Origin of the sequence: Verrucosispora sp. WMMA2121 (genome assembly GCF_027460185.1) — a bacterium.
Lineage (GTDB): Bacteria > Actinomycetota > Actinomycetes > Mycobacteriales > Micromonosporaceae > Micromonospora > Micromonospora palythoicola.
Window position 1 is genome coordinate 3,331,131 of record NZ_JAPZBH010000006.1, and the last position, 461,373, is coordinate 3,792,503.

At 71.1% G+C, this 461,373-nt stretch carries 401 protein-coding genes, 11 pseudogenes and 2 riboswitches (1 of these 414 cut by a window edge); of the genes and pseudogenes, 257 read left to right on the top strand and 155 right to left on the bottom strand.

Annotation, left to right across the window (positions count from 1 at the left end; translation table 11 throughout):
* The first annotated feature begins 132 nt into the window (after positions 1-132).
* From O7605_RS23930 to O7605_RS23975, 10 genes are read left to right on the top strand one after another with little or no spacing between them, the layout of a single operon-like run.
* Positions 133-1,740, top strand: coding sequence for an ABC transporter substrate-binding protein (locus O7605_RS23930; RefSeq protein ID WP_269741231.1), 1,608 nt, complete (start codon positions 133-135; stop codon positions 1,738-1,740).
* Between the two features lie 10 nt (positions 1,741-1,750).
* Entirely contained in the window at positions 1,751-2,836 is a 1,086-nt protein-coding gene (locus O7605_RS23935) for an ABC transporter permease (protein WP_269741232.1), read from the top strand.
* Positions 2,833-3,750 (top strand): ABC transporter permease, encoded by a 918-nt coding sequence (locus O7605_RS23940; RefSeq protein WP_269741233.1) that lies wholly within the window; start codon positions 2,833-2,835, stop codon positions 3,748-3,750. The genes O7605_RS23935 and O7605_RS23940 overlap by 4 nt, the downstream gene beginning before the upstream one ends.
* A gap of 1 nt (position 3,751) precedes the next feature.
* Positions 3,752-4,732: an ABC transporter ATP-binding protein gene (locus O7605_RS23945; protein ID WP_269741234.1), complete on the top strand. Its 981-nt coding sequence runs from the start codon at positions 3,752-3,754 to the stop codon at positions 4,730-4,732.
* Positions 4,729-5,697: an ABC transporter ATP-binding protein gene (locus tag O7605_RS23950; RefSeq protein ID WP_269741235.1), complete on the top strand. Its 969-nt coding sequence runs from the start codon at positions 4,729-4,731 to the stop codon at positions 5,695-5,697. The genes O7605_RS23945 and O7605_RS23950 overlap by 4 nt, the downstream gene beginning before the upstream one ends.
* Before the next feature lie 10 nt (positions 5,698-5,707).
* Positions 5,708-6,946: an amidohydrolase family protein gene (locus tag O7605_RS23955; RefSeq protein ID WP_269741236.1), complete on the top strand. Its 1,239-nt coding sequence runs from the start codon at positions 5,708-5,710 to the stop codon at positions 6,944-6,946.
* On the top strand, positions 6,943-8,616 hold the full coding sequence (locus O7605_RS23960) for a DUF885 domain-containing protein (protein WP_269741237.1): 1,674 nt from the start codon (positions 6,943-6,945) through the stop codon (positions 8,614-8,616). The genes O7605_RS23955 and O7605_RS23960 overlap by 4 nt, the downstream gene beginning before the upstream one ends.
* Positions 8,617-8,621: 5 nt before the next feature.
* On the top strand, positions 8,622-8,996 hold the full coding sequence (locus O7605_RS23965) for a nuclear transport factor 2 family protein (RefSeq protein WP_269741238.1): 375 nt from the start codon (positions 8,622-8,624) through the stop codon (positions 8,994-8,996).
* On the top strand, positions 8,993-9,319 hold the full coding sequence (locus O7605_RS23970) for a TIGR04076 family protein (RefSeq protein ID WP_164447174.1): 327 nt from the start codon (positions 8,993-8,995) through the stop codon (positions 9,317-9,319). Before O7605_RS23965 ends, O7605_RS23970 begins: the two co-directional genes overlap by 4 nt.
* A complete protein-coding gene (locus O7605_RS23975; protein ID WP_269741239.1) occupies positions 9,316-10,299 on the top strand; it encodes an LLM class flavin-dependent oxidoreductase in 984 nt (327 codons plus the stop codon). Before O7605_RS23970 ends, O7605_RS23975 begins: the two co-directional genes overlap by 4 nt.
* 24 nt (positions 10,300-10,323) lie before the next feature.
* Here the strand turns inward: O7605_RS23975 and O7605_RS23980 are convergent, their stop codons facing one another.
* From O7605_RS23980 to nudC, 3 genes are all read right to left on the bottom strand, one after another.
* Positions 10,324-12,075 carry an ABC transporter ATP-binding protein gene (locus tag O7605_RS23980; RefSeq protein ID WP_269741240.1) on the bottom strand — a complete coding sequence of 584 codons (1,752 nt, stop codon included), beginning with the start codon at positions 12,073-12,075 and terminating at the stop codon, positions 10,324-10,326.
* A complete protein-coding gene (locus O7605_RS23985; RefSeq protein WP_269741241.1) occupies positions 12,072-13,748 on the bottom strand; it encodes an ABC transporter ATP-binding protein in 1,677 nt (558 codons plus the stop codon). Before O7605_RS23985 ends, O7605_RS23980 begins: the two co-directional genes overlap by 4 nt.
* An 88-nt stretch (positions 13,749-13,836) precedes the next feature.
* On the bottom strand, positions 13,837-14,778 hold the full coding sequence (gene nudC / locus O7605_RS23990; protein WP_443084003.1) for an NAD(+) diphosphatase: 942 nt from the start codon (positions 14,776-14,778) through the stop codon (positions 13,837-13,839).
* Positions 14,779-14,878: 100 nt separating this feature from the next.
* Here nudC and O7605_RS23995 point away from each other — a divergent pair, with 100 nt between their 5' ends.
* From O7605_RS23995 to O7605_RS24005, 3 genes and pseudogenes are all read left to right on the top strand, one after another.
* Entirely contained in the window at positions 14,879-15,283 is a 405-nt protein-coding gene (locus O7605_RS23995; protein ID WP_269741243.1) for a GntR family transcriptional regulator, read from the top strand.
* 11 nt (positions 15,284-15,294) lie between these two features.
* Positions 15,295-16,189 (top strand): annotated as a pseudogene (locus tag O7605_RS32215) (ABC transporter ATP-binding protein).
* Positions 16,186-17,154: a transporter gene (locus O7605_RS24005; RefSeq protein ID WP_269741244.1), complete on the top strand. Its 969-nt coding sequence runs from the start codon at positions 16,186-16,188 to the stop codon at positions 17,152-17,154. The pseudogene O7605_RS32215 and the gene O7605_RS24005 overlap by 4 nt, the downstream one beginning before the upstream one ends.
* Positions 17,155-17,302: 148 nt before the next feature.
* On the opposite strand, the gene O7605_RS24010 is transcribed toward O7605_RS24005, so the two are convergent.
* From O7605_RS24010 to O7605_RS24025, 3 genes are read right to left on the bottom strand one after another with little or no spacing between them, the layout of a single operon-like run.
* Positions 17,303-19,438 carry a CotH kinase family protein gene (locus O7605_RS24010; RefSeq protein ID WP_443083962.1) on the bottom strand — a complete coding sequence of 712 codons (2,136 nt, stop codon included), beginning with the start codon at positions 19,436-19,438 and terminating at the stop codon, positions 17,303-17,305.
* Positions 19,429-20,259, bottom strand: coding sequence for a polyphosphate polymerase domain-containing protein (locus tag O7605_RS24020; RefSeq protein ID WP_269741245.1), 831 nt, complete (start codon positions 20,257-20,259; stop codon positions 19,429-19,431). The genes O7605_RS24010 and O7605_RS24020 overlap by 10 nt, the downstream gene beginning before the upstream one ends.
* The gene (locus tag O7605_RS24025; RefSeq protein ID WP_269741246.1) at positions 20,256-20,855 is read right to left on the bottom strand and encodes a DUF4956 domain-containing protein; all 600 of its coding nucleotides are present in this window, start codon (positions 20,853-20,855) and stop codon (positions 20,256-20,258) included. Before O7605_RS24025 ends, O7605_RS24020 begins: the two co-directional genes overlap by 4 nt.
* A gap of 556 nt (positions 20,856-21,411) precedes the next feature.
* On the opposite strand from O7605_RS24025, the gene O7605_RS24030 reads away from it, so the two are divergent.
* The 4 genes from O7605_RS24030 to O7605_RS24045 all read left to right on the top strand — a co-directional run bounded on the left by O7605_RS24030 (position 21,412) and on the right by O7605_RS24045 (position 27,805).
* Positions 21,412-23,109 (top strand): glucuronyl esterase domain-containing protein, encoded by a 1,698-nt coding sequence (locus O7605_RS24030; RefSeq protein WP_269741247.1) that lies wholly within the window; start codon positions 21,412-21,414, stop codon positions 23,107-23,109.
* A gap of 238 nt (positions 23,110-23,347) precedes the next feature.
* Positions 23,348-24,721: an endo-1,4-beta-xylanase gene (locus O7605_RS24035; RefSeq protein ID WP_269741248.1), complete on the top strand. Its 1,374-nt coding sequence runs from the start codon at positions 23,348-23,350 to the stop codon at positions 24,719-24,721.
* A gap of 368 nt (positions 24,722-25,089) precedes the next feature.
* Entirely contained in the window at positions 25,090-26,256 is a 1,167-nt protein-coding gene (locus O7605_RS24040; protein ID WP_269741249.1) for a GH12 family glycosyl hydrolase domain-containing protein, read from the top strand.
* 172 nt (positions 26,257-26,428) lie between these two features.
* Complete coding sequence (locus O7605_RS24045) at positions 26,429-27,805, top strand: glycosyl hydrolase family 18 protein (RefSeq protein WP_269741250.1); 1,377 nt, start codon at positions 26,429-26,431, stop codon at positions 27,803-27,805.
* Positions 27,806-28,205: 400 nt separating this feature from the next.
* On the opposite strand, the gene O7605_RS24050 is transcribed toward O7605_RS24045, so the two are convergent.
* A complete protein-coding gene (locus O7605_RS24050; RefSeq protein WP_269741251.1) occupies positions 28,206-28,982 on the bottom strand; it encodes an IclR family transcriptional regulator in 777 nt (258 codons plus the stop codon).
* A gap of 46 nt (positions 28,983-29,028) precedes the next feature.
* On the opposite strand from O7605_RS24050, the gene eda reads away from it, so the two are divergent.
* The 3 genes from eda to O7605_RS24065 all read left to right on the top strand — a co-directional run bounded on the left by eda (position 29,029) and on the right by O7605_RS24065 (position 31,473).
* On the top strand, positions 29,029-29,667 hold the full coding sequence (gene eda / locus O7605_RS24055; protein ID WP_269741252.1) for a bifunctional 4-hydroxy-2-oxoglutarate aldolase/2-dehydro-3-deoxy-phosphogluconate aldolase: 639 nt from the start codon (positions 29,029-29,031) through the stop codon (positions 29,665-29,667).
* A complete protein-coding gene (locus tag O7605_RS24060) occupies positions 29,664-30,767 on the top strand; it encodes a sugar kinase (protein ID WP_269741253.1) in 1,104 nt (367 codons plus the stop codon). Before eda ends, O7605_RS24060 begins: the two co-directional genes overlap by 4 nt.
* 148 nt (positions 30,768-30,915) lie before the next feature.
* A complete protein-coding gene (locus tag O7605_RS24065; protein WP_269741254.1) occupies positions 30,916-31,473 on the top strand; it encodes a hypothetical protein in 558 nt (185 codons plus the stop codon).
* Between the two features lie 56 nt (positions 31,474-31,529).
* Here O7605_RS24065 and O7605_RS24070 read toward each other — a convergent pair whose 3' ends face one another.
* On the bottom strand, positions 31,530-32,372 hold the full coding sequence (locus O7605_RS24070; RefSeq protein WP_269741255.1) for a YybH family protein: 843 nt from the start codon (positions 32,370-32,372) through the stop codon (positions 31,530-31,532).
* Positions 32,373-32,438: 66 nt separating this feature from the next.
* On the bottom strand, positions 32,439-33,425 hold the full coding sequence (locus tag O7605_RS24075; protein WP_269742734.1) for an RNA polymerase subunit sigma-70: 987 nt from the start codon (positions 33,423-33,425) through the stop codon (positions 32,439-32,441).
* A 336-nt stretch (positions 33,426-33,761) separates the two neighbouring features.
* Between O7605_RS24075 and O7605_RS24080 the strand changes: the two genes are divergently transcribed.
* From O7605_RS24080 to O7605_RS24090, 3 genes are all read left to right on the top strand, one after another.
* Positions 33,762-35,063, top strand: a complete 1,302-nt coding sequence (locus tag O7605_RS24080; protein WP_269741256.1) for a TrkH family potassium uptake protein — start codon at positions 33,762-33,764, stop codon at positions 35,061-35,063.
* Positions 35,056-35,736: a potassium channel family protein gene (locus O7605_RS24085; RefSeq protein ID WP_164447157.1), complete on the top strand. Its 681-nt coding sequence runs from the start codon at positions 35,056-35,058 to the stop codon at positions 35,734-35,736. Before O7605_RS24080 ends, O7605_RS24085 begins: the two co-directional genes overlap by 8 nt.
* 98 nt (positions 35,737-35,834) lie before the next feature.
* Complete coding sequence (locus O7605_RS24090) at positions 35,835-36,692, top strand: DUF4253 domain-containing protein (RefSeq protein WP_269741257.1); 858 nt, start codon at positions 35,835-35,837, stop codon at positions 36,690-36,692.
* A 12-nt stretch (positions 36,693-36,704) separates the two neighbouring features.
* Here the strand turns inward: O7605_RS24090 and O7605_RS24095 are convergent, their stop codons facing one another.
* Positions 36,705-37,550 carry an endonuclease/exonuclease/phosphatase family protein gene (locus O7605_RS24095; protein ID WP_269741258.1) on the bottom strand — a complete coding sequence of 282 codons (846 nt, stop codon included), beginning with the start codon at positions 37,548-37,550 and terminating at the stop codon, positions 36,705-36,707.
* Positions 37,551-37,608: 58 nt separating this feature from the next.
* Positions 37,609-39,003: a short-chain fatty acyl-CoA regulator family protein gene (locus O7605_RS24100; RefSeq protein WP_269741259.1), complete on the bottom strand. Its 1,395-nt coding sequence runs from the start codon at positions 39,001-39,003 to the stop codon at positions 37,609-37,611.
* 217 nt (positions 39,004-39,220) lie between these two features.
* On the opposite strand from O7605_RS24100, the gene aceA reads away from it, so the two are divergent.
* Positions 39,221-40,492 carry an isocitrate lyase gene (aceA, locus tag O7605_RS24105; protein ID WP_269741260.1) on the top strand — a complete coding sequence of 424 codons (1,272 nt, stop codon included), beginning with the start codon at positions 39,221-39,223 and terminating at the stop codon, positions 40,490-40,492.
* Positions 40,489-42,099 carry a malate synthase A gene (gene aceB, locus O7605_RS24110; protein ID WP_269741261.1) on the top strand — a complete coding sequence of 537 codons (1,611 nt, stop codon included), beginning with the start codon at positions 40,489-40,491 and terminating at the stop codon, positions 42,097-42,099. Before aceA ends, aceB begins: the two co-directional genes overlap by 4 nt.
* 69 nt (positions 42,100-42,168) lie before the next feature.
* Here the strand turns inward: aceB and sthA are convergent, their stop codons facing one another.
* The 5 genes from sthA to O7605_RS24135 all read right to left on the bottom strand — a co-directional run bounded on the left by sthA (position 42,169) and on the right by O7605_RS24135 (position 47,280).
* Positions 42,169-43,572, bottom strand: coding sequence for a Si-specific NAD(P)(+) transhydrogenase (sthA, locus tag O7605_RS24115; protein WP_269741262.1), 1,404 nt, complete (start codon positions 43,570-43,572; stop codon positions 42,169-42,171).
* A gap of 133 nt (positions 43,573-43,705) precedes the next feature.
* On the bottom strand, positions 43,706-44,674 hold the full coding sequence (locus O7605_RS24120) for an ATP-binding protein (RefSeq protein WP_269741263.1): 969 nt from the start codon (positions 44,672-44,674) through the stop codon (positions 43,706-43,708).
* Between the two features lie 21 nt (positions 44,675-44,695).
* Complete coding sequence (locus O7605_RS24125; protein WP_269741264.1) at positions 44,696-45,841, bottom strand: LLM class flavin-dependent oxidoreductase; 1,146 nt, start codon at positions 45,839-45,841, stop codon at positions 44,696-44,698.
* Positions 45,831-46,223: an SCO5389 family protein gene (locus tag O7605_RS24130; RefSeq protein WP_269741265.1), complete on the bottom strand. Its 393-nt coding sequence runs from the start codon at positions 46,221-46,223 to the stop codon at positions 45,831-45,833. The genes O7605_RS24125 and O7605_RS24130 overlap by 11 nt, the downstream gene beginning before the upstream one ends.
* A 97-nt stretch (positions 46,224-46,320) precedes the next feature.
* Positions 46,321-47,280, bottom strand: a complete 960-nt coding sequence (locus O7605_RS24135; RefSeq protein WP_269741266.1) for a TIGR03557 family F420-dependent LLM class oxidoreductase — start codon at positions 47,278-47,280, stop codon at positions 46,321-46,323.
* Between the two features lie 199 nt (positions 47,281-47,479).
* Here O7605_RS24135 and O7605_RS24140 point away from each other — a divergent pair, with 199 nt between their 5' ends.
* Positions 47,480-47,638, top strand: coding sequence for a hypothetical protein (locus O7605_RS24140; protein ID WP_269741267.1), 159 nt, complete (start codon positions 47,480-47,482; stop codon positions 47,636-47,638).
* Between the two features lie 125 nt (positions 47,639-47,763).
* Here the strand turns inward: O7605_RS24140 and O7605_RS24145 are convergent, their stop codons facing one another.
* Complete coding sequence (locus O7605_RS24145; RefSeq protein ID WP_269741268.1) at positions 47,764-48,057, bottom strand: hypothetical protein; 294 nt, start codon at positions 48,055-48,057, stop codon at positions 47,764-47,766.
* Complete coding sequence (locus O7605_RS24150) at positions 48,030-48,473, bottom strand: MerR family transcriptional regulator (protein WP_269741269.1); 444 nt, start codon at positions 48,471-48,473, stop codon at positions 48,030-48,032. The genes O7605_RS24145 and O7605_RS24150 overlap by 28 nt, the downstream gene beginning before the upstream one ends.
* Before the next feature lie 435 nt (positions 48,474-48,908).
* Between O7605_RS24150 and O7605_RS24155 the strand changes: the two genes are divergently transcribed.
* The 4 genes from O7605_RS24155 (at position 48,909) to O7605_RS24170 (ending at position 52,484) form a co-directional block, all read left to right on the top strand.
* Positions 48,909-49,241 (top strand): hypothetical protein, encoded by a 333-nt coding sequence (locus O7605_RS24155; protein ID WP_269741270.1) that lies wholly within the window; start codon positions 48,909-48,911, stop codon positions 49,239-49,241.
* 21 nt (positions 49,242-49,262) lie between these two features.
* Positions 49,263-49,625: a metalloregulator ArsR/SmtB family transcription factor gene (locus tag O7605_RS24160; protein WP_269741271.1), complete on the top strand. Its 363-nt coding sequence runs from the start codon at positions 49,263-49,265 to the stop codon at positions 49,623-49,625.
* A complete protein-coding gene (locus O7605_RS24165) occupies positions 49,622-50,119 on the top strand; it encodes an SRPBCC family protein (RefSeq protein WP_269741272.1) in 498 nt (165 codons plus the stop codon). Before O7605_RS24160 ends, O7605_RS24165 begins: the two co-directional genes overlap by 4 nt.
* 103 nt (positions 50,120-50,222) lie before the next feature.
* A complete protein-coding gene (locus O7605_RS24170) occupies positions 50,223-52,484 on the top strand; it encodes a catalase (protein WP_269741273.1) in 2,262 nt (753 codons plus the stop codon).
* Between the two features lie 131 nt (positions 52,485-52,615).
* On the opposite strand, the gene O7605_RS24175 is transcribed toward O7605_RS24170, so the two are convergent.
* The 5 genes from O7605_RS24175 to O7605_RS24195 all read right to left on the bottom strand — a co-directional run bounded on the left by O7605_RS24175 (position 52,616) and on the right by O7605_RS24195 (position 60,187).
* On the bottom strand, positions 52,616-55,249 hold the full coding sequence (locus O7605_RS24175; protein WP_269741274.1) for a DUF6493 family protein: 2,634 nt from the start codon (positions 55,247-55,249) through the stop codon (positions 52,616-52,618).
* On the bottom strand, positions 55,246-56,583 hold the full coding sequence (locus O7605_RS24180; protein WP_269741275.1) for an SWIM zinc finger family protein: 1,338 nt from the start codon (positions 56,581-56,583) through the stop codon (positions 55,246-55,248). The genes O7605_RS24175 and O7605_RS24180 overlap by 4 nt, the downstream gene beginning before the upstream one ends.
* A gap of 53 nt (positions 56,584-56,636) precedes the next feature.
* Positions 56,637-57,863 (bottom strand): multidrug effflux MFS transporter, encoded by a 1,227-nt coding sequence (locus O7605_RS24185; protein WP_443084004.1) that lies wholly within the window; start codon positions 57,861-57,863, stop codon positions 56,637-56,639.
* A 288-nt stretch (positions 57,864-58,151) separates the two neighbouring features.
* Positions 58,152-59,837 (bottom strand): sodium:solute symporter family protein, encoded by a 1,686-nt coding sequence (locus O7605_RS24190; protein WP_269741277.1) that lies wholly within the window; start codon positions 59,835-59,837, stop codon positions 58,152-58,154.
* Positions 59,834-60,187 carry a DUF4212 domain-containing protein gene (locus O7605_RS24195; protein ID WP_269741278.1) on the bottom strand — a complete coding sequence of 118 codons (354 nt, stop codon included), beginning with the start codon at positions 60,185-60,187 and terminating at the stop codon, positions 59,834-59,836. The genes O7605_RS24190 and O7605_RS24195 overlap by 4 nt, the downstream gene beginning before the upstream one ends.
* Positions 60,188-60,581: 394 nt before the next feature.
* Here O7605_RS24195 and O7605_RS24200 point away from each other — a divergent pair, with 394 nt between their 5' ends.
* From O7605_RS24200 to O7605_RS24250, 11 genes are all read left to right on the top strand, one after another.
* A complete protein-coding gene (locus O7605_RS24200) occupies positions 60,582-60,995 on the top strand; it encodes a hypothetical protein (RefSeq protein WP_093402168.1) in 414 nt (137 codons plus the stop codon).
* 175 nt (positions 60,996-61,170) lie between these two features.
* Positions 61,171-61,791 carry a hypothetical protein gene (locus tag O7605_RS24205; RefSeq protein WP_269741279.1) on the top strand — a complete coding sequence of 207 codons (621 nt, stop codon included), beginning with the start codon at positions 61,171-61,173 and terminating at the stop codon, positions 61,789-61,791.
* Positions 61,792-61,878: 87 nt separating this feature from the next.
* Positions 61,879-62,388, top strand: a complete 510-nt coding sequence (locus O7605_RS24210) for a sigma-70 family RNA polymerase sigma factor (RefSeq protein WP_269741280.1) — start codon at positions 61,879-61,881, stop codon at positions 62,386-62,388.
* Positions 62,388-63,137: a hypothetical protein gene (locus tag O7605_RS24215; protein WP_269741281.1), complete on the top strand. Its 750-nt coding sequence runs from the start codon at positions 62,388-62,390 to the stop codon at positions 63,135-63,137. Before O7605_RS24210 ends, O7605_RS24215 begins: the two co-directional genes overlap by 1 nt.
* Before the next feature lie 222 nt (positions 63,138-63,359).
* Positions 63,360-64,121 carry a DeoR/GlpR family DNA-binding transcription regulator gene (locus O7605_RS24220; protein WP_269741282.1) on the top strand — a complete coding sequence of 254 codons (762 nt, stop codon included), beginning with the start codon at positions 63,360-63,362 and terminating at the stop codon, positions 64,119-64,121.
* A gap of 55 nt (positions 64,122-64,176) precedes the next feature.
* Positions 64,177-65,544, top strand: a complete 1,368-nt coding sequence (locus tag O7605_RS24225; protein ID WP_269741283.1) for an ABC transporter substrate-binding protein — start codon at positions 64,177-64,179, stop codon at positions 65,542-65,544.
* Between the two features lie 56 nt (positions 65,545-65,600).
* Positions 65,601-66,533 carry a carbohydrate ABC transporter permease gene (locus O7605_RS24230; protein WP_269741284.1) on the top strand — a complete coding sequence of 311 codons (933 nt, stop codon included), beginning with the start codon at positions 65,601-65,603 and terminating at the stop codon, positions 66,531-66,533.
* The gene (locus O7605_RS24235; RefSeq protein WP_269741285.1) at positions 66,530-67,372 is read left to right on the top strand and encodes a carbohydrate ABC transporter permease; all 843 of its coding nucleotides are present in this window, start codon (positions 66,530-66,532) and stop codon (positions 67,370-67,372) included. Before O7605_RS24230 ends, O7605_RS24235 begins: the two co-directional genes overlap by 4 nt.
* Positions 67,369-68,355: a zinc-dependent alcohol dehydrogenase family protein gene (locus O7605_RS24240; protein ID WP_269741286.1), complete on the top strand. Its 987-nt coding sequence runs from the start codon at positions 67,369-67,371 to the stop codon at positions 68,353-68,355. Before O7605_RS24235 ends, O7605_RS24240 begins: the two co-directional genes overlap by 4 nt.
* 278 nt (positions 68,356-68,633) lie before the next feature.
* The gene (locus O7605_RS24245; protein WP_269738927.1) at positions 68,634-69,476 is read left to right on the top strand and encodes a transposase family protein; all 843 of its coding nucleotides are present in this window, start codon (positions 68,634-68,636) and stop codon (positions 69,474-69,476) included.
* Between the two features lie 190 nt (positions 69,477-69,666).
* Positions 69,667-72,462, top strand: coding sequence for a DEAD/DEAH box helicase (locus O7605_RS24250; protein ID WP_269741287.1), 2,796 nt, complete (start codon positions 69,667-69,669; stop codon positions 72,460-72,462).
* Positions 72,463-73,008: 546 nt separating this feature from the next.
* Here the strand turns inward: O7605_RS24250 and O7605_RS24255 are convergent.
* The gene (locus O7605_RS24255; RefSeq protein ID WP_269741288.1) at positions 73,009-73,509 is read right to left on the bottom strand and encodes a hypothetical protein; all 501 of its coding nucleotides are present in this window, start codon (positions 73,507-73,509) and stop codon (positions 73,009-73,011) included.
* A gap of 213 nt (positions 73,510-73,722) precedes the next feature.
* The gene (locus tag O7605_RS24260; protein ID WP_269741289.1) at positions 73,723-74,895 is read right to left on the bottom strand and encodes an MFS transporter; all 1,173 of its coding nucleotides are present in this window, start codon (positions 74,893-74,895) and stop codon (positions 73,723-73,725) included.
* Between the two features lie 42 nt (positions 74,896-74,937).
* Here O7605_RS24260 and O7605_RS24265 point away from each other — a divergent pair, with 42 nt between their 5' ends.
* Positions 74,938-75,393: a MerR family transcriptional regulator gene (locus O7605_RS24265; protein WP_269741290.1), complete on the top strand. Its 456-nt coding sequence runs from the start codon at positions 74,938-74,940 to the stop codon at positions 75,391-75,393.
* A 99-nt stretch (positions 75,394-75,492) separates the two neighbouring features.
* Here the strand turns inward: O7605_RS24265 and O7605_RS32220 are convergent, their stop codons facing one another.
* The 3 genes and pseudogenes from O7605_RS32220 to O7605_RS24275 form a co-directional block, all read right to left on the bottom strand.
* Entirely contained in the window at positions 75,493-75,711 is a 219-nt protein-coding gene (locus O7605_RS32220) for an SDR family oxidoreductase (protein WP_443084005.1), read from the bottom strand.
* Positions 75,712-75,749: 38 nt separating this feature from the next.
* Positions 75,750-76,283 (bottom strand): annotated as a pseudogene (locus tag O7605_RS32225) (SDR family NAD(P)-dependent oxidoreductase); the annotation flags it as partial.
* Positions 76,280-77,128: a fumarylacetoacetate hydrolase family protein gene (locus tag O7605_RS24275; protein ID WP_269741292.1), complete on the bottom strand. Its 849-nt coding sequence runs from the start codon at positions 77,126-77,128 to the stop codon at positions 76,280-76,282. The pseudogene O7605_RS32225 and the gene O7605_RS24275, both read right to left, overlap by 4 nt.
* A 233-nt stretch (positions 77,129-77,361) precedes the next feature.
* Between O7605_RS24275 and O7605_RS24280 the strand changes: the two genes are divergently transcribed.
* From O7605_RS24280 to O7605_RS24315, 8 genes are all read left to right on the top strand, one after another.
* A complete protein-coding gene (locus tag O7605_RS24280) occupies positions 77,362-77,826 on the top strand; it encodes a universal stress protein (protein ID WP_269741293.1) in 465 nt (154 codons plus the stop codon).
* Positions 77,827-77,869: 43 nt separating this feature from the next.
* Complete coding sequence (locus tag O7605_RS24285) at positions 77,870-78,490, top strand: M23 family metallopeptidase (protein ID WP_269741294.1); 621 nt, start codon at positions 77,870-77,872, stop codon at positions 78,488-78,490.
* A 38-nt stretch (positions 78,491-78,528) separates the two neighbouring features.
* The gene (locus O7605_RS24290) at positions 78,529-78,990 is read left to right on the top strand and encodes a hypothetical protein (protein ID WP_269741295.1); all 462 of its coding nucleotides are present in this window, start codon (positions 78,529-78,531) and stop codon (positions 78,988-78,990) included.
* A 121-nt stretch (positions 78,991-79,111) separates the two neighbouring features.
* The gene (locus tag O7605_RS24295; protein ID WP_269741296.1) at positions 79,112-80,647 is read left to right on the top strand and encodes an ABC transporter substrate-binding protein; all 1,536 of its coding nucleotides are present in this window, start codon (positions 79,112-79,114) and stop codon (positions 80,645-80,647) included.
* Between the two features lie 18 nt (positions 80,648-80,665).
* Positions 80,666-81,610: an ABC transporter permease gene (locus O7605_RS24300; RefSeq protein ID WP_164447131.1), complete on the top strand. Its 945-nt coding sequence runs from the start codon at positions 80,666-80,668 to the stop codon at positions 81,608-81,610.
* The gene (locus tag O7605_RS24305) at positions 81,607-82,497 is read left to right on the top strand and encodes an ABC transporter permease (protein WP_269741297.1); all 891 of its coding nucleotides are present in this window, start codon (positions 81,607-81,609) and stop codon (positions 82,495-82,497) included. The genes O7605_RS24300 and O7605_RS24305 overlap by 4 nt, the downstream gene beginning before the upstream one ends.
* Positions 82,494-83,477 carry an ABC transporter ATP-binding protein gene (locus tag O7605_RS24310; RefSeq protein WP_269741298.1) on the top strand — a complete coding sequence of 328 codons (984 nt, stop codon included), beginning with the start codon at positions 82,494-82,496 and terminating at the stop codon, positions 83,475-83,477. Before O7605_RS24305 ends, O7605_RS24310 begins: the two co-directional genes overlap by 4 nt.
* Before the next feature lie 62 nt (positions 83,478-83,539).
* Positions 83,540-84,541, top strand: coding sequence for an ABC transporter ATP-binding protein (locus tag O7605_RS24315; protein WP_269742735.1), 1,002 nt, complete (start codon positions 83,540-83,542; stop codon positions 84,539-84,541).
* 17 nt (positions 84,542-84,558) lie between these two features.
* Here the strand turns inward: O7605_RS24315 and O7605_RS24320 are convergent, their stop codons facing one another.
* From O7605_RS24320 to O7605_RS24330, 3 genes are all read right to left on the bottom strand, one after another.
* Positions 84,559-85,755 carry an epoxide hydrolase family protein gene (locus O7605_RS24320; protein ID WP_269742736.1) on the bottom strand — a complete coding sequence of 399 codons (1,197 nt, stop codon included), beginning with the start codon at positions 85,753-85,755 and terminating at the stop codon, positions 84,559-84,561.
* A gap of 159 nt (positions 85,756-85,914) precedes the next feature.
* Positions 85,915-86,862: a glycoside hydrolase family 68 protein gene (locus O7605_RS24325; protein ID WP_269741299.1), complete on the bottom strand. Its 948-nt coding sequence runs from the start codon at positions 86,860-86,862 to the stop codon at positions 85,915-85,917.
* Between the two features lie 75 nt (positions 86,863-86,937).
* Positions 86,938-87,963, bottom strand: a complete 1,026-nt coding sequence (locus O7605_RS24330; RefSeq protein ID WP_269741300.1) for a LacI family DNA-binding transcriptional regulator — start codon at positions 87,961-87,963, stop codon at positions 86,938-86,940.
* 378 nt (positions 87,964-88,341) lie between these two features.
* On the opposite strand from O7605_RS24330, the gene O7605_RS24335 reads away from it, so the two are divergent.
* The 5 genes from O7605_RS24335 (at position 88,342) to O7605_RS24355 (ending at position 93,527) form a co-directional block, all read left to right on the top strand.
* On the top strand, positions 88,342-89,703 hold the full coding sequence (locus O7605_RS24335) for an ABC transporter substrate-binding protein (RefSeq protein ID WP_269741301.1): 1,362 nt from the start codon (positions 88,342-88,344) through the stop codon (positions 89,701-89,703).
* Complete coding sequence (locus tag O7605_RS24340) at positions 89,700-90,668, top strand: carbohydrate ABC transporter permease (RefSeq protein WP_269741302.1); 969 nt, start codon at positions 89,700-89,702, stop codon at positions 90,666-90,668. Before O7605_RS24335 ends, O7605_RS24340 begins: the two co-directional genes overlap by 4 nt.
* Positions 90,668-91,495 carry a carbohydrate ABC transporter permease gene (locus O7605_RS24345; RefSeq protein ID WP_269741303.1) on the top strand — a complete coding sequence of 276 codons (828 nt, stop codon included), beginning with the start codon at positions 90,668-90,670 and terminating at the stop codon, positions 91,493-91,495. The genes O7605_RS24340 and O7605_RS24345 overlap by 1 nt, the downstream gene beginning before the upstream one ends.
* A 4-nt stretch (positions 91,496-91,499) precedes the next feature.
* The gene (locus O7605_RS24350; RefSeq protein WP_269741304.1) at positions 91,500-92,651 is read left to right on the top strand and encodes a serine hydrolase domain-containing protein; all 1,152 of its coding nucleotides are present in this window, start codon (positions 91,500-91,502) and stop codon (positions 92,649-92,651) included.
* A gap of 75 nt (positions 92,652-92,726) precedes the next feature.
* On the top strand, positions 92,727-93,527 hold the full coding sequence (locus O7605_RS24355; RefSeq protein WP_269741305.1) for an inositol monophosphatase family protein: 801 nt from the start codon (positions 92,727-92,729) through the stop codon (positions 93,525-93,527).
* Between the two features lie 24 nt (positions 93,528-93,551).
* Here the strand turns inward: O7605_RS24355 and O7605_RS24360 are convergent, their stop codons facing one another.
* Positions 93,552-94,013 (bottom strand): VOC family protein, encoded by a 462-nt coding sequence (locus O7605_RS24360; protein ID WP_269741306.1) that lies wholly within the window; start codon positions 94,011-94,013, stop codon positions 93,552-93,554.
* A 619-nt stretch (positions 94,014-94,632) separates the two neighbouring features.
* Here O7605_RS24360 and O7605_RS24365 point away from each other — a divergent pair.
* From O7605_RS24365 to O7605_RS24380, 4 genes are all read left to right on the top strand, one after another.
* Positions 94,633-95,700: a sugar ABC transporter substrate-binding protein gene (locus tag O7605_RS24365; RefSeq protein WP_269741307.1), complete on the top strand. Its 1,068-nt coding sequence runs from the start codon at positions 94,633-94,635 to the stop codon at positions 95,698-95,700.
* Positions 95,697-97,238, top strand: a complete 1,542-nt coding sequence (locus O7605_RS24370; RefSeq protein WP_269741308.1) for a sugar ABC transporter ATP-binding protein — start codon at positions 95,697-95,699, stop codon at positions 97,236-97,238. The genes O7605_RS24365 and O7605_RS24370 overlap by 4 nt, the downstream gene beginning before the upstream one ends.
* Positions 97,231-98,271 carry an ABC transporter permease gene (locus O7605_RS24375; protein ID WP_269741309.1) on the top strand — a complete coding sequence of 347 codons (1,041 nt, stop codon included), beginning with the start codon at positions 97,231-97,233 and terminating at the stop codon, positions 98,269-98,271. The genes O7605_RS24370 and O7605_RS24375 overlap by 8 nt, the downstream gene beginning before the upstream one ends.
* Before the next feature lie 69 nt (positions 98,272-98,340).
* The gene (locus O7605_RS24380; protein WP_269742737.1) at positions 98,341-99,669 is read left to right on the top strand and encodes an enolase C-terminal domain-like protein; all 1,329 of its coding nucleotides are present in this window, start codon (positions 98,341-98,343) and stop codon (positions 99,667-99,669) included.
* 71 nt (positions 99,670-99,740) lie between these two features.
* Here O7605_RS24380 and O7605_RS24385 read toward each other — a convergent pair whose 3' ends face one another.
* On the bottom strand, positions 99,741-100,436 hold the full coding sequence (locus O7605_RS24385; RefSeq protein WP_269741310.1) for a FadR/GntR family transcriptional regulator: 696 nt from the start codon (positions 100,434-100,436) through the stop codon (positions 99,741-99,743).
* Positions 100,437-100,606: 170 nt separating this feature from the next.
* Here O7605_RS24385 and O7605_RS24390 point away from each other — a divergent pair, with 170 nt between their 5' ends.
* Both O7605_RS24390 and O7605_RS24395 read left to right on the top strand, forming a co-directional pair.
* Positions 100,607-100,942, top strand: coding sequence for an L-rhamnose mutarotase (locus O7605_RS24390; RefSeq protein WP_269741311.1), 336 nt, complete (start codon positions 100,607-100,609; stop codon positions 100,940-100,942).
* A gap of 401 nt (positions 100,943-101,343) precedes the next feature.
* Positions 101,344-104,346: a glycoside hydrolase family 95 protein gene (locus tag O7605_RS24395; protein WP_269741312.1), complete on the top strand. Its 3,003-nt coding sequence runs from the start codon at positions 101,344-101,346 to the stop codon at positions 104,344-104,346.
* A gap of 191 nt (positions 104,347-104,537) precedes the next feature.
* On the opposite strand, the gene O7605_RS24400 is transcribed toward O7605_RS24395, so the two are convergent.
* Complete coding sequence (locus tag O7605_RS24400; protein ID WP_269741313.1) at positions 104,538-105,848, bottom strand: hypothetical protein; 1,311 nt, start codon at positions 105,846-105,848, stop codon at positions 104,538-104,540.
* 481 nt (positions 105,849-106,329) lie between these two features.
* Here O7605_RS24400 and chvE point away from each other — a divergent pair, with 481 nt between their 5' ends.
* The 12 genes from chvE to O7605_RS24460 all read left to right on the top strand — a co-directional run bounded on the left by chvE (position 106,330) and on the right by O7605_RS24460 (position 123,211).
* Positions 106,330-107,460 carry a multiple monosaccharide ABC transporter substrate-binding protein gene (gene chvE / locus O7605_RS24405; protein ID WP_269741314.1) on the top strand — a complete coding sequence of 377 codons (1,131 nt, stop codon included), beginning with the start codon at positions 106,330-106,332 and terminating at the stop codon, positions 107,458-107,460.
* 81 nt (positions 107,461-107,541) lie between these two features.
* Positions 107,542-109,089, top strand: a complete 1,548-nt coding sequence (gene mmsA / locus O7605_RS24410) for a multiple monosaccharide ABC transporter ATP-binding protein (protein WP_269741315.1) — start codon at positions 107,542-107,544, stop codon at positions 109,087-109,089.
* A complete protein-coding gene (gene mmsB, locus O7605_RS24415) occupies positions 109,086-110,333 on the top strand; it encodes a multiple monosaccharide ABC transporter permease (protein WP_269741316.1) in 1,248 nt (415 codons plus the stop codon). Before mmsA ends, mmsB begins: the two co-directional genes overlap by 4 nt.
* A 111-nt stretch (positions 110,334-110,444) precedes the next feature.
* Positions 110,445-111,740: an ROK family transcriptional regulator gene (locus O7605_RS24420; RefSeq protein WP_269741317.1), complete on the top strand. Its 1,296-nt coding sequence runs from the start codon at positions 110,445-110,447 to the stop codon at positions 111,738-111,740.
* A 118-nt stretch (positions 111,741-111,858) separates the two neighbouring features.
* A complete protein-coding gene (araB, locus tag O7605_RS24425; RefSeq protein ID WP_269741318.1) occupies positions 111,859-113,529 on the top strand; it encodes a ribulokinase in 1,671 nt (556 codons plus the stop codon).
* Positions 113,526-114,218, top strand: a complete 693-nt coding sequence (locus O7605_RS24430) for an L-ribulose-5-phosphate 4-epimerase (RefSeq protein WP_269741319.1) — start codon at positions 113,526-113,528, stop codon at positions 114,216-114,218. The genes araB and O7605_RS24430 overlap by 4 nt, the downstream gene beginning before the upstream one ends.
* 122 nt (positions 114,219-114,340) lie before the next feature.
* On the top strand, positions 114,341-115,348 hold the full coding sequence (locus tag O7605_RS24435) for an ABC transporter substrate-binding protein (protein WP_443083963.1): 1,008 nt from the start codon (positions 114,341-114,343) through the stop codon (positions 115,346-115,348).
* Between the two features lie 179 nt (positions 115,349-115,527).
* Positions 115,528-117,069 carry a sugar ABC transporter ATP-binding protein gene (locus tag O7605_RS24440; protein ID WP_269741320.1) on the top strand — a complete coding sequence of 514 codons (1,542 nt, stop codon included), beginning with the start codon at positions 115,528-115,530 and terminating at the stop codon, positions 117,067-117,069.
* On the top strand, positions 117,066-118,139 hold the full coding sequence (locus O7605_RS24445) for an ABC transporter permease (protein ID WP_269741321.1): 1,074 nt from the start codon (positions 117,066-117,068) through the stop codon (positions 118,137-118,139). Before O7605_RS24440 ends, O7605_RS24445 begins: the two co-directional genes overlap by 4 nt.
* Before the next feature lie 76 nt (positions 118,140-118,215).
* A complete protein-coding gene (gene yjfF, locus O7605_RS24450) occupies positions 118,216-119,202 on the top strand; it encodes a galactofuranose ABC transporter, permease protein YjfF (RefSeq protein WP_269741322.1) in 987 nt (328 codons plus the stop codon).
* 27 nt (positions 119,203-119,229) lie between these two features.
* Complete coding sequence (gene araA, locus O7605_RS24455; RefSeq protein WP_269741323.1) at positions 119,230-120,732, top strand: L-arabinose isomerase; 1,503 nt, start codon at positions 119,230-119,232, stop codon at positions 120,730-120,732.
* A gap of 382 nt (positions 120,733-121,114) precedes the next feature.
* Entirely contained in the window at positions 121,115-123,211 is a 2,097-nt protein-coding gene (locus O7605_RS24460; protein ID WP_269741324.1) for an RICIN domain-containing protein, read from the top strand.
* Between the two features lie 202 nt (positions 123,212-123,413).
* On the opposite strand, the gene O7605_RS24465 is transcribed toward O7605_RS24460, so the two are convergent.
* The gene (locus O7605_RS24465) at positions 123,414-125,210 is read right to left on the bottom strand and encodes a family 43 glycosylhydrolase (protein ID WP_269741325.1); all 1,797 of its coding nucleotides are present in this window, start codon (positions 125,208-125,210) and stop codon (positions 123,414-123,416) included.
* On the bottom strand, positions 125,207-126,859 hold the full coding sequence (locus O7605_RS24470) for a glycoside hydrolase family 27 protein (RefSeq protein WP_443083964.1): 1,653 nt from the start codon (positions 126,857-126,859) through the stop codon (positions 125,207-125,209). Before O7605_RS24470 ends, O7605_RS24465 begins: the two co-directional genes overlap by 4 nt.
* A gap of 563 nt (positions 126,860-127,422) precedes the next feature.
* Here O7605_RS24470 and O7605_RS24475 point away from each other — a divergent pair.
* Complete coding sequence (locus tag O7605_RS24475) at positions 127,423-128,412, top strand: LacI family DNA-binding transcriptional regulator (RefSeq protein WP_269742740.1); 990 nt, start codon at positions 127,423-127,425, stop codon at positions 128,410-128,412.
* 150 nt (positions 128,413-128,562) lie between these two features.
* Here the strand turns inward: O7605_RS24475 and O7605_RS24480 are convergent, their stop codons facing one another.
* Both O7605_RS24480 and O7605_RS24485 read right to left on the bottom strand, forming a co-directional pair.
* Positions 128,563-129,936, bottom strand: coding sequence for an endo-1,4-beta-xylanase (locus O7605_RS24480; protein ID WP_269741326.1), 1,374 nt, complete (start codon positions 129,934-129,936; stop codon positions 128,563-128,565).
* A gap of 467 nt (positions 129,937-130,403) precedes the next feature.
* A complete protein-coding gene (locus O7605_RS24485; RefSeq protein ID WP_269741327.1) occupies positions 130,404-133,148 on the bottom strand; it encodes a beta-L-arabinofuranosidase domain-containing protein in 2,745 nt (914 codons plus the stop codon).
* Positions 133,149-133,623: 475 nt separating this feature from the next.
* Between O7605_RS24485 and O7605_RS24490 the strand changes: the two genes are divergently transcribed.
* The 4 genes from O7605_RS24490 (at position 133,624) to O7605_RS24505 (ending at position 138,220) form a co-directional block, all read left to right on the top strand.
* A complete protein-coding gene (locus O7605_RS24490) occupies positions 133,624-134,505 on the top strand; it encodes a bifunctional helix-turn-helix transcriptional regulator/GNAT family N-acetyltransferase (protein ID WP_269741328.1) in 882 nt (293 codons plus the stop codon).
* A gap of 81 nt (positions 134,506-134,586) precedes the next feature.
* The gene (locus O7605_RS24495; protein WP_269741329.1) at positions 134,587-135,891 is read left to right on the top strand and encodes a M48 family metalloprotease; all 1,305 of its coding nucleotides are present in this window, start codon (positions 134,587-134,589) and stop codon (positions 135,889-135,891) included.
* A 104-nt stretch (positions 135,892-135,995) separates the two neighbouring features.
* On the top strand, positions 135,996-136,595 hold the full coding sequence (locus O7605_RS24500) for a TetR/AcrR family transcriptional regulator (protein ID WP_269741330.1): 600 nt from the start codon (positions 135,996-135,998) through the stop codon (positions 136,593-136,595).
* Positions 136,592-138,220, top strand: coding sequence for an isovaleryl-CoA dehydrogenase (locus O7605_RS24505; protein WP_269741331.1), 1,629 nt, complete (start codon positions 136,592-136,594; stop codon positions 138,218-138,220). Before O7605_RS24500 ends, O7605_RS24505 begins: the two co-directional genes overlap by 4 nt.
* Positions 138,221-138,265: 45 nt before the next feature.
* Here O7605_RS24505 and O7605_RS24510 read toward each other — a convergent pair whose 3' ends face one another.
* Positions 138,266-139,348 carry a glycoside hydrolase family 19 protein gene (locus O7605_RS24510; protein WP_269741332.1) on the bottom strand — a complete coding sequence of 361 codons (1,083 nt, stop codon included), beginning with the start codon at positions 139,346-139,348 and terminating at the stop codon, positions 138,266-138,268.
* A 321-nt stretch (positions 139,349-139,669) separates the two neighbouring features.
* Here O7605_RS24510 and O7605_RS24515 point away from each other — a divergent pair, with 321 nt between their 5' ends.
* From O7605_RS24515 to O7605_RS24590, 16 genes are all read left to right on the top strand, one after another.
* Positions 139,670-141,781, top strand: a complete 2,112-nt coding sequence (locus O7605_RS24515) for a cellulose binding domain-containing protein (protein WP_269741333.1) — start codon at positions 139,670-139,672, stop codon at positions 141,779-141,781.
* Positions 141,782-141,975: 194 nt separating this feature from the next.
* On the top strand, positions 141,976-142,806 hold the full coding sequence (locus tag O7605_RS24520; protein WP_269742741.1) for an alpha/beta hydrolase family protein: 831 nt from the start codon (positions 141,976-141,978) through the stop codon (positions 142,804-142,806).
* Positions 142,807-142,926: 120 nt separating this feature from the next.
* Positions 142,927-144,084 (top strand): acyl-CoA dehydrogenase family protein, encoded by a 1,158-nt coding sequence (locus tag O7605_RS24525; protein WP_269741334.1) that lies wholly within the window; start codon positions 142,927-142,929, stop codon positions 144,082-144,084.
* The gene (locus O7605_RS24530; protein ID WP_269741335.1) at positions 144,081-145,229 is read left to right on the top strand and encodes an acyl-CoA dehydrogenase family protein; all 1,149 of its coding nucleotides are present in this window, start codon (positions 144,081-144,083) and stop codon (positions 145,227-145,229) included. The genes O7605_RS24525 and O7605_RS24530 overlap by 4 nt, the downstream gene beginning before the upstream one ends.
* A gap of 88 nt (positions 145,230-145,317) precedes the next feature.
* Positions 145,318-146,100: an ABC transporter ATP-binding protein gene (locus O7605_RS24535; protein ID WP_269741336.1), complete on the top strand. Its 783-nt coding sequence runs from the start codon at positions 145,318-145,320 to the stop codon at positions 146,098-146,100.
* The gene (locus O7605_RS24540) at positions 146,100-146,819 is read left to right on the top strand and encodes an ABC transporter ATP-binding protein (RefSeq protein ID WP_269741337.1); all 720 of its coding nucleotides are present in this window, start codon (positions 146,100-146,102) and stop codon (positions 146,817-146,819) included. Before O7605_RS24535 ends, O7605_RS24540 begins: the two co-directional genes overlap by 1 nt.
* Before the next feature lie 15 nt (positions 146,820-146,834).
* Positions 146,835-147,713, top strand: a complete 879-nt coding sequence (locus O7605_RS24545; RefSeq protein WP_269741338.1) for a branched-chain amino acid ABC transporter permease — start codon at positions 146,835-146,837, stop codon at positions 147,711-147,713.
* Positions 147,710-148,816 (top strand): branched-chain amino acid ABC transporter permease, encoded by a 1,107-nt coding sequence (locus O7605_RS24550; RefSeq protein WP_269741339.1) that lies wholly within the window; start codon positions 147,710-147,712, stop codon positions 148,814-148,816. The genes O7605_RS24545 and O7605_RS24550 overlap by 4 nt, the downstream gene beginning before the upstream one ends.
* A gap of 65 nt (positions 148,817-148,881) precedes the next feature.
* Entirely contained in the window at positions 148,882-150,162 is a 1,281-nt protein-coding gene (locus O7605_RS24555; protein ID WP_269741340.1) for an ABC transporter substrate-binding protein, read from the top strand.
* 179 nt (positions 150,163-150,341) lie between these two features.
* Complete coding sequence (locus O7605_RS24560; protein WP_269741341.1) at positions 150,342-150,953, top strand: TetR/AcrR family transcriptional regulator; 612 nt, start codon at positions 150,342-150,344, stop codon at positions 150,951-150,953.
* Positions 150,954-151,034: 81 nt separating this feature from the next.
* Positions 151,035-153,923, top strand: coding sequence for a helix-turn-helix transcriptional regulator (locus O7605_RS24565; protein WP_269741342.1), 2,889 nt, complete (start codon positions 151,035-151,037; stop codon positions 153,921-153,923).
* Positions 153,924-154,107: 184 nt separating this feature from the next.
* Positions 154,108-155,046 (top strand): ABC transporter substrate-binding protein, encoded by a 939-nt coding sequence (locus O7605_RS24570; protein ID WP_269741343.1) that lies wholly within the window; start codon positions 154,108-154,110, stop codon positions 155,044-155,046.
* A gap of 111 nt (positions 155,047-155,157) precedes the next feature.
* Complete coding sequence (locus O7605_RS24575) at positions 155,158-155,949, top strand: ABC transporter permease (protein WP_269741344.1); 792 nt, start codon at positions 155,158-155,160, stop codon at positions 155,947-155,949.
* Positions 155,946-156,773, top strand: coding sequence for an ABC transporter permease (locus O7605_RS24580; RefSeq protein ID WP_269741345.1), 828 nt, complete (start codon positions 155,946-155,948; stop codon positions 156,771-156,773). Before O7605_RS24575 ends, O7605_RS24580 begins: the two co-directional genes overlap by 4 nt.
* A complete protein-coding gene (locus tag O7605_RS24585) occupies positions 156,766-157,566 on the top strand; it encodes an ABC transporter ATP-binding protein (RefSeq protein ID WP_269741346.1) in 801 nt (266 codons plus the stop codon). Before O7605_RS24580 ends, O7605_RS24585 begins: the two co-directional genes overlap by 8 nt.
* A 37-nt stretch (positions 157,567-157,603) precedes the next feature.
* Positions 157,604-158,488 (top strand): PaaX family transcriptional regulator, encoded by an 885-nt coding sequence (locus O7605_RS24590; RefSeq protein WP_269741347.1) that lies wholly within the window; start codon positions 157,604-157,606, stop codon positions 158,486-158,488.
* On the opposite strand, the gene O7605_RS24595 is transcribed toward O7605_RS24590, so the two are convergent.
* From O7605_RS24595 to O7605_RS24610, 4 genes are all read right to left on the bottom strand, one after another.
* Positions 158,485-160,011, bottom strand: coding sequence for an acyl-CoA synthetase (locus tag O7605_RS24595; RefSeq protein WP_269741348.1), 1,527 nt, complete (start codon positions 160,009-160,011; stop codon positions 158,485-158,487). The genes O7605_RS24590 and O7605_RS24595 overlap by 4 nt on opposite strands.
* Before the next feature lie 62 nt (positions 160,012-160,073).
* On the bottom strand, positions 160,074-160,526 hold the full coding sequence (locus O7605_RS24600) for a MaoC family dehydratase (RefSeq protein ID WP_269741349.1): 453 nt from the start codon (positions 160,524-160,526) through the stop codon (positions 160,074-160,076).
* A gap of 16 nt (positions 160,527-160,542) precedes the next feature.
* A complete protein-coding gene (locus O7605_RS24605; RefSeq protein ID WP_269741350.1) occupies positions 160,543-161,424 on the bottom strand; it encodes an amidohydrolase family protein in 882 nt (293 codons plus the stop codon).
* A gap of 23 nt (positions 161,425-161,447) precedes the next feature.
* A complete protein-coding gene (locus O7605_RS24610; RefSeq protein WP_269741351.1) occupies positions 161,448-162,374 on the bottom strand; it encodes an SDR family oxidoreductase in 927 nt (308 codons plus the stop codon).
* Positions 162,375-162,457: 83 nt separating this feature from the next.
* Between O7605_RS24610 and O7605_RS24615 the strand changes: the two genes are divergently transcribed.
* Entirely contained in the window at positions 162,458-162,925 is a 468-nt protein-coding gene (locus tag O7605_RS24615; RefSeq protein WP_269741352.1) for a MarR family winged helix-turn-helix transcriptional regulator, read from the top strand.
* Between the two features lie 53 nt (positions 162,926-162,978).
* Here the strand turns inward: O7605_RS24615 and O7605_RS24620 are convergent, their stop codons facing one another.
* The 3 genes from O7605_RS24620 to O7605_RS24630 all read right to left on the bottom strand — a co-directional run bounded on the left by O7605_RS24620 (position 162,979) and on the right by O7605_RS24630 (position 167,319).
* The gene (locus O7605_RS24620) at positions 162,979-165,117 is read right to left on the bottom strand and encodes a DUF6351 family protein (RefSeq protein ID WP_269741353.1); all 2,139 of its coding nucleotides are present in this window, start codon (positions 165,115-165,117) and stop codon (positions 162,979-162,981) included.
* Between the two features lie 158 nt (positions 165,118-165,275).
* Positions 165,276-166,157 (bottom strand): PaaX family transcriptional regulator, encoded by an 882-nt coding sequence (locus tag O7605_RS24625; RefSeq protein ID WP_269741354.1) that lies wholly within the window; start codon positions 166,155-166,157, stop codon positions 165,276-165,278.
* Positions 166,158-166,308: 151 nt separating this feature from the next.
* Positions 166,309-167,319: an aldo/keto reductase gene (locus O7605_RS24630; protein ID WP_269741355.1), complete on the bottom strand. Its 1,011-nt coding sequence runs from the start codon at positions 167,317-167,319 to the stop codon at positions 166,309-166,311.
* 109 nt (positions 167,320-167,428) lie between these two features.
* Between O7605_RS24630 and O7605_RS24635 the strand changes: the two genes are divergently transcribed.
* Positions 167,429-168,037 (top strand): TetR/AcrR family transcriptional regulator, encoded by a 609-nt coding sequence (locus O7605_RS24635; protein WP_269741356.1) that lies wholly within the window; start codon positions 167,429-167,431, stop codon positions 168,035-168,037.
* A 31-nt stretch (positions 168,038-168,068) separates the two neighbouring features.
* Here O7605_RS24635 and O7605_RS24640 read toward each other — a convergent pair whose 3' ends face one another.
* Genes O7605_RS24640 through O7605_RS24655 form a run of 4 tightly spaced genes read right to left on the bottom strand, consistent with a single transcriptional unit; the run spans position 168,069 to position 171,084 of the window.
* On the bottom strand, positions 168,069-168,842 hold the full coding sequence (locus O7605_RS24640; protein WP_269741357.1) for an IclR family transcriptional regulator: 774 nt from the start codon (positions 168,840-168,842) through the stop codon (positions 168,069-168,071).
* Between the two features lie 30 nt (positions 168,843-168,872).
* Positions 168,873-169,826: a PDR/VanB family oxidoreductase gene (locus O7605_RS24645; RefSeq protein WP_269741358.1), complete on the bottom strand. Its 954-nt coding sequence runs from the start codon at positions 169,824-169,826 to the stop codon at positions 168,873-168,875.
* Positions 169,823-170,044 carry a hypothetical protein gene (locus O7605_RS24650; protein ID WP_269741359.1) on the bottom strand — a complete coding sequence of 74 codons (222 nt, stop codon included), beginning with the start codon at positions 170,042-170,044 and terminating at the stop codon, positions 169,823-169,825. The genes O7605_RS24645 and O7605_RS24650 overlap by 4 nt, the downstream gene beginning before the upstream one ends.
* Entirely contained in the window at positions 170,041-171,084 is a 1,044-nt protein-coding gene (locus tag O7605_RS24655; protein ID WP_269741360.1) for an aromatic ring-hydroxylating dioxygenase subunit alpha, read from the bottom strand. Before O7605_RS24655 ends, O7605_RS24650 begins: the two co-directional genes overlap by 4 nt.
* Positions 171,085-171,227: 143 nt before the next feature.
* On the opposite strand from O7605_RS24655, the gene O7605_RS24660 reads away from it, so the two are divergent.
* Together O7605_RS24660 and O7605_RS24665 are read left to right on the top strand one after the other, a co-directional pair.
* Positions 171,228-172,499, top strand: coding sequence for an MFS transporter (locus tag O7605_RS24660; protein ID WP_269741361.1), 1,272 nt, complete (start codon positions 171,228-171,230; stop codon positions 172,497-172,499).
* 61 nt (positions 172,500-172,560) lie between these two features.
* The gene (locus O7605_RS24665) at positions 172,561-172,860 is read left to right on the top strand and encodes a hypothetical protein (RefSeq protein WP_269741362.1); all 300 of its coding nucleotides are present in this window, start codon (positions 172,561-172,563) and stop codon (positions 172,858-172,860) included.
* Positions 172,861-173,235: 375 nt separating this feature from the next.
* On the opposite strand, the pseudogene O7605_RS24670 reads toward O7605_RS24665, so the two are convergent.
* The 4 genes and pseudogenes from O7605_RS24670 to O7605_RS24685 all read right to left on the bottom strand — a co-directional run.
* A pseudogene (locus tag O7605_RS24670) lies at positions 173,236-174,225 on the bottom strand (DUF6119 family protein); the annotation flags it as partial.
* Positions 174,226-174,297: 72 nt separating this feature from the next.
* A complete protein-coding gene (locus O7605_RS24675; RefSeq protein WP_443083905.1) occupies positions 174,298-175,617 on the bottom strand; it encodes an IS701 family transposase in 1,320 nt (439 codons plus the stop codon).
* A 37-nt stretch (positions 175,618-175,654) separates the two neighbouring features.
* Entirely contained in the window at positions 175,655-176,488 is an 834-nt protein-coding gene (locus O7605_RS24680) for a DUF6119 family protein (protein ID WP_269741363.1), read from the bottom strand.
* A gap of 198 nt (positions 176,489-176,686) precedes the next feature.
* Positions 176,687-177,105, bottom strand: a pseudogene (locus O7605_RS24685) (hypothetical protein); the annotation flags it as partial.
* Between O7605_RS24685 and O7605_RS32230 the strand changes: the two are divergent.
* The 6 genes and pseudogenes from O7605_RS32230 to O7605_RS24705 all read left to right on the top strand — a co-directional run.
* A pseudogene (locus tag O7605_RS32230) lies at positions 177,101-177,374 on the top strand (HAD family hydrolase); the annotation flags it as partial. The pseudogenes O7605_RS24685 and O7605_RS32230 sit on opposite strands and share 5 nt — an antisense overlap.
* A 10-nt stretch (positions 177,375-177,384) precedes the next feature.
* Complete coding sequence (locus tag O7605_RS24690; protein WP_269741364.1) at positions 177,385-178,845, top strand: pentapeptide repeat-containing protein; 1,461 nt, start codon at positions 177,385-177,387, stop codon at positions 178,843-178,845.
* Positions 178,846-179,091: 246 nt separating this feature from the next.
* A complete protein-coding gene (locus O7605_RS24695; protein ID WP_269741365.1) occupies positions 179,092-180,243 on the top strand; it encodes a helix-turn-helix domain-containing protein in 1,152 nt (383 codons plus the stop codon).
* 474 nt (positions 180,244-180,717) lie between these two features.
* Positions 180,718-181,065 (top strand): annotated as a pseudogene (locus O7605_RS31975) (hypothetical protein); the annotation flags it as partial.
* Positions 181,062-181,359, top strand: a pseudogene (locus O7605_RS31980) (hypothetical protein). The pseudogenes O7605_RS31975 and O7605_RS31980, both read left to right, overlap by 4 nt.
* A gap of 147 nt (positions 181,360-181,506) precedes the next feature.
* Positions 181,507-181,797, top strand: coding sequence for a hypothetical protein (locus O7605_RS24705; protein ID WP_269741367.1), 291 nt, complete (start codon positions 181,507-181,509; stop codon positions 181,795-181,797).
* Between the two features lie 19 nt (positions 181,798-181,816).
* Here the strand turns inward: O7605_RS24705 and O7605_RS24710 are convergent, their stop codons facing one another.
* Complete coding sequence (locus O7605_RS24710; protein WP_269741368.1) at positions 181,817-182,566, bottom strand: helix-turn-helix domain-containing protein; 750 nt, start codon at positions 182,564-182,566, stop codon at positions 181,817-181,819.
* A 150-nt stretch (positions 182,567-182,716) separates the two neighbouring features.
* On the opposite strand from O7605_RS24710, the gene O7605_RS24715 reads away from it, so the two are divergent.
* Together O7605_RS24715 and O7605_RS24720 are read left to right on the top strand one after the other, a co-directional pair.
* The gene (locus tag O7605_RS24715; RefSeq protein ID WP_269741369.1) at positions 182,717-182,887 is read left to right on the top strand and encodes a hypothetical protein; all 171 of its coding nucleotides are present in this window, start codon (positions 182,717-182,719) and stop codon (positions 182,885-182,887) included.
* On the top strand, positions 182,874-184,076 hold the full coding sequence (locus tag O7605_RS24720) for a helix-turn-helix domain-containing protein (protein ID WP_269741370.1): 1,203 nt from the start codon (positions 182,874-182,876) through the stop codon (positions 184,074-184,076). The genes O7605_RS24715 and O7605_RS24720 overlap by 14 nt, the downstream gene beginning before the upstream one ends.
* A 239-nt stretch (positions 184,077-184,315) precedes the next feature.
* Here the strand turns inward: O7605_RS24720 and O7605_RS24725 are convergent, their stop codons facing one another.
* Positions 184,316-184,492: a hypothetical protein gene (locus O7605_RS24725; RefSeq protein ID WP_269741371.1), complete on the bottom strand. Its 177-nt coding sequence runs from the start codon at positions 184,490-184,492 to the stop codon at positions 184,316-184,318.
* 195 nt (positions 184,493-184,687) lie between these two features.
* On the opposite strand from O7605_RS24725, the gene O7605_RS24730 reads away from it, so the two are divergent.
* From O7605_RS24730 to O7605_RS24740, 3 genes are read left to right on the top strand one after another with little or no spacing between them, the layout of a single operon-like run.
* A complete protein-coding gene (locus O7605_RS24730; RefSeq protein WP_269741372.1) occupies positions 184,688-185,392 on the top strand; it encodes a hypothetical protein in 705 nt (234 codons plus the stop codon).
* A complete protein-coding gene (locus O7605_RS24735) occupies positions 185,389-186,549 on the top strand; it encodes a hypothetical protein (RefSeq protein ID WP_269741373.1) in 1,161 nt (386 codons plus the stop codon). The genes O7605_RS24730 and O7605_RS24735 overlap by 4 nt, the downstream gene beginning before the upstream one ends.
* The gene (locus O7605_RS24740; RefSeq protein WP_269741374.1) at positions 186,546-187,034 is read left to right on the top strand and encodes an NUDIX domain-containing protein; all 489 of its coding nucleotides are present in this window, start codon (positions 186,546-186,548) and stop codon (positions 187,032-187,034) included. Before O7605_RS24735 ends, O7605_RS24740 begins: the two co-directional genes overlap by 4 nt.
* A gap of 142 nt (positions 187,035-187,176) precedes the next feature.
* Here O7605_RS24740 and O7605_RS24745 read toward each other — a convergent pair whose 3' ends face one another.
* From O7605_RS24745 to O7605_RS24755, 3 genes are read right to left on the bottom strand one after another with little or no spacing between them, the layout of a single operon-like run.
* The gene (locus O7605_RS24745) at positions 187,177-188,253 is read right to left on the bottom strand and encodes an alcohol dehydrogenase catalytic domain-containing protein (RefSeq protein WP_269741375.1); all 1,077 of its coding nucleotides are present in this window, start codon (positions 188,251-188,253) and stop codon (positions 187,177-187,179) included.
* The gene (locus O7605_RS24750; RefSeq protein ID WP_269741376.1) at positions 188,250-189,668 is read right to left on the bottom strand and encodes an aldehyde dehydrogenase family protein; all 1,419 of its coding nucleotides are present in this window, start codon (positions 189,666-189,668) and stop codon (positions 188,250-188,252) included. Before O7605_RS24750 ends, O7605_RS24745 begins: the two co-directional genes overlap by 4 nt.
* 43 nt (positions 189,669-189,711) lie before the next feature.
* Positions 189,712-190,377, bottom strand: a complete 666-nt coding sequence (locus O7605_RS24755; protein WP_269741377.1) for a TetR/AcrR family transcriptional regulator — start codon at positions 190,375-190,377, stop codon at positions 189,712-189,714.
* 89 nt (positions 190,378-190,466) lie between these two features.
* Here O7605_RS24755 and O7605_RS24760 point away from each other — a divergent pair, with 89 nt between their 5' ends.
* The 5 genes from O7605_RS24760 (at position 190,467) to O7605_RS24780 (ending at position 194,857) form a co-directional block, all read left to right on the top strand.
* A complete protein-coding gene (locus O7605_RS24760; protein ID WP_269741378.1) occupies positions 190,467-191,615 on the top strand; it encodes an acyl-CoA dehydrogenase family protein in 1,149 nt (382 codons plus the stop codon).
* A gap of 24 nt (positions 191,616-191,639) precedes the next feature.
* Positions 191,640-192,812: an acyl-CoA dehydrogenase family protein gene (locus tag O7605_RS24765; protein ID WP_269741379.1), complete on the top strand. Its 1,173-nt coding sequence runs from the start codon at positions 191,640-191,642 to the stop codon at positions 192,810-192,812.
* A complete protein-coding gene (locus tag O7605_RS24770) occupies positions 192,809-193,273 on the top strand; it encodes a MaoC family dehydratase (protein ID WP_269741380.1) in 465 nt (154 codons plus the stop codon). The genes O7605_RS24765 and O7605_RS24770 overlap by 4 nt, the downstream gene beginning before the upstream one ends.
* A complete protein-coding gene (locus O7605_RS24775; protein WP_269741381.1) occupies positions 193,270-194,202 on the top strand; it encodes an AMP-binding protein in 933 nt (310 codons plus the stop codon). The genes O7605_RS24770 and O7605_RS24775 overlap by 4 nt, the downstream gene beginning before the upstream one ends.
* Positions 194,203-194,338: 136 nt before the next feature.
* Complete coding sequence (locus O7605_RS24780) at positions 194,339-194,857, top strand: GNAT family N-acetyltransferase (protein ID WP_269741382.1); 519 nt, start codon at positions 194,339-194,341, stop codon at positions 194,855-194,857.
* A gap of 46 nt (positions 194,858-194,903) precedes the next feature.
* Here the strand turns inward: O7605_RS24780 and O7605_RS24785 are convergent, their stop codons facing one another.
* Entirely contained in the window at positions 194,904-196,766 is a 1,863-nt protein-coding gene (locus O7605_RS24785; RefSeq protein ID WP_269741383.1) for an adenylyl cyclase, read from the bottom strand.
* A 242-nt stretch (positions 196,767-197,008) separates the two neighbouring features.
* On the bottom strand, positions 197,009-198,466 hold the full coding sequence (locus O7605_RS24790) for a PepSY-associated TM helix domain-containing protein (RefSeq protein WP_269741384.1): 1,458 nt from the start codon (positions 198,464-198,466) through the stop codon (positions 197,009-197,011).
* A 211-nt stretch (positions 198,467-198,677) separates the two neighbouring features.
* On the opposite strand from O7605_RS24790, the gene O7605_RS24795 reads away from it, so the two are divergent.
* Both O7605_RS24795 and O7605_RS24800 read left to right on the top strand, forming a co-directional pair.
* On the top strand, positions 198,678-199,634 hold the full coding sequence (locus tag O7605_RS24795; protein WP_269741385.1) for a DUF4034 domain-containing protein: 957 nt from the start codon (positions 198,678-198,680) through the stop codon (positions 199,632-199,634).
* Positions 199,635-199,696: 62 nt separating this feature from the next.
* Positions 199,697-200,416 (top strand): class I SAM-dependent methyltransferase, encoded by a 720-nt coding sequence (locus O7605_RS24800; protein WP_269741386.1) that lies wholly within the window; start codon positions 199,697-199,699, stop codon positions 200,414-200,416.
* 42 nt (positions 200,417-200,458) lie between these two features.
* Here O7605_RS24800 and O7605_RS24805 read toward each other — a convergent pair whose 3' ends face one another.
* Both O7605_RS24805 and O7605_RS24810 read right to left on the bottom strand, forming a co-directional pair.
* Entirely contained in the window at positions 200,459-201,628 is a 1,170-nt protein-coding gene (locus tag O7605_RS24805) for a 4-hydroxybenzoate 3-monooxygenase (RefSeq protein WP_269741387.1), read from the bottom strand.
* Between the two features lie 36 nt (positions 201,629-201,664).
* Positions 201,665-203,125 (bottom strand): benzaldehyde dehydrogenase, encoded by a 1,461-nt coding sequence (locus O7605_RS24810; protein ID WP_269741388.1) that lies wholly within the window; start codon positions 203,123-203,125, stop codon positions 201,665-201,667.
* A gap of 339 nt (positions 203,126-203,464) precedes the next feature.
* On the opposite strand from O7605_RS24810, the gene O7605_RS24815 reads away from it, so the two are divergent.
* The 9 genes from O7605_RS24815 to O7605_RS24855 all read left to right on the top strand — a co-directional run bounded on the left by O7605_RS24815 (position 203,465) and on the right by O7605_RS24855 (position 211,544).
* Positions 203,465-204,283, top strand: coding sequence for a CoA transferase subunit A (locus tag O7605_RS24815; RefSeq protein WP_269741389.1), 819 nt, complete (start codon positions 203,465-203,467; stop codon positions 204,281-204,283).
* Positions 204,284-204,359: 76 nt separating this feature from the next.
* Positions 204,360-205,130 (top strand): CoA-transferase subunit beta, encoded by a 771-nt coding sequence (locus O7605_RS24820; protein WP_269741390.1) that lies wholly within the window; start codon positions 204,360-204,362, stop codon positions 205,128-205,130.
* A gap of 103 nt (positions 205,131-205,233) precedes the next feature.
* Entirely contained in the window at positions 205,234-205,974 is a 741-nt protein-coding gene (gene pcaH / locus O7605_RS24825) for a protocatechuate 3,4-dioxygenase subunit beta (RefSeq protein WP_332317148.1), read from the top strand.
* Positions 205,967-206,536: a protocatechuate 3,4-dioxygenase subunit alpha gene (gene pcaG, locus O7605_RS24830; RefSeq protein ID WP_269741391.1), complete on the top strand. Its 570-nt coding sequence runs from the start codon at positions 205,967-205,969 to the stop codon at positions 206,534-206,536. The genes pcaH and pcaG overlap by 8 nt, the downstream gene beginning before the upstream one ends.
* Entirely contained in the window at positions 206,511-207,935 is a 1,425-nt protein-coding gene (gene pcaB, locus O7605_RS24835; RefSeq protein WP_269741392.1) for a 3-carboxy-cis,cis-muconate cycloisomerase, read from the top strand. The genes pcaG and pcaB overlap by 26 nt, the downstream gene beginning before the upstream one ends.
* Positions 207,932-208,714, top strand: coding sequence for a 3-oxoadipate enol-lactonase (gene pcaD, locus O7605_RS24840; RefSeq protein WP_269741393.1), 783 nt, complete (start codon positions 207,932-207,934; stop codon positions 208,712-208,714). Before pcaB ends, pcaD begins: the two co-directional genes overlap by 4 nt.
* Positions 208,711-209,091 (top strand): 4-carboxymuconolactone decarboxylase, encoded by a 381-nt coding sequence (gene pcaC / locus O7605_RS24845; protein ID WP_269741394.1) that lies wholly within the window; start codon positions 208,711-208,713, stop codon positions 209,089-209,091. The genes pcaD and pcaC overlap by 4 nt, the downstream gene beginning before the upstream one ends.
* Positions 209,088-209,876 carry an IclR family transcriptional regulator gene (locus O7605_RS24850; protein WP_269741395.1) on the top strand — a complete coding sequence of 263 codons (789 nt, stop codon included), beginning with the start codon at positions 209,088-209,090 and terminating at the stop codon, positions 209,874-209,876. Before pcaC ends, O7605_RS24850 begins: the two co-directional genes overlap by 4 nt.
* Before the next feature lie 96 nt (positions 209,877-209,972).
* Positions 209,973-211,544, top strand: coding sequence for a Na+/H+ antiporter (locus tag O7605_RS24855; RefSeq protein ID WP_269741396.1), 1,572 nt, complete (start codon positions 209,973-209,975; stop codon positions 211,542-211,544).
* 30 nt (positions 211,545-211,574) lie between these two features.
* Here O7605_RS24855 and O7605_RS24860 read toward each other — a convergent pair whose 3' ends face one another.
* Positions 211,575-212,822 (bottom strand): PucR family transcriptional regulator, encoded by a 1,248-nt coding sequence (locus tag O7605_RS24860; protein WP_269741397.1) that lies wholly within the window; start codon positions 212,820-212,822, stop codon positions 211,575-211,577.
* Between the two features lie 84 nt (positions 212,823-212,906).
* Between O7605_RS24860 and O7605_RS24865 the strand changes: the two genes are divergently transcribed.
* Positions 212,907-213,995: a ferredoxin reductase gene (locus O7605_RS24865; protein WP_269741398.1), complete on the top strand. Its 1,089-nt coding sequence runs from the start codon at positions 212,907-212,909 to the stop codon at positions 213,993-213,995.
* Between the two features lie 16 nt (positions 213,996-214,011).
* Positions 214,012-215,169, top strand: coding sequence for a fatty acid desaturase family protein (locus tag O7605_RS24870; protein ID WP_269741399.1), 1,158 nt, complete (start codon positions 214,012-214,014; stop codon positions 215,167-215,169).
* Between the two features lie 36 nt (positions 215,170-215,205).
* On the opposite strand, the gene O7605_RS24875 is transcribed toward O7605_RS24870, so the two are convergent.
* Both O7605_RS24875 and O7605_RS24880 read right to left on the bottom strand, forming a co-directional pair.
* A complete protein-coding gene (locus O7605_RS24875; RefSeq protein WP_269741400.1) occupies positions 215,206-215,376 on the bottom strand; it encodes a hypothetical protein in 171 nt (56 codons plus the stop codon).
* A 104-nt stretch (positions 215,377-215,480) separates the two neighbouring features.
* A complete protein-coding gene (locus O7605_RS24880; protein ID WP_269741401.1) occupies positions 215,481-216,587 on the bottom strand; it encodes an L-dopachrome tautomerase-related protein in 1,107 nt (368 codons plus the stop codon).
* A gap of 212 nt (positions 216,588-216,799) precedes the next feature.
* On the opposite strand from O7605_RS24880, the gene O7605_RS24885 reads away from it, so the two are divergent.
* Positions 216,800-217,369 (top strand): STAS domain-containing protein, encoded by a 570-nt coding sequence (locus tag O7605_RS24885; RefSeq protein ID WP_269741402.1) that lies wholly within the window; start codon positions 216,800-216,802, stop codon positions 217,367-217,369.
* A gap of 64 nt (positions 217,370-217,433) precedes the next feature.
* Here O7605_RS24885 and O7605_RS24890 read toward each other — a convergent pair whose 3' ends face one another.
* The 11 genes from O7605_RS24890 to pgi all read right to left on the bottom strand — a co-directional run bounded on the left by O7605_RS24890 (position 217,434) and on the right by pgi (position 227,982).
* On the bottom strand, positions 217,434-217,733 hold the full coding sequence (locus O7605_RS24890; protein ID WP_099851331.1) for a BON domain-containing protein: 300 nt from the start codon (positions 217,731-217,733) through the stop codon (positions 217,434-217,436).
* Positions 217,734-217,852: 119 nt separating this feature from the next.
* Complete coding sequence (locus O7605_RS24895; RefSeq protein WP_269741403.1) at positions 217,853-219,058, bottom strand: sensor histidine kinase; 1,206 nt, start codon at positions 219,056-219,058, stop codon at positions 217,853-217,855.
* Positions 219,055-219,750, bottom strand: a complete 696-nt coding sequence (locus O7605_RS24900) for a response regulator transcription factor (protein WP_269741404.1) — start codon at positions 219,748-219,750, stop codon at positions 219,055-219,057. Before O7605_RS24900 ends, O7605_RS24895 begins: the two co-directional genes overlap by 4 nt.
* A gap of 7 nt (positions 219,751-219,757) precedes the next feature.
* The gene (locus O7605_RS24905; RefSeq protein ID WP_269741405.1) at positions 219,758-220,666 is read right to left on the bottom strand and encodes a S1C family serine protease; all 909 of its coding nucleotides are present in this window, start codon (positions 220,664-220,666) and stop codon (positions 219,758-219,760) included.
* A gap of 38 nt (positions 220,667-220,704) precedes the next feature.
* Positions 220,705-221,655 carry a VWA domain-containing protein gene (locus tag O7605_RS24910; protein WP_269741406.1) on the bottom strand — a complete coding sequence of 317 codons (951 nt, stop codon included), beginning with the start codon at positions 221,653-221,655 and terminating at the stop codon, positions 220,705-220,707.
* Complete coding sequence (locus tag O7605_RS24915) at positions 221,652-222,635, bottom strand: DUF58 domain-containing protein (RefSeq protein WP_269741407.1); 984 nt, start codon at positions 222,633-222,635, stop codon at positions 221,652-221,654. Before O7605_RS24915 ends, O7605_RS24910 begins: the two co-directional genes overlap by 4 nt.
* Positions 222,632-223,690, bottom strand: coding sequence for an AAA family ATPase (locus O7605_RS24920; RefSeq protein WP_443083965.1), 1,059 nt, complete (start codon positions 223,688-223,690; stop codon positions 222,632-222,634). The genes O7605_RS24915 and O7605_RS24920 overlap by 4 nt, the downstream gene beginning before the upstream one ends.
* A gap of 118 nt (positions 223,691-223,808) precedes the next feature.
* Positions 223,809-224,183: a YciI family protein gene (locus O7605_RS24925; RefSeq protein WP_269741408.1), complete on the bottom strand. Its 375-nt coding sequence runs from the start codon at positions 224,181-224,183 to the stop codon at positions 223,809-223,811.
* A 101-nt stretch (positions 224,184-224,284) separates the two neighbouring features.
* Complete coding sequence (locus O7605_RS24930) at positions 224,285-225,469, bottom strand: RNA polymerase sigma factor (protein ID WP_269741409.1); 1,185 nt, start codon at positions 225,467-225,469, stop codon at positions 224,285-224,287.
* A gap of 129 nt (positions 225,470-225,598) precedes the next feature.
* The gene (locus O7605_RS24935) at positions 225,599-226,207 is read right to left on the bottom strand and encodes an MOSC domain-containing protein (RefSeq protein ID WP_269741410.1); all 609 of its coding nucleotides are present in this window, start codon (positions 226,205-226,207) and stop codon (positions 225,599-225,601) included.
* A 140-nt stretch (positions 226,208-226,347) separates the two neighbouring features.
* Complete coding sequence (gene pgi / locus O7605_RS24940; RefSeq protein ID WP_269741411.1) at positions 226,348-227,982, bottom strand: glucose-6-phosphate isomerase; 1,635 nt, start codon at positions 227,980-227,982, stop codon at positions 226,348-226,350.
* A 227-nt stretch (positions 227,983-228,209) separates the two neighbouring features.
* Between pgi and O7605_RS24945 the strand changes: the two genes are divergently transcribed.
* A complete protein-coding gene (locus O7605_RS24945; protein WP_269741412.1) occupies positions 228,210-229,655 on the top strand; it encodes a glucose-6-phosphate dehydrogenase in 1,446 nt (481 codons plus the stop codon).
* Between the two features lie 69 nt (positions 229,656-229,724).
* On the opposite strand, the gene O7605_RS24950 is transcribed toward O7605_RS24945, so the two are convergent.
* The gene (locus tag O7605_RS24950) at positions 229,725-231,167 is read right to left on the bottom strand and encodes a cellulase family glycosylhydrolase (protein WP_269741413.1); all 1,443 of its coding nucleotides are present in this window, start codon (positions 231,165-231,167) and stop codon (positions 229,725-229,727) included.
* A 190-nt stretch (positions 231,168-231,357) separates the two neighbouring features.
* Positions 231,358-231,714, bottom strand: a complete 357-nt coding sequence (locus tag O7605_RS24955; RefSeq protein ID WP_269741414.1) for a hypothetical protein — start codon at positions 231,712-231,714, stop codon at positions 231,358-231,360.
* 55 nt (positions 231,715-231,769) lie between these two features.
* On the opposite strand from O7605_RS24955, the gene O7605_RS24960 reads away from it, so the two are divergent.
* The 6 genes from O7605_RS24960 (at position 231,770) to O7605_RS24985 (ending at position 238,017) form a co-directional block, all read left to right on the top strand.
* The gene (locus tag O7605_RS24960; protein WP_269741415.1) at positions 231,770-232,648 is read left to right on the top strand and encodes a hypothetical protein; all 879 of its coding nucleotides are present in this window, start codon (positions 231,770-231,772) and stop codon (positions 232,646-232,648) included.
* A gap of 138 nt (positions 232,649-232,786) precedes the next feature.
* Positions 232,787-233,110: a plasmid stabilization protein gene (locus tag O7605_RS24965; protein ID WP_269741416.1), complete on the top strand. Its 324-nt coding sequence runs from the start codon at positions 232,787-232,789 to the stop codon at positions 233,108-233,110.
* A gap of 133 nt (positions 233,111-233,243) precedes the next feature.
* Positions 233,244-233,636, top strand: a complete 393-nt coding sequence (locus O7605_RS24970; RefSeq protein ID WP_269741417.1) for an MmcQ/YjbR family DNA-binding protein — start codon at positions 233,244-233,246, stop codon at positions 233,634-233,636.
* 265 nt (positions 233,637-233,901) lie between these two features.
* Positions 233,902-235,569, top strand: a complete 1,668-nt coding sequence (locus O7605_RS24975) for an ABC transporter ATP-binding protein (RefSeq protein ID WP_269741418.1) — start codon at positions 233,902-233,904, stop codon at positions 235,567-235,569.
* Positions 235,566-237,323 (top strand): ABC transporter ATP-binding protein, encoded by a 1,758-nt coding sequence (locus O7605_RS24980; RefSeq protein WP_269741419.1) that lies wholly within the window; start codon positions 235,566-235,568, stop codon positions 237,321-237,323. The genes O7605_RS24975 and O7605_RS24980 overlap by 4 nt, the downstream gene beginning before the upstream one ends.
* Positions 237,324-237,330: 7 nt before the next feature.
* The gene (locus tag O7605_RS24985; protein ID WP_269741420.1) at positions 237,331-238,017 is read left to right on the top strand and encodes a TetR/AcrR family transcriptional regulator; all 687 of its coding nucleotides are present in this window, start codon (positions 237,331-237,333) and stop codon (positions 238,015-238,017) included.
* A 69-nt stretch (positions 238,018-238,086) separates the two neighbouring features.
* On the opposite strand, the gene O7605_RS24990 is transcribed toward O7605_RS24985, so the two are convergent.
* Positions 238,087-239,451 (bottom strand): extracellular catalytic domain type 1 short-chain-length polyhydroxyalkanoate depolymerase, encoded by a 1,365-nt coding sequence (locus O7605_RS24990; RefSeq protein ID WP_269741421.1) that lies wholly within the window; start codon positions 239,449-239,451, stop codon positions 238,087-238,089.
* A gap of 289 nt (positions 239,452-239,740) precedes the next feature.
* Here O7605_RS24990 and O7605_RS24995 point away from each other — a divergent pair, with 289 nt between their 5' ends.
* The gene (locus O7605_RS24995; RefSeq protein ID WP_269741422.1) at positions 239,741-240,799 is read left to right on the top strand and encodes a PaaX family transcriptional regulator; all 1,059 of its coding nucleotides are present in this window, start codon (positions 239,741-239,743) and stop codon (positions 240,797-240,799) included.
* 50 nt (positions 240,800-240,849) lie between these two features.
* Here O7605_RS24995 and O7605_RS25000 read toward each other — a convergent pair whose 3' ends face one another.
* Positions 240,850-241,983, bottom strand: a complete 1,134-nt coding sequence (locus O7605_RS25000; RefSeq protein ID WP_269741423.1) for a sensor histidine kinase — start codon at positions 241,981-241,983, stop codon at positions 240,850-240,852.
* Positions 241,984-242,059: 76 nt separating this feature from the next.
* On the opposite strand from O7605_RS25000, the gene O7605_RS25005 reads away from it, so the two are divergent.
* The 3 genes from O7605_RS25005 (at position 242,060) to O7605_RS25015 (ending at position 246,245) form a co-directional block, all read left to right on the top strand.
* Positions 242,060-242,698, top strand: coding sequence for a nitroreductase family protein (locus O7605_RS25005; protein ID WP_269741424.1), 639 nt, complete (start codon positions 242,060-242,062; stop codon positions 242,696-242,698).
* Positions 242,699-242,824: 126 nt separating this feature from the next.
* Positions 242,825-243,247, top strand: a complete 423-nt coding sequence (locus tag O7605_RS25010) for an OsmC family protein (RefSeq protein WP_269741425.1) — start codon at positions 242,825-242,827, stop codon at positions 243,245-243,247.
* A 136-nt stretch (positions 243,248-243,383) separates the two neighbouring features.
* Entirely contained in the window at positions 243,384-246,245 is a 2,862-nt protein-coding gene (locus O7605_RS25015) for a helix-turn-helix transcriptional regulator (RefSeq protein WP_269741426.1), read from the top strand.
* 73 nt (positions 246,246-246,318) lie between these two features.
* Here O7605_RS25015 and O7605_RS25020 read toward each other — a convergent pair whose 3' ends face one another.
* On the bottom strand, positions 246,319-247,263 hold the full coding sequence (locus tag O7605_RS25020; RefSeq protein ID WP_269741427.1) for an FAD-dependent oxidoreductase: 945 nt from the start codon (positions 247,261-247,263) through the stop codon (positions 246,319-246,321).
* A 9-nt stretch (positions 247,264-247,272) separates the two neighbouring features.
* Complete coding sequence (locus tag O7605_RS25025) at positions 247,273-248,391, bottom strand: GNAT family N-acetyltransferase (RefSeq protein WP_269741428.1); 1,119 nt, start codon at positions 248,389-248,391, stop codon at positions 247,273-247,275.
* 56 nt (positions 248,392-248,447) lie between these two features.
* On the opposite strand from O7605_RS25025, the gene O7605_RS25030 reads away from it, so the two are divergent.
* On the top strand, positions 248,448-248,897 hold the full coding sequence (locus O7605_RS25030) for a MarR family winged helix-turn-helix transcriptional regulator (RefSeq protein WP_269741429.1): 450 nt from the start codon (positions 248,448-248,450) through the stop codon (positions 248,895-248,897).
* 63 nt (positions 248,898-248,960) lie between these two features.
* Positions 248,961-249,461, top strand: a complete 501-nt coding sequence (locus O7605_RS25035) for a VOC family protein (RefSeq protein WP_269741430.1) — start codon at positions 248,961-248,963, stop codon at positions 249,459-249,461.
* A gap of 28 nt (positions 249,462-249,489) precedes the next feature.
* On the opposite strand, the gene O7605_RS25040 is transcribed toward O7605_RS25035, so the two are convergent.
* Entirely contained in the window at positions 249,490-250,956 is a 1,467-nt protein-coding gene (locus O7605_RS25040) for a hypothetical protein (RefSeq protein ID WP_269741431.1), read from the bottom strand.
* Positions 250,957-251,429: 473 nt separating this feature from the next.
* Between O7605_RS25040 and argS the strand changes: the two genes are divergently transcribed.
* Positions 251,430-253,088: an arginine--tRNA ligase gene (gene argS / locus O7605_RS25045; protein WP_269742743.1), complete on the top strand. Its 1,659-nt coding sequence runs from the start codon at positions 251,430-251,432 to the stop codon at positions 253,086-253,088.
* A 103-nt stretch (positions 253,089-253,191) separates the two neighbouring features.
* Here the strand turns inward: argS and O7605_RS25050 are convergent, their stop codons facing one another.
* The 3 genes from O7605_RS25050 to O7605_RS25060 form a co-directional block, all read right to left on the bottom strand.
* Entirely contained in the window at positions 253,192-254,295 is a 1,104-nt protein-coding gene (locus tag O7605_RS25050) for an IS30 family transposase (protein WP_269737567.1), read from the bottom strand.
* A 112-nt stretch (positions 254,296-254,407) separates the two neighbouring features.
* A complete protein-coding gene (locus O7605_RS25055) occupies positions 254,408-254,878 on the bottom strand; it encodes a hypothetical protein (RefSeq protein WP_269741432.1) in 471 nt (156 codons plus the stop codon).
* Positions 254,879-254,981: 103 nt separating this feature from the next.
* Complete coding sequence (locus tag O7605_RS25060; protein ID WP_269741433.1) at positions 254,982-255,527, bottom strand: GNAT family N-acetyltransferase; 546 nt, start codon at positions 255,525-255,527, stop codon at positions 254,982-254,984.
* Positions 255,528-255,757: 230 nt separating this feature from the next.
* Between O7605_RS25060 and O7605_RS25065 the strand changes: the two genes are divergently transcribed.
* The 4 genes from O7605_RS25065 to O7605_RS25080 all read left to right on the top strand — a co-directional run bounded on the left by O7605_RS25065 (position 255,758) and on the right by O7605_RS25080 (position 260,522).
* Positions 255,758-257,212: a glycoside hydrolase family 43 protein gene (locus O7605_RS25065; RefSeq protein ID WP_269741434.1), complete on the top strand. Its 1,455-nt coding sequence runs from the start codon at positions 255,758-255,760 to the stop codon at positions 257,210-257,212.
* 354 nt (positions 257,213-257,566) lie between these two features.
* Positions 257,567-258,700 carry a cupin domain-containing protein gene (locus tag O7605_RS25070; RefSeq protein WP_269741435.1) on the top strand — a complete coding sequence of 378 codons (1,134 nt, stop codon included), beginning with the start codon at positions 257,567-257,569 and terminating at the stop codon, positions 258,698-258,700.
* A gap of 66 nt (positions 258,701-258,766) precedes the next feature.
* Positions 258,767-258,994: a potassium transporter TrkA gene (locus O7605_RS25075; RefSeq protein ID WP_269741436.1), complete on the top strand. Its 228-nt coding sequence runs from the start codon at positions 258,767-258,769 to the stop codon at positions 258,992-258,994.
* A gap of 49 nt (positions 258,995-259,043) precedes the next feature.
* A complete protein-coding gene (locus O7605_RS25080; protein WP_269741437.1) occupies positions 259,044-260,522 on the top strand; it encodes a cation:proton antiporter domain-containing protein in 1,479 nt (492 codons plus the stop codon).
* A gap of 27 nt (positions 260,523-260,549) precedes the next feature.
* Here the strand turns inward: O7605_RS25080 and O7605_RS25085 are convergent, their stop codons facing one another.
* The 3 genes from O7605_RS25085 to O7605_RS25095 all read right to left on the bottom strand — a co-directional run bounded on the left by O7605_RS25085 (position 260,550) and on the right by O7605_RS25095 (position 266,417).
* Positions 260,550-262,238: a hypothetical protein gene (locus O7605_RS25085; protein WP_269741438.1), complete on the bottom strand. Its 1,689-nt coding sequence runs from the start codon at positions 262,236-262,238 to the stop codon at positions 260,550-260,552.
* Positions 262,239-262,450: 212 nt separating this feature from the next.
* Positions 262,451-264,043: a xylulokinase gene (locus O7605_RS25090; protein WP_269741439.1), complete on the bottom strand. Its 1,593-nt coding sequence runs from the start codon at positions 264,041-264,043 to the stop codon at positions 262,451-262,453.
* 4 nt (positions 264,044-264,047) lie between these two features.
* Positions 264,048-266,417 carry an aminotransferase class III-fold pyridoxal phosphate-dependent enzyme gene (locus O7605_RS25095; RefSeq protein ID WP_269741440.1) on the bottom strand — a complete coding sequence of 790 codons (2,370 nt, stop codon included), beginning with the start codon at positions 266,415-266,417 and terminating at the stop codon, positions 264,048-264,050.
* Positions 266,418-266,475: 58 nt separating this feature from the next.
* Here O7605_RS25095 and O7605_RS25100 point away from each other — a divergent pair, with 58 nt between their 5' ends.
* The 4 genes from O7605_RS25100 to O7605_RS25115 all read left to right on the top strand — a co-directional run bounded on the left by O7605_RS25100 (position 266,476) and on the right by O7605_RS25115 (position 270,965).
* On the top strand, positions 266,476-267,672 hold the full coding sequence (locus O7605_RS25100) for a PucR family transcriptional regulator (protein WP_269741441.1): 1,197 nt from the start codon (positions 266,476-266,478) through the stop codon (positions 267,670-267,672).
* Positions 267,673-268,071: 399 nt separating this feature from the next.
* Positions 268,072-269,058 carry a glycoside hydrolase family 11 protein gene (locus O7605_RS25105; RefSeq protein ID WP_269741442.1) on the top strand — a complete coding sequence of 329 codons (987 nt, stop codon included), beginning with the start codon at positions 268,072-268,074 and terminating at the stop codon, positions 269,056-269,058.
* A 261-nt stretch (positions 269,059-269,319) separates the two neighbouring features.
* The gene (locus O7605_RS25110) at positions 269,320-270,213 is read left to right on the top strand and encodes a DUF1996 domain-containing protein (RefSeq protein WP_269741443.1); all 894 of its coding nucleotides are present in this window, start codon (positions 269,320-269,322) and stop codon (positions 270,211-270,213) included.
* A gap of 71 nt (positions 270,214-270,284) precedes the next feature.
* The gene (locus tag O7605_RS25115; protein WP_269741444.1) at positions 270,285-270,965 is read left to right on the top strand and encodes a DUF305 domain-containing protein; all 681 of its coding nucleotides are present in this window, start codon (positions 270,285-270,287) and stop codon (positions 270,963-270,965) included.
* Positions 270,966-271,011: 46 nt separating this feature from the next.
* Here O7605_RS25115 and O7605_RS25120 read toward each other — a convergent pair whose 3' ends face one another.
* Positions 271,012-271,413 carry a DUF6223 family protein gene (locus O7605_RS25120; protein ID WP_269741445.1) on the bottom strand — a complete coding sequence of 134 codons (402 nt, stop codon included), beginning with the start codon at positions 271,411-271,413 and terminating at the stop codon, positions 271,012-271,014.
* 274 nt (positions 271,414-271,687) lie between these two features.
* Between O7605_RS25120 and O7605_RS25125 the strand changes: the two genes are divergently transcribed.
* The 8 genes from O7605_RS25125 (at position 271,688) to O7605_RS25160 (ending at position 279,056) form a co-directional block, all read left to right on the top strand.
* Complete coding sequence (locus O7605_RS25125) at positions 271,688-272,773, top strand: sensor histidine kinase (RefSeq protein WP_269741446.1); 1,086 nt, start codon at positions 271,688-271,690, stop codon at positions 272,771-272,773.
* A complete protein-coding gene (locus tag O7605_RS25130; RefSeq protein ID WP_269741447.1) occupies positions 272,770-273,432 on the top strand; it encodes a response regulator in 663 nt (220 codons plus the stop codon). Before O7605_RS25125 ends, O7605_RS25130 begins: the two co-directional genes overlap by 4 nt.
* A 65-nt stretch (positions 273,433-273,497) precedes the next feature.
* Positions 273,498-273,947, top strand: coding sequence for a helix-turn-helix transcriptional regulator (locus O7605_RS25135; protein ID WP_269741448.1), 450 nt, complete (start codon positions 273,498-273,500; stop codon positions 273,945-273,947).
* 5 nt (positions 273,948-273,952) lie between these two features.
* Entirely contained in the window at positions 273,953-274,363 is a 411-nt protein-coding gene (locus O7605_RS25140) for a VOC family protein (protein WP_269741449.1), read from the top strand.
* Positions 274,360-276,735, top strand: coding sequence for an excinuclease ABC subunit UvrA (locus O7605_RS25145; protein WP_269741450.1), 2,376 nt, complete (start codon positions 274,360-274,362; stop codon positions 276,733-276,735). Before O7605_RS25140 ends, O7605_RS25145 begins: the two co-directional genes overlap by 4 nt.
* Before the next feature lie 301 nt (positions 276,736-277,036).
* On the top strand, positions 277,037-278,248 hold the full coding sequence (locus O7605_RS25150) for a helix-turn-helix domain-containing protein (RefSeq protein WP_269741451.1): 1,212 nt from the start codon (positions 277,037-277,039) through the stop codon (positions 278,246-278,248).
* Between the two features lie 149 nt (positions 278,249-278,397).
* On the top strand, positions 278,398-278,763 hold the full coding sequence (locus O7605_RS25155; protein ID WP_269741452.1) for a hypothetical protein: 366 nt from the start codon (positions 278,398-278,400) through the stop codon (positions 278,761-278,763).
* The gene (locus O7605_RS25160; protein ID WP_269741453.1) at positions 278,760-279,056 is read left to right on the top strand and encodes a hypothetical protein; all 297 of its coding nucleotides are present in this window, start codon (positions 278,760-278,762) and stop codon (positions 279,054-279,056) included. The genes O7605_RS25155 and O7605_RS25160 overlap by 4 nt, the downstream gene beginning before the upstream one ends.
* A gap of 224 nt (positions 279,057-279,280) precedes the next feature.
* Here O7605_RS25160 and O7605_RS25165 read toward each other — a convergent pair.
* A pseudogene (locus O7605_RS25165) lies at positions 279,281-279,412 on the bottom strand (helix-turn-helix domain-containing protein); the annotation flags it as partial.
* Positions 279,413-279,483: 71 nt separating this feature from the next.
* On the opposite strand from O7605_RS25165, the pseudogene O7605_RS25170 reads away from it, so the two are divergent.
* From O7605_RS25170 to O7605_RS25180, 3 genes and pseudogenes are all read left to right on the top strand, one after another.
* Positions 279,484-279,681 (top strand): annotated as a pseudogene (locus O7605_RS25170) (hypothetical protein); the annotation flags it as partial.
* Between the two features lie 302 nt (positions 279,682-279,983).
* Positions 279,984-281,483, top strand: coding sequence for a SulP family inorganic anion transporter (locus O7605_RS25175; protein WP_269741454.1), 1,500 nt, complete (start codon positions 279,984-279,986; stop codon positions 281,481-281,483).
* Complete coding sequence (locus tag O7605_RS25180) at positions 281,483-281,929, top strand: MerR family transcriptional regulator (RefSeq protein ID WP_269741455.1); 447 nt, start codon at positions 281,483-281,485, stop codon at positions 281,927-281,929. The genes O7605_RS25175 and O7605_RS25180 overlap by 1 nt, the downstream gene beginning before the upstream one ends.
* 93 nt (positions 281,930-282,022) lie before the next feature.
* On the opposite strand, the gene O7605_RS25185 is transcribed toward O7605_RS25180, so the two are convergent.
* Positions 282,023-282,664: a response regulator transcription factor gene (locus tag O7605_RS25185; RefSeq protein WP_269741456.1), complete on the bottom strand. Its 642-nt coding sequence runs from the start codon at positions 282,662-282,664 to the stop codon at positions 282,023-282,025.
* Between the two features lie 66 nt (positions 282,665-282,730).
* Here O7605_RS25185 and O7605_RS25190 point away from each other — a divergent pair, with 66 nt between their 5' ends.
* The 3 genes from O7605_RS25190 (at position 282,731) to O7605_RS25200 (ending at position 285,586) form a co-directional block, all read left to right on the top strand.
* Positions 282,731-283,456 carry a sensor histidine kinase gene (locus O7605_RS25190; RefSeq protein ID WP_269741457.1) on the top strand — a complete coding sequence of 242 codons (726 nt, stop codon included), beginning with the start codon at positions 282,731-282,733 and terminating at the stop codon, positions 283,454-283,456.
* An 84-nt stretch (positions 283,457-283,540) separates the two neighbouring features.
* Positions 283,541-284,410 (top strand): manganese catalase family protein, encoded by an 870-nt coding sequence (locus O7605_RS25195; protein WP_164446993.1) that lies wholly within the window; start codon positions 283,541-283,543, stop codon positions 284,408-284,410.
* Between the two features lie 69 nt (positions 284,411-284,479).
* Positions 284,480-285,586 (top strand): putative manganese transporter, encoded by a 1,107-nt coding sequence (locus O7605_RS25200; protein ID WP_269741458.1) that lies wholly within the window; start codon positions 284,480-284,482, stop codon positions 285,584-285,586.
* A 231-nt stretch (positions 285,587-285,817) separates the two neighbouring features.
* On the opposite strand, the gene O7605_RS25205 is transcribed toward O7605_RS25200, so the two are convergent.
* Entirely contained in the window at positions 285,818-286,507 is a 690-nt protein-coding gene (locus O7605_RS25205) for a DUF2306 domain-containing protein (RefSeq protein WP_269741459.1), read from the bottom strand.
* Between the two features lie 240 nt (positions 286,508-286,747).
* Between O7605_RS25205 and O7605_RS25210 the strand changes: the two genes are divergently transcribed.
* The 3 genes from O7605_RS25210 (at position 286,748) to O7605_RS25220 (ending at position 289,385) form a co-directional block, all read left to right on the top strand.
* On the top strand, positions 286,748-287,416 hold the full coding sequence (locus tag O7605_RS25210) for a response regulator transcription factor (protein ID WP_269741460.1): 669 nt from the start codon (positions 286,748-286,750) through the stop codon (positions 287,414-287,416).
* A gap of 182 nt (positions 287,417-287,598) precedes the next feature.
* Entirely contained in the window at positions 287,599-288,231 is a 633-nt protein-coding gene (locus tag O7605_RS25215; protein ID WP_269741461.1) for an HNH endonuclease family protein, read from the top strand.
* 146 nt (positions 288,232-288,377) lie between these two features.
* Positions 288,378-289,385: a 1-aminocyclopropane-1-carboxylate deaminase gene (locus O7605_RS25220; RefSeq protein WP_269741462.1), complete on the top strand. Its 1,008-nt coding sequence runs from the start codon at positions 288,378-288,380 to the stop codon at positions 289,383-289,385.
* A 14-nt stretch (positions 289,386-289,399) separates the two neighbouring features.
* On the opposite strand, the gene O7605_RS25225 is transcribed toward O7605_RS25220, so the two are convergent.
* The gene (locus O7605_RS25225) at positions 289,400-290,638 is read right to left on the bottom strand and encodes an RNA polymerase sigma factor (protein ID WP_269741463.1); all 1,239 of its coding nucleotides are present in this window, start codon (positions 290,636-290,638) and stop codon (positions 289,400-289,402) included.
* Positions 290,638-291,027, bottom strand: a complete 390-nt coding sequence (locus tag O7605_RS25230) for a YciI family protein (protein ID WP_269742744.1) — start codon at positions 291,025-291,027, stop codon at positions 290,638-290,640. Before O7605_RS25230 ends, O7605_RS25225 begins: the two co-directional genes overlap by 1 nt.
* A 223-nt stretch (positions 291,028-291,250) precedes the next feature.
* On the opposite strand from O7605_RS25230, the pseudogene O7605_RS25235 reads away from it, so the two are divergent.
* Both O7605_RS25235 and O7605_RS25240 read left to right on the top strand, forming a co-directional pair.
* A pseudogene (locus O7605_RS25235) lies at positions 291,251-292,015 on the top strand (neutral zinc metallopeptidase); the annotation flags it as partial.
* 101 nt (positions 292,016-292,116) lie between these two features.
* Positions 292,117-292,770, top strand: a complete 654-nt coding sequence (locus tag O7605_RS25240) for an HAD family hydrolase (RefSeq protein ID WP_269742745.1) — start codon at positions 292,117-292,119, stop codon at positions 292,768-292,770.
* Between the two features lie 53 nt (positions 292,771-292,823).
* Here O7605_RS25240 and O7605_RS25245 read toward each other — a convergent pair whose 3' ends face one another.
* From O7605_RS25245 to O7605_RS25265, 5 genes are all read right to left on the bottom strand, one after another.
* Positions 292,824-295,373 carry an ABC transporter permease gene (locus O7605_RS25245; RefSeq protein ID WP_269741464.1) on the bottom strand — a complete coding sequence of 850 codons (2,550 nt, stop codon included), beginning with the start codon at positions 295,371-295,373 and terminating at the stop codon, positions 292,824-292,826.
* Positions 295,373-296,140, bottom strand: coding sequence for an ABC transporter ATP-binding protein (locus tag O7605_RS25250; RefSeq protein ID WP_269741465.1), 768 nt, complete (start codon positions 296,138-296,140; stop codon positions 295,373-295,375). Before O7605_RS25250 ends, O7605_RS25245 begins: the two co-directional genes overlap by 1 nt.
* A gap of 281 nt (positions 296,141-296,421) precedes the next feature.
* Entirely contained in the window at positions 296,422-297,108 is a 687-nt protein-coding gene (locus O7605_RS25255) for a response regulator (RefSeq protein ID WP_269741466.1), read from the bottom strand.
* A 40-nt stretch (positions 297,109-297,148) separates the two neighbouring features.
* A complete protein-coding gene (locus O7605_RS25260) occupies positions 297,149-298,345 on the bottom strand; it encodes a sensor histidine kinase (protein ID WP_269741467.1) in 1,197 nt (398 codons plus the stop codon).
* Between the two features lie 79 nt (positions 298,346-298,424).
* Complete coding sequence (locus O7605_RS25265) at positions 298,425-299,339, bottom strand: RecB family exonuclease (RefSeq protein ID WP_269741468.1); 915 nt, start codon at positions 299,337-299,339, stop codon at positions 298,425-298,427.
* 83 nt (positions 299,340-299,422) lie between these two features.
* Here O7605_RS25265 and O7605_RS25270 point away from each other — a divergent pair, with 83 nt between their 5' ends.
* The 3 genes from O7605_RS25270 to O7605_RS25280 all read left to right on the top strand — a co-directional run bounded on the left by O7605_RS25270 (position 299,423) and on the right by O7605_RS25280 (position 302,321).
* Positions 299,423-300,586 (top strand): M50 family metallopeptidase, encoded by a 1,164-nt coding sequence (locus tag O7605_RS25270; protein WP_269741469.1) that lies wholly within the window; start codon positions 299,423-299,425, stop codon positions 300,584-300,586.
* 47 nt (positions 300,587-300,633) lie between these two features.
* A complete protein-coding gene (locus O7605_RS25275; protein ID WP_443084006.1) occupies positions 300,634-301,605 on the top strand; it encodes a tRNA (adenine-N1)-methyltransferase in 972 nt (323 codons plus the stop codon).
* 143 nt (positions 301,606-301,748) lie between these two features.
* The gene (locus O7605_RS25280; protein WP_269741471.1) at positions 301,749-302,321 is read left to right on the top strand and encodes a hypothetical protein; all 573 of its coding nucleotides are present in this window, start codon (positions 301,749-301,751) and stop codon (positions 302,319-302,321) included.
* Between the two features lie 29 nt (positions 302,322-302,350).
* On the opposite strand, the gene O7605_RS25285 is transcribed toward O7605_RS25280, so the two are convergent.
* The gene (locus O7605_RS25285; RefSeq protein WP_093406155.1) at positions 302,351-302,644 is read right to left on the bottom strand and encodes a ferredoxin; all 294 of its coding nucleotides are present in this window, start codon (positions 302,642-302,644) and stop codon (positions 302,351-302,353) included.
* A gap of 178 nt (positions 302,645-302,822) precedes the next feature.
* Here O7605_RS25285 and arc point away from each other — a divergent pair, with 178 nt between their 5' ends.
* The 6 genes from arc (at position 302,823) to prcA (ending at position 308,972) form a co-directional block, all read left to right on the top strand.
* Complete coding sequence (gene arc, locus O7605_RS25290) at positions 302,823-304,604, top strand: proteasome ATPase (protein ID WP_164446972.1); 1,782 nt, start codon at positions 302,823-302,825, stop codon at positions 304,602-304,604.
* A gap of 190 nt (positions 304,605-304,794) precedes the next feature.
* Positions 304,795-306,312, top strand: coding sequence for a depupylase/deamidase Dop (gene dop, locus O7605_RS25295; RefSeq protein WP_348650772.1), 1,518 nt, complete (start codon positions 304,795-304,797; stop codon positions 306,310-306,312).
* A gap of 118 nt (positions 306,313-306,430) precedes the next feature.
* Complete coding sequence (locus O7605_RS25300) at positions 306,431-306,646, top strand: ubiquitin-like protein Pup (protein ID WP_164446970.1); 216 nt, start codon at positions 306,431-306,433, stop codon at positions 306,644-306,646.
* A gap of 196 nt (positions 306,647-306,842) precedes the next feature.
* The gene (locus tag O7605_RS25305; protein WP_269741472.1) at positions 306,843-307,322 is read left to right on the top strand and encodes an endonuclease VII domain-containing protein; all 480 of its coding nucleotides are present in this window, start codon (positions 306,843-306,845) and stop codon (positions 307,320-307,322) included.
* Positions 307,241-308,080: a proteasome subunit beta gene (prcB, locus tag O7605_RS25310; RefSeq protein ID WP_269741473.1), complete on the top strand. Its 840-nt coding sequence runs from the start codon at positions 307,241-307,243 to the stop codon at positions 308,078-308,080. Before O7605_RS25305 ends, prcB begins: the two co-directional genes overlap by 82 nt.
* A gap of 58 nt (positions 308,081-308,138) precedes the next feature.
* Entirely contained in the window at positions 308,139-308,972 is an 834-nt protein-coding gene (prcA, locus tag O7605_RS25315) for a proteasome subunit alpha (protein WP_269741474.1), read from the top strand.
* Positions 308,973-309,083: 111 nt separating this feature from the next.
* Here prcA and O7605_RS25320 read toward each other — a convergent pair whose 3' ends face one another.
* The 6 genes from O7605_RS25320 to rfbB are packed head-to-tail and all read right to left on the bottom strand — an operon-like array spanning position 309,084 to position 314,378.
* Positions 309,084-310,112 (bottom strand): glycosyltransferase family 2 protein, encoded by a 1,029-nt coding sequence (locus O7605_RS25320; protein ID WP_269741475.1) that lies wholly within the window; start codon positions 310,110-310,112, stop codon positions 309,084-309,086.
* Positions 310,109-311,410, bottom strand: coding sequence for a polysaccharide biosynthesis protein (locus O7605_RS25325; RefSeq protein WP_269741476.1), 1,302 nt, complete (start codon positions 311,408-311,410; stop codon positions 310,109-310,111). The genes O7605_RS25320 and O7605_RS25325 overlap by 4 nt, the downstream gene beginning before the upstream one ends.
* Positions 311,410-312,111, bottom strand: a complete 702-nt coding sequence (locus tag O7605_RS25330) for a glycosyltransferase family 2 protein (protein WP_269741477.1) — start codon at positions 312,109-312,111, stop codon at positions 311,410-311,412. The genes O7605_RS25325 and O7605_RS25330 overlap by 1 nt, the downstream gene beginning before the upstream one ends.
* On the bottom strand, positions 312,104-312,502 hold the full coding sequence (locus tag O7605_RS25335; protein WP_269741478.1) for a DUF2304 domain-containing protein: 399 nt from the start codon (positions 312,500-312,502) through the stop codon (positions 312,104-312,106). The genes O7605_RS25330 and O7605_RS25335 overlap by 8 nt, the downstream gene beginning before the upstream one ends.
* Positions 312,499-313,383 carry a dTDP-4-dehydrorhamnose reductase gene (gene rfbD / locus O7605_RS25340; protein WP_269741479.1) on the bottom strand — a complete coding sequence of 295 codons (885 nt, stop codon included), beginning with the start codon at positions 313,381-313,383 and terminating at the stop codon, positions 312,499-312,501. The genes O7605_RS25335 and rfbD overlap by 4 nt, the downstream gene beginning before the upstream one ends.
* On the bottom strand, positions 313,380-314,378 hold the full coding sequence (rfbB, locus tag O7605_RS25345) for a dTDP-glucose 4,6-dehydratase (RefSeq protein WP_269741480.1): 999 nt from the start codon (positions 314,376-314,378) through the stop codon (positions 313,380-313,382). Before rfbB ends, rfbD begins: the two co-directional genes overlap by 4 nt.
* Positions 314,379-314,463: 85 nt before the next feature.
* Between rfbB and rfbA the strand changes: the two genes are divergently transcribed.
* The 4 genes from rfbA to O7605_RS25365 are packed head-to-tail and all read left to right on the top strand — an operon-like array spanning position 314,464 to position 317,646.
* Positions 314,464-315,375: a glucose-1-phosphate thymidylyltransferase RfbA gene (gene rfbA, locus O7605_RS25350; protein ID WP_269741481.1), complete on the top strand. Its 912-nt coding sequence runs from the start codon at positions 314,464-314,466 to the stop codon at positions 315,373-315,375.
* Positions 315,372-315,989, top strand: coding sequence for a dTDP-4-dehydrorhamnose 3,5-epimerase family protein (locus tag O7605_RS25355; protein WP_269741482.1), 618 nt, complete (start codon positions 315,372-315,374; stop codon positions 315,987-315,989). Before rfbA ends, O7605_RS25355 begins: the two co-directional genes overlap by 4 nt.
* A 57-nt stretch (positions 315,990-316,046) precedes the next feature.
* Positions 316,047-317,405, top strand: coding sequence for a Pup--protein ligase (gene pafA, locus O7605_RS25360; protein WP_164446958.1), 1,359 nt, complete (start codon positions 316,047-316,049; stop codon positions 317,403-317,405).
* 55 nt (positions 317,406-317,460) lie between these two features.
* Positions 317,461-317,646, top strand: a complete 186-nt coding sequence (locus tag O7605_RS25365; protein WP_164446957.1) for a hypothetical protein — start codon at positions 317,461-317,463, stop codon at positions 317,644-317,646.
* 31 nt (positions 317,647-317,677) lie between these two features.
* Here O7605_RS25365 and O7605_RS25370 read toward each other — a convergent pair whose 3' ends face one another.
* Positions 317,678-318,781: a DUF3866 family protein gene (locus O7605_RS25370; RefSeq protein ID WP_269741483.1), complete on the bottom strand. Its 1,104-nt coding sequence runs from the start codon at positions 318,779-318,781 to the stop codon at positions 317,678-317,680.
* Between the two features lie 195 nt (positions 318,782-318,976).
* Between O7605_RS25370 and O7605_RS25375 the strand changes: the two genes are divergently transcribed.
* The 8 genes from O7605_RS25375 to O7605_RS25410 all read left to right on the top strand — a co-directional run bounded on the left by O7605_RS25375 (position 318,977) and on the right by O7605_RS25410 (position 325,946).
* A complete protein-coding gene (locus tag O7605_RS25375; protein WP_269741484.1) occupies positions 318,977-319,966 on the top strand; it encodes a helix-turn-helix transcriptional regulator in 990 nt (329 codons plus the stop codon).
* A gap of 52 nt (positions 319,967-320,018) precedes the next feature.
* Positions 320,019-321,032, top strand: a complete 1,014-nt coding sequence (locus O7605_RS25380; protein WP_269741485.1) for a helix-turn-helix transcriptional regulator — start codon at positions 320,019-320,021, stop codon at positions 321,030-321,032.
* A gap of 10 nt (positions 321,033-321,042) precedes the next feature.
* The gene (locus O7605_RS25385) at positions 321,043-321,291 is read left to right on the top strand and encodes a hypothetical protein (RefSeq protein WP_093405953.1); all 249 of its coding nucleotides are present in this window, start codon (positions 321,043-321,045) and stop codon (positions 321,289-321,291) included.
* A gap of 248 nt (positions 321,292-321,539) precedes the next feature.
* On the top strand, positions 321,540-321,830 hold the full coding sequence (tatA, locus tag O7605_RS25390) for a Sec-independent protein translocase subunit TatA (RefSeq protein WP_269741486.1): 291 nt from the start codon (positions 321,540-321,542) through the stop codon (positions 321,828-321,830).
* Positions 321,831-321,848: 18 nt separating this feature from the next.
* Positions 321,849-322,799 (top strand): twin-arginine translocase subunit TatC, encoded by a 951-nt coding sequence (gene tatC, locus O7605_RS25395; RefSeq protein WP_269741487.1) that lies wholly within the window; start codon positions 321,849-321,851, stop codon positions 322,797-322,799.
* A gap of 326 nt (positions 322,800-323,125) precedes the next feature.
* Positions 323,126-324,442: a hypothetical protein gene (locus tag O7605_RS25400; RefSeq protein WP_269741488.1), complete on the top strand. Its 1,317-nt coding sequence runs from the start codon at positions 323,126-323,128 to the stop codon at positions 324,440-324,442.
* 208 nt (positions 324,443-324,650) lie between these two features.
* Positions 324,651-325,244, top strand: coding sequence for a response regulator transcription factor (locus O7605_RS25405; RefSeq protein WP_269741489.1), 594 nt, complete (start codon positions 324,651-324,653; stop codon positions 325,242-325,244).
* A 78-nt stretch (positions 325,245-325,322) separates the two neighbouring features.
* Positions 325,323-325,946: a response regulator transcription factor gene (locus O7605_RS25410; protein WP_269741490.1), complete on the top strand. Its 624-nt coding sequence runs from the start codon at positions 325,323-325,325 to the stop codon at positions 325,944-325,946.
* A gap of 10 nt (positions 325,947-325,956) precedes the next feature.
* Here O7605_RS25410 and O7605_RS25415 read toward each other — a convergent pair whose 3' ends face one another.
* The 4 genes from O7605_RS25415 to lanKC form a co-directional block, all read right to left on the bottom strand.
* Positions 325,957-327,732, bottom strand: coding sequence for an ABC transporter ATP-binding protein (locus tag O7605_RS25415; protein ID WP_269741491.1), 1,776 nt, complete (start codon positions 327,730-327,732; stop codon positions 325,957-325,959).
* Entirely contained in the window at positions 327,729-329,456 is a 1,728-nt protein-coding gene (locus O7605_RS25420; RefSeq protein ID WP_269741492.1) for an ABC transporter transmembrane domain-containing protein, read from the bottom strand. The genes O7605_RS25415 and O7605_RS25420 overlap by 4 nt, the downstream gene beginning before the upstream one ends.
* Positions 329,457-329,529: 73 nt before the next feature.
* On the bottom strand, positions 329,530-329,649 hold the full coding sequence (locus tag O7605_RS25425; RefSeq protein WP_093405935.1) for a SapB/AmfS family lanthipeptide: 120 nt from the start codon (positions 329,647-329,649) through the stop codon (positions 329,530-329,532).
* A gap of 6 nt (positions 329,650-329,655) precedes the next feature.
* Positions 329,656-332,250 (bottom strand): class III lanthionine synthetase LanKC, encoded by a 2,595-nt coding sequence (lanKC, locus tag O7605_RS25430; protein WP_269741493.1) that lies wholly within the window; start codon positions 332,248-332,250, stop codon positions 329,656-329,658.
* Between the two features lie 232 nt (positions 332,251-332,482).
* On the opposite strand from lanKC, the gene O7605_RS25435 reads away from it, so the two are divergent.
* Positions 332,483-333,415 carry a diacylglycerol kinase gene (locus O7605_RS25435; RefSeq protein WP_269741494.1) on the top strand — a complete coding sequence of 311 codons (933 nt, stop codon included), beginning with the start codon at positions 332,483-332,485 and terminating at the stop codon, positions 333,413-333,415.
* Positions 333,416-333,523: 108 nt separating this feature from the next.
* Here the strand turns inward: O7605_RS25435 and O7605_RS25440 are convergent, their stop codons facing one another.
* A complete protein-coding gene (locus O7605_RS25440) occupies positions 333,524-334,279 on the bottom strand; it encodes an HAD family hydrolase (RefSeq protein ID WP_269741495.1) in 756 nt (251 codons plus the stop codon).
* Positions 334,280-334,364: 85 nt separating this feature from the next.
* Here O7605_RS25440 and O7605_RS25445 point away from each other — a divergent pair, with 85 nt between their 5' ends.
* The 3 genes from O7605_RS25445 to O7605_RS25455 all read left to right on the top strand — a co-directional run bounded on the left by O7605_RS25445 (position 334,365) and on the right by O7605_RS25455 (position 338,662).
* The gene (locus tag O7605_RS25445) at positions 334,365-337,142 is read left to right on the top strand and encodes a DEAD/DEAH box helicase (RefSeq protein WP_269741496.1); all 2,778 of its coding nucleotides are present in this window, start codon (positions 334,365-334,367) and stop codon (positions 337,140-337,142) included.
* 168 nt (positions 337,143-337,310) lie between these two features.
* On the top strand, positions 337,311-338,207 hold the full coding sequence (locus O7605_RS25450) for an MHYT domain-containing protein (protein WP_269741497.1): 897 nt from the start codon (positions 337,311-337,313) through the stop codon (positions 338,205-338,207).
* A gap of 41 nt (positions 338,208-338,248) precedes the next feature.
* Complete coding sequence (locus O7605_RS25455; RefSeq protein ID WP_269741498.1) at positions 338,249-338,662, top strand: type II toxin-antitoxin system Phd/YefM family antitoxin; 414 nt, start codon at positions 338,249-338,251, stop codon at positions 338,660-338,662.
* 85 nt (positions 338,663-338,747) lie between these two features.
* On the opposite strand, the gene smpB is transcribed toward O7605_RS25455, so the two are convergent.
* From smpB to O7605_RS25480, 5 genes are all read right to left on the bottom strand, one after another.
* Complete coding sequence (smpB, locus tag O7605_RS25460; RefSeq protein WP_269741499.1) at positions 338,748-339,239, bottom strand: SsrA-binding protein SmpB; 492 nt, start codon at positions 339,237-339,239, stop codon at positions 338,748-338,750.
* A gap of 31 nt (positions 339,240-339,270) precedes the next feature.
* Positions 339,271-341,625, bottom strand: coding sequence for a hypothetical protein (locus O7605_RS25465; RefSeq protein ID WP_269741500.1), 2,355 nt, complete (start codon positions 341,623-341,625; stop codon positions 339,271-339,273).
* Between the two features lie 105 nt (positions 341,626-341,730).
* Positions 341,731-342,243: an NUDIX domain-containing protein gene (locus O7605_RS25470; protein ID WP_269741501.1), complete on the bottom strand. Its 513-nt coding sequence runs from the start codon at positions 342,241-342,243 to the stop codon at positions 341,731-341,733.
* A 32-nt stretch (positions 342,244-342,275) separates the two neighbouring features.
* Complete coding sequence (locus tag O7605_RS25475; protein WP_269741502.1) at positions 342,276-344,342, bottom strand: amylo-alpha-1,6-glucosidase; 2,067 nt, start codon at positions 344,340-344,342, stop codon at positions 342,276-342,278.
* On the bottom strand, positions 344,339-344,782 hold the full coding sequence (locus O7605_RS25480) for an SCP2 sterol-binding domain-containing protein (RefSeq protein WP_269741503.1): 444 nt from the start codon (positions 344,780-344,782) through the stop codon (positions 344,339-344,341). The genes O7605_RS25475 and O7605_RS25480 overlap by 4 nt, the downstream gene beginning before the upstream one ends.
* 449 nt (positions 344,783-345,231) lie before the next feature.
* Between O7605_RS25480 and O7605_RS25485 the strand changes: the two genes are divergently transcribed.
* A complete protein-coding gene (locus tag O7605_RS25485; protein ID WP_269741504.1) occupies positions 345,232-345,552 on the top strand; it encodes a TraR/DksA family transcriptional regulator in 321 nt (106 codons plus the stop codon).
* Between the two features lie 22 nt (positions 345,553-345,574).
* Here O7605_RS25485 and O7605_RS25490 read toward each other — a convergent pair whose 3' ends face one another.
* The gene (locus O7605_RS25490; protein ID WP_269741505.1) at positions 345,575-346,075 is read right to left on the bottom strand and encodes an ATP-binding protein; all 501 of its coding nucleotides are present in this window, start codon (positions 346,073-346,075) and stop codon (positions 345,575-345,577) included.
* 62 nt (positions 346,076-346,137) lie between these two features.
* On the bottom strand, positions 346,138-347,010 hold the full coding sequence (locus O7605_RS25495; protein WP_269741506.1) for an SDR family oxidoreductase: 873 nt from the start codon (positions 347,008-347,010) through the stop codon (positions 346,138-346,140).
* 216 nt (positions 347,011-347,226) lie between these two features.
* On the opposite strand from O7605_RS25495, the gene glpK reads away from it, so the two are divergent.
* The gene (gene glpK, locus O7605_RS25500) at positions 347,227-348,744 is read left to right on the top strand and encodes a glycerol kinase GlpK (protein WP_269741507.1); all 1,518 of its coding nucleotides are present in this window, start codon (positions 347,227-347,229) and stop codon (positions 348,742-348,744) included.
* A gap of 139 nt (positions 348,745-348,883) precedes the next feature.
* Positions 348,884-350,209 carry a carbohydrate-binding domain-containing protein gene (locus O7605_RS25505; RefSeq protein WP_269741508.1) on the top strand — a complete coding sequence of 442 codons (1,326 nt, stop codon included), beginning with the start codon at positions 348,884-348,886 and terminating at the stop codon, positions 350,207-350,209.
* Positions 350,210-350,230: 21 nt separating this feature from the next.
* On the opposite strand, the gene O7605_RS25510 is transcribed toward O7605_RS25505, so the two are convergent.
* A complete protein-coding gene (locus O7605_RS25510; RefSeq protein WP_269741509.1) occupies positions 350,231-351,028 on the bottom strand; it encodes a TetR family transcriptional regulator in 798 nt (265 codons plus the stop codon).
* Positions 351,029-351,125: 97 nt separating this feature from the next.
* On the opposite strand from O7605_RS25510, the gene O7605_RS25515 reads away from it, so the two are divergent.
* The 3 genes from O7605_RS25515 to O7605_RS25525 all read left to right on the top strand — a co-directional run bounded on the left by O7605_RS25515 (position 351,126) and on the right by O7605_RS25525 (position 354,902).
* The gene (locus tag O7605_RS25515; protein WP_269741510.1) at positions 351,126-352,037 is read left to right on the top strand and encodes an ABC transporter ATP-binding protein; all 912 of its coding nucleotides are present in this window, start codon (positions 351,126-351,128) and stop codon (positions 352,035-352,037) included.
* Positions 352,034-353,659 carry an ABC transporter permease gene (locus O7605_RS25520; protein ID WP_269741511.1) on the top strand — a complete coding sequence of 542 codons (1,626 nt, stop codon included), beginning with the start codon at positions 352,034-352,036 and terminating at the stop codon, positions 353,657-353,659. Before O7605_RS25515 ends, O7605_RS25520 begins: the two co-directional genes overlap by 4 nt.
* A gap of 190 nt (positions 353,660-353,849) precedes the next feature.
* Positions 353,850-354,902: a DUF559 domain-containing protein gene (locus O7605_RS25525; protein ID WP_269741512.1), complete on the top strand. Its 1,053-nt coding sequence runs from the start codon at positions 353,850-353,852 to the stop codon at positions 354,900-354,902.
* On the opposite strand, the gene O7605_RS25530 is transcribed toward O7605_RS25525, so the two are convergent.
* The 3 genes from O7605_RS25530 to O7605_RS25540 are packed head-to-tail and all read right to left on the bottom strand — an operon-like array spanning position 354,802 to position 357,194.
* Entirely contained in the window at positions 354,802-355,533 is a 732-nt protein-coding gene (locus tag O7605_RS25530; protein WP_269741513.1) for an amino acid ABC transporter ATP-binding protein, read from the bottom strand. The two genes, O7605_RS25525 and O7605_RS25530, sit on opposite strands and share 101 nt — an antisense overlap.
* Positions 355,530-356,309: an amino acid ABC transporter permease gene (locus tag O7605_RS25535; protein ID WP_269741514.1), complete on the bottom strand. Its 780-nt coding sequence runs from the start codon at positions 356,307-356,309 to the stop codon at positions 355,530-355,532. Before O7605_RS25535 ends, O7605_RS25530 begins: the two co-directional genes overlap by 4 nt.
* Positions 356,310-356,345: 36 nt before the next feature.
* Positions 356,346-357,194 carry an ABC transporter substrate-binding protein gene (locus O7605_RS25540; RefSeq protein WP_269741515.1) on the bottom strand — a complete coding sequence of 283 codons (849 nt, stop codon included), beginning with the start codon at positions 357,192-357,194 and terminating at the stop codon, positions 356,346-356,348.
* 261 nt (positions 357,195-357,455) lie between these two features.
* Positions 357,456-357,568, bottom strand: a riboswitch (SAM riboswitch).
* Between the two features lie 437 nt (positions 357,569-358,005).
* On the opposite strand from O7605_RS25540, the gene O7605_RS25545 reads away from it, so the two are divergent.
* The 9 genes from O7605_RS25545 (at position 358,006) to O7605_RS25585 (ending at position 365,939) form a co-directional block, all read left to right on the top strand.
* The gene (locus O7605_RS25545) at positions 358,006-358,308 is read left to right on the top strand and encodes an urease subunit gamma (protein ID WP_269741516.1); all 303 of its coding nucleotides are present in this window, start codon (positions 358,006-358,008) and stop codon (positions 358,306-358,308) included.
* The gene (locus O7605_RS25550; RefSeq protein WP_332317149.1) at positions 358,305-358,628 is read left to right on the top strand and encodes an urease subunit beta; all 324 of its coding nucleotides are present in this window, start codon (positions 358,305-358,307) and stop codon (positions 358,626-358,628) included. Before O7605_RS25545 ends, O7605_RS25550 begins: the two co-directional genes overlap by 4 nt.
* A gap of 61 nt (positions 358,629-358,689) precedes the next feature.
* Positions 358,690-360,393 (top strand): urease subunit alpha, encoded by a 1,704-nt coding sequence (locus tag O7605_RS25555; RefSeq protein WP_269741517.1) that lies wholly within the window; start codon positions 358,690-358,692, stop codon positions 360,391-360,393.
* Positions 360,393-361,076, top strand: coding sequence for an urease accessory protein UreF (locus O7605_RS25560; RefSeq protein WP_269741518.1), 684 nt, complete (start codon positions 360,393-360,395; stop codon positions 361,074-361,076). Before O7605_RS25555 ends, O7605_RS25560 begins: the two co-directional genes overlap by 1 nt.
* The gene (gene ureG, locus O7605_RS25565; RefSeq protein WP_332317150.1) at positions 361,066-361,788 is read left to right on the top strand and encodes an urease accessory protein UreG; all 723 of its coding nucleotides are present in this window, start codon (positions 361,066-361,068) and stop codon (positions 361,786-361,788) included. Before O7605_RS25560 ends, ureG begins: the two co-directional genes overlap by 11 nt.
* Positions 361,788-362,570 carry an urease accessory protein UreD gene (locus O7605_RS25570; protein ID WP_269741519.1) on the top strand — a complete coding sequence of 261 codons (783 nt, stop codon included), beginning with the start codon at positions 361,788-361,790 and terminating at the stop codon, positions 362,568-362,570. The genes ureG and O7605_RS25570 overlap by 1 nt, the downstream gene beginning before the upstream one ends.
* Positions 362,554-363,240 (top strand): maleylpyruvate isomerase N-terminal domain-containing protein, encoded by a 687-nt coding sequence (locus O7605_RS25575; RefSeq protein WP_269741520.1) that lies wholly within the window; start codon positions 362,554-362,556, stop codon positions 363,238-363,240. The genes O7605_RS25570 and O7605_RS25575 overlap by 17 nt, the downstream gene beginning before the upstream one ends.
* A gap of 91 nt (positions 363,241-363,331) precedes the next feature.
* Positions 363,332-364,354 (top strand): serine hydrolase, encoded by a 1,023-nt coding sequence (locus tag O7605_RS25580; protein WP_269741521.1) that lies wholly within the window; start codon positions 363,332-363,334, stop codon positions 364,352-364,354.
* 82 nt (positions 364,355-364,436) lie between these two features.
* On the top strand, positions 364,437-365,939 hold the full coding sequence (locus O7605_RS25585) for a hypothetical protein (RefSeq protein WP_269741522.1): 1,503 nt from the start codon (positions 364,437-364,439) through the stop codon (positions 365,937-365,939).
* 81 nt (positions 365,940-366,020) lie between these two features.
* Here the strand turns inward: O7605_RS25585 and O7605_RS25590 are convergent, their stop codons facing one another.
* Positions 366,021-366,464, bottom strand: a complete 444-nt coding sequence (locus O7605_RS25590) for a MarR family winged helix-turn-helix transcriptional regulator (RefSeq protein WP_269741523.1) — start codon at positions 366,462-366,464, stop codon at positions 366,021-366,023.
* 97 nt (positions 366,465-366,561) lie between these two features.
* On the opposite strand from O7605_RS25590, the gene O7605_RS25595 reads away from it, so the two are divergent.
* The 7 genes from O7605_RS25595 to O7605_RS25625 all read left to right on the top strand — a co-directional run bounded on the left by O7605_RS25595 (position 366,562) and on the right by O7605_RS25625 (position 375,153).
* Positions 366,562-367,689 carry a substrate-binding domain-containing protein gene (locus tag O7605_RS25595; protein WP_269741524.1) on the top strand — a complete coding sequence of 376 codons (1,128 nt, stop codon included), beginning with the start codon at positions 366,562-366,564 and terminating at the stop codon, positions 367,687-367,689.
* A gap of 454 nt (positions 367,690-368,143) precedes the next feature.
* Positions 368,144-369,388 (top strand): urea ABC transporter substrate-binding protein, encoded by a 1,245-nt coding sequence (gene urtA / locus O7605_RS25600; protein WP_269741525.1) that lies wholly within the window; start codon positions 368,144-368,146, stop codon positions 369,386-369,388.
* A 64-nt stretch (positions 369,389-369,452) separates the two neighbouring features.
* Complete coding sequence (gene urtB, locus O7605_RS25605) at positions 369,453-370,340, top strand: urea ABC transporter permease subunit UrtB (RefSeq protein WP_269741526.1); 888 nt, start codon at positions 369,453-369,455, stop codon at positions 370,338-370,340.
* Positions 370,337-371,506 carry an urea ABC transporter permease subunit UrtC gene (gene urtC / locus O7605_RS25610; RefSeq protein WP_269741527.1) on the top strand — a complete coding sequence of 390 codons (1,170 nt, stop codon included), beginning with the start codon at positions 370,337-370,339 and terminating at the stop codon, positions 371,504-371,506. Before urtB ends, urtC begins: the two co-directional genes overlap by 4 nt.
* Positions 371,503-372,276, top strand: coding sequence for an urea ABC transporter ATP-binding protein UrtD (urtD, locus tag O7605_RS25615; RefSeq protein WP_269741528.1), 774 nt, complete (start codon positions 371,503-371,505; stop codon positions 372,274-372,276). The genes urtC and urtD overlap by 4 nt, the downstream gene beginning before the upstream one ends.
* A gap of 8 nt (positions 372,277-372,284) precedes the next feature.
* Positions 372,285-372,968 carry an urea ABC transporter ATP-binding subunit UrtE gene (gene urtE, locus O7605_RS25620; RefSeq protein ID WP_269741529.1) on the top strand — a complete coding sequence of 228 codons (684 nt, stop codon included), beginning with the start codon at positions 372,285-372,287 and terminating at the stop codon, positions 372,966-372,968.
* A gap of 208 nt (positions 372,969-373,176) precedes the next feature.
* A complete protein-coding gene (locus tag O7605_RS25625; protein ID WP_269741530.1) occupies positions 373,177-375,153 on the top strand; it encodes a cellulase family glycosylhydrolase in 1,977 nt (658 codons plus the stop codon).
* 139 nt (positions 375,154-375,292) lie between these two features.
* On the opposite strand, the gene O7605_RS25630 is transcribed toward O7605_RS25625, so the two are convergent.
* The 3 genes from O7605_RS25630 to O7605_RS25640 form a co-directional block, all read right to left on the bottom strand.
* On the bottom strand, positions 375,293-375,805 hold the full coding sequence (locus tag O7605_RS25630) for a Rieske (2Fe-2S) protein (protein WP_269741531.1): 513 nt from the start codon (positions 375,803-375,805) through the stop codon (positions 375,293-375,295).
* 25 nt (positions 375,806-375,830) lie between these two features.
* Entirely contained in the window at positions 375,831-376,394 is a 564-nt protein-coding gene (locus O7605_RS25635; protein ID WP_269742749.1) for a DUF6529 family protein, read from the bottom strand.
* A 68-nt stretch (positions 376,395-376,462) separates the two neighbouring features.
* Positions 376,463-377,257, bottom strand: coding sequence for a hypothetical protein (locus O7605_RS25640; protein ID WP_269741532.1), 795 nt, complete (start codon positions 377,255-377,257; stop codon positions 376,463-376,465).
* A gap of 425 nt (positions 377,258-377,682) precedes the next feature.
* On the opposite strand from O7605_RS25640, the gene O7605_RS25645 reads away from it, so the two are divergent.
* Entirely contained in the window at positions 377,683-378,195 is a 513-nt protein-coding gene (locus tag O7605_RS25645; protein ID WP_443083966.1) for an HPP family protein, read from the top strand.
* Between the two features lie 117 nt (positions 378,196-378,312).
* Positions 378,313-381,489 (top strand): non-ribosomal peptide synthetase, encoded by a 3,177-nt coding sequence (locus O7605_RS25650; RefSeq protein WP_269741534.1) that lies wholly within the window; start codon positions 378,313-378,315, stop codon positions 381,487-381,489.
* Between the two features lie 57 nt (positions 381,490-381,546).
* Here the strand turns inward: O7605_RS25650 and O7605_RS25655 are convergent, their stop codons facing one another.
* On the bottom strand, positions 381,547-382,134 hold the full coding sequence (locus O7605_RS25655; RefSeq protein WP_269741535.1) for a putative glycolipid-binding domain-containing protein: 588 nt from the start codon (positions 382,132-382,134) through the stop codon (positions 381,547-381,549).
* A 251-nt stretch (positions 382,135-382,385) separates the two neighbouring features.
* Here O7605_RS25655 and O7605_RS25660 point away from each other — a divergent pair, with 251 nt between their 5' ends.
* The 10 genes from O7605_RS25660 to O7605_RS25705 all read left to right on the top strand — a co-directional run bounded on the left by O7605_RS25660 (position 382,386) and on the right by O7605_RS25705 (position 395,272).
* Complete coding sequence (locus O7605_RS25660; RefSeq protein ID WP_269741536.1) at positions 382,386-383,903, top strand: pyridoxal phosphate-dependent decarboxylase family protein; 1,518 nt, start codon at positions 382,386-382,388, stop codon at positions 383,901-383,903.
* Positions 383,904-383,939: 36 nt separating this feature from the next.
* On the top strand, positions 383,940-385,163 hold the full coding sequence (locus O7605_RS25665) for a stearoyl-CoA 9-desaturase (protein WP_269741537.1): 1,224 nt from the start codon (positions 383,940-383,942) through the stop codon (positions 385,161-385,163).
* Positions 385,164-385,202: 39 nt separating this feature from the next.
* Positions 385,203-385,640 carry a cobalamin-dependent protein gene (locus tag O7605_RS25670; protein WP_164446911.1) on the top strand — a complete coding sequence of 146 codons (438 nt, stop codon included), beginning with the start codon at positions 385,203-385,205 and terminating at the stop codon, positions 385,638-385,640.
* Positions 385,633-387,084, top strand: coding sequence for a methylaspartate mutase (locus O7605_RS25675; RefSeq protein ID WP_269741538.1), 1,452 nt, complete (start codon positions 385,633-385,635; stop codon positions 387,082-387,084). Before O7605_RS25670 ends, O7605_RS25675 begins: the two co-directional genes overlap by 8 nt.
* Complete coding sequence (locus tag O7605_RS25680) at positions 387,084-388,199, top strand: sulfotransferase family protein (protein ID WP_269741539.1); 1,116 nt, start codon at positions 387,084-387,086, stop codon at positions 388,197-388,199. The genes O7605_RS25675 and O7605_RS25680 overlap by 1 nt, the downstream gene beginning before the upstream one ends.
* A 116-nt stretch (positions 388,200-388,315) precedes the next feature.
* Positions 388,316-389,554 carry an ABC transporter substrate-binding protein gene (locus O7605_RS25685; protein WP_332317190.1) on the top strand — a complete coding sequence of 413 codons (1,239 nt, stop codon included), beginning with the start codon at positions 388,316-388,318 and terminating at the stop codon, positions 389,552-389,554.
* Positions 389,551-391,269, top strand: a complete 1,719-nt coding sequence (locus tag O7605_RS25690) for a thiamine pyrophosphate-dependent enzyme (RefSeq protein ID WP_269741541.1) — start codon at positions 389,551-389,553, stop codon at positions 391,267-391,269. The genes O7605_RS25685 and O7605_RS25690 overlap by 4 nt, the downstream gene beginning before the upstream one ends.
* Positions 391,266-392,663 (top strand): pyridoxal-phosphate dependent enzyme, encoded by a 1,398-nt coding sequence (locus tag O7605_RS25695; protein ID WP_269741542.1) that lies wholly within the window; start codon positions 391,266-391,268, stop codon positions 392,661-392,663. The genes O7605_RS25690 and O7605_RS25695 overlap by 4 nt, the downstream gene beginning before the upstream one ends.
* Positions 392,660-393,847 carry a Glu/Leu/Phe/Val dehydrogenase dimerization domain-containing protein gene (locus O7605_RS25700; RefSeq protein WP_269741543.1) on the top strand — a complete coding sequence of 396 codons (1,188 nt, stop codon included), beginning with the start codon at positions 392,660-392,662 and terminating at the stop codon, positions 393,845-393,847. Before O7605_RS25695 ends, O7605_RS25700 begins: the two co-directional genes overlap by 4 nt.
* A 15-nt stretch (positions 393,848-393,862) precedes the next feature.
* A complete protein-coding gene (locus tag O7605_RS25705; protein ID WP_269741544.1) occupies positions 393,863-395,272 on the top strand; it encodes a class-II fumarase/aspartase family protein in 1,410 nt (469 codons plus the stop codon).
* Positions 395,273-395,364: 92 nt separating this feature from the next.
* On the opposite strand, the gene O7605_RS25710 is transcribed toward O7605_RS25705, so the two are convergent.
* Positions 395,365-396,105 (bottom strand): SDR family NAD(P)-dependent oxidoreductase, encoded by a 741-nt coding sequence (locus O7605_RS25710; RefSeq protein WP_269741545.1) that lies wholly within the window; start codon positions 396,103-396,105, stop codon positions 395,365-395,367.
* 68 nt (positions 396,106-396,173) lie between these two features.
* Between O7605_RS25710 and O7605_RS25715 the strand changes: the two genes are divergently transcribed.
* The 3 genes from O7605_RS25715 (at position 396,174) to O7605_RS25725 (ending at position 408,300) form a co-directional block, all read left to right on the top strand.
* On the top strand, positions 396,174-397,544 hold the full coding sequence (locus O7605_RS25715; protein WP_269741546.1) for an aspartate aminotransferase family protein: 1,371 nt from the start codon (positions 396,174-396,176) through the stop codon (positions 397,542-397,544).
* A gap of 50 nt (positions 397,545-397,594) precedes the next feature.
* Positions 397,595-404,194, top strand: a complete 6,600-nt coding sequence (locus O7605_RS25720) for a non-ribosomal peptide synthetase (protein WP_269741547.1) — start codon at positions 397,595-397,597, stop codon at positions 404,192-404,194.
* A gap of 68 nt (positions 404,195-404,262) precedes the next feature.
* Complete coding sequence (locus O7605_RS25725) at positions 404,263-408,300, top strand: non-ribosomal peptide synthetase (RefSeq protein ID WP_269741548.1); 4,038 nt, start codon at positions 404,263-404,265, stop codon at positions 408,298-408,300.
* Between the two features lie 74 nt (positions 408,301-408,374).
* Here the strand turns inward: O7605_RS25725 and O7605_RS25730 are convergent, their stop codons facing one another.
* On the bottom strand, positions 408,375-409,934 hold the full coding sequence (locus tag O7605_RS25730; RefSeq protein WP_269741549.1) for an MFS transporter: 1,560 nt from the start codon (positions 409,932-409,934) through the stop codon (positions 408,375-408,377).
* A gap of 76 nt (positions 409,935-410,010) precedes the next feature.
* A complete protein-coding gene (locus tag O7605_RS25735) occupies positions 410,011-411,840 on the bottom strand; it encodes an MFS transporter (RefSeq protein ID WP_269741550.1) in 1,830 nt (609 codons plus the stop codon).
* Positions 411,841-412,568: 728 nt separating this feature from the next.
* On the opposite strand from O7605_RS25735, the gene O7605_RS25740 reads away from it, so the two are divergent.
* Positions 412,569-413,087 (top strand): MarR family winged helix-turn-helix transcriptional regulator, encoded by a 519-nt coding sequence (locus O7605_RS25740; protein WP_269741551.1) that lies wholly within the window; start codon positions 412,569-412,571, stop codon positions 413,085-413,087.
* A 185-nt stretch (positions 413,088-413,272) separates the two neighbouring features.
* On the opposite strand, the pseudogene O7605_RS25745 reads toward O7605_RS25740, so the two are convergent.
* The 3 genes and pseudogenes from O7605_RS25745 to O7605_RS25755 form a co-directional block, all read right to left on the bottom strand.
* Positions 413,273-413,812: pseudogene (locus O7605_RS25745) on the bottom strand (STAS domain-containing protein); the annotation flags it as partial.
* Between the two features lie 83 nt (positions 413,813-413,895).
* Entirely contained in the window at positions 413,896-414,165 is a 270-nt protein-coding gene (locus tag O7605_RS25750; RefSeq protein ID WP_164446898.1) for a GlsB/YeaQ/YmgE family stress response membrane protein, read from the bottom strand.
* Between the two features lie 43 nt (positions 414,166-414,208).
* Positions 414,209-414,658, bottom strand: a complete 450-nt coding sequence (locus O7605_RS25755) for an STAS domain-containing protein (protein ID WP_269741553.1) — start codon at positions 414,656-414,658, stop codon at positions 414,209-414,211.
* A gap of 153 nt (positions 414,659-414,811) precedes the next feature.
* Here O7605_RS25755 and O7605_RS25760 point away from each other — a divergent pair, with 153 nt between their 5' ends.
* The 4 genes from O7605_RS25760 to htpG all read left to right on the top strand — a co-directional run bounded on the left by O7605_RS25760 (position 414,812) and on the right by htpG (position 419,451).
* The gene (locus tag O7605_RS25760) at positions 414,812-415,501 is read left to right on the top strand and encodes a response regulator transcription factor (RefSeq protein WP_269741554.1); all 690 of its coding nucleotides are present in this window, start codon (positions 414,812-414,814) and stop codon (positions 415,499-415,501) included.
* Positions 415,498-416,853: a sensor histidine kinase gene (locus O7605_RS25765; RefSeq protein WP_269741555.1), complete on the top strand. Its 1,356-nt coding sequence runs from the start codon at positions 415,498-415,500 to the stop codon at positions 416,851-416,853. The genes O7605_RS25760 and O7605_RS25765 overlap by 4 nt, the downstream gene beginning before the upstream one ends.
* Positions 416,850-417,446 (top strand): GerMN domain-containing protein, encoded by a 597-nt coding sequence (locus tag O7605_RS25770; protein WP_269741556.1) that lies wholly within the window; start codon positions 416,850-416,852, stop codon positions 417,444-417,446. The genes O7605_RS25765 and O7605_RS25770 overlap by 4 nt, the downstream gene beginning before the upstream one ends.
* A gap of 88 nt (positions 417,447-417,534) precedes the next feature.
* A complete protein-coding gene (gene htpG, locus O7605_RS25775) occupies positions 417,535-419,451 on the top strand; it encodes a molecular chaperone HtpG (RefSeq protein WP_269741557.1) in 1,917 nt (638 codons plus the stop codon).
* Positions 419,452-419,595: 144 nt separating this feature from the next.
* Here htpG and O7605_RS25780 read toward each other — a convergent pair whose 3' ends face one another.
* From O7605_RS25780 to O7605_RS25790, 3 genes are all read right to left on the bottom strand, one after another.
* Positions 419,596-419,826: a hypothetical protein gene (locus O7605_RS25780; RefSeq protein WP_269741558.1), complete on the bottom strand. Its 231-nt coding sequence runs from the start codon at positions 419,824-419,826 to the stop codon at positions 419,596-419,598.
* Positions 419,827-419,882: 56 nt separating this feature from the next.
* Positions 419,883-420,608, bottom strand: a complete 726-nt coding sequence (locus O7605_RS25785; RefSeq protein ID WP_269741559.1) for a VOC family protein — start codon at positions 420,606-420,608, stop codon at positions 419,883-419,885.
* 243 nt (positions 420,609-420,851) lie between these two features.
* Positions 420,852-421,736 carry an alpha/beta fold hydrolase gene (locus O7605_RS25790; RefSeq protein WP_269741560.1) on the bottom strand — a complete coding sequence of 295 codons (885 nt, stop codon included), beginning with the start codon at positions 421,734-421,736 and terminating at the stop codon, positions 420,852-420,854.
* Here O7605_RS25790 and O7605_RS25795 point away from each other — a divergent pair.
* Both O7605_RS25795 and O7605_RS25800 read left to right on the top strand, forming a co-directional pair.
* A complete protein-coding gene (locus O7605_RS25795; RefSeq protein ID WP_269741561.1) occupies positions 421,708-422,388 on the top strand; it encodes a TetR/AcrR family transcriptional regulator in 681 nt (226 codons plus the stop codon). The genes O7605_RS25790 and O7605_RS25795 overlap by 29 nt on opposite strands.
* A gap of 119 nt (positions 422,389-422,507) precedes the next feature.
* The gene (locus O7605_RS25800; RefSeq protein WP_269741562.1) at positions 422,508-422,903 is read left to right on the top strand and encodes a VOC family protein; all 396 of its coding nucleotides are present in this window, start codon (positions 422,508-422,510) and stop codon (positions 422,901-422,903) included.
* Between the two features lie 114 nt (positions 422,904-423,017).
* Here O7605_RS25800 and O7605_RS25805 read toward each other — a convergent pair whose 3' ends face one another.
* Positions 423,018-423,611 carry a TetR/AcrR family transcriptional regulator gene (locus tag O7605_RS25805; RefSeq protein WP_269741563.1) on the bottom strand — a complete coding sequence of 198 codons (594 nt, stop codon included), beginning with the start codon at positions 423,609-423,611 and terminating at the stop codon, positions 423,018-423,020.
* A 154-nt stretch (positions 423,612-423,765) separates the two neighbouring features.
* Between O7605_RS25805 and O7605_RS25810 the strand changes: the two genes are divergently transcribed.
* Both O7605_RS25810 and O7605_RS25815 read left to right on the top strand, forming a co-directional pair.
* Positions 423,766-424,137 carry a DUF1761 domain-containing protein gene (locus tag O7605_RS25810; protein ID WP_269741564.1) on the top strand — a complete coding sequence of 124 codons (372 nt, stop codon included), beginning with the start codon at positions 423,766-423,768 and terminating at the stop codon, positions 424,135-424,137.
* A 40-nt stretch (positions 424,138-424,177) separates the two neighbouring features.
* Entirely contained in the window at positions 424,178-424,459 is a 282-nt protein-coding gene (locus tag O7605_RS25815) for a DUF1905 domain-containing protein (RefSeq protein ID WP_269741565.1), read from the top strand.
* Between the two features lie 513 nt (positions 424,460-424,972).
* On the opposite strand, the gene O7605_RS25820 is transcribed toward O7605_RS25815, so the two are convergent.
* On the bottom strand, positions 424,973-425,701 hold the full coding sequence (locus tag O7605_RS25820) for a class I SAM-dependent methyltransferase (protein WP_269741566.1): 729 nt from the start codon (positions 425,699-425,701) through the stop codon (positions 424,973-424,975).
* Positions 425,702-425,803: 102 nt separating this feature from the next.
* Positions 425,804-425,992: a hypothetical protein gene (locus tag O7605_RS25825; protein ID WP_269741567.1), complete on the bottom strand. Its 189-nt coding sequence runs from the start codon at positions 425,990-425,992 to the stop codon at positions 425,804-425,806.
* A gap of 234 nt (positions 425,993-426,226) precedes the next feature.
* Here O7605_RS25825 and O7605_RS25830 point away from each other — a divergent pair, with 234 nt between their 5' ends.
* The gene (locus O7605_RS25830) at positions 426,227-427,186 is read left to right on the top strand and encodes a diacylglycerol/lipid kinase family protein (RefSeq protein ID WP_269741568.1); all 960 of its coding nucleotides are present in this window, start codon (positions 426,227-426,229) and stop codon (positions 427,184-427,186) included.
* Between the two features lie 153 nt (positions 427,187-427,339).
* On the opposite strand, the gene O7605_RS25835 is transcribed toward O7605_RS25830, so the two are convergent.
* The gene (locus O7605_RS25835) at positions 427,340-428,086 is read right to left on the bottom strand and encodes a phosphotransferase family protein (RefSeq protein ID WP_269741569.1); all 747 of its coding nucleotides are present in this window, start codon (positions 428,084-428,086) and stop codon (positions 427,340-427,342) included.
* Positions 428,087-428,170: 84 nt separating this feature from the next.
* Here O7605_RS25835 and O7605_RS25840 point away from each other — a divergent pair, with 84 nt between their 5' ends.
* Positions 428,171-428,443, top strand: a complete 273-nt coding sequence (locus tag O7605_RS25840; protein ID WP_332317151.1) for a GNAT family N-acetyltransferase — start codon at positions 428,171-428,173, stop codon at positions 428,441-428,443.
* A gap of 11 nt (positions 428,444-428,454) precedes the next feature.
* On the opposite strand, the gene O7605_RS25845 is transcribed toward O7605_RS25840, so the two are convergent.
* The gene (locus O7605_RS25845; protein ID WP_269741571.1) at positions 428,455-429,216 is read right to left on the bottom strand and encodes an arginase family protein; all 762 of its coding nucleotides are present in this window, start codon (positions 429,214-429,216) and stop codon (positions 428,455-428,457) included.
* A gap of 64 nt (positions 429,217-429,280) precedes the next feature.
* Positions 429,281-429,397: riboswitch (SAM riboswitch) on the top strand.
* A gap of 9 nt (positions 429,398-429,406) precedes the next feature.
* Here O7605_RS25845 and O7605_RS25850 point away from each other — a divergent pair.
* Complete coding sequence (locus O7605_RS25850; RefSeq protein WP_269741572.1) at positions 429,407-430,087, top strand: GNAT family N-acetyltransferase; 681 nt, start codon at positions 429,407-429,409, stop codon at positions 430,085-430,087.
* Positions 430,088-430,096: 9 nt separating this feature from the next.
* Here the strand turns inward: O7605_RS25850 and O7605_RS25855 are convergent, their stop codons facing one another.
* From O7605_RS25855 to O7605_RS25865, 3 genes are all read right to left on the bottom strand, one after another.
* Positions 430,097-431,368: an MFS transporter gene (locus O7605_RS25855; protein ID WP_269741573.1), complete on the bottom strand. Its 1,272-nt coding sequence runs from the start codon at positions 431,366-431,368 to the stop codon at positions 430,097-430,099.
* 76 nt (positions 431,369-431,444) lie between these two features.
* Positions 431,445-431,924: a hypothetical protein gene (locus tag O7605_RS25860; protein ID WP_269741574.1), complete on the bottom strand. Its 480-nt coding sequence runs from the start codon at positions 431,922-431,924 to the stop codon at positions 431,445-431,447.
* Positions 431,925-432,024: 100 nt separating this feature from the next.
* The gene (locus tag O7605_RS25865) at positions 432,025-432,351 is read right to left on the bottom strand and encodes a hypothetical protein (protein WP_269741575.1); all 327 of its coding nucleotides are present in this window, start codon (positions 432,349-432,351) and stop codon (positions 432,025-432,027) included.
* Positions 432,352-432,678: 327 nt separating this feature from the next.
* On the opposite strand from O7605_RS25865, the gene O7605_RS25870 reads away from it, so the two are divergent.
* From O7605_RS25870 to O7605_RS25895, 6 genes are all read left to right on the top strand, one after another.
* Positions 432,679-435,126: a M14 family metallopeptidase gene (locus O7605_RS25870; RefSeq protein WP_269741576.1), complete on the top strand. Its 2,448-nt coding sequence runs from the start codon at positions 432,679-432,681 to the stop codon at positions 435,124-435,126.
* A 105-nt stretch (positions 435,127-435,231) separates the two neighbouring features.
* Positions 435,232-435,900, top strand: a complete 669-nt coding sequence (locus O7605_RS25875) for a HEAT repeat domain-containing protein (RefSeq protein WP_269741577.1) — start codon at positions 435,232-435,234, stop codon at positions 435,898-435,900.
* Positions 435,901-435,906: 6 nt separating this feature from the next.
* On the top strand, positions 435,907-436,911 hold the full coding sequence (locus O7605_RS25880) for a MerR family transcriptional regulator (protein ID WP_269741578.1): 1,005 nt from the start codon (positions 435,907-435,909) through the stop codon (positions 436,909-436,911).
* 171 nt (positions 436,912-437,082) lie between these two features.
* Positions 437,083-437,934: a pyridoxal kinase PdxY gene (gene pdxY, locus O7605_RS25885; RefSeq protein ID WP_269741579.1), complete on the top strand. Its 852-nt coding sequence runs from the start codon at positions 437,083-437,085 to the stop codon at positions 437,932-437,934.
* Between the two features lie 390 nt (positions 437,935-438,324).
* Positions 438,325-438,744, top strand: coding sequence for an AraC family transcriptional regulator (locus O7605_RS25890; RefSeq protein WP_332317152.1), 420 nt, complete (start codon positions 438,325-438,327; stop codon positions 438,742-438,744).
* Between the two features lie 53 nt (positions 438,745-438,797).
* On the top strand, positions 438,798-439,226 hold the full coding sequence (locus O7605_RS25895; RefSeq protein WP_164446885.1) for a VOC family protein: 429 nt from the start codon (positions 438,798-438,800) through the stop codon (positions 439,224-439,226).
* A gap of 96 nt (positions 439,227-439,322) precedes the next feature.
* Here O7605_RS25895 and O7605_RS25900 read toward each other — a convergent pair whose 3' ends face one another.
* From O7605_RS25900 to O7605_RS25925, 6 genes are all read right to left on the bottom strand, one after another.
* On the bottom strand, positions 439,323-440,294 hold the full coding sequence (locus O7605_RS25900; RefSeq protein ID WP_269741580.1) for a sugar phosphate isomerase/epimerase family protein: 972 nt from the start codon (positions 440,292-440,294) through the stop codon (positions 439,323-439,325).
* 19 nt (positions 440,295-440,313) lie between these two features.
* A complete protein-coding gene (locus O7605_RS25905; protein ID WP_269741581.1) occupies positions 440,314-442,443 on the bottom strand; it encodes a PQQ-dependent sugar dehydrogenase in 2,130 nt (709 codons plus the stop codon).
* A gap of 392 nt (positions 442,444-442,835) precedes the next feature.
* A complete protein-coding gene (locus tag O7605_RS25910; protein ID WP_269741583.1) occupies positions 442,836-443,438 on the bottom strand; it encodes a dihydrofolate reductase family protein in 603 nt (200 codons plus the stop codon).
* A 72-nt stretch (positions 443,439-443,510) separates the two neighbouring features.
* Positions 443,511-443,876 (bottom strand): MmcQ/YjbR family DNA-binding protein, encoded by a 366-nt coding sequence (locus tag O7605_RS25915; RefSeq protein ID WP_269741584.1) that lies wholly within the window; start codon positions 443,874-443,876, stop codon positions 443,511-443,513.
* 61 nt (positions 443,877-443,937) lie between these two features.
* Positions 443,938-445,698 carry a DUF6119 family protein gene (locus tag O7605_RS25920; protein WP_269741585.1) on the bottom strand — a complete coding sequence of 587 codons (1,761 nt, stop codon included), beginning with the start codon at positions 445,696-445,698 and terminating at the stop codon, positions 443,938-443,940.
* A gap of 96 nt (positions 445,699-445,794) precedes the next feature.
* Positions 445,795-446,337 carry a DUF4352 domain-containing protein gene (locus O7605_RS25925; protein WP_269741586.1) on the bottom strand — a complete coding sequence of 181 codons (543 nt, stop codon included), beginning with the start codon at positions 446,335-446,337 and terminating at the stop codon, positions 445,795-445,797.
* Between the two features lie 98 nt (positions 446,338-446,435).
* Here O7605_RS25925 and O7605_RS25930 point away from each other — a divergent pair, with 98 nt between their 5' ends.
* The 5 genes from O7605_RS25930 (at position 446,436) to O7605_RS25950 (ending at position 457,902) form a co-directional block, all read left to right on the top strand.
* Entirely contained in the window at positions 446,436-448,379 is a 1,944-nt protein-coding gene (locus tag O7605_RS25930; RefSeq protein WP_269741587.1) for an N-6 DNA methylase, read from the top strand.
* A 259-nt stretch (positions 448,380-448,638) separates the two neighbouring features.
* Positions 448,639-449,694: a serine/threonine-protein kinase gene (locus O7605_RS25935; protein WP_269741588.1), complete on the top strand. Its 1,056-nt coding sequence runs from the start codon at positions 448,639-448,641 to the stop codon at positions 449,692-449,694.
* Between the two features lie 12 nt (positions 449,695-449,706).
* Positions 449,707-452,505 (top strand): helicase-related protein, encoded by a 2,799-nt coding sequence (locus O7605_RS25940; protein WP_269741589.1) that lies wholly within the window; start codon positions 449,707-449,709, stop codon positions 452,503-452,505.
* The gene (locus O7605_RS25945; protein ID WP_269741590.1) at positions 452,502-457,421 is read left to right on the top strand and encodes a class I SAM-dependent DNA methyltransferase; all 4,920 of its coding nucleotides are present in this window, start codon (positions 452,502-452,504) and stop codon (positions 457,419-457,421) included. The genes O7605_RS25940 and O7605_RS25945 overlap by 4 nt, the downstream gene beginning before the upstream one ends.
* Before the next feature lie 37 nt (positions 457,422-457,458).
* Positions 457,459-457,902 (top strand): hypothetical protein, encoded by a 444-nt coding sequence (locus tag O7605_RS25950; RefSeq protein WP_269741591.1) that lies wholly within the window; start codon positions 457,459-457,461, stop codon positions 457,900-457,902.
* A 63-nt stretch (positions 457,903-457,965) separates the two neighbouring features.
* Here O7605_RS25950 and O7605_RS25955 read toward each other — a convergent pair whose 3' ends face one another.
* On the bottom strand, positions 457,966-458,163 hold the full coding sequence (locus O7605_RS25955; protein ID WP_269741592.1) for a DUF397 domain-containing protein: 198 nt from the start codon (positions 458,161-458,163) through the stop codon (positions 457,966-457,968).
* Positions 458,156-459,037, bottom strand: coding sequence for a helix-turn-helix domain-containing protein (locus O7605_RS25960; RefSeq protein WP_269741593.1), 882 nt, complete (start codon positions 459,035-459,037; stop codon positions 458,156-458,158). The genes O7605_RS25955 and O7605_RS25960 overlap by 8 nt, the downstream gene beginning before the upstream one ends.
* 515 nt (positions 459,038-459,552) lie before the next feature.
* On the opposite strand from O7605_RS25960, the gene O7605_RS25965 reads away from it, so the two are divergent.
* The 3 genes from O7605_RS25965 to O7605_RS25975 all read left to right on the top strand — a co-directional run.
* A complete protein-coding gene (locus tag O7605_RS25965) occupies positions 459,553-460,053 on the top strand; it encodes a hypothetical protein (protein WP_269741594.1) in 501 nt (166 codons plus the stop codon).
* Complete coding sequence (locus O7605_RS25970) at positions 460,050-460,439, top strand: hypothetical protein (RefSeq protein WP_269741595.1); 390 nt, start codon at positions 460,050-460,052, stop codon at positions 460,437-460,439. Before O7605_RS25965 ends, O7605_RS25970 begins: the two co-directional genes overlap by 4 nt.
* A 462-nt stretch (positions 460,440-460,901) precedes the next feature.
* Positions 460,902-461,373 carry the 5' portion of a hypothetical protein gene (locus O7605_RS25975; RefSeq protein WP_269741596.1) on the top strand. 380 nt of this gene lie beyond the right edge of the window, so the window shows 472 of its 852 coding nt (coding positions 1-472); its start codon is at positions 460,902-460,904; the stop codon falls past the right edge of the window.

The following is a 461,373-nucleotide window of genomic DNA, read 5'->3' on the forward strand; positions in this document are numbered from 1 at the left end:
GAACCCGACGCACCCCTGAGAACCCGGAACACCGGCATCGGCCGTCTGGGCCCGGCCGGTGGGGGTGCCGCCGAACGTCGATGCCCCGCGGATCCCGCGCAGCGGGCCGCGCCATACGAAGGTAGGAACAGCATGTCGGTGTCCCCCCGCCGGCTCCGCGCCGGAGCGCTCGCTCTGGCGACGCTGGCCATCATCTCCACCACCGCCTGCACGGCCGGCGGCAGCGGTGGCAACGCGAACGGCGGCGAGGCCAAGACCCTCACCGTCAACACGTCGTTCGTGCTCAAGACCCTCGACCCCGGCCGCGTCTACGAGGCCACCGGTCTGACCGCCGTGCACGCCCTCTACGACACCCTGCTCACCTTCGAGGGCTCCGACGTCGGCAAACCCGTACCGGCGCTGGCCGAGTCGTACGAGGCGTCCCCGGACGCGAAGACCTTCACCTTCAAGCTGCGCTCCGGGGTGACCTTCGCCGACGGCAGCCCGCTCACCGCCGACGACGTGGTGTTCTCCCTCAACCGGTTGAAGAACATCAAGGGCAGCCCGGCGGTCACCGTGAGCGAGCTGAGCGTCAGCAAGACCGACGACAGCACCGTCGTGGTCACCTCCGCCACGCCCAACCCGAACGTGCCGGTGGTGCTGGCGATGCCGTCCACCGGCGTGCTCAACGCCGAGGTCGCCCGGGACAACGGTGCCAAGGACGGTGCGGACGCCGCACAGGGCGACACCGCCCAGCAGTACCTCGACACCAACTCGATCGGCAGCGGCCCGTACGTGCTCAAGTCGTACGAGCCGGAGTCGCAGGTGGTGCTGGAGGCCAACCCGAACTACTGGGGCGACAAGCCGCAGTTCGAGCGGGTGGTATTGCGCAACATGGACGTGCAGACCCAGAAGCTGACCATGCAGCGCGCCGAGAGCGCCGAGATCTCGCTGGACATCTCCGGCAAGCTGCTCGACGGCCTGCCGGAGAGCCTGCAGACCTCCGGTGTGCAGGACACCGTCTACTTCCTCTTCCTCAACGCCGATCCGGCGGTGTCGGCGGTGACCGCCAACCCGAAGTTCAACCAGGCGCTGCGCGCCGCCATCGACTACCAGGGCATCGCCGCGCTGTACGGCGAGGGCGCCGCGCCCGGCGCCGGTCTGGTCGCACCGGCCTTCCCCGGCACCCTGCCGGCGAGCGAGGCGTCGACCCGGGACGTGACGAAGGCCAAGGCGCTGCTCGCCGAGGCCGGGCTGACCGACCCGACAGTGAAGTTCAACTACCCGGCCATCACCTACAAGGGCGTGGACCTGGGCACCGTGGCGACCAAGGTGCAGGGCGACGCCGCCGAGGCCGGCATCACGCTCGAGTTGAACCCGCAGCCGCTGACCACCTTCCTCGACGAGATGCGCAGCGGTAAGTCGCCGCTGGGCTTCACCCCGCAGAGCCTGAACTACCCGGTCGCCGACTCGCTCATCAACAACATGGCACCCGGTCAGGCCACCGCGCTGCGCTCGGGCTGGACCGTCGAGCGCGCCGACCCGGCGATCGTGGCTGCCGGTGAGAAGGTCACCGAGACCCTCGATCTCGCCGCCCGGGCCACCGCCATGCAGGAGTGGCAGCGGCTGATGAACCAGTCCTCCCCGTACATCGTGCTGGCCAGCAACTCCTCCACGGTGGTGGCGACCGCCGACCTGACCGGCGCGGACTACTCCGCCGCCGGCTGGCAGGTCGACGTGGCCGCGGTCGGTCGTCGGTAGTCGGAGCACCATGACGACGGTCCACAACGGCGAGCCGGGCGCGGTCACCACGACCGCGCCCCGGCCCCGCCGCGCCCACCCGCTGCTCGCCTTTTTGGCCAAGCGGCTGGCGATCACCGCCGGGCTGCTGCTGGGCGTCACCGTGGTGACGTTCGGACTGGTCAACGTGGTACCCGGCGACCCGGTCACCGCCAACCTGTCCGACCAGGCGCTCAACGACCCGGCCACGGTGGCCGCCTTCCGCGAGAAGTGGGGGCTGGACCAGCCGCTGTGGCAGCAGTACCTGCACTACCTGGGCAACCTGGTCCGCGGCGACCTGGGCATCTCCCAGCAGACCGGCCGGGCGGTCCTGGACGACCTGGTCCGGTACGTGCCGGCCACGATGGAACTGGCCATCCCCACAATGGTGCTGGCGCTGCTGATCGGCACCGGGATCGGCATGCTCGCCGCGGTCCGCAACGGCCGGCTCACCGACCAGTTCGTCCGGGTCGGCGCCCTGCTCGGGCTCTCCACGCCACCGTTCTGGCTCTCGCTCGTGGTGCTCTACGTGTTCTTCTACCAACTCGGTCTGGCCCCCAGCGGTGGCCGCCTCTCCACCGGGTTCAGCCCGCCGCCGACGGTCACCGGCATGTACACAGTGGACGCGGCGCTGGCCGGTCAGTGGGACGTGGCCTGGGACGCGGCACAGCACCTGACCCTGCCGGTGCTGGTGCTGACCTCGCTGACCGTGGCGCTGCTGGTCCGCTTCGTCCGCTCCGCCATGCTCGAGGTGCTCCAGCAGGACTACATCCGGGCCGCGTACGCCAAGGGCCTGCCGACCCGGGTGGTGCTGCGCCGGCACCTGCTGCGCGCCGGTCTGGTCCCGGTGGTCACCGTCTCCGGCCTGGCCTTCGCCTCCCTGCTGTCCGGGACGGTGCTGGTGGAGAGCATCTTCGGCTGGCCCGGCGTCGGTCAGTACGCCTACCGCAGCGCCACCGCCCTCGACCTGCCCTCGATCCTCGGGGTCAGCCTGTTCGTGGCGCTCGTCTACACGCTCGTCAACCTGACCGTCGACCTGCTGTACGGGCTCATCGACCCGAGGATCCGCCTGTCATGACGATGATCGCACCCGATCCGGTGGCCCCCGACCCGAAGGTGGACCGGGCGCTGACCCGCCGTCGCTGGCTCGGTCGACTGCGCGGCGGCTCGACCGGCCGGCCGGTCTGGCGACAGCCGATCGCCGTGGTCGCGCTCACCATCCTCGGTGGCTGGCTGCTGGTGGCGATCCTCGCCCCGCTCGTCGCCCCGTACGACCCGCTCGCCCAGAGCGCGGACACCTACGTGGCACCCTCGGCGGTGCACTGGTTCGGCACCGACTCCCTCGGTCGGGACATCTTCAGCCGGGTCGTGTACGGCGCGCGGCTGTCTATCCCGCTGGCGCTGGCCATCGTCTCGTTGGCCCTGCTCGTGGGCGGTCTGCTCGGGCTGGTCGCCGGATATCTGGGCCGGCTCGCCGACGAGGCGTTGATGCGACTGACCGACCTGGTCTTCGCCTTCCCGCAGATCATCCTCGCCATGGCGGTCACCGCCGCCTTCGGCCCGAACACCCGCAACGCGGTGCTGGCGCTGGTCATCGTCTCCTGGCCGGTCTACGCCCGGGTCATCCGCAGCGCCGTGCTCAGCATGCGGGGCGACGACTACCTCAACGCCGCCCGTCTGCTCGGCGTCGGACCGGTCCGGGCACTGCGCCGCGACGTGCTGCCCAACAGCATCGGTCCGGCGATCGTGCTGGCCACCCTGGAACTCGGCAACGCGGTGCTGCTGCTCGCCGCGCTCTCCTTCCTGGGGCTCGGGCCGCGCCCACCGGCCGCCGAGTGGGGCTCGATGGTCGCGCTCGGCTCCCAGGACCTGTCGATGTGGTGGGTCAGCGTCTTCCCGGGCCTGGCCATCCTCACCGTCGTGATGGCCTTCAACGTGCTCGGCGACGCGCTGCGCGACCGACTCGACCCCCGCTACGCGAAGGGACGCTGAGATGGCGCCGCTGCTCGACGTCGACTCCCTCGCGGTGACCCTGCCCGGCCCGCGCGGGCCGCTGCCGATCCTGCACGACGTGTCGCTCAGCGTCGACGAGGGTGAACTCGTCGGCATCGCCGGGGAGAGCGGCTGCGGCAAGAGCCTCACCGCGCAGACCCTGCTCGGCCTGCTTCCGGCCGGCGCCACCGTCACCGGCACGGCGCGGTTCGCCGGCACCGACCTGCTCGGCCTGGACAACCGGGGCTGGCAGCGGATCCGGGGCGCGGGCATCGCCATGGTCTTCCAGGACCCGTCCGCCGCCCTGCACCCGATGCTCACCGTCGGCCGTCAGCTCACCGAACACATGCGGGTACACCTGCGAATGGACCGGCGGTCCGCGACCCGCCGGGCGGTGGAACTGCTCGACCAGGTCAGGATCCCCGACCCGGAGCGCGCCCTGCGCGCCTATCCGCACCAGTTCTCCGGCGGCATGCGGCAACGGGCGGCCATCGCCATCGCCCTGGCCGCGCGGCCCCGACTGCTGATCGCCGACGAACCGACCACCGCCCTCGACGTCACCGTGCAGGCCGGCATCCTCGCCCTGCTCGACCGGCTGCGCGCCGAGACCGGGCTGGCCGTCGCCTTCATCACCCACGACCTGGGGGTGCTCAGCGCGTTGACCACCCGTGGCTACGTCTTCTACGCCGGTCGCGTGGTGGAGACCGGCCCCACCGGGGCGCTGCTCACCGCACCCACCCACCCGTACACGGCGGCGCTGCTGGGCGCCCGGCCGCACGGCACCCAGGCCGTCGGCACGCTGCGGCCCATCCCCGGCGCCCCACCGGCCCCGGGCGAGGCGCCGCCGGGCTGCCCGTTCCAACCCCGCTGCCGGCACGCCGAGCCGACCTGCGGCACCGCGCCGCCGCCCCTGGCTCCGGTGGCGGCCGACCGGTCGGTGGCCTGCGTGGTCCGCCCGCACCTGGAGGTGACAGCCCGATGACCGTCCTGCTGGACATCAGCGACGTCGAGGTCGAGTACCGCTCACGGGGACGCGGCCGGGTGCTCGCGGTCGCCGGGGTCAGCCTGGACGTGGCGGCCGGGCAGATCGTCGGCCTGGTCGGCGAGTCCGGCTGCGGCAAGTCGTCACTGGCCCGGGTCGCCGTGGGGTTGACCCCGCCGAGCGCCGGGGCGGTCCGCTTCGCCGGGCAGCCGGTCACCCCGCTGGGCTGGCGGCGCCGACCGGACACCGAGATCGGCCTGCAGATGGTCTTCCAGAACCCGTACGCGTCGCTGAATCCCCGGCGCACCATCGGCGCGCAGCTGCTCGACGGCGTCCCGGCGACGGTGACCGGCGCGGCGGCCCGCCGGAACCGGGTGCGTGAGTTGCTGGACCGGGTCGGCATGCCGAGCACGGCCGCCGAACGGTACCCGCACCAGTTCTCCGGCGGTCAGCGGCAACGCCTCGCCATCGCCCGGGCGCTCGCCCCGCAACCCCGCATGATCATCGCCGACGAACCGGTCACCGCGCTGGACGCCTCCTCCCAGGCCCAGGTGGTCAACCTGCTCGTCGGGTTGGTCCGCGACCTCGACATGGGCATGCTGTTCATCTCCCACGACCTCGCCCTGGTGCACGAGATCGCCGACGTGACCGCCGTGATGTACCTGGGCCGCATCGTGGAGAGCGCGCCCACCCGCGAGCTGTGGCGCAGTCCGCGACACCCCTACACCCGGGCGCTGATCGACGCGGTGCCCCGCATCGGCCCCACCCCACGGCTGCCCGCCACCCTGGCCGGTGAGGTGCCCGACCCCGCCAACGCCCCCACCGGCTGCCGGTTCCGGCCGCGCTGCCCGCACGCCTTCGCCCCCTGCGGCGACCAGCCACCAACCCTCGACCTCGGCGGCCGCAGCGCCGCCTGCTGGCTCAACGACCCCACGATGGCCCCGGCCACCGTGCCCGCGAACTGAGGACGTCGTCATGCACACCGCCACCGAACAGGTCCTGGTCAACCTCGCCCTCTACGACGGCGTCGCCGACCACCTCCAACCCGACCGGGGAGTCTGGGTCGGCGCCGACGGGATGATCAAGGCCGTGGGAGCCGTCGACGACGTGCTCGCCGAGGCCGGCGACGCCCGCGTGGTCGACCTCGGCGGGGACGTGGTGATGCCCGGCCTGACCAACATGCACGTGCACCTCTCCCTCGGGCTGCCCGGCCACCTCGCCGACACGGTGCACCGGTCCAACCTGGCCGAACTGGTGCTGCTGATGGCCGACTCGGCCCGGCGTACCCTGCACGCCGGGGTCACCACCGCCCGACTGGTCGGCGAGGGACGCTACGCCGACTTCGCGCTGCGCCGGGGCATCGAGGCCGGCGCGGTGGACGGCCCCCGGATCTTCACCGCCGGGCACGCGCTGTGCTGCACCGGCGGCCACGGCTGGGAGGCCGACGCCCTGGAGGCCGACGGTGCCGACGGCTTCCGCCGGCTCACCCGGGCGCAGATCCGGGCCGGCGCCGACCTGATCAAGGTGTGCGTCTCCGGCGGGATCGCCGGTCAGTTCGAGGCCATCGACACCCCGCAACTGCTCGACGACGAGATGGCCGCCGTCATCCGGGTCGCCCACGACTGGGGGCGCAAGGTCACCGCGCACGCCGGGCCGGCCGACACCGTACGCCGGGCCGTCGAACTCGGCCTGGACTGTGTCGAGCACGGCTACGAGCTGACCGACGAGGTCACCCGCCTGATGGCCGACCGGGGCGTCTGGTACGTGCCCACCATCGTGGTGAGCCGCTGCGAACAGTTCTTCCGCGACTCCGGAGTGCCCGGCTGGTTGATGGACCGGGCACTCGCCGCCGGCCCCCGGCACTGGGAGAGCCTCCAGCACGCCATCCGCAACGGGGTGCCGATCGCCCTGGGCAGTGACATGCCGCCGCACGCCGGTTACGACGAGACCAGCGCGACCGTGCGTGAGCTGGAGTTCATGGTGGACGCCGGGATGTCGGTCGCCGACGCGTTGAAGGCCGCCACCATCCGTCCCGCCGAATGGCTCGACCAGGCCGACACGCTCGGCAGCGTCGAGGCCGGCAAGCACGCCGACCTGCTGGTGCTGCGCGACGACCCGACCCGTTCCGTCTCCGCGTTGCGCACCCTGCACGCGGTCATCAAGGGCGGCGTCGTCTACCGCGACGACCACCACCGCGTCCGGGTGCCCCGATGACCGACGTCACCACGGTCGCCGACGGGTACCTGCGCGCCCTCGCCACGCTCGACCCGGAGGCCGCCGAGGCAACCGGACGTACGCCGCAGTGGCGGCTGGCCGACCTGTCGCCGGACGGCTTCGACGCCCGCGCGGAGCTGGCCCGCGCGACCGCGACCGCCGTGGCCACCGCCACGGTGACCGTCCCGGCCGAGCGTGCCCTCGCAGCTGCCCTGGCCGACCGGCTGGCCAGCGAGGTGGCGCTGCACGACGCCGGCTTCACCACCCGGCTGCTCGCCCCGCTGGCCACCCCGGTGCACCTGGCCCGGCAGGTGTTCGACAACCTGCCCCGGACCACCGCCGACGACTGGGCCGTGGTCGCCGAGCACCTCCACCGGCTGCCCACCACCCTCGACCAGTACGCCGCCACGCTGCGGCGCTCCGCCGGGCGTGGCCAGCTGGTCGCCCGCCGGCAGGTGCTGACCGTCGCCGATCAGTGCGCCGCCTGGGTCGACGCCGACTTCTTCGGCGGTCTCGTCGCCGGTCACCGGGGCGGGCCGCTGGCCGGGCGGCTGGCCGAGGGGGCCCGGCGGGCCACGGCCGCCACGGCGAAGTTCGCCACGTTCCTGCGTACCGATCTGGCTCCCGCCGCCACCGACGTCGACGGCGTGGGCCGCGACCTCTACCAGGTCACCGCGCGCGCCTTCCTCGGCGCCACCGTCGACCTGGACGAGTTGTACGCGTACGGCTGGGCGGAACTGTCCCGCACCGCCGCCGAACTGCGGGCGGCGGCGGCCGACTGCGGCCATCCGGACGTGGCCGCCGCCCGGACGGCGCTGGACGCCGACCCGGACGGGCGGGTGCCGGTCGGTCCCGCCCTGGAGGAGTGGCTGACCAGGCGGACCGCGCTGACGACGGACCTGCTCGACGGGACGCATTTCGACATCCCCGCCGCCACCCGCCGGGTGGTGTGCCGGATCAGTCCGGCCACCTCCGGGGTCATGTACTACACCCCACCCGACGCGCGGCTGACCCGACCCGCTGGCATCTGGTGGTCGGTGCCGCCGGGGGAGTCGACGGTGCCGGTGTGGCGGCATGTCGGCACGCTCTGCCACGAGGGGCTGCCCGGCCACCACCTCCAGCACGCCATCACGCTCACCACCGCCGACCTGCACCCGTGGCAGCGCACGCTCTGCCAGGTGCACGGGTACGCCGAGGGTTGGGCGCACTACGCCGAGCGGCTCGCCGACGAACTCGGTCTCTACGCCGGCCCGGCGGAACGGCTCGGCATGCTGGACGGGCAGATGTGGCGGGCCGCCCGCGTGGTCGTCGACCTCGGCCTGCATCTCGACCTGCCGATCCCGGCGGGCAACGGGTTCACCGACGCGTCCCGCTGGAGCCACCCGGTGGCCGTGGACCTGCTCACCCGGGTCGCCGGGCTGGACGCCGCGACCGCCCGGTTCGAGGTCGACCGCTACCTCGGCTGGCCGGCGCAGGCGCTCGCCTTCAAGGTCGGCGCGCGGCTGTGGCAGCAGGCCCGCCGGGACGCGGAGCGCCGCGCCGGTGCCGCCTTCGACCGCAAACGGTTCCACCACACCGCGCTGGCGCTCGGGCCGATGGGCCTGGACCCGTTGCGTGACCGCCTCGCCGAGACGTTCCGACCCGCTGCCGACTCCCTCGACCGGAAGTGACCCCGATGAGCATCGACGAACTCACCGCCACGATCACCGACATGTACCGATCACTGGGGGATCGGTCCGCCTTCGACACCCACCTGCACCCCGACCTGACCATCTGGGAGTCCGACGCCGACCGGCTGCTCACCGGCCTGGCCGACCTGGACGCGCTGCCCGACCGGCGGGCCGCCGAGGCCACCGGCCCGGCACCGGTGACCGTCGCCCCGGAACAGCTGCGCGCCGAGTCGTGGGACGGCACCGGGCTGGTCCGGTACGTGCTGCGCGCCCGGCACGCCGACGACCGACCGGACACCTGCTTCCGGGTCACCGACGTGCTGCGGCGCGACGACGCGGGCTGGCGGATCGTGCACCACCACGCGGAGGCCGTGCGATGAGCGACGAGCAGCCCACCACCGACGTCTACGACCTGCGGGTCGTGGTGGAACGCATCGAGGGACGCTCGGTGTGCGGCATGAAGCCGGGCGACCACGTGGAGCTGACCGAGTCGTGCCGGTTGCGCATCCCCGAGGGCCAGCACTTCTGCCTGTACGCGCTGGCCGCCTGCCTGCCGCTGCTGCCGGCCAAGCAGCGGGCCCTGGACGACGGGGACTGGATGGCCCGGGACAGCCACGTCGCCTGCCCCGACCCGGAGGAACGGCTCATCATGCGTATCGAACGCACCGGCCGGCGGCAGATCCCCACCGAGGAGCTGACGTGACCCGCCTGGTGGGCATCGGCCTGCAGTCGGACAAGTCCGCCGACGAGTACGCCGTGCTGGCCGAGCTGGCCGAACGGCACGGCTTCGACGTGCTGTCCGTCTTCGGTGACCTGATGTACCAACCGCCGCTGTTCCCGCTGCTGGTGGCCGCCCGGCACACCCGACGGATCCGGCTCGGCGCGGCCTGCCTCAACCCGTTCACCCTGCACCCGGTGGAGGTGGCCGGCCAGGTGGCCGCCCTCGACCTGGCCTCGCACGGCCGCGCGTACCTCGGCCTGGCCCGGGGCACCTGGTTGCAGCAGGTCGGAGTGGCGCAGACCCGGCCGCTGCGCCGCATCGCGGAGACGGTGCAGATCGTCCGGCGGTTGCTCGCCGGCGACGACGGTGGATTCGTCGGCCGGGAGTTCACCGTGGCCCCCGGTACCGCGCTGCGGTACACCCCGGCCCGGCCGGACGTGCCGGTGCTGGTGGGCACCTGGGGCCAGCAGACCGCCCGGTCCGCCGCCGCGTTCGCCGACGAGGTGAAGGTCGGCGGGTCGGCGAACCCGGCGATGGCCAAGACGATGCGGGCGTGGCTGGACGAGGCGGCCTCGGGCCGGGACACCGGGGTGGTGCTCGGCGCGGTCACCGTGGTCGACACCGACGGGGCGCTGGCCCGGCGGATGGCCCGGACCGAGGTCGCCATGTACCTCGCGGTGGTCGCCGCCCTCGATCCCACCGTCGAGGTCGACCCGGAGCTGCTGGCCCGCATCCAGCGGCACGTCACCCGCCGCGAGGACGACCTGGCCGGCGCGCTGATCGGCGACGACCTGCTGGACCTGTTCGCGTTCTCCGGTACCCCGGAGCAGGTCGCCGCGCAGGCCGCGGCGGTCTTCGACGCCGGGGCGAGCCGGGTGGAGTTCGGCACCCCGCACGGCCTGACCCCACAGCGCGGGATCGACCTGCTGGGCCGGCGGGTGCTGCCACTGCTGCGCACCTGACGGTCGACCCCGCCGGCCGGAGGGTCAGTGCCGCCAGGCCGACCAGAGGTCCGCGTACCGGCCGCCGGCCGCGATCAGCTCCTCCGGCGTGCCGATCTCGACGATCCGGCCGTGCGCCATCACGGCGATCCGGTCGCAGGCGTGCGCCTGGCTGAGCCGATGGGCGACGACCACCGCCGTGCGGCCCCGGGTCAGGGCGGCGCTGGCCTGTTCGAGCTGCCGGGCTCCCGCACTGCCGGCCTCGGCGCTGGCCTCGTCGAGGACGACGATCGGCGGATCGGTCAGCGCGATCCGGGCCAGTGCCAGCTGTTGGGCCTGACCGGCGGTGAGCGGGTGTTCGCCGTCGCCGACCCGGGTGGCCAACCCGTCGGGCAGGGCGGTGACCCAGCCGTCGGCTCCGACCAGCCGCAACGCGGTGTGCAGCTCCTCGTCGGTCGCGTCCGGAGCGGCCAGCCGCAGGTCCTCGGCGAGGGTGCCGGCGAAGACGTGGACCTCCTGGGTGACCACGCCGACGGTGCGGCGCAGCTCGACCGCGGACAGTTCACCGATCGGACGGTCACCCAGCCACACCTCGCCCTCGGCGGCGGGGAAGACGCCACCGAGGATGGCCGCGAGGGTCGTCTTGCCGGCTCCGCTCTCACCGACGATCGCCAACGACTCGCCCTCGGCGATCTCGATCGAGACGTCCCGCACGACGGTGGGACCGCCCGGGTAGCGGTGCCACACCGACTTGGCGGTCACGCTCGTCGGCAGCCGTCCGGAAACCGGTCCGGCCGGCCGCGACCGGGGTACGTCGAGCCCGGCGATACCGACGAGCCGGGCGAGCGCCGCGCCGGCCGACTGGACGTCGTTGAACGACATCAGCAGCAGGCCGAGCGGGCCGAAGAGTCGATGGAACAGCAGCGCGGCGGCGGTGACGTCACCGACCGTGCTGTCGCCCGCCCGTACCAGCAGGAAGCCGGTGAGCAGCACGGCGGTCAGTCCGAGCGCCTCCGCGTAGTTCATCGTGTTCGCGAACCAGAGGAAACCGCGCACCGCGCGCAGCCGCGCCGCGACGGCGTGCCGGGAGGTCTGCTCGACCCGTCGGCTCTGGCGGTCCTGCATGCCGTACGCGTGCACGGTCCGGGCACCGGTGAAGGTGGTCAGCAGGCTCTGGGTCCGCACCGCCGCGGCTTCCCGCTCGGCGGCGTACAGCCGTTTCGCCTGCGGCACGAAACGGCGCAGGCTCAGCACGTACACCGGGAAGACGACCAGGAACGCGGCGGCGATGCGCCAGTCGAGCGTGGCGAACCCGGCGAAGGTGATGACGACGGTGACCAGTGCGGTGAAGATGCCGGCCGCCAGCCGCACCGAGTCGGTCACCCGTTCCACGTCCTCGGTGACCCGGGACGCCACGTCACCGGAGCCGGCGCTCTCCAACCGGGTCGCGTCCATCCGCAGCGCCCGGTCCAGCACCTCCTCGCGGAGATCGGCGCAGGCCCGCATGCCCCACTCGGTGACCAGCCAGTTGGCGGTGCCGGTGAGGACCGCGGCGGCCAGGCCCGCGCCGAGGATGAACGCCGAGGTGAGCAGCAGCGAGCCGACGGTTCCGCCGGCCACCACCAGGTCGACCAGCCGGCCGAGCAGGATCGGCACGACGACGGCCGCGACACTCGCCGCCGTCGCCGCCGCCACCGACGTCCAGGCGAGCGTCGGGTAGTGCCGCAGGGCACGCCAGAAGGCGGCGAGGGTCACCCGGCCGGTCGCCACCGGCAGGATTGTGGCAGCGGAGGTCATCGCAGCACCACCTCCGCGTACGCCGAGTCGGCGAGCAGGTCGCGGTGCCGCCCGACCGCCGCCACCCGGCCGGCGCGGAGGAACACGACCCGGTCGCACCGGTCGAGCAGCGGCGCGCTGGTGGTCACCAGTACGGTCGCCCGGTCGTCGGCGCTGCGGTACGCCCGGATGCCGTCGGCGATGGCGTGCTCGGTGACCGCGTCGATCGCCGTGGTCGGGTCCCGGAAGACGGTGACCGGTCGATCGGCCAGCAGCGCTCGGGTGAGGGCAAGCCGCTGCCGCTGGCCGCCGGAGAGGTTCAGGCCGTGGTCGACGAGTTCCCGGTCGAATCCGGCGTCGTCGGTGAGCAGGTCACCGACGGAGGCCGCGGCCAGCGCGGTGCGCAGGGCGGTGTCGTCCCGGTCGTCGCCGGTCTGGAGCACCTCCCGCAGGGTGGCGCCGAACAGGTCGACCCCGTGGGGTTCGACGAGCACGGTCCGGCGCACCGAGGCGAGGTCCAGCTCCCGCATCGGCGTGCCGGCCAGCCGCACCTCGCCCCGCTCCGGCGACCGTGCCCCCGCGAGCAGGTCGGTGAGGTCGTCGGCGGTGCCGGTCTCCGCGGTGACGATGCCGAGCAGCTCTCCGGGGGCCACGGCGAGGTCGACGCCGTCCAGGCCCGGCGCGTGCACCCGGTCGAGGCGCAACGCCCCCGGCCGGGCTGGGAGCGTCCCGGACGGCACCCGCTCCGGTGCGGCGAGCACCTCGGCCACGCGGGTCGCGCTGGCCCGTGCCGTGGCCAGCCGGAAGACGCAGTCGGCGAGGTTGAGCACCGGGTCGGTGAGGAAGGTGGCCAGCCCGACGATCGTGATGAGCTGGCCGACCGTGATCCGCCCGGCCAGGGCGTACCAGCCCGCCAGAGCGGCGACGGCGGTGATCAGCAGGCCGGTGGTGAACGTGGACGCACCGACGAAGGTGGCACCGGCCTTGACCGTGCCGATGCCGGCGCGCAGCGACGTCCGGCTGGCCGTGCGGTAGCGGTGCACGGCCTCGTCGACGCCACCGAACCCGCGCAGCGGTCGCAGCCCGCGCAGCAGGTCCGACGCGACGGCGGCGGCCCGACCGACCGCCTGCTGCTGCGCGGATGTGCGGCGTCCCACGACCGGGCCCAGCGCATTGAGCCCGAGCACCAGGATCGGCACGCCGACCACCAGGCCGAGCCCGAGCGACCAGTCGATCCGCAGCAGCACGACCGTCGACACCGTCAGCCCGACCAGCGCGCTCACCCCCCGGGTGCCCAGTTCGAGCAGTTCGGCGGCGGACTGGGTGTCGGAGGTGGCGATCGAGAGCAGCTCCCCGCTCTGGCGGCTGGTCTTGATCCCGTGACCACCGACCACCCGCCGGACCACCCGCATCCGCAGCTCGTGGGACTCCTCGGTGACCGCCCGGGACAGGAACCAGAAGCCTGACCGCCAGCCCATGGTGAGGGCGGTGAACAGCGCGAAGATGCCCAGCACGGACCAGAGCATCGCCGAGGTCGATCCGGTTCCGACGGCCTGGTCGATGACCAGGCCGATGGCCACCGGGACCAGCGCCTCACACAGCTGGTGCAGTGACCAGAAGGCGGCGCACAGGGCGGTGTCGCGACGCTGCCGCCAGAACATCCGGCGGATCAGTCGCCCCGTGGTCCGTGTCATGCCCCCGCCTCACGTTCGATGAGTTAGGGCAGGCTAACCTGCTGTCCTCGCTGATCGCCATTCGCGGGTGCACCGTGCTGCCCAGGTCTCAGACCTCGGAGTGCGGAAGCGGCGGCCGGTCGAGCCCGGCCCAGGAGCGCAGCAGCCGACCGCCGATGGAGTCGGCCGGCCCCGAGCCGGGACCGTTACGGACCCGCTCGACGATCTCGGCGCGGGTGAACCACCGGGCCTCCGTCAGCTCCCGTCCGTCCACGGCGATCGTGTCGTCGACGGCCCGGGCGACGAAGCCGACCATCAGACCCGAGGGGAAGGGCCAGCCCTGGGAACCCTGGTAGGTGACCGCACCGACCGTCACCCCGGCCTCCTCGCCGACCTCGCGGCGGACGGCGCCCTCCAAGCTCTCGCCGATCTCGACGAAGCCGGCGAGCAGCGAGAAGCCGTCCGGGCCGGCACCGTGATGGCGGGCGAGCAGGCAGCGTGGCTGCGGGCCGGGGTCTTCCACCAGCACGATGACGGCGGGCTCGATCCGGGGGAACAGCTGCCGGCCGCAGTCGGCGCCCTGGCACACCCGCAGGTGACCAGCGTCGGCGCTGACCGTGGTCGCGCCGCAGGTGCCGCAGTATCTGGCGTGCCGGTTCCAGTGGAGCAGGCCGCGCGCGTACGCCAGGGTCGCGGCGACCGGGCCGGGCAGGGCGCCGGCCAGTGCGCGCACATCGGCGCTGGCCTGCGCGGCACCCAGGCGCAGCGCCTCGGTCTCCTCGACCTCGCTGAGGTCGGCGGCGAAACTCGCCGTGGTGCCGTCCAGGCCGAGCAACGCGGTCTGCCCGGCGCTCGCCAGCACAATGCGGGCGGGCGGACCGGTGAGCCGCACCGGCCTGCCGTCGGCCGTGAGCAGTGGCCGATCGCGCCACATCGGTAGCACCTGGCTGTCGTCGCGGCCGAGCAGGTCGGCGACCCAAGCCGGGTCGGCGCGCCGGCTCGCCGCCCGGTCGTGCGTTGTCGCGGTGTACGCGAGCCCGTGAAACACCATGCTGCCGATCGTGCCGGACGCCTTTGGTGGCACGGTCACCGGCTCGACGCTCCTTTACCTCCTGTACTATGGACGTAGTACAAGAGGTAAAGGAGCGTCGGTGATCGAATTCGTACTGGACGGCCGGACCAAGGTGAACACCTACGTACAGCTGGTGCAGCAGGTCAAACAGGCGTTACGGGTGGGGTTGCTGGCGCCCGGCGACCAGCTGCCGAAGGTCCGCGAGGTGGCGCAGTCATTGGCGATCAACCCCAACACGGTGCTCAAGGCGTACCGCGAGTTGGAGCTCGAAGGACTGGTGGAGGGGCGGCCAGGTGTCGGCACGTTCATCACCGCGTCACTGCATCGTGAGGCGCTGGTCAATCAGGCCGAGCTGCGCGCTGAGCTGGTCGACTGGGTGCGTCGGGCGCAGGCGGTGGGGCTCACGGCCGAGGAGGTCACCGCCCTGGTGGCGACGACGATGCGGGCCACCTTTCCCGCCTCGGTGACGGAGGAACCCGCGTGAGAGGAAGCAGTATGGAGTTGGTGCTCAAGGCCGACGGGCTCGGCCGGAAATATGGCGGCACCTGGGCGCTGCGCGACTGCTCGCTGCGGCTGCCGGCCGGGCGGGTCGCCGCGCTCGTCGGGCCCAACGGGGCCGGCAAGAGCACGTTGCTGCACCTCGCGGTTGGCCTGTCCCGGCCGGACGCCGGCGAGGTACGGGTCTTCGGTCAGGTGCCGTACGGCAACACGGAGCTGCTGGCGGAAATCGGATTCGTCGCGCAGGACACTCCGATCTATCGGGACCTCACGCCGGAAGAGCTGGTCATCATGGGCGGCAGGCTCAACCGGCGGTGGGACGCGACCCTGGTGCGGACCCGGCTCGCGCAACTGGGCATCCCGCCCGGTCGGCCGGTCGGCAAGCTCCGGTGGGCAACGGGCCCAGGTGGCGCTCGCCCTCGCGCTGGCCAAGCGGCCCCGGCTGTTGCTGCTCGACGAGCCGGTAGCCAGCCTGGATCCGCTCGCCCGCCGCGAGTTCATGCAGTCACTGATGGGCAGTGTCGCCGAGTCCGGCACCACGGTACTGCTCTCCTCGCACATCCTCGGCGACCTCGAACGGGTCTGCGACTACCTCATCGTGCTGCACTCCGCAGAGGTGAAGCTCGCCGGCCCGGTGGAGGAACTGCTCGACGACCACCGGCAGCTGACCGGGCCGCGCGCGGCCGGTGAGCGTCCGATCGCCGGGGTCGCGGCGGTGGTACGGGCCAGTCACACCGACCGGCAGTCGACCCTGCTGGTCAGAGGCGACGGAGACCCCATCGATCCGGAGTGGACGGTCCGCGACGTCGCCCTGGAGGACCTGATCCTGGCCTATCTCACCGATGGCGAGACGGCGTCGGCCAGCCACGAGGCGTGGGGAGTTCCGGCATGATGTGGGTCGCCTGGCGCCAGCACCGCAGGCAGGCGTTGGTCACGCTGATCGGGCTCGCCGTCCTGGCTGCCGTGCTGGTCCCGACGGGGCTGGCGATCCGGGGCAGGTTCGCCGAACTCGGCCTGCCGCAGTGTCTGCGCAAGGACGCCGAGACGGCTGAGTGCGTCCGGGCCTTCAACCAGTTCAACAGCCAGCACGACACGACGCTCCTGGTCGGCATCCTCTTCCTCGTACTGCCGCTGCTGGTCGGGCTCTTCTGGGGCGCGCCGCTGGTCTCCCGGGAGGTCGAGCACGGCACCCACCGGTTCGTCTGGACGCAGGGGGTCAGCCGAACGCGGTGGGCGGCGACCAAGTTCGGGCTGGTCGGCGCGCTCACGCTGGGCGCGGCCGTCGGGTACGGGCTGGGCATGGCGTGGTGGCTGTCGCCGCTGGTGGCGGGCGGTGGCCGGAGCCGCTTCGACGTGCTCTTCTTCGACATGCAGGGCGTGGCACCGATCGGCTACACCCTCTTCGCGGTCGCGCTTGGGGTCTTCGCCGGGACCGTGTGGCCCCGCATGCTGCCGGCCATGGCGGTGACCCTGGCCGGGTTCGCCGCCGTACGCGTGGCGCTGACGGTCCTGGCCCGGCCGCACTACCTTCCCGGCCGTGAACACGCCACGCCGCTCGTCTCCGCCGCCGGCCTGGACGAGACCGCCCTGCGGGGCGCCTGGACGATCTCGAACGGCATCCGGGATGGCAGCGGAGCGATGGTGGCGCCGGGCGCCCAGATCATGTGTCCACCGGGCGCCACCGCGCCGACAGGCGGGCCGTGCGGTGGTGAGTTCGGCGCGGGCGCGTACAACTGGGTGCTCTACCAACCGGCCGACCGGTACTGGTTGTTCCAGGGTATCGAGACCGGGGTCTTCGTCGCGCTTGCCGCGATCCTGCTCTGTCTCGCCGTGTGGCGGGTCCGTCGGATCGCCTGAGCATCCGGTTGGTGCCCCCGCCGAGGGGCACCAACCGGACCCACGGACCGCCGTGCGGTCAGGGCAGGATCGCGGCGACGTAACCACCGTCCACCCCGACGTCCGGCACCGGTCCGCTGGACGGACCGGTGCCGGACGGCTACGTCGATCAGCTGGCCGTGCAGGTCGGTGTCGGTGTGCTCGGCGTGCCGGTGGTGGCGCCGAGGAAACCGAACGAGGTGCTGGCACCGGCGGCGAGACTGCCGTTGTAGCTGACGTTGCGGGCGGTCACCGTCGATCCCTGGCTGGTGACCGTCGCGTTCCATGCCTGGGTGACCGTCTGCCCGGCCGGGTACGTCCAGGTCACCGTCCAGCCACGGATCGCCGCGCCGCCCGCGGTGACCCGGACCTCGCCCTGGAATCCGCCGGACCACTGGTTGGTCACCGTGTAGGTCGCCGTGCAGCCGCTACCGCCGGGCGGCGGCGTGGTGGGCGGTGGGCTGCTCGGCGGCGGCGTGGTGGGCGGAGGCGTGGTGGGCGGGGGAGTGGTCGGCGGAGGCGTGGTCGGCGGGGGAGTGGTGGACCCGCCCCAGCCGGCGGTCGAGTCCAGCCAGGCGGCGCGGCGCAGCATCCAGTCCCGCATGAACTGGACCTGCCCCTGCCAGGTCGGCGCGGTCGGCGTGATGAACGGGCCGACCATTCGGGTGCTGAGGTTGGGCCAGCGCTGGAAGTTGCGCTGTGCCCCGTTGGCCAGCGGCCCGGTGAGGGCGTCGATCCGCGACTGCAGCGACGCGTCGGACAGCGGGCCCCGGCGCAGCGTCTGCCAGCGCAGCCGCACCTCGTTGACGAACGCCGGATCGCGCATCAACTGCGGGTACCAGTCGTTGGCCACCGGTTGGCGGACCTGCTGGTACTGCCAGCCGGCGGTCTGGTCGTTCTGGAAGAAGCCGCCCACCCCGAAGCTCAGGTCGTAGTCCCAGAGCGGCCCGGCGAGGATCTTGGTGTCGCGGTCCTTGTAGAAGTAGGCGCTGCGGATGTACGAGTCCATCTCCCGGCTCAGCTCGTTGATGATGAGCTGGTCGATGAAGGAGCCCACGTCGATGTACGCCCGGTAGCCGGTTGTCGGATCGGCGAAGTTGGGTGCCCGCAGCACGTTGTGGAACTCCTGGATGTGGTTGCGCAACCAGTCGCGTTGCTCGGGTTGCAGCGGTGACGGGTCGGCTACCTCAAGGTAGTTCCAGCAGCTCGCCGCCGGCCCGGTGCAGGGCAGCGTCGGCTCCTCGGCGGCCATCCACTCGAACTTCCAGATGTAGCCGCCGGTGATCCTCGGCAGGGTCCGGTCGTCCTCGCGGAGCTGCTTGAGGTCGAGACGGTCCTTGGAGTTCTTGATCGTCTCGACGATCATGTAGACACCCATGTAGTCGTCGGAACCGACCGGGCCGGCGTCGGTGTTCAGGTAGAACTCCGCGAAGGCGTACCGGGGCGCCGGCAGGCCCATCTGCCGGCCGAGGTCGTAGACGAACGCCTCGCGGATCAGGGACTTGTCGCTGAACGGCCCGCGCAGTACCCAGTCGGAGTCGGCCGGCATACCGAGGACCGGGTAGTCGGCGTCGTCGTCGGCGTTGTCCCAGAATTCGAGCCGGAACGGCGTCTTGGCGAACATCGCCGACGACTGCCCGCGCAGCCGGAACCCGGCCCGGGTGGCCACCGTGGGTGCGGCGGCCAGGGAGGTGCTGCCGCCACCCGGCTCGAAGATCATCGTGGTGGCGTCGAAGTACTCCCGGTCCGGCCGGCCGGCACCGTACGAGTCGATCAGGACGACCGGCAGGTCGTGTGCGGTGCTGGTGTTGCGCGCGACGTACATGGCGGTGCCGGGTGCACCCGAGGCGGTCTGCCCGACGAACGCCTGGGCCCGCAGTTGCGTCGTACGCGTGAACCGCAACGCCGATCCGGAGTAGAGCGGCGACTGTGCGTTCGGTAGCGCTCCGTCGGTGGTGTAACGGATCTGGGCACGGCTGACGGTGGTGCTCAGCGACACCGAGACCTCGCCGGAGAAGGTGCCACTGGGTACCGAGAAGCCGATGTCGCCGACCAGGTCCTCGGCGGCGTCCGCAGCGGCGGCGGCGTCCGCGGCAGTCCGGTCGACCGGTGTGGTGGAACTCGACGTGTCGGCGAGGGGTTCGGCACCGGCCGGTGCCGGCGACGGGACGAGAAACGCGGTGACCAGCATGGCGACGGCCGCGATCCCCGCGATGCGCAAGCGGGGTGCCGTCGAGGTGCCGACGCTGGGGTCGGTCAGACGCACGATGCCTCCTGGACGGGACGGTGGGTGGTGGCGGTCGGTGCCGTGCCCACCGACGGGGTGGTGCGGAAGTGCCGACGGAGTGTCCGGCGCCAGGGTGAATCCGGCAGCTCCGGGCGCAGCGCCGCCAGGCCCGTGGCGTACTTGGAGATGCGGGCCGGGCGCAGCCCTCGCTGCCACAGCAGCCGGTCGGCGGGCGACGCGGCGGCGCTGGTCTTGGTCTCGACCACGGCCAGGTCCGGTAGGTGCAGTGCGGTGTCACCGGCCTGCCAGGAGAGCCCGGTGTCGATGGTGACCCGGCTGGCGGTCGCCGGCAGCAGCAGCGTCATCCGCCGGTAGCTGGTGACCAGCACCGGGTCGAGGGCGCTACCCGCGGGCGGGCAGATCGCCTCCCGCACGAGTGCCTCGTCGACGAACTCGCGGCCGGGGACCACGGTCGTGCGGTCATGCGGCTCGTAGGGCAACCGGTGCTTGGTGATGCTGTCGCGCGCTCCGCTGATCTTCACTTCGAGCCAGCACTGCGCCGAGTCGAGGTAGGTGCGGGTACGCACCTTGAAGCGGCGTCGCCGCCGGTAGGCCGCGCAGTGGTAGCTGGCCAGCAGCGGGGTGTCGAAGTAGACCGACTCGTAGCGGAAACTGCGCGCGCCGTCGATGTCCAACACCCGCGCGTACGGGGTGAGCTGGTCCAGCAGGTGGGGCAACCGGTCGAGGGGGACGAGGTACTTGCGGTCCACCCGGGTCTGCAGCGCGGCCCGGTCGACGAGTTCGGCCAGCCCGATCGGGTCCATGGCCGTCAGCGGCGCGGTGATCGGCTGGATGCTCATCGGGCGGCTCCCGCCGTCGCCGGAGTCGCGGACGCCCTGGTGGCGCGGCCCTTGACCGAGTACCGGACGTCGACCACGGTGGTCTCGTTGACCAGGTCGAGTCGTTGCACCGTGGCGACGTGCACGCGGGCGCCGAGCAGTTGCTCCAACTGGGCCACGAGGGTCACGTGGTCGGTCACCGCCGAGTCGAGCACCATGATCTGGTGCCGGTAGTGGCGGAGCAGCCGAGGGTGGTCGCCCAGGAACATCACCACGACGAGGAGACCCATCAGTCCGGCGCTGAGCCAGATCGAGGTGGTGCTCAACGCGCCGAGGATGCCCAGCGCCAGGGCGGAGAAGTAGTACGCGACCTCGTGCTGGTCCAGCTCCGTCGACCGCAGGCGGATGATCGACAGTACGCCGAACAACGCCAGCCCGAGCCCCAGCCCCGCGCCGACGTTGCTGGCGCTGAGCGCGCTGGCCACCGCGAGGACACCGACGTTGACGCCGAGGTAGGCGACCACGAGATCGCGGCGGCGGTGCCTCGGAAAGTAGAGCCCGAAGACGAGTAGCACCACCGCGCCGATGTCGATCGCGAACAGGATGAGCTGCGACATCTGCTGTCTTCCTCCTGGATCGCTGTCGCGCCGGCCCCGTCTCATCTCGTCGGCACGAGCTGCGGTCAGGCGACCGAACGCAACCGAAAATCTCGGTAAACTTGCGGGAACTATTCCGGGAAGCGTAATGGCAAGCATTGAACTAGGTCAATGGTCATGTCGTGCCAACCTGGACTTTTGGCGCGCTCGACGCCGTCGTGGTCGGCGGCTCGCGACTGGTCGCCCGGCCCGACGGTGGATCGCCCGCAGGTGAACCCATCATGTACCAGGGGTGAATCGAGGGTAAACAACCCTGGCGGCACGCCGTTCGTCGCGGGTGCGTCCGGCCAGCCACCGGGCCGCGCCGGTGGGTCGTCGTTCCGGTCGGCCCGCGAGGACGCGCCGCGAGTGCCCGACCGGGTGGGCCGACCGGGTGGGCCGACCGGGTGGCGGGGACCGATAATCACCGAAACCGTATTGACATGTTTCGTTCTTGTGTTCGAAACTTACCCAACGTCTATCGACGTTGATCGATTGAGTCCGATGGTGTCTCGCCGTCTCCCGGAAGGGGGCCCGAATGATCAGCAGGTTGGGCCGCTCCCGTAACCGTTCGATGCTGGTGCTGGCGGTGACGGCACTCACCCTCGTGGCGGCGACCTGGTCGATGGCCGAGGGCGGTGCGGCCCGCGCCGCCGCCGGCCTCGCGACCGTCTCGTCGGTGGAGGACGAGGGTGTCGACTGCCCGACGTCGAATCCCGGAACGCCCTCGGCCAATCCCAGACTGCCCGACCCGTTCCGGCGGCTCGACGGCAGCCGGATCTCGGCCAGGTCCGACTGGCGTTGTCACCGGGCGGAGACCAAGCAACTGGCGCAGCGGTACGTCTACGGCGACAAGCCGGCGAAACCGCAGACCGTCAGCGGTACGGTCTCGAGCACCAGCATCACGGTGAACGTGTCGCACAACGGCCGTACCGCCAGCTTCTCCGCGAGCGTGCAACTGCCCAGCGGTGGTAGCGGGCCGTATCCGGCCGTGGTGGTGCTGGGCGGGTTCGGCGCGGACACGGCCACCATCCGGTCCGCCGGCGCTGCCGTGATCAGCTACGACCCGCTCGCGGTCGGTCGGGAGGGTACGCCCCGCAGCAACAAGCAGGGCGCCTTCTACAGCATCTACGGCTCGTCCAGCAGCACCGGGCTGCTGGTCGCCTGGGCCTGGGGGGTCAGCCGGATCATCGACGTGATCGAGCAGTCGGGCGGCACCATCCTGCGCGCGGACGCGACCGGCGTCACGGGTTGCTCCCGCTACGGCAAGGGTGCCTTCGTGACGGGCGCGTTCGACCAGCGCATCGCCCTGACCATGCCCATCGAGTCGGGCAGTGCCGGTTCGCCGATCTTCCGCGGCATCCCGGGCGAGTCCGGCGCCCAACCGTTGAGCAGCGCGTACGGCGAGCAGCCGTGGCTGGGCGACGCCTTCGGGTCGTACACCGGCAACCCGGCGAACCTGCCGATCGACACGCACCAGACGGTGGCCCTGGTGGCGCCGCGTGGACTGCTCATCATGGACAATCCACACATCGACTGGCTGGCCGCCCGATCCTCCAGTGTCGCCGCGCTGGCCGGAGCGGAGGTCTACCGGGCACTCGGCGCGGGTGACAACATCAGCTACTGGTCCGACGTCCAGGACGGCACGCACTGCGCCTCCCGGCCCGAGTGGCGTACCCCGTTGCAGCAGAACATCCAGAAGTTCCTGCTCAACACGGGCAGCTCGACGGGCGTGTTCCGGATCTCCAGCCGGAAGGCCGGCAACCTGTCGCAGTGGCGGGACTGGCAGACGCCGACCCTCGCCGACGGCCCGACCAGCCCGCCGACCACGCCGCCCACCTCCGCGCCGCCGACGACGCCGCCCACCTCCGCGCCGCCGACGACGCCACCCACCACGCCTCCGACGACTTCGCCGACGACCCCGCCCACCACGCCACCGTCGAGTGGTGCCTGCTCGGCGTCGGTGTCGATCAACCAGTGGACGGGTGGCTTCGTCGCCACCGTACGGGTGACGGCTGGCACCGCCGCGGTCAACGGCTGGACGGTGGCCCTGACGTTGCCCTCCGGTGCCAGCGTCACCAACGCCTGGAACGCCCAGCGCAGCGGCTCCAGCGGCGCGGTCACCTTCAGCAACGTCAGCTACAACGGCTCCATCGCCGCCGGGCAGTCGACCGAGTTCGGTTTCCAGGGCACCGGCACCGGTGGTGGGATGGTCCCCGCCTGCTCGGCCCGGTAGCCGCGGCACCGCCGCAGGTGAGGGCGCGGCGGCGAAGGTCGCGGGTCCAGTAACTCTCCGAAACTTCCGGGAGAACTTCCGGAAATCATTGACGTGCGTGAAACCTCGCTGCAATACTTCGGCCCAGTAAGGCCGATGCGATCCCTTTGGCCGGGATACGCCTCACCCATCCTTTTCGCACATACGCGTCCGGATTCATGCTGCCCAGCGCGGGCCACCGGACCCCGGAAGGAGCGTCATGGCCAACTCTTCCCGAGCACCCGGACGGTCCAGGCGACTGCGCGCCGCGCTCGTCGTCTCGGCTGCCGTCGGCCTGCTCGCCACCGCGGGCGCCGTGGTCCTGCCCGGCAGCGCCAGCGCCGCGAGCACCCTCGGTGCCTCCGCGGCGGAGCGCGGCCGTTACTTCGGTACCGCGGTCGCGGTGAGCAGGCTCAACGACTCGGCGTACACGACCATCCTGAACCGCGAGTTCAACCAGGTCACCGCCGAGAACGAGATGAAGATCGACGCGCTCCAGCCGAACCAGGGGCAGTTCAACTACGGCAACGCCGACCGGCTGGTCCAGCACGCCCGTAGCCAGGGCATGCTGGTCCGCGGACACACTCTGGCGTGGCACTCGCAGCAGCCGGGCTGGATGCAGAACATGTCCGGCACCACCCTGCGCAACGCGATGCTCAACCACGTGACCCAGGTCGCCACCCACTTCCGGGGCCAGATCGAGTGGTGGGACGTGGTGAACGAGGCGTTCGCCGACGGCAGCAGCGGCGCGCGGCGCGACTCGAACCTGCAGCGCACCGGCAACGACTGGATCGAGGCGGCCTTCCGGGCCGCCCGCCAGGCCGACCCGAACGCCGACCTGTGCTACAACGACTACAACATCGACAACTGGAACGACGCCAAGACCCAGGCCGTCTACCGGATGGTCCAGGACTTCAAGAGCCGCGGCGTGCCGATCGACTGCGTCGGCCTGCAGTCGCACTTCACCGGCGGTTCGAACTACCCGAGCAACTACCGCACCACGCTGTCCAGCTTCGCCGCCCTCGGCGTCGACGTGCACATCACCGAACTGGACATCCGCAACGCCCCGACCGACGCGTACCGCAACGTGGTGAACGACTGCCTCGCCGTCGCGCGCTGCAAGGGCATCACCGTGTGGGGCATCCGCGACTCCGACTCGTGGCGCTCCAGCGAGAACCCGCTGCTGTTCAACGGCAGTGGCCAGAAGAAGCCGGCGTACGACGCCGTGCTCGCCGCGCTGAACAACGGCACCACGCCGCCCACCGGCAACCCGACCACCACGCCGCCCACCGGCAACCCGACCACTCCGCCGCCCGGTGGCGGGTGCACCGCGACGGTAACGCCCGGCCAGGTCTGGGGTGACCGCTACAACACCTCCGTGACGGTCAGTGGGGCCAGCACCTGGTCCGTGGTCGTCGCCATCACCGCGCCGCAGAAGATCTCCGCTACCTGGAGCGGCAGCCCCACCTGGGACAGCAGCGGCAACGTGATGACGATGCGCTCCAACGGCAGCGGCAACACGTTCGGCTTCACCACGATGATGAACGGCAACTCCAGCGCCCGACCGCAGATCAGGTCCTGCACCGCAGGCTGACCTGGTCGAGCCACACCGGCCGTGCGGGGCTTGCCCCGCACGGCCGGTGTGCTTTGTCCGGCGAGCCCGGGGATCCGGAGCAGTTCATTGACGGCTGTCTGGCTGTCGTCGTACCGTCGCAGCGTCAGCCATCGATGATGGGCAGGGCGACCGAGCCGGCGCCCGTGTCCGCCGGGCGACTTCCAGGGCACGGTCGCCGGGCGCGATGGGCCGCGACGGCCGGGCCAGCGCCGCAGGCACGGTCCGGCCACGCACGCCGCTGCCGGCTGCCGCCTCAGTACGTGATCACAACCTGCCCAGCAGGATCCGGTTGTGAACGCGAACAGTTCCGGTCGCCCGGACCGCGGCCAGGACTGAAGGAGAGAGCAATGGTGAAACGGAAGCGCATCGCCCTGCTCGCCGCCGCGGTGGCCAGTACGCTTGTCACCGCCGTCGTCGGGGTCGCGGTGGCACACGCCGCGACGGTGGCCTGCGCGGTGCGGTACACGGTCTCCGCCCAGTGGCCGGGCGGATTCAACGCCGACGTGACCATCACCAACCTCGGCGACCCGGTGTCGTCGTGGCGCCTGACCTGGGCCTACGCCGGCGGACAGCGGGTGACGCAGGCGTGGAACGCGACCGTGACGCAGGACCTCGCGCAGGTGACCGCGGCGAACATGCCGTACAACGCGACGATCGGCCTCAACGGCACCGCGAACTTCGGTCTCACCGGCTCGTGGAGCGGCGGCAACCCGGTACCGACCGCGTTCGCGCTCAACGGGGTGACCTGCACCGGCTCCGGTAACCCCGGTCCGACCCCGACGCCGACCCGCACCACTGCCCCGCCGATTCCCGACTATCCCCCCACCGGGCGGCTGTGCGACAGCGACGATCTGATCGAGATCGGGAAGTACTGGATTCCGAACAACCAGTGGGGCGCCACCGGTGCCACCGGCAGCCAGTGCATCTGGTCCAACGGAGGCCCGGGGGACCCCATCTACTGGGGGACCAGTTACAGCTGGAGCGGCGACCCGAGCAGCGTCAAGTCGTACGCCGCGGCGATTCTCGGCTGGCACTGGGGCTGGCGGCGGCCGAACACCGGCCTGCCGGTGCAGATCTCGGCGAACCGTGACGTGACCACCAACTGGCGGTTCAACGTCACCACCAACGGTTCGTCGAACATGAACGTCGCGTACGACATGTGGTTCCATCCGATGGCCAACCCGGGCTCGGCGGACCAGCCGACGGACGAGTTGATGATCTGGCTCTACCGTTCCAACGCGTCGCCGGCCGGCAGCCGCCAGGGCACCGTCACCATCGCGGGTACCACCTGGGAGGTCTGGCGTGGCTACGTGGGCACCTGGAACGTCTACTCCTACGTGCGGACCAGCAACACCACGAGCGCGACCCTCAACCTCCGCGACTTCACCAACGACGTGGTCTCCCGGGGCTGGATGAGCAGCTCGAAGTACCTGACAAGTGTCCAGGCGGGACCGGAGATCTTCACCGGCAGCGGCGAGGTCAACACGACGTCGTACCAGGTGACCGTCGGCTGAACCGGACCGATGGGTGCTGATCGAAGGACATCATTGACCGCAACCGTTAACACTCTTTAAGATTTGGCTGCCTCGAGGAACCCAGCACCGTACGCCACGGCCGGTCATCGGCGGCTCCACAACGACCGGCCGTGGCGGCACGGCACCCGCACCTGCCACGGGAAGGTCCTCGATGTCCTCACCACGTCCCCGGCCGCGCTCGGCCCTGGCCGCCGGTCTGCTCGCGCTGGTCACCGCCGGTGCCACTCTCGCCGTCACCCCGACCGCCGCCCAGGCGGTGGTGCTGCCCGACAACTTCAAGAGCGTGGGCTATCTGCCGTCCTGGACCGGCAACGTCAACTCGGTGCAGTACACCAAGCTCACCCACATCAACTACGCCTTCGTGCTACCGAACAGCAACGGCACCCTGCGCGCGGTGGAGAACCCGAGCAAGCTCACCTCGCTGGTGTCGCTGGCCCGGGCGAACAACGTGAAGGTCTCCATCGCCGTCGGCGGCTGGAACGACGGCGACGACTCCGCCTTCGAGGCCCTCGCGGCCAACGCCGGTACCCGCACCACGTTCGTCAACAGCGTGGTCAACTTCGTCAACCAGTACGGCCTCGACGGCGTCGACATGGACTGGGAGTACCCGGACCCGGGCGCCTCGGCCAACAACTTCGGTCTGCTGATGCAGCAGTTGAGCAACGCGTTGCGCCCGCAGGGCAAGCTGCTCACCGCGGCTGTCGTCGCGGAGGGCTACTACCGCGACGGCGTACCGACGTCGGTCTTCAACCACGTCGACTTCCTCAACATCATGGCGTACGACGGCGGCAGCCCACACGCCAACTACGACTGGTCGATCAACGCGGTGAACGGCTGGAAGGCCCGGGGTCTGCCGGCCAGCAAGGCCATCCTGGGCGTGCCCTTCTACAGCCGGCCCGGCTACTACACCTACACCCAACTGGTCGGCATGGACCCGGCCAACGCCAACCGGGACTGCACCACCGTCGGCGGCGCCCAGCAGTGCTACAACGGCGTACCGACGGTCAAGCGCAAGACCCAGTGGGCGATGGCGAACGCCGGCGGCATGATGAACTGGGAGTTGACCCAGGACACCGGCGGCTCGACCTCGCTGGTCAGCGCGATCTACGACACCGTGATGGGCGGCTCCCCGCCGCCGGCCGGTCGGACCGGCCAGATCACCGGCATCGCCGGCAAGTGTGTCGACGTCGCCGCCGCCGGCACCGCCAACGGCACCGCGATCCAGCTCTACACCTGCAACGGCACCAACGCACAGCGCTGGACCGTGGCCGGCGACGGCACCCTGCGCGCCCTCGGCAAGTGCCTGGACGTGACAAGCGCCGGCACCGCCAACGGCACCCCGATCCAGCTCTGGGACTGCAATGGCACCGGCGCCCAGGCCTGGCAGGCCCAGTCCAACGGCACGCTACGCAACCCAGTGTCGAACAGGTGCCTCGACGCCACCGGCAACAGCTCCGCCGACGGCACCCGGCTCCAGATCTGGGACTGCTTCGGCGGCGCCAACCAGGTCTGGCGTCTCCCGGCCTGAGCCTCCGCGGCAAGGTTCCGACCGGCGGCCGGCCAGTGAGGACGCTGGCCGGCCGCTCCCGACAGTGACGTTTCGTCACAGCAGCCGGCGTCGTCGTGATTGGTGACGGAACGTGAGGATGCCACTGACCCCCAGGTTTGCCCTTTCCCGCCTTTGCTCTGCTTCACCCGACGCACTGGCAGCTGAGCTGCGACGATGCGGCCGACCAGGAGCCGGCGGAGGCCCAGCTTGGACACTGAAGGTAACCGTTGCGTGGGTTGAAGCAGAGCAAAGGCGTCGAGGTCGTACGGGGAGGGGCGAGGCTAAGTTGCTGACCGTGACGGATACTGAGTCACCTGCGGCGAAGGCTGACCATGGGCGGCTGGCGATCGGGTGAAGCGGCCATGGTGCGGCGGTCGGCCTAACGGGTCAGCATGCTCCGGGCCTGGGCGAGTCCACCCACCAGTTCCCGCAACGCCGCGACGATCGCCGCTTCGAGCTCCGGGTTCAGTCGGCTGACCGGAACCGAGACGCTCACCGCGTCGACCGCCGGGCGGGCCAGCGGTACGGCCATCGCCACGCAGCGGATGCCCTCGGCGTTCTCCTCCCGGTCGACCGCGTGCCCGGTGGTCCGCACCGTGGCCAGGGCGGCGTGCAGGGACTCGGGGTCGGTGACCGTGTGCGGCGTGAGGCGAGCCAGCGGCCAGGTCAGCATCCGGTCGACGTCGGCGTCCGGATGCTCGGCCAGCAGGGCCTTGCCCAGCGCGGTGGCGTGTGCCGGCAGCCGGCGGCCGATCGCGCTGTACAGCCGCAGCCGGTGCACCGACTCCCGTTTGGCGAGGTAGACGACCTGGTCGCCGTCGAGTCGGCCGAGATGCACGGCTTCGCCGAAGCGACGGGACAGCTCGTCCAGCACGCCGGACAGCAGGCCGACCCGCTCGTCGCCGTCCAGATAGGCGGCACCGACCCGCAGCGCGCGTAGGCCGAGGCGGAACCGGGTGCCGCTCTCGTCGGTCTGCACCCAGCCGCGACCGACGAGCGTCCGGAGCAGGCCGTGCAGGCTGCTCTTCGGTATGCCGAGGGCGCGGGCCAGGTCGCCCAGCGCCCAGTGCTGTGGCCGCTCGGCGAGCAGTTCGAGCAGGTCGAGGGTGCGCCCGGCCGACTTCACGGGCTGGAAATCCTCGGGCGCGGTGGGCACGCGGCCACTCTAGCGAAGGGCGTACCCCTCCAGTAAGGTCACGTACGTGACCAACGTTCATAGTTCTGAACAGTTGCCGGTCGGTCGGGTGCTGCCCGTGGTGGTGCTCGACGACGCACGGCTCGCCGACCCGCTCGGTGACGCCCTGGTCAAGGGTGGTCTGACCGCCGTCGAGGTGACCCTGCGTACCGCCGCCGGGCTGGACGCCATCGCGGCGCTCGCCGCCCGCGACGACCTGACCGTGGGCGCCGGCACGGTGCTCACCGTCGAGCAGGCCGAGCGGGCGATCGGGGCCGGTGCCCGGTTCGTGGTGACCCCCGGCTTCGCGCCGGCCGTGGTCCGCGCCTGCCAGCAGGCCGGCGTGCCGGTGGTGCCCGGCGCGGCCACCGCGACCGAGATCCAGATGGCCCTCGACGCCGGCCTGAACGTGGTCAAGTTCTTCCCCGCCCAGCAGCTTGGCGGCGCGGCGATGATCAAGGCTCTCGCGGCACCGTTCCGCGACGTCCGGTTCATCCCCACCGGCGGCATCACCGCCGAGGTGATCGCCGACTACCTGGCCCTGCCGGCGGTGCTGGCGGTCGGAGCGAGCTGGATGGTCTCGGCCGACCTGATCGCCGGTGAGCAGTGGGACGAGATCGCCACCCGCACCCGGGCGGCACTGGCAGCGGCCGGAGGTGCGGCGTGAGCGCGGTGGACCCCCGGCCGAAGGCCGACTGCCGGTACGACCTGGTTTCGCTCGGTGAGGTCATGCTGCGGCTCGACCCCGGTGAGGGTCGGGTCCGCACCGCCCGTCAGTTCCGGGTCTGGGAGGGTGGCGGCGAATACAACGTCGCCCGGGGTCTGCGCCGCTGCTTCGGCCTGCGGACCGCGGTGGTCACCGCGTTCGCCCGCAACGAGGTCGGCCTGCTGCTGGAGGATCTGATCCTCCAGGGCGGCGTCGACACCAGCCTGATCACCTGGCTGCCGTACGACGGCATCGGCCGCACCGTCCGCAACGGACTGAACTTCACCGAGCGCGGCTTCGGCGTCCGTGGCGCGGTCGGCACCTCCGACCGGGGCCACTCCGCGGCCAGCCAGCTCAAGCCGGACGACGTCGACTGGGACCACCTCTTCGGCACGCTCGGGGTGCGGTGGCTGCACACCGGCGGCATCTACGCCGCCCTGTCCGACACGGCCGCGCAGACCGCCGAGGCCGCGATGACCGCGGCCCGTCGGCACGGCACCCTCGTCTCGTACGACCTGAACTACCGACCCAGCCTCTGGAAGGCTGTCGGCGGCCAGGACCGCGCGCGGGAGGTGAACACCCGGCTCGCCCGGCTGGTGGATGTGATGATCGGCAACGAGGAGGACTTCACCGCCTGCCTGGGCTTCCCGGTGCCGGACACGGACATCCACAGCGGTGCGCTGGACGCCGGCAACTTCAAGGCGATGATCGAGTCGGTCGTGCAGGCGTACCCCAACTTCAAGGTGGTGGCGACGACGCTGCGCGGGGTACGCAGCGCGACGGTGAACGACTGGGGTGCCGTGGCTTGGGCGGGCGGCGCGTTCGCCGAGGCCACCCACCGACCCGGCCTGGAGATCCTGGACCGGGTCGGCGGCGGTGACAGTTTCGCCTCCGGGCTGATCTACGGCCTGCTCGAACGCGACGGCGATCTGGCCATCGCGGTGGAGTACGGTGCCGCCCACGGCGCGCTGGCGATGACCACGCCGGGCGACACGTCCATGGCCAGCCTGGCCGAGGTGGAGGCGTTGGTGCGTGGCGCCGGCGCCCGGGTGCGACGCTGACCCGGTCGCTTCGGAGCGCCATTCGTGTTCGGTTGGCGTCAGTGCGGAAATTGACACACGTGTTGTGGTCCCGGCCGGACGGCCGAACGATGAGCTGCATGAGTGACAAGTCATTCGATTGACCGACCTCCGGAGAGGAGTGCCGGTCATGCCGGACGAATTCATCATGGGCGTACCCGAGGAACTTCGCTTCGATGTCATCGAGCTGCTGCCCCCGGAAGCGCTCGCCGGCCTGGCGAGAGAACCCTATTCCAGGGAGCTTCTCCAGGAGTACTTCCAGAAGGCCGACGTCTACTTTGTCGACAGGCCCCGCGATGTGGAGGATCGGAGGTCGGTCGAGGAGCTGATCGACGGACTCCGGGACAATCTCTATTTCCGGGGGCCCGGCAACGAGAAGCTGAACAAACTGTTCTACAAGACGCTCATCAGGCTGCCGAGCTGGGTGCCACGGCCGGACGGCGGAGAGCGGGGCGACCAGGTCGAATTCGTGGCTGCCTGCGTCAGTGGCGGAATCCCGCGAAGCTCCGACGCGATCAACCGCCGGGAGGCGCTCGAGGAGTTCACGAAGAGCGCCATCCGGCTGAACCTCTTCTCGTACTCCGACACCGGCGAGCGGTATCCGGGCCAGGACCTGTCGACGGTCATCGACGCCTGGGCCAGCGGCAAGATCGTGTACCTGTTCAACCCGGAGCAGCCCGGCAACTAGCCTGGTTTCAGGTCCAGCGGACGGTAGACGCCGCACCCGGGACCGGACCGGTCCGCTCAGGGGAGCAGATCGGTCCGGGCGGCACCGGTGGCCGGGTCGAACGGGTAGGACAGGTGCTGGTGCACCAGCTGCCAACGGCCGTCGCGGCGCGCGAAGACCCGGGTACCGCGCGACCAGCTCTCGACGGTCCCGTCACGGGGCGGGGTCACCCGTACCCGGTTCAGGCCCCAGGACACGGCGAGATCACCGTCGACCACGAGCGTCTGGTCGGGCACCTCCCAGCTCACCGCGCCATCACCCGACGCGTCCAGGCCGGCCTGGCAGATCTCACGTACCGCCGGTTCGCCGACATACCGCAGCGGCGCCTCGTGCTCGTACGACACGACGTCGGCGGCGATCGGCTCCATCAGGGCGTCGAGGTCCTTGTCCGCCGTCGCGGCGAACCACCGCTCGTGCAGCTCGTGCAGTTCCCTCTCGTCGGCGGCGGAGTTGCGGTCGGCCACCGGGTCGAGGGCGAACGAATGATGCTCGTGGGTGACCACCCACCGACCGTCGTCACGGCGTAGGCCCAGGGTGAGGCGCAACCGCCGGTCAGGCGCCTCGGCCAGGTCCGCCGGTGTGCCACAGCGCAGCAGGGCGTACGCGAACGCCACGTCGTCGCCGGCGGTGACCTCCAGCGACTCGATGTCGAACGACGCACCCTGGGCCTGCCAGCGGAAGAACGGCGGCCAGGTCTGCCGGTACGCGTCGAGGCCACGCACCCCCTGCTGCGGCGGCGGCACGTCGAACATCACGATGTTCTCGGCGTGGTCGGCGAGCACTGTGGCGAGGTCCCCCTGGTGTACGGCCCTGGCCCAGCGTTCGATCAGTTCGCGGATCTGTTCTTCATCGGTGGCCATGCTCGGCTCGGTCCTTCCGGGGTTGATCGGCTCCGTCACACCTACAACCCCGGCCGGAGCGGAAACTCACCGCCGGGCGGCGGTTTCGTCCTCGGAAAGTCGGTCGGGCAGGCCGAAAGTCGCGAACGGGGCGTCGAGGAAGGAGACCACCTCGGTGACCCGGGCACCGTCGAGCGCCAGCAGGTCCAGACCCGCTGGCCGGTAACTTCGCCGGGTGACGTCCCAGAGGTAGGTGCCGAACGCGAGCTGCCCGTTCGCCCGGGCCGGCAGAAATCGCCAGCGGTGGGCCAGGACCGCCTCGACGAGAAAACCGCGGATCGCGTCGCGGCCCTGGTACCAGACCCGCTGTGGCGGCATCGAGTACCGCGCCTCGTCGGTCAACATCGTTACCAGGGTCTCGACGTCGCCGGTCTCCCAGGCAGCCGCGTACCGCCGGGCGAGATCGCGCCGCGCCCGGTCGCCGAGCGTGCCGAGGGCCCGGTGCTGGCTGCGGTCCGGCAGCAGGCCGGCGAGTATCGCGCGGGCCCGCCGCAACGCGCTGTTGACCGCCACGACCGTGGTGTCCAGCAGTCCGGCGACCTCGCGGGCCGGATAGCCGAGCACGTCACGCAGCAGCAGGACCGCGCGTTGCCGGGCCGACAGATGTTGCAGCGCGGCGACGAACGCCAGCTCGACGCTCTCCCGGGCGATCACCCGGGCCGCTGGGTTCAGCTGGTCGGCCCAGGCCATCAGCCGATCCGGGTACGGCTCCAACCAGGCCACCTCGGTCGCCGGGTCGGCGCGCAGGTCGGTGGGCAGTTCCCGACGCCGTCGCAGCCCGATTAGCGTCAGCGCCCGATTTGTCGCTATCCGGTACAGCCAGGGCCGGATCCCGGCGTGGTCGTCGAGGCGTTCCAGAGCGCGCCAGGCCCGGTCCAGCGTGTCCTGTACGACGTCCTCCGCGTCGTGCAGCGAGCCCAGCATCCGGTAGCAGTGCGCCCGCAACTCGTCCCGCAGCGGCCCGACGAGACGACCGAACGCCTCACCATCGCCGGCCCGCGCCGCCGCCAGCAGCTCCGCGTCCGACCCGTCCGCCCGGCGCGGTCGCTGCCCGGGCGTCCGATCCAGCTCCACACCGGCACGGTACGCCGCCGAGCCTCGGTGTGTCGGTCACTCCGCCTGCCGGGTGCCGGACCCGGGCTGGTACGACCGTGCGACGATGCGCCCTGTGTTGATCGCTGCTGGCCAGTCGCGACCGGCGGGCCGGTCCGTCGGTTGGGTCGTCGGCATCCCGGCTCGGCCGACGGCACGGTGGGCCGGACGGGGTGGATCGGGCGGGCCGCCGTGCGTCCGGTGACCCGGCGGCCCGCGTGGCAGCGACGCGGTGACCGTTTCCGACACCCCGCGCAGATGATCGCCGTGGGATTCGCCGGTGCGATCGTGGTGGGCACCGGTCTGCTGTCGCTGCCCTGGGCAACCCGATCGGGAGACCCGCCCGACCTGGTGGACGCGCTGTTCACCGCCACCTCGGCGGTGTGCGTCACCGGCCTGGTCACGGTCGACACCGGCAGCTACTGGTCCGGCTTCGGGCAGGCGGTCATCCTGCTGCTCATCCAGATCGGCGGCCTCGGCATCATGACCCTGGCCACGCTGTTCACCGTGCTGCTGTCCCGTCGGCTCGGGCTGCGTGCCCGCTTTCTCGCCCAGGCCGAGACCAAGAGCCTCAACCTGGGCGACGTGCGCGGCGTGGTGCGTCGCATCGTCGTGTTCAGTCTGGTCAGCGAGGCGGTGGTGGCCACGCTGCTCACCATCCGGCTCGCCACCACGTACCAGCGCCCGTTCGGCGCCGCGCTCTACGAGGGTGTCTTCCACGCGATCTCCGCGTTCAACAACGCCGGCTTCTCCACGTACGCGGACAACCTGATGGGGTACGTGACCGATCCCTGGATCACCGTGACCGTCGCGGTGGCGGTCATCCTCGGTGGCCTCGGGTTCCCGGTCGTGTTCGAGCTGGTCCGCTCCTGGCGGCGCCCGGCGTACTGGTCGGTGACGACCCGGATAACCGTCGCGCTGACCGTGGCACTGCTGGCCCTCGGCACGGTGGCGTTCACCCTCGCCGAGTACTCGAACCCGGCCACGTTCGGCCCGCTCGACGGTCCGCAGAAGCTGCTCGCCGGGTTCTTCGCCTCCGCGATGACCCGTACCGCCGGTTTCAACAACGTCGACATCGGTGCGATGCGTCCGGAGAGTCTGCTCGCCAGCGACGTGCTGATGTTCATCGGCGGTGGCAGCGCGGGCACGGCCGGCGGCATCAAGGTCACCACCTTCGGGCTGCTCGCCTTCGTCCTGTGGTCCGAGATGCGGGGCGAGACCCAGGTCAACGTCGGCCACCGGCGGATTCCGGCCAGCAACCAGCGGCAGGCCCTCGCGATCGTCCTGCTCGGTGCCGGCGCGGTCGCCGTGGCCACCTTCGTGCTCCTGGCCATCACCCCGTACCGGCTCGACGCGGTCCTGTTCGAGGTGGTGTCGGCCTTCGCCACCGTCGGCCTGTCCACCGGCATCACGGCTGACCTGCCGCCGCAGGCCGACGTGCTGCTCGTACTGCTGATGTTCGCCGGCCGGATCGGACCGCTCACCTTGGCCTCCGCGCTGGCGCTGCGGGACCGTAACCGGCGTTTCGAGCTACCCGAGGAGAGGACGATCGTTGGCTGACATCCGTAACGAGCCGGTCGTCGTGATCGGTCTGGGCCGCTTCGGCAGCGCGCTGGCTCTCGAACTGGCCAAGCGGGGTACCGAGGTGCTCGCCATCGACAGCCAGCCGAAGATCGTGCAGAGCATGGTGGGGCAGCTTCCGCATGTGATCACCGCCGACTCGACCGACATCGAGGCGCTGCGGCAGCTCGGCGTGGGCGACTTCCACCGGGCGGTGGTGGCGATCGGCACCGACATCCAGGCCAGCATCCTGACCACCAGCCTGCTCGCCGAACTCGGCATCCCCGACATCTGGGCCAAGGCGATCACCGGGCAGCACCGCAACATCCTGACCCGCGTCGGCGCCCACCACGTCATCGCGCCCGAGCACGACATGGGCGAACGCACCGCCCACCTGCTCACCGGCCGCATCCTCGACTACGTGGAGGTGGACGCGGACTTCGCCGTCATCAAGACCAAACCGCCGGGCGACGTGGTGGGCATGCCACTGCGCGAGTCCCGGCTGCGCAGCCGGTGGGGGGTGACCGTGGTGGCGGTGAAGCCGGAAGCGGCCGTCGGCGGACGACGGCCCGGTTTCACCCACGCCACCCCCGACACCGTGCTGAGCTACGGAGATCTGATCCTGGTGGTCGGCCCGGTCGACAACGTCGAGAGGTTCGCCGCTGCGGAGTGAGCGGGCCCGACACTTGACGGCGGTCCGACTTCTCCGCTGCGTCCACCGACCGGCCTGTTGCGGAGGATTGTCGGACTTGGCGACTATCCTCACGCGTCGTGACCGCACAGCTGAACGAGATGCCGCCCGACCTGCTGGACTTGTTCGCGGACGCCGCTGCGCGCCCCCGGACGTTGTCCGTGCCGCTCCCGCCCGGCCGGACGGTCCGCGGCGATGAGGGCGGCGCCGACCGGCCGACGCTGTGGCTCAGCGATGACCCGCCTCCGGCTGGGCTGTGGCCGCGGTTGCACGCCGCCCACCGGGAGTCGGGGTTGTGGCCGTTGCTGCTGGACGGCTACGACGGTGAGCCGACGCGGCCCTGGCAGGACGGCGAGTTCTGGCCCGGGCGCGGGTCGTCGCCGGCCGAGCATGATCCGGAGCGGCTGCTCGCCGGTTGGTGGGCCGACCAGACGACTCCCTACGACGGCGACGACCAGCTGTCCAACGACCGGCGGGCCGCCGTCACCGCCCCGTACGGGCGGGACTGGCCCGGGCTGGCGCCGCCCGGCGAGCCGTGGACGACGCCGCAGCGGCACGCGGACCACTGGGCCGAGCAGTTGCGGCTGGCCCAACCGGCCATGCGCCTCGGCCTGGTTCCCGCCGAGCGGGGCAGCGACGCCCTGGCCGTCCTCGGCTGGCTGGGCGCGATCAACCACACAGCCGATCCCGGCCGGCTGTCGGCCGTGCTGCGCAGCTGGGAGGACCGGTTCGGCGCCCGGGTGATCGGGGTCGGCTTCGCCGAGCTGTACCTCAGCGTCGCCGCGCCGCCGGAGCAGACCACCGAGGCGCTGCGGGTGGCCGCCGAGCATTTCGCCTTCTGCCCGGACAACGTCTGGCAGGGGCAGCGACCATGCACCCTGGCCGCGTACGCCGAACGGATCGTCGACGCGCCGACCTGGGCTTTCTGGTGGGACTGACCCGGGTGGTCCTCAGTGGGCCGGGTCGCCCTGACCGGGCAGCGTGAGCGTCACCAGGAACGCCGCGTGGTCGGTCGTCCGTTCCATGCTGACCGACCTGGTGGACTCGATCGGCAGGTCCGCCGTGGCCATGAACTGCTGCACCCCGCCGTCGTGCCGGTGCCGGTAGTCCGCCGGTACGCAGGAACGCACGTCGGGTGTGCCACCCTGCCGCAGGTTGAGGTCGCCGCTGATCACCGTGGGCTGGTAGCGGCCGTCGGCGTGCAGCTGCGGGATCGCCGTGCCGACCAGGTGGGAGCACTGGGCGAGGGCCAGGGTCGAGCTGGCGTACGCCAGGTGGGTGGTGCAGGCGAAGAAGAGGGTGCGGGCCTCGACGCAGAGCCAGGCCCGTTGCTCGGGGTCGGCCGGGTCCTGTGCCGGGTAGATCCCGGCGTGCACCTCGTGCCCGGCGTCGGGCGCGGCGATGTGCGTCAGCACTCCGACGCCGTACCGCTGTCCGTTGACGCAGCGGTACGGCTCGCCGGTGCGGCCGTTGCGTGCCGGCTGGAAGGCGGCCACCACCGTGCCGGCGTGCACGTCGGTCATCACCCGTTCCAGGGTGTCCACGTCGCCGGAGCAGATCTCGTTGAGGGTGACGACGTCGGGGGCCTCGGCCCGGATCACCTCGGTGGCCCGGGCCACCGCGCGACCCGTGTAGCACCCGGTGGCCATGCCGCTGTTGCACAGGTTCAGTTGGAGCACCCGCAGCGGTGCCGGCGCGACCGGTGCGACGACGGAGCAGCCGGCCAGCAGGACGGCGACCGAGACCAGGGCGGCGGCGGCCACCAGTGGCCGCGGAACTGTCGGACGAGAAACCATGCACCAGCCCTGGGCTCGCGGAGGGGCTGAAAGTGTATCCGTACCGGCGGGACGGCGCTCAGGTCCGCAGCGGGTACGGGATGAAGGTGCTGCGGTTCTCGTCCACGTCGAGTTGCCGGCTGATCGGGGGCGCGGCCCGCTGCGGGCAGGTCATCCGCTCGCAGGTCTTGCAGCCCGGCCCGATCGGGGTCGCGGCCTCGGCCGCGTGCAGGTCCATCCCGGTGGAGTAGACCAGCCGGCTGGCGTGCCGCACCTCGCAGCCCAGCCCGATGGCGTACACCTTGCCGGGTTGGCCGTAGCCGCCGTGGTGGCGGGTGATGGTGCGGGCGATCCACAGGTAACGCTGCCCGTCCGGCATGGCGGCGACCTGGGTGACCACCCGCCCCGGCGCCCCGAACGCCTCGTACACCGTCCACAACGGACAGGTGCCACCGGTGCGCGAGAACGGGAAGCCGGTGGCCGACTGTCGTTTCGACATGTTGCCGGCCCGGTCGACCCGGACGAAGGAGAACGGCACGCCGCGTGCCCGGGGCCGCTGCAACGTGCTGAGCCGGTGGCAGACCGTCTCCCAGCCCATCGCGTAGTGCTGGGTGAGCAGGTCGATGTCGTACCGACGCTGCTCGGCGGCGGCCAGGAAGTGTTCGTACGGCAGCAGCAGCGCCGCCGCGAAGTAGTTGGCCAGACCGACCCGGGTGAGGATCTGGGTCTGCACATCGTCGAACTCCTCCGACTCGACGATCTCGTCGATGACGTCGGCGAACTCCAGCAGTGCGATCTGTGCCGCCATCCGCATCGCCTCCTGCCCGGCGCGCAGCGACGTGGACAGGTGCAGGGTGCGGGTCTGCGGGCGGTACCGGTGCAGCTCGCCACCGAGGGCGGCGGCGTCCTCGCGGGCCACGTGCACGCCGTGCCGTTGCGCCAGCCGGTCGCGGAGCAGGGCGCGGACCTCGCCGCGGCGCAGCTCCATCCGTCCGGCCAGCCGCTCGGCCTCCTCGTCGAGATCCGGCACGTAGTTCTGCCGCCGGTAGAAGAACTCGGTGACCTGGTCGTGCGGGCTGCGGCCGATCCGCTCGCGGTCACCGACCAGCTCGGCGAGCTGCTCGTCGGCCTGCTGGTAGCGCCGGTGCAGCTCGATGACCGCCGCCGCCACCTCCGGCAGCCGGGTGGCCAGTTCGGTGAGTTCGGTCAGGCCGGCGCGTCCGGGCAGCGCCTCGCGTAGCCCGGCGACCAGCCGAGGGGTGTCGTGCGCGGCGAACACGGTCGGGTCGACGCCGAACAGTTCGGTGATGCGTAACAGCACCGGCACGGTCAGTGGGCGGCTGTCGTGCTCGATCTGGTTGAGGTAGCTCGGGGAGATGCTGAGGTGCCGGGCCAGCTCCGTCTGGCTCAGCCCGCGCTCCTCACGCATCCGGCGCAGCCGCGCGCCGGCGAACGTCCTGGCGACCGTCCTCACCTCCCTGCTCCGGCGACCGGGTCCGGTCACATTAGCACTGCTGCGAATAGCCGCTTTCACAACTTCGCAGAATCGCCCGTTGACTTTTCAATAATTGGCTTTTTCCGTCCCTCGACCAGCTCCGGCCTGCCATGTGACCGTTGGCTGCACACCCGGCGGCCCGGCGTCTCGCGCAGCGTCACCAGGTGACGACGGAATTCGAAGGGAATGAGAAACGATGGTTACCGCGGTCGAGCAGTTGCAGCACGAATGGGACACCAACCCTCGCTGGCGGGGTGTGCGACGCAGCTACCGCGCCGAGGACGTGGTGCGGTTGCGTGGTGCGATCCAGGAGGAGCACACCCTGGCCCGGCACGGCGCGAACCGGCTGTGGCGGTTGCTGAACAGCGAGGACTACATCCACGCCCTCGGTGCCCTCACCGGCAACCAGGCCGTGCAGATGGTCCGGGCCGGGCTCAAGGCGATCTACCTCTCCGGCTGGCAGGTGGCCGCCGACGCGAACCTGGCCGGGCACACCTACCCCGACCAGAGCCTGTACCCGGCCAACTCGGTGCCCGCGGTGGTGCGTCGGATCAACAACGCCCTGCTGCGCGCCGCGCAGATCACCACCGCCGAGGGTGACCCGTCCGGCATCGACTGGCTGGCGCCGATCGTCGCCGACGCCGAGGCCGGCTTCGGTGGTGTGCTCAACGCGTACGAGCTGATGAACGCGATGATCGCGGCCGGGGCCGCCGGCGTGCACTGGGAGGACCAGCTCGCCAGCGAGAAGAAGTGCGGTCACCTCGGTGGGAAGGTGCTCATCCCCACCGGCCAGCACATCCGCACCCTGGAGGCGGCGCGGTTGGCCGCCGACGTGGCGGGCGTGCCGTCGGTGGTCATCGCCCGCACCGACGCCCAGGCCGCCACCCTGCTCACCACCGACGTCGACGAGCGGGACCAGCCGTTCGTCACCGGCGAGCGCACCGCCGAGGGCTTCTACCGGGTCCGCAACGGCGTCGAGCCGTGCATCGCCCGTGGCCTGGCGTACGCGCCGCACGCCGACCTGCTCTGGATGGAGACCAGCACCCCGGACCTGGAGGTCGCCCGCCGCTTCGCCGAGGCGATCAAGGCGGAGTACCCGGACCAGCTGCTCGCCTACAACTGCTCGCCGTCGTTCAACTGGCGCAAGCACCTCGACGACGCGACCATCGCGAAGTTCCAGCGGGAGCTCGGCCACATGGGATACAAGTTCCAGTTCATCACCCTGGCCGGCTTCCACGCCCTCAACTACTCGATGTTCGACCTGGCCCGGGGCTACGCGACCGACGGGATGTCGGCGTACGTCTCGCTCCAGGAGCGCGAGTTCGCGGCCGAGCCGGCCGGCTACACCGCGGTCAAGCACCAGCGCGAGGTGGGTACCGGTTACTTCGACCTGATCAGCACGGTGCTCAACCCGGCCGCCGAGACCACCGCGCTGCGTGGCTCCACCGAAGAGGAGCAGTTCGCATGAGATACGAGATCATCGGCCCGATGGCCGAACGCTTCGACGAGGTCCTCACCGGCGAGGCGCTGGACTTCCTGGTCGCGCTGGACAGCGAGTTCGCCGCCCGCCGGGTGGCCCTGCTGGACACCCGCCGGGCCCGCCGCGACCGCTACGCCACCGGCCAGCTGCCCGACTTCCTGCCGGAGACCGCGGCGGTCCGCGACGACCCGACCTGGCAGGTGGCGGCGCCCGCACCCGGCCTGGAGGACCGGCGAGTCGAGATCACCGGGCCACCGGACCGCAAGATGACCATCAACGCGTTGAACTCCGGCGCCAAGGTGTGGCTCGCCGACTTCGAGGATGCCACCGCGCCGACCTGGCAGAACGTCATAGGCGGCCAGCTCAACCTGATCGACGCCCTGGACCGCCGGATCGACTTCACCGACGCGCGGGGCAAGCGGTACGCGCTCGGCGACGACCTGGCCACGATCGTGGTGCGACCGCGCGGTTGGCACCTGGTGGAGAAGGGGATCGTGGTCGACGGCCGACCGATCTCGGCCAGCCTGGTCGACTTCGGGCTGTACCTGTTCCACTGCGCCCGGCGGCAGCTCGACGCCGGCAAGGGTCCGTACTTTTACCTGCCAAAGCTGGAGAGCCACCGCGAGGCGCGGTTGTGGAACGACATCTTCGTCTTCGCGCAGCGCTACCTGGGGCTGCCGCAGGGCACCATCCGGGCCACCACGCTGATCGAGACGATCACCGCCGCGTTCGAGATGGAGGAGATCCTCTACGAGCTGCGGGAGCACTCGGCGGGCCTGAACGCCGGGCGGTGGGACTACATCTTCAGCATCATCAAGAACTTCGGCCAGTGGCCGGACTTCGTCCTGCCGGATCGGGCCGAGGTGACGATGACCGTGCCGTTCATGCGCGCGTACACCGAACTGCTGGTGCGCACCTGTCACCGGCGTGGCGCGCACGCGATCGGCGGGATGGCCGCCTTCGTCCCGGCTCGTGACCCGCAGGTCAACGAGATGGCGCTGGGCAAGGTGCGGGCCGACAAGCAACGCGAGGCCGGCGACGGCTTCGACGGCTCCTGGGTCGCCCACCCCGGCCTGGTGGCGACCTGCCGCGAGGTCTTCGACGGGGTGCTGGGCGAGCGCCCGAACCAGCTCGACCGGCGTCGTGACGAGGTGACCGTCACCGCCGCCGAGCTGCTCTCGGTGGACAAGACCCCGGGACAGGTCACCGAGGCGGGGGTGCGCGCCAACGTCGCGGTGGCGCTGCGCTACATCGACGCCTGGCTCGGCGGCGCGGGGGCGGTGGCGCTGTGGAACCTGATGGAGGACGCGGCCACCGCCGAGATCGCCCGCTGCCAGTTGTGGCAGTGGCTGCACCACGGCACCCCGCTGGCCGGCGGGGGAGCGGTGACCGAGGAACTGGTCCGTTCGATGCTCGCCCAGGAGCTGGCCACGGTGACCGAGGGGCGGGCGGACGCCGAGCGGGAACGCGCCGAGCAGGCCGCCCGGATCGTCGAGGAGACGGCGCTCGGCGAGGACCTGCCGTCGTTCTTCACCACCAGCGCGTACGCCCGGCACCTGGGGCCGGCGCGGGCGCTCGCGCTGGCGGCGGGCTGAGGCTGATCGTCCCGACGCGACGGCGCCGGTTCCGGGGCTCGGACCCCCGGCCGGCGCCGTCGCGTCCCGTCAGCCGTCGATCCGGGTGATGTTGCGGATCTTGTTGGAGGCGTCCAGGGCGGCCACCTTGTACGCCTCGGCCAGCGTCGGGTAGTTGAACACCGTGTCGACCAGGTAGTCCACCGTGCCGCCGCAGCCCATCACCGTCTGCCCGATGTGCACGATCTCGGTGGCGCCGGTGCCGAAGACGTGCACGCCGAGCAGCCGGCCGTCCTCCGGCGAGACGAGCAGCTTCAACATGCCGTACGAGTCACCCACGATCTGGCCGCGCGCCAGCTCGCGGTAGCGGGCGATGCCCACCTCGAACGGCGTCGCGCTGTCGGTCAACTCCTCCTCGGTCTTCCCGACGAAGCTGATCTCCGGGATGGTGTAGATGCCGATGGGCTGCAACTCGTGCATCGGGCGGTCCGGCTCGCCGCAGGCGTGCTGCGCGGCCAACCGCCCCTGCTCCATCGACGTCGAGGCCAGCGCCGGGAAACCGATGACGTCGCCGACGGCGTAGATGTTCCCCACGGCGGTGCGGTAGTTGGCGTCGACCTCGATGCGACCGCGTCGGTCCGCGGTCAACCCCGCCGCGGCCAGGTCCAGCCCGTCGGTCTGGCCCTGCCGGCCGGCCGAGTACATGACCGTGTCGGCGACGATCTTCTTGCCGCTCTTGAGGACGCACAGCGCGGCGGTCTGGTGCTTCTCGACCGAGGCCACCTCCTCGCCGAAGCGGAACGTCACGGACAGGTCCCGCAGGTGGTACTTCAACGACTCGACGACCTCCTCGTCGCAGAAGTCGAGCATCCGCTCGCGTCGTTCGACCACGGTGACCTTCGTGCCGAGCGCGGCGAACATCGAGGCGTACTCCATGCCGATCACGCCGGCGCCGACCACGACCATGCTGCGGGGTACGGCCTGCAGGTTGATGACGCCGTCGGAGTCCACGATGGTCCGGTCGTCGAAGTCGACGCTCTCCGGGCGCGCCGGCCGGGTGCCGGCGGCGATGATGGCCTTGTCGAAGGTGACCTTGGACTCGCGTCCCGAATCGCCGTCGACCCAGACCGAGTGGGCGTCGGCGAACCGCCCGGTGCCGGTGATGATCGCGACCCGGTTGCGGGCCAGCTGGTTACGGATGACGTCGGTCTGCCGGTTGATGACGTGCTGGGTCCGGGCGGCCAGATCGCTGACCGTGATCTCGTCCTTGACCCGGTAGCTGCTGCCGTAGAGGTCCCGCTGGCTGAGGCCGGTCAGGTAGAGCACCGCCTCGCGGAGGGTCTTGGACGGCACGGTGCCGGTGTTGATGCACACCCCGCCGAGCATGTCGCGCCGTTCCACCAGGCCGACCCGCCGGCCGAGCTTCGCCGCGGCGATGGCGGCCTTCTGACCGCTGGGCCCGGAGCCCAGCACCAACAGGTCGTAGTCATACACGATCACCAGCGTCGCAAGATGTCGCGGCCAGCACCAGACCCGTCGCGTACCCGGCAGGTGACGTTAACCAGGTTGGAACAAACACGGTGCCGCTGCCGGGCACCTGGCCCGGCGGCGCACCGTCGTCGACCGTTCAGCCGGCCGTGGTGCCGGCGAGCGCGGCCGGTCCCATCTGGAAGTCCGGGTCGATCTGCGTGGTGAGATCCACCCCGGTGCGCTCGTTGGCCCAGGCCCCGGCGTTGCGCCGGTGGAACTCGTGGGCCCACCGGGTGAACGCCGCCCAGTCCTGCGTGGTGCCGTCGACGGCGTCGGTCATCAGGCCCAGCACCGCGCGGTTGGCGTTCTCGAGGTCGTGCAGCGGGCCGACCGTGCCACGCTCGGCGCGGCGCACGTAGGCCGATCGGCTCATCCAGGCGAGCAGGTCCGCGCCGACGTGTTCGTGGAGGAACGCCACATCGGCGGCGTCCTCGACCTTGTTGCCGATCACCGACAGGGCCACCCCGTAGTCGCGGGCGTAGCCGGCGTACTGCCGGTAGACGCTGACGCTGCGCACCGTCGGTTCGCAGACCAGGAAGGTGCGGTCGAAGCGGGTGAACAGTCCCGAGGCGAACGAGTCGGCACCGGCGGTCATGTCCACCACGACGTACTCGCCGGGCCCGTCGAGCAGGTGGTTCAGCAGCAACTCCACCGCGCCGACCTTGGCGTGGTAGCAGGCCACCCCCAGATCCTCGGCGCTGAACTCGCCGGTCGCCGCCAGCCGGACGTCGCCGACGGCGGTCACGCACTCGGCCCAGATCGGGTTCTCCTCCGCCACCCGCAGCAGCCGGGAACCCCGTCCGGGCGGGGTGGTCTTCACCATCTGCGTCGCCGAAACGATGCGCGGGTTGTCGCCGCGCAGGTACTCCTTGATCGCCGGCAGGTGTTCACTCAACGGTCGCGCCGCGCTCACGGCGCCCGGACCACCCAGGGCCACCGCGAGGTGCTGGTTGATGTCGGCGTCGATGGCCAGCACCGGATGCCCCTCGGCGGTGAGCTGGCGGGCGTGGAGCGCGGCGAGGGTGGTCTTGCCACTGCCACCCTTGCCGACGAAGGCGATCTTCATCGGCACCCCTCCACCCAGTTGCTAACGGTAACCGTTTCCATGAGAGGCATGGTAGCGGGCCATCGCGTCGCCCGACGCCGAACCCGCCTGACTCGCCGGCATCGGTGTGTCCCGCCCGTCATCGCCGACCGGTGCGAGATCGAGCACGTCGGTGGCCAGCCGGCGGATGTTGGCCACGCCGACCTCGGGGCCGCCGCCGGCCTCCACCATGAACAGCAGGTGGCGTACGCCGGGCAGCGCCGCCGCCCGCGCGACCGCCTGTCGGCAGCGGTCCGGCGCGCCCACCGGATGGATGTCGATCAGATGCTCGACGTAGCCGGCCGGATCCCGTGGTCCGGCCGGTGCGCCGTCCAGTCGGACGTACTCCCGGGTGCCGGCCAGCAGTGGGGGAAGTCCGCTGCCGACCAGCCGGGCCGCTTCCGCGTCCGTCTCCGCCACCTGGGCGAGATGGGCGCTGGCATGCTCGATGTCGGCGGGATCCTGCCCGTGCGCCTCGGCCTCCCTGGCGTAGCGGTCGAGCAGTTCGACCTTCTCGCCGAGATCGGCGTGCAGGCCGAGCAGCAGCGGCAGGCCGTGCCGGGCGGCGAGATCGACCGTGCCGGTCGAGGTCGCCGCGACCCAGACCGGCAGCCGCCGGCGTGGTCGCGGCACCACCGGGACCGCGCGAAACGGGAAGCGGTGGTTCCCGGCCACCTCCGGTCGCCCGGACAGCCACCTGGTCAACAGCTCCAGCGAGTCGTGGAACCCGTGCGTGAACCGCTCCGTCCCGGTGCCGAAGACCTCCAGATCCACCCAGGGGCCACCCCGGCCGACGCCGAGCCGGAACCGGCCGCCGGACAGCTCGTGCAGCAGCGCCGCCTCCTCACCCAACGCCACCGGGTGCCGGTTGGACAGGATGCACGCGGCGGTGCCCACCGTGATGCGGCGGGTGGCCCCGAGCAGGTGCGCGGCGAAGGTGGTCGCCGACGGGCAGACACCGTAGGAGATGAAGTGGTGCTCGGCGATCCACACTCCGGCGAACCCGGCGGCCTCGGCCGCGTGGCCGTAGTGGTGGGCGGTGAGCAGTGCCTCGGTGTGCGAGTCGCCGGGGCGTTGCCCGGCGAGCAGGAACAGGTGCGCGCGTACGCCCCGACCGGCCCGCCGGGCTCCGCTGGAATCAACAGTCACGCAGCTCGGGGGACTGGTTGAGCAGCTGGCCCCGCGTCGAGGTGAACCGGCGGTAGGTGTCGGAATCGACGGCGGACAGTCGGAACGCCGCGATCCGGTGGCAGTTCTGGAAGGCGAGTTTGACGCCGAAGTGACGCTCCAGGCTGGACCGGATGGCGTCACTGGCCAGGGCGCGCAACAGCTGGCCCCGCTCCGCCTCGCTTGGCGGCGGCACCTGGTTGTCGGCGAACTCGGCGTCGGAGGACGCCAGCTCCGACGCCACCCGGCTGACCGTCTGCCAGGCGTAGGGCAGTGACTCGCGGACGCAGGCCACGAATGCCTCGTCGTCGACGGGGCCGGACTCGGCGGCCCGCAGCAGGCTCGGCGGCACGGTGAGAGACATGCTCCTCCTCGGCTAACGATCACGGTTGTCATTACCGCTACGTGCCGAGCACATCACGTCACTGTCGGCAGTGTCAATGCCGCCGCGCCGGACCCGGTCAGCCGAGGGCGCGCAACCGAACGGCGAGGGTGTCCTGGAAGAAGTCGAGGAAGCCGTCCGGGTCCGGGCCGGCGTTCTGCAGCACCACGTGGTCGAAGCCCGCGTCGACGTAGGTCCGCACCGCCTCGACGTGCACGTCCGGGTCGGGGCCGACGGCGAACTGCTGGCGGATGTCGTCCTCGGTGACGGTGCGCGAGGCCGCGTCGAAGTTCACCGGGTTCGGCAGTTCGCTCATCACCTTCCAACCGGTGACCGACCAGCGGCTGGTCTGCCAGGCCGCCTGCACGGCCTGCGCCTCGTCGGGTGCCCAGGCCAGCGGGACCTCGGCGTAGCGGGGGCCCTGTCCGCCGAGCCGCTGGTAGGTCTGCACCAGGTCGGCCTCGGGTTCGGTGGCGAACAGGCCGTCACCGAGTTCCGCGGCGATGGTCGCGGACACCTCTCCACTGGCGGCGACGGCGATGACGGGCAGCTCCTCCGGGAGGTCGAACACCCGGGCGTCGTCCAACTGGAGATGCTTGCCCTCGTACGAGTGGTAGCCGCCGGACCAGAGCAGCCGGATGATCTCCAGTGCCTCGCGGAGCCGCTCGTGCCGTCCCCGTGCTCCCGGGAAGCCCTGGCCGACCACGTGCTCGTTGAGGCGCTCGCCCGCACCGACGCCGAGGGTGAACCGGTTGTCGGAGACCAGGGCGAGCGTGGCGGCGGCCTGCGCGATGATCGCCGGGTGGTACCGCACGCTCGGGCAGGTGACCCCGGTCGCCAGTTCGATCCGGTCGGTCCGGGCGGCGATCGCCCCGAGCACCGTCCAGGTGAACGACGAGTGACCCTGGCTGTCCAGCCAGGGGTGGAAGTGGTCGCTCATCTCGACGAAGTCGAACCCCACCTGCTCGGCGCGTACCGCCTGCCGGATGATCTCGTTCGGCCCGAAGCCCTCACTGGACAGCTTGTATCCGATCCGCATCAGCTCTCCCGATCATGAACTCAGTCCGTCTCTGCCACTTTTGCACTAGTAAGCCCGTTTCGTAGGAGGAAATCCGGCGAGCGCCGCTGCCGTTTGTCGGCCACCGGCCCGGGAATCCTCGGCCAGATGCGGTGCGGAGGGGCGACGGCTCCGGTGCGGAGGCGGCGTCCGTCAGGCACCCGACTACGGGGAGGTCGACATGGGTGACCAGCAGAAGCTGCACGACCTGCGGCAGCAGGCCCACGACGCGGGCATCGAGGGCAACTCCAAGATGACCGAGGACCAGCTACGTGATGCGCTGCGGCGGGTCGGCAAGGGTGAGCAGCCGCAGATGGCCAAGCATCAGGCCAAGCGCTGAGGCAAACGGTGGTGGGTGGCGTCGGGGTGGATGCCGCCCCACCGTCCGTCGGCGACCCGGGTGCGTGCCTCCTCGTCGTTGGCGTGACGACACCGGCACGGTCGCGCATCGACAACCCCGGGACCTCAACCGGCCAAACGCTGGACCGGGATCTCCAGCACGATGGCGTTCATGCCGTCACCGTCGACGACATGGTCCTCCGTGGTGGGGCCGACGGGCGAGAGGCGGTGCCGGCACAACCAGTCGAAGAGGTCCCGCCCGGCGCGGGCCACACCACACCCCGGTGGCACGACCGCCCGGACGACGGTGCGGGCCGGCAGGGTGAGCGTCGTGCCCCGCACGTCGGTCACGGCGACCGTGAAGGCGCCGGAAGGGGCACCGGACAGCCAGGTCACCAGGGTGGCCGGCGCAGCGTACACAGCGCCGCCACCTCGACCGCGTCGGCCACCTCCACGCGGCGTACGCGTAGCTGTCGCGGAGCCACGCGGGCCCGTTGGGGCAACAGTGGGCTGTCCGTCGCGAGCCGGTCCTCGACCGCGGCCACCGTCTCGACCATGGTGGCGATGTCGCGGCGCAGGGCCGTCACCGTCTCGGCCAACGCCTGACGCAGCTGTGCGTCGGGTGCGTCCGACAGCTCGGCGATCCGGCGCAGCGACAGGCCCAGTCGTTGCAGGCCCCTGATGTGTTCCAGCCGGGTCAGCTCGGGCACGCCGTACCACCGGTAGCCGGTGGTCGCATCGACCGCCGCAGGTCGCAGCAACCCGACCTTGTCGTAGTGGCGCAGGGTGCGCTCCGACACCCCGGACATCCGTGCCAGCTCACCGATGCGCCACACCGGTCCTCCTCGTGGCTTGACCTTGCCTCTGCGACAAGGTTCTAGCGTCGGCGCCCATGAGATGGGCTCACCAGATCGATCCGGCCCGGCTGACCGGTGCCCTGCTGCTGACCTCTTTGCTGACCATGGTTGCCGGTGCGGCCGTCGCCGTGCCATCCGGACTGACCCTGAATCCGGCCGAGCCGGCGGCCACGCTGTCCGCCGTGCACGCCCGGGCCGGACTGCACCTGACCGAGTTGGCCCTCGACGTCGTCGGGTGGCTCGCGCTGACCGGCGCGGCCCTCTCGGCGTTGGCCGCCATCGTCCGCACCGGGCAGCACCTGGCGGTGCTGCCGGCCGGACTGCTGGCCGCGGCTGGCCCTGGCCGGTCTGCTGCACGACGCGGGGAACCTGGCCGTCACCCAGCTGTCCGCCGATCGCACCGATCCGTCGGTCGTGGCCGCGGCCGGGGCGATCCTGCTGACCGCCAAGTGGACCGTCAATCTGGCCGGGCTGCTCTGGGTCGCCGCCACGGCAACCGCCGTGGTCTGCGTACCGATGCCGGCCGGGCTGCGGCGCGTCGGTGCCTTCACCGCCATGGTCGGCCTCGCCGCGGTGATGCTGCCCTGGACCACGGGTGTGGCCGGGCCGTCGGCGACGCTGGAGCAGTTCGGCTACCTCCTGCACCTGCCGCTCATGATCTGGTACGGAACGCTGGGCTGGCGCCTGCGCAACGGTGGGTGGTCCGGCCACTGCCGCCCGGGGTGCCCAGCGCGAGCGAAAGCGTAACTGATGGGTTACGCTTTGGCCGTGGACGACGTGGCCGCCGCGATCGCGGACCCGGTGCGGCGGCGCATCCTCGAACTGCTGCGGGAGCGTCGGCTGCCGGCCGGGCGGATCGCCGAGGAGTTCGAGATCAGCCGGCCCGCGATCAGCCGACACCTGCGCGTACTGCGCGACTGTGGCCTGGTCCGCGACACCGTCGTCGGCCGCCGGCGACTCTACGAACTGGATCCGACCCGGCTCGCCGAGCTGAGCCGGTGGCTGACCCCGTTCACCCGGACCGACCTCTGGGAACGTCACCTCGACGCCCTGGAGACCGAGGTCTACCGTGCCCGCCGCGACCGCCGTACCGGCGACTCGCCATCCGCCACTCAGGAGCGCACCGCATGACCCGAATCCCGACCGGCCGACTCTTCGGCGCCGAGGACGGCGTCGACCTGGTCCTCACTCGCACCTTCCCGGCTCCGATCGACGACGTGTGGGCCAGCCTCACCGAGCCGGAACGCACGGCCCGATGGTTCGGGCCCTGGAAGGGTGACGCCGCGCCCGGCCGCACCGTCCGGGTCCAGATGGCCATGGAGGAGGACGCGCCCTGGTCCGACCTGCGGATCGATGCGTGTGAGCCGCCCCGGCGGCTGGCCGTGTCCATGCGCGACGAGTACGGCCACTGGGTGCTGGAACTGCTGCTGACCTCGCACGGCGAGCGCACCGAGCTGCGCTTCGTCCAGCATCTCGACGACGCCACCGGCATCGGCGAGGTCGGGCCGGGCTGGGAGTACTACCTCGACTGTCTGGTGGCCGCCCGCGACGACACGGCGCTGCCGTCGTTCGACGACTACCACCCGCCGATGAAGGCGTACTACGAGCAGCTCCGGCCGGAGTGACGGAAGATACCTATATCCGTGCCATTCGTTCCGTTTTGCTCGGTCCACCCCGGGTACCGCCCTGGTCATCTGGCTCTCGTGCCCCAGGGAGGTACCCGTCGAGATGAACGCCCGCAACCCCGCCGAGGCGGTAAGGAATGTCGTGGAAGCCGCGGCGGAGAAGGTGACCGACGCCGGCACCCCGCAGGTGCCCGGTGCGCCGGGCAGCGCACCGCCGCCAGGCGACGAGCCGACCACACCACACGAACCGCTGCCGCCGAAGCCCGAGCAGGGCGCCCCGCAGACCCGTACGCCGACCGGCGCCGAGACCGGCGCGCCGGCCACCGCCAACGGCCAGCAGGGTGCCTTCCTCACCACCGCACAGGGTGCCCGGCTACGGGACACCGACCACTCCCTCAAGGCCGGCCCGCGCGGGCCTGTCCTGCTGCAGGACCACCACCTGCGGGAGAAGATCACCCACTTCGACCACGAGCGCATCCCCGAGCGGGTGGTGCACGCCCGTGGCGCGGGCGCCCACGGCGAGTTCACCGCCTACGGCACCGCCGAGGCCGTCACCCGGGCGGGCTTCCTGGCCAAGGGCCGGACCACCGAGGTCTTCGTCCGCTTCTCCACGGTGCTCGGTTCCCGGGGCTCGGCCGACACCGTCCGCGACACCCGGGGCTTCGCCACCAAGTTCTACACCGACGAGGGCACCTTCGACCTGGTCGGCAACAACATGCCGGTCTTCTTCATCCAGGACGCCATCAAGTTCCCCGACATCATCCACGCCGGCAAGCCGCACCCCGACCGGGAGATCCCGCAGGCCCAGAGCGCGCACGACACCTTCTGGGACTTCGTCTCGCTGCACACCGAGGCGCAGCACCACACCATGTGGAACATGTCCGACCGGGGCATCCCCCGCTCCTACCGGACGATGGAGGGCTTCGGTGTGCACACCTTCCGGCTGGTCAACGCCGCGGGTGAGACGGTGCTGGCCAAGTTCCACTGGAAGCCGAAGCTGGGCGTGCACTCGCTGACCTGGGAGGAGGCCCAGCTGCTCGGCGGCTTCGACCCGGACTTCCATCGGCGTGACCTCTACGACGCCATCGAGGCCGGCGCGTTCCCCGAGTGGGAACTCGGCCTCCAGGTCTTCCCCGACACGCCCGAGGAGACCTTCGCCGGCATCGACCTGCTCGACCCGACGAAGATCGTGCCGGAGGAACTGGCACCGGTGCAGCCGGTCGGCAAGCTCACCCTGAACCGCACTCCGACGAACTTCTTCGCCGAGACCGAGCAGGTCGCCTTCCACGTGGGGCACCTGCCGCCGGGCATCGACGTCACGAACGACCCGCTGCTGCAGGGACGGCTCTTCTCGTACGTCGACACGCAGTTGACCCGGCTGGGCGGGCCGAACTTCGCCCAGATCCCGATCAACCGGCCGCACGCCCCGGTCAACGACATGCTGCGCGACGGCTTCCACCAGCAGGCCGTGCACGCGGGCGTGGCACCGTACCGGCCGAACTCCCTGGACGGTGGCAATCCTTTCCCGGCCGGCGACGACGACCACCCGTTCGTCGACGTGCCGGTGCAGGTCGCGCAGGCGCCCAAGGTACGCGCCAACCCCGCCTCGTTCGACGACCACTTCAGCCAGGTCCGCCTGTTCTGGCTCAGCATGTCCCCGGTCGAGCGGGAACACATCATCCGGGCGTACACCTTCGAGCTGGGCAAGTGCTACCACCAGGCGATCAAGGAACGACAGCTCCAGTGCCTGGCCAACATCGACCCGGTGCTCTGCGCCCAGGTGGCCACCGGCCTCGGTCTACCCGCGCCGGAGCCGACGGTGCCGTTGGCGGACGTCGAGCCCAGCCCGGCGCTGTCCCAGGTCGGGCGGCAGTGGCCGGCCGACGGCCGGATGGTCGGCATCGTCGTCGACCCCGAGGCCGACCTCGACAGCGTCCGGGCGGCCCGCGAGGCGGTCTTCGCCGCCGACATGGTCCCGCTGCTGATCGCGCCGCACGGCGGAACGATCGGTGACCTGCCCGCGCAACGGAGCTTCGCCACCGGCCGCTCGGTCGAACTCGACGCGCTCCTGCTCGCCTCGGCGCCCGCGCCGGCACCGGACGCGTTGCCGGCCCGGGACGCCAAGGCGGGCGCGGCCGGCTCGGCCACCGTCGACCCCCGGGTGCTGCTGATGGTGGAGGAGTGCTGGCGGCACGCCAAGGCCATCGGCGCGTGGGGGACCGGCGTCACGGTGCTGGACCAAGCCGGTGTCGCCGGCACACCCGGCGTGGTCACCGCCGACTCCGCCACCGACGTCCTGACCGCCGTCCAGCAGTTGATGGCCGACCACCGCGTCTGGCAGCGCTTCCCCGCGTCCGTCGCCTGACCCGGCTCCACGCCGTAAAGATCGTGGTCCGTGAGCGCCCCCAGGAGGGTGCTCACGGACCACGATTCACATTGTCCACGCTCGTGCCAGCGACCACGCTGGGCTCGGCAGGTCCGAGGCGTTCCGGGGCGTCACGCCTCGGCCAGCGCCTTGTGCAGGCGGCGGGCTTCGGTGACCAGGCGGCTCGATCCGCCCCGTCCGGCGACGTCGGCCAGGCCGGGTACCTCGATCCGGACGCCGGTCGCGGTGGCCGTCTCCGCTGCCAGGGTCAGCAGGTCCGGTACGCCACGCGGTGGCGTGGGCGCGGCCAGTACCGCCGGGAGCGCGGCGGCGAGCAGCCGCCACACGGTCAGCGGCGCGCCTGCCTGCGCCGCGTCGCGCAGCGGTTCGACGACCCGGGACAGCTTCACCAGTTGCCGGGCGGCCAGCGTGCCGAGTTGCTCCCCGGTGCCGGCGGCGTCGAAGTCAGCGGCGGCGGCGAGGGCGAGCAGCGCGTCCACCGTCGCCACCCGGTCCGGGCCGTGCCGGGCCGCGAGCCCGTAGGCCACCGCCAGGTCGAGAGCCACCCCGCCCGGGCCACCAACCTCCGCGAGCAGGGGCAGCACCGCCGCGCCGCCGCGCTCGTCCATGTCCGCGGCACCGGCGACCAGCGGCAGGGCGTACGCGGTGACCGCGCCCCGGTGGCTGGGCAGCAGCGACGGCCACAGGTGCACCCACCCGGAGTGGTCGCCGCCGAGTGGAGTGGCCGGCGCGGTCAGCAGCCCGTACCGGTCGACTGTGCCGGCCGGTGGTGTCAGGTCGACAAGGATCCGCTCGGCCGGCATGTACGCCCACTCCCAGTGGCGGTTGCCCCGGCGCGGGTCGCGGGTGACGGTGCGGGACCGGATGACCGGCTGGGGCAGGCCGCCGTCGCGCAGCCAGGCGGCGAGCCGTTGACCGGCTGCCGTGCCGAGCGCCGCCGCCTTCGCGGCGAGGCTCTCGTCGGCCTCGGTGGGTAGCCGCAGCAACGCCTGGGTGAGATCCCACTGCCCGGGCTCGCGGTCACCGAGCGCGGTGAGCCGTTCCAGGAGGGCCATCGGGTCGAGCAGGCCGTTGGTCGAGGTGGGCAGTGCCAGCAGGCCGGACTGTCCCGGCTCATTGAGGTACGCGCCGATCTCGGCCAGCCGGGCCCGCAACAGTCGGTGGACCGGTGGCACCTTGGGATCGGTGACCGCCAGCTCCGGTGTCGCGCCGGGTCGGTGTACCGCCGTCAGGAGTTTCTCCCACCGCTCCCGGCGCCGGTCGGTGCGGCTGACTCCGGCGCTGCGGAACACCTCGACCACCGTCTCGCAGAGACAGAGCGGATCCCACCGGTGTTCGTTGGCCCACGACCAGTGCCGCCGCTCGATCACCGGGTCGAGTGCGGCGCGTACCCGGGGCCCGTCGGCCGCGGTGAGCCGGACCAGCCCGTCGAGGATCCGCTCCAGGGGTGCCCCCTGGTACGGCGTGCCCAGCAGGGCGGCGACCTCCTCGGTCAACTCGTCCACGTCGTTGATCGGGTCGGGGGCCGGTGCGGGCGGCGCGGGCGGGGACAGGTCGTCGCCGCGTGGGCGGGTCAGCGCCGGGATGACCGGTGCCGGCGCGACACCGTGCCGGGCAGCCAGCGCCGCCGCCCGCTCCCGCAACTCCACCGCCGGATGGTCGCCGGCCACCGCGATCACCTCGCCGATCTCGGCGGCCCGGTCCCGGTGCCGGCGGGCGAGTTGGTCGAGCCAGGTGAGCTGGGTCCGGACAAGTGTCTTGTCGGGTCGGGTGAGCATCTGCCGGGCGGCGTCGAGGATCGACTCCAGCTCCAGCTCGGGCAGTTTCCGCAGCGTCTTCTGGGCCATGGTGGCCACCGGCGCGGGAGCGTCGACGAGCAGCCGCAGGTAGTCGGTGACCCGGGCGGTGACCTCGGCGGTGGTCGGCGCGAGCTGGTCGAGCAGGGTGGTGAAGGCGCGCAGCGCGGCGGGCCGGTCGCCGCGCAGCAGCCGACTGATCGAACCGTCGAGCAGCATCACCCGGTCGACCACCCCCTCGGTGGCGAGCTGGGCCAGGGCGGCCGGCAGGGCGGGCTGACCGTGCTCGTCCCAGTTGTAGTGGGGGGCGACGAACATCATCTGCACGCCGATGCCGTCGACCTCGAACAGCCGGGGCAGCATGGCGGCCAGGAACGGATCGTCGCGCAGCCGGTCGACCACCGGCGCCGGCTGGCCCTGGTGAAACCGGTCGGGGGCCTCGACCCCGGTCAACCACAGTTGCACGCACCGGTCGTCGGTGGGTGGTGCGCCACCCTCGGCGTGCAGCAGGGCGGCGACGAAATGCCACCGGCCGACCCAGGTGTCCTGACGGAACCGGGCGGCGATCCGGTGGGCCAGGTCGACGAGCCAGTCGATGCCCCGCTCCTGCGCCGCCCGACGGACCAGTTCGGCCGCGCGCCGACCGTGTGGGTTGACCGAGGGACGACCGAGGATCGCCGCGGCCTGAGCCGCGGTGGGCAGGCAGCCGACCACCGCGACCGCCAGGGCGGTCCCGGTGCCGGCCGACCACCAGGTCTCCCGGTCACGCTGCTTGAACCAGGCGGTCAGCTCGACGCCGATCTCCCGGCGGCGCTGCTCCGGCAAGCCCTCCAGCGCTGCCGCGACCGAATCGGCGTCACCGCTGCTCACCAGGTCGAACAGGTCGCTGGTGCCGCCGGCCGCCAACTCCCGGCGACGCCGTACCGTGCGCTGCTCCGGCCGCGTCACACTCGCTCCTCGACCCGCTCGGCGGCCAGCATCCGGGTGGCCAGGGCGTGTCGGCACGGCCCGCGTTGCCCCCGGTGTTTCGCCCACCAGGGGCAGGTGCAGGTAAGCCCGCCGTCGGGCAGCTGCCGGACCCGGTACACCTGGTCCCCGCTGCGTACCGTCGCTGCCGTGCCGTCGAGCTGCACCGCCCCGGCGTCGAGCAGCGCACGGGCACCGACCAACCGGGGGTTGTCCCGCTCGGCACGGCCGGCGTCATACGGCATCACCCGGTGGAAGTACGCCGCCTCGGCCACGTCGTAGCCGACCCGACCGGCGGTGCCGAGCTGGGCCAGTGCGCCCCGGACCCGCTCCGCGTCGATGCCGGCCTGCTCGGCCAGCCGGTCCGGCTCGATGGTCGGATCCCAGGAGAGCAGGGCGGAGATGAGGTCGGCGTCGTCGACGACATCGTCTCCGGCGAGCGCGGCGAGAGCGGCCCCCTCGCCGGAGAAACCCCGGTAGGGCTCGGGGGAGAGGGTCAGCGACAGCCGCAGCGCGCCGGTGTCCAGTTCCCAGACGCTCGGGGCCGGGGTGGCGCCGGGAGCCACCGTCGGCCCGTACACCCGGAGGGTTTTCGCGAAGCGCAGCATCGGTTGCAGCGCGACCAGCCGGCCGGCCCCGGCCAGGCAGACCGCTCCGGGGACGGGTCGGGAGGTCAGCCGCAGGGACCGGCCGGCCGGCACCACCCAGAGGACCGACCGTTCGCTGCCCCTGGGTAGCCTGCGCAGGAAGGCGCTGGCCTCGGCGGCCGGCAGCTCCGCCCGAGGCTCGAACCGGGCCGCGAGGACCTGCACCTCGGCGAAGCCGCGCAGCCAGCGCGCCGGCAGCGGCACCTTCTTCTCCACCACCGCGCCGTCCAGTGTGGAGACGGTCAGATCGTCGGGACCGACCGACAGGTGCAGCGGATCCAGACCACCGACCCGGGCCAGTGCCTCGCGCAGCGGGGTGTTCACGTCGACGTTCGTGGTGCCGTGCTCGGACACGTCACCGTCGAGCCCGGCGGGCAGCACGTCGAGCCGCGCGTACACCCCGCAGCAGCCGGAGAAGGACTCGAAGCGGAGCCGGTCGCGGCTGCCGGTGACCACCGGGTCGAGGCTGGCCGGGCTGACCGGCCGGTGGTAGCGGGTGCGGGCCACCTCGGCCACCGCCAGCAGACCCACCGCGGCTGCCTGACCAGTGGAGAGAAAACCGGTGAAGAAGCGGGGATTCGGCGCGGGACCGCCGCTGGTCTGCAGGGCGAGTGATCGCTGCGCGAGGGTGGAGGGGGCGAGATACCGGTACGTCTGGACTACGCTCACGCCGCCGCACGGTAGTGCAACCCACCGACACCGGAGCGCCGTGCCGAAAGTCCTCAGTGGGCGGCGACGGCCATAGCCTCCGCCGGCTCCGGCACGGCCAGCTGGTCGGGACGGACCACCACGACGAGCACGACCAGGGCCGAGACCATCCCGCCGGCGATCACCAGGGCCATCGCCACGGCACCGGTGCCGAGCACGCCCACCAGCGGAGCGGCCACCGCCCCGATGCCGAACTGCACCGCGCCGAGCAGAGCGGAGGCGGTGCCGGCCGCCTCGCCGTGCCGGGTCAGGGCCAGTGCGGGAGCGTTGGGCAGCGCCAGGCCGGCCGTCGCGAGCACCACCCAGAGCGACGCGAGCAGCGCCGGCAGGCCACCGGTGCCGGTCGCGGCGAGTCCGAGCAGCACCAGGCTGGCGGCCGAGCCGACGATCAGGGCGGTAACCAGGATCCGCTGCGGGGACCAGCGACGCAGCAGGCGTACGTTGCCCTGGGTGGCCGCGATCAGTCCCACCGCGCCGGCACCGAACGCCAGCCCGAACTGCTGCTCGTCGAGCCCGTACCGCTCCTGCAGGACGAACGAGGAGCCGCCGACGTAGGCGAACAGGGCCGCCATGGCCAGCCCGGCCACCAGCACCAGCCCGACGAAGGCGCGGTCACGCAGCAGCGAGCCGTAGAGCCGGACGGTGGGCCGCACACCGCCGCGCTGGCGCCGCAGCGGCGGCAACGTCTCCGGCAGGCCGAGCATCGCGATCAGCAGCAGCAGTACGCCGAAGACCGCGAGGGCGGCGAACACCCCGCGCCACTGCGTCCACCGCAGCAACTCGCTGCCCAGGGTCGGCGCGAGGATCGGAGCGGCGCCCATCACCAGCAACAGGCGGGACAGCAGTTGGGCGAAGGCCGTGCCGCTGAACAGGTCCCGGACCACGGCCATGGCGATGACCGCGGCCGCGGCCGCACCCAGGCCCTGGACCACCCGCAGCGCGCCGAGCACGGTGATGTTCGGGGCGAGGGCGCAGCACACGGACGCCGCGATGTGCAGCGCCGTGCCGGCGATCAGCGGCGCCCGCCGGCCGACGGCGTCGGAGAGCGGGCCGATCAGCAGTTGTCCGAGGGCTAGGCCGATGAGCGTGCCGGTGAGGGTCAGTTGGACCGCCGCCGAGGTGGTGCCGAGGTCGTCGACGATCGAGGGCAGCGCGGGAAGGTACATGTCGATGGTCAGCGGACCCACCGCGATCAGTGAGCCGAGGACGAGGATGAGGCGCAGGCGCTGGCGGCGGCTCATCAGGTCGCCCGGCATCAGCGTGGCCGGTGGTGCGGCGGTGTCGACGCCGCTCACCGGAGGACCTCCCGCCGGCCGGAGGACGGGGCGGGACGTGGTGCGATGCTCATACCTGGCTGCAACCCGCCTGCGGTGTGCTGATTCCCGCTTGATCCAGAGGTAAGCCAGCTCACACCTTCGGCCCGCTCGTCGGACCGACGGAACGGGCCGCCGCCTACGGCCCACGGCCGGTCGCCGGCCCCAACGTCGATGGCGGGACCGGCGACCGGTGGTTCTCGGTACGGAGGTGGGTCAGGCGGCTTCGGTGGCGGTGCCGGCGGTCACCTCCCGCCGGGCGGCCGGGTAGCGGATGCTCTCCACCATCTCGACGATCTCGTCCGGCGGTGGCGCCGTCATCTTCGACACCACGACGGTGACGACGATGTTGACGATCGCACCGATGGTGCCGATGCCCTCCGGGCTGATGTCGAAGATGTGCGGGTTGGCCGCGGTGCCGAACACCGGCAGCGTGTAGATCATGTAGCTGGCGGTTAACACCAGACCGGTCACCATGCCGGCCGCCGCGCCGGTGGCGTTACATCGTTTCCAGAAGATGCCGAGCACGATGGCCGGGAAGAAGGTCGACGCCGCCAGGCCGAAGGCGAAGGCGACCACCTGCGCCACGAACGCGGGCGGGTTGATGCCGGCGTAGATGGCGACCAGGACCGCCAGACCCATTGCGATCCGACCGGCGAGCAGTCGCTGCTTGTCGGTGGAGTCCCGCTTGACCCGACGGAAGTACAGGTCGTGCGAGAAGGACGACGAGATCACCAGCAGCAGTCCGGCCGCCGTGGACATCGCGGCGGCCATGCCGCCGGCCGCCACCAGGCCCACGATCGGTGCCGGCAGGCCGGCGATCTCGGGACTGGCGAGGACCAGGATGTCGTTGTTGACGATCAGGTCGGCGCCGGAGGTCGGGCTGTTGCTGACCGTGTTGATTGTCGTCGCGCCGTCGCTGACGGTGACCAGCCCGGTCGCCGCCCAGTTCTCGATCCACCTGGGCAGCGCGTCGGCGGACACCCCGTTGACGTCCTGGAGCAGGTTGAGCTTGGTGAAGGCGCCCACCGCGGGGGCGGTGGTGTAGAGCAGGGCGATGAAGAACAGCGCCCAGAACGCCGAGTACCGGGCACCGCGTACGGTCTTCGTCGTGTAGAAGCGGACGATGACGTGCGGCAGACCGGCCGTACCGATCATCAGCGCCATCGTCACCAGGAACACGTCGATCTGCGGCCGGGCCGCGAACGCCTCGGTGTACTGGTTCAACCCCATCTCGACGCTTATCGCGTTCAGCTCGTCGAGGATCTGGCCGAACGAGACCTGCGGAATCGGAATTCCGGTCATCTGCTGGGCGACCGCGAACGCGGGAATCAGGTAGGCGACGATCAGCACCGTGTACTGCGCCACCTGGGTCCAGGTGATGCCCTTCATGCCGCCGAGCACCGCGTAGAGGCCGATGATCACGGCGGCGAGGATGACGCCCTGGGTCACGTCCAGCTTCAGGAACCGGCTGAAGACGATGCCGCCACCGCGCATCTGGCCGACCACGTAGGTGAAGGAGATGATGATCGCGGCCACGGCGGCGATGGTGCGCACGGTCTCCGAGTACCGGTCACCGACGAACTCGGGCACCGTGAACTTGCCCCACTTGCGCAGGTAGGGGGCGATCAGCAGGGCCAGCAGCACGTAGCCGCCGGTCCAACCCATCAGGTAGATGGTGCCGTCGGAGCCGAGGAACGCGATCAGGCCGGCCATCGAGATGAACGACGCGGCCGACATCCAGTCGGCGGCCACCGCGGCACCGTTGGCGATGGTGGGGATGCCCTGTCCGGCGACGTAGAAGCCGGCGGTCTCCTTCACCCGGCTGCGCCAGGCGATGTAGAGGTAGACGGCGAAGGAGCCGACGATGAAGACGAGGGTCCAGATCTGGATCTGACTCATTTGTCAGCCCCCTCGGTCTCCTGCTCGTCCACGCCGAACTGGTTGTCGAGGCGATCCATCATCTTCGCGTACACGAAGATGAGAATGACAAAGACGTAGATCGATCCCTGCTGGGCGAACCAGAAGCCGAGCGGGAATCCGGCGATGACGATGTTGTTGAGCGGTTCGACAAGCAGAATTCCGAAGCCGAACGAGACGATGAACCAGACGGCCAGGAGAATCACCATGAGCCGCAGGTTGCGGCTCCAGTATTCCTTGCGCCAGCCGTTGTCCGGCGGCGACGCCGGTGGTGGTGCCGCCGGTGGCGGTTCACCGCCACGGGTCTCCTTGTCGGGGGTTACCTCGGTCATGTCTGGAGCCTCCTAGTCGGTATGGAACCGGTAGATCCGGCGAGGGGCCTGCGACACGGCGCCCGGTTGGTGGTGACGCGGTGCTGGTGCCGGGGCCCGACCCGCCCACCCGCGTCGCCGTACTGCTCGACGTGGCTGTGCGGTCGGTCACACCTGTGGTCTGCGAAGCGAACGTGACGCAGCCTGGCCAGGCAAGAGTTGATCCGGTCAGGTGCGGCTTCGGGTCGCTGAGCGGTCCGTTGGACTCCGCGAGCGGTCGAGCGGTCCGCACGGAGGTGGTGAATCGCCCCGTTTCGTGGTTTTCGCGGGCCCGGTCCGCCCGCCCACCGATCCCGCCCGACCGCTCACCGATCTGCCCGTTCGGTCAACGGCGCACAGCGCCTAACATCCGGACATGGCCGACACCGCATCCACCGCCGCCCCGGTTCGCCGGCGCGTCTTCCACGCCGGCAGTCTCGGCATGATCGTCGGCGGCGTGCTCGCGCTTGTCGGCTCGCTGCTGCCCTGGGTCATCACGCCGTTCGGGTCACTCTCCGGTGCGGCCGGTCCCGGTCTGTGGACGTTGAGCATGGCGTTCCTCGCCGTCGCCGGTGCCCTGCTGCCGTACCGCAAGGTGGCCATCGCGCACAGCCTGATCCCCGGGCTGGTCGTCGCCGCCATCGTCGGGTGGCAGGTGGCCCGCCTGATCAGCCTCAGCGCCAGCACCGGCGCCTGGGGGCAGCTGATGCCCGGTGTCGGTCTGGTCATGGCCGCCGGTGGCGCGGTGGTGCTGATCCGCACCGGCATGCGCCTGGTCAAGCTGAGCTGACCGCCGGTCCGCCGCGTCGACGGCGCTGCCCGGCCGGCCGCGTCGATCCCGCCGCACGAAGATCCGGCCGAGCCGTGAAACCTTCCGCCGCCCGTACGCGTCATCCCGCTGAATCGACCGAGGACCACCCGCCACCCGGCGGTCGGCCCCGGTGCTGAGCAGCTCGGGAGGAATCGTGTTGCTGGGTAGGTGGCTCGCCGCTGCGGGCCTGGTGGTGCTGACCGGTACCGCCGTAGGGGTGTACACCATGGGCCCGGCCGCCGGCGACGGGCCGGCCGGCGGAATGCCGGTGCCCGCCGACGGTCCGGGGGTGGCCACCACGCCACGACCCACGGCGACGGCAGACCCACTGTTGTCGGGCAAGCGCCGGGTCACCATCGTCCGGGTCGGCGCCTTCGAGTCGGGGCTGGCGCTGCTCGACGGTGGCCGGTTGGCGGAGGTGGACGACGACCGGGGCCGGCAGGTGTTCGTGCCGACGCCGGTGGGCTCGGGACAGTTCCTCGTCAAGGCCTACCGGAGTGGCGGCACCGGCCAGCCGGTCTGTTGGCAGGTACGCAACCCGGGCGACGGCCGGCCGCTGTACGTGCGGGGCGCCACGTGCCGGGCCGACGACCCGGCCCAGCGCTTCGAGATCACCGCCGTGACCGACGGTGGCCCCCGGGAGTACCTGATCAGCAACCGGTGGGCGTACCTGCGGGACTCCGCGCGATCCGGTCTGATCATGGAGGAGTTGGGGGACGCTCCTCCGGCGAGTAGCTTCCGGTTCACCGACACCGGACCGGCACCCAGCAGGTAGGACCCGCCTGGCGCCCCCGGTCCCGGCCCGGGGGCGTCCGTCGTCCGCCGGGCACGATCAGCAGCGACAGTACGGGTGGGAACGTGAGTGAAACGCGACGCTGAGGAGTTCGACGCGTTCTACGCGGCGTCGGCGCAGCGGGTGCTGGGCCACCTGGCGGCGATGACCGGCAGCCGGGCCGAGGCCGAGGACGCGGTGGCGGAGGCGTACGCCAGGGCCTGGGACCGCTGGGCGTCGGTACGGGAGTGCGACAGCCCGGAGGCATGGGTGCGCCGCGTCGCGTACCGGATCGCGGTGAGCGCGTGGCGCAAGACGGTCAACCGGTTCCGCGCCCACCGCCGGGAGATGGCGGGCCGACAGGTCGAGCCGACCTCGGTCGACCACGTGGCGGTGGTGTCGGCGCTGCGTCGCATCTCCGCCGAGCAGCGGCAGGTGGTGGTGCTGCACCACCTGGTCGGGCTCAGCGTGACCGAGATCGCGGCGGAGATCGGCAGCAACGTGAACACCGTCAAGACGCGGCTCGCCCGGGGACGCCGGGCCCTCGCCGTGCACCTGAGCGACGACGCGTACGAGATCACCGGCGGGGGGAGGCAGTGATGGGTGGTGAGCCGCAACTCGACGAGGCCCTGCGAGCGTTGGCCGGGCACGGCCGGCAGGGAAAGGTGCCGGCCGCTGCCGACATCCGCCGCCGGGGTGACCTTCGTCGTCGGCGCCGACGGGGCGGTACCGCCGCGCTGGGTGCCGTAATCGTCGGTCTGCTCGGTGCCGGCGTGGTCCTGGCCCGTCCCGCCGGGGACCCGGATTCACTACCGATCGGGCCGGCCGGCCCGACGGCGGCGTCGGCCAGTCCCGACCCGACCGGCACGTCCGGTCCGCCGGCCGGTCCGCAGAGCAACGACCCGTTGCTGTCGGGACGGCGGCAGGTGACGATGGTCCGGGCGGCCGAGCAGAGCGGCGGGCTCTCCCTGCTCGCCGACGGCCGCCTCGCCGAGGTCGACGGCGACGAGGGCCGTCAGCTGTTCGTCGTCACGCCCCAGGGCACCGACACCTACCTGATCCGGGTCGCCGAGCGGGGCGACGAACCGACCGACGTGTGCTGGGAGGTCCGGTCGTCGGGCAGCCAGCCGCTGCGGGTGGTCGGGGCCACCTGTGCGCCGCAGGAGCCGAGGCAGCAGTTCACCATCGTCCGGGACGGGCAACGCGGCGGCGAGCCGACGTACGCGATCAGCAGTCACTCGGCCTACCTGCAGAACTCGCCGACCCGTGGGCTGATCCTCGAGGAATTGGGTGACGCTGCCCTGACCACGCGTTTCCGGCTGGTCGACAACGGGGCCGCGCCGGAATGACCGGCCGGTGCCCGAGCGGGCAGCCCGGGTGCCGCTCGGGCAGAGCATGCCGCCAACCGGGCAACCCCTTTGCGGCGGTGTGCCGCTTATGGCGGTTACGGGTTGCCCGTTCGGCGGTGGAAACCGGTCACCAAATCCACGTGATTGGCCGGCAGGTGACCGGGGTCACCTGCCGTTAATCGGTGTTACAAAAAAGCACCCGAGCCGAACGGAGGTGTGCAGGTGGACGCGACGCAGCGCCGACAGCACATCCTGACCTTGGCTCGTCGTCAGGGTGACGTCGACGTGCGTAAGCTCGCCGCCGACCTGGCCGTGGCACCGGAAACCGTGCGACGCGACCTGAGCCTGCTCGCCCAGCAGGGGCTGGTGCGTCGCACCCACGGCGGGGCGTACCCGGTGGAGACGGCCCGCTTCGAGACGACCCTGGAGACCCGGGCCACCCGGATGGTCGTGGAGAAGCGACGGATCGCCGCAGCGGCGGTGGAACACCTCGGTGACGCCGAGTCGGTGTTCGTCGACGAGGGCTACACCCCGCAACTGATCGCCGAGGCGCTGCCCACCCACCGCCCACTGACGGTGGTGACCGCCTCCCTGCACACCGCGGCGGCGCTGGCCGCGTACCCGAGCCTCACCGTGCTCCTGCTCGGCGGTCGGGTCCGTGGCCGCACCCTGGCCACCGTCGACCACTGGGCCACCCGGATGCTCGCCGGCTTCGTCATCGACCTGGCCTACGTCGGGGCCAACGGCATCTCCCGCAAGCACGGGCTGACCACGCCCGACCCGGCGGTGGCCGCCGTGAAGGCCCAGGTGATGGCGGTGTCCCGGCGGGTGGTGTTCGCCGGGGTGCACACCAAGTTCGGTGGGCACAGCTTCTGCCGCTTCGCCGACGTCGCGGACGTCGACACCATCGTCACGGACACCGCACTGCCGGCGTCCGAGGCGCACCGCTACTCACTGCTCGGCCCGGTGGTGCTGCGCGTCTGAGCGCCGCCGTCCGACCCACCTTTCCCTCACCACCACACCACCATGGAGGTTCGCTGTGCCCGAAACACGAACTCCTCGTCGACGGCGTGGGCCGGCCGCCCTCGCCGCCCTCCTCGCCATCTCGTTGGTCTCCACCGCCTGTTCCGGAGCGGGCGGCGGCTCCTCCAGCGACGGCACCGCCATCACCGTGCTGATGGTCGGCAACCCGCAGATGGAGGACCTGGCCAAGGTCACCGCCGACAATTTCACCAGGGACACCGGCATCGAGGTGCGGTTCACCATCCTGCCGGAGAACGAGCTGCGCGACCGGGTCACCCAGGACGTCGCCACCCAGGGGGGCCAGTACGACGTGGCGACGATCGGGGCGTACGAGGCGCCGATCTGGGCGCAGAACGACTGGCTGCACGAACTCAGCTCGTACGCGGACGCCGACGCCGCGTACGACAAGGGTGACCTGCTGGAGCCCATGGTCGCCTCGCTCTCCGGCACCGACGGCAAGCTCTACGCGGCACCGTTCTACGGCGAGTCGTCGTTCCTGATGTACAACAAGGAACTCTTCGCCGCCGAGGGCCTGACCATGCCGGAGCGGCCGACCTGGCAGCAGGTGGCCGAATTCGCCGAACAGCTGGACGACGACGCGGCCGGCGTCTCCGGCATCTGCCTGCGCGGGCTGCCCGGCTGGGGTGAGCTGTTCGCCCCGCTGACCACGGTGGTGAACACCTTCGGCGGCACCTGGTTCGAGCAGGACTGGACGCCGAAGGTCGACGCACCCGAGTTCACCGCGGCGACCCGGTTCTACGTCGACCTGCTGCGCGAGCACGGCCAGCCCGGTGCCCCGCAGTCCGGCTTCACCGAGTGCCTCAACACCTTCGGCCAGGGCAAGGCGGCCATGTGGTACGACGCCACCTCCGCCGCCGGCACCCTGGAGGACCCCAACGCCAGCACCGTCGCCGGCAAGGTCGGCTACGCGTACGCGCCAGTCGACAAGACCGAATCCTCCGGCTGGCTGTGGGCGTGGGCCCTGGCCATGCCGAAGACCACCAAGAACGCCGACGCCGCCTGGAAGTTCATCTCCTGGGCCACCGGCAAGGAGTACGAGAAGCTGGTCGGCTCGTCACTCGGCTGGTCCCGGGTGCCGGCGGGCAAGCGTCAGTCCACCTACGAGATCGCCGAGTACCGGCAGTCCGCCGAGGCGTTCGCCGACATCACGCTGAAGTCCATCCAGGAGGCCGACCCGGTCAGCCCCGGGGTGCAACCGCGCCCCGCCCTCGGAGTGCAGTTCGTCGGCATCCCCGAGTTCGCCGACCTGGGAACGAAGGTGTCGCAGGAGGTGTCGGCCGCCATCGCCGGCCAGACCACCGTCGAAGAGGCGCTCGCCGACGGCCAGCGGTTGGCCGAGGAAGCCGCCAGCAACCACCGGTAGCCGCCCGCCGGGGCCGGTCGACCGACCGGCCCCGGCCCTGCCCCCGAGGCGGATCGATGACCACCACCAGCACCACCGGTGCGGACGCGCCCCCGCGACCGACCGTCCGTCCCACCCGCCCCGACCGGCGGCACCGCTGGGCCCGCCGGGCCCCGCTGCTGCCCGCCCTGGTCTTCGCCATCGTGGTGACGCAACTGCCCTTCCTGTTCACCCTCTACCTGTCCACCCAGAGCTGGAACGCGCTGCGGCCGGGCAGCCGCGAGTTCATCGGCCTGGCGAACTACGCGACCGTGCTCACCGACGGTCGACTGCGTGCCGCGCTGCTCAACACGGTGGTGCTCACCGCCTCGTCGGTGCTCGCCTCCGTGCTGCTCGGCCTCGGCCTGGCCATCCTGCTCGACCGCAAGTTCCCCGGCCGGGGGATCGTCCGCACCCTGCTCATCACCCCGTTCCTGGTGATGCCGATGGCGGCGGCGCTGCTGTGGAAACACGCGATCTACAACCCGTCCTACGGCCTGATCAACGGCATCCTCGGCGGCAGCACCGACTGGGTGTCGCAGTACCCGATGGTCTCCGTGGTCGCCGCGCTGGTCTGGCAGTGGACCCCGTTCATGATGCTGATCATCCTGGCCGGCCTGCAGAGCCAGTCCCTGGAGACGCTGGAGGCGGCCCGGGTCGACGGCGCCGGCCCGTGGCAGACCTTCACCCGGATCACCCTGCCCTACCTGCGGCCCTACCTCGAACTGGGTGCCCTGCTCGGCTCCATCTACCTGGTGCAGACCTTCGACGCGGTCTTCACCATCACCCAGGGCGGCCCGGGTCGGGCCACCACCAACCTGCCGTACGAGATCTACCTGACCACCTTCCGCAAGTTCGAGTACGGCGAGGCCGCCGCGGCCGGCGTCGTGGTGGTGATCGGCACCATCATCGTCGCCACCTTCGCGCTGCGGGTGATCTCCAGCCTGTTCCGGATGGAGGACGCACGATGACCCGTACCGCGAATCCGGCCCGGCGCAGCGCGGGCCGCACCGGGGCCGCGTGGACCGTGCTGGCGTGGCTGGCCGGGCTGCTGTTCTTCCTGCCGGTGGCCTGGATGGTGCTCACCGGCTTCAAACGCGAGGTCGACGCCGCCAGCAACCCACCGTCCTGGTTGTTCACCCCGGTGCTGGACGGCTACCGGCAGGTCTTCGACCGGGACATCACCCCGTACCTGCTCAACTCGGTGATGGCAAGCGTGCTGTCCACCCTGCTGGTGCTCGTACTGGCCACCCCGGCGGCGTACGCGTTGTCGATCCGGCCGGTCGAACGCTGGCGCGACGTGCTGTTCTTCTTCATCAGCACCAAGATGCTGCCGGTGGTCGCCGCGCTGCTGCCGATCTACCTGCTGGTGCAGGACCTCGGCATGCTGGACAACGTCTGGACCCTGATCGTGCTCTACACCGCCATGAACCTTCCGCTCGCGGTCTGGATGATGCGGTCGTTCCTGCTGGAGGTGCCGGCCGCGCTGATCGAGGCGGCGGCGATGGATGGTGCCGACCTGCTCGTCACCATCCGGCGGATCCTGCTGCCGATCGTGGCGCCCGGCCTGGCCGCGACCGCGTTGATCTGCTTCATCTTCAGCTGGAACGAGTTCTTCTTCGCGGTCAACCTGACCGCCACCCGGGCCGGCACCTCGCCGATCTTCCTGGTCGGCTTCATCACGTCCGAAGGGCTGTTCCTGGCCCGGCTCTGCGCGGCGGCGACAATCGTGTCGCTACCGGTCGTGCTGGCCGGCTGGATCGCCCAGAAACAACTCGTCCGAGGACTCTCCATGGGGGCGGTCAAGTGAAGGCAGCAGTCATCGTCACGCCGGGCCAGATCAGCGTCGAGTCGGTGCCGGACCCCACGCCCGGCCCCCGGGACGTGGTGGTCGAGGTCGCCGGATGCGGGATCTGCGGCACCGATCTGCACATCATGGACGGCGAGTTCGCGCCCGCGTACCCGATCGTGCCGGGCCACGAGTTCGCCGGCACCGTGGTCGCGGTGGGGCATGACGTCACCGAGGTGGTGGCCGGCGACCCGGTGGCCGTGGACCCGTCGCTGCACTGCGGCGAGTGCTACCAGTGTCGCCGGGCCCGGGGCAACCTCTGCGAACGCTGGAACGCCATCGGGGTCACCGTCTCCGGCGGGGCGGCCGAGTACGCGCTCGCCCCGGTCCGCAACTGCGTGGTGCTACCGTCCGGTGTGGCCCCGGCTGACGCCGCGCTCATCGAACCGCTCTCCTGCGCGGTACGCGGCTTCGACGTGCTGCCGCGCCGGCTGGCCGACCACTACCTCATCTACGGCGCCGGCACCATGGGCCTGATGATGTTGGAGCTGGCGAAACGCTGCGGTGCGGCGACCGTCAGCGTGGTCGACCCGAACCCCGTCCGGCTCGCCACGGCAGTCCAGCTGGGCTGCTCGGCCAGCGCCGCCAACGCCGACGAGCTGGACCGCCCGCGTGGCTGGGACGTCGTCATCGACTGCACCGGGGTCGAGGCCGCCATCGCCGACGGCCTGACCCGGGTCGCCCCCGCCGGTACCTTCCTCCAGTTCGGCGTCTCCGAGTACGCCACCCGGGTGCCGGTCGAGCCGTACCGCGTCTACAACAAGGAGATCACCGTCACCGGCTCGATGGCCGTCCTGCACAGCTTCGACCGCGCCGCCGAGCTGTTCGCGGCCGGCGTGCTGGACCCGCAGGTCTTCATCAGCCACCGCTTCCCCCTGGCCGCCTACGCCGACGCGATGTCACAGTTCCGCTCCGGCATCGGCCGCAAACTCCTCATCACCTGACTGTCCCCGCCACCCTGGGAACCTCGCCCCGACGGGGAAACAGGAAGCAGCAACATCGGCGATGTTGTCCCCTCACGGGCGCCCGAGACAGCAACATCGGGGAGCTTGTCTCATCCTGTTTGTGCTGGTGGGCGAGTCTTGACATGGGCATGGCAGGTGTTTGGTTGCAGGTCAGGGGCCGGATGATCTTTGTGGTGATCGTCTGACTCGGATTCCGCGGGAAGTCTGCGGCGTGGCGACCCGGGACATGAAGGAACCCTCGGCGAGGGTTGCTGGTCGTGACACACATCAATCCGCCCACCGAGGGCCACGAATTGGTCTACCAAGTCCGCCTGCCCGTGTCCAGTGACACTGTCGCGCTGGTGACCGAGGCGATACGCACCTACCGGCGGCAGGTGAAGTCCCGCTGGCGCAAACTATCCGACCTGCAGACCACCACGATCGTCCTGGCGGTACTGCGCCACGACCAGCGTCCCGCCGACCTCGCCGCCGCCCACGGGGTGTCCCACCACAGCGTCCGCCGCTGGGTCAGACAAGTCATCACCACCGTGGCGCGGATGGCGCCACGTCTGGACCGTGTCCTGGCGGCCGCCGCCCGCACCTACCACGAACAGCCACTCCTGCTCGACGGCACCTGCGTGCCCGTGCACGCACCCGCCGACAAGGCCAAAGAACGACGCCACTGGTGCCTGAAACACAAAGTCCACCACCTACGCGTGATGACCCTGACCGACCAACACGGCCGACTCCTCTGGCTCTCCGCGGCCACCCCCGCACGACTCCACGAAGCCACCCACGCCAAACGCCTGCACCTGCCCGCCCGCCTGCGCCACCATCACCTCGCGATCATCTGCGACCGCATCCACACCCGCCTCGACGACCAACCCACCACCAACCCCACCGTCCTCGTCGGCCGCCGCGCCTGCCGCAACCACAAACTCACCCCCGCCGAGAAAACCGCCAACACCCTGCTCGCCCGCGAACGCGTCGCCAACGAACACGCCCACGCCCACCTCAAGAACTGGCGCATCCTCACCCGACTACGCCACGGCTGGCACCACCACGCCACCACCCTGCTCCGCGCCCTACTCGTCCTCACCAACACCGAAATCAACCGCTGACCCAGACAAACGATCACCACAAAGATCAACTAACCCATGGCCTGCGACCAAACACCTCACACCACCACGTCAAGCCCCCACCACCAGCACAAACAGGATGAGACAAGCTCGGGGAAGTTGTCCGCTTACGGGCGCCCGAGGCGTCCCTGGCGAGGGACGTGGCGTGCGGGCGGGCGGCATGGTCCGGTGGGTGGCGGGGTACCGGGCCGGGGTGCGGATGGACAAGGCCGAGCGTGCGGAACTCCGTCGGCTCGTGGCGGACTTCAGGCGGTGGGGTCGACTCGCCCAGGACGTGCGGCACTGGCACCGGGCCGTCCAGCAGGCGGCCACGGCCGCCGAAGGGGGACTGCGGGACCGCAGCGTCGTGGTCGAGCGCTCCGGCCAGGCCGCGTGGCGGGTGCTCGCGTTGCGGGCGAACGACCGTGACGTCGTCCGGCGCCTGAAGGAACGGGCCACGCTGCCCGCGACCACGGCCACCGACGACGCGCTGCTGCGCCTGCTCATCGATGACGCCCCTCGCGCCGTCGCCGATCTCGCGCCCATGCTCGACGTGCGCCGGTACCTCGTGGGGCCGGCCAGGAAGCAGGCAGCGGGCACCGCCGCGATGTTCCTACGTGACCGGCACGCGGAGGTCACCGCCGCTGGCAGCCCCGAGCGCCTGGGGCACCTCGGCGTCCCCAGCGCACCCTCCGACCCGGTCCGGGACAGCGTCCGCGACCTGCTCGATCCGTCCCTCCGCTTCGCGCTGCTCGCCGAGCGAACCGGTGGGACGCCCGAGCTGGTCGAACGGACGGGGCGGAAGCGCGGGTCCGCCGGGCGGGCCGCACCCCAGCGGGAGCCGGCGGGATGGACCGACCCGGAACCGGAGCTGGTGGACCGGTCGGTCTTCGCGGGCCTGCCGGCGGCACTGGCCGCCATCGACACGGTCGTGGCCGGCGAAGCCCCGTACCGGTCGGCGGCCCGCGAAGCGGGCGAGCAGGTCAGACACCACGAGGTGCACCGAATCCTGCGGGATATGCCGGTGGAGACGTTGCGAACCGTCAGCCGGGACCGGTTCCGCCTCGGGCCGTTGACCGACACCGGAATCACCACCGTGCAGGACGTGCTGCACCGCGGCGCGTCACTTCAGGCGCTTCCGGGGGTCGGGGAGACCACCGCCCGTCGCCTGCTCGGCGCAGCCCGCACCCTCTGGCAGACCACGTACGACGACACACCGGGCCGCATCGACGTCGAGCACCGCCACCCGGAGACCACCCACCTGTTGCGGTGCCTCGCCGAGTGGGACACGCACCGGCGCACCCACGGCGCGGCAGCCGACCTCGAACGCGCCGCCGAGCTTGCGCCGCTGGGCGGCACCATCGACCGCAGGACCAGCCACCTGCTGGTGGTGCCGACCCGAGGGCTCGCCGCCAGCGGTCTCCGCGACAGCATCGAGATCGTCAAACGGCGAGCCGAGCTGCTCGGCAGGTCGACCACGCCCGGTCGGCGGAACCTGCGTGCCGACCCGTGGGACGACTTCCTCAGCCGTCCCGCCGACTACTTCGCGATGCTCGCCGAGCTGGGATTCGCCAGCGGCGACGAGAACGCGGCGCACGGCGACCTCCCGGACGAGATCATCCAGGCGGTACGCGACCAGGCGCTCGACGGCGCGCACCTGACCACCTCCCTGCGCGGTTACCAGAGCTTCGCGGCGCGCTTCGCCCTCGTCCAACGCAAGGTCGTCATCGGTGACGAGATGGGCCTCGGTAAGACCGTCGAGGCGATCGCCGTGCTGGCGCACCTGCGCAGCAGGGGCGGCACCCGTTTCCTGGTGGTGTGCCCCGCCGCCGTGGTGACCAACTGGGTCCGGGAGATCAACGGCAAGTCGACGCTACGTCCACACCGGGTGCACGGCCCGGGGCGCGACACCGCCGCCCGCGCCTGGCGGCGGGACGGCGGCGTGGCGGTCACCACCTACGAGACCCTCGCCTGGTGGGGGCCGCAGTTGCGGGAGTCGCCCGACCTGGCGTGTGTCGTGGTCGACGAGGCCCACTACGTCAAGAACCCGCAGGCACAGCGGTCGATCAGGACGAAGGAACTCGTCGCGCGCGCCGACCGGGCCATCCTGCTCACCGGTACCCCGCTGGAGAACAAGGTCGACGAGTTCCGCAACCTGGCCTCCTACGTCCGCCCCGACCTCACCGTCGACACCACCGACCTGTCACCCGCGCGGTTCCGGCGGCAGATCGCCCCGGCGTACCTGCGCCGCAACCAGGTCGACGTGCTCGACGAACTGCCCGAACTCATCGAGGTCGAGGAGTGGCTGCCGATGTCCTCGGCGGACACCACGCGTTACCGCGAGGCGGTGGAGCGGGGCAACTTCATGCGGATGCGCCAGGCGGCCATGCTTGCGGCCGCCGAGTCCACCAAGGTGCAGCGCCTGGTCGAGATCGTCCGGGAGGCGACCGAGAACGAACGCCGGGTCATCGTCTTCTCCCACTTCCGCGAGGTCCTCGACCTGGTCGCCCGTACCCTTCCCGGCCCGGTCTTCGGTCCGCTGACCGGCTCGGTGCCCGCCAACCACCGGCAGCGGATGGTGGACGAGTTCTCCGCCGCCCGGCACGGCGCCGTCCTGGTGGCCCAGATCGTGGCCGGTGGCGTCGGGCTCAACATCCAGTCCGCCTCCGTCGTCGTCCTCTGTGAACCGCAGCTGAAACCCACCACCGAGGCGCAGGCCATCGCCCGGGCACACCGGATGGGGCAGGTCCAGTCGGTGCAGGTGCACCGGCTGCTCTCCGAGGAGGGCGTCGACCAGCGGATCACCGAACTGCTGGCGGGCAAGCGCCGCATCTTCGACGACTTCGCCCGGGTCAGCGACACGGCCGACGCGAGCCCGGAAGCAGTGGACCTGTCCGAGGCTGAACTGGTCCGCGAGGTGGTGGCCGCCGAACGCCAACGCCTCCTCGCCCCCGCACCCAACGTCCCGTCCCAGCACGCGCCTTCTTAACCCGTTACCGAAGGATCTGTGGCAGTAAAAGCGTCAGCCGCTCGGCGTGTCGACTACCGCGACCGCCACGGATCCGAAGTGTCACCGTCCCCGGTCCAGCGGGTCTGCCTGAGGGTGGTGAGGAGGTTGCGGGCGGCGGTGGCCACGGCGCAGTCGGGGACGCGGCAGATCGGGCAGCGGCCGTCGGAAGCCTGCTCGTGGTCACGGAGCGTCCAGCGGGCGGTCAGGGTGAGGGTTGGTCGAAGGGCATCCCGGGAAAGGCGTATACGTAGCCGAGCCGGAGCGCGAATCCGAGTAACGCCAGTCTCCGCCTGGTCGGCAACGTCTCTGTTCTGAGGGGTTGGCACAAAATCCTGAACATTTTCCGTTAGCGCAGAACAGAAGGTTTCCAAGATCTCATTCCCCTGGCGTTACACAACGGCCGCGTGTGAATCGAGACTGCAAGAACCTCAGCGGGCCGGTCTTTTCCTTCGACCGCGATAGCTACACCGAACTTCCTGACCTGGTTGAACTACGGTAAGCGATGCGTGACGGCGTCGAGGTAGGTCAGTCGACTCGGAGTGAACGGGCGATCGCTTCGGCGACCGCCGGGTTGCTGGACACCGCGACTAGGACCACGTCCCGGTCGGGGACCACCACCACCTGCCGCGTCCGGCCATCCGGCAGCACGTCGCCGCCCCGCAGGACGGAATGGCCGAATGCTTCGCTCGCCCCGGTGGCGAGCTGGGCCACCGGGTCGAGATCGAGATTCGCGCGCTTGATCTCGGCGTAGTCGACGCGAGGTATCGGCAACACGGCACAGCCCGCGATCAGGTCGACGTCCACGATGTACGTGTCCCGCATTGGCGTACCGCACCTGGTGGCATTGCGCGGCCACTCCGCCGGCACCGAGATCCGTACCCCCTCGCTGGCCACCTCCTGCTGGGGAGTTGGACCGAGATCACGTACGGCCGCCGTCACCACCGTGCCGAGGGCGAGAACCGCTCCGATCGCGGCGGCGGCGACCGCCATCCGTAAGCCCTTGCGGCTCCTCAGGTCGAGGTTCATTCATGCCCTTCGCCAGTTGTCCGTCTCTCATGCGAAACCCAGAATCGGCCCGAACCAATCTATCCGTAGGTTCGAGACCAGGGGAGTGCTGTCTTCTGGCTACGGCCCCGTCGCGATTCGTTCGCGCTCTCAGCTCGACAGCGCCGGCACCAGAGACATGGCTCCGGACGTCGCTGGCCGCGAATGTCGCTGCGGAAGCACCGCTGCGACACCTCACCCTTGAACCAACGCCTCGGGCGAAGGCCCGGGCGACGACGTGACCCGGGTGAGGCGGGTGGCGACGATGGTGGCGGCCAGGACGCAGCCGGCGACGACCGGGCCGATCCAGGCCGGGCCGAGGCCGACCGCGAGCACCGACCCGCCGAGCGCGGCACCGAGCGCGCCGGCGGCACCGGCGACGGAGATGTTGACGGCGGCGACCAGGCCGGTGGTGGCCGCGTCGACCTGACCCATCAGCCAGGTCTGGACCAGCGGCACGACCAGGAACGCCGCCGCGCCCAGCAGCGCCAGCCCGGTCAGCGCCAGCGGGGCGACCGGCAACAGCAGCGGCTGCGCCAGCAGGATCGCCGCCAACGCGCCGACGGCGAGGGGCAGCCGCCGGGTGATCTTCTCGGGACGCACCCGGCCGGCGAGCAGGTTGCCGGCGATGGTGCCGAGGCCGTAGCCGACCAGTCCGACGCTGACCCAGCCGGGGCTCAGGCCGGTGACGGTGCGCAACATCGGCGCGACGTAGGTGAAGGCGGCCACGAAGCCGGTGAGCGCCAGCAGGGTGACGCCGAGTCCGGCGTAGATGCCGGGGCGCAGCAGCGCACCGACGCTGTCGCGGACGCCGGCCGGTGGCGGGGTGGGGATGCGGGGGCAGAAGACGAGCACACCGAGCAGCCCCAGCGCGGCCATGCCGGCCACGGCCACGAAGGTGACCGGCCAGCCGTACGCCTCACCGATCAAGCTGCCCAGCGGCAGGCCGAGCACGGTGGCCAGGGCGAATCCGCCGAACAGCCGGGCCACCGCGACGGTCTGCCGCTCCGGTGGCACCGAGGCCATCGCCACCTGGGAGGCCACCGCCATGAACAGCGCCTGCGCCAGCGCCGAGCCCAACCGGGCCGACAGCAGCAACGCGTACGAGCTGGCCATGGCGCTGGCCACCGCGGACACCGTGGCCAGCGCCATGGTGCCGGCGAGCAGTTCCCGGCGTGGCAGCCGACGGGTCAGCACGGTGGCGACCGGGCCGCCCACGGTGACCACGATCATGTACGCGGTGACCAGTTGACCGGCGGCGGCCACGGAGACGTCCAGGTCGGTGGCGACCTGGGGGAGCAGGCCGACGAGCACGAACTCGGCGGTGGCCACGGCGAAGGAGCAGACGAAGAGTACGTAGATGATCACAGAGAGGACGCTAAAGCCTCACACCAACGTTAGAGTCAAGCGATGCGGATCGGTGAGTTGAGCGCGCGGACGGGTGCGTCGGTGCGGATGCTGCGCTACTACGAGGAGCAGGGCCTGCTGACGCCGGTGCGCACCGAGTCGGGCTACCGGATCTACCAGGAGTCCGACGTCGACCGGGTGGCCCGCATCCGGTGCATGCTGTCGGCCGCGCTGCCGTCCGGAGTGGTCGGACAGGCACTGCGGTTCCTCCTGGACGGCCGCGCGGCGATCCCCGACGAGCCGGCCGACCGGGCCCGCCTGGCCGACACCCTTCAGGGCGAACTGGACCAGTTGACCGCGAAGATCGAGTCGTTGGAGTCCAGTCGAGACCTGCTCGCCGCCATCGTCGCCGACGTACGCGGTGACGTGGTGGGGCCGGGCCATCCCGGTGACCCGGGCGGCGCGGTGGCCCGCCGGTCGGTCCGCAAGGCGGGCCCGGCGGTCGGTCTCGCCCGCTGAGCCGCTGCTCAGGGCTGGCTCGCCGGCGTCGTGGGAAGCCGTAGACAGTGCCGCTCAGTCCCGCTCGCCGTCGGCGTGGCGAGCCGCGGACCGGGCAGCTCAGGCCTTGCTCGGCGGCGTCGGCAGGCGTAAGCCGTGCATGCCGCCGTCGACGGCCAGCACGCTGCCGGTGGTCGATCCGGACAGCGGACTGGCCAGGTAGGCGACGGCCGCGGCGACCTCCCGCGGGGTGGTGAGGCGGCCGGTGGCTGGCGGGCCCGCAACGCGGCCAGCTCCGCCGCCGGATCGTCGGCGGCGTCGAGCAGCCGCCGTACCCACGGGGTGTCGGCGGTGCCCGGGTTGACGCAGTTCACCCGGATGCCGGCGGAGACGTGGTCGGCGGCCATCGCCAGGGTGAGCGCCTGCACCGCACCCTTGCTGGCGCTGTAGAGGGCCCGCTGCGGCAGCCCGAGCCAGGCGGCGATGGAGCCGATGTTGACGATCGCGGCGTGCGCGGAGGCACGCAGGTACGGCAGCGCGGCCCGGCTCACCCGGACGATGCCGACCACGTTGACGTCGAACACCCGGTGCCAATCGTCGTCGCTGTCGGCCTCGATGGTGCCGACCGCACCGATGGCGGCGTTGTTGACCAGGATGTCGAGGCCGCCGAACGCGTAATGGGCGGTGGTGATCGCGGCCCGCACGGACGCGTCGTCGGCCACGTCGGCGGCCAGACCGAGCAACGGCTCGGGTACCTGCCGCGGGTTCAGGTCCAGGCAGGCCACCCGGGCGCCACGCTCGGCGAGCAGGGTGGCCGTGGCCAGGCCGATGCCGGAGGCACCACCGGTGACCACCGCCGCCAACCCGGCGAACTCGCCCGCGCCGGCCGATCCCTGCCCGTCGCCGGTCACGCCTGGGCCAGAGTCTGACGTTGCCGGCCGAGGCCGTCGATCTCCAACTCGACCACGTCCCCGGCGACCAGGTACGGCTTGGGTTCCGGCTGCCCGAGGGCGACGCCGGCCGGGGTACCGGTGTTGATCACGTCGCCGGGATGGAGCACCATGAACTGGCTCAGGTAGCGGACGATCTCGGCCACCGGGAAGACCATGTCCTTCGTCGTGCCGTCCTGCCGCAGCACACCGTTGACCCAGAGCCGTAGCCGCAGGTCCTGCGGATCGGTGACCTCGTCGGCGGTCACCAGCCACGGGCCGAGCGGGTTGAACGTCTCGCAGGACTTGCCCTTGTCCCACTGGCCGCCCCGGTCGAGCTGGAACTCCCGTTCCGAGACGTCGTGCGAGATGGTGTATCCGGCGACGCAGTCCATCGCCGCCTCGGCCGACGGCAGGTAGCGCGCCTTGCGGCCGATGACGACGGCGAGTTCGACCTCCCAGTCCGTCCTGGTGCTGCCGCGGGGCACCAGCACCGGGTCGTCGGGACCGACCACCGTGTCCGGCGCCTTGAGGAAGACCACCGGCTCGGCGGGCAGGGCCGCTCCGGTCTCCGCCGCGTGGTCGCGGTAGTTCAGCCCGATGCAGACGATCTTGCCTGGGCGCAGCGGGGGACCGATCCGCAGGTCGGTGGGGTCCATCGGAGACAGATCGTGCGGGGCGATGCCGGCCAGGCGGGCCAGGCCGTCGGTGCCCAGGAACGCGGGGTCCAGATCGTCGGTCACGCCGCTGAGGTCACGCAGTTGCCCGGCCTCGTCGAGCAGTGCCGGTGTTTCCCGCCCCGGCGGGCCCACTCGCAGCAGCTTCATCCGTCGCCCCCAGACACCGCGTCAGCTAGTAGTCGGCAAAACATGTGATGTCTACCAGGTGATCGCGACGCGTCACAAGGCCGCATGATCGACAAGCATCGACCGCCGACGCCGAGCGGCCACAGGTCCCGTCCAGCACCGGGCCGTCCGACCCGTTTGGAAGGGACTCCGGCCGCTGGTCCGTACCATCCGCGCACGCTGCACTGGAAGCAGGACGGAGAGGAGTGAGGACGATGTCGTACCTGATCGTTGTCGGCGTCGATGGTTCGGACGGTGGGCGGCGTGCCCTGCGGTGGGCGGTCGGTGAGGCGGCCGAGCGCAACGGCACCGTGCAGGCGGTCACCGCCTGGCGGTGGGACGGCCTGGACGGTGGTGCCATGGTCGCACCGAACCCGATCGAGGAGGAGGAGCGGGCCACCGCCCTGCTGGCCCGGGAGATCGGCGAGGTCACCCGGGGCACGGCCGCGGCACCGGTCTCGGCCGAGGTCGTCGAGGGTCGGCCGGCCGACGTGCTGACCGCCGCCGCCCGTGGCGCCGACCTGCTGGTGCTGGGCAGTCACGGGCACGGCCGGCTGCGGCACACCGTGCTCGGCTCGGTCAGCGAGGAGTGCGTACGCAAGGCGACCTGCCCGGTGGTGGTGATCCCGGTGCCGGTGCCGGCACCGAGCGGTCCGGCCATGCCGGCGGTGCCGGCCTGAGGGCGACCGACGGGGGTTGCCGGTCTCTGACATGCTCTGGGCCGTGACGACCGGCCACCCCCGTTCCCACCGCCGCGCCCGCCGGACCCGGTTCGGGCTCCTGTTCAGCCTCGTGGTCGTGATCGCCCTGGCCGTGGCGGCCGTGATCGTGCTGCGTCCGCCGGGCCCTCGCCCGCTGTTCCAGATGCCGGTCGGCTGCGGGGAGACCTGGCAGGTCGGCACCTATCCGGGGCACGGCGACTACGACGTGGACTTCTTCCCGCTCTCCGGCGACCCGTGGGGGCAACCGGTGCTCGCCTCCTACGAGGGCACCGTCACCGTGGCCGGGATCAACGGGTCGCTGGGTGGTCGTACCCCGGACAATCCGGACGGCCCTCGGGGTCGTGGCGGTGGCTACTGGGTGAAGATCGACCACGGCGGGCGGTGGGAGACCCAGTACCTGCACCTGCTGGAGCCGCCCCTGGTGCAGGTCGGCCAGCGCGTCGTCCAGGGCCAGCAGATCGGCCGGATCGGCAGCACCGGCAACTCCGGCGCCCCGCACCTGCACTACGAGCAGCGGCGCGGCTGGCAGAAGGTGGAGACCTACTTCGACGGTGCCCCGTCGGGCATCACCGACGACGACGCCGAGTACACGCTCCGGCTGACCAGCAACAACTGTCCCTAGCGCGGGTGCTGTCGTACCCAGCTGATGGGGTACGGCGCATGGGTGTTCTGTATGACTACTTCCGGGCGGCGGACGACGCCGCCGCGATCGGGCTGATGGCGGAGCTCGACGGCGGTCCGGTCGCCGTGTCAGGGGGCCGCCCCGGGGTCGACGCGATCGACCTCAAGGGCATCGAGCCGGCAGTGACCCTCGGCAAGCTCGTCGGCTTCGTGCGCGGGCTGGCCTGGTCCACCGACCTGATCGAGCAACGGCTGATCTGGAGCGGTGGCGACGAAGGGCCATGGTTGATCGCCCTCGACGACGCCACCAGGGACACCCTGGCCTCGATCACCGCCGCCCAGTCACCCGAGCTGTCGGCGCGGTGGGGGCAGATCGAGGAGCTGGCCTGGGGTGAGCCGCTGCCGCCAGGGGAACTGCTGCCGGTGATCGAGGAGATCAGCGCCCTCGCCCGCCGTGCCCAGGCCGCCGGTGACCACCTCTACTGCTGGTGCTGCCTCTGACCGCCCGGGTCACAGCTTGACTTCGAACCTGTCCGCCCGCCGGTCCGAGCCCTGCCGGCCGGCGGGTTTGCGGTTAGCGTGGGGCGAGATCGACTGCCGGGAAGAATCCAGGGGGAGGACCATGTCCAGGACCAGATTCAGGTTGGCCGGCGCGACGATCGCCCTGCTGCTCGCCGCCGTGGCGGGATGCAGTGGGGGCGAGGGCGTCGACGTCGACGGCAACGACACGGCGGGCGCCGGCGGCGTGCTCAACGCCGCGATCGGCGGCGAGCCCGACCAGCTCGACCCGCACAAGACCTCCGCCTACTACAGCTTCCAGGTGCTGGAGAACGTCTTCGACACGCTCGTCGAGCCGGACGCGAACCTGGAGATGAAGCCTGCCCTGGCCACCGAGTGGACCACCAGCGAGGATCAGCTGACCTGGACGTTCACCCTCCGCGAAGGCGTCAAGTTCTCCGACGGTACGCCGCTGACCGCCGAGGACGTCGTCTACTCCTACAACCGGATCATCGACGAGAAGCTGAACAACGCGTACAAGTTCGGCACCGTGAAATCGATCGAGGCCACCGACCCGAAGACCGTGGTGGTGACCCTCAACGCACCCACCCCGAACCTGCTGGCCAACCTCGGCGGCTTCAAGGGCGTGGCGATCGTCCAGAAGGCGAACGTGGAATCCGGTGAGATCACCACCAAGCCGGTCGGCAGTGGCCCGTTCGCGGTGGAGAACTACAGCTCCGGCGACAGCATCCGGCTGGTCCGCAACGACAACTACTGGGGCGAGAAGCCGAAACTGGACGGCGTCCGGTTCACCTTCGTCAGCGACCCCACCGTCGCCCTGCAGAACCTGCGCGGCGGCGAGGTGCACTGGACCGACAACCTGCCACCGCAGCAGGTGCCGGCGTTGCTCGACGGGGACGACCCGACAGTGCAGTCGGTGCCCTCGACCGACTACTGGTACCTCGCGCTCAACCAGGCACGCAAGCCGTACGACGACGTCAACGTCCGTCGGGCCATCGCCTTCGCGCTCGACCGCGAGGCGATCACCAAGGCCGCCAAGTTCGGGCTGGCCACGGTCAACCAGACGGCGATCCCGCAGAACAGCGCCTTCTACTACGAGTACGCGCCGTACTCGCACGACGTCAACCAGGCCAAGCAACTGCTCGACCAGGCCGGGGTGAGTGGGCTGACCATGGACCTCATGGTCACCAGCGAGTACCCGGAGACGGTCACCGCGGCCCAGGTCATCGCCTCGCAGTTGGAGGCCGTCGGGATCACTGTGGAGATTCGCACGCTGGACTTCGCGCAGTGGCTCGACGAGCAGGGCGCCGGGAAGTTCGACTCGTTCATGCTCGGCTGGTTGGGCAACATCGACCCGGACGAGTTCTACTACGCCCAGCACCACAGCGACGGCACGTTCAACTTCCACGAGTACGCCAACCCGAACGTGGACCGGCTGCTCGACCAGGCCCGGACGGAGACCGACCAGGCCGCCCGCAAGCAGCAGTACGAGCAGGTGGCCAAGCAGATCGTGGACGACGCCAGCTACATCTACCTCTACAACCCCGACGTCGCCCAGGGCTGGTCCAAGCAGGTCAGCGGCTACGAGGTACGCACGGACCGGGCGATCCGGTTCCGCGACGTGGCCCTCGCCCGGTGACCCGGCGGGGAACCTCAGGTGGCCCGCTTCGTCATCCGTCGGCTGTTGCAGTCGGCCGTCGTGCTGCTCGGCGTGACCCTCGTGGTGTTCCTGCTGCTCCAACTGGTGCCGGGTGACCCGGTCCGGGTCGCCCTCGGCACCCGCTTCGACCCGCAGACGTACGAGGCGCTGCGGGCCCGGGCGGGGCTGGACCAGCCGCTCGTGGTGCAGTATTTCGACTACCTGCGGCGGGCGCTGACCGGCGACCTCGGGGTCAGCTTCCGCAGTGGACGGCCGGTCACCGCGATCGTGCTGGAGCGACTGCCGGCGACCCTGTCGCTGGCGGTCACCGCGGTGGTGTTCGCCATGGCGATCGCCTTCCCGCTGGGGATCGTCTCGGCGATCCGCAGCGGCTCGCTCGTCGACCACGCGGCCCGGGTGTTCAGCCAGTTCGGTGTCTCGGTGCCGGACTTCTGGATGGGCATCATGGGCATCCTGCTCTTCTCCGGGGTGCTCGGGTGGCTGCCGCCGTCGGGGTACGTCGCGCTCACCGAGGATCCGGGGCGCTGGGCGTCCCACGTGGCGCTGCCCGCCGCCACGGTCGGCCTGGTCACCGCCTCGATCCTCACCCGGTTCATCCGCTCGTCGATGCTGGAGGTGCTCTCCGAGGACTACGTGCGCACCGCCGAGGCGAAGGGTCTGCGTACCCGGGTGGTGGTGTTGCGGCACGTGCTGCGCAACGCTCTCATCCCGGTGGTGACCGTGGTGGCGGTGCAGTTGGCCAGCCTGCTCGGCGGGGTGATCGTGATCGAGGTGCTGTTCGCCTGGCCCGGCATCGGGCGGCTCACCTACGACGCCGTCGCGGCCCGTGACTATCCGGTCCTGCAAGGCGCGGTGTTGCTGGTGGCGGCGTTGTTCCTCCTGGTCAACCTGTTGGTCGACATCCTCTATGCCCGTCTCGACCCGAGGATCACGGTCAAATGAGCGAGCGGACGGTCAACCGCGAGGGGCAGTTGCGCCGGGCGCTCGCCGCGCTGCGGCGCGATCCGCTGGCCCTGACCGGCAGCCTGGTGCTGGTGGTGCTGGTCGTGGTGGGGGTCGGCGGCTCCTGGCTAGCGCCGTCGGGGATCAACGACGTGAACGTCGACCAGATGCTCCAGCCGCCGAGCTGGGCACACCCGTTCGGCACCGACGAGCTGGGTCGCGACGTGCTCAGCCGGGTCATGGTCGCCGCCCGGGTGTCGTTGCAGGTCGGCCTGGTCAGCGTCGGCATCGCGCTGGTGGTGGGGGTGACCCTCGGGCTGTTCGCCGGTTACTACCGCGGCTGGCTCGACAACGTGCTGATGCGCTGCATGGACGTGCTGTTCGCGTTCCCGGTGCTGCTGCTGGCGGTGGCGATCGTGGCGGTACTCGGTCCGGGACTGGGCACCGCGATGGTGGCGATCGGGGTGGTCTACACGCCGATCTTCGCCCGGGTCACCCGGGCCGGTGTGCTCTCGGTGCGGGAGCAGGTCTTCGTCCGGGCCGCGGTCTCGGTCGGCGCCTCCGACCTGCGGATCATGCGGCGGCACGTGCTGCCGAACATCGCGGCGCCGCTGATCGTGCAGACGTCGCTCTCCCTGGCCTTCGCGATCCTGTCCGAGGCGGCGCTGTCCTTCCTCGGCCTCGGCGTCCAGCCACCCGACCCGGCCTGGGGCCGGATGCTGTTCGACGGACGCGGGTTCGTCACCGACGCCTGGTGGCTGGGCTTCTTCCCCGGTGCGGCGATCTTCCTCACCGTTCTGGCGTTCAACCTGGTCGGCGACGCGCTGCGGGACGTGCTGGATCCCCGCCAGCTCACCGTCAGCGAAGCCCGGAGGAGCACCGCATGAAGCCGGTACTGGCCGTCGAGGACCTCACCGTCACCATCGGCACCCGGCGTGGGCCGGCGCACGCCGTCGCCGGGGTCGACTGGGCGGTGCGGCCGGGGGAGACCCTGGCGCTGGTCGGCGAGTCCGGCAGCGGCAAGAGCATGAGCGTGCTCGCCGCCACCGGGCTGGCACCCCGCACCGCGCGGGTGACCGGGCGGGTGCACCTGCTCGGCACGGAGCTGACCGGGCTTGGTGAGGACCGCCGTCGTCGACTGCGGGGGCGGCACATCGGGTTCGTCTTCCAGGATCCGATGACCTCGCTCAACCCGGTGCTCACCGTCGGCCGGCAGGTCACCGAGGCCGCCGAGGAGCATCTCGGACTGACCCGGCGGGCCGCCCGGTCCCGTGCCGTGGAACTGCTGGAGATGGTCGGCATCCCGTCGGCGGGGCAGCGGGTGGACGCGTACCCGCACCAGTTCTCCGGCGGCATGCGCCAGCGCGTGGTGATCGCCATGGCGTTGGCCTGCGAGCCGGACCTGCTGATCGCCGACGAGCCGACCACGGCCCTGGACGTCACCACCCAGGCCCAGATCGTCGAGCTGGTCGCCGACCTGCAACGGCGGCTCGGCACCGCGGTCGTCTGGATCACCCACGACCTGGGTGTGGTCGCCGGCATCGCCGACAGCGTGGCGGTCATGTACGCCGGCCGGATCCTCGAACAGGGGCCGGTCGACGCCGTGTTCGGCACGCCGTCGCACCCGTACACCGAGGCTCTGCTGGCCGCCCGTCCGGACCCGGCGGCCGGCGGCGCGGAACTGGTCACCATCGCCGGTGCGCCGCCCAGCCCGTTGGATCTGCCGGCGGGCTGCGCGTTCTGGCCCCGCTGCCCGGTGCGGGGTGACGCCCGCTGCGAGCACGAGCTGCCGCCGCTGGTGCCGGTTTCGGCCGGGCACCAGGTCCGCACCTTCTATCCGCAGCCGAGCGACGGGGAGCGCCAGTGAGCGAGCGGCAGCGAGCGGATCTCGGCACGGCCGTGCCGGCCGATGGCACGGCGCACGCTGCGGTGCCGAAGCAGCGGGAACCGGGCGAGGTGGTGGCCGAACTCGACGATCTGGCGGTGTGGTTCCCGACGCCGGCCGGTGTGGTGCGGGCCGTCGACGGCGTGTCGCTGCGGGTACGGCGGGGGGAGACGCTGGGGCTGGTCGGTGAGTCGGGCAGCGGCAAGTCCACCACCGGGCTGGCCCTGCTCCGGCTGGTGGATCCCACCTCCGGCACGGTGCGGGTGGGCGGCGAGGACGTCACCCGCTGGTCCCGCCGACGGCTGCGGGCGCTGCGTCGCCGGGTTGCCATGGTGTTCCAGGACCCGCAGGCGTCCCTGGATCCCCGGCTCACCATCGGGGCGAGCATCGCCGAGCCGTTGATCGTGCATCGGCTCACCGACGGTGGTGCCGCCCGCCGCCGCCGGGTCGACGAGCTGCTCGACATGGTCGGGTTGCGCGGCGAGCTGGCCGACCGGCATCCGCACGAACTCTCCGGCGGGCAGCGGCAGCGGGTCGGCATCGCCCGTGCCCTGGCCGGCGAGCCGGACCTGATCGTGCTCGACGAGCCGATCGCGTCGCTCGATCTGAGCGTGCAGGCGCAGATCATGAACCTGCTCCGCCGGTTGCAACGGGACCTGGGGCTGACCTACCTGTTCATTGCCCACGACCTGGCCGCCGTGGAGCACATGAGCGACCGGATGGCGGTGATGTACCTGGGGCGGATCGTGGAGAGCGGCACCCCGGCGCAGATCTGGCGCGACCCGGCCCACCCGTACACTGCCGCGCTGCTGTCCGCGGTGCCGGTGGCCGACCCGCAGGTCGAGCGGGAACGCCGCCGGATCATCCTCAGCGGTGACATCCCCAGCCCGGTGGACCCGCCGGGCGGCTGCCGGTTCCGCACCCGCTGCCCGCAGGCGCGTCCGGAGTGCGCCGAGACCGATCCGGTGCTGGCCGAGGTCGACCCCGACCACCGGGCGGCGTGCCTGTTCGCCAAGGAGGCGGTGCGCGCCATGCGGTCGGTGTGACTCCGGCGTACGGCGGTTCAGGGTTGCCGCAGCGGCCGGAACGCGGCCCGCACCTCGGCGGCGAAGAGTTCCGGTTCCTCCCAGGCCGCGAAGTGGCCGCCACGGTCGACCTCGTTGAAGTACGCGACGCCGGGGTAGACGGCCTCGACCCAGCTACGTGGGGCAGCCCAGATCTCGCCGGGGAACGCCGTGAAGCCGACCGGGACCGCGACCGGTGGCGGCGGCTGGCCGGCCGCGTCGGCTGCCGCCTGGAAGCGTCCGAACTCCCAGTACCACCGGGCGGACGAGGCGCCGGTGCCGGTCAGCCAGTACAGCGTGATGTTGTCGACGACGGTGTCCCGGGTGAGACCACCCACCGGTTCGCCGTCGACGAACGCGCGGGAGATCTTGTAGTAGCTGTCCGTGTCGTGGTCCAGCATCCACGCCGCCAGCCCGACGGGTGAGTCGAGCAGCGAGTAGCCGATGGTCTGCGGTCGGGTGGACTGTTCCAGAAAGTAGCCGAAACCGTCCATGGTGAACGTGGCGAGCGCGTCGTGGGCGGCGCGTTCCGGCGCGGAATTCGCCGGCAGCTGGTCCTTGAGACCGATTGCCGCGGCGAGCAGGTTGACGTGGATCCCGACCAGCCCGTCAGGTGCCTGACGGCCCATCGCGTCCGTGACGGAGGAACCCACGTCGCCGCCCTGCGCGACGTAGCGCGAGTAGCCGAGACGGTCCATCAGCTGTGCCCACGCCCGCGCCATCCGGGCGGAGTCCCAGCCGGCCTCGGTCGGCTCGCCGGAGAAGCCGTAGCCGGGCAACGACGGCAGCACCAGGTGGAAGGCGTCCTCGGCCCGTCCGCCGTGCGCCGTCGGGTCGGTGAGCGGACCGACCACCCCGAGCAGTTCGACGACCGAGCCCGGCCAGCCGTGCGTCATGATCAGCGGCAGCGCGTCCTCGTGCGGCGACCGTACGTGGATGAAGTGAATCGTCACGCCGTCGATCTCGGTCGTGTACTGCGGCAGGGCGTTCAACCTGGCCTCGCACGCGCGCCAGTCGTACTCGGTGGTCCAGTAGCGGGCCAACTCCTGGACCGTCGCCAGTTGCACGCCCTGTGAGCGGTCGTCGACCAGCTCCCGGGTGGGCCAGCGGGTGGCCGTGATCCGACGACGCAGATCCGTGAGCGCCTCATCCGGCGTGTCGAGACGGAAGGGACGAATCTCGTCGTCCTGGGACATGCTCACCACCTGTCGGGTCGGATCGAGCGGTACCGGCCCGGCCGAGCCGTACGCGCTCATCCTCACATCGGCGGGGTGGCCAGCGGGCCGGAACAGGAGTTGTGGGCGGCACGCCAGGTTCCTGACCGGCCCCCTGGCTCAGCGCTGGCGGCCGGCACCTCACCTACCGACGGCTGCCGGCTGCCGGGCGACCAGGCCGACGGTCGGGTCGTAGCGGACCGGTACCGGATCGCTGAGTTCCCCGACGAACTCGCCGTCGGCGTGCTCGACGAAGCCGATGAGGGACCAGCCGTCGCCGTCGGGGACCAGGCGGGGCGCGTACAGGTGCGGTTGGGCGACCGGCCGGGCGGCGGCGATGTCCCAGGGGCCGTGCACGGTGGGGCCGGTGGCGACCCAGAGGCGCGACCCGGGTTCCCGGGCGGCGGCGAAGGCGTTGGTGCAGAACAGCAGCAGCGGCTGTCCGTCGACGACGGCGACCTGCGGCACCTCAAGGTGACCGAAGCCGGCCGGCGTGGACAACGGCGGTCGGACCGTCCAGTTGACCAGGTCGGGGGAGGTCGCGTGGCCGACGACGCCGCGCTCGTCGGCCGGGCCCTGGTTGGCGCGGGCGGTCACCAGCATGTGCCAACCAGGGCCGTCGGGGTCCGGGAAGACCCACGGATCGCGCCAGGCCTGCTCGTACCACATGTCGCGGTCGAGCAGCTCGTACCAGGCCGGATCGGCCTCGAGCAGCGGCGCGTCGCCGTGCCGGTGCCAGGTGACCAGGTCGTCGGAGACGGCCAGACCGATGCGCTGGACCAACCCGTCCTCGGCTCGGCTGACCCCGGTGTAGAACAGGTACCACCGCTGATCCGGGCCGCGCACCGTGCAGCCGGTCCAGGTCGCCAGGTCGTCCCAGGCGGGCGCGTCGGCGGGGACGAGGGCGTCGGCGCCGAGCTGCCAGGAGCGCAGGTCGGTGGAGACCGCGTGGCCGATCGAGGCGCGTCGGTGACGGCGGTGCGGGTCGAGCAGGGCCCGGGAGGCGCGCAGGAAGAACGCGTGCCAGCGGCCGTCGTCGTCCTGGGCGTACCAGCTGTCCCACACCCAGTGGTCGGGCAGTCGAAGCATGGCCGGAAACGTACCAGTGAATCGGTTTAGCGACTACCGCGGGTAGGGCCCGTGCCGGCGGGGGGACGGTTGGACTCAGTTGGCGGGCGCGGCCACGGACCGCCGCCGGCGCAGCGGCATCGGGACGAACGACGCGGCACCGGCGACACCGTCGAGCAGCATCTCCACCGCGCGGCGGCCCATCTGCTCGTGCGGCAGGGCCGCGGTGGACAGCCCCGGCCGCAGCCACGCGGCGATCGGGTCGTCGTCGAAGGAGATCACCGAAAGGTCGCCCGGAATGGTGAGACCGGCCTCGCCGAGCGCCTGGTACGCGCCGAAGGCGAGCCGGTCGTTCATGCAGATCACCGCGCTCGGTCGGGTCGGGCGGTCCAGCAGCGTACGCATGGCGGTGTAGCCGTGTTCCGGCAGCCACTCCGGGCAGAAGCCCTCGGCGAGCAGCGAGACACCGGCGGCGGCGAGCGTGTCCCGGATGCCGCGCAGCCGGGCGTCGGCGGCCAGCGATATCTCCGGGTCGCGTTCCTTCTGCCGGTTTCGGCCGATCAGGGCGATCCGGTCCCGGTGGCCGTTGGCGAGCAGCGTCTCGGCGACCATCGCGCCGGCTCCCTCGTCATCGGGGAGTACGCAGGGCAACGAGTCCGGACTCGTCGCGTTGAGCAGCACCACCGAGCCGCCGAGGATGGCGGGCGGCACCGCCAGGCGGCGGGTCGCCATGGCCGCGTAGATCACGCCGTCGACCTGGCGGTCGAGGATGGCCTCGATGGCGTACCGCTCGAACGTCGCGTCGCCCTGCGTCTCGGTGATCAGCAGGACGTGGTCGCGCTCGCGGGCGGCGTCCAGCGCGCCGCGGATGAGGCCACCGGCGAAGCGGGTGGTGGCGACGATGTCGGAGACGAACGCGATGGTGGCGGTCTTGCGGGTCCGCAGGCTGCGGGCGGCCACGTTGGGTCGGTAGCCGAGTTCCTCGGCGGCCGCGAAGACCCGCTGGTGCGCCTCGGCGGAGAGCCGGGTGCCCTCGCGGCCGTTCAGCACCATCGACGCGGCGGTCTTGGACAGGCCGGCCCGTCGCGCCACGTCGGCCAGTGTCGCTCTCTCCCGACCCATTGCGTCCTCCGATCACGGCGGTCCGTCCCGACGCCGCCGTCGTCCCATCATGATGGGTCGAGTCGTTCACGTGGTCACCGGCGGTGTGGTCAGCCTGGCGGGGCGGCTGGTGAACCAGCTGTTTCCAGACCGTTGCGAACTCGTCCTTGACACTCCCCGGCGACGCGCGCATGCTCTGCTAAATCAGTTTAGCGACGTGGTTTCACCTCTGCGGTGGACGCCTTCGCGTCTTCCGACGTCATATTGGGTACCGCGGGCCGCGAGCCGGGTCAGGCACGCGACGTTGCGACACGTGGTGGCCGGTGGGCCGGCCTTGTGGCGAGCGCCACGGACGGCCGTCGACCGGTCCGGCGCGCGGATTGAGTCAAGGAGCATGAGGTGCCGGAGTTCTCGACAAGGTTCACCCGACGCCGGTTGGCACTGCTGGTGCCGCTACTGGGCGCCAGCCTGGCCATCAGCGCCTGTAGCGCACCGGGTTCCGAGGAGACCCCCACGGGGGACTCCGACGCACCGGTGAGCACCGAGCTGGGTACCGACCCGATCACCCTGGAAATGTACGCCGAGACCGGCTTCCCGCTGGCCAAGGCCCTCGCGGACGAGTTCACCAAGCAGCACCCGAATGTCACGTTCAACGTCCGTGAGGACCAGTTCACCGTCATCACGGAGAACGCGCCCCGGGTGCTCGCCTCGGACAACGCGCCCGACATCATCCGGCTGCCCACCATGGTCGACCTGGTCAAGGACGGGCTGCTGAAGAACCTGGACCCGTACTTCGACGCGTACGGCTGGGACAAGTTCCCCGCCTCCCAGCTGGTCCAGCTGCGCCTGTCCGACGGCGGCGCGGTGCGCGGCAGCGGCTCGCTGTACGGCATGGGCCTGGGCTACAGCGTGACCGGCGTCTTCTACAACAAGAAGCAGGCCGAGCAGGTCGGCATGACCCAGCCGCCGGCCACCATCGCCGAGTTCGAGGAGCTGCTGGCCAAGGCGAAGGCGGCCAACCTGCTGCCGATCATGCAGTTCAACAAGAACACCGCCGGCATCAACTTCCCCCACCAGGCACTGCAGAACCAGTACGGCGACCCGACCGCCATCGCCGACTGGATCTTCCAGAAGCCGGGCGCGACCTTCGACACGCCGGCGGCGCTCAAGGCGACCCAGACCATCCAGAAGTGGGCCGAGGCCGGCTATTTCCCGAAGGACGCCAACGCCATCGACTACACGGCCATGATGGGCGAGTTCCAGAAGGGCAACGGCCTGTTCATGTTCAACGGCGACTGGGAGTCGGGCAACCTGGACAAGAGCATGGCCGGCGAGGTCGGCTTCTTCCTCTTCCCGGGTGAGACCGCCGACGCCAAGCGGGTCGCGATGTCCGCGCCGAACACGTTCGGCGTCGGCGCCAAGGCCAAGAACCCCGACGCCGCGGCCTTCTTCCTCAACTGGGTGCACACCAACGACAAGGCCCGGGAGATCTCGGTCAACGTCGGCGGTTCGCACCCGGGTGGCCCGGCCGACCTCGCCCTGCCGCCGGTGTCGGAGGGCACCGTGCTCGCCGAGACGCTCAAGGCGTCCCAGCAGCTCGGCGCGGACAACGGCGCGGTCGACTTCACCGCGAACGCCACCGGCGGCATCTTCGCCGCCGCCATCACCCCCGAGATGCAGAAGCTGGTCGCCGGCCAGCAGACCCCGGAGGGGTACGTCAAGGCGGTCCAGGCCGAGTACGAGAAGGAACTGTCCCGATGACGTCTGCCCTCGGCAGCGCCCCGGCCGGGTCGGACACCGCGTCCCGACCCGGCCGGGGGGACACCCGGGCACCCGTGCGGCCCCACCGGAAGCGGTGGGGCCGCACGGTCCGGTGGTCCGGGTGGCTCTGGGTCCTGCCCGCCCTGATCATGTACGGCGTCTTCGTGCTGCGTCCGCTCGTGCTGACCATGCAGTACTCGCTGTACCACTGGAACGGCATCGGCGCGGCCCGCTGGGCGGGGCTGGACAACTACCTCACGGTCTTCACCGACCGGGACGTATTGAAGATCATCTCGAACGCGTTCATCCTGATCATCTTCTTCAGCTTCATCCCGGTCCTGCTCGGCCTGCTGGTGGCCAGCCTGGTCCGGCGGATCACCACCGGCCCGGCCGGCACCCTGGTCCGCACCGTGCTGTTCCTGCCCCAGGTGATCCCCCTGGTCGCGGCCGGTATCGCCTGGAGCTGGGTGCTCTCCAGCAACGGACTGGTCAACCAGGCGTTGCGGGCCGTCGGGCTGGACGGCGTCACCCGGGCCTGGCTCGGCGAGTTCGACACCGCGCTGCCGGCGGTGGGCGTGATCGGCACCTGGGTCATGCTCGGCCTCTGCACGATCCTGCTGATCACCGGAATGAGCAAGATCGATCCTTCGCTCTACGAGGCCGCCCGCATCGACGGCGCGGGCCCGGTGCGGGAGTTCTTCGCGGTCACCCTGCCCAGCCTGCGCCAGGAGATCGGCATCTGCCTGACCGTGACCATCATCGCGGCGCTGGCCAGCTTCGACATCGTCTACATCTCCACCAGCGGTGGCCCCGGAATCCAGACCACCGTGCCCGGCCTGGAGATCTATCGGCTCGCCTTCTCCCAGCGTCAGGTCGGCCTCGCCTCGGCCCTCGCGGTGGTGCTGATGGCGCTGGTGCTGGTGTGCGTACTGCCGATCCAGCGGCTGACCAGGGGAGAGAAGTGATGAACCTGACCACCCGCAGCGAGCGGCTGACCGGACGCATCTTCCTGATCGCGCTGGTCGTGGTCACCCTGCTGCCGTTCCTGAGCATGCTGTCGGCGGCCCTGCAACCACGCGGCACCGTACCCACCGGCCTGGCCTGGCCCAGCGACCCGCAGTGGGGCAACTTCGCCGACGCCTTCACCGCCGCCAACATGGGCGCGCTGCTGAAGTCGAGCGCGCTGATCGTGGCCGGGGTGGTGCCGGTCGGCGTGCTCATCGCGACCATGGCCGGCTTCGGCCTGGGACACCTGCGGGTGCCCGGCGGTCACCTCGCCTTCGGACTGCTGCTGCTCGGCCTGACCCTGCCCTTCGAGGCGGTGGTCACCCCGCTGTACTACCAGATGCGGGACCTCGGCCTGCTCAACACCCGCTGGGCGATCGTCCTGCCGTTGATCGGTCTCTACATGCCGTTCGCGGTTTTCTGGATGCGCGCCCACTTCATCAACGTGCCCCGGGAACTGTCCGAGGCGGCGCGGGTGGACGGCAGCAACACCTGGCAGCTGTTCTGGCGGGTGCACGTACCACTGGCCCGGCCGGCCATCGCCTCGCTGACCATCCTGTTGTTCCTGTGGACCTGGAACCAGTTCCTGCTCGCCATCGTGCTCGTCGACGATGCGACGAAGCGGACCATGGCCGGCGCTCTCGGTGCCTTCCAGGGGCAGTGGGGAACCGATCTGGTGCTGCTGTGCGCTGGCTCGTTGCTCATCCTCACGCCTACCCTCATCGTGTTCCTGATCTTCCAGCGACAGTTCATCAAGGCCCTGCTCCAGGGCTCCGTGAAGGGATAGCGGGTTGAGCGACACCCAGATCCACGGTGACGTCGACGAGGGCTTCGGCCGGGTCGCCGACGTGTTTCGGGACAACTTCACCCACCGGCGGGAGGTGGGCGCCGCGGTCGCCGTCTACCTGCGGGGCCGTAAGGTCGTCGACCTGCACGGTGGGCTGGCCGACGCCCGGTCCGGACGCCCCTGGAGCGCGGACACGCCCGCCGTCGTCTTCTCCTGCACCAAGGGGATCATGGCGATCTGCGCGTACCTGCTGGTGCAGGAGGGGCGGCTGGACCTCGACGCGCCGGTCACCCGCTACTGGCCGGAGTTCGGCCAGCACGGCAAGGCGGAGATCCCGGTCCGCTGGCTGCTCACCCACCAGTCCGGCCTGCCGGCGCTGGACAAGCCCTTCACCCGCGAGGAGGTGCTGGCCTGGGAGCCGGTGATCAAGGCGATCGAGGCGCAGACTCCACTGTGGAAGCCGGGCACCGCACACAGCTACCACGCGATCACCTACGGCTGGCTGATCGGCGAGGTGATCCGGCGGATCAGCGGCGAGCTGCCCGGCGCCTACTTCTCCCGGGTCCTCGGCGAGCCGCTCGGTCTGCGTACCTGGATCGGGCTGCCGGCCGCCGAACGGGACACCGTCGCCTGGATGCTGGCACCGATCGGCGAGCACGTCCCGGCCGGTGACCCGGTCGCCGAGCGGGGCATCACGATGGGCGGTGCCTTCGCCTTCCCCGCCGACGAGAACGGCCTGGTCAGCTTCAACGACCCGGCCATCCAGGCCGCGCAGATCCCCGGTGCGGGCGCGGTGAGCACGGCCGAGAGCCTGGCCCGGCTCTACGCCGCCTGCGTCTCCGAGGTCGACGGCGCGCGGCTGCTCAGCCCCGCGTCCGTCGACGACGCGGTCACGGTCCGGGTGAGTGGTCAGCAGGTCTACGGGCTGCCCGACGCGGGACACCGCTGGGGCACCGGTTTCCTGGTGCATTCGGAGCCCCGCCCGATGCTCGGCGTACGCAGCTTCGGCCACGACGGCGCCGGCGGGCACCTGGCCTTCGGCGACGACGCCCACCAGGTCGGCTTCGGCTACGTGGTCAACCAGATGGGCGGCTTCGACGACGAGCGGGCGAACCTGCTCTCCGCGGCGGTCCGGGACTGCCTGGGCGACAGCTGACCGACGCGGTGGCCCCGGAACCTGCTCGCCGGAACCGGGGCACACCCGCGACCGGGATCGACGTACGGTGAGCGGATGTCGCATGTCGATGCTGAACTCGCGATCCGGGCCGCGCGGGCCGGTGCCGAGGTGGTGCGTTCGCACCACGGCAGGTCCGTCGACCGCTTCGCGAAGGCGGGTGGGGACTTCGCCACCAGCGCGGACATCGAGGCGGAGCAGGCGATCCTCGGCGTGCTGCGGTCCGCGCGACCCGACGACGCCGTGCTGGCCGAGGAAAGCGGACGCAGCGGGTCGGACGGCAGCGGGCGCGTCTGGTTCGTCGATCCGCTCTGCGGGACGCTGAACTTCGCCGTACACACCACGCTGGTCTCGGTGAACGTGGCCCTGCGGGTCGACGCGGAGGTCACGGCGGCGGCCGTCGTGGACCCGTTCGCTCAGGAGGTCTTCTGGACCGACGGCACCGCCGCAGGGGTGCGGTGCGGCGGGGTCGACCAGCACCTCACGCCGTCGGCGGCATCCGGGCTGGTGGACGTCAACCTCGACCCGCCCTTTCCGAACGGGCGGGTGTTCCGGGCGGCCCGGCTGCTGGCGGACGAGGGCTTCGTCGAGCGGTTTCGGCCACGGGTCGTGTCGACCACGTTGGCGTTGACCTGGGTCGCGGCCGGTCGGCGCGCCGCGTACGTCACGGACGGCCGACTGGGCGACAACGTGCACTTCGCGGCCGGCATCGCGCTCTGCGAGGCGGCTGGCTGCGTGGTGACCGGCATCGACGGTCGGCCCTGGCGCAGCGGCCTGGGCGGGCTCGTCGCGGCGGCCGACGCGGATACGCACGCCGGCCTGCTGGCGCTCATCGCAAAGCAGCGAGAGCCGGCGTAGGGCCGGGAGCGTCGATCCGCCGAGTCAGTCGAGGCAGAACTCGTTGCCCTCGGGGTCGGTCAGCACGATGAAGCCGGCCTCGAGCGGCGGCGCGGGCTCGACCCGGCGCAGCTGCTCGGCGCCCAACGCGACCAGCCGATCGGACTCGGTCTGCAACGCCGCCATCCGGTCCGCGCCGGTGAGCCCGGGCGCGGCCCGTACGTCGAGGTGCACCCGGTTCTTGACGACCTTGTCCTCCGGCACCTGCTGGAAGAACAACCGCGGACCGAGCCCCGCCGGGTCCTCGATGGCCGACCTGGTGTTGCGCTGCTCCGGCGGTACGCCGATCCGGGCGAGGAAGTCGTCCCATGCGGCCAGCGGGTCGGCACCGTCGGGGAGGTCGACTCCGGGCGGACCGGGATGCACGTAGCCCAGGGCTTCCCGCCAGAACGTGGACAGCGCCGTCGGGTCGTGGGCGTCGAAGGTGACCTGGATCTGGCGGCTCATCGGGCGGCTCCAATCGGTTCGCGTCCAGGCGACCAATGTGCCAGGCAGGACCGACATTCCGGGGCGCGACCGTGGTGGCGGGCGGTGCCGCTGACGGCCCAGTTCCTGCCGATCGCGGCCGCAACAAGCTAGCAATCTCAGCGTCATCGATGTTAGCGTTCGCAGCGACTGCCTCCGCACCCGGAGTGACAGCCATCGTCGCGCTGATGTGATCGCCAACATCGGCACCCGAGCACCACTCGACTGGCGGGTGCCGGGTCGGCCAGCGCCCGCGAGTCCACGGGACGGCGGGTTTTCGCGCTGCCGGGCCGCCGGGCTCTCAGTGGGCTGGGAGTGCTGCTCGTTGGCGGAAATCAATCTGATGTCTGTGGCGACCAAGTGCCTCTTGGTGCGAGTGTTTGCCCGATCTCGGGCGTTGACGTCACATGTCTGGAAGCCCTAACGTCTGATGTCTGAGTCACATGAACTCCACCACCCGCCACCCGTGTCCTGGAGGGATCGCCATGTCCCGTACCCGGTCCTTCCCCTTCGCACATCACGTCCGACGAGTGCCCCGTCGCGGCCCGACCGGGTCGCCGCGTCGCGCTTGGCGTGACGTCCCGGATATGGAGGAACGACCATGAGAAGCAGGGCACTGACGAGCATGGCGCTGACGCTGCTGCTCGGCGCGTCGGTCACCTTCGCCGCCGGGTGCGGTGACGGCGCGGCCGACGGCACCGGATCGGGCGGCTCGCGGGTCGTCGGGGTCGACTATCCCCGCTCCGACACGGACTTCTGGAATTCCTACATCAAGTACGTCCCGCAGTTCGCCGACGAACTGGGTGTCGAGGTCAAGACCACCAACTCGCAGAACGACATCGCCAACCTGATCTCGAACACCCAGGCCTTCATCAGCCAGGGCGTCGAGGGTGTGGTGATGGCGCCGCAGGACACCGCCGCCATCGCGCCGACGCTGTCCCAACTGGACAGCAAGAAGATTCCGGTGGTCACCATCGACACCCGGCCGGACACCGGCAAGGTGTTCATGGTCGTCCGGGCCGACAACCGCGCCTACGGCATCAAGGCGTGCCAGTTCCTCGGCACCAAACTCGGCGGCAAGGGCAAGGTCGTCATGCTCCAGGGCGGCCTGGACTCGATCAACGGCCGGGACCGCACCGAGGCGTTCAACGAGTGCATGCAGCAGCAGTTCCCCGACATCACCGTGTTCGGCGAGGCCACCGACTGGAAGGCCGACGTGGCGGCGTCGAAGCTGCAGACCCGGTTCGCGTCGGACCCGGACATCAAGGGCATCTACATGCAGTCCTCGTTCGCCCTCTCCGGCACCCTCCAGATCCTCAAGCAGCGGGGCCTCCAGGTGCCGCCGAGCGACCCGAAGCACGTCTTCGTGGTCTCCAACGACGGCATTCCCGAGGAGCTGAAGAACATCGGTGAGGGTCTGATCGACGCCACCGTCAGCCAGCCGGCCGACCTCTACGCCAGGTACGGCCTGGAGTACGTGCAGGCGGCGATCGAGGGCGAGACGTTCCAGCCCGGCCCGACCGAGCACGGCAGCACCATCATCCAGGTACGCGACGGCCTGCTGGAGGACCAGTTGCCGGCGCCGCTGGTGACGCTTGACGGTGCGCCGATCGCCGGCGAGCCCACCCTGAAGTTCGACGACCCGTCCCTGTGGGGCAACAACGCATGAGCGCCACCCCGAGTGGGCCGGCCGACGGGCTGATCGGCACCGACCAGCCCGTCGTGGAGGCCGTGCAGATCACCAAACGGTTCGGGTCGACGGTCGCGCTGGCCGACGCCGGCATCGTGGTCCGCCGTGGCGAGACGCACGCCCTGGTCGGGCGCAACGGCGCCGGCAAGTCCACACTGGTCAGCATTCTCACCGGGTTGCAGGCCGCCGACGACGGAGCGGTGGCCTTCGACGGGCGTCCGGCCCCGCCGCTCGGTGACCGGGACGCCTGGCGCAGCCGGGTCGCCTGCGTCTACCAGAAGTCCACAATCATCGGCAGCCTCACCGTGGCGGAGAACCTCTTCCTCAACCGGCACGCCCGTGGCCCGGCCGGGTTGATCCGCTGGTCGCGGCTGCGCCGTGCGGCGGAGCAGCTGCTGGCGGAGTGGTCGGTGGAGGTCGACGTACGTCAGCCCGCGTCGACGCTCTCCGTCGAGCAGCGGCAGTTCGTCGAGATCGCCCGGGCGCTCTCCTTCGGCGCCCGGTTCATCATCCTCGACGAGCCGACCGCGCAGCTCGACGGCGCCGGCATCAACCGGCTGTTCACCCGGATCCGGCAGTTGCGGGAGCAGGGGGTGACCTTCCTGTTCATCAGCCACCACCTCCAGGAGATCTACGAGATCTGCGACCAGGTGACGGTGTTCCGCGACGCCCGGCACATCCTCACCGCCCCGGTGGCGCAGCTGAACCGTCCGGCGCTGGTCGCCGCGATGACGGGTGAGGATGTGGCCATGCCGGAGGCCGAGCACCGGTCGCTGCCCGCCGACGCTCCGGTGCTGCTGTCCGTACGCGATCTGGTCACCGCCTCCGGCGCCGAGCTGTCCGTCGAGGCCCGGGCCGGTGAGGTGGTCGGCATCGCCGGTGGCGGCGGCAGCGGCAAGGTCGAGGTCGCCGAGGCGATAGTCGGGTTGGCCCGGCCGGCGGGCGGGACGGTCGTCGTCGACGGTCGGGCGCTGCGTCCCGGCAGTGTGCCCGACGCTCTCGACGCGGGCGTCGGGCTGGTACCGCAGGACCGGCACCGCGAAGGACTGGTGCCGCTGCTGTCCATCGCCGAGAACGTCACCATGACCGTGCCGGACCGGATCGGTCGGCGGGGTCTCATCTCGCCGGCCCGGCGTGACGCCCTGGCCCGCGACACCATCACCGACCTGGCGATCAAGGCCGCCGGGCCGCGGGTGCCGGTCTCCGAGCTGTCCGGGGGTAACCAGCAAAAGGTGGTGATGGGTCGGGCGCTGGCCAGCGACCCGAAACTGCTGGTCCTGATCACCCCGACCGCCGGGGTGGACGTGCGCTCCAAGCAGACCCTGCTGGGAGTCGTCGAGCAGGTACGCCGCCGCGGCACCGGCGTGCTCGTCGTCTCCGACGAACTCGACGACCTGCGGATCTGTGATCGCGTACTGGTGATGTTCCAGGGCCGGATCGTCCGCGAGATGTCCCACGGCTGGAGCGACAACGAGCTGGTAGCCGCCATGGAAGGGGTGGATCTCCACCATGTCTGAGACGCTCTCCACCACCGCGCGGCCGGCCGCCACGCCGCCACCGCCCCGGGCTGCCGCGTCGCGGAGTCTGGCCATCGCCCGGCTACGGGACCTGGCACTGGTGCCGGCGATCATCGCGGTCGCGATCGTCGGGTCCATCGTCAGCCCGGTCTTCCTCAGCACCGACAACATCATCAACGTGCTGCAGAGCATGTCGGAGATCGCCATCGTGGTCCTGGCCCAGACCATCGTGCTGATCACCGGCAAGATGGACCTGTCGCTGGAGTCCACCTTCGGCCTCGCCCCGGGCATCGCCGCCTGGCTGGTGGTGGATCCCGCGTTGACCCGGGGACTCGGTCTCGACGTGCTACCGGACGCCTGGGCGGTTCCGGTCGTGCTGCTCGTCGGCACCCTCGTCGGTGCCTTCAACGGGCTGCTCATCGTCCGCTTCGGCCTCAACGGCTTCGTCGTCACGCTGGGCATGCTGATCGTCCTACGCGGCCTGCTCACCGGTATCTCCGGTGGCCAGACGTTCTTCATGCTGCCCGAGTCGATGACCTATCTCGGCTCCGCCAGCTGGCTCGGCGTACCGGCCTCGATCTGGCTGTCGCTGCTGCTGTTCGCCGCCGGGATCGTCGTTCTCGGCTACACCCGGGCGGGTCGGGCGCTGTACGCGATCGGCGGCAACGCCGACGCGGCCCGGGCGGCGGGCATCCGGACCGACCGGGTGCTCTGGCTGGCGCTCATCGTGGCAAGTGTGCTGGCGGCGCTGGCCGGGCTACTGATCAGTGGCCGGCTCGCGGCGGTGCCGTCGGCCCAGGGCAGCGGCGCCATCTTCCAGGTCTTCGCGGCGGCGGTGATTGGCGGCGTCAGCCTCAACGGCGGCAAGGGCAGCGTCTTCGGCGCCTTCACCGGTGTCCTGCTGCTCTTCATGATCATCAACGTGCTGACCCTGGCCGGGGTACCCGCACAGTGGACGAACTTCCTCAACGGCACCGTCATCCTGGTGGCCCTGGTGGTGTCCCGCATCACCGGAGGCAAGGCACAGACGTGAGGCGGCCGGCCCGTCGGGCCCACCGCGAGGCAGGCAACCACGCCCGCCCGCTCGATCCCTCAGGAGTTACTGGTGAGTGAGCGCATCTCGTCCGTAGAAACCATCGACGTACGGTTCCCCACCTCCCGGCATCGGGACGGGTCGGACGCGATGAACCCGTTCCCCGACTACTCCGCCGCGTACCTGGTGTTGCGGACCTCGGCCGGCGCCGAGGGACACGGCCTGGTCTTCACCGTGGGCCGGGGCACCGACCTTCAGGTCGCGGCGGTGCGGGCACTCGCCCCGATGGTGGTCGGCCAGCGGGTCGACGAGCTGGTCGCCGACCCGCGCTCGCTGGCCCGCCGGCTCGTCGGCGACAGCCAGATCCGTTGGCTCGGGCCCGAGAAGGGGGTCGTGCACATGGCCGCCGGCGGTCTGGTCAACGCGGTGTGGGACCTCGCGGCCCGGCGGGCGGAGAAACCGTTGTGGAAGCTGCTCGCCGACCTCACCCCGGAGCAGTTGGTCGCCCAGGTCGACTTCCGCTACCTGCGTGACGCTCTCACCGAGGACGAGGCGGTGACGCTGCTGCGCAGCGCCGAGGGAGGGCGGGCCGAGCGCGAGCGGCGGCTACGGGCCGAGGGCTACCCCGCCTACACCACCACCCCCGGCTGGCTGGGTTACGACGACGAGAAGCTGGCCCGGCTCTGCCGGGAGGCCGTCGAGGACGGCTACCGGCTGATCAAGCTCAAGGTGGGCGGGAACCTGACCGACGACGTACGCCGGATGGGCATCGCCCGACGGGTCGTCGGGCCGGACATCCAGATCGCGGTGGACGCGAACCAGATCTGGGGAGTGCCCGAGGCGATCCGCTGGATGCGGGAGTTGGCCGAGTTCGACCCGTACTGGATCGAGGAGCCGACCTCGCCGGACGACGTGCTCGGGCACGGCGCCGTGCGCAAGGCTCTCGCCCCGGTCAAGGTGGCCACCGGCGAACACGTGCACAACGCGGTCATGTTCAAGCAGCTGCTCCAGGCCGACGCCGTCGACGTGGTGCAGATCGACGCCTGTCGGGTCGCCGGCGTGAACGAGAACCTGGCGGTCCTGCTGCTCGCCGCGAAGTTCGGGGTGCCGGTCTGCCCGCACGCCGGGGGAGTGGGGCTGTGCGAGCTGGTGCAGCACCTGGCCCTGTTCGACTTCGTCGCGCTCAGCGGCAGCACCGAGGGCCGGGCCATCGAGTACGTCGATCACCTGCACGAGCACTTCGCCGATCCGGTACGCGTCAGCGGCGGACGCTACCTCGCGCCCGACGCACCCGGCATGAGCGCGCGGATCCTGCCGGACTCGTTGGCGCGCTACCGCTACCCCGACGGCCCGGCGTGGGCCGACGCCGAGGTCCTGGCGGGAGCGCCGACATCATGACCACCCGTGCGGTCCGGGACCACGGCAAGGCGGTTCATCTGATGTCTGGCTCGGCTCGGTCGATCGGGCCGCTACCCGTCCGACGGTTTCGCGCCGAGCACGGTACGCAGCCACGCCTCGGAGGTGTTGACGTGCAACAGGGCGCTGGCCTGCGCCAGCAACTGGTCACGCGCCCGCAGCGCGAGGTAGATGGTGTGATGCTCCTCGATGGTCTGGTGCGCCGCGTTGCCCTCGATCAACCCGCGCCACACCCGGGCCCGCAGCGTACGACCGGAGAGCCCGTCCAGCAGCGAGGTGAGGGTCTCGTTGCCGGTGGTGGCGATGACGGTGTGGTGGAAAGCGGCGTCGAACTGGATCAACTTCTCGGCGTCGTCGGCCGCCGCCCGCATGTCCTGCAGGATCCGGCCCAGCTCGTCGAGGTCGGTGTCGGTCATCCGCAGCGCCGCCAGGCCGGTCGCCATCGGCTCCAGCATCCGGCGCACCTCCATGACCTCCAGGAGCGTGTCGTCGCGCAGCAACTCCACCGCGACGCCGAGCCCTTCCAGCAGCAGCCGGGGGGCGAGGCTCGTCACGTACGTGCCGTCGCCGCGCCGCACGTCGAGCACCCGGGCCGATTCGAGCACCTTGACCGCTTCCCGGACCCCACTGCGCGAGAGCCCCATCTGGGCGGCCAGTTGCGGTTCCGGTGGCAGCCGCGTCCCCGGAGGCAGCTCACCGCTCTGGATCATGCTCCGGATCTTCGCGATCGCGTCGTCGGTCAGTGCCATCCACGCCCCCTTCGGACCGGTCGACCGGGCGCCGGCCCGGCGCCGGCGTCCAGGACCGGCACCGGCGACCCCGACCACTATAGAGACATCGGACGTTTGTCGGCGACGCTGCGCACTCGCCGTGCGGCTGCCGGAACCAGGGTCAACCGAGCTCACCGAAAGGGTGCGACGTGCGACGTTACGGCATGGTGATCCGGCTCAGGCCGGAGCACCGGGAAACCTACCTGCGGCTGCACGCCGCGGTCTGGCCCGGTGTCGAGCAGACGTTGCGCGACGGGAACATCCGCAACTTCACCATCTTCCTCCACGGCGACCTGTTGTTCGGTTACTACGAGTACGTCGGCGACGATCACGACGCCGACCAGCGTCGCATGGCCGACGACCCGCAGACGCAGGCGTGGTGGAAGCTGACCGATCCGTGCCAGGAGTCTCTCGCCGAGCCCGGCTCGGGGCACTGGTGGGCCCCGATGCGGGAGATCTGGCACCTGACCGAGGAGGCGCCCTGAGCTGACCCGCCGGAACCGTCGCGACGCTGACCGGTGTCCGGCCGCCCGTCCCCGCCGGGTCGTCGCCTGAGCGCGCCGAACCGAGTCGACGTTGACGCCGACCCATCAGGGCGGGTGCACACATCTGATGAATATCGTGGAGCGAGTCGCTCGCCCGATGGGTGGCCCGGCACGACCGGGCCTCTGCGGGGGTGTGACAGCGCGTGCCCTGAATCGTCTAACGCCTGGTAGAGGCACGTTATCTGGTCGGCGGAGGAGTCGCCGAGGGATTGAATCGACCGTTGCCTATTGCGCTGCCCGGCGATAACATTCGCGAAACACATCAGACGTATGAGCCGTTCTGGGCCTGCCGGCGATCAGTGAGGCTTCGCCTGGCCGGATCGGTCACGGTTGGAGGATCGATGTCAGACCTGACTCGACGGCAGGCTCTCAAGATCGGCGGGGCGGGTGCCGGTGGCGCCCTGCTACCGCTGCCGTGGACCGCCGTGGCCCGGGCGGATTCGGCGGCACCGCCGCAGGTGCTGGCCGCCGGTGACCTGGCGCTCTGGTACGACGAGGCCGCCGGCACCGACTGGCTGCGGGCACTGCCGATCGGCAACGGCCGCCTCGGTGCCATGGTCTTCGGCAACGTCGACGCGGAGCGGCTGCAGCTCAACGAGGACACCGTCTGGGCCGGCGGACCGCACGACCCGAGCAACCCCCGTGGGCTGGGCGCGCTGGCCGAGATTCGGCGCCTGGTGTTCGCCAACCAGTGGAGCCAGGCGCAGAACCTGATCAACCAGAACATGTTGGGCAACCCGGTCGGGCAGTTGGCGTACCAGACCGTCGGCAACCTCCGGCTGAGCTTCCCGACCTCCGGCGGGGCCTCGCAGTACAACCGGCACCTGGACCTGACCACCGCGACGACGAGCGTGTCGTACGTGATGAACGGCGTGCGGTACCAGCGGGAGACCTTCGCCAGCGCACCGGACCAGGTCATCGCGATGCGGCTGACCGCCGACCGGACCGGCTCGATCACCTTCACCGCCACGTTCGACAGCCCGCAGCGGACCTCCGTGTCCAGCCCGGACGGCACCACCATCGCCCTGGACGGCGTCTCCGGCAACCAGGAGGGCGTCAACGGCGCGGTGCGCTTCCTGGCGCTGGCCAACGCCACCGTCAGCGGCGGCACCGTGAGCAGTTCCGGTGGCACGTTGCGGGTCACCGGCGCCACGAGCGTGACCCTGCTGGTCTCGATCGGCTCCAGCTACGTCAACTACCGCAACGTCGGCGGCGACTACCAGGGCATCGCGCGGCGTCACCTCACCGCCGCGCGCGCCAGCAGCTACGACCAGCTGCGCGGTCGGCACGTCGCCGACTACCAGGCGCTGTTCGGGCGGGTCAGCCTCGACCTGGGCCGTACCTCCGCCGCGGACCAACCGACCGACGTGCGGATCGCGCAGCACAACAGCGTCAACGATCCGCAGTTCTCCGCACTGCTGTTCCAGTTCGGGCGGTACCTGCTGATCTCGTCCTCCCGGCCGGGCACCCAGCCGGCAAATCTCCAGGGCATCTGGAACGACTCGCTGACCCCGGCCTGGGACTCGAAGTACACCATCAACGCCAACCTGCCGATGAACTACTGGCCGGCCAACACCACGAACCTGTCCGAGTGCCACGAGCCGGTCTTCGACATGGTCCGGGATCTCGCGGTGGCCGGGGCCCGCACCGCCCAGGTGCAGTACGGTGCCGGCGGCTGGGTCACCCACCACAACACCGACGCGTGGCGGGCCACCTCGGTGGTCGACGGGGCGTTCTGGGGCATGTGGCAGACCGGCGGCGCCTGGCTGGCCACCTTGATCTGGGACCACTACCTGTTCACCGGGGACGTCGAGTTCCTCCGGGCGAACTATCCGGCGATGAAGGGCGCGGCGCAGTTCTTCCTCGACACCCTGGTGACCGAGCCGAGCCTCGGCTATCTGGTGACCAATCCGTCGAACTCGCCGGAGATCGGTCACCACGCCGACGCGAGCGTGTGCGCGGGGCCCACGATGGACAACCAGATCCTGCGGGATCTCTTCGACGGATGCGCCCGGGCCAGCGAGATCCTCAACACCGACGCCACCTTCCGGGCGCAGGTCCGGGCGACCCGGGACCGGCTCGCGCCGAACCGCATCGGGTCGCGCGGCAACATCATGGAGTGGCTCTACGACTGGGTCGAGACCGAGCGGAACCACCGGCACATCTCGCACCTCTACGGACTGGCACCCAGCAACCAGATCACCCGGCGAGGCACCCCCCAGCTGTTCGAGGCGGCCCGGCGCACCCTGGAGATCCGGGGCGACGACGGCACCGGCTGGTCGCTCGCCTGGAAAATCAACTTCTGGGCCCGGATGGAGGAGGGCAACCGGGCCCATGACCTGATCCGCTTCCTGGCCACCCCGGCCCGGCTCGCGCCGAACATGTTCGACCTGCACCCGCCGTTCCAGATCGACGGCAACTTCGGCGCCACCGCCGGCATCGCGGAGATGCTGCTGCACAGCCACGTCGGTGAACTGCACATCCTGCCGGCGCTGCCGGCGGCCTGGCCCAGCGGACGGGTCACCGGACTGCGTGGCCGGGGCGGTCACACCGTCGGCATCACCTGGAGCAACGGCCAGGCCACCGAGATCCTGGTCCGGCCGGATCGGGCCGGCACCGTCCGGCTGCGGGGTCGGATGTTCACCGGCAACCACACCGTGGTCGATGCCGCCGACGGCACCGCGGCCCGGACCACGAAGGTCGAGAACGACCTGATCGAGGTGACCGTGGCGGCCGGACGCACCTACCGGGCCACCGGGTCGGGCGGCACGCCGACCGCGCCGCCGCTGGAGCAGAGCTTCACCAACGTCAGTACCACGAACGACAACAACACCGGCGCCGGAAATTTCGACGGCAACGGTGCCACCCTCTCCGCGCAGGCACTGGCCCAGGCCGGGGTCACGCCCGGCAGCACGGTCAGCCGCAACGGGGTCACCTTCCGGTGGCCGAACGTGGCGCCGGGCGGTGCGGACAACGCCGTCGCCTCCGGGCAGTCGGTCGGTCTGACCGGCACCGGCCGGACGCTCGGCTTCCTCGCCACCGGCACCTACGGGGCCGTGTCGGGCACGGCCGCGGTGGTCTACGCCGACGGCACCCGGCAGACGTTCACCCTCAGCACCCCCGACTGGTACGGCGGTCCGCACGCCGGTGGCACCGCCGCCGTCGTGATGGCGTACCAGAACCGGCCCGGCAACCAGCGGCACAACACCGCCGCGTGCGTTTACTACGTCGGGGTGGCGTTGCAGAACAAGCCGGTGGCCCGGGTGGAGCTGCCGAACATCAGCGCACGTCCGGCGGCGAACGTGCCGACGATGCACATCTTCGCCATCGCGATCGGCGGCTGACAGTCGAGGCGGATCTCCCGGGCCGCCGCCGACAGCTCCAGCGAACCCGTCCCGAAGGCTCGCCGGCCGTGACAGGGGATGTCGCGGCCGGCGAGCCGGAGCGGTGGGCCAGGAACGTGCCGCGGGTCGCCGCCGGGACCTGGCCGCGACACCGCCGACGTTCCTGGCCCACCGGGCCTAGCCGGTCGTGCTCACTTCCGCTGGGCCAGCAGCCACTGCAGGATGCTCTGGTCGTGGTAGGTCGGGCCGTAGGCCGCGTGGTGGTCGGGCAGCGTGAACGCCTCGTTGCCGTACTCGGTGTAGTGCAGCAACTCGGCGATCTGCGCTGACGACAGACCCCGCGCCTCGTACGCCGACCGCAGCGCCGCCCGGGAGTTGCGGGCCAGCGAGATGTTCAGCAGGTGGTCGTTGACACCGTGGGTGATCCACAGCGGGATCTCGGCGGCGGCGATGGCCGTCGCCTGGCCGGCGCTGACCTGGAATCCACCGGTGACCAGGCCGGCGGTGAACAGGTCGGGACGCGTGGCGAACGCCTCCCACAGCAGCCGCGAGCCGTAGGAGACGGTGGTGGCGTACACCCGCTCGGTGTCCACCGCGTGCTCCTTGCTGAACTGCTCGACCAGCTTGACCAGCAACTCCGCCTCGGCCACGTCGCCGACCCGCTGGTGCTGCGGAGCGAGCACGATGGCGTCCTCCCGGCTGCCGGTGACGCTGGGCTGGAGCCAGGCCGTCGCCGGGATGTCGGCGGCGATCTGTACGCCCGTGTTGTCGCCGTCCCAGCCCATGCCGTGCCCGGGCAGCACGACCATGAGCGGGTACTTCCGGCCAGGCTGGTAGTTCTTCGGCAGGTGGTAGTGGTACGGCAGCACCATGCCGCCACTGAGGTACGAGCCGTAGCGGAACTGGTCGACGAGCAGGTTCACCGGTGCCTCCGTGACACCGTGCGAGGTACCCGGTGAGCCCTTGGCCAGCACCGGCCCGGCACCCTTGCCCCTGCCCGGTTGGGCGTGCACGTCCTTGCGCTGGGTCACCCGGGTCGGCAGCTCCGGGTTGACCTTCACCGTGCACAGGAAGGTCGGGCACTTGGAGACGATGACCGTCCAACCGGCGTTCTGGTCGGGGTCCAACTCGACGATGACGTACCTGCCGGGTACGGACCGACGGTCGGCGCGGACGGTGGCGGTGCTGTTGGTGTAGGTGTGGGTGATGGTCCGCGCGGTCAGTTTGGGCAGGTCCTCGATGGGGTTGAAGCGGAAGTTGTAGCTGGTGTCGGAGACCGCGAAGGTCGAGTTGTCGAGCTTGCGGGGGTTGACCGTGGCGCCGTACTCGACGGCTACGGCGGAGACCTTCTGGCCGTAGGTGTAGACCGTGGTGATGGGGGTGACGCTGCGGATGCCACCGCTGCCGCCGCCGTGGTCCCTGGTCGCGGCGTAGGCGGCGGTGCCGGACGTGGCGAGCAGCAGCACCGCGGTGACGGAGACGAGCGTCCTGCGCAGTCTCATCGGCCCTCCTCGTTGGACGCGTCCGTCTGGTCCGGCTACGTGCCGGAGCGGCTCGGTCGAACTCCGAAACAGCGGGCGCTAAACTGATTTAGCAGAGCATCGATGTCGGCCCGGCCCGTGTCAAGGCCACCTTGGTAACGACGTCGAAACCGAGTGTTCACATCGAGGCTGCGTCGAGGTGTGCCGATCGTCGAATCGTCGCGTGTGGACGCGGGGGTGTCCGTCGGGCCTGGCTTGCCGTATTCTCTGACGTCGATGATCGCCGCCGCCCGGCCCGGGCGACCTCCCGGTCGCCCCTCGTGATCAGTGCCTTGACCTGCGACGACTCGGTCGGATGGATGAGCGCGGCGTTCGTTACGAGACCGTGACCGCGGGATTTCGAACCAGGTGTTGACCTAGGCATTGTGAGCGCTAACACTTGGGCCCCAAGTGCGACCCGCGCAGCCGGTGCGACGGCGCGAGTTCCAGATTGGGGAAGCCAGTGAACAGACGAGTCCTGGCCGCTCTCGGTAGCGCCGTCCTGGCGCTGAGCATGGCGGCCTGTAGCGGCGACGGTGCCGGCAGCGGCGGAAACGACAGCGACCAGCCCGGCGACCTGACCATCGGCGTCTCGATGCCGACCCAGACCTCCGAGCGGTGGATCGCGGACGGCAACTCCGTCAAGGAGAAGCTCGAAGCCAAGGGCTACCAGGTCGACCTCCAGTACGCAGGTGACGACATCCCCACCCAGTCCCAGCAGGTGGACCAGATGATCACTCGGGGTGCCGACGTGCTCATCATCGCGGCGATCGACGGCACGGCGCTGAGCGGGCAGTTGCAGGCGGCGGCCGACGCGGACATCCCGGTCATCGCCTACGACCGGCTGATCCGGGACAGCCCGAACGTCGACTTCTACGTCAGCTTCGACAACTACAAGGTCGGCGTCGCCCAGGCGACCGCCCTGCTGGTCGGCCTCGGCGTGCAGACCAAGGACGGCGCGAAGGGTGAGGCGAAGGGCCCGTTCAACATCGAGTTGTTCGCCGGGTCGCTCGACGACAACAACGCCCACTTCTTCTTCGACGGTGCGATGGACACGCTGAAGCCGTTCATCGACGACGGCACCCTGAAGGTGACCTCCGGGCAGACCAGCATCGAGCAGGTGGCGATCCTGCGGTGGCAGCAGGAGGCCGCGCAGAAGCGGATGGAGGACCTGCTGACCTCCAGCTACAACAGCGGCACCAAGGTCGACGGCGTGCTGTCGCCGTACGACGGGCTGTCCCGGGGCATCATCACCGCCCTGCAGAACGCCGGCTACAAGGGGGCGGACTTCCCGGTGGTGACCGGTCAGGACGCCGAGATCGCCTCGGTGAAGCTGATCGACGACGGGGTGCAGAGCTCCACCATCTTCAAGGACACCCGACTGCTGGCCGAGCAGGCCGTCATCGCCGCCGAGGCGTTCCTGACCGACAAGGCGCCGGAGGCCAACGACACCGAGACGTACAACAACGGCGTCAAGGTCGTCCCGTCGTACCTGCTGCCGGTCCAGACGGTGTACAAGGACGACATCAAGCCGGTCCTGATCGACTCGGGCTACTTCACCGCCGAGGAGGTCGCCGCCGGCCAGGCCGGCTGACGGCACCGCCGGGCTCGGTGGCGGCGACCGCCGCCGAGCCCGGCGACACCCCTGACACCCACGACGATCTGGAGGCTCAGGATGGTGGGCACGGACGACAACATCCTCGAGATGCGTCGCATCACCAAGACCTTCCCGGGCGTGGCGGCGCTCCAGGACGTCACCCTCGCGGTACGCCGTGGGGAGATCCACGCCATCTGCGGCGAGAACGGCGCCGGCAAGTCCACCCTGATGAAGGTGCTCTCCGGGGTCTACCCCTCGGGCAGCTACGACGGCGAGATCCTCCTCGACGGCGAACCGGTGCACTTCAAGAGCATCCGGGACAGCGAGCACCGAGGCATCGTCATCATCCACCAGGAACTCGCCCTGGTGCCGTACCTGTCGATCGCCGAGAACATCTTCCTCGGCAACGAGCAGCGCGGGCCCGGCGGGCTGATCGACTGGAACCGCACCAACGCCGAGGCGGCGAAACTGCTCGCCTCGGTGGGGCTGGCCGAGAATCCGATGACGCCGGTGGTGCAACTCGGCGTCGGCAAGCAGCAGCTGGTCGAGATCGCCAAGGCCATCTCCAAGAAGGTGCGGCTGCTCATCCTCGACGAGCCGACCGCCGCCCTCAACGACATCGACTCGGCCCACCTGCTCGACCTGATGCGCCGCCTGCGCGACGAGGGCATCACCTGCATCATGATCTCGCACAAGCTCAACGAGATCACCTCGATCGCCGACTCCACCACCGTGCTGCGGGACGGGCGGACGGTGGAGCGGCTCGAGATGACCTCCGGCGAGGTGACCCAGGAACGGATCATCCGGGGGATGGTCGGCCGCGACATCGACAGCTTCTACCCCGACCGGGTCTCCACACCGGGGGAGGAGGTGTTGCGCATCGAGGACTGGTCGGTGCGCCACCCGACCCAGGACCGGCTGGTCGTCGACGGCGCGAACCTCAACGTGCGCGCCGGCGAGGTCGTCGGCATCGCCGGCCTGATGGGCGCCGGTCGGACGGAACTGGCGATGAGTGTCTTCGGGCGCTCGTACGGTCGGGACATCACCGGTCGACTGTTCGTGCACGGTCGGGAGGTCAGGGCGCGCACCGTCGCGGAGGCCATCCGCAACGGCATCGCGTACGCGACGGAAGACCGCAAGCGCTTCGGCCTGAACCTCATCGAGGACATCCGGCGCAACGTCTCGGCCGCCGGGCTGCGCCGGCTCGCCCGGCTCGGCTGGGTGAACGACAACGAGGAGATCAAGGTCGCCGAGTCCAGCCGGCGCGACATGAACATCAAGGCGCCGAGCGTGATGTCGGTCGTGGGCAAGCTCTCCGGCGGCAACCAGCAGAAGGTCGTGCTGTCGAAGTGGCTGTTCACCGACCCGGAGGTGCTGATCCTGGACGAGCCGACCCGGGGGATCGACGTCGGGGCGAAGTTCGAGATCTACACGATCATCAACCGGTTGGTGGCCGACGGCAAGGCCGTCATCATGATCTCGTCGGAACTGCCGGAGCTGCTCGGCATGTGTGACCGCATCTACACGCTGTCGGCCGGGCGCATCACCGGCGAGGTGCCGGTCGCCGAGGCGACCCAGGAAAAGCTCATGGAACTCATGGCGAAGGACAAGGAAAGCGTCGGATGACCAGCACCAAGCCCACCTCGACCGACCGGAAGTCGGCCGAGAGCGCTTCCGCCGCCGCACTGCACGTCGGCACCAGCGACCCACGTTCGCTGATCATGAACAACCTGCGGCAGAGCGGCATCTTCGTCGCCCTCGTCGTCATCGTCGCCCTGTTCGCGTTCCTGACCGACGGTCTGTCGCTGAGCCCGGGCAACATCACCAACATCGTGCTGCAGTACTCCTACATCCTGGTGCTCGCCATCGGCATGGTCATCGTGATCATCGGCGGGCACATCGACCTCTCGGTCGGCTCGGTGGTGGCGCTGACCGGCGCGGTCTCCGCCGTGGTCGTCATCCGGCAGGGACAACCGTGGTGGGTCGGTGTGCTGGCCGCCCTGGTGGTCGGGATCGCGGTCGGCGCCTGGCACGGCTTCTGGGTGGCCTACGTCGGCATCCCGGCCTTCATCGTGACCCTCGCCGGCATGCTGCTGTTCCGTGGCCTCACCCTGCGGGTGCTGGACAACATCTCGCTGTCGCCGTTCCCGGCCGAGTACAACCGGATCGCGGCCGGATTCCTCAACGGACTCATCGGTGGCGACGGCTACGACGCCTTCACCCTGCTCATCGGTGGCATCGCGGTGGCCGGCTACGTGGTCAGTTGCTTCCGCACCCGGGCGGCCCGCGTCCGCTACCAGCAGCCCGTCGAGTCCTTCGCGTTGTTCGTCGCGCGGATGGCGCTGGTCGGTGCCGTGGTCATGTGGTTCGCCTGGCAACTGGCCCACGCGCGTGGCCTGCCGATCGTGCTGATCATCCTGGCCGCCCTGGTGCTCGTCTACGGGCTGCTCACCCGGCGTACGGTCTTCGGCCGGCAGGTCTACGCGATCGGTGGCAATCTGTCCGCGGCGATGCTGTCCGGGGTCAAGGTGCGCACCGTGAACTTCTGGATCTTCGTGAACATGGGCTTCCTGTCCGCGGTGGCCGGCATCATCTTCTCCTCCCGTTCCAACGGGGCGCAGCCCGCGGCGGGCAACATGTTCGAACTCGACGCGATCGCGGCGGCGTTCATCGGCGGTGCGGCGGTCACCGGTGGCGTCGGTACCGTCGTCGGCGCCATGGTGGGCGGGCTCATCATGGCGGTGATGAGCAACGGGATGCAGCTCATGGGGGTGGACCAGTCGTTGCAGTCGGTGGTCAAGGGCCTCGTGCTGCTGGTCGCCGTGGCCTTCGACGTCTACAACAAGCGCCGCGCCGGTGCCAGCCGCTGAGCGAGGCGTCGGCGCCGGGGCCGGTATCGACGCTTGACGTCGACTCACCGCGCGGAAACACTTCGTCGGGTCAGCTCCGCGTCGCCCGGAGCTGACCTCGCGGAGGTCGGATTGGTCCAGGAGGAGATCCGCCGGCGCAACGCCGGCACGCTGTTGCGGCAGGTGCATCTGCGTGGCCCGCTGTCCCGGGTCGAGCTGGGCGAACGGATGGGCCTGAACCGCAGCACCATCATGGCGTTGACCACCGAGCTGAGCCGGGCCGGTCTCGTCGACGAACGGTCGCCGGTGGACACCGGCCGTGCCGGGCGCCCGTCCCTGGTGGTGCGACCGGCCGCCGAGCGCTGCTACGTCCTGGCCTTCGACGTCGCCGTGGACCGGTTGGTCGCCGCCCGGGTCGGACTCGGCGGGATGATCCTGGACCGGCGGGAGGCGGTGCGTCCGCGCGCCGGGCCGGACCTGCACGACGTGGTAGCGGTCCTCGCCCGCTTCGGGCGGCAACTGCACCGGGCGGCACCGCCCGACGCCCGCTGCGTCGGCGTCGGCGCGTCGTACTGCGGCATGATCCGGCCGGGCGACGGGATGGTGCGGTACGGGCCCGACCTCGGCTGGGTCGACCAGGCGTTCGGCGACGAACTCGGCCGCCGGCTCGAACTCGGCCTGCCGGTGGCGGTGGGCAACGAGGCCCACCTCGGAGCCCAGGCGGAGCAGCAGCGGGGTGCGGGTGTCGGCCTCGACGATCTCGTGTACCTGCACGGCGACGTGGGCGTCGGTGGCGGCATCGTCGTCGGTGGGCGGCTGCTGGGTGGCGACAGCGGCTACGGCTGCGAGTTGGGGCACATGGTGGTCAATCCGTACGACGGACGGCCCTGCGGTTGTGGCTCGTCGGGTTGCCTGGAGGCGGAGGTCGGGGAGCGGGCGCTGCTCGACGCCGCCGGTCGGCCCGCCGAGTTGTTCGGGCGTGACGCGGTCCGGACGGTGGCCGACGATGCCGACCGTGGCGATCCGGCGGCGCGGGAGGCGCTGCGCCGGATCGGCGACTGGCTCGGCATCGGGGTGGCGAACCTTGTCAACCTGTTCAATCCCGGCATGGTGGTCTTCGGCGGGATGCTGTGCGACCTGTATCCGGGGGCCGCCGCGCAGGTGCGCGCCCGCATCGCTCGTCACGTGCTGCCGGTGGCCCGGGAGACGGTACGGCTGCGTACCGCGGCCCTCGGCGACGACGCCACCCTGGTCGGCGCGGCGGAGCTCGGTTTCGCCCGGTTGCTCGACGATCCGCTGGCGGTGTTCACCGAAGCGGTGCCGTCGACCGTCGGGGCCCGGCCGGCGAAGGGTTCGCGGGGGAGCCCGGAGACGAGCGCACGGGCGGTCGGCACCGGAATCGCGGTCGATGCGGTGGCAGCGGGGTAGCCGACCGGGGGGTGGGCCTGCGACCATGCAGTCCGTTACGGAGCTGTTGCCGGGAGGTGTCTTGACGACATCGGATGTGAGCGTTAACACTGAGGTCCGTCATCGGCCGGAGGTGAAGATGAGCGGTGTGGCAGCGGGCGACAAGTACGTCGTCGGCGTCGACTACGGCACCCTGTCGGGGCGGGCTCTGGTGGTCCGCGTCCGCGACGGTGCCGAGCTGGGAACCGCGGTGCACGAGTACCGCAACGCGGTGATCAGCTCCGCGCTGCCGGACGGAGGTACGCCGCTGCCGCCGGACTGGGCGTTGCAGGATCCGGAGGACTACCGCGAGGTGCTGCGCCACGCGGTGCCGGCGGCGGTGGCCGCGGCCGGGGTCGACCCGGTCGACGTGGTGGGCATCGGCATCGACTTCACCGCCTGCACCGTGCTGCCGACGCTGGCCGACGGCACGCCGTTGTGCGAGGTGCCGGAGCTGCGGCAGCGACCGCACGCCTGGGTGAAGCTCTGGAAGCACCACGCCGCCCAGCCGCACGCCGACCGGATCAACGCCCTGGCCCACGAGCGTCGCGAGCCCTGGATCGGTCGCTACGGCGGCAAGATCTCGGCGGAGTGGCAGTTCGCCAAGGGCCTGCAGATCCTGGAGGAGGATCCGGAGGTCTACCACCGGGCGGAGCGGTTCATCGAGGCGGCGGACTGGATCGTCTGGCAGTTGTGCGGCGTCGAGACCCGCAACGTCTGCACCGCCGGCTACAAGGGCATCCGCCAGGACGGCAGCTACCCGTCGGCGGACTACCTCACCGCGCTCAACCCCGGTTTCGGTGACTTCGTGGCCAAACTGGACGGCCCGTTGCTGCCGCTCGCCGAGCGGGCCGGCGGGCTCACCGCTCGCGCCGCGGCCTGGACCGGGCTGTCGGAGGGGATCGCCGTCGCGGTCGGCAACGTCGACGCGCACGTGACCGCGGCCGCCGCCCAGGCGCTCGACCCGGGCCGGCTGGTGGCGATCATGGGAACGTCGACCTGCCACGTGGTCAACGGCACCCACCCCGCGGAGGTGGCCGGGATGTGCGGGGTGGTCGACGGTGGCATCAGCTCCGGTGCGTGGGGCTACGAGGCCGGGCAGAGCGGTGTCGGCGACATCTTCGGCTGGTTCGTCAAGCACGCCGCCCCGGCCGGCGTCGACTCGCACGAGCGACTCACCGAGCTGGCCGCCGCGCAGCCCGTCGGCGCGCACGGTCTGGTCGCGCTGGACTGGTGGAACGGCAACCGGTCGCTGCTGGTCAACCACGACCTCAGCGGGCTGATCGTCGGGCTGACCCTGGCGACCCGCCCGGAGGACGTCTACCGGGCCCTGCTGGAGGCGACGGCGTACGGCACCAGGATGATCATCGAGGCGTTCGTCGAGGCCGGTGTGCCGGTCGACGACCTGGTGATCGCCGGTGGCCTCACCTCGAACGAGCTGCTGATGCAGATCTACGCCGACGTCACGAATCGGCCACTGGGGATCATCGGCTCGGCGCAGGGGCCCGCGCTCGGCTCGGCGATCCACGCCGCCGTGGCCGCCGGCGCCCATCCCTCGATCCACGAGGCGTCGCGGGCGATGGGTCGGATCGCGGCGGCGGTCTACCGGCCGGATCCGGACCGGGTGCGCGCCTACGACGCGCTCTACGCCGAGTACCGGGCGCTGCACGACCACTTCGGTCGCGGCGCCAACGACGTGATGCTGCGGCTGCGGGCGATCCGCAACGCGGCAGTTGAGTCGGCGTCGTCGCCGCAGGAGGTGTTCGCGTGAACGTCGAAGTGAGCCGACAGATCAGCGAGTTGCGCGAGAGCGTGGCCCGGCTGCACGGGGAACTGACGCGGTACGGCCTGGTCGCCTGGACGGCCGGCAACGTCTCCGCCCGGGTCCCCGGTCACGACCTCATGGTGATCAAGCCGAGCGGTGTCGACTACGACGACCTGTCCGCCGACAACATGGTGCTCTGCGACCTCGACGGCATGCCGGTCGAGGGGGAGCTGTCGCCGTCGAGCGACACCGCGGCGCACGCCTATGTCTACCGCGCCATGCCCGAGGTGGGCGGCGTCGTGCACACCCACAGCACGTACGCCACCGCCTGGGCGGCGCGGGGCGAGTCGATCCCGTGCCACCTCACCGCGCAGGCTGACGAGTTCGGCGGGGAGATCCCGGTGGGCCCGTTCGCCCTGATCGGCGGCGACGACATCGGCAAGGGAATCGTCAGCACCCTCACCGGGCACCGCTCGCCCGCGGTGCTCATGCGCAACCACGGCGTCTTCACCATCGGGCGTACCGCCCGGGCCGCGGTCAAGGCCGCGGTGATGTGTGAGGACGTCGCCCGAACCGCGCACCTGACGCGTGCGCTCGGGCAACCGGTGCCGATGGCGCAGGCCGACATCGACGCCCTCTACGACCGCTACCAGAACGTCTACGGCCAACGTTCATCGCCTCCGGCGAATTCCTGACCGACCCGGTGATCCGGGTCGCCTGGCACCACCTGACACACAGATTCCGCACCACCAGCGCTGGCTGCTCGTGCACCTCCGCGGCCGGCGTGGACAACCGCACCCCCACCCGAGGAGATCCGATGAGGAACATGCGAATGCCCATGGCGCGTCGGCGCGCCATCGCGGTCGTCGCCGCCGTGCTGCTCGCCGGCGGCGTGGCGGCCTGCGGCAACAGCGACACCGGCGGCGGCAACGACGGCGGCGGCGACGACAAGCTCGTCCTGGGCTTCTCCCAGGTCGGCGCGGAGAGCGGCTGGCGTACGGCCAACACCAACTCCATCAAGGAGGCGGCGGCCGAGGCCGGCATCGAACTGAAGTTCGACGACGCGCAGCAGAAGCAGGAAAACCAGATCAAGGCCATCCGTAACTACATCCAGCAGAAGGTCGACGTGATCGCCTTCTCGCCGGTGGTGGAGTCGGGCTGGGACACGGTGCTCAAGGAGGCCAAGGACGCCGGCATCCCGGTCATCCTGACCGACCGCGCCGTGGACTCCGCCGACAAGTCGCTCTACAAGACCTTCCTCGGCTCGGACTTCGTCAAGGAGGGCCGGCTCTCCGGCGAGTGGCTGGTGGAGAACAAGAAGGACGCGACCGGCGACGTGAACATCGTCGAGTTGCAGGGCACCACCGGCTCCGCCCCGGCCAACGACCGGAAGAAGGGCTTCGCCGAGGCGATCGCGGCCGACCCCAAGCTGAAGGTCATCGCTTCCCAGTCCGGCGACTTCACCCGCGCGGGTGGCAAGCAGGTCATGGAGCAGTTCCTGAAGGCTCACCCGAAGATCGACGTGCTCTTCGCGCACAACGACGACATGGGTCTGGGTGCGCTGGAGGCGATCACCGCGGCGGGCAAGGAGCCGGGCAAGGACATCACCATCATCACCATCGACGCGGTCAAGGACGGCATGCAGGCCCTGGCCGACGGCAAGTTCAACTTCATCGCGGAGTGCAGCCCGCTGCTCGGCCCACAGCTGATGGACCTGGCCAAGAAGGTGCACGCCGGTGAGGAGGTGCCGCCGCGGATCGAGACCGAGGAGACCACCTTCACCCAGGAGCAGGCCAAGGAGGCCCTGCCCAACCGCAAGTACTGATGACGCACGGGGCCGCCGCACCGACGTGGCGGCCCCGCCGCGTCGCCCATTCCCGACGGACTGGGCGGCCGGCCCGACGTCCCGTGCCACGCCGCCCGACCGGCCCGCCGGCCGGCCGGGCGGCGTGCCGGTACAACTGGCCCTTCCGCATCGATGAAAAGTAGAAGAGGATCGATGGGATGACGGATAGTCGTCCGGTCCTGACAATGACCGGGATCAGCAAGTCCTTTCCCGGGGTGCGCGCACTCCACAACGTCGACTTCCGGCTCCTTCCCGGCGAGGTGCACGCCCTGATGGGCGAGAACGGCGCTGGCAAGTCCACCTTGATCAAGGTGTTGACCGGCGTGTACGGCATCGACGAGGGCATCGTCACCCTCGACGGCGAGCAGGTGGCCTTCACCGGACCGATGCAGGCCGCCGCCGCCGGGGTCAGCACGGTCTACCAGGAGGTCAACCTCTGCCCGAACCTGTCCGTGGCGGAGAACATCTTCATCGGCCGGGAGCCGCGCCGCTTCGGTGCCGTCCACTGGGGCGAGGTGCGGCGGCGGGCCCGCCAGCTGTTGGCCCGGCTGGACCTCGACATCGACGTCACCGCGCCGGTGGCGAGTTTCTCCCTGGCCGTGCAGCAGATGGTCGCGATCGCCCGGGCGATCGACGTGCAGGCCCGGGTACTGATCCTGGACGAACCGACGTCCAGTCTGGACGCCGGTGAGGTCGCGCAGCTGTTCCGGATCATGCGGCAGTTGCGGGACGAGGGCATCGCCATCCTCTTCGTGACCCATTTCCTCGATCAGGTCTACGGCATCGCCGATCGGATCACCGTGCTGCGGAACGGTGCGCTGGTGGGGGAGTACCCGATCGCCGAGCTGCCACAGCTGGCGCTGGTGGAGAAGATGATCGGCAAGGAACTCGACGTCCTCGAACTCATGGAGGAGCACCCCCGGCAGACGGTGACGGCGACCGAGGGCGGTGCCCCGTTGGTCCAGGTGTCGAAGCTCGGCCGCCGGGGTGCGGTCGCTCCGTTCAGCCTGACCATCCACGCCGGTGAGGTGGTCGGCCTGGCCGGACTGCTCGGCTCCGGTCGTACCGAGGTGGCGCGGCTGTTGTTCGGCGCGGACCGGGCCGATCGTGGCGAGGTGCAGGTGGACGGCGCCCGGACGGGACTGCGCAACCCGGTGCAGGCGATCGAACAGGGCATCGGCTTCTGTTCGGAGAACCGCCGGGCGGAGGGCATCATCGCCGACCTGTCGGTACGGGAGAACATGATCCTGGCCATGCAGGCCGCCCGGGGCTGGCTGCGTCCGATCCCCCGTCGCCGTCAGGACGAACTGGTCGACCGGTACATCAAGGCGTTGAGCATCCGTCCGGCGAACCCGGAGATGCCGGTGCGCAACCTCTCCGGTGGCAACCAGCAGAAGGTCCTGCTGGCCCGCTGGCTGATCACCGAACCGCGACTGCTCATCCTGGACGAGCCGACCCGGGGCATCGACATCGGCGCGAAGGCCGAGATCCAGAAGCTGGTGGTACAGCTCTCCGACGGCGGCATGGCGGTGCTGTTCATCTCCGCCGAACTGGAGGAGGTACTGCGCCTGAGTCACCGGATCGTCGTGATGCGTGACCGACAACTGGTCGCCCAGCTCGACAACGACGACACTGTGGACGCCGACCGCGTCATGCAGACCATCGCCAGCGGCACCGAGCGTGAGGAGGCGAGCCGATGAGCGACGCCGGGAACCGCTTCCGTACCCTGCTCGGCCACCGGCTGTTCTGGCCGGTCGCCGTGCTCGTGGTCATGTTGGCGGCCAACACCGTCTACCGTCCGGGTTTCCTGGCCGTCGAGCTCAACAACGGTCACCTGTACGGCACCCCGATCGACATCCTGCGGTTGAGCGCACCGCTGATCCTGGTCGCCCTGGGCATGACCCTGGTCATCTCCACCGGCGGTATCGACCTGTCGGTCGGCTCGATCTGTGCGATCAGCGGAGCCATCGCCTGCCTCTACATCAGCCGGGCGCCGGATCAGGACAACCTCGTCACCGTGCTGACCGCGCTCGCGATGGCGCTCGGGGTCGCGCTGGTGCTCGGCGCCTGGAACGGGATCCTGGTCTCCGTCATCGGCATCCAGCCGATCATCGCCACGCTCATCCTGATGGTGGCCGGCCGGGGCCTCGCACAGCTGATCGCCGAGGGCCAGATCATCACCATCAACTCCGGTCCGTACCGGGCGATCGGGTTGGGACACCTGTTGACCCTGCCCCTGGCCATCTTCATCGCGTTGGCCGCGGCCCTGCTGGTCGCGGCGTTCACCCGGCGCACCGCGCTCGGCATGATCGTCGAGTCGGTGGGCGGCAACCGGGAGGCCAGCCGGCTGGCGGGCATCCGGTCCGGTCGGGTCGTCTTCCTCGTCTACGTGGTGAGCGCCGCCTGCGCCGCGATCGCCGGGTTCATGATGACCGCCAACGTCTCCAGTGCCGACGGCAACAACACCGGCCTGTGGGTGGAGCTGGACGCGATCCTCGCCGTCGTCATCGGCGGCACCTCGCTGGCCGGCGGCCGGTTCTACCTCGGCGGCACGATCCTCGGCGCCCTGATCATCCAGACCCTCACCACCACGGTGTACGCCATGAACATCTCACCGCAGACCGCGCTGCTGTTCAAAGCGGTCGTCGTCATCGCCGTCTGCCTCATCCAGGCACCGGCCTTCCGGGCGAAGTTCCGTCGTCGACGGGCCGGGACGCCACCGTCGCCCCAGTCGTCGCCACAGCGGCAGAAGGAGCAGGTGCCGGCATGAGTGAGCGTCAGCGAGCGAATCGTCAATGCAGGGTGTTGGTGCCTCATGGCGGCACGGAGCGGAGCGGAGTGCCGGCATGAGTAGTCTCTCGATCTCCGCTCCGAGTTGGGCCAAGCTGCCCCGGCGGCACATGCCGGTGCTGGCGACACTGGCCCTGCTGCTGGTGATGTACGGCATCGGGGTGTCCCAGTACCGGGCGTTCTCCAACATCCAGGTGGTCTTCAACGTCTTCATCGATAACGGTTTCCTGCTCGTCATCGCGGTCGGGATGACCTTCGTGATCCTCACCGGCGGCATCGACCTGTCGGTCGGTTCGGTGGCGGCGATGACCGCGATGGTCTCGGCGTGGTTGCTCCAGTCCGGCCTGCCCGCGCTGCCGGTGCTGGTGATCGCCCTGCTGATCGGGCCGACGCTCGGGTTCCTGATGGGCTGCGCGATCCACTTCTTCGACATCCAGCCGTTCATCGTCACTCTGGCCGGGATGTTCTTCGCCCGTGGCATGTGCACGTTCATCAGCAACGCGTCGATTCCGATCACCGACGGGTTCTGGACCAGGATGTCGCAGGACCGGATCGGCGATCCCCGGGGCAACTTCGTCTCGATCAGCGTGCTCGTCGCGTTCGCGGTGGTGCTGATCGCCGCGTACGTGCTGGCGTACACGCGACTGGGGCGCAACGTCTACGCGATCGGTGGCAACCCGCAGTCGGCGCTGCTGATGGGGCTGCCGGTGGGTCGTACCCGGATCGCCGTCTACACCATCAGCGGCCTGTGCGCGGCGATCGGTGGGATCCTGCTGTCCTTCTACACGCTCTCCGGCGCCCCGCTGATCGCCATCGGGATGGAACTCGACGTGATCGCGGCCGTGGTCATCGGTGGCACGGTGCTCACCGGTGGTTCGGGGTACATCTTCGGCACGGTGCTCGGTGTGCTGGTACTCGGCGTGATCCAGACCCTGATCACCTTCGACGGCAGCCTCAACTCCTGGTGGACCAAGATCGTGATCGGAGGCCTGCTCTTCGCGTTCATCCTGCTCCAGCGCCTCATCGGCATCCGCTACAAGTGACCGCCCCTCTCGCGGAAGGCAACTCCCATGGCAACACACCCTGAACCCGAGGTCTGGTTCCTCACCGGAAGCCAGGCAATGTACGGCGAGGACACGCTCCGGCAGGTGGCCGACCAGTCCCGTCAGATCGCCGCCCTGCTGGACGAATCGCCGCACATTCCCGCCCGGGTGGTCTGGAAGCCGGTCCTGACCACCAGCGCCGACATCCTGCGGACCTGCCGGGATGCCGCGACGCAGGGGGCGGTCGGGGTGATCGCCTGGATGCACACCTTCTCGCCGGCGAAGATGTGGATCTCGGGTCTGGACGCGTTGCAGACGCCGCTGCTGCACCTGCACACCCAGGCCAACGTCCTACTGCCGTGGGACGAGATCGACATGGACTTCATGAACCTCAACCAGGCCGCGCACGGCGACCGGGAGTTCGGGTACATCCAGACCCGGCTCGGGGTGGCCCGCAAGACGGTCGCCGGGCACGTCTCCGATCCTCGCGTGGTCTCCCGCGTCGGCGCCTGGACCCGGGCGGCGATCGGCTGGTCGGCCATGCGCTCGCTGCGGCTGGCGCGATTCGGCGACAACATGCGCGACGTGGCCGTCACCGAGGGGGACAAGGTCGAGGCGGAGCTGCGTTTCGGCGTCTCGGTGAACACGTACGGGGTCAACGACCTGGTGCGGGTGGTCGACGAGGTGGCCGAGGCGCAGATCGACGATCTGGTCAAGGAGTACGACGACACCTTCCGAATGGCCGCCGAGCTGCGGCCGGGCGGTGAGCGGCACGACTCGCTGCGGTACGCCGCCCGGCTGGAACTGGGCCTGCGTACCTTCCTGGACGCCGGTGGCTTCCGCGCCTTCACCACCAACTTCGAGGACCTGGGCGGCCTGCGTCAGCTGCCCGGCATCGCGGTGCAGCGCCTCATGGCCGACGGCTACGGCTTCGGCGGTGAGGGGGACTGGAAGACCTCGGTGCTGGTGCACACCCTCAAGGCGATGGCGGTCGGCACCGAGGGTGGCACCTCGTTCATGGAGGACTACACCTACGACCTCACCCCGGGTGAGGAACTGGTGCTCGGCGCCCACATGCTCGAGGTGTGCCCGTCGATCGCCGGTGACGTGCCGAACGTGGAGATCCATCCGCTGAGCATCGGCGGTCGCGAGGATCCGGTCCGGCTGGTCTTCGACGCCGCGCCGGGGCCTGCGGTCGTGCTCGGCCTGGCGGACATGGGGGAGCGTTTCCGGCTGGTCGCGAACGAGGTCGACGTGGTGTCTCCGCCGCAGCCACTGCGCCGGCTGCCGGTCGCCCGGGCGGTCTGGCGGCCGCGGCCGCACCTGCCCGGCTCCGCCGAGGCGTGGATCACCGCCGGCGCCCCCCACCACACCGTGCTGTCCCAGGCGGTGGGCGTCGAGGAGCTGCACGACCTGGCCGAGATGAGCCGTACCGAACTCGTCGTCATCGACGCCGACACCGATCCCCGGCGGTTTGCCGACGAGCTGCGCTGGAATCAGGCGTACTACCGGCTCGCCCGGGGTTTCTGACGCCCTCCGACGCCGGCGTGGCGGACCGCCCACCGTGGCCCGTCCGCCATGCCGGCGGCTGCCCGCGCCCGCGCGTGGCAGGCGTCCCCGGCCGATGTGCCACCCCGTCGGCCGGGGACCGCGAGCAGCTCCCGCGAACGGCGCGCGAGTCCTGGACGTTACGTCTTGACGAAGGCCGTGTTATCGCTCACAGTCGATAGTGAAGGCGGACGATATCTGTGGCCGTCCGGGACGTGTCATGTCGCTGCACAACTGATGGTCACCTGATCTCTCCCTTGGGCGGAGCGGTCATGTTAGCGATCACAGAGGGCGCCGCGGCGGCGACGGCGTAGGCCGCAGCCGGACCGCCCTGTTCGTTCTGCTCGCATCCTGAAGGAGAATCATGATTGCCATTGGTGAGGTCCCACGGACCCTGCCGGGCCGGCGCGGCTGGCTGTCACGCGCGGCGGCCATCCTGGTGGCGCTGGTGGTGGGCGGCTCCCTCGCCGCGGTGGCGCCGTCGCCCGCGGTCGCGGCCACGGTGGACACCAACGCGTGGTACGTACTCGTCAACCGCAACAGCGGCAAGGCGCTCGACGTCTACAACCTGGCCACCAACGACGGGGCCCGGATCACCCAGTGGTCGCGTAACGACGGAAACCATCAGCAGTGGCAGTTCGTCGACTCCGGCGGCGGCTACTACCGGCTCAAGTCGCGGCACTCGGGCAAGGTGCTCGACGTCTACAACTTCTCCACCGCCAACGGCGCGTCGATCGTGCAGTGGAGCGACCACAACGGGACCAACCAGCAGTTCCGGCTGGCCGACTCGGCCGGCGGCTACGTGCGTCTGATCAACCGCAACTCCAACAAGGTGATGGAGGTGCAGAACGCCTCGACCGCCGACGGCGGCAACATCGTGCAGTACGACGACTGGGGCGGCGCCAACCAGCAGTGGCAACTGGTCCAGGTCGGCAACGGCGGCCCCCCCACCGACCCGCCCCCCGGCGGCAGCTTCACCAACCCCGTCGTCTGGCAGGACTTCGCCGACGTAGAGGTGATCCGGGTCGGCGAGGTGTACTACATGACCGCGTCCACCATGCACTACTCGCCCGGTGCCCCGATCCTGCGCTCGTACGACCTGGTGAACTGGGAGTTCGCCGGACACTCGGTCCCCCGGCTGGACTTCGGCACCAAGTACGACCTCCCCGCCGGGCAGCAGGCGTACGTGGAGGGCATCTGGGCCTCCACGCTTAACTACCGGCCGAGCAACCAGACCTACTACTGGGCCGGGTGCATCAACTTCGCCCAGACCCACATCTACACCGCCACGGCCGTCGACGGCACCTGGAGCCGGCACGCCACCCTGCCGCAGTGCTACTACGACGCGGGGATGCTCATCGACGACAACGACACCATGTACGTCGCGTACGGCAACGGCACCATCAGCGTCGCGCAGCTCTCCGCCGACGGCCGCAGCCAGGTCCGGGCCCAGCAGGTCTACCAGACCCCGTCGAGCATCGGCACCCTGGAGGGCGCACGCTTCTACAAGCGCAACGGCGCGTACTACATCTGGTTGACCCGCCCGGCCAACGGCCAGTACGTGCTCAAGTCCACCAACGGCCCGTTCGGCCCGTACGAGCAGCGCCAGGTGCTGCTCGACATGCGGGGTCCGATCTCCGGCGGCGGAGTGCCGCACCAGGGCGGGTTGGTGCAGTTGCCGAACGGTTCCTGGTACTACATGGCCTTCACCGACGCGTACCCGGGCGGCCGGATGCCGACCCTCGCGCCGATCACCTGGACCGCGGACGGTTGGCCGCAGGTGCAGACGGTCAACGGCGCCTGGGGGGTCAACTACCCGAACCCGCTGCCGCTGCGCCCGGTCAAGCCGCTCACCGGCGTCGACACGTTCGCCGGCACCACCCTCGGTCCGCAGTACGAGTGGAACCACAACCCCGACAACAGCCGGTGGTCGGTGAACAACGGGCTTCGGCTGCAGACCGCCACCGTGACCAACGACCTCTACCGCGCACGCAACACGGTCACCCACCGCATCCAGGGGCCGACCTCGACCGGCACGGTCGAGATCGACTACTCGACGATGCGCGACGGTGATCGCGCCGGCCTGGCCATGCTGCGCGACGTCTCGGCGTGGATCGGCGTCCGACGGGACAACGGTGCCACCCGGGTGGTCATGACCAACGGGCTGAACATGAACAGCAACTGGGACACCAGCAGCACCGGCAGCGAGATCGCCAGCGCCGCGGTCTCCGGCGGACGGATCTGGCTGCGGGCCAACGCCGACATCCGGCCCGGCTCCGGTCGGCAGGCGCGTTTCTCGTACAGCACCGACGGGGTCAACTTCGTCCCGCTGGGCAACGCGTTGACGCTGAACAACAACTGGACGTTCTTCATGGGTTACCGGTTCGCCATCTTCAACTACGCCACCCAGGCGCTGGGTGGATCGGTGACGGTGCGCCGCTTCGAGTTGGCCACGCCGTGAGGTGACGGTTGACCGGTCCGGCGCCGTACCGGTGCCGGACCGGTCGACACCCACAGAGACCGGGGCCTGCCGCCCGCCCGCCGAGCGAGCGGCAGGTCCCTCCTCCGGTCCGGCGATTGCCGCCGCCGGCAGCCGGGGGACATGCGGGTGCCGGGTGGGAAACATCCCACCCGGCACCCGTCCGTTCTCCGCTACCTGTGGCTCAGGCGGCGCGGGACCACTGCATGCTGGCCGCGGAGCCGCACGTACGCTGCTCCAGGGCGGCACCGGCAGCGGTGGAGCCGCCGACCACGTTCAGGCACTTGTTGCTGTTGACGTTGACCAGCTGGTGGTAGCCGTCGCCGGTCGATCGCCAGGTGAAGACCTGGTTCAGGCCGTCGTGGCAGGTGTACTGGATGATCTGCGCACCGTCGGCGGTGGAGACGTCGCGTACGTCGACGCACTTGCCGCTGTGCACGCTCTGCAGCCGTACGTTGCCGTTGCCGGCGTCGAGGAAGCGCCATTGCTGCCAGGCGTTGCCGTTGCTGCTCCACTGACCGATCACCGCGAGGTTGTCGAGGTTCGGCTGCTGGACGTCGACAACCTGCCCGCTGTTGCGGTTGACGATCCGGTAGGCCGTCGGGGCGCTGCCACCCCCGGCGAACTGCCACCAGTCGACGTTGAACAGGCTGCCGCTGCCGCCGGCGAAACGCAGGTAGAGATCGCGCGTACCGGTGGCGCCACTCACCCCGCAACTGGTGGTGGTCCAGGTCTGCCATCCGCCGGTGCCGGCCACCGTGCAGGTGCCGACGAGCGGGCCGCTGGCGCTGTCCAGCCGTACCTCGATGCGGCCACCGCTGGTGGCCGAGGCGACCCGCGCGGAGAAGGTGGTCGCTCCGGTGCCGAAGGCAACCCCCTTGACCTTGATGTAGTCGCCGTTGTCGATCCAGCCGACGTTCATGCCACCCTCGCTGGACGGCTCGGTCTCGATACCGGAACCCCAGGCGATCGTCTCCGCCTCCTGGCGCACGTACGGGTTCAACGTGCCGACCTGGGGTGCCCCGGCGGTGGTCATGTTCATGGTGGGGATGGTCCCGTTGGAGCCGTAGGTGAATTTCTCCACCGCGACCGACCGGGTGTACCCGCCACCGCCGGGCAGCGCACCGTTGTGGTAGAAGAAGTACGACCCACCGGCGAAGTCGATCACGCCGGGGTGGTTGGTGAAGCTGGAGCCCTGCCGGGGCATCACCGTTCCCCGGTACGTCCACGGACCGGTCGGTCCGGGTGCCGTCGAGTAGCCGATGAACTCCGAGCAGCACTCCGCCGCGAACACGTTGTAGTAGAGCCCGTTGCGCTTGTAGACCCACGGCCCCTCCTCGTAGAGGGTGGGCCGGCTGGCGTTTCCGGTCCGGGTGCCGAAGCCCGCCGTGGTGAGCGGGATCTGGGTCGGACCGCCGGAGAACGAGATCATGTCGGGGTTGAGCCGCACGTACCACAGGTTCGGGTTGCCCCAGTACAGGTACGCCTGACCGTTGTCGTCGATGAACGCGTGCGGATCGATCTCGCCGTTGCCGACCAGTGGACGGCCGAGTGCGTCCCGGAACGGCCCGGTCGGGCTGTCCGCGACCCCGACCCCGATGACCATCTGCCCGTTCGAGCGTTGCCGGACCGGCACGTACCAGTAGAACTTCCCGTTGCGGGCGATGACGTGCCCGGCCCAGGCGTTGGCGTCCGCCCAGGCGAAGGTGGCCAGGCTCATCGGCGTGCCGTGGTCGGTCCAGTTCACCATGTCGGCCGAGGAGAAGACCCGCCAGTCACGCATGGTGAAGTAGGTGGAGCCGTCCTCGTCGTGTCCGGTGTAGAGGTAGACCCGACCGTCGTGCACCATCGGTGCCGGGTCGGCGGTGTAGATGTGCTGGACGATCGGGTTGTCGGCCCGCGCGAGGCCGGGTAGCAGGGCGATCGTGCAGGCCACGCTCGCGAGCACGGCGACGAAGCGCCGGAGCGCCGTGGTGCTCATGCCCGACTCCACCGCTGGTTGGTGTTGCCGTGGCAGGACCAGAGGATGACCGCGGTTCCGTTGGCCGTACCGGCGCCGTTGACGTCCAGACACAGCGAGGGGAAGCGGCCGTTGCTCACCGTGCCGTTGCCGTTGAACGTCCACTGCTGGTTGGTGCCGCCGTTGCAGTCCCAGACCTGCACCCGGGTGCCGTTCGTCGCGTTCGTCGGCACGTCCAGGCACTTGCCGAGGATCCGCAACGTCTGGCCGTTCTGGGTGATCTGCTGGTTGGGGTTGCCGTGGCAGTCCCAGATCAGGGTTCCGGTGCCGTTGGCGGTGTTCGAGTTGTCGAGATCGAGGCAGCGCCCGGCCGATTCGCTGCGCAGCCGGAAGGTGCTCGGGACCGGCGGGTTGGTGGTGCCGCCGCCGCTGACCCGGTACACCACGGTGCCGTGTGCCGGCACGCTCGCGGAGATGGTCCCGGTGGTCGTGGAGGTGCCGCCGGTCCACGCGTTGAGCAACGTGAACGAGCTGCCGGTCTTGCCGATCGCCGCCGCCGTGGTGGAGATCGTCGTGGTGGAGTTGCCCTGGTTGAACAGGGCGACCGCGACGTCACCGTTGGCTAGCCGCTTGGCCAGGATCCGCCGGGTGCCGTCGTGCGAGACCTGCACGGCCTGCAACCCCAACGTGTCCTGGTTGATCGCGATCAGGTGCTGGTTGCGCAGGATGTCGAGCGTCGCGGCGCTCGCCGAGCGCAGGTCGTTGCCCATCATCAACGGCGCCGCCATCATCGCCCACAGCGCGAAGTGGCTGCGCATCTCGGTGTCGTTCATGCCGCCGTTGCCGACCTCCAGCATGTCCGGGTCGTTGAATCCGCCCGGCGCGGCGTAACCGGCCAGCGGCACGTTCACGTTGACGATGTTCTGGATGCCCATCGGGTAGCCGTTGGTCTGACCGCTGTCCCAGGTGTTGGTGATGTCCTCGGTGGTCCGCCAGAGGTTCGCCACGTCGCTCCAGTTGCGTTGTGGCCCGGTCTTCTCGTGGATGCTGTTCGAGTTGATGCTGTAGACGATCGGCCGGCCGGTGGCCGCCAGCGCGTCGCGCATGATGCTGAACCGCGCCACCTGGTCGTTGATGGTGCCGGTGGGGGAGCACCAGTCGTACTTGAGGTAGTCCACGCCCCACGCGGCGAACTGCCGGGCGTCCTGGTACTCGTGTCCGAGGCTGCCGGTGGAGCCGGGGAAGGAGTCGAAGTACTGGGCGCAGGTCTGGTCCAGGGGGCCCTGGTAGATGCCGAACAGCAGGCCGCGGGAGTGCAGGTAATCGCCGAGGGCCTTCATGCCGCTGGGGAATCGCTGCGGGTGGGCCTGGAGGTTGCCCTGCGCGTCCCGGTCCGGGTTGAACCAGCAGTCGTCGACGACGACGTACTTGTACCCGAGGTCGCGCAGACCGTGGTTGACGATCGAGTCGGCCATCTGGCGGATGAGGGTCTCGTTGATGTTGCAGCCGAACGTGTTCCAGGTGTTCCAGCCCATCGGCGGGGTGCGGGCGACGCCGTTGTTCAGCGCCTGCGCCGGCCTGGGGGAGACGACCCCGTCGGCGAAGCTCGCGGCGAGCGTCACCGTCAGGATGCCGAGGGCGGCGGTCAGCCACCTTCTCGCGCTACGCACGTTGGATTCCTCCTTGTGTCGGTGTGGTGGTCGGTGCGGCCGCCGGCGTGGCGGCGTGCGGCGGGGGCGGCCGGGTGGAACTCCGCGCGGATCCGGCGTACGCCGCCCACGTACGCGTGCAGTCCTCCGGGACGCCGATGTGCCAGGCCCGGATGTCGCCGGTCGTCACGCCGTCCCGGGCCCCGCACGGCTCCCGCCGCGCCGTGTCGGCAGGTGCCGTTCCGATGACAGGAATGTTATCGCTATCATCTATGCCTGTAAATTGTCCGTTGCCGCTCGTGCAGCCTCACCGAAGTGTTGACACGCGCAGCCGACCCGACAGAGAAGTAACGCGTGTGACCGCTAACAGGTGGCCCTGCCGGAAGCTGCGGTCGGCCCGGCGGTCACCGGGGCGGCTGCTGGCGCTAGACTGTGCGTGATCTAGCGCTCTCCACCCGGACGGCACGGCCGGCGTGGGCACCGCGCGAGGGGATCTTTGTACCTGAGCCGTGCCAGTCATCGCCGACGGGCTGCGGCGATGACTGGATTGCGGGGAGTGTGAGATGGCCGTACGCGATCCTGCGATGACGGACGTGGCCCGCCTCGCCGGTGTTTCCCACCAGACGGTCTCACGCGTGCTCAACGGGCACCCGAACGTGCGGGAGCAGACCCGGCTGCGCGTCCAGGCGGCCATCGCCGAGCTCGGCTACCGGCCGAACCGGGCGGCCCGTGCGCTGGTCACCGGCCGATCCCAGGTGATCGGCGTGGTCGCGCAGAACACCACCCTCTACGGTCCGGCCTCGCTACTGGCCGCGCTGGAGCAGGCGGCCGCCGAGTCCGGTTTCGCGGTCAGTGTGGGTAGCGTGCGTGACCTCGACCATCGGTCGATTTCCGCGGTGGTCGAGCGGCATCTGGCGCACCGGGTCGCCGGTATCGTGGTGATCGCGCCGGTGGAGTCGGCGGGCGAGGCGCTGGAGCGCCTACCCAAGGACGTGCCGCTGGTGACCGTGGACGGTGATCCGCACCGACCGATGCCGCTGGTGACCGTTGACCAGGCCGCCGGCGCCCGGGCCGCCACCCAGCACCTGCTCGACGCCGGCCACCGTACGGTCTGGCACGTTTCCGGCCCGTCGGACTGGTTCGACAGCGCCGGCCGCATCGAGGGGTGGCGGGAGGCCCTGACCTCGGCCGGGGCGGAGATCCCGCCGCTGGTGCCGGCGGACTGGTCCGCAGCAGCCGGCTACCGGTGTGGGCAGATGCTGGCCCGAATGCCCGACGTCACCGCCGTCTTCACCGCCAACGACCACCTGGCCCTCGGAGTGCTGCGCGCCCTGCACGAGCACGGCCGCCGGGTGCCGGACGACATCAGCGTGGTCGGCTTCGACGACGTGCCCGAGGCCGCCTACTTCATTCCGCCGCTGACCACCGTGCGACCGGACTTCGGCGCGGTGGCGCGGGCGAGCCTGGAGATGCTGCTCACTCAGATCGAGTCGGTGAGCGGCGGTGCCCTGCGCCGGACCATCGCCCCGACCCTGGTGGCCCGCCGAAGCGTAGGCCCACCTCCCCGCCGCTGACCCCACCCCACCCCACCCACCCACCCCACCGCCCGGCCCCCTCGGCGCGGTGATCAAGAAGTTCGCGTCGGATTTCGTGCTGGACGCGACCAGAACTTCTTGATCAACCGGTGGGTGGGGCCGGGGTGGGGTGGGTGGGTGGGGGAGTGGTCAGGTGGCGGTGCAGGTGGGGGTGGCGGATGGGCCGACGCCGGTGCCCTGAAAGCCGAACTCGGTGCTACCGCCCGCGCCGACCTGGCCGTTGTAGCTGACGTTGGCGAAATTCACCGTCCCGGTGCTGCCGCTGGCCTGCGCGCTCCAGGTGCCGGTGACCGCCGCCCCGCCGGGCAGCGTGATCCGTACGGTCCAGCCGCGGATCGCGGCACTGCCGGCGGTGACCCGGACGGTGGCCACGAAGCCGCCGTTCCAGGAGTTCAGCGACACCGACGCCGAGCAGCCACCGCCGCCCGGCGGGGGCGCGGTGGTGGTCGGTGGCGCGGTGGTCGGGTTCGGTCCGCTGACGCTGTTCAGCGCGTTGAGCACCGAGGTGTACGCGGGCTTCTTGTTCCCGTTGCCGTCGAACAGCAGCGGGTTGTCATCTCGCCACGAGGCGGCGTCCCAGACTCCCCAGACCGTGATACCGGTGCAGCGCGTCACGGCCAGGCAGGCCCGGGTGACCCGTTCGTAGATGCTCGCCTGGTTGGCGCCCTGGGCGACGTCCAGCTCGGTGATCTGCACGTCCACGCCGAGGTCGGCGAAGCGTTGCAGGTTGGCCTGGTAGTCGCTGGCGAGGGTGGTGCCGAGGTGGGACTGGAAGCCGACGCAGTCGATGGGTACGCCGCGCTGTTTGAAGTCGCGCACCATGTTGTAGATGCCGGTCGACTTCGCGTTGATGCCGTCGGTGTTGTAGTCGTTGTAGCAGAGTTTGGCGCCAGGGTCGGCGGCGCGGGCGGCGCGGAAGGCCGCCTCGATCCAGTCGTTGCCGGTGCGTTGCAGGTTCGAGTCCCGCCGTGCGCCACTGCCGCCGTCGGCGAACGCCTCGTTCACCACGTCCCACGAATGGATCTGTCCCCGGTAGTGGGTGGCCACCCGCGTGACGTGGTTGATCGCCGCGTTGCGCAGCGCGGTGCCGGACAGGTTCTGCGCCCAGCCGGGCTGTTGCGCGTGCCAGAGCAGGGTGTGACCACGTACGGACATCCCGTTGGCCCGGGCGTGTGCGACGAGGCGGTCACCGGCGCTGAAGTTGAAGACGTTCTGCTGGGGTTCGTTGGCGTACCACTTCATCTCGTTCTCGGCCACGATCGAGTTGAACTCGCGATTGAGGATCGTGGCGTAGGCGGAGTTGGAGAGCTGGAACGAGTTGGTGGCGGCGCCGAAGTAGCGGCCGCTCTGCGCCGCCGCCGCGCCGAGGGTGCTGGCGGCGGCGTGTGCGGAGGGCGCGACCAGCGCGGTGGAGACGAGCAGCGCGGCACCGGCCGCGACGGACATCAGCACGGTACGCGGCCGGACGCCCACGCCCCTGCCTGCGGTGGTTCTGGTTCTCATCGACGTGCCCTTTCGATGGTGGTGGTTCGGCGTGCCGCCGCGAATCCGCTGTCGATTGCCGTGAACCCGGGCCCGGATCTCCCGGAAACGGGCGCGGTGAGTCGACCCGAACGCGGATCGCACGGATTGCGCGGTGAGTCGAGGTGTGCCGGTCGCCGATGACGGCGGCCGTTCTCCGAGGTGCGCGAAGATCCGTCGAGGCGTGCCCTTCCGCGCGGATTGACAGCGCGCGGCGTCTCGCGGGTGCGGCCCGGACAGGCCGCCGGGCGGGGGTCGGCGGGGTGACCGCCTCGGCCCGGTGGCCTCGAACAGGAGCGTGCCCGTTGCTCCTTGCCCCGAAGCTAGCATGTTATCGATAACATGCTCAAGCGATGATGGTGGATGTATGGGTGGTCCGGGACGACGGCCGAGGCCGTCGGACACGACCCGTGGGTGGTGCCCGGCGGCCTCGGTGACGACGGGTCAGCTCAGATGAAACGCCAACGGTGGTCGCCTGCGCCGCTGTCGTCCCAGATCACGATCTGGGCACCCTGGCTGGAGGAGGCACCGGTGACGCCGAGGACCCGCCCGCCGTTGGCGGACTGGATCCTGAAGTAGCCGTTCGCGGCGTACCGCAGCCGCCACCGGTTGCTGGCCGCACCGTTGTCGGCCCACTGCACCACCCGGGCGCCGTTGCCGCTGCTGCCGTTCTCCACGCCGAGCACCTTGCCGCTGTGGGAGTTGCGCAGCCGCAGGTAGCCGCCACTGTCCACGATCGCGGTCCAGAGGTGGTCGGCGGTGCCGGTGTCGCCCCACTGGATCACCAGTCCGCCGTCGGCGGTGGACATGTTCTGCACGCCCAGCACGAGACCGGTGGCCAGGTTCTGGATCCGACGGGCGCCGTTGGGCACGAACCGCCACTGGTTGTCCGGCGTGCCGTTGTCCGGATCCTGCACCACGCGGGCACCCTGGGCGGTGGAGCCGTTCAGGGTGGCGAGCAGTTTACCGGTGTGCCCGTTGCGGATCTTGTGCGACCCGTCGCCGACGTCCACGATCGTCCACCGGTGGTCGGCCGTGCCGGTGTCGGACCACTGCAGCACCTGCGCGTTGTCGGCGGTCGACATGTTCTGCACGCCGAGCACCTTGGCACTGTTGGCGTTGCGGAACTTCACCGCGTTGCCGTCGACGACCAGCTGCCAGTCGTGGTCGGCGGTGCCGTTGTCGCCCCACTGCAACGCGGGCGCCCCGTCGGCGGTGGACATGTTCTCGATGCCGAGCACCAGGCCGCTGGCGACGTTGGCGAGCCGGAACGTCGCCGTCCCGGCGCCCGGGGACTGGCCGTTGGCGTTCCAGTAGACGGTGTAGTTGTGCCCGTGCGCGTCGTAGAACGGGATCAGGTTGACCGTGGCGCCGTTGGCGGTGGCGGTGAAGGCCAACGCCGAGGTGCTGGTGCGGTTGACCGAGGTGGTGGCCAGGGCGGGCAGGGCGGAGAGCGCGGTGTTGCCGTAGTTGCCGGAGAGCACCGCGGGGCCGTAGGTCAGGGCCACCACGTTCGGGTCGTCGTTGGCCGGCTGCACGATCACCCGCATCGGCAGGCGTACCGCGACCGTGTCGCCGGAGGCCCAGGATCGGGTGAGGGTGGCGTAGGTGCCCAGGGTGGTGGTGATGTTCTGCGCGGCACCGTTGACGCTGATCGTCGCGCCCTGCGTCCAGGCCGGGATGCGGATCCGCATCGTCCACGACCCGCCGACGTCGCCGGTCACGGTGAGGGTCGTGGTGTCGCTGACCGGGTAGGTGGTGCTCTGGGTGACGGTGATGCCGCGCTGCGACCAGGTCAGCACCGAGGGCATGAACAGGTTCACCGTGAGCGTGGTGTCGTTGTGGAAGTAGATCGAGTTCATCAGGGTGGTGTTGGTTTCCAGTTGCGAGCCCTGGCAGCACCAGAAGGAGTTGTAGTCGGTGCTCCAGGTGCCGCCGCCCCACGCCGGCCCGACGCCCCGTCGCCCGCCGGGGTTCAACGGGGTGAAGTACGTGATGTGGCCGTGGTTGTCGGCCGGATTCTGCGCCCCGATCAGGTGGTTGAGCAGCGCCCGCTCGTAGAAGTCGAAGTACGCGACCCGGTTCGGGTCGAGCAGCCACAGCTCCCGGGTCAGCTTGAGCATGTTGTACGTGTTGCACGCCTCGCAGGTGTCGTTGCGCAGGTAGCTGGCGATGGCGTTGGGCGCCCGGAAGTGTTCGGCCTGGCTGTTGCCGCCGATGACGTAGGTGTGCGCGTTCACCGTCATGTTCCACGCGTTGCTGGCGATGTCCCGGTACCGGGTGGTGCCGGTGGCCTTGAACTCGCGGGCCGCGCCGATCCACTTCGGTACCTGGGTGTTGGCGTGCAGCCCGTTGAGCTGGTCGGAGTTGGCCGCCAGCGGGTTGAACACGGCGTTGTGGTCGAACCGCTGGGCGGTGGTCAGCCAGCGGGCGTCGCCGGTCTGCTGGTACAGGTCGGTCAGCACGGCGTTCATCCCGCCGAACTCGGTGCCCAGCATGGCCTGCATCTGCGCCGAACTCAGTCGGCTGGTGCGCCAGTCCACCCAGCCGGCGAACGCCAGCAGGACGTCGCGGGCCTGGTTGTTGCCGATGTACCGCCACACGTCGAGCAGCCCGGCCAGGGTCTTGTGGATGGCGTAGTACGGCACGTTGCCGTTGTTCAGCGTGCGGTTCTCCACGGCGGTGAAGTCGGACTCGGGGAAGCCGCTGAGGTAGCCGGTGTTGAAGCCCGCGGCACCGTTGTTGGCCTGGCACTTGGCCAACTCGGCCACCATGTGGTTGGCCTTGTCCCGGCAGGTGGTGTCGCCGAGCACCGCCCACAGGTACGACCAGGCGCTCAGGAAGTGCCCCTGGGAGTGGGTGCGGAACGGGAAGTTGGGGGCCTCCCAGCCGCCCAGGGCCGCCGCACCGGCGGTGGACAGCCGGTGGTTGGCGCGGAAGTTGTAGAGCAGCCGGTTGACGTCGACGAAGCGCAGGTAGTTGACCGTGCGGTTCTGGTTGTCCAGCCAGCGGCTGGCGGTCAACCGCACCTGGCCCGGCTCGAAGGCGTACGCGGATACGCCGAGGTCGGGCCGCGCCGGGGGCAGCGCGGCACTGGCGGTGCCGTTGGCCAGTGCTGGGCCGACGGCGGTGGCGACGGCGGCCGCGCCGGCGGCCCGGAGCAGGTGGCGACGGTTGAGGGACGGGTAGGGCATCACGACCTCCGTGGTGGCGTGGGGGAGCGCCGCCCGACCCGGCGGGGGTGGTGGCCTACCGGGCGGCGAGGAACGGTGCGATGACGTCGACGCGTGGCGTGCAGCGCGCGTCGTCCGGACCCGGCGCGGGTTTCGCTGCGGTGACGACTGCCGCCATGTTTGTCGATGTTATCGCTAACATACGCGGCCCTTTATGGCTACCGCAAGACGTCGGGAACGGGTCCGGCGGGGCGACCCGAATTGACTCCCGACCGGGTCGCGGTCGGAGGGTGCCGAAGGCAGCCGGCCGGCGCTCCACCGAGACCGGCCGGGCGGTCGGCGACGGGGGTTCATGGTGGTGGCGGCGAGTGGTGACCGGGCGACGGTGCCGGGTACGTACTGGGCGTCCCTGGCGGTACCGACCCTGTGCCGCTCGTCCGGCAGCTCGGCCCCGGCGGGTGTCCGTCGCCCTAATATCTGACTAAAGTCAGCAATCGTGGATCGTGCACTCGTGGACGTGGTGCGGCGCTTCAACCGCACGGTGACCCAGCGCGTTGGCGCGCTTGACGACAGCTATCTCGCCCGCGATCGGCCCCTGGCGCAGTCGCGGCTGCTCTGGGAGATCGGCCTCGACGGTGCCGAGGTCGCGGCCCTGCGGACCCGGCTGGATCTCGACGCCGGCTACCTCAGCCGATTGCTGCGCACGTTGGAGGGCGCGGGCCTCGTCATGGTGGGGCCCGCTGAGGGGGACGGTCGGGTGCGGACCGTCCGGCTCACCGACGCCGGCCGCGCCGAGTGGCACCTGCTGGACGGCAGGTCCGACGAACTGGCCTGGTCGGTCCTCGCACCGCTCACCGACGGCCAACGCGCCCGGCTCACCCGCGCCATGGCCGAGGTCGAACGCCTGTTGATGGCGTCGCTGGTCACCATCGAACCCTGCCATCCCGGCGAGCCGCGGGCCCGCGCCTGCCTGCGCGCGTACGCGCGGGAACTCGCCGCCCGGTTCGACGCCGGCTTCGAGCTGGGGCAGGGCGGCGCCGACGAGCAGGAATACGTGCCTCCGGCCGGGCTCTTCCTGATCGCCACCATCTCGACCGAGGCGGTGGGCTGCGGTGGGCTACGGCTGTCCCCGGGGGAGCCCGCCGAGATCAAGCGCCTCTGGGTCTCGGCGTCGGTGCGCGGGCTCGGCGTCGGGCGTCGCCTGCTCGGCGAGTTGGAGCGGCACGCCGTGGCGGCCGGCGCCGTCAGCATCCGCCTCGACACCAACCGCACCCTTACCGAGGCCATGCGGCTCTACCGCGCCGAGGGCTACCAGGAGATTCCGCGCTACAACGACAACCCGTACGCCCACCACTGGTTCGCCAAGCCGCTGACCTGAAGCGCCCGCTGGCAGGTACCCGCCGAAGCCCGGCGATGGTGCGCCGTTGACGGGGACATAGCAGTTGATCACACTGTCGCGGTGCCCATCGCGCGTGACCGCATCCTGTCCGAGCCGCGGGTCGGCTCCTGCCCGAACTGCGCCAGCACCGAGCTGTGGACCGTCGTCGACCAGCCACCCTGGTGCGGGCGTTGTGAGTGGAATCTCGGCGTCGCCGCTTCGAGTGCCGTCGGCCGTCTCGGCCGGTCTCTCGAACGGCTCGATCGTCGTGCCGGGTTCCGGGCGGACCGCCGCCTGGCCCAGATGGCCACGCAGTTGGGTGCTTCCCACTCCTGGCTGACGCCTGCCTTCCTGCTGCTCGGGCTGGTCTCGTTCGTGCTGGTGCTTCTTCCGGTAGGTGCGCTGGCCGCCGCCGTGTGGCTGCTGGTCGACGGCGTGGGCCCGTTGATTCTGCCGCTGCTGCTCGCCGCCGTTGCCTACGCGCTGCGTCCCCGCCTGGGCAGCGTCCGACAGGTGGTCAGCGGCGCCTACCGGTTGACTCCGCAGCGGCAGGCGGCGCTGCACCGTCTGGTCGAACGGGTCGGCGACTCTGTCGGCGCACCGAAGCCCGACATCATCGTGCTCAACGACGAGTGGAACGCCGCGGCGGCAGTCGTCGGGGCACGCAGGACCCGAGTCCTGCTGCTCGGTGTCCCGCTCTTGGTGTGCCTGTCGCCGCAGGAGATGGTGGCACTGATCGGTCACGAACTCGGACACTTCCGCTGGGCCGACTCACGCCGTCGTCTCCTCACGCAGCCGGCCCGGACCTTCTTCGGCATGCTCGCGACCGCGACCCGGCCGCCACACGGGGACGCGCACGACAGGGACGTGGCGGGCATCTACGCCCTCGTCTACACACTCTGGCAACTGGTCGGAGGTGTCGTCAGTTGGCTGCTGTTCGTCGTACACCTCGCGATGAACACGCTCGACGCCCGGGAGGGGCGTCGAGCGGAGGTGCGTGCCGACGCGATGGCGGCGAGTGCGGCGGGCAGCAGCGCGGCTCTCAGCATGATCGACGTCTTGGCGTTGTCGCCTGTGCTGGCGCCTCTCGTCAGCGCGCATCCAACGCCGGGGGTCGCGATGGACGTCTGGCGGCGGGCCATCGCCACCACCCGTGCGGAGCAGGCAGTGCGGCTGCCGATGCTGCGTCAGCTCACCATCCGCGAGCACGCGTCACTGCTCGCCAGCCATCCGGCGCCGGGCCGGCGGCACCAGGTGATCTCGGGAATGCCCCACCGGGACGCCTCGGTCGTGGTGACTCCCGACGAAGCGGCCTCCCTCGATGCCGAGCTGCGGCCATTCGTCGAGGCGCTGCGCAAGCAACTCGCGCAGGCGTACGACCTGTGACCGGAGCCACCTGAGGCGCACCCGGCGCGGACCGTGCCGTGCGGCGGTACCGGTCGTCGGGCGAGTGCTTGCCGGCAAGAAATGAATGATGGTTCAATCCTTTGGTGGCCTACCGGAGCACCGAGCGGGTGAAGGCGCGGCTGACCGCCTCGCGGGAACGCATCGTGGCCGCCGCGACCGGCATCCTGGCCGAGCACGGCTACGCCGGTTGCTCGGTGGCCGCCGTCGCCGCGCGGGCCGGGCTGGCCACCGGCAGCGTCTACCGGCACTTCCCGGCCAAGGCCGACCTCTTCGCCGAGGTTTTCCGCACCGCCAGCCAGCGCGAGGTCGACGCCGTCACCCGGGCCGCCGCGGCCGAGCGTACGGCCGCGGCGCGGGTCCGCGCGGTCATCGAGACCTTCGCCGGCCGGGCACTACGGTCACCACGGCTGGCGTACGCCCTGCTCGCCGAGCCGGTCGATCCGGCGGTGGAGGCGCAGCGGCTGGTCTTCCGGCGGGCCCACGCGGCGCTGCTGGCCGGCTACATCGCCGACGGCGTGGCCGGCGGTGAACTGCCGGCGCAGGATCCCGAACTGACCTCCACCGCCGTGGTCGGCGCGCTGGCCGAGGCGATGGTGGGCCCACTGGCCGCCGGTGTCGCCGGCCCGGACACCATCGGCGGCCTGACCACCTTCATCCATCGCGCGTTGGGAGTTCCGTCGTGAGCACACACGAGGTGTTCAACCAGGTGCCGCCGTTGGTCGGCCACGACACGGCGGACGAGCCCGCGCTGCTCGACGCGCTCGCCCGGGAGGGCGCCGACTGGGCAACGGCCGAGGTGCGCGAACTCGGCCGGCTGGCCGGCACCGAACAGGCCGCCGAGCACGGCCGGCTGGCCAACGACCATCCGCCGGTGCTGCGGACCCACGACCGCTACGGGCACCGGGTCGACGAGGTGGAGTTTCACCCTTCCTGGCACGAGTTGATGCGTACCGCCGTGACGCACGGCCTGCACGCCGCGCCCTGGGCCGACGAGCGGCCCGGCGCGCACGTGGCCCGGGCCGCGAAGTTCCACGTCTGGCGGCCCGACGCCGGTCACGGTTGCCCGATCTCGATGACGTACGCGGCGGTGCCCGCGCTGCGGCACGCCCCCGACCTGGCCGCCCGCTACGAACCGCTGCTCACCGCCCGCAGCTACGACTTCGGGCTGCGGGAGCCGCAGCGCAAGCGGGGGTTGCTGGCGGGCATGTCGATGACCGAGAAGCAGGGTGGGTCGGACGTGCGGGCGAACACCACCACGGCGCGCCCGACGCCCGACGGCAGCTACCGGCTGGTCGGACACAAGTGGTTCACCTCGGCGCCGATGTGCGACCTCTTCCTCACCCTCGCCCAGGCGCCCGGCGGGCTCACCTGCTTCCTGGTTCCCCGGGTGCTGCCCGACGGCACCCGGAACCCGATGCGGCTGATGCGACTCAAGGACAAGCTGGGCAACCGCTCGAACGCCTCCGCCGAGGTGGAGTACGCCGAGGCGGTGGCCTGGCGGGTCGGCGACGAGGGCCGGGGCGTGCGCACCATCATCGACATGGTGAACCTGACCCGGCTGGACTGCGTGATCGGCGCGGCCTCCGGCATGCGTCACGGTGTCGTCACCGCCACCCATCACGCCGCCCACCGGCGGGCGTTCGGTCGCTACCTCGTGGACCAGCCGCTGATGCGCAACGTCCTGGCCGACCTGGCGGTGGAGTCCGAGGCCGCCACCGTGCTGATGATGCGCCTGGCCGGGGCGACCGACCGGTCCGCCCGGGGCGACGCGGCCGAGACGGCGTTCAAGCGGATCGCCCTCGCGGTGGGCAAGTACTGGGTCTGCAAGCGGTGGCCCGGTCACGCCGCGGAGGCCCTGGAGTGCCTGGGCGGCAACGGCTACGTGGAGGAGTCCGGGATGCCGCGACTGTTCCGCGAGTCGCCGCTGAACTCCATCTGGGAGGGCTCCGGGAACGTGGCCGCGCTGGACGTGCTGCGGGCGCTGGCCGGCCAGCCCGAGGTGATGGCGGCGTTCCAGTCGGAGGTGGACGCCGCCGCGGGCGCCGACGCCCGGCTCGACGCGGCGGTCCGTCAGGTGCGGGCCGCCCTGGCCGATCCGGCCGATCTGGAGGTACGCGCCCGTCGGGTGGTCGAACAGTTGGCGCTGGTGTTGCAGGGCGCGCTGCTGGTGCGTCACGGCCACCCGGGGGTGGCCGACGCCTTCTGCGCGTCCCGGCTGGGCGGCGACCGGGGACATGCCTACGGCACGTTGCCGGCCGGCGTCGACTTCGCCGCGATCATCGACCGGGCCACCCCGAAGGTCGGCTGACCGGTCCGGCGCCGCCACGGTGGGCGGCGGCGCCGGAGCCGGGGATCAGCAGTAGAGGTTCGCTCCGGCGGGCACCCCGAGGATGCCCACGAACTGCTGGTACCGGGTGACCCGACTCTGCACCTGGGCGGGGTTGCCGCCGTTGCACTCGATCGAGCCGTTGATGCTGCGGATGGTCTGCCCGAAACCGGCCCCGGTGACCATCGCGCTGTGCGCGGTCATCGTGCCGGGCCCGTTCTGCGTCATCCAGTACCAGATGGCGGTCTTCCAGGCCACGGCGGCGTCGTTCTGCACCAGCCACGGGTTGGTCAGCAGCGGCAGCCCGAGGGCGTTGCCGGCCGCGTGGTAGTTGAAGTTCCAACTCAGTTGGATCGGTCCCCGCCCGTAGTACGCGGCCTGCCCGGCAGGGCAGCCGTACGGCTGGCCGCCGTCGCAGTAGTGCGGGTAGTTGGCGGTGTTCTGCTCCACGATGTGCACCAGGCCGCCGGTCTCGTGGTACACGTTCGCCAGGAAGGCCGCCGCCTCCTGCCGCTGCAGCGTGGCGCTGCCGGTGCGGGCGAACGCCGGGTAGGCGCTGAGCGCGTTGACCAGTCCGGCGTACGAGTAGAAGGAGTTGCGGTTCGGGAACATCTGGTGGAACTGGGCCTCGCTGACCACGAAGCCACCCGGGTTGGTCGGCGGCGGGTTGCTGGTGGGTGGCGTGCCCGAGCAGGTGTACGGGTCCCAGTACCAGGTGCTGATGATCGGGTCGTAGCCGGGATTGTCGTGCTCGGCGATGTAGTACTGGCCGTTGGTGTACCGCACGATGCTGCCGGCCGGGTACCAGGTGCCGGCGGTCCGGTTCGGATGGTTGCAGGTGCCGCCGGTGGGCGGCGGGGTGCTGCCGCCGCAGGCGCCGAGGTCCTGCCAGACTCCGGTGGTGCCGGGCGGCGCCTCGTTCTGGGTCCACCACTTCGCCTGGTAGTTGCGGCCGTTGTGGGACGCCTGCATGCCCGAGGTGTAGACCGCGGTGGACCGCCACCCGGCGGCACAGGCTGCGGCGGAGGCGGCGGTCGACGGGATGACCGCCAGCAGCGCGCCGGTGAGCGTCAGTGCCGCGAACGCGGCCAGGGCGCGCCATCTCGACATGCGATCACTCCTTTCCGAGGGGAGGGGACGTCGAAGGGCGGAACGACCATCGACGGGCATGATGGTAACACCTACTGTTCATAAACCTTACTATTAGTTCCGAGCAGTGAACCGGGCGTTGAGCCGGGCCCGTCGCTGTGGGATTCTTGGACGCCGATGCGTTGTCGCGCGTGTGAGTGACCGTCGCCCGATGGGCAACCGGAGCCGCCACGGTTCCGGGGGACGACGGCCGAGGACGGATTCGTCTCTGTTCCACCGGTCCCGAGCCCGACATGTCGGGCTCGGGACCGGTGGACCTCCGCGTGACCGCGAAGGAAGATCATGGAAATCTCGAACCGGCACGGAGTTCGACCCCTGGCCCCACCCCGGAGACCGGCCCGACGCGCGCCCGTCCTTGTCGCGGTGGGCCTGCTGCTCGGCAGCGCCGCACTCGTCGGCGTCGACCAGCCCAGCGCCGCGGCGGCCACCACGCCGGTGGCGGTGACGGTGAACGCGCGGGCCGGGCTGGCCACCGTGCCCGACACCGCGCTCGGCGTCAACCACGCCATCTGGGACTCGCAGCTGGGCACCACCGAGACCTCGGATCTGCTGCGGGCGGCCGGTGTGCAGATGATGCGTTATCCCGGCGGCTCCTACGCCGACATCTACCACTGGCGGGACCACACCGCGCCCGGTGGCTACGTGGCCCCCGGCACCGACTTCGACACCTTCATGGCCGGCGTGCGGCGGGCCGGTGCCCAGCCGATGATCATCGCGAACTACGGCACCGGCACGCCGGAGGAAGCGGCCGAGTGGGTCCGGTACGCCAACGTGACGAAGGGCTACGACGCCCGGTACTGGACGGTCGGCAACGAGAACTACGGCAACGGGCACTACGGGTCGGCGTGGGAGGCCGACCACCACCCCGACAAGAGCGCCACCTACTACGCGAACCTCGTGGTCGAGTACGCGGACGCGATGAAGGCCGTCGACCCGAGCATCAAGGTCGGAGCGGTGCTCACCATGCCGGCGAACTGGCCCGACGGGTTGACCGCGGGCGCCGACCCGGGCCCGTGGAACCAGACCGTGCTGTCCATCGCCGGCCAGAAGATCGACTTTGTCGACGTGCACTGGTACCCGGGCGGCAGCGCCGCCGAATCGTTGCCCCGCACCAGCCACATCACCGACGCGGTCCACCTGCTGCGGGAACAGATCACCAGGTACGCCGGGCCGGACTCCGGTCGAATCGGCATCAGCCTCACCGAGGTGAACGTCACCTCCCAGGGGATGACCAGCCAGCCGGCCGCGTTGTTCCTCGCCGACGCGTACAGCGGACTGCTGGCCAACGGCGTGTTCACCGTTCACTGGTGGAACGTGCGCAACGGCATCGGGCAGGTGTCGACGGTGGCCGGGCAGACCGACTACGGCGACTTCGGCATGCTCTCCAGCGGCACCTGCACCTCGGACGGATCGGTCTGCGAGCCGCCGTTGAACACGCCCTTCGCCGCGTACCACGGACTGTCCATGATGAGCCGCTTCGCCCGTACCGGCGACCAGTTCATCCGGGCGGCCAGCGACGAGCCGTTGGTGGCCGCACACGCGGTACGCCGGACCAACGGCGAGGTCGCGGTGCTGCTGGTGAACCGGGATCCGGACAACGCCCGGGAGGTCGACATCGACTACGCGGGCTTCGCCCCGTCGGGTGGGGAGCCGACGGTGCACACCCACACCAACGGGGCCACCGCCATCACCACCAGCCGCTCCGGCAGCGCGTCCAGTCGGACGCTGCCGCCGTACTCCCTGACCACGCTCGTGGTGGCATCGGCCGACCCGGGCGCCGGGCGGCCCGGTGCCCCGGGGCAACCCACGGCCACCGACGTCACCGACCGGACGGCGACGATCTCCTGGCCGGCGGCGACCCGGGGCGCGAGCCCGATCGCCAAGTACGAGGTGCACCGGCAGTACGGCGCGGTCAGTGAGCAGCTCGGCGAGACCTCGGACACCTCGCTCACCGTGGACAACCTCGTCCCCGGGCGCAGGTACACGGTCAACGTGCTGACCCGGGACACCGCGGGCCGGGTCTCGTGGGCGTCGCCGCCGCTGACCTTCACCACCGGCAGCCCGGCCACCAGCAGCTGCGGAGTCCGCTTCACCCGGACCACGGACTGGGGCAACGGCTACGTGGCGAACGTCGACATCGTCAACAACTCGGACACCGCGATCGATGGCTGGACGCTGACCTGGACCTGGCCGACGACGTGGCAGCGGGTGGGCAGCGGCTGGAGCGCGACCTGGGAACAGGTCGGTACCACCGTCCGGGTCACCGGCACCGACGGCAACCGTCGGATACCCGCCGAGGGCGGCACGAGTGCCGGCTTCGTCGGCGAGTACAGCGGGCCGAACGTCACACCGACCGCGTTCCGGCTCAACGGCACCCTCTGCACCGTCCAGTGAGGCCGCCGGCGTCGCCGGTGGAGCGATCGCGCTCCACCGGCGCCGCCGGGACTGGTGATTTTGCCGATGCGGTGCTGGCGGAGCGCCGCAAACACTGATCGCAGTCGATACCACTCCGACCAAAGGGAGTATCCGACGTGCGATCTACCACCACCAACCGTCCCCGTTCCATCTCCCTCCTGGCCCGGCTGGCGATGGCCGCCGTCCTGGCCACCGGTGGCGTCGTCGCCACCTCGTCCCCGGCCCAGGCCGCCAACCCGTACGAGCGGGGACCGGCGCCGACGAACGCGATCCTGGAGGCCAGCCGCGGCCCCTTCGCCACCTCGTCGACGAGCGTCTCCTCACTGGTCAGCGGCTTCGGTGGCGGCGTCATCTACTACCCGACCACCACCACGGCCGGCACCTTCGGCGCGGTGGCCATCTCGCCCGGCTACACCGCCTCCTGGTCGAGCCTGGACTGGCTGGGCCCACGGATCGCCTCGCACGGCTTCGTGGTCATCGGCATCGACACCATCACCCGGTTCGACCAGCCGAGCAGTCGGGGCCGGCAACTGCTGGCCGCGCTGGACTACCTGACCGAGCGCAGTTCGGTGCGCGGCCGGATCGACGCCAGTCGGCTGGCCGTGGCCGGACACTCGATGGGCGGCGGCGGCAGCCTGGAGGCCGCGGCGAGCCGGCCGTCGCTGCAGGCCGCGGTGCCCCTGGCGCCGTGGAACCTGGACAAGAACTGGTCGAACCTGCGGGTGCCGACGCTCATCGTCGGCGGCGAGTACGACACGGTGGCCTCGGTCTCGTCGCACTCCGAGCCGTTCTACAACAGCATCCCGGCCTCGACGGAGAAGGCCTACCTCGAACTCAACGGCGAGGGCCACTTCTTCCCCAACACGGTCAACACCCCCACCGCCAAGCAGATGGTGGCCTGGCTGAAGCGGTTCGTCGACGACGACACCCGGTACGAGCAGTTCCTCTGCCCGGGTCCGAGTGGCCTGGCGATCGAGGAGTACCGCGACACCTGCCCGCACTGAGGGCGGCCCGGGGCGGCCAGGTACGCGTCCGTCCCGGGCTCCATCCGGCCGCCGGTCTTCCGTCCCGTGGACCGGCGGCCGTATATTGCACCGACAGTGCAACAATGTTGGAGGTGGTGAGTGTCCGACCACACGGCCGACGGGCTGCGCCGGCTGGTCGCCGCGTTCCTGCGGACGCACGACCCGAGCGGTGACCGCACCGGTTTCCTGCGCGCCCGCTTCGACGCGGGGCTGGCCTGGGTGCACCATCCGCCCGGTCGCGGTGGCCTGGGCGCGCCACCGCACCTGCAGGCGGTGGTGGACGACGCCTTCACCGAGGCCGGCGCGCCGGACAACCAGCCCCGGCGCAACAGCATCGGGCTCGGCATGGCCGCGCCCACCCTGCTGCGGCACGCCACCGAGGCGCAGTGCCGGCGCTGGCTGCGACCGCTGTGGACCGGCGAGGAGGTGTGGTGCCAGCTGTTCAGCGAGCCCGACGCCGGTAGCGACCTGGCGAGCCTGCGTACCCGGGCGGTGCCCGACGGTGACGACTGGGTGGTCGACGGCCAGAAGGTGTGGACCTCCCTGGCCCATGAGGCGCGCTGGGCGATCCTGCTGGCCCGTACCGACCCGGCGGCGCCGAAGCATCACGGCCTGACCTACTTCGTCTGCGACATGACGGCACCGGGGGTGCGGGTGCGGCCACTGCGGCAGGCCACCGGTGAGGCGGAGTTCAACGAGGTCTTCCTGACCGGGGTCCGGGTACCCGACGCCCACCGGATTGGGGAGGTCGGGCACGGTTGGCGGATCGCCCGCACCACCCTGATGAACGAGCGCGTCGCCATCGGCGGACGGCCGCTGCCCCGGGAGGGCGGGATGGTCGGGGTGCTGGCCCGGTTGTGGCGGGAACGACCGGACCTGCGCACCGGCGGCCTGCACACGCAGGTGCTCCGCGCGTGGGTACACGCCGAGGCCGCCCGACTGGCCGCGCTGCGGCTGCGGCAGCTGATCGCCGCCGGCCAGCCCGGCCCCGAAGGTTCGGCGGTGAAGCTCTCCTTCGCCGAGCTGAGCCAGCGGATCAGCGGTCTGGAGGTGGAGTTGCGCGGCGCCGAGGGGCTGCGGCACGACGACTGGACGATGCGTCGTCCGTCGGCACCGGACCTGCTCGGCCGCACCGCCACCTACCGCTACCTGCGCGCCCGGGGCAACTCCATCGAGGGTGGCACGTCGGAGATCCTGCGCACCATCATCGCCGAGCGGGTGCTCGGGCTGCCCGCCGAGCCTCGGGTGGACCGATGAGCGACCTGCTCTACGACGCCGACGAGGAGGCGCTGCGCGACAGCGTCCGCGCGCTGCTGGCCGCGCACGCGCCGTGGCAGCGGATCCTCGCCGCCGTCGACGTGGACGAGCCGTACGACGGGGCGTTGTGGCGTCGGCTGGTCGACCAGACCGGGGTGACCGGCCTGGCGGTGCCCGTCGAGCACGGTGGCGCCGGGGCCGGTTTCCGTGAGGTCGCGGTGGTGCTGGAGGAGCTGGGTCGGGCGGTCGCGCCGGTGCCCTTCCTGGGTACCGTGGTGGCCACCCGGGCGCTGCTCGCCTGCGGTGAGTCCACCCTGCTGCGCCAGGTCGCCGCCGCCGAACGCGACGTGGCGTTGGCCGTCGGCCTGGCCACCGCGCCCGACGCGGATCCGGGGCCGGTCACGCTGGGGCCCGGTCAGACGCTGTCCGGCCGGGTACTCGGGGTGGCCGACACCGTCCCGCACGGCCTGCTGCTGGTTCCGGCCGCCGACGGGTTGTACGCCGTCGACGGCGCCGACCCGGCGGTACGCCGGACTCCCGTGGTGTCGCTGGACGCCACCCGACCGCTCGTCGACCTCGAGTTCACCGCCGCACCCGCCCGACCGGTCGCCCGCGGCACGGTGGCCACGACGGCGATCACGGCGGCGCTGACGGCGGGCGCGGCGCTGCTCGCCTCCGAGCAGGTCGGGGTGGCGCAGTGGTGTCTGGACACGACGGTGGACTACGTGCGGCAACGCCACCAGTTCGGCCGGCCGGTCGGCTCGTTCCAGGCGGTCAAGCACCGGTTGGCCGACCTCTGGGTGGAGCTGACCGAGGCCCGGGCGGTGGCCCGGTACGCGGCCGACCGCCTCGGCGCCGCGCCAGCCGACGGGCGGGCGGTCGGTTCGGAGGCGGCGCTGGCCGCCGCGCTGGCGCAGGCGTACTGCGGTCCGGTGGCGGTCCGGGCGGCGGAAACCTGCGTCCAGTTGCACGGTGGGCTGGGCTTCACCTGGGAACACCCGGCCCATCTCTACCTCAAGCGGGCCAAGAGCACCGCGATCGCCTTCGGCACCGCCGACCGGCACCGGGAGGCCCTGGCCCGGCTGGTCGACCTGCCCGGACCGGGCACCGGCGACGACGCCACGAATCGCTGTACCGGTAGGTAACAACCAGGCATCGAGGGTGTTGACGAAACACGCGAGAAACGTACACTCCGAGTGTAATAAGTTTGGTCGTGCGGCGAGGGGCGGGTTGATGGCGGACGGTCTCGCACTGCACCAGGTCGGCGTCCGCTTCGGCGGCCTGACCGCCCTCGACGACGTCTCGCTGACGGTCGGGCCGGGCGAGGTGGTCGGGGTGATCGGCCCCAACGGGGCCGGCAAGACCACCCTGTTCAACGTCGTGTGCGGCTTCGTCACCGCGCACACCGGCACGCTGACCCTCGACGGTCGCCCGCTGCGACCGCGACCACACCGGCTGACTCGGCTGGGCATCGCCCGGACACTGCAGGGCACCGGCCTGTTCGCCGGGCTCACCGTCCTGGAGAACGTGATGGCCGGGGCCAGCCACACCGCCCGCGCCGGGCTGCTGCCGGCCCTGCTCGGGCTGCCCCGCAGCGACCGCGACGAACGCCGGCTGCGCGAGCACGCCCACGCCGTCCTGGCCGACCTGGGCATCACGGAGTACGCCGAGGCCGCGCCGGACACCCTGCCGTTCGCGGTACGCCAGCGGGTCGCGCTCGCCCGCGCGTTGGCCGCCCGCCCCCGGCTGCTGCTGCTCGACGAGCCGGCCGGCGGTCTCGGCGCCGACGACGTCGACACCCTCGCGGAGCTGATCCGGCAACTGCCGCACCGGGCCACCGACCCCTGCGCGGTGCTGCTCGTCGAGCACCACATGGACCTGGTCATGGCGGTCTGCGACCGGATCGTGGTGCTGGACTTCGGGCGGGTCGTCGCCACCGGGTCGCCCGAGGCGGTCCGCGAGGATCCGGCCGTGGTGGACGCCTACCTCGGTGCGGCCGTCGACGAGGCCGCGTAGTGGCCGGCGACCTGCTCACCGTCGAAGCCCTGGCCGCCGGCTACGGGCCGGTGCCGGTGCTGCACGACGTCGACCTGCGGGTGCCCACCGGCACCATCGCCGCGGTCATCGGCGCCAACGGTGCCGGCAAGACCACCCTGCTGCGCACCCTGTCGGGCATGCTGCGCCCGACCGCCGGTCGGATCCTCCTCGACGGCCGTGACCTGCGCGGCACCCCGGTCGAGCAACTCGTCCGGCGGGGCATGGCGCACGTGCCGGAGGGGCGCGGCGTGATCGGTGAACTCACGGTGGAGGAGAACCTGCGCCTCGGCGCGTTGTGGCGGCGGGACCGCACCGCCGCCGGGCACGCCCTCGACGAGGTCTACCAGCTGTTCGAGCCCCTGGCCCGACGGCGGCGACACCTCGGCCACCAGCTCTCCGGTGGCGAACGGCAGATGCTGGCCCTCGGCCGGGCCCTGGTCGGCCGGCCCCGCCTGCTGCTGCTGGACGAACCGTCGCTCGGCCTGGCTCCCCGCGTGGTGGCCCAGACCATGGCGTTGCTGCGCCGGCTGCGCGACGACACCGGGCTGACCGTGCTGCTGGTCGAGCAGAACGTGCGCAGCGCCCTGGCCGTCGCCGACCAGGGCATCGTGATGTCGCTCGGGCGGGTCGCCCTGGCCGCACCGGCCGCCCGGCTGCGCGACGACGCCGACCTGCGCCACGCCTACCTCGGATTCTGAAGCGCAAGGAGGACCGTGGACCGCTTCCTCTTCCTCACCCTCGACGGCCTGTCGAGGGGCGCGGTCTACGCCGCGTTCGCACTCGCCCTGGTGCTCATCTGGCGGGCCGGTCGGATCGTCAACTTCGCCCAGGGCGCGATGGCGGTGGCCGCCGCGTACGTCGCGTACAGCGTGACCGCCGCCACCGGCTCGTACTGGCTCGGCTTCGGCGCGGCGCTGCTCGCCGGGCTGCTGCTCGGCGCGGTCGTGGACCTCGCGGTGATGCGGCTGGTGGACCACCGGTCACCGCTCAACCCGGTGATCGTCGCGCTCGGGCTGGTCCTGCTGATCCAGGCGGTCCTCGGCATGGTGTACGGCAACGAGTACCTGCCCGCCCGGCCACCGTTCAGCCGGACCGCGCTGACGGTCGGTGGCACCGCCGTGCTGTCCCCGTACGACCTGTTCGTCTTCGCCACCGTCGGGGTGGTCGGCGCGGCCCTGGTCTGGGTCTTCACCCGCACCGCGATCGGGTTGCGGATGCGCGCCGCCGCGTTCGCCCCCGAGGTGTCCCGACTGCTCGGCGTGAACGTGGGCGGCATGCTCACCCTCGGCTGGGCGCTCGCCTCGGGTGTCGGCGCCCTGGCCGCGATGCTCGTCATCCCCACCGGACTGGGGCTGCATCCGCACGCGATGGACCTGGTCTTCGTCTCCGCGTTCACCGCCGCGGTGCTCGGCGGGCTGGACAGCCCGCCCGGCGCGGTCGTCGGCGGTCTGGGGGTCGGCCTGCTGCTGTCCTACGTGAGCGGATACGCCGGTGGAGACCTCATTCCGCTCGCGGTGCTCGCGTTGCTGCTGACGGTGCTGCTGCTGCGTCCCGGCGGGTTGTTCGCCCCGGTCACCGCGAGGCGGGTGTGAGCGCCACCCGGGCGGCGGCGCCGCAGGCCAGGCACGCCGCCGCCGATCCCGCCCGGCCCGGCCGGTCGCTGCCGACCGTGGTACGCCACCTCGCCGTCGCGGCCGGCGTCGCGTTGCTGGTGCTGCTGGCCAGCTACCAGCTCGACTCGTTCCGCAACTTCCAACTGGCCACCGTGGCGGCGTACCTCTGCGCCACCGCCGGGCTGACCGTGCTGACCGGGCTCTGCGGGCAGCTCTCGCTGGGACACGGCGCGCTGATGGCCACCGGCGCGTACACCCTCGCCCTGGTGCAGAACGCCTTCGCCGAGCGGGGCTTCACCGCCGGCGGGTGGCTGATCGTGTCGCTGGTGGCGGCGGTGCTGGCCACCGTCGTCGTCGGCGCGGTCGTCGGGGTCGCCGCCGCCCGACTGCGCGGGCCGTACCTGGCCGGGCTCACCCTCGCGGTGGCCGTGGTGGTGCCGGCGTTGACCGTCACCTTCGACGGGGTCTTCAACGGCGAGCAGGGTCTGGCGGTGCCGGTGGCCCCCGCCCCGGCCGGGCTGGGCACCTACTTCCCGCACGAGCGGTGGCAGCTCTGGGTGGCCGCCGCGGCGACCCTGAGCTGTCTGGTGCTGCTGGCGAACCTGGTCCGCAGCCGCTACGGCCGGGCCTTCCGGGCGGTACGCGACGACGAGGTCGCCGCCCGCCTGGCCGGCATCCACGTGGCGCGTACCCAGGTCGTCGCGTTCGTGGTGAGCGCGGCAAGTGCCGGCCTCGGTGGCGCCCTGCTGGCGGTGCTCGCGCAGAGCGTGTCACCCGGCGCTTTCGGCCTGACGCTGTCGCTGTTCCTGCTGATGGCGGTGGTCATCGGCGGTCTCGGCCGACTCGCCGGGGCGGCCTGGGGCGCCCTCCTGCTGGTCGCCCTGCCCGACCTGACCCACTCCCTGACCAACCTGTTCACCCTCTCACCGGCGGCGGCACAGCGGCTGGAGGGCAACCTGCCGCTGGCGATCTTCGGCGCCACGTTGATCGTGGTCATGATCGCCGCGCCCGGCGGCGTGCAGGGGTTGTTGTCCCGACTGGCCCGGGCGCTGCGCGCCCGCTGGCCGGTCGGGCGGTCGTAACCGTTCCACCCGCTCACCGCAACCACCCATATCGCACAACCGGACCGATGAAAGGTCGGTGTCCCATGCGAAGCACGGCACGACGCGGTCTCGTGATCGCCACCACCCTCACCCTGCTGCTCACCTCCGCCGCCTGCGGCGCCGACGACGGTCCCGGTTCGGGCGCGGCGGTGCCCGGCGTCACCGACACGGAGATCGTCGTCGGCACCCACATGCCGCTCACCGGTCCGGCGTCCGCCGGCTACTCGAAGATCGCCCCGGCGACGAAGGCGTACTTCGACTACGTCAACGCCAACGGCGGCGTGCACGGCCGCAAGATCACCTACAAGATCGTGGATGACGGCTACAACCCCGCCACCACCCAGCAGGTCGTCCGGCAGCTCGTGTTGCAGGACAAGGTCTTCGCCATCCTGAACGGCCTGGGCACCCCGACCCACACCGGCGTGCTGGACTTCCTGCACACCAACCGGGTGCCCGACCTCTTCGTCGCCTCCGGCAGCCGCAACTGGGACCAGCCCGACCGCTACCCGAACACCTTCGGCTTCAACCCGGACTACACCGTCGAGGGCAAGATCCTGGCCAACCACGTGAAGACCGCCCTGCCCGGCCGTAAGGTGTGCTTCCTCGGGCAGGACGACGACTTCGGCCGGGACGCGTTGGCCGGCGTGGAGAAGGTGCTCGGTGCCGACGGCGTGGCGGACCGCCAGACCTACGTCACCAGCAACACCAACGTCGCACCGCAGATCGGCGCGTTCAAGGCGGCCGGCTGCGAGGTGGTCATCCTCGCCACCGTGCCCGGCTTCACCGCCCTGTCCGTCGGCACCGCCGCCCGACTGGACTTCAAGCCGCAGTGGGTGGTGTCGAACGTGGGCGCCGACCTGCCGACGCTGTCCCGGCAGCTCGGCGACGCCGCCGGCCTGCTGGAGGGGCTGATCGGCCTGAACTACCTGCCGATGCAGGGCGACAGCGACGACCCGTGGATCCAGCTGTTCACCAAGGTGAACACGGAGCACAACGGCGGTGCGGAGTTCGACGGCAACACCGTCTACGGCATGGCGGTGGGCTACCTGTTCGTGCAGGTGCTGCAGGCCGCCGGCAAGGACCTCACCCGGGAGTCGCTCGTCGAAGCCGTCCGCAAGGGTGGTTACCAGGGGCCGGGGGTGGCGCCGTTGCGGTTCTCCGCCACCGACCACTCCGGCTACGGCGGCGGCCGGCTCAGCCGGGTCGAGGGGGGAGAACAGCGCTACTTCGGCCCCACCTACGAGACCGACGAGGCCGACGGGCCGGTCAACGAGTACGCCGCACCGCCGGTGGCGCCACCGGCCAACGGCGTGCCGAGCGCCTGATCCGTTCGCCCGGTGTGCGCTGGCTGACCCAGGCGGCGCACACCGGGCGCGGTGCGCGAACCGGTCACCGCGAGCGCGGCGGCCCGGCCGTGTCCCACGAGGCTCGACGGGGCGGGGTCCGGTCAACGCCTAGACTCGGCAGGCACGCTCGCAACGCCAGGGTGAGGGGGACGGCGGGGATGGTCAGTGCCGAGGCGGCCGGCCGGGTGGACGGGCGCACCGCTCGGGCCGAGCGCACCCGGGCGGCGATCGTCGAGGCGCATCTCGCCCTCATCTCCGAGGGTGACCTCCGCCCGACCGGCGAGCGCATCGCCGAGCGGGCCGGCATCTCCCTGCGGACGCTCTGGACCAACTTCAAGGACATGGAGACCCTGTTCGAGGCCAGCGGGGCGGAGCTGCTGCGCCAGCAGGACGCCGCCTGGCGGCCGATCTCGCCCACGTTGCCGCTGACCAAGCGGGTCGACGCGTTCTGCCGGCAGCGGGCGAAACTGCTGCAACTGATCGCGCCGTCGGCCCGGGCCGCGCAGATGCGTGAACCGGTCTCCGCGCAGCTGCGCCGCAACCGGCTCAAGCACATCGCCCGGGTACGCGACGAGGTCGAGCAGTTGTTCGCCGACGAACTGGACCGCGCCGGAGCGGCCCGGGACCAGTTGGTGAACGCCGTGGTGGCGGCGTGCACCTGGCCGGCGTGGTCGACCCTGCGCGACGGCCTCGGGTTGGGCGTGGACGCGGCCCGGGCGGTGATGGCCCGCACCGTCGGCGCGCTGCTCACCGAGCCGGCCGACCGCTGAACCCGGGCCGCCGCCCGACAATTCCCTCTTCTCAAGCGCCGACGGGTAGGCGAGACTCGATGCATGATTAATGCATCCACGGTGCAAATAGATGTGCTACGGGGCCGGCAGGCGGAGTGTCGGGAGATCCGGAGGCTACTGGCGGCACCGGCCGGGAGAGCGCTGCTGCTGCACGGCGAGCCGGGCTCCGGGCGCAGCACGCTGCTGGCGTACGCCCACCGGCATGGTCGGGAGCGTCGACTGCTCGCCGCCGCCGGCCTGCCCGACGAGGCGACGCTGCCGTACGCCGGGTTGCAGCGGCTGCTCGACCCGGTGCTCGACGGCGCGGGCGCGCTGCCCGAACGGCAACGGCAGGTGCTGCGCCGGGCGATGGCCGGCGAAGGCTGTCGCGACCAGGACCTGCTCGTGCTCTCCCACGCCGTGCTCGGTCTGCTCGCCGAGGCCGCCCACGACGGTCCGCTGCTGTGCACCATGGACGACCTCGACGCGGGCGACGCTCCCACCGCCCGGTTGCTGACCCTGGTGGCCCGACGCCTGCCGCACCTGCCCGTCGTCCTGCTGCTCGTCACCGGCAGCGACAGCGGGGCGGACGCGATACCCCGCCACCGGCTGGAGCCGCTCGACGAACCGGACAGTCACGCCCTGCTGACCGCTCGCTGCCCCTCGCCGCCACCACCGGGCCCGGTGCTGGCCGGGCTGAGCGCCCTCGCCGCCGGGAACCCGCAGGCTCTCGTCGACCTCGCGGACTCGCTGACACCCGGCCAGTGGCAGGGTGCGGAGCCCCTGCCCGCGGCCGTGCCGGCCGACGGCGACCTGGGCCGGGCGTACCGTGGACTGCTCTGCCGGCTGCCGGACGACGCGCGGCACGCGCTGCTGCTGGCCGCGCTCGCCGCGACCGCCCCGACCCACCCGAGCCCGGCCGACCAGGCTCACGTCGTGGATCCGGTGACGCTGGGCCGGTCGCTGCGAACGGCCGGCGGCGGTGTCGACACGCTCGCACCGGCCGAGGCCGCCGGCCTGATCCGGCTCACGGCGGCGGGTGGCGCCGCCTTCGCGCGACCGCTGACCCGCGCCATGGTCGAGGCCACCGCCTCCCTTGCCGCGCGCCGCGACGCCCATCTGCTGCTCGCCGCCGTGTTCGAGGGCACCGGAGCCCGGTTGCGCCGGGCGTTGCACCTGGCGGCGGCGACCGACGGACCGGCACCGGCATTGGCCACGGAGTTGGCGGACGCTGCCGGTGACCGCGCGGACCGCTCCGCCGCGGCGACGGCGCTGGCCCGGGCGGCCGAACTCAGCGACGATCCGGTGCTCGCCGCCAGCCGGTGGATCAGCGCCGCCCGATCCGCCTGGCAGGCGGGCGAACCCGACCGGGCCCGCGCGTTTCTGCACCACGTCGCGGATGCCCCCAGCGGTCCGGCTGCGGTACCGCCGGGCGGACGTGACAACGGACCCGACGCGTCGCCCCAGGAGATGTCGCCCGGGCCGGCCGGGCCGGGTGCCGGCGGCGACGTGGTGCGCGATCGGGGGATGGCCGCCATCCGGGGCCTCGCCGAACTGCTGCATGGCGAGATGCGGCTGCGCTGCGGACCGGTGCCGGCCGCGCTGCCGACCCTGCTGGCCGCCGCGAGCACGCTGGCCGACGTCGACCGCGAGTCGGCGCTCGTCGCGTTGGTCCGGGCCGGCGAGGCCGTCTGCTACTGCGGTGACCAGTACCGCTACGCCGAGGTGGCCCGCCGGATGGCGGCGCTTCGGCACGACGCGGATCCGCCGTGGGCGGAGTTGCTGACCACCCTGGTCGCCGGAGTGGCCGCGACGCTGCGCGGCGAACACGCCCACGGCGGCCCGCTGCTGCGTCGGGCGGTGGTGCTCGGCGGCCGGCTGACCGGTGCCGCGGCGACCCCTACCGCGTTGACCGGCGCGGCCGTGGCCGGTCTGCTGGTCGCGGTGGACGCCGCGGCGTACCGGCTCGCCGACCACGCCGTCGAACGTGCCCTCGACCGGGGTGAGGTGTCCCTGCTGCCCAGGGCGCTGGAACTGCGGGCGATGAGCGAGTACTGGCTGGGCCGCCACGAGGCCGCGACGAGCAGCTGCCGGGAAGGACTGCGGGTGGCGCGGGCGACCGGCCAGCACACGAGCGTCGGCGCACATCTCGGTCTGCTCGCCGTGCTCGCAGCCGTACGCTCCGACCGCGACACCAGTCTGGGTCACGTCGCCGAGCTGGGCGACGCCGCCGTGCCGGGCAGTCGTCCGCACGCCCTCGCCGAGTGGGCCCTCGCGTTGCTGGACCTGGCCGAGGCCAGGTACGCCGACGCCGCCGACCGGCTGGCCGCGCTGGCTCGACCCGGTACCGGGCGCGGTCAGGTGCTCGTTCAGGTGATGGCCACGCCCCACCTGGTGGAGGCCGCCGCGCACGACGGTCGGCACGCCCGGGCGCGCGGCGCGCTCGCCGTCTTCGACAGGTGGGCCGGCAGCACCGCCAGCCCGCTGCGCCGGGCGCTGTCGGCCCGCTGCCACGCCCTGCTGGCCCCGCGCGGCAGCACCGAGGCCGAGCAGCATTTCCGGGCCGCGCTGTCGCTGCACCCGACCGATGCCGCCACCTTCGAACGGGCGCGCACCGAGCTGCTCTTCGGCCGGGAACTTCGCCGCGCCCGCCGTCCCCGGGAGGCCCGCGATCACCTGCACCGGGCCCGGCAGACCTTCATCCTGCTCGGCGCGCAGGCGTGGGCCCGGCAGAGCACAGTGGAACTGCGCGCGGCGGGGGAGTCCGTCGGCCCGCCGGACCCGCACGCAGTGCGGCTGCTCACCGGTCAGCAACTGCGCATCGCGCACCTGGTCGCCGCCGGCGCCACCAACCGGGAAGTGGCCAGGCAGATGTTCCTGTCCACCCGAACCATCGACCATCACCTTCGCAACATCTACCATCGGCTCGGTATCCGGTCCCGCACCGAGCTGGCGCGCGCGTTGGGCTGACGTGCCCAAACCGATATTCAATCGATTCATGACGGGCGTCAGAATTTCTTGACATTCGAAGGTCGGTGGCCGACGATGGCCAACACGGCCGGGTGATCTCACTCACATCGAGCCCGCCGTAGGTCTGAAGGCGCCCGTAGGTGTTGACGCGCCCACCACCCCCGCCCCAGGAAGGGCCTTGTCGATGAAGAAGGTATTCACGCTCGGGCTGATCGCCAGCGTCGCGATCGCGCTCGCTGGATGTACGGACTCGGATGCCACCCCCTCGGGAGAGGACAGCGGCGAACTCCGCCAGGTTCGTGTCGCGGCCCTGCCGATCACCGAGACCGCCGCGTTGTGGGGCGGCATGAAGGCCGGCATCTTCCAAAAGCACGGACTCTCGGTCGAGGTGCTGCCCGCCCAGGGCGGGGCCCAGGCCATCCCCGCGCTGATCAACGGGGACATCGACTTCGCCATCGGTCAGCCGTTCGGCCCGTTCCGGGCCGACCTGCAGGACCTCGGCGTGGTGATCATCGGCAACTACGCCTCGTCCTACGCCGAGGGCGACGACATCAACGCCGTGGTGGCCTCGGCCAAGTCGGGCATCACCCGGCCGGCGGAGCTCGCGGGTAAGCGGGTGGCGGTCAACAGCCTCGGTGCGGCCGGCGACGTGACGATCATGGCCGCGGTGGAGAAGGACGGCGGTGACCCGTCCACGATCAAGTTCGTCGAGGTCGCCTTCCCCGACGTCCCGGCGCAGCTCGAAGCCGACAACATCGACGCCGCCTGGGTGCCGGAACCCTTCGTCACCCAGCTGCGCAACCGTGGTGACACGTTCGTCGTCGCGCCTTACCAGGCGGTCGCCCCCGGTCTGGCGACGCTCACCGCCATCACGACGAAGGAGCAGATGGACTCCGAGGCCGAGCTGGTCGCCGACTTCACCGCGGCGATGAAGGAGACCCTCGCCTGGGCGCAGGACTCCGCCAACGAGGCGGCCGTCCGCCAGGCGATCAAGGACAACCTGGAACTCCCGGAGCCGGTCGCGGACTCGGTGAAGCTGCCGCGCTTCGGCTGGGAGCTGGACCGGGCGAGCCTGGAGTCGCTGGCCACGCTCGCCGGCAAGTACAAGGTGCTCGACCAGTAGCCCAACTTCGACCGCCTCATCCAACAGCAGTAGTAGCCGGCGCGGTCCCGCCCTTCCCGGTCACCGGCCGGGAAGGGCGTCGCCGCCGACCACGGGAGCAACATGCACGTCTTGTCCCTCCGACGTCCCCGTTCGCTGCGCAAGGTGATGCTGGGCGTCGTCGGGCTGACCGGGTTCCTCGTCGTCTGGCAACTCGTGCCGACCCTGGGCCTGATCAACTCGCAGTACCTGCCGTACGTGACCGACGTGTTCGCCCGGCTCGCCGAGGAGTTTCGTGACCTCGCCTTCTGGCGGCGGCTCGGGTACACCATGACCTCCTGGGCGATCGGTCTGGCGGTGGCCACGGCCGCCGCGGTCGTCCTCGGCACGATCGTCGGGCTGGTGCCCTTCCTGCGCCGCGCCACCCACACGGTGGTGGAGTTCCTGCGGCCCATCCCCTCGGTGGCGCTGATTCCCCTCGCCGTGCTGTTGTTCGGCATCCAGATGCAGGCCGCCCTGCTCATCATCATCTACGCGTCGTTCTGGCAGGTCTTCGTGCAGGTGATCTACGGTGTCGCCGATGTCGACGCGGTCGCCCGGGACACCGCCCGCAGCTTCGGACTCACCCGCCGCGAGCGGCTGTCGTACCTGGTGCTGCCGACCGCCCTGCCGTATCTGATGACGGGCGTCAGGCTCGCCGCGGCGGTCGCCCTGATCCTCGCCATCACCGCCGAGATGGTGATCGGCAACCCCGGTCTGGGCCGGATGATCGAGCTGTCCCGCTCCGCCGGTGACTCGGTCGGGCTGTACGCCTTCGTGGTGGTCACCGGGCTGCTCGGGCTGCTGGTGAATCTCGTCTTCCGGTTCATCGAACGACGTTCGTTGTCGTGGCACCAGTCCGTACGCGGTGAGGAGGTCCTGTGACCACGCACACCGGCCGGATCGGCTACCGGTCGTCGCCCGGGTGGCGCCTCGGGCGCCGGGTCGCCGCGGGTTTCCTCTATCCCCTCGGGCTGCCCTTCCTGCTGCTGGTGATCTGGGGGCTGGCGTCGAGTTCGTCGACGAACCGGTTCTTCCCCGGCCCCGTGACGATCTTCGAAGCCTTCCGGGAGACCTGGATCGGCCCCGCGTTCGTCGACGATGTGCTGCCGAGCCTCTACCGGCTCGCCCTCGGCATCGCGGCCTCGATCGTGATCGGCATCGCCGCCGGGACGCTCATCGGGCTGTTCCAGTGGCTACGGGAACTGCTCGAACCGCTGCTGGAGTTCTTCCGGGCCATCCCGCCACCGGTGCTGATCCCGGTCGTGATGCTGCTGCTCGGCATCACCGACACGATGAAGGTGGTCGTGATCGTCTCCGGCGCGGTCTGGCCCATCCTGCTGAACACGATCGACGGTGTCCGGGCCACCGACAGCGTGATGTCCGAGACCGCCGACTCGTTCCAGATCACCTGGTGGGAGCGGCTTCGGTTCCTCGTACTCCCGGCGGCCAGCCCACGGATCATGACCGGGGTCCGGCAGGGGCTCTCGGTCGCGCTGATCCTGATGGTCATCTCGGAGATGTTCGCCTCGTCCGCCGGACTCGGCTACCGGATCGCCTACTTCCAACGTAACTACCTCATCGCCGAGATGTGGAGTGGCATTCTCCTGCTCGGCCTCGTCGGCGTGCTCCTCGCCGCGACCTTCGGTGTCGTTGAGCGACGGGTGCTGCGCTGGTACCACGGAATCAGGGAGGTCAACCGTGCCTGACCAGAGCACCCTGCTGCGGGTGGAGCATCTGCGCAAGGTCTACGAGTCCACGAACGGCGACGTCGAGGCGATCGGTGACATCAGCTTCACCATGCGCTCCGGTGAACTCGTCTGCATCGTCGGGCCGTCGGGCTGCGGCAAGACCACCCTGCTGAAGTGCCTCGCCGGTCTGCTCCGGCCCACCAGCGGTCTGGTCGAGATGGACGGGACGCCGGTGACCGGTCCGAGTCCGGCGATGGCCGTCGTCTTCCAGGAGTACGGCCGCAGCCTCTATCCGTGGTTGACCGTCCGGGGCAACGTCGAGCTGCCGCTGCGGCACAAGCGGCTGTCCCGCCCCGCCCGGTACAAGCTCGTCACCGACGCCATCGAGGCGGTCGGGCTGGCGCACGCGGCCCGCAGTCACCCGTGGCAGCTCTCCGGCGGCATGCAGCAGCGGGTGGCGATCGCGCGGGCCATCGCGTACCAACCCGAAGTGCTGATCATGGACGAGCCGTTCGCCGCGGTCGACGCGCAGACCCGCGCGGACCTGGAGGACCTCGTCCGGGAGCTGCACACGAACCGGAAGATCTCGGTTCTCTTCGTCACCCACGACATCGACGAATCGGTGTACCTGGGGGAACGGGTGCTGGTGTTGTCCGCGTCGCCGACCTGGGTGCAGGAGGATCTGACCGTCGACCTGCCGCCGGAGCGCGACCAGATCACCACCCGGGCGCTGCCGCGCTTCACCGAGCTGCGCACGCACGTCTACGACCAGATCCAGCGTGCGAAGCGCGGGCAGACCGTCGCCCCGTGATGGTGCCGAGGGGCGGATCCGCCCGAGGGGGAGGGCTGTGCGCAGTCGTCAGCCGAAGCAACTGCTGCTCGCGTTCTTCGGCGAGCACGTCGTCGACGATGACCCGGGGCCGATCCGTGCCAGCGTCCTGATCGGTGTCCTCGAAGGAGCCGGCGTCGCCGCACCGGCGACCCGGGCGACCCTCGACCGGCTGGTGCAGACCGGCATGCTCGACCGGAGCAAGAGCGGTCGGGAGATCCAGTTCTCGCTCACCGAGCACGGAGTGGCGGTGTTGCGGGAGGCCACCGCCCGCGTCCGGGGCCCGCGCCCGTTCGATCCGCAGGGCACCGGCTGGACCCTCGTCACGTTCACCATCCCCGAGGGGCAGCGGACCCTGCGCCACCGGTTGCGTTCCACACTGACCTGGGAGGGTTTCGCGCCGCTGCGCGACGGGCTCTGGCTGGCACCCGGCGAGGTCGATCTCGCCGGTTCGTTGGAGCCGCTGTGCCAGGACCTTCCTCCCCAGACGGTCATCGCCTTCCACGCCCGGGAACTAGCCGGCTTCCCGATCGCCGACAGCGTCCGGGCGGCGTGGGACATCGAGGCGATCCGGCGCGAGCACCTGGCGTTCATCGAGGTGTGGGGCGACCCGGGCGCCGCGACCCAGGCGGCGAGCGCGCTCACCGTACGCACGATGCTGGTGGCCGACTGGCTCGCGTTGCTGCGCGCGGACCCGAGGCTGCCCCGCGAGTTCATGGACGCGCAGTGGCCGGCCGGGCGGTCGACCCAGGTCTACCGGCGGATGCACCAACGGCTGGCCGCGGCCTCCGCCGAGGAGTTCGCCGCTCTCGTCGGCGGTGGCACCACCGGTGCGGTGGCCAGGAACGTCGGTGGTGTGGCGGCGCGGGCGGGCGGCGATCCGGCCCGGCGCGGTCGGGCCTAACCCGCGAACCGGCTCCGCAGGTCGGCCTTGCGCACCTTCCCCGACGCGGTGCGGGGCAGTTCGTCGACGACGACCACGTTCTTGGGCACCTTGTAGCGGGCCACCCGGGCGTCCAGGAACTGTCGCACCGTGGCCAGGTCGACGGTGGCGTCCTCGCGCACCGTCATGATCGCCCAGGGCACCTCGCCCCACCGCGCGTCCGGTACGCCGATGACCGCCACCCCGGTCACCCCGTCGATCTCGCCGAGCAGGACCTCGATCTCGGCCGGGTAGATGTTCTCGCCGCCCGAGATGATCATGTCTTTGAGCCGGCCCGAGATGTAGAGGTAGCCGTCGGTGTCCAGGTAGCCCAGGTCGCCGGAGCGGAACCAGCCGTCCGGGGTGAACGCCTCGGCCGTCGCCTCCGGCAGCTGGTGATAGCCGGGGAAGACGTTCGGGCCGCAGATCTGGATCTCACCGATGCCGTCGTCGGCGATCGGTGCGCCGTGTTCGTCGGCGATCCGCACGCTGGTGAAGAAGTGCGGCAGGCCCACGCTGCCCTGCTTGGCGCGGGTCATCGCCGGAGGCAGTGACGTCGCGCCCGGCGACGCCTCGGTCATGCCGTAGCCCTGCGAGAAGGACAGGCCGCGCTCCTCGTAGGCGTTGAGGATGCGGGTCGGTACGGCCGAGCCGCCGCAGGTCAGCTTGCGCAGCGTCGACAGGTCGGTGGCGCTCCAGTTCGGATGGTCGGCCATCAGCTGGTACGTGGTCGGCACGCCGCTGAGCATGGTGACGCCGTGCCGCTCGATCTGGGCGAGCGCGCGTCCCGGCTCGAAGCCCTTCTCCAGCACCAGCGTGGCGCCCTTGAGGATGACCGGTAGTGCTCCCATGCCGAGGGACGCGACGTGGAACAACGGCGAGATCATCAGCGCGACGTCGGTCGAGACCACGTCGTAGTCGACCACGCAGTTGAGCGCGACCCAGGTGAGGTTGCCGTGGGTCAGCACGGCGCCCTTGGCCCGCCCGGTCGTGCCCGAGGTGTAGATGATCGCGGCCGGGTCGTCCAGGCTCACCGCGACGGCGGCGCGGGCGTCCGCGGCGGTCGTGCCCAGCAGCCGGGTCAGCCCCGGCCGGTCGGCGGTGCCCTCCCCGGTGACGACGACGCGTGGGGACGGTCCGGTGCCGATGGCGGCGGCCACCCGATCGGCGAACTCGGGATCGTGGATCAGCACCCGCGCGCCGCAGTCGGTGAGCACGTGGGTGACCTCGGGCGGTGCCAGCCGGGTGTTGACCGGCACGAAGACCGCGCCCAGCCGCGCCGCGCCGAACATCACCCGGAGGAAGTCCGGACTGTTCTCGCCCAGATAGGCCACCGCGTCGCCCTTGCCGACGCCGAGCTGCCGCAGCAGCGCCGCGACCCGGTCGGTGCCGTCGGCGAACTGGCGGTACGTCACGGTGGCGCCCTCGCCGTGGACGAGGGCGACCTTGTCGGGGGACTTGAGTCGGCGCTTGGCCAGCCAGGCGCCGATTCCCTGTTCGTGCATCAGCGGACTCCCGGTGGTGGAGGATGGTGCGTCGATGCGTGGCCGGCCGGGCCGGTGAGCCGTCAGGCGTAGAAGCGGTACAGGCCGCGCGCCACCACGGCGGGCTTGGTGCCGCCGTCGATCTCGATCGTCTGGTCGACGGCGATCTGGTAGCCACCGGTCACCTCGACGACCTCGGCGACCGTCGCGGTCATCCGGACCCGCGAGCCGACCTTGACCGGGGCCGGGAAGCGCACCTTGTCGAGGCCGTAGTTGACCTTCGTGGTGACCCCCTTCACGTCGAGCAGCTCGGTCCAGAAGGGCACCGCCAGCGAGAGCGTGAGGAAGCCGTGCGCGATCGGCGCGCCGAACGGCCCGTGTCTCGCCCGCTCGGGGTCGACGTGGATCCACTGGTGGTCGTCGGTGGCATCGGCGAAGAGGTTCACCTGGTCCTGGGTGACCGTCCGGTAGTCGGTGTAACCGAGGTCGGTGCCGGCCAGGTCGGCGAGCTGTTCGTAGGTGATCGTCGTCGTCATGAGCGTCCTCTCGTCGTCAGCTGGACAGGCCCAACAGCCGGACGGCGTTGTCCTTCAGAATGCCGGGGAGCACCTCGGGCTTGAGGTCGGTGGCGCGTACGTCCCGCAGCCAGCGGTCGGGGGTGAGCAGCGGGTAGTCGGTGCCGAACAGCACCCGGCGCTTGAGCAGTGAGTTGGCGTACCGTACCAGCTCGGCCGGGAAGTACTTCGGGCTCCAACCGGACAGGTCGATCCAGGTGTTCGGCTTGTGCGTGGCCACCGACAGCGCCTCGTCCTGCCAGGGCACCGACGGGTGGGCCATGATGATCTGGAGGTCGGGGAACTCGGCCGCGACCGGGTCGAGCAGCATCGGGTTCGACAGGCCGAGCCGGAAGCCGTAGCCGCCCGGCATGCCGGCACCGATGCCGGTCTGTCCGGTGTGGAACAACGCCGGCACGCCGGCCTTTTCCAGCAGACCCCACAGCGGGGCGTACCGCTCGTCGCTCGGATCGAAGCCCTGCACGGTGGGATGGAACTTGAAGCCGCGTACGCCCTCGTCCTCGATCAGCCGACCGGCGAGGTCGAGCGCCGCCGCCCCGGTGCGTGGGTCGACCGATCCGAAGGGGATCAGCACGTCGGCGTGCTCAGTCGCGGCGCGGGCGATCTCCACGCTCGACAGCGGCTGGTGCGCCAACTGGGTGCGGGCGTCCACGGTGAACACGACGGCGGCCATCTGGCGTTCCCGGTAGTACTGCGCCACCGCCTCGATCGCCGGGCGCGGCCCGTCGGCCTTGAAGTACTTCGACACCGCCGCCACCAGGTCGTCGGGCAGCGAGTTGTGGCCGTGCTCGTCGACCTCGATGTGCACGTGCACGTCGATCGCGGTGACGGTGTCGAGGTCGATGGCGGGCTGGTACATGATGGGGACTTTCCTCCGGCGGGTCAGGAGCCTGCGGTCTTGAACTCCTCGGGGAGGTCGGGGAACCGCTCGCCGACGCTCTGCAGCGCCCCGTCGAACGTCGCCGGCCAGGCTTCGAGCAGGGCATCGTACGTCCAGCCGCCCTCGCGGTGGGCGGTCAGCGCCGCCTCCGGGTGGGTCCAGATCTGGAGCCGGTCGCCGCCCACCCCGATCACCTGCCCGGTGACGCCGCCGGCCGCGTCGGAGCCGAGGAACGCGATGAGGCCGGCCACGTCGTCGGCCGTGCCGAAGCCGAGATCGTGCCGGAAGAACGCCGGCATCGGCTCGCCCTGCTCGGCCGCCCGCACGGCGGCGGCGAAGTAGGGAACCGTGGCGGTCATGGCGGTCGCGGCCACCGGAACCACGGTGTTGGCGGTGATGCCGGCGCGCTTGAGCTCCAGCGCCCAGGTGCGCGTCATGCCGACGATGCCGGCCTTGGCGGCGGCGTAGTTGGTCTGGCCGAAGTTGCCGCGCTGGCCGGTGGGGGAGCCGATGCAGATGATGCGGCCACCCTCGCCCGCCGCCCGCATGTGCTGCACCGCCGCGCGCACGGTGGTGAAGGTGCCGCGCAGGTGCACGTTGACGACGGTGTCGAAGTCCTCGTCGGTCATCTTCCACAGCACGGTGTCGCGCAGCACGCCGGCGTTGGTGACCAGGATGTCGAGTCGCCCGAAGGTCTCGACGGCGGTGGTGACCAGCCGCTCGGCGGTCTCGGTCGGGCCAACCGGAGCGACCACCGCGGCGGCCCGCCCGCCGAGCGCCTCGATCGAGGCGACGGCGTCGGCGGTGGTCTGCGCGTCGACGTCGTTGACCACCACGGCGGCGCCCTGCCGGGCGAGTTCCTGCGCGTACGCGAGGCCGAGACCGCGTCCGGATCCGGTGACGATGGCGACCTTGCCGTCCAGGGACATGGAGAACTCCTTCGTGTTCACCCGATCTGAACACGGACCGTTGAAAATGTCAATCATTGGTAAAACGCGCTACCATCGTCGCCATGTCCGCTAGCGGGAAGACCCGGCTGCCGGGGCGGGACGCCCTGCGGGACAGCGTGCTCGGCGGTGACCTGGTCTTCCTGCTGGCCCGCGCCAACGCCCTCACGCTCGCGGCGGCCAACGCCGCCCTCGCCGAGCACGGGCTCAAGGCCCGGTCCTACTCCGTGCTCGCGCTGGCCGCCGACGGGGTCCGACCCACTCAGCGGGAACTGGCCGAGTTCCTCCGCCTCGACCCGAGCCAGGTCGTCGCCCTGGTCGACGGGCTGGAACGACGTCAGTTGGTGCAGCGCCGCACCGACCCGGCCGACCGGCGGGCCAATGTCCTCGTCGCGACCGACGCCGGTCGGGACCTCTTCGCCCGCGCCCAGCAGGCCGCCCGTGCTGTCGAGTTGGGACTGCTGGCCACGGTCACCCCCGAGGAGCACGAGCGGCTGGCCGGCCTGCTGCGCCTGCTCGCCTTTCCCGACTGAGCGCGGGCGGGAGGCTGCTCGCGACGAGCGAGCCTCCCCGACCACGCTGCGCGTCAGAAGCGGATCCAGGTGCCGGCGAGCGGGCGCTGCCCGACGCCGGGTTTCGACCAGTCACAGACTCCGTCGGGGAAGACGGCACGCAGCCGGTCCCACTGGTCGGCGGTGAAGCGCACCCCGTACCCGGACTTGCGCAGCGGCTGGAGCTGGCACTTGAGCACCGCCGAGGTGGTCGGCCCACCCGCCACCACCCGGGGATTGCGGTGGTACCGGTAGAGCTGGTTGCACCGGGCGTCCGGGTCGAGCGTCAGCCGCTCCACGATCCGTTCCCCCTCGGGCGTGACGCAGCCGTCGGCCACGCCGCGCGGTCGCGACAGCCGGGTGAGCGCTTCGGCGTGCAGGTGCGGCCGGGTCGCCGCGAGCCGGGTCCGGGCCGTCAGCCAGGCGTCCATGTCGGCCAGCGCCCGCTCCTGGAGTTCCGCGCCGGCCGCTCCTGCCGGGCCGGTCACGCTGACGTGGTTGTCGGCGTTGCCGTTGGCCCGCACCAGGCGTTCCCGCATGGTCCAGGAGCGGAACCGGTCGTGGAAGTCTCCGGTGGGGTCGGTGTAGCCACGGGTCTCGATGACCGGGGTCCAGCGCAGCCCGCCGTCGAACTGGTTGACCCGGCCGGTCGCGTACGCCCTGCTGATCGCCGCGACGTTCGCCGAGGTGCGTTGCGGCGTGCGGTTGCCCGCCACGTCCAGCCCGCCGATGCCCTCGTTGAGCCGGACGAACTGCTCCGGGCTGATGACGCCCGCCCGGAGCGTCGCCAGGCCGTACTGCACGCCGACAGTGTCCGGGATGATCGGCCGGCCGGCACCGGTGTCGGGGTCGACGCCGTAGACGTTCGAGACGAAGTCCGCCATGGCGCAGCGGATGCCCTCCGGGTTGGTGTCCGGGTGGTAGCGCCGGTCGGCGGGGATGTGGGCGGGGCAGGCGGTCGGCCAGTCCACGCTGTCGAAGAACTGGTAGCCGAAGCAGGTGTTCGGGCTGCCGAAGCCACTGACGGCGTGCTGCTGGGCCGCCGACAGCCCGGCGGCGGTGGCCGCCTGGGAGATGAACCGGCACTCGTGGCCGGAGATGGTCGTGGAGCGCTCGTCCGGGTAGCCGATGCTGCCGATGACGCCGTCCAGGATGCCGGGGTAGGCGTTCGAGATCAGCAACTGCTGCATGGTGCCGGCCGATCCACCCCACCCCATGGTGAAGGCCGGTACGCCGAGCGTCTCGACGAAGTGTTCCTTGACCATCATGGCTGTCTCGGCGGACGTGACGTCGTTGCAGTTGTGCGCGTACACGTTGAAGGTCGCGCTGGCGACCGCGTAGCCGCGGCTCAGCAGCGTGTGGTCGAGTACGCCGCCGGTGCTGGTGGCCTGGGTGTGGCCGATGCCGCAGGCGCCGCCGAAGGTGTAGACCAGCCGGTCGTTCCAGCCGCGCGTGGTCGCCCACGGGCTCGGGGCCGGGGTGCCCGGCTGGTGCAGCATGGCGATCTCGTAGACCGCCCGGTTGATGGTGCCGCGTTCGATCCGCACCACGTACGGGACGGTCCGGCCGGCCGTGGTGGTGGTGCTGGCCACGTCGGCCGGCAGGGGACCGTCGGGCAGGTCGACGAAGCTGCCGGCGGTGCTGCGGTACCGGTAGCTGACCTGGGCCTCGGCCACGTGGCAGTTTTCGTCGACCGGGCCCAGGTTCCAGGGGCTGCCCGAGGCGGTGCAGAACAGCGGGATGTGTGGCCCGGAGAAGACCGGGCCGGCGGCCGGATGGTTGACCACCGTCAGCGTGGCGCCGGGCCGTTGCCAGCCCCACCGGTTGGCGCGGACCTCGATCCGGTTGCGGCCCAGCCTCAGCCGGTCCACCAGGCCGAGCAGGGTCCACCTGTCGCCGACCGAGCGGAAGCGGCTGGTCACGTCACGACCGTCGAGGCGAATGGTCACCCGGTGCGGTGCGACGGTGCGCGGCACGGTCACGCGCACCAGGGCGTCGCCGCCGCTGACCATGTCCGCGCGACCGGACACGACCGACACGTCGAAGCCGCGGTCGATGCCCTTGACGGTCGCCGCGGCGGCTGGTGCGGAGCCGCCGACCAGCGCGGCGGCGACAAACGCGGTGAGTGCCGCCCGTAGGTGCCGGACGTTCCGCCTCGTTCGGTGGGTGGGCATGGCGGGACCCCTCTCAGCCGGGGACGGACGGCTGGGCCTCCGGGGCCGAAGGCACGGAGGAAACGTAATGCGAAAACTGACCGGCAGTCAATGGAAGTGCAATGCATCGATGTCGTGAGGTGGCCCTGGGCCGGGCTCGGCACGGATGTACGGTGCGGTCAGACCGGTTCGAGCCGCTGGACGAGGTCCTCGAAACGTTTCTGGGCCAGCGGAGCCAACGCCTCGGAGATGCCCAGGAACATCGCCCGCGCCTCGGCGCGCGGGAACGACGGGGGCAGGAAGTCGACCGGCAGGTCAGGGTCGGCACCCACCAGCGCCCGCCAGTCGCTCACCAACTCGGTACGCGCGACGAGCGCCTCCGCCGCCGGCACCCCGCCGGCCCCGGCCCGACCGGCCAGGGCGCGGTAGCGGTGCAGGAAGCCCCGGTACCCGGCGGCCACCTCGTCGATCCGCCAGGCGGCCTCCAGCCGCGCCCTACCGTCCGGCAGCAGCTCCAGGTCCGTGGAGCGCAGTAGCACCGCGTCGGTGACGCCGAGTTCGCTGAGTTGCTCGCGTGCCTCGTGGAGCCGGTCGTGCGGGGTGACCCAGGTGGCGTCGTACAGCGGCCAGAACGTCAACCAGCGCAACCGGGCCCGGATCAGCCGCCGCTGGTTCGCGTCCTCCAGCGGCACGGTGAACGCGATGAGCGTCCAACTGCCGTCCCAGGTGCTCTCGTCGGTGCTGGCGAAGATGCGCCGGGCACCCTGCTGAAGGAGGTGCCACGCCGGCTCGGTCAACCGGTAGCTGGTCCGCCGGCCCTCCTTGGTCCGGTGCAGCATGCCCCGCTGGGTCAGCCGGGCGAGCGTGGCGCGGGCGTTGGCGGGCGCGATGCCGAACTCCGCGAGGACCGCCACCAGCCCCCCGGACGGCAGCGGCGCACGACCGGCGTGCCAGTGGTCGCCGAGCAGGGTCACCAGCAGACGCTGGGCGCGGGCCCGCCCGACCGCCGTCCGCTCCGACGACGAACCCGGCGGTGCCAACTCGCCCAGCGCGTCGCTCACCACGACGACGCACCGGTGGCGTTTCGGTCGGTGTGGGGCTGACCAGAGCGCATCAACACCCGGTCACGTTACTGCGCCAGGTGACCGGGAGGTACCGCCTCACCCGACCGGCCGGTCCACCAGCCCTCGCCGGCGGGCCGGGCGCCGTCCGTCACTTCTCGCTGTCGAGCAGCGCCATCATCGGCGCGGCGTACCGCTCCCCGGCGGCGGAACCACGCGGCACCGCCTGTTCGATCTCGTCGAGCATCTCCCGGTCGAGGGTCAGCTCGGCGGCGGCCAGGGACTCGGCCAGGCGGGTACGGCGACGTGCGCCGACCAGCGGCACCACGTCCGTGCCCTGTGCGGCGACCCAGGCGATCGCCACCTGGCTGGTGGTCGCGTCCAACCGCTTGGCGACCCGGCCCAGCGCGTCGACCAAGCGCAGGTTGGCCTGCAGATTCTCACCCTGGAACCGGGGGCTGCCGGCCCGGAAGTCGGTGCCGGTGAGCTGACGGTCGGGCTGCCAGTGCCCGCTCAGCAGGCCCCGGGAGAGCACACCGTACGCGGTCAGACCGATGCCCAGCTCGCGCAGCGTCGGAAGGATGGACGTCTCGGGGCCCCGGGACAGCAGCGAATACTCGATCTGCAGGTCGCTGATCGGTGCCACCGCCGCAGCCCGGCGGATGGTCTCCGAGCCCACCTCGGAGAGCCCGATGTGCCGGATCCAGCCGGCCTCCTGCATCTCCCGCAGGGCGCCGACGGTCTCTTCCACCGAAATCTGCGGGTTGAGCCGTGACGGGCGGTAGATGTCGATGTAGTCGGTTCCCAGCCGGCGCAGCGAGTATGCCAACCGGTCCTTCACGGCTGGACCTGATACGTCGTACGGCACGGGCTGGAAGGCGCCGTCGGGGGCGCGGCGGGAGCCGAACTTGACGCTGAGCACCACGTCTTCCCGAGAACGTTCCTTGAGGACCCGCCCGATCAGCATCTCGTTGTGCCCTGAGCCGTAGAAGTCCCCGGTGTCGATCAGGTTGATCCCGGCGTCCAGCGCGGCGTGCAGCGTCGCGAGGCTCTCGGCCTCGTCGGCGGGGCCGTACAGGTCCGACATGCCCATCGCGCCGAGGCCGAGGGCGGAGACCGTCGGGCCGGTCGTGCCGAGCGTGCGTCGCTCAATGGTCGTCATCTGGTCCGTCCTCCACAGGTGGTTCCTTACCGGCAGCCGATCGCTGCTGTATACACTACGTCCATATAACTCTCTCGGAGACACTGTGTCCATATAAGTGGAGGGGGCAGTGAGCCAGCCCACGTCGGAAGCCGGCGAGCCGCGCCAGCGCGGTCGCGGTCGCCGCCCGGCAGACCAGGTACGTCAGGAGATACTCGCGGCGGCCGGAAATCTCCTACTAGAGGAGGGCATGGCCGGATTCACCATCGAGAAGGTTGCCGCGCGCGCCGGTGCCAGCCGAATGACGATCTACAAGTGGTGGCCGTCCAAGGGTGCCCTCGCCCTGGACGGCTACTTCGCCGTGGTCGCGCCCACGCTGGCTTTTCCCGACACCGGGGACATCGTCGCCGACCTGACCAGCCAGCTCGTCGCCTTCGTCCACCTGATGAACGACACCACCGCCGGGCGGGTGATCAGTCAGCTCATCGCCCAGTCGCAGACCGACTCCGACCTGGCCGCCGCCTACCGTCAGCGCTACTCCGGGCCTCGTCGGGCGCTGGGGGTGGAGACCCTCAACCGGGCGGTGTCACGGGGACAGTTGCGGGCCGACATCGATCCGGAGTCCGTCATCGATCAGCTCTGGGGCGCCTGCTATCACCGCCTGCTCATCCCGGACCAACCGCTCACCGAGGAGTTCGCCCGGACACTTGTGGACAACCTCATGCGCGGCCTGCGCTGACGCCGAGCGTCCCCACGGGGCGAAACCGGCCTCACCCGGCCGACCGCCGTGACCCGTACGGGGTGCCGAGCGATCGGGAGATGGTCCGGCCGGCCGCCTGGACCAGCGGCGCCAGCGCCACCGGGTCCGCCCGGTGCTGCGCGACCACGAGTGAGATCGCGGCGACCACCGCGCCCTCCGGTCCGCAGATCGGGGCGGCCACCGAGAGGGCGTCCATGGTCACCTGACGGTCGCTGACCGCGTACCCGGTGCGGCGCACCTCGGCCAGCCCGCGCCGCAGCCGTCCGGGATCGGTGATGGTCAGCGGGGTGTACCGCTCCAACGGCGCGGCCAGCACCTGTTCCTGCACCTCGGCCGGCGCGTACGCGAGCAGCACCAGCCCGACGCCGGTGGCGTGCAACGCGAAGCGGCCACCGACCCGGGTGAGCACCGGCACCGCGTGTCGACCGGCGATCCGTTCGATGAAGACCAGTTCCACGTCCTGCCGGACGGCGAGCTGGACGTTCTCGTGGGTGACCTCGTACAGGTCCTCCATGGTCGGCAGCGCCAGCTCGCGCAGCCCGAGCCCCCGGGGAGCGAGCGAACCGACCTCCCACAGCCGCAACCCGATCCGGTACCGCCCGTCGTCACCCCGCTCCAGCGCACCCCAGGCGACCAACTCGGCGACCCGGCGGGACGCGGTGGGCAACGGCAGCTCGGCCCGCCGGGCCAGCTCGCTGAGGGTCAGCGCCGGGCTGGCCGGGGTGAACGCGTCGAGCAGGGCCAGCACCTTGCTGGTGACCGACCGTCCGGGCTGCGCGTCCACCCCGCCATCATGCCGACCCCGGCCCGCCGGTCACAGCTCCAGCGTCAGCCGGGGCGTGACGGACCGGGACACACAGATCATCATGGTGTCGCCGACGGCCCGCTCGGCCTCGGTGAGCAGGCTGTCCCGGTGCTCCGGCACACCGTCCAACACCGGGGTCTCGCAGGTGCCGCAGGTACCTTCCCGGCACGAGGAGAGCACCTGCACACCGGCCGCCTCCACCGCTTCGAGGATCGACGTGCCCGGCGGCACGGTGAGCGTCCGGCCGCTGAGGGCGAGTTCCACCTCGACGGCGGCGTCCACGGCCTCGGTGGGGGCCAGCGGGGTGAAGCGCTCGACGTGCAGGGCCCCGGGAGGCCAGGTCCGGCAGCGTTGCTCCACCGCCGCGATCAACGCCTCCGGCCCACAGCAGTAGACGAGCCCGTCGGCCGGGCGTCCCAGCAGCTCGTCCAGGTCGAGCAGGCCGGTCTCGTCCTGCGGATACAGGCTCACCCGGTCGCCGTACTTCTCCCGCAGGGCGTCGGCGAAGGCCATCGTGGCGCGGCTGCGCCCGCCGTACACCAGTCGCCAGTCGGCTCCGGCGGCGTCGGCGGCGGCGACCATCGGCCTGATCGGGGTGATGCCGATGCCACCGGCGACGAACAGGTAGCGCGACGCCGCCACCAGCGGGAAGTTGTTCCGCGGCCCGCGCACCCGGACGGTCGCGCCCGGGGTGAGCCGCTCGTGCACGTGCCGTGAGCCCCCGCGCCCCGCCGGCTCCAACTGGACCGCGACCCGCAGGGTGGCCCGGTCCGCCGGGTCGCCGCAGAGCGAGTACTGGCGGACCAGCCCGGGCCCGAGTTCCAGGTCGAGGTGGGCACCCGGCGACCAGGCGGGCAGGTCACCGCCGTCGGGGCGACACAGGCCCAGCACGTCGACACCCACCGCCGCCCGGTCCCGCTCGGCCACCACCAGCTCCACGCCGTCCAGCTCGGCGGCGGTCATGCCGGCACCGCCGCCCGTGATGGGGTGGGTGGTGCCGGCACGACCATCTTCGGTTGATGGCCGTACGGGTGGGCGAGCAGCCACTCCCACAGCTCGACCGGTTCCTCGGCGACGCGCTCGGCACCGCAGTGGCAGATCCCACGCAGCGTGTCGGTGCCCGGCATCCAGTGGATCCGGTAGATCCGGTCGCCGGTGAGCATGCTGGCCGGCTCGGTCATCGGGGCGCCCCCACCGTCCCCGCCTCGACCATCCGCGCTATCAGCCGTCGGGCGGCGAGCCCGCCGGTGTCGATGTTGATGCTGAGTTCCTGGTACTTGTCCGGCTCGGAGGCGATCACCTGCTCCAGGATGTTCAGCGCCGTCACGTCCTGCATGACCACCGTGCGGTTGCTCTGGTGCAGGTACTCGCTCACCGACTCGTCGTCGATGGCGAAGTCCCGGGCCACCGCCCAGAAGTCGTAGGTGGTGTGCTCCGTCGACGGCGTGATGGCGTACACGATCTCGGCGTGGAAGGCGTCGCTGTCCTCGCCCTCGGCCGGCGGGTAGAGGCCCTGCGGCGCGATCCGGCTGTGCAGCAGGTACAGGCACGGCGGGTGGAACTCGATGTCCTGCCAGCGGGTGATCCGGCCCTGGATCCCTGTCGACTTGGCGTAGAACGGCGGGCACTCGGCGTCGTCCATGTGCCGGCTGACGTAGACGATGCCCCGCTCCTCGTCGACCTCGGTGGTGATCGGCGTGTTCGCCACCTCCGGCGTGCCGATGTAGCCGCCGTGCAGGTAGGTCTCGTGGGACAGGTCCATCAGGTTGTCCACCAGCAGGCTGTACCGCGCGTTCAGCGGCTCCATCCCGCGGACGACCGCGTACCGGGGGTCGTCCAGCCAGGGCGCGCGGGGAATCGTGGCCGGGTCCGCCCGGTCCCGGTCGCCGATCCACACCCAGATCAGCGAATCCTGCTCCACCAACGGGTACGCGGCGACCCGCGCGGTACGCGGGATGCGTTGCTGACCGGGGACGAAGACGCAGGTCCCGGTCTGGTCGTAGGTGAAGCCGTGGTAGCCGCAGACGATGGTGTCGCCGTCGAGCCGGCTCTCCGACAGCGGGTAGCGGCGGTGCACGCACCGGTCGGCGAGTGCGACGGCCTCCCCGGACTCGGTGCGGTAGAGGACCAGCGGCTCACCCAGCACGGTGCGGGCGAGCAGATCCCGTCCGACCTCGTTGCTGTAGGCCGTCACGTACCACTGGTTGCGGGCGAACGCCATGGTGACCCAACCTCTCTCGGGACGGGAGCGGGGTGCGGTCGGATGATCCCGTGATCCGACCGCTGATCGGCAGCGTCTATTTCACTCAGTGAAAGGCCGCGCGGCCTTTCGCCGGTCGCCGCGACGCTGCGATGATCGGCGGCGTGACGGGGGTCGAGGAACCAGTGCGTACGGATGCATCACCCCGCCCGGACGAGGGCGGGCTGGGAGGCCGGTTCTGGCGGCTGTGGTCGGCGTCGGCGGTGTCCAACCTGGCCGACGGGATCGTCAAGATCGCACTGCCGTTGGTTGCCGTCGGCTACACCCGCTCACCGCTGCTGGTGGCCGGGGTCGCCACCGCGTACAGCCTGCCCTGGCTGCTGTTCGCGCTGCCGGCCGGCGCCCTCGCCGACCGGCTCGACCGGCGGCGGGTGATGCTCGCCGCCAACGCCCTGCGCGCGGTTGTCGTCGGCGGGCTGGCGCTGGCGGTGGCCTTCGACGCCGGGTCGATCTGGCTGCTCTACCTGGTGGCGCTCGGCCTCGGCACCGCCGAGACCCTCTACGACACCTCCGCCCAGTCGATCCTGCCGCAGGTGGTCACCCGCGACCAGCTACCCCGGGCCAACGGCCGACTGGCCGCCGTGGAACTGGCCGCCAACCAGTTCGTCGGCCCGCCACTCGCCGGCTTCCTGGTCGCCGCCGGGGTGGCCCTGGCGCTCGCCGGGCCGGCGGTGCTGTGGGCGCTGGCCGTCGCCGCGCTGCTCCTGGTCGCCGGCCGGTTCCGGATCGAACGCGACACCCCGACCACGATGCGGGCCGACATCGCCGAAGGGCTGCGCTTCCTCTGGCGGCACCGGCTGCTGCGCACCCTGGCCACGATGGTCGGGACCAGCAACTTCATCACCAGCGGCATCTTCGCCGTGCTGGTGCTCTACGCGGTCGGCCCGGACTCGCCTATCGGCCTCACCGAACCCGGGTACGGCCTCCTGCTCACCACCATCGCCGCCGGCATCGTGCTCGGCTCGGTGGCCACCGCACGGATCGAACAACGGCTCGGGCGGTCCCGCACCCTCGCGCTCTCCGTGCTGGCGATGGCCGCCGTCGTCGGCGTACCGGCGCTGAGCACCAACCCGTACGTGATCGGTTTGGTCTTCTTCGTCGGCGGCGTCCTGCTCGCCACCTGGAACGTCATCACCATCTCGCTACGCCAACGCATCACCCCGGACCGGCTGCTCGGCCGAGTCAACAGCGGCTACCGGATGCTGGCCTGGGGAAGCATGCCGGCCGGCGCGCTGGTCGGCGGTCTGCTCGCCGAGGCGTTCGGCCTCCGCGCGGTCTTCGCCATCATGGGAGTGCTGACACTTACCCTGCTGCTCGGCATGTTCGTGGTCACCGACGCCAACATCGACGCTGCCGAACGCGGGGCCGCCACCTGATCGCGCCGGCACAGCCATCCTGGTCCTGCGTGGCATGACGATGTGATTGAGAGGCTCTCGGGTGTCGCTCACCGGCTGGTTGGCCTGTCCGCAGTGCGCCACGTGTATGGCGCTGGGCACCGCGTACCGGCTCGGGGACCAGCGGATCGGCTATTTCCAGGACGGTTACACCGCCAACTCCGACCAGCCGGAGCTGACCCGGGCGTTGTGGAAGTTCCTGGCCGACCACGCCACGCACCCCCTTCGGGTGCTGCTGCCGGACACACCGGGCTACGACGACCTAGACCAGTTCCGGGAAATCGGCGGCGATGAGCGGGGCGACGTTCCCTTCGCCGAGTACCTCGACGGGTGGCCCGGCTGAATTTAGGGCCCAACCACCTCACCGTCCGGCACGGCAACCAGTACAAGCGCCGGCCGTAGTCAGTGGCCCTGCGGATAGGTGTCGCCTCGAAGCGAACGGAGACGACAGAATAGGGAAGTAGCACGCCTAGCCAAAGCGCCACGCCCGCGGCCGCAAAGGGCGAAGACAACCAGCAGCGACGGCAGCCCAAGACGGAGCGCGACCTGTCATCTGGTGCCGGACCGTAAATCCATCGCGAAAGCTATAGAGGTTCGAATCCTCTATTCGTCACCAGGTGCACGAGCGGCCCCTGACCAGCAGGAAAGCCGGTCCGGGGCCGTTCTTGTTGGTCCCGTCGGGTCCCCTGACCCCCCAACGGTTAGGACTTACTCGTCTTTAGGTCTGGCTGGGCTTTGTGCCGGCTTCGGGCTTCCTTGGCGCGGGCGGTCGAGACGGTGAAACCTCGGCCTCCTCCACCGGCATCCCCTGAACGACGTCAGAGAGCTCCGGGCTTCCGGCAGCGTCGGTGATCTGGATCCGGCAGATCGCGGGACGCGCTCCGGTGCCGCGAACCCGCTTCACGAAGTCGCGTAGGTTTACCTTGCTGAAGCTCGGCAGCCCTAGCGGTACTGGCCGGTCTCTCTGAACGCCGATTGCGTAAACCACCACTTCGGGAGCTTTCTCGGCTACTTGCACGAAGGCTGGGTCAATGCCCTGCACGGCTCGAAGGAAGTTGTCGCGGTACACGGAGTCTCCTCGCAGGCTAAGCGCGGACACAAGACCCTGTGAAAAAAGGTGACTCAGTGTCTGGCTTTTCTTGTAATTCTTCACGTGGATCAAAAAGCCGTCGCAATGAAGCAGATCGCATGCTTCGATTTCATCGCCATCTTCCGACCGAATCTTGACCTTATCGAGGATGATGGTCGTATCCGAGTGGGCATCCTGGAAGTCGTCATTGTATGCACCCTCTGCTTTCCCGCTCTTCCATGGAGGCGGTTTGAGGGCATCTGTTAGGTCGTCGACTTTACTCAGGTCTTCATCGAGCTTGCGTGTGTATGCCTCATTTAAAGCAAACCATCGGCCGAGTGTGAGAATGAAGCGCCGATCTTCGTTGCCCGACTCGAATATTAGCCAGTGGCGTAGCGGCATGAATGGACTCTTGGCCTCGCCTTCGTTGTCGAACGCCATCAGCTTGATGTTGTCGAGGGATCGTGCCGTGAGTCGCCCCCTAAGCTCGTTGAGTGCAGCTCGTACACCTGCGATAGAAGGCTCCACCAGTAGCGTTGTTCGTTCTCCTCTGTAGAGGCGGATCTCGTCTATCTCGTCTGTGGTCAGAGTGTCGGGGAAAGAGAACTCCAGTAGATGGTCCTGCAAGTTGCTCAACTCGTCGTCAAACTCAGCAAATCCATGGACGCCTCCGAAAAGTGCTTGTGCTAGTACGGCAGCCGCCGTTCGGGATCATGGCTGGAGTTCGAGGTTGAGGCGTCGGGTGTAGTGGGCTTGGCGGGCTCGGGCTTGATGGCGGCGGCGCCAGTCTGACCAGCGCAGACGGTGGGCGAGGTCGCGGATCGGGCGGAGTACGAGGGTGTTGATCAGCCGGCGGGTCTCGTTGACGGTCAGCTTGATCAGACCGGTGTCGGTGGAATCATCGTCGGCTTCGGCGGCGCAGATCGCCAAGACGGCGAGGGCGGCCAGGGCGAGGGTGGTGAAGCGGTGCCAGGAGTCCCAGCGGCGGACTTGGTGTTGGTCGAGGCCGACCTGGCCCTTGGCGGCTTGGAAGCTTTCCTCGACCGTCCAGCGGATGCCGGCGACCCTCACGAGCTGGGCGAGGGTGGCCGGTCTGGGTGTCCAGCAGCGGTAGAAGGCCAGTTCACCGGTGGTGGTGTTGCGGCGGATCAGGAGGCTGTGGTGGCCGCCGTCGTCGGGGTCGGCGTCGGTGCAGACGTCGTCGAGCCAGGCCCAGTCGTAGAAACGCGGGCCCTTGGATCCGGCGCCAGCGCTGCGGCGCTGCCACGCCGAGGCCGGCAGGCCGGCGGCGACCCGGTCAGCCCGCACCCGAGTCTTCCCGCCGTCGAGAGGGACCAGGTGGCTGCGGGACACGGCCAGGACGTAGCCCAGGTGGTGTTCACGCAGGCGAGCACGGAAGACACTGCTGTTGCCGTAGGCCTCGTCCGCAGCCGCCCACCCAGCGGGGACGCCGGCGTCGAGGGCAGCGGTGATCATGTCGGCGGCCAGCTCGGACTTCGTGGCGAAGACGACCTCGTCGGGAACTCCGGCGGCCTGGCATCTGTCCCGGTCATCGGTCCACGACACCGGCAGGTAGACCCGGCGGTCGATCAGTGTGTGCCCATGCCGGCTGGCGTAGCCACAGAACACCCCTACCTGCGCGTTCTCGATCCGGCCGGCGGTGCCGGTGTACTGGCGTTGCACCCCAACCGTATGCGTGCCCTTCTTCAGATCCCCGGTCTCGTCAACGACCAGCACCGCGTCCGAGTCACCGAACCGGGCCACGACCACGTCACGCAGATCGTCGCGGACGGCGTCGGCATCCCACACCGCCCGATACAACAACCTCTGCATCGCGTCCGGCCGGGCATGCCCGGCCTGCTCCGCCAACTGCCAGCACGTCTTGACCTCGATATCCGCCAGCAGCCCGGTCACGAACGCCGCCGCAGCCCGCCGCGGCTCGACCCGCCCGAACCGACCCGCGAACGCATCACACACCCCGGCCAGAACCCGCCGCCACCGGGCAGGGTTTACGCTGTGGCACGCGGCCACCGCCAGATCTGAAGTTATGTCCACAGCAGACAGACGATCACGCGGTGGCCGCACCTCGTCTACCCGGCCCCACCAGCGACATCTCAAACGGCGGCTGCCGTACTAGATGACGATCAAGCTGGGCCGTCTGCTCGCTCTTGACTCGGAGTGGCTCTAGGGAGTCAACGAATTTCAGTCCCTCGGTGGCTGTGCCGGCCTCAATTTCGTCGAGCATCCGGCTAAGTGTTCCTTGTATCTTTACAAGGTCGGTGCGTGCACGAAAGGATATGGCATCGGTTGCGGCTACCGCATCGACGTCGGCGAACTCAGCCCCGTTGCTCTCGTCTAGTGTTCCCGCTAATCGTCGAACAAATTCGCCTTCCAGTGCTCCGACATCAAGATCCTTCAGGTCGCCTCCGAGGGGTAGTTGCACAGCTTGTGCACGATTCGACGCGCCTACTCTTCTGCTGCGGAATTCGCGGAGCGACTTAGGGCTCATGCGTCGAGCTGCGAACCGGAGGCCGAAATTCGCCTCGATTGCGCTCCACTCCAAGGCTGAGCTTCCATAACCAAAGCACACGGCGAACCATCGGTTCTGAACCGGAAGAAAGATGACGAATCGATTCGACAGATTCTGCGCCTGGGAGAGTGCGGGGAAGATGGGTAAGAGGGCTTTCGCCCACGGGGGAACCTTTTGTTTTGGAGTGCTGAAATAGCCAACTGTTCCCCGTGGTGCTCCACCAATTGGCTGCATGGGCAACATCGGTGTCTTGCCACCTTTGCGGTATGGAGCGCGTAGGGCGGCCTCGATCGTGGGCAGACCCTCACGTAACAGGTAGCAGTTGAAGCGGAGCTTGGGAGGGGCAGCGGCGGGCGTGGCTTCTGACTCCATGAACAGGTGGTACCACGGTACGTGATCGTGGCGGAATGAGTGGTTTGGTGGATTGAGGTGACTTCAGGTTGCTGCGGTGGGTCCGCACGTCGTCTCGTAGCTACCCCTCTAGCTCGCTTCATTGCCACTTTCAGTCGAGTCGGCTACCGGGCGAAGGTAGGAACCACAGGCCAACCTTGGTCCTACCTCCGCCTGGCATCACTTAACACCGATTTGCGCCCGGGGTGGATCTTCTAGATTGAGGAGGGCGGCGGCTGGTGTCGGAAACCCGTCACTCGCCTGCGCCAAGGCGGCCTCAATCCTTCTTCGCGCGGCCGTCTCTTGGCCGTAGACGCACTTGGCGTTAACCCGCATGAGGACGTGGACGCTGTGCCCGGCCCATTGGGCGACCTGGGTAGCGGGTACCCCAGCATTGAGCCAGAGCGACACGGCGGCGTGCCGCAGGTCGTACGTCACCGGGCCAGCGGTGAGCGTTGCTGGGCCGGCGTGAGCACCCTTGCCCGCGCTTTTCGCCAAACCTTCCCATAGGTGTTGTTCGAGATCGGTTGGCCGGCGGTTGGCACGTACCGCCCGCCGAGGCCGCGCCGGGTGACGAACAGCTTGCCGTTCGATCTCGGTCGGGCCTATGCAGAGCCGGACCGTATGAAGCCGACCCTGCAAGCCGTGCGCGCCCTCGGCGAATCGCCCGGCTCGGTGCGTGTTAGACGGCGACTCCCTTACGGACATCGAGGCGGCGCGGGCCGCCGGGACCGCGCGGTGATCGGGTACGTGAGCCGCCCGCCGAAGGTAGAGGCGTTCCGGGCGGCTGGAGCTGGCGTTGGTGATTACCAGCATGGATGTTCTTGCGTCTGCCCTGCTGGATGTTGAGTTGGACGGGATGCGGTAGAAGGTTGGGAGTGGAGCTGCCTGCCGCTCAACCGTCCACCCGTCCCGATCTGAGTATCAAGGTCGGTCCCGCCCCCGCTGTTGACAGCACAGTGCCAGTGCTCCGGTTGTGGAGTATCCGTCGCTCGATCGTCTTAGTTGTTGTCGCCGCTCTCCTGGCGGTTGGTGTCGTGGTTGCCGGCGCGCTCTGGGCCGCCGGCTGGCCCAGCGTCAAGGTGGACGCGCATGTTCCGCCATCAACGCTGTTCGATCTACTCAAGCTTGTTTTCGCCGTTGTAGCGGGTATCGGCGGTGTTGCCGCCCTGGTGGTTGCTTACCGTCGCCAGCGCGTGGCCGAACATACGAACCGTCTTGCTGAATTTGCCCATCAATTGGCGTATGCGGCTGACTTGCGTGCTGAAGTAGCTAAGGCCCTCGCTGAAGCAGCCGATGAGAGGGCGAAGGTAGAGGCCGAACGAAATGGCGTTCGGCTTTTCAATGAGCGTTTCGCTAAAGCGTCCGAACAAATAGGTTCGGATAAAGCAGCTGTCCGTCTGGCGGGTGTATACGCCATGGCTGGTCTTGCAGACGATTGGGAAGAAGGAAGGCAAACGTGCATCGATGTTCTTTGCGCCTACCTTCGCATGCCTTATGTGCCGCCTCCGTCTGACAGCAAGAAAGATGTCGGTCGAGGCAATAAGCGCCGATCGGGAAGGCAGGAAGTGCGCGATGCTCTTGAGGAGAGGGAGGTGAGGCGGACCGTCATTGAACTGGTGAGGAACCACCTAGCCCGTCCTCAAGCATCCTCGGAGTTCGAGCCATGGGGCGCAGACAACCCTTACATCGACGCTGCTTCTCTCCGCGGGTCCGAGTTGGCAGCCCGCTGGACGCCCGAGAGGTGGCAATCATGGCAGGGGTACAACTTTAACTTCGACGGGGCCGTTTTTGACGGGGTTGACTTCACGGGAATACTCCAATCTGGAGGACAATTCTCGTTTCGGAACGCGAAGTTCCTGGAAGGAAGTACCTCCTTTGCCGGTTCCGTCTTTGGCGGGTACGTCTCGTTTGTTGGGGCTCAGTTTAGCGGCGGGAAAGTTAGCTTCGAACATGTAAAGTTCGGCGGAGAGGCAAGTTTCCGGGGCGCAGCCTTCGCGGGTGGTGAAGTCAGCTTTTCTCACGCGAAGTTCTCTGGTGCGGTTGGTTTCGACGAGGCCGTCGTCAGTAGTGGCAGGGTGTTCTTTGATACTGCCGTCTTCGACTATGGCTCTGTTCTGTTTACCGAAACCAAGTTTGAAGGAGGTGCCGTATTTTTCGATGGAGCGTGGTTCGGGCGCTTAGTCAACGTCACTTTGGACGAAGCGTTGTTCATGGGCGGCGTCGTTTCGCTTCGCTGGCCGCTGGTCGAGCAGGGTGCCTGGTTACACCTACCTCCGCTCGCTGAGCTGCCTGGGGTAGTTACGGAGATCTCGGTACGCGAGCAAACGGCTACTTGATGCGTGGCCCGGCAGGCGTTACCTGGGCCGATTACGCTGCCTGCGTCATCTACGTGTCGCTGAGGATGCGCAGGTGCCCATCACTCCTGGTCAGGGGCTTGAGCATGGCTGACTGTAAGCCGCTGTCATTCAGGGGTACCGTCGGTGATGGCGTGGTTGCCGGTTGTCGTGCTGGCTGCCTGCCGCATTTGATCGTTGGTCGAGAGGATCGTTGTGCCTCGCCGAGCCATACCTGCTGATCCGTCGGTGGGTGAGCGCATCCGGGCCCGGCGCGAGTTGCGGGGTTGGAGCATCCGGTACGCCGCGAGTCGCGCGGGTATCTCGCATACGACGTGGTCACGGATCGAGCGCGGTGTGCAGCGCACGGACCGGTACATGGTGGTCGATCTGGCCGCAGCCCTGGAGTGTTCGGTCTTCGACCTCACCGGGCAGCCGTACACGCCTGCTGATCGGCAGCTTGATGGCGCGCGTATCGACGCCGAGCGGGTGTGGCGGGCGATGATGGCGCATCCGTTCGATGGTCCGCCGATCGTTGGGGTCGCCACTGTGGAGCAGGTGGCTCGGGAGTCCGCGCTGGTGCGGGATCTGTACGGCCGGTGCGACTACGCCGGGACGCTGCGCCGGCTGGCGGATCTCGTGCCGGCCCTGCACGGCGTGACTGATCAGCGGTCGGCGTACCGGTTGATGGTGCCGGTGTACGGGGTGGCGATGGGTTCGTTGCTGAACGTTGGTTACTCGGCCCACGCCTGGTTGGCGGCGGAGCGTTCGGCCGAGGCTGCGCACCTGCTTGATGATCCGGTTGCGGTGGGGGTGGCGGCGGCGAATCGGGCGCGGGTGTCGGCATACACCGGCGCGTACGGCCCGGCCCGGGCGTACTGCGATCGGGCCGGTGCGGACCTGGCGGGCAGCAGCGCGGATACCGCGTTGGATGTGCTCGGGTTCCTGCACCTGGCCCGCGCGCATCACCTCGCCGGCATGAAGGATCAGGCCGCCGCCCAGGATCACCTCGACGAGGCGGCGCGGATCGCCGCGCACACCGGGGAGACGACGAGCTGGGACCTGTTGTGGGGTCCGAGCAACGTGGCGTTGTGGCGGATGGCCTACCTGCTCGACACCGGACGTCCGCAAGAGGCGGTACTGGCGGCTGCCGGCGTGGCGGTCGGGGAGTTGCCGGCGGTGCGGCAGGTGTACTACTGGCTGGACATGGCCCGTGCGATGGTGGCGGCTGAGCGGGAACGGGACGCGGTGCGGATGCTGCTGGCGGCCGAGCGGGTCGGCCCGCAGCACACGCGGTCATCGACGGCGGCGCGAGAAGTCGCCCGTGGACTGCTGCGCCGAGGGCTTGTCTCCACCGAACTGCGGGGCCTCTGCGAGCGCATGGGAGTCACCAGCCAGTAGTGGTGCGTAGGTGTGCCATCACGCACCGTGCCGTCCATAGCGTTCCGATCAGGACACGACGGCAGGAAGGCCCCGCTGCGCCGGCTGTGTCCGTCGGGTGGCGGCATCAACCCGAGCGCGACGCCTGACAAAGTCGTGCTGCCGTCGCCACCCGCCAACCCGCGACGAGGGAGGCGGAACCTGTGGCGATCCGGTCCGAGCTGCGCGACATCATGCGGTGGCTTCTTCGGCGGGCGGACTCGCCTCCGCCGCCTGGGACTGGCCAGCGCCACCAAGCCGCCGAGCAGGCAGCGGCACAGCAGCGGTTGCTCGACCAGGCTCAGCACCTGCGGGACACGCAGTGGCACCGAGAGCCGATCCAAACAATGCCGTACGCGCCGACGATGCGGGATCAACGCACGACATGGCGCCACCGGTGAACCCAGCGCGGGCAGGTGCTCCTGACATGTCGCCTCCGAGCAGGCGACGCGTCTCGTACGACGAGTACCTGTCGGCCACCGCGTTGACCTTCGCCCGACGGCATCGGCCGGTCTGGTCCTGGCAGCTCTGGCGGCGCGTCTGTCGCTGCGGAGCCGACCTGCCGTGTCGTGCCCGGCATCGCATCCCCATCAACCGGGGTCACTGGCCGCAGGAGAGTGAGCAGTGATCGTCGGTCCGGAGCAGACGATCCTCGCTGTGCATGTCCGAGGGCTCGACGGGATGTGTGTCGGCTGTCGGGCGTGGTGGTCACGGCTGGCCCCGTACCCCTGCTGGCAGGTGGATTGGGCGACAAGCCGGCAGGCGCGTGCGAGCGTCGCCCGGTTCCTGGGCGGTGTGCGGTGACCACGCACGGGCCGGTGTTGCCGATCTGGAGCTGCGGCGGCTGTGACCTGCCGTGGCCGTGTCCGACCCGACGGCGGGAGCTACGCGCGGAGTACGCGGATGCGCCGGTGTCGCTGGCCCTCTACCTGGGCGGCTATCTCGTGCAGGCGGCCGAGGACATGCCCTGGGCACCAGCCGGAGCGCTACACCGCCGCTTCATGGGGTGGACCAGGCACCCGCGGGAAGTGCAGCGGCGAAGTCACAGCGAACATGCCGACAGAACTACGCAGACACGAACGTCATCAGGCCGGATGACGTCGGATGGCACCTGATCCGACCAGCCCTGAACGACGACAACCAGCAGCACCAAGAAACAGCAGGTCAGTCGCTACACCCGGGGGTTGGTCTGGCGAGCGGCGGACGAGTCGACCTGTGGACAGGATGCAGCTACTGTCTGCTGCCGTGGAGTTTGCTGCGGGCGTCCCTAGCCGGTGGATCGTGACCCTGCGGTCTGGTGGGGTCTTGGAACTGGCGGCAGACGCCTACAGCGAAGAGGACAACCATTTGCTCTTCAACATCTTGGTTGACGCAGAAGCTGATGAGCAGGCTCAGATGGTGGTCGACTGGCGGATATCGAACCAGCCGCGGCGGGTCGGCATGGTGGTGGCCAAGGTGCCGGTAGCCGAAGTCGCCGACCTCTACACCGCTCCGTCATGGTTCGATGACGGCAGCAGCGTCCGCACGACCATGTGAATCCTGGACCAGCAGCGCACTACGTTGCCGTCGTGTTGTACCGGTCGAGTGTGGCCTTGGAGGTTGAGGCGTCGCGGAAGATGAGTTCCCACGGACCGGTGTTCACGTCCATGTCCTTGCCGAACCCGACCCACTTTCCGGCCATCCGCCGACCGGTGGGTTCGGCCAGGAGTTGGATCGCGCCGTGATAGCGGGCGCCCCGGTAGTAGCCGGCTGGGTTGGTCTGCTCCACCCAGGTGCCGGTGATGACGGAGCCGTCCACAGTCAGGTCCATGGACAGAGATGAAGCTGCCGAGCCGGGCAGGCTTCGTGCGGTCAGCCGGTCGCCGTGCTGAAGCACCACGACAAAGTGCTGCCCTGCGAACGAGTCCCCCCGGCCGCTTGAGTAGTACTGGTACCGGCTGAGCCAGACCCCCTCGTATGACTTGTGGGCGGTGGTCGGCCGTGAGGTCGGCGTCGGTGTGGCCAGGCTGGACATGGGAGATGTCAGGTCGTGGCCGCCGTGTTGGTCGTCGGCGACCTGCCTGCCGGGGACCGAGGCGAAGCCCAGCAGCGAGATGGGTAGGCCGGTGACGACCTCCAGCGCGCGGGCGTAGACGGGTCTGGGCGCGGCGATCGCGCCGGACTCCCATCGTTGGACGAGCCTCTTGTTGGCGTCGTTGGGCTCGCCGACGCGATGGCCGGCGGCCTGGAGCGCGCGGGCGAAGTCGTCCTGGCTCATCCGCATTCCGATGCGGATGGTTCGCAGGGCGGTGTTGGGGGCGTTCATGACCGACACGATAGCGCTGTGTCGCCTTAATGTCGCCACCAATGTGGCCTAGTTGTCGGGCTTTGTGCCGTCGCGCTCGGTGACATCAGGACGTCACTGTGGACCTGCGCCGGCAGGTTTGCCGCCGCAGGTCTGCCGATGGAGGTGGGGATGCAGGGTGACGGCGACGAGTCAGGGGTAAGCCGGGGCGAGCAGATCCAGGCAGCCGAGCGGGAAGCGGCCAAGCGGCGGCTTCTCGCCGAGGCTGAGGCGGAGCGGATCCCGGCGGAGGAGATCACCCGGGCGATACCGGACCGGCGGTGGCGTCGTGGAGGGCGTTGAGCTGTTGCCGGTTGGGCGGCGGGTGGCGTACTGGCGGGGGCGGCGGAAGCTGTCGCAGCAGATGTTCGCCGACCGGCTCGGCAAGTCGAAGAGCTGGGTCGACAAGGTTGAGCGCGGAGTCCGGTCGCTGGACAGGCTCTCCACTCTCCAGGAGATCGCCCACGTGCTACGTATCGATACCGCCGCCCTGCTCGGCGGGAACACCGCGCCGGCCGACGCGACGCGTCGCACCGAGGGTGTCGACCGGATCAGGGCTGCGTTGTCCCGGTACGAGATTCCGTTGGGCATGCCGGCGGGCCTGCGGCCGGTGTTACCGGCGGACCAGATGCTGCGGGAGGTGGGGCACGCGTGGACGACCTTTCAGTACGCCCGCTACCAGCAGGTGATCGACATGGCACCGGACCTGCTCACCAATGCACAGCGCACCTACGCCCAAGCCCCGGTCACGGGTCGAACGCCGCTGGTGGAGGCGTACCGGATCACGGCCGCCCTACTGGTCAAGCTCGGCGAGGCCGAGCTGGCCTGGCTGGCCACCGACCGGGCGATGCTCGCTGCCACAGGTGACCCGGAACTGGTGGCAGCCGCCGCCGTTCAACTCGGTCAGGTGCTGCGGATGTCGGGGCGTACGCGGGCGGCGAAATCGGTGATGCTCGCCGCCGCGTACCGGATCGCCCCACCCGTGATCGAGAGTGGCACACCGGCGGAGCTGTCCCTGTGCGGAACCCTGCTCATCCAGGCCGCGCTGGCAGCCGCACAGCACGGAAACGAGCCGGCTGCCACCGAGCTGATCGACGAGGCCGCCAGCATGGCCGAACGGGTCGGCGACGGGCACGACCATCACCACACCGGGTTCGGACCCACAGCCGTCGCCCTGGCGCGTTCCGCCGCAGCCGTCGAATCCGGCGACGCCCGTGCTGCGATCGCCTGGCACCAGAAGGCCACCAAGCGACCCGGATGGGAGTGGCTACCCCCAGAACACCGCGCCGCGCACCTGCTCGACGTCGCCCGCGCCCACCTCCACGCCGACGAGGCGACACATGCCGCCCGGGTGCTTATCGAAGCCGAACGCACCGCACCGGCAGAGATCCGTCACCGGCCCGCAGCCCGCGATCTACTCGCCGAGATCGCCCATGACCCGCGCGCCCCAACCATGGTCACGCAACTCGCCGTGGCCCTCGGGGTGGGCTGACCAGTGACGGCACCATTCCTGTCCCTCGGCCAGGTCCGTAACCGACTGATCCTCATCGCAGGGCCGACAGGGTGGGACAGGGGTTGAGACTCGGGGATTGCGGCTCGACGGGGGCCAGACGAATCCCGGTCGAGTTGCCGAACGGCTGCTCCACCGAGGTGTGGGGTCGGCGGCCGACGGGTTGGCGGCGCGCTGGTGAGCGCGATGACCGGAGGTGGGACAGCCGCCGTGCATTTCGGCTATGCGTTGGGCGACCCGCTCCGCCGGTGCCTGAGGACGAAATCAGCTACCACAACAGGGATTACCGCCACCGCACCAACCAGGATCTTAAGGCCGAGGGACGCGTCCCAGGCGAAGCCCAAGACTACGAGGGCGAGCAGGATTAGGAGGTAGACGACCTTCAGGTAGCGCGGCATGACCGTCACCGTAGCGCGGCGAAGTGCACTGACCGCAGAACCGCCCTCGATCGCGATAGTCTTCCGTCGGCATTTGTCGTCTCTGCGGAGCCGTTTCCCTGATGCCACGTCTGACGCGATAATGCGCAGCACGTGACCCTGGGGAGGTGGCGATCACCCGTGCCTACTCACGAACGCCGCGATCGTCTGCGCCAGGTGATCAAGCAGGCGCTGACGCCCAAGAATGCGGAGGCTCGCACCACACCGCCAGCGCGGACGCGACCCGGGGGCATCGACGTAGAGACCGCCCGCAAGATGTTGTTGACCGACTTCGAGCAGGCGTTCATCCTGCACAACGACTACAAGGACGCCGAAAGGGATCTCTACAAGCTCAGTCTCCGCATCCTGGCTTTTCCGGTGCTGGTCGCTGGTGCCCTGGTGTCCGCGAAATTGATCTCTTCGGTGGGCCAGGTCGGCACGGTGTTGCGGCTACCGATCATCTATGCGGCGGCAGTGGTAGCCGGGGTGTTGAACACGATCGTCCTGCGGGCCTATGTCGTCACCGATCGGGTGCAGACCGAAGCGAAACACCAGGTAAACCGGCTGCGAAGCCTGTACCTGCACGCGCTTGCCGCGGAGTTTCCCGAAGGCTGGAAACCGGTGTGGGGGTCGACCAACCCATACCTGGAGAGTCGGCGCAAGCTGAAGGCCGCAGCACTCACTTCAGTGGTGATCGGATCGCTCAACGCCGCGTACGTCGCTGTCGGCGCCGACCGTCTCATCACGTATGGAACAGACATCTCCTGGACGCCTCTGCTGTCAGCGGTGCTCGCGCTGATCTACTTCCTCTTGCAGATGGAGTTCACGTGGGAGGTACTGCGGAGGGCGCAACGGAAGCGGTCAGTGGGAGCGGGCGGGTGAGGCGTTTCTCTGCGGGTACTGACCCCGCCGGCTACGACTTCCGGGCGACGGTCGAACTTCTCGCCCAATACGGTCGCCCGATCTTGATGGCCATTAGCCAGCTACGCACTATGGATTTCACGTTTCCCCGGATGTCCCGGCTGTATCAGGATGCCCTTGATCCAGAGTTGCTGTTCCGGCAAACGATGCCGGCGGCGGCGGTTGGTGCGCGGATCGGTGCCGATCCAGGGGTGTTGGCCGAGTACCTGAAGATCTACGCACTGGGTCAGACCCTCATCCTCAACAACATGGATCGCCACCTCGACCTTTCGGCTTCCTACAGCATCCGCGACCCGGCCTTGCTGCTTGCCGACGTCAACTCGACAATGTGCCTTTCGGTGACCAGCCTGCTGACGATGGTCCACGAGGCGTCCCTCACACCAGCAGGCGTTCGGGCGCTACCGGTGATGGCCGGGGTGACGGCGGAGATCGTGCAGTCCATGTACGACAACTACGCCGTCCGCTTCGACCAGGCACCGCTCGAAGACGGCGAGAGCCTCGTCAACTGGTATCGGATGGATGTCAGGTCTCGACACCTCGGCTCTGGCTTCTACTCGTCTGGCCTACTCGGACTGCTTGCCTTTCTCGGGGAGCCTGTGCCGGACGGGTTGGCCGACGAGCTCCGCGACATGCGCCGGTTGAGACAGCGGGTGGACGAACTGGCAGACCTGTTCGAGGACACTGTCACTGGGCTGGTGAGCTACCCGGTCGCCAAGGGGCTCGCTGAGCCGATGATCAAGGCGGACCTGCGCCGTTTGATCAGCAGGCTTTGGACCCGGGCGCAGGAGGTCATCGACAGTCATGGCAGGGATGCTGGTGTGCTCAACCGTGCGCTGGCCGGCGATCCTGAGCTGAACGAGACGCACAGCGCCATGTTGGAGATGCTGGTGTCGGGTGGCATCATGCGGGAGTGCTACCGGGAGGCCGATGCCCTTTGGCGTGAGATCGCGCTCGGCCTGGACGTTCTGGATCCGCGGTTCGGTGAGCCGCTCATGGCGATCATCGATCTCAAGCGAGCGCTGCTCGACCGCTTGGCGATGAATGGCTGGCACGACGACCCACCTCCGCACACGTTTCAGGACATAATCGAGGCAGCGGGATTGGAAGCGACGACATGACGAGTGCCGAGAGCCGGCTCGAAAACTCCGCCAAGGCTGTCATCCTCGACGGCGACAGGGTGCTCCTGCTCAAGTATGTGGACCGCAAGATGGGGCTCGGGGTCTGGTACTCGCTGCCCGGCGGTCGGCAGCAGTACGGCGAGACGCTTACCGAGACGTTGGTGCGTGAATGCCAGGAGGAGATCGGTGCGGACGTGACGCCAGGGCGCCTGCTCTTCGTTCGTGAGTACATCCACGCACGCCACGAACTGGCAGGGAAAGGGCGCGATCAACATAAGATCGAGTTCTACTTTCTGGCGGAACTCAAGTCGGAGCTGTCCGCCGATTACCTGGCCGCAGACGATGTCTCCGACGAGGGCCAGCAGGGCATGCGCTGGTGCAACCTCGTCGACCTGCGGCAGCTCAACATCTTTCCCACCGGTCTTCGTACGCTGGAGGACGTGGTGAACGCCAGCACGGACACCTACTGGGGCGACACGTACTGACGGAAGATCTCCAGGTCGCCGGAGAAGGTGTCTGTGCCGGGCCAGGGAAGTTCGCTACAGGTGGCAGGGCACCGACCTGTCACGACACTCGATAACGCCCTCGATGCTCGGAGCGGGGATGCCGCTGGCAGACCGGGGCGGCTCAGTCGAACAGGACCACCGTGCGGGCGCCTTCGCCCCGGGCCATCCGGGCCAGCGCCCCCGGTGCGTCGTCGAGGGTGATCCGGTCGGTGACCAGGAAGTCGAGGTCGAGGGTGCCGTCGAGCACCGCGCGGGCCAGCTCGGGCACGTCCCGGTCGGGGTCGGAGGAGCCGTACACCGAGGAGCGCAGGGTGCGGGCCGAGTGGAAGATCTCCAGGGCGCTGAGGGCGACCATGTCGTCCTTGCCGCCCATGCCGACCACGATGACCTGCCCGCCGCGCCGGGTGGCCCGCCAGGCGGCGCGGATGGTGGCGGCCCGGCCGACGCACTCGACCGCGTGGTCGACTCCCCGGCCGTCGGTGAGCGACCGTACCGCGCGGCTGAGGGTGTCGTCGGCGAGCAGGAAGTCGGTGGCGCCGGCGGCGTGCGCCAGCTCGGCCTTGGCGGGTGCCACGTCGACCGCGATGACGCGCGCGGCATCGGCGGCGCGGGCGGCGGCGACCGCGGAGAGGCCGACGCCGCCGAGACCGATGACGGCGACCGAGTCGCCGGGCCGGACGTCGGCGGTACGGCGGATCGCGCCGACGCCGGTGAGCACCGCGCAGCCGAGCAGCGCGGCGGTGGGGAAGGGCAGGTCCGGCGGTACGGCGACGACGGCCTGCTGTGGCACCACCACCTGCTCGGCCAGTGCGCCGAGGCCGAGGGTGACGTGCAGCGGCTCGCCGTCGATGGTGTGCCCGAGGGAGGCGGCGGGGGTGCCGGAGCGTTCGCAGAGCCACGGTTCGCCGTGCCCGCAGTACCAGCAGGACCGGCACGGAGGAGCCCAGTCGAGCACCACGTGGTCGCCGACGGCGATCCGGTCGACGTCGGCGCCGACCTCGACCACCACGCCCGCGGCCTCGTGGCCGAGCAGCAGCGGGTACGGCGCGGCGATGGTGCCGTCGACCATGGACAGGTCGGAGTGGCAGACGCCGGCCGCCCGGACCGCCACCCGCACCTGCCCGGAGCCGGTGGCGGGCAGCTCGACAGGTTCCACCCGGGTCGGCGTGCCGACGCCCCGGACCACCAGGCCCCTCACCGTTGGATCGCCTTCACTTCGCAGAACTCCTCCAGCCCGTGCACGCCCAGCTCACGGCCGACGCCGGACTGCTTGTAGCCGCCGAACGGGGCGAGCGGGTTGAACGGTGCGCCGTTGATGTCGACGGCCCCGGTACGCAGCCGGCGCGCCACCCGCAACGCCCGGTCCTCGTCGCCGGACCAGACCGCGCCGGCCAGCCCGTAGCGGGAGTTGTTGGCGACCCGCACCGCGTGGTCGTCGTCGTCCACCGGGATGACCGCCAGCACCGGCCCGAAGATCTCCTCCTGCGCGAGGGCGCTGTCCGGGTCGACGTCGGCGATGACGGTCGGGGCGACGAACCAGCCCCGCTGCGGGACGGGGGCGTCCGGGCCACCGGCCACCAGCCGGCCGCCGTCGGCCAGGCCCCGGGTGATGTGGTCGCGTACCCGGTCCCGCTGCTGGGCGGAGACCAGCGGGCCGAGCCGGGTGGCCGGGTCGAGCGGGTCACCGAGCCGGTAGCCGTCGGTGGCCTTGGCGGCCAGGTCGAGGGCCTCGTCGTAGCGGTCCCGGTGCACCAGCATCCGGGTCCACGCGGTGCAGGTCTGCCCCGAGTTGAGGAAGGCGTTGCCGACGCCCACCTTGACCGCGCCGGCCAGGTCGGCGTCGTCGAGGATCACGTTCGCCGACTTGCCGCCCAGTTCCAGCGACACCCGGGCGATCCGGTCGGCGGTCAGGTGGGTGATCCGCCGGCCGGTGGCGGTGGAGCCGGTGAAGGAGACCAGGTCCACGTCGGGATGCCCGGCGAGGGCCTCGCCGACCACCGGCCCGGTGCCGGTGACCAGGTTGACCACGCCGGGTGGCAGGCCGGCTTCGTCGATGGCGTCGAAGAGCAGGTACGCCGTGAGCGGGGTCAGTTCGCTCGGCTTCAGCACCAGCGTGCAGCCGGCGGCCAGGGCGGGCGCGAGCTTGGCGACGATCTGGTGCAGCGGGTAGTTCCACGGGGTGATCGCGCCGACCACGCCGACGGGTTCGCGTACCACCAGGGAGTTGCCCACGGTCTGCGGCGCGGGCGGGTGCGCGGCCAGGTCGACGTAGCTGCGCAGCACGGTGAGCGGCAGCCCGGCCTGGACGCGGGTGGCGACCTTCAGCGGGGTGCCGAGTTCGGCGGCGACGGTGTGCGCGATGTCGTCGGCGCGGGCGGTCAGGGCGGCGTGCAGCCGGTCGAGGTGGGCGGCCCGGTCGGCGGGGTCGGTCGCCGCCCAGCCCTCGAAGGCGGCCCGCGCGGCGGCCACGGCCCGGTCGACATCTTCGGCCGTGCCGGCCGGGACGGTGCCGATGACCTCCTCGGTCGTCGGATTGTGCACCTCCAGCGGCGGCCCGCCCTCCGCGCGTACCCAGTGTCCGTCGAGGTAGAAGTCGGTCCGTACGGATTCCATGGGCTCCTCACCTCGACCAAAACTAGCGGTGCAAGTTTGGACTCTAGTACGCCGGACCGCCCGGCGGGAGGGGCGGCAGCGGGCCGACCACGCGTTCGTAGGTGTGCGACAGCCCGTCGAGCAGTGCCTCCAGGCCCAGCGCGAAGGCGCCCTCGTCGACCTGCTGCTGGTGTTCGGCCAGGCGGTGGGCCTGGCTGAGGTGCGGGTACTGCTCCGCGTAGAGGCCCGGGTCCTCCACGAAGCCCCGGGCGAACGACCCGAGCGCCGAACCCGTCACGAAGTAGCGCATCAGCGCGCCGATGTGCGTCGCCCGGGCGGGTGGCCAGCCCGCCGCGACCAGCCCGCCGTAGACGGCGTCGGCCATGGCCAGTGCCGCCGGGCGTCGACCCGGACCCCGGGCCAGGTGCGGCACGATGTTCGGATGGGCGGCGAGGGCGGCCCGGTAGGAGTGACCCCAGCGGCGCAGCGCCTCGCGCCAGTCGACCTCGCCGAAGTACGACACGTCGACCTGGCCGGTGATGCTGTCCGCCACCGCGTCGAGGATCTCGTCCTTGGTGGCGAAGTGGTTGTACAGCGAGGGCCCGCGTACGCCGAGCGCGGCGGCGAGCCGGCGGGTGGAGAACGCGTCGAGCCCTTCGGCGTCGATCAGCGCGGCGGCGGCCTCGACGATCCGCTCCCGGCTGAGCAGGGCCTGTCGCGGCCGGGGCATGGGCGTCCTCCTTCGGGTGGGTGGCTCGCGGGGAACTTTGCCACACCGGGGTCTGGACAGCATAAAACTTGCACCGCTAGTTTATTGCCATGGACCTTCACCTCTCGGCCGAGCAGGTCGCGGTCCGTTCGCTCGCCGCCGACTTCGTCAACCGCGAGGTGGTGCCGCACGCGACGGCCTGGGACCGACGCGAGGCGGTCGACCCCGGCATCGTCGGCAAGCTCGGCGAGGTCGGCTTCCTCGGCCTCACCATCGCCGAGGAGTACGGCGGCTCCGGCGGCGACCACCTCGCGTACTGCCTGGTGCTCGAGGAACTCGGCCGAGGCGACTCCGCCGTCCGGGGCATCGTGTCGGTCTCGCTCGGCCTGGTCGCCAAGTCGATCGCCACCCACGGCACCCCGGAACAGCGCGAACGGTGGTTGCCGCCGCTCTGCTCCGGCACCGCGCTCGGCTGCTTCGCCCTCACCGAACCGGACAGCGGCTCGGACGCGGCGGCGCTGAACACCCGGGCGGTCCGCAACGGCGACGACTGGCTGCTCACCGGCCGCAAGACGTTCATCACCAACGGCACCACCGCCGACGTGGCGCTGCTCTTCGCCCGTACCGGCGGCCCGGGCCACCGGGGCGTCACCGCGTTCCTGGTGCCGACCGACAGCCCCGGCCTCGCCCGGTCGGAGATCAAGGGCAAGCTCGGCCTGCGCGGGCAGGCCACCGCCGAACTCGTCCTCGACGCCGTCCGGGTGCCCGACACCGCCCGCCTCGGCGAGTGCGGCGCCGGCTTCAAGCTGGCGCTGGCCACCCTCGCCAAGGGACGCATGTCGGTCGCCGCCGGCTGCGTCGGCATCGCCCAGGGCTGCCTGGACGCCGCCGTCGACTACGCCGGAAAACGTACGCAGTTCGGCAAGCCGATCGCCGGCCACCAGCTCGTGCAGCAACTGCTCGCCGGCATCGCGGTCGACACCGCCGCCGCGCGGCTGCTGGTCTGGCGGGTCGCCGACCTGATCGACCGGGGCCAGCCGTTCGCCACCGAGGCGTCGATGGCCAAGCTGTTCGCCAGCGAGGCCGCCGTCCGCGCGGCGAACGACGCCATCCAGGTCTTCGGCGGATACGGCTACATCGACGAGTACCCGGTCGGCAAGTACCTGCGCGACGCCCGCGTCGCCACCCTCTACGAGGGCACCAGCCAGATCCAGCAGTTACTCATCGGGCGGGCGCTCACCGGCGTCAACGCCTTCTGAACCCGCGAGAGGAACCGTGAGCACATGGACTTCGGGCTGTCCGACGAGGAACGGGCCATCCGCGACACCGCCCGTGACTTCATCACCCGCGAGGTCATGCCGCTGGAGCAGGAGCTGCTGCGCCGGGAGCGGGCCCACCAGCCCGGCCTGGAACGCGCCGAGCTGAGGGAGTTGCAGCTCAAGGCCCGCAAGTTCGGCTTCTGGGGGCTGGCCACACCGCAGGAGTACGGCGGCATGGACCTGCCCGCCGTCGTGCAGTCGCTGATCTGGACCGAGATCGGCCGCAGTTTCGTGCCGTTCCGCTTCGGTGGCGAGGCGGACAACATCCTGTTCCACGCCACCGCCGAGCAGCGGCAGGAGTTCCTGCTGCCCACCATCGAGGGGGAGCGCAACTCCTGCTTCGCCATCACCGAGCCGGGTGCCGGCTCGGACGCGGCGAACATCCGGTTCCGGGCCCGGCGCGACGGCGACGACTGGATCCTCAACGGTGAGAAGACCTTCATCACCGGCGGCAACGAGGCCGACTTCGCCATCGTCATCGCGGTCACCGACCCCGAGCGGGGGGCCCGCGACGGCGGGGCGACCGCGTTCCTGGTGGACCGGGCGATGGGCTGGCGGTCGGAGTTCATCCCCACCATGGGCGAGGGCGGGCCCGCGTCGCTGTTCTTCGACGACGTACGGGTGCCGCACCGCAACATCCTCGGCGAGATCGGGCAGGGTTTCACCCTGGCGATGCAGTGGATCGGCAAGGGGCGCTACACCATCCCGTCGCACGCCGTCGGCATCGCCGAACGCGCGCTGCGGATGGCCATCGACCACGCCAACACCCGGGAGACCTTCGGGTCGAAGATCGGCACCAACCAGGCCATCCAGTGGATGATCGCCGACTCGGAGACCGAGCTGGAGGCGGCCCGCTGGCTGATCCTGCGGGCCGCCTGGACGGTCGACGCCGGCCTGGACCCGAGGCACGCCTCCTCGATGGCGAAGCTCTACGGTGCCGGCATGGTCAACCGGGTGGTCGACCGGGTCATGCAGATCCACGGCGGGATGGGCTACACCCGCGAGCTGCCGATCGAACGCTGGTACCGGCAGGTGCGGCTGTACCGGATCTTCGAGGGCACCGACGAGATGCAGCGCCTGATCATCGCCCGCGACCTGCTGCGCGGGTACACGAAGCTCGGAGGGCACCTGGGATGAGAAGCTTCGCCAGCCTCGACGAGTTGGCCGGCGCGGTCGGCGAACGACTCGGCCCCGGTCCGTGGTTCCCCATCGACCAGCGTCGGGTCGACCTGTTCGCCGACGCCACCGACGACCATCAGTGGATCCACCTCGACCAGGAACGGGCGGCGGCCGGGCCGTTCGGCGGCACCATCGCCCACGGCTACCTGACCCTCGCCCTGCTGCCCGCGCTGGTCGGCCGCCTGTACCGGGTGGACGGGGTGCGGATGGGGGTCAACTACGGCCTCAACCGGGTCCGGTTCCCCGCACCCGTACGCGTCGGCAGCTCGGTGCGGGTCGTCGCCACCATCGACCAGGTCAGCCCGTTCGAGGGCGGGGCTCAACTGGTGGCCACGGTGACCGTGGAGGGCGACGGCGGCGGCAAGCCGGTCTGCGTGGCCGAGACGGTCAGCCGGCTGTACGCGGACCCGCCCCGATGACCGCGCTCTCCCCGGCGACCGTGCTGGCCGGCTCCGCCGACCGGCACGCCGACACGGTCGCCGTCGTCGACGGCCGGGTCCGGGTCACGTACGCCGAACTGTGGTTGGAGGCCCGCTGTTACGGCGCCGGGCTGCGGGCCGCCGGGGTGCGCGGCGGTGACGCGGTGGCCCTGCTCGCGCCGAACGTGGTGGATTTCCCCCGGGTCTACTTCGGTGCCCTCGCCGCCGGGGCGGTCGCCGTACCGGTCGGTGTGCCGGTCGGTCCGCAGGCCGTCCACCTGGCCCGGGAGGCGCGGCTGCTGGTCTGCCACACCTCGCACCTGGCCGCCGGGCGGCGGATCAGCGTACGGGCCGGCGTCCCGCTGCTCACGGTCGGTCCGGGCCGGGCCCCGTCCGCCGTACCCCGGTTGGAGGACCTCTGCGACACCCCACCCGGCGGCACCGTCACGTTCGCGGACCCCGACGTCGATCCGGCCGTCGAGCCGGACGGCACCGACGTGGTGCTCGGCTGTCTGCCGTTGGGCGGCCGGTTCGGTCAGGCCGTCACGTTGACCGGCACCTTCCGGGCGGGAGCGACCCTGGTGCTGCTCAGCCGCTTCACCGGCCCGGCGGCGCTGGATCTCATGGTGCGCGAGGAGGTCACCGTGTTCCACGGCACGTCGGCGATGTACGCGGCCCTGCTCGACGCCGCCCGGGGCCGGAGGACGCTGCCCAGGCTGCGTCACTGCGTGAGCCGGGCACCGTTGCCGCCGTCGCTACGGCAGCGCTTCACCAGCACCTTCGACACCGTCGTCGACGTGGCCGAGGGGGAGCGCGACTCGTCCGGGAGGCCGGATGCATCCACCGGCCGGGTGCGTACCGCCCGGCGGCTCCGCTCGCGTCGACTGGGCTGCCACAGCGAGCGCTACCGGCGGGGGCCCGGAAGCTAGTGCGGTGACCCGCAGCGGTCGCCGGGTCGGGCCTGACCGGCGAGTGGTGCTTCGATCCGCGACCGGTTTGGCCGAGATGGCGGTGCGGTTCCGATCGCTGTACGGGCTGTCCCGCGCCCTCGCCTACGATTCGACCATGACCCGAGACGAGCCGGCGGGGGCCGAGGTGCGGCTGCGCCCGATGACGGCGGACGACGCCGACCGGGTACTGGCGATCTACCAGGCCGGGCTGGACGGCGGCAACGCCAGCTTCGAGACCGTCGCACCGACCTGGGCCGCCTTCGACGCCGGCCGGCTGCCGGCGCATCGGCTGGTCGCGGTCGACGGGGGCGGGACGCTGATCGGCTGGATCGCCGTGTCGCCCACCTCCGCCCGGGCGGTCTATGCCGGAGTGGTGGAGCACTCCGTCTACGTCGACCCGGCCGCGCAGGGGCGGGGAGTGGCCCGCTTGCTGCTCGACGCGCTGATCGAGTCGACCGACGCCGCGGGCATCTGGACGATCCAGTCCGGTGTCTTCCCGGAGAACACCGCCAGCCTGGCGCTGCACCGGCGGGCCGGGTTCCGGACGGTCGGCACCCGCGAGCGGGTGGGCCGCCACCACGGCCGCTGGCGCGACGTCGTCCTGCTGGAGCGCCGCAGCCCGGTGGTGGACTGAACCACGTCGGCGGGGACCGGCGAGCCGCCGGCCCCCGCCCGCGGTGCTACGGGTACTGCTCCAGGTAGACCGGAGCGCCGACCCGGTCCATGCCGGCCGCCTCGCCGACACCGTTGACCACGTGGTCGATGGTGCCCGCGCTGAGGTTCACCGTCATGATGTGGTGCAGCCGGATGCCGGGTCGCACCGGCACCTCGAAGCCGTTCTCGGTGCGGATCGACGGGTTGTTCTGGTTGAACACGTACACCCCGCCGCCGTGCAGGGTGTGGTGGCGGACCCGGTCGCCGACCTTGTAGCCGGCCCACCCGTTGACCGTGCCGTTGTGCCAGTCCGCCTGGGTGGGCGGGTCGTACGGCAGCTCGTTCTGGTAGAGGATCGTGGTGCCGTGCTCACCGTTCCACACGGTGTTGTACCGCTGGAAGTGCTCGACGAACAGGCCGGTGGCGGTGACGTGGTCGCCGTTGACGACGACCCCGTAGCGACCGGTGTTGGTCCGCCAGCGGTCGGTGTCGCCGTTGACGCCTTCGGTGAAGCCCTCGACACCGTGGTCGCCCCGCCACACCCAGGTGTGGTCGATCAGCACGTGGTCGCTGTTGACCTCCAGCGCGGTGTCCGTCTTGCCGATGTGCGGGCCGCCGACCCGGAAGTACACGTCGGACAGCGTGATCGGGTTGCGCGGGGTGCTGTGGTTGCGGCCGTGCTCGCGGCCGACCCGCAGCAGCACCGGCGATTCCTTCAGGCCGGCGTCGATGGTGACCCCGGCGACGACCACGCCGGGCACCCCGGCGACGTTCAGCGGTACCGCGCCGTCGACCGCGGTGAGGGTGGCGTGCCCGATGCCGAGCACGATCGTGTCGGGCCGGCGGACCTCGATGCTGCGGGCCACGTCGTACACCCCGGGGGTGAGCAGCAGGTGCCGCCCCCGGGCGAGTTCCCGGTTGATGACGTGCACCGGGTCGGACGGCCGGGCGACGAAGAAGTCGCTGATCGGGATGGTCCGTCCCGGCGTCATCCGGGTACCCCAGGTGATGCCCCGCGTGTCGCGGCGCACAGCCGGCACCCGGACCTGGTACTTGCCCCTGGCGTCGACGAACAGGTACGGCTTCTCCCGGCTCAGCGGGGTGGTGTCCAGCGTGGTGTACGGCGGGTCGGGGAACCCGGCGTCGTCGGGCGCGCCGACCACCCCGGCGAACACCTGGTTCCACACCGCGTTGGACCAGCTCTCGACCTCACTGTTGCGGGTCAGCCACTGCTGCTGTGAGCCGTTGGTGGTGGCCGGTAGCCGGGAGTCGGCGATGAAGCCGCCACTGGCGTACTGCGGCCCGTTGGTGCAGTAGTCCATCAGGGACAGGCCGCCGCCGCTGATGTCGAGCCGGCGCATCGACACGGCCTGGGACACCGCCCAGAAGTTCGCCGAGGCACGGCAGTCGTCCTGGCCGGTGGCGTTGATGCGCAGCGACAGGTTGCTCAGCGTGCGCCAGAAGTTGACGAGCGCGATGCAGTTGGCCGTGCCGCCCTCGGTCAAGCAGCGGTTGTACGCCTCGATCTTGCCGTTGATGACCACGTCGGTGGGGGAGGCGCCCAGGCCGGAGATCTCGGTGTAGTAGCCCACCTTGATCTGGAGTGGCTGCTCGGCGGTGCCGTAGTGGCCGGGCCGGAACAGGTAGGCGTGCCGGGTGGTGCCCATCTCGTTGTCGACCTGTGCGGCGTGCGCCGCGTCGAGGGTCGCCTGGATCTGGCTGACCGGCATGCTCGGGTCGAAGATCGTGACGTTGGGACCGAAGGTGGGGCCGGTCGGTCGGGGCGGGCCCGCGCTGACCGGGGTGTTCGTGGCGACCGCGGCGGTGGTCAGCACCAACCCGAAGGCCAGTGCTCGACCGAGTCGCCGCTGTGGTGGTGGGGTCGGCATGCGTTCGTCCTTCCCGTCGGGCCGGTCGATGGCGGACCCGACGACACGATGGACCAGGGCGTGTGAGAGCGCTCTCTCATCAGGCTGACTTGTATCACGGTGTGAAGAAACGGGGACGAGATGTTTCTACCCCGTAACGCCGCCGCGCGCCATGCCCCGAAGCGGGTGAATCCACGATCGACACCGTTCCAGCGGAACGTCGACGTCCGGAGGGCGAGCGTCCCGCCGGAACGGCATCGAGGTCACCCGGCCGAGGTCGAGGCGGGATCGCCTCGGCGGCCGGCACGTCGGCGGGCGAACACGCCGACGACGACGTCGGCCACGAGGAAGCCGAGCAGCGGGATGCCGAACCAGGGCAGCGCCCAGCCGACCGCGACGATCACCGGCACCCCGAGCAGCACCGCCCACCAGGGCAGACCGCGCAGGCCGCCACGCGCCGGTGGCGTGCCGACCGGGGCGCGTCGGTCGGCCCGGGTCGGGCGGCGCTGCCACCACATCCGGTAGCCCCACACGATGACGCAGAGCAGACCGACGGCCAGCGCGGCCAGCAGGATCTGGTTGACCACGCCGAAGAGCAGCCCCATGTGCGCCTGTACGCCCAGGGCGCTGAGCTTGGCCAGCAGGGACCAGTCGGCGTAGTCGTTGCGGGCGGTCACCGTGTTGCTGTCCGGGTCGACGGCGACCTGGTCGAACCGCACCGGCCAGACGTTGTCGGTCTGGGCGACCGCCCAGGCGGTGCCGGGCGTGCCCGGGCTGATCTCGACCGGCCCGGACAGGCCCGCGTCGCGGGCCACCGCCAGGACCTGGTCGAAGGTGGCCGGATCGGCTGCCGCCGACGGTGCCGCGCCGCCGTGCTGGTGCTCGCCGCCACCGGGGCTCGGCGCACCGTCCAACGTGGTGGACAGCACGGGCCGCCGGGCGTCGAGCGCGTCCAACCCGGCGCCGAAGTTCGCACCGGCGAAGCGGGACCAGGTCAGCCCGGTGGCCGCGAGGAACAGCAACCCGACGGCGAGCCAGACGCCGGTGGTGGCGTGCCAGCTCCGCGTCCGCCGTACCCCCTTGGCGGCGGACAGGTCCGGAACCAGCAGGTGCCTGGCGCGACCACGTCCGTTGTTCCGGCGACGCCACCACAGGATGATGCCGCCGAGCGCCAGTACCCACAGCCAACTGGCGGCGATCTCGGAATAGTGCCGTCCGAGGTCGCCCAGGTGCAGGTTGCGGTGCAGGTCGTCGAGCCAGGTGGTGGCGGGGGTGGAGCCGAACCAGGTGGTGAGCTGCCCCTGTACCGCACCCGTGTACGGGTCGACGTAGACGGTGTGCTGCTTCTCGCCCAACTCTTCAAGGGCGAAGACGACCCGGGTCGTCTGGTCGCCGGTACCCGGGGCCACCGACACCAGATCGCCGGCCGGGTGGGCGTTCCGGGCCGCGGTGACCTGGTCGGCCAACGACCTCGGTTGGTCGCCGACGCTGGCGACGGTGAGCTGGTCGCCGTAGAGAAGCTGATCCAGCTGCGGCGTGACCGTGTACGCCAGGCCGGTCAGCGCGGCGACCACCAGGAACGGGGCGACCAGGACACCGGCGTAGAAGTGCAGGCGCAGCAGCAACGCCGCCAGCGGCGCGGCGCGCCGTGGTGATCGGGCGGGTAACGGGCCGGGGAGGGAGTCCGGCGCGGACTCGTCGGACAATTCGGTCAGAGACATGCGTGTTCCGATCGGGTGAGGAGGTCATGCTGCGGACCTGGCCCGTGCCCTTCGGGTCAGTGCTGCCTGCCGTCGCCCGGATGCCCGCCGCTCGATCACCTAGTCGGACGGCGGGCCGTGCTGGTTCCCGCGACTCCGACGTCGTTGCGCCCAACCTTGATCGTTTAGGATCGGCGGCCGGTGCGGCGCACGACACGGAGGTTGGGTTGGCATGTGGCCGTTCAAGAAGCACCCGACGGAGCCGGTCCTGGACCCGACCTACGGTGACCCGCACCGCAAGGCCCTGATCCGGGCGCTGGAGAAGCGCAAGTGGAAGTGGGCCCGGGAGCTGCTCACCATGGCAGCCGACTCGGACGAACTGGCCTTCCTGATGGAGGCCGTCGGCGGGGTCGACGGGATTCAGGACTGGATCGGCGAATGGATCGACGCCGAACCGGAGTCGACGCTGCCGCTGCTGGTAGCCGGTTGTCACGCGGTGCACTGGGCGTGGGAGGCACGCGGCGGCAAACTGGCCAAGTACACAAGTGCCGAGCAGTTCAGAGGATTCCACGAGCGGTTGCACTACGCCGAGGCGACGTTGCAGCAGGTGATCGCCCGCGAACCGGACAACGTGACGGCGTGGGCGTGGCTGGTGACCAGTTCCCGCGGGCTGGGCATCGGTGCGGTCGAGGCTCAGCAGCGGTTCGACGCGGTGACTCGACTGCACCCCGGGCACCTCGTCGCGCACGAGCAGCGGCTGCAGTACCTGTGCGCCAAATGGTCCGGTAGTCATGAGCAGATGTTCGACTTCGCCCGGGGTGCTGCCGCTGCGGCCGGACCCAACAGTCTCCTGCATGAGCTGGTGGCCGTCGCCCACATCGAGAAGTGGGCCCGCACCGAACGAGCGGAGGCCAACGATTACATCGTCTCGGACGAGGTCCGGACGGAGCTGCTCGCCGCGGCGGAGAACTCCATCTTCCACCCGGATTACATCCCTGCCGGCCCGGGCTGGGCACCCCGAGTTGCGACATTCGCGATGGCCTTCGAACTGGCCGACGAGTTCGACGCGGCCTGGCACGCGTTCGCACTGCTGGACGGCATGGTCACCGAGTGGCCGTGGATGATCCTCGGCGACCCGGTCGAGAAATTCACCGTCTCCCTCGACTACGTGACCGCGAACCGCAGCTGACGAACTGCGGTACGGCCCGACTTCGGCCGGAGCGGGTGACGGTCGGCAGGTACCCTCGGCCGGTGTTCTCGCCACAAGGCCCGTCGCTGCGGGAGCTGTGCGTCCAGGCGCTCTCCTCGGTCGAGCGCGGCTACGACCTGCTGGCGCCGAAGTTCGACCACACGCCCTTCCGTACGCCGGAAAGCGTGCTCGACGCGACCGTCGAGGCGCTGTCCGAACTCGGGTCGTTCGCGCACGGCCTGGACGTGTGCTGCGGTACCGGCGCGGGCATGCGGGTGCTCCGGTCCCTGTGTTCCGGAGGGATCACCGGCGTCGACTTCAGCGCCGGAATGCTCGCCCAGGCCCGCCGCGCGTACCCGGATGCCACCTGGGTCCGGGCCGACGCTCGGGCGCTGCCGTTCGCCGCGGGCTTCGACCTCGCGGTCAGCGCCGGAGCGCTCGGACACTTCCTGCCGACCGAACGGCCCGCGCTCTTCGCCGGGGTGTACCGGGCGCTGCGGCCCGGCGGACTCTTCGCCATCCCGATCGGCACGGCACCGCTCACCTCGGTGTCGCACTGGATGACGCGCGGATTCGACCTGGTCATGCGGGTACGCAACGTCGTCTGGCGCCCGCCGTTCGTCATGTACTACCACAGCGCGCCGTTGCCCGCGCTCTGTGCCGACCTGACGGCGGCCGGCTTCACCGCGACGGACGCCGTCTTGCCCGCCCTGGGCACGCACCGCGACGGCAGCCCCCGTTTCCGGCTCATCCTCGCGCGCAAGGCTGCCGCGCACTCCTGAGACGTCGAACGCGCACTCCTGAGACGTTGAAGGGCCTCTCCCTCACACCTCGGGCAGGCCGACGTAGTTCTCGGCGAGGCTGGTGGCGTACGCCGGAGACGTGGTGACGTAGCGCAGGGTCGCCGACTGGAGCTTCGCCTCGTACGGGTCGTCGGCGTTGAGCCGGTGCAGCATCGAGGTCATCCACCAGGAGAACTGCTGCGCCCGCCACACCCGCCGCAGTGCGGTACGCGAGTAGCCGTCCAGCAGTTCGGTGCTGCCGTCGCCGTACCAGGCGGCGAAGGCGTCACCGAGCAGCGCGACGTCGGCGAGGGCCAGGTTCATGCCTTTGGCCCCCGTCGGCGGCACGATGTGCACCGCGTCGCCGGCCAGGTACAGCCGCTGCCACTGCATCGGCTCGACCACCAGGCTGCGCAGCGGAGTGATCGACTTCTCCAGCACCGGCCCCTCGTTGAGCGTCCAGTTCGGCACCGTCTCCAACCGGGTACGCAACTCGGCCCAGATCCGCTCGTCCGGCCAGTCGGCGATGTCCTCGTCGGCCGGTACCTGGAGGTACAGCCGGGAGATCTGCGGTGAGCGCATGCTGTACAGGGCGAAACCGCGCTCGTGGTGGGCGTAGATCAGCTCCTCCACGGCGGGCGGGGCGGCGGCGAGGACGCCCAGCCAGGCGAACGGGTAGGTGCGCTCGTAGGTGGTGAGCACCCCCTCGGGCACGGCCGGCCGGCTGATCCCGTGGTAGCCGTCGCAGCCGACCACGAAGTCGCAGTGCAGCTCCTCGGCCCGGTCCTGATGCCGAAAGTGGACCACCGGGGCGGTGTCCAGTCCGGACAACCGGTCGGCGGGTGCCTCGAACAGGATCGTCCCGCCCGCCGCCAGCCGGGCGGCGATCAGGTCCTTGACCACCTCCTGCTGGCCGTACACGGTGATCGCCCGGCCGGTCAGCTCGGTCATCGGCACCCGGTGCGACTCGCCGTCGAAGCGCAGCTCGATGCCCTCGTGCCGCAGCCCCTCCCGGTCCAGCCGGGCCCCCAGGCCGGTGTCGCGCAGCAGGTCGACCGAGCCCTGTTCGAGCACGCCGGCGCGCAACCGGTGCTCCACGTACTCCCGGCTGCGGCTCTCCAGCACCACCGAGTCGATGCCGTGCCGGTGCAGCAGGTGCGACAGCATGAGACCGGCCGGTCCCGCTCCGATGATGCCGACCTGGGTACGCATCCATGCCTCCTTGGTTCCGACGGCGGTGCCGACGGCCTAGAACGGGTAGCGGGTGATGTCACCCTGCACGGTGAGCCACTGCGTCTCGGTGAACGCCTCGATGTTCGCCGCCGGCCCGCCGAACCGGGAGCCGGTGCCGGAGGCGCCGACCCCGCCGAACGGGGCCACCGCCTCGTCGCTGACGGTCTGGTCGTTGATGTGCACGATGCCGCTGGGGATGCGCTCGGCCAACGCCATCGCCTTCATCACGTCGCGGCTGAGGATGCCCAGCGACAGACCGTACTCGCTGGCGCCGGCAAGCGCCGCCGCCTCGTCCAGGTCGCCGAAGGTGAGCACCGGGGCGACCGGGCCGAAGACCTCCTGCGCGTACGCCGGGGTGTCCGGGGTGACGTCGGCGAGCACGGTGGGCCGGTAGAACAGCCCGTCGTAGCTGCCGCCGGCGGCCAACCGGGCGCCCGCGTCCACGCTCGACGTGACCAGCGAGTGGATCTTGTCGCGCTGCGCCTCGTCGATGATCGGCCCGAGCGCCACCTGCTCCTTGGCGGGGTCACCGACCGGCAGGTGGTCGGCCTTGGCGGCCAACTCGGTGACGTACCGTTCGGCGACACTCTCGTGCACCAGGTGCCGGCCGGTGGTCATGCAGATCTGCCCCTGGTGCAGGAAGGAACCCCAGGCGCCGGCCGAGACGGCGAGGTCGAGGTCCGCGTCGTCGAGCACCACCAGGGCGGAGTTGCCGCCCAGCTCCAGGTGCGCCCGCTTCAGGTGCCGCGCTGCGGCCTCACCGACCTTGCGGCCCGCGGCGGACGACCCGGTGAAGCTGATCACGCGTACGCGCGGGTCGGCCACCAGCGCCTCGCCGGTGGCGACTCCGCCCGGCAGCACGTGCAGCAGGCCCTCGGGCAGCCCCGCCTCCTCGAAGACCCGGGCGATGGCCAGGCCGCCGCACACCGCCGTGCGCAGGTCCGGCTTGAGCACCACCGCGTTGCCCAGCGCCAGCGCCGGGGCGACCGAGCGGATCGCCAGGATCAGCGGAGCGTTGAACGGCGAGATGACGCCCACCACGCCGACGGGTAGCCGGCGGGCCAGGCTCAGTCGGGGCTGAGCACTCGGGATGATCTCACCGAGCGACTGCGAGGGCAGGGTCGCGGCCTCGTAGCACTCCTGCGCGGCGGTGCCGGTCTCCAGGACGCCCTTCGGCGGGATCGACCCGGACTCGCGGACCACCCAGTCGCCGACCTCGGCGGCGTGCTGCTCCCACAACGCGCCGGCCCGGCGCAGCACGGCGGCCCGCTCGGTGTAGCTGGCGGCGGCCCAGGCCCGCTGCGCCGCGGCGGCCCGGGCGCTGGCCCGCGCGACGTCGTCGGCGTCCGCCACGCCGACCTGGCCGATTTCCTCGCCGGTGGCGGGGGCGCGGACGGCGGCGGTGCCGCCGGCCGACCGTACCCAACCATCGCTGTAGATCCGGCCGTGCCAGGTATCGGTGTCGAGCAGGGGCATGGTGATCCTCCTTGCGCCGCAGGTGGGACAGCCACGGGCGGATGGCCGGCGGATGGTCCGGTCACGCCTGACACGTGCGGCGGCCCCGGCGGTGACCCGGGCCGGTCGCGCGTCGCTTGTTCGCTTGCCGAACAAGCGTTCTCATCAAGGACATTTGCACGGTACCCGACCCGCGTCAACGGATCGCCGCAACATTTCTGCAATCGGTCGGGCCCGAAAGGGCGGTCGGCCGGGACGCGTTGACGAACGTCACCGAGGCGGATTACGTTCGAGATAAGTACGCCGGTCCGCATACCGAACACCTTCGGTGGGCGTTCGACACAGGAGGCAGGGAGGCCCATGGCGAAGCTCGTCCCGCTCGCCGACGGCGTCGCGGAACTGGTCCGCGACGGGGACACGGTGGCCCTCGAGGGATTCACCCACCTGATCCCGTTCGCCGCCGGCCACGAGATCATCCGGCAGGAGCGGCGCGACCTGACCCTGGTGCGGATGACCCCCGACGTCGTCTACGACCAGCTCATCGGCGCGGGCTGCGCCCGCCGCCTGGTCTTCTCCTGGGGCGGCAACCCCGGTGTGGGGTCCCTGCACCGCTTCCGCGACGCCGTGCAGAACTCCTGGCCCGTCCCGCTGGAGCTGGAGGAGCACAGCCACGCCGGGATGGCCAACCGCTATGTCGCCGGTGCCTCCGGCCTGCCGTTCGCCGTGCTGCGCGGCTACACCGGCACCGACCTGCCCCGGCACACCGGCAACATCCGCAGCATCGACTGCCCGTTCACCGGGGAGACGCTGACCGCGGTCCCGGCGCTGAACCCGGACGTGACGGTGGTGCACGCCCAGCGCGCCGACCGCGCCGGCAACGTGCAGATGTGGGGCATCACCGGCGTGCAGAAGGAGGCGGTGCTGGCCGCCCGCCGGTCCCTGGTCACCGTCGAGGAGATCGTCGACGAGTTGACCCCGGTGCCGGGCCAGGTCGTGCTGCCCGGCTGGGCGGTCACCGCCGTGGCGCACGTCCCCGGCGGTGCCCACCCCTCCTACGCCCAGGACTACTCGGTGCGGGACAACGCCTTCTACGTGTCCTGGGACGAGATCAGCCGGGACCGGGACACGTTCCAGCGGTGGATCGACCAGCACGTGCACCAGGCGGAGGCGAGGGCATGAGCGAGCGTCAGCGAGCGAATCGTCAGCTCAGTGCGGTGGTGCCTCAGGCCGGGCCGGAGCGCAGCGGAGGGCCGGCATGAGCGAGCGTCAGTACACCGCCGACGAGATGATGACGGTGGCGGCCGCCCGACAGCTACGCGACGGCACCGCCTGCTTCGTCGGGATCGGCCTGCCCAGCACCGCGGCGAACCTCGCCCGCGCCACCCACGCGCCCGAACTGGTGTTGATCTACGAGTCCGGGTGTCTCGGCGCCAAGCCCGACCGGCTGCCGCTGTCCATCGGTGACGGCGTCCTGGCCGACACCGCCGACGCGGTGATCTCGGTGCCCGAGGTGTTCAACTACTGGCTGCAACCCGGGCGCATCGACGTCGGCTTCCTCGGCGCCGCGCAGCTCGACCGGTACGGCAACATCAACACCACCGTCATCGGTGGCGACTACACCGACCCGAAGGTGCGCCTGCCCGGTGCCGGTGGCGCTCCCGAGATCGCCGCCTCCTGCGGCGAGGTGGTGGTGATCGTCCGGCAGAGCCGCCGTACCTTCACCGAACGCGTCGACTTCGTCACCTCGGTCGGCTACGGCGCCGGCCCTGGTGACCGGGCCCGGCTCGGGCTGCGCGGTGGTGGACCCCGTACCGTCATCACCGACCTCGGCATCCTCGAGGCCGACCCGGACAGCTGCGAACTCACCCTCACCCGGCTGCATCCGGGCGTGACCGTCGAGCGGGCCCGCGAGGCCACCGGCTGGCCGCTCGCCGTCGCCCGGGATCTGGGCACAGTCGAGCCACCCACCGCCGAGGAACTCGCCGTGCTGCGCGCCCTCGAAGCGACCATGCGGGCGGCGGCGTGAACGGGCGCAGTCCGCTCATCGAGGGTGGTGCGATCATCCTCCGGCTTCCGCTCGGCTGCTGCGGGGCGCGGATACTCGGAACGACTGACGGGGAGGAGCGGCCGTGACCCAGGACGCCGAGCGGAAACTGATCCTGCCGAGCTACCGACGCGACGACGTCGACGCCCATCCGCCACTGCTGAGTCCCGGCTACCGGTCGACCGTGGCGCGGGCACCGCAGCAGCCGTTGACCTACCTGCCGCAGCGGCTCACCGAGGTCACCGGCCCGCTGCTCGGCGAGGGCCGCCTCGGCGAGCTGGACCACGACCTGACCCGCCAGCACGACGGTGAGCCGCTCGGGCAGCGGATCATCGTGCACGGCCGGGTCGTCGACGGCGACGGCCGCGCGATTCCGCACACTCTGGTCGAGGTCTGGCAGGCCAACGCCGCCGGTCGCTACCGGCACGCCGCCGACACCTGGCCGGCGCCGCTGGACCCGAACTTCACCGGCGTCGGGCGGGCCCTGACCGACGCCGACGGGCGGTACCACTTCGTCACCGTGCAGCCCGGCGCCTACCCGTGGCGCAACCACGACAACGCCTGGCGGCCCGCGCACATCCACTTCTCCCTGTTCGGCCGGGCGTTCACCCAGCGGCTGGTGACCCAGATGTACTTCCCGGGCGATCCGCTGTTCTCCCAGGACCCGATCTTCAACTCGGTCCGCGACGAGCGGGCCAGACAGCGGATGGTGGCCCGCTACGACCACGCCACGACCCGGCCCGAGTGGGCGCTGGCCTACGAGTTCGACATCGTGCTGCGGGGCCGGGAGGCCACCGTGTTCGAGGACGAGGACGACGATGAGTGAGTCGCTGGGCGTCACGCCCGCCCAGACCGTCGGGCCGTACCTGCACATCGGGCTGCGCTGGCCGGACGGGCCGTACGTGGTGCCGGAGGGCACGCCGGGGGCGTTCTGGCTGCGTGGCCGGATCGTCGACGGCACCGGCGCGGCCGTGGTCGACGCGATGGTGGAGAGCTGGCAGGCCGACCCCGACGGGCGTTTCGACCACCCCGACGATCCACGTGGCGCCCGGCCGTCGGCGGTCCCCGGATTCCGGGGTTTCGGCCGGTCCGAGACCGACACCGAGGGCCGGTACGCGTTGCACATCGTCAAGCCGGGGCCGCTGCCCACCTTCGACGGCGACACCGAGGCACCGCACCTGACCCTGTCGGTGTTCGGCCGAGGGCTGCTGCACCGCCTCGTCACCCGGGTCTACTTCTCCGGCGAGGCGGCCAACGCCACCGACCCGGTGCTGCGTACCGTCGACCCGCAGCGGCGTGACACGCTGCTGGCCCGGCCGGCCACGGACGGGTTCCAGTTCGACATCCGCCTTCAGGGAGAGCATGAGACCGTCTTCTTCGCCGTCTGAGGCACTGCTGCGCGGGCTTTCCGGCACCCCCGACGTCGACGCCGAACTCGGCGACCACGCCCTGCTGCGGGCGTTGCTTGACGCGGAGGCCGCCCTGGCCCGGGCCGGCGCCGACGTGGGGCTGCTGCCCGCCGAGGCCGCCGAGGAGATCGTCCGGCAGTGCCGTGCCGAGCGGTACGACCCGGCAGCTCTCGGTGCCGCGGCCGAGGCGGCCGGCAACCCCGTGGTCCCGCTGGTGCGGGAGCTGACCGCCGCGGTCGCCGAACCGGCCCGGCCGTGGGTGCATCACGGCGCCACCAGCCAGGACGTGCTCGACACCGCGCTGTCACTGGTGGCGGTCCGCGCCGCCGGTCCGCTGCTGCGGCACCTCGCCGACGCCGCCGACGCCGCCGCCGGGCTGGCCCGGACCCACCGCGACACCCTGATGGCCGCCCGCACGCTCGGTCAGCAGGCCGCACCGACCACCTTCGGGCTCAAGGCCGCCGGCTGGCTGGTCGGCCTGGTCGAGGCGCGGATCCGGCTGACCCGGGCGTGCGCCGACCTGCCCGCACAACTCGGCGGGGCGGTGGGCACCCTCGCCGGCTACGGCGCGGCCGGGCCGGTGATGGTCGACCGGTTCGCCGCACACCTGGGCCTGGCGGCGAGCCCGTTGCCCTGGCACACCCGCCGTCAGCCCCTGCTCGACCTGGCCGCGGCCCTCGGCGGGCTGCTCGCCACCACCGGCAAGATCGCCCTCGACGTGGGCCTGCTCGCGCAGACCGAGGTCGGCGAGGTGGCCGAGGGGGGCGCGGCGCGAGGCGGCTCCTCGGCGATGCCGCACAAGCGCAACCCGGTGGACTCGGTGCTGGTCACCGCCGTGGCCCGGCGCGGTCCCGGGCTCGTCGGCACACTGTTCGCCGCCGCCGGCCAGGAACACGAGCGGGCCACCGGCGGCTGGCACGCCGAGTGGGAGCCCCTGCTCGACCTGACGCACCTGGCGGGAGGGGCGACCGCCCGTACCGCCCGGATGCTCGCCCGCCTCGACGTACGTCCGCGGCGGATGCGCGCCAACCTGGACGCCAGCGGCGGTCTGCTGCTCGCCGAGGCGGTCGCCGCCCGGCTGGCACCGGCCCTCGGCCGTGCCGCCGCCCACGACCTGGTCCGCCGCGCCGCCGCCCGGCCCGACTTCCGGGCGGCGCTGCTGGCCGAGGCGGACCTGCGCGCCCACCTGTCGGAATCGGACGTCGACGCCGCCCTCGACCCGGCCGGCTGGCTCGGCAGCGCCGGGCACCTGATCGACCGTGCCCTCGACCTGCACCGCGACGCGACGCGCGGCCCGGCCGCGACCACCGGACCGGACCGTGAGGCGACGCGCGGCTCGGCCGCGACCACCGGGCCGAACCGTGAGGCGCAGCGGTGACCGGCGGGCTGCACGTCACCGTCGACGGTCCGCCGGACGCGCCGGTGCTGCTGCTCGGCAGCTCCCTGGGCACCACGGGCGCGATGTGGCAGCCGCAGGTGGCGGCGTTGACCGAGCGCTACCGGGTGGTCCGCTACGACCATCTCGGCCACGGCGGCTCCGCGGTGCCGGCCGGGCCGTACACGATCGACCTGCTCGGCCGGAAGGTGCTACGGCTGCTGGACGCCCTGGGCGTGGCCCGGGTCCACTACGCCGGGCTCTCCCTCGGCGGCATGGTCGGCATGTGGCTGGCCGCGCACGCCGGCGAGCGGATCGACCGCCTCGCCCTGCTGTGCACCTCCGCATCCCTCGGACCGGCCGACGGCTGGCGGTCCCGGGCCGCCACCGTCCGGGCCGGTCGGCTGGACAGCATCGCCGACGCGATCGTCGAACGCTGGTTCACTCCCGCCTTCGCCGCGGGTAACCCGGACACCGTCGCCGGGTACCGGAGCATGCTGGTGAGCACTCCCGCCGCCGGGTACGCCGGCTGTTGCGAGGCGATCGCCGCGATGGATCTGCGTCCGGACCTGGCCGCCGTGCGCGCCCCGACGCTGGTGATCGGGGCCGCCGACGATCCGGCGACCCCACCGGAGCAGGCCGCCACCATCGCCGAGCGGATCCCCTCGGCCCGCCTGGTGGTGCTCGACGGCGCGGCGCACCTGGCCAACGTCGAGCAACCCGAGGCCGTCGCCCGACTGCTCGCGGAACACCTCGATCCGGAAGGCGTGGTGCCCAGATGACCGACCAGCAGCGGTACGAGGCCGGCATGGCGGTACGCCGGCAGGTGCTCGGCGACGCGCACGTCGACCGGGCCGTCGCCGGCACCGACGAGTTCACCACCGACTTCCAGGACCTGATCACCCGCTACGCGTGGGGTGAGATCTGGACCCGGGAGGGGCTGGACCGGCGGACCCGCAGCTGTATCACCCTCGCCGTGCTGGCCACCCTGCACCACGACGAGGAACTGGCCATGCACGTACGTGCCGCCCTGCGTAACGGCCTGACCCCCGACGAGATCGGGGAGGTGCTGCTCCAGGTGGCCGTCTACGCCGGCGTACCGGCGGCGAACCGGGCGTTCAAGGTGGCCCAGGAGACGCTGCGGCAGGAGGGCCGGTGACCGACGAGGCGACGGCCCGACCCGGTGAGTTCGTCCAGTCGCTGGAACGCGGGCTCGCGGTGATCCGGGCCTTCGACGCCGAACACCCGCAGCTCACGCTCAGCGAGGTGGCCCGCACCACCGGGCTGACCCGGGCCGCGGCCCGACGCTTCCTGCTCACCCTCGTCGAACTCGGCTACGTACGCACCGACGGGCGGCTGTTCTCGCTGCGTCCGCGTGTCCTCGACCTCGGCTACGCCTACCTGTCCAGCCTGAGCCTGCCCGAGGTGGCGCAGCCGCACATGGAGGCGTTGGTGGCGCAGGTGCACGAGTCCTGCTCGGTGTCGGTGCTCGACGGCGACGAGGTCGTCTACGTCGCCCGGGTGCCCACCAAGCGGATCATGACGGTGGGGATCAGTGTCGGCACCCGGTTCCCCGCGTACGCGACGTCGATGGGTCGGGTGCTGCTCGCCGCGCAGCCGGCCGGATGGCTGGACGACTATCTCGCCACGGCGCAGCTACGCCCGCTGACCCGGCGCACCGTGACCGACCCGGCCAAGCTGCGCGGCCTCCTGACGAAGATCGCCAGCCAGGGGTACGCCCTAGTCGACCAGGAGTTGGAGGAGGGGTTGCGGTCACTGGCCGCGCCGATCCACGGCGACAGCGGTTCGGTGGTGGCCGCGGTGAACGTCTCCGCCCACGCCAGCCGCGGCTCGTTCGAGGTGATCCGCAAGGAACTGCTGCCGCCGTTGCTGACCACCGCCAGGCGCATCGAGGAGGACCTGCGCGCCGGTCCCGGTCGCTGAGCCCGGTCGCGGGCCGGGCGTCCGGCGCTGCGGCGAATCGGCCCGGGGCGGCTGGTCGGCGTACCACCATGTGGGGGGCGACGAACGGGGGGCGGGGTGCGCGAGCTGCTGCTGGTCATCACGCTGGGCGTCGTCGTGCTGGTCGGCACCACCATCGGTGGCCGCTACCGGGTCGCCCCGCCGGTGCTGCTCATCTGCCTGGGTGCCCTGGTGGCGCTGCTGCCCCCGTTCTCGCACGTCGTCCTCGCGCCCGAGGTGGTCCTGCTGCTGTTCCTGCCGGCGATCCTCTACCGCGAGAGCCTGGTCGTCAGCCTGCGGGAGATCAGGGCGAACATCGTGGTCATCGCGTTGCTGGCGATCGGCCTGGTCGGGGTCACGATGGTCGCGGTGTCGCTGGTCCTGCAACGCTTCGGTGTCGACCCGGCGGTGGCCTGGGTGCTCGGCGCGGTGCTCGCCCCGACCGACGCCGCGGCCGTGGCCGGGCTGGCCAAACGGATGCCCCGCCGGCTGCTGACCACCCTGCGCGCGGAGAGCCTGGTCAACGACGGCACCGCCCTGGTGCTGTTCGCCATCGCGCTCGGTCTGCTGGGTGGAGGCGCCGCACCGAGCGCCTTCGAGCTGGTCGAGCGGATCGGCCTGTCCTTCCTCGGTGGCATCGCCTCCGGCATGGTGGTCGGCACGGTGGTGATCCTGATCCGCAAGCGCATCGACGACCCGCTGCGGGAGGGTGCCCTCAGTGTGCTCACCCCGTTCACCGCCTACTTCCTCGCCGACAGCATCCACGAAAGCGGGGTGCTCGCGGTGGTGGTGGCCGGTCTGATGTTGTCCTACGCCAACCCCCGGGTGATCCGGGCGCGGTCCCGGATCCTCGCGGTGTCGTTCTGGGACCTGACCACCTTCCTCATCAACGGGGCACTCTTCGTGCTGGTCGGCATGCAGATCCCCCGGGCGGTGCAGAACGTCACGAGCGTCACGCTGGCCCGGGCCGTGGTGATCGCGCTCGTGCTGGCCGGGGTGCTGGTGCTGGTCCGGATGCTCTGGCTGCATCTGATCGCCGCCGTGGCCCGGCTGGACCGGCGCGAGTCACAGCTCGCCCGCCAGGTCAACTGGCGGGTGCGTACGGTCGCCGGCTGGGCCGGTTTCCGGGGAGCGGTCTCCCTGGCGGCGGCGCTCGCCGTGCCGTTGACCGCCCGGGACGGTAGCCCGGTACCGGAACGCGATCTGATCATCTTCGCCGTCGCCACGGTGATCCTGGTGACCATGCTCGTGCAGGGCACCACCCTGCCGCTCCTGATGAACTGGGCCGGGTTGCGCGGCGACCCGGAGCGGGTCGCGGAGTCCCAGCGGGCGCAGGTGGCCGCCACCCAGGCCACCCTCGACGCGCTGCCCGACCTCGGCGACCGGGTGGGTGCCGAGGCCGAGATCGTGCGACGGCTCCGGGCCGAGTACGAGGCCCATCTGAGCGCGGCGCGGTCCGAGCCGGAGGACGAATCGGTGGCCGCCCGGGAGGTCGAGCGCCAACTGCGGCTGGCCGCCCTCGAACACAAGCGGCGCGAGATCACCGGGATGCGCGACCGACGGGAGATCGACGACACCGTGTTGCAGGAGTTGCAGGCCCGCCTCGACGTGGAGGAGATCCGCCTGCTCGGCCCGACGCCGTTCGAGTGACGACCGGTCACGGCTCGACACCGACGCCGCTCACCCCGTGGCCGCACCGCCGGCGGGCAGCGCGAGCGCGACCGTGAGGTCGAGCAGACTACGCGGATCGGTGAGCCGGTCTCCGTAGAGCTGGCGCAGCTGACCCATCCGGTAGCGCACGGTCTGCGGGTGGACGAAGAGATCGGCGGCGACGTCGTCGCGCCGCCCCTGGTGCAGCAGCCAGGACCGCAGCGTCTCGGTGAGTCGTTCGGCGGTGGCGGCGGGCAGCGCGGCGAGGGGTTGCAGAACCCGGGTGCGCAGGTCGGCGAGCGCCTCGACGTCTGCGCTGAGCAGCAGTTCGGCCAGATGCGCCTCGGTGTCCAGGGGCTCGCCGTCGGTGGGCTGGGCGATACCGAGGGCGACCACCCGGACCACCCGCCGGTACGAGGAACTGACCCGGGTCCAGGGACGGCACGGCCCCAGCACCGCGCGGCGGCCGTGCAACACCCGGGCGAGCTGCCGCCGCCGGTCGCCGTGCATGTCCGGTACGAGCAGCACCGCGGTCTCCTCGCCGGGCTCCCCGGCCGGCAGTTCCTCGCTGCTCTCCAGGGTGTGTTCGGCCAGCAGGGCGAGCGCCCCGCGCAGCTTCGCCTGCGGCAGCAGCGCCACGGTGAGGGTCTGCGGCACCGGCCAGTCGGCCCGCTCGGCGCTGCGCAGCAGCACGTCCTCGGCCTCACCGGCGAGCAACTGCTGGGTGAGCCGTTCCAGGTTCCGCCGCCGGGCCCGGCCGACACTGGCCAACTCGTCGGCGTGCCCGGCGACACTCGCGGCGGACAACTCGTCGATGTAGGCGAACATCAGCTCGGCGAACTCGGCGACCGTGGCGGCGGGCAGCCCGGTGGCCACGGTGGCCGCGGCCAGCTCCCGCCAGGAGACCCGGGCACCCACCCGGTACGCGGCCAGCAGCGCGTCCACGCTGCGGCCCGACCGGGCCTCGCCGCTGCCCAGGGCGTACGCGGCCTCCAGCGCCGGGACCAGCGGGGTGCTCGGGTCGTTGACCTGGGTACGGTCGGCGGTCTGGGACTGTTCGAGCAGTTGCAGGAAGGTGCCCAGCGCGATCTGCACCGCGTTCTCTATCTTGTCCCGCATCTGGCCGGTCAGCGTGCCGGAGTAGCTGGGCACCTCGCCGGTGATCGCGGTGACGGTCTGCCCGGCCACCAACGGCAGCCGGTCGCGCAGTTCGCGGGCCACTCGCTGGTCCAGTTCGATGCGGGCCGCCCGATTTGTCGTTCCGGTTGGTTCCGCCACTGTTGTTCGCTCCGCACAAAAGGGGTGGATCGCTTTACCTTCGCAGACCAAGAGTTTATGCCAGCGGGCGGCGACCATCGTCGTATGACCGCCACCGTCCCGCCACCGGACACGAGATCTTTTCGGCGCCGCCTGTGGCGGCTCGCCGAGACGGTGACCACGCCGGTGCTGCCCAGCGACTACCTCGACCTGGTCGCACCGCTACGCGCCGGCGCCGAGCTGCGCGGCCGGATCGTCGCCGTGCACCCGGAAACCCCGGACGCGGCGACCCTGGTGATCCAGCCCGGCCGCAGCTGGCGCGGGCACGTCCCCGGCCAGTACGTCCGGCTCGGTGTCGACGTCGACGGGGTGCGCCAGTGGCGCGCCTACTCGGTCACCTCGGCTCCCGGCCGGCGCGCCGACCCCATCTCGGTTACGGTGAAGGCGATCCCCGACGGCGTGGTCAGCAACCATCTGGTCCGCCGGCTGCGACCGGGCACGATCGTGCAGCTCGACCAGGCGCGCGGCGACTTCGTGCTGCCGGAGCGGGCGCCGTCGCGGGTGCTGTTCCTCACCGCGGGCAGCGGCATCACCCCGGTCGCGGGGATGCTGCGCTCGGGGGCCCTGGCCGGCAGCGACGTGGTGCTCGTGCACTCGGCGCCCACCGCCGCGGACGTGGTCTTCGGCGCGGAGCTGCGCGGCCTCGCCGAGCGCGGTGTGATCCGGCTGGTCGAGCGGCACACCGAGGTCGAGGGACTGCTCGACGTGGCCGAACTCGACACCCTGGTCCCGGACCACCTGGAGCGCCAGACCTGGGCGTGCGGCCCGCTCGGGCTGCTCGACGCGGCGGAGGAGCACTGGTCGGCCCGCGGCCACGCCGCGCGGCTGCACACCGAGCGGTTCCGCCCCACGGTGATCACCGCCGGTGACGGCGGCACCGTCACCTTCACCCGCTCGTCGGTGACCGTGACGGCCGCCGGCGCCACCCCGCTGCTGGATGCCGGCGAGAACGCCGGGGTGCTGATGCCGTCGGGCTGCCGGATGGGCATCTGCTTCGGCTGCGTGCTGCCGCTGCGCCAGGGCGCGGTCCGCGACCTGCGCAACGGCCAGCTCACCACCGCCCTGCCGGGCGACGGCGTACGCGTGCAGACCTGCGTGTCTGCCGCCGCCGGCCCGTGCGAACTCGAGATCTGATCGGAGACCGACCGACGTGACCGTGATCCAGAAGAAGGCCGTAAACCCGATCGCCCACCTCAGCGCCGAGGACATCGAGACCCTCGGCAAGGAACTCGACGCCATCCGGGAGCGGGTCATCGCCTCCCGGGGCGAGCGGGACGCCGCGTACATCCGCAAGGTCATCTCGACCCAGCGAAAGCTGGAGATCGGCAGCCGGGTGGTGCTGCTGTTCTCCCTGTTCCCACCGGCCTGGATCGTGGGCACCGCCGGGCTGTCGGTGGCGAAGATCCTGGAGAACATGGAGATCGGGCACAACGTCCTGCACGGTCAGTGGGACTGGATGCGCGATCCGAAGATCCACTCGACCAGCTGGGAATGGGACCACGTCGCCCCGGCCGACCAGTGGAAGCAGTCGCACAACGAGCTGCACCACCGGTTCACCAACGTGGTCGGCAAGGACAACGACCTCGGCTACGGCATCATGCGGGTCGACGAGGACCAGCCCTGGCACCCGGCCCACCTGGGGCAGCCGCTCTACAACTTCCTCAACGCCTGCTTCTTCGAGTACGGCATCGCCGCGTACGACCTCGACCTGGGCAACAAGCTGAAGAACGGCGGACACAAGGATCCCGAGTTCCGGCGCCGGGTCCGCGCGGTCGGCCGGAAGATCCGCCGCCAGTTCCTCAAGGACTACCTGCTGTTCCCCCTGCTGTCCGGCCCGTCGTTCCTGCACACCCTGGCCGCCAACTTCACCGCGAACCTGGTCCGCAACCTGTGGAGCCACTCGGTCATCATGTGCGGGCACTTCCCGGAGGGGGTGGAGACCTTCGAGAAGACCTCGATCGAGGGGGAGACCCGGGGGGAGTGGTACGTGCGGCAGATGCTCGGCTCGGCCAACATCAGCGGCAGCCGGCTGATGCACATCATGACCGGCAACCTGTCGTTCCAGATCGAACACCACCTCTTCCCCGACCTGCCGAGCAACCGCTACCAGGAGATCGCGCCGGAAGTGCGGGCGTTGTTCGACAGGTACGGGCTGAAGTACACCACCGGCTCGCTGCCCCGGCAGGTCTTCTCCGCGTGGCGGAAGGTCTTCCGGCTCGCCCTGCCGAACCGCCGTCAGCCGGTGCCGCCGGTCACTCCGCTCGACGACTCCGCCGAGCACCCCACCCCGGCGCTCGTCGCCGCCTGACCACCCGGCAGCCCCCGCTGCCGCCGGACCTGTGTCCTACTGCTCGCCGTCGATCACGTCGGTCTCGCCGTCGTGGGAGTACGTCACCGGCAGGTGCTCGTCCGGCAGCGGGGCCTGGGCCGGATTGTGATGCGGGTCGCCGTCCGGGGAGAACAGCACCGGGTCGGTCTTCGCGCTCTTCTCGCGCTCTTCCTCCGGCTCGGTCACGACCGGCTCCTCACCTCGGGGTCACTGCCCTCCGACGCTACGTGCGGCGGGACGCACCCCGCCCCGACCGGGCGGCACTTCCACCCGATCGGGGCTGGTCGGCGTCACGGCCGTAGCAGCACGGGGCCCGCGTCGATCCGGGTCCGGAACAGCGCGTACGGCTTGCGTCGCAGGTCCCGGCCGCGGTTGAACGGCGGCTGCCGGTGCACCTGGTTGGCGATCATGTAGAGGTGCCGACTGGTGGCCACGCTGAGCGTGTCGGGCCAGAGCAGCCGGGCGTCGTGCACCACGGTCTCGTACTCACCGTCGGGGCGGCGCCGCAGCACCGCGTTGTGCTCGTAGTTGGTCAGGTAGAGCCGGCCGGCGTCGTCGGACTCCAGGCCGTCGGCGCCGCCGCCCTTGTCGCCCTCGTCGACCACCGTCGCGGCGACCTCCGCGTCACCCAGCGCACGATCGGCCAGCGCGTCGGTGGCGACGCTGTACCAGCGGCGGGTGGCGAGGGCGCAGTAGTACAGCCGGGCGCCGTCGGCGGAGATGGCGATGCCGTCGGCGCCGACGCCCACCGGCTGCGGGGGAGCGTCCGGGGGGCGGACCAGGAACGGTCGTCCCTCGACCACCGGCCGGAAGTCCGCCAGCGGCGCCGCCTTGGTGGACGGGTGGTCGTTCAGGCGCCGCCACGACGACCCGCTGGCCAGGTCGACCACGATGATGGCGTTCGGGGCACCATCGGCGGAGTCGGTGACGTACGCGATGCCGGCCTCCCCGCGACGCAGGTCGAAGCGCACGTCGTTGAGGTACGAGGTGGGCAGCACCACGTCGGGCGGGAAGGTGATCACCTGGGCGACGGTGTCGGTTCTCAGGTCCACCCGGACCAGTTTCGGCCCGCCGGGGGAGGTCGGCTGGAACATCGGGCTACCCGTGTCGAGCACCCAGAGCCGGTCGATCGGGTCGACCACCACACTCTGCACCGACACGAACGCCGACGGGTCGTCGTCGCCGGACGGTGTGTTCCACCGCAGGTCGGGGAAGGGGACCTCGCGGCCGCGCCGCAGCTCCACCACGGTCGCCGGCACCTCGTCACCCCACCGGGGGAAGTTGACGAAGATCCGACCACGGTGCGAGACGGTCACCCCGGTGGGCATCGCGCCCCAGAACCGGTGTACCACGTCCAGCGTGCCGACCGGTTCGTCGGTGGGTAGTGCCTTTCGCATCCTTCGACCTCCCGTCGCACACAGGGATCAACTGATCTCTCTACGTCTATCGTCTCAAAGCGGACGACGTACGCGACAGCGTCGTCGCCCATCCGACCCGCAAGCAGCGGGAAGGCCATTCGTCACCCAACCGTCACGTGTCCGCGCGGTCCCCGCCACCTGACCCCGGCAGGGTGGGACCCCGACCCCTCCGAGCTGGGAAGGAGCAAGCCATGGCCGTCGTACTGGATGACCATCTGGTCACCCTGACCTGTGACAACTGCGGTGACACGGTCGCCGGGCCGCGGATGGCCTCCGACGCGGAGGTGGTCTGGCCGTTGGTGTCCGAGCACGGCTGGAGCGGATCCCCGTTGGCCCACGGACCGCACCGCTGCGCACACTGCACCCAGCTCGGTCCCGCCGCCGCCGGTGTGCCCGGCGGCATCCTCGGCATCGAGCACCTCGGAGCCGTCACCGTGGTGACCGTCGCCGGCGACGTCGACGTCGACACCGGTGACACCCTGGGCATCGCGTTGCGGCACGCCGCCGACATGGGCGGGCATGTCCTGGTGGACCTCGGCGGGACCGACCTGCTCGACTCCACCGCCCTCGGGCTGCTCGTCCGCGCACACCGGCACGCCGCCGAGCGCGGCGCACTGCTCTGCGTGGCGTCGAGGTCACCGCTGATCCGTCAGGTACTCCGGGTCACCCGGCTGGACGAGGTGTTCCCGGTCGCGGACACCCGCGCCGACGCGCTCGCCCGGCTCCAGAGCCGCGCGGCGGCCGTCGACGCCTCGGAGTAGGCGACGTTCGTCGGGTTCGGCTCGTCCACGGTGCCGGTGCCGGGCGCCGTGGACGAGCCGAAGCTCAGCGGCGTCCGCGCCGGTGACCGGCCAGCCGTAACGCGTTGCAGACGTCCGTCACACCCTCGACGTCCCACGCCAACTCGCCGGCCGCCCGTCGGGTCTCGGCGCTGGCGACCAGGCCGGTGAGGATCACGACCCGGTTCTGCACCATCACCGTGATCTGCTGCCGCCGGGTCGACCAGTCGGCGCTGAGCCGCTGGGCGACCAGGGCGGCGAGGCGGACATCCTCGTCGTGGTGCTGCGGCTCGTCCCACAGCGCGCGGAAGGAGTGATCGTCGGGCATCGGCCAGGGCCACGGCATCACCACAGCGGTCTCCTTCGTCGTTGATGCCGGCGACCCGACGCGCCGTCCCGATCGACCACCACCTTGCGCAACGACCTTGGAGTCGACCGCACGGTTGGATGACAGTTGGATGACAGTCACAGTGGCGTGCTGGCCGGCGGCCGGGTGTCTCCGGTCCGATCGGCGGCCGGCAGCCACAACACGAAGGTGCTGCCCGTACCCGTCCGGGAGAAGACCGCGACCTGGCCGCCGTGCGACTCGACGATCTGCCGGACGATGGCCAACCCCAACCCGGTCCGCCGGTCACCTGAGCCGCCTCGGCCGGCCTCGCCCCGCCAGAACCGGTCGAAGACCCGCGCCTGATCGGCCTCGGCGATGCCTGGTCCCTCGTCGGCGACGGCCAACCACAACCAGTCGCCCACCCGGCCGGTGGCCACCGTGACCGCCCCGCCGAGCGGGGACAGGCGCACCGCGTTGGACAGCAGGTTGCCGGCGGCCCGACGCAGCGTGTCGGGGTCGCCGATGAGGGTGAGCCCCGCCTCGAGCGCGTACCGCAGGCGCAGGCCACGGCCGGTGGCCAGGGCGGCGAAGTCCTCGCCCGCCTCGCGGGCCACCGCGCTGAGATCCACGTCCGTGTCGGACATCGAGTCGGCGTCCCGACGGGCCGTGGCCAGCAGATCCTCGACCAGCCGGGACATCCGGGTGGTCGCCCGGTCGATCGTCGCCACCGCACCGGCCCGCTCCTGCTCGCCGGCCTCGGCAGTGGTCAGCGACGCGTCGAGACTGGCCCGGATGATCGCCAACGGGCTGCGCAACTCGTGCGATGCGTCGTCGATGAGCTGGCGCTGGGCCTGGAAGGCGTGTTCCAGCCGGTCGAGCATCGAGTCGATGGTGTCACCGAGGTCGCGCAGTTCGTCGCGGGGGCCGGTCAGGCGGATCCGGCGGGACAGGTCGGTGGCCTGGATCTCCCGGGCGGTGCGGGCGATCGCGCCGACCGGACGCAACGCCCGGCCGGAGAGCACCCACCCGATGCCGAGGCTGGCCACGAAGAGCCCGCCGAGGGCGATCAACGAGTAGTCCCGGACCGTCTGCAGCAGCCGCAGGTTCACCTCGTCCTCGATCTGCTGGACCTCGGCCACCTCCAGCGTGGTGCCGGTGGGCACCGTACGCCCGTCGCTCTTGCGCTTGACCAACTGCGCCTCGTACCGCTTGGTGATCGGCTTCGGGTCGACCGCCCGGTCCACCGCCACGTACGCCACCGCCAGACCGGCGCCGGCGAGCGCGAACAGCAGCGTCGAGTAGAGCACCGTCAGCCGGAACCGGATCGACCGGAAGACAGTCATGCCAGCACCTCCCGCAGCCGGTAGCCGCGCCCGACGACCGTCTCGATCGCCGGTTCGTCGCCGCCGCCGGTGAGTTTGCGCCGCAACGTACCCACGGTGACCCGGACGGTCTCGGTGAACGGATCGGCGTTGGCGTCCCAGACGTGCTCCAGCAGCTCCTCGGCCGGCACCACCCGCCCCGGGCGGGTCATCAGGTACTCCAGGACACCGAACTCCTTGCGGGTCAGGTGCAGCTGCCGGGCCCCCCGCCGGGCCTCCTGCCGGGCCACGTCCAGGGTCAACGCGCCCACGGTCAGCACCACCCCGGTGCCGCCGGTGTCCCGACGCAGCAGCGCCCGTACCCGGGCCAGCAACTCGGCCAGCGCGAACGGCTTCACCAGATAGTCGTCGGCGCCCTCGTCCAGGCCGCGGACGCGGTCACCCAGACCACCCCGGGCGGTGAGCATCAGCACCCGGAGGTCCCGCCCACCGGCCACCTCGACCGCTCCGGACCGGATCGCCCGGCACACCGCGAACCCGTCGCCGTCGGGCAGGTTGACATCGAGCAGCATCAGGTCGTACGCGTTGACCAGCAGCAGGTCGTACGCCTGCGCCGCGTCGGCGGCGAGATCGACGGCGTAGCCGGCGCGAGCCAGCCCGACCCGCAACGCGCCGGCCAGATCCTCTTCGTCCTCCACCACGAGCAGCCGCATCTGTCAGTTATCCCCTCGCGATCAGCCCCCGCGCCACCTGGGCCGCCCGTTCGACCGGGATGACGAAGCCGATCCCGATGTTGCCGCTGCCCTCAAGCGTGGCGATGGCGGTGTTCACGCCCACCACCTCGCCCCGGCCGTTGACGAGGGGGCCACCCGAGTTGCCCGGGTTGATGGACGCGTCCGTCTGCACCGCCGGTTGCCGCGCCCCACCGCCGAGACGGACCGGCCGGTCCAGCGCGCTGACGATCCCGGCCGTCACCGTGCCGGAGAGCCCGAGCGGCGAACCGACGGCGAGCACCTGCTCACCGACCCGGGTCTGCCCGGCCGAAGCCAGCGGCAGCGGGCGCAGACCGTTACCCGGATCGACGCGTAGCACGGCGATGTCGGTACCCGGGTCCCGGCCGACCAACCGCGCGGAGAGCCGCCGGCCGTCCCGGCCGATCACCTGGATGCTGCCGCCGCCGGCGACCACGTGGTTGTTGGTGACCACGTGGCCCCGATCGTCGATCAGGAACCCCGATCCGGAGGCACCCCGACCACCGCCGGCCACCCGCACCGACACCACTCCGGCCAGCACCTGGTCGGCGGCGGTGACCAGGTCGACCGCCGTATCACCGGCCGGGCCGGCCGGCGGGGCGGCGGTCGGCGCGCCGCCGGCGGTGAGGTGCCCGGCGACGCCGCCGGCACCCGCGGACACCGCCACCACGGTGAGCCCGGCCAGCAACAGCCGGGGCCAGCGGGCCGCTGCGGCGGCCGGTGCGCCGCTCCGGTCCGCCGGGTCGTCGGGCCCCGCCGGCGTGACCGGAAGTGCCGCGACCGAAGTGGACCCGGGCGGCTGCTCGTCCGTCGACAGGTCCGGCGAGACGAACCGTGGGCCGCGCGGCTCACCCAGTCCCGCGATCGTGCTGTGCATGCGATGTCCCCTCCTCGGGGACGGCCGTCGGACGGCCGTCAGGGCAGTCGGGAGAACCAGAACAGCGAACCGGCGGCGGCCAGCAGGGCGAGCACCAGGCCGGCGCCGATGAACCGCGCCGAAACGTCCTGGCGTTCCAGCCGGTGACCGACCGACGAACCGATGTCGGAGTAGGCCGCGCGCAACTCGTCGCCGCTGCCCGCCTCGTAGTAGCCGCCGCCGGCCTGCTCGGCCACGGCGCGCAGGGTCGCCCCGTCGACCGGGACCGCCTGGCCACCACCGATCCGCCCGTCGGGGGTGCCGAAGGAGATGGTGTCGACCGGTACGCCCGCCTGCACCGCGGCGGCGGCGGCGAGCGCCGGGTCCCGTCCCGAGGTGTTCGCCCCGTCGGAGAGCAGCACCACCCGCGCCGGCGGCGGATCCTCGGCCGCCTGCGCGTCCAGGGTGCGGATCGACTCCAGGGAGGTTTGGATGGCCTCGCCGATCGCCGTCCCCTGAAGACCGGTGACGCCCTCGTCGAGCTGGTTGATGCCGGCGGTCACCGACTCCCGGTCGCCGCCCGGTGCGACCACCACCGACGCGCTGCCGGCGAAGGCCACCAGTCCGACGTTGAACTCCGCCGGCAGGTCGGCCACGAAATCGCGGGCCGCCTCCCGGGCCGCGAGCAGCCGGTCCGGCGGCACGTCGTCGGCGAGCATGGAACGGGACACGTCGACGGCCACGATGACGGTTGCCCGCTCCCGGGGCACCCGTACCTCGTCCGTCGGGCGGGCGAAGCCCACCACCAGCAACGCCAGCATCGCGACGAACAGCCCGGCCGGCACGTGCCGCCGCCACGCCGGACGAGCCGGCGCCACCTTGTCCAACAGGCGCAGATTGGTGAACCGCACCGCGTACCGGCTGTGTCGGCGTTGCCGCAGCAGGTACGCGACCACCAGGGCGGCCACCCCCGCCAACAGCCACAGCCGTTCCGGAGACTCCCAGCTCACGCCGCTCCTCCCGAGGTGGGTCGGGCCGCCCGGGCCAGCCGACGCTGGCTGTGGACGTGCCGGACGATGTCGGCGATCCAGTCCCGGTCGGTGCTCAGGGGCAGGTGTGCCGCGCCGGCCCGGCGCAGCGCCCGCGCCACGGCCAGCCGTTGGGCGGCGGCCGCCGCCGCGTAGCGGTCGCGCAGCCGCCGGCTGCCGGTGGCGACCTCGCGCCGCCGCCCGCTCTCCGGGTCGACAAGCGTGATCAGGCCGACGTCGGGCAGCTCCAGCTCGCGCGGATCACGGACCTCGACGGCGAGCACCTGGTGCCGCGCGGCCAGCCGGCGCAGCGGCAGTTCCCAGTCCGGGGGCCCGCTTCCCGCGCCGGCCACCCCCTCGTCGGGCAGGCCGTCCAGGAAGTCGGAGACGACCACCGCCAGCCCGCGACGGCCGGCCGACCGGCGCAGCCCGTCGATGGCCTCGGCCAGTGGCACCGGGTCGCTCGCCGGTCGGCCCCGCGGCACCTCCAGCAGGGCGCGCAGCAGGCTGAGCAGGTGGTACCGGCCGGAGCGGGCGGGGAAGCGGCGTATCCCGGCGTCGCCGAGCACGTGCGCGCCGAGCCGGTTGCCGGAGCCGGCGGTAAGGAAGCCGACGGCGGCGACGGCCGCCACCGCCAGCTCCCGCTTCTCCAACTCGGCGGTGCCGAAGTCCATGCTGGGTGTCGCGTCGACGAGCATCCAGGTGGTCAGCTCCCGGTCGGCGTCGACGGTACGCACGTGGGGAACGGCCGTGCGAGCGGTCACCGACCAGTCCATCCGCCGGACCTCGTCCTCGCCCGGGCGGTACTCCCGGCTGCCGGCCGGTTCGCTGCCCGGCCCCGGCAACAGGCCCAGGTGCTGCCCGTGCAGCAGCCCGTCGAGACGGCGGGTGATGGTCAGTTCCAGCCGGCGCAACCGACGCTGCGGCGCCAGGTGCCCGAGGCTCGTCGCGTTCTCGTTCACGCCGCCGCTCCCAGGCCCGGCCCCTGGGTTTCCTGGGCGGGAGCGATCTGTGGAGGTGGCACCGTCGCGACGACCCGCCGCACCAGTTCGCCGGGGTCGACATCGTCGGCGACCGCGTCGAAGGAGAGGACCAGCCGGTGGGCGAGCACGTCGACGGCGATCTCCCGCACGTCGGCCGGCAGCACGTAGTCCCGGCCACGCAGCAGGGCCAGCGCCCGGGCCGCGGCGACCAGGCCGAGGGTGGCCCGAGGGCTGGCACCGTACGCCAGCTGCGCGGCCACGTCCGGCAGGCCGAACCGCCGCGGGTCACGGGTGGCCAGCACCAGCCGTACGACGTACTCGGCCAGGGCGTGGTGGACGAAGACCTCCCGGGCCCTGGCCTGCAACGTCGCCAGCCGGGTCGGGTCCAGCACCGGTCGGGCGGCCGGGACGTCGGTGCCCATCCGGTACAGGATGCCGAGCTCCTCGTCGTCGGTCGGATAGTCGACGACGATCTTCATCAGAAACCGGTCCCGTTGTGCCTCGGGAAGTTGGTAGACGCCCTCGGACTCGATCGGGTTCTGGGTGGCCAGCACCAGAAACGGGGTGGGAACCGGGTAGGTCCGCCCGCCGATCGAGACGTGTCCCTCGGCCATCACCTCCAGCAGCGCGGACTGCACCTTGGCCGGCGCCCGGTTGATCTCGTCGGCGAGGACCAGGTTCGCCATGACCGGCCCCAGCTCGACGTCGAACGTCTCGGTCGAGGCGCGGTAGATCCGGGTACCGAGAATGTCCGACGGCACCAGGTCCGGGGTGAACTGGATTCGGGCGAAGCTGCCGCCCACCGCCGTGGCCAGGGTCTCCGCCGCAAGGGTCTTGGCCACCCCGGGCACCCCTTCCAGCAGGCAGTGACCCCGGGCGAGCAGCGCGGTCAGCAACCGCTCCACCAGCCGGTCCTGGCCGACGATCACCCGCTTCACCTCGAACAGGGTCCGTTCCAGCAGTCGAGTGTGGTCGGTCTGCCCGCCTGCGGTGTCCAACTCGCTCACGGCGGCGCTGTTGATGGTGCTCCGCATGCGCTGTGCTCCTCGGTCGCGTCGTCTCGACGCGGGTGCCCGGACAACGGGGGAGCCCGGGCACCCGCAGTGACCCATTGGGCCAGAACGGACCGAAAGCCAACCGAACGGCGAAAGGTCAGCCTGGTCGGCCGGCCTGGCGGAGCATCTCGTCGGTTTCGGGGTCCGCCATCAGCTCCCGGACCTCCTGTGCGCAGCGGCAGGCGACGGCGATCTTGGCGGCCCATGCCAGCGCCTCCTCGCGGGTGGCCACGTCGACGACCACGAAACCGCCGATGACCTCCTTGGTCTCCGGGTACGGGCCGTCGGTGACCAGCCCGTCCGTGCCCACGACGCTGGCCCGCTGCCGCTGTAGTCCGGCGCCGAACACGAACACCCCGGCGTCCACGGCCTCCTGGGTCACCGCGTGCGCCGCCCTGCCCACGTCGGGCCAGTCCTCGTCGGGGATGTGGTCCATCGCGCCGTCGTTGAACGAGATCAGGTACCGCGCCATCGCATAGCTCCCTTGTCCCGGCGGCCCCTCGGGCCGCTCTCACCTGATCTACGAGCGACCCGCCGCCCATCCGACAAGGTGCCGGACGATTTTTTCACGGGTCAGCCGGCGAGCTGGTCACGGCGGCGGGTCAGGTAGGCCTGTTCGGCGGGGTTGCCGGCGAGACCGATGGCCCGGTCGTACGCCGCCCGTGAGTCGGCGTGGCGTCCGAGCCGTCGCAGCAGGTCGGCGCGGGCGGCGTGGAAGGCATGGTAGCCATCGAGGGCCTCGCCGAGCGGGTCGGTCTCGGCGAGGCCGACCTCGGGGCCGGCGACCTCGGCGACCGCGACGGCCCGGTTGAGCCACACGACCGGCGAGGGATCGAGCTGCACCAGGCTGTCGTAGAGCGCCACGAGGGTGGACCAGTCGGTGTCGCGGCTGGCGGGCGCGTTCGCGTGGACCGCGTTGATCGCCGCCTGCACCTGGTAGCGCCCGGGTGCGTCACCGCCGGCCGTTATCACCTTGATCCGTTCGCCGAGCAGCGCGTTGCCCTCGGCGATCCGGGCGCGGTCCCAAGCGCTGCGGTCCTGCTCGTCGAGGGTCACCAGTTCCCCGGTGGCGGACACGCGCGCCGGCCGCCGGGCGTCGACGAGCAGCATCAGCGCGAGCAGGCCGGTCACCTCGCCGTCGTCCGGGAGAAGGGTCCGCAGCAGACGGCCCAGGCGGATCGCCTCGTCGCTGAGGTCGACGCGCACCGCCTCGTCTCCCTCGCTGGCCAGATAGCCCTCGTTGAAGACGAGGTAGACGACGGCGAGCACACCGGCGAGCCGCTCGTGGATGTCGTCGGCCGAGGGCACCCGGTACGGAATGCCCGCCGCCTTGATCTTCGCCTTGGCGCGGGTGATCCGTCGGGCCATCGCGGTCTCCTGCACCAGGAAGGCGCGGGCGATCTCGCCGACGGTGAGGCCGCCGAGCAGGCGCAGGGTGAGCGCCACCCGGGCCTGCATCGCCAGCGCCGGGTGGCAGCAGGTGAAGACCAGCCTGAGCCGGTCGTCCCCGATCGGGCCGGTCGGCTCGGCCGGGGTGTCGTCGTACGCGATCCGGGCCGCCCGGTGCTTGGCGTCGCGCTGCGAGTCCCGCCGGAGTCGATCGATCGCCTTGCGGGTCGCGGTGGTGGCGAGCCAACCGCCGGGACTGGGTGGTACGCCGTCGCGCGGCCACCGCTCCACGGCCGCTGCGAACGCCTCGGCCGTCGCCTCCTCGGCGACATCGAGGTCACCGAAGCGGCGGGCGAGGCTGGCGACCACCCGCGCCCACTCCTCCCGGTGGGCACGGGTGACTGCCTGCTCAACGGTCGGAGCTGGCACGGCTCACGCGGCGCGCTGGCGCAACCCCACGAACGGCTACGCCGTTCGACACCACCCCGCGGGGACCGGTCACGGCAGCCGGGTGGCCGGCGGAGCGGGGTCGGCGGGCAGCTGGCGTACGGTGTCGCCTTCCTTGATCGTCGCACCGACGACCACCCGGGCGTTGAGGCCGCGAAGGCGCAGTTGCTGGCCCTCCTCGCTCCAGACGATCTTGTGGGCATCCCGCCCGAACCGGGCAGCGAACTTGGCACAGCCGTTGTGCGGCTGGTCGGTCACCTCGATGACGGCCCGGTCGCCGATCGCCAGGCGGGTACCGGCTGGCAGGGCGTCGACGCTCAGGTCCAGGTCGACGTAGAGCTGGTCCCCGGCAAGCGCCCAGGCGTCCCGATCGGGGCCGGCGATCAGCTCGACGAAACGGGAGTTGATGACGTTCAGCTGCATGTCGGGGTGCGGTGACCGGTCGGTCGTTCGTGAGCTGGGCCGTTGGCTCCAGCTGTCGCCGACCAGCCCGACGGTGGTGTCCAGTTCGGCCTGGGGCAGCACCTCCCGGACGTCGACGGCCGGCCGGCGCACGGCCAGTGCCAGGGTGCCGATGATCCGCGGGGAGCGCCGCACGACGGGCAGCCCTGCCACGATCTCATCCATGGAGCGGTGGCGTACGGTGATGGAGTTCGTCACGCTCTGACTGTGCCCGACGCGCGCCAGCGGAGTCCAAGCTGTTTCGAAGCGCGAGATCGGAAGAGGAACGTCCCCTCACCGGACCACGCCCCCCGTGAGCCCGTGGCAGTGGCCGCCGCGGGCGCACGTATGCCGTCCGGTCAGGGGCGGTTGCGCTGGGCGCGGTAGCGGGAGATCAGGGCGGCGGTGGACGAATCCAGTTCGGTCAGGTCGGGCGCCTCGCCGGTGAGCAGCGGGGCGAGCTGGTTGGCCATCACCTTGCCCAGCTCGACACCCCACTGGTCGAACGGGTTGATGTCCCAGATCGCACCCTCGGTGAACACGATGTGCTCGTAGAGGGCGACCAGTTGGCCGAGCGTGGCCGGAGTGAGCCGGTCGGCCACGATCGACGTGGTCGGGTGGTTGCCGGCCATCACCTTGTGGGGCACGAGGTCGGCGGCGGTACCCTCGGCCGCCACCTGCTCGGCGGTCCGGCCGAAGGCCAGCGCCGCGGTCTGGGCGAAGAAGTTCGACATGAACAGGTCGTGCATGTCACCGATGTCGTGGTTGGGCTCGCTGAACCCGATGAAGTCCGCCGGCACCAGCCGGGTGCCCTGGTGCAGCAGCTGGTAGAAGGCGTGCTGACCGTTGGTGCCGGGCTCGCCCCAGAAGATCTCCCCGGTGTCGTACGACACCTGGCGACCGTCGGTGCGTACCGACTTGCCGTTGCTCTCCATGGTGAGCTGTTGCAGGTAGGCGGGGAACCGGTGCAGGTACTGCGAGTACGGCAGCACCGCGTGGGTCTGCGCGCCCAGGAAGTTGGTGTACCAGACGTTCAGCAGGCCGAGCAGCACCGGCGCGTTGGCGCTCGGCGGTGCGGTGCGGAAGTGCTCGTCCACGGCGTGGTAGCCGGCCAGCATCTCGTCGAAGCCGGCCGGCCCGATCGACAGCATCACCGACAGACCCACCGCCGAGGGCAGCGAGTACCGACCACCCACCCAGTCCCAGAAGCCGAACATGTTGGCCGGGTCGATGCCGAAGTCCGACACCCGCTGGGCGTTGGTGCTGACCGCGACGAAGTGCCGGGCGACCGCGTCGGCGTCGGCGTCGAGGCCGGTCAGCAGCCAGTGCCGGGCCTGCTCGGCGTTGGCCAGGGTCTCCTGGGTGGAGAAGGTCTTCGACACCACCACGAACAACGTGCTCGCCGGGTCCAGGTCGGCGACCGTGTCGTGGATGTCGGTGGGGTCGATGTTCGACACGAACCGGCAACTCAGACCGGCGTCGCGGTACGCCTTCAACGCCTCGTACGCCATCACCGGCCCCAGGTCGGAGCCACCGATGCCGATGTTGACCACGGTGCGGATCCGCTCGCCGGTGTGCCCGCGCCACTGACCGGAGCGCACCTTCTCGGCGAACTCGGCCATCCGGCGCCGTACCGCGTGGACGTCCGCCGCCACGTCCTGCCCGTCCACGGTGAGGGCGGCGTCCGACGGCAGGCGCAGCGCGGTGTGCAGCACCGCGCGATCCTCGGTGCCGTTGATGTGGGCCCCGGCGAACATCGCGGCGATCCGATCGGTCAGCCCGACCCGCTCGGCCAGCGCGGTCAGCAGGCGCAGCGTCTCGTCGGTGACCAGGTTCTTGCTGTAGTCGACGTAGAGGTCGGCCACCTCGACGGTCAACCGTCGGCCCCGGTCGTGATCGGTGGCGAACAGGTCCCGCAGGTGGGTCCCGCGGATCTCGTCGGCGTGCTTGCGCAGGGCCTGCCACTCGTCGGTGCTGGTGACGTCCGCAGCCATCGGATCGATCGTCTCCTCGCAGGATCGGGCACGTCGCCGGCCTCGTCCCGGCCGACGGTGACCAGACTGCCACACGAAGATCGGCTCGCCCGCCCGAGACCACGACCGTGGGAACTCCGGCGCCACGGGGGTGACGATCCGCACGGACCCGGGTGCGGTGGGCGAACGGCCGGCGAGTCCCCGGGGTCCGGTGCTTGCCGATCGCCGGGACAGGGCATGGTGGTGGCATGACGACACCGGCATCGAGCGCCTCCGCAGCTGTTGTCCCCGCAGCGACCGCCGCCTCCGGCGTCCGGCAGACACTGCTGGTGCTCGGCGCCAGCGGTGACCTGACCGGGCGCCTGCTGCTGCCCGGCCTGGGCCGGCTGCTGGCCACCGGCGCCGTGCCCGGGTTGCGGCTGATCGGCAGCGGCATGGACGGCTGGGACGACGAGCGCTGGCGGCGCCGGGTGACCGACTCCTTCGGCGCCGTCGGCGCGGTGGGGCCGCTGGAGTCGGAGGTGATCCGCGAGTCGCGCTACCTGCCCGCCGACGTGACGCGCGAGGAGGACCTGCGGTCGCTGCTGAGCTGCTGCACCGGGCCGTTGGTGATCTTCTTCGCGCTGCCGCCGCTGGTGACCGCCCGGTCGGCCGCCGCGCTGGCCCGGATCGGGGTGCCACCCGGCACCCGGCTGATGCTGGAGAAGCCCTTCGGCGTCGATCGGATCTCGGCCCGCTCGCTCAACGAACTGCTGGCCACCCTGGTGCCGGAGAACCAGGTCCACCGGATCGACCACTTCCTCGGCAAGTCCACGGTGCTCAACCTGCTCGGCCTGCGCTTCGCCAACCGCATCTTCGAGCCGGTGCTCAACTCCGCACACGTGGCCTGCGTGGACATCGTCTTCGACGAGACCCTCGGCCTGGAAGGACGGGCGGGCTACTACGACGGCGCCGGCGCGTTGGTGGACATGGTGCAGTCCCACCTGCTCCAGGTGCTGGCCCTGCTGGCCATGGACCCGCCGCCGACCCTGCGGTCCGAGGAGGTGCGGGGACGCAAGGCGCAGGTGCTGCGGGCCACCCGGCTGTGGCGTGACGATCCGGTGGCCGCCAGCCGGCGGGGGCGGTACACCGCTGGGGAGATCGACGGTCGGCGACTGCCGAACTACGCCGAGGAGCCCGGCGTCGACCCGGCGCGGGGCACCGAGACGCTCGCGGAGCTGGCGGTCACGGTGGACACCTGGCGCTGGGCGGGAGTGCCGTTCCGGCTGCGCTCGGGCAAGGCGATGGACGCGGTGCGCAAGGAGGCGATCATCACCTTCAAGCAGCCGACCCGGGTACCCGACGGCCTGACCGGCTACGACCGGCCGGACCGGCTCCGGATCGGCTTCGGACCGGACCGGCTCGGCCTGGATCTCAACATCAACGGTCCGGGGAATCCCTTCGAACTGGAACAGGTGAACCTGACGGCGGCGTTCGGCCCCGGCGACCTGCCCGCGTACGGCGAGGTGCTGCGCGGCGCCTTCGAAGGTGATCCGACCCTGTCGGTCCGCGCCGACGTCGCTGAGGAGTGCTGGCGCATCGTGGAGCCCGTGCTGGCTGCCTGGAAGGCCGGTGCGGTGCCGCTGCAGGAGTACCGGGCGGGCTCCACCGGGCCGGCCGACTCGCTCATCGGTCCGGTGCCCGACGAGAGCTGAGCCCGTCCCCGCACCTGGTGCGGCCCCGGCGGTCAACCGCCGGGGCCGCGTGGTGGTGGTGCGCTCGGATCAGCTGGTGGGGAAGTTGTCCGGGGTGCGGATGCGCTCGCGCATGAAGGCCCCGGAGGTGGTGAGCATCGAGGTGCCGGTGTAGGAGCTGCCGTTGCAGGTGCCCGGCCGCAACGCGGCGCTGCCCTCGGCCTTGTCGGAGAAGGTCCAGTTCGCGTAGCCGATCTTCAGCCGGTCGAGCAGGTCGAGCCACTGGGTGCTGCTGGTCAGGTCGACACCCCCGTCACCGGTGTAGTCGACCGTGCCGAACTCCGTGACGAACAGCGGCAGCCGGGCGGCGGCCCGCTCCACCTCGGCGCGGTAGTTGTCCTTGTGCGACGCGGCGTAGAAGTGGAACGCGTACATGACGTTGCTGGCGTTCACCGGGTTGTTGACGATCTCGGTGTGGCTGGCGCCCTCGGAGACGCCCAGCGAGGACCAGGCCCGGGTGCCGACGATGACCACCGCGTCCGGGTCGTTGGCCCGGATCACCGGGATCACCTGGTCGGCGTAGTTCTTGATGGTCGACCAGCTCACCCCGTTGGGTTCGTTGGCGATCTCGTAGATCACGTTGTTCTTCGCGGCGTGCCGGGCGGAGACGGCGGCGAAGAAGGACTTGGCCCGCTCCAGGTTGAACATCGGGTCACCCGGGGTGAGCAGGTGGAAGTCGATCATCGCGTACATGCCGCGCCGGGTGGCCTCTTCGACCAGGTTGTTGACCCGGTTGGTGAAGCCTGCGGGGTCGGTCTCGTAGCCCTGCTCCTGCACGTACATGGCGATGCGGAACAGGTCGGCGCGCCAGTCGGTGGCGAGGGCGTCGAGGGAGGCGTTGTTGTAACAGTTGCCGAACCACTGGATGCCGTGGCTGCTCATGCCGCGCAGTTGGATCGGCCGGCCGTACTGGTTGCAGAGGTTGACACCGCACACCCGCAGCTGCCCGTTGATGGCCACCGGAGTCTGACCGACTGGCGGGGGAGTGGTGGGTGGGGGCGTGGTGGGCGGCGGTGTCGTGGGCGGCGGGGGAGTGGTCGGCGTGGTCGAGCCCGTGCACACGGTGCCGTTGAGCGTGAACGCGCTCGGTGCCGGGTTGGCGCCGGTGAAGCTGCCGTTGAAGCCGATGTTGGTGCTGGCTCCGGTGCCGAGCGAACCGTTCCAGCTCGCGCTCTGTGCGGTGACGGAGCTGCCGCTCTGGCTCCAGGTGGCCGACCAGCCCTGGGTGAGCCGTTGGCCGCTGTCGGGGAAGCTGAAGCCGAGCGTCCAGCCGTTGACCGGGTCGCCGAGGTTGGTGACGGTGACGCTCGCGGTGAACCCGCCGGACCAGCTGTTCGTCGTGTAGGTCACGGAGCAGCCGGTCGCGGCCATCGCGTTGGCGGTGGGCAGGACCGTCAACGCGCCGAGGGTCAACGCGCCGACGGCGCCGGACGCGATCAGCAGGCGCCGCAGGCGGCGCGGAGGTTGCTTCATGGTGGACCGTCGCATTCTGGTCGTGGTGGTGGTACGGCACTCCCGCGACAGTGGACGAGGAGGCCGGGAGCGCTCCCACAGCAGCCTACGACGGGTCGAAACCAGAACGCAATATTTCGATACATCGAAATGATCGATCAACTGTGGCCCCGGAGGCACGTCCCGGGGCCACAGTGGGGCGGGGTCCGACTCAGTCCTCGCCGGCGGCGCGTCGCCGGTCCGCCTCGGCGTCGGCGGCGCCGACGGGAGTCGGATCGGTGTCCCCGTCCGCCGCGGTCAGATCGATGTCGGCGCCGGCTCGTGCGGCGTCGGCCGCCGCGTCGTCCGCGCCGACCAACTCGGTGCCGGTGTCGCCGTCGTCGTCGACCAGCTTGCCGGTCCCGGTCATTGCGATCGGCGTGTACCTCGGGTCGGTCGTCATCTCGTCCTCCTCTGCGGTGTCCGACAGATACCCGCCGCGCGACGTCGGCACACCGGTCAACCCACGCACGAGGTCCGTCAGCTGGATGGCCGGGGAGTCGATGGCGTCCGGACTTGCGCTGCTCACTACCCTGACCCTGATCATCGGCCAGGTAACCTCTCGACTTCGACAAGGGCATCAGATGAGTGACAGCCACCCTCCGTACGGTGGGCAACAGCCGGATCCGAACGCCGCCCCCTGGGGCACACCACCCGGCTCTCCGGTCGGCCCGGCGGGCTCGCCGGTCGCCCCGGCCGGCTACCCCTCGCCGTACGGGGCGCCGGTGCCGCCGCCCCCGTCCTACGGGCCGCAGCCGACGAAGTCCTCGAACAAGGGCCTCTGGCTCGGTCTGGGCATCGGTGCCGCCGTGATGGCGGTGCTCGTCGCCTGTGGCGGGGTGATCGGGTTCTTCGTGCTGGCCGGCGACGACGAGGGGGAGCCGGTCGCCGGGCAGCGGAGCGAGGCGCCCGGTGTCCCGACCGAGGGGCCGTCGATCGCTCCGCCCGCCGAGCAGCAGCCCGACAACAACAACGCGGTGACCGCCCGCAACTCCAGCGACATGTCCGCCGTGTGCGAGGGCAGCCCGATCCTCAACGCCGCGCCCTACACCGGGGCGAAGGGCACCAAGGTCTACACGTTCGCCAACTCACCGGAGCGGCCGGAGTCCTGGCTGAGCAAGTCGGTGGGCTTCGACAAGCCGTACTACGCCAAGACCGCCGAGTGGGCGTCGGTCTCCGTCGTCGGCTGCCTCACCTTCGAGCAGGGCAGCGAGGGTACGCCCCGCAAGTGCCAGTACAAGGACCGCGACGACAAGCAGGTCACCGTCGACTACGTCTCCTCGCGCTACACGCTCACCTTCTACGCCGCCAGGACCGGCGAGAAGATCGGTGAGGGCGGGCGGGTCAACGCCCCGGCGGTGCGCTGCCCGAGCTTCATCTCCTACAACAAGGAGACCATGCGCGCGTACGCCCAGCCGGACAGCGGCGCCATCGAGCTGGCGCTGGACAAGTTCACCTCCTGAGTCACCGGCGTCGTCGGCGGCGGGGCGGGCCGTGTGCGCCCCGCCGCCCGGTCGCGGGGCGGGTTCGCGCGCCGGTGTTTCGGTCGCCGACGGTGGGGCACGTGACCACTGAACACTGTCGGTGGAGGGAGGCACTCCATGCCTGCGGGATCCAGTCCGAAAAGAGAACGGCAGTACGAACACATCAAGGCGAGCGCCAAGAAGCGCGGCGTGTCCACCGACCGGGCCGAGGAGATCGCGGCGCGTACGGTCAACAAGGAGCGGGCCCGCTCCGGTGAGGCGCGGACCGCGAGCCGATCCTCGATCGACGATGTCTCGTCGGGCCATCGGGGCGGCAAGCGTTCCCATCGCGGCGCCGGCGGGCGCACCAAGGAACAGCTGTACAACGAGGCGAGGAAGCGTGGCGTCAAGGGCCGCTCGTCGATGTCGAAGGCGGAGTTGGAGCGGGCCCTGTCCCGCTGAGTCGACGGTCCGCTGAACCGACGGCCCGCCGCGTTCGAGAACCGGGTGGGCCGTCGGCCCCGATGCGGCGTCGCTGTCGGGGCCGGCGGCTAACCTCTCGGCATGCCGCGATCGGTGATCTCAGGGGTGGACGATGGCTGACGCCGCCGACGTCCGCCGGTTCGCCCTGGCGCTACCGCACGTCGTGGAGATCGACAGTGACGGTTTCGACTTCCGGGTCGCGGACCGGGGCTTCGTCTGGTCCTATCCCGAGCGCCGACCGGGCAAGCCCCGCGTCATCCGGACCGACATCGCCGTGTTGTACGTCGGCGACGAGGCCGAGAAGCAGGCGCTGCTGCTCGGCGAACCGTCGCTGTTCTTCACCACACCCGCCTACGACGGGCTGCCGCTGGTGATGGTGCGCCTGGCGGCGGTCACCGTCGAGCGGCTGGACGAGCTGATCACCGACGCGTGGCGGATGCGCGTGCCCGACCGGCTGCTCGCCGGCCCCGAGGAGGATTCGGCCGATCGGGCTGCCCGTCCCTGACGGCGGGCGGGTGTCGGAGTTCCGCGCGCCAACGCCGCGCCGCGGCCGGACGCGTCCCCCACGAAGCCGGACCACGGCGCGGGCGGCCTCGCGGTACATTAATTCCCGAACATGTTTGAAAATGTGGACGGGGGCGGTGGGCGTGGCTCATTCCATTGCGGACGGAGCGCGCCCAACGGCTTCGCCGGCTGACCGTTGCGCCGCACCACAACCGGTGGACGCGGCGGCTCTGCTGGGCCCCCATGTGCCGCCTTTCGCGGTCGTCGTGGTCCTGCAGGTCGTCGGCGCCGTCGCCGGACTGGCACCGCTGTTCGCGGTGATCGAGCTGGGACGCGCCCTGTTGTCGCCCGGCCCGGTCGACACCGGCCGGGTGTGGACCGCCGTGACCCTGGGTGCGGCCGGTCTGTTCGTCCGGCTGGTCTTCACGGGTGCCTCGTCAGGGCTCGGTCACGTTCTCGACGGCAGGGTGCAGCTCTCGCTGCGCCGGGCACTGGCCCGAAGCCTCGGGCAGGCACCCATCGGCTGGCTCTCCCGTCGACGCAGCGGCGAACTGGCGAGAGTGGTCGGTGACGACGTCGCCGCCGTGCACCCGTTCATCGCCCATGCTCCCGGCGAACTGGTCTCCGCCTTCGTCGTGCCGTCGGTGTCGCTCACCTACCTGCTCACCGTCGACTGGCGACTCACACTGATCACCCTGATCCCCGTGCTGCTGGCCCTCGCGCACGTGCCGCTGCTGATGACCCCGGCCCGTACGCGGGAGCAGCGGGACTTCGACGCGGCGATGGGCCGGATCGCCACCTCCGTCGTCGAGTTCGTGCAGGGCATCGCCGTGGTCAAGGCGTTCGGCGGCGCCGAGCGTGCGCACCACCGGTTCCGCACCGCCGCCGACGAGTTCGTCGACATCTTCACCCGCTGGGTACGCGGTGTCTCCGCCGTCGCCGCCGGCATGCAGCTGGCACTGTCGCCGCCCTTCGTGCTGCTGGTGGTGCTGATCGGCGGCACGATGCGGATCACCTCCGGCGATCTGGTGCCGGTGGACCTGCTGCCCTTCCTGCTGCTCGGGCTGGGGCTCACCGCTCCGGTCGCGGCCCTCGGCCACGGCTTCGACGACATGCGGGCCGCCGGCCGTGCGGTCGGCCGCATCCGCGAGGTGCTCGGGGTGGAGGCGCTGCCGCAGCCCGCGCGCCCGGCCACGCCGCAGGACAACCGGGTGGAGCTGCGCGACGTCCGGTTCAGCTACGACGACGGCCCGGAGGTGCTGCGCGGGATCGACCTGACGCTGGAGCCGGGCACGCTCACCGCGGTGGTCGGACCGTCCGGCAGCGGAAAGTCCACGCTCGGGCAACTGCTGCCCCGGTTCTTCGACCCGACGCACGGTTCGGTGCGCCTCGGCGGCGTCGACCTGCGCGACCTCGACGCCAGGGAGCTCTACCGCCGGGTCTCCTTCGTCCTCCAGGACGTCCGGCTGCTGCGCGCGTCGGTCGCGGACAACATCGCGCTGGCGGTCCCGCACGCGTCTCCCGAGGAGATCACTCGCGCCGCCCGGCTGGCGCACATCCACGACCGCATCCTCGCGTTGCCGAACGGCTACGAGACCGTGCTCGGCGAGGACGTCACGCTCTCCGGCGGCGAGGCGCAACGCATCGCCATCGCGCGTGCCCTGGCCGCGGACACGCCAGTGCTGGTGCTGGACGAGGCGACCGCCTTCGCCGACCCGAGGACCGATCAGGCGGTACGCCAGACGCTGGCGGCGCTGCGCGACCGGACCGTCCTGGTCATCGCCCACCGCCTGGAGACCATCGCCGACGCCGACCAGGTCGTGCTGCTCGAGGACGGGGCGGTCGCCGCGCGAGGCAGACCGACCGACCTGCTCGCCCGGGATGGAACGTTCGCCGCGTTCTGGCGGACCCGGCAGGAGGACCTGGCCCGATGATCACTCTGCTGTTGCGGGTGCTCGGCGACGAGTACGCCACGCCGATGCGTCGCACGGTCGCCCTGATGACGGTGACCGCGGTGCTGGAGGGTCTGCTCTACGCGTTGCTGGTACCCGTGCTACGGGCGCTGTTCGGGGACGACCCCTCGGACGCCTGGCCGTGGCTGATCGCGTTCGCGGTCGCCGTCGCGGTCTACGCGGTGCTGCGGTACACCAGCGACCTGTCCGGCATGCGCGTCGGGACCAGGATGCTGCGGGGCATGTACCACGGCCTCGGCGAACACCTGGCCCGGCTGCCCATCGGCTGGTACGACGCCGCCCGGGTGGGCGAGGTGTCCGGGCTGGCCAGCCGCGGTCTGCTGACGGCGATGGGCGTGTCGGCGCACCTGCTCGGACCGTTCATCTCCGCCTGCGTCACACCGCTGACGATCGTGGCCGTGATCGCGGTGTTCAACTGGCAACTCGGGCTGGCCGCGTTGGTGGCGGCACCGCTCGTGGTGCTGACCCAGCGATGGACCGCGCGGTTGATGGCTGCCAACGACGCCGACCACGCCGCGCGCAACCACGAGGCCAGCGCCCGGGTCATCGAGTACCTCCAGGCCCAGCCGGTGCTGCGGGCCGGCGGCCGCAGTGGCGAGCGGTTCAGCCTGCTCGACGACGCGCTGCAGGGCGTGGAGCGGGCCTCCCGCCGCCAGACGATGTCGGTGCTGCCCGGCGCGGTGGGTCTGACCCTCATCGTGCAGGCGGTCTTCACCACCGTGCTGGTGCTGGGGACCTATCTCGCGCTCGGTGGCGACCTCGGAGCCGCGGAGGTCCTGTCCATTCTCGTGCTCGCCGCCCGAGCTGCGGACCCGCTGCTGTCCCTGTCGGACATCGGCGGCAAGCTACGTATCGCCCGCGCCGAGCTGACGCGGCTCGACAAGGTGTTGCGCACCGAACCGCTTCCCGAAACGGACCAGCCGGTCCGGCCGCGGCGGTTCGACCTGGAGTTCGACGCGGTCACCTTCCGCCACGGTGATCGTGCCGTGTTCGACAATGTGTCGCTGTCGGTGCCGCAGGGGCAGCGGATGGCCGTCGTCGGTCCGTCCGGCGCGGGCAAGAGCACCCTGCTCCAGCTGATCGCCCGGTTCTACGACGTGGAGGCGGGAGCGGTGCGGGTGGGCGGTGTCGACGTGCGGCGGATCGACCCGGGCGTGTTGCTGGCACAGATCGCCATCGTGTTCCAGGACGTCTACCTCTTCGACGGCACGATCGAGGAGAACGTCCGGCTCGGTCGCCCCGACGCCGGCGAGGACGAGGTGCGCGCCGCGGCGACCGCCGCGCGACTGGACGAGGTCGTCGAGCGGCTGCCCGGAGGCTGGGCGGCGAACGTCGGCGAAGGTGGCGCGTCGCTGTCCGGCGGTGAGCGCCAGCGGGTCTCGATCGCGCGGGCACTGCTGCGGGACGCACCGATCGTGTTGCTCGACGAGGTGACCTCGGCGCTCGATCCGGTCAACGAGGCGGCCGTCCACGAGGGCATCGAACGACTGATGCCGGGACGGACGGTGATCATGGTCGCGCACCGGATGCGGACCGTCCGACGCGCGGACCGCGTGGTCTTCCTCGACGACGGGCGGGTGGTCGAGGAGGGCAGCCACGACGAACTGCTGCGTCGTGGCGGTCGCTACGCCGACTTCTGGAGTCTGTCCACCGCGTCCGGCCTGCCTGGTGCGGCGGCGTCACCTCGGAGGACCTCGGTGGACGAGGAGGCATGATGGGGCGGTGCCCCCCGCCGACGCGCCGCGCCCCAGGCCCGGCAGACCGCCGACGACCTCTCGCGCCCAGATCCTGGCCGCCGCGCGTGGCCTCATCGATCGTGACGGGTGGGAGCGGCTCACCATCCGCAAGCTGGCCGCCGAGCTCGGCGTCGGAGCGACCACCCTCTACCACCACGTACACGACAAAGAGGATCTGCTGCTTCTGCTGATCAACGAGTACGGCGAGCAGGTCTCCCGCCCTCGGCTGCCCGATGAACCACGGGAGCGCGTCGTCGTCGCGGCGGCGACGATCCACGATGCGCTGGCGGCGTGGCCGTGGGCCGCCGAGGTCCTCACCACCGACGGATTCATCGCCCGGCTCGGCGCCTCGCCCCTGGGGCTGGTCGAGGCGGTGGTGGCCGGCGCCGTCGACCACGGCTGCACTCCCGAGCACGCCGTGTACGTCTTCCGCACCATCTGGTACTACACCGTCGGGGAGATTCTCGTCCGGTCGCACACCGCGCGCCGGGGGCAGGGTGACGCCGTCACCCGGCAAGGGGCGTTCTTCGGCAGCATCGACGCCGGGAAGCTGCCGCACCTCGCCGCGCTGGGTGACCGCTGGGCGGTGCTGGCCCCCCGCGACACCTATGTCGACGGCCTCCGTGCCCTCGTCGACGGGCTGCTCGCCCAGGGTGCCCGGGCCCAGCCGTAGGCGCGCCGGGTCGGCGTGGGCGCTCCGGGGACGGTACGCGAACGTACCGTCCCCGGAGCACCGACGGTGTCAGGCGACCGTGCAGGACGCCCCGTTGAGGGTGAACGAGCTGGGCCTGGCGGTGTTACCGGTGTGGGTGGCCTGGAAGCCGATCGTCAGCGATCCGTTGGGCGCGATGCTGGCGTTGTACGAGACGTTGCGCGCCGTCACCTGCCCCGAGCTGGGGGAGTAGGTGGCGTTCCAACCGCCGGTGATGGTCTGCCCACCGGGCAGGGTGAACACCAGCGACCAGCCGTTGATCGCGCTGGTGCCGGTGTTGGTGATGGTGATGTTCTCGGTGAGCCCGGTGTTCCACGCGTTGACGTCGACGGTCACCCGGCAGGCACCGGAACCCGGCGGCGGGGTGGTCGGGCTCGGCGGCGGCGTGGTCGGGTTGGGCGGCGGGGTGGTCGGGCTCGGCGGCGGCGTGGTGGGGTTCGGCGGCGGGGTGGTCGGGTTCGGGTTGGTCAGGCCGAAGAACTGGACGGCCGCCGCGGCCATGCCGCCGGAGGGCAGGCTGTGCCCGGCGCCCTGGATGCTGTACGCCTCGACCTGGACGGTGCCGCCGCTGTCGGCGAACCTGCGGCGGTTCCAGTTGGCCTGCGGAGTGTCGGTGGAGGTGGGCGTCTGGCTCAGGCCGAACACGTTGGTCCACTGCTCGACGGCCTCCTGGAGCAGTGAGAACGGCACCAGCGTGTCGTTGGTGCCGTGCCACAGTTGCACCCGGGGACGCGGACCGGAGTAACCGGGGTACGCCTGGCGCACCGCGTCACCCCACTGCTGCGGGGTCCGGTTCATGTTGCCGCCGGTGCACTGGCTGCTGCCGGGCGGGTAGTCCGCCGCGTTGGCGAAGCAGTTGAACGGCACCCCCATGAACGCGGCGCCGGCCTTGAACACGTCGGGGTAGAGGGCCAGCATGTGGTTGGTCATCATGCCGCCGGAGGAACTGCCCGTCGCGTAGACCCGTTCGGGGTCGGCGCTGTACTGCTGCTGCGCGTACCGGACCATCGACATGATCGAGACCGGGTCGCTGCCCCCGCCGCGGCGCTTGGCGGCATCCGACCAGACGTCGAAGCAGTTGCCGAACCCGGCCTGCTGGGTTGCGGAGGGATAGATCACGATGAACCCGTACCGGTCGGCCTGGCTGGCGAACTCGCTTCCGGAGTAGAAGCCGGGGCCGGATCCGCCGCAGCCGTGCATGGCCACCACCGTCGCCGGCCGGGCGGGGCGGTTGTCCGGCACGTAGATGTGCATGCGCATCCGGCCGGGGTTGTCACCGAAACTGGTCACCTCGGTCAGCGAGGCCGCGTACGCGGGGCTGAACGTGGGCACCACCAGGCCGGCCGCGACCAGCGACATGGCCACGCCGAGCAGTAGTTTCCTTCTGATTTTCACGGACGACTCCTTCGAACGCCTGAATGCAGGCTGGGATCGGTCGGTGCGACGGCGGCGGTGACGGGTGCCCGCCGCGTCTGCTCGCGGGTGCGCCCAAGTCCCCCGCTCGTCCACCACGTCTGGCTTGCCCTGCCCGGCTCCGAGTGGCGTCGTGTAGCAGATATTGTTCTCCTGGGCCCAGGAAGTGTCAATCGACGCACCTCGATCAACTGTGCCATGGCTCCCGGACCGGCGCATCGGCGTCCATCTACAGTCGATACCCCGTCCCCGAGTCGACTCCGGAGCGCCCGTGAACAGCCCGTTCCACATCGAGGAGATCTATTCCGACGACGGGAGCAACGCGCTGCGGATGCCCCGGCGGCAGGTGGGCAACTCGCCCCAGGGTTTCGCCATGACGCTGCTGGCGGACTACACCCTGCGGACCCGTGCCGCGCTGCCGTCCGCCGCCATCGTCGCGCTGCTCACCGAGTCCGGGGTGACCACCGCCGGCGCCCGTACCGCGATCAGCCGGCTGGCCCGCCGTGGTGTGCTCGAAGGCAGTCGCCACGGACGCCGCAGCTCGTACCGACTCAGCCGCGCCGCCGCCGCCAACCTCTCCAGCGGAGGCAACTGGATCCTCACCTCCACCACCACCGCGGCGCCGTGGGACGGGTGCTGGACGATCGTGGCCTTCTCGCTGCCCCAGGATCACAGCACCCAGCGCCGGGCGCTACGCAGCCAGCTCCGCTGGCTCGGATACGCGCCGCTGTACGACGGCCTGTGGATCTCGCCGTACGAGCTGACGCCCCGGGCGCGGGCGCAGCTGGAACAGTTGACCCTCGGCACCGTCACGGTCTTCCGCGGTCACCAGAACGCGCTGGGGTCGACCAGCGACCGTGCGCCCATCGAGGCCTGGGACATCGACGCCATCACCCGGCAGTACGCGGCGTTCCTGGACCGTTGGACATCGTTGTTGCCGCTGGTCGGCGCCGGGCAGGTGGACGGTGCCGCGGCGGTGCGGGCACGCACCGAGGTGATGGACACCTTCCGTCGCTTTCCCACCCTCGACCCGCAGCTGCCGGTGGAGCTGCTGCCGGCGGGCTGGCTCAGGCAGCCGGCCCGGGATCTGTTCGCGGCCGTGTACGACGGTCTCGCGCACCCGGCCGAGCAGCACGTCCGAGCGGTCGTCGGGCGGTTCACCGACAGCGCGCCGCTCGGCATCCGGGCCCACACCACCGCCGACCTGATCGCCGGCGTTCGCGGTGCCGCCGGCACCACCTCGGCGGCGAGCGCACCACCGGCCGAGTGGGAGACACCGGACCCGACCGTCGACTGCGACGAGGTGACGGCCGGGTCCCGGCCGAGCTGACCCGATCGGCTGACGCCGGGCTCAGCCCGAGGGCGCTCGCGCGCGGCGCGTCACGCCGGCACGGTGCACGGCAGCGTCGCGGTGACCGTCCAGCCGCGGTCGACGTCCGGTCCGGCGTCGACCGAACCGCCGAGCAGATGGGCCCGCTCGCGCATGCCGATCAGCCCGAAGCCGGTCGGTCCGAACCCGCGAGGGCTCGGCACCTCTCCGTCGTCGCTCACCCGCAGCCGCACCACCTCGGCGTCGCGGGCGACCCGCACCACGATGCGCGTCGCGCGCCGGGCGTGTCGGCGGGCATTGGTGACGGACTCCTGGGCCAGCCGGTAGATCGCGGTGGCCACCGCCGCCGGCAACCCGTCGAGGTCGCCGGACAACTCCACCTCGACCGTCGGGCCGTGCGCGGAGCGGCTGGCCAGCCGTTCCAGGTCGGTGATGCGGGGAGCCGGTGTGCGGTCGGCCGGCTCGTCGCGACGCAACACCCGCACCATCGCGCGCATCTCGACAAGCGCCCGGGTCGCCTCGGCCTCGATGATCCGTAGCGCGTCGGCGGCAGCCTCCGGTTGCGTGTCGAGCACCGCCAGCCCGGCCTGGGCCCGCACGGCCATCGCGGACACGTGATGGGCGACGGTGTCGTGCAGATCGCGGGCCAGCCGCTCCCGTTCCAGCAGCTTGACCTGCTCGAACTCGCGTTGACGGGCGCGGGCCCGGTACCGCAGCGCCGCCCCGAGCGCGAGCGCGGCCGACACCACCCCGGCCCCGGCCAGGCCGTCGCCCGGATCGAGGTGATCGGCCGCCACGGACAGCGTGATCTTCGCGGCGACGACGGCCGCTCCGAGTACCGCCTCGCGTCCCGAGCCCCACCGCGACAGGGAGAACACCAGGATCAGCAGGAAGGCCAGCGTGTGCAGGCCGAGATCGCCGCCCACCACGACCTCGCCGGCGGCGCAGACCGGAAAGGCGACCGCCGCCATGAGCAACGGCCTGGTCCGTCGCCAGAGCAGCACCGGGGCGAGACCGACGCCGATCAGGACCGGCACGACCCTCGGTGCCGGCAGGTCCGCGCGGACGAGACCCTCCAGCAGCGCCGTCGCCATGAACACGACGACCAGTGACCAGTCCCGCCATCCGCGCGCCGGACCCGTGGGCCGGGGCTCGTGCCACCACGACCGCAGCAGCTCCCGCACCAGCCGATCGTACGGGCGGCCGAACCCGGACCACCAGCGGCGGCGGCGCCTGCGCAAGGGTGGCAGGATCGCCCGCATGCAGTTCGCAGAGGTTATCCGTCGCCGTCGGATGGTGCGGCACTACGCCGATCGGCCGCTCAGCCCCGAGGTCATCGAGACGATCCTGGCCAGCGCGTTGCGGGCACCGTCCGCCGGCTTTTCGCAGGGCTGGGCCTTCCTCGCCCTCACCGATCCGGGCGACCGGGCCAGATTCTGGCCCTTCGTGCCGACCCGGGTCGCGCAGACCCCCACGATGCAGAACGCGCCGCTGGTCGTCGTACCACTCGCGCACAAGGCGGCCTACCTGGCCCGGTACGCCGAGGCCGACAAGGGCTGGAGCGACCGGTCGGAGGCCCGCTGGCCGGCACCCTACTGGTACATCGACACCGGCATGGCTGCGCTGATGATGCTGCTCACGGCCGTCGACGAGGGACTTGACGCCTGCTTCTTCGGCATCATGCCGGTCACCGGTGAGTACTTCACGCCCGAGGTCGACGTTCCCGCGCACACGGCCGCCTTCAAGGCCGAGTTCGGCATCCCCGACGAGTACGCGCCGATCGGCGGCATCTGTGTCGGTTACCGCGCCGACGACCTGCCACCGCAGAACCCCGCTGTCGCCGCGCGTCGCCGCGCCGCCAGCACGGTCATCCACCGTGGCCAGTGGGGCAACGCCTGACCCGGCGGCACCGTGCCGGTCCGGTCGGCCTGCTGTCCACCGGCGGGGTGACGCCGGGTCGAACGGCCCTGCCGGGTCACGCCTTCTCGGGATGGGATGGGAGGGACGACGTCCCGAGGAGGAGCCATGACAACCACGGACGGCAGGGTCGGCCTGGACCCGATCGACGTGCGGTTTCGAGCCGGAGAAGCGTACGAGATCCGGGTCCGCGAGCACCGGCTGCTCACCGATCAGCCGGCCGACGCGGGTGGTGCCGACACCGCACCGAGCCCCACGGAGCTTTTCGCCGCCTCGCTCGCCGCCTGCGTCGCGTTCTACGCCGGGCGCTACCTGAGCCGGCACGGGCACGATCGGGCCGGTCTGGCGGTGACCGCGTCGTTCGAGATGGCCACCGACCGACCGGCCCGGGTCGCCGCCATCCAGATCACCGTACGACCGCCGACCGACCTGCCACCGGAGAAGTGGCCCGCGTTGCGTGCCGTGGCTAGCCACTGCACGGTGCACAACACGCTGCTCAACGCGCCCCGGATCGAGGTCGACATCCAGTGAACCGGCGAGCCCGGCGCGACACCGACGACCTCGATGAACCGGCGACGATCCGGCACCGGCGCTGCCGACGACGATCCGGCCGATAGTTGATGGTCACCGATGGCTGTCGCTGTGACACTCCCCGTGGGGAGGCGTGATGACGGCCAGCCGAGAGGTGGGATTCCGGCCCGATCCGGTGCTGGTGGGCCGGGCGGCCGAGGTGGAGTCGCTGGACGCGGCGGTGGCCACCGTACGCGCCGGACGATCCGTGGTGGTCGAGGTGTGCGGCGAGGCGGGCCTGGGCAAGACCCGGATTCTCCGCGAGTTGGCGCGGCGGGCCGCCGACGCGGGCCTGCGGGTTCACCCGGGTCGGGCCACCCAGTACGAGCAGGGCGTGCCGTTCGGGCTCTTCGCCGAGATGGTGGAGGCGGCCGACGGGGGGCCGAGCGGCGCGGCACGGCCGTCGGTGCCGGCGGCGGTGCGGCAGATGCTAACCCGGACACCCGCGCCGGGCGCCGCACTGCTGCTCGACGACGTGCACTGGGCCGACTCGGCGTCAGTGGAGCTGACCGAGCACCTGATCGGCAGTCCACCACCGGTGCCGGTGCTGCTCGCGGTGGCGTTCCGTACCGCCTGCCCACCGGCACGGCTGGTCAACGCCATCGCGCGGCTCGGCCCGGCCGCCACCCTGATCGACCTTCCGCCGTTGGACGCGGCCAGCCTGGACGTGCTGCTGGTCGGCGTGCCGCGTCGTCGCCGGGAACTGGTCCTGCGGGCCAGCCTCGGCAATCCGCTGTACATCCAGGCGTTGTCCCGGCTCACCGACGATGAGCTGGACTCCCTGGCGAGGCTGGCCCGCCGGCACGACCCGGTCGACGCCGACCGCCTCGCCGGCTCGCGGCGGTCAGTGCTGGCCGGACTCGCCGCCGAGATCACCGCCCAGGAACCGTCGGTGCAGCGGGTCGCCCACATCGCCGCGGTGGTCGGCGACCACACCACCATCGACCTCGTCAGACACGTTGCCGGCCTGCCGATGCCCACGGTCACCGCGGCGGTGGACCAGCTCGGGCGACTCGGCCTGCTCGACGCGGACGGCGGGCGGCTGCGCTATCGACACCCGCTGATGCGGGCCGCGGCGTACGCGTTGACCGGCGCGGCCTGGCGGTTCGAGGCGCACACCCGCACCGCCGACTACCTGCGTGGCCGCCGAGCGTCCCGGCAGCTGGTGGCGCACCACACGGAACGGTCCGCCCGCCACGGCGACGAGGTCGCGGTGGCCACGTTGGTCGACGCGGGTGTCGCGTTCACGCACGAGGCCCCCGCCCAGGCGGCCCGCTGGCTCGGCGCCGCGCTGCGCATCATGCCGGACGCCGGTCCGGACGACCGGCGGCGTGCCGAGGTGACGATGTGGTACGCCCGGGCCCTCGGCCGCAGCGGCGAGTTGGCCCGCAGCCGTGCGGTGCTCCAACGGCTGCGGCGTGCCGACGGGCCGGTGCGGCGCCGGGCCGAGGCGTTCAGTGTGGCGGTGGCCCGGCAGCTCGGCGACTTCGCCGAGGCGGCGGCGACGCTCGGCACCCAACTGCGTCGCGGCGGTCTCGACCGGGTCGAGGAGGCGAAGCTGCACGTGGAACTGGCGGCCGTGGACGCGTTTCGGGAGGAGCCGGCCTCGGCGGTGCACCACGCGCGGCGGGCCCTCGAACTGCTGGACGAGCACCGGTCGGCGCTCGTGGCGGCGGCGCTGACGCTGCGGGCGCTCGCCACCCTGTACCTCGGCTGCGCCCGGTCGGCACGCGAGCAGCTCGCCGCCGCCGTCGTCGCCGTGGACGCCACCGGCGACGCGGACCTGCGCCCGTACGTCGAGATCGTCTCACCACTGGCGCTTGTCGAGATCCAGCTGGGCAACTACGCCGACGCCGACCGACATCTCGCCCGGGCCCGACGGATCGTGGACGGACTCGGGCCGAGCAGCGCCTCGCCGTACCTGCTCGTCATGGAGTCGCTGGTGCACGCTCGTGCTGGTCGGCTGACCCGGGCGGTGCGGGCGGCGGAGCAGGCGCGGGCCGCCGCCGAACGGGTGGGCAGCACGGAGATGGCCGCGATGGCGGCGGCGGTCCGCCTGCGCCCGGTGCTGTGGACCGCCGGCCCGGCCGCGGCGCTCGTCGACCCGGCGCCGCCCCACCTCGACGGCGACCCGCGCAGTGCGGGTACCGAGGTGATCGGCGGGCAGCCACGCTCCCGAGCGTGGTGGCGGATCAACCGGGTGGAGCTGGCCCTGGCCAGGGCGGTCACCGGCGACTGGGGCGGCGGTGCCGACCTGCTCGCCGAGCCGGCGACACCGCCGTCGAGGCATCCGCCGGTGCTGGTGGCCCGGGACCTGGTCGCGACCGTCGTCGCGGCCGGCCAGGGTGATCACGCCACGGCCGCCCGGGTCGGTAGGCGGGCGGAACGCCGGGCCGCGGCCGCCGATCTGCCGTACGAGATCGGACTGGCCCGGTTCGCCCGGGCCTTCGCCGCGTACCGGGTCGAGGATCCGGACCGGGCGACGATGCTCGCCGAGCGCGCGGCGGCCAGCTTCGTGACGGCCGGCACCCCGATGGAGGAGGCGCTGTCCCGGCACCTCGCCGGTGTCGCGTACCTCGTCGCGGGTCGACCGGGACCCGGTGCCGCCGCCCTCGACCGGGCCGACACCGGGTACCGGGCCTGTGGTGCGGTCTGGGCATCATCCGTGCTCGCCGGGCACCGCGCCGCCGGCTGCCCGCGCTCCGGACACCGCGCCGGCGGTGCGGCGGGCACCGGTCGGCCGGCCGGAAACGACGCCCTCACCGCCCGGGAGCGGGAGATCGCGGGCCTGGCGACGACCGGCCTGACCAACAAGGAGATCGCCGCGCGACTCCATCTCAGCCCGCGGACCATCGAGTCCCACCTGAACCGGGTCTTCGCCAAGCTCCACGTCCACTCCCGCACCGCGATGGCCCGTCGACTCACCGAGGCTGCCGCCGAGCACGGGCCACCTGCGTAGCTCACGGATCCGCCCCGCCGGCACCTGAGCGGTGGCGGGCACGAGGGGCTGCGGGCTCGGGGGCAACGGCGGGTCAGCGCAGCCCGGACACCAGGTGGGCCACGTCCTCGGCGCAGCCGTGGGAGAGCGTCACGCCGGCCCCGCCGTGGCCGTAGCAGTGCACCACCGGACCGCGATCGGTGACCTCTGCCTCCAGCCGCACACTCGGCCGACCGGGCCGTAGGCCGACCCGGTGACCGAGGACCCGCGCGTCGCGCAGCGCGGGTACGATGTTGGCGCAGCGATCGAGGATGCCGCTGGCCGTGTCCGCCCGAACGGTCAGGTCCTCGTCGCCGTCGTCGGCGGTGCCACCGAGCAGCACGGTGTCATCGCGGGGTACGACGTAGCACAACTGCTCGGGATCGGACTGGTCGATGACCCACTCGCGCAGGCCGAACTGGGCGACCACGACCACCTGTCCCCGCACCGGGGTGAGGTGGGCGTCGCCGACCAGCTCCCGGGCCCCGAGACCGGTGCAGTTGACCACGACGTCCACGCCGACGAGGGCGTCGGCCAGCTTCTCGAACCGCCCGGAGCGGACCGCGACCCCGGCGGCGATCACCTCGCCGAGCAGCCAGGGTAGGTGCACCGCCATGTCCGCCACCGGGACGGTCAGCTCGAAACCGTCGGCGTAGCCGGTCGGTAGTCTCGCCCCCGTGACCCGGGCCAGCTCCGGCACCGCGTCCCGCCACCACGGCTCGGGTGCGGGCCGACGGAACAGCTCCCGCCCCAGGCGCATCCGCACACCGGTGCGCGGATCGGCGGCCAGGCCGCGCAGGGTCGCGTAGCTGGACGCCGACCAGCGGGTCACGTCCGCCGCCGGATAGGCGCGGTAGGGGTACCAGAGCGCGGCGGCGACCGCCGACGTCGTGTCGTCGCCCATCCGGGCGGCGACCAGGTCGACGTGATGGCCGTCGCGGGCCAGGCGCAGTGCGCTGGTCAGACCGACGACGCCGGCACCCACCACCCGGACTCTCATGCCTGGAGATCACACCACACCCGCGTCGTGGTGGACAGCGCCGGTCGGCTGGCCGGGGCGTGGTTTGGACAGGCGCACGCTGTCCGGTGGGGTGTCGGCACTCGCGGTGCGGGTGTAGCCGGCGCGCTCGTACAGGCCGATGTTGCGGGTGCTGCGGCGGCCGGTGAAGAGGACGCAGTGGGTGGTCTCCCCGGGAGCCTGTCCTTCGGCGTACGACAGCAGCCAGGAGCCGATGCCGTTGCCGGCCCGGTCGGGTGCCACCATCAGGCGACCGATCAGCCAGGTGCTCCCGTGCGCCCGGGCGCGCACCGCCGCGACGAGGCGACCGTCGTGGCGTACGCACCACCACCGCCACGTCGCCGTCGACGCCCGTAGGTCGGCGAGGCTCTCCCGGAGCGGTGCCAGGTCGAGGGTGTCGTTGGCGATGGCTTCCTGGACCCAGCAGCACCGTTGCAGGATGAGCAGTTCCGCCAGGTCGCCGGGCAGGGCCTCGCGAAGTGTGAGACCGGCGGCCGGCCCGTCGACCGCCGTCGGGTCGTTTCCACCGCGCAGGGGACGCAGCGCGCGGGCCACCCGGCTCAGCTCGATCAGCAGCGCGCGGGCGGCGCCGTCGAGCGCTGCGGATCCGGCCACCTGTCCGGCGTGGACGCTGTCCGCGATGCGCAGGGCGACGGTCGCGCCGATCGGCATCATCCGCAGCGTGGTGACGACCTGCTTCGCCATCTGCGCCGACCGGGTGCCGGCCGAGGTGTTGCCGTAGCTGACGAAGGCCACCGGCTTCCACGCCCACTCGTGATAGAGGAAGTCGAAGGCGTTCTTCAGCGCCGCCGGCATGCCGAAGTTGTACTCGGGCGTCACCACCACGAAGGCGTCGGCCGCGGCGACGGTGCGGCTCCAGCGGCGGGTGTGCTCGTGTCGGTAGCTGCCGCTGGCGGGATGCTCCGGTTCGTCGAGCAACGGCAGCGCGATGTCGGCCAGATCGGCGACGTCGACGGTGGTCGCGCCGGACGCGGCGTCCGACCGGATGGTCCGCACGAACCAGTCGGTGATCGCGGGCCCGAGCCGCCCGGGGCGGGTGCTGGCGGTGATGACGAGGACCCGGAGCGGGCTGGGTTCGTTCGATGACATGTCAACGACATTAGGCTGATTTCAGTGACACGTCAACGACAGGTAGGATGACCGACATGGACGCCGCCTGGCTGAGCGCCGACGAGGAGCAGGCGTGGCGAGCCTTCCGGCGGCTGCTCATCGCGTTGCCCGCCCGGATCGGCCGCGACCTGGCCCGCGACTCGGGACTGTCCGCCGCGGACTACGAGGTGCTGAGCACGCTGTCGGAGAAACCCGACCGCCGCTGGGAACTCCGGGAGCTGGCGGCCAAGATGGAGTGGTCGCGCAGCCGCCTGTCCCACCACGCCGCGCGGATGCAGGCCCGGGGACTCATCGACAAGCAACCGGATCCGCAGGACGCCCGTGGTTGTCTGCTGCACCTGACCGATCACGGCTTCGCCGTCCTCGAACAGGCAGCGCCGTACCACGTCGCGTCGGTGCGATCTCGCTTTCTGGCGCACGTCAGCGCCGACGAACTCGCGATGCTGCGCGCGCTCTCGACCCGGATCGCCGACCTGCCCGACTGAGCGTGGCGCAGCATTGCCGGTGGTGCCGGCGTCGGCACCACCCGACGGCACAGGGGAGTGGCAGTGACGAAATCATCCGGGAAGTCCACGTCGACGGTCCGCCAGCTGCGGCTGGTGGTGCAGGCCGACGACTACGAGGCGGCGGTGCGGTTCTATCGCGACGTGCTCGGCCTGCCCGAGCAGGCCGCGTACTCCGGCGCGGACGACGCCCAGGTGGTGATCCTGGATGCCGGGCGGGCCACGCTGGAGATCGCCAACCCGGCGCAGAAGCGCATGATCGACGAGGTCGAGGTGGGACGCCAGGTCGCCCCGCGCATCCGGGTGGCGTTCGAGGTGGACGACACCGCCGCCACCACCGAGCGGCTGGTCGCCGCCGGTGCCGAGCAGGTGGCACCACCCACCACCACACCGTGGCACTCGGTCAACGCCCGCCTCGACGCCCCGGCCGGTCTGCACATCACCGTGTTCCAGGAACTGCGTACGCTCGACGAGCGCGCTGCGCTCGACGGATTCGGCACCGACGCGGCCGGGTCTCCGCACGTTGGCGACGACGCCGGCCGGTGACCGGACGCCCGGGCCGCCGGCGCCCTGCTCAGTCGGCGGCCGGCTTCGGGGTGCCGCAGAGCTTGGTGCCGGGCGGGATGATCTCCTCGGCGTTGTGGAGGACGTACGGCGGCGGCCCCAGCTTGCCGGACGGGTCGATCGGCTTGACGTTGATCAGGCTGAGGAACTTGTTGATCACGTTCACCACCGGGGCCAGGATGGTGTAGCCGACGCCGTACGAGGCCCGGACGCCGAGGCCCACGCCTCGGCAGACCGCCAGCGGCGCGCCCAGCGCCGACCCGATCGTCGTCCCGTACGCGGTCGACACCTCGAAGAACAGGCCGGCCTTGAGCACGAACGCGCTGAACCCGACGTCGAACCGGACCTGATGCTCGATGAGCAGTCCCATCACCCCGACCGGAACTCCGCTCAAGGAGTTGATCAGGCTCTCCTTGCGCTTGAAGTTCTTGCTGACCTGCGGGCCGAACGTGCCGTTGGCGTAGCCGTAGCCGAGCGAGCCGGCGAGGGAGAACTCACCCTTGCCCTTGATCGTGCCCACCTTCGCGCCGAACGCGGTGGTCACCTTCACCGTCTGGCTGATGGTCAGCGCCAGCGGGACGCCGAGCACCGTGCCCATCGGGATGCTGAAGTCCACCGGGATGGGCAGCACCGCTCTGATGTTCTGCCCGTCCCGGAGCCCGGCCTCGAACGAGTAACGGATGCCGAAGCCGCCGCTGATCGACAGCTCGGCCCGAGTCACCGAACCGCCGCTGATCTTCAGGTGGAAGTCCGCCTCCGGCGTGGCGAAGGTCAGCGCGGCCCGCCCGGACAGCTTCGTACCGTCGCGGTGGTAGTGGAAGCTGACCTCCGCGCCGTCGTTGAGGCTGACCCCGGTGGAGAAGTTGGCGACGACCGTCTTGACCTCGCCGCCGCCGCGCACCGGCGGTGGCTGGTTCGGCCGGGGCGGCGGCGGGGCGAGCCGCAGCGGCCCGGCGCGCCCGGCGCGGCCGGTCGGCGTGGCGCCCAGGGCGTCGGCCTCCTCCTCGGACATCGCCCAGATCGGCTCGCCGGCCTGGTAGACGACCGGGTTCTCGATGGCGATGCCGCGCTGCTCCAGGGTGCCGTCGCGGATCACGTCGGTGACGGTGACCGGGCCGATCGTGACCAGCAGGTCGCCCCCGTCGCGCTGGACGTCGAGCACCCGGCCGACGCCACGACCGGTGACGAACATGACCTTCCCGGGCGCCAGGTCGGTGGCCCGGGGCGCGTCACCGTCGAGCCGCCAGGTCAACCCGTCGGCGGTGACCGACCGGACCGAGCGGCCGCCGCCGCCGACGAGGACCACGTCCGGCTGGTACGTCAGGTCGGGGTGGGGTACCGGTGCCATGCCGTAGCGCAACGCGGATTCGCTGTACGGGTCCTCGTCGGCGGCCGGATCACCCGGGGACCGGCCGCCGCAACCGGACGCGGCCAGCACGAGGACCACGGTGAGGACAGCCGAGACAACCTTGCGCACCGGGACTCCTCGTCGGATCGGGACGGCGCCACCCACCGGCACCGGAGCTGCCGCGCCAGACCCGGCCGCACCGACACGGACCAGGGCCGGGCCATGGCATCGACCCTAGACAGCGCCCGTGGCCAGGGAATCAGGGTTTTCCCCACGCCTCGACGACATCGGCGGGCAAACCCGGTCCCCGTCCGCACTGCACGGCGCGTACACTTCCGGCATCTGGCCGCGCCCGGCGCGCGGCCCCGGCGTCCGAGGCGGTGGAGATGGATCGGGTGCCCGGCACCGTCCGCCGCTCACGCCTGCGACGACGATAGTCGTCCCGCTCACCCGCGCGTTCCTTCCGCCGTGCCCGCACCCCGCTGTGCGGCCGGCACATCTCGTGACGATCGCTCATCCCGTCCCAGGGAGTACCCGTGACCGTGCCCTCGCTGGCCTCGTCGTTGTCCGACTCCGTCGCCGCCGCCGCGGCCCGCCGGGGAATGGCCGACCTGGCGCCGCAGCTGCGCCGTTCCGCGCACGCCGACTTCCAGGCCGACGGTGTGTTGGCGGCGGCACGGACGCTGCGCCGCAACCCACGGCAGGCCGCGGCGGAGGTGGTCGACGACCTGCCCGAGGACGGTCTGGTGGCCACGGCGGTGGTGGCCGGGCCAGGCTTCGTCAACATCGAGCTGACCGACCGGGCGCTGCTGGCGCAGCTCGCCCGCCGGCTGGGCGATGACCGGCTCGGCGTCGGCACCCCCGAGGCGGGCGTCACCACCGTGATCGACTACTCCCAGCCGAACATCGCCAAGGAGATGCACGTCGGGCACCTGCGCTCCACCGTCATCGGCGACGCGCTGGTCCGCGTGCTGGAACACCTCGGCGGCACCGTCGTGCGGCGCAACCACATCGGCGACTGGGGAACCCAGTTCGGCATGCTCATCCAGTACCAGGCCGAACATCCCGAGCCGGTGCCGGGCGACACCGGCACCATGGGGCGGCTGGCCACGCTCTACCGGCTGGCCCGGGCACAGTTCGACACCGACTCCGCGTTCGCCGACCGGGCCCGGCGGCGGGTGGTGGCGTTGCAGGCCGGCGAACCGAACACCGTGGCCGCGTGGCGGGACATCGTGGCCGAGTCGACCCGCTACTTCACCGAGGTCTACGACCGGCTCGGCGTGCGGCTGACCGACGCCGACACGGTGGGGGAGAGCGCCTACAACGCCGCGCTGCCCGCCGTCGCCGACGAACTCGAACGCCGGAAGGTCGCGGTGACCAGCGACGGCGCGCTCTGCGTCTTCTTCGACGACCTGCGTGGCCCGGACGGCGAGCCGACGCCGCTGATCGTCCGCAAGCGGGACGGTGGTTTCGGCTACGCCGCGACCGACCTGGCCGCGCTGCGGCAACGCGTCGTCGAGCTGCACGCCGACCGGCTGCTGTACGTGGTCGACGCCCGGCAGGCCCGGCACTTCCGGATGGTCTTCGACACCGCGCGGCGGGCCGGGTGGCTGCCGCCGACCGTACCCGCCGTGCACGTCGCCTTCGGTACCGTCCTCGGCCCGGACGGTCGGCCGTTCAAGACCCGCGCCGGTGACACCGTCCGCCTGGTCGACCTGCTCACCGAGGCGGTCGACCGGGCCCGGGAGGTGGTCGCGGCGAAGAATCCCGGGCTGACCGGGGCGGCCCTGGACGAGCGGGCGTGGCAGGTCGGCATCGGCGCGGTCAAGTACGCCGACCTGACCACCAACCGGACCCGGGACTACGTCTACGACCCGGAGCGGATGCTGGCGCTGGCCGGCAACACCGGCGTCTACCTCCAGTACGCGCACGCCCGCGTCCGGTCCATCCTGGCCCGCGCCGACGGCGACATCACAGTGGACTTGACGGCGCCGCTGGAACCCGCGGAACGGGCGCTGATCCTCGACCTCGACGCCTTCGCCGACACCCTCGTCGAGGTGGTCGCCGGTTACGAGCCGCACCGCCTCTGCGGCTACCTGTACCGGCTGGCGCAGACCTTCACCACGTTCTACGAGCACTGCCCGGTGCTGCGTGCCACCGGACCGCGGCGCGGCAACCGCCTGGCCCTGTGCCGTCTCACCGGCGAAACCCTGCGCACCGGCCTGCACCTGCTCGGCATCCCCACCCCCGATCACCTGTGACCACCCCACCCCCAACCTCCAACCTCCAACCCCGGGCCTCCCGCGTTGATCAAGAAGTTTTCGTCTCGGCGATCGGCTTGGGGTCAAGGGGTGAGTGCAATCGTTAGGGAGCGATGAGGTGCGCGAGGCGTTGGGCTGGGGTGTCCCAGTCCAGCGTTTCGCGGGGTCGGGTGTTGAGTTCGTGGGCGACCTCGTCCAGGCCGGTCTGGTCGATGGTGCGGAAGTCGTAGCTGCTTTTGGGGAAGTACTGGCGCAGTAGGCCGTTGGTGTTTTCGTTGCTGCCGCGTTGCCAGGGGCTGTGGGGGTCGCAGAAGTAGACCGGGCAGCCGGTGGCGACGGTGAATCTCGGGTGGGTGGCCATCTCGGTGCCTTGGTCCCAGGTCAGCGACCGGCGCAGGTGTGCCGGCATCCGGGTGGCCAGGGTGGTGAGCACGGCGATGACGGCTTCGCTGTCACGGCCGTTGGGTAGGGCGCCGAGCATCACGTAGCGGGTGCTGCGTTCGACCAGCGTCACGATCGCCGAGGCGCCGGCCTTGCCGATGACCAGGTCACCTTCCCAGTGCCCGGGCACGGCCCGGTCAGCGGCCTCCGCGGGCCGGGTGCTGATGTGCAGATCCCCGATCCAGGGCCGCCGGCGACGGGCGGCACCCGCGGCGCGTGACTGCGGGCGCCGCTGGGTACGACCCGAACGCAGCGCCACCTGCCGACCCAACTCCGCGCGCAGGTTGCCCCGCGACTGCACGTAGATCGCCTGGTAGATCGTCTCGTGGGACACCTGTGACTCCGGACGGTCGGCGTACGTGGCCCGCAACCACGCGGCGATCTGCTTCGGAGACCACCTACGCGCCAGTTTCCCCGCCACCGTGTGCCGCAGCCGCGTGCCCGGCCGAAGCTTCGACGCCTGCGGCCGCCGCCGAGCCGCGTCAGCCCGCCGCTGCGCCCACTGCGCCTGATACCCCCACCGATACGGCCGACGAGCCCGCCCGGGCGGCAACGACCGCCCGAGCGGATTCTTCGTCCCGTGCCGCGCACTGTGATACCGCGCGACCTCCCGCGACACCGTGCACACCGGCACGCCTAACAGCCCCGCGATCTGCGAGATCGTTCGCCCCGACCCCCACAAATGCTCCAACACCTGCCGATGCCCGAACGTCACCACACCCGGCCTGGCCACCAACACCTCCAGCACAACCAAGATCAGTTGCACTGAACCCTAGAATCCGCCCGCGTGTCGCAGACCAAATTCTCTTGATCAACCGGGTGGGCCGTGGCGAGTGTCGTGCGCGCCCTGGCTGCGCGCGCAGGTGGGTCCTCGGTGTCTACCGGGTCGAGCCGGACGGGGTCGCTTCGGGTACTTGAAGGGCTCGTCCGCACACCGCCACCCAGTCGGGGTCGACGGTAACATGGTCGACGGTGTTGGCCAGGTACCTGATGGCGGCGTCGGGCCTCAGCGGCAGCAGTGCGTCAAGGACGTCCATGTAGAGCGACTCCCGCAGGATCTCGGCCAGCAATCCTGGCAGTCTCATGGGTATCTCGGACAGCGGTGGGCAGCCGGCAGCGACGAGCGTCTCGATCTCAGGCCAGTCGTCGCTACCGTTACGGACATCCGCCAGCCCGTCGTCGAGGAACGCGACGAAGACCGGTTCGAAAACCGCGACGAGGTGCTCGACCGGCACATGCAGGCAGTACGGCGCAACCGACCAGCCTGGAACATCCTGGCCGAACTGCGTTGGCCCTCGGCGGACCAGTTCACCGGCTGCGACGGGAGTATCGGCGACAAGGGCGAACACGGCAGCCAGTATGACGAGGCGGTGCGGCGGTGTCCGCTCGATTGGGTGGCGAGTTTGCGCGACGGCGAACGTGTGCTTCGTGGAACCGGCAGGTCCACGCAGCTCAGGACCGCCCTCGGGGTGGCGTCTGGTCCGCGATCGGGCACAGCGTTCGGCGCATGCAGACGCGGGGCCAACGGTCGAGCCCGTGTGTTGCCTCGCGTCGGCGGATGGCCCGCAGGCCCGGGGTGAGGTCGCGCTCGCCGAGGATCTGGAAGCCACACCGGGCGTAGTACGGGGCGTTCCAGGGCACGTGAGCGAACGTGGTGAGGGTCAGAGCGGGAATGCCGCCGGCCACCGCCCGGTCGGCGAGGTGGGCGATCAGCTGACGTCCGATCCCGCGACCGGCGACGGCGGGATGTACGGAGACCTGTTCGATGTGGAAGTTGCCGTCGACGAGGTCGGCGATGAGGTAGCCGACCGGCCGGTCGGTGACGTCGGTGGCCACCCAGGCACGGCCTGCCCCCTGGTAGCGGCCGAGTACGTCCAGCGGCAGCGGTTCATCGTCGGCGATCTGCGGCATACCGACGTCGCGGAAGCGTCGGCCGGCCGCGCGCTCGATGCCTTGCAGGACGGGTAGTTCGTCGCGACGTACCGCTCGGATCCGCACTCGGAACATTCTGTCGGTGCCGCTGTCCACCGTCACCCAGATTCCGGGTCGGCGGATGCGGAGACCGACTCCGGCCGGCGCTCGCCGTCGCCGTCGAGACGGCCACCGTCTTGACGGGCGTCGATTCGAGGCGGAGACTGCGTAACACCCCCGAAACAGTGACCAGGATCGCTCGGGCGCGCCGTGATGTTAGCGTTAACGTCGGCCGGGCCGGACGGACGGAGAGCCGCATGTCCAGAGTCCTGACCAGGGCGACTGCCCTGCTCGCCGCCCTGTGTCTGCTGTTGCTGCCGGCGGCGCAGGCGCCGCGTGCCGAGGCCGCCGCGCTGGATCCGTTCACCGGCTACCTGATGGCGCACTTCACCGGTGAGTCGGCCACCGGCGAGCAGGTCTACTTCGCGCACAGCCGCGACGGTCTGACCTGGCGCGACCTGAACAACGGCGCACCGGTGCTGCTGTCCACGGTCGGCACCCGGGGAGTGCGGGATCCCTCCATCGTCCGTTCGCCCGCCGGTGACCGGTACTGGATCGTCGCCACCGATCTGCGGATCGCCAGCGGCACCTCGTGGAACGACGCGGCGAACCGGGGCAGCAGGTCGCTGGTGGTCTGGGAGTCCCGCGACCTGGTGAACTGGTCCGCCCCCTGGCTGATCAACGTGGCCGGTGCGATTCCGGGCGCCGGCAACGCCTGGGCGCCGGAGGCCATCTACAACGCGGCGACCGGCGACTACATCGTCTACTGGGCGACCAACTCGCTGCGCGACGGCGTCACCAAACACCGCATCTGGTACGTGCGGACCAGCGACTTCCGCAGCTTCACCGCGCCCCAGCTCTACATCGAACGCCCCGGTGGCGGCCAGGGCATCATCGACACCCAGATCGTCGAGGTGCCGAACGCCGTCGGCGGATACCGCTACTACCGCGCGTCGGCCGACGGGCACATCACCATCGAGGCCAGCAACTCGATCCTCGGCTCGTGGACGACGCTGGGCAACCTCTCCCACCTCGGTATCTCCAACGGCGCCGGCGGCGGCAACGTGGTCGAAGGGCCGATGTGGATGCAGTTCAACGGTCGGAACGAGTGGGCGCTCTGGCTCGACCAGTACGCCACCGGTCGTGGGTACCTGCCGGTCACCTCCACCAACCTGGGCAGCGTCACCAACTTCCGGACCCGTACGGACTACCAGCTGGGTGCCAGCCGCAAGCGGCACGGCTCGATCCTCAACCTGACCGCCGCGGAGGAGAGCGCGGTGCTGGGGCGCTGGGGTGCCACCACGCCGGCCAACCGGATCCAGGCGTACACCCACCAGGACCGGTACGTGCGCCACGCCAACTACGACGTACGCATCGACGCGAACGTCAGCCCGGCGCAGGACGCCCAGTTCCGGGTGGTGCCGGGGCTGGCCGACGCGACCGGTGTGTCGTTCGAGTCGGTCAACTACCCCGGTCATTACCTGCGGCACTACGGTTTCGACTTCGTGCTGGCGGCACATGACGGCAGCGCGGTCTTCGCGGCGGACGCGACCTTCCGGCAGGTCGCCGGCCTCGGCAACTCCTCCTGGTCGTCGTTCCGGTCGTACAACTACCCCGACCGGTACCTCCGGCACTACAACTACCAGCTGCGACTCGACCCGATCAACGACGCCCAGGCCCGCGCCGACGCCACCTTCCGCGTCACCTCGTAGTCGTCGGTCAGCGGAAGCGGGTCGACATCGCGCCAACCAATCCGCACCGGGTGATCACCACCGGGCCCGCGGGCGGGTGAGTCGGACGAATCGGCCTTCCGGGCATGCCGGAGCGCTGACCGGCCCTGCTTGCCCGACCCGTGGGCGTCACGTCGGCGCGTCTGCGGACGATCATGGGTGCCTCGCCGTTTGCGACGCACCGTCCTGGGCATTCCCGCCTGCCACCGCCCATCGGCGTGATCAGGGCACGTGCCGTCAGGTCGACGACACCGATCCGTCGGTGGCGCGCCACCCGCCACCCGGCGGCGGCTGCCGGTGCGCGGTGCCCGTCCGGAGCACGTGAGGAGCTGACCGATGGTTGACCGGGATCCCGAGCCGCGACGCGGCGACCAGGGGGCGGCCCCGATCGCCGGCCGCAACGTGGAGTTGGAGCGGCAGAACCCGGATCTGCTGGTGCCGCCGACCACCGACAGCCGACTGGTGCCGAACCTGAAGTTCTCCTTCTCGCAGGCGCACACCCGGGTGGAGAAGGGCGGCTGGACCCGTGAGGTCACCGTGCGGGACCTGCCGGTGGCCACCCAGTTGGCCGGGGTCCAGTTCGGCCTGGAACCCGGCGCGTACCGGGAGATCCACTGGCATCAGGAGTCGGAATGGGCGTACATGCTCAGCGGCAGCGCCCGGATCAGCGCCGTGGACCACGAGGGGCGCAATTTCATCGAGGACGTCCACGCCGGTGACCTGTGGTTCTTCCCGCAGGGCATCCCGCACCACATCCAGGCGCTACAGGACGGCGCGCAGTTCCTGCTGGTCTTCAACGACGGCGGCTTCTCGGAGAACAACACGTTCCTGCTGAGCGATTTCTTCGCCCACGTGCCCAAGCCGGTGCTGGCGAAGAACTTCGGCTGGACCCTCGACCAGTTGGACGACCTGGCCCAGCGGGAGAAGTACATCTTCGCCGGGGACGTCCCGCCGCCGCTGTCGACCGACCGGGTCGTCAGCCCGACCGGAGACGTGCCCCGCAGCTTCAAGCACCGGATGCTCGCCCAGACCCCACAGCATTTCCGTGGCGGGACCGTGCGAATCACCGACTCGACGAACTTCGCCGCCTCGACCACCACCGCCGCCGCTCTGGTCGAGGTCGAACCGGGCGGGATGCGGGAGTTGCACTGGCACCCGACCACCGACGAATGGCAGTACTACATCTCCGGCCGGGGACGGATGGGCGTCTTCGCCGCCTCGGCCGCCGCCCGTACTTTCGACTTCCAGGCCGGCGACGTCGGCTACGTGCCGTTCGCCTACGGGCACTACATCGAGAACACCGGCGACGAGCCGCTGGTCTTCCTGGAGATGTTCCGCCACCCCCGGTTCGAGGACATCTCGGTGATGCAGTGGCTGGCGAACACTCCCCACGAGGTCGTCTCCGACACGATAAACGTGTCCCGGTCCCTGGTCGACTCGCTGCCGCAGACCAAGCAGGTGGTCATCTAGCCGCCGGGTGCCGGACGCCTCGTACCATTGCGCAGAGATTTCCGGAGCGCGCAGCGGGGAGGGGCCATGGGCAAAGGGATATACGTGCAGGAACTACCGGGTATCGGCAAGCGGTACGACGTCGACCTGGGCAGCAACACCCAGCGGATCTCGGTGGTGGTACGCCGTGACGGCACCCGTGACCTGTACGTCTTCGCCTCGGGCAAGGACGACCCGGTCGCCGTGATCGAGATGTCGGAGGAGCAGGCGCGTAAGGTGGGCGCCCTGCTGGCCGGCACATACTTCTCCGAGTAGTCGTACCGCGTCGTAGGTCCTCGTTCAGTCCGCTCCAGGAGTCCTCACCGTGCATGCTGACCTCGTGGGCTTCGGGGCCCTCGTACTGATCGCGGGCCTGCTGGCCCGTGCGGGTCGCCGGATCAACCTGCCCACCGTGCCGTTCTTCATGCTCGCGGGCATCCTGCTCGGGCCCGGCACCCCCGGTCCGGTGCTGATCGCTCATCCCGAGGATCTGAGCCTGCTCGCCTCCCTCGGCCTGGTGCTGCTGCTGTTCCATCTGGGCGTCGAGTTCCCGGTCGACCAGGTACTCGGCAGCGGCAAGCGGCTGTTCGTCGCCGCCGGCTCGTACATCGGTCTCAATGTCGGTGCCGGCCTGCTCTTCGGCTTCGCCCTCGGTTGGGGCGGGTACGAGGCGTTCGTGATCGCCGGTGCGCTCGGCATCTCCTCCTCGGCGATCGTGACGAAACTGCTCATCGAGTTCCGCCGGTTGGCCAACGCGGAGACGCCGGTCATCCTCGGCATCATCGTGATCGAGGACCTGTTCCTCGCCCTGTACCTGGCGCTGCTGTCACCGCTGCTGTCCGGTGCCGGGTCCGCCGGGGAACTGGTGCTGCGCATCGGCCTGAGCTTCGCCTACCTGGTGGTGCTCTTCGCCGTCGCCCGCTTCGGTGCCCGCCTGGTCGGCAAGGTGATCGACAGCAACGAGGACGAACTGCTGGCCATCCTCATGGTCGGGTTGGTCGTGCTGGTCGCCGGGGTGTCGGCCGAGATCGGGGTCTCCGACGCGATCGGCGCGCTGATGATCGGTCTGGTGATCGCCCGTACCCCCCTGCGCGAGCGGGTCGAACGCCTGGTGCTGCCGCTGCGCGACGTCTTCGCGGCGGTCTTCTTCCTGGTGTTCGGGCTGACCATCGACGTCGGCGACTTCGGCTCGGTGGCGCTGCCGGTGCTGCTGGCGGTACTGATGACCATCGTGACCAACATCCTGGCCGGCCTGATCGCCGGCCGGCTGTTCGGGCTCAACCAGCGCGGCGCCGCAAACGTCGGCCTGACCGTGCTGGGCCGTGGCGAGTTCTCGCTGATCCTGGCCACGCTGGCCATCGCGGCCGGCCTGGACGGGCGACTCGGCCCGTTCATCGCCCTGTACGTGCTGATCCTGGCCGTGGTGAGCCCGCTGCTCGCGGCGAACTCGCGCTACCTGGCCCGGATCATCCCGGACCGACTGCTGCACTCCAGCTGGCGGTACGTGCGCGAGGAGACCATCAGCACCGCCTGCACCCACCTCGACCGGATCAACATCACCGAGTCCGACGCCGACGCGTGCCCGCAGTGCGTCGAGAGCGGTGACGACTGGGTGCAGTTGCGGATGTGTCTGACCTGCGGCGCGGTGGGCTGTTGCAGCGACTCGGTGAACAACCACGCGGAGGAGCACTACCGGCAGACCGGCCATCCGTTGATCCGGTCGCTGGAGGATGGCGAGGACTGGCGGTACTGCTACATCGACGGTGCCCTGGTCCGCGAGCCGATGGGCGCCACCCGGGAGTGACGAGCGGTTCGCTCGCGTCGGCCCGCCTCAGTCGAGGCGGTACACCAACGCACCGGCTATCTCCTCCCGGGTGATGCCGAGGCCGTCGACCGGTCGGGTGGGCAGGCCGTCCCAGGGCGTCCCGGCGAGCCGGTCCGGCAGGACGACCACCGACCGGATGCCGACCTGCCGCAGGAACGTGATGCTGACCGGATCGGGAAAGGTCGTGGTCACCGTGCGGATCTGCTGCTGATTGGCCGGCAGGAAGGTCACCGAACCGTTGGCGACGCGGGGAAACCCGTCGGTGGTCCAGAGCATGATGTCGGATTCGGCCACCCCGTTGCTGGGCAGGACCAGGATCGGTTCGGTCGCCGCCCGCAGCGCCGGTGGGGCGGTCGGCACGGTGGGGTGCGGCGTCCGATTGACGCCCTCCACCAGGACCAGCACCAGGGGCAACAGGAGCACGACCGCGCTCACCGACCTCGGCCAGCCGAGCCGGGGGCGATTCCGGCCGAACTCGCTTATCGCCCCTGCCGCCAGGATGGCGAGCAGCAGGCTCGTCCACACCATCAGCCGCCCCGGGGTCCGTAGCGCGTCCCATCCGGGCAGCAGCCGCGACAGGGTCAGGTATCCCGGATCGCCCTGACCGACGAGGTTGGTGCCGAGCCCGAGCGCGCCGCTGACCAGCACGCCGAGCCCGAGCAGCACCCGGTGGCGCACCCGGAACGTCGAATAGCTCAGCCCGGCCACGGCCAGCACGATCAACGTGACGCCCGGCAGCAGCGCCATCTCCGGCGGCCAGGACAACTGGGCGCGGGCGGCGGCGAAGTGGTCGCCCCACAGCCACGAGTCGGCGGGCGCGACGAAGTATCCCCGCAGGGGAGGGGAGAACATCTCCGTCCAGGACAGGTCCCGGTTCGCCTCCGGGTTCAGCTCCACCACCCGCAGGAAGGTGGTGCCCAACCAGATCAACACCGCTCCGAAGACGACACCGCCGAGAAGGTTGGCCAGCACCACCCGGCGCCCCAGCAGCCAGGTGCCGGTCCGCCAGCGGGCCCAGCCGACCGCCGCCAGGACCACAAGCACGGTGCCGGCCAGGAAGTACGCGAGCGGCAGGCCGATCGCCAGGCCCAGGGTCAGCTGCCAGGCGGCGACCAGCCAGCCGGCCAGGATCCATCCGGGGCGGTGCAGTTCCGGTCGGTGACCGTCGCGCAGGGACCAGCCGTGGCCGCGAGCCAGCATCGCCAGGCACAGCGCGACGCCGCCGATGGAGAGGATGTTCAGGTGGCCGCTGTGCGCGAGCCGCCACGGCGCGAAGGCCCAGGCGACGCCGGCCACGGCCGCCGCCGTCCGGATGCCGCCCAGTTGGCGCACCAGGGCGTACGCCCCGAAGCAGGCGAGTGCGTGGGCGAACACGTAGAGCAGGTTGTAGCGGAAGATGGCCGTCGCCACGCCGTGGCCGAACAGGCCGGCCGGTGCGTATCCGAGCACTATGTCGGTGTAGGCGTACGTGTACAGGTTCGGGAAGAACGTGTTGGAGTGCCAGAGGTTGAGGGGGTCGGTGACCAGCGCGTGCCCGGCCCAGGCCACCTGCCACGCCTGCAACGGGGGATCGCCGATGTCGCCCGGGATGGTCGTCCACGGTTGTTTGAGCGTCGGCCAGGTGAGGACGACCGCCACGACCACGCTGGCGATCGTCGCCACCGTCCATTCGTGACGCAGCAGACGCGCGGCCACCCGCCCGACACCCGCTCCGCGACCGGGCCGGACCTCCGACCCTGCCTGCTCCGGGTCGGGCTGGCGGCGATCAGCGGACGAGGTTCCGACCAACCCCCGACGTATCGCCTGCACGTTTCCTCCTGTCGATGTCCAACGCGGACGGTCTAGCGTCGCATCGAATGAAGGAGAAAAGCCATCATCGATGGCCACCGAAACTTCCGAGCGACAGGTCAGTGGCGGTTGAGCCGGCGGTAGACCGGGGCCAGCCGCTGGTGCAGCGTCCGATAGACGTCGAAGATCTCGTCGTAACCCGCTCGATGTGCCGGATCCGGGGTGAAGAACCGGTCGGTACGCATCAGACCCGGGATGTCGGCGAAGGTGAGCCGGTCGGTGCCGACCGCACCGATCCAGCCCGCCCCCCGGACGTTCACCGCGAGCGGTTGGGCGTCGCGGCGGATCTCGACGCCGAGCACGTCGGCGAAGATCTGACACCACGAGTCCGACAGTGCCCCGCCGCCGGTGACGGCCATCGAGGTGACCGGCGCGCCGAGGAACCGGTTCACCGCGCCGAGCAGCCAGCGGGTGTTGAACGCCACCCCCTCGAAGACCGCCCGCAGCAGATCCGAGCGGTTGGTGTCGAGGGAGATGTTGAAGAACCCGGCGCGCAGGTTCGCGTCGTCGACCGGGGCGCGTTCGCCGTAGAGCCAGGGGGTGTAGAGCACTCCGTTCGCGCCCGGCGGCACCGTCGGGATGATGGTGTCGAAGGCGTCGAAGATCGTGCCCTCGTCGCGGCTGAGGTGACCGGCGCCGAGCAGCGGATCGTCGTACTCCACGATCTTGTCCCGCAGCCAGGTCAGGTTGGCCCCGGCGGTGGCCTGCAGGGCGGTCATCAGGTAGCGGTCGCCGATCGCGCAGGGCACCGAGGCGATGCCGGCGGCGACGTCGGTCTTCTTGCGGGGCACGTGGGCGGCGATCCAGGACGAGGTGCCGAGGTACAGGTGCGGCTGCCGGTCGCCGGTGGTGCCGGCGCCGATCGCCGCGGCGGTGTTGTCGATCGCTCCGGCGACCACCCGCACCGTCGCGGCCAGGCCCAGGTGCGCGGCGGCTGACGGGGTCAAGGTGCCGATCACCTCGGTGCAGGCGACGATCGGCGGCAGTTTGTCCGCGTCGACGCCGCTGTCGGCGACCAGGGTGGGGGAGTAGCGGATGTCGCCGGGACGCCGGTTGTCGGTCACCCACGAGGTCAGGATCGAGTCGACGGTGGCCACCGTGCGTCCGGTGAGCTTCAGGTTGATCCAGTCGAGCACGTTGAGGAACGTCGCGGTGCGCGCGTACACCTGCGGCAGGGTGTCGCGGACGAACAGCATGTGGGCGGCGGGGTCCTTGCCGGTGGGTGAGGGCATGCCGCCGGTGAGCCGCAGCCAGCGGGCGATCCGGCGCACCGACATCCCCTGGTACGCGGGGAAGCCGCCGAACTGCCGTCGCAGGTGCGGCGCGCCACGCATGTCGAGCCAGCTGATGCACGCGGTCAGCGGCTCGCCGGTGGCGTCCACCGCGATGGTTCCCTCGCCCTGGGTGGAGGCGCACACCGCCTCGACCGCCCGCATCTGCTCGGGATGGTCGCGTCCCAGGTCGGCGGCGACCTGGCCGAGCGCCGTCCACCAGGCGAGCGGGTCCTGTTCGGCGCCGCCACCGGGCAGCACCCGCAGCGGGACCGGCCGCTCGGCCCAGCCGGTGACCGTGCCGTCGGCGGCGACCAGCGCGGCCTTCAGACCCGAGGTGCCCAGGTCGATCGCGAAGACCTGCGGTGGGCTGGCGGTCACCGGATCAGACCCCCTCGACCAGCGCGAAGACCTGGTCGAACCGGGCGAGCGCGTCGTCGATGACCGCGTCGGTGTCGGCCATCGACGTGTACATCCGCGAGCCGGCCAGGGTGACGATGCCGTGTGCGGTGTACGCGGCGCCCAGCTGCTCCATCAGCCGCTTGCGGGTCTTGTTCTCCTTGAGCAGCTTCACCGGGTTGCGCATGTCCAACAGCATCACGCCGCTGCACTCCAGGTGCACGATGGATCCCTGGTTGTACGCGACGTACGGCAGCCCGTAGGAGTCGATCAGCCGTTGCAGGCCGCGGGTCAGCCGGTCACCGGCCCGGCCGGCGATCACCGGCGCGTTGGTGCGGGCCATCTCCTCGATGGCGAAGTAGCCGGCCGCGCAGGACAGCGGGTTGGCCGACAGGGTGCCGCCGACCTGGATGTGCGCTCCGCTCTTGCCGTCCAGCCCGGACCCGAAGACCGCCATCACGTCGGCCCGCCCGCCGACGCCGCCGGCCATCGGGTAACCGCCGGAGACCGCCTTGCCCAGTACGGTCAGGTCGGGGGTGACACCGAAGTAGCCGGCCGCGCCGCCCAGCCCGAGCCGGAAGCCGGTGACCACCTCGTCGAAGATCAGCAGCGCGCCGAACTCGTCGCACAGCTCCCGGACCCGCGCGTTGAAGTCGCGCGGCGCGGGCCGGGTGCCGGACTCCGGGCCGACCGGTTCGACCACCACCGCCGCCGTGCCGCCGCGCAGCCGGTTCTCGATCAGCTTGCGTTTGAGCTGCCCGAGGTCGTGCGGGAAGGCCTCCCGGGTACGGGCCGTCGCCCCGAAGGGGATGCCCTTGGCGTTCATCCGGTACGTGCCCGGCACCCGCAGCCCGTAGACCATCGTGTCGGACCAGCCGTGGTAGGCGCCCCCGACCTTGATCACCATCTTCTTGCCGGTGAAGGCGCGGGCACCCCGGACGGCGGCCATCACCGCCTCGGTGCCCGAGCCCAGTGACCGGTACATCTCCACGTGCGGCATGAACCGGTGGATGATCTCGGCGAGCTTCAGCTCGTACTCGTGGAACAGCCCGGTCACCGGCCCAGAGTCCCGGACCACCTCGGCGACGCGCTCGTTCACCGGGCCGTAGTTGCTGCCCAGGATCGTCGGCCCGCCGGCCTGGAGGAAGTCGATGTACGTGTTGCCGTCCCGGTCCACCAGATACGCGCCGTCGGCCTTGTCCACCGCGAGTGGGAACGGGTAGTTGAACGCCAGGTTGTGCTGCACCCCGCCGGGGATGCGCCGCCGCGCCCGGTCGGTGATCTCCCTGCTGGCGCGGCACTTGGTGTCGAAGTAGTTCAGCACGTCGAGCATCGCGTCGTGGCGCAGCCCGCGCACCGGCTGGGCGGTCAACGCCTTCAGCCGACGCATCACGTCGTCGACGTCGGGGTACTCACTGATCGCGTACCCGAGCCGGGCCGCCTCCGCGCCGCCCGCCTCGTCGTTGGTCCCGGGGGAGCTCGGCGCGCTGCTCGTGGTCGTGCCGGCGGCGACCTCGACGGCCGCCGCGTCGGCGCTGGGCAGTTCCTCGTCGGCCGGTACCCGCAGCGGCTCCACCGCCTCGGTGAGCTGCGCGGCGATCCGCTTCTCGTCGGTCCGCAGCTTGCTGAAGGCGATCTCCCGGATCGCGGTCGGAATGGTGTGGATCTTCCCCGCCTCGCTGGTCAGCGCCAGCAGGTAGGCGATGGACACCTTCTCCAGCAGCGCCATGTTGAACACCGCCCGGTCCGGGTCGGTGCCGACGGCGACCACCCCGTGGTTGGCGATGATGAAGGCGTTGTCCCCGCTGGCCACCTTCTTCTGCACGTTGCGGGCCAGGAACCCGGTGCCGGACGGGGCGTAGTCGATGATCGCCACCTCCCGGCCCAGGAAGCGCACCTGCTCGTCGGTGAGCGCCGGGATCGGCTTGCGCAGGAAGGCCAACGCCGAGGCGTACGGCTGGTGGGTGTGCACGATCGCGTTGACGTCCGGCCGCTCGCGGTAGATGTTCGCGTGCATCCCGCACTCGATGGACGGCTTCAGGTCGGCACCGGAGTCGTCGGGCAGATGCCTGCCGTCGAAGTCCACGATGCAGATGTCCTCGACGCGCATCCGGTCGTAGTCGTAGTTGCTCGGGGTGACCGCGTACCGCCGGTGGCCGGGCACCCGGACCGAGACGTTGCCCTCGGTGGCCTTCAGGTAGCCCCGGGCGAGCATGGTGCGGCACATGTCGACGACGTGCTGGCGGGACAGGCGGTGCTGCACGGCGTTCTCCTCGGTCGGGTCGTGGGCCGCCGGTCGGTGCACCCCGTCCGGCCCATGGGGTTCATCGTCGCGTAGCCACGTCGGTCGAAACACCGTTCCTTCGGCAGCGAGAATCACCCCGCTTCTTATCCCAGCGTGACAAAATCGCCCGGTGAGTGCGCCTGTCTCCGCGACGCCCTGGCGACACCTGCCCGCCGACCTGGCCGCCGCGATGCGCCCGCACCTGCCGGACACGGTGGCCGCCGTCGCGGGCGCCGTCACCGAGGCCACTCCGGCCTTCGCCGGCATCGCCGACGACAAGTTCACCCGGGACGTACACACCGCCGTGCAGGTGGCGCTCGACCGCTTCCTCGATCTCGTCGGCACCGGGGAACCGGCGCTGCCGCCCCGGTTCCGGGAGGTGTTCGTCGGGTTGGGCGCCGCCGAGGCCCGCGAGGAGCGGGGGCCGGAGGCGCTGCTGGCCGCGCTACGGATGGCGGCGCGGCTGCTGCTGCGGACGGCGTCACGGTCCCTGGCCCGGCTGCGCCCGGTCGAGCCGGAGGAACTGATCGACCTCTCCGACGCGGTGAGCGCGTACATCGCCGAACTGGCCGCGGCGAGCACCGACGGGTACGCCCTGCAACTGCGGGAGCAGGCGGGGGAGGGAGACCGCCGTCGACACCTCGCCGAGCTGCTGCTGCGCGGCGACGGGCTGCCCAGCGCCGTCGAGTCGGCGGCGGCCCGGATCGGCTGGGCCGACCTGGACGCGGTGGTGCCGGTCCTGCTGCCACCGGACCAGGCCCGCGACGCGCGGTTCCGGTACGGCCCGGACGGGCTGGTCATCGAGCGTGGTCGCGACGCCGTGCTGCTGCTGCGGGCCGGCGCCCGGGCGACCCGCGCCGCACTGACCGAGGCGTTCGCCGGCCGGCCGGTGGTGGTCGGCCCGGAACTGGGCTGGCCGCAGGTGCCGGCGGCGGTCCGGCTCGCCGAGCTGGCCGCCGGGCTGGTCGGACCGGCCTCCGGACCGGTCTTCGTTGACGACCACCTGGCCGCGCTGACCCTGCGTGGCGAACAGCGGGCACTGGCGGTGCTCACCGAGCGCCGCCTGGCGCCGTTGGCGCGGCTGCGTCCGGCACAGCGGGAGAATCTGCTGGCGACGCTCGACGCCTGGCTCCGGCACTGGGGCTCACGCGCCGAGGTCGCCACCGAGCTGTTCGTGCATCCGCAGACGGTCAGCTACCGCCTCAAACGTTTGCGTGAGCTGTACGGCGACGACCTGGACGACCCCACCGCCCGATTCGAGCTCCTGGTGGTGCTGACCAGCCAACTACCGACGGGCATCCGGAAGGTCTCTGGAACTTCCGATTGACAGCGGCCTTGACCTGGCGTAGTGACCGTTGAAGGTTCGTGGAGCGGCCGGCTGGCCGTTTGCCGCTGACCAGCACCAATGCTGTCCCTGGGCGCGGCAGGCGGCCGCGAGAAGGTTTCGAGAGTATTTCCGGAAGTTGTTGACTGTTCGTCGATGACGCGCCAATACTGTTGGCCATCGACGAATCTGGATGATCGTCGATTGTCGCTACCCACTCCGCCGGTTGCGCATCGACCGGCAGACCACCACCCGGTACGACGTCGACTGTCGATGGTGGCCGACCAGCCACCGTGGCCGCCGGTTCGTAGCGCACTGCTGGCCACCGGCCAGCCGTCATGAGGAGGAAGCATGAACAACGTCCCCGTCCCACCACGAAGTCGCAGGCGTGGACGCGTCAGGATGCTGGCTGCCGCCGCCTTCGCCGCGGTGTTGGCCACCACCGGCACCGTCGCGATCTCGGCCAGCCCCGCCCAGGCCGAGGCCGACCGGCAGGTCTGCTCGAACACGGAAGGTACCCACAACGGGTTCTTCTTCTCGTTCTGGAAGGACAGCGGCGACGCCTGCATGGTGTTGCGCGAGAACGGCCGCTACTCCAGTTCGTGGAGCAGGAGCACCAACAACTGGGTCGGTGGCAAGGGTTGGAACCCGGGCACCCGCCGTACGATCAGCTACTCGGGCAGTTACAACCCGGGTAACAACAACAGCTACCTCGCGTTGTACGGCTGGACCCGCAGTCCGCTGGTCGAGTACTACATCGTCGAGAACTTCGGTAGCTACAACCCGAGCAGCGGCGCGACCCGGCTGGGCAGCGTCACCACCGACGGGGGCACCTACGACATCCTGCGCAGCCAGCGGGTCAACGCCCCGTCGATCGACGGCACCCAGACGTTCTACCAGTACTGGAGTGTCCGGCAGCAGAAGCGCAGCAGCGGGACCATCACCACCGCCAACCACTTCGACGCCTGGGCCCGCGTCGGCCTGAACCTGGGCAACCACTACTACCAGATCATGGCCACCGAGGGTTACCAGAGCCAGGGCAGTTCGGACATCACCCTCTCCGAAGGCGGGGGCTCGAACCCGCCGCCGAGCAACCCGCCGCCGAGCAACCCGCCGCCCGGTGGCGGCAACTGCTCGGTCAACGTGCAGCGCGCCGAGGACTGGAACGACCGGTTCAACACGACCTTCTCGGTCAGTGGCAGCAACAACTGGACCGTCACCATCCGTACGAACGGTGGCCAGAGCCTGCAGAACAGCTGGAACGCCTCGATCAGCGGCTCCAGTGGCACGATCACCGCACGGCCGAACGGTAACGGCAACAACTTCGGCATCACGCTCTGGAAGAACGGCAACAACACCACGCCAACCGCGACCTGCTCAAGCAGCTGACCTGGTGTGCCGGGTGGGATGTCGACCTCGGTCGACATCCCACCGCCGGCATCGGCGGTCGACGGGCCGACCCTGCGGGGTCGGCCCGTCGTCGTTGCCGCAACCGCGGCTCGTATTGACATCCATCGACGTTGGGGTGACGCTGGTGTGAGAGCGCTCTCTCGATTGCACCGCGACCACCACCAGTCCGGCCAGGGAAGCTCCGATGTCTACGGCGGCGGCGCCGGAAGGACCCTGACCCTCCCCGACAGGAGCCAAGAGATGGAAAGCGCCGCACCCCAACCCGTCGGCCGCGGCCGGCTACGCCTCGGCACCGCGATCGGCGCCCTGCTGGTGCTGCTCGGCGGCTACGTCGTGGCCAGCACCGCGCCGGCCGACGCCGCCCCGGGCATCAACGCCATCCGGGTGGCGGAGTTCCCGGCCGACTGCACGTACAGCCACCGGCTCCCGGACGACCCCATCGTCCTGCCCGGGCTGCCCGGCGCCTCGCACATGCACAGCTTCTTCGGCAGCACGGTGACCAACGCCCACACCACGCTGCCCGACCTGGTCCGCTCCACCACCACCTGCAACCCCCGGGTGGACGTCTCGTCGTACTGGGTACCGACCCTCTACCGCGACAACGTGCCGGTGGAACCGTCCATCGCCACCTTCTACTATCTCGGCGAAGGGGTGCGTCCCGACGTCGTCGCCCAGACGCAGCCGTTCCCGCTGGGCCTGCGCCTCGTCGCCGGAAACGCCCGGGCCGCCGGACCGGGCGACAGCATCGCCCGCTGGTCCTGCCTGCACGCCGGGCACGTGCCGCCGTCGAAGAACTTCGTCAACTGCCCGGCCGGCACCATGCTGGAGTCGTACCTGGACTTCCCGCAGTGCTGGAACGGCCGCGACCTCGACTCGCCGGATCACAAGAGCCACCTGGCGTACCCGGTGAACCAGGCCTGCCCGGCCAGCCACCCGGTGCACGTGCCGAAGCTGCGGCAGGTGCTGCGGTACCCGGTCAACGGTGACCCGTCGCGGCTGCGGCTGGCCTCCGGGCCGGGTTACACGATGCACGGCGACTTCTTCAACGCCTGGCCGGTGGAGGAGCTGGCGCGCCGCGTCCGCGACTGCATCCGTCCGGTCATCAAGTGCGGCCACGACGGCAGGCCGCTCTGAGTCGACAGGTGACACCCGACGGCGGGCCCGGTCGTTCCGGCCCGCCGCCGGGCGCACGCGAAGGAGGTCGCGTGCGAGGCCCACTCGCCGCGCTGTTCACCGCCCTGCTGCTCGTCGCCGGGTGCGACGCCGGAACATCGCCCACCATCGGACCGCCAACCACCACGGGACCAGCGCCGTCGAGCACCGGGTCGCCGCCAGCCCGCGCACCGGCGGTCGAGCCACCCTCGGCCGGCGGGTCGCCCACCGCAGTGCTGCCCGGTACGACCGGACACTTCAGCGCCACCGACATCGCCTGGCTGCAGCTGTCGGTGGCCATGGCCGAACGGCTGCTGCCGATGCTCGACCTGGTGCCGGACCGGACCGCCGACCCGGCCTGGCGACGGCTCGCCATCCGGATCGCGACCAGCGAACGGGCGCACCTGACCCGGTCCCGGCGACTGTTGGCCGACTCCGGCGCGCCGCTGGCCAACCCACACGAGGGCCACGACATGCCCGGCATGGTCACCGACGCGGACCTGACCGCGCTGCGCTCGGCCACCGGGCAGCAGTTCCACCACCGGCTCGCCGGGCACCTGCGGGCGCACCTGACGCAGTCGGTGCGGATCGCCACCGCCGAGCAGCAGGCCGGGACCGACCCGGCGACCACCGCACTGGCCGCGGCCGTGGTCCGGGTCGGCACCGCCGACCTCGCCCGGCTCGACCACCTCGACGGGCCGTCGGCTTCGTCCCCGCTGCCCGCTCCACCGTAGTGGCGGCGACCGTCGCGCCCACGTGGGCCGAACCAGCCCTGGTCGGTCAGCCGGCAGGCCGGGAGCGGGCCAGCGCGACCCCACCGAGGACCACGGCGATCAGCCCCACCACCAGCGCCACGTAGCCGCCGCCCCGTCCGTTGCCGGTGCCGATACCACTGTCCGAGGTGAGCACGACCAGGCCGCCGAGGGCCATCCCGCCCGCCCCCGCAGCCAGGGCGGTCAAGCCTGCCCGGGCCCGGCCGGCGCGATAGCGACCCGAGGCGAGCGCCAGTACGCCGACGACCACCCCCGCGAGTGCCAACAGGGCGGCCACCGTCGATCCGATCCGGCCGGCGCTCATGCTCACCGCTTGGGCAGCGGGGTATGTGTCCACCGGTCCCGCGATCCCGACCGCCCGGGACGGGGCGGCCACGATAGTGCCGAGCACGAGCTTGACGGACATCATGTCTGTCTCCTCTGTGGTGTGTCTGGTCGTGGATCCGACATCACCGATCATGTCGGCGGGCGGCCCGGCGCTCATCCGGCCGGTGTAGGCACTTTCGGCTGCCGCAGCCGGCGTGACCGGCTGCCACGTACGCCGCGGCCGTCGCACCACTACCGCGTACGTGGTAGCCGACGAGTCGTCCGTGAGCAGGAGTCGCCGGGCCACGCCGGCCGGTTAGGGTGCGCCCATGGGCGAGCGGTGCGGGCGGATCCTCAGGCGCGCCGCGGTCGGGGACTTGACGATCGCGGTGGGCGTGACGGCGGTGCTGCTGATCGCCGCACTGTCCGCGACCCGCCCCGCCGCCGGGGCGGACCTTTTCGGCTACGCCTGGTTGGTGACCGGCGGCCTGGCCCTGGTCGCGCGTCGACGGGCACCGGTCGCGGTGCTGATCCTCACCGGGGTGTGCGCGGTGGGCCACCAGGCGAGCGGCATCGAGGTGCCCGCCGTCGCGTTCCTGTTCGCGGTCTACGCGGCCGTACGCGCGGGGCACCGCACGGTCACGGTCGTCGCGGCGGTCGCGATGCTGGTCTCCCTTCCGCTGGCGGCCCTGGCGTTACCGCCCGGGCTGCCCGTCGGCGAGGCACTCGCGCGGGCCCGCGACGCCCTCGAAGTGGCCTGGCTGATCGCCGCCGGGGCGGCGGGGGAGGCGCTCCGGCAGGCCGAGCGGCGGGCGGAGGAGGCCGAGCGCACCCGGGAGGAGGCGGCACGGCGCCGCGCCGACGAGGAGCGGCTGCACATCGCTCGGGAACTGCATGACTCCCTCACCCACCAGATCTCGATCATCAAGGTGCAGGCCGAGGTCGCCGTGCACCTGGCCAGCCGGCGTGGCGAGCCGGTGCCGGAGGCGCTGGCGGCCATCCGCGAGGCCAGCCGTGAAGCGACCCGGGAACTGCGCGCGACCCTGGAGACACTGCGCGCCGACGGCACCGCCACCGCACCCGGGCTCGACGAACTCCCGGACCTGGTGCGACGGGCCCGGATGGCCGGCCTGGAGGCGACGTTGACGATCGACGGACAACGGCCCGACGTGCCGGTCGCGGTGGGCCGCACCGCCTACCGCATCGTGCAGGAGTCCCTCACCAACATCGCCCGTCACGCGTCCACCGCATCGGCGTCGGTGCGGCTCGACTACCGGCCGGGCATCCTCGCGATCCGGGTGGACGACGACGGCGACGGCCCGCCGGGACGGGCGGCGGCACCCGGCGTCGGACTGCTCGGGATGCGGGAACGCGTCGTCGCTCTGGGCGGACTGCTGCGGGCCGAGGCCCGCGACGAGGGCGGGTTCACCGTGCACGCCGAGCTTCCGGTGAGCACGGCATGATCCGGGTCCTGCTGGTCGACGACCAACCGCTGCTGCGCAGCGGCTTCCGCGCGCTGCTCGACATCGAGGACGACATCGAGGTGGTGGCCGAGGCCGCCGACGGCGAGCAGGCGCTGACCCTGGCCCGGGAGCACCTGCCCGACATCGCGCTCGTCGACATCCAGATGCCGGTCCTGGACGGCATCGAGACGACCCGGCGCATCGCCGCGGATCCGGCTTTGGCCGGCGTGCACGTGGTCATCCTGACCAACTACGGTCTGGACGAACATGTCTTCCACGCGCTGCGCGCCGGTGCCGCCGGCTTCCTGGTCAAGGACATCGAGCCGGCGGATCTCGGGTACGCCGTCCGGGTGGCCGCCCGTGGCGACGCCCTGCTCGCGCCGTCGATCACCCGCAGGCTGATCGACCAGTACGTCACCGAGCCGCTACCGAGGCAGACCGGTGCGCGGCTCAAGGAGCTGACCAGCCGCGAACGGGAGACGGTCGTCCTGCTCGCGCAGGGCCTGTCCAACGACCAGATCGCCGAACGCCTGGTGATCAGCCCGCTGACCGCCAAGACCCACATCAACCGGGCGATGACCAAACTTCACGCCCGGGACCGAGCCCAGCTCGTGGTCATCGCCTACGAGTCCGGCCTGGTGGCGCCCCGCCCCCGCTGATCCCGATGGCGCGTCGCGGCCGACGCGCTCGCCGTCTGTCGGACCGCCGTGGCACGATCGCACAGGTGACCAGCAGATCCACCACCGAACAGCGCCTCGGCGACCTGGCCCGCCTGCGCCGCGTGCGTGACCGCATCGACCGGGAGTACGCGCAGCCGCTGGACGTCGAGGCACTCGCCCGTGGGGTCAACATGTCGGCCGGGCACCTCAGCCGCCAGTTCCGGCAGGCCTACGGCGAGTCCCCGTACGGCTACCTGATGACCCGACGCATCGAGCGGGCGATGGCGCTGCTGCGTCGTGGCGACCTCAGCGTCACCGATGTCTGCTTCGCGGTCGGCTGTTCGTCGTTGGGCACCTTCAGCACCCGGTTCACCGAACTGGTCGGCGTGCCGCCGAGCGTCTACCGCCGGGAGGCGGCCCGCGCCACCAAGGGGATGCCCTCCTGCGTGGTGAAACAGGTGACCAGACCGGTCAGGAATCGAGAAGCAGCGGCCCCCGCGCCGCGGTTAGCGTGACCGCCATGGACATCACGATCAACGCCAGCTTCCTGCCGCACACCGACCCGGACGCCAGCCTGGCCTTCTACCGGGACCTCCTCGGCTTCGAGGTCCGCAACGACGTCGGCTACCAGGGCATGCGTTGGATCACCGTCGGCCCACCCGGTCAGCCCGGTACGTCGATCGTGCTGCACCCGCCGGCCGCCGATCCGGGGGTGACCGAGGAGGAACGCCGTACCATCACCGAAATGATGGCCAAGGGCACCTACGCCTCGATCCTGCTGGCCACGCCCGACCTCGACGGCGTGTTCGAGCGGTTGCAGGCCAGCGACACCGAGATCGTCCAGGAGCCCACCCAGCAGCCGTACGGTGTTCGTGACTGCGCGATCCGGGACGCCGCCGGCAACATGATCCGTATTCAGGAAGTGCGATGAGCAGCGACAACCGGTCGGCGCCACCCGCCGCCGACAGCCACGATCTGATCCGGGTGCAGGGTGCCCGGGAGAACAACCTCAAGGACGTCACCGTCGAGCTGCCGAAGCGCCGGCTCACGGTGTTCACCGGCGTCTCCGGTTCGGGCAAGAGCTCGCTGGTGTTCAGCACCATCGCGGCGGAGTCGCAGCGGCTGATCAACGAGACCTACAGCGCGTTCATCCAGGGATTCATGCCGACGCTGGCCCGGCCGGAGGTCGACGTCCTCGACGGGCTGACCACCGCGATCATCGTCGACCAGGAGCGGATGGCCGCCAACCCGCGCTCCACCGTCGGCACCGCCACCGACGCCAACGCCATGCTGCGGATCCTGTTCAGCCGGCTCGGCAAGCCGCACATCGGCTCTCCGCAGGCGTTCTCCTTCAACGTCGCCTCGATCAGCGGCGCGGGCGCGGTGACCATCGAACGTGGCGGCACCACGACGAAGGAGCGGCGCAGCTTCAGCATCACCGGTGGCATGTGCCCGCGCTGCGAGGGCACCGGGCGGGTCAACGACATCGACCTGACCGCCCTCTACGACGACAGCAAGTCGCTCAACGAGAGCGCGATCACCGTGCCCGGTTACAGCATGGACGGGTGGTACGGCCGGATCTACCGGGGCAGCGGCTTCTTCGACCCGGACAAACCAATCCGGAAATACACCAAGAAGGAGCTGCACGACCTGCTCCACAAGGAGCCCACCAAGATCAAGGTCGACGGGATCAACCTGACGTACGCGGGTCTGATCCCGCAGATCCAGAAGTCGTTCCTGTCCAAGGACGTCGAGGCGATGCAACCGCACATCCGCGCCTTCGTGGAGCGGGCGGTCACCTTCACGACCTGCCCCGACTGTGGTGGCACCCGGCTGAGTGAGGCGGCCCGGTCGTCGAAGATCAAGGGCGTCAACATCGCCGACGCCTGCGCGATGCAGATCAGCGATCTCGCCGAGTGGGTGCGCGGGCTGCGCGAGCCCTCCGTGGCGCCGTTGCTGGCGTCGTTGCGGCACACCCTCGACTCCTTCGTCGAGATCGGGCTCGGCTACCTCAGCCTGGACCGGCCGTCCGGGACGCTCTCCGGCGGGGAGGCGCAACGCACCAAGATGATCCGCCACCTCGGCTCGTCGCTCACCGACGTCACCTACGTCTTCGACGAGCCCACCATCGGGCTGCACCCGCACGACATCCAGCAGATGAACCGCCTGCTGCTGCGGCTGCGCGACAAGGGCAACACCGTGCTGGTCGTGGAGCACAAACCGGAGACGATCGCCATCGCCGACCACGTCGTCGACCTCGGTCCCGGCGCCGGCACGGCGGGCGGCACCGTCTGTTTCGAGGGCACCGTCGAGGGGCTGCGGGCCAGCGGTACGCTCACCGGCCGCCACCTCGACGACCGGGCCACCCTCAAGAAGTCGGTGCGTACGCCCACCGGGCAGCTGCCGATCCGGAAGGCCTCGACGCACAACCTGCGCGACGTCGACGTCGACATCCCGCTCGGGGTGCTGGTCGTGGTCACCGGCGTCGCCGGTTCGGGTAAGAGTTCCCTGGTGCACGGGTCGATCCCACCGGGCGCCGGTGTGGTGTCGATCGACCAGGGCGCGATCCGTGGCTCACGGCGCAGCAACCCGGCGACGTACACCGGACTGCTCGACCCGATCCGCAAGGCGTTCGCGAAGGCCAACGGAGTGAAGCCGGCGCTGTTCAGCGCAAACTCCGAAGGCGCCTGCCCGAACTGCAACGGTGCCGGGGTCATCTACACCGACCTGGCGATGATGGCCGGCGTCGCCACCGTGTGCGAGGAGTGCGAGGGCAAGCGATTCCAGGCATCCGTGCTGGAGTACCACTTCGGCGGTCGCAACATCGCCGAGGTGCTCGCGATGCCGGTCAGCGAGGCGGAGGAGTTCTTCGGCGACGGCGAGGCCCGTACGCCGGCCGCGCACCGCATCCTCACCCGGCTCGCCGACGTCGGCCTCGGCTACCTCAGCCTCGGTCAGCCGCTCACCACCCTCTCCGGCGGCGAACGGCAGCGGCTCAAGCTGGCCACCCACATGGCCGAGCAGAGCGGGGTCTACGTGCTCGACGAGCCGACCACCGGGTTGCACCTCGCCGACGTCGAGCACCTGCTCGGCCTGCTCGACCGGCTCGTCGACTCCGGCAAGTCGGTGATCGTCATCGAACATCATCAGGCGGTCATGGCGCACGCGGACTGGATCATCGACCTGGGTCCAGGTGCTGGTCACGACGGCGGCCGGATCGTCTTCGAGGGAACCCCTGCCGACCTCGTCGCGGCCCGGTCCACCCTCACCGGCGAGCACCTCGCCGCCTACGTGGGCGCCTGAGCAGCCACCGAGGAGGTCACTGGTTCGATCCAGGATCAGTGAGCGCCACCCCCATTTCCTAAACCGTGCGCTCTGGGCTCGTGAACGGCAGCGGGTGGCACGTGGGCGAGCGCGCGTGGCGGCAGACCTCCCTGCCGGACAAAGCGCTCAGGCTTTACAAGCGAAGGGTCGGGGTGCCTGCCGGATGCGGAGGTCGCCGGCGTGTAAGGGGTTATGAGGCAGCCTGCGGATCGGTAGCGTTGGGCGTGTCTGCGGCCGGATGGGTCGGTGGTGCTTCCGGGGCTACGCGAGGAGGTTCCGGGTGGATTCCTTGCCGGAGTTGACGTTCGGGCAGCGGTTGAAGGTCTACCGGGAGCGGTCCGGGAAGACTCGGGCGGTGCTCGGTGGGTTGGTGGGTCGTAGCGCCGAGTGGGTCAAGGCGGTGGAGACGGACCGGATCTTGCCGCCGCGTCTGCACATGATGGACCGGATCGCGCGTGCCCTGAAGATCGACGTGTCTGCCTTGGCTGTGGAGTTGGGTGACCGGTCTGCGGTGGTCAATGGGCCGGAGCATCCGGCGTTGGCGTCGGTGCGGGATGCGGTGAACCGTGTCGCGTTCGCCGGTGACGCCCCGGCGGAGTCGTTGTCCAGGCTGAGGGAGCGGCTTGCGGTGGCGTGGCGGGCACGTCATCAGGCGTCGGATCACCGGACGGTGCTGGGCGGGTTGTTACCGGGGTTGCTGCGGGATGTGCAGCGTGCCGTGTTGGTGTACGAGGGCGACGATCGGCGGCAGGCGCAGGCGTTGTTGGCGGAGACACTCGGGTTGGCGCAGATGTTCATCGCGTACCAGCCGGCGGCCGAGTTGTTGTGGCGGGTGGCGGATCGGGCGATGGTGGCGGCGCAGGAGTCCGGTGATCCGGAGGCGGTTGCCGGTGCGGGGTGGTTCCTGTGCCAGGTGCATCGGGACGCCGGGGATTGGGACACCGCGATGGCGGTGACGCTGGATGTGCTGTCGGCGCTGGAGTCGCAGGCGGCCACCGGGAGCACGAATCTGCTGGCGTTGTGGGGTGCGCTGAACTTCGAGGCCGCGTACACGGCCGCTCGGGCCGGTGAGGAAGGGCGGGCCTGGCGGTACTGGGATCGCGCGGACCGGGTGGCGCAGCGTCTGCCGGAAAGCTTTTACCAGCCGCAGACGTCGTTTTCTCGGGTCATCATGGGCGCTCACGCGGTGACTGTGGCGGTGGAGTTGCAGAAGTCCGGCGAGGCGGTGCGGCAGGCTCGCCGCCACGATACGGCGGCGATCCCGTCGAGGCCGCGTCGGGCACGCCATCTGATCGAGGTCGCGCGGGCGCACTACGGCAAGGACGACCCGGAAGCGACAGTGGCGACGCTGCGGCAGGCGTACGAGTCGGCTCCGGAGACGATCCGCTTCAACGGGTACGCCCGCCAGATCACCTTGGACCTGCTCGATGGGCCGCGCGCCACCCGGGATGATGCCCGTGACCTCGCGGTCCGAGTCGGACTCGTCTCGTGATCCAGAGGTAGGAACCTTACCCATTCCGCCGCGCAACCGACCGTAGCTTCTCGCTCACGGGATGCGGCGGGCGGTGCGAGTCACGCCCGGTCGCCGCGTCCCCCTCAATCAGAGGGCGAAGAGGCTGCCCTCGTGAGCGACGAGGGAGGGTGCGTGCGGCGCGTCTCGTACGACGAGTACCTGTCGGCCACCGCGTTGACGTTTGCCCGCCGGCATCGCCCGGTGTGGTCGCGGCAACTGTGGCGGCGGGTCTGTCGGTGCGGAGCCGACCTGCCGTGCCGTGCCCGGCACCGGATCCCGATCAACCGGGGCCACTGGCCGCAGGAGGACGAGCAGTGACCGGCGGGTCGGAGCGGATGATCCTCGCGGTGCACGTCCGAGGGCTCGACGGCATGTGCGTCGGCTGTCGGGCGTGGTGGTCACGGCTGTCGCCGTACCCCTGCTGGCAGGTGGATTGGGCGACGAGTCGGCAGGCCCGCGCGAGCGTGGCCCGGTTTCTGGGTGGTGTGCGGTGACCACTCACGGGCCGGTGTTGCCGATCTGGAGTTGTGGGGGTTGCGACCTGCCGTGGCCCTGCCCCACGCGTAGGCGGGAGCTGCGCGCGGAGTACGCCGACGCGCCGGTGTCGCTGGCGCTGTACCTCGGTGCCTACCTTGTCCAGGCGGCCGAGGACATGCCCTGGGCACCGGCCGGTGCGCTGCACCGTCGCTTCATCGGCTGGACCCGGCAGCCGGCGGAAGTACAGCAGCGGAGTACAGCAACCGTGCCGACCGGACGCGACCGACGCCAGCCCCACCAGGCCGGATGACCTCGGATCGAGCCCGGTCCGACCAGCGTGCCGAGAGTTCACACCGAAGAGGTCGGCTTCCTCGGGTGACGGGCTCGCGCTACCACTTCTCTCGCCACCACACCGCAAGCATTCCCACGGCCCCTACGAAGACTATGCATCCAGTCCCTCCGCAGATCAGTGCAGCAACGCCACCGAAGAAACCGAAGTCCCCGTAGTCCACGGCCTGACCCTACGCTTGAGGCGGGCTCATGACTGGCCAAGGCCTTACGCACCGTGTTCCGCGAGACCCCCAGCCGGCGGCAGATGGCCTTGATCGCCATCCGCTCCGCCCGGTGCAACCGACGGATCTCCGCCCAGTCCTCCACGCTTAGCACCTCCCGATGCTTCCGGAGGGGGTCAAAATTCAGCCGGAACCACGGGGTCAGTTTCAGGCGGAGCCGACAACGCTCCGGTATCCCTGGCGCTGTACCTCGGTGGCTATCTCGTCCAGGCCGCCGAGGACATGCCGTGGGTACCAGCCGGCGCACTGCACCGCCGTTTCGTCGGCTGGACCAGGCAGCCGCCGGAAGTACCGCAGCGAAGTACCGCAACCACGCCGGCCGAACGGGGAAAGAGTGTCACCAGGCCGAATGACCTCGTATGAAGCCCGATCCGACCCGCTCGCCGAGAGTTCACACACCCGGCGGTGAGGCCTTCGCCATTCAATCGTGATGATCATCACCGTGGAGTGAAACCTACTCTCGCAGGAGGGTAGGTTCGGTGTCGGTCGTCGAGGTGCGGCTACGGCCCCTCGCGGTCTCTTGAGCGGTGTTCTCCTGGGCGATGATGCCCGGAAACGGTCCGGAAATGTCCGACCGGTACTGGTATGTGCAGATCACGCCGACCCTGCGGGGAGCGGCACCGGGTGGGCGCTCGACGCGCAAACCCCTGAGCGGAAACGGCTGTATGTCTTCGATGTTGTCCGCGGTCGTCCGGCCGCGTCTGTCCCGCCCGTCCTGGTTGTCGCCGAAGGTGTTCCGGACCGAGGTCCTCGCCGGGCTGGTGGTGGCCCTGGCGCTGATCCCCGAGGCGATCAGCTTCTCGATCCTGGCCGGGGTGGATCCGCGGGTCGGACTGTTCGCCTCGTTCACCATGGCCGTGGTCATCTCGATCTGCGGTGGCCGGCCGGCGATGATCAGCGCGGCTACCGGCGCGATCGCCCTGGTCGTCGCGCCCCTGGCGAAGGAGCACGGCCTCGACTATCTGATCGCCGCGGTGATCCTGGGCGGGATGATCCAGGTGCTGCTGGCCGCCCTCGGGGTGGCGAAGCTGATGCGGTTCATCCCGCGCAGCGTGATGGTCGGGTTCGTCAACGCCCTGGCCATCCTGATCTTCGCCGCCCAGGTGCCGCACCTGCTCGGGGTGCCGTGGCTGGTCTACCCGCTCGCCGGCCTGGCCCTACTGATCATGGTCGGGCTGCCGCGATTCACCCGGGTCGTCCCCGCGCCGCTGGTCGCGATCGTCGTGCTGACCATGATCACGGTCGCTGCCGCCGTGACCGTGCCGACCGTCGGCGACCAGGGTGAACTGCCGAACAGCCTGCCCACGCTCGGCCTTCCGCAGATCCCCTGGACAATGGACACCCTGGCGCTGATCGCCCCCTACGCCGTCGGTATCGCGCTGGTTGGGCTGATGGAGTCACTGATGACCGCCAAGCTGGTCGACGACATCACCGACACCCACTCCAACAAGACCCGCGAGTCCTGGGGGCAGGGCGTGGCCAACATCGTCACCGGCTTCTTCGGCGGCATGGGCGGCTGCGCCATGATCGGCCAGACCATGATCAACGTAAAGGCGTCCGGTGCCCGGACCCGCCTGTCGACCTTCCTGTCCGGCGTGTTCCTGCTCATCCTGGTCGTGGCGCTCGGCGACGTGGTCGCCACCATCCCGATGGCCGCCCTCGTCGCCGTGATGGTCATCGTCGCGGTTTCCACCTTCGACTGGCACTCCGTCGCCCCCGCCACCCTCAAACGCATGCCGCTGGGGGAGACCCTGGTCATGGTCACCACCGTCGCCACCACCCTGGCCACCCACAACCTGGCCATCGGCGTCGTCGCCGGCGTGCTCACCGCCATGGTCATCTTCGCCCGCCGGGTCGCCCACCTCGTCGAGGTCACCAGCGTGCTCGATCCCGACGGCGGCACCCGGATCTACTCCGTGCACGGCGAGCTCTTCTTCGCCTCCAGCAACGACCTGGTCTACCAGTTCGACTACGCCGGCGACCCGGAGAAGGTCATCATCGACATGAGTCGAGCCCACGTCTGGGACGCCTCCTCCGTCGCCGCCCTCGACGCCGTCACCACCAAGTACGCAGCACGGGGCAAGACCGTCGAGATCGTCGAGCTGAACAAGCCCAGCGCTGCCATCCACGGCAGCCTTGCCGGCACCCTCGGCGCGGGTCACTGATGCCTCGCACCGACCGCGACGCCGGGCCGCGACCCGTCAGTGGCCCGGCGGCGGGCCGACTCATGCAGATCGGCGAGGCCGCCGAGCGGGTCGGCCTGAGCATCCGCACCATCCGGCACTACGAACAGGTCGGGCTCATCGTCCCGTCGGCGCGTACCGACGGCGGCTTCCGCCTCTACACGGAACCCGACCTGGACCGCCTCGGCGTGGTCAAACGGATGAAACCCCTCGGGTTCACCCTCGACGAGATGCGTGACCTGCTCGGCGTCCTCGACGCGCTGCCCGCCAGCGACGGCGCTCAACGTGCTGCCCTGCTCGACCGGCTCGCCATGTTCCACACCCTCGCCGCCACCCGGGTCGACGCGCTCCGCGAGCAACTGGCCACCGCCCAAGGCTTCGCCGACACCCTGCGGCGGCGAATCGACAAGCACCCACTCCAGAGCTGATCGGCCGGGCGTCTCGGCCGGCGTGGGTCGAGGCACGGCCAGCGGTGTGTGAGTGGCCGGGCCGTGCGCTGCCGGTTCCGGCTCGACGGCCGGTCAGTCGCCCAGCAGACCGGCGTGCCCGGCGAGCGCCGCGGCCTCGGCGCGGGTGCCGACCCGCAACTTGCGCAGCAGCGCGGCGGTCATCCGTTTCACCGTGCGTTCCGAGACGTGCAACTGGTCCGCGATGGCCACGGTGCTGCGGCCGGCGGCGATCGACCGGAGCAGGGCACGCTCCTCGGCGTCGAGAGCGACCCGGACGCCCGGGCTGCCGTGCAGCAGGTCACGCAGAAGGTGCGCCGGCAACACCGCCCACCCGTCGAGAACCGCCAACAGGGGCGGCAGCAACGCCTCGGGTTCGGCACTCTTCGGCAGGAACGCCTCGGCGCCCGCTCGCAGCGCCTCCACCGCCGGCGTCGGATCGCTGTCACCGGACATCGCCACCACACGCACCCGTGGGGTCGTGCGGCGGATGGCCGCCACGGCGCGGATGCCGCCCGGCGTCGGCATGTGCAGGTCGACGAGGGCCACGTCCGGTAGGCACCGGCACATCAGCGCGGCCGCCGCGGCGGCGTCACCGGTGGCGCCCACCACCCGCACCCGACCAGCGGTGGCCGACGGCAGCAGCAGTTCGAGTCCACGGGCGAACAGCGGGTGGTCGTCGACGACGGCCACCCGGACGGCCGGGGACTCGGACATGCCTGTTCCCTTCCCGAGCGGGTACCGATCATGCGGCCGGTGCCACCTCGGGGGAGTGGGGAACGGATGCGCGGACGGTACCTCGGACGACTGCGGGAGGCGCTCCGCCGTACCGACGTTCCCGCAGGTGGTGCCCGGGCCGCTGGCTCCGGTGACCTGTTGCTTCGGGTACTGTGCCACGAACTTCGTACGCCGGTGACCTCGTTGACCTCGTTGACCCGGGCCCTCGCCGACGAGACGAGCCCGCTGACCGGCGAGCAGCGTCGGGCCATCTCCGCACTGGCCCGCGACCACGCGGCGTACCTGCAGAATCTGCTCACCGAGGCGGCGACGAGCGTGGGCGCCCTGACGCTGCTGGCCGGGGGGAACGACCATGCGGTGCCGCTGGCGGAGGTACTGCCCGCCGTCGCGATGCTCGTACCGGCGGAGCGCCGCCGCGTCCGGGTCACCCGGGAGGCCGCACGATGTGCGGTGTCGGCCCGCCGTACCCGGCAGATGGTGGGCAACCTGGTCGAGAACGCGCTGCGCCACGGACCTGCCGCAGGTCGGGTGGGCATCCATGCGGCCTGCCGTGGTGCCGACCTGAGCATCAGGGTGCTGGATGAGGGACACGTGGCGGACACCCTGATCGAGGCGCTGCGCCGGCCCGCCCCGGCCGTCGGCATGTCCGGCCTGGGCCTGTGGATCGTCCGGGAACTGGTCGCCGTCGACGGCGGCCAGGTACGCCTGCACCGGCTGCGCCCGACCGGGGTGGCGGTGGAGGTGCTGCTGCCGGCCCGCCGGGCAGGTTGACCCGTCCGGGCCGCCGGTTGGCCCGCACGGGCCCGCGATCGGGGAAGTGACCTCGGTGACAGCTGAGCTCATCGAGGAGGGCGCGTGTTCACCCATATCAAGGACCTGCAGTTCGAGGCGAAGCCGGACGGTCCCGACGCGGCGTTCGCCCGCCGGCTCCAGGAGATCCTGGGCGGCAAGTGGGGCGAGATGACCGTCGCCAACCAGTACCTCTACCAGGGGTGGAACTGCCGGCTGCCGGGCAAGTACAAGGATCTGCTGCTCGATGTGGGCACCGAGGAGATGGGCCACGTCGAGATGATCGCCACCATGATCACCCGGTTGCTCGACAACGCGCCGTTGTCGTTGCAGGAGGCTGCCGAGGACAACCCGATGGTCGGGGCGATCTACGGCGGTTCCAATCCCGCACACTTCATCCACGGCGGCGGCGGGGCGATGCCGGTCGACAGTGTGGGAGTCCCGTGGAGCGGCAGTTTCGTCACCGCCAGCGGCAACCTGATGGCCGACTTCCAGCTCAACGTCACCGCCGAGGCCCAGGGTCGCCTTCAGGTGTCGCGTCTGTTCAACATGACCGACGACCCCGGCGTGAAGCAGATGCTCCGCTTCCTGCTGGCCCGCGACACCATGCACCAGAACATGTGGATGGCCGCCATCGAGCAGCTCAGGGAGGACGGCCTGGAGGAGATGCCGGTGCCGGACGCCTTCCCCGACTCGCCGGACTTCACCGAGCAGTTCAGCTACACGTACCTCGACTTCTCTCCCGGCGAGGACGCCGCACAGGGACGCTGGGCCTCCGGACCGACACCGGACGGCAAGGGGGAGTTCCGCTACGAACACAGCCCGCGCGCCCACGCGCCCGAACCTGTCCTGCCCCCGGGCGACCCGCGTCTGTACGGAACCAACCCGGGCATGGCACAGGGCGTGGTCAACACCGTCAAGAGCAAGATCAGTTGACGTTCACCCGCCGGGCCGCCCACCGGACCGGGTGGCCCGGCGGGTGACGCCCGCCCGAGGAGGTGTGCCGTGACCGAACTCGTGCTGCGCCCGCTCGCGGACGCGTTCATGCAGGTGGGTGTGTACGTCGCCGTGATGGTGGCGCTGTTCGGCTGGCTGCGCTGGCGGTACGGGGACCGGGTCACCGACGGGCTGGCCCGTCGCCGCCGGGTGGGCCCGCTGGTCGGCGCGCTGCTGGGGGTCACGCCGGGCTGCGGCGGCGCGATCATCCTGATGCCGCTGTACGCCCGCGGCAAGGTCTCCTTCGGCACCGTGGTGGGTGCGCTGGTCGCGACCATGGGCGACTCGTCCTGGGTGGTGCTGGCCTGGAACCCGCTCTTCGCGCTGCAACTGCACGCGTTGCTGTTCGTGGCCGGCCTGGCCACCGGGTACGCCGTGGACGCCCTCGGCATCGATCCCGCCCGGTCCGCCGCCCGGCGGCGGCCGATACCCGTCGCGGCACCGGTGGACCTCGCCGCCGACGTCGGGCCCGACCTCACCGTGTCCCGTCGCCTGTTCGGTGGACTGCTGCCCCGGGTGCCCGCGTCGACCGCGTTCTGGGGGCTGACGACGCCAGCCTTCGCGGTGTCCGTACCGGTGGTGTTCCAGATCGTCGACCCGGCGGCGTTGACCGTGATCGGCGGGATCGACCCGTACCTGGCGCTCGGGGTGCTCGGCACGCTGGTCGCGGCGCTCATCTTCGCCGCCGGGCGGGGACGGCTGGCCGACGACACCCTGGAGACCGCGCACGCCAGTACCAGGGCTGCGACGCTGCGGCACAGCGCGCACGAGGCCTCGTTCGTTACGGTCTGGGTGGCGGTGGCCTACCTCGGCTGGCAGGTGCTGAGCACCACGACCGGCTTCGACGGTTCGCAGCTCGTCCTGACCGGCCTCGTCGGTGTGCTGGTCGGTGCACTGGTCGGCCTGGTACCCGGCTGCGCCCTGCAGATCGTCTTCACCGGCCTCTACGTCAGTGGCGGCCTGCCGCTACCCACGCTGGTCGCCAACGCGATCAGCCAGGACGGGGACGCCCTGATTCCGCTCGCCGCGCTGCGCCGCCACAGCGCGGTCATGGCGACCGCCATCACCACCGTCCCCGCGGTCGTCGTCGGCGGGGCGCTGCTCGTGTTCCTGTGAACCGGCCGAAGGAGCATGCCATGTCGTACTCGACGACGGACCCCGTCGCGCTGTCGCGGATCCGGCGCAAACTCGCCGTCTTCAGCGGTCTGAGTCTCGTCGCGGTGGCCGTGGGACTGCCCGCCTGGTCGGTCGCGGCACTGGTGCTGACCAGCCTGGCCATCCCCGTCGCCGTCGGGCTGACCGGCGGCGGCAGCCTCCTGCGGCACCTGCTCCGCCCGTCCGGAGGTCTCACACCGGAATCGCCCTGTCCTGTCGCGCGCGGCGTCCCCGAACCGCCGGAGGCGCCCCGACGGTGCCGCCGGCCCGCCGGATGATCCATTCCGCGAGCACCACGTTGATCAGCCAGGCGGCGGTCATCGTCCCGGTCCGACCGGACGTCGTGAGTGGACCGACGGCGGCGAGCCAGGCCAGCTGGGTGAAGAACTGGGTGCCCGCGCCCATCCCGATGGCGTAGCCACGGATCATCCACGCGCGGTGTCGGCCGAAGTCACGGCGCCGGACCGCCCCGAAGCCGAGGACGATCGACCCGGCCATGGCGACGCTGACCACCACCCGGACGGCGACCAACGCGTCACTGTCGAAGGGCCCCGGCGGCAGGAACAAGGTCAGCCACAGGCCGCTCAGCGCGGTGAGCAGCCCGCACGGAATCAGCAGCCGACCGGCGACCCGGTGCCAGCGGCGGTGGCGCCGGCGGAACCGGGGCGCGAACTGGAAGGCGCCGAGGACGCTGAACACGGTCACCGCGACGATGTGGGCGATCACGGGCAGCGGGGCCGAGGTGATCCGGTCACCGTCGGGCAGCACCTGGGCGCCGCCGGCGAACTCGGCCAGGCGGAGGCCCCCGGCGAGTACCGGCACGGCGGCGAGCACCAGCAGGCCGGCGGGGATGAGCCAGTTCGATCTGGCGGAAGACGTCACAGCGGTGCGTCCCTTCTGCTGAGGGCAGGACCGTGACCACGTCCCCGTCCCAGGCCCGCCCGGCGCTGGGCGGACGCGGGACGCGGTTCAGTCGGGAAGGGACCCGGTCGCTCCTGCTCCGTCGATCCTGGCGAAGTGCCGGGCGAGACTCATCGGAGTGCGGGCCGACGAGGACTCGGCCGATGGACGGGCCGGCCGGCCGTACTTTGGGCCGGGATGCCGGCGGTGTTCAATCATCAGGTGGCCATCCGCGTGATCGTCGCCGACGACCAGGAGATCGTCCGTACCGGCCTGACGATGATCCTCAACGCCCAGCCGGACATCGAGGTGGTGGGCGAGGCGGGTGACGGTCACCGGGCCGTCGACCTCGCCCGGCGGCTCCGACCCGAGGTGTGCCTGTTCGACATCCGGATGCCCGTTGTGGACGGCATCGAGGCCACCCGCCGCCTCGCCGGGCCGGCCGTGGTCGACCCCTTGGCGGTGGTCGTGATCACCACGTTCGACCTCGACGAGTACGTCTACGCCGCGCTCCGCGCGGGAGCGCGTGGCTTCCTGCTCAAGGACGCCGGCACGGCCCTGCTCACCCAGGCCGTGCGGGCTGCCGCCGCCGGTGACGCGCTCATCGCGCCGAACATCACCACGCGGCTGCTGCGGGCCTTCGCCGACGCGGGTCCGGCCGCGCCGCCACCACAGCCGGTGGACGCGCTCACCCTGCGGGAGGAGGAGGTGCTGCTCGCCGTGGCGCGGGGTCGCACCAACACCGAGATCGCCGACGAACTGCACATCAGCCTCAGCACCGTGAAGACCCACATCGCCAGCCTGATGGTCAAGATCGGTGTCCGTAACCGGGTGGAGATCGCGATGTGGGCGTACCAGACCGACCGCGTCCGCCCGGGCCGCTCGGCGTAGCGCCGCGCCGCGCGGGGCATCGCGGCAGAACGCCGGGTCTGGTCTTCACGTGGCGTTCACAGAGCTTGTGGCGCGATGACATTTATTGATCGAGATGTTTGCGAGAATCCTGATGTCGCCTGCCGCGCCCCCAAGTCGGGTTCCCCCACCCGCCGTCGCAGGAGACAGTCAGGAGTCGCCCCGTGGCTCACCTACGCAGGGTCGCCGTCGTTCCGGTGCTCGCCGTCGTGCTGTCGGTCGTGCTCGTGCCGTCGGCCGCCCAGGCCACCCCGCCCAACATCCCCTCGTACAGCACGGCGGTGAGCCGGCTGAACTCCCTCACCGTCGCGGCCGAGTCGCACCAGTCCAGCTACAGCCGTGACCTGTTCCCGCACTGGATCACCATCACCGGCGCCTGCAACACCCGCGAGCAGGTGCTCAAGCGGGACGGCAGCAACGTGGTGGTGAACTCCAGCTGCTATCCGACGTCCGGGTCCTGGTACAGCCCGTACGACGGAGTGACCCGCACGAACCCCGCCGACATCTCCATCGACCACGTGGTGCCGCTCGCCGAGGCCTGGCGGTCGGGCGCCTGGGCCTGGACCACCGCACGGCGCCAGACCTACGCCAACGACCTGGGTGGACCGGAACTGTGGGCGGTCACCGGCACCGTCAACTCGTCGAAGGGCGACAAGGACCCGGCCGCGTGGAAGCCGCCGCGCGCGGCCTTCCACTGCACCTACGCCCGGGCGTGGATCCAGGTGAAGTGGTACTACGGCCTCACCGTGAACAGCGCGGAGAAGTCGGCGCTGAGCACCATGCTCAACACCTGCTGAGCCGGCGCACTGGTGACCCCGGGGGCGTGACGTCGACGACGTCACGCCCCCGTCGCTGTCGCCGTACGCGTCGAAGTCGGCCGCTCCTCGTCGGAGGACCGGACGAAGGCTTGACAGACCACATCATGCAACGTGCAATATATTGCATGTCTCTCGACGAGTTCGACCGTTACCCGTTGCTCTTCGGTCCGAGCCCGATCCACCCCTTGGACCGGCTGAGTCGCCACCTTGGCGGCGCCCGGATCTGGGCCAAGCGGGAAGACTGCAACAGCGGGCTGGCCTTCGGCGGCAACAAGACCCGCAAGCTGGAGTACCTGGTGGCCGACGCCCTTGCCCGCGGCGCGGACACCCTGGTGAGCATCGGTGGCGTGCAGTCCAACCACACCCGCCAGGTGGCCGCCGTCGCGGCCCGGGCCGGCCTGCGGGCCGTGCTGGTGCAGGAGAGTTGGGTGGACTGGCCGGACCCGGTCAACGACAAGGTCGGCAACATCCTGCTGTCGCGGGTCATGGGCGCCGACGTGCGTCTCGCGCCGGACGGTTTCGGCATCGGCGTCAAGGAGAGTTGGCAGCGGGCGCTGGAGGAGGTCCGGGCCGGTGGCCGCGTGCCGTACGCCATCCCCGCCGGGGCGTCCGACCACCCGTTGGGTGGGCTCGGCTTCGCCAACTGGGCCTACGAGGTCCAGCAACAGGAGCGGGAACTGGGGATCTTCTTCGACACCATTGTCGTCTGCAGCGTCACCGGCAGCACCCAGGCGGGGATGATCGCCGGTTTCGCCGGCCAGGACCGGCCCCGGCGGGTGCTCGGCATCGACGCCTCGGCCAAGCTCGACGAGACCCGGGCCCAGGTGGAGAAGATCGCCCGTGACACCGCCGGACGGATCGGTCTCGGGCGCGACCTGCGCGACGACGAGATCAGCGTGCTGCCGGGCTGGGCCGGAGACCGCTACGGCATCCCGATCCAGTCCACCCTGGACGCGATCCGGCTCACCGGCCGACTGGAAGGCATGATCATCGACCCGGTGTACGAGGGCAAGTCGATGGCGGCGCTGATCGACCTCGTCCGTACCCGGGACATCCCCGCCGACGCCACCGTGCTCTACGCCCATCTTGGCGGGCAGCCGGCCCTGAACGCGTACCACACGCTCTTTCCCTGACCGCCAACGTTCGCTCAGCCGTCGGTCAGGCGGTCGGCGCGAGCGTTCAGGTACCGCTGCTGCGCCAGATTCGTGGCCTGCGCGGCGGCCACACGGTACTCGGCACGGGCCGCCGCCGGGTCGCCGCGGCGTTCCAGCAGGTGCGCGCGTACGGCGGGCAGCCTCGCGTCCCGGGCCAGCCGACCGTCGGCGGCCACCTTCTCGACAAGCGTCAGCCCCGCGTCGGGACCGTCCGCCATGGCCACCGCGACGGCACGGTTCAGTGCGACCAGGGGACTGGCGTCCATCGCCGTCAGCACCTCGTACAGCATCGCGATCTGCGGCCAGTCGGTCTGCTCCGGGCCGGACGCCTCGTCGTGCAGGGCGGCGATGGCGGCCTGGACCTGGTAGGGCCCGGGAGACCCGCGGCGCAGCGCCTCGACCACCAGCGCGGTGCCCTCGGCTATCTGATCGGCACGCCAGCGGGAGCGGTCCTGTTCGGCCATCGGGATCAGTTCGCCGTGCGGACCGGTCCGCGCCGGTGCGCGCGCGTCGGTGAGCAGCAGCAACGCCAGCAGGCCGGTCACCTCGGCGGCGTCGGGCATGGTCCGGCGCAGCAGCCGGGTCAGCCGGATCGCCTCGGCGCACAGGTCGGCGCGGAGCAGCCCGGGCCCGGATGTGCTCGCGTACCCCTCGTTGAAGATCAGATAGAGCACCCGGAGCACGGTCGCCAGCCGCCCCGGAAGCTCGGCCGGGTCGGGCATCGCGAAGGGCAGGCCGCTGTCGCGGATGCGCTGCTTGCCCCGGCTGATCCGCCGGGTCATGGTCTGCTCCGGCACCAGGAACGCCCGGGCCACCTCCGCCGTGCTCAACCCGCCGACCGCCCGCAGGGTCAACGCGACCTGCGCGGCCGGGGACAGCGACGGATGGCAGCACAGGAACAGCAGGATCAGGGTGTCGTCGGAGTCCGTGCTCCGATGACCCGACGGTGCCAGCCGCCATTCGGCCACCACGCGCCGGCCGACGACGTCCTCCCGCTGCCGTCGGGCCTGCTCGGCCCGGAGCAGGTCGGTGAGCCGCCGCGACGCCACCGTGATCAGCCAGCCTCGGGGGTTCGCCGGTAGACCGTCCCGAGGCCAGCCGGTGGCCGCCGCGATCAGCGCCTCCTGGGTGGCGTCCTCGGCGGTGTCGAAGTGCCCGTAGCGGCGCACGAGCGCGCCGAGGACCTGCGGCGCCAGTCGGCGCAGCAGGCCCTCGACGGTCGGTTCATCCATCAGACGAGGTCGTCGATGCCCTCGGCGATCGGACGCACGTCGACGTACTCGCCAGGGTTGTCCGGGTTGACCAGCATGGCGGCGATCTCGGCGGCCCGGTCGAAACTGGCGCACTCGACCACCGTGTACCCGGCGAGGACCTCCTGCGTCTCCGGGTACGGACCATCGGTGACCATCGCCGCGCCGTCGCGCACCTGGACCCGACGGGCGTGCACCGGCGCGGTCAACCCCTGGGCGTCCACCAGTTCACCGGCGTCGGCGAGGTCCTGGTGCACCCTGCCCATGTGCGCGTGCATCGCGGCCACCTGCTCGGCCGACATCGCCGGCCGGTCGGACCCGTGTCCGGCCATCGCGTCGTAGTCCCGCTGCGAGCCGTACAGCATGATCATATATTTCACGGCGTCTCCCTCTTCCGTCCGCCACCATCGCGGTGCCGGTTCATCGGGGACGTCGGAGCCGGGTGTGCCTACCGGACACCGACCACCGCACCATAGGCCGTCTTTCTGTGACCGGCCGGCGGAGCGGATGGAACACGCGCGACTGAACCGGACGGGGCGGTAAGGCGTACCTGACGGCAACGGGCGTGACGGTCGTACCGTCGGGGTACAGGACCGGCGACGTCGAGGCGGGAGGCGTGCGGTGGCGGCAGGTGGGCGAGGGCTACGCCGGGGCAGACTCGCCGGCCTGACGGTGGCGCTGGTGGCGGCGGCCGCCTGCATGGTGGAGCCGGTGGGCGGGCCGGCGGACCCGAACGGGCAGCCGCAACCGGCCGAACCGACGGCGGAGGTGACCCGCGCCGACGGCACCGACACCGTGGAGGAGTTCCGCCAGGACGTGGCCGACGCGCAGCGGCTCGCCGAGCTGTACTGGGCCGACCAGTTCGAGGCGTCGGGGCAGTCCTTCCGGCCGATCAGGCAGGTCCTGCCGTACCAGCGCGACGGTGAGGTCTCCTGCGGTGGCCAGGAGGTGCCCCGCAACAACGCGGTCTACTGCACCGTCGACGACTACATCGCGTACGACATCAACTGGTCGTTCGGCGCCTTCCGGCAGATCGGCGACGCGTTCGTGTTCTACCTGCTCGGGCACGAGTACGCGCACGGCATCCAGACCCGGCTGGGCATCCGGTACAACTTCACCATCCAGCAGGAACTACAGGCCGACTGCATGGCCGGGGCGTTCCTCGGCGACTCGGTCCGGTCCGACCGGCTCACCCTGGAAGAGGGTGACCTCGACGAGTTCAACGACGGACTGCTCGCCGTCGGCGACGACCCGGGTCAACCGTGGTTCGCCGAGGGCTCCCACGGCACCCCCGAGCAGCGGTCCGAGGCGTTCTTCCGTGGCTACGAACGGTCCCTGACCGCCTGCGACCTCGGTTGAGAAAGGTCACTGCGCCGAGCGCCGGACCACCGTCGGCTGACAGGATTCACCGGTCAACCGAGCCTGAGGAGGATCCGGTGAGCAGCACCCGTCCAGCCGCCGTGCTCTTCGACATGGACGGCACCCTGGTCGACAGCGAGCGGTTGTGGGACGTCGCGCTGGCCGAACTGGCGCAGCAGTACGGGGGCACCCTCTCCGCCGACGCCCGGCGCGCGATCGTCGGCACGGGCATGGCCGACTCGATGCGGATCCTGCACGACGACCTGGGGCAGCCGCACCGGGATCCGCGGACCAGCGCGGAATGGATCAACGCGCGGATCCTGGAGCTGTTCCGCACCGGGTTGCGGTGGCGGCCGGGGGCGCTGGCGCTGCTCGGCGCGGTCCGGCAGGCGCGGATTCCGACGGCGCTGGTCACCTCCAGTGGGCGGGCCCTGGTCGAGATCGCCCTGGACACCCTCGGCCGGGACAGCTTCGACGTGGTGGTCTGCGGCGACGAGGTCGACGCGACGAAGCCGCATCCCGAGCCGTACCTGACGGCCGCCCGGCTGCTCGGGGTGCCCATCGACAGGTGCGTGGCGATCGAGGACTCGGCGACCGGGGTGGCCAGCGCGGTCGCCGCCGGGGCCGCGGTGCTGGCCGTGCCCGCCGAGGTGCCGCTGGCACCCACCGACGGCGTACGCCAGCTGGAGAGCCTGCTGCTGGCCGACCTGGAACTGCTGGCGGAGCTGCTGCGTCCAGCCGCCACCCCGGGCTGACCGGGGCGGGCCCCCGGTGCGACGCGCGTCGCACCGGGGGCCCGCCTGACCGCTCAGTCGTGGGCGATGGCACCCAGCACGTTGATCCGGGCGGCCCGGATCGCCGGCAGCGCCGCCGCGACCACGCCGATGATCGCGGCCAGGCCGAGGAAGACACCCATCTGGCCCCACGGCAGCACCAGTCTGGTGATCCCCTCGTCGCGCAGGGCCTCCACCACCGCGGCACCCAGGCCGGCGCCGACCACCACGCCGAGCAGCGCGCCGAACACCGAGATCACCACCGCCTCCACGGTGATCATCCCCATGGTCTGCGACCGGCGCAGGCCGATGGCGCGCAGCAGACCCAGCTCCCGGGTCCGCTCCAGCACCGACAGGGCGAGGGTGTTGACGATGCCGAGCACCGCGATCACGATGGCCAGCGCCAGCAGGATCTGGATCATCTGCAGCAGCCCGTCGAGCTGCCCGGCCTGCTGTTCGATGAACGCGTCGCGGTCGGCCACCGAGACCTCCGGGCTGTCCGCCAGCAGCGCCTCCACCCGGGGCAGCACGTCGGCCGCCCGGACTCCCGGCTCCAACTGGATGTAACCCTGGATGGGCTGCGGGATGGAGAAGTCACGCGCCGCCTCGGCGGGCAACGTCACGCCGCCGAACAGCGGGGTGCTCCCGTAGATGCCGGTGACCGTGTAGCTGCGTTCCTCGCCCCGGGCCAGCTGCACCGGCACGGTGGAGCCGACCGACAGGCCCCGTGACTCCGCCGCGTCCGAGCTGATCAACATCTGGCCCGGCCCCAGCCGCCCGATGTCCCCGGCGGTCGCGGTGAGGCCGAACATCTCCACCAGCGCGCTCGGCTCGCTGCTCGCACCGACCCAGGTGCGCTCGCCGCCGACCAGCGCCATGTCGCCGTACTCGCCGTCGACGAGGCGGACGCCGGGGATGGCCTTCGCCTCGTCCAGCACCGCCGGGTCGAACGTCGGCGGGCGCGGACCGGACTGGGCCCCGGCGATCACCAACTCGGCGCTGATGCTGTCCTGCGCCAGCCCGCTGATGCTGCTCTTGGCCGAGTCCAGGATCACCGTGATGCCGGTGACCAGGGCGATGCCCACCATCAGCGCGGCCGCGGTGATCGCGGTGCGGCGCGGGTTGCGACCGGAGTTGAGCCGGCCCAGCTTGCCCGGCACCCAGCCGGAGAAGACCGTGCCCAGGGCCGCCACCACCGGACGGCTGATCAGCGGCGTCAGCAGGGCCACCCCGATGAACGAGAACAGCACGCCACCGAGGATGGTGGCCAGCGTGCTGTCGCCGGCGTGCCCGCCCAGACCGAGGAAGAGCAGGGTGGCGCCGATCGCGGTGACCAGCGCACCGCCGACGGTCACCTTGGTCAACGGCCGGTCCGGCGTCGCCACGTCCTGCATCGCCGCGATCGGTGGGATCCGCGCGGCCCGCAGCGCCGGCAGCAGCGCCGCCAGCACGGTGATCACCAGGCCGACGCCGAACGCGCCGATCACCGCCGACGCCGGTACGCCGACCCCGGCCAGGGCCAGCCCGCCGGCGAGGTTGCCGAACAGGTACGCCAGCAGCGCCCCGATGCCGATGCCGGCGGCCAGACCGAACACCGAGGCGATCAACCCGACGGCGACCGCCTCCAGCACCACCGAACCGATGATCTGCTTGCCGCTGGCGCCGACCGCCCGCAGCAACGCCAGTTCCCGGGTGCGTTGCGCCACGATGATCGAGAAGGTGTTGAGGATCAGGAACGTGCCGACCAGCAGGGCCACCGCGGCGAAGCCGAGCAGGATCCGGTTGAAGAAGGACAGCCCCTCCTTCAGGCCGGCGGCGGCGTCGGCGGAGAGCTGCTCGCCGGTCTTGACCACGTAGCCGTCGCCGAGGGCCGTGGCCACCGAGTCGCGCAGCTGCTCGTCGGAGACCCCGTCGGCGGCGGTGACCACGATGTTGCTGAACACGTCCGACTCGCCGAGCATCAGCTGCTGCGCCACCGGGGTGGTGAACATGACCTCGTTGGCGCCGCCGAGGGAGTCCCGGTCACCGCTGTAGCCGAAGATGCCGACGATGGTGAACTCCTTGCGCGGCTGGAGGGTGAGCACACCCACCCGGTCGCCGAGCGCCACCCGGCCGGCTTCGGCCAGCCCCTTGTTGATCACGATCTCGTCGTCGGCCTGCGGTGCCCGACCCTCGCGCAACCGCACCAGGTCGCTCTCGCCGGTCCAGTTCCCGCCCAACTGCGGCGGCCCGAACGACGTGACGGCCTTGCCGTTGCTGCCGATCAACCGGGCCCCGTCGGCGGCGACCACACCGGTCGCCTCGGCCACCCCGTCCACCGCGCGCACCGTCTCCACCGTGGCGGCCGGGAACGGGGTGGCGAGCTGCTCGCCCTCCAGCTCGCCGAGTTCCAGCTTCGGCTTGGCGGCCACGTTGACGTCGACCTCGGCGTACGCGTCGGCGAACAGCGAGTCGAAGGAGCGGCCCAGGGTGTCGGTGAGGACGAAGGCGCCGGAGACGAACATGACGCCGAGCACCACGGCCAGGCCGGACAGGATCAGCCGGACCTTGCGGGCCAGCAGACTCTTCACAGTTGCCCGGAACATCAGCCGGCCACCTCGGCGGGCGTGTCCAGCTTCTTCATCGTGTCCAGCACCGTGTCCGCGGTCGGCTCGATCAACTCCGAGACGATCTGCCCGTCGGCGAGGAACACCACCCGGTCGGCGTACGCGGCGGCCGTCGGATCGTGGGTCACCATCACGATGGTCTGCCCGTGCTCGCGTACCGAGTTGCGCAGGAAGTTCAACACCTCCGCGCCGGAGCGTGAGTCGAGGTTGCCGGTCGGCTCGTCCGCGAAGATCACCTCAGGGCGGGCCACCAGGGCCCGGGCGCACGCCACCCGCTGCTGCTGACCGCCGGACAACTGCGCCGGCCGGTGCCCCAACCGGTCCCGCAGGCCCACCGTGTCGATCACGACGTCGAACCAGGCCGGGTCCGGCTTCCGGCCGGCGATCGACAGCGGAAGCAGGATGTTCTCCTTGGCGGTCAACGTCGGCAGCAGGTTGAACTGCTGGAAGATGAAGCCGACCTTGTCGCGGCGCAGCTTCGTCAGGCCCGCGTCACCGAGCCCGGTGACGGTGGTCTCGCCGATCTGCACGGTCCCCCTGGTCACCGAGTCCAGGCCAGCCAGGCAGTGCATCAACGTCGACTTGCCGGACCCCGACGGGCCCATGATCGCCGTGAATCGTCCGCGCTCGAACTCCGCACTGACCCCCCGCAGGGCGATGACCTGCGCCTCGCCGCTGCCGTACACCTTCCACACGTCGCTCGCCCGGGCTGCGGCCGATGCCGACTGGCCTGTGGTAGCGGTCACGTCACGTACCTCTCCGTCGCGTCAGCTCGCACCGCCCCCGCTGGACCGGTGCGAATCAATCATCTGTGCTGCCCACCGCCGATCCGTCCGACTCCGGGCGGAGGCGGAACGGATTTCCGGCTGCGGGTACCCCCCAACCGGAGTCAGGGTTGTCCCCGACTCCGGCAGCTGTCGCTCGTCTGCCGGCGGCGGTCACGGTCATCCTGGACGTTGCCGTCGCGTGAGGGTCAACCGATTTCCACCGCAGGCCGTCACGGTAGGTGACCGATGCAACGCCGACGTTAACCGCCAGGTCGGACCAGGCCCGACTCGTACGCCAGCACCACGGCCTGCACCCGGTCGCGCAGTCCCAGCTTGGTCAACACATGCCCGACGTGGGTCTTGATGGTGGTCTCGCTCACCGACAGCACCCGGGCGATCTCGGCGTTCGACAGGCCGCGAGCGACCTGCACGAGCACCTCCCGCTCCCGTTCGGTGAGCGCGCCCAACGCCTTCGACGGGGTCGCGGACGGGTCCGGCAGTACGTCGGCGAACCGGTCCAGCAGCCGGCGGAGGATCCGCGGCGCCACCACCGCGTCACCCGCGGCCACCGTGTGGATCGCGGTGACCAGGTCCTCCGCCGGCACGTCCTTGGCCAGGAAGCCGCTCGCCCCGGCCCGCAGCGCCCCCACCACGTACTCGTCCAGGTCGAAGGTGGTCAGGATGAGCACCCGCACCGGCAACCGGGCGTCCACGATCGCCCGGGTGGCGCTCACCCCGTCCATCCGGGGCATCCTGATGTCCATCAGCACCACGTCCGGCAACAACCGACGGGACAGCTCCACCGCCTCCACCCCGTCGCCGGCCTCCGCGACGATGTCCAGGTCGGCCTCCGCGCCGAGGACCATCCGGAAGCCGGTACGCAGCAGCGGCTGGTCGTCGGCGAGCAGGATCCGCACCGGTCGGGCGCGTCCCGTCGCATCGGCCATCTGGTCCTCCCTGTCGGCTGCACCGCTCACCAGGCCCGCCTCACCGTCGGCTCGACTCCGGTAGCGGCTCGACCGGAATCCGGGCGTACACCCGGTAGCCGCCGCCGCTTCGGGCGCCGGTGCGCAGGATCCCACCGTAGAGGCCGACCCGTTCCCGCATCCCGACCAGTCCGTGTCCGATCCGATCGGTGTCCGGTGACGGCCCCCGACCGGTGTCGGTGACCTCGACCTCCACCGCGTCGCCACCGAAACCCACCCGCACCTGCGCGGTCGCCGTCCCGGCATGCTTGAGCGCGTTGGTCAGTGCCTCCTGCACGATCCGGTACACGGTCAGCGCCACCCCCTCCTCCAACTGCCCGGGCTGCCCGGCCACCGTCAACGTCACCGGCAGCCCGGCGTCGCGGACCTGATCGGTGAGCGCCTCGATGCCGGCCAGACCCGGTTGCGGTGCCAACTCCGCCGCCGGCTCGGCCTCGGTACGCAGCACGTCGAGCAGCCGGCGCAGCTCCCGCAGGGTCGCCCGGCTGGTCTCCTCGATGGTGGCCATCGCCTCGTCGGCGCTGTCCGGGTCGCGGCGCAGCACCCGGCGCACCCCCGTCGCCAGCACCCCCATCACGCTCACGTGGTGGGCCACCACGTCGTGCAGTTCCCGTGCGATCCGGCGCCGCTCGTCCGCGACCGCCTGCTCGGCCAGCGCCCGCTGGTTGGCCTCGGCGACCCGGGCCCGTTCCCGCAGCGCCTCGGTGGAGGAGCGGCGCGCGTGCACCGTCCGACCCACCGAGAACGACACGATCCCCACCAGGATGTTGTTCGCGATCAGGAACGCCGAGCCGACCTGCGGAACGCCCACCGGCGGCACCAGAGCGTTCACCACCGCCACCGGAAGCCACAGCCCCACCGCCGCCACCAGCGCCGGACGTACCGGACGGTAGGCCGCCATCGTGTAGGTGAGCACCACGAAGGTGAGGCTCTGGGTGGTCGGCGCCACCTCGATGACGACCGGGAGCAGCAGCGTGGCCAACGCGGCCAGCAGCGCCGGCCACGGCGCCACCCGGCGCAGCACGACCGGCGCCGCGCACAACACACTCCACCCCAGCGCCGTCGGAAACGGTCGCGGCCAGAACTCCCGGGGAGTGAGCAGGGTGAACAGCACCTCGCCCAGCACCAGAGCGACGGCCAGCAGCGAGTCACCGGCCGCCGGACTGCGACGCAGCCACTCCCTCAGCGCGCTACCCACGCCCCGACGCTAACCGCCCGTGCCGACGAAAGATCGTCTTGTGTGGTGACTCGTTCCTCATCCCCGGGAAGGAGAGCGCCTACTCGTCGGCACCGGGTGGCGCGGGGGAGGACCGGGCGTCGCGCATCGGATCAGGCGTCGCCGCCGGCTCCGGGAACGGCGGCGGAGTCCCCCCGAAGCTGGGACAGCGGGCCTGGTGACTGCACCAGTCGCACAGCCGGCTCGGTCGTGGCCGGAAATCCCGGGCGGCGGTGGCCTGCTCGATCGCCCGCCACAGCGCCACCACCGTCCGCTCGAAGCGCACCAGCTCCTCGGCGTCGGGGGCGTAGTCGCACACCTCGGCGTCCTTGAGGTAGAGCAGTCGCAGCACCCGGGGGACCACGCCACGGGTGCGCCACAGCACCAGGGCGTAGAACTTCAACTGGAACAGGGCCCGCGCCTCGAACGCCTCCCGTGGGGCACCGCCGGTCTTGTAGTCCACCACCCGCAGCGCGCCGTCGGGAGCCACGTCGAGCCGGTCGAGGTAGCCGCGGATCAGCAGCTCGTCGTCGACCACGGCGGAGATCAGGCTCTCCCGCTCGGCCGGCTCCAGCCGGCGCGGATCCTCCACCGCGAAGTAGCCATCCAGCAGGGCCGACGCCGAGCGGAGGAACTCCGTGGCGGCCGACGGGTCGTCGTCGGCGAACAGCCCGGCCAGCTCGGGCTGCTCGGTGACCAGGTGCTCCCACTGGCCGGGCACCAGGTCACCGGCGGCCTCCGGAGTGCGGGCGGCCGGCGGCAGGTCGAACAACCGCTCCAGCACCGCGTGCACCAGCGTGCCCCGCGCCTGCTCCACACTGGGCCGCTCGGGCAGCCGGTCGATGCTGCGGAACCGGTAGAGCAGGGGGCAGGTCTTGAAATCCGCCGCCCGCGACGGTGACAGCGAGGCCCGCACCGTCGCCGGCGGCTGCGTCGGGGTCGGGGCTTGCTGAGTGATCACCGGATCCGCCGTCATGCCCCGGAAGGTTAGGCCACCGGTGTGACAGGCCGACCGCCGCCGCTCCGGTACGTGATCTCTCGCCGCGTAGCATCAGCCCGATGGAACAGCGCAGGCGAGCCGGTGCCGGCCAGCGCCCCGGCATCCGGGTGGGCCGGATCCTCGGGGTGCCGCTGTACCTGAACGCCTCGATCCTGCTGCTCGCCCTCCTGATCACGGTCCTGTACGGCGAACTGGCCGGTCAACGGCTGCAACTGTCCCCGCTCGGCGGCTACCTCGTCGGCGCCGGGTTCGTCGTCGCGCTGCTCGGCTCGGTGCTGGCCCACGAACTCGGTCACGCCCTCACCGCCCGCCGCTTCGGCATCGGGGTGCGCGGCATCACCCTGGAACTGCTCGGCGGGTACACCGAGATGGATCGCGACGCGCCCTCGCCGCGGGTGGACCTGCTGGTGTCACTGGCCGGACCGGCCGTCTCCGCCGTGCTCGGCGCGGCCGCCGTGGCCGCCACGCTGGCCCTGCCCGACCGCACCGTGGCCGACCAGCTCGCCTTCCAACTCGCGGCGAGCAACGTCATCGTCGCGCTGTTCAACATCCTGCCCGGGTTGCCGCTGGACGGCGGTCGGGCCTTGCGTGCGGTGGTCTGGGCGCTGACCCGGGACCGGCACCGGGCCACCGAGGTGGCCGGTTGGGCCGGACGGATCCTGGCCGTCGGCACCGCGCTGCTGGTGGCCGCGCTCTACGCGGCAGACGTGCTGAGCCTGCTGGCGCTGCCGCTGACGGCACTCGTCGCCCTCACCCTCTGGCACGGCGCCGGACAGTCGATCCGGATGTCCCGCATCGGCCGTCGGCTCCCCCTGGTCGACCTGACCACCCTCGCCCGCCCGGTGCACACCGTGCCCACCGGCACCCCGCTGGCCGAGGCGCAGCGCCGAGCCGCGCCGACCCACCCGGTCACCGAGCCACCGCACGCGGCCGCGCTGCTGGTGATCGACTCCGCCGGCCGGCCGGTGGCCCTGGTCGACCCGGTCGCCGCCGCGGCGGTGCCGGAAGCCCGCCGGCCCTGGCTGGCCGTGGACGCGGTCGCCCGTACCCTCGCCGACGTGCCGGCCATCCCGGTCGACACGGACGGCGAACGGGTGCTGGAGACCGTACAGGCCCACCCGGGCGCACAGTACGTGGTGACCGCAGGCGAAGATGTCGTCGGCGTTCTGCACATCGCGGATCTGGCTCAACTGCTCGAACCTCACCGGAAGATGAACACGTGACCGTCACCCACTCCGCCCACCCGGCCAGCGACCTCCCCGAGGAGAAGGTGACGCCGCCCGCCGTGCACCGCGGGCCGTTCCAGCCCGGTGACCGGGTGCAGCTGACCGACCCCAAGGGGCGGATGCACACGGTGACCCTGGAACCGGGCAAGGAGTTCCACACCCACCGCGGCATCCTGGCGCACGACGCGCTGATCGGCCTGCCCGACGGCAGCGTGGTGAGCACCTCCGGTGGCGGCACCGCGTTCCTCGCGCTGCGTCCACTGCTGTCGGACTACGTGCTCTCCATGCCGCGCGGCGCTCAGGTGATCTACCCCAAGGACGCCGCGCAGATCGTCGCCATGGGCGACATCTTCCCCGGCGCCAAGGTGCTCGAGGCCGGCGCCGGCTCCGGAGCGTTGAGCTGCTCGCTGCTGCGCGCGGTGGGTGACGTGGGGGAACTGCACTCCTACGAGCTGCGCGACGACTTCGCCCAGATCGCCCGACGAAACGTCGAGTCGTTCTTCCGCGGCCCGCACCCGGCCTGGCACCTGCACGTCGGTGACGTCGCCGAGTGCCGCGAGACCGGTTTCGACCGGATCATCCTGGACATGCTCACCCCCTGGGAGAACCTCGACATGGTCGAACGCGCGCTGCTGCCCGGCGGCGTGTTCATCGGCTACGTCGCCACCACCCCCCAGCTGTCCGAGCTGGTGGAGGCGTTGCGCGAGCGCGGCGGCTGGACCGAGCCACGGGCCTGGGAGTCACTGGTGCGGGACTGGCACGCCGAAGGGCTGGCGGTCCGCCCCGACCACCGCATGATCGCCCACACCGCGTTCCTCGTCTCCGCGCGTAAGCTCGCCCCCGGAGTCACCGCCCCGCCACGGCGTCGCAAGCCCAGCAAGGGCACCGAGGCGTACGCGCAACGCCGCCAGGCGCTTCGCGAGGCGGAGGCGGCCCGGCAGGCCACCGTGGTGGCGCACGACGCGCCGGCCGGGCAGACACCACCGGACGTGACGCGGGAGACGGACAGGCCGTGACGGCGGAAGGGGCGGCTGGGAGTGAGCGGGCTGATCCGGGGCGGGTTCGGCGGCGGCCCGACGTGGCGGCGTGAGAGGGCGGTGGACCGTCGGCGTGATCCGGCCCACGCCCGGGCCGGCGCCGGGTGGGACGAGGTGAGCAGATGAGTCGTCCCGGCTTCGGCGGCGGCGACCTGCCGGCCGTGTTTCCCGACTGGTCGCCGTACACCGACCTGGAATCGGCGGCGCGCGCCTACCTGCGTGACCCCGACGTCGCCCTGGAGGCGCTCGGCGGCGTCCTGCGCGGAGCCTCGGTGCTCGGCTTCACCCTGGAACGTTTCGTCAACGAGGTGAACGGGGTGTGGCAGGAGGTCGTCGTCTGCGACGGCAGCCGCCTGGTGCTCTGGCACGGCGAGGACGTGCCACCGGGGGAGGGACCGCCGGGCTCGATGACCTCCTCGCTGCGGGTGGTGCCGGTCTCCTCGGTCACCGAGGTCGGCTGCCGACGCCGGCTGTTCCGCCATGACAACGGCGAGATCCGGGTCGACAGCATCGACGTGTACCTGCTGCTGACCTCGCTGGACGAGTCGCCGCCGAGCGAGGAGACGGCCGGCGGGCCGCGCCACGACGCCCTGCGTTTCGGCAAGACCCTCGACGACGGCGGTGCCGGGCAGATCGCCCGGTTGGAGGAGTTCGCCCGGCTGGTCGCCTCGGTGGTCGGTCGCCCGTTGCTGTAGCCCGACCGGGTGATGCCGGGATCAGCGGGTCAGTCCTCGGCCTCCGGGCCGGCGACCTCGACGCCGTCGCTGCCGCGGACGACGTGAATGCACTCGCCCGGGCACTCCTTCGCCGAGTCGATCACCTCGAGGCGCAGGTGCTCCGGCACGTCGACCCGGCCGCCCGGCGCCTGCACCAGCTCACCGTCGGGCCCCTTGACGTAGGCCAACCCGTCGACGTCGAACTCGAAGACCTCCGGCGCGTACTGCACGCACAGCCCGTCGCCCGTGCACAGATCCTGGTCGACCCAGACCTGCAACTGGTCGGTCGCGACCTCGGCCACCGGCGCACCCCCCATGTTCTCCCGTCCCACCCCTCGACGGTACCCGAATGCCCGTACCCGCCCGTCGACCCACCCTTGGCGATCAAGCTTCGGTGACGGGCGCGTTGCGGAGGACCGAATCGGGCTCATAGCGGCTAGTGTTAGGTCAGAACGTTCAAGCCCCCCGGGGAGGTGGGACGTGGCACGCAGCGACGACGCGGACTCGCGCGCCGCACGGTGGGAGAAGGAGGCCCACGATCTCTCCACGCAGGTCGCGTTCCTTCAAGAGGAACTCGCTCTGGTGCGGCGCAAGTTGACCGAGAGCCCCCGACACGTCCGGCAGCTCGAAGAGCGGCTGGCCGCCACCCAGGCGCAGTTGGCGCGGCTGACCGAGAACAACGAACGGCTCGTGAGCACCCTCAAGGAGGCTCGCGCGCAGATCGTGACGCTCAAGGAGGAGATCGACCGGCTCGCTCAACCCCCAAGTGGCTACGGTGTCTTCCTGGCCAAGCACGACGACGGCACCGTCGACGTCTTCACCGGCGGACGGAAGCTGCGCGTGGCCGTCTCGCCCTCGCTCGACGTCGACGAGCTGCGGCGTGGCCAGGAGGTCCTGCTCAACGACGCGCTCAACATCGTCGACGCGTTCGGCTACGAGCGGGTCGGCGAGGTGGTCATGCTCAAGGAGATCCTCGCCGGTCCCGAAGGCGCGCCGGGCGACCGGGCGCTGGTGGTCTCGCACTCCGACGAGGAACGCATCGTGCACCTGGCCGAGACCCTGATCGGAAGTCCGATCCGGGCCGGCGACTCGCTCATGATCGAACCTCGCTCGGCGTACGCGTACGAGCGGATTCCCAAGAGCGAGGTCGAGGAACTCGTGCTGGAGGAGGTGCCCGACGTCGACTACACCGACATCGGTGGCCTGCACTCCCAGATCGAGCAGATCCGCGACGCGGTGGAGCTGCCGTTCCTGCACGCGGACCTGTTCCGGGAGCACCAGCTGCGTCCGCCGAAGGGCATCCTGCTCTACGGCCCGCCCGGCTGCGGCAAGACGCTCATCGCCAAGGCGGTCGCCAACTCGCTCGCCAAGAAGATCGCCGAGCGGCGGGGCGAGGAGAAGCACACCAGCTTCTTCCTCAACATCAAGGGTCCCGAGCTGCTCAACAAGTACGTCGGCGAGACCGAGCGGCACATCCGACTGATCTTCCAGCGGGCCCGGGAGAAGGCCGGCGAGGGCACTCCGGTCATCGTCTTCTTCGACGAGATGGACTCGGTCTTCCGCACCCGCGGCTCCGGTGTCTCCTCCGACGTGGAGAACACCATCGTGCCGCAGCTGCTCAGCGAGATCGACGGTGTCGAAGGGCTGGAGAACGTCATCGTCATCGGCGCCTCCAACCGGGAAGACATGATCGACCCGGCGATCCTGCGACCGGGACGACTCGACGTGAAGATCAAGATCGAGCGTCCGGACGCCGAGGCGGCCAAGGACATCTTCTCCAAGTACATCCTCCCCGGCCTGCCGCTGCACGCCGACGACCTGGCCGAGCACGGCAGCGACGCCCAGGCCACCGTCGCCGCCATGATCGACGCGGTGGTGCTACGGATGTACTCGGAGACGGAGGAGAACCGCTTCCTGGAGGTCACCTACGCCAACGGTGACAAGGAGGTCCTGTACTTCAAGGACTTCAACTCCGGCGCGATGATCCAGAACATCGTCGACCGGGGCAAGAAGATGGCCATCAAGGAGTTCCTCACCTCCGGACGCAAGGGACTGCGCCTGCAGCACCTGCTCGACGCCTGCGTCGATGAGTTCCGCGAGAACGAGGACCTGCCCAACACCACGAACCCGGACGACTGGGCCCGCATCTCCGGCAAGAAGGGCGAGCGGATCGTCTACATCCGCACGCTCGTCTCCGGCGGCAAGGGCACCGAGGCCGGACGCTCCATCGAGACCGCGAGCAACACCGGCCAGTACCTCTGACCGGAACGCGCCACGTGGGGCCCGCGACGCCAGGCGTCGCGGGCCCCACGCGTACACCCGGGCCCCCGCCGGATCGACGAGCGGCAGAGCCGACCTGGTACGCCGACCGACCGCCACGCCCCCGGTTGCCCGAGTGGCGACTACGCTCGACGTGACGGGGACCGGTCAGGCAAACGAAGCGGGTAGGTCGATGAGCGTTAGACGAATCATGGGCACCGAGGTCGAGTACGGCATCTCCGTGCCCGGCCAGGCCGGCGCCAACCCGATGGTGACCTCCTCGCAGGTGGTCAACGCCTACGGCGCCCGACCCGAACTGAACCGCGGCGGCCGGGCCCGGTGGGACTACGAGGAGGAGTCACCGCTGCGGGACGCCCGCGGTTTCACCTACTCCGGCGCGGCGTACGACCCGGCCGAGGCGCTCGCCGACGAGGACCTCGGCCTGGCCAACGTGATCCTGACCAACGGCGCCCGGCTCTACGTCGACCACGCGCACCCGGAGTACTCCACCCCCGAGGTGACCAACCCCCGCGACGTGGTCCGCTGGGACAAGGCGGGAGAGCGGGTGATGGCGGAGGCGGCGCGGCGGGCCGCCACGATCCCCGGCACCGCACCGATCCACCTCTACAAGAACAACACCGACAACAAGGGCGCCAGCTACGGCGCGCACGAGAACTACCTCATGCGCCGGCAGACGCCGTTCGCCGACATCGTGGCGTACCTGACGCCGTTCTTCGTCACCCGGCAGATCGTCTGCGGCGCCGGCCGCGTCGGCATCGGCCAGGACGGCGGCCAGAGCGGCTTCCAGATCTCCCAGCGCGCCGACTTCTTCGAGGTCGAGGTGGGCCTCGAGACCACCCTCAAACGGCCGATCATCAACACCCGCGACGAACCGCACGCCGACGCGGACAAGTATCGCCGCCTGCACGTCATCATCGGTGACGCGAACCTCTCGGAGATCTCCACCTATCTCAAGGTGGGCACCACCGCGTTGATCCTCACGATGATCGAGGAGAAGGCGCTCGGCCCGGACCTCGGCATCGCCGACCCCGTCGGCGAGCTGCGCGCGGTCAGTCACGACCCGTCGCTGTCGCATCTGATGCGGCTGCGCGACGGGCGTCGGCTCACCGCGATGGACGTGCAGTGGGCCTATCTTGAGCGGGTGCGCGCGTTCGTCGACGACCGTTACGGCAACGACGTCGACGAGCAGACCGCCGACGTGCTGGACCGGTGGGAGAACGTGCTCGACCGGCTGGGGCGCGACGTGATGCTCTGCGCCGACGAGCTGGACTGGGTGGCGAAGCTGCGGCTGCTGGAGGGTTACCGGGAGCGGGAGAAGCTCGGCTGGGGTTCGCACAAGCTCCAACTGGTCGACCTGCAGTACTCCGACGTACGCCCGGAGAAGGGCCTCTACCACCGGCTGGTCTCTCGTGGATCGATGAAGACGCTGCTCAGCGACGAGGAGAGCCGTACGGCGATGACGGAGCCACCGGAGGACACCCGGGCGTACTTCCGGGGCCGCTGCCTGGCCCAGTACGCCTCGGAGGTGGTCGCCGCCAGCTGGGACTCGGTGATCTTCGACGTCGGTCGGGAGTCGCTGGTGCGGGTGCCGATGATGGAGCCGGAGCGGGGGACCCGGCGGCACGTCGGAGAGTTGTTCGACCGCTGTGCCAGCGCCAAGGATCTGCTGGAGACGCTTACCGGCGGCTGACCCACCGGTTCCCGTGCATCAGCTCTTCGTCCCCCGCGCGCCGGTACCGGCGCGCGGGGGACGTTTCGTCGCTCCCGCGAGGTAAGTTCATCGCAGGGAGATCGTGGAGGAGGCAACGATGGCCACTCGTGACAGCGGCGGTCAGTCGCAGTCGGGCAAGGCCCGTCAGGGCGAAGAGGTCGAGGACGTCACCGTCGAGGCGAACCCGGAAGTCGCCGAGCGGCACGCCGAGATCACCGAGGACGTCGACGACCTGCTCGACGAGATCGACTCCGTCCTCGAAGAAAACGCCGAGGAGTTCGTGAGGGGTTATGTCCAGAAAGGGGGTCAATGAGGCATATGTCCGATTTGCCCACCGGATCGGACAAGACGTGCCCACAGTGCCGACGAACGCTGCCCCTCACCGAATTTCACCGCAACAGTCGCCGGGTCGACGGTCGCGCCTACTACTGCAAGGCGTGTGCGACGGCCCGTTCGGAGGCCAGCCGCCGCAAGCGTGGCATCGCCCCGCACGGCGGTCGGCCACTCCGGTGGGCCAGGGTCTGAAGTGGTGCCCGGACTGCGAGCAGATCAAGCCGTTGAGCGACTTCCCGAGCACCACGAGGACGGCCAGCGGACGGCACAGTTACTGCAAGCCCTGCCACAACGCACGCGGTAAGGAGACCGCCCAACGGCTCTACGGCGGCACCCGCGAGTACCACCTGCGGCGGCGGTACGGCATCGGGCAGAAGGAGTTCGACGAGCTGCTGGCCGAGCAGGGCGGTGTCTGCGCGGTCTGCGGTGACCCCGATCCGGAACATGTGGACCACGATCATCGCACCGGGTGGGTGCGCGGGATACTCTGCTTCAACTGCAACGGTGGTCTTGGCCAGTTCCGTGACAGTCCGACGAGGCTGGCCAGGGCCGTCACGTACCTGAGAGGAACCACGTGGCAGCGGGTTTTGATCCATCCGGGCGTCTTCCAGATGTGTTCACCAACGCGGGGACGTCCTCCTTCACGGCATTCCTGAGCAAGGTGGCTCCCGAGATGCTGCCCGGCCGACGGGCGCTGCCCCCGGGCATGGCCGCCGACCTGGCCCCGCACGCGACCACGATCGTGGCGATCGCCGCGGCCGGTGGTGTCGTGATGGCCGGAGACCGGCGGGCCACCATGGGCAATCTGATCGCCCAGCGGGACATCGAGAAGGTGCACCCCGCCGATGCGTACTCGCTCGTGGGCATCGCCGGCACCGCCGGCATCGGCATCGAGCTGATGCGGCTGTTCCAGGTGGAGCTGGAGCACTACGAGAAGATCGAGGGCGCGATGCTCTCGCTCGACGGCAAGGCCAACCGGCTCGCCTCGATGATCCGCGGCAACCTGGGCGCGGCGATGCAGGGGCTGGCGGTGATTCCGCTGTTCGCCGGCTTCGACCTGGCGGCCAGCGACCCGGCGCGGGCCGGCCGGATCTTCAGTTTCGACGTCACCGGCGGCCCGTACGAGGAGACCGGCTACGACGCGATCGGCTCGGGTTCGCTGTTCGCCAGGTCGGCGTTGAAGAAGCGGTTCCGGACCGGGCTGTCCGTCGACGACGCGGTGCGGTTGGCGGTGGAGGCGCTCTACGACGCGGCCGACGACGACACCGCGACCGGTGGACCCGACCTGACCCGCCGGATCTACCCGGTGGTGATGACCGCGACGGCGGAGGGCACGCACCGGCTGACCGACGCGGAGACGTCGGCGATCGCGGAGAGCGTCGTCGCCGGTCGGATGGAGAATCCGGGCGGCTGAGCCGCCCGTCCGCAGCTGATCCCGTTTCCCCGAGTACCGCCGAAGGAGAGCCGCCGCCGTGGCCATGCAGTTCTACGCCTCGCCCGAGCAGATCATGCGCGACCGTTCCGAGTTGGCCCGCAAGGGCATCGCTCGGGGACGCAGCGCGGTGGTCGTCAGCTACGCCGGCGGGGTGCTCTTCGTTGCCGAGAATCTCTCCAGCACGCTGCACAAGGTCAGCGAGATCTACGACCGGATCGGTTTCGCCGCCGTCGGGCGGTACAACGAGTTCGAGAACCTGCGTCGGGCGGGCGTGCGGATGGCCGACCTGAACGGTCTGAGCTACGACCGTCGGGACGTGACCGGTCTGGCGCTGGCCAACTCGTACGCGCAGATTCTCGGTGCCATCTTCACCGAGCAGTCCAAGCCGTTCGAGGTGGAGATCTGCGTGGCGGAGGTCGGTGCCACGCCGGGCGAGGACTCGCTGTACCGGTGCACCTACGACGGGTCGGTGACCGACGAGCCGGGTCGGATGGCGATGGGTGGTCAGGCCGAGGCGATCTCCGGGGTGCTGAAGTCGCACCACCGGCCGGACATGTCGCTCGGCGATGCGGTGAAGGTGGCGGTGCAGGCGCTGGGCAGTGTCGGTGGTGAGGGCGGTGCCGCCCGCACGATCGCCGGCGACCAGTTGGAGGTCGCGATCCTGGACCGCAACCGGGTGGGTCGCACCTTCCGACGGATCACCGGGGCCGCGTTGACCGGGCTGCTGGACGGCGACGCGGCCGGCGAGGCGGCGGCGGAGGGCGACCGGGCGCAGACCCCGACGACGCCGACCGAGGAGGGGCACAAGCCGACCACCTCGGCCGGCTCCGCGGACCTGGAGGACAAGCCGGGCGACAAGTCCGACACCTGATCGTCGTTTGCGGCGGCGCCGGCGCCCGAGCGGTTTCGACCGGTCGGGCGCCGCGTCGTTCCCCGACCGGGCCGACGGTGCGCTGAGTCGGCTGGCGCCGGGTGGACCCGATCAGCGGCGGGCGAGCAGCCTCCGCGCGAGTGCCCACCAGGCCATGGCGACCGCGTTGAAGACGCCCATCCCGGGCGGGGCCGCCACGTTCGACGGGGCGACGCGGGCGGTCATCAGGTGGGCGAGGGTGCCGTCGCCGACGGTGCGTTCGGCCTGCAGGCGTCGCCGACGGGCGCGTACCCAACCGCGGTGCCGCCACAGCCAGGCCCAGCCCCGGGTCTTCTGCCGCCCCCAGCCGCCGGCCAGCGCGGCGGCGAGCATGGCGACCTCGGTGAGCAGCAGCATCGGTGCCAGCAGGGCCAGGGTCCGGCCCTGGTACGCGGTCAGCAGGGTGAGCAGTCGGTTGCGTTCGACCAGGTAGAGCTTGAGGTCGTTGCGGGAGAACTCGTAGTGGTGCCGGACCACGGCGTCGGGCACGTACTCCAGCCGTAGGCCGCGCTGCCACAGCCGCAGGCTGAGTTCGGTGTCCTCGTGGTAGGCGAAGTACTCGTCGGCGAAGCCGTCGAGGTCTGTCCAGCGGTGGCGGCTGATGACGAAGCAGCAGCCGCTCAGTGAGGGCACCGTGGTGCGCCGGGCGTGGGCGCTGGCGGGTTCGCCGTTGCCGCCGGCCCAGGACAGGCCGGTGAAGTGCAGCGGGTTGCCCGAGGTGTTGATCAGCTCGGGGTCGTGGGCGAGCCGGATGGAGGCCATGGCGGCGCCGACGCCGGGCTCGGCGGCCACCGCGACGACCTTGGCGAGGGCGTCGGGGGCGACGATGGCGTCGGAGTTGACGAAGGCCAGCCAGTCGCCGGTGGCCTCGGCGGCACCGATGTTGCAGCCGCCGGAGTAGCCGGTGTTCGCCTCCGGCCGCACGAGCCGCACGCCCGGCAGGCCCTTGACCACGTCGATGCCGTCGCCGGTGCAGCCGTTGTCGACCACGACGAGTTCGATGTCGACTCCGGTGCTGGCCAGTACGGCCCGGGCGGCGTCGACCAGCCAGGGTTCGGCACCGTAGGCGAGCATCACGGCGGTGACGCGGGGCGGTCTCATGGTGCTCCTCCGCTGGTGGTGGCGGGCACCGGCGCCGCGACCGGTGGTGCGGGTGGTGCCGTCCGTCGGCGGCGCAGCAGGGCCACCATGACGGCGGCGGCCACCACGGAGCCGACGGTGTAGCCGAGTTCGACGCGCAGCGCGACGGGCAGTGGGGGCAGGGTCGCCACGATCAGCGCGGCGACACCGACGGTCCAGGCCAGGGCTTGGGCGTGGTGCCGGTCGCGGGCCAGCAGCGCCTGGCCGAGCACCATCGCCCACAGGTAGGCCAGGGTGGCCACCGAGAGCCAGGCGAAGTCGCCGTGGCCGAGGACGTCCGGGGTGTCGAAGAGGGCCCGCACGAGCCACGGGCCGAACAGTGCGGCAAGGGCACCGCCGAGGGCCCCGAGGGCGGTGACGACGGCCAGGGATCGGCGGAGCATCGTGCGGAAGGCCGGTTCGTCGCCGGTGGCGGCGGCGGTGGACAGGCCGGGCAGCAGCGCGGCCTGCATCGAGCCGAACACGAACAGGGGTATGCGGACCAGCACCAGCGCGGAGAGCAGGGCGCCGGCGGTGGCGACGTCGGTCGGGTCGAGCAGCCGTACGTTGATCACGCCGATGTTGACGACCACCTGGGCGAGCAGGCTGGAGACGGTGAGCAGGGCGAGGCCGCGGAGCAGGGGTGGCCAGGGGACCGCCGGTCCACGGCCGATAGTCCGGACGATCGGTGCGGCGGTCAGCGCGACGGCGGCCAGCGGGGCCGCGACCAGCACCAGCGCGTAGGCCACGGGTGAGTCCACGCCGGTGAGGGCGAGGATGGCGACCAGGCCGATGCGCAGCCCGCCGTCGAGGCCGAGTTGGGTGCCGTACCAGCCGAAGCGGCGCAGGCCGGAGAGCACCCCTCGGGTGGTGTGCGCCACCGCCAGCGCGGCCAGTGCGCCGCCGAGGGCGGGCACCATCGCGGGGTCGCCGTCGAAGAGCCGGTCGGTGAGCAGGTCGGCGGCGCCGACGGTGAGCACGAGCAGCAGGCCGAGTACGGCGGCGGCGACGGCGGCGCCACGGGCCAGTACCGGTCCGGGTGGCAGCCCACGGGTGTGCCGGGCCGCGACGAGCCGGGCGACCTCCTGTTCCACGGGAAAGAACACGCCGATGCCGAGGGTGAACACGACGGACCAGAGCACCGACAGCGAGGAGTAGTCGGCGGCGTCGAGGTTGTGCCCGGCCAGGGCGAGGTGGACGTACGAGGCCAGCCCGACCACGGCCAGTCCGATGCCGACGCCGATGGTGCCGGGTGGGACGAGACGGAGCAGGCGGCGCATCACCGGCGGATGAGGGCGAGGGTGAGCACGGCCACGGCCCGGCCGAGGTAGATCATCGCCCGCGCGGGGGAGTGGCTGGGCGTGCCGGCCATCCGGCGGCGCATGGCGACCGGCACCTGCTGGATCCGGTAGCCGCGCCGGGCGGCGTGCACGAGCGTCTCGACGGTGTCGCCGAGGTACTCGGCGGGGTACCAGCCGGCGAACATCTCGATCATTCGTCGGTTGGCCGCCCGGAAGCCGCTCGTGGTGTCGGTCAGCGTGGTGCCGGCCAGGCCGGACAGCACCAGCGACAGCATGCCCATCGCCCAGCGGCGCGGCCCGCGTACCGTGTATTCGCCCTCGCCGGCGAACCGGGCCCCGATGACCAGGTCGTAGTCGTCGAGCAGGTCGACGAGCTTCGGTACGTACCGGGGGTCGTGCTGCCCGTCGGCGTCGACCTGCACCGCGACGTCGTATTCGTGGTCGTGGGCGTAGCGGTAGCCGAGTCGCATGGCGCCCCCGACGCCGAGGTTGTACGGCAGTCGGGCGACCCGGGCGCCGGCGGCGGCGGCGACGGCGGCGGTGTGGTCGGTGGAGCCGTCGTCGACGACGAGCACGTCGACGCCGGGCAGTTCGCCGCGGATCTCGCCGACGACGTCGCCGATGGAGGCAGCTTCGTTGAGCGCCGGAATGATGATGAGCAGCCGCTTGCCGTTAACCATCGTGGGACACCATCTCGGTCCGGTCCAGTCGTCGGGTCCACTCCGCCCGTTCCGCCCGTTCGGCCTCGACTTCGGCGCGGAGCAGGGCGAACTCCTCGGCGAGGGTGCGGGTCTCCTCCTCCAGCGCGCTGACCTCCCAGCTGAGGTGGATGCAGACCAGCAGGAGGAAGACGATGCCGAGGAAGAGCACCAGGCTGACCCCGGAGGCGACACCGAGCAGGTCCGCGACGCCGTCGAGCAGCCGGGGGAACAGCGAGAGCGGGATCACCACGAACAGCAGGCCGAGCCAGAGCATGCCGTACTTCTCGCGCAGTTGCCGGCGGCGCAGCAGTTCGACGATCGTGGCCAGCAGGATCAGGCCGGTCAGGCCGGTGACGAGGGTGAGCTTCATACGACCTTCCACGGGGAGGGTGGAGCGGCGGGGGCGAACGCGTCGGCCAGGGTGGCGTGCCAGTCCGGCAGGGGCGGCAGCCCGGCCTCGGCCCACCGGCCGTGCCCTAGCACACTGTACGTCGGTCGGGGGGCGGGTCGCACGAATCGGGCACTCGTGGTGGGTCGGATCCGGTCCGGGTCGAGACCGTGCCGGGCGAACACGGCGCGGGCCAGGCCGTACCAGGTGGTCTCGCCGGAGCAGGTGCCGTGGTAGATCCCGGGCGCGGCGCGTCCGGCGTGGGCGGCCTCGGCGAGCGCGACCAGGTGTCGGGCCAGTGCGTGGGACCAGGTCGGCTGGCCGCGCTGGTCGTCGACGACGTCGAGGGTGCCGCGGCGGTCGGCCAGGTCGAGCATGGTGGTGACGAAGTTGCGGCCGTGGGCGCCGTAGAGCCAGGCGGTCCGCACCACGTATCCGGTGTCGGGCAGCAGCCGGGTCACGGCCTGTTCGCCGATCAGTTTGCCGCGACCGTACGCGTTGAGCGGTGCGGTGGGCGCGTCCTCGGGGTACGGCGTGGTGGCGGTGCCGTCGAAGACGTAGTCGGTGGACAGGTGCAGCAGGCGGGTGCCGTGGGCGGCGCAGGCGGTGGCGAGGTGGGCGACGGCGTCACCGTTGACGGCGGTGGCGGACGACTCGTGTGTCTCGGCGCCGTCGACGTCGGTCCAGGCGGCGGTGTTCACCACCACGTCGTGGCCGGCGACGGCGGCGTGCACGGCGGCCGGGTCGGTGATGTCGAGGTCGGCGCGGGTGGCGGGGGTGACCTGGTGTTCCGGCCGCGCTTCGACGACGTCGACCAGGTCGCGTCCGAGCATCCCGCCGGCGCCGGTCACCAGGAACCTCATGCGCTCGCCGCCTTCAGCGGTTCCCACCAGGCGCGGTTGTCCCGGTACCACCTGACGGTGTCGGCGAGTCCGGTGTCGAGGGTGATGCTGGGGGCGTACCCGAGCTCGTTGCTGATTTTGGTGATGTCGAGGGAGTAGCGGCGGTCGTGTCCCTTGCGGTCGGCGACGGGGGTCACCCGGTCCCAGCCGGCGTCGCAGGCGTCGAGCAGCCGGGCGGTCAGCTCCTTGTTGGTGAGTTCGGTGCCGCCGCCGATGTGGTAGACCTCGCCGGCGCGACCCTTGTGCTGGACGAGGGCGATGCCGCGGCAGTGGTCGTGCACGTGCAGCCAGTCGCGTACGTTGCCGCCGTCGCCGTAGAGCGGGACGGTGCGCCCGTCGAGGAGGTTGGTGACGAACAGTGGGACGACCTTCTCCGGGTACTGGTAGGGCCCGTAGTTGTTGGAGCAGCGGGTCACCACCACGTCGAGGCCGTGGGTGCGGTGGTAGGCCAGGGCGAGCAGGTCGGAGCCGGCCTTCGACGCCGAGTAGGGGGAGTTGGGGGCCAGCGGCCAGTCCTCGGTCCAGGAGCCCTCGGCGATGGAGCCGTAGACCTCGTCGGTGGAGACGTGCACGAACCGGGCGACGCCGTGGCGTAGCGCGGCGTCGAGCAGGTTCTGGGTGCCGAGGACGTTCGTGGTGACGAAGGGTGCGGCACCGGCGATCGAGCGGTCGACGTGGGACTCGGCGGCGAAGTGCACGACCACGTCGTGCCCGGCGACGGTCTCGTCGACCACCTCGGGGTGACGGATGTCACCCTGGACGAACCGCAGCCGGGGATCGTCGGCCACCGGCGCGAGGTTGGCCAGGTTGCCGGAGTAGGTCAGCGCGTCGAGCACGGTGACCTGGGCCGGTTCCACCGCCGGTACGCCCGCCGCGCCGCCGCCGGGGACGCCGAGCAGCGTCCGGACGTATTCCGAGCCGATGAAGCCGGCGCCGCCGGTGACCAGGATCCTCACGGGTCCGGAAGTCTACGCGAAACGGCCACATCCGCAGCGCAGGCGACGCGCGCCGGTCCGTCCCGCTGCCGGTAGGCTCGCCCGGATGCGTGGAATCCTGCTCGCCGGTGGCACCGGAAGCCGGCTGTGGCCGATCACCCGGGCGGTGTCGAAACAGCTGATGCCGGTCTTCGACAAACCGATGATCTACTACCCGCTCTCCACCCTGGTGATGGCCGGGATGTCCGAGATCCTGGTGATCACCACACCGGAGGAGCAGGGCCAGTTCCAGCGGCTGCTCGGTGACGGCAGCCAGTTCGGGCTGCGGCTGGAGTACGTCGCCCAGCCCCGGCCGGAGGGCATCGCGCAGGCGTTCGTGCTGGGCGCGGACTTCATCGGCGACGAGTCGGTGGCGTTGATCCTCGGCGACAACATCTTCCACGGTGCGGGTCTGGGCCGGCAGTTGGCCGCGGCCGGTGATCCGGTGGGTGGCCGGATCTTCGCGTACCCGGTGGCCAACCCGCAGGCGTACGGCGTGGTGCGCTTCGACGCCGCTGGGCGGGTGTTGTCGATCGAGGAGAAACCGCAGCGCCCGACGTCCCGGTACGCGGTGCCCGGCCTGTACTTCTACGACAACCGGGTGGTGGAGATCGCCCGGGGGCTCACGCCCAGCGCCCGGGGCGAGTTGGAGATCACCGCGGTGAACGAGGCGTACCGGCGGTGGGGTGAGCTGTCGGTCACCGTGCTGGACCGGGGGACCGCCTGGCTGGACACCGGCACCTTCACCTCGCTGATGCAGGCCGCCGAGTTCGTCCGGGTGATCGAGGAGCGGCAGGGCATGAAGATCGGCTGCGTGGAGGAGGCCGCCTGGCGGGCCGGGCTGATCGACGACGCGCGGTTGCGCGCCCTGGCCGAGCCGCTGACCCGCAGCGGCTACGGCGACTACCTGCTCGACCTGCTCGCCGGTGACCGGCAGGAGCCGACCGGCGAGTTCGGCGCTACGGGGGCGGCCCGGTGAAGCTGCGACCGTTGAGCGTCGAGGGCGCCTGGGAGGTCACTCCGCAGCAGCACGGCGACCCACGCGGACTGTTCCTGGAGTGGTACCGCTTCGACCGGTTGGCCGAGGCGGTCGGGCATCCGCTGCGACTGGCGCAGGGCAACCTGTCCGTCTCGGCCCGCGACGTGGTGCGCGGCATCCACTTCGCCGACGTGCCGCCGGGGCAGGCGAAGTACGTCACCTGTGTCCGGGGAGCGGTGCTCGACGTCATCGTCGACCTGCGGGTCGGCTCGCCCACCTTCGGCCGGTGGGAGGGGGTGCGCCTGGACGACGTGGACCGGCGCGCGGTCTACCTGGCCGAGGGGCTCGGTCACGGCTTCTGCGCGTTGACCGACGACGCCACCCTCAACTATCTCTGCTCGACCACGTACAACCCGTCGGCCGAGCACGCGGTGCACCCGCTGGACGAGGAGCTGGGCATCGACTGGCCGACCGCGAGCCCGCGCCTGTCCGCCCGCGACGCCGCCGCGCCCACGCTGGCGCAGGCCCGGTCGGCCGGGCTGCTGCCGCAGTACGACACCTGCCGGCGGCACGTCGCGACTCTCGTCGCCGCGGCGGGTTCCACCGACGGCTGAGGTCGGCACGTGCCCCGACAGTGACGAACAGGGCCTCCGTACGGCTAATGTCTCATCATGGAACGGCGAATCTTCGGTCTGGAGACCGAGTACGGCGTCACCTGTACCTACCGCGGACAGCGGCGGCTGTCCCCCGACGAGGTGGCCCGGTACCTCTTCCGCCGGGTCGTGTCCTGGGGCCGGTCGAGCAACGTCTTCCTGCGTAACGGCGCGCGGCTCTACCTGGACGTCGGCTCGCACCCCGAGTACGCCACCCCGGAGTGCGACTCGGTGGTCGACCTGGTCGCCCACGACCGGGCCGGTGAGCGGATCCTGGAGGGGCTGCTCATCGACGCGGAGAAGCGGCTGCACGACGAGGGCATCGCCGGCGAGATCTACCTGTTCAAGAACAACACCGACTCGGCCGGCAACTCGTACGGCTGCCACGAGAACTACCTGGTGTCCCGGCACGGTGAGTTCGGCCGGCTCGCCGACGTGCTGATCCCGTTCCTGGTCACCCGGCAGCTCATCTGCGGTGCCGGCAAGGTGTTGCAGACGCCGCGTGGGGCGGTCTACTGCCTGTCCCAGCGGGCCGAGCACATCTGGGAGGGGGTGTCATCGGCCACCACCCGCAGCCGCCCGATCATCAACACCCGGGACGAGCCGCACGCCGACGCGGAACGGTACCGCCGGCTGCACGTCATCGTCGGTGACTCCAACATGAACGAGGTCACCACGCTGCTGAAGGTCGGCACCGCCGACATCGTGCTGCGGATGATCGAGGGTGGCGTGGTGATGCGCGACCTCACCCTGGAGAACCCGATCCGGGCGATCCGGGAGGTGTCGCACGACATCACCGGCCGGCGGAAGGTGCGACTGGCCTCGGGCAAGGAGATCAGCGCCCTGGAGATCCAGCAGGAATATCTGGCCAAGGCCACCGAGTTCGTCGAGCGCCGGGGCGGCGACCAGACCGCCAAGCGGGTGGTCGAGTTGTGGGGCCGGGTGCTGCGGGCGGTGGAGACCGGCGACCTGGAACCGGTCTCCCGGGAGATCGACTGGGTGACCAAGCTGCGCCTGATCGAGCGTTACCAGCGCAAGCACGACCTGCCGCTGTCGCACCCCCGGGTGGCGCAGATGGATCTGGCGTACCACGACCTGCGCCGTGGGCGGGGCCTCTACGCCTTGCTGGAGCGGCGCGGCGAGGTGGACCGGGTGGCCACCGATCCGGAGATTTTCGAGGCGAAGGAGACACCGCCGCAGACCACCCGGGCCCGGCTGCGCGGCGAGTTCATCCGGCACGCCCAGGAGAAGCGGCGGGACTTCACCGTCGACTGGGTGCACCTGAAGCTCAACGACCAGGCGCAGCGGACCGTGCTCTGCAAGGACCCGTTCCGGGCGTACGACGAGCGGGTGGAGCGGCTGATCGCCAGCATGTGACGGGGTCGACCGGGGCCACGCCGACCGGCGCGGCCCCGGGTAGGCTGGTCAGGCCATGATTTTTCCTGAACCTCCCACTCCGGGCGCGCAACGGCAGAGCTGGCTCGAACGCCGCCGCGACAAGATCCGCGACGAGATCGAGCGTAACCGCCGTGGCGAGTACACCGTGCCCACCTGGGTGCTGGCCCTGGCCCTGGCGCTGATCGTCGGTGCCTGGGCCGCCCTGGTCATCTTCGCCTGACGCGCGCGGGGCGGTCGAGCAGGGCGCCTCGTCAATCCCCGGCCGGTGACTGCGCCGTCAGGCGGGCGGCGTGCCGGCCGGCCGCGGCGGCGGCCAGGAAGTAGGCGTGGTCGGCGTCCAGCCCGCGTCCCATCGTCGACAACGGCACCGGACTGCGGCGCAGCGCCGCGTCCAGCCCGACGGTGTCCACCCGCACCAGCGTGTGCCGCTGCGCCAGCGGTGCCACCGCGGCGTCGACCTCGGCGGCCAGCGCCGGTTCCAGGCCCGCCGGCAGCACCAGTTCCGCGCGGGCCAGCGCCACCCGGCCGTACGCGGTGAGGCTGTGGTGCGAGACGCCGCGGTGTCGGGGGCGCGGGTCGGCGGCGGAGATCCGCAGCGAGCCGACCGGGCGTCCACCGAGCGTGGCGACGGCGTTCACCGCCTCGCCGACGGCCACCCCGGAGAATCCCCAGCGGGTGCCGGTGCCGAGATTGCCCGGGCCCTGGGCCACCACCGCGACGTCCGCGCCGAGCACGTGCCGGGCGGCGAGCAGTCCGCTGTGCAGCGTTGTGGCCTCCAGGTCACCTCCGAACGCCTGCCCCACGCTGATCGTGCCGACAAGTTCGTCGCGCAGTCCGGCGAGGGTGCGGGAGAACCAGGCGGGCAACGCCCCGCCGTCGGTGAGCAGGTACGCCACCCGCGCCCGCGGCGCGTCGACCCGGATGCCGGCGAGGATCGCCGGCAGCGCGGAGTGCAGGTCGGCGGTCACCACCGGTAGACCGGCCAGGTCGTCGGCGGCCGCCAGCGCCGCCCGGTGCGGTGACGCCTCCTCGTCGACGCCGAGCAGGATCGGCTGCAACGGGGTGTAGCGGGCCTTGACCAGATGACCCGCGTCGCGGGAGTCGATCGCCTGCGGCGGATCCGGCGGTAGCCGCTCCGGCAGCGCCACGACCAGGGCGTACCCGCCGGTGCCCAGACCCATCAGCAGCGCACCGGCGTTGAGCAGCACCCGGTCGCCGGTCTCGGGCTCACCGACCAGCGCCGGATAGGCCAGCGCCCGCATCGCGCCGCCGCCGTCCACCTCGACGTCCAGCTCCACCGCGCCGGCCCACCGCCGACGCACCCTGAGTACCGCACCTGCCCGCCACCGCACCACCCCCGAACGCTAACCCTCCACCCCCGGCACCCCTCGCCCCACCCCGTCGATCTTGCACTTTCTGCCCCCGATAGCACAACAAAAGCGACATACCGGCGACCACAAGTGCAAGATCGACGAGAAGGGGGGGTTGGGGGGTGGTGAGGGTGGCGTGGGATGGCTGTGTGGGGGGTCAGGGCTGCTAGCGTCTACGGGGTGTCACGTAGTCGCACCGAACGGCTGGTCAACCTGGTGATCTGCCTGCTGTCCACGCGGCGGTTCCTGACCGCCGCGCAGATCGCCGCGACCGTGCCCGGTTATGAACACGATCCGGACGACGCCCGCGAGCACGAGGCCTTCCAGCGCAAGTTCGAGCGGGACAAGGCCGAGCTGCGGGAACTGGGCGTACCGCTGGAGACCGGCACGGCGAGCGCCTTCGACGCGGAGCCCGGGTATCGGATCGCCCACCGGGAGTACGCGCTGCCCGACATCCCCCTCCAGCCCGACGAGGCGGCCGCGGTGGGCATCGCCGCTCGACTGTGGCAGCACGCCGGCCTGGCCGCCGCCGCCTCGTCCGGGCTGGCGAAGCTGCGCGCCGCCGGCGTGGACGTGGATCCGCAGGCCACCCTCGGGCTGGAGCCGATGGTCACGGTCGACCCGGCGTTCGCGCCGCTGACCGCCGCCGCCCGCGACCGGCGGGAGGTCCGCTTCGACTACCGGGTGCCGGACCGCGACGCGTCTGCCCGGCGCCGCCTGCAACCGTGGGGAGTGGTCTGCTGGCGGGGCCGGTGGTACGTGGTCGGTCACGACCTGGACCGCGACGCCACCCGCTGCTTCCGACTGTCCCGGGTGGTGGGCCCGGTGCGGGCCACCGGCGAGTCGGGTGCCTACCAGCCGCCGACCGGCGTCGACCTGATCAGTCACGTGGCCCGCTGGTCCGGTCCGGTCGAGCGACCCGGCCGGGCGACCGTGCTGGTCACCCCGGGCCGGGCCGCCGGGTTGCGCCGCTGGGCGGTGGAGGTCACCGCCGGCCCCGACGCGGACCGGCTGGTGCTGCCGTACGGCGACGCCTGTTCGCTGGCCGGTCACCTCGTCGGCTACGGGCCCGACGTGCGGGTGGTCGACCCGCCCGAGGTGCGGGAGGCGGTCATCCAGCGGCTGAAGGAGATCGCCGCCCGACACGACTCCCTGGCGGTGGTCCGGTGAGCACGCGGGACGAGCCGGCGCGCCGCGCGGTGGTGCGCGGAGGGTGGTCCCGGTGAGCGGTGTGGCGCCACGGGCCGGATCCCGGGCCTCGGCGGACCGGCTGGCCCGGCTGCTGAACCTGGTGCCGTACCTGCTCGCCCGGCCCGGGATCGAGATCGCCGAGGCGGCCGGTGACCTGGGTGTCACCGAGCGGCAGCTACGCGAGGACCTGGAGCTGTTGTGGGTCTGCGGGCTGCCCGGGTACGGCCCGGGCGACCTGATCGACATGGCCTTCGACGGTGACCGGGTGACCATCACCTACGACGCGGGCATCGACCGGCCGCTGCGGCTCACCCCGGATGAGGCACTGGCGCTGGTGGTGGCGTTGCGGATGCTTGCCGAGACGCCCGGGGTGGCGAACCGGGAAGCGGTCGAGCGGGCCCTCGCGAAGATCGAGGACGCGGCGGGTGACCTGGTCGCCGCGCCGGTCGAGGTGCGGCTGCCCGGTGACACCGGGCGGGTGGAACAGTTGCGGGCCGCGGTGGAGGGCGGTCGCGCGTTGCGGATCACGTATTACACGCCGGCCCGGGACGAGACCACCGAGCGGGTCATCGACCCGCTGCGGGTGCTGATGATTGGTGGCCGGACGTACGTGGAGGCGTGGTGCCGCCGCGCCGAGGCGGTGCGGCTGTTCCGGGCCGACCGGATCGACGCGGTGACCGCGTTGGCCGAACCCGCCGTGGTACCCCCGCAGGCCCAACCGCACGACCTGCGTCACGGGGCGTTCCGGCCCTCGCCCGACCTGCCCCTGATCACGTTGCGGATCGGTCGGGGCGAACGGTGGATCACCGAGTACTACCCGTGTGAGCGGGTCGAGTCCGACGGCGAGCGGTGGTTGGTGTCGCTGCGCGTGACCGATCTCGGCTGGGCCCGTCGGTTCGTGCTGGGTCTCGGCCCGGACGTCGAGGTCGTCGCGCCGGCCGAGTTGGCCGGGCAGATCCACGAGTCGGCGGTGGCGGCCCTGGAGGCGTACGCCCACCCGGTGCCGGCCGACGCGAATCCGGCGGCGGCCGGCGACAGGCAGTAGGCTGGCCGGCGTGCTGAAGTGGATCGTGCTCGCGCTCGTGCTGGTGCCGTTGGTTCTGCTCGCGCTGGCGGTACGACCCGTGCTGGCGCGACTGCCCCGGCTGCGCCGGGCGGCGCTGGCGTTGCAGCGACGGGCCGACGAGGCGACCGCGCTGCGCGAGGCGGCGGAGAGTCTCCAGCAGCGGGCGGAGGGCTTGCAGAGCCGGCTTGAGACGACCCAGCAGCGGCTCACCGTGATCAAGGCGCGTCGCGGCGACTGAGGGCCGTTCCACCGGCGTCACATCCCGCGCGGTGCGCATTCCTGCCCGTACGGTGCGTGCTGCTGCACACGGCGTCGCGGCTTCGCGCAGAATGATCCAGCCGCACGGTTGACGGGACACTCGCGGTTGGCCGAGACTTCACCCGCCGGGACGAACCACCACCGCCCCGGCGGGTGGCAATGGCCGTCGTCGCACGTACGATGGGCTGCGGAACCACCCTCATCGACACAGTGCGACTGGAGCCCTCCATGCATGCCCTCAAGCCCTGGCACATCGCCGTACTCGTGGTCGTGCTGATCCTGCTCTTCGGCGCGAAGCGGCTCCCCGACGCCGCCCGGTCCCTCGGCCGCTCGCTGCGGATCATCAAGGCCGAGACGAAGAGCCTGGCCGACGACGACCGCGACCTCGCCGGCAAGGCCGACGCGCAGGCCGGCTACCAGCCGTACCCGCCGCAGCAGCCGGCACCGCAGCAGCAGCCCTACCAGGGCACCGTGCAGCAGCCGGTCGTCGACCCGGTGCAGCGCGTCCGCGAGAACTGACCCCCGGGTCCGGTAATCGTGGCCTTCGGACTCAGCAAGCGCGGACCGAGCAGCTTCGAGCGGGCCGCCGACGGCTCGATGACCCTCGTCGAGCACATCCGCGAGCTACGCAACCGGCTGTTCAAGGCGTCGCTGGGCATCCTGATCGGCTTCGGCTTCGGTCTCTGGCTGGCCGGCCCCGTCCGTGAGTTGCTGTCCCAGCCCTACTGCCAGTTGCCCGGCAGTCAACTGCCCGACGGCCGGTGCAACTTCGTCCAGCTCGGTCCGGCGGACCTGTTCCTGCTGAACCTGAAGATCGGTCTGTGGGTCGGTCTGATCCTCGCCGCGCCGGTCTGGCTCTACCAGTTGTGGGCCTTCATCGCACCGGGCCTGCACCGGCACGAGCGGCGGTACGCGTACGCCTTCACCGCCCTGGCCGCACCGTTGTTCGCGGCCGGCGCCGTGCTGGCGTACTTCGTCGCCTCGAAGGGGCTGGAGTTCCTGCTGGAGATCTCGGGCGATGACATCAACACCACGCTCGACATCACCCGCTACATATCGTTCATCACCAACCTGATTCTGATGTTCGGGGTGGCGTTCGAGTTTCCGTTGATCGTGTTGATGCTCAACTTCGTCGGCATCGCCAGCGCGAAGCGGCTGCTCAGCTGGTGGCGGGTCGCCGTGTTCGTCTTCTTCGCCTTCTCGGCGGTGGTCACCCCCACGCCGGACCCGTTCGGCATGAGCGCGCTGGCGTTGTGCCTGTGCGCGCTCTATTTCGCCGCGGTCGGCGTCGCGTTCCTCAACGACAAGCGCCGGGGACGCGGCAAGGAGATCTATGCCGGCATCGACGACGACGAGGTCTCCCCGCTGGAGTTCGACCGGGAGCCGGTCGAGGCGGGGCAGCGGGTCGACGCGAGCGGCCCGATCGACGCCCCCGCACCTGTCGACGCGCCGGCTCCGATCGACCGACGGTATGACGACGTGACCTGACGCGCGACGTGTGACGGATGCACGCGGCAAGCCTTCCCGGGGTGGAAGGCTTGCCGCGTTTTCGGTGACCGCGATCGGCGGTCGAACCCCGGTGTGGCCGCACCGGTTACCCGACAGCAGCGCCACCGTCAGCCGGAGAGTCGGCAATCCGTCAACGGGTTGCTCACGGTCAGCGACCGGGTAAGGGGCTGAATACGATAAGTCGACGTTCCCGGCGAGAGAGAGGCTCTGTGCGTCGTCCGACGTTTCGCCGTCCGCCCGCCGTCCGGCGGGGGCCCGACGCCTCGCCAGCGCGCCCAGCGGTCGCCGTCGCCCGTCTCGCCGTCATGGGAGCCGCCGCCGTGGGCGTCGGCCTGCTCATCGGTGCCCTGTCGAGCGACCCGGCCAGTGCGGACAGCGTCGGTGTGCCCTCGGCCGGCGCGGATCGGCAGGAACGCGAACGTGACCGGCCCACCTCGCCCCTCGACGAACTGGTCACCGGCCTCGTCGAACGCCCGGACGTCCGGCGTTCCGGCGAGGGCCGGAGTTCGACGCGGGGCTTGCCGGTCACCGGTCGGCGGGATGACGACCGTCGTGCCGACGAAGGCGGGGCGCGCGGCGGCCGCCCGGCGCGGCCACCGGCGACCACGCGTACCGGTCGAGTACCGACGCCCGACGGTCCCGTCGACCCGTCACCGGGCAGCCGCTCACCGGCTGACCCGTCCCTGACCAGCGACACACCGGGTCACCGTGCGGTGGCTGCCCGGACGCCGCGCGACGGGTCGTCGAAGGGCTCCGGGCCGGTCGGGCGTACGCCCGTGACGCCGCCGAGCCGGTCGACCGTGCCGATCGTCGGCGACCGGCCTCCGGCGCCGGAGCCGGGCCTGGCGCTGCCGCCCCCGCCGGAGGTCACCCGGCCCGCGACCGGCCTGGTTGCTCCGCCCGTCCCGGGCGACGCCGCGACGGCATTGGCGGCGCTGCCCGCGACGGGCCTTGCGGCGCTGCCCGGGACAGCTTTGACGGCGCTGCCCGCGACGGGCCTTGCGGCGCTGCCCGGGACAGCTTTGGCGGCGCTGCCCGCGACGGAAGCCGTCGTCGTGCTGTCGCAGGCTGTTCTGCGACCGGTGCTGGTCGCGGCCGTCGCGGTGGTGGGCTCCGGGGTGGCAACGGTAACGACGCCGCTCACGCAGCTCCCGGACCTGGTCACCGGCACACTTCCCGTGCTGCCGCCAGGTTCCGCTGCCGGGCCGTACACCGGGGGTGAACCGACGTCGTGGACGTCGGTCACCGCCCCTGTCGCGGGTGTGCCGCCGCCGGCTCGATCGCTGGCACCTGATCCGCCGCCCGCGGCACCGAGGGCCACACCGCCGCACGAGGTGACGCCGGCTGTTCCCGTGGCCGGGGTGTCGCTCGGCTGGCCTCGGTTCTCCGCCGGCACCCCGGAAGCCGGATCCGGGTTGACGCAGTCACCGACCCGCCTACCGCAGCGTCCTCATCCGCCCGCTGGCGACGGTGTCACCGGAGCCGACGGCGGCCCCGCACCACTGCGGGGAATGGTCCTCGACGGGTGCCAGGTGCCGCCGACAGTCAACGCTCGGACCGATGTCCCCGCGCCCCGCAGGTACGCGGGCCGTTTCCCCGGCGTGAGCGCCCGACCCGGCTGAGTCCGCCCTGACCCGCCCGCGCCGCCGGGATTCCACCGGCTGGTCGCCCGGCGTGGTCGTACGGGTGCCCGGGGCCGTCGTGCAGCCGACGTCCCACGGGCCGGGCCCAGTCCGTTCGCGCGGGGCCGACCTGCGTGGTCCCGTCCAGGGGACCGGCAGTCGCCGCGCCGCGCGTACCTCAGATCGGAGCTACGTGGTGATCCGCGTTGTGATTGGCGAAAGTATGGGGCTGCTGCGCAGTGCGTTGTGCGCGGCGCTGGCGGGTGAGGCGGACATCGAGGTCGTCGCCGAGGCGACGGGCATCGGTGACCTGCCCGCGTTGGTGCGTCGACACCTGCCGGACGTGGTGCTCGTGGATCTGGCGTCGGGTGTTCCCGAGCCGGTGGCGGTGATCTCCGAGATCATCGGGGCGGCACCCGCGACAGCGGTGCTGGCCCTCAGTGACCGGTGGAGCCGGGGCCTGGTGACGGAGGCGTTGACGGCCGGAGCGCAGGGGTTGGTCGGCAAGGACGAGCCGCTGCACGAGCTGGTCCGGACGGTGCGGGCGCTCGCGGCGGGGGAACGGGTCATCGACGTGGCCGCCGCCGCGACGGCGCTGCGTCCCGCCACGGGCCCGCTGACGCCTCGGGAGGCCGAGGTGCTGCGGATGGCCGCCGAGGGGCTGCCGCTCAAGGAGATCGCCCACCGGCTGTTCCTGGCGCACGGCACGGTGCGTAACCACCTGTCGGCGATCATGCGCAAGACCGGCGCCCGCAACCGGATGGAGGCGGTCCTGCTCGCGCGCCGTGACGGCTGGATGTGACCGTGGCTGGGGTCGCCGCCCGGCGGCCCCAGCCCACCACCGCCCGCCGACGGGCGGAACCAGCCGGGGCGTGTTTGAATGCTGACGGTCCGTGATCCAGCCGACGAGTTCGGAGAGCCTGCGGTGATCCGTACCCTGCTCGCTATCGACGGTGCCCTGGTTCGGGGTGCCCTGTCCTTCGTGCTCGCCGCGGAGGACGACATCAGCGTGGTGGCGGAGGTGGCCCGGGGTGACGTGGTCACCTGGACGATCCGTAGCCGTCGGCCGGACGTCGCGGTGGTCGACCTCGACCTCGTCGAAGGGCTGCCGGCGACCGGCTGCTGTCCGCTGCTGGTGCTCGCCGAGCCGCGTCGGGCCGGGAGCCTGTACCGGACGCTCACCCCGTCCCGAACCGTCGGCGTCCTCGGCAGCGACGTTCCGCCGCACCGGGTGGTCGACGGGATCCGCCGGCTGTCCCGTGGCGAGCCGGTGGTCGACGCGGATCTGGTGCTGGCAGCGCTGCACCGGGAGAACCCACTCACTGCGCGTGAGGCGCAGATCCTCGACCTGACCGCCGGCGGCGCGCCGGTCGCCGAGGTGGCTGGTTCGCTCGGTCTGGCCCCTGGGACCGTCCGTAATCATCTCGGCCGGATCATCCGGAAGACGGGCGGGCGCACCCGAGTCGAGGCGGTCCAGGTGGCCCGCGACGCCGGCTGGATCTGACCGCCGAAGGTCAGCCGCGGGGCGCGGCGACCCGGTCGGCGGTACGGTCGGCGCCGCCGCCCGCCGCCGCCACACCGTCCCAGTGCCCGACCAGGTCGCGGTAGCCGGGCGAGCGGGCCAGCAGTTCCTGATGGCTGCCGTCCAGCGGTCCGTCCTCGTCGAACACCAGCACCCGTCGGGCGCGGACGGCGGAACTGATCCGGTGGGCGATGACGACCAGGGTGCCCGGTCGTCGGGCGAAGGCCGACTCGACGGTGGCCTCCAGCGTCGGGTCCAGGTGACAGGTCGCCTCGTCCAGGATGACCAGCGGGGCGGGGGCCAGGTAGGCGCGTACGGCGGCGACAAGTTGCCGTTCACCGGCGGAGAGCGTGGTCGGGTCGATCGTGGCGGCGAGGCCGCCGAGCCGCCGCGCGAGAGCGTCGGCACCGAGCCGGGCCAGCGCGGTCTCGACGGCCCTGTCGTCGGCGTCCGGACTCAGGTAGCGGAGGTTGTCGGCCAGGGAACCGGTGAACACGTACGCCTCCTGCGGCACGAGCACCCGTAGCGCGGCCAGGTCGGTTCGACCGAGGGGGGCCACCGGGCGACCGGCGAGACGGACCGTGCCGCGTTCCGGCTCGATCAGCCCGGCGACCAGCCCGGCCAGGGTGGACTTGCCGGTGCCGCTGGGTCCCACCACCGCCAGATGTTCTCCCTCGGGCAGGGTCAGCGAGAAGCCGGCCAGGATCGGCCGGGCACCGGGCCCGTACCGGAAGGTCAGGTCGGACAACCGGACCGCCGGGGTGCCGCCCGCCGGGTCCGGGCCGGGGGTGGCCGCCCGGTCGCGCCGCGACGGGGGCCGGCAGGTGCGCAGGATCCGTTCCAGGGTGACGGCGTAGCGCAGCCCTCCACCACCGAGCCCCTGCACCAGGGCGTGCAGCGCGGGTTGCAGGCTGGTGGTGACGTAGACCAACGCGCCGAGCACCGCGCCGGTGGTCAGTCCGCGCCGCACCAGCCACGGCGCGGCGAGCAGCAGGACCACCACCGGCAGCCAGCCGCCCAGGCCGAGGCTCAAGCTGCGTAGCGCGGACATCCGGGCCAGCGTCCGCTCGGCGTCGGCGTGGTCGCCGACCCTGCGGTCGACCTCGGCCACCGTGCGTTCCTCGGCACCGCAGGCGAGCACGTCGCGGTGACCGGTCAGCGCGGTCGCCGCCGACCGGCCGAGCGCCTCGCCGGCTCGCACCTGGGTCCGCTGGTGCGCCAGCATCGACGGGAGCGCGGCGGCGAAGACGACAAGCCCCACGAGCAGCGGGGCCGCCACCAGCGCCGCGACCGTGGCATCCAGGGCCAGCAGGCCGAGCAGGGCCGCTCCGGCGGTGAACAGGAAGCCGCGTACCACCATGACCAGGCCACCGAAGGTGTCCCGGACGATCTCCACGTGGTGGGTGAGGCGGGCCACCGGAGCGCTGTCCGGGTGAGCGCCGGTCCGGGTGGCGTCGTGCAACGCGCCGTGGACCACCAGACGGGCCAGCTCGTCGCGGAACGGTTCCACCACGTCACCCAGGCTCCGGTAGACGCGCCCGGTCGCCGCCGCGCCGAGCAGGACGGCCACCGCGAGTCCGCCGAGCCAGGCCACGCCGGTGGTGAACCGGCCGGCCAGGAAACCCTGGTCGACGGCGCGGGCGACGAGCAGCCCGGCGAGCAGCGCCGGCAGGGACTCCACCGCCGACCAGGCGGCGAGCCGGCCGACGTCCCGGCGACGGGCCCGCAACGCCCGCCACGTCGTCCGACCAACGCCCGGACCGATCACCGGGGGACACCGTCCTCCGCGAACACCGCCCGGTAGTCCGGGTCCGTCCAGAGTCGCCGATGCGGGGCCAACGCGCGCAGCCGACCGGCGTCGAGCCAGGCGACCAGGTCGGCCGCGGCGGCCGTCGCCACCCGGTGGGTGACCACCAGGCGGGTACGCCCTGCGTCCCGGCCGGTCAAGGCGCGGGTGATCCGATGTTCGGTGGCGGTGTCCAGGCTGGACGTGGCGTCGTCGAGGATGAGCAGCCGCTCGGCGTGGAACGCGCGAGCCAACCCGAGGCGCTGGGTCTCACCTCCGGACAGCGGTGCGTCCACGGTCCGGGTGCGGAACCCGTCGGGCAGCCGGGCCACCACCCCGTCGATCTGCGCGGACCGGGCCGCCGCCAGCACGGCGGCGGTGGCCGGCGCACCGGTCGAGGGCGGCCGGGCCGACCGTTCCGGCAGACCGAGCCCGATCGCGTCGTGCACCGTCTCACCGACCAGCACCGGACGGTCGAAGGCGTGACCGACCGCCCGACGCAGCGCGGCCCGGTCGAGGCGGGCCAGTGGTACCCCGTCCAACAGCACCTCGCCGCTGTCCGGGTCGTACAACCGCCCGGCCACGGCGGCGAGGGCGGACTTGCCGGCCCCGGAACGCCCGACCACGGCCACCGTGCGACCGGCGGGCACGTCCAGGTCGATGGCGTCCAGGACCGCCCGGTCGTCGGCGCGGACACCGACCCCGCGCAGCCGCAGGTGACCGCCGCCGGGCGGCAACGGCTCGTTGCCACCGGGACGCACCGGACAGGACAGCGGCTCGGCGATCCGGCGGGCCGCTGCCCGGCTACGGACCAGCCGGTTGAGGGTGGCCAGCACCGCACCCAGCCCGGCGCCGAGCGCGGCGTACTGCACGGCGGCGACCAGTTGGCCGGCGGTGAGCCAGCCGACGCTCAGCGCGTACCCGCCGACGGCGACGACGGCGACCTGGAGCAGCGGTGCCACGGCCGCGACGCGGGCGTTGGCCCGGGCCAGCAACCGCCAGCCGGACCGGCCGTGGCCGCGCAGGTCGGGCAACGCCGCCAGCACCCGGTCGCACTCGAGGTCGGTGGTGCCGGCCGCGGCGATGGTACGGGCACCACCGAGTGCCTCCTGCAGCCGGCCGGCGATCGCCCCGAGCACCCGCTGGTACGCGGTGACAACCGCCGAGGCGTCGGTGACGAACGTGGCCATGAGGACGGTCAGCACGGCCAGCCCGGCGAGGAGAGTGAAGCCGAGCACGGGCTCCAGCAGGAACAGCGCCACGACGCTGCCCAGCGGCGGCAGGACGGCGATCCCGCCGAGTGCCACGGCGTTGCCGGCCTGCCCGGTGTCGGCGGCCTGTCCGGCCAACCGGCCGACCAGGTCACCGACCGGAAAACGGCGCACGGCCCGGACGTCCAGCGCGAACAGGTGCCGCAGCAGCCTCCGGCGGAGCCGGGCCGTGGCCCGGGCGGCGCCGTACCCGCCAGCCAGGTCACCGAGGACGTCGGTGACCAGCAGGACGACGACGAGGAGGCAGGCGACCAGCGGCCATCGGTGGGCGGCGTCACCACCGACGGCGGCGTCCACGGCCAGCCCCAGCACCGCGGGCAGGGCCAGTTCGGCGGCGGCACCGGCCAGCGCCACCACCACCAGCGTGACGGTCCAGCCGCCACCGTCTCGGACCACCCGGAACAGCAGGCGGTCCGCGCCGGCCAGCGTTCGCATCGGTCCTCCCGGTCGTACGGCGTGGCCCTGGACGGTCAGGTAACCGTCCAGGGCCTCGCGTGGTGCGGTCCGATCAGTTGCAGGTCGTCACGGACAGCGAGCTGTCGCCGCAGAGCAGCAGGCTCGCCCGGCTACCACCGCCGGTCCGGTCGGCCGGAGCCGCCTCCAGTCCCTGAAGGTCGAGGAGCGCCATGTCGTGTCACCTCCCATCGGGCGTCGGGGTCAGGGTCGCCCCCGCTGTCGCGGGGGAGTCCGGTGCGCCGGTGAGGGGCGCGAGGAAGGGCAGGGTCGTCGGGGCGTCACGTCGGGTGGTGGCCAGCGCCAGCAGGACGCCCGCGGTGCCGGTGGCCAGGTCCATGGACAGCCGTAGCAACTGCTCGCCGGGGAAGGCGGTGCCGTCCCGGTACGGCAGGGCGTGCCAGCCCAGCCGCCGGACCTGGCCCTCCATCTCGTGGCGCAGCTGCGTGTCGTCACGGTGGGCGGCGAGGTAGGCGATGATGCCGGCCCGCCCGGCGAAGAGACCGGACTGCGCGTAGAACGGCGACCGGGCGGCGCGACGCACCCCGGCGCTCGCCTCGGCGAACTGCTCGTCGCCGCGGTGGCGCAGGTACTGGTCGAGGACGAGCCCGATGCCGACGCTGCCCTGGCCCAGGTAGGGCATGGTGCGCCAACCCTCGTTGACCTCCAGCGCGCCGTCGGGTCGGACCACGCAGCGGCGCAGGTCCTGGCGCAGCGCAATGGCGGCGTGGTCGAGCAGGTCCGGATCGCCGGTCAGCTCGTACAGGCGCACCAGCAGCAGCGCCGCGCCGGTCCGGCCGCGCAGCAGCCCGGCGTACGGGTGTCGCCCGCCGCTGACCTCGCCGCCGGGGTCGTCGGCGAGCCGTTCCACCAACTCTCCGGTGACCTGCCAGGCCGCCTCCCGCAGCGCCGGTTCGCCGGTACGCCCGCCCAGCTCGGCCAGGTTCAGGGCGATGCCGGCCAGCCCGCCGGCCAGACTGTGGTCCAGCCCGGTCGTCGACTCGCGGAGGCAGATGTCGAGCACGTCGAGCGCGTCCTGCCGGCGACCGAGCACCTCCAGGGCGTACGCGACGCCGTGCAGGCCGTCGTAGAAGCCGCACCGGGTGCCCGACGGCGGTGAGGTGGCCTGGCGGACCAGCCACTGCTCGTGTTCCGGCCACCGGCCGGCGCCGCCCTGGTGCAACGCGTACAGCACGCCGGCCGCCCCGTGGGCGAGGTTGAGCCCGCCGCTGCGGAACTGCTCGATGTCACCGGGGAACAGCCGGTCGGTGCGGGCGGGCGTGGCGCTGGTCAGGATGGCGCGGGCCAGCCGGTCCCGGTCGACGGAGGGGACGTCGGTGGTGGGTGGGACGCGGTTCCCGAGCTCGGCTTCCGCAGCGGTGATCTCCGCTACCGCCGCGTCGAGGAAGTCTCTCGGCACCGGGAAGGCGTCGGCGATGATGTCGGCCAGGTGTGCCGCCTTCGCCGGGACGAGGCGGACCAGCTGGGTCAGCGGCAGGAACAGGGCCAGCCGCAGGCAGGCCAGGGCGTAGTGGTCGACGGCCACGCCGGTGCGTCCCCGGGGCGCGGCGAAGCCCTGGTTGCGCAGGCCCGGCCGGCGGTGCCCGTCGACCGGGGCGGCCACCTCGAAGTCGACCAGCGCGACCCGGTCGTCCGGACGCAGCATGATGTTGAACAGGTGCAGGTCGCCGTAGACCAGGCCGCGCGCGTGGATCGCCCGGACGACCTCGTCGACCTGGCGGTGCACGTCCAGCGCCCAGCTCGCGTACGCGGCGCGGTCGTCGTCGGTCGCGTCGGCGTCGATCAGCGGGTAACGGTCGACCAGGACCTTGTTCAGCGGGCGGCCCTCGATGAACTCCAGGGCGAGGAACCGGTGGTCACCCAGGGCGAACTCGTCGTGCACCCGCGGCACCTGCGGCAGGTCGGCGAGCTGGCGCAGGACGGCGGCCTCCCGGGCGAGCCGGGTGACGGCGTCGGTGCCGTCGGCGTCCAGGCCGGCGTGCGGCCGGGCCTCCTTGAACACCAGCTGGGTGTCGGTGCGCCGGTCGCGTCCGACGTACAGGCCGCCACCGTTGGAGAAGTGGATGACCTTCTCGATCTGGTAAGGGACCTCGTCGGTGCTGGTCGCGTTGCGCGCGGCCAGGTGCGGCGCGAGGAAGTCGGGCAGCGCCACCCAGGACGGCAGGTGGAAGACCGGGTCGCGGCGGTCCGGCACCAGCGTGCCGGTCTCGTCCTCGACCGCCGGGACCACCTGGCCGTCGGGGGAGTGGCAGTACCGGGCGGCGAAGCCGCCGTAGCGGACGTACACCGGCCCGGCCGCGTACCGCAGGTCGCTGAGGATGTACGGGCCGGCCTCGCCGGTGAGCAGCTCGTCGAGTTCCTTGCAGACCAGTTCGAGTTCGGCGTCGTCGCGAGGGTAGACGGTCACGAACTTGCCGCTGGCGGCCCGGGCAGCGTACTTGGAGTTGCGCAGCAGCAGGGTGCGGGGGCCGCGCAGGAACTTGAACGACAGGCCCCGGGGTACGCAGTAGTCCCAGACGGTGTCCAGCACCCGGTCGGCGTTGGCGACCGTGGCCGACACGTGCACCTTCCAGCCCTGCTGCGGCAGGCGCTCGCCGTCCGGGGCGTGGATGAGCCAGTCGTCGAGCGACTCCCGGCGCCAACCCGCCGGCAGCGGCCGGGTCGCCGCGGGGAAGGTGGGCTGCGCGACGGCGCTGCCGAGGGAGTCGTAGAACAGCGGGTCGGCGGCGCAGTAGCTGTCGTAGCGCTCGTCCACTGTGTCGCCTCCCGTCCGCCTGTCGGCTGTGGTCCTGTCGATGGATTCGAGTCTGTCCGTTCGGCCTATGGCGTCCCTAGTGTTTTCAGTCATTGAGATGAATGCGTGCCGCACGACCGGTCGTGACAAATGACAGTTGCGGCGTAGCGGCGGGACTGTCCGGTTTCGCCCCGCCGGCGCGAGCCGCCGCCGGGTCGGCACCGTCGCACCCGGGCCGGTCCGGGCGGGTACGGTGCTGGCCGTGACCTCAGACGATCACCCTTGGGTGCCCGGCGGACCGGTCGCCGTGCTGACCAACCCGTCCGCCGGCCGTGGCCGGCACCGAGGACTGCTGCCGGACCTGCTGGACGGGCTCGCGGCCGCCGACCGGCCGGTGCGGCTGCTGCGGGCCGGCAGCGCGGTCGAGGCCGAGGCGGCCTGCCGGGCCGCCGTGGCGGAGGGGATCGGCGCCCTGGTCGCGGTGGGTGGCGACGGCACGGTGCACCGGGCGATGCAGGCTGTCGCCGGCACCCCGGTGCCGTTCGGGCCGGTGCCGGCGGGTACCGGCAACGACTTCGCGGTGGAGACCGGGTTCCCGGCCGATCCCCGGGCGGCCGTCGACGTCATCGCGGCGGCGCTGCGCGAGGGACGCAGCCGGCCGGTCGACCTGGCCCGGATGACCGGGGCCGACGGCACGGCCCGCTGGTACGGCGCGGTGCTGGCGGCCGGCTTCGACGCGATCGTCAACGAGCGGGCCAACCGGATGCGCTGGCCGCGCGGTCCACGCCGCTACGACCTGGCCATCCTGGTCGAGCTGGCCAAGCTACGGCCACGGCGGTACACCCTCACCCTCGACGGCGAGCGGATCGAGGTCGACGCGGTCCTGGTGGCGGTCGGCAACGGCGCCAGCTACGGCGGCGGGATGCGGATCTGCCCCGACGCGGACCCGACCGACGGCCTGCTCGACGTGGTGGTCGGCGGCCGGTTCGACCGACGTACCCTGATCCGGGTCAAGCCGCGCATCTACGCCGGCACCCACGTCACCCACCCGCTGGTGCGCACCTACCAGGCCCGCACCGTCACCCTCGCCGCCCACGGCATCACCACCTACGCCGACGGCGAACGCTCCCTCCCCCTCCCGCTGACCGTCACCGCCACCCCCGCCGCCCTGCACCTCCTCCGCTGACCGCGGGCCCCGTGATCATGCATCTGTGGCACACGACAAAAGGTGCATAGCCGGGCTAATCGGGTGCCACAACTGCATGATCGCGGGTCGGAGGGTGGGTGGGGTGTGTCAGGGGGTGGGGAGGAGGTCGAGGACGGTGCCGAGGGAGTTGGGGCGGCCGGGGTCGGCGGCGGGGAGGATCAGTGCCGCGCAGCCGGCGGCGACGGCACCGGCGTCGGCGGGGGAGTCGCCGACCATGAGCGCCTCCTCGGGGTCGACGCCGAGCAGGCCGCAGGCCCGCCAGAAGATCGCCGGGTCGGGCTTGCACCGGCCCACCTCGTACGACAGCACGTGGGCGTCGACCAGTTCGGCAAGTCCCCAGGCGTCGAAGAGGGGCCGGATGTCGAAGCCGATGTTGCTGACCACGGCCACCCGGACGTCGGCGGCCCGCAGGGCGGCGAGGGTCGGCGCGGCGTCGGGGTAGGGCACCCAGCCCTGCGGCACCAGCAGCCGTTCGTACAGCGCCTCGGCGAAGCCCTCGATGCCGGCGTCGACGGTGTCGGCCAGCCCGGTGTAGGCGCCCCGGTGGGCGTGCTCGTAGAGATCCCGGTCGGCCCAGAGCTCGGCCAGGTGCGGCGGTACCCGGGCGGGCAGCGGCCCACCGGCGCGGCCGGCGGTGAGCAGCCGGTCGGCCAGGGCGGTCGCGCGCGCCCGGTCCAGGTCCACGCCGCATGCCGACGCGGCGGCCAGCACCCACTGGCCGGCCTCCTCCACCTGCGCGAGGGTGCCGTGGAAGTCGAACAGCACCGCCCGCACCCGCCGACGGGAGGGGCCCCGATCGTCGATGTCGGGTACGGGGCTGGTCGGTTCGGCATGATCCGGCACGTGGTGCACCCTACCGACCCACTCGGACCGCCCCGGCGCTCGGCCTTGCCCGATGCCAGTCGGGGGCAGGCACTAATCTTGGGGCATGTCGAGCCCCGCCGAGCGGTACGCCGCGGCGCGCCGCCGGGCCGCCCAGGCCTCACAGTTCCCGGCGCTTGAAGAGTTCACCTCCGATCTGGGGTTCGATCTCGACGACTTCCAGCGGGAGTCCTGCCAGGCCTTGGAGCGGGGCAGCGGCGTCCTGGTGTGCGCGCCGACCGGTGCCGGCAAGACCGTGGTCGGCGAGTTCGCCGTACACCTGGCGTTGCGGGGTGCGCCCGGGCGGCCGGAACCGGCCGACGGGGCCCGGCGCAAGTGCTTCTACACCACGCCGATCAAGGCGCTGTCGAACCAGAAGTACCACGACCTGGTCGACCGGTACGGCGCCGCGCAGGTGGGGCTGCTCACCGGCGACAACGCCATCAACGGCGACGCCCCGGTGGTGGTGATGACCACCGAGGTGCTGCGCAACATGCTGTACGCCGGCTCGGCCACCCTCGAAGGCCTGGCGTACGTGGTGATGGACGAGGTGCACTACCTGGCCGACCGGTTCCGTGGCGGGGTGTGGGAGGAGGTCATCATCCACCTGCCCGCCTCGGTGACCCTGGTGTCGCTGTCGGCGACGGTCTCCAACGCCGAGGAGTTCGCCGACTGGTTGATCACCGTCCGGGGCGAGACCACCGTGGTGGTCAGCGAGCACCGGCCGGTGCCGTTGTGGCAGCACATGCTGGTCGGCAAGCGGATGTTCGACCTGTTCCACGACGCCGCCGCCGCCCGCAAGCACGACGTGCACCCGGAGCTGCTGCGCTACACCCGCGACACGGTACGCCGGCTGGATCTCGGCGAGGGCCGCTCCGCCGGCTTCGGTGCCGGCCGGCGCGGTCCCCGCTGGCGCGGGCCGCTGCGCCCCGACATCGTCGACCGGCTGGACCGCGAGGGACTGCTGCCGGCGATCCTGTTCATCTTCAGCCGGGCCGGCTGCGACGCCGCGGTGCAGCAGTGCCTCGCCGCCGGGCTGCGGCTCACCTCGCCCGAGGAGCGGGCGGAGATCCGCCGGGTGGTGGAGTCCCGGGTCACCGCGATCCCCGGCGAGGACCTGTCGGTGCTCGGCTACTGGGAGTGGCTCGACGGGCTGGAGCGCGGGCTGGCCGCGCACCACGCCGGGATGCTGCCGGCGTTCAAGGAGGTGGTTGAGGAGCTTTTCGTCCGTGGGCTGGTCAAGGCGGTCTTCGCCACCGAGACCCTCGCGCTGGGCATCAACATGCCGGCCCGCTGCGTGGTGCTGGAACGCCTGGTCAAGTACAACGGCGAGGCGCATGTCGACCTGACCCCGGGGGAGTACACCCAGCTCACCGGGCGGGCCGGGCGCCGGGGCATCGACGTGGAGGGGCACGCCGTGGTGGTGTGGTCTCCGGAGACCGACCCCCGGCACGTGGCCGGTCTGGCCTCCACCCGCACGTACCCGCTGCGGTCCAGCTTCCGACCGTCGTACAACATGGCGGTGAACCTGGTCGGCAGCGTCGGCGCGGAACCGGCCCGGGCGCTGTTGGAGTCGTCGTTCGCGCAGTTCCAGGCGGACCGCTCGGTGGTCGGGCTGGCCCGGCAGGTGCAGCGCAACACCGAGACCATCGAGGCGTACGGCGTGGAGGCGGAGTGCCACCACGGCGACTTCGACGAGTACTTCGCGCTGCGCGTCGCCATCGCCGACCGGGAACGGGCCATCGCCCGGCAGGGGCAGAGCCAGCGCCGGGCGGCGGCGGTGGCGGCCCTGGAGCGGCTGCGGGTGGGTGACGTGATCCGGGTGCCGTCCGGGCGGCGGGCCGGCCTGGCCGTGGTGCTCGACCCGGCGGCCGGCGGCTTCAGCGAGCCGCGCCCGCTGGTGCTCACCCAGGACCGCTGGGCCGGCCGGATCAGCCCCGGCGACTTCACCACGCCGGCCGAGGTGCTGGCCCGAATCCGGGTGCCCAAGCACTTCAACCACCGCAACCCGGCCGCCCGGCGGGACCTGGCTGCCCAGGTCAGCGGCACCGGGCTGGACCGGCACTCCCGCCGGGGGGCCCGAGGCCGGCAGTCGGGGGAGGACCACCAGCTCAGTCAGTTGCGCACCGAACTGCGTCGGCACCCCTGCCACGCCTGCCCGGAGCGGGAGGAGCACGCCCGCTGGGCCGAGCGCCGTCGCCGGTTGGAACGCGACACCGAGGAGCTGCGGCAGCGGGTCGCCGGCCGGACCGGGTCGTTGGCGCGTACCTTCGACCGGATCGTCGCGCTGCTCACCGCGCGCGGCTACCTCGCCACCGACGGCGCCGTCACCGACGCCGGCCGGATGCTCGGGCGGATCTGGACGGAGGCGGACCTGCTCGTCGCGGAGTGCCTACGGCGCGGCGTCTGGGACGGGCTGTCCCCGGCCGAACTTGCCGCCGCGGTGTCGGTGGTGGTCTTCGAGGCCCGCCGCGACGTCGACGAACGGGCCTCGCTGCCGCGCGGCGCGGTGGCCGAGGCGGTCGACGCGACCCTCAAGCTGTGGAGCGAGATCGAGGCCGAGGAGGCGTCGCGCGGGTTGGCCGTCACCCGCGAGCCGGATCTGGGTTTCGCCTGGCCGGTCTACCGCTGGGCCCGGGGCGAGGCGCTGGCGAAGGTGCTGACCAGCGGGCAACTCGACGGCGAGATGCCGGCCGGTGACTTCGTCCGCTGGGCCCGCCAGGTGGTGGACCTGCTCGGCCAGCTCGCCGACTCCGGTGGTGCCTCGACGGAGCTTCGCGCCACCGCTCGCCAGGCGATAAAGGACGTCAACCGGGGTGTGCTGGCGTACCACTCACCGGCCTGAGCCGGCCGCGACGGCGGCCGGTCGACCCTCGGAACCGACGCATCGCTGCGTCACCGCCGCGGCACCCCCCGAATTGGCCAGGGGTCCTGTTGTGCCTGGTGAGAGCGTCGCCGATGATGTCATCGGCGCGTGCGCTACGCGCCGGTAGCAGCTCTGGGGGGAGCCCACGTGGCGGACATCAATCACTTTGAGTACGGCTGGATCACACCGGCGTTGAGCTACGCGCTGTCGGTGCTCGGTTCCATCCTCGGCCTGGTCTGCGCCGGCCGCATCCGGACCGCCACCAGCACGGGCCAGAAACTCTGGTGGGGAACCCTGGCCGCCTGGGCGCTCGGCGGCACGGCGATCTGGACGATGCACTTCATGGCGATGCTGGGCTTCGCGGTGACCGGCACGCGGATCCGCTACGACGTGCCGATCACGGTCGCCAGCGCGCTGATCGCGGTGGCGGCCGTCGGTCTCGGGCTGGCGATCGTCGGCACCGGTCGGCTCTCGGCGGCCCGGATCCTCGGTGGCGGCCTGTTCACCGGCGCCGGGGTGGCGGCGATGCACTACACGGGCATGGCGGCGATGCGGCTGGACGGCCGGTTGGTCTACGACGACCTCCGGGTGGGCCTGTCGGTGCTGATCGCCGTGGTCGCCGCCTCCGTCGCCCTCTGGCTCGCGGTGACCGTACGCAAGGGAGTGGCGATCTTCGCCTCGGCGCTGGTGATGGGGGTGGCGGTCAACGGCATGCACTTCACCGGGATGAGCGCCCTGTCGGTGCACCTGCACGAGGAACGGGGAGAGGTCACCGGGGCCGGTGTCGGTACGCTGCTGATCCCGATCGTGCTGCTGGTCATCTTCGGCGTGGTCGGTCTGGTGTACGCGTTGCTGGCCGCACCCACCGACGAGGACCGCGCCGCGCTCGCCTACCTGGACGCCCGGCAACGGCCGCAGCCGACCACGGCCGCCGCCGCGACACCGGACGTCAGCGCACCCGATCCGGTGGGGCTGCGCGCCCGGTCGACACTGGCCCGTCCCGGTGCCCAGTTCCCGTCCCGCCGGGACCATTCGTCGCGTTGACGGTCGCGGAAAGTGTCGTACCCGGCACCGACGATGTATTCATGGCTGTCCCCGCCCTCACTCCGCGAAACGCCCCGGCGCGCTCGCTGCCCCTCCGCGAGGCGCGCACCCGACTCAGCCAACTCGTCGCCCTGGCCGAACTGACCGACTCGGTCACGGTGGTGACCCGCGACGGTGACTCCCGGCCGGTCGCCGCGATCGTGCCGGCGGCGGCCGCCCGCACGGTCGCCGAGGCCCGCGCCGACGCCGCCCGCCTGGCCGAGGTGACCGCCGGCTGGTCCCGACGCCTCGACGCGCAGCGGCAGCAGAGCGGGCGTCGGCACGCCGCCGAGCTGCGGGCGGTGACCATGGCGCTCGCCGAGGTCTGGGCCGAGCTGGATCGGCGCTTCCCGCCGGGCAGCGATCCGGCGCTCACCCGGTTGCGTGCGGCGCACACCCAACTGCTCGCCGACTGAGACCGCTCAGGGAGACCGGCGCAGGTTTCCGCCGGGTTCCCGCCCGGGCTCGACCCGGTCCGGGGGGCGAGCCACGGCTTCCGGCTCAGCGCCGGTCTGGGCGGCCCTTGAGCCGGCGGCCCAGCTCGCGGGCGATCTCCCGGTTGGCGTCGCGTTCGGCGAGCACCTGTCGCTTGTCGTAGGACCGGCGTCCCTTGGCCAGGGCCAGCTCGACCTTCGCCCAGCCGCCGGAGAAGTACATCGACAGCGGCACCAGGGTGATTCCGCCCTCGCGGGTCCGGTCGAGGATCCGGGCGATCTCCACCCGGCGCAGCAGCAGCTTGCGGGTCCGCCGGGGTGCGTGGTTGGTCCAGCTGCCGTAGCCGTACTCGGCGATGTGCAGGCCGTACAGCATGATCTCCCCGTCGCGTTCCTGCGCGAAGGCGTCGACGAGCGAGACCCGACCCGCGCGCAGCGACTTGACCTCGGTGCCGGCCAGCACGATGCCGGCCTCGTAGGTCTTGAGCACGGCGTAGTCGTGGCGGGCTCGACGGTTGGCCGCGATCAGGGTCCGCTCGGCGCTGGAGGAGGTGCCCATCCGGGGAAGGATAGCCGCACCGTGGGAGGGTTCAGGCCCGCTTGTCGTGCTCGCGCAGCCCGGCCCGCAAACGGCTCGCCAGCTCCGCCACCGCGGCCTCGAAGCGCGGATCGGATTCGCCGGGCCAGTGCCCGACGATCGGGTGCGGGACGCTGTCGCCGGGCGGCGGGACGACGCCGACCGGGTCGCGCAGTCGCCGGTCCACCGCGCCGGCGACACCGGACACCGTCGGCGGACGCTCCGGCCGGTGCGGCGAGAAGACCCAGCCCCCGATCGGGTCGGTGTCCCGCCACAGGTTGATCCACCGCCAGTTGACCCGGTCGCCCACGTCGCGGAGCACTTCGTCACTGACGTAGGCCGGAAACAGGCGGGCGTAGAGCCGGCGCAGCGGTGAGCCGTAGGTCAGCAGCGCCAACCGGCCGCACACCTCGGGTGGCAGTTGCAGGATCGTGGCGGCGAGCAGCACCGAGCCGTGACTGTGCCCGGTGAGCAGCACTCCGTGCCCCTGTGCGGTGAGGTACGCGATCCGTCGACCCAGTTCCGGAACCGCGCGCTCGGCGTAGCAGGGCGGTGCGAACGGATGCGCCAGCCGTGGCCAGAACGTCCCCAGATCCCACAGCACACCCACGTACCTGCGGAACCGGGACGTACGGTACGCGAAGACGCCGCCGACGAGCAGCGCGAGCAGCAGCGCCGCGATGAGGAAACTGCCCATCTGGATACCGAAGCTGGTCGCCGCGGCCGGAATGCCGGTCAGCTGCTGCACCGTGGTGTCCGGCGCCAGCCCCAGCATGCCGAGCAGGCTGCTGGGCATGCCCACCCCGACGACACAGGCGTACACCACCGCGAGTGACTCCAACCGTTCGGTGAACCGCGCCCGGGCGATCATGCGCTCGACCTGGTGCAGGCGGTACCGGGCGGCCGGCGGCGCGTCGGGAAAGTCGTGCGCGACGGTGGCCCGGGCGGTACGCATCCGGGGGACACGACTGGCCAGGCCGATGATCAGCGCCGCCAGCAGGGTGGCTGCCGCCGCCACCAGGAAGACGAAGATGGCCCACTTGTAGCCCAGCGGCGGGCTGATCTCCCGTTCACCGTCGGCGTCGGCACGGCGGTTGAGGAAATCGGCCACCCGGTAGACCAGGTCCGCGGAGATCGCCACCGCCAGCCCGGTCGCGCTGGCCGCGATCACCGGAGCACCCAGCCCGCGCAGCGGTCCGGCGCCGAGCCCGTCACGGCCGAATCCGCGCCGCGCCTCATCGGGCTCGACACTGGGTACGGGCGCCGCATCGCGGCCGGCGTCGCCACGGTCGGACGGATCGGGGCTGTCGGCGCTGTCCTGGCGTCGTCGGCTCCGGGCGATCAGCGCGCCCGTGCCGAGCAGGATCAGCAGGACCGCCTGGGAGGAGATGACCAGCCCGACGGCGGTGGCGTAGCCGGGCAGCCCGTCCCGGATCCGCCACGGAGTGGGGTCGACCGACACCGCGACCAGCACCACGGCGATCAGGGCGAAGGCCAGGTTGCGCAGCCCGTTGGAGATCCGGTCCGCGTACGAGCCGGTCGGCAGCAGGTCGACGAACCGGTGCGCGCAGACCAGCACGATGCTGACCACCAGCACCGCCCCGCAGACGACGGCCAGGGTCACGCTCAGCGGCGACGGGCCCGAGCCGATCCGGGCGGCGACCAGACCGAGGCCCAGGGTCATCAGCCCGGCGGCGCCGTGCAGTGAACAGAGCCGGTCCACGGTCGGCGCGCTGTCCCACTGACCCACGGCGCTGAGCTGGTGGCTGCCGGAGGTGCTGACGGGGGTGTGGAAGGCGGCGAAGTTGCGGCCGGGGCGGACACCGAGCAGCCACACCAGCATGAGCGCGCCGAAGGGCAGCAGCGCGAAGACGGCCAGGGTCAGCCCGGTGGGTCGGTCGCTGAGCCAGGACAGCCACGGCCGCCCGGCCAGGCAGGAGGGATTCGGCACGCACCGCCAGGCGAGCAGGTCCAGCGCCACACCCATCGCCGCCAGCACGTACAGCATGGTGAGGCTGAGGGCGAGCAACCGGCACAACGCCTTCACCCCGGAATCGGACCTGTTCCCAGGGGGCGGCCGCATCCAGATCGCGACGTTGCACAGCATGAACGGCAGCAGGAACATCAGCGACAGCGTGCGGACGGTGGTGCCGGAGGGCAGTTCACCCCAGCGGTACGCCTCCAGCGTCACGCCCGCCGGTCCCCTGGTGTCCGGATAGCCCGGGCGCGGCCGGTAGAACCCGCCGTTGCGGTCCCCGGCGACCTGATGGCTGTGCGGACGGTCGAGGATCTGTTCGGCGTCGGCGCCGGACACGCCGTGCACCCGCAGCTCCACGACGTCGTCCGACGCCCCCGGCTGGCTGGTCATCGACCCCCCGGAACGTGTGCACCAACCCGACCCGGCACGGGCGCGACGTCCCGGTGCGGTCTCCCGGTCTACCCACCGAGCCGGCGAACACGCCTGCCCGGCCGGTCAGACCGGCCGGCGGGTGAGAAAGTCGGCCAGGACCTCGGTGTGGGTGGAGAAGGCCAGCTCGGTCGGCTCGGTCAGCACCAGCCACTCGGTGGCCTCCGCGGTCGGCGCCGACGGCGGAAGCTCCTCGGCGGGCCGGGCCGGCAGCTCTCCGAAGATCAGCATGGTGCCGCCGGCCGGCGCGCTCCGCACGGTGACCAGCCTGGCGCCGGCCGCCTCGGCACGCAGGCCGGTCTCCTCACGCAGTTCACGGACCAGGGCGTCCTCCCACCGTTCGCCGTACTCGATGAACCCGCCGGGCAGCGCGAGCCGCCCCCGGGCGGGTTCGATGTCGCGCCGGACGACGACCACGCCGAGGCCGGTGGCGGTCAGCACCGGCTGTACGGCCACCGCCACCGGCAGTGGGTTGCGCCAGACCTGCTGGCCACAGGTCGCGCAGAGCCGGGGCCAGCCGATCGGCGGCGGGTAGGCCGCGCCACAGTACGAACAATGCGAGTACGCCACGCCGCTCATGCCGCAGCACGTTACCTCGGACCAGTCGAGGCTCACCGGTTGGCGCTGTGCGCCACCGGCATGCCCGCCCGGGCGTTGCCGATCGCGTCCTTGCGCCCCCACCGGCCCGGAATGTTCAACAGTTCGATCCGGCCGAAGCGCGGGGGAAGCGCCGGGTGCACCACCAGGTGCTCGCCGTAGGGCTCCAGGCCGAGCAGGCTGCGCAGCAGCAGGAACGTGGCACCGGTCGCGGAGGCCTGCGGGCTGTTCGCGGCCGGGTACGGCACCGGGTACCGGGTCAGTTCGCGGTCGTAGCCGGCGAAGGCCTCCGGCATCCGTCCGGCGAAGTGCTCGGACGCCTCGATGACGGCTTCCGCGATCTTTCCCGCCTCCTCGACGAAGCCGTAGTGGCGCAGCCCGCAGGCGATCAGCGAGTTGTCGAACGGCCAGACCGTACCGACGTGGTAACCGAGCGGGTTGTAGCTGGCCTGCCCGGTGGCCAGCGTCCGGACCCCCCAGCCGGAGTAGAGCCGTGGCCCGAGCAGGTGGCCGGCGACGGCGGCGGCCCGGGAGTCGTCCACGATGCCACTCCACAGCAGGTGTCCCATGTTCGACGCCAGCGCGTCGACCTGGTCACCGTCGGGGCCGAGCGCCAGCGCGAAATACTCACTCCCGTCGATCCAGAAGTCGCGGTTGAACCGCCGCTTGAGCTCTTCGGCCTGCCGTTCCAGGCGGTCGGCGTACGCCGGGTCGCCCCAGAACTCGCGGGCCAGTCGGGCTCCGCGCCGCTTCGCGTCGTACGCGTAGCCCTGCAACTCGCAGGTGGCGCGCGGCAGCCCCGGCAGCCGGCCGTCCCGGTAACAGATGGCCTCCGGCGAATCCTTCCAGCAGTGGTTCTGCGCCCCGCTCGCGTCGTTGCGCGGCTGGTACCAGAGGTAGCCGTCGCCGCGCAGGTCGCCGTACTCGTCGATCCAGTTCAGCGCCGCGCGGGCGGCGTCCTCCAGATCGCGCACCAGCGAGGCGTCGCCGGTCCAGCGCTCGTACTCGTCGAGCAGCACGACGAACAGGGGCGTCACGTCCGCTCCGCCGTAGTACGGCGACTGGGGACGCTGCTCGAAGGCGGCCATCTCCCCGTACCGGAACTCGTTGAGGATCTTGCCGGGTTCCTCGTCCCGGAAGTCGTCGAGCACCGTGCCCTGGTCGATGGCGAGCAGGCGCAGCGTGGTCGCCGCCATCCGGGGCACGAACGGCAGTGTCTGGTAACAGGTGAGCAGGTTGTCGCGGCCGATGATGGTGGCCGACCAGGGCAACCCGGCGGCGAGCATGGTCTCGTGCGGCAGCGCCAGCGGAGAGAAACGCAGGCCGGCCAGGTCCGCCAGCCCTCGTCGGTAGGTCGTGCACAGCGGCTCCCAGTCGCAGTACAGCCGGGGTGCCTCGGCGATCCACTCGCTCAGGTCGTGGCGCAACTCGGTGCCCATCTTGCCGTGCGGGTGCCGCAGCCGCTCCCGGATGTCCGCGCCGTCCGGACGCAGCACCAGCGCCCGCACCCGCAGGGTCGTGCTCCACCGGCCCTGCCGGTCGACCCGGATCCGGAAGGTCAGCCCGTGCTCGTCGAACTCCGCCGGCTCGCTCGCCGAGACGTCGGTGACCCGGTGGAACTTCTCCCGCCGGTAGCCGAGCCGCAGGCCGTCCGCCGAGACCTCGCGGTAGCCGCGCAGCGCCGACGCGTGCGGCCAGATCACGTCGTAGACCGGGGCGAAGTCGCTGTCCACGTCGATACGCAGCACGTAGTCGACCGGGCCGTTGGTGTGGTTGAGCACGGTGAGGTGTTCGACGAAGGCGCTGTCGGAGATCCACCGGTCGCGGATCATCGAGACCTTCGCGTCGACGTAGTGGGTCGGATGACCGGGCACCAGGAAGAACCGGATCTTGTAGTAGCTCGGATCGTGCACGGCCAGTGGGTGCAGCCGTTCCCCGTCGAGCCGTACCCGCCAGGTGGACAGGAAGCGGGTGTCGAAGGCGAAGAACCCGGCCGGATTGGTGGGGCTGAAATCCATGTCGCCGTTGTCGTCGCTCAGCGCGAAGAGGTTGCCGTCGAGGATGCGGACAAGCTTCTTCACCGTGGCTCCCCCTCGCCGACCGGGGGGACCACGCCGTGCCGCGACGGCTGTCCGGGGTCGGCCAGCGCCCGGTGATTGCGGTGGACGGCCACCTCACGCGGGTGGTGGGCGTCGGGCGGCGGTGCGAACAGGCGCTCCAGCATGATGACGAACCGGAACTCGCCGTCGGCGGTGAAGTCGTTGCGCAGCCACGCCGACAGTGGCTTGACCTCGCCGCGGGCCATCCGGAGGAACAACTGCGCGTCGGCCCGGATCACCGTGTCCACCTCCGCGACGTCGTCGCGTGACACCGTGATCCGGCCCCGGTCGATGGTGACCAGCCAGTGGTCGACCCGGTCGGGATAGGCCAGGTCGAACCGAACGGTGCCGGAGACCTGCCGCAGCATTCGCCCCCCACCCCTGGTGAGACCGTCGAAGAAGTCGTGCACCGCCTCCGACATCCCGGACCTCCTGCGGGCTGTGCCCGGCCGACGAGGGCTGCTGCCGGGGCGACCCGAGCCGGCGGCGAAGCGCCGGTCAACCCCTCCGCCATGGTCACCTTAGCGGCTTTGATCCGCTCTGGTGCTGGTCTGTACTACTGGCCCACCTTCAGGTGCGCCCGGGCGTCCGAGCCGAGGGTCGGAGATCGGCGTTGGTTTCCGGCCGGCCGCCGCCTATGGTGGTCCGATGCGATCCGCCGTGCTGCTCAGCCGCGCCGCCGCCGTCCCGGCGGCGGCCGGTCTGCGCGTGCCGGGCGCGGCCACTCCGGCGCCCCGGTTCTCGGCACCGGCCGGTCACGGCCAGCCGCGCCCCGCCGGTCGCAGCCCTCCGGACACCGGGCACGGACACGTGACGGCAAGGGCGAAGCGTTCCGCTTCGGCCCTTTTTCTTTTCCGGAGAGGGAACCGACATGAGCGAACGGACCGACAGCCACGACCAGCAGTGGATCAGCGAGCTCGAAACGACGCTGCACCACGAGTTCGAGGCCCAGACGACCCGGCTGACCGAGTTGACGGCCGACACCGGCGATCCGGGGGAGGCGCACACGAATGCCGCGCTGATCGCCGCGACCCGGCTGAGCCTCGACCAGATCGCCGGGGCGCTGCGGCGCCTCACCGCCGGCGGCTACGGCAGGTGCGAGCGGTGCGGAACGGACATTCCCCGGGAACGCCTGGAGATCCTGCCGCACGCGCGGTTCTGCGTGCCGTGCCAGCAGAAGCAGCAGGGCTGACCGGGTGGACCGGCCGTCGGCCTTACGGGTGCGACGGCCGGTCCGTGGACACCTCGGGCGATCCGGTCACCGCGGGCGGCTCGACGCGCAGGCTGGCGGTGACGGTCGCGGTCAGGCCGTCGGGCCGGCGGGTCAGCGTCAGCGCCCCGGTCAGGTGATGGGCGAGCCAGAGGCCCCGGCCACCCGGGGTGTTCGTCGCCGGCAGGTGCACCGGCAGGTCCGCGCCGCGCTCAGGCCCGTGATCGGTGACCTCGCAGACGAGCAGGTCGGCCCGCCGGAAGAGGTCGAGTCGCCCCTGGCCCCCGCCGTGCAGCACGGCGTTGGTGACCAGCTCGTGCACGGCCAGGACGAGATCCTCGGCCACGTCGCCGGTGAGGCCGGCGGCGGCCACCCGGGCGGTGAGCAGGTGTCGTAGCGCTGTCACCGTCTGCGCGGTGAACGTCTCGGACAGCAGGGACGTGGCCTCGCCGCCGGGGGCCGGGTCGCCGGAATCCCGGGAGTCCGACGGGCCGAGGTTGTTCATGCAGGCAGATTACGTCGTCCGCGAAGATCCGCGACCTTTGCCGAGGGGCAACCATCTGGACGTTACTGGCCACCCTCCACCGACGTCCGACCGAAGGACCGGCCGAGACGGTGTACCTCCGCCTCCATCCGCTCGGCCAGCTCCGCGCCGCCGAACCGGTCGATCAGTCGGTCGGCGAACCCGCTGAGCACCACTGGACGCAGCGCCTGGACCAGGGCGATGGACCGGGGTACGTAGACCTTGCGTCGGCGACCTTCGATGCCGCGCAGCAGTGCCTCCGCGCACCGCTCGACACTGACCGTGGTGTTCAGCGGCCAGGGCAGCTTGCGCTGCGCGGTGTGGAACGAGGCGAGGTCGTCGCGGAAGTCGCGCACCAGGTCGGTGTCGATCCAGATCGGGTGGGCGGTGCCCACGGTCAGCCCTAACCGGCGGTTCTCCAGCCGCAGCACGTTGCCGAACTGTTCGACCCCGGCCTTCGACGCGCAGTACGCGGCCATCCCGGGCATGGCGGCGAAGGCCGCCGCCGACGAGACGATCAGGACGTGGCCCCGGGCGGCGCGCACGTGCGGCAACGCCGCGCTGACCGTGCGGACCACGCCGGTCAGGTTCACCTCGATGGTGCGGGCCAGGGCGTCGACCGGGCCGGTGGACACGGTGCCGATGTTGGCGATGCCGGCGTTGGCCACCACCACGTCGATGCCGCCGTAGCGCTGCACGGTCGAGGCGACGGCGTCGTCGAGGCCCGCCTGGTCGGTCACGTCGCACTCGTACCAGTGCCCGCCCACCTCGGCGGCGACCTGCCGCAACGGCACCGGTTCCAGGCCCACCAGGGCGACCCGGGCGCCCCGGGCGGCGGCCGCCCGGGCCAGTTGGGCGCCGATACCCCGCGCCGCTCCGGTGATCAGGATGGTCCGGTCGCGTAGATCTAACCGCATGCTGCGCTCCTGCTCCCGGTCGCCGCCAGCGACGACCCAGTGGTGGTCTGCCGAACGCTACCGGGCATCCGCCGGCCCTCCCACCCGGCGCCGCCGCGCCCGGCGGGCATACCCGCCAAGCCGCCCGCGCCAACCGTTCGTGGTGAGCGACGCGGAGATCGGGAAGGATCTACCCGAGGCCGCACCCGCAGCGAGGACCAGGACAAGGAGAACCGCATGGCTGACTTCGTCGGCGCCGTGGACCAGGGCACCACCAGCACCCGGTTCATGATCTTCGACCACGGTGGCAACGAGGTCGGCCGCCACCAGCTCGAACACCAGCAGATCCTGCCGCGCGCCGGCTGGGTCGAGCACAACCCGCTGGAGATCTGGGAACGCACCCAGACGGTCGTACGCACGGCGCTGAACACGCACAGCCTGGCCGCGGGTGACCTGGCGGCCCTCGGTGTCACCAACCAGCGGGAGACGACGGTGGTGTGGAACCGGCGCACCGGCCGGCCGTACTACAACGCCATCGTCTGGCAGGACACCCGGACCGACCGGATCGCCTCGGCGCTGGAGCGTGACGGGCGCGGCGAGATCATCCGGCGCAAGGCCGGCCTGCCGCCGGCGACCTACTTCTCGGGCGGCAAGATCCAGTGGATTCTGGAGCACGTCGACGGGGTGCGGGCGGCCGCCGAACGCGGTGAGGCGATCTTCGGCAACACCGACACCTGGTTGCTGTGGCACCTGACCGGTGGTACCGACGGCGGCATCCACGTCACCGACCCCACGAACGCCAGCCGGACCATGCTGATGAACCTGGAGACGCTGGACTGGGACGACGAGCTGCTGTCCATCTTCGGCGTCCCGCGCGCCATGCTGCCCCGGATCGTCCCGTCCTCCGACCCGGACGCCTACGGCGTCACCCTGCCCAACGGCCCGTTCGCCGGCCCCGTCCCGATCACCGGGGACCTGGGTGACCAGCAGGCGGCCACCGTCGGTCAGGTCTGCTTCGCCCCGGGCGAGGCGAAGAACACCTACGGCACGGGCAACTTCCTGCTGTTGAACACCGGACCGGAGATCGTCCGCTCCGAGGCCGGACTACTCACCACCGTGTGCTACCAGTTCGCCGGCCAGCCGCCGGTCTACGCGCTCGAAGGTTCCATCGCCGTCACCGGTTCGGCCGTGCAGTGGCTCCGCGACCAGTTGAAGATCATCAGCAGCGCGGCGCAGAGCGAGGACCTCGCCCGCCAGGTCGACGACAACGGTGGGGTCTACTTCGTACCGGCCTTCTCCGGTCTGTTCGCCCCGTACTGGCGATCCGACGCCCGGGGCGCGATCGTCGGCCTGTCCCGCTACAACACCGACGCGCACATCGCCCGGGCGACCCTGGAAGCCATCTGCTACCAGAGCCGCGACGTGGCCGAGGCCATGGCGCGGGACTCGGGCGTGTCGCTGGAGTGCCTCAAGGTCGACGGTGGGGTGACCGTCAACGACCTGTGCATGCAGTTGCAGGCGGACATCCTCGGCGTGCCGGTGAGTCGGCCCGTGGTCGCCGAGACCACCGCCCTCGGCGCGGCCTACGCTGCCGGACTGGCCGTCGGATTCTGGCGGGACACCGACGAACTGCGGGCGAACTGGAACGAGAGCCGGCGCTGGCAGCCGTCCTGGTCGCCCGAACAGCGGGCCACCGGCTACGCCGGCTGGCGCAAGGCGGTGCAACGCACGCTCGACTGGGTCGACGTCGGCTGACCGGCGCCGTACCCACCGGTCACGTTTCGTTGCGGTTAACGTCACTGCGTGTCTATGTTCCGGTGCCGGAATGCCCGGTCGGTCTGCCTTAGCATCCCGATGTCCGGCAGCCGCCGGAGGTGGCACAGGGAGGGCATCCATGCGGATCATGCGCGCGATCATGGCGGTCGTGGTCGTCCTGTCGGTCGGCGTACCAGCCGGCGCGGCACACGCGGCGTCACCGTTCACCGTGGTCAACGGTTCGATCCAACCGGCCACGGGCACGCCCCGGCCGTCGTCGGGCACCCACGCCACGCTGTGGCACAACGCCAGCTACGCGACGATCGCCGTGCCGGGCGCCGGGCGGCTGGTCGTCGGTGCGATCGGCGACCACTGCGACGGCTGGCCGACGCTACGGGTCAGGGTCGGCGGTGCGCTGGTCGGCGAGGTCACCGTGACCAGCGCCACCGACTACGGCGGCTATCCGGTCGGTGCCGAGCTGCCGGACGGTACCCACGACGTCCGGATCGAGCTGGTCAACGACCGGTACACCGGTGCGTGTGACCGCAACGCGCACCTGGCGTACGTGCGGACGCAGCCGCCCCCGGCGGTCGACCCGCGCTTCACCTTCGCCGTGGTGCCGGACACGCAGGAGGAGGTGCTGAACGCCCGCGACACCCGACTGCGTCAGCGCGTCGACTGGCTGGTCGCCCAGCGCACCACCCTCGACCTGCGCTTTGTCACGCACTCCGGCGACGTGGTCAACTACGACACCCCCGACCACGCGCAGTACGAACGGGCCCGCGCCGCGCTGCGTCCGCTGGAGACGGCCGGCCTGCCGTACACCCTCGCCGTCGGCAACCACGACACCCAGGCCGCCGGCCCGGACGGGGAACTGCGCACTCCCGCCGGGCGGTTGCTGCGCGACACGACGGTGTTTAACAGGTATTTCACCGCCGGGCGGTTCGGCGCGGTGGGTGGCCAGTTCGAGGCGGGCAAGGTGGACAACGCGTACGCCACCTACACCGCCGGTGGGGTGCGGTGGCTGGTGCTGAGCCTGGAACTGTGGCCGCGCCGGGCGGCCGTCGACTGGGCGAAGGCGGTCGTGGCGGCTCATCCCCGGCACAACGTCGTCATCGTCACCCATCACCACCTGGAGAGCGACGCCTCGATCGGTCAGTCGGCCGGCTACGGTTCGACCAGCCCGCAGTACGTCTTCGACAATCTCGTGCGGCGCTACCCGAACATCCGGTTCGTCTTCTCCGGGCACACCGGCACGGCGGCGTCCCGGGTGGACACCGGGGTGCACGGCAACCGGATCTACTCCTTCCTGCAGACGTTCCACTCCCGCAGTACCAACCCGGTGCGGCTGGTGGAGATCGACGCGACGGCCGACTCGCTGCGTACCTGGATCTACGCGCCGCACACCGACGAGCAGTTCCCGGCGCACGCGCGGACGTACGCCGGGATCGGCCTGGTCCGGTGACCTGCCGGCGGTGTCTCAAAACTATCTGGTAACTGTCTCGTTATCGTGGTCCGCGTCGAGGTGGCGGTAGACGGTGGCCCGCGAGACACCGAACTCGGCGGCGATCTCGTCGGCCGAGTGGGTGCCCGCCAGATGCATCCGACGGGCGGCGCGCACCTGTTCCGGGCTCATCGACTTCGGGCGTCCTGGCCGCCGCCGGCCCACCCGGCCCGGCCCGGCAGCGGTCGGCGCGTCGGTCACCGGCGCCGTCCGGTCGGTCGCTGCCGCCTCGGTGGGCGTCTCACCCAGTAGCCGGCAGGCGCCGTCGAGCATGTCTCCTCGCAGTACCGACGGGGAAACGTCGATCATGAACACCACCGGATCGCTGCACATGGCGATGGCCTGCACCGCCCGGACCCGATCCCGGCGTCCGGCGTCCGGTCCGGCGACGATCTCGTTGGCCCGCATGGCGATCTGCATCAGTCGGTGGTAGGTGCTGCCCCGGTCGACGAGCGCCAGGTCGTGGAAGAGCATGCCGAGTGGGCCGCGGTGCGCCAGCATGGTGTCCACCCAGCCCTCCAGCAGCGCCCATCTCGCCTGCCGACCGGGCAGCGCCCCGGCGGTGTCCAGCAGCGCCTCCAGATCACGGATCAGCGGCTCGGCGAGCGCGGTGAGCAGATGCGCCTTGCTGGGGAAGTGGTAGAGGATGGCGGCCTTCGTCAGCCGCAACCGTTCGGCGATCTGCCGCAGCGAGGTGCGTTGGTAGCCCTGCTCGGCGAAGAGGTCCGACGCGGTGCGCAGGATCCGGCTGCGGGTGCCGTCGGTCTCCTCCCAGGTCATGGCGTTCAGCGTAGTCGCTGCTGACCGCCGGACGGTGGAGTGCGCGGATCCCTTACCATCGGTCAGTGGCAGACACCGGCAACGACAGGAGGCGTCCATGTCCGTGATCGCCATCGAGAACCTCGTCAAGACCTTCGGCGGCGTACGCGCACTTGACGGGCTCGACCTGACGGTGGAACCGGGGGAGGTGCACGGGTTCCTCGGACCCAACGGCTCGGGTAAGTCCACCACCATCCGGATCCTGCTCGGCCTGCTGCGCCGGGACTCCGGGCAGGTACGCCTCCTGGGTGGGGACCCGTGGCGGGACGCGGTCGCGCTGCACCGGCGGCTGGCGTACGTGCCGGGTGACGTCAACCTCTGGCCCAACCTCTCCGGTGGGGAGGCGATCGACCTGTTCGGGGCGTTGCGCGGCGGGCTGGACCGGCGTCGCCGCGACGAACTGCTGCGCCGCTTCGACCTGGACCCGACGAAGAAGTGCCGCACCTACTCGAAGGGGAACCGGCAGAAGGTCGCCATCGTCGCCGCCTTCGCCAGCGACGTCGAGCTGTACGTGCTGGACGAGCCCACCTCCGGGCTGGACCCGCTGATGGAGGCGGTGTTCCAGGAGGAGGTCCGCCAGCTCACCCAGGCCGGCGCGAGCGTCCTGCTCTCCAGCCACGTGCTGGCCGAGGTCGAGGCGCTCTGCGACCAGGTCAGCATCATCCGGGAGGGCCGGATCGCCGAGTCCGGCACGCTGGCCGAGCTGCGCCACCTGGCCCGCACCACCGTCACCGTCGAGACCGGACGCCCGGTGACCGGCCTGACCGAGCTGCCCGGCGTGCACGAGGTCCGCCCCGTCGACGGTCGCGTCCGGCTGGAGGTCGAGCCCGAGCACCTCGACACGCTCCTGACCCACCTGGTCCGCTTCGAGGTCCGCGCGTTGACCAGCACACCGCCCACCCTGGAGGAACTGTTCCTGCGGCACTACGGCGAGACCATCGACGGCGACCGGCAGGCAGGCACCCGATGAGCGCCTTCACCGGCACCGGCCGACTCACCCGGCTCGCCCTGCGTCGGGACCGCATCCGCCTGGCCATCTGGACGCTCGGCAGCCCGCTGATCGGCTACGCCCTCGCCGAGAGCGTGGCAAGCATCTACCCCGACGAGCAGAACCGCATCGGGTACGCCGAGGTGGCCAACACCAGCGTCGTCGCCCGCGCCTTCAACGGCCCGGTCGCGAGCACCGACCTCGGTGCCGTGGTGGTCACCGAGACGTACCTCACCCTGGCCGTGCTCGCGGCGTTGCTGAGCACCTTCGCCGTGGTCCGGCACACCCGGCAGAACGAGGAGACCGGCCGCGCGGAACTGCTCGGTGCCGCCGCCGTGGGCCGGTACGCGCTGCTCACCGCGGCCCTGGTGGTCGTGGTCGGCGCCAACGTGCTGGCCGGGGCGCTGCTGGCGGTCGCCTTCGTCGGTGCCGGGCTGCCGGCCGCCGGCTCGGTCGCCGCCGCCGCAGCGATCGTCGGGGTCGGCCTCGCCTTCACCGGCGTGGCCGCCGTCACCGCCCAGCTCTCGGTGACCTCCCGGGGCGCCAACGCCCTCGCCTCGGCCACGGTCGGGGTGGCGTTCCTGCTGCGCGCCACCGGTGACGTGCTCGGTCAGCCCGCCGCCGACGGGGTGCGCCTGGACAGCGCCTGGCCCACCTGGTTGTCGCCGCTGGGCTGGGGCACCCAGACCCGTGCCTTCGACGACGAGCGGTGGTGGGTGCTCGCCCTGCCGGTCGCCCTGCTGGTCGCCGGGGTCGCCGGGGCGTACGCGCTCGCCGAACGGCGCGACCTCGGCGCCGGCCTGCTCGCCGCCCGCCGGGGACCGGCCCGAGCCACCGCCGGCCTGCTCAGCCCGGCCGGACTCACCTGGCGGCTGCACCGTGGCGCGTTGACCGGTTGGGCGGTCGCGGTGGCGGTGCTCGGCCTCGCCATGGGTCTGGCCGGCAACGAGGTCGACGACATGATCGCCGACAACCCGGCCGCCGCCGAGGCGATCGCCCAACTCGGCGGCGGGGCCGAGCTGGTCGACGCCTTCCTGGCCGCGATGCTCGGGCTGTTCGCCCTGACCATCGGGGCGTACGTGGTGCAGGCCCTGCTGCGGGTACGCGGTGACGAGTCCGACGGCATCCTCGAACCGCTGCTCGCCACCGCCGTCAGCCGCTACCGCTGGCTGGGCACGCAGGTGGCCGGTGCCGTGCTCGGTGCGCTGGCGCTGATGCTGCTGGCCGGTGCCACCACCGGCCTCGGGTACGGCCTGGCGGTCGGTGACCCGGTCGGTTGGACGGTCGACCTGACCGGCGCCGCGCTGCTGCGGCTGCCGGCGCTGCTGGTCGTCGCCGGGGTGGTGACCGCCCTGCTCGGTTCCGTGCCGCGCCTGTCGGTCGCGTCGAGCTGGGCGGTGCTCATCGTCTTCCTGCTGCTCGGCCAGTTGGGTGCCGCGCTGGACCTGCCGCAGGCGGCGCTGAACGTCTCGCCGTACACCCACGTGCCGTCGGTGCCCGCCGTCGACGTAACAGTCCTGCCCCTGGTGGTCCTCACCGCCGTAGCCGCCGCCCTGCTGACGCTCGGCCTCACCACGTTTCGCCGCCGCGACACCCCCACCTGAGCCGGCCTGAGCCGATCCGACTTGATCGCTTGCAGTCGAGTGACTCGACACGCCCCTGGCCCGGTCACTTGACTGCAAACGATCAGGATCTATAGCACACGCCGCACTGGAGTGCGGGGTTGTCCACAGCTCCGCGTGGTGTCCACAGGGGGCTGCGGGGTCGGAGTGGCCTGGGGCAGGCTCGATCGCCGTGGATGGCGTGCTCCGATCGCTCGTCGAGGCTGGTGGCGGTGGGGTGACCCGCGCTCGGGCCCTTGAGGTGGTACCGCCATGGACGTTGCGGCGGGCGTACCGCAGTGGCTGGCTGCGTCGCGTGCTGCCGGCGGTCTACGTAGACACCTCGTTGTTGGCCGCCTCGGACTCCGCCAGCCTGCTCGCGACGCTGACACCCGAGGTCGCCCGGCGGGCGGCGCTCGCGTACGCCGACGGCCGGGCGGCGTTGAGCGCGTTGACCGCGCTGGACGTGTACGGCCTTCGGCCGCAACCGGCTGGTGAGCCCGTGTACCTCGACGTGCCGGCTGGTATCGGGCTGCGGAGCAAGGAGAGGCTGGTGGTGCGGCACCGGACGGCATTCGCGGCGGAACCACCTCACGTCGTGGTGCGACGGAGCCTGCCTCTCGTCCGGCTGGATGCGGCGCTGGTGCACTCCTGGCCGTTGTTGTCCGAGGAAGGACGCATCGGGCCGATCGTTCGTGCGGTGAACGACCGGATGACCACTGGGTACCGGCTCCGCGACGCGCTCGCTCCGAAGCTGAAAGGGCGGGCGGCGCTGTCCGTACTCATCGACCGGCTCGAAGCCGGCTGCCGCAGCCCGCTGGAGATCTGGGGCCATGACCGGGTCTTCACCGGCCCGGGAATGCCCGAGCTGAGGCGGCAGGTGCGGGTCCGGGTGGGAAAGCGAACCATGTACCTGGACCTGTTCGCTGAGGAGGAGCGGGTCAACATCGAGCTGGACGGTGCCACCTCGCATGGCGATCCCCGTCAGCGCGAGATCGACCTGCGCCGCGACGCGTTACTCGCCACGGTCGGCATCCTGGTGGTCAGGTTCAGTCACCGCCGTCTCCACGGGAGCCCCACGAGGTGCGCCGGGAAACCTTGGCGATCCTCGCCGGCCGCCGTCGCTGGCCAACGACTGTCCGAGGTCACAGCACTTGAGACAGGAAGCGGCGCAGGCGTGGGTGTTCGGCGGACTCGAAGATCGCCGCCGGTTCGCCGGCCTCCAGCACCACCCCGGCGTCCATGAAGGCGACGGTGTCGGCGACCTGACGGGCGAAGCCCATCTCGTGGGTGACGACCACCATCGTCATGCCCTGCGACGCGAGGTCCGCCATCAGCGCCAGCACCCCCTTGACCAGTTCCGGGTCCAGCGCGGAGGTGGCCTCGTCGAAGAGCATCACCTGTGGTCGCATGGCCAGCGCCCGTGCGATGGCCACCCGCTGCTGCTGCCCGCCGGACAGGTGCACGGGCCGGGCGTCGGCCTTCGCGGCCAGGCCGACCCGGTCGAGTTCGGCCCGGGCCCGGGCCACCGCCTCGTCCTCGCCGAGCTTGCCGATGCGGCGCAGCGGCAGGGTGATGTTGCGCAGCACGCTCATGTGCGGGAAGAGGTTGAACTGCTGGAACACCATGCCGATCCGCTGCCGCAGGGCGTCCGGGTCGTCGCGCAGCACGCTGCGGCCGTCCAGCAGCACGTCGCCCCGGTCCGGTTCGAGCAACCGGTTGACGGTGCGCAGCAGGGTGGACTTTCCCGACCCGGACGGCCCGATCACGCAGGCGGTGCCGCCGCGCGCCACGTCCAGGTCCACCCCGCGCAGCACCCGATGGCTGCCGAAGGCCAGGTGCACGTCGCGCAGGCTGAGACTGACCGAGGTGTTCATCGTTGGTTGCCTCCGGCGGCGCCGGGCGGCGCCAGGTCCAGGTCATCGGGATCGTCAGTCGGGCCGGCCGCCGGCCGGCCGTGTCGCAGCCGCCGGTCGATCCAGTTGACGACGTGCGTCAGCGGCACGGTCAGCACGAGGTAGAACAGCCCGGCCAGCAGCAGCGCCGACTGGTTGCCGGTGTTCGCGGCGTAGTCCTGACCGATCCGGAACAGCTCGCGCTGGCTGGCCAGCAGGCCGAGGAAGTAGACCAGGCTGGAGTCCTTGATCAGGGCGATGAGCTGGTTCACCCAGGCCGGCAGGATCCGCCGTACGCCCTGCGGGATGATCACCCGCCGCATCGCCTCGCGCCAGGAGAAGCCCAGCGCGCGGGCCGCCTCCAACTGGGTGGCCTCCACCGACTGGATGCCCGAGCGGAAGATCTCCCCGAGGTACGCCGATGCGATCAGCGACAGCGCCAGGATGCCCAGCGGGTACGGATTCGGTCCCCACACCTGCATCCCCAGCGGGGCCAGCCCCACCCCGATCAGCAGGATCGTCGCTGCCGCCGGCAGTCCCCGGAAGATGTCGGTGTACACCCGAGCCGGCCACCGCAGCCAGCGGGTACGCGAGATGCCCGCCACCGCCAGCAGGATGCCCAGCGCCGAGCCGAGCAGGGCGGCGGCGACCGCCAGGATCAGCGTGTTGGGCAACCCGACGGTGATCATCTCGGGTAGCGCCTCGCGCATCGACTCCCAGTCGAAGAACGTCTCCCACAGGGTGCGCAACGGATCCACGGTCAACCTCCGCCCTGCTCGCTCGTGGCCCTACCGTCAGGAAGCGGCCGGCGCCGACACGTCACCGCTGCCCGGGGTGAAGTCGGCCGGGATCGGCCGGCCCGGGTAGTACTGCTCCTGCAGGCGGGTCCAGGTGCCGTCGGCGATCACCTCGTCGAGGGCCCGGTTCAGCGCCTCGCGCAGCGCGTCGTTGCCCTTGGCGAAGGCGTACGCGGTCGGTGCCGGACTGAGTTCCTTCGCCGCCACCGTGATCTTGCCGCCGCTGTCCGCGGCGGTCTTCTCGCCGATCTCGGCGGGAGCGATCCAGGCGTCCGCGGTGCCGGCCTTGAGCTGGTTGATCGCACCGTTGTAGTCGGGCACCCGGACCGGATCGAGCCGCTTGTTCGTGGCGTAGTCGTCCTGGACGGTGCCCTGCACGACCACCACCCGCTTACCGGGCAACTCGTCGAAGCTGCGCAGCGGCGATCCGGCGGGCACGTCGAGCCCGAAGTAACCGAAGTCGTACCCGTTGCCGAAGTCCACGGTCTTCTTGCGCGCCTCGGTGATGGTGATCGAGGAGCTGCCGACGTCGAACTTCCGGTTGCCGACCTGGGCGAGCAGGGCGGAGAAGTCGGTGCCGACGAATTCCACCTTCAGGCCCAGCTTGTCGGCGGCGGCGACCAACAGGTCGTTGTCGAAGCCGGTGAACGTGCCGTCCTTCAGGTACACGTTCGGCGGGGCGTCGGTGAGCGTGCCGGCCCGCAGCACGCCCGGCTGCGCCAGGTTGTACGGGTTGTCGGCCGCGCTGCTGGCGGAATCCGAGCCGCAGGCGGTGAGGGTGGCGGCGCCGAGGATCGCGGCGACACCGACGGCGGCGGCGCGGGTCAGGGCAGGAAGGAATCGCACAGTGTCTCCTGGTTGAGCTGCGGGGGCACGGACGTGCCGCACCGACGGTCCGCCGCCGGGCGGACCGCTGGAATGGGATCGATGGCAGAGGGGTCAGCCGACCCGTGGCGGATCGGTGACGGGGAGCGACGCGGTCAGCTACACGCGGCGCTGCACACCCGCATCATGTCGACGTGCCGACGCCGGGTCAGGCCCGGACGGGCCACAGGTCGATGGCGGTGCGACATGGTGCTCCTCAAGGTCGTGATGACCTGGGAACCCAGGCCACGCTTGCACCGGTGGTTGCACCGATGCCTGGTCCTCACCCGGGGCACCCCTGCGCGGACGAGGGTTGCCGGCCAGCAAGCCGGGGCTTCGCGCTGGCACTCATGACCTGCCGCCGACGCTATCAGCCCCCGCCCGCCCACCGTCCACCCGTTATGACCACCCTCACCCCCACCCCCCACCCCCCACCCCCCACCCCCCACGCCGAGCCGGGTTGACCATGAGGTTGGCGGCGAAGTTGATCTCCTCGACTGCCGCTAACCTCATGATCAACGCGAGCGGTGGGTGGGGGCAAGGGCGGGGGGTGGGGGTCGTTGGGGGTGTTGCCGGGGGAGTGGGTGATCCTCTACGGTCTGGTCAGCGGTGGGCGGTGCGGTCCGCATCCGATGACACCGCCGGTGGTCCGTCACGTGGGCTGGGAGGGTGGAACTCCCGGGTCCGACGCGCGTGACGGATGGGCCGGCGGGCGAACCCCGAACCGTGCGGTGGCGCGTCGAGGCGCCGGGCCGGCGGCGTCGGGAGCGCGGACATCCACCGGGAGCCACCCGTGTATCTCACCCCCCACGAGCAGGACCGTCTGCTCGTCCATGTGGCGGCCGATGTCGCCCGGCGTCGCCGCGAGCGCGGCCTGCGCCTCAACTATCCGGAAGCCGTCGCGGTGATCACCGCCTTCCTGCTCGAAGGGGCGCGCGACGGGCAGTCGGTGATCGACCTGATGGCCGCCGGACGCACCGTGCTCAGCCGGGACGACGTGCAGGACGGCATCCCCGAGTTGCTGAGGGAGGTGCAGGTGGAGGCGACGTTCCCGGACGGCACCAAGTTGGTGACGGTGCACCACCCGATTCCGTGATCCCCGGGGAGATCCTGCCGGCCGACGGACCGGTGGAGATCAACGCCGGGCGGCCGGTGACCACGCTGCTGGTGGTCAACACCGGTGACCGGCCGGTGCAGGTCGGTTCGCACTACCACTTCGCGGAGGCCAACCCGGCGCTGGACTTCGACCGGGACGTCGCCTGGGGGCAGCGGCTCGCGGTACCGGCCGGCACCTCGGTGCGGTTCGAGCCGGGGGTGAGCCGCCGCGTCGACCTGGTGCCGCTCGGTGGCGCGCGGATCGTGCCCGGTCTGCGCGGCGAGTGCGCCGGAGCACTCGACGAAGGACGGACGACATGAGCGCGCGGATCAGCAGGTCAGACCCGCCGCCCGGCGGCATGGAGCGAAGTGGAGTGCCGGCATGAGCAGCGTGGAAAGGGACCGCTACGTCGCCCTGTACGGCCCGAGCACCGGCGACCGGATCCGGCTGGCCGACACGAACCTGCTCATCGAGGTCGAGCAGGACCACTGTGCCGGTGGTGACGAGGCGGTCTTCGGTGGCGGCAAGGTGATCCGTGAGTCGATGGGCCAGTCGCGGGCCACCCGCGCCGAGGGGGCCCTGGACACCGTCATCACCGGTGCGGTCGTCCTCGACCACTGGGGGGTGGTGAAGGCCGACGTCGGGTTGCGCGACGGGCGGATCGTCGCGCTGGGCCGGGCCGGCAACCCGGACACCATGGACGGTGTCCACCCGGACCTGGTGATCGGCCCGGCCACCGAGGTGATCGCCGGCAACGGCCGGATCCTGACCGCCGGGGCGGTCGACACCCACGTGCACTTCATCTGCCCGCAACTGGTCGCCGAGGCCCTCGCCAGCGGAGTCACCACCCTGGTCGGCGGCGGCACCGGACCGGCCGAGGGCACCCGGGCCACCACCGTCACCCCGAACGCCTGGCACCTGGCCCGGATGCACGAGGCCCTCGACACCTTCCCGGTCAACGTGCTGCTGCTCGGCAAGGGCAACACCGTCTCGGAGGAGGCGCTGTGGGAGCAGCTGCGGGCCGGGGCCGCCGGGTTCAAGCTGCACGAGGACTGGGGCACCACCCCGGCGGCGATCGACGCCTGCCTGCGCGTCGCCGACGCCTCCGGCGTGCAGGTCTCCATCCACACCGACACCCTGAACGAGGCCGGGTTCGTCGCCGACACGCTGCGCGCCATCGGCGGCCGGGCGATCCACTCGTACCACACCGAGGGTGCCGGCGGCGGGCACGCGCCGGACATCATCACCGTCGCCGGTGAGCCGAACGTGCTGCCGTCGTCGACGAACCCGACCCGCCCGTACACCCGCAACACGCTGGCCGAGCACCTCGACATGCTGATGGTCTGCCACCATCTCAACCCGGCGGTGCCGGAGGACCTGGCGTTCGCCGAGAGCCGGATCCGGCCGTCCACGATGGCCGCCGAGGACCTGCTGCACGACCTCGGGGCGATCTCCATCATCGGCTCCGACTCGCAGGCGATGGGGCGGATCGGGGAGGTCGTGCTGCGGACCTGGCAGAGCGCGCACGTGATGAAGGCCCGGGTGGGCGCGCTGCCCGGCGACGGGGCCGCCGACAACCACCGGGCCCGCCGGTACGTCGCGAAGTACACCATCTGCGCGGCCATGGCCAACGGCCTCGACCACGAGATCGGGTCGGTGGAGCCGGGCAAGCTCGCCGACCTGGTGCTGTGGGAGCCGGCGTTCTTCGGCGTACGACCGCACCTGGTCATCAAGGGCGGAATGATCGCGTACGCGCAGATGGGTGACGCGAACGCCTCGATCCCCACCCCGCAGCCGATGCTGCCCCGGCCGATGTTCGGGGCGTACGGCGGCGCGGCCGCCGCGACCAGTCTGGCCTTCGTCGCCCCCGCCGCGATCGAGGCCGGGCTGCGGCTGGACGTGCGGCGTCGGGTGGTGCCGGTGGCCGACGTACGGTCGCGCGGCAAGGTCGACCTGCCGGAGAACAACGCGCTGCCACGCATCGAGGTCGACCCGGACACCTTCACGGTCCGGATCGACGGCGTGGTGGTGGAACCGGACCCGGTGGCCGAACTACCCATGGCCCAGCGGTACTTCCTGTTCTGATGGCCGCCACGACGATGCTGCTGCTCCTCGCCGACGGGCGGTTCCCGGCCGGTGCGCACGCGCATTCGGCCGGGCTGGAGGCGGCAGTCGCCGCCGGCCGGGTGGCCGACCTGGACACGCTGGGGGAGTACCTGCGGGGTCGACTGGCCACCGCAGGACTTGTCGCGGCGGCGTTCGCGGCGGCGGCCCGGGGTGCGGCCTGGTCGGCGGGCCGGGCCAACACGCTGGCCCGACTCGACGCCGAACTGGACGCCCGGACCGCCTCGCCCGCCCAGCGGTCGGTGTCCCGCCGGCAGGGGCGGGCGCTGCTGCGGGCCGGTCGCCGGATCTGGCCGGCGGTCACCTTCGACGACCTGCCCGCCGGGCCGGACGGGCCGCACCAGCCGCTGGTGCTGGGACTCGTCGGTGCCGCCGCCGGCCTCGACCCCGGGCAGGTGGCCACGGTCGCTGCCCACGCGACGGTGACCGGCGCGGCCAGTGCCGCCGTACGCCTGCTCGGCTTGGACCCGTACCAGGTGCAGGCCCTGCTGGTGCGGCTCGCCGGCGCCTGCGACGCCACCGCGGCGCGGGCGGCCCGCGCCGCCGAGGAACCACCGGAGCGGCTGCCCGCCGCCGCCGCTCCGCTCGCCGACATCCACGCCGAAGCTCACGTCACCTGGGAGGTGCGTCTCTTTGCGTCCTGAATTCGACCACGACGAGTCCGTTCCCCACACCCACCCCGAGCCGGGGGTGGACCCGCACGCCCCGCTACCGACCGCCGCGCGGGCGTTGCGGGTCGGCATCGGCGGGCCGGTCGGCTCCGGCAAGACCGCCCTGGTCGCGGCGCTGTGCCGGGCGTTCGCCGGTGAGCTGCGCCTCGGCGTGGTGACGAACGACATCTACACCACCGAGGACGCCGACTTCCTCAAGCGCGCCGGGGTGCTCGACCCGGCCCGGATCCGGGCGGTGGAGACGGGCTGCTGCCCGCACACCGCCATCCGCGACGACATCGGCGCCAACCTCGACGCCGTCGACGACCTGACCGACGCGCTGGGTCCGCTGGACCTGGTGCTTGTGGAGAGCGGCGGGGACAACCTGACCGCGACGTTCAGCCGGGGCCTGGTCGACCGGCAGATCTTCGTGGTGGACGTGGCCGGTGGGGACAAGGTGCCCCGCAAGGGCGGTCCCGGGGTGACCGCCGCCGACCTGCTGGTCATCAACAAGACGGACCTGGCGCCGATGGTCGGTGCCGACCTGTCCGTGATGGACCGGGACGCGCGGGCCCGCCGCGGCGACCTGCCTACGGTGTTCCAGTCCATCAGCGAGGATCCGCTGGCGACCCAGGTCGCCGGCTGGATCCGTCACGAGTTGGCCCACCATCGGGCCGCCCAGGCCATCCCGGCTGGGCAGGCCTGATGCGGGCCACCGCCCGGCTGGTGGCCCGGCGCGACCGGCACGGCCGCACCGTGCTGGCCGACCTGCGCGGGGAGAGCCCGCTGCTGCTGCGCCAGGTGCCGGCCCCGGGCGGTGGTGTCACGGTGTACGTCGTCGGCGGGGCGGCCGGTCCGCTGGCCGGCGACGACCTGCGGCTGGACGTCGAGGTCGGCCCCGGTGCGGTGGTCCGCGTGCACACGGTGGCCGCGTCCATCGCGTTGCCGGGGCGTCCCGGCGCGGTGTCCCGGATGCTGGTCCGGGCCACCATCGCCGAACGGGCGGCCCTGTACTGGCTGCCCGAGCAACTGGTCGCGGCGGCCGGTTGCGCGCACGTCGCCGACGCACGGGTGGACGTCGCCGACGGTGGCACCCTGCACTGGCGCGACGAGTTGGTCTGCGGGCGGCACGGTGAGCCACCCGGTGACGTCGAGATCAACACCTGGGTCGACCTGGCCGGCCGGCCGCTGCTGCGGCAGTCCCTGACGGTGGGGCCGAACGCTCCCGGCTGGGCCGGACCGGCGGTGCTCGCCGGCGCACCGGCCACCGGTTCGCTGTTGATCGTGGACCCGAACCGACCGGCGGAGCCGCCCGCGGTGTGCGGTACGCGGGCCCGGCTGCCGCTTGCCGGTGGTCCGGCGACCCTGTGGAGCGCCACCGCGCCGGACGCGCACACCCTGCGCGAGTACCTCGAACCGGATAACGCGTTGGATACCATCGCTGCGTCGGGCGGGGGCGAGGAGCGTGAGGTTGTCCGAGTTGGGTGAGGTCGTCGCCGAGCGGCGGATCGCGGGTTTCCGGCCTGAGGCCGTCACCCGGAACGCCTACCTCGCCGCTGCCGACGTCGCCGCCGCGCTGCTGCGTACGCCGAAGCTGGCCGAGCGTTGGACGGCGCCGAGCGCCCTGCCGTACTACTCGACCGGCGGGCTGGCCCGGCACCTCGCCAACCAGATCACCCGGACGGCGGAACTGCTCGACGCGCCGCCCGGGCACACCGCGATCGACGTCCTGGCCCACTTCACCGGGAGCGCCTGGGTCACCACCGGTGCTGACGAGGCGGACAACACCGACATCCGCGACCGGGGCGAACGGGCCGCCGCCGAGACCACCGCCGACCGCCTCGCCGCCGAGGTCGACGGGTGCCTGGCGAGGCTGCACCGCATGGTGCCGGCGCAGCCGCCGTACCGGATCGTCGACCTCGGTGACTGGGGACTGACCGTCGACGACTTCCTGCTGACCCGGCTGCTGGAGCTGGTGGTGCACACCGACGATCTGGCGGTCAGCCTCGACCTGCCGACGCCGGAGATGCCGACGGCCGCCACCGAGCTGACCACCGATCTGCTCACCCGGATCGCCGCCTGGCGGCACGGTCCCCTCGCGGTGGTGCGGGCGCTGTCCCGCCGGGAACGGGCCCCGGAGTCCATCAGCGCACTCTGACCAGTCAGGCCGGCTGTCCTTTGTGGCCATATGGCAGGGTGTGTCGGGTGCCGGTGCTCGTCGGCGTCAGTGGAAACCCTGGGGAGAGTCAATGACCATGCGGATCAGTCGTCGGGCAGCGATCGGGTTCGGTGCGGCAGCGGTGACAGTGGCGGCAACGCCGTCCGGCGCGGTGGCCGCTCCTGCGGACGGCACCGTAGCGGCCCCCGGCACGACCTCACCGCGCCAGGCTATCCGGCGGGCGTACCGGCAGCAGAAGACCCGGGCCGGCGGGGTGTGGCGCTCGCACGTCGCGATGGTGGACGAATCCGGCGCCCTGCGTACCGTGATCGCCGACGACGCCGACCGGGTCACGCACGGGTACAGCGTGCAGAAGCTCGCGGTCGCGGTGGCCGTCATGGACAAGATCGATCGCGGTGAGCTGCGGCTCGACCAGCGTCTCGACCTCACCGCCGACATCATCCTCGGCGGCAGCGGGATCTACTTCCTGCAGACGGTCTGGGGTGACGAGGTCACCGTGGCGAACTTCCTCACCGCGATGCTGCTGGTCTCCGACAACACCGCGGTGCGGATGTGCGGCCGGGTGGTGCCGGCACTGGAGATCAACGAGATCCTGGCGGCCAAGGGCTTCACCCACACCCGGGTCGAGCCGGTGGCCAACCCGAACCGGTTCTTCCTCGGTGTCACCACCCCGCGCGAGACCCATGACCTGCTGTGGCGGCTGGCCAACAAGACCCTGCTGTCGACCCGGTCGAGTGACTTCCTGCTCGGCATCCTGCGCTGGATCAACGGTTACCACGACGGGATCCGCCGCGACATGTCCTCGGCGGAGCGCAGCCGGGTCGCCACCAAGTACGGCGCCGACTTCGACTCCTCGGGTGCCGCCCGGCACGAGGTCGGGATCATGTTCGACGCGACCGGTGCGCCCACCCTCACGTACGCGTTCTTCGCCGACTCCCTCGGCGACCTGGACAACTACGGCGGCACCCACCCGGCCGTACGCGCCCACGCGGCCCTCGGTCGAACCATGTTCGACAGCATCGCCCGAACCACCAACCCCGCCCCCCGCGCCCGCCACTCCGTCCAGCGGTTCCGCCCGGTCAACGGCGGCTGATCGAGCCTAGCCATTGGGCTCGGTCGATCCCGTGCGTTTCCCGCCTGGTCACGATCGGTAGCGGACGACGCATAATGGAGTGATGCTGCTTCGTCGCTGGCGCAGACCGTTCCACAGTCCCAGGCGTGGCCAGTATGTGCTGGCCGACGCCCTTGCGGGCAACGCCCGCGCCCGGGCGCGAATCGACCGGTGGTGGGCGGCCGGCGGCGCCGATCGCGACCGGGTATGGCGTGGTGCGTGGTTTCTGCTGAGCGCCGCGTACTTCAGGTTCGGCAATCACGAACGGCCGGAGCAGGTCGCTCCGGCGCTGGAGTTCCTGCTCGAACCCGACCCCACATCCGGGTACCTTCCGCGGGTGCGGTTGACCGCCTGCCTTCCGCAGACCGCCGCCGACCCGCCGCAAGGCCTGTACGAGGGCGACCCGTACGTACGCCGACTGGTTCAGGCCGCGCTCGCATTTCCCGATCTCGAACTGCGCCGACGGCTGGCCGAGCTGATGTCGGTCACCGACCAGCCCGGGCTGCTGGACGCCCTGGAGATCGAGTTCCGATCGCGGGCGCGGCTGGACTCGACCTACGTCGGCGCGGCACCGCCCGGCCACGAAACCCTGTGCAACCTGTGGTACGGGGGTGAGCCGACCGCGTTGCTGCGGATCGTCTGCGCCAACCCCCATCTGCCCCGCCCGCCCGCCGATCCCGGAGACGTCAACCTGGTTCTGCTGCCGCTCGTCAAGGACCGGCTCGATCTGCTGCCGGCGTTCGACCAGGCCGCCCTGGCCCAGCGACTGCTGAAGTGTCTCGACACCTGGCTGCCGGACGAGGTCCACGATCGGTGTCGCCGTGCGTTGCGGGAGCTGTCTGCCCGAGATGGCGTCGCCGTGGTCTGTAAGCAGGCCATGCTGGGCGACACCGAGGCGACCGCAGCGGTCCGTGCCGCCGGGCACCGGCCGGCTCACCCCGCCTGGCTGCCCCTCTTCCTGCTCCTCACCCGGCAGTTCGCGGCCTACCGCGGGGCCGATCCGGAGGGGCGGGTGCTGCAACTGGCGTGCTTCGCCAGCGAGTGGGGGAGCGCGGACGAGGACGTCCGCGACGAGTTGCAGGTCGAGGAAGAGGCCATCATCGATCGGGTTCTGCACGTCCTGGACACGGATCTGCCGGACGACGTGGCCGCATCCGTGCGGGGGTCCCTGCGCGACCTTGGCCCCTCGGGCTCCTCTCTGGACGACGATTTTTGCCGCCGGGCGATGCGAAGGGCGCTCCTGACGCACGCGGTCACGCTGGTGCCCGAGGCGGTGGCGGCCGTGGTCGACGCGGGGTACCTGCCCGAGGATGACGACGAATCGGCGCTGCCGGTGCTCTTCCTCACCGAGCAGTTCGAGCGGTACGACGGTGAGGACCCCGACGGCACCCGGCTACGCGCCATCCTCGCCACGCAGTCCTACCACTACGAGCACGAGCACTTCCGGACCGTCGCACGACGCAACGGTCGCCCCGACCCGTGGCCTGCGCCGGCACCACGGACGTCGGAGTCCCGGTCGTCGACCCGGCACGCCACCACCTGGCCGAGCAGCTTCGGTCACTTCTGAGCCCGCTCGTGTGGCCGGTCGGTGTGGTGGTCTGGCCGCCGTGGCTGCCCGAACCATCGTCGTTTCCGCGGACGAGCGCGTTCAGGAGCCGACCGGGACGTGCCGACGCTTCGGATCGAGGTGCCGGATCAACTCGTCGAGGCGTGCCGCCAGGTCGCCGTCACCGGGTAGTTCGGCCAGTTCGTCGCGGATCCGTGCGGAGAGGCGCTCGTGCTCGCGACGTCCCCGGACGGTGAGGTAGGCGCGGATGCGGCGGCGGTCGATCGGATCGACGCGGCGGAAGACGAGGTTGCGGTCGACGAGTTGGTCGACCAGCTTGGTCAGCGTGCCGGGCGGCAGCGACGCCTCGGCGGCGACCTCGCTCATCGGGTGCCCGAGACCGTCGGCGAGCAGGCAGAGGACCCGCCACGCCTCGATGGTGAGCGACTCGGCGGCGAGCACCCCGCCCACCCGGCGCGAGAGCAGCCGCTCGGCGCGGGTGAGCAGGGGTAGCAGGTCGGCTGCGGAACCGGGAAGGTCTGACATGGCACTCCCGCCTCGCTGATGCGCTGTCATCGTACCGAGATGTCCCGCTGGCTGGGAGGGCTGGTCTTCCACCAGGGGCGGCGGCCACCATGTGTTCATGTCCGCGCCGGCACCAGGGTCCGGACGCCCGCAGGCAGGGGAGAGCATCGCCGCCGGGGCGTCCTGGCTGACCGTCGACCGGGGCGTGGTCAGCATCGCGTTGGTGTACCCGATGCGCGGGCCGGCGGGCATGTTCGGTCCGAGCTGTGAACTCTGCGCGCAGCTCGCGGTCGAGGAACTCAACCGGCGGGGCGGTGTGCTCGGCCGGGAGCTGCGGCTGGTGCCGGTCGACGGCGGGGCGCCGCCGGCCGAGGTGGCCGCGGAGGTCGAGGCGCTGGTGTCGGTGGGCGCGGTGCAGGGCGTCACCGGCTGGCACATCTCCTCGGTGCGCCAGGCGGTGGCGCCGCGCATCGCGCACCGGGTGCCGTACGTCTACACCGCCCTGTACGAGGGGGGCGAGCGTACCGAGGGTGTCTTCCTGACCAGCGAGACGCCCGACGCGCAGCTGTGGCCGGCGATGCGGGTGCTCGCGGGGGATCTCGGGGTGCGGCGCTGGTTCGTGGTCGGCAACGACTACGTCTGGCCACGTCGGACCGCCCGCGCGGCGCACCGGTACGCGCTACGCAGCGGCGGGCGGGTGGTCGGCCAGCAATTCCTGCCGCTGGAGACCCACGACTACACCGAGGTGCTGCGGCGCGTCGAACACAGCGACGCCGACGCGGTGCTCATGCTGCTCGTGGGCGCGGACGCGGTGCGGTTCAACCGGGCGTTCGCCCGGGCCGGCCTGGACCAGCGGTGCCGGCGCCTGAGCACCCTGATGGACGAGAACATGCTGCTGGCCAGCGGTGCCGCCAACACCAGGGGATTGTTCAGCGCGGCGGGCTTCTTCGCCGGCCTGGTGACGCAGGAGAATCTGGACTTCCACGGCAGCTTCGGTCGCCGCTTCGGGCTGGAGGCACCGCCGCTGGGCAGCCTGGGGGAGTCCTGCTACGAGGGCGTGATGTTGCTGGCCGCGCTCATCGCCAAGGCCGGCACGCTCGACGTACGGGCGGTGGAGGCGTCCGCCGGGGTGGTGACCTACGACGGACCGCGCGGTGAGTTGCGGCTACGTCGTCGGCACGTGCGCCAGCGCATCTACCTGGCCGAGGCCGACGGCCTGGACTTCACCGTCCTGACCGAACTGTGATCCCCGCCGGGCGTGACCGGACCGTGTCTTGACAGGTTCGTCGGCCGGCGGCCAAGATACTTCCTACGTGAAGCATCCGGCCGTCGCGTCGGATATCACCACCGTCCGGCGATGGACGGAAAAGTGCAGCCGAATGCGGCTGAAAATCGTGTGCCGGTGTCATTTCGCTGATTCTCCTCGGCGATGCGCCGGCATTTTTCATGCCCTCATCAGCGCAGTCGGGCCAGCGGAAACACTCTATTGAGGACCGGGAAACATCCGTGCAATGAAACGGATCGAAGCTTGCCCTGCCCGATATTCGAGTCGCCGCCCGGATCGGTGTCCACCCGCCGTACCGGGCAGCGCCCAATGTTCCGATGGACCGCACCGCAGTTAGACAGATCCGCACTTCGACTCGGGGCCGACGACCGTTCCCGGGCACTGACTGACGTCACTCGCGACGCAGGGAGATTTGATGACACTGATCCGGGGCCGCCGCATCCTGGCGGGTGCCATGACCCTGGTCGCCGCGGCCGCGCTGGCCGCGTGCGGCAGCAAGACCACCGACGGGAACACCTCGGCGGGAGTCGCCGCCGACGTCTCCGGGGACACCGTGAAGGTGGGCCTGCTCAACTCCCTCTCCGGCACGATGGCCATCAGCGAGGTCACCGTCCGCGATGCGATCATGTTGGCGATCGAGGAGATCAACGCCGCCGGGGGCGTACTCGACAAGAAGATCGAACCTGTCGGCGAGGACGGCGCCTCGGACTGGCCGACCTTCGCCGAGAAGGCCGAGAAGCTGATCCGCGAGGACCGTGTGGCGGCCGTCTTCGGCTGCTGGACCTCGGCCAGCCGCAAGGCGGTCAAGCCGGTGTTCGAGAAGAACAAGGCGCTGCTGTTCTACCCGGTGCAGTACGAGGGTCTGGAGCAGTCGCCGTACATCTTCTACACCGGGGCCACGACGAACCAGCAGATCGTTCCGGGCCTGGACTACCTCAAGGCCCAGGGCGCCACCTCGCTCTACCTGGTCGGCTCCGACTACGTCTTCCCGCGTACCGCAAACAAGATCATCAAGGCGTACGCCGAGGCCAACGGGATGAAGGTGCTGGGCGAGGACTACGCCCCGCTGGGCTCCACCGAGTTCGGCACCATCACGAACAAGGTGAAGTCCGCCGGCGCGGACGCGGTCTTCAACACCCTCAACGGTGACAGCAACGTGGCGTTCTTCAAGGAGTACAAGTCGGCCGGGCTGACCGCCGCCAGCATGCCGGTGGTGTCGGTGTCGATCGCCGAGGAGGAGGTCAAGAGCATCGGCACCCAGTACCTGGAGGGCCAGCTCACCGCCTGGAACTACTACCAGACCACGCCCGGGGCGGCGAACGAGAAGTTCGTCGCGGCGTACAAGGCCAAGTACGGGGCGGACAAGCCGACGAGTGACCCGATGGAGGCCGCGTACGTCTCGGTCTACCTGTGGAAGGCGATGGTCGAGAAGGCCGGCACCTTCGACGTGGAGAAGGTCCGGGAGGCCTCCGACGGCATCACCTTCGAGGCGCCCGAGGGACTGGTCACCGTGGACGGCGCCACCCAGCACATCGCCAAGACGGCGCGCGTCGGCAAGGTCGGTGCGGACGGGCTGATCACGGAGGTCTGGAACTCCGGCGAACCGATCACCCCCGATCCGTACCTCAAGAGCTACCCGTGGGCCGGCGGCCTGAGCTGACCCGGCGGGCCCGGGCGGCGCTCCCGCCCGGGCCCGCACCCACCAGCAGTTCGGAGTACGCACCGTGACAGTTCTCATCGGCCAACTCTTCACCGGCGTCAGCATCGGGGCGGTGCTGCTGCTCATCGTCCTCGGCCTGGCCCTGACCTTCGGCCAGATGGGCGTCATCAACATGGCCCACGGCGAGTTCATCATGGCCGGCGCCTACACCACCTACGTGCTGCAACAGGTCATCACCGCGGCCGGCTGGTCACTGCTGATCGCCCTGCCGGTCGCCTTCGTGGTGGCCGGCGCGATGGGCGTGCTGCTGGAGATGCTGCTGATCCGTCGCCTCTACGCCCGCCCGCTGGACACCCTGCTGGTCACCTGGGGGGTGTCGCTGATCCTGCAACAGCTCGCCCGGGACATCTTCGGCAGCCCCAACGTGCAGACCCGCGCGCCGGAGCTGCTCACCGGGAACATCGCGCTGCCCGGCGGCATCACGGTGGCCAACAACCGGTTGTTCATCCTGGCCCTGGCCGGCGGCGCGGTCGTCGCGTTGACCCTCGCCCTGCGGGTCACCCCGCTGGGGCGCCGGATCCGGGCCGTCGTGCAGAACCGGGACCTGGCCGCCGTGTCCGGCATCCCCACCGCCCGGGTCGACCGGATGACCTTCTTCATCGGCTCCGGCCTGGCCGGCATCGCCGGTGTGGCCCTCACCCTGCTCGGGCCGATCGGTCCCACCATGGGCACCAACCTGATCATCGACGCCTTCCTGGTCGTCGTGGTCGGCGGAATCGGCCAGCTCAAGGGCACCGTCATCGTCGCCTTCGCCCTGGGTGTGCTCCAGGCGACCGGCGAGTACCTCACCACCCTCAGCGTCGCCAAGGTGATGGTCTTCATCGCCATCGTCGCGTTTCTCCAGTGGCGACCCCAGGGCCTGTTCACCCTGCGCACCAGGAGTCTGGCATGACCACCGTCGCCCGAGATCCCGTCGCCGCCGCCGACCCGGCGCCGACCCCACCGACCAGACCGGCGGCCGGACCGTCGCGCCACCGGTACCGGGCCGCCGTCGGATTCGCCTTCGGCGCGGCCCTGCTCTTCGCCGTCGCGCCGCTGCTGCTGTCGGACTTCCGGCTCTCCCTGCTGGCGAAGTACCTCTGCGTGGCCATGGTCGCGGTCGGCATCGGACTGGCCTGGGGGCGCGGCGGCATGCTCACCCTCGGCCAGGGCGTCTTCTTCGGCCTCGGCGGATACGCGATGGCCATGCACCTCAAGCTCGCCGACGCGGGGCCGGGCAACATGCCCGACTTCATGATGCTCTACGGGCAGCTCGACGAGCTGCCGCTGTGGTGGCGGCCGTTCGCCAGCCCGTGGTTCGCCCTGCCCGCCACGGTGCTGCTGCCGATGGCGGTCGCCTTCGTACTCGGGTCGCTGGTGTTCCGCCGTCGGGTGCGCGGCGCCTATTTCGCCATCCTCAGCCAGGCCCTCGCCGCCGCCATGGTGATCCTGCTGATCGGCCAGCAGGGCACCACCGGCGGCACCAACGGGCTCACCGACATCCAGGGCTTCTTCGGCTACGACCTGGACGACCCGGTCAACCAGCGGATGGTCTACTTCATCATCGCCGGCACCCTGCTGGCGCTGCTGGCCCTGGCCCGGCACCTGATGCAGAGCCGTTACGGCGAGCTGCTGGTGGCGGTGCGCGACTCGGAGGAGCGGGTCCGCTTCCTCGGCTACGACCCGGCGACCGTCAAGCTGGTCGCGTACGTGGTCGCCGCCGGCATGGCCGGGCTGGCCGGCGCGCTGTTCGTGCCGGCGGTGGGCATCATCTCGCCGGCCCTGATCGGGATCGTGCCGTCCATCGAGTTCGTCATCGGCGTCGCCATCGGCGGGCGCGCCACGCTGCTCGGCCCGGTCCTCGGGGCGGTCGCGGTGGCGTGGGCGCGTACCGCCCTGTCGGAGCGCTTCCCGGGTACCTGGACGTACCTTCAGGGCCTGCTGTTCGTGGTGGTGGTGGCGTTCCTGCCCGGCGGCCTGGCCTCGCTGATCGGTCTGGCCCGCCGCCGCGACGACGGCGAACCCCGCCCGAGCCGATTCGCCCGATTCCGAGCACGGCGGCGGGAGGGGGCGGCATGACCGGGCAGCTGCACGGGCTCTACGTGCGTGACCTGCGGGTCAGCTTCGACGGGTTCACCGCCGTCGACGGGGTCTCCCTCGACGTCGCCCCCGGCGACATCCGGTTCCTGATCGGGCCCAACGGCGCCGGCAAGACCACCCTGGTGGACGCGGTCACCGGCTTGGTCCGGGCCACCGGATCGGTGCGCTTCGGCGACCGGGAGCTGCTCGGCCGGCCGGTGCACCGGATCAGCCGGCTCGGCGTCGGCCGCACCTTCCAGACGTCGACGGTGTTCGAGGAGCTGACCGTGTTGCAGAACCTCGACATCGCCGCCGGGGCCCGGCGCAACTGGGCGACGTTGCTGCGCCGCCGCCACGGCGTGCCCGACGAGGTGGCCGAGGCCCTCGACGTGATCGGCCTGGCGAGCCGCGCCGACCAGCTCGCCGGCACCCTCGCCCACGGGCAGAAGCAGTGGCTGGAGATCGGCATGCTGCTGGTGCAGGACACCCGGCTGCTGCTGCTCGACGAGCCGGTCGCCGGCATGAGCCACGAGGAACGCGACGCCACCGGGCAACTGCTGGAGAAGGTGAGCAAGCACCGCACGGTGGTGGTGATCGAGCACGACATGGACTTCCTGCGCCGCTTCGCGCGTACCGTCACCGTGCTGCACGCGGGTCGGGTGCTCAGCGAGGGCACCGTCGCCGAGGTGCAGGCCGACCCACGCGTGCAGGAGGTCTACCTCGGTCACCCGGTCGACGCCGGGTCGACCCCGACGCGGACGGAGGCATGATGCTCGCGATGCGCGGCGTGCACGCCGGTTACGGGCGCAGCCGGGTGCTGCACGGCGTCGACGTGACGGTGCCCGACGACGGGGTCGCCACGGTGCTGGGCCACAACGGAGCCGGCAAGTCCACCCTGCTGCGGGTGGCCGCCGGCCTGCTGCGTCCCACCGCCGGTCGGGTCGAGCTGGACGGCGAGGACATCACCCGGCTGGCGCCGCACGAGCGGGTCGCCCGGGGGATCGCGTACGTGCCGCAGGGGCAGCAGTGCTTCCCGCACCTGACCGCCGCGGAGAACCTGCGCCTGGTCGCCGACGGTCGCCGGGACGGTGCGACGGCCACCTCGGAGGTGCTGGACCTGTTTCCGGCGCTGCGTCCGCTGCTGCGCAGACGGGCCGGGCTGCTCTCCGGCGGGCAGCGTCAGCAGCTGGCCATCGCCCGGGCACTCATCACCCGACCCCGGCTGCTGATGCTCGACGAACCGACCGAGGGCATCCAGCCGTCGGTGGTGACCGAGATCCAGGACCGGATCGTCGCGCTCATCGCGCAGAGCGGGTTCAGCGTGCTCCTGGTCGAGCAGCATCTCGGCTTCGCGCTCCGGGTCGCCGACCGGTACCACGTCCTCGAATCCGGCCGCGTCACCTCCGCCGGCGACGGCGGCGCCACCGCCGAACACACCGTCCGGGAGGCCCTCGCGGTGTGACTCCCCGCGATCTTGCACTTTCGGTCGCTGAGATGCCCCTTGTCGCGGCTTGTGTGACGACGGAAAGTGCAAGATCAGCGAGTTCGGTGGGTGGGCCTTCCGTTGTCGGGGTCGACCGCCTAAGGTGGGTGTGGAAGCGCTCCCACGGTCCCTGGGCAGGACTGTTTCTCGACGTGCTCGCTCCCTCACCCACCACAGAGGAAGTCGCATGTCTGCACGTACGAAACTTCAGGCCGCCGCGACGGTGGCCGTGGCTCTGCTCGGCCTGGCCGCCGCCGCGCCCGCCGCGACGGCGGCGCCGACGGTCGGTGCTCCGGCCGTCGCCGCCGCGCCGACCGCCGACTGGCTGCACACCGACGGCAACCGGATCGTCGACGAGGCCGGCAACCAGGTCTGGCTCACCGGGGCGAACTGGTTCGGCTTCAACGCCAGCGAGCGGGTCTTCCACGGCCTGTGGTCGGGTAACCTAGAATCGATCACCCGCCAGATGGCCCAGCGCGGCATCAACATCGTCCGGGTGCCCATCTCCACGCAACTGCTGCTGGAGTGGAAGGCCGGGCAGACGATCCGGCCGAACGTCAACACGTACGTCAACCCGGAGCTGGAGGGCCTGAACAATCTCCAGGTCTTCGACCACTGGCTCGCCCTGTGCGAGAAGTACGGGTTGAAGGTCATGCTCGACGTGCACAGCGCCGAGGCGGACAACTCCGGCCACGTCTATCCGGTGTGGTGGAAGGGCAGCATCACCCCGGAGCTGTTCTTCCAGGGCTGGGAGTGGATCACCACCCGCTACCGGACGAACGACACCATCGTCGCGATGGACATCAAGAACGAGCCGCACGGGACCCCGAACGACCCCCAACGGGCCAAGTGGGACTCCAGCACCGACCAGGACAACTTCAAGTACGCGTGCGAGACGGCGGGCCGGCGGATCCTGGCCATCAACCCGAACCTGCTGATCCTCTGTGAGGGCATCGAGATCTACCCGCGCGCCGGTGCCACCTGGAACTCGCCGAACACCAACCCCGACCGCAGCCCCAATTACCACTACAACTGGTGGGGCGGCAACCTGCGCGGCGTCGCCGAGCACCCGGTCAACCTCGGTGCCCAGCAGGACCAGCTCGTCTACTCCCCGCACGACTACGGACCGTTGGTGTACGAGCAGCCGTGGTTCGCCGGCGACTTCGACAAGGACTCGCTGACCAACGACGTGTGGCGGCCGAACTGGTTCTACATCCACGAGCAGAACATCGCGCCGCTGCTGGTCGGGGAGTGGGGTGGCCGGCTGGGGCAGGACGCCCGGCAGGACCGCTGGATGGCCGCGCTGCGCGACCTCATGATCGAGAACGGCATCCACCACACGTTCTGGTGTCTCAACCCCAACTCCGGTGACACCGGGGGCCTGCTGCTCGACGACTGGGCCAGCTGGGACGAGACGAAGTACAACCAGATGCTCAAGCCGGCGCTGTGGCAGCACAACGGCAAGTTCGTCGGCCTCGACCACCAGGTGCGCCTCGGCGGCACCGACTCCACCACCGGCATGAGCCTCGCCGAGCGCTACGCCGGCGGGCCCGGCCCCGGCGACACCACCGCGCCGACCGCCCCCGGACGGCCGACCGCCACCGAGGTGACCGCCACCGCGGCCACGCTGAACTGGGCGGCGGCCACGGACGACGTGGGTGTCACCTCGTACGAGGTGCTGCGGGCCACCGGATCGGGGGCGGCCACCGTGGTCGGCACGGTCTCCGGGACCACCTACCGGGCGACCGGGCTGAGCGCCTCGACCAGCTACACCTTCACCGTGCGGGCCCGCGACGCGGCCGGCAACGTCTCGGCGGCCTCGCCGGCGCTGACCGTGACCACCCCGGCCGGCAACGACAACGGCGACGGCGGGTGCGCCGCGACGTACCGGGTCACCAGCTCGTGGCAGGGTGGCTACCAGGCGGAGGTCACCGTCCGGAACACCGGTACGGCGGCCATCTCCGGCTGGACGGTCACCTGGACCGCCCCCGCCGGCACCACGATCGCGTCACTGTGGAACGGCCGGCTCACCACCTCCGGCAGCACGGTGACGGTGCGCAACGAGCCCTACAACGGGCAACTCGCCGCCGGCGCCAGCACCACCTTCGGGCTGACCGGCAGCGGATCGGGTACGCCCTCCGGGTTGACCTGCGCCGCGTCCTGACCCGGCGGCGTCCCCTGCTCCACCTGCGGATCGTGGGTGGGGCAGGGGCCGTCCGGGGGCGTGACGCCACCTCGGACGGCCCCGCGCGGCCCGGGCCTGGGTGGGCCGCGTCACCGCGTTCGCATCGCCGGGCGCCGGGTCAGGCCAGCCTGATGGCGTCACCGTCGACGGTGACGTTCGCGGCGGGCAGCGGCGCTCCCGCCGGGCCACTGCGTACCGAGCCGTCGGCGATGTCGAACACGCTGTTGTGGCAGGCGCAGACGATGGTGCCGTCGGAGACCGAGGTCACCGTGCAGCCCTGATGGGTGCAGGTTGCCGAGTACGCCTTGATGATCCCGTCGGTCGGCTGGGTCACCACCACGCCGGCGTCGGCGAAGATCGCGCCGCCACCGACCGGGATGTCGGCGAGGGTGGCCAGTGCCGGTGGGCCGGGGTCGGCGCCGTCGTCGCCCGGGGTGGCGGTACCGGAGGGGTCGGCACCGGAGGTGCCCGACGGGTCGGCGCCGGCGGTGCCGGCGGGCGGTGCGGCCGGTGGCGCCGCCGTCGGCTGACCGTACGTCGCGCAACCGGCCAACGCGGCCACCCCCACCGCGCCGGTACCGGCCAGCAGGGCGCGTCGCGACCGGCAGCAGCCAGCCTGCTCGTGGTTCATCTGCGGTGCCTTGCCTTTCCGGTGATCAGAACTGGATGCCGAACGTGGTGAAGTACCAGACCGAGGAGGTCAGGAAGATCCCGATCAGGGCGACGAACACGACCCCGCCGACCGTGGGGAGCACCCAACCGGCGAGGCCCCGTTTCGGCAGGGTCAGCATCTTGGTGGCGAACGCCCCGAAGAAGAAGCAGCCCAGCAGGGAGTGCAGCAGCGTACGGGTGTCGTAGTCGGCGAAGCCGAGCGCGTACAGGCAGTGCACCGCGACCGGCACGGTGAGCAGGAACGCGACCCGCCCCGACCAGCGGTGCGCCGCGCCGGCCCAGGACGGGGAGAAGCCGCCGAGCCGACCCCACATCGCCAGCGCGGACAGCAGTTGGATGACGGCGAAGAACGCCGCTCCCGTGCCGAGCCACACCTTCACCGTCAGCGGCGAGGAGAAGCCGGCCACGTTCACCGCGATGCCGGTGGGGGTGTGGGTACGTCCGTAGACGCCGAGCGCCACCGCGACCCCGGCCCCGACGACGAGCGGTACCAGCAGCGAGGGCCGCCGTCTCGGTGCGCTCGGCGGCGGGGCGCCGAAGTCACGCATCACCTCGATGGTGGGCTCGGACGCCCGGCGGGGCACGGTGCGTGCCCCGCCCTGCCGATGCTGGGACATCACCGCGCCCCGGGGATGACCGGTTCGGCGACGAGGGTGACGCCGTCGACCACCGTGCTGTTGAAGGCGGGGTCCAGCGGCGGAGCCGGAATGGGCTTGCCGTTCCAGGTGACGATGCCGATCTGGGTGCCGTCGGGCAGCATGATCCAGCCGCCGTCGAAGCCGGCCTTACGGGTCTCGTCGGTCACCCGGTAGATCGCCGGTGCGGTTCCCGAGCCGGATTTCACCACCGCCTCGTCGGTCGACGTGTCGTCGGGTCGGGCGGTGAACTTCCAGCGCCGTACGCCGACGATCATCTCGCCGCTGGCGCGGTCGCCCCGGATGACACCGGTCAACTTCGCGTCCTTGCCGGTCAGTTCGATCTTGCCGTCGCGCACCGTGCCGGACAGCCACAGCTCCATGCTCCGACCGTCGCAGACGTACGCCTCGGCCTTGCCGTCCTTGACGGTGATGGCGATGGTGGCCCCGTTCTCGAGTTCACCGATCCAGTTCTGCTCGACCGACGTCACCTCGGTGCCGGCCGACGAGCCGTCCGGGTCCGTCGGTGGCGAGGTGCCGGCCGGTCGGCGGGCGTCGGCGTCGCTCGGTTCCTCGTCGGGCGCGGCGGCGTCGGGATCCACCTCGGCGTCGGCGTCCGCCGCCTCGTCGGCGGGTGGGGCCGGCGCGGCGGCCGGTGCACCGCCGCCGGCGGCGGGTTGGGTGCCCGGCGGGGATGCCTGTGCACTCATCGTGAACAGCACGGCAGCCGTCACCGCCCCCGACAGGAGGGTGAGCAACGGGGTCAGGCGCTTCATGGGCCACTCCCTTCGCACAGAGGTACGGGCGGAGGTGGTGGATGGGTTCAATCAGGTGCCGGGAAACCTCTCGCGGGATGTCGCCAGTGCCCGGTTAGGCCATGTTTTCTCGTCCCTCGCGTGGGATAACCGTAAATCAGCAACATCGGTGAATGTCACTTCCATGTCACATGTCATCCAGTGACAGGATGCATCCAAAGCGATAAGCTTCCGGTCGTTGGATCCGTCGGTGCGGGGACCGGGGATCCGATGTCTTGCCTGGTAGTCGAGCTGTCCGGGGTGCCAATCGAAGGCTGGAGGGCGGGCCGGCGTCCGCTCCGTGGGTCGGGATTCGTGGGATCGAGAGCCCTTTCGGGCGCGGTTTTAACGCGACGGCAACATCAAGGCATGGCTGGGGGAAGCGCGTGCTTGTCGTACGGTCGTTGGTGCGTGGAGTCGGACGCCCGTGGCCGCCTCGGACGGCGGTGCTCGCCGGGGTGGGGGGCACCCTGGGCATCGGAGCGGTGGGCTCCATCGCGCTGCTGTTCGGTACGCCCCTGCTGATCGCTCCGCTGGGCTCCACCTGCATGATGATCTTCGGGGCGCCGCACGCGCCGTTCGCCCATCCACGCAACGTCCTCGGTGGACACACGATCTGCACCCTGGTCGGCCTGCTCGGCGTACGCGTGCTGGGCAACGCCCCGTGGACGATCGCCGCCGCGGTCGGCCTGGCCATGGCCCTGATGGGACTGACCCGGTCGTTCCACCCGCCGGCCGGCGGCGACACCGTACTGGTGATGCTGGCGCAACCCGGATGGCTGTTCCTCTTCGTACCTGTCCTGCTCGGCTGCGTGATCCTGCTCGGCATCGCGATGGCCTTCCACAACGCGCACTCCGCCGGTTCCTATCCGGTCTCCTCGGTGCCGACCCGCCGGGAGGTGATCGCCGCCGAGGAGTGAACAGACCGGCCGGCGGGTGGCACCCGAGAGGCAGGGACAGGCCGCATCGTCGTGTCCACGTTGATCTTCCATTCCGTATGTATGACCACCGCATGTCGAGACGGGAGTGACGAGCAGATGCAGCAGGGGGAGACCGAACCGAGCCTGTCGCTCGGGCAGGAGAGGTCCTGGTTCATCGATCAGTACGTGGACGCGCCGGTAGAGGTGCTGGTGGAGCAGGTGCGACTGCGTGGCCCGCTGCGGGCGGCCACGCTCGCCGCCGCGCTCGGTGACGTGGTCGCCGCCGAAGCCGTGCTCGGCCTGGCGATCGGCACGGACCAGGGCCGGGCCGACCGGCGGTCGGCGGCGCCGGTGCCGGCGGCGCTGGCCGGCGCGGACCTGTCCGAGCTGTCGGACACCGAACGCGAGGAGGCGGTCCGGCGAGCCGTCGGGCGGGCCAGCGAGACCCGGTTCGACCTCGGCCGTGGCCCGCTGATCCGCGCCGAACTGCTGCGCCTGGCGGCCGACGAACACCTGCTTCTGCTGATCGCCCACCGCGCCGTGGTGGACCCGGCCTCCCTCACGCTCGTCGTCGCCCGTCTCGGTGCGGCCTACCGGGCCCGGCTCGCCGAACCGTCCGGACCGGCCGAGGCCACCGTCCGGGATGAGTTCGCCGGTTTCGCGCAGCGGGAACGCGCCGCGGCGGAGGCGGCCCGGGTGGTCGCCGGCGCCGCCTGGCGGGAGTACCTCGCCGACGTCGCCCCGCTGGAGCTGCCGACCGACCGGATCCGCCCGGTACAGCCCCACTACGCGGCCGGCACCGCCGACCTGCGGCTGCCGCCGGTGCTGCACGAGCAGGTGGAGAACCTGGCCGCCCGGCTCGGCGTGGCGCCGGCCGACGTGCTGCGGGCGGGCTTCCAGGCCCTGCTGCACCGCTGGTCCGGCCAACCGGTGCTGGCGTTGGGAGTCAGCGACGAGCGTCGGACGCCGGACACCGCCGGCCTGGTGGGACCGGTGGCGACCTGGCGGGTGCTGCGCAGCGAGACCGACGAGCACACCCCGTTCGCCGCGCTGTGCGCCCCGTCCGACACTCCCGAGCCGCTGCCGTTCGAGACGCTCGTCGAGGAGGTGCGGCCGCCCCGCGATCCGGCCCGCAGCCCGTTGTTCCAGGCGGCGTTCACCGCCCGCCGGGCCACCGCCGCGACCGACTGCTTCGGCGAGCTGACGGTGCTGGCGCAGACCCTCGTACCGGCCGCGGCCACCCTGCCCGACCTGGCGCTGCTGGCCCAGCCCGACCCGGGCGGCACCCGGCTCACCCTGACCTGGCGGGCCGACCTGTTCGACCCGACGACCACCGAGCGGATGCTCGGCCACTACGTGAACCTGCTGCGTGCCGCGGTCGCCGACCCGGACACCGCGGTGCACCGACTGGCCATCCTCGACGACGCCGAGCGGGCCCGGTTGCTCGACGAGTTCAACCGCACCGACGCGCCGTTCCCGCAGGACGTCACCGTGCACGAGTTGTTCGAGGAGCAGGTGCTGCGTACGCCGGACGCCCGGGCGGTCACCATCGAGGGGCGACACCTGACCTACCGCGAGCTCAACGAGCAGGCCAACCGGCTCGCCCACCGACTGCGCGCCGGTGGCGTCGGGCGGGGCACCCTGGTCGCCCTCTGCCTGGAACGCTCGCTCGAACTCATGGTCGCCGTGGTGGCGGTGCTGAAGTCCGGCGGCGCGTACGTGCCCCTCGACCCGGCGTACCCGACGGACCGGCTGGCCTTCATGCTGGCCGACACCCAGGCCCGCTTCCTGGTCACCCAGCAGCGGCTGCGTGAGTTGGCGCCGGTCGGCGACGACGTCGCGGTGCTCGTGCTCGACGACCCCGCCGACGCCGCGTCGTTGGCCGCGCAGCCCACCGACAACCCGGTGAACGTCAACACCGCCGACGACCTGACCTACATCGTCTACACCTCGGGTTCGACGGGCCGGCCGAAGGGAGTCGAGACGATCCACCGGGGGGTCGTCCGTCTGGTCATCAACACCGACATTCTCCAACTCGACGAGCGGACCAGCTACCTGCAGATCTCCCCGCTCTCCTTCGACGCCTGCACGCTGGAGATCTTCGGGCCGCTGCTCAACGGCGGACGGGTGGTGCTGCTGCCGCCCGGGGTGCCGACCCCGGCCCGGGTCGCGCGTACGGTCCGCGAGCAGGGGGTGGACACCCTCTGGCTGGTCGCGCCGCTGGCGAACCTCACCATCGACACCCACCTGGAGGACCTGCGCGACCTGCGCCAGTTCATGGCCGGCGGAGACGTGCTGTCGCTGCCGCACATCCGTCAGGTGCTGGAGCGGCTGCCGCACGTGTCGATGGTCAACGGGTACGGGCCGACCGAGGTGACCGCCTTCAGCGTCAGCCACCGGATCACCTACGTGGACCCGGACTGGCCGTCGATCCCGATCGGGCGGCCGATGCACAACACCACCGCCTACATCCTCGACCCACTGGGCCAACCGGTACCCGTCGGGGTGTGGGGCGAGCTGTACCTCGGCGGCCCCGGCGTGGCGCTCGGCTACCACAACCGTCCCGACCTCAACGCCGAGCGGTTCCTGCCGGACACCTTCCGCCCGGGCGACGGGCACCGGCTCTACCGCACCGGCGACCGGTGTCGCTGGCTGCCCGACGGCACCATCCAGTTCCACGGCCGGCTGGACACCCAGGTGAAGATCGACGGGCTGCGGGTCGAACTCGGCGAGATCCAGAGTGCCGTGGCCGACGACGAGTCGGTCGCCGCCGCCGTGGTGACCGCACCGGTGATCGGCACGCGACGCACACTCGTCGCGTACGTCGTGCCGGCCGAGGGGCACACCTTCGACCCCGCCGCGGTGCGGGCCCGGGTGGCGGCCGCGCTGCCCAGCGTCATGGTGCCGGCCCACTACGTCACGATTCCCACCATCCCGCTCACCCCGAACAACAAGGTCGACTTCCGGGCGTTGCCCGCGCCGGACCTGGCGGCCGGCGGCGCGCACCGACCGCCGGAGACCGGTACCCAGCAGACCGTCGCCGAGATCTGGCAGGAGATCCTCGGCGTGCCGTCGGTCGGTCTCGACGACAACTTCTTCGAGCTGGGTGGCCACTCGCTGCGTGCGGTACCGATGATCGCGGCGGTCAGCATGCGGTTCGGGGTCGACCTGGCGGTTCAGGACATCTTCGAGGTACCCGTTCTGGAAGCGCTCGCGACGCGTATCGAGGAGCGCATGCTGGAGGCCATTCCCGCGGAGGAGCTGGAGCGTATGTTCGCAGATATCGGCGGCTGAGCCGCAATTGCGGGTCGGGGTCGGGTGTGCCGCACCCGGCCCCCGACCGCACAACTGTCACGACATCCGACGGCTAACCTTGTGCGCCACTGAACGCCAACCGCCGCCGGGATAGTCGAGCACCATTCCATTGGCGTCGACCGTCAATTTGTAGCTGCCGTATCGGCCCTTGTACCGATAGGTGTCGCGGTCGATCCGCTGGTATCCCTGTTCGACGGCGCGTACGCCGAACGAGGGCACCTGGATCCACAGCACCCGGGCGGTGGCCTCGGCGCCGACGGCCAGATCGAGCCGCCGGATGGTCAGGCCGTTCGTGGCCGGGGTAACCGCCAGATCCACGTCCTCGCAAGGAAACGGCAGGTCGAGGGCGCCGTCGGCGGAGTGCCAGCGACCCTCGTCGTCGGCGTGCAGCGCCAGCGTGCGTAACCCGGTCGGCTCGTCCACCTCGATCCGGACGGACCGGGACCGCCGCGAGGCGTCCGTCTCGACGAGGTAGGTGGCGCTGGTCGGCCCGCCCCTGCCTCGGTACAGGGCGGTTCCCGACAGCCGGAAGCCGGTCGGCGTCCGGTCGAGTTTGCCCATTTCCAGGAACAGTCGGTCGGACCGTTCCCAACTGGTCGTACTTAGTCTCTCCAAATCGGACATGCCGGAGATTCTAGTTCCTCGATTCTCCACTGGCGCAAGGGGCCGGTCGGTTGTACCGTCGTTGTCGGAGCGCGATGAGCAGCGATGAGACATTCGCTTCCTGGCACGCCCATGGTTGGCAGTCCAGTTCGGCGACTACTTTCGGTCACACAATTGACGGCGGTTCCGGGCCGACTCCACGAAGGTGGATTCGGTTCGGTGGAGGGCCGTACCCGAATGCCCTTTCCCGCTGAACCAGAAAGGGGAATGCCGTGTCAGTGCCGAGCATCGGCGACGCACCTACCTTCGTGGCGACCGCCGACCACGACAGCATGCGACAGCTCCGGACGTTGATCGACGACGTGTTGGGTGTCCTGGAGGACGTGGGCAAGGGACGGGCCAACCCGGTGGCGCCGGGCGGCCCGACGGCCGTCCGGGCGTACGCGGACGACGTGCTCGCCGAGCCGCTGCTGCCGGCGACCGGCGGCAACCCCGCCGAGGTGCTGCGCAAGCTCGTCGAGGCGTACGCCAACTGGTCGGTGGACGTGAGCAACCCCGCGACGGTGGCCCGGATGCAGTGCCCACCCACCGCGGTCGCCGTCGCCGCCGACCTGGTCGCCGGCGCGCTGAACCAGTCGATGCACGCGTGGGAGGCGGGCCCGTTCGCGCTGGAACTGGAGCGTCGGCTGATCGAGGACCTGGCCACCCTGGTCGGCTACGGCGCCGACGCGGGTGGCACCCTGACCGCCGGCGGAAGCATCTCCAACGTCATGGCCATGCTGATCGCCCGGGACGAGGCGTACCGCCGCCGACTCGGTCGCTCCACGTTCGACAGCGGGTTGGCCGTCGGTGGCGTCCGTCCGGTGGTGCTGTGCACCGAGACGGTGCACTTCTCCGTCGACCGGGGCGCGAGCATCGCGGGCATCGGCGCGGACGGCATCATCCGGGTACCCGCCGACGAGCTGGGCCGGATGATTCCCGGCGAGGCCGACCGGATCCTGCGCGAGCTGCCGTCGGACTGCCTGCCGGTGATGCTCTTCGTCTGCGCCGGTTCCACCGACTTCGGCTGGGTGGATCCGCTGCCCGAGCTGGCGCGGGTGGCCCGCGAGCACGGCGTGTGGCTGCACGCCGACGCCGCGTACGGCGGTGGGGCGTTGTTCTCCGAGCGGCTGCGACCGCTGTTCGACGGGCTCGCCGAGGCCGACTCGGTCACCCTCGACCTGCACAAGTTCGGCTGGGTACCGGCGTCGGCCGGGGTGTTCCTGACCCGGGACGCGGCCATGCTGGACCATCTCGCCGTCCAGCAGACCAGCCTCAACTCGCCGGACGACGTGGCCGAGGGATTCGTCGGCCGCTACGGGCACTCCATCCAGGCCACCCGCCGCTGCGACGCGCTCAAGATCGCCGCCACCCTGCGGGCGTACGGCCGCGACGGCATCGGCGCCATGGTCGACGCCTGCCACGAGCTGTCCCGGTACGGCGCGGCGCGGGTCGCCCGGGAGGCGAAGCTCGAACTGGCCGCGGAGCCGGTGCTCAGCACCGTGCTGTTCCGTTACCTGCCCGGCGACGGGAGCGATCTCGACACGTTCAACAGCGGCCTGCGGCGGCAGCTGATGCGTGACGGGCACGCCATGCTCGCCCGGGTCTTCCTGCCGCGCCCCGGCGGCGGCAAGGACGTGTGGCTCAAGCTCATGCTGCTCAACCCCGACACCACCGGCGAGCAGCTCGACCAGGTTATCGACGACGTGCTGGCCGCGGGTGCGGCGCTGGAGGCGGCGGGCCGGTCCTGACGCCCCTTCCGCAGAGATCCGTCAGGGAGCGCAACGATGGTGATGCAGCAACACGGTACGACTCTCGCCTACACACCGGCGGACGAGTCGGTGTCGATCCGGGACTCGATGAACGTCCTGCCCCGGGTACTGGCGATGCCGCTGACGTTCCTCACCGGCAAGCCACACACCGGTCAGCGGCCGGTACGGCTCACGCCCGGATTCCATCTCTGGGCGGCGACGGCCTCGATGGTCGGTGGACTGGCGGTCAGCTGGGTCGCGCTGGCAAGCGGCGGTTGGTGGCTGCTGCTTCTGCTGCTGGGCTGGTCGATGACGCTGCACGGGGCCCGGAACCTGCGGATGATGATGTACCACCAGGCGGCGCACCGGAACATGTGGGCCCGTCCCCGCCGGGACCGGGTGGTCGGTCGGCTGGTCGCCGCCGCGCTCATGGTGCAGGACTTCGACCGCTACAGCACCGAGCACGTCATCGACCACCACGCGGTGCATCACATGACCGTCCGCGACCCCACCGTCCAGGCGTTCCTGATCGGCCTGGAACTGCGGCCCGGGATGACCCGCCGGCAGATGTGGCGGCACCTCGTCCGGCGCAAGCTGCTGTCCCCGGCGTTTCACCTGAACTTCCTGCTGGGCCGGATCCAGTCCTACTTCGCCCCGGCCAGCCGGACGCTGCGGGTGGCGACCGTGGCGGGCTACGCCACCGTGGTCGCGGCGGCCGTCCTGCTCGACATGTGGGTCTTCCTGCTGGTCGCCTGGCTGCTGCCGATGACGTTCTTCTACCAGATCAGCAACACCCTGCGGCTGTGCGTCAAGCACACCTTCCCCGGCCCGGAGGTCACCCAGCGGCGCGGTCGGGAGTACTTCGCCAGCCTCACCAACGCCATCCTGATCGGGGAGCGCGCGCCGGCCGACCGGTCGGGTGGGCCGCTGCGCCGCGCCGCCCGGTGGCTGCACTGGTCGCTGCGGATGCTGGTGGTGCACCTGCCGGCACGGTACCTGGTGCTCACCGGCGACACGGTGGTGCACGACTTCCACCATCGGCATCCGATGAGTCGTGACTGGGCCAACTACATCTTCGCCCGGCACGCCGACATCGAGGCGGGACACCGCGGATGGCCGCCGTACCGCGAGGTGTGGGGCCTGATCCCGGCGATCAACCTGGTCTTCGACTCGCTGGGCCGGGCCGACCCACAGGAGTACGACCGGGCCCGGATCGCTCAGGTCAGCGGGCGCAGCGTCTTCTCCGCCTTCGACGACTGACGGCCGGCACGCACTGCGCACATCGGGAGGTACGACGACATGTCCAGTCGCAAGACCCAACGAACCGTCATCATCGGGGTGGCCCGCAGCGACGCCCACGCGGTGGCCAACCATCTCATCGCGATGCGGCTGCGCGAAGCCGGCTTCTGCGTCGTCAACCTGGGCGTCTGCACACCGTTGGAGGATTTCGCCGACGCGCTGGTCGCCCACCCGGACGCCGAGGCGGTGCTGATCGGCAGCCTCAACGGCCACGCGTACGAGGATCTGCGTGACCTGCCGGCGCTGCGGGCCGCCGGACGCCTGCACTGCCCACTGATCGTCGGCGGGAACCTCTCGGTGGGCAGTCACAAGGACGGCGACGAGCGGGAACGGCTGTTGAGCCTCGGCGTCGACCACATTCTCGACGAGGCCGACCAGATCCCGCTGCTGCTGGACCTGCTGCACGCCGCCCGGGCCACCCCGCTGACCGGTGTCTGACCTACCCGAGCTCGACGTCGAGCCACGAGTCGCGGCCATGCTGCCGCCCTGGACGGAGACCATGCAGTACATCCGCAAGTCGCCGAAGCGAGCACCGGTGGAGGTGCTGCGGGCCGCGGCCGCGCGCGGCCGGCCGGTGGTGCAGCCCCGCTGCGGCGTCGGCGGACACGACGAGATGCGGACCCTGCTGACGACTCTGGAGCGGCGCGCCCGGCCCGGCATCCTGACCATCACCATCGACTCGTTCACCCGGCTCAAGCAGTTCCGCACCGCGGCCCAGACGTTGCAGCGTGAGCCGGCGGACCTCAACGGCTATCCGCTGGTCACCCACGGCTGGCGGCGCGGCCGGGAACTCAACGAGGCGGTGGACGCCCCGATCGAGGTCCGGCACGGCTCACCCGACCCGCGTGAGCTGTTCGCGGTCTCGCTGGCCTCGGGGTTCACCTCGTTCGAGGGCGGCGGCATCGACTACAACCTGCCGTACTCCAAGGACGTGTCGCTGACCCGGTCCCTGGCGGCGTGGGCGCAGGTCGACCGGCTCTGCGGGTTGCTCGCCGAGGAGGGGGTGATCGTCGACCGGGAACTGTTCGGCACCCTCACCGCCGTGCTGGTGCCCCCGTCGGTGAGCCTGGCGGTCTGCGTCCTGGAGGCGCGCGCGGCGAGCCTGGCCGGGGTGCGCTGCCTGTCCGTCGCGTACCCGCAGGGCGGCGAGGTGCACCAGGACATCGCCGCGCTGCGCTCGATCCCGGTGCTGGCCCGCCGGTACCTGCCGGAGAACGTGGAGATCTTCCCGGTCCTGCACGAGTTCATGGGCGTCTTCCCGGCCGACCCGGACGTCGCCGACGCCCTGATCCTGTACGGCGGGCTCACCGCCCGACTCGGCGGCGCCGCCAAAGTGATCAACAAGACGAACCAGGAGGCCCGCGGCATCCCCGACGCGCAGGCCAACGTGGCCGGGATCCGCACCGCCGCGCTGGCCTGCACCGACCTGCTCGACTTCGTACGGGTCGACGAGGCGACGGTCGAGGAGGAGACCTACTGGCTGCAACGCGAGGTCGCCGAACTGGTCGAACCGGTGCTGGCCGCCCCGGACCTCGCGGCGGCGATCGTCGACGCCTTCGCCGACGGACGGCTCGACATCCCGTTCAGTGCCAGCGTGCACGCCCGGTCGGAGGTGATCCCCAAGCGGGACGCCACCGGCGCCATCCGCTATCTCAACCCGGGCCGGCTGCCGTTCAGCCGGCCCACCCTGCGCCGCAACGAGCAGTGTCTGCGGGTGGACCGGGCCAGCCTCAGCCGCCGGCTGATCGACGAGATCCGCTCCGACATCAACTTCTTCCTGCACGCGGAGCGACGGTTCCAGGCGGACCGCGCGACGGTCGAGTGCCCCGGCCCGGCCACCGCCGGACCGGGCGCCGCCGCGAGTTCGGGAGGTGTCCGATGATGACCACCGTCCTGCTGGATCCGGACGAGGTGACCCGGGCCGCGCTCGGCGCGGGCGAGGCGGCCACCGCCGGACTGCGCTTCCAGCCCGCGCTGCACCGGCTGGTCCGGGCGATCAACGAGGAGGCGCGGCTCACGCCCGACGGGGCGCGGGTGGCGCGGGATTCGTTGGTGAACGCGCTGCGCGTCCAGCAGCGGCTGGCCGCCCGACAGCGGCCGTCGAGTGACCGGCCGCCGGCCGTGACCGTGGTGACCGGACTGCACCGCACCGGGACGACCCTGCTGCAACTGCTGCTCGCCGCGCACCCGCGGGTGCGCGCGCCGCAGCTGTGGGAGCTGCTGGCACCGGCCGCGACGCAGCCGCCCGAGGAACTGGTGGCCGCGGCCGACCGTTACGTGGCGGAGTACCACCGGGCCGCCCCGGCCTTCGCCGCGATCCATCCGCTGCATCCGCGCAAGCCCGAGGAGTGCCACCGGCTGATCGCCAACAGTTTCCACTCCGAGATCTTCGGGCTGCGCTACCACGTGCCCGGATACCTCGACTGGCTGTCCCGTCAGGACCACACCGCGGCGTACGCGTTGCACCGGGCGCAGCTCACCGCGATCGTCGGCCCCGGCGCGGGTCGGCACGTGGTGCTCAAGTGCCCGTTCCACCTGTGGCACGCCGCGGATCTGGCCGGCACCTACCCGCAGGCCCGGGTCGTCCGGCTGCACCGGGATCCGGTGACCACGGTCGCCTCGGTGTGCAGTCTCACCAGGACGGTGCGGGCGGCGCGTTCCCGGCACGTCGACCCGTACGAGATCGGTGCCTTCTGGCTGGACCGCACCGCCGCCGCCCTGCCGGGCCTGCGCGACCCCGGGGCGTTCGCCGGCCTGCCGGTGCTCGACCTGCGCTACCGCGACCTGGTCGCCGACCCGGTGACGGCCGTCGGCCGGGTCTGCGAGTTCGCCGGGTTGCCGTTCGACGCGTCGGCCCAGCACGCGGTGCGGTCGGCGGTCCGCACCGCCGCGCACACCGCTCCGGGCCGCCACCAGTACCGACTGAGCGACTACGGGCTCGACGCGGACGGCCTGCGCCGTCGCTTCGCCGACTACCGGGCCGACTACCGACTGTGACCTTGTCCCATCTGGCACGAGCCGACCGCAGAAGGAGAGATGCCGTGACCACCACGACGAACGCCGAGGTTCCCGCGCCGCGCAACCCGCAGCCGACCGCACCGGCGAGCACTCCGATGGAGCTGGCGTTGCAGGAGATCGAGGCGGTGAACTCGGTCGCCGGCGACAACCCCATCAAGATCGGGATCCTGTCGCCGATGAGCCGCCCCGGTGACGCGATGGCCGGCGTACTGGTCTCGCGAGGTGCCCGCCTGGGTGCCGAGTACCTGCGTGAGCACGGCGGCGTACTGGGTGGACGCAACGTCTCGTTCATCGCGTACAACGACATGGCGACCGCCGCGGAGGAGGGCTTCCCACGCTCCGCCGTCGCCGGCATGGCGAAGCTCGCCATGGTCGACGAGGTGCTCGCCGTGCTGGGCCAGTGGCACCTGCGTACCACCCCGTGGGTGGCGGAGATGTGCGAGAAGATCGGCGTGCCGATGTTCGTCGAGAACGGGCACAGCACGGTGACCCACGGGCGGCGCACGATCTTCCGCACCTACTTCTCGATCGCCGACCGGGTGCCGCTGATGATGGACTGCCTGGCCGACATCGGCGCCCGCCGCATCGGCATGATCGCGCCCGACACGGTGTTCGGCAAGACCATGGCCGACACCCTCCAGCAGTACGGCGAGTCGCGGCACGGCATGGAGTTCCTCCGGTTCGACTTCGAGCAGGAGGTCGCGCTCGACTGGCGGGAGCAGCTGCGGCAGATCAAGCAGTGGCAGCCGGACGCGTTCATCAACGGCGGGCTCAACGTCGTCGCCGGCGGCGGCCCGGTCGGCAACAGCTACCACATCCTGCAGCAGGCCATCGAGCTCGGTCTGCTGCCGGCGGTGCCGATGATGGTGACCTTCGGTTTCCCGATGCGCTCGCAGGACTACTGGCGGATGGCCGGCGCGGGCGGCAACGGGGTGATGTGGCCGGCCACGAAGTTCCGTCCCTCGTGGTCGGAGATGACCCCGATCGGACGCTGGTTCACCGACCGGTTCATGCAGCGTTACGGCTTCGCGCCGCCGGACACCTGCCTGAGCGCCTTCACCGACGTGACCATCATCGGCCAGGCGTTGCAGGTGGCCGGCACGGACAGCCGCGAAGGGCTGCTCGACGCCCTGGAGTCCACCGAGTTCGACACCTGGCGGGGCCCGCTGCGCTTCGAGCGGGGCGCCGAGCACTGGCACCACAACCCGCCGGAGCTGGTGGTCATGCAGTACCAGACGGTCGGGCAGACCTTCGACGAGGCGGCGATCATCTACCCGCCGGCCCTGGCCGACAGCAAGTTCCGGTCCTCGGCAGCCGACGCGGAACTGCCGTGACAACGGCCCCGCAGGCGGCGGACCGGGCGTCGCCGGCACCGCGCACCGTCGCCGCCACCGTGGTGGACACGCTGCTCGCGCACGGCGTGGACCGGGTCTTCTGCGTCGCCGGGGAGAGCTACCTGGCGGTGCTGGACGAGTTGCACGCCGCGTCGACCGTCGACGTGGTCACCAGCCGGCACGAGGCCTCCGCCGGCTTCGCCGCGGTGGCCGACGCGAAGCTCACCGGACGAGCAGGGGTGTGCCTGGTCAGCCGGGGCCCGGGGGCCACCAACGCGAGCATCGCGGTGCACTCCGCCTGGTACGACGCCACACCGCTGGTCCTGGTGATCGGCCAGGTGCCCCGGTGCGACCTCGGCACCGAGGCGTTCCAGGAGGTCGACTACGCACGCGCCTTCAGCGGGCTGGCCAAGGAGGTGCTGGTGCTGCTGGAGCCGGCCCGCACCGGTGAGTTCGTCGCCCGCGCGTTCCGCACCGCCCAGTCGGGCACCCCGGGCCCGGTCGTGCTGGTGCTGCCCGAGGACGTGCTGGAGCTGCCGGACCCGGTCGGCGTGGCACCGACCGGCTGGCAGCCGGGCGCGGCCGCGGCCGCCCCGGCCGATCTCGACCGGGTACGGGAGCTGCTGCACGGGGCGGAACGTCCCCTGCTGCTGGCCGGCGGCACGCTCGGCGGCGAGGCCGGGCGGCGGGCGCTGGCCGCCGCCGCCCACCGGCATCACCTGCCCGTGCTGACCAGCAACAAGCGGCAGGACCTGTTCGACAACCGGGACCCGTGCTACGCCGGCCACCTGCACAACAACACCCAGGAACGGCAGCGGACCCTGCTCGACCGCGCCGACCTGGTGCTGGCGGTCGGCACCCGGCTCGACGACGTGACCACCCTGTCGCGGCGGCTGCCGAGGCCCGGCAACCCCGCACAGGCACTGGTGCACGTCTACCCCGACCCGCAGCGGCTCGGCCGCACCCATCCGCCGACGGTCGGGCTGGCCGCCGACCCGGTGCAGTTCCTGCGGCAACTGGCCGACCTCGCACCGGCCGGGGTGGACGCGGGGCGGGTCGGCTGGGTCGACGAGCTGCACCAGCTGGAGGTGGCCAAGGCCCGGTGGTCGCCGCACCCCAGCGACGACGGCCTGGCCTTCGGTGCGCTCGTCGCCGGGTTGGACGAGCTGACCGGCGGCGACGTGGTGGTCACCCTCGACTCCGGCACCTTCACCAGCTGGCTCTACCGCTACCTGCGGTTGACCGGCGACGCGAGGATGCTCGGCGTCGGTTCCAGTGCCATGGGTTTCGGGGTGCCGGGTGGGGTGGCCGCCGCGCTGCGGACCGGCCGGCCGACGGTGGTGATCGTGGGCGACGGCGGGTTCCTGATGACCGGCTCCGAACTGGCCACCGCGGTGAGCCGCCAGCTGCCGTTGATCGTGGTGATCGCCAACAACGGCAGCTACGGCACCATCCGGGCGCACCAGGAGCGGGTCTATCCCGGCCGGGTCATCGCCACCGACCTGGACAACCCCGACTTCGTCGCGCTCGCCCGCGCGTACGGCGCGTTGGGGCTCGCGGTCACCACCGAGCAGGACGTGGAGCCGTGCCTGGCCCGGGCGCTGGCCCACGGCGGGCCGGTGGTGGTCGACGTGCGCACCAGCCTGTCCTGGATCTCGGCGTACCGCCGGATGAGCGTGCGCGGCCCGGTGAGCATGGAGGTGGGTGTCGCGTGAACCTGCACGAATCCCTTACCGAGCTGATCGGTGACACCCCGCTGGTGCGCCTGCGCAGCGTGGTGCCCCCCGGCTCGGCCCCGCTCTACGCGAAGGTGGAGTACCTGAACCCGGGCGGTTCGGTGAAGGACCGCATCGCCCTGCGGATGGTGGAGACGGCCGAGGCCGACGGCCTGCTGCGGCCCGGCGGGACCATCGTCGAGCCCACCTCCGGCAACACCGGGGTGGGGCTGGCCATCGTGGCCCAGCAGAAGGGCTACCACTGCGTCTTCACCTGTCCCGACAAGGTGTCCCGCGACAAGATCGACGTGCTCCGGGCGTACGGGGCGGAGGTGGTGGTCTGTCCCGCCGCCGTGCGGCCCGAGCACCCGGACTCGTACCGCAGCGTGGCCTCCCGGATAGCCACCGAGCGGCCCGGCGCGGTCCAGCTCAACCAGTACGCCAACCGCAGCAACCCGGATTCGCACTACCACACCACCGGACCGGAGCTGTGGCGGCAGACCGAGGGCCGACTGACGCACTTCGTCGCCGGAATCGGCACCGGCGGCACGATCTCCGGTGCCGGGCGCTACCTGCGGGAGGTCTCCGGCGGGACGGTGCGGATCATCGGCGTCGACCCGGACGGTTCGATCTACTCCGGTGGCACCGGGCGGCCGTACCTGGTGGAAGGGGTGGGTCAGCCGAGCCGCCCGGACTCCTACGACCCGTCCGTGGTCGACGAGGTCATCGCGGTCACCGACCAGGAGTCGATCCTGATGACCCGCCGGTTGGCCCGCGAGGACGCCCTGCTCACCGGCGGCTCCGGTGGGATGGCCGCCGCCGCGGCGGTGCGGGTGGCCGCCGCGGCCGGACCGGAGGCCCTCGTCGTCGTGCTGCTGCCGGACTCCGGCCGTGGTTACCTGTCCAAGATCTTCAACGACGACTGGCTCGCCGGCCTGGGCCTGTACGACCCACCCACCGACCAGCCGAGGGTGCGCGACGCGGCGACCGGTGGACATCCGCCGCTGATCCGGCCGGACGAGACCCTGGCCAACGCGGCGAAACTGCTGCGCGACGCCGACACCACGCACCTGCTGGTCAGTGCGGCGGCGCCGCCGCTGCGGCTGGCGGAGATCCTGGGATGCGTCACCGAGGCGACGCTCGCCGGTGCGTACGCCGCCGGTGCCGGCACCGACGACCTGGTCGGCGATCACCTGAGCCCGCCGCCGCCGCAGGTCGGCGCCGGCACGCCGTTGCCGGACGTGGTTCCGATGCTGTCCGAGCCGTCGACCGCCGTGCTGGTGGTCGACGGAGGACTCCCGCGTTGCCTGCTGACCGCCCGCTGCCTGGTCGCGTACCTGGGCGAGGGTGGGGGCGCGAGCGGGTCCGCACCATCATCGCGGGGGAAGCCGTGAACGCTGTCATCGAGTACGTGGACCCGATCGAGGGGTTCCGGGGCTGGCTGGCCTACGACGGGTTGGACTGCCGGCTGGCCGCCGGTGGTTGCCGGGTGAAACCGGGGCTGACCGCGGCGGAACTGGGCGAACTGGCCTCCCGGATGACGCTCAAGGAGCGGCTGCTGGGCATCAACGTCGACGGCGCGAAATGCGGCATCGACTACGACCCGAGGGCGCCGGGCAAGGCGGCGGCGCTGCGTCGCTTCCTCCGCTTCCTGCGCGGGCAGCTGATGACCCGGTTCAGCATGGGCTGCGACATGGGCACCCAGTGGGACGAGTTGGAACAGCTCGCCCTGCTGGAGGGCATCCCGTCGATCAAGTACGCCGTCCGGGGCGCCCAGGAGTTCAGTGAGGCGGAGTTCGTCGCCCGGATGGGTCTGCTCGACCAGCACGTCGGCGCGCTGACCCTGGCCCAGCGCCGCGCCGGGCACGCCCTGGCCCAGGCGGCGGTGATGGCCGCCCGGGCCAGTGCCCTGCCGGGTCCGCTCTCCTGCACGCTGCAGGGGTTCGGCAACCTGGGACGCGCGGCGGCGTACACCCTGGCGCAGGAGGGCGTACGGATCACGGCGATCGCCGACGAGTACGGCTGCGTCGCCGACCCGCGTGGACTGGACGTCGCGGCGATGCTGGCCGAGCCGGCCGGCACCCCGGTGTCGCAGCTGGCCCGGCACGTCCGACGGATGCCCGCTGCCGCGCTGCTCGACCTCCCCACCGACCTGGTCCTGCTCGCCGCCGGCGCCGACGGGCTGCCGGCGGAGCGGGCCGACCGGCTGCCGGCACCGGTGGTGGTGGTCGGTGCCAACTGCGGGCTCAGCCCGCAGGCGGAGCACGCGCTGCACCGGGCCGGGGTGCTCGTGGTGCCCGACTTCGTCGGCGGCATCGGCGGATCAGCCTCGATGGAGGCACTGTTCGGGCCCACCCGCTGTCCGAGCCCGCGCGGGGTGCTCGACGGCGTGACGGAGCTGATGCGTCAGCTCGTCGACCACCTGACCGACGAGGCCCGCCGCCGGGGCCTGCCGCTGCGCCAGGTCGCCTACGACACCGCCGCCGCCGCCCGCGTGACCCCCGACCAGCCGCCGTACGGCACCAGCCCCTTCCTCACCCGACCACTGACCGCGACCAGCCGATCCGTTCGTCGCTGAACCACGGAGGCACCGATGTCCGTCACCCACGCCCATTCGGTCGAGACCTGCCGCCACGAGCGGGGCCACATCACCGACTCCCGCTTCTACGGCAACCGCTACGCGACCGCCGCCAGCCGGCGGATCTACTGCGACGTCTGTCGCAAGCAGCGCTGGCTCGACATCGAGGCGGCGCTGGCCCAGGCGCAGGGTGAGTTGGGCATGATTCCCGCCACGGCGGTCGAGGGCATCGTGTCGGCGGCCCGGCTGGACCGCATCGACCTGGACGCGGTGCAGCACGAGATCGAGCGCTCCGGGCACTCGCTCGTCGGCCTGCTGCGGGTGTTCCAGGCGGCCTGCCCGGACGGCACCGGGGAGTTCATCCACTTCGGCGCCACCACCCAGGACATCCAGGACACCGGGCAGTCGCTGGAGATCCGCGACACCCTCGACGAGATCGACCGGGAGCTGACGGAGATTCTCGGCTGCCTGGTGGAGCTGGCCGAGAAACACGCCGACACGGTGGCGGTGGGACGCACCCACGCCCGCGCGGCGCTGCCGATGAGCTTCGGCCTCAAGGCGGCCAGCTGGATCGACGAGATCCTGCGGCACACCGAGCGGCTGGCGACCGTCCGGTCCCGGGTGGTGGTGGCCCAGCTGTTCGGCGGTGCCGGGACCATGGCCGGCTTCGGCACCGAGGGCATCGGGTTGCTGGAGCGGTTCGCCGCGCGGCTGGGTCTGGGCGTACCGACGATCGGCTGGCACGTGGCCCGCGACCGGGTGGTGGAGTTCGTCACCACCCTGGCCATGGTGGCCGGCACCCTGGGCCGGGTGGCCGACGAGATCCGCACCATCGGCCGGCCCGAGTTCGGCGAGGTCACCGAGCCGTGGCGGTACGGCAAGGTCGGGTCGAGCACCATGCCGCACAAGCGCAACCCGGAGCGGTGCGAGCAGGTGGTGGTGATGGCGAAGCTCGCCGCCGCCCAGGCGGGCATCGCGTACAGCGGGATGATCGGTGACCACGAGCGGGACTCGCGGGCGCTGCGGGTGGAGTGGGCGTGCGTGCCGGACGTGTCCCACTACACCCTGGCCGCCTGCGAGATCACCCGGGAGCTGGTCAGCGGCCTCACCGTCAACGTCGACCGGCTGCGGGAGAACACCCGGGTCGTCGCCGACCAGCTCGCCTCCGAGCGGCTGATGCTCGCCCTCGGCGCGCACGTGGGCAAACAGACCGCCCACGAGCGTGTCTACGAGCTGAGCCAGCAGGCCCACGACGCCGGTGGCTCGCTGCGGGAGTCCCTGGACGGCTGCGCCGAGCTACGCCGCCTGCTGCCCGACCACGAGGTCGAGGTGATCTTCGATCCGGCCCGCTATCTCGGTGCGTCGACCGACCTGACCCATCGTGCCGTGGCGGAGGCGCGCAAGTGGCTGGCAGGCCGCGGGTGACCGGTGCGCGACGACGGGACCGGCCGATGTGCCGGCGAGCCGGCGGCGGACCCCATCCGGGGCCCGTCCGGCGGCCGCCGGCCGGTTCCGGGTCAGCCGCGGCCCATCAGCGCGCCGCCGTTGATCTGGATGATCTGGCCGGTCACGAAGCCCGCCGTGGCGCCGGCGAGGTAGCCGACCAGCCCGGCGACGTCGGCCACCGTGCCGCCGCGACCCACCGGCGCCTGCGCCGAACGCTGCCGGTGGAACTCCGGCGTCATCCGGTCCCGGTAGAACTCGGTGCCGCCCACGTAGCCGGGCGCGACGACGTTCACCGTGATGCCCGCACCGGCCAGCCGCGCGGCCAACTCCGTGGACCACGGGTGCAGCGCCGCCTTGGCGGCCCCGTAGGAGGCGTTGCCACGGAAGGCCGCGATGGAGGTCACCGTGACGATCCGACCGCCCGGGCGTCGCAGGGCGGGCAGCAGCGCCTGGGTCAGCAGCACCACCGGCAACACGTTGCCACCGAGGTTGTGCAGGTACTGCTCGCGCAGGGTGGACAGATCCTCGGCGGGCTGCGGCGCGAAGTTGCCCCCGGCGTTGTTGACCAGCACGTCAACCGTACGGTCCCCGGCGGTGATCTCGTCGGCGGCCCGGCGTACCTCATCGGGTTCGCACAGGTCGGCGACCACCGCCCGGACCCGGCGGTGCTCGCCGGACAACTCCTCGGCGGTGCGTCGCAGCACCTCCGCGCGCCGGCCGAGCAGCACCACCTCGTGCTCCGCGGCCAGCTCCTCGGCGATCGCCCGCCCGATCCCGGTGCCACCTCCGGAAACCACGGCCAGCTTCGGCACGCCCACCACCCCTCTCGGTCATCGATGCCCGGCAGTATCCACCACTTCAGTCCGACGGGAGCAGCCGCGTGAGCGCGCACGACCACCACAGCGATCCGCTGCCCGACACGGCGCAGGGCATCCTGGCCGAGGACCGGGCCCACCTGTTCTACTCCTGGTCCGCGCAGCGACAACTGTCGCCGATGCCGGTGGCGCGGGCGCTCGGCTCGTACTTCTGGGACTACGACGGCAACCGCTACCTCGACTTCGCCTCCCAGTTCGTGCACGTCAACATCGGTCACCAGCACCCGAAGGTGGTGGCGGCGATCCAGCGCCAGGCCGAACGGCTGTGCACGGTCAGCCCGGCGTTCGGCAACGACCAGCGGGCACGGGCGGCCCGGCTGATCGCCGAACGGGCACCGGGCGACCTCGACCGGGTGCTGTTCACCAACGGCGGCACCGACGCGGTGGAACACGCCGTACGGATGGCCCGCCTGGTCACCGGGCGGCCGAAGGTGCTCGCCGCGTACCGCTCCTACCACGGCGGGTCCCACCTGACGCTGCACCTGACCGGCGACCCGCGCCGCTGGCCGATCGACACCGGCGCGGCCGGCGTGGTCCACTTCTTCGGCCCCTACCTGTACCGCAGTGCGTTCCACGCCCGCACCGAGCCGGAGGAGGCCCAGCGGGCGCTGGCCCACCTCGAGCAGGTGATCGCGTTGGAAGGGCCGGGCACCGTCGCCGCCGTGATCCTGGAACCGGTGGTCGGCACCAACGGGGTGCTGGTGCCGCCGGAGGGCTACCTGGCCGGCGTACGCGAGCTGTGTGACCGGCACGGCATCCTGCTGATCGCCGACGAGGTGATGGCCGGCTTCGGCCGGACCGGACGCTGGTTCGCGGTGCAGAACTGGGACGTCGTACCCGACCTCATCACCTTCGCCAAGGGGGTGAACTCCGGCTACGTCCCGCTCGGCGGGGTGCTGATGGGTCCGCGCGTCTTCGACGCCTTCGCCGACCGGCCCTACCCCGGCGGCCTGACCTACTCCGGTCACCCGCTGGCCTGCGCCGCCGCGGTGGCCGCCATCACGGCGATGAGCGAGGAAGGGATCGTCGAGAACGCCGCCCACCTCGGTGCCGAGGTACTCGGCCCCGGTCTGCGGGAGCTGTCCGAACGCCACCCGGTCATCGGCGAGGTACGCGGACTGGGTGTGTTCTGGGCGCTGGAGCTGGTGCGGGACCGGGACACCCGCGAGATGCTGCCGCCGCTGGGGGCGCCCGGCGGCCCGCCCGGCCCGATGGAGGAGCTGGCCGCCGCCTGCCGCAAGCGCGGGCTCTGGCCGTTCCTGCACACCAACCGGATCCACGTCGTGCCGCCGTGCACCGCGACCGAGCGGGAGATCCGCGAGGGCCTGGACATCCTCGACGAGGCGTTGTCCGTCATAGGCAGCCACTACCGATGACCTCCGAAACCATCCGACAGTCGTCACCGCAGTCCGTGCCGAGGAGCGAGATGAACCAGCACGCCCAACGCCTCTCCACTCTGACCGCCGAGCAGCGCGCCCTGTTGCTGAAGCAGGTCGGTGCGCAGTTGACCGAACGCCAACGCCCGTCGACCCGGATCCCCCGCCGGGTCGGGGACGCGGACCGGGCGCCCGTGTCCTACCTGCAGGAACAGCTGTGGTTCCTCGACCAGTTGGTGCCGGGACAGTCCACGTACAACGTGCCGTCGGTGTTCCGGTTGCAGGGACCGCTGGACCTGACGGCCCTGCGCCGCGCGCTGGCCGACATCGTCGATCGGCACGAGGCGCTGCGGACCACCATCCGGGCCGAGAACGGCGAACCGTACCAGCACATCGCCAAGCCGGGGGACCAGCCGCACCACCTGGTGGTGGACGACCTCAGCGACGTCGCGGACCCGGCGGTGCGGCTGGCGGAGGCGCAGCGGCGGGTGCAGGAGGAGATCCGGCGACCGTTCGACCTGGCGGAGGGGCCGCTGTTCCGCTCGCTGCTGGTCCGCCTCGACGACGCCGACCACCTGCTCGCCGTCACCATGCACCACATCGCCTCCGACGGCTGGTCGCAGGCGGTGCTCACCAACGAGCTGTCCGAGCTGTACGCGGCCCACCACACCGGCCGCCCGCCGGCGCTGGCACCGCTGCCCGTGCAGTACGGCGACTACGCGGCCTGGCAGCGCAACCAGCTCAGCGACGAGGTCTTCACCGACCAGCTCGACCACTGGCAGCAGCGGCTGAGCGGGTTGCCCACCCTGGAACTGCCCACCGACCGGCCGCGACCGGCCACGATGTCGTACCGCAGCGCCGCGGTGTCCCGCACCCTCGACGGGGACCTGCTGCACCGGCTGCGTCAGCTCTCCGCCCGCAACAACGCCACCCTGTTCATGACGCTGATGACGGCGTACCAGGCGGTGCTGGCCCGCTACAGCGGACAGGACGAGATCGTCGTCGGCACCACCACCACCGGCCGGGAGCCGGCGGAGCTGGAGCCCCTCATCGGCTACTTCGTCAACATGGTGGTGCTGCGGACCGAGGTCGCCGACGACCCGACCTTCGGCGAACTGCTGACCCGGGTACGCGGCGTGGTGCTGGAGGCGTGGAAGCACCAGCAGGTGCCGTTCGAGAAGGTCGTCGAGCGGATCCAGCCGGTCCGTGACCCCTCGCGGAACCCGCTGTTCCAGGTGGGTCTGCAACTGCTGGGCAGCGCCACCCAGAGCACCGAGCCGAACCTGCCCGGGCTCACCGTCACCTCGCTGGACGCCAACCCGGGCGGGCACCCGTTCGACCTGTCGATCACCTGCACCGAGAGCCCCGACCAGCTGCGGCTGGTCGCCGACTACTCGGTCGACCTGTTCGACGAGCCGCGGATGGCGCGGCTGCTGCGGCATCTCGAACGGGTGTTGCGGACCGCCGTCGAGGCCCCCGACACCCCGCTGTCGGCGCTGCCGCTGCTCGACGAGGAGGAGCGGACGCTGCTGCTGGACACCTGGCAGGGACCGCGGGGGGAGCGCGCCCGCGAACCGGTGCACGTGCAGATCGCGCGGCTGGCCGCCGAACGACCCGACCTGGTGGCGGCCACCCTGCACGGCGCCGAGCTGACCTACGGCGAGCTGGATCGCCGCGCCCGGGTGCTGGCGCACCGCTTCCGGGCGCTCGGCGTGGGCCGGGACGACATCGTCGCGTTGCTGCTGGAACGGGGCTTCGACCTGATCGTCGGCATGGTCGCCGCGCAGCAGGCCGGCGGCGCGTTCGTGGTGATGGACCCGGGCCACCCGGTGCGCCGCATCGAGTTCATCCTCGAAGACACCGCGGCCAAGGCGGTGGTCACCCGCAGCGCGCTGGCCGACCGGCTGCCCGAGGGCGCCGCCGCCACGCCGGTGCTGGTCGACACGGAGTGGGACGAGCTGTCGGCGGCGGCCGCCGGTGCGGCGCCGCTCGACGAGCTGGCCGACGAGAACTCGCTGGCCTACGTGCTCTACACCTCGGGGTCGACCGGCAAACCCAAGGGCGTGATGATCGAGCATCACGCACTGAACACGTTCCTGCTCTGGCTCGGCAACATCTTCGACTTCGGCCCCGGCGACCGGTTGCTGCAACACATGGCGCCCATCTTCGACTTCGCCGAGGGCGAGATCTTCACCGCGCTGACCCGTGGCGTGACGATGGTCTTCGTACCGGAGGAACACCGCACCGACCCGGACGTGATCGGGCAGCTGCTGGTCTCGGAGAAGATCACCTACATCGGCGGACCGCCGGCCATCCTGGGCCGCATCCCGCCGGGCAGCTACCCCGACCTCAAGTACATGATCGCCGGCGGTGAGGCGGTCACGGGTGATCTCATCAACCGCTGGAACACCCCGGGCCGCCGGTTCATCAACGGGTACGGACCGACCGAGGCCGCCGTCGGCTGCATCTTCTACGAGTGCGAGCACCGCACCTGGATCGGCCAACCGCCGATCGGGCGGGCCATGCCCAACCGGGTGGCCTACGTGCTGGACCGGTGGAACAACCTGCAACCGGTCGGGGTGCCCGGTGAGGTGGTCACCGGCGGTGAGGGCCTCGCCCGGGGCTACCTCAACCGGCCGGAGTTGACCGCCGAGAAGTTCATCGACGACCCGTACCGTCCCGGTGAGCGGATGTACCGCACCGGCGACCTGGGCGTGTGGACCGAGGACGGGCAGATCCAGTTCCTCGGCCGCATCGACACCCAGGTCAAGCTCAACGGGCTGCGCATCGAGCTGGAGGAGATCGAGTCGACGCTCACCGCGCATCCCGGCGTCGCCGAGGCGGCGGTGGCGCTGCGCGAGGACAGCCCCGGCAGCAAGCGGCTGGTCGGCTACGTGGTCCCGGCCGGCGCGGCGGCACCACCGACCGAGGAACTGCGCGAGCACCTGCTCGCCGACCTGCCGCCGTACATGGTGCCGCACGTCTTCGTGGCCCTGGACGTGCTGCCGTTGACGAGCGTCGGCAAGGTGGACCGCAACCGGCTCCCGGTGCCCGAGGAGACCGGGTCGGCCGAGGTGGAGCTGGTCGCGCCGCGCACCCCCGAGGAGGAGCGGGTCGCCGAGATCTTCGCCGCGGTGCTCGGTGTCGAGCGGGTCGGTGCCGACGCGAACTTCTTCGAGCTGGGCGGCAACTCGCTGATGGCGGCCCGGGTGCTGTCCCGGATCGCCGAACTCGGCGGGGCCAGCGCGACCATGCGGGACTTCTACACCAAACCGCGGGTCAGCGAGATCGCCCAGCTGCTCGCCGGCACGCCGTCGGCCACCGACACCGCGACCCCCACCGACGCGGCAGCGGTGACCGACCAGACCCGGGCCCGGTTGGAGCAGGAGATCGCCGACCTGGAACAGCGACTCCGGGCCGCCCGGGCGGCCCTCGCCGGACAGGACGGTCCGGCGTCCGGCGGGCACGAGGGACAGCGGCTGCCGCTGTCACCGACCCAGGAGCAGCTCTGGTTCCTCGAACAGCTCGCACCCGGCCAGCCCACCTACCACATCCCGGTGCCGGTACGCCTCACCGGACCGCTCGACGTCGACCTGCTCGGTCGGGCGCTGACCGCCGTGGTGGCCCGCCACGAGGCGCTGCGCACCACGTTCGGCACCGAGGACGACACCCCGTACCAACTGGTGTCACCCGTCGGTGAGGTGTCGCTGCCGGTGCACGAGCTGGACGCGACGGCAGCCGACGACCGGGAGCAGGCGCTGCGCGTCGAGCTGGAGCGCGACGCCACCGAACCGTTCGACCTGGGTCGCGACCTGATGCTGCGGGCCCGGCTGATCCGCCTCGACGGCCAGGAGCACGTGCTCAGCATGGTGCTGCACCACATCTGCGCCGACGGCTGGTCGGCCGGGCTGCTGGTGCGTGATCTCGCCGAGCTGTACGACGCGTTGCGGCACGACCGGCAGCCGCAGCTGCCCGCCCTGCGGTTGCAGTACGCCGACCACGCGCTGGCGCAGCGCCGGCAGCTCGACGCCGGTGACCTGGAGCCGCAGCTGGCGTACTGGGCTGGGCAGCTGGCGGACGCGCCCACCCTGGACCTGCCCACCGACCGGCCCCGCCCGGCCACGGCCAGCAACCGCGGCGCCCTGCTGGTGCGCCGGATGCCCGCCGACGTGCTGGAGGGCCTGCGCCGGGTGGCCCAGCAGGAGCAGGCCAGCACGTACGCGGTGCTGCTCGCCGGCTTCAAGACGGTGCTGATGCGCTACACCGGCGTCGACGACGTGGTGGTCGGCACCGCCGGTGCCGGTCGCGGCCGTCCGGAGCTGGAGGACCTGGTCGGCTTCTTCGTCAACATGCTGGCCCTGCGTACCGACCTCTCCGGCGACCCGAGCTTCGGCGAGGCGGTCCGCCGCACCATGGGCACCCTGCTGGCCGCCTGGGACCACCAGGACGCGCCGTTCGAGCGGGTCGTCGGGCGGCTCGGTCGACGCCGCGACGCCAGCCGCAACCCGGTCTTCCAGGTCTCCATCGACCTGCTCAGCGGCGACCTGGTGGATTTCCGGTTCCCCGGGCTGGCCGCCGAGTTCCTCGACGTCGATCCCGGCGTCTCCCGCTTCGACATGGCGATCAACGCGTACGAGGAGACCGACGGCATCACCTTCCGGATCGAGTACGCCACCGATCTGTTCGACACCGCCCGGATCGAGGCGATGTTCGGCCACCTGGAGCGGGTTCTGCGGGCCGCCGTGGCGGCACCGGAGACCCCGTTGTCGGCCCTGCCACTGCTCGACGACACCGAGCGGACCGAACTGCTGGCGCTGGCTCAGGGGGAGCGACGAGCCCACCGGCCGGCGACCCTGCCGGAGCTGTTCGCGGCGAGCGTGGCCCGCACCCCGCAGGCCACCGCGGTCATCGCCGCCGAGGGCACGCTGAGCTACGCCGAACTCGACGAGCGCAGCCGTCGGCTCGCCGCGCGGCTGCGTGCCGCCGGGGTGGGCACCGGGGAGGTCGTGCCGGTGCTGCTGGAGCGCAGCCTCGCGGAGGTGGTGAGCGTGCTGGCCGTGCTGCGGGCCGGTGCCGCGTACGCGCCGATGGACCCGGCCGCGCCGCCGAGCCGGCTGGCCTTCCAGGTACGCGACACCGGCGCCCGGGTGGTGGTCGGCGACCCGGCGCGGCTCGGCACCCTGACCGGGGTGACCGTCGTGGACCCGGCGGCGGAGCTGCCGGACGCGGCCGACGAGCCGTGGCTGGCCGAGCTGACCCCCGAGTCGCTGGCGTACGTGCTGTACACCTCCGGTTCCACCGGCGAGCCGAAGGGTGTGCTCATCGAGCACGGCATGGTCGCGGGCTACCTGGACTGGATGGTGCCGGACTTCGGCATCGAGCCACGGTCCCGGATGATGCACTGCTGCGCGCCGGTGTTCGACCTGGCCGTCGGTGAACTGTTCGGTGCCCTCACCGCCGGTGCGGCCGTGGTGGTGGCCGGTCACGACGACGTGCACCGCCCGGGTGCGCTGACCGGGCTGGCCCGCGAGACCGGCGCGACGCACATCTTCACCACCCCCACGGTGCTGGGTCTGCTCGATCCCGCCGAACTGCCGCAACTGCGGTCGGTGATGATGGCCGGCGAGTCGGCGCCGCCGTCGCTGGTGGCCGCCTGGCACGTCGACGGCCGGCGGGTGCTCAACCTGTACGGCCCGGCTGAGGCCACGGTGGGCTGCACCTGGTACGAGTGCCCGGCCGACGGCGCACCCGCGGCGACCGTACCGATCGGTCGTCCGATGCCGAACCGGCGGGTGTACGTCGTCGACGACAGCGGCGACCTGGCGCCGGTCGGTGTGCCCGGCGAGCTGGTCGTCGCCGGCAACGGGGTGGCGCGTGGCTATCTCGACCGACCCGAGCTGACCGCCTCGGCGTTCGGTGCCGACGAGCGGGCCGGGGAGGGACGGGCCTATCGCACCGGTGACCTGGCCCGGTGGAACCGGGACGGCCAGTTGGAGTTCCTCGGCCGCCGCGACGGGCAGGTCAAGCTGCGTGGCCTGCGGGTCGAGCTGGGCGAGGTGGAGCACGCCCTGCGCACGGCGGCCGGCGTGTCCGGGGCCGCCGCGGCGGTGCACGGCACGGGCGCCGAGGCGGTCCTGGTCGGGTACGTGGTCGGCGAGTTGTCGGACGACGACGCGGAGGCCCTGCGGGCGACGCTCGCCGGGAAGCTGCCCGGGTACATGGTGCCCAACGTGGTGCTGCGCCTGCCGCAGCTGCCGCTGACCCGCACCGGCAAGGTGGACCGCAAGCGGTTGCCGGCGCCCGAGTCCGGTGCCGGGCAGGCGGCGTACGTGCCGCCGGGCACCGACGACGAGCGGCTCATCGCCGGGGTCTTCGCCGATCTGCTCGGTCTGGAACGGGCCGGCCGCGAGGACGAGTTCTTCCTCAGCGGCGGCAACTCGCTGCAGGCGATCCGGGCGGTGGGCCGGCTCAACGACGCACTCGGTGTGCCGCTGACCGTGCGGGACTTCTACGCGGCACCGACCGTCGCGGCCCTGGCCGAGCTGGCCGGACGCCGACGGGCCGCCGAGCAGGCGGCGCAGTGGGAGCTGCTCGACGAGATCGAGCAGCTCAGCGACGACGAGGTGGAACGGCTGCTGGCGGCGGACTGATCGCCGGTCGCGTCCGCGGGCCCCGCCGCCGTGCGCGGCGGGGCCGGCGGTGTCCTGAAAGGAGTGAGATGTCCGACGAGACCTTCGACGGCAGGGTAGCCCGACTGGACGAGCGCCGGCGGCTGCTGCTGGAACGGATGCGGCAACAGCGCCGGCAGCCACCGGCGACGATCGGTGCCCGCCCGGCCGGCGACGAGCGGGTGCCGCTGTCGCGGGCCCAGGAACAGTTGTGGTTCCTCGCCCAGCTCGCGCCGGCCGAGCCGACGTACAACCTGGTGCAGGCCTCGTACCTGACCGGCGAGGTGGACCCCGCCGCGCTGCGGCGGGCGTTGGACGGCGTGGTGGCCCGGCACGAGGCGTTGCGCACGGTCGTGGAGAGCGTCGACGGCGTGGCGTACCAGCGGGTGCTGCCGCCGGGGCCGGCCAGCCTGGTCGTCGACGACGTGTCCCGGCTGCCCGAGGAGCAGCGCCGGCCGGCGGCGCTCACCCTGCTCCAACAGCAGGAGGTGCACCGCCCGTTCGACCTGGCCACCGGCCCGCTGTTCCGGGCCCGGCTGGTCCGGCTCGGTCCCACCGAGCACGCCCTCGCCGTCGCGGCGCACCACATCGTGGTCGACGGCTGGTCGATGGGCCTGATCCTGCGGGAACTGGCCGCCGCGTACGACGCCCACCGGCACGGCACGTCAGCGCGGCTGGACCCGCCCGCCCTGCAGTACCCGGACTTCGCCCGCTGGCAGCATCAGCAACTGGCCACCGCCGAACTGGACAACCACCTCAGGTACTGGGCGCAGCGGCTGGCCGAGCTGCCCACCCTGGAACTGCCGGCCGACCGACCCCGGCCGACCACCGCGTCGTTCCGGGGTGCGCTGCTGGAGCAACCACTGGATCCGCAGCTGCACGCCGGGGTGCAGGCGTTGGCCAAGGAGACCGGCGCGAGTCCGTTCATGGTGCTGGTGGCCGCCTTCGCGGCGATGCTCGCCCGCTACACCGGCACCGACGACCTGGCCGTCGGCACCACCTTCAGCGGGCGCAGTCGACCGGAGCTCGAGAGTGTGGTCGGGTTCTTCGCCAACATGGGGGTGCTGCGACTGGACACCTCGGGCGACCCCAGTTTCGCCACCCTGGTCGACCGGGCCCGGGACACCTGCCTGGGCGCGTGGGAACACCAGGACGCCCCGTTCGAGCGGGTGGTGCAGCGGCTCGCCCCACCCCGCGACCCGGGCCGCAACCCGCTGTTCCAGGTGGCCGTGCAACTGCTGGACGGCTCCACCTGGGGTGGACCGACGCTGCCCGGCACCGACAGCACCCCGGTCGACCTGCGGCTGGACCGGTCCCGCTTCGACATGATGGTCAGCCTCGTCGACCACGGCGACCGGTACTCGGTGCTCACCGAGTACTCCACCGACCTGTTCGACGCCCGGCGGGTACGCGCCATGCTCGACCACGTCGCCCGGCTGCTCGACGCGGGTCTGGCCGACCCGGGTACGACGCTGTCGCGGTTGCCGATGCTCGATCCCGCCGAACGCGAGCGGGTCCTGGCCCTCGGCGCGGGCGAACGACGTGAGGTGGCCCCGGCCACCGTCCACCAGCTGGTCCGGGCGCAGGCCGAACGCAACCCCGACGCGGTGGCCGTCCGGCACGGCGATCACGAGCTGACCTACCGGGAGCTGCTCGACCTGGCCGCCCGGCGGGCGGCCGGCCTGCGCGCCGCCGGCCTGCGACCCGGCGACCGGGTGCCGGCGCTGCTGGACCGGGGCGTCGACGAGGTGCTGACGCCGCTGGCGATCTGGCACGCCGGTGGGGTGTACGTGCCGCTGGACACCGCCGCCCCACCGAACCGGCTGCGCCGGATCCTGACCAACTGTGCCGCCCGGCTCGTGCTCACCCGCACCGAGCACGCCGCCGGGGTGCCGGACGGTCCGTGGCGGACCCTCCTGCTCGACACCGGTGACCTGGACTCCGCCGCCGGGCTCGCTCCGGAGCCGTCCACCGGCCCGGACGACCTGGCGTACGTGCTGCACACCTCGGGCACGACGGGTGACCCGAAGGGCGTCCAACTGCCGCACCTGGGTTTCGTCACCTACCTGGACTGGATGCGCGACCAGTGGCGCTGCGGGCCCGGCGACCGGGTGCTGCACGGCTGCGCGCCGGTGTTCGACCTGGCGGCGGGCGAGGTGCTGGCGGCGCTCACCTCCGGTGCCACGGTGGTGGTGATCGGCAAGGAACGGTTGCTCTCGCCGGGCGGACTAGCCGAGGTCCTGGCGGCCGAACGGATCACCCACCTGTTCCTGACCCCGACCACGCTCGGTCTGGTCGAGGGCGACACCGACCGGTTCGACGCGCTGCGGGAGGTGCTGGTCGGTGGCGAGGTCTGCCCCGCCGACCTGGTGGCCCGGTGGGCGCGTCCGGGCCGGCGTCGGTTCGTCAACCTGTACGGCCCGACCGAGGCCACGGTGGGCTGCCTCGCCCACGACTGCACGGACTGGTCGGCAGCCACCCCACCGCCGATCGGCGTGACGATGCCGAACCGCCGCACCTACCTGGTCGACCGCTGGGACAACCCGGTCCCGGTCGGGGTGCCGGGGGAGATCCTGGTCGGCGGCGCGGCGCTGAGCACCGGATACCTCAACGACGACGAGCTGACCCGACGCCGGTTCACCGTGGATCCGTTCGACCCGCAGGGGCGGGTCTACCGCACCGGCGATCGTGGGCACTGGGACGCGCAGGGCCGGCTGCACTTCGGTGGCCGGCTGGACGGCCAGGTGAAGTTGCGCGGCCTACGCGTCGAACTCGACGAGATCGAGGCACTGCTGAGCCGGCACCCAGGGGTGGCCCGCGCCGCCGTGGCCGTGGTCCGCGACGGCAACGGGGTGCAGCGGCTCGTCGGGTACGTGGTGGACGCCGCCGAGCCGGCCGGCGACGCCGCTCTGCGCACGCACCTGAGCACGGAGCTGCCCGCCCATCTGGTGCCCGGCCGGTTCGTCCGACTGCCCGCCCTGCCGTTGACCACCAGCGGCAAGGTAAACCGGCGGGCGCTGCCGGCACCGGAGGCGGCGGACACCGACGACACCGGCGCGGCCCCCACCACCGGGGCCGAGCGCCAGGTCGCGGAGATCTTCGCGGAGGTGCTAGGGGTGGCCCGGGTGGGTGCGGAGACGTCCTTCTTCGACCTCGGCGGGCACTCGTTGCAGGCGGCGCACGTGCTGGCCCGCATCGCCGGACGGATCGGCACGTCGGTGTCGCTCAAGCAGTTCTACGCCACTCCGACCGTCCGGGCGGTCGCCCGGTTCGTCGAGCACGGGCCGGTGGTCGACGCCTCGCCACTCGTCACGCTCAAGGCCACCGGTTCGCGGCCCCGGCTCTACTGCCCGCACGCGGTCTCCGGCTCGCCGTACTGGTACCTCCCGCTGAGCCGGGCGTTGCACCCGGAGCAGCCGGTGGACGGCTTCGAGGCGCCGGGACTGGAGGGCGGCATCGACCCGGTCGACGACCTGGTGACGCTCGCCGGGCGGTACGTCGGCGCGCTGCGCGAGCGGCAGCCGCACGGGCCGTACCTGCTCGCCGGCTGGTCGATGGGAGGCTTCCTCTGCTTCGAGATGGCCCGGCAACTCGCCGCCGCGGGTGCCGCACCCGACCTCGTGGTGATGATCGACTCCAATGAACCCGGCCCGTTGCCGCTGCCGAGCGAGCGCCAGGTGATGGAGACCTTCGTGGCCGACCTGGCCGGGCTCTCCGCGGCACCGGCACCGCCGCTGGACGCCGAGGTGGTCGACGCGGCCGACCCGATCGCGGCGCTCACCGGTTTCCTCGTCCGGCACGGACTGATCCCGTCGGACGTGCGGGCCGACTTCGTCGCCAACCGGTACGCGGTGTTCCGCGCCAACATGCGGGCCATCTACGGCTACCAACCGGCACCGTACGCCGGTCGGACGGTGCTGGTGCAGGCGAAGCGGGAGGCCAGCCGCGCGGCGTGGCGCCGGTGGAGCCCGGCGATGGAGGTGGTGACGCTGCCCGGCGACCACTACTCGATGTGGTCGGCGCAGCACCTGCCCGCGCTGGCAGCTCTCATCGACGACCAGGTGGCCCGGGTGCTCGACCTCGGCTGACCGGCACCGGGGCCCGCCCAGACCAACGGCTGGGCGGGCCCCGGACGAGCATCGTCACCGGCGGCGGCCCCCGGTCACCTCGGCGCGGAACGCGCTCCGGTCGGCGTGGACGCCTCCTCGACCGGGCCCGCTGCCGGTTCGACCTCGACCTCACCGGGGGGAGCGTTGCCCGGCGCCGCCACGGCCTCGACCTGCTCGGCGGCGTCGCCGCTCGGCGCCGTCTCGGTCGACACCCGGGTGGACAGCCGCCAGGTCCGGTAGGCCAGCAGGAATCCGAGGATCAGCAGACCGGCGTCGACCCAGAGGCTGCGGCTCAACCCCAGCGCGGAACGGCTCGGGTCGTTCTCGGCGGTCGCCAGGTAGACGCCGCCGACGACGACCACGCTCACCACGCTGGCCAGCAGCGTTCCGGTCGAGACCAGGGCCGACAGGGCGGCGGCGTAGCGGGGGCCCACGGCCGCGGCCGTCTGCTCCACGAGCGTGCTGAAACCGGCCGCCATCCCCGCGCCGGCGAGCAGCAGCAGCGCCGACACCACCGCGATCGGCCAGCCGCCGGCCACCACGACCGCGAGTGCGGCCAGGGCCAGGGCGAACACCAGCAGGCCGGCGACCGGTAGCGGGCGGTGGAAACGCTTCGGCAGCCGGGTCCAGGTGAGGCTGACGGCCGCGAAACCCACGGGGTACGGGATGAACATCAACCCGGCCTGCAACGGTGTGTAGCCCAGCCCGTTCTGCACGTGCAGGGTGAGCGGAAACAGCACCCCGGCGAAGGCGAAGTTGAGGATGCAGCAGGCCAGCAGTCCCGACTTGACTCCTCGCGGTCGCAACGCGTCGATCTCCAGCACGGGTTGTCCGCCCCGGGCGCCCAGCCGCAGCTCGTACCGGACGAACAGGACGAGCCCGGCCGTGCCGGCGGCGATGCTGGCCAGTGCCCACGCCGGCCAGCCCTGTTCCCGGCCGAAGACCAGCGGTGCGACCACCGCACCCATCGAGACGGCGAGCAGCAGGATGCCGACGATGTCGGGCCGGAACCGCGAGCTGGGCGTGTGCCCGGGCAGGTAACGCGGTGCCGCCGCCAGCAGGGCCAACCCGATCGGCACGTTCACCAGGAACGCGGCTCGCCAGCCGCTGCCCAGTACGTCGGCGCTGACGATCACGCCGCCGGCGATCTGACCGGCGGCCACGCCGAGCGCCAGCACCATCGAGTAGAGCCCGATGGCGCGGGCCCGGGCCGAGCCGGTGAAGACGAGCTGGATCACCGAGAGCACCTGCGGCACCATCATGGCCCCGAACGCCCCCTGCAGCAGGCGGGCGGCCACCAGCGTGCCCGCGGTCGGGGCGATCCCGCAGAGCAGAGAGCTGGCGGTGAAGCCGGCCAGCCCGATCATGAACAGCCGCCGGTGCCCCACGTCGCCGCCGAGGCGCGCGCCGGTGACCACGAGCACCGCGAACATGAGCGTGTATCCGGACAGGATCAGTTGCAGAACGGCGCCGGAGGTGTTCAGGTCATCCTTGATGGTCTTGGTGGCCACGGCGACGATGGAGTTGTCCATCGTCGCCATGATCTGTGCCACCAGGAGGATGAGCAGCACCAGCCGGGCGCCGCGTGGTCGACCTTCGTCCTCAGTGGCCATCGACGTTCCTCGCTCTCGTTGGGTTGCCACGCCCGTTGCCGTGGTAGAGGCTTCCGTGCCGACAGTGGTTGCGCAACTACGTGCGGGTGGGTGTCGCGGCCGTACGGGCATCCCGTGGATCGTCGTCGTCGGAGGCTGCCGGCCGGGTCGCCGGCGCACCGTTGCCGCTCGCCGGCCACGCCACCGACACCGGGCTTTCGGTGTCGGTGGGGCCGGTGGCTGGCGCGGTCCCGGTCCGGTCCACCGGCACGGTGCCGCCGCCGCGACGCGCGAGCGGCCCGACGGAGGCGCCCAGCTCCGGCCCGAACACCAGCAGCAGGCCGGCGGCGGTCAGGCACAGCACACCCAGTGCGACGGCCGGCAGCACGAGCCCGCCGCCGAGGGAGAGGACCAGCAGCATGGTGGACGGTCCGAGGATGCCACCGACCTTCGTGGCCGCGCCGGCGAAGCCGGAGCCGGTGGCCCGCATCGCGGTCGGGTAGATCTCGGCGCTGTACGGCAGCAGCATCGCGTTGACCGCGGACAGCGACAGCACCAGCAGGCCGATGGAGGCCAGCAGCAGCACCGTCCCGCCGGTGTCGGCGGTCCAGAGGGCCACGCCGCCGAGCCCGAACGCGGTGATCGCGATGAACAGTGCCAGCGCGCGGCGGCCGCTCCAGGCGGCGTAGAGCAGCACGACCAGCGCAAGGGCCGGGGTGGAGTAGAGCGCCGAGTCGGCCAGCAGCCCGCTCGCGACACCACCGGCCAGGCCCGCCTCGCGCAGCTGCGCGGGCAGCATCACCAGGAAGCCGAAGTTCACCAGGCCCCAGACGACCCCGACCACGCCGATCACCGATGTCACGACCGGATACGCCCGCAGCATCGCTCCCACGCCCGGACGCGTCGCGGCGGCGGTGTCGGCGACTGGCGGCGTGGCTCCCAGGTGGGACCCGTAGCGGCGGAGCACCGCCTCCGCCTCGGTACGTCGCCCGGCGCGCAGCAGGTACAGCGGCGACTCGGGGATCAACGGCGCCATCAGCAACAGCAGCAGACCGGAGGGCAGCCCGATCAGCCAGAGTGCGCGCCAGGTCAGCGCCGGCTCCAGATGCCGTGCCGCCTCGCTGGCCGCCAGGTATCCGCCCAGCCCACCGATCCCGCCGACGGTCACCGCCACCCAGCCGCGGTGCCGGCGTGGGGTCAGCTCGGCGATCAGCGTGAACACCAGGGGCAGCAGGCCACCGGCGGAGGTGCCCATCGCGAAGCACATGACGAGGTTCCACTCGAAGGTGGGCATGGCGCCGCACGCCGAGGTCGCGATGAACAGCAGGGTGGCCAGGAGCAGGGCGGTCCGCCGGCCGTACCGGTCGCCGAGCAGGCCCCAGACGACCGACCCGACCGCGGTGCCGGTGAGCGCCACCAGGGGCAGGATCGAGATCGATTCGAGCGACATGCCGTACTCGTCGCTCATGCCGGGCATGACGAAGCCGAGGGTGAGCGGCTTCATGATGTCGACCACCAGGGCGATGGTGAGCACCGCGCAGGTGATCCAGTACGCCGGTCGCAGCCGGCCGTGCTCGATCGACTCCACGGTGACGCTGACGGAGTCCGGTCGTCGGACCCCCGCGAACAGCGCCCGTCCGGCCACCAGCAGACCGACGAGGAGCAGCAGCATGCCGAGGATCATCGTCGGTGTCCACATGTCCATCGGCTCGCCGGGGCTCATGCCCTCCATGCCCGGCATGCTCTCCATGTCGGGCATGGAGGGCATGCCGGGCTCGGTCGACCCCATCCGGGCGTGGTCGATCATCATCTTCACGTCGGGCAGTTGGAACAGCACGCCGGCCGTCACCAACGCCACGCCGAGCAGGAAGCCGAGCGTGCCGCGGTGTTTGGCGGGTGCTGTGTCGGCAGTGCGGGATTCGGGCATGGATGACCGACCTCCGAGCTGTCCCGAGACGAGAAGAACGTCGGCGAATTGGCGACCACCGAAATCTACAAGGGTGTTTCCCGGGTGACAACCGTCAATCATTTGACTCATTTTGGTCAGTGGTTATGAATTGCTGCCTCCGGGAGGCTCACCCTGTTTGCGACCGGTTTGGTGGGCTCTGATCAGTCAGTCAGCCGACGAGCGTTGCATGATCGCCCTGCGAGGTGTTAGGCTCACCCTAAGTGATCAACTGGTAGATCCGGTGCCACCCTCCACTGGCCGATAGTCGCCGCTTTTCGGCAGCTCAATGCCGGTGTGGCGAATCGTTGGTCGCGGAAGACGCGCACCGTGTCGTCGGGTCGCACCAAGCGGTGGCGGTGTCCCCGTCAAGCCGGTACGGCGCAGCGGCCGACCCGACCCCAGCAATTAACCGAGCATATGTTTCGTCAATTGCTGGCAATCTGTCCGTAACGCTCCGGGCCGCACGGAAATGCTAGTCTCGCGAACGGTCCCGCCGCCCGTCGCCTTTAGATCGAGGTCGACCTCGGGCCGGATCGGGCGTGAGCTGCGCCTTTTCCCGAATCGGTGTCCGGCCACCGGTACGCGACCGCGACCCGGTACGCGCTGACCGGCCCGGATCGTTCCCCTTGCTCACCGTCAGCGCTGCGGATGTGCCCCATGTGGACCGGTCGGCCCGATCCCGTCCGTGTTGTGCCAGCATGGAGGACATGACCATCCAGTCCGATCCGATGGCGTCGACGGACGAGGTACGCGGTGAGCCGGCCGACGAGTTCGTCGGCGCCCTCGTCTCGCTGAGCCGGGTCATGGTGGCCGTCGCCATGCGGACGCTGGCGCGCATCGACGCCGATGTGACGCTCCAGCAGTTTCGGACGCTCGTGGTGCTGGTGCCCGGCCCGCAGCGGGTGATCGACCTGGCGAAGCTGCTCGGCGTGCAGTCGTCGACCGCCACCCGGATGTGCGACCGACTGGTCCGCAAGGGGCTGGTGGCCCGGCACGAGCGGGTGGCGGACCGTCGGGCTGCCTGGGTCGGGCTGACCGTCGCCGGCAAGGAACTTGTCGGCCTCGGCATGCGCGCCCGACAGCAGGAACTGGAGCGGATGCTGGCCGACCTGCGCCCCGGTCGCACCGACGGCACCACCGACGCGCTGGTGGCGGTACTGCGCGCCGCCGGTGAGCTCACCGACGGAGCCTGGTGGCGGCAGTGGGCGGACTCGGTGGTGGAGTGAGGGACGCCGACACTGCCGGGTGACCCGGCGCGACGGAGGGCCGGTCGAGGTCAGACGCTGACTCGGCTGGCCGCCCGGCGGCGGGCCGTGGACACCGACGGCACCTCGGCGGCGGGCCGCGGTAGGTCGGACGGTGTCACGTCCACCGGCGAGATACCGACCGGGACGGCGTCCTGCGACGCCGCGATCCGCAATTGATCTAGGGCGGCGTCGAGGCTGTCGAAGATCGGGAAGACCCCGTCGAGCTTCATCGTGTGCAGCACGGTGCGGATGAACCTCGACGGCGCGGCGAGGCAGAGCCGCCCGCCGCGCTCACGTACGTCGCGGTGCGCCCGGACGAGCATGCCCAGCCCGAGCGAGTCGATGACCTGCACGTGGGTCAGGTCCACCACCACCGTCCCGGCCACGTCGAACGCGCCGCGCAGCGCGGCCCGCAGCGCGTCGCCGGTGTCCTGGTCTGCGCCGCCGTCGGCGGGCACCACCGCCGCCTCGGTGACGCCCGATCCAGCGCGGTCGCCGTCAGCGAGGGGGCTGCCCGGCGGCAGCGCGCTGCACCGGGGGCAGCGGTGCGGGCCGGTGGCGAACGGTGACCCGCTCCACCCGTGGTCGGAGACCAGCGTCCAGACGACCTCGGCGTCGGGCAGCACGCAGGCCGTGCCGGTGGTGGTGTCACCACAGACGTCGCAGATCAGGGTCATCAGGTTGTCGTCCGGTACGACGGTCATCCTGCTTCCTCTCCGTGCCGCGGCCGGTCGGCCGGGTGCGGGACTCGGGGCGGCGGGTGGGGCACCCTCGCCGTACGGACTCCTCACAGGGAGTCGGAGCGTTCCTTGCCGGTGGTGGCGACCACGATCACCACCGCGACCGCGGCGAGCCCGGCCTGCACGACCAGACCCAGGATGCTGAACCCTTGAACGCCGGCGAGCCAGGCGGTGATGGCGCCGAGCAACGAGGCGACGGCGCCGATGGTCATGGTGAGCCACAGCGGCGCACCCGGGCGGCCGGGCAGGACCAGTCGGCCGAGCGCGCCGACGGCGAGGCCGACGGCGAGGGCCGTGACGATCCCGGCGCTGGTCATGCTGCTCCTCGTGCTCGCGGTCGGATGCGTCGGCTGCGGTGTGTCAGGTGCGCACCGTGACGGCGGCGCGGCCGTACGCGGCAGCGCGCGGGACCGTACCCCCCGGTGCCGGTGCCCCGTCGGCCGGCGGGACACCCGGTGCGGCGGTGATCGCCTCGGCGACCGGGGCCGGGGCGGCTCCGGCGTCGGTGTGCACCGGCAGGATCTGGTCCAGCCGGGCGGTCTGCAGGATGCGGGTGATGCGCGGGTTCGGGTTGCGGACGGCCAGCACACCGCCGGCCCGGACCATCCGGCGGTGCACGTCGAGCAGCAGACCGATGGCGGCGGCGTCGATGTGCCGGCAACCCGCCAGGTCGATCACGACCTGACCGGGCCGCAGGGCGAGGAGTTGATCGAGGACCGCGCCGGTCTCCGGCAGGCAGCTCAGATCGAACTCGGTGATGGACACCTCCACCAGCGGCACCGAGCACTCGGGGCGTCGTGGTGCGGTCACGGCCAAGGCCCCCTCTCCTGCGGTCTCCGAGTGGCTCTCACCCTGCCCAGCGGGGTTGGCGGGCACCGCGCGGACGGATGACAGTTGCGTGACAAAACCCCCTGTTGTCGATCGTGGTTGGCCCGGCGGTCAGGGCTTGGGGATGATTCCGGTATGACAGCGGTACTGGTGATCGAGGACGACGACCGGATCCGGTTGGCGTTGCTGCTCGCTCTGGAGGACGAGGGCTACGAGGCCCGGGGAGCGGCCACCGCCGAGGAGGGGCTGCGCACGCAGCGCCGGGATCCCGCCGACTACGTCCTGGTCGACCTGATGCTGCCCGGCATCGACGGCTTCGAGGGCATCCGCCAGTTGCGCCGCGACGACGACGTACCGATCGTCGTGGTCAGCGCCCGCGACGACACCCACGACATCGTCGCCGCCCTCGAGGCCGGCGCCGACGACTACGTGGTCAAGCCGGTGGCGATCAAGGAACTGACCGCCCGGCTGCGCGCGCTGCGCCGACGCGGGCGTACGGTGACCGCGTCGGACGGCCCGCAGCCGGTGCCGGTGCTCGCCTTCGGTGACCTGGAGGTGAGCCCCGAGGCGGGGGAGGTGCGCCGCGCCGGTGAGCCGGTCGCGGTCACCCGCACCGAGTTCCGGCTGCTGTGCGAGCTGGCCGAACACGCCGGCCGGGTGCTCTCCCGGCAGCAGCTGCTCAGCCGGGTCTGGGGGTACGACAGCGGCGACGAACGGCTTGTCGACGTGCACGTCGGTCGGCTACGCCAGAAGATCGAAGCCGATCCGGCCAACCCCCGGCACCTGGTGACGCTGCGCGGGCTGGGTTACAAACTGCAACGATGAGACGCCTCGGACTGCGTGCCCGGGTCACCGCCGCGTTCGCGATCGGTGCGTTGCTGTTGTCCGCCTCGATGGCCCTGGTGTCGTACGAGCTGACCCGCCGCACCCTGCTCGACGAGCGGGAACGCACCGTGCTGCGGGCGGCCTACTACGACGCGGCGGTGGTCCGCGCCGGGCTCAACACCGACAACCCGGACGTCGCGGAGGCGTTGCGGGCGTTGGACACCGGCACCGGACGGCGACCCCTGGTGCTGCTCGACGGCGAGTGGTACGCCCGAAGCGCCGACAACGGGCTCACCACGATCGTTCCGACCCGGCTCCAGGAACTGGTCGCTGCGGGGGAGCCGGCGGTGCAGCGGGTCCGCGTCAACGACACCCCGGTGATGCTGGTCGGCGTGCCGCTGTCCGAGTCGACCGCCTTCTACGAGATCGCCTCGCTGCGGGAACTGGAACAGACCTTCCAGGTGCTGGCGCTGGCGCTCACCGCGGTCGCGATCATGATCGCCGGATCCGGGGCGGCCCTCGGCTGGTACGCCACCCGGCACGGGCTGCGTCCGCTGACCGCCGTCGCCGACGCGGCCGAGCGGATCGCCGCTGGCGACTTCACCACCCGGCTCGCCCCCGACACCGACCCCGACCTGACCCGTCTCTCCACTTCCTTCAACCGGATGGTCGACGAGCTGGCCGGGCGGATCGACCGGGACCGGCGCTTCGCCGCCGACGTCAGTCACGAACTGCGGTCGCCGTTGCAGACCCTCGCCGCCGCCGCGAGTGTGCTGTCCCGCCGCCGGGAGAACCAGGACGAGCGGACCGCCACCGCGGCCCGGCTCGTCGCCGACGAGATCGACCGTTTTCAGCAACTGGTGAACGACCTGCTGGACCTGGCCCGTGGTGACCAACCGGTGCACCGGGAGTCGGTGGACCTGCCCGAGCTGGCCCGGCAGGCGTGCCGGGACCGGGATCTGCCGGAGTCGATGGTGCAGCCGGCGGCGGGGACGCCGGCCGAGTGGCGGGTGGACCGTCGCCGGGTCGCCCAGGTGCTGGCCAACCTGCTGGACAACGCCGAGCGGTACGGTGCGGGACCGGTCGCGGTGCGGCTGTCCCACGACGGGGACACGGGCGTGATCGAGGTCGACGACGAGGGCCCGGGAGTGCCGATGGAGGACCGCGAGGCGATCTTCGACCGCTTCGTCCGGGGGCGGGCGGCCAACTACCGGGGCGGCGGCGACGGCACCGGCCTGGGGCTGGCCCTGGTGGCCCAGCACGCCGCCGCGCACGGCGGAGACGCCTCGGTCAGCGACCGCCCGGAGGGCGGTGCCCGGTTCCGGGTCACCCTGCCCGGGAGCCTGTCATGACCCGCCCCGGCATCGTCCAGGCCGCGCGGACGGTCGGGATCGCGGCGCTCGTCACCGTGTTCGCCCTGCTCGGCGCGTGCGGGGTGCCCGCAGAGGATCGACCCCGCGCGGTCACCCCACCGCCGGTGCCCTTCCCGGCGACCGCCTCGGCCGCGCCGACGGCGGCGGAGACCGGTGCGGTGACCGAGGTGCTCTACTTCGCCCGCGACGAACGCCTGGTGCCGGTGATCCGCCGGGCCGACCAGGTGCCCGCGCTCGACGCGCAGCTGCGGGCCCTGCTGGCCGGGCCGACCCCCGCCGAGCGCGACGACGGGCTGACCAGTGCCCTGCCGGGAGCCTTCACCAGCGCGGTGGTCGAGCTGGTCGACGGGTTGGCCCGGGTCACCGTCGGGCTGACGGCGGTGGACACCGGCCGCAGCGACGGCCGGCTGGCGTACGGTCAGATCGTCTGCACCCTCACCGCGCGCACCGATGTCACGGCGGTGCTGTTCCTGGAGGGCGGCACGCCGCTGAGCGTCCCCCGGGCGGACGGCTCGCTGTCGTCGGGACCGCTCACCGCGGCCGACTACGCCGTGTTGATCAATCCGCGTTGACGAGGGCCGGACCACCCGACGCACGCGCAGCGCGACGACTCGTATCCTTTCCGCGAACCGTCGTGCCGACGACCGGAAAGGACTTGGTGTGAACGACCGGGCCGAGACGTTGGAGTTCCAGGCCGAAGCGCGTCAGCTGCTCCGGCTGATGGTCCACTCGATCTACTCGAACAAGGACGTCTTCCTCCGCGAGTTGATCTCGAACGCCTCAGACGCGCTGGACAAGCTGCGCCTGACGTCGATGGTCGACAAGGATCTCGCCGTCGACACCGGCGACCTGCACATCACCATCGAGGTCGACCGGGACGCCCGCACCCTCACCGTGCGGGACAACGGCATCGGCATGAGCCGCGACGAGGTGGTCTCCGTCATCGGCACCATCGCCAAGTCCGGCACCGCGGAGCTGCTGCGGCAGCTGCGGGAGGCCAAGGACGCGGGCGCCTCGCAGGAGCTGATCGGTCAGTTCGGCGTCGGCTTCTACGCCGCGTTCATGGTGGCCGAGCGGGTCGAGCTGGTCACCCGGCGGGCCGGCGAGAGCGGCGGTACCCGCTGGGAGTCCACCGGCGAGGGCACCTACACCATCACCGAGCTGGACGACGCCCCGCAGGGCACGGCGGTGACCCTGCACCTCAAACCCGCCGACGCCGAGGACAACCTGCACGACTACACGGCCGAGTGGACGATCCGGGAGATCGTCAAGCGCTACTCCGACTTCATCGCCCATCCGATCCGGATGACCGTCGAGCGGCCCGGCTCCGACGACGCCCCCGCCACCACCGAGACGGTGACCCTCAACTCGATGAAGGCGCTGTGGGCCCGCCCACGCGGCGAGGTCGAGCCCGCCGAGTACCACGAGTTCTACAAGCACGTCAGCCACGACTGGGCGGACCCGCTGGAGACCATCCACATGCGGGGGGAGGGGACCTTCGAGTACGAGGCGCTGCTGTTCATCCCCACCCACGCGCCGCTGGACCTGTTCTCCCCTCAGGGCCGCCGGGGGGTGCAGCTCTACGTCAAGCGCGTGTTCATCATGGACGACTGCGACGCGCTGATGCCCAACTACCTGCGGTTCGTCAAGGGTGTGGTGGACGCCCACGACCTGTCGCTGAACATCTCCCGGGAGATCCTCCAGCAGGACCGGCAGATCCGCGCCGTCCGCCGTCGCCTGGTCAAGAAGATCCTCGCCACGGTCAAGGACCTCAAGACCGACCAGCCGGAGCGCTACCGCACCTTCTGGACCGAGTTCGGGCCGGTGGTCAAGGAAGGCCTGCTGGAGGACACCGACAACCAGGACACCCTGCTGGAGATCCTCTCGGTGGCCTCCACCAACGACCCGGCCGAGCAGACGGACCTGGCCGGCTACGTCGAGCGGATGCGCGAGGGCCAGCAGGACATCTACTACGCCACCGGCGAGAGCCGGACCACCATCGAGAACTCCCCGCACATGGAGGCGTTCCGCGCCAAGGGCTACGAGGTGCTGCTGCTCACCGACCCGGTCGACGAGGTCTGGGTCGAGCGGGTCGGCAGCTACGCGGGCAAGACGCTGCGTTCGGTCGCCAAGGGGCAGGTCGACCTGGACACCGAGCAGGAGCGCACCGAGGCCGAAGCCGAACGGGAGCGGCAGCGCACCGAGTACGCCGACCTGCTCGGCTGGATGGGCGAGGTGTTGGCCGACAACGTCAAGGAGGTCCGGCTGTCGTCGCGGCTGACCACCTCGCCGGCCTGCGTGGTCGGCGACGCGCACGACCTCACGCCCACCCTGGAGAAGATGTACCGCGCGATGGGGCAGGAGGTGCCGAAGGTCAAGCGGATCCTGGAGATCAACCCGACCCATCCGCTGGTCACCGGCCTGCGCAAGGCGCACGAGCAGGGCGCCACCGGCGACTCCCTGGCGGAGACCGCCGAGCTGCTCTACGGCACCGCGCTGCTCGCCGAGGGCGGCGACCTGGCCGACCCGGCGCGCTTCGCCCGGATCCTCGCCGACCGCCTCGCCCGCACCCTGTAGTCGCGCCCGATGTACGGGATCGGGTGACGTCGGAGCCCACTCGATCCCGTCAGCGGGCCGGCTCGGCGCGCAGTCGGCAAGGCCCACAACATGCCGTCGAGACGCGGGGCGGCGTCGGGTCTCGGCATCGGTCGGGGCGGCGGCTCAGCGGGTGAGGCCGGCGAGGGCGGTCAGCCGCGCCATGCCGGCCGGTGCGGGTCGGCCTCGGGCGATCTCCGCCAGCAGCGTACGCGCCGACGCCCGCCAACGGACCTCGGCCGGTGCCACCGCGTCGGCGGCGACCAGCATCCGGCCGGCCGCGAGCAGGTACGCCGTGCGGCGTCCACCGGGTAGGCATCCCGCTACTCGGCCGGCAGCCGCCGCCACCCGTCGCACCGGATCACCACCTCGTCCTGACATGGCCGAGACGAGGGAGACATTCGCCTGGTGAGTCACCGCAGTGCTGCGGCGAGTTCGGCGGCGTTGTCGAACGCGGATGCCGCTCTTTCGGATTCGTCCTCCGTGAGCGTGACGGACTTGGCGCGAGTCAGCATCTCGGCCGCAGCCGCCGGATCGTGCAGCACCATCGCGAGTTCGGCGCGGTAGACCAGGACCTCCACCTGCTCGACCGGGTCGTCGTCGGCTTGCGGTCGGGCCAACGCGCTGTCGAGGATTCGAACGGCCTGTCCGACGCTTCCTCTGGAATCGGCCTGCACAACAGCATTCGCCAGGGCCTTGGCCAGCCGCCCGGCCGGCATCGGCGTGGTGGCCGGCATCGGCGCGATGGCGGCGTCCCGGAAGACGCGGATCCAGTTGCCGCCCGGGTCGATGACGCTGAACCCGCCCAACCCGTCGGCGTTCTTCCGCGCCCGAGGCCGGGTCATCCGCGGCGTTCCGGACACCAGGACCTTGCCGTACGCGGCGCGCATGCCAGCGGCGAACGCCCCGTGCAGTCCCTCGATGTCGGCGGTGAGAACCAGACAGGAGCCATAGGACTGCTCCGGGTCGAACCCGGCGATCTCGAAGAACTGCAGCTGCAGGTCTTCCCGCTGCACCCCCACACACGCGTTGGGCCTGCGCTGCTTGTACGTGGTGCGGAAACCGAGAACTCCGTAGAAGGCTTCGATGTCAACAATGGACGCGCACGGCAGCAGGGGAACGGTCCGCTCGTTGGTCATGCCTCCTTCCTAGACGTCGTAGGGTGTCCATCGCCCATCGAAACAGCCGATCATCGCCGCCGGCCATCCGATCGGCTGATGACCCGAGAACGCAACATCGCCGCGCCGAGCCATCGGAGGCCGCCTCCCTGTCGGCCACACGACTCGCCAAGATCAGGCGTCGGGATCTGCCGCCGATCGGCCGTCCATTGGATAGCGGAGGTCAGCGGCGCTGGCATCCGGATCTAGCCGATGAGCGGATGTTCATGCTTGCTTCTCGGTTGCGGCGGTGAACTGGATGGTCCGGTTGCTGACCAGTTCGGGGCAGCGGACAGGAAGGTCGTGGCCGGCTTCTGGGACGGTTTCGGCGTGTGCGTTGGGGATCTGGGCCCGGATCTGGGCGGCCACGGCTTGGGCGGCGTACATCTGGCTTCTTTCGCCGAGCAGCGCCAGGGTCGGAGCAGTTACCCGGCGTAGCTCCTCGTCGGTGATTTCGGGCGGAGCGATGTGGCGGCGGCGGAAGCCAGTGCTGGCCCGTAGTAGGCGGACGAGGTCGTCGTCGAGCAAGGAGGCGTTGTGTAGCGCCCGTGCCGCGAGACGGCGAATCGGCGTGGGGCTGAACGCGGCGAGTCCGCCCAGCATGATCCAGGCGAGGAAACGGCCGTTGAGTCGGCCGAAGCCGGCGGGGTCGAGGAGCGTGATCGTATCGGTGTGGCCGGGCAGGTGCAGGTTGTACTGCAAGGCGACCCAGCCGCCGTGGGACATGCCGACCAGGTGGACGCGCTCAACGTCCAGGGCGGTGAGGGTCTCATGCAGCCAGTTGGCCCAGTCGCGCCCGTCGTGTAGTGGTCTCTCCTGCACTGAACATCCGGGTTCACCGACCGGATCGAGAACGATCACTTGCCGTGTCGCGGCGAACGGGCGTATGTAGCGATGCCAGGACAACGCGTTGCCGCCGGCTCCCGACAGCAGCACGAGCGGGACGCCTGCACTGCCGATCCGGTACGCCCTGGTAGAGCCGAAACTGGTCGCCACGTCGATCACGGTCGCCTCCGCTGGCCACCGCTGCCGACGCATGCCCTCGTACGCCCGCGCGAACCGCGCCTGAGCCTTGTCGCTGGTGAAGGTGCTGATTCCGGCAGCTGGCATGCTGTCACCACCTCGCTCGAATTTCTTGATACAAGCCGTGCCCAAACGTGTGGACCACGAGATACGCCGCCGGCAGATCGGGGAGGCGCTGTTGCGCATCGCCAGCGCCCGCGGCCTGCAGTCCGCCAGCATGCGTGAAGTGGCCGCCGAAGCCGGCGTCTCTCTCCGCCTGGTGCAGTACTACTTCCACACCAAAGAAGAGCTGCTACTCACCGCTTTGGGCTATCTCGGCGAACGGTTGGCCACCAGGGTGGAGAGCCACATCCGCGCCCTGGGACCGGTGACCCCCCGCAACGTCGTCTACGGCACACTCACCGCGATTCTGCCCACCGACGCCGAGAGCCTCGACCTGACGAGGGCCTACACCGGCTACTACACCTTGGTCTTCACCGACCCTGACCTCGCTACCCGGCACGGCGCCACCTACCCGGACAAGATCGAACGACTGCTCGCCGGGCAATTGACCACCGCGCAGCAGGCCGACCAGATCGACACCACGCTGAACCCGGCGACAATCGCCGCCGGACTCCTCGCCCTCACCAACGGCCTCGGCTCAAGCGTGCTCGGCGGGCAACGCGACGGCGCAGCCGCACTGCGTATTCTCACCGATCACATCGATCGGCTGTTCAAGCACGGACCAAACCGGCCGTAACACAAGCTCAAGCGCGACCTCAGCAGCCCACAGACCGATGGGTTGCTCACAAACGACACCCACTCTTGCCGTGGTGGTGCGCGCGAGCGGCAGCAGGAGTCGACCCCGCGTACGCTGCCGTGGTGCAGATCGACGTGGTTGCCCTGATTGTCGAGGAGTACGACCCGGCGATCGCGTTCTTCACCGACGTACTCGGCTTCGACCTCGTCGAGGATTACCCATCGCTGACCAATGACGGGCGGCCCAAGCGGTGGGTCGTCGTGCGGCCCCCGGGTGCCCAGACCGGGCTTCTGCTCGCCCGTGCCGACGGAGAACACCAGCGTGCCGCTGTCGGCAACCAGGTAGCCGGCCGGGTCGGGTTCTTCCTGCGCGTCGACGACTTCGACGCCGCTTACCGACGGATGACCGAGGCCGGTGTCACCTTCGTCCGGGAACCACGGACCGAGCCCTACGGCCGGGTCGCGGTCTTCCTCGACATCGCCGGCAACCGGTGGGACCTCCTCGGCGCAACCTGAGGTAAGTGCACACGTCAGCCGAATCGCCAAGATCAGACATCCTGATCTACCCCCGCCGTAGCGCTTGTGATCCAAGGGGGCGCCTGAGCAATCCTGCCTTCGGCGCGGTGCGGCTCACGGTCGCGGCGTGACTTCGGCTCGGCCGTAGCGGGCGAGGAAGGTGGCGGTCGCGGCGTCGGCCGTGGCGGTCAGGTCTTCCGATGGTGTGGCGTCGCCGCGCAGGGTGTGGTCGTTCAGGGCCGCGCCGAGCAACAGCCAGGTGAACTGCTGCGCCGCGACGGCCGGGTCGTCCACCCGGAGGCTGCCACGGCTGTCCAGCTCGGCGAAGGCGGCGGCGAGAGCGGCGATGTTGCGGTCCCAGCTCTCGGCGACGTAGCGGGCGGCCACCTCGGGGTGCCGGCCCGCCTCGGCCGCGACCAGCCGCCGCATGCGCAGCACACCCGGGCTGAGCACCGCCGCCTGCAGCGTGCGCCCGAAGCGGCCGAGCGCGGCCGGTAGGTTCTCCGAGGCGAGCAGTGCGTCGAGATGCGGCCGCATCGCGTCCCGTCCTTGGTCCGCCCAGTCGACGACCACCGCGGCGTAGAGGGCGTCCTTCGAAGGGTGCTGTGCATAGAGCGACGCCTTGGAAATGCGGGCCGCGGCGGCGACGGCATCCATGGTCGTAGCCGCGAACCCATGCTCCAGGAACAACTCGCGGGCGACGCCCAAAAGCTCGGCGCCGCGGCTGCCGCTGGGACGTCCACGCCGGCGTGCGGTTGACTCGGTGATGACCGGCCTCCAATTCAGTACTTGAGATTACTTTAATTCTCCTCCTATGATGGCCACAATAGGTACCGCAGGGTACTAAAAGGAGGTCAAGGCCATGGTCGTCGGAGGAATCCTGGTCGCGACGGTGGTCGCCTTCATCAGCAGCTTCGCGTTCTACTCGGTCGCACCTGCGGCGCCGGCCACAGCAAAGAGCCCACCCACGCGCCCTCAGGCGTGGCAGATCATCGCCGAGGTGCTCCGCAGCGCAGTCACGGCCACGCTGATTACCGGCCTGCTGATCGCCGGGGCTTGGTCGGGCCTGGCCGCTGGCGTGCTGCTCGGCTTGGCACTCTGGGCCCTGCCGGTCGTCCTGCTGACGGGCTCGGTCGTCTGGGAGAACGTCCCGGTTCGGGGCGCGGCCCTGCATGCCGCCGACTGGCTGATCAAGTTGCTCGCCATCGGCGCCATCGTCGGCGCCTTCGCCTAAACCGCTTCCCCGACGTCGGACCTACCCGAAAGGACCCGCCATGGCTGCCGGACCGCTCGACATCACCTTCACCGCGACCCTTGGCAAGATTAGCGAGGGTGACACCTGGACCTGCGTCAAGCTGCCCGGCTCGGCCGAGATCTTCGGCACCCGGGGCCTCGTCAAGGTCGCCGGCACCATGGACGGCGTGCCGTTCGAGGGCGCCTTCATGGCGCTCGGCGACGGCACGCACAAGTTGCCGGTCAACGGCGCCGTGCGCAAGGCGATCGGCAAGACCGACGGCGACGAGGTGGTCGTGCACCTGACGCAACGCCGGAACTAGGGACGCCTTCGTGCCCGCTGACAGGTCGCACGGAACCACGCATCCTCTTCTAGCCGCCGAGTTTGCGCGGCAGCCAGCAGAGGCTGTCCCGCATCGTAAGGCGCACGCTGCGCGCGCTCGTGCTGATGAGTGCGCGCTCGGCGGTCGGCGTTGGCATGATCGCTGCGTGATGCAACGCCGAACGGAGTCAGCGCGAGTGCTGCCGGGTGCCGAGGTGTTACTCGTGGGCCTGTTCTCGGCGAAGGACGCCGAGATCGACACCAAACTGGACCGTTTGGCCACCGCGGTGGAAGCGTACGGTGCGCGGGTCGTGGGCCGGCATGTTCAGCGCCGGGGTGTCTCACACGGCGGCGTGGACAAGATGGTGGCTCCGTTCTCGCGGCGGACCTTCGTGAGCGCGGGCAAGGCCCGCGAGGTCGCCGATGCGTGTCGGGCGAGGCAGGTCCGGGTGGTGGTGTTCGCGAACCCGCTGCCCATGAGGACACGCCCGAGAAGGGTTCAGTGTTGGTGCGGTCAGTGCGTTCGTTGCGCCACGAACACGTACTCCCGCCCGGGGCGGTCCGGGGCCTCGCGGACGTCGATGGTGGTGAAACCACTGGTCACCAGGGTCTGCTCAACCTCTGCTCGACTGCGGAACCTGAGGGTGGAGTCGGATTCCACCGAGAAGCCGTCGGAGGCGAAGGTGTACGTGTACCGGAAGGAGACATATGGCAGCGCGACCCTGGTGACTTCCATACGCCGTTCGACCTCACCGATGCCAGGAAGGTTTCGGGTGACAGGATCAGTGTCGAGGAGCCATTCCTCCCAGGCGCGGCGCTGCGGGCGTCTCGTCTCGAACACGAGGTGGCCGCCGTCGCGTAGCGCACCACGAATGCCCTGCAGTGTCGCGCTCCAGTCATCGTCGTCGAGAAAGACTTGAGCCACGTTGCCGGTCATGACCGCGATGTCAGCTGACAGCCGGGGGAGGGTCGTGGCATCCCCGTGGAGCCAGGTGACCGCCGCGGCGCCGGGTTTGGATACCGCCACGTCGAGGGAGGCGGCGGCGGGATCGACGCCGGTCACCTGTCGTCCGCTGCTCACCAGCAGGATGGCCAGGGACCCGGTACCGCATCCGACATCGAGCACGTGTCGGGCGTCGAACTCGTCGGCGATGCGAAGATATGCGTCGAGGTCTGCGCGGTCGCCATCGAACGCGTCGTAGACAGGCGCGAGGCGCGGATGGGCAAAGATGGCGTCGGGCATGGCACAGAACCGTAGCGCTGCGGAATGCCCGCGACCAGCAATAATCGAAGCGGTTGCGATACCGCTCATGCCGCAACGAACGCGGCGGTCTGATGTATTGCGTTACCGCTTCTGTGCTCGGTACTTCCGGAGCAGCGCGGTAATCCTGGCGTAGTCACGGGCGCCGTTCAGCTCGTTGAGCAACTCGTCTGGGCAGAGTTCATAAAGATCGCCCCACCACCGGCGAGCCCGGTTGTCCCAGATCCGGTAGCCGCCATCCACGCCCCTCGCCACGTACCTTCGCCTCGCCACCGGTGGCAAGCTATCGCACGTCGTCCGAATGGGCACCCGGGGGAGCCTTGACGGTTTGCGTACGGACCTTGCGTAACAGTTCAGGCAAGTGCAGGGATGTGACCGCGACCGGTGTGGCTGGGTAACGACGTTGACGTCCGCGGTCCTGATGCCGCTCGCGGACGGCGTGGATCATCGCCCCGCCAACGCTAGACCAGGCGTGAAATCGCGGGCCGTCGGGTACCACTGGCCGGCATGAGTGCGAGTGTGCTGGTGGATCCGGACCGGCCTGCGCCCACCGTGGCGGTGGGCACCGTCGCGGTCGTGGCCCACCGGAAGAAGAACCTCGGTGGGGGCCTGGACGAGCTGCGCGCCGCCCTGGTCGGCGCGGGTGTCGAGCAGCTGCTCTGGTACGAGGTGCCCAAGAGCCGTAAGGCGCCGAAGAAGGTCCGCAAGGCGCTCGACAGGGGTGCCGAACTGGTCTTCGTCTGGGGCGGCGACGGCATGGTCCAACGGTGCGCCGACACCCTCGCCGGGTCTCGCGTACCGATGGCGATCCTGCCGGCCGGTACCGCCAATCTGTTCGCCACCAACCTGGGCGTTCCCGAGGATCTGCGCGAGGCGGTCCGGATCGGTCTGCACGGTCAGCGGCGTCGGCTCGACCTGGGCAAGCTCAACGGTGAGCACTTCGCGGTGATGGCCGGTGCCGGTTTCGACGGTGACCTCATCCGGGAGGCCGACCGGGAGATGAAGGGGCGTCTCGGCCGGCTCGCCTACGTGTGGACCGGGCTGCGTCACGTGCGTGGCGAGCTGACCCGGACCCGGATCACCGTCGACGGTGCCCTCTGGTTCGACGGTGAGGCCAGTTGCGTGCTGTTCGGCAACGTCGGCACCATCACCGGCGGCATCCCCGCCTTCGACGACGCCCGCCCTGACAGCGGTTCGCTGGAGATCGGGGTCTCCACCGCCAGCGGTGCCGTCGACTGGGCCCGTACCCTCGGCAAGATGGCCACCGGCCGCTCCGAGGATTCCAAGTTCGTGCGGATCACCCGGGGCCGCAAGGTCAAGGTCCGTTTCGCCGAGCCGAAGACGTACGAGCTGGACGGCGGCGCCCGCAGCACGGCCCGGAAACTGAAGGTACGCGCCGTGCCCGCCGCCCTGACCGTGTGCTGCCCGGATCGGGACGACGAGGAGGCGCCGGCCGCGCCACAGTGAGCCGGGATGGCAGGTCGCCCGACCCGACCCGCCAGCGGCAGGACCACGCTCGGGCGAACGTGGTCCCGGGGTCCGGTGCAGGTCGCCGATCCGGTCATGCGGGACGGGGCCCCGGTCGCCGTGCATCCCCGCCGATGTCGGGCCGGTGTCGCCTCACATCCGCGATCTGAGCACGTCGAACTCGCAGCCTGGCGCCGACGGGTCGAAGCCGTGTTCGATCAACCAGCGGGACGCCAGCAGGCTGCGCAGCGACCACCAGGCCCGAATCACGTCCCGGTCGACGTCGGTGCCGTAGCCGGCCAGGAGATCGTCGAGTCGTTCCTCGTGCCCGAGGGTCAGGATGGCCAGGTCGTACAGCGCGTCGCCGGGTGCCGCCTCGGACCAGTCGATCACGCCGGTGACCTCGTCGCCGTCGGTGAAGATGTGGGTGATCTGCAGGTCGCCGTGCATGAACACCGGCGTCCACGGCCGAATCGCGGCCTCGGCGATCTCGCGGTTGCGGTCGACCAGGTCAGCCGGCAGGGCGCCGCTGTCGACGAGCCAGGCGCATTCGCGTTCGAGTTCCGCGTCCAGGCCGACGAGCTTCCTGCCGGTCCACGGCGGTGGTGGCGTGTCGTGCAGCGTCCGGATCACCGCGCCCGCCGCGGCCCACGCCGCCGGTGACGCGGGCGAGGGCTCGCCGAGACGACCGAGTGCCCGGCCGGGCACTGCGGCGATCGCGAGGACGGGCGGCTTGCGCCACCGGACCTCCGGGGTCGGAACGGGCGCCAGCCGCATCGCCTCGACCTCGACATCGATGCGCGCCTGGTCACTGTCGACCTTCAGGAACACATCACCGACCCGCAGGGTCGCGCGCTCACTGTGGGCGACGACGACCGTGACCTCATCCACACCGGTCATTATCGGGGTCGATCGGCGATGTCGCTGCGGGCGTCTGGACAAAGCAGCCGTGGAGCAGAGACCGGATTTGCCGCTGTCACTACAGTGTCCGCTGCCGGACACCGGTCTCAGGGCGTCGGAACGACGATCATCCGGGCCGCCGAGGAACTCGCGTTGCGACGCGGCCACCACCGGATCGGGATGGGTGTCGGCGAGGACAACTCCCGGGCGGGTGCGCTCTACCTGCGACTCGGATACCAGGACACCGGCTGCCGCTACCTCGACCGGTACCACTACATCGACGAGCGAGGAACCCGACACGAGGTCGCCGACCGCTGTCTGTTCCTGGTCAAGGAGCTTCGCGACGTTCCCGGTTGAGGGACTGCGGCTCAGTGGGTGGCGAGAGCCGTCAGCCGGGACAGCAGCTCCTTACGGATGTCCCGCTGGCCCTCGTCCTCGGTCCGCGACCATGGGCATGCCACATCGAACGCCACCACCCGGTCGGTCGCGAACAGCCGTGCGCAGGCGGCCAAGACGGCATCCGCCGACGGGCCGTCCGGCGCCGGGTAACGCAGACCGGGCACCGCGCCCGAGTCGATGACATCCACGTCGACGTGCAGGACCAGCGGACCGGACGGCACGGTGTCCGCGGAAACCTCGGGGACCGGAATCCGGCGGGTCGCGCTGCCGGCCAGATACTCGATCTCGGCGGGATCCAGGTCGCGCGCGTCGACCAACACCGTGCGCTCCGCCGGCACCGGCCGCAACCCGATCACGTCGGCGTACCGCTCCGGATGCGCACCGTTCAGCAGCCGCAACGCGAGACCCCCCAGGTAGCCCGATGTGCTCGTCTGCAAGGTGTGCACGTCACCGTGGGCGTCAAACCAGACAACCGCCGGGTCGACTCCCGCTACCTGCACCCCGGCGACGGTGCCGCCGGCGACCAGGCAGTCGCCGGAGACCACCACCGGCACGCGGCCAGCCGCCACCACCGGCGACACTGCCGCCGCAGTAGCGGAGCACACCCCCGCCATGTGTCGCCAGACGTCCCCGTCGCGTACCTGCGACCGAACATCGATGTCCGCCGCCACCGAGATCTCACCGTCCAGCAGCCGCTCATCTTGGTGGTACGGCACCAGGATCGTGGTCACGCCGCATCCTTTCGTCGAGGTCCACAGTCATCATTCACGGCTTGGACTTGTTATGGTCCCTCCAGGTCATGAGCGCCAGCGCGAAGCCCCGGCTCGCTGGCCGGCAACCCTCCGTCTCGTGGGTGGGGTGCCCCGGGTGATGACCCGGCCCGCTGCACGAAGCATCGGGCAAGCCGCGAACGGAGAGAGCATGCCATTTCCTGTGACGTGTGCCGCTGGCGTTCTCGAAGGCGACCTCGTTCGGCTGGAGCCGCTGGGTCACCGGCACGCCGCCGACCTGGCAGCCGTAGCCGAGGAGGACAGAGCCTCGTACCGGTTCACCTGGGTGCCTACCGCGGCCGAGGTCGGGAACTACATCGATGCGCAGCTGGCCCGGGCGGCGCAGCGGACGCTGTTGCCGTACGCGCAGGTGGCGAAGGCGAGTGGCCACGCCGTCGGTGCGACGGCCTACTGGGATCCCCGGCTCCTGCCAGATCGCGACGTGCTTTACGCGGTGGAGGTGGGTTTCACCTGGCTGGCGGCGTCGGCGCAGCGGACGGGACTGAACACGGAGGCGAAGTTCCTGCTTTTCGCCAACGCGTTCGAGGTGTGGAAAGTGGCCCGGGTCGACCTGAAGACGGATGCCCGCAACACGGTCTCCCGCATGGCAATCGAGCGTACGGGTGCGCGGTTCGAGGGTGTCCTACGACGCTGGTCGCGGTCTTGGGCGCCGGGCGAGGCGGGGCTGCTCCGAGACTCTGCCATGTACTCGATCATTGATTCGGAGTGGCCGGCCTGCCGGACAGCGCTACAGGCGCGGCTCGGGAGCCGGGAATGCAGGACGCGAGCATGCCCGCCCCCACCCAGCGGGGCCGTGCGGCCGACCGAGTGATGGTCGAGGTCAGCGGCTCGGCTGCCGAGTTCGGGTGTTTGGCACCCTTCTCTCATTGACGGCGTCCGGCATTCCCGCTCCCGACGTCAGCGCCGTCGCCCGGCCGACATGGGGGGAGCGGCGCGACGATGTCCGCTCGCGCCGACGTCGCCAGGTCAGCGCGCAAGCGGTGAGGCAGCCGGCGGCGGCGAGGACCAGCGGTGGCCGGGGGCCGAGCAGCACGGCGGCCGCGCCGAGCGGCGTCGTCGCCGCGATCGGCCCGAACATGACCGTGTTGGCGGTGGCGGCGACCCGGCCGAGCAGCGCGTCGGGGCTGTGGGTCTGGACGGCGGTGATCGCCGCGACGAGCGCCCACGGCAACCCCAGACCGGTCACCACCGACGCGGCGACGACCGCTGGCCACCAGGGCAGGCATCTGCCCAGGCAGCTGACGGCGAAGAGTCCGGCCTCGGCCAGGGCCACCGCTGTCGGGCCGAACCAGGTGATCATCCGGCCGACCACCAGTCCACCGGCGACCGAGCCGGCGCCCTGGGCGCTGAGTAGTACACCCAGGAACGTCGCCGGCAGGCCGAGCGTGTCGGTGACGACGGCGTAGCCGGCGGCGGTGGTGAACCCGGACATGCCGATGGCGACCGCGGCGAGCGTCACCGGTTGTCGGATCGACACCGCGCCGAACAGGACGGTCAGCCCGACTCGGACTCCCCGGTCCGGGATCGCGACCGGCGGCGGCGTGCGGGTCAGGCGCAGCGCCGCGTAGCCGGCTGCGGCGAGGGCCGGCAGCACGGCGGCCAGCAGGGCGACCAGCTGGCCGCCGTGCCAGGTGTACAGGCCGGCACCGGCCAGCGGGGCGACCAGCTTGACGCCTTCCTGGGCGCTGGAGCGCCACCCGTTGACCCGTCCGAGGTGGACACCCGACAGGGCCGCCGGCAACAGGGCGCTCTCGCCCGCGTCGATCAGGACGTACGCGATGCCGTAGACCGTGGCCACGCAGAACAGCAGCCACACCTGGCCGGGACCACGCACCGCCAGCAGGGTGGGCAGGGTGGCGGTGAGAGTCAGGTTGGCCGCGACGACGACCGGGCGTCGGGGCAGCCGGTCGACGACAGCGCCGAGCCACGGGCCGGCGAGGGTGGGCGCGTAGGCGCAGAGGCCGGCGAGCGCGGCCAGGCCGGGGGAGTCGGTGAGGTCGAGAATCCAGATGCCGGTGACCAGGGCCATCGCGCTGCCGCCGAGGCCGGACAGCAGCGACACCGCCACGAAGAGGATCGCGTTGCGCCGCATGGGCCCTCCGGAACGAGTCAGGGGAGCTCACAGCGTCCATTCTTGAGTTACTTCGAGGCAAGACTCTGGGCAGATGTCAACGCTGCGTTGACAGCGCCTCGGCGAGGTGGCGGGCGACGGCGCGTATCGGGGCGGGTAGTTCGGGATCGTTGGCCGGTAGGTCGGCGCGGATCCGGGTGGCCAGGTCGTACAGGCCGCCGGGCTCGGCCTCCAGGGCGAGCATCGTGGTACGGCGGGTCAACGCGGCCCGGTCGAAGCGGGCATCCCAGCGACGGTCGGCGTCGATCCAACGTCGCAGCTCGATGAGGAGGCCGCGTAACGCGGCGACCTCGGCCGGCCAGCCCCGGTCCGCCACCGCTCGACGGGCCGCACGCGCGGCGGCCAGGCGTTGGCGGCGCTGCTCGGCGGCCTGCCGGCTGGCCAGGCCGAGGGCCTCGGCCACCTGGGCCCAGGTCGCACCGGCCAGCCGGGCACGGTCGATGAGATCGAGTTCGGTCTCGTCGAGTCGGTTCCGGGCGGCCCCGACGCCGGCCAGTTGATCGAGCGGGTCAACCATGCGTCAACGCTACATTGACAGCAACCCAATCCTGTCCGTCGGCCGCCGGAGGTGCTGGCCTTCGGCGACATGCCCAACGATGTGCTGGGCGGTCGGTCGCTCAGGCGGCTGCGGACTCGTGGCGGGACCGCTCCGTCGACCAGGCCGGCCGGGCAGCCGGGGCGGCCCAGGTGCTTTCCTGTGGGGCAGCGGATGCCGACGTCTCGTCGGTTGTGCCGCCCTGGGCGAGGTTCAGTGCCCGCTGGGCCTGCTGCCACGGCTCGCACGGCCAGTTCTGGCCGGCGCACAGCAGGTGGGTGCAGCCACCGTCCTCGCCCGGTGCGTGCGCGTCGGCGACGTCCAGGGCGAGCCGCCACAGCAACGGGTCGGTTACCCCGGCCGGACGGTCGGCGGTGTGGTGGTGCCGGTCGGTGGCGTTCTCGGACACGCGTGATCCCCCTCGTTGTCGAGCCTCACGCTCTTGATCTCCAGTCTGCACGCAGGTCAAACACGAGTTCCGGGACCGTCGGGGGAGGTGGGCGCGGTCACCGGGGGCGGGGCCGCCGACGATTGACAGATCCCTATCTGCGGGCGAAGGATGTCGGCATCTCGATCACTCCTACGACCCGGATGCGCGACGCTGCGTAATCGGCGATGCGGGCAGCGTCGACCGCCGAGCGCGCCGTCGTGGCCGTCCGCAGGGTGGGCGGCTGCGCGGATCCGCGCTGAACCCGCTGCCTCCGCGCCGCGCGCCGAGAAGAGGGGCGACCGCCTCATGTCCAAGGTCCGTACGGGCTCGCGCTGGCGACCCCAGCTGCCCGCCGCCACCGCACTGGCCGCCTTCGCGGCCGTCCTGCTGCTGGTCAACCCCGCCGCGGCGATCGCGCCACAGACCGCCGCGCCGGTGACCGCGCCCGCCGACCTCGGCCGGCTCGCCGACGAGCGGGCCAGCGTAGTCGAGGTGATCCTGGCCGACACCGCCGAACTGGACGCCCTGGTGGCCACCGGCGTCGACCTCGACCACCATGTCACCCACACCGGGGACGGCATCGTCGTGCACGCCGTGGTGACCGGCAACGAGGTCGCCACGCTGACCCGGGCCGGCTTCACCTTCGGCACGGTGCTGCACACCCCGCAGGACGCGGCGCAGCGGGTGGCCGAGCGGGAGGCGACCATCGCCGCCCACCTGGCCGAGAACCGGGAGTACGCGGCCGCGGCCGACTTCTCGGCCCGGTCCACGGTCGCCGACGTCAGGATCATCCGGGCGGACTACTACACCTCCGGCGACACGCAGGTGCTCTCGGTCGAGGCGAAGTGGGCGCAGGGACAGGCCGACGCCAGCCCGTTGACCGTCGAGCGGGACAGCGGGCCGGGCACCGAGATCGGTTCCGGCGGCACCCAGACCATCTCCCGGTTCGTCGACGCCGGTGTCTACCTCTACCACCGGGGCGCGGCGCAGGTGACCAGCCGTCCGGCGTACGTGCGGATCACCAGCCCGAGCGGTGACGTGGCGGTGGCCAAGGTCAACGAGTGGCTGCCGATCCCGCCGAAGGACCCCGAGGGGCCGGGCTACATGAAGGACTTCGTGGCCAGCTACCTGACCCCCACCGAGCTGTACGACCGGATCAAGGCCCTGGCCGCGCAGTACCCGAAGATCTCGGAGATCGTCGAGCTGCCGCACCGGACCAACGGCTACCGGCGCAAGGCGCAGGCGGTGCTCGGCACCGTCGACGCCAGTCGGGTCGCGGTCGACTCGCTGGCCTGGGGTCACCAGGGCGGCAACGACATCTCCGTCGAACTCGCCGATCCCGGCGTCGCCGACGCGCCCCTGGCGGTGACCGTCACCGGCGCCACGGTCCGCGTCGACCTCGCCACCGACGGCAGCGGCACCGTCACCAGCACCGCCGAGCAGGTCGTCGCCGCGCTCAACGCGCAGGCGGGGACGCTGCTGACCGCGTACACCTATCGGGGCAACCCGGGTACCGGCGTGGTCGCGCCGGCCGCGCGGACCGCGCTCTCCGACGGCCTCGCCGCGCCGGCGTCGGTCTCCCGCGACCCGCACCCGGTGTACGCCATCCGCATCGGCAAGCACCGCGACGGTTCCCGCCTCGGGGTGCTCGCGTACGCCCAGGAACACGCCCGGGAGTGGGTGCCGCCGCTGGTCACCATCGAGACCGCCGAACGGCTGCTGCGCAACTACGCGCACGACCGCAAGACCCGCGAACTGGTCGACAACCTCGACATCTGGATCGCTCCGTCGATCAACCCGGACGGCGGACACTACTCGTTCTACGACTTCAACTCCCAGCGCAAGAACATGACCAACCACTGCGCCCCGCAGGCGCCGGCGGACTTCCTCGGCCGCAACTCGTGGGGCGTGGACAACAACCGCAACTACACCGAGTACAGCCTGTTCGATGGGTACGCGGGCGCGTCGACAAGTTGCACCAGCGGCACGTACGCCGGCCCGGGCGAACTGTCCGAGCCGGAGAACCGCAACGTCGACTGGCTGGCCGCCCGACCGAACATCAGGTTCTCGATGAACCTGCACTCGTCGGGCAACTACTTCATGTGGTCGCCCGGCTCGTACGCGGTCCCCGGCCGGATCTCCGCGCCGCGGCCGACGCTGGCCGAGGAGTCGCTGTTCTGGGGCGCGTCGTCGCGGATCCTGACCGCCATCAAGCGGCACCGCAACCTGGCCGTCACCCCGGCCCGGACCGGCCCGATCGCCGACGTGCTGTACTCGGCGGCCGGCAACTCCGGTGACATGCTCTGGTACAAGTACGGCATCTACGCCTGGAACTTCGAGGTCGGCACCTCGTTCCAGCCGGACTGGCAGGAGGCGCACGCCGAGACGATGGAGTTCGCCAACGGCCTGACCGAGATGCTGCGGGTGGCCCGGGACTTCGACACCGACCGGAAGCGGCCGAAAAGCTCGCTTTCGGTGCGGGCGAGCGCCACCCCGGGCATGGTCGACGTCACCTTCTTCACCAGCGAACCGGCGGCCGTGTTCTACACCCTCGACCGCAGCCGACCCACCTACGCCGCCACCCTCTACGGCTCGGCCGGCATCCGGGAGGGCGGCGAGACGCTGACCATCCCCGTCGGCACGACCGTGCACTGGTTCTCCGTCGACGCGGCCGGCAACGTGGAGCGCAACTACAAGCCCGACGGCCGGGGCAACAACCACAACAAACAGAAGGTCAAGGCACCGAAGCGCTGACCGGACGCCGCGGCGAGCCGTGGGTGCCCCGGCCGATCTGCCGGCACCCACGGCTTGACCTTGACAGAGTGACAAGGTCTTCACTGTGTCGAGGAGGTGATCCGGATGAACACGTCACAGGAGGCCACGCAGACCGCACGGATGCTGCGTGGGCTGGCGCACATCGACGCGTCGGTGCGGCTGCGGGCCGCGCTGGCGGCCGGCACGACCCCCGACCCGCAGTTGATCGACAAGCTGGTGGAGCGCTGCGCGGTCGAGCCCGACTTCTCCGTACGCGAGATGCTCACCTGGGCCCTCACCCGTCACCCGGCCGCACTGACCGTCCCCGGGCTCGTCGCGGCGCTGCGCTCGGAAACCGCACAGGCCCGCAGCCAGGCGCTGCACACCCTGTCCAAGATCGGCGACCGGCGGGCGTGGCCGGCGATCACCCGAGCGCTGCTGACCGACGCCGACGACGAGGTGGCCCGCAGCGCCTGGCGGGCGGCGGTGGTGCTGGCACCCGAGGGTGACCGGCCGGCGCTGGCCGAGGCGCTGGCGACCCAGCTCGGGCGCGGCGGTCGGGAGACGCGGTTGAGCCTCAGCCGGGCACTCATCGCGCTCGGTGAGGTGGTCACTCCGGTCCTGGCCGCGGCCGGGACCCATCCCGACCCCGGCGTGCGGCAGCACGCGATCGCCACGCAACGCCTGCTCGACGACCCGGACGCCGGCTTCGAGTTCGCGGTCGAGGAGGCGAAGCGTGTGGTGGCGCTCGGCGAGAACGACCGGATCCGGTGACCGGCGGTGCTGATCGGTGAGGTGGCCCGCCGCTCCGGCGTCAGTGCCCGGATGCTCCGGCACTACGAGTCGCTCGGCCTGGTGGAGCCGACGGGCCGCAGCGGGGTCGGCTACCGGGAGTACTCGAGCGACGACATCCGCAGGATCTTCCACATCGAGAGCCTGCGGTCGCTGGGGCTGTCGCTGCGGGAGGTGAGGCGGGCGCTCGACGATCCCGCCTTCACCCCCGCGCGACTCGTGGCGGACCTGATCCAACAGACCCGGGAGCGGATCGCGGCGCAGACGGAGCTGCTCACCCGGCTGCGTCGGATCGGGGCCGCGCAACCCACCGACTGGGCGGACGTGCTCCAGGTCGTCGCCCTGCTCCAGGCTCTCGGCTCCGAGAACGCCGGACGCCGTCAGCACGCCGCCCTGTCCTCGGCCGGTGACCCGGCGATGCCGGCGGAGGCACTTGTCGAGGCGGTGCTGGGCGAGTCGGACCCGAACGTCGCCGGTGCGCTGCGCTGGGCGCTGGCGCAGTCGGCCGGCGATGCGGCGGCGCTGCTGGCGGTGGGCCTCGACGCACCCGACGCCGAGGTACGCGAACGCGCCGTGCGGTCCGTCGCCGAGATCCCCGACGGTGCCGCGACCCTGCTGCTGCGGGACGCCCTCACCCACCCCGACCCCGTCGTCCGCAGGTACGCGGCCCTCGCGCTGGGGGCACGTGGCGTGGCCGAGGCGATCCCGCCCCTGATCGAGATGGTCGTCGAGGAGACCAACGAGGCCGACGCGGCCGACGCCCTGACCGCGTTGGCCGGTGAGCCCGCGCTGGCGGACCAGATCGCCACCCGGCTCGTCGAGCGTCTGACCGACAGCGGCATCGGGCCGCCGGAACGCAGCCGGCTGACGCAGGCGCTCGCCGACATCCCGGGGGCCACGGCCACCCGGGCCCTCGCCGAGCTGTCCGAGGACGCGGACCGCACCGTCGCGGCCACCGCCAGGTACGTGCTGACCCTGCGCGACGGGCGATAGCGGAGCGCGCGGCCGGGCGTCACGTCGGTCAGGCGCCGCAGCGGAGTGTCAGCGCGCCCGGTCGGGGTCAGTTGTCACCCGGTCGCCCGGCTGCCCGGTTGCCCGGCTGTTGGCGCGGCGGGTAGCGGGGGCCCGGCTCCACCGGAGGCCGCCGACCGCCATGATGGGACGGTGAAGATCCTGTCCATCCAGTCCTCGGTCGCCTACGGCCACGTCGGCAACTCGGCGGCGGTGTTCCCGCTGCAGCGGCTCGGCCACGAGGTCTGGCCGGTGCTGACCGTGCACTTCTCCAACCACACCGGCTACGGCGCGTGGCGCGGACCGCTGCTGGCCCCCACCGACGTCGCCGAGGTGATCGCCGGCATCGCCGACCGTGGGGTGCTCGGTGACGCCGACGCGGTGCTCTCCGGCTATCAGGGGGATCCGGCGATGGGCGCGGTGATCCTCGACGCGGTGACCCTGGTGAAGACCGCCAACCCCGACGCCCTGTACTGCTGCGACCCGGTGATGGGCGACGTCGGCCGGGGCATGTTCGTCCGGCCCGGCATCCCGGAGTACCTGCGCGACGTGGTGGTGCCCCGCGCCGACATCATCACGCCCAACCAGTTCGAGCTGGAGTTCCTCGCCGGCCGACCGACGAACACGGTCGACGACCTGCTGGCCGCCGTCGACGCGGTACGCGCCACCGGGCCCCGGCACGTCCTGGTGACCAGCGTGCTGCACGGCGACCTGCCGGCGGACACCCTGGAGGTGGTGGCGGTCTCGGACGCCGGTGCCTGGGCGGTGACCACCCCGCTGCTGCCGATCACCCCGAACGGCGGCGGCGACGTCACCGCCGCCCTGTACCTGGCGCACCTGGCCACGACCGGATCGCCGGCCACGGCGCTGGAACGCACCACCGCCTCGATCTTCGCGGTGCTGGAGGCGACCCTGGCGGCCGGCACCCGCGAACTCCAACTGGTCGCCGCCCAGGCCGCGATCGCCGACCCGCCGCCGCGCTTCCCCGCCCGCCGGCTGCGTTGACGCGGCCCGGACGGCGAGTCCGCACCGCCGACCGGCGACACTCAGGTGAGCCGCTGATCCGTGACAACCTCCACCTCCCGGCCTCACACTCAGTGACATTCCGGCCGGAACTTAGGACTACCCCTACGTCCTTTGCTCTGCTTCACCCCACGCATTGATTGCGCTCCGCAACCTACGTGCCGGGCGGTGTCGCCGGACAACCCCATCTCAACTCGGTTGTGCGTGGAGTGAAGCAGAGCAAAGCGTGGTTGGGGACTAGGTGGTGGGAGGCGCTACGCGCACGTACTCAACACCGAAGATCATGTTCACGTTGATCCGGCAGCCCTTCCCGATGCCGAGGCCGGATCGTGCCCAGGCATTCGGACCGACCACGGCATAAGCTTGGCGGTGATGAGCGCTCCACCCCGCCGCGCCTCCGGTGACCTGCTGGTTCACCTGCGACGCGCCCGCGATCACATGGACCGCCACTACACCGAGGCGCTGGATCTCACCGCCGTCGCGGCTGTCGCCAGCGTCAGCAAGTACCACTTCCAGCGCCTGTTCACCGTCACCTACGGCTGCTCTCCGGCGGCGTACCTGTCGCAACGGCGCATCGAGCGGGCCCAGGATCTGCTGCGGAGCACGAACCTGACGGTGACCGAGGTCTGCTACGCCGTCGGGTTCGCCAGTCTCGGCTCGTTCAGCAGCCGGTTTCGTGACGTGGTCGGTGAGACGCCGAGCGAGTTCCAGCGCCGCTGGGCGAGCAGCGGAGCCCCGCACATTCCGGGCTGCTTCGTCTTCATGTGGGGGCTCGCCGAACGACGCGGGTGACGCCGCAAGCCAGGAGAAGCCGGACGCCGCCGACCGTCTCCTAACCTGGTCCCATGATTACCAACGTCTCGTTGACCAGCGTGTTCGTCAAGGACATCGACGCCGCCAAGACGTTCTACGTCGACATTCTCGGTTTCGTCGAGGGCGTCGACATCACCCTCGGCGAGGGCTACCGGTGGTGCACCGTCAAGCACCCCAGCCAACCGGAACTGGAGGTGCACCTGACCCTTCCCGGGCCGCCGCTGACGCCGGAGGTGGCCGAGATGTTCCGTCGGGCGCAGGACGAGGGCAACCTGTTCGCCGTCGGCCTGGCCGTCGACGACTGCCGCAAGACCTACGACGACCTGCGGGCCAAGGGGGTCGACTTCATCCAGGAGCCGGCGGATCGGCCGTACGGGGTGGAGGCCGTCGCGCGGGACAACTCGGGCAACTGGCTGGTCTTGGTCGAACAGCGGGAGTTCACCCCCGCGGACTTCGACTGAGTGAGCAGGTCCGACGACGTACGAGCCTCCGCATCGCCGGGGTGCCGGGCCGATCTGGTCGACTCGGCACCCGGCGACTACCGCGGAGAAGGTTCGTCAGTACCGCAGGTTGCGCAGGTAGCGGTAGCCGACCTCGGCGGTCTGCTGGGGCGTCACGTCGGGAGTGTCGTTCTCCACGATGTACTCCAGCACCGGGTGCTTCCGGAAGATCCGCCTGAAATCGATCATCCCGGTGCCGAGGTCGGCCATGTCGCCGTCGGCGGCGTGCCGGTCCTTGACGTGGTACTGGAGCACCCGCTGCGGCGCCGCGCGGATGACGTCCAGGGTGAAACCCTCGGGGTCGCGCACACCGTCGCCGGACTCGATGCCGCCGGTGACCGCCCAGTAGATGTCGATCTCCAGGTGGACGAGCCGGGGATCCAGTTCCTCGGTCAGCACGTCCCACGGCGTACGACCGCCGCCGAGGTCGATGGTGAACTCGTGGGCGTGGTTGTGGTAGCCGTAGCGCAGACCGGCCCGGGCCGCCGCGGCGGCCTCGACGTTCATCTGCTCCGCCCACCGCTTCCAGTCGTCGGCGTTCTCCGAGTAGAGGTACGGCACCACCATGAACTTCTGACCCAGCGTCACCGCGTTGCGGATCTTCTCCTGCAGCGCGGCGGGAGTCTCGCTGATCCCGTCGTGGCTGGACGTGGCCTTGATGCAGATGCTGTCCAGGAAGCGACGCAGTTGGGCGGCGTTGCGGCCGAAGTAGCCCAGGGCCAGCTCCACCTTCGGGTAGCCGATCCGGGCGAGGTGCCGCAGGGTGGCGTCGTATCCCGGTTCGCCGTTGAGCGCGTCGCGGACGGTCCACAACTGGATGCTGATCAGCCCCGGCGGCACCCGCCGCCGACCGCCATGCCCGTGTCCGTGGCCGGGACCGTGCTTGGAACCGGCGGAGGCGGCGGTCGCGCCCACTCCCGCCGTGGCGAGGCCGACGCCGGCCATCGCGGCCACCGAGCCGCGTAGCAGGCCCCGCCGGTCGAGGACGGAACGCCGCAGCGCGGCCATCCCGTCGTAGCCGTAACACATGATGACTCCTCTCGTGGATCTACACGCCGGGTACGAGCACGACCTGGTCGGTCCCGGTCAGCGGCGGCAGTCCGTCGTCACCGGGGTCGGTGTAGTTGGCGACGAACACGGCGGACAGGTTGTCGGTCGCCGGGTCGTGCCCCGACGGAACAGTGGTGAGGATCGAGCCGGTGCAGCCGTTGGCGGTGGTCTGCGGGTGGCCGTGGTCGTCGTGGCCGAGGATGTAGGTGACGCTGACCCGGGCGCAGTCGACCGGCTGGTCGTCGGTCACCCGTACCTCGTACTGAATGGTGTCGCCGAAGGCGAAGGGTTGGCCCTCGACCGGCGCGATCAGCTCGACCACCGGCACGGCGTTGCCGACCACGACCCGCACCGACGCCGACGCCGAGCGTCCCTTCCGGTCGGTCACCTTCAGCGTCGCCTCGTAGCTGCCGTTCTCCCGGTAGGTGAACGTGGGGTTCGCCGACCGCGAGTCGACCCGGTCGTCGTCGTCGAGGTACCACTCGTACCGCAGGCGGTCGCCGTCCGGATCGGTGGTGCCCTCGCTGGAGAACTCCACGGTCAGCGGGGCCAGACCGGCGGTCTGGCTGGCCGAGACCACCGGAATCGGGCTGCGGTTGCCGTCTCGACCGATGAAGTCGATCCGGGCCACCTGCGCCTCCGGGTTCTCGCTGAAGAAACCGTCGCCGTACTCGAGGACGTAGAGCGCGCCGTCGGGGCCGAACTCCAGGTCCATCGGGTTGTCGAAGACGACCGACGGCAGTACCGGCTCGATGCCGTCGAGCGTGCCGCGCCGGTCCATCTGGAACGCCTTGACGTAGTCGCGGGTCCACTCGTAGAACAGCGGCTTGCCGTCGTAGTACGACGGCCACGCCACCGGGTTGCGGCCCCGGGTGGTGGAGCGGTCGAAGCGGTACGCGGGCCCGGCCATCGGGCCGATGCCGCCGGTGCCCAACTCGGGGAACTGCGCGGAGGCGCCGTAGCTGTACCACACGTCCGGCTGCTGCGTGGCGGGCAGCTTGCGCAGCCCGGTGTTGTTCGGTGACTCGTTGACCGGTGCCGCGCAGTCGAACTCCGCACCGGACTCCTCGGTGGCGAAGTCGTAGTCCCGGTACGGCAACTGCGCGGTGACGCAGTAGGGCCAACCGTGGTTGCCGGCCTCGCGGGCCACGAACCACTTGCCGTGTCCGGCCGGTCCGCGCAGCGGGTCGGGCTGGCCGGCGTCGGGTGAGTAGTCGCCGACGTACAGGTCGCCGGTCTCGCGGTCCAGTTCGATCCGGAACGGGTTACGCAGCCCCATCAGGTAGATCTCGGGACGGGTGCCCCGGGTGCCGGGCTTGAACAGGTTCCCCTTGGGGATGGTGTACCTGCCGTTGGTGCCGACCTTGATCCGCAGGATCTTGCCACGCAGGTCGTTGGTGTTGGCGCTGGTGCGCTGCGCGTCGTACGCCGGGTTGCGGCCGGGCCGCTCGTCGATCGGGGCGTACCCGCCGGACTCGAACGGGTTCGTGTCGTCCCCGGTGGACAGGTACAGGTTGCCCTTCGCGTCGAAGACGATGTCTCCACCGACGTGGCAGCAGATGCCCCGGTCCACCGGCACGTCGATGATCCGCTGCTCGGTACGCAGGTCCAGGGTGTCCTTGACCAGCCGGAACCGGGACAGTCGGATGACACCCTGGAACGGTGCGAGTTCCTCCTCGGTGCCCCAGGCCGGGGCGTCGCCCTCGTTGACGTCCGGGGTGGACGGGTCGTCGACCGGGGTGTCCATCGGCGGCGAGTAGTACAGGTAGACCCAGTTGTTGCCGCGTCGGCCGAAGCCCGGGTCGACGGCGACGTTCTGCAGGCCCTCCTCGTCGTGCTGGTAGACGTCGAGGGTGGCGGCGATGGTGTTGCGCCCGGTGTCGGGGTTGTGCAGCCACACCTGGCCGGCGCGGGTCACGTGCAGCACCCGACCGTCGGGCAGCACGGCGAGGTCCATCGGCTCGCCGGGACGGTCGTTGAGGGTGACCTTCTGGAAGGCCGTGTCGGGCGGGGGACTGCTGGTGCCGGCGGCCGTGGGGTTGGCCGGCGCGGCCATCGAGCTGGCGGGCGGGGCGACGAGCGTGATGGTCGTCAGACCGGCCACCGCGAGCGCGAGTCGTCTCTTCAACTGCCTCTCCTTGGTGTGAGGACGGGTCGGGCAGGTCGGGGACGTACGGGTGCTGGGCTTCTCCTCCGGGTGTCGGGCAGCACCGAATGGCCCGTTGGGTCGCCGGTGGGCGACGCGGGCGCGGAAGCTGAGGATTGGGGTAGGTGTCCGAGGGGCCGTCGGAGGTCACGAGCGTGGCGCTGGCCCCTGCGGCGATTCACCTCGTCGTAACATCCGGGCTGAAGTTAACAAAAGCCATGTCGATATGTCCATGGCTTCTGCCAGGTTTAATGGAACTTTCCGCCACGGTGGCGAAAGGATCGTCCACACACGAAAAATCGCCCTCGGCCCCGGAGGTGGCTTCTCAGGACCCGAGGGCGGTGCAGGTTGGACCGACGGCTCGCTGTGACCCGTCAGGCCAGCGGGCCGGTGTCGCGGGCCCTCCGGACCGCGTACCGGTGCATCGTCACACCCTGGTCGAACGACGCCTGCTCGATCAGGTCCAGCTCGACCGGCTCGTCATGGTCGTCGAACAGCGGCCGGCCGGTACCGAGCACGACCGGGTGGGTGAAGAGCAGCAGCTCGTCGAGCAGCCCCGCCCGCAGCAGGTTGGTCGCCAGGGTGGCACCGCCGACCCCGATGTCGCCGTCGGAATGCTCCCGCAGCCGCGCGAGCTGCCCGATCGCGTCGTCCCCACCGACGACCCGGGTGTGGTGCCCGGCGTCGTCGCGGGTGCGCGAGACCAGAACCTTGGGCATCGAGGTCCAGATCTCGCCGTACTCACGCAGGTAGTCCGGCAGGGATTCGTCGTCGCGGGCGCCCGGCCAGAACGCCTCCATCGTCTCGTAGATCGTGCGGCCCTCGATCATCAGCGACATCGCCCGAGCCCGCCTGTTGAACTCCCGATGCAAGGACTCGCCGATGCGCATCCAGTCGCCGCCGCCCTGCTCACCCGGGGCGCGCTCGATCCGCAGATCGACCGACACGTTCATCCAGTACACGAACCGACCCGACACGCTGTCTCCCACGAGGTAGTGACCTGCAACTGCTTCCGGCTCGACGCCAGGTTGTGTCGAAGCGTGGCTTCATCAAGGCTCGTCGAGCCGGGCGAGCAAGGTCCGGGGCGCCACCGACCGGTAGCCGTCCTCGATGACCTCGGCCAGCTCGGCCTCGCCGATCCCGGTGTCGAGGCGTACGCCGACCCACCCGCGATGCCCCACATAGGGCGGGCGAAAGTAGGTCCGCGGATTCTCCGCGATCAGCTCCTCGGCGGAGCCGGGCGGGGCGGCACACCACAGGTGGGCGAAGTCGTCCTGGTGATGGCCGTCCGGCCAGAGCATGACGAACGACCTCTTGCCCCGGACGAACCAGGTCGGGGTGCCGTGGCTCAGCCGCTCGCTGACCTCGGGAAGACGCAGGCAGGCCCGCCGGACGATCGCCACCATGTCGGTCATCGGCCCAAGCTACGACACCGGTCCGACACGAGCAGGCAGCCACCGCTACCGGACCTCAGCTTCATTCCGGCGGGATGGCGATGATCTCGACGTCGACGCCCTCGTTCCGCAGTGCCTTCATCGCCTGGTAGAGCGCCACCTGGGCGAAGGTGAAGAGTGAGTCGACGGTGACCGTCCGGCTGCCGCCGAGCGCGATGGCGTAGACGACCTTGCTGGGTCGGAAGTCCTGGCCGAGGTCCCGTCCGTTCGGCTGCTGCCGTACCACGTCGAGGAACTTGGCGCGCGCGTCCGTCTGGTAGCGCAGTGCCTCGTAGGAGACGATCCCCTGGGCGAAGAGGTGGCTGAGCGGGGAGCTGCTCTTCGCCCGCTTGACGTGGATCAGTTCGCCACGGGGGCCGAGTAGATCGCACGCCTCGATTCCGCGGGCATGTTGCTCCGTGCGCAGGAGCTTCTTGTCCAGCAGGATCAGGCCTGGGTCGCTACCTGCCGCCGCCCGGTTGTAGGAGTCCTCGTCCTCAAGCTCCACTGTCCAGGGCGGTAGCGTGATGTCAGACGGCCGAGCCAGGATCTCGGCGATCTCACGCCGCAGGAAGTCACGGTGCCGCTCGCCGATCTCGTACCAGTTGCCCTCGTGGAGCAGCAGCTGACTGGTGCCGACCGCCACCTCCGCCGTGATCCAACGGTAGAGGCGGCCTGACTGCATCTCGTCGTTGCCGCTGGCATCGGCGTAGAGGGTCAGCGTGCCGTTACGCAGCCCGTCCCACCGGTCACCGTTGAGTGCGGCGTTGGTGTGGGCCAGGATCGCCGGCAGGTCCAGCTCATCGGTCAGGGTTGCGCGCCGTCCCGACTTCGGGACCTGGATCCGGTACGACCCGACGTGCTCGATGTCGCCGACCAGCTCACCGGGCACGGCCAGGCCGAGAGCAGGTGGGTCGGTCAGGGCCAGGCGTTCGTCGAGGATGTCGTGCAGCTGCGTCATGCGCGGGTCCGACGGCGGCACCGGGCGGATCTGTGTGATGAACTCCAGGTCGGCGGGTGGCGTTTCCTCCTGGCAGACCCGCTCGATCTCCCGCAGGTCCGCCAGGAGCCCGCCGGGCTCGACGCAGAGATGGATGTGCAGGGCGTCGCCCCCGTTGATTCGGGTCGGCTTTCCGCTCTGCCGGCAGACGGAGAGCCGCATATTCTCCGTACGGCCGCCCACCTGGCCGACGATCTCGCCCCACTTGTCGATGCCGTACTTCCAGATGGGCTGGCCGGCGGGAACGAAGCTACGGTCGACTCGACCGTTGGCGCCGACCATCCTGCGGCGTACCTGCCGGATGTCACTCGGCATGAGCGCGCGGACGGCGAACGACACTCCGAACGTCCGGTCGATCGCCTCCTGGTCGACCATGTGACGGCCCAGGGTTCCGTACGCCAGGGCGTAGGCGCGCTCGTCGACCACCAGGAGCAGGGCACCACCGCCGCTGCTGTAACCGAGGTCCACCTCCTCGCCGGTGAGCCCGGCGAGGATGTCGCACCACTCGGCGCGGGGGCGGGGAACGCTGCCGTGCACCAGCAGGGCCGGCGCGCCGGCCACGTATCTCGGCACCGGCTCGAAGCCGTTGTCGTTGAGGTAGCGGAGGTTGAGTGCCTCCCGTAAACCGTCAGGCGTGGGGGAGACCCGGAGGCGGTAGACGGTGGTGGGGTGGGTACCGGGTGTAGCCGGCGGCACCGGGCTGTCGAAGAGCGCCGGCTGATGCGGGTCGGGCCGGCGACGGTCCTTGCGGTTGGTGGGGCGGGTGCTGGAGACGGCCAGGGTCCGGTTCGTCGCACTGCGCATCGCGATCTCCTCGCGTAGAGATTCGGGTGGGCGGTCCGTGCGGGGTGGTGAAGGTCGAGGGCGGGCTTCGCGGCGCCCGCCCTCGACGCGTAGGGCTCAGCCGAGGGAGACCTCGACGCCGCCGGAGAACGGCGAGTCGTGCAGTTCGAGCTTGGTGAGCTTCACCTTCTTGGGGATGTCGAAGACGACGACGCCGGTGACCTGGTTGCCGGGGTTGATGTCGTTGAGGAACGTCTCGGCGTTCTCGTTGGCGTAGAGGCCGGCCGTGCCGTCGGCGGAGTACTCGGTGCCGTCGGCCGCGTACGCCTTCTGGCTGCTGCCGTCGAACATCTGCGCTTCCTTGCCGATGTTCTTGACCTTGACGGTGATCAGGCAGAACTGGCCCTGCGCGGTCGCGCCGAGCAGGTCGCTGCCGACCTTGCGCACCCCGCACTTGCTGGACTTGACGGTGAACTCGAACTTGCCGTCACGAGCCGGGTCGCCGATCTTCGCCGTCGTCTTCTCCTCGCCGGTGGCGGTGCTGTCGTTGTCCGAGCTACCCGCGTTGGCCGTGGTGCCGGCGTCGTCCGTGGCACCGGCACCGCAGCCCAGCCCGATGAGGGCGGTGGCGAGCAGAGCGATCGTCGTGGTCTTGCGCATGATTGTCCTCCCGCTGTTGCTTGGCGGCGTCAATCACAGCATCATCTGTGAACTGTGTCAACGGACATGATGCTTGACAGGTGTGACACACTCCGAACGTGCAGGCAAACGCGACCATCACGGCAGCGGAGATCGCCCGACTCGCCGGGGTCGGCCGCGCTGCGGTCAGCAACTGGCGCAAACGACACGCCGACTTCCCCGCCCCGGTCGGCGGGACGGCGAGCAGTCCCGAGTTCGACCTGATCCAGGTCGAACAGTGGCTACGTGCCCAGGGCAAGCTGACCGAGACGACGACCAGCGACCGGCTCTGGCGGCGTCTCGCCCCGGCCGGCGAATCCCCGGCCGCCGCCCTCGCCGCCGTCGGCACCCGGCTGCTGGCCCTGCAACGCGGCCAGCGACCCCGCCGCCCAGCGGATGCACGCCTGACACCCCTGATCCCCGACATCGACGCGCTGGCCGACGAACTCGGACCGCAGAGGGCCTTCGACGAGCTGTGGCAACGCTTCAGCGCACCCGGCCCCGGGCGCCCCTTCGCCACCCCCGACAACCTCGCGGACCTGATGGTCGGACTGGCCAGCGTCGGCGGCGGCTCCGTCCTCGACCCGGCCGCCGGCACCGGCGCCCTGCTGCGCGCCGCCGTCCGAGCCGACTGCACCAGCGCGTACGGGCAGGAACTCGACGAGGATCTGGCCCGGCTCGCCGGGCTGTGGCTGGCACTGCGGGAGGTGCCCGGCGAGGTGAGCGTCGGCGACTCGATGCGCGCCGACGCGTTCGCCGGCCACACCTTCGACGCCGTGGTCTGCCACCCGCCGTTCGGCGCCACCAACTGGGGCGACCAGGAACTCGGTCACGATCCCCGGTGGATCGTCGGCACCACCCCGCGTACCGAACCGGAACTGGCCTGGGTTCAGCATGCCCTTGCGCATCTACGGGCCGGTGGGCACGCCGTGCTGCTGATGCCACCGACAGTGGCCGGCCGCCGTGCCGGCCGGCGCATCCGCGCCGAACTGCTGCGCCGCGGCGTCCTGCGGGCCGTCGTCGCGCTCCCGGCCGGAGCGGCCGCGCCGCACGGCGTACCGCTGCATCTGTGGGTGCTGCGGCGACCCGCGATCGACGCGCCGCCACCGGCGCGGACGCTGCTTGTCGACGCGGCCGGCGGCGAGCTGGCCGAGACCGGCCCACGCATCCTCGCCGCCTGGCAGGCGTTCAGCGCCGACACCGACATCGAGGAGGCTGGTTTCGCCCACGCGGTACCGGTGATCGAACTGCTGGACGAGGAGGTCGACCTCACCCCCGCGCGCCGGCAACCCGCCGTCGCGGACGAGGCCACCGGAGAACAGCTGGTACGCACCAGAGAACGCCTCGCCGCCGTCGTCGGTGACCTGCCGGCGCTGCTGCCGCAGGTCACGCCCGTCCCCGACGAGCCGGAGGCAGACTTCCTGACTGTGGCGGAGCTGGTCCGCTCGGGCGCGGTGCAGCTCCTTGGCCCGATCCGCGCCGCGTCGACCGACGCCGTGCCGGTCAAGGACGGCGAGCCGGCAGCCGGCGGGCCGCCGGTGCTGACCGTGCCGGACGTGCTCGACGGCTCCGCCCCGTCCGGTACCGATGACGGCCGGCTGGGCCAGGAGATACCTCTCGACGTGGGGGACGTGGTGGTGCCGATGATCGCCCGGCAGCTCACCGCCCGGGTGGTGACGACATCGGGCGCCCTGCTGGGGCGCAACCTCTACCTGCTGCGACCCAACCCGGCGGTGCTGGACCCGTGGTTCCTCGCCGGGCAGCTGCGCACCTCGGCGAACGAGAAGCAGGCGTCGAGCCTCTCCGGCACGCTGCGCTTCGACATCCGGCGGGCCCAGGTGCGCCGGCTGCCACTCGACGCGCAGCGGGCCACCGGCGAGGCATTCCGCCGGCTCGACGCCTTCGAGTCGGCGATCCGGCAGGCGACCTCGCTGGGCGCGGAACTGGTCCAGCTCACCGCCGACGGCCTCGCCCGCGGAACGATCCGGTCCGACGGAGCACTTGGCCGTCGGCTATCTGACTGAAGTGTGGGGCGGGTCGTCAGGGATCGACCGCGATTCTGACCTGCCGAAGCACGCCCAGCTGGGGGGTGCAAGCTCGACCGCATCGGCTCGTGTGCTGCCCGGTCATGGCCCCGGCGCGGTGACTGGCCAGGAGAAACGGGCGGATCGGCTGTTGGCTCACAGGTCACCGCTCGTTGTACGGTCATGCGTCCCGTCCCCGGCATCGACCGGAAGCGGCGGGAGACGATGGGGCGTTGCGGGGGCATCATGAGGAGGACCTGTGGCTCTGGGCAACATCGGCGGCTATCAACTGGTCAAGCCGCTCGGGTCCGGTGGCATGGGTGAGGTGTGGTTCGCGGTGTCGCCCACGGCGGAACGGGTCGCCCTCAAGGTCATCAAGAAGCAGTTGCTTGATGCGCCAACGATGCAGGAGCGGTTCGCCGCCGAGGTGGAGAGCCTGAAGCTCGTCTACGGCTCCCGGGTGGCGCGACTGGAAAACGCGGATCCGTTCGGCGATCCGGCCTGGTTGGCGACCGAGTACGTGCCCGGCGCCACCCTCCGCCAGCATGTCGACGCCCGGGGACCGCTGTCGACGCCGCACGGGGCCATGGTGGGCGCGATGCTGGCCGAGGGCCTGGCCAACGTGCACCAGGTCGGCATCCTGCACCGTGACCTGAAACCGCAGAACATCATCCTCGGCCCCGACGGCCCCAAGCTCATCGACTTCGGCCTCGCCGTCCTCGCCGACCGCCACGACTACCTCACCGAACCGGGCGCACTGGTGGGCACCCCCGCCTACATGTCGCCGGAGCAGGTACGCGGTGAACGGGACCTCACCACCGCCGTGGACGTCTACGGGCTCGCGGCGACGCTGGTTTTCGCACTGACCGGGCACACCCTCTACCCGCAGAGCAACTCCTGGAACCTGCTGTTGCGCATCACCGAGCCGAGTGATCTGCCCGACCTCAGCGGCGTACCCGACGAACTGGCGCCGCTGCTGGGCGCGATGCTCGCCCACGACCCGACCGCCCGGCCCAGCCTCGACACGGTGCGCCGCCGGCTGCTCGCCGTCGCCACCACCGCTGGGGGCGTGGTGGAGGTACGCCGGCAGGTCGCCGCCCTCACCTACGTGAGCGACACCGAGCTGCTGGTACCACCCGAACTGGACGACCCCCGGCAGGACCCGGAGGCCGCAGCGACAGCAGAGCCGACCGCCGAGGACGCCAAACCGGCCACCACGACCGGCGAGCCCGAACCACCCATCACGGTGCAGGCCGACGTGCAGTGGCTGGTCGACAAGCTGCGCCGCCAGTACGCCCGCCGCTCCACCCTGTAGGAAGGCCCACCGATGACCCCCACCCAGGACGCCTTCGCCCCGGGTTCCCGCATCGTCGTCCGGGACGAGGAATGGCTGGTGCGCAGCGTCAAGACCGGCACCGCCGACGGCACCATGATCAAGGCTGTCGGCGTCTCCGAGTTCGTGCAGGACGTCGAGGCGACCTTCTTCACCGGCCTGGAACACGTCCAGGCGATGCGTCCCGAGGACACGGTGCTGGTCCGGGACAACTCCTCCCGGTTTCGGCAGAGCCGGCTGTTCCTGGAGGCGGTGTTCCGGCGTACGCCGCTGCCCCGCACCGAGCGCGGCCTGGCGCTGGCCGACCGGTTCCTGCTCGACCCGCTGACCTACCAACAGCGCCCGGTCGAGCTGGCCCTGTCGGGCCTGCGCCCCCGGATCCTGCTCGCCGACGTGGTCGGGCTCGGCAAGACCCTGGAGGTCGGGTTGATCCTCGCCGAGCTGATCCGCCGGGGTCGGGGCGACCGCATCCTGGTGGTCTCGCCGCAGCAGGTCCTCGAACAGTTCCAGCGGGAACTCTGGACCCGCTTCGCCATCCCGCTGGTACGCCTCGACTCGACCGGCATCCAGCGTATCCAGCAGGAGATTCCCGCCGGACGGAACCCGTTCACCTACTTCAAGCGGGCCATCATCTCCGTCGACACCCTCAAGGACGCCGGCCAGTTCGGCCACCACCTCGACGCCACCGTGTGGGACGCGGTGGTCATCGACGAGTCACACAATCTCATCAACAAGGGCAGCCAGCGCAACGAGTTGGCCCGCCGGCTCGCCGCGAAGACCGACGCGCTGCTGCTGGCCAGCGCCACCCCGCACAACGGCGACAAGGAGTCCTTCGCCCAGCTGATCTCCCTGCTCGACCCGGCCGCGATCGCCAACCCGAAGGACTACCGGGCCGAGGACATCGCCCACCTCTACCTGCGCCGCACGAAGATCAGCCCAGAGGTACGCGACCAGATGGGCGACCGCTGGGCCGACCGTGGCCCATCCCAGGCCGTCCACTGCCCGGCGACCCCCGCCGAGGAGCAGATCTTCGACGAGTTGACCGACGTGTGGCTGGCCGGCAAGTGGAGCGACGAGGCAATCACCGGCCAGCACCGGCTATTCCCGTACACCTTGTTGAAGTCGTTCCTGTCGTCGCACCGGGCGCTGCACGACACGTTGACCAACCGGCGCAAGAAGGCCACCGGCACCGAGCGGACGGCGCTGGACCGGCTCGCGGAGCTGACCTCGGCGATGACCGACCGCGACTCCAGCAAGCTCACCAACCTCGTCGACGAGCTGAAGAGGATCGGCGTCGGCAAGGGCAGCGACACCCGCGCGGTGGTCTTCTCCGAGCGGGTGCCCACCATCAAGTGGCTCGCCGAAACTGTCCCCGCCTTGCTCGGCCTCAAGCCGAACGCCGTCCGGGTGCTTCACGGCGGCATCGCCGACAAAGACGAGCAGCGCATCCTCCATGAGTTCGAGCTGGCTGGCAGCGAGGTGCGGCTGCTGTTCACCGGCGACGTCGCCTCCGAGGGCGTCAACCTGCACCAGCAGTGCCACCACCTGATCCACTACGACATCCCGTGGAGCCTGATCCGCATCGAGCAGCGCAACGGCCGCATCGACAGGTACGGGCAGCGCCACCGGCCGCAGTTCCGGGCACTGATCCTCACCGCCGACCGGGAGGACGCCAAGGACGACCGGACGGTGTCCGAGAAGCTGCTCCACCGGGAGGAGAACGCCCACCGCAGCCTCGGCAGCGTCGAGGCCGCCACCGGCCTCTACGACGCGAAGGCCGAGGAGGACCGGCTGGTCCGCGACCTGCTCAACGGCAAGACCGTCGACGAGTCGTACGAGGCCGCGCACGCCGAGATCGACGTGATGGCCGACCTGTTCGGCGAGGTCGGCACCGCTCCCGTCGCCGTCGACGTCGCGCAGGCCCGGGTGCCGAAACTGTTCGACTCCACCCGCGACTTCGTCGACGCCGCGCTCAGTGAGATCTACGACGACCGGCCGGAGGACCGCATCGACCTGCGCCGGGAGGAGGAGCTGCTGACCTTCCTCGCCCCCGACGACCTGGTGCACCGGCTCACCGACCTGCCCCGCTCCTACCTGAGAGCCCACCAGGAGGGCGAGGAGCTGCGACTCAAGGTCACCTTCGACCGGCGGCTCGCCCAACGCAAGCTCGACCAGGCCCGGCAGAGCCGCACCCCGATGTGGCCGGAGATCGCCTTCCTCAGCGACGTGCACCCGATGGTGGACTGGCTGGTCGACAAGGTGCTCATCCGGCTGGGCCGCCAGCAGGCACCGGTGCTCACCGCCGACGTCACCGCGCCGGTCTTCCTGGTGCAGGGCGTCTACGCCAACCGCCTCGGCCAGCCCACCGTCGTGCAGTGGATGGCCGTCTCCGGCCTGCCCGACGAGCCGACCATCGACCCGATGGACGAGGCGCTGCGCGCGGCCGGCGTCGGCCCTCACATGGTCAACCGCGCCGAAGCTGTCGACGTCGAACCGCTGAGGCAGCTCCTACCGCAGGCCGTCGAGGTGGCCCGCCAGCATCTGGAGAGCAAACGTGCCGAGTGGGACGCGGCCAACGCCGAGCCGCTGAAGCGCTACCGCGACCAGCTGACCCACTTCGAGCAGGCCAGCCTGCTCGACGACCTGCCCGGCGTACACCGGGAGAGGCGCCGCCAGCGGGTCACCGCCACCGTCGCCGAGCAGCACGACCTGCTCGACCGCCTGGAAACCGACGGCGATCCGCTGCTGCGCATCCTCGCCGTCCTCGTCCCGTCCCCGGAGCGTGCCGCATGAGTTTCGAGTCGCTGACCAACCGCGGCGAGTACCTCTCCGCGCACTATCTCGCCGAGATCCTGCCCACCACCGTCAAGGGTGGCCTGGCCAAGCAGTGGGCCGAGCGGGAGAAGGCCGGCGACCAGACCCCGCGCACCGGCCTGCGGGGCATGCGCCGCCTCTACTTCGACGCGAAGGCCGAGCTGGCCGACGACGAGTTCTTCGACCCGGAGCGGCTGCGCAAGCTGCACCAGGAGATCCTGACGGCACTCGGGCTCGATCCGCAGCCGCAGACCATCACCGTCGAACGCGCCGGCCACGACCACGAAATCGCCGTCGCCCACGCCGAACTGGGCACCGCACACGGCATCGTCGCGCTGGACTGCGGCTGGGCCGTCGACACCGAGGCCGCCCAGGACCCGGACGGCGCCGGCCGGCTGCTCGACCCGGTCACCCTGCCCGGCAACGAGACCATCACCACCGGCGCGAAGCTCGCCTCCTGGCTCTTCGCCACCGAACAACCACCCCGGTACGTGCTGATCCTCAGCGGCGGCGTGGTCACCCTCGCCGACCGGGCCGCCTGGGGTGAGGGCCGCTACCTGGCCGTCAGCCTGGACACCCTCTACGCCCGCAACGACGACAAGGAGTACGACGTCGTCGCCGCCCTCTTCGGCGCGGACTCGCTGCGCCCACCCGCCGAGGGCGGCACCGAACCCCTCGCCGACCTGGTCGCCGGCTCCCGCCAGCACGCCGTCGGCGTCTCCAGCGAACTGCGCGAGGGGCTGAAGGTCTCCGTCGAGCTGATCGCCAACGAGGTCCTCGACCGCATCCGCCAGGCCGGCTACCAGCCGCACCAGGTGATGGACCTCGACGAACTGGCCAAGGAACTCAGCCGCGAGGCCCTGCGCTACCTCTACCGGATCCTCTTCCTGCTCTACGCCGAGTCCCGACCCGAGCTGGGCGTGCTGCCGGTCAACGACCCGCAGTACGTCGAGGGCTACAGCCTGGCCCGCATCGGCGACCTGGTCTCCCGCCGGCTCGCCCCCTCCGCCGAGGGCGGCCTCCACCTGCACGAGTCGCTGGACCTGCTGTTCCGCATGGTCAACGAGGGCCACCGCCCACGCGGCGGCGCCGAGGTCGCCGAGAAGACAAGCGAGGGCGAGGGCCTGCGCTTCGAGCCGATGCGCTCGGACCTGTTCCTGCCGGAGAAGACCAAACTCATCGGCCGGCTCATCCCCAGGCCCGACAGCGACGACCCGGACGACCCCGATGCGCCGACCATCGACACCCGGCTGCGCAACAAGGTCCTCTACCAGGTGCTGCGCCGGCTGATGCTCACCAAGGGCGGCAAGCGCCGCCGGGGCGGCTTCATCTCGTACGCCCAACTCGGCATCAACCAGCTCGGCGCGGTCTACGAGGGCCTGATGTCGTACACCGGTTTCGTCGCCACCGAGCAGCTCTACGAGGTCGCCAAGAACGGCGACCCGAAGGACGGCTCTTGGATGATCCCCGCCTCCAAGGCCGACGAGTACGACGACACCGTCTTCGTCTACAAGGAGGACCCGTACACCGGGGTGCGCAGCCGGGTCAGCTACGCCCCGGGCGCGTTCGTCTACCGGCTCGCCGGCCGGGACCGGCAGACCAGCGCCTCCTACTACACCCCGCAGTCGTTGACCGAGGTGACCGTCCAACTCGCCCTCAAGTACCGCCTCGACCAGGACGACACCGTCACGCCCGCCCGCGAACTGCTGGACTGGACGATCTGCGAGCCGGCGCTGGGCTCCGGCGCGTTCCTCAACGAGGCCATCAACCAGGTCGCCGCCGAATACCTGCGCCGCCGCCAGAAGGAACTCGACACCGCCCTCGACCCGGAGCAGTATCACCTGGAACTCCAGCGGGTGAAGGCGTACATCGCCCTGCACAACAGCTACGGCGTCGACCTCAACCGCACCGCCGTCGAGCTGGCCGAGGTCTCCCTCTGGCTCAACGTCATGCACGCCGGCCTGCAAGCCCCCTGGTTCGGCCTGCACCTGCAACGCGGCAACTCCCTCATCGGCTGCGGACGCAAGACCTACGAGCCGAAGCAGCTTGCGGACAAGTCGTGGCTGACCACCGCCCCGGCCGAGAAGCCGTTCCGGGACGGCCCGATCGACGAGGGCAGCATCCACCACTTCCTGCTCCCCGCCGACGGCTGGGGCGCGGTAGCGGGGGAGAAGGAGGCCCGCGAACTGGCCCCGGCCGAAACCGCCCGGTTGAAGGCATGGCGTACGGCGATGAAGCGCACCCCCTCCGCCAAGGGCAAGAACTCGCAGGTCAAACGCTTGCAGGCGCTCGCCGGTCGGGTCGAGTTCCTGTGGGGGCTGGTGCAGCAGCGCCTCGCTATCTCGGAGGCGGAGATCCGCCGCGACATCGCCGTCTGGGGAGCCGACGACCTGCCGCCGGTCACCGAGGCGGTGCCCCGGGAGAGAATCCTCGCCGACCTGACCGCGCCCGGCACCCCCTATTGGCGGCTCAAGACCCTGATGGACGTGTGGTGCGCCCTCTGGTTCTGGCCCCTGGACAAGGTCGGCCTCCTCGACGGCTCCGACCCCGCCTACCCGGCAGCCCCCGTCCAGGTCGCCCACGTCAAGGACGAGCCGGCGTATGACGCACCGGTGGTCTACGAGGTCGCGGACCTCCTCGGCAACGTGCTGCCTCAGCAGACGAAGTTGCCCACCAAGGCGACCGGCACCCGCCGGACCACCGTGGCGGAACAGCTCCGCGAGCAGGTCCCCCCGACCAACCTGGACGACTGGCTGACGTTCGCGGAGGCGCTGATCGGCCGCACCGACGCCGACGAGAACACCGAACGCTTCTACGGCCGCAAGCTAGACAGCCTCGCCGAGATGAGCGACTTCGAGCAGAAGCTCGACGGGGTGATCGGCGTAGACTCGCCGTGGATGCTCGCCGACCGCTTCCCGTGGCTGCTCGCCGCCGAGCGGATCGCCGACCAGCAGGGCTTCTTCCACTGGGAACTAACGTTCGCCCAGGCTTTCGGGACGGGTGGCTTCGACCTTCAGGTCGGCAACCCGCCCTGGGTACGTCCGACGTGGATGGAAGACGTGGTCCTCGCCGAGCGCGAGCCATGGTTCAAGCTAGCCGAGGGTCAAGCAGTTGAGGTGTGGCTCGAACGAAGGTCCGCCACTTTGGGCCGCGCTCGCCACGCAAACTACTACCTGCGTGAGAAGGCAAAGATTGCTAGCGCGACCGCGTTCTTTGGCTCCAGCACTACCTATCCAGCTCTTGTGGGAACCCAACCAAATCTATATCGCGCTTTCGCAATCCGATCGTGGATGAATGCCGATCGGCGGGGAATCAGTGGCCTCTTGCACCCCGATACTCATTTCACAGGCACAAAGGAAGGCGTGTTGCGGGAAGCTTGCTATCGTCGAATGCGCTTTCATGCTCACTTCGTAAATCAGCGCAAACAGTTCCTGTTTAACGAGATTGACAATCACGTCGAGTTTGGGATTCATGTATATGGATTCGAGCGGCAAATATCCTTTCAGCAGGCCGCATGGCTCTACGATCCCTCGACGCTCACGGCATCGTTTAGTCACGATGGAAAGGGTGATCTGCCGGGCCTGAAGTTCGCTGGCGACTGGGACATGAGGCCGCATGCGAACCGCTTGGTGCGAGTGGATCGGTCCGTGCTCGAAGGTTGGCGGCAGTTGTCGGGTGACGTCAGCTCTGTGGTTGAGCAGACAAAGTTGCTCTACCCTGTCACTATTGCCGAAGAAGCTGCGATCGGCGCCCTGACGCAGGTGCGGCGACGGTTAAGTGCGGACGACCCTTTGATCAGCAGTGGCTACCACGAAAAAGGTGCCAAGAAGTCTGGACTTATCAAATGGGAAACTTTCGACCCGGGCGATTGGTCCGAAGTAGTGCTTCAAGGGCCGCACTTCGGTATTGCGACTCCTCTCGCCAAGCACCCCAATATTCCCTGCCGCAGCAATAAGGACTACGAGAGCTGGGACCTAACGGAGGCAAGCGCTGAATCGGTCCCCCGCACCAACTATCGCCGCGCATGTGGCCATGCTCGCTACGCAGCAGCTCAGGACGTGTGGCAGGGTCGTCCCTATACCGAGTTTTATCGCCTTGCATGGCGAGTCATGATACCCCCAACGAACGAACGCAGTCTCTATGCGGCGATCATTCCGCCAGGCCCCGCACATGTGGATGCCGTCAATTCGATGAGCGTTGAAAAACTGCAATTGGTGCTTTCTGCGGGGTTCTGGGCCAGCTTACCGTTGGATTACCTCCTACGAGTAAGTGGCCGGTCACACCTTAGAGCGAGCGATGCAAGCATCATGCCGACGGGTGAACCCGATCATCCTCTTGCAGCGCCCGTGTTGGTTAGGGCGCTGCGGCTGAACTGCGTGACCGAGGCATACAGTGCGCTATGGAAGGAGGTGTTTGATGATCGATTGCTTGCAGATTGCGAATGGGCGGTGGATTGGCGAGGCTTGACTTCGTTGGATGAAGGGCTCGCGCCCACCTGGCAGCACACTTCGCCTCTGCGAACTGAGCGTGCTCGGCGAGCGGCTTCCGTCGAACTGGATGCTTTGATCGCAGTCTGGCTGGGGATTGACGTCGAGGGTCTTATTGCGATTTACCGGTCACGCTATGCTGTGTTGAACAGCTATGAAAGCGACATGTGGTTTGACTCTGAGGGACGCAGGATTGCTCGCGAATTTCATGCCCAGGGTGTGCGCCAAGCGAAAACTGCTTTCGGGCAGTTGATGTCTCATCTTGAGAGCCCGGTGAGGTGTCCGGTGCCGGAGGGATACAGTGCGCCGTTCTTCAAGGCGGATCGGGAGAACGAGTACCGACAGGCGCATGCTGTGTTCAGCAAGCAGCTTCAGGATGCGATCGATGGGGGTTGGCAGCCGTCGTAGCCTGCGCGTACCCCTTCTCGCTCCGAAGGAGACCAGGTTGGCTCCGAACAATCATCAGAAGCACCAGGCTGGGCGGCACCTTGTGGTGGCCGAGGCGTTGTTGCAGGGATATTCGGCTGGTCTGCATGGCGCGCAGACCTTCGTGAAGATCAACGATAGGACGGCTGCCGTGCAGGTGGCAGCGCAGGGTGGCTGGATGATCGCGGACATCGACAAGATGACCGCGATGTCGGTCGACCTCTATGTCCTCGTGGATGTGACCGACGGTCGTCGGGACTTCTACGTCGTGCCCGGCAATGATCTGCGGGCCGGGGTGCGTGCGCGGCACGAGGGATTCATGGCGAGTGTTGGCGGAGTCCGACCGCGTAACCCGGACAGCCGACATACGGCGATCTATCCATCTAACGTGGAGACGTGGCGGAACCGGTGGTCGCTGTTCGACCAGGAGATCCAGCCTGCCGGTGGGGACACGACTGCCTGACCGGTCGTGCATCGGGAGCGCTTCCGGCGCATCCGCCGGCTGCGCTCCCGTCTGCTGTACGGCTCAGTGCGATGTCTTGGTGGACCGGACGAAGCGGGTCCAGGAGGTGGGGGAGAAAGTGAGGGCAGGCCCGGCCGGGTTCTTGCTGTCGCGCACCGCGACGAAGCCGGGCAGGTTGTCGGCGACCTCCACGCAGTTCCCGTTGTTGTCGCCGCTGCGGGTGCTCTTGCGCCACTGTGCGCCGAGCAGATCGTCAGCCATGGTGGACCTCTTCCTTGATCTTGCCGATCATCCTTCTTGATTGTTGCTCATCAAGGGAGAGGTCGACGAGGCTCGCCCAGACCTTCTCGTAGACCGCGAATTCTTCTGGCCTGTCAAGGTAGAGCGCCCCGGTCACCGACTCGCTGTAGACGACGGATGGATCAGGCACGACCCGGTTGCCAAGCGGGAAGTCGAGCATAACGAAGGCCCCGGCCAGAGCGCCGTAGTGAGCCCCGGCTGACAGCGGAAGAACGCGGATCGACACGTTGGGAAGAGTGGTGCGTTCAAGCAGACGGTCAAGTTGCTCGGACATGACTGTGGGGCCGCCAACGCATCGAAGCAGTACCGCCTCCGACAGGATCCATTCCAGCTTTGGCGCCTTCGGGAGGCGGCGAACAACGATCTCTTGCCGTCGGCTGCGGACCTCCAGAACCTCTTCCAACTCGTTTGGCGGCATGTTGGGGCGGTTCTGGTAGACGCCGCGCGTATAAGCCGGGGTCTGAAGTAGACCTGGTATCAGGGTGTCGTCGTGTTCGCGGAGGCGGGAGGCGGCGGATTCGAGGCCGACGTACAGCTCGAACCAGTCTGGGATGGCGTCGCCGTAGGAGTGCCACCAGCCTTTGGCCTTGGTTTCGTGGGCCAGGGCGGTGAGGGCGGCGGTCAGCTCGGGGGTGGCGGCGTACAGGTCGCAGAGGGCCTTGACGTCGACGGCGCGGGTGGGGCCGAGGCCGGTCTCGATGCGCCACATCTTCTGCCGGCTGCACTGCATGGCCTCGGCCGCGCCGTCGAGGGTCATGCGTGCCTCGGTGCGCAGGTCGCGTAGTGCCCGCCCGAGCTGTCGCCTGGGGACTGTCGAGCCCATGTCGTCGGCCATCGGCCACCCCTCTCGTGTTGCGTTTTGTTACATCCGGACGCCATCGGTGAAACGTGGAACGGTTGCCGGATAATCGATTACTCCCAGCACCGCCCGCACGAGAGTCATTACGTCTCTGACCATACAAGACACCCCTGACAGCAGTCATCATCACGCAATTCCCATGCGTGGCCATTGGCGTATCGGAGCGTGGGCCGGTGGTCGGTGGACAGAGACGGGTTGGCTGGTGGCCCTGCAACACTCTGCGATCTATCTGTGCAACATCGGCGGATTGCGGTAAAGAAAGTCAGCGAAATCGCGCGGAATTGCGCTGTCAGACGTTGCGTTTCGCCTGCGTACTGTCATTTGATGGCCGCAGCGCGGCGGCCGGGTCTTCCCCCGAACCGGCCGCCGCGTTTCCTGGCGCGGGGGCGCTGGTCCACCTCCTCGGCCCGCCGGATGTGCGCGACAGGCAGAACGATCCACGCGGGGAGTCGGGACAGGACATCGAGCCGGCAAGGGAGGCGTAGCGGGACATGGGCAGGCGATGGAAGTGGTTCCTGCGGCCCGGGAAGGTCGCGCTGGATCTGACCGGGCAGGCGGTACCGGACGGGGACGTGCCGGGGCGGTTCCGGCGATTGGTGGTCGAGCATGTCGTACCGGAGCTGCGAGAAACCTCGCGCTGCGACGGCGCGCTCGTCTACGAACTGCCCGAGGAACGGTCGGCGTCGGGCCGAAACCAGCGTGCGAGCCGCTACGACCCGGGTCGTGCCGGCGGGAATCGGGGACGGTTCGTGACGCCGGCCCGTGTGGCGCCGTCCGACGGTGAGCCGGTCGAGGCCGCGCCGCCGGACGATCTCCTCGCCACCGCCGCCCAGCTCGAACAGGCGAACCGTGTGGCTGACCTGCACTGGCGCAGTCCCATGGAGGATCCGCCTACCCCCAGGTGCCCGGAGTGTCGCGCGGACGGCACCTGCCCCCGGGCGGCCTGGGCCGACGAGATCCTCATGCGCTGCCTCCGGTCGTACCTGCGATGAACGCCTTCGATCTGTCGCCCGCGCAGATTCGCAACCGGCTGATCCTGCGGGCCCGCCAGGCGGCCCTGGCCGCCAATTTCCGGCCGCAGCCCCCGGGGTGTCCACGCGGTCCCGCTCAGGCGATGCCGACGACAGCCCGCGTGCCGGTCGTCCCGCGCGTGTCCGTCGCTGCGGGGGACGTGGTCCGGCTCGCTGAGTCCGACCATCGGTACGCCACTGGACCGATCCGGCTGCGGATCGTCCGGATCCGGCCGGACATCAGCGAATGGTACGAGGGCGAGTGGGTGTGGCTCGAAGGCGTCGAGATCGGACCGGACGACCAGGACGGCCCGTTCCGGCCGGTGTTGGTCAGGGTGGCAGCGTTACGGGCGCGTGCCAGTCTGTGAGACCCGACGCGGTCTCGCCGAACGCATCCGCTCTCACCGAAAGCAGCGCCCGATCCCCGTGGCGGCGCCTCGGCCACGGCCGTCCAACCATTCCCATCGGATGTTGTGGACGTCAGTCCGACGGAGGAGAGGGTATTGGTCCGAGTCACGAGATGGTCGGCTTATCGCCGCCAACCGATCAGCCAGGTTGATGACCCCATGTCTCCGGCTATGCTCGCCCGATGAAAACGCGGTGGCGGTGAGCGGGTGACTACGTACCGACGTCGGGGGCATTGGCGAAAGAGTTCGAACGGCTCTCTGCACTGGGTGAACACCCACAAGGTGACACGTTCGTCTTCGAGGTTCTCCGCACCACGTCGTCATATTTATACGAGATCGACTTCGCTGGTCTCCAACCGTGCGGTGCCCAGCAGACCGGTGGGATGGATTAGCCCTAATGCCCGTTGCCCCGCCTGCGGCGCATTGGTCTACTTCTACGCGAACCAGCACGGCAGCCGTGTCTTCTTTGATCAACTGGGACCGCCATGGCCCAAGCACCCGTGCACCGACAACGGCACCGCGCACGTGACCTTGGTGGGTGGCCGCCAGATGCCAAGCCGTCACGACTTCAGGCTCGCGCAGAACCCGGGCCGCCTGCGTGACCTTCGCTGGAATCCTTATGCGGTGAAGGGGGTCACCGTTGAGAGCGGCTACTCGCGCATAATTCTCCAGCCGCTCAACGGGTCCGGGATCGGACCCACCTGGATTGTCTCGGAGCGGGTGTCGCTCCGAGCGGATGATGTCGTGTTCGTGAGAGCGCGGCATATGTCTTACTTTGATAGCAATGTGGGCGCGCCCGTAGTTCTCGAAGATGCCAGGCGCGCTGCGGGGCTTGCTCGGAAGGCAATCACTGAACGAGACAAGCAGCACATCCTGGCGATGCTGGATTCGCAGG

Coding starts and splice junctions, on each gene's coding strand:
- O7605_RS24920 (WP_443083965.1), bottom strand. CDS start 223,690: ATGCGGAGCACCATCAACAGCGCCGCCGTGAGCGAGTTGGACACCGCA.
- O7605_RS24630 (WP_269741355.1), bottom strand. CDS start 167,319: ATGACGACCATTGAGCGACGCACGCTCGGCACGACCGGCCCGACGGTC.
- O7605_RS25335 (WP_269741478.1), bottom strand. CDS start 312,502: ATGAAGCTCACCCTCGTCACCGGCCTGACCGGCCTGATCCTGCTGGCC.
- O7605_RS25655 (WP_269741535.1), bottom strand. CDS start 382,134: ATGTCCGATTTGGAGAGACTAAGTACGACCAGTTGGGAACGGTCCGAC.
- O7605_RS24130 (WP_269741265.1), bottom strand. CDS start 46,223: ATGTCTCTCACCGTGCCGCCGAGCCTGCTGCGGGCCGCCGAGTCCGGC.
- O7605_RS24890 (WP_099851331.1), bottom strand. CDS start 217,733: ATGCCGTGGCCCTGGCCGATGCCCGACGATCACTCCTTCCGCGCGCTG.
- O7605_RS25025 (WP_269741428.1), bottom strand. CDS start 248,391: ATGTCATCGAACGAACCCAGCCCGCTCCGGGTCCTCGTCATCACCGCC.
- O7605_RS25020 (WP_269741427.1), bottom strand. CDS start 247,263: ATGAGAGTCCGGGTGGTGGGTGCCGGCGTCGTCGGTCTGACCAGCGCA.
- mmsA (WP_269741315.1), top strand. CDS start 107,542: ATGGTGGGCACGGACGACAACATCCTCGAGATGCGTCGCATCACCAAG.
- O7605_RS25735 (WP_269741550.1), bottom strand. CDS start 411,840: ATGCCCGAATCCCGCACTGCCGACACAGCACCCGCCAAACACCGCGGC.
- O7605_RS24095 (WP_269741258.1), bottom strand. CDS start 37,550: ATGGTTTCTCGTCCGACAGTTCCGCGGCCACTGGTGGCCGCCGCCGCC.
- O7605_RS24195 (WP_269741278.1), bottom strand. CDS start 60,187: ATGACCGAGGTAACCCCCGACAAGGAGACCCGTGGCGGTGAACCGCCA.
- O7605_RS25255 (WP_269741466.1), bottom strand. CDS start 297,108: ATGGCCGATGCGACGGGACGCGCCCGACCGGTGCGGATCCTGCTCGCC.
- O7605_RS23955 (WP_269741236.1), top strand. CDS start 5,708: ATGCACACCGCCACCGAACAGGTCCTGGTCAACCTCGCCCTCTACGAC.
- O7605_RS25570 (WP_269741519.1), top strand. CDS start 361,788: ATGCGGGCCACCGCCCGGCTGGTGGCCCGGCGCGACCGGCACGGCCGC.
- O7605_RS24750 (WP_269741376.1), bottom strand. CDS start 189,668: ATGGAATCCGTACGGACCGACTTCTACCTCGACGGACACTGGGTACGC.
- O7605_RS24295 (WP_269741296.1), top strand. CDS start 79,112: ATGTCCAGGACCAGATTCAGGTTGGCCGGCGCGACGATCGCCCTGCTG.
- O7605_RS24005 (WP_269741244.1), top strand. CDS start 16,186: ATGATGTGGGTCGCCTGGCGCCAGCACCGCAGGCAGGCGTTGGTCACG.
- O7605_RS25265 (WP_269741468.1), bottom strand. CDS start 299,339: ATGACGGCGGATCCGGTGATCACTCAGCAAGCCCCGACCCCGACGCAG.
- O7605_RS24790 (WP_269741384.1), bottom strand. CDS start 198,466: ATGTCTCTGACCGAATTGTCCGACGAGTCCGCGCCGGACTCCCTCCCC.
- O7605_RS24810 (WP_269741388.1), bottom strand. CDS start 203,125: ATGCCCCTGCTCGACACCGATACCTGGCACGGCCGGATCTACAGCGAT.
- O7605_RS24190 (WP_269741277.1), bottom strand. CDS start 59,837: ATGAGTCAGATCCAGATCTGGACCCTCGTCTTCATCGTCGGCTCCTTC.
- O7605_RS25010 (WP_269741425.1), top strand. CDS start 242,825: ATGACAACCACGGACGGCAGGGTCGGCCTGGACCCGATCGACGTGCGG.
- O7605_RS25030 (WP_269741429.1), top strand. CDS start 248,448: ATGGACGCCGCCTGGCTGAGCGCCGACGAGGAGCAGGCGTGGCGAGCC.
- urtE (WP_269741529.1), top strand. CDS start 372,285: ATGCGCGGCGTGCACGCCGGTTACGGGCGCAGCCGGGTGCTGCACGGC.
- O7605_RS25130 (WP_269741447.1), top strand. CDS start 272,770: ATGATCCGGGTCCTGCTGGTCGACGACCAACCGCTGCTGCGCAGCGGC.
- O7605_RS25555 (WP_269741517.1), top strand. CDS start 358,690: ATGAGCAGCGTGGAAAGGGACCGCTACGTCGCCCTGTACGGCCCGAGC.
- O7605_RS23930 (WP_269741231.1), top strand. CDS start 133: ATGTCGGTGTCCCCCCGCCGGCTCCGCGCCGGAGCGCTCGCTCTGGCG.
- O7605_RS24165 (WP_269741272.1), top strand. CDS start 49,622: ATGACCCGAATCCCGACCGGCCGACTCTTCGGCGCCGAGGACGGCGTC.
- O7605_RS25665 (WP_269741537.1), top strand. CDS start 383,940: ATGGTGATGCAGCAACACGGTACGACTCTCGCCTACACACCGGCGGAC.
- O7605_RS24770 (WP_269741380.1), top strand. CDS start 192,809: ATGAGAAGCTTCGCCAGCCTCGACGAGTTGGCCGGCGCGGTCGGCGAA.
- O7605_RS25915 (WP_269741584.1), bottom strand. CDS start 443,876: ATGACCGACATGGTGGCGATCGTCCGGCGGGCCTGCCTGCGTCTTCCC.
- O7605_RS24385 (WP_269741310.1), bottom strand. CDS start 100,436: ATGGCACTGACCGACGACGCGATCGCGAAGATCCGGAGCATGATCCAG.
- O7605_RS25175 (WP_269741454.1), top strand. CDS start 279,984: ATGTCTTCGATGTTGTCCGCGGTCGTCCGGCCGCGTCTGTCCCGCCCG.
- O7605_RS25425 (WP_093405935.1), bottom strand. CDS start 329,649: ATGGCGCTCCTCGACCTTCAGGGACTGGAGGCGGCTCCGGCCGACCGG.
- O7605_RS23965 (WP_269741238.1), top strand. CDS start 8,622: ATGAGCATCGACGAACTCACCGCCACGATCACCGACATGTACCGATCA.
- O7605_RS24365 (WP_269741307.1), top strand. CDS start 94,633: ATGAGAAGCAGGGCACTGACGAGCATGGCGCTGACGCTGCTGCTCGGC.
- O7605_RS25480 (WP_269741503.1), bottom strand. CDS start 344,782: ATGTCGGAGGCGGTGCACGACTTCTTCGACGGTCTCACCAGGGGTGGG.
- O7605_RS25070 (WP_269741435.1), top strand. CDS start 257,567: ATGGTTGACCGGGATCCCGAGCCGCGACGCGGCGACCAGGGGGCGGCC.
- O7605_RS25680 (WP_269741539.1), top strand. CDS start 387,084: ATGACCACCGTCCTGCTGGATCCGGACGAGGTGACCCGGGCCGCGCTC.
- O7605_RS25595 (WP_269741524.1), top strand. CDS start 366,562: ATGTCCGCGCCGGCACCAGGGTCCGGACGCCCGCAGGCAGGGGAGAGC.
- O7605_RS25410 (WP_269741490.1), top strand. CDS start 325,323: ATGCTGACGGTCCGTGATCCAGCCGACGAGTTCGGAGAGCCTGCGGTG.
- O7605_RS24960 (WP_269741415.1), top strand. CDS start 231,770: ATGAGTGACAGCCACCCTCCGTACGGTGGGCAACAGCCGGATCCGAAC.
- O7605_RS25725 (WP_269741548.1), top strand. CDS start 404,263: ATGTCCGACGAGACCTTCGACGGCAGGGTAGCCCGACTGGACGAGCGC.
- O7605_RS25400 (WP_269741488.1), top strand. CDS start 323,126: ATGGGAGCCGCCGCCGTGGGCGTCGGCCTGCTCATCGGTGCCCTGTCG.
- O7605_RS23960 (WP_269741237.1), top strand. CDS start 6,943: ATGACCGACGTCACCACGGTCGCCGACGGGTACCTGCGCGCCCTCGCC.
- O7605_RS25635 (WP_269742749.1), bottom strand. CDS start 376,394: ATGCGTGACTTCGGCGCCCCGCCGCCGAGCGCACCGAGACGGCGGCCC.
- O7605_RS25855 (WP_269741573.1), bottom strand. CDS start 431,368: ATGCGGCGCAACGCGATCCTCTTCGTGGCGGTGTCGCTGCTGTCCGGC.
- urtD (WP_269741528.1), top strand. CDS start 371,503: ATGACCGGGCAGCTGCACGGGCTCTACGTGCGTGACCTGCGGGTCAGC.
- O7605_RS25470 (WP_269741501.1), bottom strand. CDS start 342,243: ATGAGCGGCGTGGCGTACTCGCATTGTTCGTACTGTGGCGCGGCCTAC.
- O7605_RS25015 (WP_269741426.1), top strand. CDS start 243,384: ATGACGGCCAGCCGAGAGGTGGGATTCCGGCCCGATCCGGTGCTGGTG.
- O7605_RS24945 (WP_269741412.1), top strand. CDS start 228,210: ATGACGACACCGGCATCGAGCGCCTCCGCAGCTGTTGTCCCCGCAGCG.
- O7605_RS24400 (WP_269741313.1), bottom strand. CDS start 105,848: ATGAGACTGCGCAGGACGCTCGTCTCCGTCACCGCGGTGCTGCTGCTC.
- O7605_RS24080 (WP_269741256.1), top strand. CDS start 33,762: ATGATCGCCGTGGGATTCGCCGGTGCGATCGTGGTGGGCACCGGTCTG.
- O7605_RS25065 (WP_269741434.1), top strand. CDS start 255,758: ATGTCCAGAGTCCTGACCAGGGCGACTGCCCTGCTCGCCGCCCTGTGT.
- O7605_RS25770 (WP_269741556.1), top strand. CDS start 416,850: ATGACCCGCCCCGGCATCGTCCAGGCCGCGCGGACGGTCGGGATCGCG.
- O7605_RS25670 (WP_164446911.1), top strand. CDS start 385,203: ATGTCCAGTCGCAAGACCCAACGAACCGTCATCATCGGGGTGGCCCGC.
- O7605_RS24570 (WP_269741343.1), top strand. CDS start 154,108: ATGAAGAAGGTATTCACGCTCGGGCTGATCGCCAGCGTCGCGATCGCG.
- araB (WP_269741318.1), top strand. CDS start 111,859: ATGAGCGGTGTGGCAGCGGGCGACAAGTACGTCGTCGGCGTCGACTAC.
- aceA (WP_269741260.1), top strand. CDS start 39,221: ATGGTTACCGCGGTCGAGCAGTTGCAGCACGAATGGGACACCAACCCT.
- O7605_RS24025 (WP_269741246.1), bottom strand. CDS start 20,855: ATGTCGCAGCTCATCCTGTTCGCGATCGACATCGGCGCGGTGGTGCTA.
- O7605_RS25895 (WP_164446885.1), top strand. CDS start 438,798: ATGATTACCAACGTCTCGTTGACCAGCGTGTTCGTCAAGGACATCGAC.
- O7605_RS24320 (WP_269742736.1), bottom strand. CDS start 85,755: ATGTCCCAGGACGACGAGATTCGTCCCTTCCGTCTCGACACGCCGGAT.
- O7605_RS24950 (WP_269741413.1), bottom strand. CDS start 231,167: ATGAAGCAACCTCCGCGCCGCCTGCGGCGCCTGCTGATCGCGTCCGGC.
- O7605_RS24275 (WP_269741292.1), bottom strand. CDS start 77,128: ATGAAGCTGCTGCGAGTGGGCCCGCCGGGGCGGGAAACACCGGCACTG.
- O7605_RS24135 (WP_269741266.1), bottom strand. CDS start 47,280: ATGCGGATCGGATACAAGCTGTCCAGTGAGGGCTTCGGGCCGAACGAG.
- urtA (WP_269741525.1), top strand. CDS start 368,144: ATGACACTGATCCGGGGCCGCCGCATCCTGGCGGGTGCCATGACCCTG.
- O7605_RS25860 (WP_269741574.1), bottom strand. CDS start 431,924: ATGGTTGACCCGCTCGATCAACTGGCCGGCGTCGGGGCCGCCCGGAAC.
- rfbD (WP_269741479.1), bottom strand. CDS start 313,383: ATGAGGTTCCTGGTGACCGGCGCCGGCGGGATGCTCGGACGCGACCTG.
- O7605_RS25180 (WP_269741455.1), top strand. CDS start 281,483: ATGCCTCGCACCGACCGCGACGCCGGGCCGCGACCCGTCAGTGGCCCG.
- O7605_RS24775 (WP_269741381.1), top strand. CDS start 193,270: ATGACCGCGCTCTCCCCGGCGACCGTGCTGGCCGGCTCCGCCGACCGG.
- O7605_RS25075 (WP_269741436.1), top strand. CDS start 258,767: ATGGGCAAAGGGATATACGTGCAGGAACTACCGGGTATCGGCAAGCGG.
- rfbA (WP_269741481.1), top strand. CDS start 314,464: ATGCGTGGAATCCTGCTCGCCGGTGGCACCGGAAGCCGGCTGTGGCCG.
- pcaC (WP_269741394.1), top strand. CDS start 208,711: ATGACCGACCAGCAGCGGTACGAGGCCGGCATGGCGGTACGCCGGCAG.
- O7605_RS24765 (WP_269741379.1), top strand. CDS start 191,640: ATGGACTTCGGGCTGTCCGACGAGGAACGGGCCATCCGCGACACCGCC.
- araA (WP_269741323.1), top strand. CDS start 119,230: ATGGCAACACACCCTGAACCCGAGGTCTGGTTCCTCACCGGAAGCCAG.
- O7605_RS25495 (WP_269741506.1), bottom strand. CDS start 347,010: ATGCGGTTAGATCTACGCGACCGGACCATCCTGATCACCGGAGCGGCG.
- O7605_RS24645 (WP_269741358.1), bottom strand. CDS start 169,826: ATGACCGCCGCCGAGCTGGACGGCGTGGAGCTGGTGGTGGCCGAGCGG.
- O7605_RS24330 (WP_269741300.1), bottom strand. CDS start 87,963: ATGGGTCGGGAGAGAGCGACACTGGCCGACGTGGCGCGACGGGCCGGC.
- O7605_RS23935 (WP_269741232.1), top strand. CDS start 1,751: ATGACGACGGTCCACAACGGCGAGCCGGGCGCGGTCACCACGACCGCG.
- O7605_RS25585 (WP_269741522.1), top strand. CDS start 364,437: ATGCTGCTTCGTCGCTGGCGCAGACCGTTCCACAGTCCCAGGCGTGGC.
- O7605_RS25455 (WP_269741498.1), top strand. CDS start 338,249: ATGGCTGTCCCCGCCCTCACTCCGCGAAACGCCCCGGCGCGCTCGCTG.
- mmsB (WP_269741316.1), top strand. CDS start 109,086: ATGACCAGCACCAAGCCCACCTCGACCGACCGGAAGTCGGCCGAGAGC.
- tatA (WP_269741486.1), top strand. CDS start 321,540: ATGCATGCCCTCAAGCCCTGGCACATCGCCGTACTCGTGGTCGTGCTG.
- O7605_RS24170 (WP_269741273.1), top strand. CDS start 50,223: ATGAACGCCCGCAACCCCGCCGAGGCGGTAAGGAATGTCGTGGAAGCC.
- O7605_RS24370 (WP_269741308.1), top strand. CDS start 95,697: ATGAGCGCCACCCCGAGTGGGCCGGCCGACGGGCTGATCGGCACCGAC.
- O7605_RS25445 (WP_269741496.1), top strand. CDS start 334,365: ATGTCGAGCCCCGCCGAGCGGTACGCCGCGGCGCGCCGCCGGGCCGCC.
- O7605_RS24905 (WP_269741405.1), bottom strand. CDS start 220,666: ATGCACAGCACGATCGCGGGACTGGGTGAGCCGCGCGGCCCACGGTTC.
- O7605_RS25970 (WP_269741595.1), top strand. CDS start 460,050: ATGAACGCCTTCGATCTGTCGCCCGCGCAGATTCGCAACCGGCTGATC.
- O7605_RS25705 (WP_269741544.1), top strand. CDS start 393,863: ATGTCCGTCACCCACGCCCATTCGGTCGAGACCTGCCGCCACGAGCGG.
- O7605_RS24280 (WP_269741293.1), top strand. CDS start 77,362: ATGTCGTACCTGATCGTTGTCGGCGTCGATGGTTCGGACGGTGGGCGG.
- O7605_RS24710 (WP_269741368.1), bottom strand. CDS start 182,566: ATGAACGCCCCCAACACCGCCCTGCGAACCATCCGCATCGGAATGCGG.
- O7605_RS25560 (WP_269741518.1), top strand. CDS start 360,393: ATGGCCGCCACGACGATGCTGCTGCTCCTCGCCGACGGGCGGTTCCCG.
- O7605_RS24020 (WP_269741245.1), bottom strand. CDS start 20,259: ATGAGCATCCAGCCGATCACCGCGCCGCTGACGGCCATGGACCCGATC.
- O7605_RS24725 (WP_269741371.1), bottom strand. CDS start 184,492: ATGCCGCGCTACCTGAAGGTCGTCTACCTCCTAATCCTGCTCGCCCTC.
- yjfF (WP_269741322.1), top strand. CDS start 118,216: ATGAGTAGTCTCTCGATCTCCGCTCCGAGTTGGGCCAAGCTGCCCCGG.
- O7605_RS24140 (WP_269741267.1), top strand. CDS start 47,480: ATGGGTGACCAGCAGAAGCTGCACGACCTGCGGCAGCAGGCCCACGAC.
- O7605_RS25190 (WP_269741457.1), top strand. CDS start 282,731: ATGCGCGGACGGTACCTCGGACGACTGCGGGAGGCGCTCCGCCGTACC.
- O7605_RS24980 (WP_269741419.1), top strand. CDS start 235,566: ATGATCACTCTGCTGTTGCGGGTGCTCGGCGACGAGTACGCCACGCCG.
- O7605_RS25650 (WP_269741534.1), top strand. CDS start 378,313: ATGCAGCAGGGGGAGACCGAACCGAGCCTGTCGCTCGGGCAGGAGAGG.
- O7605_RS24615 (WP_269741352.1), top strand. CDS start 162,458: ATGTCCGCTAGCGGGAAGACCCGGCTGCCGGGGCGGGACGCCCTGCGG.
- O7605_RS25890 (WP_332317152.1), top strand. CDS start 438,325: ATGAGCGCTCCACCCCGCCGCGCCTCCGGTGACCTGCTGGTTCACCTG.
- O7605_RS25760 (WP_269741554.1), top strand. CDS start 414,812: ATGACAGCGGTACTGGTGATCGAGGACGACGACCGGATCCGGTTGGCG.
- O7605_RS25815 (WP_269741565.1), top strand. CDS start 424,178: ATGGCTGCCGGACCGCTCGACATCACCTTCACCGCGACCCTTGGCAAG.
- pcaG (WP_269741391.1), top strand. CDS start 205,967: ATGAGTGAGTCGCTGGGCGTCACGCCCGCCCAGACCGTCGGGCCGTAC.
- O7605_RS24560 (WP_269741341.1), top strand. CDS start 150,342: ATGGTCAGTGCCGAGGCGGCCGGCCGGGTGGACGGGCGCACCGCTCGG.
- O7605_RS24465 (WP_269741325.1), bottom strand. CDS start 125,210: ATGAGCACCACGGCGCTCCGGCGCTTCGTCGCCGTGCTCGCGAGCGTG.
- O7605_RS24035 (WP_269741248.1), top strand. CDS start 23,348: ATGGCCAACTCTTCCCGAGCACCCGGACGGTCCAGGCGACTGCGCGCC.
- O7605_RS24535 (WP_269741336.1), top strand. CDS start 145,318: ATGGCGGACGGTCTCGCACTGCACCAGGTCGGCGTCCGCTTCGGCGGC.
- O7605_RS25835 (WP_269741569.1), bottom strand. CDS start 428,086: ATGACCGGTGTGGATGAGGTCACGGTCGTCGTCGCCCACAGTGAGCGC.
- O7605_RS24485 (WP_269741327.1), bottom strand. CDS start 133,148: ATGCCCTACCCGTCCCTCAACCGTCGCCACCTGCTCCGGGCCGCCGGC.
- O7605_RS24460 (WP_269741324.1), top strand. CDS start 121,115: ATGATTGCCATTGGTGAGGTCCCACGGACCCTGCCGGGCCGGCGCGGC.
- argS (WP_269742743.1), top strand. CDS start 251,430: ATGGCCGACCTGGCGCCGCAGCTGCGCCGTTCCGCGCACGCCGACTTC.
- O7605_RS25420 (WP_269741492.1), bottom strand. CDS start 329,456: ATGCGAACGCTGGCCGGCGCGGACCGCCTGCTGTTCCGGGTGGTCCGA.
- pgi (WP_269741411.1), bottom strand. CDS start 227,982: ATGGCTGCGGACGTCACCAGCACCGACGAGTGGCAGGCCCTGCGCAAG.
- O7605_RS24435 (WP_443083963.1), top strand. CDS start 114,341: ATGAGGAACATGCGAATGCCCATGGCGCGTCGGCGCGCCATCGCGGTC.
- O7605_RS24375 (WP_269741309.1), top strand. CDS start 97,231: ATGTCTGAGACGCTCTCCACCACCGCGCGGCCGGCCGCCACGCCGCCA.
- O7605_RS25790 (WP_269741560.1), bottom strand. CDS start 421,736: ATGCCAGCTGCCGGAATCAGCACCTTCACCAGCGACAAGGCTCAGGCG.
- O7605_RS25925 (WP_269741586.1), bottom strand. CDS start 446,337: ATGCGCAAGACCACGACGATCGCTCTGCTCGCCACCGCCCTCATCGGG.
- O7605_RS25510 (WP_269741509.1), bottom strand. CDS start 351,028: ATGACCTGGGAGGAGACCGACGGCACCCGCAGCCGGATCCTGCGCACC.
- O7605_RS24820 (WP_269741390.1), top strand. CDS start 204,360: ATGAGCGAGCGTCAGTACACCGCCGACGAGATGATGACGGTGGCGGCC.
- nudC (WP_443084003.1), bottom strand. CDS start 14,778: ATGGTGTTTCACGGGCTCGCGTACACCGCGACAACGCACGACCGGGCG.
- O7605_RS24290 (WP_269741295.1), top strand. CDS start 78,529: ATGGGTGTTCTGTATGACTACTTCCGGGCGGCGGACGACGCCGCCGCG.
- O7605_RS25325 (WP_269741476.1), bottom strand. CDS start 311,410: ATGCGCCGCCTGCTCCGTCTCGTCCCACCCGGCACCATCGGCGTCGGC.
- O7605_RS25110 (WP_269741443.1), top strand. CDS start 269,320: ATGGAAAGCGCCGCACCCCAACCCGTCGGCCGCGGCCGGCTACGCCTC.
- O7605_RS25320 (WP_269741475.1), bottom strand. CDS start 310,112: ATGAGACCGCCCCGCGTCACCGCCGTGATGCTCGCCTACGGTGCCGAA.
- O7605_RS23985 (WP_269741241.1), bottom strand. CDS start 13,748: ATGACACGGACCACGGGGCGACTGATCCGCCGGATGTTCTGGCGGCAG.
- O7605_RS25120 (WP_269741445.1), bottom strand. CDS start 271,413: ATGATGTCCGTCAAGCTCGTGCTCGGCACTATCGTGGCCGCCCCGTCC.
- O7605_RS23940 (WP_269741233.1), top strand. CDS start 2,833: ATGACGATGATCGCACCCGATCCGGTGGCCCCCGACCCGAAGGTGGAC.
- O7605_RS25640 (WP_269741532.1), bottom strand. CDS start 377,257: ATGAAGCGCCTGACCCCGTTGCTCACCCTCCTGTCGGGGGCGGTGACG.
- O7605_RS24445 (WP_269741321.1), top strand. CDS start 117,066: ATGAGCGACGCCGGGAACCGCTTCCGTACCCTGCTCGGCCACCGGCTG.
- O7605_RS24185 (WP_443084004.1), bottom strand. CDS start 57,863: ATGAGCCGCCGCCAGCGCCTGCGCCTCATCCTCGTCCTCGGCTCACTG.
- O7605_RS24715 (WP_269741369.1), top strand. CDS start 182,717: ATGCAGGGTGACGGCGACGAGTCAGGGGTAAGCCGGGGCGAGCAGATC.
- O7605_RS24970 (WP_269741417.1), top strand. CDS start 233,244: ATGGCTGACGCCGCCGACGTCCGCCGGTTCGCCCTGGCGCTACCGCAC.
- O7605_RS25580 (WP_269741521.1), top strand. CDS start 363,332: ATGACCATGCGGATCAGTCGTCGGGCAGCGATCGGGTTCGGTGCGGCA.
- O7605_RS24865 (WP_269741398.1), top strand. CDS start 212,907: ATGACCGCCACCGTCCCGCCACCGGACACGAGATCTTTTCGGCGCCGC.
- O7605_RS24305 (WP_269741297.1), top strand. CDS start 81,607: ATGAGCGAGCGGACGGTCAACCGCGAGGGGCAGTTGCGCCGGGCGCTC.
- O7605_RS25185 (WP_269741456.1), bottom strand. CDS start 282,664: ATGTCCGAGTCCCCGGCCGTCCGGGTGGCCGTCGTCGACGACCACCCG.
- O7605_RS25505 (WP_269741508.1), top strand. CDS start 348,884: ATGCGGATCATGCGCGCGATCATGGCGGTCGTGGTCGTCCTGTCGGTC.
- O7605_RS24265 (WP_269741290.1), top strand. CDS start 74,938: ATGCGGATCGGTGAGTTGAGCGCGCGGACGGGTGCGTCGGTGCGGATG.
- O7605_RS24925 (WP_269741408.1), bottom strand. CDS start 224,183: ATGGCGCGGTACCTGATCTCGTTCAACGACGGCGCGATGGACCACATC.
- O7605_RS25900 (WP_269741580.1), bottom strand. CDS start 440,294: ATGTGTTACGGCTACGACGGGATGGCCGCGCTGCGGCGTTCCGTCCTC.
- O7605_RS25750 (WP_164446898.1), bottom strand. CDS start 414,165: ATGACCAGCGCCGGGATCGTCACGGCCCTCGCCGTCGGCCTCGCCGTC.
- O7605_RS24620 (WP_269741353.1), bottom strand. CDS start 165,117: ATGCCCACCCACCGAACGAGGCGGAACGTCCGGCACCTACGGGCGGCA.
- O7605_RS23970 (WP_164447174.1), top strand. CDS start 8,993: ATGAGCGACGAGCAGCCCACCACCGACGTCTACGACCTGCGGGTCGTG.
- O7605_RS25630 (WP_269741531.1), bottom strand. CDS start 375,805: ATGAACCACGAGCAGGCTGGCTGCTGCCGGTCGCGACGCGCCCTGCTG.
- O7605_RS25530 (WP_269741513.1), bottom strand. CDS start 355,533: ATGAACACCTCGGTCAGTCTCAGCCTGCGCGACGTGCACCTGGCCTTC.
- O7605_RS25280 (WP_269741471.1), top strand. CDS start 301,749: ATGAGTCGTCCCGGCTTCGGCGGCGGCGACCTGCCGGCCGTGTTTCCC.
- O7605_RS24065 (WP_269741254.1), top strand. CDS start 30,916: ATGCCGGACGAATTCATCATGGGCGTACCCGAGGAACTTCGCTTCGAT.
- O7605_RS24885 (WP_269741402.1), top strand. CDS start 216,800: ATGGCCGTCGTACTGGATGACCATCTGGTCACCCTGACCTGTGACAAC.
- O7605_RS25785 (WP_269741559.1), bottom strand. CDS start 420,608: ATGACCAACGAGCGGACCGTTCCCCTGCTGCCGTGCGCGTCCATTGTT.
- O7605_RS25245 (WP_269741464.1), bottom strand. CDS start 295,373: ATGTTCCGGGCAACTGTGAAGAGTCTGCTGGCCCGCAAGGTCCGGCTG.
- O7605_RS25590 (WP_269741523.1), bottom strand. CDS start 366,464: ATGTCAGACCTTCCCGGTTCCGCAGCCGACCTGCTACCCCTGCTCACC.
- O7605_RS24815 (WP_269741389.1), top strand. CDS start 203,465: ATGGCGAAGCTCGTCCCGCTCGCCGACGGCGTCGCGGAACTGGTCCGC.
- O7605_RS24795 (WP_269741385.1), top strand. CDS start 198,678: ATGTGGCCGTTCAAGAAGCACCCGACGGAGCCGGTCCTGGACCCGACC.
- O7605_RS25365 (WP_164446957.1), top strand. CDS start 317,461: ATGATTTTTCCTGAACCTCCCACTCCGGGCGCGCAACGGCAGAGCTGG.
- O7605_RS24650 (WP_269741359.1), bottom strand. CDS start 170,044: ATGACCGAGCCGGCCAGCATGCTCACCGGCGACCGGATCTACCGGATC.
- O7605_RS24780 (WP_269741382.1), top strand. CDS start 194,339: ATGACCCGAGACGAGCCGGCGGGGGCCGAGGTGCGGCTGCGCCCGATG.
- O7605_RS24740 (WP_269741374.1), top strand. CDS start 186,546: ATGACGAGTGCCGAGAGCCGGCTCGAAAACTCCGCCAAGGCTGTCATC.
- O7605_RS25960 (WP_269741593.1), bottom strand. CDS start 459,037: ATGGCCGACGACATGGGCTCGACAGTCCCCAGGCGACAGCTCGGGCGG.
- O7605_RS24030 (WP_269741247.1), top strand. CDS start 21,412: ATGATCAGCAGGTTGGGCCGCTCCCGTAACCGTTCGATGCTGGTGCTG.
- O7605_RS25830 (WP_269741568.1), top strand. CDS start 426,227: ATGAGTGCGAGTGTGCTGGTGGATCCGGACCGGCCTGCGCCCACCGTG.
- O7605_RS25820 (WP_269741566.1), bottom strand. CDS start 425,701: ATGCCCGACGCCATCTTTGCCCATCCGCGCCTCGCGCCTGTCTACGAC.
- O7605_RS25920 (WP_269741585.1), bottom strand. CDS start 445,698: ATGCGCAGTGCGACGAACCGGACCCTGGCCGTCTCCAGCACCCGCCCC.
- O7605_RS25330 (WP_269741477.1), bottom strand. CDS start 312,111: ATGGTTAACGGCAAGCGGCTGCTCATCATCATTCCGGCGCTCAACGAA.
- O7605_RS25810 (WP_269741564.1), top strand. CDS start 423,766: ATGGTCGTCGGAGGAATCCTGGTCGCGACGGTGGTCGCCTTCATCAGC.
- O7605_RS25145 (WP_269741450.1), top strand. CDS start 274,360: ATGAGCAGCGACAACCGGTCGGCGCCACCCGCCGCCGACAGCCACGAT.
- O7605_RS23945 (WP_269741234.1), top strand. CDS start 3,752: ATGGCGCCGCTGCTCGACGTCGACTCCCTCGCGGTGACCCTGCCCGGC.
- O7605_RS24355 (WP_269741305.1), top strand. CDS start 92,727: ATGTCGCATGTCGATGCTGAACTCGCGATCCGGGCCGCGCGGGCCGGT.
- O7605_RS25105 (WP_269741442.1), top strand. CDS start 268,072: ATGCTGGCTGCCGCCGCCTTCGCCGCGGTGTTGGCCACCACCGGCACC.
- O7605_RS25730 (WP_269741549.1), bottom strand. CDS start 409,934: ATGGCCACTGAGGACGAAGGTCGACCACGCGGCGCCCGGCTGGTGCTG.
- O7605_RS25270 (WP_269741469.1), top strand. CDS start 299,423: ATGGAACAGCGCAGGCGAGCCGGTGCCGGCCAGCGCCCCGGCATCCGG.
- O7605_RS24785 (WP_269741383.1), bottom strand. CDS start 196,766: ATGCCGACCCCACCACCACAGCGGCGACTCGGTCGAGCACTGGCCTTC.
- O7605_RS24440 (WP_269741320.1), top strand. CDS start 115,528: ATGACGGATAGTCGTCCGGTCCTGACAATGACCGGGATCAGCAAGTCC.
- glpK (WP_269741507.1), top strand. CDS start 347,227: ATGGCTGACTTCGTCGGCGCCGTGGACCAGGGCACCACCAGCACCCGG.
- O7605_RS24045 (WP_269741250.1), top strand. CDS start 26,429: ATGTCCTCACCACGTCCCCGGCCGCGCTCGGCCCTGGCCGCCGGTCTG.
- O7605_RS25940 (WP_269741589.1), top strand. CDS start 449,707: ATGACCCCCACCCAGGACGCCTTCGCCCCGGGTTCCCGCATCGTCGTC.
- O7605_RS24900 (WP_269741404.1), bottom strand. CDS start 219,750: ATGCGGCTGCTCGTGGTGGAGGACGAAGAGGATCTGGCCGGCGCGTTG.
- O7605_RS25515 (WP_269741510.1), top strand. CDS start 351,126: ATGTCCGTGATCGCCATCGAGAACCTCGTCAAGACCTTCGGCGGCGTA.
- O7605_RS24965 (WP_269741416.1), top strand. CDS start 232,787: ATGCCTGCGGGATCCAGTCCGAAAAGAGAACGGCAGTACGAACACATC.
- O7605_RS25465 (WP_269741500.1), bottom strand. CDS start 341,625: ATGACCAGCCAGCCGGGGGCGTCGGACGACGTCGTGGAGCTGCGGGTG.
- O7605_RS24475 (WP_269742740.1), top strand. CDS start 127,423: ATGACGGACGTGGCCCGCCTCGCCGGTGTTTCCCACCAGACGGTCTCA.
- O7605_RS25870 (WP_269741576.1), top strand. CDS start 432,679: ATGTCCAAGGTCCGTACGGGCTCGCGCTGGCGACCCCAGCTGCCCGCC.
- O7605_RS25140 (WP_269741449.1), top strand. CDS start 273,953: ATGGACATCACGATCAACGCCAGCTTCCTGCCGCACACCGACCCGGAC.
- O7605_RS24215 (WP_269741281.1), top strand. CDS start 62,388: ATGGGTGGTGAGCCGCAACTCGACGAGGCCCTGCGAGCGTTGGCCGGG.
- O7605_RS25225 (WP_269741463.1), bottom strand. CDS start 290,638: ATGGATGAACCGACCGTCGAGGGCCTGCTGCGCCGACTGGCGCCGCAG.
- O7605_RS25485 (WP_269741504.1), top strand. CDS start 345,232: ATGAGCGAACGGACCGACAGCCACGACCAGCAGTGGATCAGCGAGCTC.
- O7605_RS25230 (WP_269742744.1), bottom strand. CDS start 291,027: ATGATCATGCTGTACGGCTCGCAGCGGGACTACGACGCGATGGCCGGA.
- O7605_RS25005 (WP_269741424.1), top strand. CDS start 242,060: ATGCAGTTCGCAGAGGTTATCCGTCGCCGTCGGATGGTGCGGCACTAC.
- O7605_RS24230 (WP_269741284.1), top strand. CDS start 65,601: ATGACCACCACCAGCACCACCGGTGCGGACGCGCCCCCGCGACCGACC.
- O7605_RS25300 (WP_164446970.1), top strand. CDS start 306,431: ATGGCCACTCGTGACAGCGGCGGTCAGTCGCAGTCGGGCAAGGCCCGT.
- O7605_RS24345 (WP_269741303.1), top strand. CDS start 90,668: ATGAACCTGACCACCCGCAGCGAGCGGCTGACCGGACGCATCTTCCTG.
- pafA (WP_164446958.1), top strand. CDS start 316,047: ATGGAACGGCGAATCTTCGGTCTGGAGACCGAGTACGGCGTCACCTGT.
- dop (WP_348650772.1), top strand. CDS start 304,795: ATGAGCGTTAGACGAATCATGGGCACCGAGGTCGAGTACGGCATCTCC.
- O7605_RS24515 (WP_269741333.1), top strand. CDS start 139,670: ATGGAAATCTCGAACCGGCACGGAGTTCGACCCCTGGCCCCACCCCGG.
- O7605_RS24555 (WP_269741340.1), top strand. CDS start 148,882: ATGCGAAGCACGGCACGACGCGGTCTCGTGATCGCCACCACCCTCACC.
- O7605_RS25490 (WP_269741505.1), bottom strand. CDS start 346,075: ATGAACAACCTCGGCCCGTCGGACTCCCGGGATTCCGGCGACCCGGCC.
- O7605_RS25850 (WP_269741572.1), top strand. CDS start 429,407: ATGCCATTTCCTGTGACGTGTGCCGCTGGCGTTCTCGAAGGCGACCTC.
- O7605_RS23980 (WP_269741240.1), bottom strand. CDS start 12,075: ATGACCTCCGCTGCCACAATCCTGCCGGTGGCGACCGGCCGGGTGACC.
- O7605_RS24310 (WP_269741298.1), top strand. CDS start 82,494: ATGAAGCCGGTACTGGCCGTCGAGGACCTCACCGTCACCATCGGCACC.
- O7605_RS24395 (WP_269741312.1), top strand. CDS start 101,344: ATGTCAGACCTGACTCGACGGCAGGCTCTCAAGATCGGCGGGGCGGGT.
- O7605_RS24325 (WP_269741299.1), bottom strand. CDS start 86,862: ATGCTTCGACTGCCCGACCACTGGGTGTGGGACAGCTGGTACGCCCAG.
- O7605_RS24480 (WP_269741326.1), bottom strand. CDS start 129,936: ATGAGAACCAGAACCACCGCAGGCAGGGGCGTGGGCGTCCGGCCGCGT.
- O7605_RS24880 (WP_269741401.1), bottom strand. CDS start 216,587: ATGCGAAAGGCACTACCCACCGACGAACCGGTCGGCACGCTGGACGTG.
- O7605_RS25765 (WP_269741555.1), top strand. CDS start 415,498: ATGAGACGCCTCGGACTGCGTGCCCGGGTCACCGCCGCGTTCGCGATC.
- O7605_RS25945 (WP_269741590.1), top strand. CDS start 452,502: ATGAGTTTCGAGTCGCTGACCAACCGCGGCGAGTACCTCTCCGCGCAC.
- O7605_RS24755 (WP_269741377.1), bottom strand. CDS start 190,377: ATGCCCCGGCCGCGACAGGCCCTGCTCAGCCGGGAGCGGATCGTCGAG.
- O7605_RS25740 (WP_269741551.1), top strand. CDS start 412,569: ATGACCATCCAGTCCGATCCGATGGCGTCGACGGACGAGGTACGCGGT.
- O7605_RS24070 (WP_269741255.1), bottom strand. CDS start 32,372: ATGGCCACCGATGAAGAACAGATCCGCGAACTGATCGAACGCTGGGCC.
- O7605_RS24600 (WP_269741349.1), bottom strand. CDS start 160,526: ATGACGACGACGATCACCTACGAACAGCTCGCCGACCTGGCCGGCACC.
- O7605_RS24605 (WP_269741350.1), bottom strand. CDS start 161,424: ATGTACCAGCCCGCCATCGACCTCGACACCGTCACCGCGATCGACGTG.
- O7605_RS24360 (WP_269741306.1), bottom strand. CDS start 94,013: ATGAGCCGCCAGATCCAGGTCACCTTCGACGCCCACGACCCGACGGCG.
- O7605_RS25685 (WP_332317190.1), top strand. CDS start 388,316: ATGGAGCTGGCGTTGCAGGAGATCGAGGCGGTGAACTCGGTCGCCGGC.
- O7605_RS24200 (WP_093402168.1), top strand. CDS start 60,582: ATGGCCGACACCGCATCCACCGCCGCCCCGGTTCGCCGGCGCGTCTTC.
- O7605_RS23950 (WP_269741235.1), top strand. CDS start 4,729: ATGACCGTCCTGCTGGACATCAGCGACGTCGAGGTCGAGTACCGCTCA.
- O7605_RS24235 (WP_269741285.1), top strand. CDS start 66,530: ATGACCCGTACCGCGAATCCGGCCCGGCGCAGCGCGGGCCGCACCGGG.
- smpB (WP_269741499.1), bottom strand. CDS start 339,239: ATGGGCACCTCCTCCAGCGCCGAGCGGACCCTGATCGCGGCCAACCGT.
- O7605_RS24340 (WP_269741302.1), top strand. CDS start 89,700: ATGACGTCTGCCCTCGGCAGCGCCCCGGCCGGGTCGGACACCGCGTCC.
- O7605_RS24040 (WP_269741249.1), top strand. CDS start 25,090: ATGGTGAAACGGAAGCGCATCGCCCTGCTCGCCGCCGCGGTGGCCAGT.
- O7605_RS24760 (WP_269741378.1), top strand. CDS start 190,467: ATGGACCTTCACCTCTCGGCCGAGCAGGTCGCGGTCCGTTCGCTCGCC.
- O7605_RS24520 (WP_269742741.1), top strand. CDS start 141,976: ATGGCCGCCGTCCTGGCCACCGGTGGCGTCGTCGCCACCTCGTCCCCG.
- O7605_RS24530 (WP_269741335.1), top strand. CDS start 144,081: ATGAGCGACCTGCTCTACGACGCCGACGAGGAGGCGCTGCGCGACAGC.
- O7605_RS24595 (WP_269741348.1), bottom strand. CDS start 160,011: ATGCACGAACAGGGAATCGGCGCCTGGCTGGCCAAGCGCCGACTCAAG.
- O7605_RS24610 (WP_269741351.1), bottom strand. CDS start 162,374: ATGTCCCTGGACGGCAAGGTCGCCATCGTCACCGGATCCGGACGCGGT.
- O7605_RS25875 (WP_269741577.1), top strand. CDS start 435,232: ATGAACACGTCACAGGAGGCCACGCAGACCGCACGGATGCTGCGTGGG.
- O7605_RS24255 (WP_269741288.1), bottom strand. CDS start 73,509: ATGAACCTCGACCTGAGGAGCCGCAAGGGCTTACGGATGGCGGTCGCC.
- O7605_RS24895 (WP_269741403.1), bottom strand. CDS start 219,058: ATGACTGTCTTCCGGTCGATCCGGTTCCGGCTGACGGTGCTCTACTCG.
- O7605_RS24655 (WP_269741360.1), bottom strand. CDS start 171,084: ATGGCGTTCGCCCGCAACCAGTGGTACGTGACGGCCTACAGCAACGAG.
- O7605_RS24805 (WP_269741387.1), bottom strand. CDS start 201,628: ATGCGTACCCAGGTCGGCATCATCGGAGCGGGACCGGCCGGTCTCATG.
- O7605_RS25220 (WP_269741462.1), top strand. CDS start 288,378: ATGTCTCTCGACGAGTTCGACCGTTACCCGTTGCTCTTCGGTCCGAGC.
- O7605_RS25520 (WP_269741511.1), top strand. CDS start 352,034: ATGAGCGCCTTCACCGGCACCGGCCGACTCACCCGGCTCGCCCTGCGT.
- O7605_RS25965 (WP_269741594.1), top strand. CDS start 459,553: ATGGGCAGGCGATGGAAGTGGTTCCTGCGGCCCGGGAAGGTCGCGCTG.
- O7605_RS25955 (WP_269741592.1), bottom strand. CDS start 458,163: ATGGCTGACGATCTGCTCGGCGCACAGTGGCGCAAGAGCACCCGCAGC.
- O7605_RS25625 (WP_269741530.1), top strand. CDS start 373,177: ATGTCTGCACGTACGAAACTTCAGGCCGCCGCGACGGTGGCCGTGGCT.
- O7605_RS24680 (WP_269741363.1), bottom strand. CDS start 176,488: ATGGAGTCAGAAGCCACGCCCGCCGCTGCCCCTCCCAAGCTCCGCTTC.
- O7605_RS24510 (WP_269741332.1), bottom strand. CDS start 139,348: ATGTCGAGATGGCGCGCCCTGGCCGCGTTCGCGGCACTGACGCTCACC.
- O7605_RS25720 (WP_269741547.1), top strand. CDS start 397,595: ATGAACCAGCACGCCCAACGCCTCTCCACTCTGACCGCCGAGCAGCGC.
- pcaB (WP_269741392.1), top strand. CDS start 206,511: ATGAGACCGTCTTCTTCGCCGTCTGAGGCACTGCTGCGCGGGCTTTCC.
- urtC (WP_269741527.1), top strand. CDS start 370,337: ATGACCACCGTCGCCCGAGATCCCGTCGCCGCCGCCGACCCGGCGCCG.
- aceB (WP_269741261.1), top strand. CDS start 40,489: ATGAGATACGAGATCATCGGCCCGATGGCCGAACGCTTCGACGAGGTC.
- O7605_RS24120 (WP_269741263.1), bottom strand. CDS start 44,674: ATGAAGATCGCCTTCGTCGGCAAGGGTGGCAGTGGCAAGACCACCCTC.